The organism is Agrobacterium tumefaciens (genome assembly GCF_017726655.1).
Lineage (GTDB): Bacteria > Pseudomonadota > Alphaproteobacteria > Rhizobiales > Rhizobiaceae > Agrobacterium > Agrobacterium tumefaciens_B.
Genome location: NZ_CP072308.1, coordinates 2541738 through 2913790, shown reverse-complemented (window position 1 = coordinate 2913790; position 372053 = coordinate 2541738). Strand labels below are relative to the sequence as shown.

General features: G+C 59.7%; 350 protein-coding genes, 3 tRNA genes and 3 pseudogenes (1 of these 356 only partly in view). 170 read left to right on the top strand and 186 right to left on the bottom strand.

Annotated elements, in window-relative coordinates; all coding sequences use genetic code 11:
• The first annotated feature begins 147 nt into the window (after window positions 1-147).
• From AT6N2_RS14190 to AT6N2_RS14175, 4 genes are all read left to right on the top strand, one after another.
• Window positions 148-1128, top strand: coding sequence for an alpha/beta hydrolase (locus tag AT6N2_RS14190; RefSeq protein WP_209087547.1), 981 nt, complete (start codon window positions 148-150; stop codon window positions 1126-1128).
• A gap of 167 nt (window positions 1129-1295) precedes the next feature.
• Window positions 1296-2498: a CaiB/BaiF CoA transferase family protein gene (locus AT6N2_RS14185; protein WP_209087545.1), complete on the top strand. Its 1203-nt coding sequence runs from the start codon at window positions 1296-1298 to the stop codon at window positions 2496-2498.
• Window positions 2495-4147, top strand: a complete 1653-nt coding sequence (locus AT6N2_RS14180) for a thiamine pyrophosphate-binding protein (protein ID WP_209087543.1) — start codon at window positions 2495-2497, stop codon at window positions 4145-4147. The genes AT6N2_RS14185 and AT6N2_RS14180 overlap by 4 nt, the downstream gene beginning before the upstream one ends.
• 80 nt (window positions 4148-4227) lie before the next feature.
• The gene (locus AT6N2_RS14175; protein WP_209087541.1) at window positions 4228-4992 is read left to right on the top strand and encodes a HugZ family protein; all 765 of its coding nucleotides are present in this window, start codon (window positions 4228-4230) and stop codon (window positions 4990-4992) included.
• Window positions 4993-5260: 268 nt separating this feature from the next.
• Here the strand turns inward: AT6N2_RS14175 and AT6N2_RS14170 are convergent, their stop codons facing one another.
• From AT6N2_RS14170 to AT6N2_RS14160, 3 genes are all read right to left on the bottom strand, one after another.
• Window positions 5261-5602: a RidA family protein gene (locus AT6N2_RS14170; protein ID WP_004442838.1), complete on the bottom strand. Its 342-nt coding sequence runs from the start codon at window positions 5600-5602 to the stop codon at window positions 5261-5263.
• A gap of 46 nt (window positions 5603-5648) precedes the next feature.
• Window positions 5649-5987, bottom strand: coding sequence for a TIGR01244 family sulfur transferase (locus AT6N2_RS14165; RefSeq protein ID WP_063950605.1), 339 nt, complete (start codon window positions 5985-5987; stop codon window positions 5649-5651).
• 97 nt (window positions 5988-6084) lie between these two features.
• Window positions 6085-6918 carry an aldose 1-epimerase family protein gene (locus tag AT6N2_RS14160; protein ID WP_209087539.1) on the bottom strand — a complete coding sequence of 278 codons (834 nt, stop codon included), beginning with the start codon at window positions 6916-6918 and terminating at the stop codon, window positions 6085-6087.
• A gap of 155 nt (window positions 6919-7073) precedes the next feature.
• Here AT6N2_RS14160 and AT6N2_RS14155 point away from each other — a divergent pair, with 155 nt between their 5' ends.
• Window positions 7074-8465: a L,D-transpeptidase family protein gene (locus AT6N2_RS14155; protein WP_209087537.1), complete on the top strand. Its 1392-nt coding sequence runs from the start codon at window positions 7074-7076 to the stop codon at window positions 8463-8465.
• 69 nt (window positions 8466-8534) lie between these two features.
• On the opposite strand, the gene AT6N2_RS14150 is transcribed toward AT6N2_RS14155, so the two are convergent.
• From AT6N2_RS14150 to AT6N2_RS14105, 10 genes are all read right to left on the bottom strand, one after another.
• Complete coding sequence (locus AT6N2_RS14150) at window positions 8535-9740, bottom strand: MFS transporter (protein ID WP_209089730.1); 1206 nt, start codon at window positions 9738-9740, stop codon at window positions 8535-8537.
• A 46-nt stretch (window positions 9741-9786) separates the two neighbouring features.
• Complete coding sequence (locus AT6N2_RS14145; protein ID WP_209087535.1) at window positions 9787-10410, bottom strand: TetR/AcrR family transcriptional regulator; 624 nt, start codon at window positions 10408-10410, stop codon at window positions 9787-9789.
• 166 nt (window positions 10411-10576) lie between these two features.
• Window positions 10577-11293 (bottom strand): ParA family protein, encoded by a 717-nt coding sequence (locus AT6N2_RS14140; RefSeq protein WP_209087533.1) that lies wholly within the window; start codon window positions 11291-11293, stop codon window positions 10577-10579.
• A gap of 281 nt (window positions 11294-11574) precedes the next feature.
• On the bottom strand, window positions 11575-12720 hold the full coding sequence (locus AT6N2_RS14135; RefSeq protein WP_063950610.1) for an iron-containing alcohol dehydrogenase: 1146 nt from the start codon (window positions 12718-12720) through the stop codon (window positions 11575-11577).
• The gene (locus AT6N2_RS14130; RefSeq protein ID WP_209087531.1) at window positions 12717-14105 is read right to left on the bottom strand and encodes an aldehyde dehydrogenase family protein; all 1389 of its coding nucleotides are present in this window, start codon (window positions 14103-14105) and stop codon (window positions 12717-12719) included. Before AT6N2_RS14130 ends, AT6N2_RS14135 begins: the two co-directional genes overlap by 4 nt.
• A gap of 17 nt (window positions 14106-14122) precedes the next feature.
• Complete coding sequence (locus AT6N2_RS14125) at window positions 14123-14539, bottom strand: type II toxin-antitoxin system VapC family toxin (protein ID WP_209087529.1); 417 nt, start codon at window positions 14537-14539, stop codon at window positions 14123-14125.
• Window positions 14532-14954 (bottom strand): helix-turn-helix domain-containing protein, encoded by a 423-nt coding sequence (locus AT6N2_RS14120; protein WP_209087527.1) that lies wholly within the window; start codon window positions 14952-14954, stop codon window positions 14532-14534. The genes AT6N2_RS14125 and AT6N2_RS14120 overlap by 8 nt, the downstream gene beginning before the upstream one ends.
• Window positions 14955-15022: 68 nt before the next feature.
• Window positions 15023-16390 carry a glutamine synthetase family protein gene (locus tag AT6N2_RS14115; protein WP_209087525.1) on the bottom strand — a complete coding sequence of 456 codons (1368 nt, stop codon included), beginning with the start codon at window positions 16388-16390 and terminating at the stop codon, window positions 15023-15025.
• 64 nt (window positions 16391-16454) lie between these two features.
• Entirely contained in the window at window positions 16455-17969 is a 1515-nt protein-coding gene (locus AT6N2_RS14110) for an amino acid permease (RefSeq protein ID WP_063950615.1), read from the bottom strand.
• A 221-nt stretch (window positions 17970-18190) separates the two neighbouring features.
• Entirely contained in the window at window positions 18191-18964 is a 774-nt protein-coding gene (locus AT6N2_RS14105) for an N-formylglutamate amidohydrolase (RefSeq protein ID WP_209087523.1), read from the bottom strand.
• Window positions 18965-19140: 176 nt separating this feature from the next.
• Here AT6N2_RS14105 and AT6N2_RS14100 point away from each other — a divergent pair, with 176 nt between their 5' ends.
• From AT6N2_RS14100 to AT6N2_RS14075, 6 genes are all read left to right on the top strand, one after another.
• A complete protein-coding gene (locus AT6N2_RS14100; RefSeq protein ID WP_063950617.1) occupies window positions 19141-20019 on the top strand; it encodes a MurR/RpiR family transcriptional regulator in 879 nt (292 codons plus the stop codon).
• A gap of 289 nt (window positions 20020-20308) precedes the next feature.
• Window positions 20309-21415: an ABC transporter substrate-binding protein gene (locus AT6N2_RS14095; RefSeq protein ID WP_209087521.1), complete on the top strand. Its 1107-nt coding sequence runs from the start codon at window positions 20309-20311 to the stop codon at window positions 21413-21415.
• A gap of 100 nt (window positions 21416-21515) precedes the next feature.
• Complete coding sequence (locus AT6N2_RS14090) at window positions 21516-22400, top strand: ABC transporter permease (protein ID WP_063950619.1); 885 nt, start codon at window positions 21516-21518, stop codon at window positions 22398-22400.
• Window positions 22397-23179: an ABC transporter permease gene (locus tag AT6N2_RS14085; RefSeq protein ID WP_063950620.1), complete on the top strand. Its 783-nt coding sequence runs from the start codon at window positions 22397-22399 to the stop codon at window positions 23177-23179. The genes AT6N2_RS14090 and AT6N2_RS14085 overlap by 4 nt, the downstream gene beginning before the upstream one ends.
• A gap of 13 nt (window positions 23180-23192) precedes the next feature.
• Window positions 23193-24251, top strand: a complete 1059-nt coding sequence (locus AT6N2_RS14080) for an ABC transporter ATP-binding protein (protein WP_209087519.1) — start codon at window positions 23193-23195, stop codon at window positions 24249-24251.
• Between the two features lie 73 nt (window positions 24252-24324).
• Window positions 24325-25368: a zinc-dependent alcohol dehydrogenase family protein gene (locus tag AT6N2_RS14075; RefSeq protein ID WP_209087517.1), complete on the top strand. Its 1044-nt coding sequence runs from the start codon at window positions 24325-24327 to the stop codon at window positions 25366-25368.
• Window positions 25369-25382: 14 nt separating this feature from the next.
• Here the strand turns inward: AT6N2_RS14075 and AT6N2_RS14070 are convergent, their stop codons facing one another.
• Window positions 25383-26039 carry a hypothetical protein gene (locus AT6N2_RS14070; RefSeq protein ID WP_209087515.1) on the bottom strand — a complete coding sequence of 219 codons (657 nt, stop codon included), beginning with the start codon at window positions 26037-26039 and terminating at the stop codon, window positions 25383-25385.
• A gap of 319 nt (window positions 26040-26358) precedes the next feature.
• Between AT6N2_RS14070 and AT6N2_RS14065 the strand changes: the two genes are divergently transcribed.
• Window positions 26359-27135, top strand: coding sequence for an AAA family ATPase (locus AT6N2_RS14065; protein ID WP_209089728.1), 777 nt, complete (start codon window positions 26359-26361; stop codon window positions 27133-27135).
• 78 nt (window positions 27136-27213) lie between these two features.
• On the top strand, window positions 27214-28545 hold the full coding sequence (locus AT6N2_RS14060; protein ID WP_063950624.1) for an MFS transporter: 1332 nt from the start codon (window positions 27214-27216) through the stop codon (window positions 28543-28545).
• Between the two features lie 65 nt (window positions 28546-28610).
• On the opposite strand, the gene metH is transcribed toward AT6N2_RS14060, so the two are convergent.
• Window positions 28611-32384, bottom strand: a complete 3774-nt coding sequence (metH, locus tag AT6N2_RS14055; RefSeq protein ID WP_209087513.1) for a methionine synthase — start codon at window positions 32382-32384, stop codon at window positions 28611-28613.
• Between the two features lie 180 nt (window positions 32385-32564).
• Here metH and AT6N2_RS14050 point away from each other — a divergent pair, with 180 nt between their 5' ends.
• A complete protein-coding gene (locus AT6N2_RS14050) occupies window positions 32565-33824 on the top strand; it encodes an AGE family epimerase/isomerase (RefSeq protein ID WP_209087511.1) in 1260 nt (419 codons plus the stop codon).
• A gap of 70 nt (window positions 33825-33894) precedes the next feature.
• Here the strand turns inward: AT6N2_RS14050 and AT6N2_RS14045 are convergent, their stop codons facing one another.
• Both AT6N2_RS14045 and AT6N2_RS14040 read right to left on the bottom strand, forming a co-directional pair.
• Window positions 33895-34455: a dual specificity protein phosphatase family protein gene (locus tag AT6N2_RS14045; RefSeq protein ID WP_063950626.1), complete on the bottom strand. Its 561-nt coding sequence runs from the start codon at window positions 34453-34455 to the stop codon at window positions 33895-33897.
• A gap of 209 nt (window positions 34456-34664) precedes the next feature.
• Window positions 34665-35117 carry a hypothetical protein gene (locus AT6N2_RS14040; RefSeq protein WP_063950628.1) on the bottom strand — a complete coding sequence of 151 codons (453 nt, stop codon included), beginning with the start codon at window positions 35115-35117 and terminating at the stop codon, window positions 34665-34667.
• Window positions 35118-35537: 420 nt separating this feature from the next.
• Between AT6N2_RS14040 and AT6N2_RS14035 the strand changes: the two genes are divergently transcribed.
• On the top strand, window positions 35538-36167 hold the full coding sequence (locus AT6N2_RS14035) for an outer membrane protein (RefSeq protein WP_209087509.1): 630 nt from the start codon (window positions 35538-35540) through the stop codon (window positions 36165-36167).
• Window positions 36168-36373: 206 nt separating this feature from the next.
• A complete protein-coding gene (locus AT6N2_RS14030) occupies window positions 36374-36745 on the top strand; it encodes a hypothetical protein (protein WP_063950630.1) in 372 nt (123 codons plus the stop codon).
• A gap of 125 nt (window positions 36746-36870) precedes the next feature.
• Here AT6N2_RS14030 and AT6N2_RS14025 read toward each other — a convergent pair.
• Window positions 36871-36946 (bottom strand) — tRNA-Ile (locus AT6N2_RS14025).
• Window positions 36947-37126: 180 nt separating this feature from the next.
• On the opposite strand from AT6N2_RS14025, the gene AT6N2_RS14020 reads away from it, so the two are divergent.
• Entirely contained in the window at window positions 37127-37870 is a 744-nt protein-coding gene (locus AT6N2_RS14020; protein WP_063950631.1) for an SIMPL domain-containing protein, read from the top strand.
• Between the two features lie 168 nt (window positions 37871-38038).
• Here AT6N2_RS14020 and AT6N2_RS14015 read toward each other — a convergent pair whose 3' ends face one another.
• Entirely contained in the window at window positions 38039-38374 is a 336-nt protein-coding gene (locus tag AT6N2_RS14015; RefSeq protein ID WP_063950632.1) for a hypothetical protein, read from the bottom strand.
• A 149-nt stretch (window positions 38375-38523) separates the two neighbouring features.
• On the bottom strand, window positions 38524-38946 hold the full coding sequence (locus AT6N2_RS14010; RefSeq protein WP_144577293.1) for a secondary thiamine-phosphate synthase enzyme YjbQ: 423 nt from the start codon (window positions 38944-38946) through the stop codon (window positions 38524-38526).
• 249 nt (window positions 38947-39195) lie between these two features.
• On the opposite strand from AT6N2_RS14010, the gene AT6N2_RS14005 reads away from it, so the two are divergent.
• Window positions 39196-41748 (top strand): HWE histidine kinase domain-containing protein, encoded by a 2553-nt coding sequence (locus AT6N2_RS14005; RefSeq protein WP_209087507.1) that lies wholly within the window; start codon window positions 39196-39198, stop codon window positions 41746-41748.
• 143 nt (window positions 41749-41891) lie between these two features.
• Here AT6N2_RS14005 and AT6N2_RS14000 read toward each other — a convergent pair whose 3' ends face one another.
• From AT6N2_RS14000 to AT6N2_RS13985, 4 genes are all read right to left on the bottom strand, one after another.
• Window positions 41892-42803 carry a DUF930 domain-containing protein gene (locus AT6N2_RS14000; protein ID WP_209087505.1) on the bottom strand — a complete coding sequence of 304 codons (912 nt, stop codon included), beginning with the start codon at window positions 42801-42803 and terminating at the stop codon, window positions 41892-41894.
• A 196-nt stretch (window positions 42804-42999) separates the two neighbouring features.
• Complete coding sequence (rpoD, locus tag AT6N2_RS13995; protein WP_063950636.1) at window positions 43000-45054, bottom strand: RNA polymerase sigma factor RpoD; 2055 nt, start codon at window positions 45052-45054, stop codon at window positions 43000-43002.
• A 390-nt stretch (window positions 45055-45444) separates the two neighbouring features.
• Complete coding sequence (gene dnaG, locus AT6N2_RS13990; protein ID WP_209087503.1) at window positions 45445-47430, bottom strand: DNA primase; 1986 nt, start codon at window positions 47428-47430, stop codon at window positions 45445-45447.
• A 396-nt stretch (window positions 47431-47826) separates the two neighbouring features.
• The gene (locus AT6N2_RS13985; protein ID WP_063950638.1) at window positions 47827-48279 is read right to left on the bottom strand and encodes a GatB/YqeY domain-containing protein; all 453 of its coding nucleotides are present in this window, start codon (window positions 48277-48279) and stop codon (window positions 47827-47829) included.
• Between the two features lie 335 nt (window positions 48280-48614).
• Between AT6N2_RS13985 and carA the strand changes: the two genes are divergently transcribed.
• Window positions 48615-49820, top strand: coding sequence for a glutamine-hydrolyzing carbamoyl-phosphate synthase small subunit (carA, locus tag AT6N2_RS13980; protein ID WP_144577288.1), 1206 nt, complete (start codon window positions 48615-48617; stop codon window positions 49818-49820).
• A 37-nt stretch (window positions 49821-49857) separates the two neighbouring features.
• Here carA and AT6N2_RS13975 read toward each other — a convergent pair whose 3' ends face one another.
• On the bottom strand, window positions 49858-51255 hold the full coding sequence (locus tag AT6N2_RS13975) for an MATE family efflux transporter (RefSeq protein WP_209087501.1): 1398 nt from the start codon (window positions 51253-51255) through the stop codon (window positions 49858-49860).
• Between the two features lie 329 nt (window positions 51256-51584).
• On the opposite strand from AT6N2_RS13975, the gene AT6N2_RS13970 reads away from it, so the two are divergent.
• On the top strand, window positions 51585-53675 hold the full coding sequence (locus AT6N2_RS13970; protein ID WP_063950797.1) for a methyl-accepting chemotaxis protein: 2091 nt from the start codon (window positions 51585-51587) through the stop codon (window positions 53673-53675).
• 296 nt (window positions 53676-53971) lie between these two features.
• Entirely contained in the window at window positions 53972-54451 is a 480-nt protein-coding gene (locus tag AT6N2_RS13965; protein ID WP_063950640.1) for a DUF2938 domain-containing protein, read from the top strand.
• A 42-nt stretch (window positions 54452-54493) separates the two neighbouring features.
• Here AT6N2_RS13965 and ypfJ read toward each other — a convergent pair whose 3' ends face one another.
• Window positions 54494-55402, bottom strand: coding sequence for a KPN_02809 family neutral zinc metallopeptidase (gene ypfJ, locus AT6N2_RS13960; protein ID WP_063950641.1), 909 nt, complete (start codon window positions 55400-55402; stop codon window positions 54494-54496).
• 378 nt (window positions 55403-55780) lie between these two features.
• Here ypfJ and carB point away from each other — a divergent pair, with 378 nt between their 5' ends.
• Both carB and AT6N2_RS13950 read left to right on the top strand, forming a co-directional pair.
• Window positions 55781-59269 (top strand): carbamoyl-phosphate synthase large subunit, encoded by a 3489-nt coding sequence (gene carB / locus AT6N2_RS13955; protein WP_209087498.1) that lies wholly within the window; start codon window positions 55781-55783, stop codon window positions 59267-59269.
• 288 nt (window positions 59270-59557) lie between these two features.
• Window positions 59558-60475 (top strand): SPFH domain-containing protein, encoded by a 918-nt coding sequence (locus tag AT6N2_RS13950; RefSeq protein ID WP_209087496.1) that lies wholly within the window; start codon window positions 59558-59560, stop codon window positions 60473-60475.
• 242 nt (window positions 60476-60717) lie between these two features.
• Here AT6N2_RS13950 and AT6N2_RS13945 read toward each other — a convergent pair whose 3' ends face one another.
• The 3 genes from AT6N2_RS13945 to AT6N2_RS13935 all read right to left on the bottom strand — a co-directional run bounded on the left by AT6N2_RS13945 (window position 60718) and on the right by AT6N2_RS13935 (window position 64675).
• On the bottom strand, window positions 60718-61857 hold the full coding sequence (locus AT6N2_RS13945) for a GGDEF domain-containing protein (protein ID WP_209087494.1): 1140 nt from the start codon (window positions 61855-61857) through the stop codon (window positions 60718-60720).
• Window positions 61858-61994: 137 nt separating this feature from the next.
• Window positions 61995-63443, bottom strand: a complete 1449-nt coding sequence (locus AT6N2_RS13940) for a UdgX family uracil-DNA binding protein (RefSeq protein ID WP_209087492.1) — start codon at window positions 63441-63443, stop codon at window positions 61995-61997.
• On the bottom strand, window positions 63443-64675 hold the full coding sequence (locus tag AT6N2_RS13935; RefSeq protein ID WP_209087490.1) for a putative DNA modification/repair radical SAM protein: 1233 nt from the start codon (window positions 64673-64675) through the stop codon (window positions 63443-63445). Before AT6N2_RS13935 ends, AT6N2_RS13940 begins: the two co-directional genes overlap by 1 nt.
• Before the next feature lie 221 nt (window positions 64676-64896).
• Between AT6N2_RS13935 and greA the strand changes: the two genes are divergently transcribed.
• Both greA and AT6N2_RS13925 read left to right on the top strand, forming a co-directional pair.
• Complete coding sequence (gene greA, locus AT6N2_RS13930) at window positions 64897-65373, top strand: transcription elongation factor GreA (RefSeq protein WP_003522847.1); 477 nt, start codon at window positions 64897-64899, stop codon at window positions 65371-65373.
• 86 nt (window positions 65374-65459) lie between these two features.
• Complete coding sequence (locus AT6N2_RS13925) at window positions 65460-66515, top strand: glycosyltransferase family 4 protein (protein WP_209087488.1); 1056 nt, start codon at window positions 65460-65462, stop codon at window positions 66513-66515.
• A gap of 33 nt (window positions 66516-66548) precedes the next feature.
• Here the strand turns inward: AT6N2_RS13925 and AT6N2_RS13920 are convergent, their stop codons facing one another.
• Window positions 66549-67016 carry an Lrp/AsnC family transcriptional regulator gene (locus AT6N2_RS13920; protein WP_004430414.1) on the bottom strand — a complete coding sequence of 156 codons (468 nt, stop codon included), beginning with the start codon at window positions 67014-67016 and terminating at the stop codon, window positions 66549-66551.
• A gap of 248 nt (window positions 67017-67264) precedes the next feature.
• Between AT6N2_RS13920 and trxB the strand changes: the two genes are divergently transcribed.
• From trxB to AT6N2_RS13900, 4 genes are all read left to right on the top strand, one after another.
• Window positions 67265-68239 (top strand): thioredoxin-disulfide reductase, encoded by a 975-nt coding sequence (gene trxB, locus AT6N2_RS13915; protein WP_209087486.1) that lies wholly within the window; start codon window positions 67265-67267, stop codon window positions 68237-68239.
• Window positions 68240-68263: 24 nt separating this feature from the next.
• Window positions 68264-69160: a LysR family transcriptional regulator VtlR gene (locus AT6N2_RS13910; protein ID WP_063950800.1), complete on the top strand. Its 897-nt coding sequence runs from the start codon at window positions 68264-68266 to the stop codon at window positions 69158-69160.
• A 596-nt stretch (window positions 69161-69756) separates the two neighbouring features.
• Window positions 69757-70047, top strand: a complete 291-nt coding sequence (locus AT6N2_RS13905) for an ArsR/SmtB family transcription factor (protein WP_063950649.1) — start codon at window positions 69757-69759, stop codon at window positions 70045-70047.
• Window positions 70048-70169: 122 nt separating this feature from the next.
• Window positions 70170-71282 carry an alkene reductase gene (locus tag AT6N2_RS13900; RefSeq protein WP_063950650.1) on the top strand — a complete coding sequence of 371 codons (1113 nt, stop codon included), beginning with the start codon at window positions 70170-70172 and terminating at the stop codon, window positions 71280-71282.
• 52 nt (window positions 71283-71334) lie between these two features.
• Here the strand turns inward: AT6N2_RS13900 and AT6N2_RS13895 are convergent, their stop codons facing one another.
• The gene (locus tag AT6N2_RS13895) at window positions 71335-71724 is read right to left on the bottom strand and encodes a DUF6220 domain-containing protein (protein WP_209087484.1); all 390 of its coding nucleotides are present in this window, start codon (window positions 71722-71724) and stop codon (window positions 71335-71337) included.
• On the bottom strand, window positions 71724-72761 hold the full coding sequence (locus AT6N2_RS13890) for an NAD-dependent epimerase/dehydratase family protein (RefSeq protein ID WP_209087482.1): 1038 nt from the start codon (window positions 72759-72761) through the stop codon (window positions 71724-71726). Before AT6N2_RS13890 ends, AT6N2_RS13895 begins: the two co-directional genes overlap by 1 nt.
• Before the next feature lie 88 nt (window positions 72762-72849).
• Here AT6N2_RS13890 and AT6N2_RS13885 point away from each other — a divergent pair, with 88 nt between their 5' ends.
• Window positions 72850-73794, top strand: coding sequence for a LysR family transcriptional regulator (locus tag AT6N2_RS13885; protein WP_209087480.1), 945 nt, complete (start codon window positions 72850-72852; stop codon window positions 73792-73794).
• A gap of 102 nt (window positions 73795-73896) precedes the next feature.
• On the opposite strand, the gene AT6N2_RS13880 is transcribed toward AT6N2_RS13885, so the two are convergent.
• A complete protein-coding gene (locus AT6N2_RS13880) occupies window positions 73897-74154 on the bottom strand; it encodes a DUF2188 domain-containing protein (RefSeq protein ID WP_063950654.1) in 258 nt (85 codons plus the stop codon).
• Window positions 74155-74347: 193 nt separating this feature from the next.
• On the opposite strand from AT6N2_RS13880, the gene AT6N2_RS13875 reads away from it, so the two are divergent.
• On the top strand, window positions 74348-75463 hold the full coding sequence (locus tag AT6N2_RS13875) for a calcium:proton antiporter (RefSeq protein WP_144577271.1): 1116 nt from the start codon (window positions 74348-74350) through the stop codon (window positions 75461-75463).
• A 95-nt stretch (window positions 75464-75558) separates the two neighbouring features.
• On the opposite strand, the gene AT6N2_RS13870 is transcribed toward AT6N2_RS13875, so the two are convergent.
• Window positions 75559-76761 carry a pyridoxal phosphate-dependent aminotransferase gene (locus AT6N2_RS13870; RefSeq protein ID WP_144577269.1) on the bottom strand — a complete coding sequence of 401 codons (1203 nt, stop codon included), beginning with the start codon at window positions 76759-76761 and terminating at the stop codon, window positions 75559-75561.
• A gap of 211 nt (window positions 76762-76972) precedes the next feature.
• On the opposite strand from AT6N2_RS13870, the gene AT6N2_RS13865 reads away from it, so the two are divergent.
• The 4 genes from AT6N2_RS13865 (at window position 76973) to AT6N2_RS13850 (ending at window position 80058) form a co-directional block, all read left to right on the top strand.
• Window positions 76973-77887, top strand: coding sequence for an EAL domain-containing protein (locus tag AT6N2_RS13865; protein WP_209087479.1), 915 nt, complete (start codon window positions 76973-76975; stop codon window positions 77885-77887).
• A gap of 146 nt (window positions 77888-78033) precedes the next feature.
• Window positions 78034-78345, top strand: a complete 312-nt coding sequence (locus AT6N2_RS13860) for a hypothetical protein (RefSeq protein ID WP_233282454.1) — start codon at window positions 78034-78036, stop codon at window positions 78343-78345.
• A gap of 149 nt (window positions 78346-78494) precedes the next feature.
• Window positions 78495-79397 (top strand): DMT family transporter, encoded by a 903-nt coding sequence (locus AT6N2_RS13855; protein ID WP_209087477.1) that lies wholly within the window; start codon window positions 78495-78497, stop codon window positions 79395-79397.
• A 445-nt stretch (window positions 79398-79842) separates the two neighbouring features.
• Window positions 79843-80058 (top strand): cold-shock protein, encoded by a 216-nt coding sequence (locus tag AT6N2_RS13850; protein ID WP_003494703.1) that lies wholly within the window; start codon window positions 79843-79845, stop codon window positions 80056-80058.
• 87 nt (window positions 80059-80145) lie between these two features.
• Here AT6N2_RS13850 and AT6N2_RS13845 read toward each other — a convergent pair whose 3' ends face one another.
• On the bottom strand, window positions 80146-80790 hold the full coding sequence (locus AT6N2_RS13845) for an MBL fold metallo-hydrolase (protein WP_209087475.1): 645 nt from the start codon (window positions 80788-80790) through the stop codon (window positions 80146-80148).
• A 221-nt stretch (window positions 80791-81011) separates the two neighbouring features.
• Between AT6N2_RS13845 and AT6N2_RS13840 the strand changes: the two genes are divergently transcribed.
• From AT6N2_RS13840 to AT6N2_RS13825, 4 genes are all read left to right on the top strand, one after another.
• Entirely contained in the window at window positions 81012-81611 is a 600-nt protein-coding gene (locus tag AT6N2_RS13840; RefSeq protein WP_063950661.1) for a DUF1236 domain-containing protein, read from the top strand.
• A gap of 240 nt (window positions 81612-81851) precedes the next feature.
• Window positions 81852-82361, top strand: a complete 510-nt coding sequence (locus AT6N2_RS13835; protein WP_063950801.1) for a MarR family winged helix-turn-helix transcriptional regulator — start codon at window positions 81852-81854, stop codon at window positions 82359-82361.
• A gap of 2 nt (window positions 82362-82363) precedes the next feature.
• Window positions 82364-83077 (top strand): response regulator, encoded by a 714-nt coding sequence (locus AT6N2_RS13830; protein WP_063950662.1) that lies wholly within the window; start codon window positions 82364-82366, stop codon window positions 83075-83077.
• 31 nt (window positions 83078-83108) lie between these two features.
• Window positions 83109-84488 carry an ATP-binding protein gene (locus AT6N2_RS13825; RefSeq protein WP_209087473.1) on the top strand — a complete coding sequence of 460 codons (1380 nt, stop codon included), beginning with the start codon at window positions 83109-83111 and terminating at the stop codon, window positions 84486-84488.
• Between the two features lie 21 nt (window positions 84489-84509).
• On the opposite strand, the gene AT6N2_RS13820 is transcribed toward AT6N2_RS13825, so the two are convergent.
• From AT6N2_RS13820 to AT6N2_RS13805, 4 genes are all read right to left on the bottom strand, one after another.
• A complete protein-coding gene (locus AT6N2_RS13820; RefSeq protein ID WP_209087471.1) occupies window positions 84510-84851 on the bottom strand; it encodes a tRNA-binding protein in 342 nt (113 codons plus the stop codon).
• Between the two features lie 11 nt (window positions 84852-84862).
• Window positions 84863-85681 (bottom strand): pyrroline-5-carboxylate reductase, encoded by an 819-nt coding sequence (gene proC / locus AT6N2_RS13815; protein WP_209087469.1) that lies wholly within the window; start codon window positions 85679-85681, stop codon window positions 84863-84865.
• A gap of 1 nt (window position 85682) precedes the next feature.
• Window positions 85683-86183: a YbjN domain-containing protein gene (locus AT6N2_RS13810; RefSeq protein ID WP_004442934.1), complete on the bottom strand. Its 501-nt coding sequence runs from the start codon at window positions 86181-86183 to the stop codon at window positions 85683-85685.
• Window positions 86184-86609: 426 nt separating this feature from the next.
• Window positions 86610-86873, bottom strand: coding sequence for an accessory factor UbiK family protein (locus AT6N2_RS13805; protein WP_063950666.1), 264 nt, complete (start codon window positions 86871-86873; stop codon window positions 86610-86612).
• 309 nt (window positions 86874-87182) lie between these two features.
• On the opposite strand from AT6N2_RS13805, the gene lgt reads away from it, so the two are divergent.
• From lgt to AT6N2_RS13775, 6 genes are all read left to right on the top strand, one after another.
• Window positions 87183-87995, top strand: a complete 813-nt coding sequence (gene lgt / locus AT6N2_RS13800; RefSeq protein ID WP_209089724.1) for a prolipoprotein diacylglyceryl transferase — start codon at window positions 87183-87185, stop codon at window positions 87993-87995.
• A 15-nt stretch (window positions 87996-88010) separates the two neighbouring features.
• Window positions 88011-89111: a class I SAM-dependent methyltransferase gene (locus AT6N2_RS13795; protein ID WP_209087468.1), complete on the top strand. Its 1101-nt coding sequence runs from the start codon at window positions 88011-88013 to the stop codon at window positions 89109-89111.
• 150 nt (window positions 89112-89261) lie between these two features.
• Window positions 89262-90056 carry a peptidoglycan editing factor PgeF gene (pgeF, locus tag AT6N2_RS13790; protein WP_209087466.1) on the top strand — a complete coding sequence of 265 codons (795 nt, stop codon included), beginning with the start codon at window positions 89262-89264 and terminating at the stop codon, window positions 90054-90056.
• Between the two features lies 1 nt (window position 90057).
• Entirely contained in the window at window positions 90058-91209 is a 1152-nt protein-coding gene (locus AT6N2_RS13785; RefSeq protein WP_209087464.1) for a M24 family metallopeptidase, read from the top strand.
• An 89-nt stretch (window positions 91210-91298) separates the two neighbouring features.
• Window positions 91299-92048, top strand: coding sequence for a hypothetical protein (locus AT6N2_RS13780; RefSeq protein WP_209087462.1), 750 nt, complete (start codon window positions 91299-91301; stop codon window positions 92046-92048).
• A gap of 218 nt (window positions 92049-92266) precedes the next feature.
• Window positions 92267-93199, top strand: coding sequence for a ribose-phosphate pyrophosphokinase (locus tag AT6N2_RS13775; RefSeq protein WP_003522877.1), 933 nt, complete (start codon window positions 92267-92269; stop codon window positions 93197-93199).
• Between the two features lie 136 nt (window positions 93200-93335).
• On the opposite strand, the gene AT6N2_RS13770 is transcribed toward AT6N2_RS13775, so the two are convergent.
• Genes AT6N2_RS13770 through AT6N2_RS13755 form a run of 4 tightly spaced genes read right to left on the bottom strand, consistent with a single transcriptional unit; the run spans window position 93336 to window position 96804 of the window.
• Window positions 93336-94184, bottom strand: a complete 849-nt coding sequence (locus AT6N2_RS13770) for a phosphatase PAP2 family protein (protein ID WP_209087460.1) — start codon at window positions 94182-94184, stop codon at window positions 93336-93338.
• Window positions 94174-95682, bottom strand: a complete 1509-nt coding sequence (locus tag AT6N2_RS13765; protein WP_233282453.1) for an ArnT family glycosyltransferase — start codon at window positions 95680-95682, stop codon at window positions 94174-94176. The genes AT6N2_RS13770 and AT6N2_RS13765 overlap by 11 nt, the downstream gene beginning before the upstream one ends.
• Window positions 95657-95944: a lipid-A-disaccharide synthase N-terminal domain-containing protein gene (locus AT6N2_RS13760; RefSeq protein ID WP_209089722.1), complete on the bottom strand. Its 288-nt coding sequence runs from the start codon at window positions 95942-95944 to the stop codon at window positions 95657-95659. Before AT6N2_RS13760 ends, AT6N2_RS13765 begins: the two co-directional genes overlap by 26 nt.
• A 20-nt stretch (window positions 95945-95964) precedes the next feature.
• The gene (locus AT6N2_RS13755; RefSeq protein WP_209089716.1) at window positions 95965-96804 is read right to left on the bottom strand and encodes a glycosyltransferase family 2 protein; all 840 of its coding nucleotides are present in this window, start codon (window positions 96802-96804) and stop codon (window positions 95965-95967) included.
• 190 nt (window positions 96805-96994) lie between these two features.
• Between AT6N2_RS13755 and AT6N2_RS13750 the strand changes: the two genes are divergently transcribed.
• Window positions 96995-99259 (top strand): methyl-accepting chemotaxis protein, encoded by a 2265-nt coding sequence (locus AT6N2_RS13750; RefSeq protein ID WP_144577247.1) that lies wholly within the window; start codon window positions 96995-96997, stop codon window positions 99257-99259.
• A gap of 138 nt (window positions 99260-99397) precedes the next feature.
• Here the strand turns inward: AT6N2_RS13750 and adh are convergent, their stop codons facing one another.
• The 3 genes from adh to AT6N2_RS13735 all read right to left on the bottom strand — a co-directional run bounded on the left by adh (window position 99398) and on the right by AT6N2_RS13735 (window position 104237).
• On the bottom strand, window positions 99398-100915 hold the full coding sequence (gene adh, locus AT6N2_RS13745; protein WP_004442948.1) for an aldehyde dehydrogenase: 1518 nt from the start codon (window positions 100913-100915) through the stop codon (window positions 99398-99400).
• Between the two features lie 174 nt (window positions 100916-101089).
• Window positions 101090-102049 (bottom strand): helix-turn-helix domain-containing protein, encoded by a 960-nt coding sequence (locus AT6N2_RS13740; RefSeq protein WP_063950676.1) that lies wholly within the window; start codon window positions 102047-102049, stop codon window positions 101090-101092.
• Between the two features lie 103 nt (window positions 102050-102152).
• Window positions 102153-104237: a putative bifunctional diguanylate cyclase/phosphodiesterase gene (locus AT6N2_RS13735; protein ID WP_209087458.1), complete on the bottom strand. Its 2085-nt coding sequence runs from the start codon at window positions 104235-104237 to the stop codon at window positions 102153-102155.
• 303 nt (window positions 104238-104540) lie between these two features.
• On the opposite strand from AT6N2_RS13735, the gene AT6N2_RS13730 reads away from it, so the two are divergent.
• The 5 genes and pseudogenes from AT6N2_RS13730 to AT6N2_RS13710 all read left to right on the top strand — a co-directional run bounded on the left by AT6N2_RS13730 (window position 104541) and on the right by AT6N2_RS13710 (window position 109767).
• The gene (locus tag AT6N2_RS13730; protein ID WP_063950678.1) at window positions 104541-105152 is read left to right on the top strand and encodes a 50S ribosomal protein L25/general stress protein Ctc; all 612 of its coding nucleotides are present in this window, start codon (window positions 104541-104543) and stop codon (window positions 105150-105152) included.
• Between the two features lie 235 nt (window positions 105153-105387).
• On the top strand, window positions 105388-107775 hold the full coding sequence (locus AT6N2_RS13725) for an EAL domain-containing protein (RefSeq protein WP_209087456.1): 2388 nt from the start codon (window positions 105388-105390) through the stop codon (window positions 107773-107775).
• Window positions 107776-107791: 16 nt separating this feature from the next.
• On the top strand, window positions 107792-108505 hold the full coding sequence (locus AT6N2_RS13720; protein ID WP_209087454.1) for a substrate-binding periplasmic protein: 714 nt from the start codon (window positions 107792-107794) through the stop codon (window positions 108503-108505).
• Window positions 108506-108592: 87 nt separating this feature from the next.
• Window positions 108593-109309 carry an aminoacyl-tRNA hydrolase gene (gene pth, locus AT6N2_RS13715; protein ID WP_209087452.1) on the top strand — a complete coding sequence of 239 codons (717 nt, stop codon included), beginning with the start codon at window positions 108593-108595 and terminating at the stop codon, window positions 109307-109309.
• Between the two features lie 6 nt (window positions 109310-109315).
• Window positions 109316-109767: pseudogene (locus AT6N2_RS13710) on the top strand (GNAT family N-acetyltransferase).
• A gap of 3 nt (window positions 109768-109770) precedes the next feature.
• Here AT6N2_RS13710 and clpS read toward each other — a convergent pair.
• Window positions 109771-110082, bottom strand: coding sequence for an ATP-dependent Clp protease adapter ClpS (gene clpS, locus AT6N2_RS13705; protein ID WP_006699463.1), 312 nt, complete (start codon window positions 110080-110082; stop codon window positions 109771-109773).
• A 241-nt stretch (window positions 110083-110323) separates the two neighbouring features.
• On the opposite strand from clpS, the gene ychF reads away from it, so the two are divergent.
• The 3 genes from ychF (at window position 110324) to AT6N2_RS13690 (ending at window position 112678) form a co-directional block, all read left to right on the top strand.
• A complete protein-coding gene (gene ychF / locus AT6N2_RS13700) occupies window positions 110324-111427 on the top strand; it encodes a redox-regulated ATPase YchF (protein WP_209087450.1) in 1104 nt (367 codons plus the stop codon).
• Window positions 111428-111740: 313 nt separating this feature from the next.
• The gene (locus AT6N2_RS13695; RefSeq protein ID WP_209087448.1) at window positions 111741-112214 is read left to right on the top strand and encodes a MaoC family dehydratase; all 474 of its coding nucleotides are present in this window, start codon (window positions 111741-111743) and stop codon (window positions 112212-112214) included.
• Window positions 112211-112678 (top strand): MaoC family dehydratase, encoded by a 468-nt coding sequence (locus tag AT6N2_RS13690; protein ID WP_209087446.1) that lies wholly within the window; start codon window positions 112211-112213, stop codon window positions 112676-112678. The genes AT6N2_RS13695 and AT6N2_RS13690 overlap by 4 nt, the downstream gene beginning before the upstream one ends.
• 49 nt (window positions 112679-112727) lie before the next feature.
• On the opposite strand, the gene AT6N2_RS13685 is transcribed toward AT6N2_RS13690, so the two are convergent.
• The 4 genes from AT6N2_RS13685 to petA all read right to left on the bottom strand — a co-directional run bounded on the left by AT6N2_RS13685 (window position 112728) and on the right by petA (window position 116288).
• Entirely contained in the window at window positions 112728-113270 is a 543-nt protein-coding gene (locus AT6N2_RS13685) for an adenine phosphoribosyltransferase (RefSeq protein ID WP_209087444.1), read from the bottom strand.
• A 231-nt stretch (window positions 113271-113501) separates the two neighbouring features.
• Window positions 113502-114389 (bottom strand): cytochrome c1, encoded by an 888-nt coding sequence (locus tag AT6N2_RS13680; RefSeq protein WP_063950684.1) that lies wholly within the window; start codon window positions 114387-114389, stop codon window positions 113502-113504.
• A 22-nt stretch (window positions 114390-114411) separates the two neighbouring features.
• On the bottom strand, window positions 114412-115695 hold the full coding sequence (locus AT6N2_RS13675) for a cytochrome b (protein ID WP_063950685.1): 1284 nt from the start codon (window positions 115693-115695) through the stop codon (window positions 114412-114414).
• A gap of 14 nt (window positions 115696-115709) precedes the next feature.
• Window positions 115710-116288 carry a ubiquinol-cytochrome c reductase iron-sulfur subunit gene (gene petA, locus AT6N2_RS13670; protein ID WP_035220195.1) on the bottom strand — a complete coding sequence of 193 codons (579 nt, stop codon included), beginning with the start codon at window positions 116286-116288 and terminating at the stop codon, window positions 115710-115712.
• 309 nt (window positions 116289-116597) lie between these two features.
• Between petA and AT6N2_RS13665 the strand changes: the two genes are divergently transcribed.
• The gene (locus AT6N2_RS13665; RefSeq protein ID WP_209087442.1) at window positions 116598-117530 is read left to right on the top strand and encodes an endonuclease/exonuclease/phosphatase family protein; all 933 of its coding nucleotides are present in this window, start codon (window positions 116598-116600) and stop codon (window positions 117528-117530) included.
• A gap of 74 nt (window positions 117531-117604) precedes the next feature.
• On the opposite strand, the gene AT6N2_RS13660 is transcribed toward AT6N2_RS13665, so the two are convergent.
• Window positions 117605-119614 (bottom strand): ABC transporter ATP-binding protein, encoded by a 2010-nt coding sequence (locus tag AT6N2_RS13660; protein ID WP_425292728.1) that lies wholly within the window; start codon window positions 119612-119614, stop codon window positions 117605-117607.
• Between the two features lie 196 nt (window positions 119615-119810).
• Window positions 119811-121661, bottom strand: coding sequence for an ABC transporter ATP-binding protein (locus tag AT6N2_RS13655; protein ID WP_209087440.1), 1851 nt, complete (start codon window positions 121659-121661; stop codon window positions 119811-119813).
• Window positions 121662-122042: 381 nt separating this feature from the next.
• Between AT6N2_RS13655 and AT6N2_RS13650 the strand changes: the two genes are divergently transcribed.
• Both AT6N2_RS13650 and AT6N2_RS13645 read left to right on the top strand, forming a co-directional pair.
• Window positions 122043-122504 (top strand): tRNA (cytidine(34)-2'-O)-methyltransferase, encoded by a 462-nt coding sequence (locus AT6N2_RS13650; RefSeq protein WP_209087438.1) that lies wholly within the window; start codon window positions 122043-122045, stop codon window positions 122502-122504.
• 171 nt (window positions 122505-122675) lie between these two features.
• A complete protein-coding gene (locus AT6N2_RS13645) occupies window positions 122676-124328 on the top strand; it encodes a Na/Pi cotransporter family protein (RefSeq protein ID WP_063950689.1) in 1653 nt (550 codons plus the stop codon).
• Window positions 124329-124430: 102 nt separating this feature from the next.
• On the opposite strand, the gene AT6N2_RS13640 is transcribed toward AT6N2_RS13645, so the two are convergent.
• On the bottom strand, window positions 124431-124706 hold the full coding sequence (locus tag AT6N2_RS13640) for a hypothetical protein (protein ID WP_063950690.1): 276 nt from the start codon (window positions 124704-124706) through the stop codon (window positions 124431-124433).
• A gap of 131 nt (window positions 124707-124837) precedes the next feature.
• Between AT6N2_RS13640 and hemF the strand changes: the two genes are divergently transcribed.
• From hemF to AT6N2_RS13625, 3 genes are all read left to right on the top strand, one after another.
• Window positions 124838-125749: an oxygen-dependent coproporphyrinogen oxidase gene (hemF, locus tag AT6N2_RS13635; protein WP_209087436.1), complete on the top strand. Its 912-nt coding sequence runs from the start codon at window positions 124838-124840 to the stop codon at window positions 125747-125749.
• Between the two features lie 121 nt (window positions 125750-125870).
• Window positions 125871-126137 carry a hypothetical protein gene (locus AT6N2_RS13630; RefSeq protein WP_144577227.1) on the top strand — a complete coding sequence of 89 codons (267 nt, stop codon included), beginning with the start codon at window positions 125871-125873 and terminating at the stop codon, window positions 126135-126137.
• A 119-nt stretch (window positions 126138-126256) separates the two neighbouring features.
• A complete protein-coding gene (locus AT6N2_RS13625) occupies window positions 126257-126442 on the top strand; it encodes a DUF1059 domain-containing protein (RefSeq protein ID WP_063950693.1) in 186 nt (61 codons plus the stop codon).
• Between the two features lie 26 nt (window positions 126443-126468).
• Here AT6N2_RS13625 and AT6N2_RS13620 read toward each other — a convergent pair whose 3' ends face one another.
• From AT6N2_RS13620 to AT6N2_RS13610, 3 genes are read right to left on the bottom strand one after another with little or no spacing between them, the layout of a single operon-like run.
• On the bottom strand, window positions 126469-127725 hold the full coding sequence (locus tag AT6N2_RS13620; protein WP_209087434.1) for a CCA tRNA nucleotidyltransferase: 1257 nt from the start codon (window positions 127723-127725) through the stop codon (window positions 126469-126471).
• Entirely contained in the window at window positions 127722-128354 is a 633-nt protein-coding gene (locus tag AT6N2_RS13615; RefSeq protein ID WP_144577221.1) for an NUDIX hydrolase, read from the bottom strand. The genes AT6N2_RS13620 and AT6N2_RS13615 overlap by 4 nt, the downstream gene beginning before the upstream one ends.
• Window positions 128351-128980 carry a DUF1285 domain-containing protein gene (locus tag AT6N2_RS13610; protein WP_209087432.1) on the bottom strand — a complete coding sequence of 210 codons (630 nt, stop codon included), beginning with the start codon at window positions 128978-128980 and terminating at the stop codon, window positions 128351-128353. The genes AT6N2_RS13615 and AT6N2_RS13610 overlap by 4 nt, the downstream gene beginning before the upstream one ends.
• A 175-nt stretch (window positions 128981-129155) precedes the next feature.
• On the opposite strand from AT6N2_RS13610, the gene AT6N2_RS13605 reads away from it, so the two are divergent.
• The 5 genes from AT6N2_RS13605 (at window position 129156) to AT6N2_RS13585 (ending at window position 136498) form a co-directional block, all read left to right on the top strand.
• On the top strand, window positions 129156-130166 hold the full coding sequence (locus AT6N2_RS13605; protein ID WP_209087430.1) for an AAA family ATPase: 1011 nt from the start codon (window positions 129156-129158) through the stop codon (window positions 130164-130166).
• Window positions 130167-130191: 25 nt separating this feature from the next.
• Window positions 130192-131106: a DUF58 domain-containing protein gene (locus AT6N2_RS13600; RefSeq protein WP_063950698.1), complete on the top strand. Its 915-nt coding sequence runs from the start codon at window positions 130192-130194 to the stop codon at window positions 131104-131106.
• On the top strand, window positions 131103-133913 hold the full coding sequence (locus tag AT6N2_RS13595; protein ID WP_209087428.1) for a DUF4159 domain-containing protein: 2811 nt from the start codon (window positions 131103-131105) through the stop codon (window positions 133911-133913). Before AT6N2_RS13600 ends, AT6N2_RS13595 begins: the two co-directional genes overlap by 4 nt.
• Before the next feature lies 1 nt (window position 133914).
• A complete protein-coding gene (locus tag AT6N2_RS13590; protein WP_209087426.1) occupies window positions 133915-135999 on the top strand; it encodes a hypothetical protein in 2085 nt (694 codons plus the stop codon).
• A gap of 85 nt (window positions 136000-136084) precedes the next feature.
• Window positions 136085-136498 (top strand): GNAT family N-acetyltransferase, encoded by a 414-nt coding sequence (locus tag AT6N2_RS13585; RefSeq protein ID WP_209087424.1) that lies wholly within the window; start codon window positions 136085-136087, stop codon window positions 136496-136498.
• 3 nt (window positions 136499-136501) lie between these two features.
• On the opposite strand, the gene AT6N2_RS13580 is transcribed toward AT6N2_RS13585, so the two are convergent.
• The gene (locus AT6N2_RS13580) at window positions 136502-137455 is read right to left on the bottom strand and encodes a LysR substrate-binding domain-containing protein (protein ID WP_209087422.1); all 954 of its coding nucleotides are present in this window, start codon (window positions 137453-137455) and stop codon (window positions 136502-136504) included.
• 86 nt (window positions 137456-137541) lie between these two features.
• Here AT6N2_RS13580 and AT6N2_RS13575 point away from each other — a divergent pair, with 86 nt between their 5' ends.
• Window positions 137542-138507, top strand: a complete 966-nt coding sequence (locus AT6N2_RS13575) for an MBL fold metallo-hydrolase (RefSeq protein ID WP_209087420.1) — start codon at window positions 137542-137544, stop codon at window positions 138505-138507.
• 57 nt (window positions 138508-138564) lie between these two features.
• On the opposite strand, the gene AT6N2_RS13570 is transcribed toward AT6N2_RS13575, so the two are convergent.
• Complete coding sequence (locus AT6N2_RS13570) at window positions 138565-139878, bottom strand: MFS transporter (RefSeq protein ID WP_209087418.1); 1314 nt, start codon at window positions 139876-139878, stop codon at window positions 138565-138567.
• A 334-nt stretch (window positions 139879-140212) separates the two neighbouring features.
• Window positions 140213-140782, bottom strand: coding sequence for a GNAT family N-acetyltransferase (locus tag AT6N2_RS13565; protein WP_144577205.1), 570 nt, complete (start codon window positions 140780-140782; stop codon window positions 140213-140215).
• 295 nt (window positions 140783-141077) lie between these two features.
• On the opposite strand from AT6N2_RS13565, the gene AT6N2_RS13560 reads away from it, so the two are divergent.
• Complete coding sequence (locus AT6N2_RS13560; RefSeq protein WP_209087416.1) at window positions 141078-142070, top strand: glutathione S-transferase family protein; 993 nt, start codon at window positions 141078-141080, stop codon at window positions 142068-142070.
• Window positions 142071-142085: 15 nt separating this feature from the next.
• Here the strand turns inward: AT6N2_RS13560 and AT6N2_RS13555 are convergent, their stop codons facing one another.
• The gene (locus tag AT6N2_RS13555) at window positions 142086-142562 is read right to left on the bottom strand and encodes an NUDIX domain-containing protein (protein WP_425292742.1); all 477 of its coding nucleotides are present in this window, start codon (window positions 142560-142562) and stop codon (window positions 142086-142088) included.
• A gap of 81 nt (window positions 142563-142643) precedes the next feature.
• Here AT6N2_RS13555 and AT6N2_RS13550 point away from each other — a divergent pair, with 81 nt between their 5' ends.
• Window positions 142644-143609 carry a metallophosphoesterase family protein gene (locus AT6N2_RS13550; RefSeq protein ID WP_209087412.1) on the top strand — a complete coding sequence of 322 codons (966 nt, stop codon included), beginning with the start codon at window positions 142644-142646 and terminating at the stop codon, window positions 143607-143609.
• A gap of 199 nt (window positions 143610-143808) precedes the next feature.
• Here AT6N2_RS13550 and leuA read toward each other — a convergent pair whose 3' ends face one another.
• From leuA to AT6N2_RS13520, 6 genes are all read right to left on the bottom strand, one after another.
• Entirely contained in the window at window positions 143809-145518 is a 1710-nt protein-coding gene (gene leuA, locus AT6N2_RS13545) for a 2-isopropylmalate synthase (RefSeq protein WP_063950708.1), read from the bottom strand.
• A 318-nt stretch (window positions 145519-145836) separates the two neighbouring features.
• Window positions 145837-146079, bottom strand: coding sequence for a type II toxin-antitoxin system BrnA family antitoxin (brnA, locus tag AT6N2_RS13540; protein ID WP_209087410.1), 243 nt, complete (start codon window positions 146077-146079; stop codon window positions 145837-145839).
• Window positions 146060-146329, bottom strand: coding sequence for a BrnT family toxin (locus tag AT6N2_RS13535; RefSeq protein ID WP_209087408.1), 270 nt, complete (start codon window positions 146327-146329; stop codon window positions 146060-146062). Before AT6N2_RS13535 ends, brnA begins: the two co-directional genes overlap by 20 nt.
• A 34-nt stretch (window positions 146330-146363) precedes the next feature.
• Window positions 146364-147542 (bottom strand): benzoate/H(+) symporter BenE family transporter, encoded by a 1179-nt coding sequence (locus AT6N2_RS13530; RefSeq protein ID WP_209087406.1) that lies wholly within the window; start codon window positions 147540-147542, stop codon window positions 146364-146366.
• A gap of 84 nt (window positions 147543-147626) precedes the next feature.
• Window positions 147627-148271: an NrsF family protein gene (locus tag AT6N2_RS13525; RefSeq protein ID WP_209087404.1), complete on the bottom strand. Its 645-nt coding sequence runs from the start codon at window positions 148269-148271 to the stop codon at window positions 147627-147629.
• Entirely contained in the window at window positions 148268-148783 is a 516-nt protein-coding gene (locus AT6N2_RS13520) for a sigma-70 family RNA polymerase sigma factor (RefSeq protein ID WP_233282506.1), read from the bottom strand. Before AT6N2_RS13520 ends, AT6N2_RS13525 begins: the two co-directional genes overlap by 4 nt.
• 218 nt (window positions 148784-149001) lie before the next feature.
• On the opposite strand from AT6N2_RS13520, the gene AT6N2_RS13515 reads away from it, so the two are divergent.
• A complete protein-coding gene (locus AT6N2_RS13515; RefSeq protein ID WP_209087402.1) occupies window positions 149002-149259 on the top strand; it encodes a pentapeptide MXKDX repeat protein in 258 nt (85 codons plus the stop codon).
• A 72-nt stretch (window positions 149260-149331) separates the two neighbouring features.
• On the opposite strand, the gene AT6N2_RS13510 is transcribed toward AT6N2_RS13515, so the two are convergent.
• Window positions 149332-149913: an ATP-dependent Clp protease proteolytic subunit gene (locus AT6N2_RS13510; protein WP_063950712.1), complete on the bottom strand. Its 582-nt coding sequence runs from the start codon at window positions 149911-149913 to the stop codon at window positions 149332-149334.
• A 233-nt stretch (window positions 149914-150146) separates the two neighbouring features.
• Here AT6N2_RS13510 and AT6N2_RS13505 point away from each other — a divergent pair, with 233 nt between their 5' ends.
• Both AT6N2_RS13505 and AT6N2_RS13500 read left to right on the top strand, forming a co-directional pair.
• The gene (locus tag AT6N2_RS13505; RefSeq protein WP_209087400.1) at window positions 150147-150737 is read left to right on the top strand and encodes a HupE/UreJ family protein; all 591 of its coding nucleotides are present in this window, start codon (window positions 150147-150149) and stop codon (window positions 150735-150737) included.
• A gap of 100 nt (window positions 150738-150837) precedes the next feature.
• Window positions 150838-151590, top strand: coding sequence for a DUF2076 domain-containing protein (locus tag AT6N2_RS13500; RefSeq protein ID WP_209087398.1), 753 nt, complete (start codon window positions 150838-150840; stop codon window positions 151588-151590).
• Window positions 151591-151615: 25 nt separating this feature from the next.
• Here the strand turns inward: AT6N2_RS13500 and queF are convergent, their stop codons facing one another.
• The 4 genes from queF to AT6N2_RS13480 all read right to left on the bottom strand — a co-directional run bounded on the left by queF (window position 151616) and on the right by AT6N2_RS13480 (window position 154731).
• Window positions 151616-152080, bottom strand: coding sequence for a preQ(1) synthase (queF, locus tag AT6N2_RS13495; RefSeq protein ID WP_004430149.1), 465 nt, complete (start codon window positions 152078-152080; stop codon window positions 151616-151618).
• Window positions 152081-152097: 17 nt separating this feature from the next.
• Entirely contained in the window at window positions 152098-153000 is a 903-nt protein-coding gene (locus tag AT6N2_RS13490) for a cation diffusion facilitator family transporter (RefSeq protein ID WP_144577185.1), read from the bottom strand.
• A 154-nt stretch (window positions 153001-153154) separates the two neighbouring features.
• The gene (locus tag AT6N2_RS13485; RefSeq protein ID WP_063950716.1) at window positions 153155-153556 is read right to left on the bottom strand and encodes a glyoxalase superfamily protein; all 402 of its coding nucleotides are present in this window, start codon (window positions 153554-153556) and stop codon (window positions 153155-153157) included.
• Window positions 153557-153624: 68 nt separating this feature from the next.
• Window positions 153625-154731, bottom strand: a complete 1107-nt coding sequence (locus tag AT6N2_RS13480; protein ID WP_063950717.1) for a branched-chain amino acid ABC transporter substrate-binding protein — start codon at window positions 154729-154731, stop codon at window positions 153625-153627.
• 282 nt (window positions 154732-155013) lie between these two features.
• Here AT6N2_RS13480 and AT6N2_RS13475 point away from each other — a divergent pair, with 282 nt between their 5' ends.
• On the top strand, window positions 155014-156201 hold the full coding sequence (locus AT6N2_RS13475) for a DUF3095 domain-containing protein (RefSeq protein ID WP_209087396.1): 1188 nt from the start codon (window positions 155014-155016) through the stop codon (window positions 156199-156201).
• Between the two features lie 229 nt (window positions 156202-156430).
• Here the strand turns inward: AT6N2_RS13475 and AT6N2_RS13470 are convergent, their stop codons facing one another.
• The 4 genes from AT6N2_RS13470 to AT6N2_RS13455 all read right to left on the bottom strand — a co-directional run bounded on the left by AT6N2_RS13470 (window position 156431) and on the right by AT6N2_RS13455 (window position 160370).
• Window positions 156431-156751: an ArsR/SmtB family transcription factor gene (locus tag AT6N2_RS13470; protein ID WP_063950719.1), complete on the bottom strand. Its 321-nt coding sequence runs from the start codon at window positions 156749-156751 to the stop codon at window positions 156431-156433.
• A gap of 540 nt (window positions 156752-157291) precedes the next feature.
• The gene (choV, locus tag AT6N2_RS13465) at window positions 157292-158338 is read right to left on the bottom strand and encodes a choline ABC transporter ATP-binding protein (protein ID WP_063950720.1); all 1047 of its coding nucleotides are present in this window, start codon (window positions 158336-158338) and stop codon (window positions 157292-157294) included.
• Window positions 158335-159186, bottom strand: coding sequence for a choline ABC transporter permease subunit (gene choW, locus AT6N2_RS13460; RefSeq protein WP_209087394.1), 852 nt, complete (start codon window positions 159184-159186; stop codon window positions 158335-158337). The genes choV and choW overlap by 4 nt, the downstream gene beginning before the upstream one ends.
• 281 nt (window positions 159187-159467) lie before the next feature.
• Window positions 159468-160370 carry a choline ABC transporter substrate-binding protein gene (locus tag AT6N2_RS13455; RefSeq protein ID WP_371417879.1) on the bottom strand — a complete coding sequence of 301 codons (903 nt, stop codon included), beginning with the start codon at window positions 160368-160370 and terminating at the stop codon, window positions 159468-159470.
• Between the two features lie 330 nt (window positions 160371-160700).
• Here AT6N2_RS13455 and AT6N2_RS13450 point away from each other — a divergent pair, with 330 nt between their 5' ends.
• From AT6N2_RS13450 to AT6N2_RS13440, 3 genes are all read left to right on the top strand, one after another.
• Entirely contained in the window at window positions 160701-161282 is a 582-nt protein-coding gene (locus tag AT6N2_RS13450; RefSeq protein ID WP_063950810.1) for a thymidine kinase, read from the top strand.
• Between the two features lie 113 nt (window positions 161283-161395).
• Window positions 161396-161848 (top strand): pseudoazurin, encoded by a 453-nt coding sequence (locus AT6N2_RS13445; RefSeq protein WP_209087392.1) that lies wholly within the window; start codon window positions 161396-161398, stop codon window positions 161846-161848.
• Between the two features lie 223 nt (window positions 161849-162071).
• Window positions 162072-163229, top strand: coding sequence for a DUF2333 family protein (locus AT6N2_RS13440; protein ID WP_144577175.1), 1158 nt, complete (start codon window positions 162072-162074; stop codon window positions 163227-163229).
• 38 nt (window positions 163230-163267) lie between these two features.
• Here the strand turns inward: AT6N2_RS13440 and AT6N2_RS13435 are convergent, their stop codons facing one another.
• On the bottom strand, window positions 163268-163984 hold the full coding sequence (locus AT6N2_RS13435; RefSeq protein ID WP_144577173.1) for a helix-turn-helix transcriptional regulator: 717 nt from the start codon (window positions 163982-163984) through the stop codon (window positions 163268-163270).
• Window positions 163985-164078: 94 nt separating this feature from the next.
• Window positions 164079-164600, bottom strand: a complete 522-nt coding sequence (locus AT6N2_RS13430; protein WP_063950726.1) for a TIGR00645 family protein — start codon at window positions 164598-164600, stop codon at window positions 164079-164081.
• A gap of 343 nt (window positions 164601-164943) precedes the next feature.
• Between AT6N2_RS13430 and AT6N2_RS13425 the strand changes: the two genes are divergently transcribed.
• Window positions 164944-167184: a TonB-dependent hemoglobin/transferrin/lactoferrin family receptor gene (locus tag AT6N2_RS13425; RefSeq protein WP_209087390.1), complete on the top strand. Its 2241-nt coding sequence runs from the start codon at window positions 164944-164946 to the stop codon at window positions 167182-167184.
• 55 nt (window positions 167185-167239) lie between these two features.
• Here AT6N2_RS13425 and AT6N2_RS13420 read toward each other — a convergent pair whose 3' ends face one another.
• A complete protein-coding gene (locus tag AT6N2_RS13420) occupies window positions 167240-168181 on the bottom strand; it encodes an extensin family protein (RefSeq protein ID WP_209087388.1) in 942 nt (313 codons plus the stop codon).
• A 281-nt stretch (window positions 168182-168462) separates the two neighbouring features.
• Here AT6N2_RS13420 and AT6N2_RS13415 point away from each other — a divergent pair, with 281 nt between their 5' ends.
• Together AT6N2_RS13415 and AT6N2_RS13410 are read left to right on the top strand one after the other, a co-directional pair.
• Window positions 168463-170652, top strand: a complete 2190-nt coding sequence (locus AT6N2_RS13415) for an anthranilate synthase (protein ID WP_209087387.1) — start codon at window positions 168463-168465, stop codon at window positions 170650-170652.
• Window positions 170649-171158, top strand: a complete 510-nt coding sequence (locus AT6N2_RS13410) for a GNAT family N-acetyltransferase (RefSeq protein WP_209087385.1) — start codon at window positions 170649-170651, stop codon at window positions 171156-171158. The genes AT6N2_RS13415 and AT6N2_RS13410 overlap by 4 nt, the downstream gene beginning before the upstream one ends.
• 15 nt (window positions 171159-171173) lie before the next feature.
• On the opposite strand, the gene AT6N2_RS13405 is transcribed toward AT6N2_RS13410, so the two are convergent.
• Window positions 171174-172121, bottom strand: coding sequence for an HD-GYP domain-containing protein (locus tag AT6N2_RS13405; protein ID WP_209087383.1), 948 nt, complete (start codon window positions 172119-172121; stop codon window positions 171174-171176).
• Between the two features lie 276 nt (window positions 172122-172397).
• Here AT6N2_RS13405 and ade point away from each other — a divergent pair, with 276 nt between their 5' ends.
• Window positions 172398-174092 carry an adenine deaminase gene (gene ade / locus AT6N2_RS13400; RefSeq protein ID WP_209087381.1) on the top strand — a complete coding sequence of 565 codons (1695 nt, stop codon included), beginning with the start codon at window positions 172398-172400 and terminating at the stop codon, window positions 174090-174092.
• 65 nt (window positions 174093-174157) lie between these two features.
• On the opposite strand, the gene AT6N2_RS13395 is transcribed toward ade, so the two are convergent.
• The 3 genes from AT6N2_RS13395 to AT6N2_RS13385 all read right to left on the bottom strand — a co-directional run bounded on the left by AT6N2_RS13395 (window position 174158) and on the right by AT6N2_RS13385 (window position 177069).
• Entirely contained in the window at window positions 174158-174814 is a 657-nt protein-coding gene (locus AT6N2_RS13395; RefSeq protein WP_233282452.1) for a hypothetical protein, read from the bottom strand.
• Between the two features lie 144 nt (window positions 174815-174958).
• Window positions 174959-175408, bottom strand: coding sequence for an aminoglycoside 6'-N-acetyltransferase (gene aac(6') / locus AT6N2_RS13390; protein WP_209087379.1), 450 nt, complete (start codon window positions 175406-175408; stop codon window positions 174959-174961).
• Window positions 175405-177069 carry an alpha-glucosidase family protein gene (locus AT6N2_RS13385; RefSeq protein WP_209087377.1) on the bottom strand — a complete coding sequence of 555 codons (1665 nt, stop codon included), beginning with the start codon at window positions 177067-177069 and terminating at the stop codon, window positions 175405-175407. Before AT6N2_RS13385 ends, aac(6') begins: the two co-directional genes overlap by 4 nt.
• 155 nt (window positions 177070-177224) lie before the next feature.
• Here AT6N2_RS13385 and AT6N2_RS13380 point away from each other — a divergent pair, with 155 nt between their 5' ends.
• Together AT6N2_RS13380 and AT6N2_RS13375 are read left to right on the top strand one after the other, a co-directional pair.
• Window positions 177225-178145 (top strand): sugar kinase, encoded by a 921-nt coding sequence (locus tag AT6N2_RS13380; protein WP_209087375.1) that lies wholly within the window; start codon window positions 177225-177227, stop codon window positions 178143-178145.
• Window positions 178146-178261: 116 nt separating this feature from the next.
• Window positions 178262-179311 carry a glycosyltransferase family 4 protein gene (locus AT6N2_RS13375; RefSeq protein ID WP_209087373.1) on the top strand — a complete coding sequence of 350 codons (1050 nt, stop codon included), beginning with the start codon at window positions 178262-178264 and terminating at the stop codon, window positions 179309-179311.
• Between the two features lie 174 nt (window positions 179312-179485).
• Here AT6N2_RS13375 and AT6N2_RS13370 read toward each other — a convergent pair whose 3' ends face one another.
• The 4 genes from AT6N2_RS13370 to AT6N2_RS13355 all read right to left on the bottom strand — a co-directional run bounded on the left by AT6N2_RS13370 (window position 179486) and on the right by AT6N2_RS13355 (window position 183276).
• On the bottom strand, window positions 179486-180094 hold the full coding sequence (locus AT6N2_RS13370; RefSeq protein WP_144577158.1) for a DUF2026 family protein: 609 nt from the start codon (window positions 180092-180094) through the stop codon (window positions 179486-179488).
• Between the two features lie 207 nt (window positions 180095-180301).
• Window positions 180302-181732, bottom strand: coding sequence for a ribosome biogenesis GTPase Der (gene der, locus AT6N2_RS13365; RefSeq protein WP_045532099.1), 1431 nt, complete (start codon window positions 181730-181732; stop codon window positions 180302-180304).
• A gap of 132 nt (window positions 181733-181864) precedes the next feature.
• On the bottom strand, window positions 181865-182536 hold the full coding sequence (locus AT6N2_RS13360) for a tetratricopeptide repeat protein (RefSeq protein ID WP_063950738.1): 672 nt from the start codon (window positions 182534-182536) through the stop codon (window positions 181865-181867).
• Between the two features lie 155 nt (window positions 182537-182691).
• Entirely contained in the window at window positions 182692-183276 is a 585-nt protein-coding gene (locus AT6N2_RS13355; RefSeq protein WP_209087371.1) for an NnrU family protein, read from the bottom strand.
• Window positions 183277-183426: 150 nt separating this feature from the next.
• Here AT6N2_RS13355 and AT6N2_RS13350 point away from each other — a divergent pair, with 150 nt between their 5' ends.
• Complete coding sequence (locus tag AT6N2_RS13350; RefSeq protein WP_209087368.1) at window positions 183427-184410, top strand: polysaccharide deacetylase family protein; 984 nt, start codon at window positions 183427-183429, stop codon at window positions 184408-184410.
• Window positions 184411-184580: 170 nt separating this feature from the next.
• On the opposite strand, the gene sbmA is transcribed toward AT6N2_RS13350, so the two are convergent.
• The 4 genes from sbmA to AT6N2_RS13330 all read right to left on the bottom strand — a co-directional run bounded on the left by sbmA (window position 184581) and on the right by AT6N2_RS13330 (window position 189370).
• Entirely contained in the window at window positions 184581-185849 is a 1269-nt protein-coding gene (gene sbmA, locus AT6N2_RS13345; protein ID WP_209087366.1) for a peptide antibiotic transporter SbmA, read from the bottom strand.
• Between the two features lie 166 nt (window positions 185850-186015).
• Window positions 186016-187206 carry an MFS transporter gene (locus AT6N2_RS13340; protein WP_209087364.1) on the bottom strand — a complete coding sequence of 397 codons (1191 nt, stop codon included), beginning with the start codon at window positions 187204-187206 and terminating at the stop codon, window positions 186016-186018.
• 295 nt (window positions 187207-187501) lie between these two features.
• The gene (gene map, locus AT6N2_RS13335; protein WP_063950743.1) at window positions 187502-188254 is read right to left on the bottom strand and encodes a type I methionyl aminopeptidase; all 753 of its coding nucleotides are present in this window, start codon (window positions 188252-188254) and stop codon (window positions 187502-187504) included.
• 54 nt (window positions 188255-188308) lie between these two features.
• Entirely contained in the window at window positions 188309-189370 is a 1062-nt protein-coding gene (locus AT6N2_RS13330; protein WP_209087362.1) for an LLM class flavin-dependent oxidoreductase, read from the bottom strand.
• Between the two features lie 220 nt (window positions 189371-189590).
• Between AT6N2_RS13330 and AT6N2_RS13325 the strand changes: the two genes are divergently transcribed.
• From AT6N2_RS13325 to AT6N2_RS13305, 5 genes are all read left to right on the top strand, one after another.
• On the top strand, window positions 189591-190367 hold the full coding sequence (locus tag AT6N2_RS13325) for a 3-hydroxybutyrate dehydrogenase (protein ID WP_144577147.1): 777 nt from the start codon (window positions 189591-189593) through the stop codon (window positions 190365-190367).
• A 137-nt stretch (window positions 190368-190504) separates the two neighbouring features.
• On the top strand, window positions 190505-191974 hold the full coding sequence (gene xdhA, locus AT6N2_RS13320; protein WP_209087360.1) for a xanthine dehydrogenase small subunit: 1470 nt from the start codon (window positions 190505-190507) through the stop codon (window positions 191972-191974).
• Between the two features lie 3 nt (window positions 191975-191977).
• Complete coding sequence (gene xdhB, locus AT6N2_RS13315) at window positions 191978-194317, top strand: xanthine dehydrogenase molybdopterin binding subunit (protein WP_209087358.1); 2340 nt, start codon at window positions 191978-191980, stop codon at window positions 194315-194317.
• A 195-nt stretch (window positions 194318-194512) separates the two neighbouring features.
• Window positions 194513-195352: a xanthine dehydrogenase accessory protein XdhC gene (gene xdhC, locus AT6N2_RS13310; RefSeq protein WP_186376805.1), complete on the top strand. Its 840-nt coding sequence runs from the start codon at window positions 194513-194515 to the stop codon at window positions 195350-195352.
• Between the two features lie 255 nt (window positions 195353-195607).
• Window positions 195608-196531 (top strand): LysR substrate-binding domain-containing protein, encoded by a 924-nt coding sequence (locus AT6N2_RS13305; RefSeq protein ID WP_144577144.1) that lies wholly within the window; start codon window positions 195608-195610, stop codon window positions 196529-196531.
• On the opposite strand, the gene AT6N2_RS13300 is transcribed toward AT6N2_RS13305, so the two are convergent.
• Complete coding sequence (locus AT6N2_RS13300) at window positions 196507-196845, bottom strand: hypothetical protein (protein WP_006699610.1); 339 nt, start codon at window positions 196843-196845, stop codon at window positions 196507-196509. The genes AT6N2_RS13305 and AT6N2_RS13300 overlap by 25 nt on opposite strands.
• 471 nt (window positions 196846-197316) lie before the next feature.
• Between AT6N2_RS13300 and puuD the strand changes: the two genes are divergently transcribed.
• The 3 genes from puuD (at window position 197317) to AT6N2_RS13285 (ending at window position 200910) form a co-directional block, all read left to right on the top strand.
• Window positions 197317-198579: a urate hydroxylase PuuD gene (gene puuD, locus AT6N2_RS13295; protein WP_209087356.1), complete on the top strand. Its 1263-nt coding sequence runs from the start codon at window positions 197317-197319 to the stop codon at window positions 198577-198579.
• Complete coding sequence (gene guaD, locus AT6N2_RS13290) at window positions 198576-199886, top strand: guanine deaminase (protein WP_209087354.1); 1311 nt, start codon at window positions 198576-198578, stop codon at window positions 199884-199886. The genes puuD and guaD overlap by 4 nt, the downstream gene beginning before the upstream one ends.
• 304 nt (window positions 199887-200190) lie before the next feature.
• On the top strand, window positions 200191-200910 hold the full coding sequence (locus tag AT6N2_RS13285; protein WP_209089708.1) for a sulfite exporter TauE/SafE family protein: 720 nt from the start codon (window positions 200191-200193) through the stop codon (window positions 200908-200910).
• Between the two features lie 12 nt (window positions 200911-200922).
• On the opposite strand, the gene AT6N2_RS13280 is transcribed toward AT6N2_RS13285, so the two are convergent.
• Window positions 200923-201504: a hypothetical protein gene (locus AT6N2_RS13280; protein WP_233282451.1), complete on the bottom strand. Its 582-nt coding sequence runs from the start codon at window positions 201502-201504 to the stop codon at window positions 200923-200925.
• Window positions 201505-201689: 185 nt separating this feature from the next.
• Between AT6N2_RS13280 and AT6N2_RS13275 the strand changes: the two genes are divergently transcribed.
• Complete coding sequence (locus AT6N2_RS13275) at window positions 201690-202823, top strand: alpha-hydroxy acid oxidase (RefSeq protein ID WP_063950751.1); 1134 nt, start codon at window positions 201690-201692, stop codon at window positions 202821-202823.
• A gap of 152 nt (window positions 202824-202975) precedes the next feature.
• On the opposite strand, the gene AT6N2_RS13270 is transcribed toward AT6N2_RS13275, so the two are convergent.
• Together AT6N2_RS13270 and AT6N2_RS13265 are read right to left on the bottom strand one after the other, a co-directional pair.
• Entirely contained in the window at window positions 202976-203320 is a 345-nt protein-coding gene (locus AT6N2_RS13270; RefSeq protein ID WP_063950752.1) for a DMT family transporter, read from the bottom strand.
• Complete coding sequence (locus AT6N2_RS13265; RefSeq protein ID WP_209087352.1) at window positions 203317-203901, bottom strand: TetR/AcrR family transcriptional regulator; 585 nt, start codon at window positions 203899-203901, stop codon at window positions 203317-203319. Before AT6N2_RS13265 ends, AT6N2_RS13270 begins: the two co-directional genes overlap by 4 nt.
• A 190-nt stretch (window positions 203902-204091) precedes the next feature.
• On the opposite strand from AT6N2_RS13265, the gene AT6N2_RS13260 reads away from it, so the two are divergent.
• Complete coding sequence (locus tag AT6N2_RS13260; protein WP_209089704.1) at window positions 204092-205363, top strand: D-alanyl-D-alanine carboxypeptidase; 1272 nt, start codon at window positions 204092-204094, stop codon at window positions 205361-205363.
• 1 nt (window position 205364) lies between these two features.
• Here AT6N2_RS13260 and AT6N2_RS13255 read toward each other — a convergent pair whose 3' ends face one another.
• The 9 genes from AT6N2_RS13255 to AT6N2_RS13215 all read right to left on the bottom strand — a co-directional run bounded on the left by AT6N2_RS13255 (window position 205365) and on the right by AT6N2_RS13215 (window position 211307).
• Complete coding sequence (locus AT6N2_RS13255) at window positions 205365-206108, bottom strand: metallophosphoesterase family protein (protein ID WP_209087350.1); 744 nt, start codon at window positions 206106-206108, stop codon at window positions 205365-205367.
• A gap of 5 nt (window positions 206109-206113) precedes the next feature.
• Window positions 206114-206470: a hydroxyisourate hydrolase gene (gene uraH / locus AT6N2_RS13250; protein ID WP_063950755.1), complete on the bottom strand. Its 357-nt coding sequence runs from the start codon at window positions 206468-206470 to the stop codon at window positions 206114-206116.
• Window positions 206467-206967, bottom strand: coding sequence for an ureidoglycolate lyase (locus AT6N2_RS13245; protein WP_209087348.1), 501 nt, complete (start codon window positions 206965-206967; stop codon window positions 206467-206469). The genes uraH and AT6N2_RS13245 overlap by 4 nt, the downstream gene beginning before the upstream one ends.
• A 3-nt stretch (window positions 206968-206970) precedes the next feature.
• Window positions 206971-207333 (bottom strand): HepT-like ribonuclease domain-containing protein, encoded by a 363-nt coding sequence (locus tag AT6N2_RS13240; protein ID WP_144577125.1) that lies wholly within the window; start codon window positions 207331-207333, stop codon window positions 206971-206973.
• Window positions 207330-207620, bottom strand: coding sequence for a nucleotidyltransferase family protein (locus AT6N2_RS13235; RefSeq protein ID WP_063950758.1), 291 nt, complete (start codon window positions 207618-207620; stop codon window positions 207330-207332). Before AT6N2_RS13235 ends, AT6N2_RS13240 begins: the two co-directional genes overlap by 4 nt.
• Before the next feature lie 53 nt (window positions 207621-207673).
• Window positions 207674-208171, bottom strand: a complete 498-nt coding sequence (gene uraD / locus AT6N2_RS13230) for a 2-oxo-4-hydroxy-4-carboxy-5-ureidoimidazoline decarboxylase (protein WP_209087346.1) — start codon at window positions 208169-208171, stop codon at window positions 207674-207676.
• Entirely contained in the window at window positions 208171-209094 is a 924-nt protein-coding gene (puuE, locus tag AT6N2_RS13225) for an allantoinase PuuE (RefSeq protein ID WP_063950760.1), read from the bottom strand. Before puuE ends, uraD begins: the two co-directional genes overlap by 1 nt.
• A gap of 200 nt (window positions 209095-209294) precedes the next feature.
• Entirely contained in the window at window positions 209295-210002 is a 708-nt protein-coding gene (locus AT6N2_RS13220; RefSeq protein WP_144577121.1) for a DUF1045 domain-containing protein, read from the bottom strand.
• Window positions 210003-210098: 96 nt separating this feature from the next.
• Window positions 210099-211307: an NAD(P)/FAD-dependent oxidoreductase gene (locus tag AT6N2_RS13215; protein ID WP_209087345.1), complete on the bottom strand. Its 1209-nt coding sequence runs from the start codon at window positions 211305-211307 to the stop codon at window positions 210099-210101.
• On the opposite strand from AT6N2_RS13215, the gene mnmD reads away from it, so the two are divergent.
• Complete coding sequence (gene mnmD, locus AT6N2_RS13210) at window positions 211306-212088, top strand: tRNA (5-methylaminomethyl-2-thiouridine)(34)-methyltransferase MnmD (RefSeq protein WP_209087343.1); 783 nt, start codon at window positions 211306-211308, stop codon at window positions 212086-212088. The two genes, AT6N2_RS13215 and mnmD, sit on opposite strands and share 2 nt — an antisense overlap.
• Window positions 212089-212121: 33 nt before the next feature.
• Here mnmD and AT6N2_RS13205 read toward each other — a convergent pair whose 3' ends face one another.
• Entirely contained in the window at window positions 212122-215784 is a 3663-nt protein-coding gene (locus AT6N2_RS13205) for a response regulator (RefSeq protein ID WP_209087341.1), read from the bottom strand.
• A 501-nt stretch (window positions 215785-216285) separates the two neighbouring features.
• On the opposite strand from AT6N2_RS13205, the gene AT6N2_RS13200 reads away from it, so the two are divergent.
• A complete protein-coding gene (locus AT6N2_RS13200; protein ID WP_063950817.1) occupies window positions 216286-217758 on the top strand; it encodes a DEAD/DEAH box helicase in 1473 nt (490 codons plus the stop codon).
• 251 nt (window positions 217759-218009) lie between these two features.
• Here AT6N2_RS13200 and AT6N2_RS13195 read toward each other — a convergent pair whose 3' ends face one another.
• From AT6N2_RS13195 to AT6N2_RS13180, 4 genes are all read right to left on the bottom strand, one after another.
• On the bottom strand, window positions 218010-218918 hold the full coding sequence (locus AT6N2_RS13195; protein ID WP_209087340.1) for a DMT family transporter: 909 nt from the start codon (window positions 218916-218918) through the stop codon (window positions 218010-218012).
• 161 nt (window positions 218919-219079) lie between these two features.
• Window positions 219080-219469, bottom strand: a complete 390-nt coding sequence (locus tag AT6N2_RS13190) for a DoxX family protein (RefSeq protein WP_063950766.1) — start codon at window positions 219467-219469, stop codon at window positions 219080-219082.
• 239 nt (window positions 219470-219708) lie between these two features.
• The gene (locus AT6N2_RS13185; RefSeq protein ID WP_063950767.1) at window positions 219709-220326 is read right to left on the bottom strand and encodes a L,D-transpeptidase; all 618 of its coding nucleotides are present in this window, start codon (window positions 220324-220326) and stop codon (window positions 219709-219711) included.
• A gap of 78 nt (window positions 220327-220404) precedes the next feature.
• Entirely contained in the window at window positions 220405-221301 is an 897-nt protein-coding gene (locus AT6N2_RS13180; RefSeq protein ID WP_063950768.1) for a DMT family transporter, read from the bottom strand.
• A 437-nt stretch (window positions 221302-221738) separates the two neighbouring features.
• Between AT6N2_RS13180 and AT6N2_RS13175 the strand changes: the two genes are divergently transcribed.
• The 7 genes from AT6N2_RS13175 to AT6N2_RS13145 all read left to right on the top strand — a co-directional run bounded on the left by AT6N2_RS13175 (window position 221739) and on the right by AT6N2_RS13145 (window position 227238).
• Complete coding sequence (locus AT6N2_RS13175) at window positions 221739-223148, top strand: circularly permuted type 2 ATP-grasp protein (protein WP_063950769.1); 1410 nt, start codon at window positions 221739-221741, stop codon at window positions 223146-223148.
• A 3-nt stretch (window positions 223149-223151) separates the two neighbouring features.
• The gene (locus tag AT6N2_RS13170) at window positions 223152-224093 is read left to right on the top strand and encodes an alpha-E domain-containing protein (RefSeq protein ID WP_063950770.1); all 942 of its coding nucleotides are present in this window, start codon (window positions 223152-223154) and stop codon (window positions 224091-224093) included.
• 21 nt (window positions 224094-224114) lie between these two features.
• A complete protein-coding gene (locus AT6N2_RS13165; RefSeq protein WP_209087338.1) occupies window positions 224115-224936 on the top strand; it encodes a transglutaminase family protein in 822 nt (273 codons plus the stop codon).
• A 4-nt stretch (window positions 224937-224940) separates the two neighbouring features.
• Entirely contained in the window at window positions 224941-225537 is a 597-nt protein-coding gene (locus AT6N2_RS13160) for a class I SAM-dependent methyltransferase (protein ID WP_209087336.1), read from the top strand.
• Window positions 225538-225652: 115 nt separating this feature from the next.
• A complete protein-coding gene (locus tag AT6N2_RS13155) occupies window positions 225653-226111 on the top strand; it encodes a GNAT family N-acetyltransferase (RefSeq protein ID WP_209087334.1) in 459 nt (152 codons plus the stop codon).
• A gap of 53 nt (window positions 226112-226164) precedes the next feature.
• Window positions 226165-226572 carry a VOC family protein gene (locus AT6N2_RS13150; RefSeq protein WP_063950774.1) on the top strand — a complete coding sequence of 136 codons (408 nt, stop codon included), beginning with the start codon at window positions 226165-226167 and terminating at the stop codon, window positions 226570-226572.
• A gap of 30 nt (window positions 226573-226602) precedes the next feature.
• On the top strand, window positions 226603-227238 hold the full coding sequence (locus AT6N2_RS13145; RefSeq protein WP_209087332.1) for a histidine phosphatase family protein: 636 nt from the start codon (window positions 226603-226605) through the stop codon (window positions 227236-227238).
• Window positions 227239-227443: 205 nt separating this feature from the next.
• Here the strand turns inward: AT6N2_RS13145 and araD1 are convergent, their stop codons facing one another.
• From araD1 to chvE, 4 genes are all read right to left on the bottom strand, one after another.
• Window positions 227444-228439 (bottom strand): 2-keto-3-deoxy-L-arabinonate dehydratase AraD1, encoded by a 996-nt coding sequence (gene araD1 / locus AT6N2_RS13140; protein ID WP_209087330.1) that lies wholly within the window; start codon window positions 228437-228439, stop codon window positions 227444-227446.
• Window positions 228440-228558: 119 nt separating this feature from the next.
• Window positions 228559-229755, bottom strand: a complete 1197-nt coding sequence (gene gguB, locus AT6N2_RS13135; RefSeq protein ID WP_063950777.1) for a sugar ABC transporter permease GguB — start codon at window positions 229753-229755, stop codon at window positions 228559-228561.
• A complete protein-coding gene (gguA, locus tag AT6N2_RS13130) occupies window positions 229752-231290 on the bottom strand; it encodes a sugar ABC transporter ATP-binding protein GguA (protein ID WP_063950778.1) in 1539 nt (512 codons plus the stop codon). The genes gguB and gguA overlap by 4 nt, the downstream gene beginning before the upstream one ends.
• 90 nt (window positions 231291-231380) lie before the next feature.
• Window positions 231381-232445 carry a sugar ABC transporter substrate-binding protein ChvE gene (gene chvE, locus AT6N2_RS13125; RefSeq protein WP_063950779.1) on the bottom strand — a complete coding sequence of 355 codons (1065 nt, stop codon included), beginning with the start codon at window positions 232443-232445 and terminating at the stop codon, window positions 231381-231383.
• A 252-nt stretch (window positions 232446-232697) separates the two neighbouring features.
• Here chvE and AT6N2_RS13120 point away from each other — a divergent pair, with 252 nt between their 5' ends.
• The gene (locus tag AT6N2_RS13120) at window positions 232698-233705 is read left to right on the top strand and encodes a LysR family transcriptional regulator (protein WP_063950780.1); all 1008 of its coding nucleotides are present in this window, start codon (window positions 232698-232700) and stop codon (window positions 233703-233705) included.
• Window positions 233706-233775: 70 nt separating this feature from the next.
• Window positions 233776-234258: a hypothetical protein gene (locus AT6N2_RS13115; RefSeq protein ID WP_209087328.1), complete on the top strand. Its 483-nt coding sequence runs from the start codon at window positions 233776-233778 to the stop codon at window positions 234256-234258.
• A 47-nt stretch (window positions 234259-234305) separates the two neighbouring features.
• Here AT6N2_RS13115 and AT6N2_RS13110 read toward each other — a convergent pair whose 3' ends face one another.
• Both AT6N2_RS13110 and AT6N2_RS13105 read right to left on the bottom strand, forming a co-directional pair.
• A complete protein-coding gene (locus AT6N2_RS13110; protein ID WP_209087326.1) occupies window positions 234306-234569 on the bottom strand; it encodes a hypothetical protein in 264 nt (87 codons plus the stop codon).
• A gap of 174 nt (window positions 234570-234743) precedes the next feature.
• Entirely contained in the window at window positions 234744-235250 is a 507-nt protein-coding gene (locus AT6N2_RS13105) for a MarR family winged helix-turn-helix transcriptional regulator (protein ID WP_063950783.1), read from the bottom strand.
• A 518-nt stretch (window positions 235251-235768) separates the two neighbouring features.
• Here AT6N2_RS13105 and AT6N2_RS13100 point away from each other — a divergent pair.
• From AT6N2_RS13100 to AT6N2_RS24350, 3 genes are all read left to right on the top strand, one after another.
• Window positions 235769-235845, top strand: a tRNA-Arg gene (locus AT6N2_RS13100).
• A gap of 98 nt (window positions 235846-235943) precedes the next feature.
• Window positions 235944-236180: a hypothetical protein gene (locus tag AT6N2_RS13095; protein WP_209087324.1), complete on the top strand. Its 237-nt coding sequence runs from the start codon at window positions 235944-235946 to the stop codon at window positions 236178-236180.
• A 765-nt stretch (window positions 236181-236945) separates the two neighbouring features.
• A complete protein-coding gene (locus AT6N2_RS24350; RefSeq protein ID WP_256366757.1) occupies window positions 236946-237080 on the top strand; it encodes a hypothetical protein in 135 nt (44 codons plus the stop codon).
• Between the two features lie 125 nt (window positions 237081-237205).
• Here the strand turns inward: AT6N2_RS24350 and AT6N2_RS13090 are convergent, their stop codons facing one another.
• From AT6N2_RS13090 to AT6N2_RS13060, 7 genes are all read right to left on the bottom strand, one after another.
• Entirely contained in the window at window positions 237206-239149 is a 1944-nt protein-coding gene (locus AT6N2_RS13090; protein WP_209087323.1) for a methyl-accepting chemotaxis protein, read from the bottom strand.
• Window positions 239150-239659: 510 nt separating this feature from the next.
• Window positions 239660-241606, bottom strand: a complete 1947-nt coding sequence (locus tag AT6N2_RS13085; protein ID WP_209087321.1) for a methyl-accepting chemotaxis protein — start codon at window positions 241604-241606, stop codon at window positions 239660-239662.
• 691 nt (window positions 241607-242297) lie between these two features.
• Window positions 242298-243212: a homocysteine S-methyltransferase family protein gene (locus AT6N2_RS13080; RefSeq protein ID WP_144577092.1), complete on the bottom strand. Its 915-nt coding sequence runs from the start codon at window positions 243210-243212 to the stop codon at window positions 242298-242300.
• 20 nt (window positions 243213-243232) lie between these two features.
• Window positions 243233-243922 carry an ABC transporter permease gene (locus AT6N2_RS13075; protein ID WP_063948274.1) on the bottom strand — a complete coding sequence of 230 codons (690 nt, stop codon included), beginning with the start codon at window positions 243920-243922 and terminating at the stop codon, window positions 243233-243235.
• 12 nt (window positions 243923-243934) lie between these two features.
• Window positions 243935-244657 carry an ABC transporter permease gene (locus AT6N2_RS13070; protein WP_209087319.1) on the bottom strand — a complete coding sequence of 241 codons (723 nt, stop codon included), beginning with the start codon at window positions 244655-244657 and terminating at the stop codon, window positions 243935-243937.
• Window positions 244658-244669: 12 nt separating this feature from the next.
• Window positions 244670-245446, bottom strand: coding sequence for a transporter substrate-binding domain-containing protein (locus AT6N2_RS13065; protein ID WP_144577090.1), 777 nt, complete (start codon window positions 245444-245446; stop codon window positions 244670-244672).
• A gap of 39 nt (window positions 245447-245485) precedes the next feature.
• On the bottom strand, window positions 245486-246265 hold the full coding sequence (locus AT6N2_RS13060) for an ABC transporter ATP-binding protein (RefSeq protein ID WP_144577089.1): 780 nt from the start codon (window positions 246263-246265) through the stop codon (window positions 245486-245488).
• Between the two features lie 637 nt (window positions 246266-246902).
• Between AT6N2_RS13060 and AT6N2_RS13055 the strand changes: the two genes are divergently transcribed.
• Window positions 246903-247973, top strand: a complete 1071-nt coding sequence (locus AT6N2_RS13055; protein ID WP_209089702.1) for a GNAT family N-acetyltransferase — start codon at window positions 246903-246905, stop codon at window positions 247971-247973.
• Between the two features lie 20 nt (window positions 247974-247993).
• Here the strand turns inward: AT6N2_RS13055 and uppG are convergent, their stop codons facing one another.
• The gene (uppG, locus tag AT6N2_RS13050) at window positions 247994-249073 is read right to left on the bottom strand and encodes a polysaccharide biosynthesis glycosyltransferase UppG (RefSeq protein WP_209089700.1); all 1080 of its coding nucleotides are present in this window, start codon (window positions 249071-249073) and stop codon (window positions 247994-247996) included.
• A 2-nt stretch (window positions 249074-249075) separates the two neighbouring features.
• Entirely contained in the window at window positions 249076-250143 is a 1068-nt protein-coding gene (gene uppI / locus AT6N2_RS13045) for a polysaccharide biosynthesis UDP-hexose transferase UppI (protein WP_063948270.1), read from the bottom strand.
• A 212-nt stretch (window positions 250144-250355) separates the two neighbouring features.
• Between uppI and uppH the strand changes: the two genes are divergently transcribed.
• Together uppH and uppJ are read left to right on the top strand one after the other, a co-directional pair.
• Complete coding sequence (uppH, locus tag AT6N2_RS13040) at window positions 250356-251267, top strand: polysaccharide biosynthesis endo-1,4-beta-xylanase UppH (RefSeq protein ID WP_209087317.1); 912 nt, start codon at window positions 250356-250358, stop codon at window positions 251265-251267.
• A gap of 8 nt (window positions 251268-251275) precedes the next feature.
• Window positions 251276-252220: a polysaccharide biosynthesis UDP-hexose transferase UppJ gene (uppJ, locus tag AT6N2_RS13035; protein ID WP_144577086.1), complete on the top strand. Its 945-nt coding sequence runs from the start codon at window positions 251276-251278 to the stop codon at window positions 252218-252220.
• Between the two features lie 22 nt (window positions 252221-252242).
• Here uppJ and AT6N2_RS13030 read toward each other — a convergent pair whose 3' ends face one another.
• Together AT6N2_RS13030 and uppL are read right to left on the bottom strand one after the other, a co-directional pair.
• The gene (locus AT6N2_RS13030) at window positions 252243-252491 is read right to left on the bottom strand and encodes a hypothetical protein (RefSeq protein ID WP_209087315.1); all 249 of its coding nucleotides are present in this window, start codon (window positions 252489-252491) and stop codon (window positions 252243-252245) included.
• Window positions 252492-252677: 186 nt separating this feature from the next.
• Window positions 252678-253478: a polysaccharide biosynthesis UDP-hexose transferase UppL gene (uppL, locus tag AT6N2_RS13025; protein WP_209089698.1), complete on the bottom strand. Its 801-nt coding sequence runs from the start codon at window positions 253476-253478 to the stop codon at window positions 252678-252680.
• 244 nt (window positions 253479-253722) lie between these two features.
• Here uppL and AT6N2_RS13020 point away from each other — a divergent pair, with 244 nt between their 5' ends.
• Entirely contained in the window at window positions 253723-253932 is a 210-nt protein-coding gene (locus AT6N2_RS13020; RefSeq protein ID WP_063948266.1) for a hypothetical protein, read from the top strand.
• Between the two features lie 17 nt (window positions 253933-253949).
• Here AT6N2_RS13020 and uppM read toward each other — a convergent pair whose 3' ends face one another.
• Window positions 253950-255578, bottom strand: a complete 1629-nt coding sequence (gene uppM, locus AT6N2_RS13015) for a polysaccharide biosynthesis protein UppM (RefSeq protein WP_209087313.1) — start codon at window positions 255576-255578, stop codon at window positions 253950-253952.
• A gap of 270 nt (window positions 255579-255848) precedes the next feature.
• Between uppM and uppO the strand changes: the two genes are divergently transcribed.
• The 4 genes from uppO to AT6N2_RS12995 all read left to right on the top strand — a co-directional run bounded on the left by uppO (window position 255849) and on the right by AT6N2_RS12995 (window position 258548).
• Window positions 255849-257264 (top strand): polysaccharide biosynthesis phosphomannomutase UppO, encoded by a 1416-nt coding sequence (uppO, locus tag AT6N2_RS13010; RefSeq protein ID WP_209087312.1) that lies wholly within the window; start codon window positions 255849-255851, stop codon window positions 257262-257264.
• 182 nt (window positions 257265-257446) lie between these two features.
• Window positions 257447-257785 carry a HepT-like ribonuclease domain-containing protein gene (locus AT6N2_RS13005; protein WP_337926163.1) on the top strand — a complete coding sequence of 113 codons (339 nt, stop codon included), beginning with the start codon at window positions 257447-257449 and terminating at the stop codon, window positions 257783-257785.
• Window positions 257785-258186 (top strand): group II truncated hemoglobin, encoded by a 402-nt coding sequence (locus AT6N2_RS13000; RefSeq protein ID WP_063948310.1) that lies wholly within the window; start codon window positions 257785-257787, stop codon window positions 258184-258186. The genes AT6N2_RS13005 and AT6N2_RS13000 overlap by 1 nt, the downstream gene beginning before the upstream one ends.
• Window positions 258183-258548, top strand: a complete 366-nt coding sequence (locus tag AT6N2_RS12995) for a DUF423 domain-containing protein (protein ID WP_209087310.1) — start codon at window positions 258183-258185, stop codon at window positions 258546-258548. The genes AT6N2_RS13000 and AT6N2_RS12995 overlap by 4 nt, the downstream gene beginning before the upstream one ends.
• A gap of 137 nt (window positions 258549-258685) precedes the next feature.
• Here AT6N2_RS12995 and AT6N2_RS12990 read toward each other — a convergent pair whose 3' ends face one another.
• The 3 genes and pseudogenes from AT6N2_RS12990 to rutR all read right to left on the bottom strand — a co-directional run bounded on the left by AT6N2_RS12990 (window position 258686) and on the right by rutR (window position 260172).
• On the bottom strand, window positions 258686-258967 hold the full coding sequence (locus AT6N2_RS12990) for a hypothetical protein (protein WP_209087308.1): 282 nt from the start codon (window positions 258965-258967) through the stop codon (window positions 258686-258688).
• Window positions 258948-259271, bottom strand: a pseudogene (locus AT6N2_RS12985) (DUF2325 domain-containing protein); the annotation flags it as partial. The pseudogene AT6N2_RS12985 and the gene AT6N2_RS12990, both read right to left, overlap by 20 nt.
• Window positions 259272-259530: 259 nt before the next feature.
• Window positions 259531-260172, bottom strand: a complete 642-nt coding sequence (rutR, locus tag AT6N2_RS12980; RefSeq protein WP_004443251.1) for an HTH-type transcriptional regulator RutR — start codon at window positions 260170-260172, stop codon at window positions 259531-259533.
• 259 nt (window positions 260173-260431) lie between these two features.
• Here rutR and AT6N2_RS12975 point away from each other — a divergent pair, with 259 nt between their 5' ends.
• The 11 genes from AT6N2_RS12975 (at window position 260432) to AT6N2_RS12925 (ending at window position 274273) form a co-directional block, all read left to right on the top strand.
• Window positions 260432-261679 carry a Zn-dependent hydrolase gene (locus AT6N2_RS12975; RefSeq protein ID WP_209087306.1) on the top strand — a complete coding sequence of 416 codons (1248 nt, stop codon included), beginning with the start codon at window positions 260432-260434 and terminating at the stop codon, window positions 261677-261679.
• A 188-nt stretch (window positions 261680-261867) separates the two neighbouring features.
• A complete protein-coding gene (locus AT6N2_RS12970; protein WP_209087304.1) occupies window positions 261868-262302 on the top strand; it encodes an endonuclease domain-containing protein in 435 nt (144 codons plus the stop codon).
• Window positions 262299-263756, top strand: a complete 1458-nt coding sequence (gene hydA, locus AT6N2_RS12965; RefSeq protein ID WP_209087302.1) for a dihydropyrimidinase — start codon at window positions 262299-262301, stop codon at window positions 263754-263756. Before AT6N2_RS12970 ends, hydA begins: the two co-directional genes overlap by 4 nt.
• A 2-nt stretch (window positions 263757-263758) precedes the next feature.
• A complete protein-coding gene (locus tag AT6N2_RS12960) occupies window positions 263759-264193 on the top strand; it encodes an NUDIX hydrolase (RefSeq protein WP_209087300.1) in 435 nt (144 codons plus the stop codon).
• Window positions 264190-264984: an ABC transporter ATP-binding protein gene (locus AT6N2_RS12955; protein WP_209087298.1), complete on the top strand. Its 795-nt coding sequence runs from the start codon at window positions 264190-264192 to the stop codon at window positions 264982-264984. Before AT6N2_RS12960 ends, AT6N2_RS12955 begins: the two co-directional genes overlap by 4 nt.
• Window positions 264985-265323: 339 nt before the next feature.
• The gene (locus AT6N2_RS12950) at window positions 265324-266199 is read left to right on the top strand and encodes an ABC transporter permease (RefSeq protein WP_209087296.1); all 876 of its coding nucleotides are present in this window, start codon (window positions 265324-265326) and stop codon (window positions 266197-266199) included.
• Entirely contained in the window at window positions 266196-267068 is an 873-nt protein-coding gene (locus AT6N2_RS12945; protein ID WP_209087294.1) for an ABC transporter permease, read from the top strand. Before AT6N2_RS12950 ends, AT6N2_RS12945 begins: the two co-directional genes overlap by 4 nt.
• Window positions 267069-267089: 21 nt before the next feature.
• Window positions 267090-268082 (top strand): ABC transporter substrate-binding protein, encoded by a 993-nt coding sequence (locus tag AT6N2_RS12940; RefSeq protein ID WP_144577077.1) that lies wholly within the window; start codon window positions 267090-267092, stop codon window positions 268080-268082.
• A gap of 503 nt (window positions 268083-268585) precedes the next feature.
• Window positions 268586-269779 (top strand): efflux RND transporter periplasmic adaptor subunit, encoded by a 1194-nt coding sequence (locus AT6N2_RS12935; protein WP_209087292.1) that lies wholly within the window; start codon window positions 268586-268588, stop codon window positions 269777-269779.
• Between the two features lie 13 nt (window positions 269780-269792).
• On the top strand, window positions 269793-273113 hold the full coding sequence (locus AT6N2_RS12930; protein WP_209087290.1) for an efflux RND transporter permease subunit: 3321 nt from the start codon (window positions 269793-269795) through the stop codon (window positions 273111-273113).
• A 470-nt stretch (window positions 273114-273583) separates the two neighbouring features.
• Window positions 273584-274273: a Crp/Fnr family transcriptional regulator gene (locus AT6N2_RS12925; protein ID WP_209087288.1), complete on the top strand. Its 690-nt coding sequence runs from the start codon at window positions 273584-273586 to the stop codon at window positions 274271-274273.
• A gap of 74 nt (window positions 274274-274347) precedes the next feature.
• Here AT6N2_RS12925 and aidB read toward each other — a convergent pair whose 3' ends face one another.
• The 21 genes from aidB to AT6N2_RS12820 all read right to left on the bottom strand — a co-directional run bounded on the left by aidB (window position 274348) and on the right by AT6N2_RS12820 (window position 292085).
• The gene (gene aidB, locus AT6N2_RS12920; RefSeq protein ID WP_209087286.1) at window positions 274348-275172 is read right to left on the bottom strand and encodes an AidB family quorum-quenching N-acyl homoserine lactonase; all 825 of its coding nucleotides are present in this window, start codon (window positions 275170-275172) and stop codon (window positions 274348-274350) included.
• A 3-nt stretch (window positions 275173-275175) separates the two neighbouring features.
• Complete coding sequence (gene ureG / locus AT6N2_RS12915) at window positions 275176-275787, bottom strand: urease accessory protein UreG (protein ID WP_004443279.1); 612 nt, start codon at window positions 275785-275787, stop codon at window positions 275176-275178.
• Between the two features lie 230 nt (window positions 275788-276017).
• A complete protein-coding gene (locus AT6N2_RS12910; protein WP_209087284.1) occupies window positions 276018-276689 on the bottom strand; it encodes an urease accessory protein UreF in 672 nt (223 codons plus the stop codon).
• A 3-nt stretch (window positions 276690-276692) separates the two neighbouring features.
• The gene (ureE, locus tag AT6N2_RS12905; RefSeq protein ID WP_209087282.1) at window positions 276693-277178 is read right to left on the bottom strand and encodes an urease accessory protein UreE; all 486 of its coding nucleotides are present in this window, start codon (window positions 277176-277178) and stop codon (window positions 276693-276695) included.
• Window positions 277179-277493: 315 nt separating this feature from the next.
• The gene (locus AT6N2_RS12900) at window positions 277494-278030 is read right to left on the bottom strand and encodes a peroxiredoxin (protein WP_063948247.1); all 537 of its coding nucleotides are present in this window, start codon (window positions 278028-278030) and stop codon (window positions 277494-277496) included.
• Window positions 278031-278186: 156 nt separating this feature from the next.
• Window positions 278187-278852, bottom strand: coding sequence for a TIGR02117 family protein (locus AT6N2_RS12895; protein ID WP_209087280.1), 666 nt, complete (start codon window positions 278850-278852; stop codon window positions 278187-278189).
• A 12-nt stretch (window positions 278853-278864) separates the two neighbouring features.
• Entirely contained in the window at window positions 278865-280574 is a 1710-nt protein-coding gene (gene ureC / locus AT6N2_RS12890; RefSeq protein WP_209087278.1) for an urease subunit alpha, read from the bottom strand.
• 4 nt (window positions 280575-280578) lie between these two features.
• The gene (locus tag AT6N2_RS12885) at window positions 280579-281223 is read right to left on the bottom strand and encodes a Urease operon accessory protein (RefSeq protein ID WP_209087276.1); all 645 of its coding nucleotides are present in this window, start codon (window positions 281221-281223) and stop codon (window positions 280579-280581) included.
• 4 nt (window positions 281224-281227) lie between these two features.
• A complete protein-coding gene (locus AT6N2_RS12880; protein ID WP_209087274.1) occupies window positions 281228-281644 on the bottom strand; it encodes a lysozyme inhibitor LprI family protein in 417 nt (138 codons plus the stop codon).
• Window positions 281645-281647: 3 nt separating this feature from the next.
• Window positions 281648-282004, bottom strand: a complete 357-nt coding sequence (locus AT6N2_RS12875; protein WP_209087272.1) for a GFA family protein — start codon at window positions 282002-282004, stop codon at window positions 281648-281650.
• A gap of 1 nt (window position 282005) precedes the next feature.
• Window positions 282006-282311, bottom strand: a complete 306-nt coding sequence (locus AT6N2_RS12870) for an urease subunit beta (protein WP_149741174.1) — start codon at window positions 282309-282311, stop codon at window positions 282006-282008.
• Complete coding sequence (locus AT6N2_RS12865; RefSeq protein ID WP_149741175.1) at window positions 282308-282865, bottom strand: hypothetical protein; 558 nt, start codon at window positions 282863-282865, stop codon at window positions 282308-282310. The genes AT6N2_RS12870 and AT6N2_RS12865 overlap by 4 nt, the downstream gene beginning before the upstream one ends.
• A 22-nt stretch (window positions 282866-282887) precedes the next feature.
• A complete protein-coding gene (locus tag AT6N2_RS12860) occupies window positions 282888-283190 on the bottom strand; it encodes an urease subunit gamma (protein ID WP_063948239.1) in 303 nt (100 codons plus the stop codon).
• 107 nt (window positions 283191-283297) lie between these two features.
• Window positions 283298-284149 carry an urease accessory protein UreD gene (locus tag AT6N2_RS12855; RefSeq protein ID WP_209087270.1) on the bottom strand — a complete coding sequence of 284 codons (852 nt, stop codon included), beginning with the start codon at window positions 284147-284149 and terminating at the stop codon, window positions 283298-283300.
• The gene (locus AT6N2_RS12850) at window positions 284056-285309 is read right to left on the bottom strand and encodes an alpha/beta hydrolase family esterase (protein WP_209087268.1); all 1254 of its coding nucleotides are present in this window, start codon (window positions 285307-285309) and stop codon (window positions 284056-284058) included. Before AT6N2_RS12850 ends, AT6N2_RS12855 begins: the two co-directional genes overlap by 94 nt.
• A 242-nt stretch (window positions 285310-285551) precedes the next feature.
• The gene (urtE, locus tag AT6N2_RS12845; RefSeq protein WP_063948236.1) at window positions 285552-286247 is read right to left on the bottom strand and encodes an urea ABC transporter ATP-binding subunit UrtE; all 696 of its coding nucleotides are present in this window, start codon (window positions 286245-286247) and stop codon (window positions 285552-285554) included.
• Window positions 286248-286455: 208 nt separating this feature from the next.
• Entirely contained in the window at window positions 286456-287217 is a 762-nt protein-coding gene (gene urtD / locus AT6N2_RS12840; RefSeq protein WP_209087266.1) for an urea ABC transporter ATP-binding protein UrtD, read from the bottom strand.
• Window positions 287218-287221: 4 nt separating this feature from the next.
• Window positions 287222-288385, bottom strand: coding sequence for an urea ABC transporter permease subunit UrtC (gene urtC, locus AT6N2_RS12835; RefSeq protein ID WP_209087264.1), 1164 nt, complete (start codon window positions 288383-288385; stop codon window positions 287222-287224).
• Complete coding sequence (gene urtB / locus AT6N2_RS12830) at window positions 288382-289995, bottom strand: urea ABC transporter permease subunit UrtB (protein ID WP_063948233.1); 1614 nt, start codon at window positions 289993-289995, stop codon at window positions 288382-288384. The genes urtC and urtB overlap by 4 nt, the downstream gene beginning before the upstream one ends.
• 274 nt (window positions 289996-290269) lie before the next feature.
• The gene (urtA, locus tag AT6N2_RS12825) at window positions 290270-291559 is read right to left on the bottom strand and encodes an urea ABC transporter substrate-binding protein (RefSeq protein ID WP_004443324.1); all 1290 of its coding nucleotides are present in this window, start codon (window positions 291557-291559) and stop codon (window positions 290270-290272) included.
• 319 nt (window positions 291560-291878) lie between these two features.
• The gene (locus AT6N2_RS12820) at window positions 291879-292085 is read right to left on the bottom strand and encodes a DUF2735 domain-containing protein (protein ID WP_172801588.1); all 207 of its coding nucleotides are present in this window, start codon (window positions 292083-292085) and stop codon (window positions 291879-291881) included.
• Between the two features lie 66 nt (window positions 292086-292151).
• Here AT6N2_RS12820 and AT6N2_RS12815 point away from each other — a divergent pair, with 66 nt between their 5' ends.
• The 6 genes from AT6N2_RS12815 (at window position 292152) to AT6N2_RS12790 (ending at window position 299682) form a co-directional block, all read left to right on the top strand.
• Window positions 292152-292556, top strand: a complete 405-nt coding sequence (locus AT6N2_RS12815; protein ID WP_155737494.1) for a hypothetical protein — start codon at window positions 292152-292154, stop codon at window positions 292554-292556.
• Between the two features lie 10 nt (window positions 292557-292566).
• Complete coding sequence (locus AT6N2_RS12810) at window positions 292567-293601, top strand: glutamine synthetase beta-grasp domain-containing protein (RefSeq protein WP_004443330.1); 1035 nt, start codon at window positions 292567-292569, stop codon at window positions 293599-293601.
• A 157-nt stretch (window positions 293602-293758) separates the two neighbouring features.
• Entirely contained in the window at window positions 293759-294529 is a 771-nt protein-coding gene (locus tag AT6N2_RS12805; RefSeq protein ID WP_063948230.1) for an SDR family oxidoreductase, read from the top strand.
• A gap of 31 nt (window positions 294530-294560) precedes the next feature.
• Complete coding sequence (locus tag AT6N2_RS12800; protein ID WP_209087262.1) at window positions 294561-297956, top strand: hybrid sensor histidine kinase/response regulator; 3396 nt, start codon at window positions 294561-294563, stop codon at window positions 297954-297956.
• Window positions 297953-298879, top strand: coding sequence for a response regulator (locus AT6N2_RS12795; protein ID WP_209087260.1), 927 nt, complete (start codon window positions 297953-297955; stop codon window positions 298877-298879). Before AT6N2_RS12800 ends, AT6N2_RS12795 begins: the two co-directional genes overlap by 4 nt.
• A gap of 278 nt (window positions 298880-299157) precedes the next feature.
• A complete protein-coding gene (locus AT6N2_RS12790; protein ID WP_209087258.1) occupies window positions 299158-299682 on the top strand; it encodes an AAA family ATPase in 525 nt (174 codons plus the stop codon).
• An 11-nt stretch (window positions 299683-299693) separates the two neighbouring features.
• Here AT6N2_RS12790 and AT6N2_RS12785 read toward each other — a convergent pair whose 3' ends face one another.
• The 7 genes from AT6N2_RS12785 to AT6N2_RS12755 form a co-directional block, all read right to left on the bottom strand.
• Window positions 299694-300410, bottom strand: coding sequence for a polysaccharide deacetylase family protein (locus AT6N2_RS12785; RefSeq protein WP_209087257.1), 717 nt, complete (start codon window positions 300408-300410; stop codon window positions 299694-299696).
• A gap of 126 nt (window positions 300411-300536) precedes the next feature.
• Window positions 300537-301655, bottom strand: coding sequence for a branched-chain amino acid ABC transporter substrate-binding protein (locus AT6N2_RS12780; protein WP_063948225.1), 1119 nt, complete (start codon window positions 301653-301655; stop codon window positions 300537-300539).
• Window positions 301656-301775: 120 nt separating this feature from the next.
• Window positions 301776-302129: a DUF6867 family protein gene (locus AT6N2_RS12775; protein ID WP_063948224.1), complete on the bottom strand. Its 354-nt coding sequence runs from the start codon at window positions 302127-302129 to the stop codon at window positions 301776-301778.
• A gap of 167 nt (window positions 302130-302296) precedes the next feature.
• Window positions 302297-303025: an ABC transporter ATP-binding protein gene (locus AT6N2_RS12770; protein WP_063948223.1), complete on the bottom strand. Its 729-nt coding sequence runs from the start codon at window positions 303023-303025 to the stop codon at window positions 302297-302299.
• On the bottom strand, window positions 303025-303903 hold the full coding sequence (locus AT6N2_RS12765; protein WP_144577058.1) for an ABC transporter ATP-binding protein: 879 nt from the start codon (window positions 303901-303903) through the stop codon (window positions 303025-303027). The genes AT6N2_RS12770 and AT6N2_RS12765 overlap by 1 nt, the downstream gene beginning before the upstream one ends.
• Window positions 303903-305255, bottom strand: a complete 1353-nt coding sequence (gene livM, locus AT6N2_RS12760) for a high-affinity branched-chain amino acid ABC transporter permease LivM (protein ID WP_425292741.1) — start codon at window positions 305253-305255, stop codon at window positions 303903-303905. Before livM ends, AT6N2_RS12765 begins: the two co-directional genes overlap by 1 nt.
• Before the next feature lie 49 nt (window positions 305256-305304).
• A complete protein-coding gene (locus tag AT6N2_RS12755; protein ID WP_063948220.1) occupies window positions 305305-306207 on the bottom strand; it encodes a branched-chain amino acid ABC transporter permease in 903 nt (300 codons plus the stop codon).
• A gap of 330 nt (window positions 306208-306537) precedes the next feature.
• Here AT6N2_RS12755 and cysQ point away from each other — a divergent pair, with 330 nt between their 5' ends.
• The 4 genes from cysQ (at window position 306538) to AT6N2_RS12735 (ending at window position 309505) form a co-directional block, all read left to right on the top strand.
• Window positions 306538-307329, top strand: coding sequence for a 3'(2'),5'-bisphosphate nucleotidase CysQ (gene cysQ, locus AT6N2_RS12750; RefSeq protein ID WP_209089696.1), 792 nt, complete (start codon window positions 306538-306540; stop codon window positions 307327-307329).
• A 164-nt stretch (window positions 307330-307493) separates the two neighbouring features.
• The gene (locus AT6N2_RS12745; RefSeq protein ID WP_209087253.1) at window positions 307494-308534 is read left to right on the top strand and encodes a DUF2793 domain-containing protein; all 1041 of its coding nucleotides are present in this window, start codon (window positions 307494-307496) and stop codon (window positions 308532-308534) included.
• Window positions 308535-308725: 191 nt separating this feature from the next.
• The gene (locus AT6N2_RS12740) at window positions 308726-309001 is read left to right on the top strand and encodes a DUF1153 domain-containing protein (protein ID WP_003491799.1); all 276 of its coding nucleotides are present in this window, start codon (window positions 308726-308728) and stop codon (window positions 308999-309001) included.
• A gap of 222 nt (window positions 309002-309223) precedes the next feature.
• Window positions 309224-309505, top strand: a complete 282-nt coding sequence (locus AT6N2_RS12735) for a GNAT family N-acetyltransferase (protein ID WP_209087251.1) — start codon at window positions 309224-309226, stop codon at window positions 309503-309505.
• Window positions 309506-309743: 238 nt separating this feature from the next.
• Here the strand turns inward: AT6N2_RS12735 and AT6N2_RS12730 are convergent, their stop codons facing one another.
• Window positions 309744-309947 carry a DUF1059 domain-containing protein gene (locus AT6N2_RS12730; protein ID WP_063948217.1) on the bottom strand — a complete coding sequence of 68 codons (204 nt, stop codon included), beginning with the start codon at window positions 309945-309947 and terminating at the stop codon, window positions 309744-309746.
• Between the two features lie 282 nt (window positions 309948-310229).
• On the bottom strand, window positions 310230-310580 hold the full coding sequence (locus AT6N2_RS12725; RefSeq protein ID WP_003491821.1) for a flagellar export protein FliJ: 351 nt from the start codon (window positions 310578-310580) through the stop codon (window positions 310230-310232).
• Window positions 310581-311059: 479 nt separating this feature from the next.
• On the opposite strand from AT6N2_RS12725, the gene ctrA reads away from it, so the two are divergent.
• Together ctrA and AT6N2_RS12715 are read left to right on the top strand one after the other, a co-directional pair.
• Window positions 311060-311764, top strand: coding sequence for a response regulator transcription factor CtrA (gene ctrA, locus AT6N2_RS12720; RefSeq protein ID WP_003522926.1), 705 nt, complete (start codon window positions 311060-311062; stop codon window positions 311762-311764).
• Between the two features lie 80 nt (window positions 311765-311844).
• A pseudogene (locus tag AT6N2_RS12715) lies at window positions 311845-312353 on the top strand (GNAT family N-acetyltransferase).
• A gap of 17 nt (window positions 312354-312370) precedes the next feature.
• On the opposite strand, the gene AT6N2_RS12710 reads toward AT6N2_RS12715, so the two are convergent.
• Window positions 312371-312901 (bottom strand): GNAT family N-acetyltransferase, encoded by a 531-nt coding sequence (locus tag AT6N2_RS12710; protein ID WP_209087249.1) that lies wholly within the window; start codon window positions 312899-312901, stop codon window positions 312371-312373.
• A gap of 85 nt (window positions 312902-312986) precedes the next feature.
• On the bottom strand, window positions 312987-313634 hold the full coding sequence (gene chpT / locus AT6N2_RS12705) for a histidine phosphotransferase ChpT (protein ID WP_144577052.1): 648 nt from the start codon (window positions 313632-313634) through the stop codon (window positions 312987-312989).
• 251 nt (window positions 313635-313885) lie between these two features.
• Here chpT and AT6N2_RS12700 point away from each other — a divergent pair, with 251 nt between their 5' ends.
• Together AT6N2_RS12700 and AT6N2_RS12695 are read left to right on the top strand one after the other, a co-directional pair.
• Window positions 313886-314482: a DUF1134 domain-containing protein gene (locus tag AT6N2_RS12700; RefSeq protein ID WP_209087247.1), complete on the top strand. Its 597-nt coding sequence runs from the start codon at window positions 313886-313888 to the stop codon at window positions 314480-314482.
• A 276-nt stretch (window positions 314483-314758) separates the two neighbouring features.
• Window positions 314759-316000 (top strand): hypothetical protein, encoded by a 1242-nt coding sequence (locus tag AT6N2_RS12695; protein ID WP_209087245.1) that lies wholly within the window; start codon window positions 314759-314761, stop codon window positions 315998-316000.
• A gap of 29 nt (window positions 316001-316029) precedes the next feature.
• Here AT6N2_RS12695 and AT6N2_RS12690 read toward each other — a convergent pair whose 3' ends face one another.
• Together AT6N2_RS12690 and AT6N2_RS12685 are read right to left on the bottom strand one after the other, a co-directional pair.
• Window positions 316030-316887: a TrmH family RNA methyltransferase gene (locus tag AT6N2_RS12690; RefSeq protein WP_209087243.1), complete on the bottom strand. Its 858-nt coding sequence runs from the start codon at window positions 316885-316887 to the stop codon at window positions 316030-316032.
• Window positions 316877-317269 (bottom strand): hypothetical protein, encoded by a 393-nt coding sequence (locus AT6N2_RS12685; RefSeq protein WP_063948210.1) that lies wholly within the window; start codon window positions 317267-317269, stop codon window positions 316877-316879. Before AT6N2_RS12685 ends, AT6N2_RS12690 begins: the two co-directional genes overlap by 11 nt.
• A gap of 38 nt (window positions 317270-317307) precedes the next feature.
• On the opposite strand from AT6N2_RS12685, the gene AT6N2_RS12680 reads away from it, so the two are divergent.
• The 3 genes from AT6N2_RS12680 to rpoH all read left to right on the top strand — a co-directional run bounded on the left by AT6N2_RS12680 (window position 317308) and on the right by rpoH (window position 320445).
• On the top strand, window positions 317308-318330 hold the full coding sequence (locus tag AT6N2_RS12680; protein WP_209087241.1) for an RluA family pseudouridine synthase: 1023 nt from the start codon (window positions 317308-317310) through the stop codon (window positions 318328-318330).
• Between the two features lie 222 nt (window positions 318331-318552).
• Entirely contained in the window at window positions 318553-319377 is an 825-nt protein-coding gene (locus AT6N2_RS12675; RefSeq protein WP_209087239.1) for a class I SAM-dependent methyltransferase, read from the top strand.
• Window positions 319378-319542: 165 nt separating this feature from the next.
• Window positions 319543-320445, top strand: coding sequence for an RNA polymerase sigma factor RpoH (rpoH, locus tag AT6N2_RS12670; protein ID WP_003522581.1), 903 nt, complete (start codon window positions 319543-319545; stop codon window positions 320443-320445).
• Between the two features lie 323 nt (window positions 320446-320768).
• On the opposite strand, the gene AT6N2_RS12665 is transcribed toward rpoH, so the two are convergent.
• Together AT6N2_RS12665 and AT6N2_RS12660 are read right to left on the bottom strand one after the other, a co-directional pair.
• Window positions 320769-323114: a hypothetical protein gene (locus AT6N2_RS12665; protein WP_209087237.1), complete on the bottom strand. Its 2346-nt coding sequence runs from the start codon at window positions 323112-323114 to the stop codon at window positions 320769-320771.
• A gap of 70 nt (window positions 323115-323184) precedes the next feature.
• Window positions 323185-324483 (bottom strand): adenylosuccinate synthase, encoded by a 1299-nt coding sequence (locus tag AT6N2_RS12660; RefSeq protein ID WP_144577047.1) that lies wholly within the window; start codon window positions 324481-324483, stop codon window positions 323185-323187.
• 242 nt (window positions 324484-324725) lie between these two features.
• Between AT6N2_RS12660 and AT6N2_RS12655 the strand changes: the two genes are divergently transcribed.
• Complete coding sequence (locus AT6N2_RS12655; RefSeq protein WP_209087235.1) at window positions 324726-325613, top strand: DMT family transporter; 888 nt, start codon at window positions 324726-324728, stop codon at window positions 325611-325613.
• Window positions 325614-325705: 92 nt separating this feature from the next.
• On the opposite strand, the gene AT6N2_RS12650 is transcribed toward AT6N2_RS12655, so the two are convergent.
• Window positions 325706-326239: a transglutaminase-like cysteine peptidase gene (locus AT6N2_RS12650; protein ID WP_209087233.1), complete on the bottom strand. Its 534-nt coding sequence runs from the start codon at window positions 326237-326239 to the stop codon at window positions 325706-325708.
• 677 nt (window positions 326240-326916) lie between these two features.
• Between AT6N2_RS12650 and AT6N2_RS12645 the strand changes: the two genes are divergently transcribed.
• The gene (locus tag AT6N2_RS12645) at window positions 326917-327504 is read left to right on the top strand and encodes a transglycosylase SLT domain-containing protein (RefSeq protein WP_063948203.1); all 588 of its coding nucleotides are present in this window, start codon (window positions 326917-326919) and stop codon (window positions 327502-327504) included.
• A gap of 107 nt (window positions 327505-327611) precedes the next feature.
• Here the strand turns inward: AT6N2_RS12645 and AT6N2_RS12640 are convergent, their stop codons facing one another.
• The 5 genes from AT6N2_RS12640 to AT6N2_RS12620 form a co-directional block, all read right to left on the bottom strand.
• The gene (locus AT6N2_RS12640; protein ID WP_063948202.1) at window positions 327612-328226 is read right to left on the bottom strand and encodes an alpha/beta hydrolase; all 615 of its coding nucleotides are present in this window, start codon (window positions 328224-328226) and stop codon (window positions 327612-327614) included.
• A gap of 253 nt (window positions 328227-328479) precedes the next feature.
• Window positions 328480-329424: a VOC family protein gene (locus AT6N2_RS12635; RefSeq protein WP_209087231.1), complete on the bottom strand. Its 945-nt coding sequence runs from the start codon at window positions 329422-329424 to the stop codon at window positions 328480-328482.
• A gap of 169 nt (window positions 329425-329593) precedes the next feature.
• Window positions 329594-330670: a siderophore-interacting protein gene (locus AT6N2_RS12630; protein WP_209087229.1), complete on the bottom strand. Its 1077-nt coding sequence runs from the start codon at window positions 330668-330670 to the stop codon at window positions 329594-329596.
• A 207-nt stretch (window positions 330671-330877) separates the two neighbouring features.
• Complete coding sequence (gene ung / locus AT6N2_RS12625) at window positions 330878-331570, bottom strand: uracil-DNA glycosylase (RefSeq protein WP_209087227.1); 693 nt, start codon at window positions 331568-331570, stop codon at window positions 330878-330880.
• 18 nt (window positions 331571-331588) lie between these two features.
• The gene (locus AT6N2_RS12620; protein ID WP_063948198.1) at window positions 331589-331984 is read right to left on the bottom strand and encodes a VOC family protein; all 396 of its coding nucleotides are present in this window, start codon (window positions 331982-331984) and stop codon (window positions 331589-331591) included.
• A 251-nt stretch (window positions 331985-332235) separates the two neighbouring features.
• Between AT6N2_RS12620 and AT6N2_RS12615 the strand changes: the two genes are divergently transcribed.
• A complete protein-coding gene (locus AT6N2_RS12615; RefSeq protein WP_063948301.1) occupies window positions 332236-332592 on the top strand; it encodes a YbaN family protein in 357 nt (118 codons plus the stop codon).
• A 12-nt stretch (window positions 332593-332604) separates the two neighbouring features.
• Here the strand turns inward: AT6N2_RS12615 and AT6N2_RS12610 are convergent, their stop codons facing one another.
• The 3 genes from AT6N2_RS12610 to AT6N2_RS12600 are packed head-to-tail and all read right to left on the bottom strand — an operon-like array spanning window position 332605 to window position 335362.
• Window positions 332605-333387 (bottom strand): heme ABC transporter ATP-binding protein, encoded by a 783-nt coding sequence (locus tag AT6N2_RS12610; RefSeq protein ID WP_209087225.1) that lies wholly within the window; start codon window positions 333385-333387, stop codon window positions 332605-332607.
• Window positions 333384-334472 carry a FecCD family ABC transporter permease gene (locus AT6N2_RS12605; RefSeq protein WP_209087223.1) on the bottom strand — a complete coding sequence of 363 codons (1089 nt, stop codon included), beginning with the start codon at window positions 334470-334472 and terminating at the stop codon, window positions 333384-333386. Before AT6N2_RS12605 ends, AT6N2_RS12610 begins: the two co-directional genes overlap by 4 nt.
• On the bottom strand, window positions 334469-335362 hold the full coding sequence (locus tag AT6N2_RS12600) for a heme/hemin ABC transporter substrate-binding protein (RefSeq protein WP_063948303.1): 894 nt from the start codon (window positions 335360-335362) through the stop codon (window positions 334469-334471). The genes AT6N2_RS12605 and AT6N2_RS12600 overlap by 4 nt, the downstream gene beginning before the upstream one ends.
• A 184-nt stretch (window positions 335363-335546) precedes the next feature.
• Between AT6N2_RS12600 and AT6N2_RS12595 the strand changes: the two genes are divergently transcribed.
• From AT6N2_RS12595 to AT6N2_RS12575, 5 genes are all read left to right on the top strand, one after another.
• Window positions 335547-335894, top strand: a complete 348-nt coding sequence (locus AT6N2_RS12595) for an antibiotic biosynthesis monooxygenase family protein (protein WP_063948195.1) — start codon at window positions 335547-335549, stop codon at window positions 335892-335894.
• A gap of 10 nt (window positions 335895-335904) precedes the next feature.
• A complete protein-coding gene (gene hutX, locus AT6N2_RS12590; RefSeq protein ID WP_063948299.1) occupies window positions 335905-336429 on the top strand; it encodes a heme utilization cystosolic carrier protein HutX in 525 nt (174 codons plus the stop codon).
• A 117-nt stretch (window positions 336430-336546) separates the two neighbouring features.
• Window positions 336547-337323 carry a YbaY family lipoprotein gene (locus AT6N2_RS12585; RefSeq protein WP_063948194.1) on the top strand — a complete coding sequence of 259 codons (777 nt, stop codon included), beginning with the start codon at window positions 336547-336549 and terminating at the stop codon, window positions 337321-337323.
• Window positions 337324-337529: 206 nt separating this feature from the next.
• Window positions 337530-338414 (top strand): formyltetrahydrofolate deformylase, encoded by an 885-nt coding sequence (purU, locus tag AT6N2_RS12580; protein WP_063948193.1) that lies wholly within the window; start codon window positions 337530-337532, stop codon window positions 338412-338414.
• A gap of 96 nt (window positions 338415-338510) precedes the next feature.
• On the top strand, window positions 338511-338849 hold the full coding sequence (locus AT6N2_RS12575) for a hypothetical protein (protein ID WP_209087221.1): 339 nt from the start codon (window positions 338511-338513) through the stop codon (window positions 338847-338849).
• A gap of 44 nt (window positions 338850-338893) precedes the next feature.
• Here the strand turns inward: AT6N2_RS12575 and AT6N2_RS12570 are convergent, their stop codons facing one another.
• Together AT6N2_RS12570 and AT6N2_RS12565 are read right to left on the bottom strand one after the other, a co-directional pair.
• Window positions 338894-340270 carry a sensor histidine kinase gene (locus AT6N2_RS12570; protein ID WP_209087219.1) on the bottom strand — a complete coding sequence of 459 codons (1377 nt, stop codon included), beginning with the start codon at window positions 340268-340270 and terminating at the stop codon, window positions 338894-338896.
• Entirely contained in the window at window positions 340267-340947 is a 681-nt protein-coding gene (locus AT6N2_RS12565) for a response regulator (RefSeq protein WP_063948181.1), read from the bottom strand. The genes AT6N2_RS12570 and AT6N2_RS12565 overlap by 4 nt, the downstream gene beginning before the upstream one ends.
• Window positions 340948-340998: 51 nt before the next feature.
• Here AT6N2_RS12565 and AT6N2_RS12560 point away from each other — a divergent pair, with 51 nt between their 5' ends.
• From AT6N2_RS12560 to dps, 6 genes are all read left to right on the top strand, one after another.
• A complete protein-coding gene (locus AT6N2_RS12560; protein WP_209087217.1) occupies window positions 340999-342096 on the top strand; it encodes an ABC transporter substrate-binding protein in 1098 nt (365 codons plus the stop codon).
• Window positions 342097-342405: 309 nt separating this feature from the next.
• The gene (locus tag AT6N2_RS12555; protein WP_371417878.1) at window positions 342406-343317 is read left to right on the top strand and encodes a Bug family tripartite tricarboxylate transporter substrate binding protein; all 912 of its coding nucleotides are present in this window, start codon (window positions 342406-342408) and stop codon (window positions 343315-343317) included.
• Window positions 343314-343808, top strand: coding sequence for a tripartite tricarboxylate transporter TctB family protein (locus tag AT6N2_RS12550; RefSeq protein WP_209087215.1), 495 nt, complete (start codon window positions 343314-343316; stop codon window positions 343806-343808). The genes AT6N2_RS12555 and AT6N2_RS12550 overlap by 4 nt, the downstream gene beginning before the upstream one ends.
• A gap of 104 nt (window positions 343809-343912) precedes the next feature.
• Window positions 343913-345430 carry a tripartite tricarboxylate transporter permease gene (locus AT6N2_RS12545; RefSeq protein ID WP_063948074.1) on the top strand — a complete coding sequence of 506 codons (1518 nt, stop codon included), beginning with the start codon at window positions 343913-343915 and terminating at the stop codon, window positions 345428-345430.
• A gap of 211 nt (window positions 345431-345641) precedes the next feature.
• Window positions 345642-345902, top strand: coding sequence for a hypothetical protein (locus tag AT6N2_RS12540; protein ID WP_209087213.1), 261 nt, complete (start codon window positions 345642-345644; stop codon window positions 345900-345902).
• Between the two features lie 120 nt (window positions 345903-346022).
• The gene (gene dps, locus AT6N2_RS12535) at window positions 346023-346511 is read left to right on the top strand and encodes a DNA starvation/stationary phase protection protein Dps (protein ID WP_063948076.1); all 489 of its coding nucleotides are present in this window, start codon (window positions 346023-346025) and stop codon (window positions 346509-346511) included.
• 80 nt (window positions 346512-346591) lie between these two features.
• On the opposite strand, the gene AT6N2_RS12530 is transcribed toward dps, so the two are convergent.
• The gene (locus AT6N2_RS12530; protein ID WP_077224699.1) at window positions 346592-346813 is read right to left on the bottom strand and encodes a hypothetical protein; all 222 of its coding nucleotides are present in this window, start codon (window positions 346811-346813) and stop codon (window positions 346592-346594) included.
• Between the two features lie 355 nt (window positions 346814-347168).
• Here AT6N2_RS12530 and AT6N2_RS12525 point away from each other — a divergent pair.
• The 4 genes from AT6N2_RS12525 to AT6N2_RS12510 all read left to right on the top strand — a co-directional run bounded on the left by AT6N2_RS12525 (window position 347169) and on the right by AT6N2_RS12510 (window position 349544).
• Window positions 347169-347243, top strand: a tRNA-Gly gene (locus tag AT6N2_RS12525).
• A gap of 230 nt (window positions 347244-347473) precedes the next feature.
• Window positions 347474-347704: a 30S ribosomal protein S21 gene (gene rpsU, locus AT6N2_RS12520; RefSeq protein ID WP_063948077.1), complete on the top strand. Its 231-nt coding sequence runs from the start codon at window positions 347474-347476 to the stop codon at window positions 347702-347704.
• Between the two features lie 278 nt (window positions 347705-347982).
• Complete coding sequence (locus AT6N2_RS12515; RefSeq protein WP_209087211.1) at window positions 347983-349107, top strand: zinc-dependent alcohol dehydrogenase family protein; 1125 nt, start codon at window positions 347983-347985, stop codon at window positions 349105-349107.
• A 131-nt stretch (window positions 349108-349238) separates the two neighbouring features.
• Window positions 349239-349544, top strand: coding sequence for a hypothetical protein (locus tag AT6N2_RS12510; protein ID WP_144577034.1), 306 nt, complete (start codon window positions 349239-349241; stop codon window positions 349542-349544).
• A 73-nt stretch (window positions 349545-349617) separates the two neighbouring features.
• Here AT6N2_RS12510 and AT6N2_RS12505 read toward each other — a convergent pair whose 3' ends face one another.
• Both AT6N2_RS12505 and AT6N2_RS12500 read right to left on the bottom strand, forming a co-directional pair.
• The gene (locus AT6N2_RS12505) at window positions 349618-350451 is read right to left on the bottom strand and encodes an aldo/keto reductase (RefSeq protein ID WP_209087209.1); all 834 of its coding nucleotides are present in this window, start codon (window positions 350449-350451) and stop codon (window positions 349618-349620) included.
• 59 nt (window positions 350452-350510) lie between these two features.
• Window positions 350511-351692 (bottom strand): MFS transporter, encoded by a 1182-nt coding sequence (locus AT6N2_RS12500; protein WP_209087208.1) that lies wholly within the window; start codon window positions 351690-351692, stop codon window positions 350511-350513.
• Window positions 351693-351853: 161 nt separating this feature from the next.
• Between AT6N2_RS12500 and AT6N2_RS12495 the strand changes: the two genes are divergently transcribed.
• Window positions 351854-352756, top strand: coding sequence for a LysR family transcriptional regulator (locus AT6N2_RS12495; RefSeq protein WP_209087206.1), 903 nt, complete (start codon window positions 351854-351856; stop codon window positions 352754-352756).
• A 4-nt stretch (window positions 352757-352760) separates the two neighbouring features.
• On the opposite strand, the gene AT6N2_RS12490 is transcribed toward AT6N2_RS12495, so the two are convergent.
• The gene (locus AT6N2_RS12490; protein WP_063948083.1) at window positions 352761-353660 is read right to left on the bottom strand and encodes a LysR family transcriptional regulator; all 900 of its coding nucleotides are present in this window, start codon (window positions 353658-353660) and stop codon (window positions 352761-352763) included.
• A 134-nt stretch (window positions 353661-353794) separates the two neighbouring features.
• On the opposite strand from AT6N2_RS12490, the gene AT6N2_RS12485 reads away from it, so the two are divergent.
• The 4 genes from AT6N2_RS12485 (at window position 353795) to AT6N2_RS12470 (ending at window position 359663) form a co-directional block, all read left to right on the top strand.
• The gene (locus tag AT6N2_RS12485; RefSeq protein WP_209087204.1) at window positions 353795-354604 is read left to right on the top strand and encodes an alpha/beta hydrolase fold domain-containing protein; all 810 of its coding nucleotides are present in this window, start codon (window positions 353795-353797) and stop codon (window positions 354602-354604) included.
• 56 nt (window positions 354605-354660) lie between these two features.
• A complete protein-coding gene (locus AT6N2_RS12480) occupies window positions 354661-355851 on the top strand; it encodes an efflux RND transporter periplasmic adaptor subunit (protein ID WP_144577030.1) in 1191 nt (396 codons plus the stop codon).
• Between the two features lie 133 nt (window positions 355852-355984).
• Complete coding sequence (locus tag AT6N2_RS12475) at window positions 355985-359179, top strand: efflux RND transporter permease subunit (RefSeq protein ID WP_144577029.1); 3195 nt, start codon at window positions 355985-355987, stop codon at window positions 359177-359179.
• Window positions 359180-359465: 286 nt separating this feature from the next.
• Complete coding sequence (locus tag AT6N2_RS12470) at window positions 359466-359663, top strand: hypothetical protein (RefSeq protein ID WP_209087202.1); 198 nt, start codon at window positions 359466-359468, stop codon at window positions 359661-359663.
• Window positions 359664-359695: 32 nt separating this feature from the next.
• On the opposite strand, the gene AT6N2_RS12465 is transcribed toward AT6N2_RS12470, so the two are convergent.
• Together AT6N2_RS12465 and AT6N2_RS12460 are read right to left on the bottom strand one after the other, a co-directional pair.
• Window positions 359696-360541 (bottom strand): endonuclease/exonuclease/phosphatase family protein, encoded by an 846-nt coding sequence (locus tag AT6N2_RS12465; RefSeq protein ID WP_209087200.1) that lies wholly within the window; start codon window positions 360539-360541, stop codon window positions 359696-359698.
• Between the two features lie 13 nt (window positions 360542-360554).
• Window positions 360555-362015 (bottom strand): phospholipase D-like domain-containing protein, encoded by a 1461-nt coding sequence (locus AT6N2_RS12460; protein WP_209087198.1) that lies wholly within the window; start codon window positions 362013-362015, stop codon window positions 360555-360557.
• Window positions 362016-362285: 270 nt separating this feature from the next.
• Between AT6N2_RS12460 and pdxY the strand changes: the two genes are divergently transcribed.
• Both pdxY and AT6N2_RS12450 read left to right on the top strand, forming a co-directional pair.
• Entirely contained in the window at window positions 362286-363161 is an 876-nt protein-coding gene (gene pdxY, locus AT6N2_RS12455) for a pyridoxal kinase PdxY (RefSeq protein ID WP_063948092.1), read from the top strand.
• 171 nt (window positions 363162-363332) lie between these two features.
• Window positions 363333-363974, top strand: coding sequence for a carbonic anhydrase (locus AT6N2_RS12450; RefSeq protein ID WP_063948093.1), 642 nt, complete (start codon window positions 363333-363335; stop codon window positions 363972-363974).
• A 174-nt stretch (window positions 363975-364148) separates the two neighbouring features.
• On the opposite strand, the gene AT6N2_RS12445 is transcribed toward AT6N2_RS12450, so the two are convergent.
• Window positions 364149-364964 carry a lytic murein transglycosylase gene (locus AT6N2_RS12445; protein ID WP_063948094.1) on the bottom strand — a complete coding sequence of 272 codons (816 nt, stop codon included), beginning with the start codon at window positions 364962-364964 and terminating at the stop codon, window positions 364149-364151.
• A 219-nt stretch (window positions 364965-365183) separates the two neighbouring features.
• Window positions 365184-366218: an aspartate-semialdehyde dehydrogenase gene (locus tag AT6N2_RS12440; RefSeq protein ID WP_063948095.1), complete on the bottom strand. Its 1035-nt coding sequence runs from the start codon at window positions 366216-366218 to the stop codon at window positions 365184-365186.
• A 498-nt stretch (window positions 366219-366716) separates the two neighbouring features.
• Here AT6N2_RS12440 and AT6N2_RS12435 point away from each other — a divergent pair, with 498 nt between their 5' ends.
• From AT6N2_RS12435 to AT6N2_RS12425, 3 genes are all read left to right on the top strand, one after another.
• Window positions 366717-368600, top strand: a complete 1884-nt coding sequence (locus AT6N2_RS12435; RefSeq protein WP_209087196.1) for an MFS transporter — start codon at window positions 366717-366719, stop codon at window positions 368598-368600.
• A gap of 191 nt (window positions 368601-368791) precedes the next feature.
• The gene (locus AT6N2_RS12430) at window positions 368792-370366 is read left to right on the top strand and encodes a Re/Si-specific NAD(P)(+) transhydrogenase subunit alpha (RefSeq protein ID WP_209087194.1); all 1575 of its coding nucleotides are present in this window, start codon (window positions 368792-368794) and stop codon (window positions 370364-370366) included.
• Between the two features lie 20 nt (window positions 370367-370386).
• Entirely contained in the window at window positions 370387-371832 is a 1446-nt protein-coding gene (locus AT6N2_RS12425) for an NAD(P)(+) transhydrogenase (Re/Si-specific) subunit beta (RefSeq protein ID WP_144577024.1), read from the top strand.
• 83 nt (window positions 371833-371915) lie between these two features.
• On the opposite strand, the gene AT6N2_RS12420 is transcribed toward AT6N2_RS12425, so the two are convergent.
• A protein-coding gene (locus AT6N2_RS12420) for a hypothetical protein (RefSeq protein WP_209087192.1) crosses the window boundary here: on the bottom strand, window positions 371916-372053 show its 3' portion. It continues 45 nt past the right edge of the window; 138 of the gene's 183 nt are visible here — the last part of the coding sequence; the start codon falls outside the window, past its right edge — the gene reads right to left on this strand; the stop codon is at window positions 371916-371918.

The window sequence follows — 372053 nt, the reverse complement described above, 5'->3', positions numbered from 1 at the left end:
TGTAGCGAATGCTCCACATCGGATTTTTAAGAGTACGTATCGGGAAATTTGCCGCTATGTAGGGTAAATAGGACCTTGGGGCAACCTCTGGCACGATTATGACCCCATGATTATGAGAAGCTGTGTGAGCACGCGATGGGTGTGACAATGAATGAAACGACGGATAACTTCGCTTTCACCCGGATTGAGAGGCTGGAAGCCCCCTCCGGCGCATCCATCGCCTTCCGCCATCAGCCCTCCGCCCTCGCCCCCGCCCGTGGCGTTCTGATGATCTGCCATGGTCTCGTAGAACATGCCGGGCGTTATCGCCGGTTTGCCGATAAGCTCGCGAAACAGGGTTTCGAGGTCTATGCCCATGACCATCGCGGCCACGGCCGAACGAGAGCGGCGGATGCGCCTCTCGGCCGCTTCGCCTGGAAGGATGGCGTGGAAAAGGTGGTGGCCGATGTCATGGCGATGCGGCGCATGGCGGCAGAAAGACATCCCGGCCTGCCCGTCATCCTGTTCGGCCAGTCGATGGGCGGGCTTGTGGCGCTGAACACCGCTGTCAGCCATCCCGATGCCTTCGATGGCCTGTCGATCTGGAATTCCAATCTCAATCCCGGCTTTATGGGTCGGTTAGCACAGGTGGTATTGCGGCTTGAGAAAATGCTGAAAGGCTCCGATGTGCCGAGCGCGATCCTGCCCAAAGCCACCTTCCGCGCCTGGAATGCAAAAATGCCAGAAAAGCGCACCCATGCCGACTGGCTGAGCCATGACAAGGCTGCGGTGGACGCTTACGTGGAAGACCCGCTCTGCCAGTTCGAAGCAAGCGTTTCCCTTTGGCAGGATGTCTTCGAACTCTCCTATCGAGCGCCAAAACTCATCGAGCGCCTGCCGAAAACGCTGCCGCTCTTGCTGGTCAGCGGCGATCAGGATGCTGCCACCAATGATGGCAGGGAGATCGTCTGGCTGGCCGAGCGTTTCCGCCAGGCGGGCTTCAGCCATGTCGAACACACTATCTACAAGGGCATGCGGCACGAGACACTGAACGAAATCGGCTGGCAGGCCCCGGCTGCGGATTTCGCTGCCTGGTGCGACCGGGTGGTGGGTGGCAGTAAAACGCCCTCCCCGTCATTTCGGCCTTGAGCCGGAATGACGGAATTAGGGGACTCTCAAACACAACGAATGTCGAAGCTGCCGTGTCAGCCCCAGTTTAGTGCCGTTCCAAAACGGAATAAGTCCATGAGATAAAATCACATGCGACGCGGCAAGCAGCGGTCTATAAACCGGCAGACACAAATACCGGGGGACAGATGACCGACATGCCGAACAGGAAAGCGCCGCTCGCAGGCATTCGCGTCATAGAACTGGCGCGTGTTCTGGCCGGCCCCTGGGCGGGGCAGATGCTGGCCGATATGGGTGCCGATGTCATCAAGGTTGAAAACCCCGAGGGTGGCGATGACACCCGCGCCTGGGGACCGCCCTTCGTGGAAAGCGATGATGGCGAGAACCTTTCCGCCGCCTACTACCACGCCACCAATCGCGGAAAGCGGTCGGTCGTCGCCGACCTGAAGACCCCTGATGGCTGCGAACTGGTGCGCCGGCTGGTACGTACTGCCGATGTGGTCATCGAAAATTTCAAGCGCGGCGGCCTTGCGAAATATGGCCTCGATTACGAGAGCCTGAGGGTTCTCAACCCCAAGCTCATCTATTGTTCCATCACCGGCTTCGGCCAGACAGGGCCCTACGCCGATCTCGCCGGATACGATTATATCGTGCAGGGCATGTCCGGCTTCATGTCGATCACGGGCGAAGCGGACGGCCAGCCAATGAAGGCGGGCGTTGCGGTCGCGGATATCTTCACCGGCATCTATTCCGTCACGGCCATTCAGGCGGCATTGATCCATGCCATGCGATCCGGCGAGGGTCAGCATATCGACATGGCGCTTCTGGATGTGCAATCGGCCGTTCTTGCAAACCAGAACATGAACTATCTCGTTTCCGGCAAGCCGCCGGTGCGGCTTGGCAACGCCCACCCCAATATTTCGCCCTATGAGGTGGTGCCGACGGCTGATGGCTTTCTCATCCTCGCCGTCGGCAATGACGGCCAGTTCCGCCGTCTCTGCGGGATTCTCGGCATCGACGCCATTGCCGATGACGAGCGATATGCGACCAACAGGGCCCGCGTCGCCCACAAGGCCGAGGTGCGCAGGATCGTTTCCGCCGAAACGCTGAAATGGCAGAAGCGCGATCTTCTCACCGCCTGCGAAAAGAATGCCGTGCCTGCGGGACCGATCAACTCGATCGAGGAAATGTTCGCCGATCCGCAGATCAAGGCCCGCGCCCTGCGCGTCGATCTTGCGAGCGAAGACGGCACTGTCATCCCCGGCGTCCGCACACCGATTATAATGTCGCAAACACCGCTGCGTTACGAACGCCCGAGCCCGAAGCTCGGGGAACATCAGGCGCAGGTGCTGGCCGAACTGGAAACGATTGAAAGGAACACCGCGCCATGAAGAGAACCGGCGGACAATTGATTGTCGAAGCGTTGAAGGCCAATGGCGTCAGCCGCGTCTCCTGCGTGCCGGGCGAGAGCTATCTCGCGGTCCTCGACGCCCTCTATGAGAGCGGCATTGAAACACTGGTCTGCCGTCAGGAAGGCGGCGCTGCCATGATGGCCGATACCTGGGGCCGGCTGACGGGCGAACCCGGCATCTGCATGGTCACCCGCGGGCCGGGCGCGACGAACGCCTCTGCGGGTCTGCACATTGCCCGACAGGATTCCATTCCGATGATCCTCTTCATCGGCCAGGTGCAGCGCGAGGCTCGCGAGCGCGAGGCCTTTCAGGAAGTGGAATATCGCCGCGCCTTCACCGAATTTGCCAAATGGGTGGGCGAAATCGATGACGCCCGCCGCATTCCCGAATTCGTCACCCGGGCCTTTGCCGTCGCCACCTCCGGCCGGCCCGGCCCTGTTGTGCTGACCCTGCCTGAAGACATGCTGGTTGAAGAGGTCGAAGCGCCAGAGGCAAAGCCCTATACTCCGGTCGAGGCCCATCCTGGCCCGTCCCAGATCGCGACCTTTACTAAAATGCTTGCTGAGGCGAAACGCCCGGTCTTCATCATCGGCGGCACACGCTGGTCCGAGGAAAGCGTCGCAGACTTCAAGGCATTTGCCGAAAAATACAAGCTGCCCGTCGGCTGCTCGTTCCGCCGCCAGATGCTGTTCGATCATCTAAGCCCCTCCTATGCCGGTGACGTCGGCATCGGCATCAACCCTGCGCTTTCGAAGGAGATCAAGGGCGCCGATCTGGTGGTCCTCCTTGGCGGCCGCCTCTCCGAGATGCCGTCGTCAGGATATACGCTGCTCAACATCCCTTACCCGTCGCAGAAACTGGTCCACATCTATCCGGAAGCCGAAGAACTCGGGCGCGTCTACCGGCCCGATCTCGCCATCTGCGCTTCGCCGGATGACTTCGTTGCCGCGCTGGCCTCCGTCGATCTGCCGCATAACGACGCGTGGGCGTCGCGCACGGCAACGATGCATGAGGCCTATCTCAACTGGTCGACGCCGCCCCAGACGGGACCCGGCGCCGTGCAGATGGGTCCGATCATGGACTGGATCGAGACGAATGTGCCTGAAGATGCCATCTTCACCAATGGCGCTGGAAACTACGCCACCTGGGTGCACCGCTTCCATCGTTTCCGCCGTTTCAGCACACAGTCCGCACCGACATCAGGCTCGATGGGTTATGGCCTGCCGGCGGCGGTTGCCGCCAAGCACCTGTTCCCGGAGCGCGAGGTCATCTGCTTTGCCGGCGACGGCTGCTTCATGATGCACGGTCAGGAATTCATCACTGCCGTACGCTACGGCCTGCCGATCATCACCGTGCTGGTCAATAACGGCACCTATGGCACGATCCGCATGCATCAGGAGCGGGAATATCCCGGCCGTGTCAGCGGCACCGATCTCGTCAATCCCGATTTCGCAGCCTTCGCCAAAGCCTATGGCGGGCACGGCGAAACGGTGGAAAAGACCGAAGACTTCGCCGCCGCCTTCAAGCGCGCGCGAGCCAGCGGAAAACCTGCCATCATTGAGGTGAAGCTGGATGCGGAAGCGATCACGCCGACGCGCACGCTGACACAGATCAGAACCCGGGCCTGATATTGCCCACCGATATTGATGATGGACATGGCCCCGGCATGGTGTAAATCCTGAGTAAAACTCACAGCTTAGGAAACAACATGCCGGATGTTGCCCCTCCCGTCATCACCCCACGCGGCGCAAAGATCGAGCCCTCGGCCGGCGCGCCTTTTGAGGCCGTGCGCGTTGCCCGCGATGTACTGCACACCTCCCGCACGGCAGCACTCGCCACGCTCGATCCCGTCAGCGGCTATCCCTATACGACCGCTACCAATATCGGCATTGAGCCTGACGGCACGCCGTTCTTCTTTGCGGCCGGGCTGACGCTGCATGCTCGCAACATGGAAAGCGATCCGCGTATCTCGCTCACGCTCGCCCCCTTCGGCAAGGGCGATGCGCTGACGCTGCCGCGACTGACACTTGTTGGCAGGGCGGAACAGATCGGCCCGGATGACGTGCCGCTCGCCATCGCGCGCTACATTGCCCGATACCCCAAGGCCAAACTCTATCTCTCCCTTCCCGACACCAGGCTTTACCGGCTGCGGACGCAAGGCGTGCAGATTAATGGCGGACCGGCCCGCAACGCCAGCAACATCACCCCGACCGATCTGCGCACCGATCTGTCAGGCGCAGAAGAACTGATGGCGACGGCGGAAAACGAAGCGGCCCGCCTCAACGCCATCAAGGGCGAAGCGGGCCGGCTTGCCGTTCTCGCAGGCGCCAAGGCCGGGCGCTGGACGATCACCTCAATCGACCCTGATGGCATCGATCTCGCTTCGGCAAATGATCTGGCGCGACTATGGTTTGCGGAGCGGGTTGAGACGTTGAAACAGTTTGAGAAGGCGCTTGCTTCGCCGGTGAGGTGACGGACGTAAGCGATTCAAAAAACATGAAAAATGCTTCTACTTGGCATTTTGTGGCCATGTCGCCACGCCGCGCCGTCACCCCGGGCTGGATCCGGGGGCCAGCGCGATCAAGTCCTTGATCGCAAAAGACTCTTTTCACGGCGCAAACGCGCCGTGGCTGGATGCCGGGTCAAGCCCGGCATGGCGGGGAGAGTTCTTGACCCCATCCCATAAAAAAAGGCCGGGCCGCCTTCAGCGACCCGGCCTTTCCCATCAATCAAACCGTGGCTCAGAGAGCCGCCGTCACGATGAACTCAACCTTGTAGTCCGGCGTAGCAAGCGCTGCTTCGCTGGTGGCGCGGGCCGGCGGGTTTGCCGGGTCGATCCAGCCTTCCCACACAGCGTTCATCTCCCCGAAGGTGGACATGTCGGACAGGTAGATGATGGTCTGCAGGATCTTCGACTTGTCGGAACCGGCAGCCGCCAGCAGACGGTCGACTTCAGCAAGAGCCGACTTGCTCTGTTCCGTCACGCTCGTGCCTTCGCCAACCTGGCCGGCCAGATAAACGGTGTTGCCGTGAACGACGGCGCCGCTCATGCGCTTGCCCGGCTCGATACGCTTGATGGTCATGAAAAACTCCTGTTGATTGGCATTGGAAATGAAGCTGCTCGAAAGATCAGCCGCGCAGATGGTGGGTCTTTTCATAGATCGCGGTGGAGCGCGCGCCAGACCGGCAATAACCGAGCATCGGGCGCTGCAATTCATCCAGCGCATCCACCATGCCGGCAACGGCATCGGCGTCGACACCGTAGCGACCGACCGGGACATGCATGATCGTCAGCCCAAGCTGCTCGGCGCGCTCTGCGATATCGGCGAAAAGCGGCTGCCCCTCTTCCTCGCCGTCAGGGCGGTGGCACACGATCGACCTGAAGCCGAGTGCCTTGATCTGGTCGAGATCGGCGACGCTGATCTGTCCGGTTACCGAATACTCGTCGTCTATGCGCCTGATATCCATCTTCGTGCCTCCGCTGGCCGTCACCCTTGAAATCCGCATCCGATGTAAGCGGTCAAAACCGCGGCGTCAATGACGGGCGATCTCCATTCGGTACGGCTCAAAGAATGGAAAAGCGCAGGCCGAAGGAGCGGCTTTCGCCCGGCTGGAGGATGTTGAACTCGCCGGCCGCCTCAAGCTCCCTGCGCTCCACCCAACGGTGGGATACGGGCTCGATACCCAGCACATTGGCGGGTGCCTTCTGATTGCGCCACATCTGGAGGTAGGGCAGTGTCTCCGTCCGGAACCGGACGCTCAACGTCTTGCCGCCGATGGCCGCAATCGGCCCGAGCTTCAGTTCCGCCCATTCATCATTACCGGCAGAAACGCAGAAAACGCTGCCCGGCTCTTCGCCAAACCGCCAGCCATGGCCGCCATTCTCGAACATCGCGCCTTCAAGCCGCACGGCGTCGTCGAACAGCCGCGCACCGACATTCATATGATACATCAGGAAGACCGGCATCGGCCGCTCCGATGTGTTGACGATGCGGTCGTCGAGGCTGATTTCACCGCTTTCACCATCGATGCGCCAGGTGCGATTAAGAAGCGCAGTCCCACCATCCGCCAGCTTTACGGGAACCTCTACACGCGCCAGCGCATTGGTTTCGTGAGTGTTGAAGGTGATGATCTTTGCCGGATGCGAGGAAAAGGAGCCATGCAGCGGATATCGGCGCCCATCGCCACCGTCATCGATCACCACGGGATGGCGGATATGATCAGGACCGCAGGTAAAGAGGAAGCCTTCCAGCGAATGGTCGATCCGCGGATCGCCATCATCGGGAATGGCGCGACCGGGAGCGATGTCGATGCCATCGACGATGCACGGCCCGATATCGAAGACGGAGGTTTCATCAAGGAAAATGCGCGGCGATTTGCCCGCCTGAAAAGAATGCAAGACAGCCTCCCTGTGGCAGTAAAAACGCAGAAATCACGGAAACGCTACTAACTGTAAGGAAAATTAAGATTGCATTAACCGCGAATTCACCTTTTTCACAATAGGGTCAAGATTAGCGTGTGTTTATCGGTGACGAAGCAAGGGATAGCAGAATCGTGAAACATTTTCTTAACGCCGCTCTGGGTCTGACGGTCGCACTGGCGTCAGTTTTCGCCCCGCTACAGGCTGGCGCGCAGCAGCGTTATGGCGAGCAATCCATGCTTGTGACGCCGGATGGCCGGGTTCTCGATTTCATGCCTGAACGCAGCGATATCGTCATCAGCCGGGATGCGATGGGCCGCACCGTGTTTTACGACCAGTATGGCAACCTGCTCGCCACGGAAATGCCATCCGGTTACCCGCAGCAGCGCCAGCAGGCACGGCAGCAGCGCGACACAACCTATTATCCCCCTGCCCCAGGCGGCCAGTATCGCGAGCCACAGCGTGACTACGGCTATCAGGACAATGGCAGCGTACGCGACTACCGCGAATATCGCGGCGACGGCTTCGACGAAAATTTCTACACCGGCTCCGTTCCCGCGCCGGGCGCCGTCGAGAGCGGCCCCCTGGGTCAGCCTGTGCCGGGCGAAAGTACAACGGCCGCCGTTCCACAGCCGGAGCATCTGATCGAGCGACACACGCCGGTTACGACGCCCGTCAACCGGTCGCGCCAGGAAATCGTTGCACTCCAAACCTTCCTCGACCGCGAGGGTATTTCCCCCGGTGTGATCGACGGCAAAATGGGCGACAACGTCAACAAGGCAATTGCCGCCTGGCAGGACATGACCGGCGAAAAGCTGGACCCGAACAATTCCGACGACATTCTCGAGCGGCTGCGTGCTTCCGGCGGCATGCCGATCGTGGACTACACGATCACGGCGGCCGATGCGGCCGGTCCCTACGTCGCTTCAATTCCGGACGACTATGCCGAAAAATCGCAACTGCCTGCGCTCTCCTTCACGTCAACGACGGAAGCCCTGGCGGAACGGTTCCACATGGATGAGAACTACCTGAAGGAATTGAACCCCGGGATCGATTTCTCCGTGCCCAGCACGATCATCAAGGTCGTGAACCCCGGCGAGCCGAAGAAGGGCCAGGTCGCCCGCATCGTCGCCCATAAGGGTATCAAGCAGGTCTTCGCCTATGGCCAGGATGGCAATCTTATCGCCGCATATCCCGCTACGATCGGTTCTACGGATACGCCCTCACCCAGCGGCACGCATACGGTGGAGCGCATCGCGCTCAATCCCGGCTATACCTACAATCCGAAGATCAACTTCAAGCAGGGCCAGAACGACAAGATCCTGCAGATTCCGCCAGGTCCAAACGGCCCGGTCGGTACGGTGTGGATTGCCCTGTCGAAACCCACATACGGCATTCACGGCACGCCGGAACCTTCCAAGATCGGCAAGACCAACAGCCACGGCTGTATCCGCCTGACGAACTGGGATGCGACCGAATTGGCAAAGATGGTCCGCCCCGGCGTGGTCGTTGAATTCGCGGAATAGGACTGACGACACGAAACCGAAAAAAGCCCGGCGGTTTGGTCCGCCGGGCTTTCTTGTATGTGTGGCATCTCAGTCTTGCTTTTCCGTCAGGAAATAGAGCAGCGCTGCAACCGGGAGCGCAAACCCCAGCCATGACGCGGCTTGCCATCCACCAGCGGCATAGGCCCATCCTCCCACTGCCGAGCCAATCGCCCCACCCATGAAGAACGTCGCCATATAGATGCCGTTCAGGCGGCTGCGGAATTCCGCTCCGAGCGTGAAGATCGCCCGCTGGCCGAGGACTAGGTTGGTGGTGACGCCGAAGTCCAGAACGATGGCTGCGACGACCAGAATGCCAAGCGCCAGATGTGAACCTTCCGGAGCCAGATGCGTGATGGCGAAAGAAAGTGCGACTGCCAGCAGTGCAAACAGCGTGGCTGCCCGCGTCCAGCCACGATCCGCCATCCGCCCGGCGATCGGAGCGGCCACGGTGCCCGCAGCACCCGCCAAGGCAAACAGCGCGATCTCACCCTGACTCAGATTGAAATGCGGACCGCTCAGATAAAGGGGCGTGGTCGTCCAGAACAGGCTGAAGGCCGCAAACATGAAGGCATGGTAGATCGCCCGCCGGCGCAGGAGCGGCGTGTGGAGCGCCAGCCGGCCCATGGATGCCATCAGGGCGCCATATCCCAGTCTCGCTTCGGGCACACGAACCGGCAGCAGCCGGAAGAGGACGACAGCGAGAAGGGCCATGACGGCGGCAGAGGTGAGGAAGACCCCACGCCAGGAAACGACTTCCGACAAGAGGCTGGAAACCGGCCGCGCCAGCATGATGCCGGCCATCAGGCCGCTCATGACGTTACCGACGACGCGCCCGCGAACGGCGTGCGGCGCCATGTGTGCGGCATAGGGGACGATGACCTGTACCGCCACCGAACTGACACCGACAAGAAAGGCGGCAATCAAAAACGGCGCGGCGTGCGGGGCAAACGCTGCAGCAACGAGCGATAGCACGGCCATCGAGACGGAACTGACCACAAGCTTGCGGTTTTCGATGAGGTCACCGAGCGGCACGACGAACAGGAGGCCGACACCGTAGCCGATCTGCGTCAGGGTGACGATCAGCCCGGTCGCGCCGGCAGACAGGCCAAGCTCCGCGCCGATAATGCCGGCAAGCGGCTGGCCATAATAGAGATTGGCCGCGATCAATCCGCAGGCTGTTGCAAGCAGGAAGGTCAAGGCCGGGGAAATCGATGTCGTCTCGACATCATCCCCATCAATCACACGCGTTGTCATCATTTTCTCCAATATGGAAACAATCGTTTCCTAAATAGTCACTAAATTAATCGGAAAGCTTCATGGCGAGATCCACCACTGCCACCATGTCTTTGAGGCTACGCCCGGTTTTTCCAACCACGCGCATGCCGTACATCATGCACAGCATCGCCCGAGCAAGATCATCGGGATCGGCTTTCGAGGCCACGGAACCATCCTTCTGCCCTTCCGCGATAATCCGGGCAACAATCCGCTCCCTCATCTTCACTGCCCGCTCGACCACGACGGCAATGTCTTCATCCAGCGCAGCCAAGTCGGCGGCGGCACCAACCACGAGACATCCATCCGAGCCGACCCCGCCGTGAGAACGTTCGGCATAAAACATCAGGCCCGCCTTAAGGCGCTCATAGCCGGTATCGAAACCGGCCACCGCCGCCTCGAAGCGCTCGGTCTGTATGATCCTGTAGCGCTCCATCGTCGCGATGAATATGGCTTTCTTATCCTTGAAAGCCTTGTAGAGACTGCCCTGCGCCAGTTCCATCGCATCGGTGAGATCACCGACCGAAGTAGCGTGGAAACCGCGCCGCGAGAACACCTTGACCGCACCGTCCAGCGCGCGATCGAGATCGAACTCGCGCGGGCGGCCGCGATGGCGTTGTTCCGGAGAATTGGAGTGGCTCAAATTGCTCATGAACGGAATATAGGAAACGATCGTTTCCAAATCAAGCGAAAATTTTCGCCCCACGAAGAGCCATTAGGAAGCGCCTCGTAACGGCGCCCTGCTACGCATTTTGTGGGAAGCCAATTTCATCCTAAGTCGCAATTTGCCTGCAACCAGCTGGGATAGAAATGATGGATCAGGCAGCCCTGCGTGTCACCAAACGCGCCAGATGAGCAACGCGCCTCGGAAGTCTTTTCGGCAGGAGGTTGATGATTTCCTCGGCGAAAGCCGCCGCGTTTTCGACCGCCTTGTCGATATTGCTGACCTTCTTGCCATCCAGACAGAGAAGCGTTCCGCCATGGTCGAAAATATCGCGATAAGCCGCCCGCTCGACAATCGCCGTGTTCAGCATCGACACGTTCTTTTCCGAAAGCAGCATCTTCACGAGCAACAGCGAACGCGTCGCGACCATGGCATTGACCCGCGTTAGCACGATGGAATGGGCGATCTCCTTGCCCATCTTGCGGTTCAGGAATTCGATGTGATCAAGAACTTCGGCAGCACCGCGCGCATCCATGGCTGAGCCCTGAACCGGGATCAGAACATGATCGGAAATTCCGAGCGCCATGGTCAGAAGGGGCGTCTTTGCGCCCGGAAGATCGATGATGAAGCAGTCAGTGTTGGCCCGGTTCTCGCGAATGTGTCCCTCAAGCGAGGCCATCGTCACATGCGAAATCACCGAGAGATTTTCGATCTCGCCCGAGAGTTCGTGCCAGCGGGAAATCCACAATTGCGGATCGGCATCGAGGACCGTCACGCGATGGCCGCTACGGGCCAATTCGGTTGCCAGAAGCAGCACGGCCGTGGTTTTCCCCGCGCCGCCCTTGGTATTGGCGAAAGTGATGACTGACATGATACCCCCTGTTCGTCAGAGCCGTTTCATGCTCATTCTCGCACCGACGCACTTCATGGTGCTTTCTACAATCTTAACGAACAGGGTTAATAAAACGCTAACGCCGGGACGAAGCGCTATGAGAAACGCCGGCGATGGGCTCATCGTGGGCTTCATGGGCTGGAGATCGTATCCTAGCTCGTTCCGGCGCGACGTTGCCGCTGGTTTCTTCTCCCCGTCGGGAGAAGAAACCAGCAGCACGCCCTCGATCTCAAACAAGCCTGACGAATAAAAGATGCCCTTTAAAAGCAAGCCTCAAAAAGCGCCTTGGTATTTTCCAGCGTCATCGGCACCGGATTGCCACCGCAGCTGGGGTCTTTGATCGCTTCCGCCGCCAGTTCGTCGATGCGATCCGGCTTGATGCCCATGGCGGTGAGATTCTCCGGCACGCCGAGTTCCTTGCGAAGCTTCAGCACATAGTCATAAAAGCCGTCGAAACCGCCGGAAATGCCAAGATAGGCAGCGGCGCGGGCAATCTTGTCCTCGATTGCCGGACGGTTGAAGCGCAGCACTGCCGGCATGACGACGGCATTTGTCATGCCGTGATGGGTGTTGTAGACAGCGCCGATCGGATGCGAGAGCGAGTGGATGGCGCCAAGCCCCTTCTGGAAGGCAACCGCCCCCATGGCCGCCGCAGCCATCATGTTGGTGCGCGCCTCGATATCCGTGCCGTCCTTATAGGCCCGCGGCAGGAATTCCTTGACGAGCCGCAAACCCTCCAGCGCCACGCCGGCGCTCATCGGGTGGAAGAACGGCGACGAATAGGCTTCGAGGCAATGTGCAAAGGCGTCCATGCCCGTGCCGGCCGTGATGACCTTCGGCATGCCCACCGTCAGTTCGGGATCGCAGATGACGACGCCTGGCAGAAGCTTCGGATGGAAGATGATCTTCTTCACATGCGTCTGCGAATTGGTGATGACGCTGGCGCGGCCAACTTCCGAACCGGTGCCGGCCGTCGTCGGAACGGCAACGATAGGCGCGATCTTGGAAGCGTCCGCGCGGGTCCACCAGTCGCCGATATCTTCGAAATCCCAGACCGGGCGCGTTTGCCCGGCCATGAAGGCAATGGTCTTGCCGAGATCGAGCCCCGAGCCGCCGCCGAATGCCACGACGCCATCATGGCCGCCATCGCGATAGACCTTCACACCCGCTTCCATGTTGATTTCGTTGGGGTTCGGATCGACCTCGGCGAAGATCGCCCGGCCGAGACCCGCCTCCTCCAGCACATCGAGCGCATGCGCGGTAATCGCCATATTGGCAAGGCCGCGATCCGTAACGAGAAGCGGCTTTTTGATGCCGAGCGTCTTGCAGGCTTCCGCCAGTTCCTTGATCCGGCCACGGCCAAGCTTGACGGCGGTGGGATAACTCCAGTTGGCGACGATATTCATTTCGTGACTTTCTTCAGATGGTAGGATTTCGGGCGGGTCAGGTTCTGGAAACCGAGGACAGAGAGCGAACCGCCACGGCCCGTTTCCTTCACACCGGTCCAGCAAAGCGCCGGGTCGAGATAATCAGCGCGGTTCATGAACACGGTACCGGTTTCGATCTCGCGGCCGATGCGCCCGGCGCGGGCGGCATCCTGCGTCCACAGCGAAGCGGTCAGGCCGTATTTGCTGTCGTTCATCAGCGCGATGGCTTCGTCATCGTTCTTCACCTTCATGATGCCGACAGCCGGGCCGAAGGTCTCCTCGGTCATGAATTCCATGGAATGATCGACATTGACGAGGACTTGCGGCGCGACATAGGCGCTCTCGCCATCATCGGCGGGAAACAGCTTTGGATCGACCAGTGCTTTGGCCCCCTTCGCGACGGCATCGGCAATCTGCGCGCGAACGACTTTTGCGAAACGCTTGTTGGCCATCGGCCCAAGCGTGGTCTCCTGTTCCAGCGGATTGCCGAGCTTGTAATTGGAAACCCACGCCACGGACTTCTCGACGAAGGCGTCATAGAGGTTTTCGTTGACGTAAATACGCTCGATGCCGCAGCAGCATTGCCCCGAATTATAGGTCGCACCATCCATCAGCGTATCGACGGCGGCGTCCAGATCGGCATCCTCCATCACGTAGCCGGGGTCCTTGCCGCCGAGTTCGAGCCCGAGGCCAGTGAAGGTGCCGGCCGCGGCGCGCTCGATGGCACGTCCGCCTTCCACCGAACCGGTGAAGTTGACGAAGTTGAAAAGGCCCTCGGAAATCAGTGCCGACGTCGTGCCGTGGTCGAGGAAGACATTGATAAAGACATCGTCAGGCACACCGGCTTCGACGAAAGCCCGCACCATGCGCTCACCCACCAGCAGCGTCTGCGCCGCATGCTTGATGACGACTGTGTTGCCGGCCATCAAGGCGGGCGCGACGGTGTTGATCGCCGTCATGTAAGGATAGTTCCACGGCGCGATAACGAAGACGACGCCATGCGCCTCACGCTCGATGCGACGTTCGAAATTGCCGCTTTCCTCGATGACGAGCGGCGCCAGCGCATCGGCGGCAATGGAGGCGACATAGTTGGAGCGCTCGTTGAAACCCTTGAACTCACCGCCATAACGCACCGGACGGCCCATCATGTGGGCGAGTTCCGGCACGACCTCATCCACCATTTCATTGAGGCGTGCGACGCCCTTCAGAACCAGCTGAACGCGGTCCTCGAGCGGACGACGCGCCCAGTCCTTCTGCGCCTTGCGCGCCTTCGAAACGGCGGCCCGCGCCGCCTCCAGCGACATCGCCTCCCGCTCGGCATAAACCGAGCCGTCGATGGGCGAGATATTCTGGATCATGGTCATGCCAAGTAACTCCGGTTCTAACAGGCTAAAGTCTTCACGTGGCCGGCTTCGCCATAGGCCAGGATGACGCGGTCGCGTGTGATGATGGTGAGGTCGTGTTCTCGCGCCGTCGTAATCAAAATACGATCGATCGGGTCTTTATGAGCAAGCTGAGGAAGAAAACAGGATGCGATAAAAATATCCGCAGTCACCGGCTGCTCGATGACTTCGGCCTCCCTTTTAAAATCGTCGTACCAACGCTGGGGACTTTTGGTCTCACTGAGGCGTCCCTTCGCAACCAGCATACCCATCTCCCATGCGGTGACGGCAGAGACGCAAACAGGATTGCCCGCCTGATAGGACTGGTTCAAGACATTGACCGCCTCGTCCGAAACAGGCTCACCCTGTGACATCCAGATCACCGCACATGTATCGAGAAGGATGCCGTCACTCATTGTAGAGCTTTTCTCCCCATTCAAAATCTACGGGTTCGGTGAGGTCCACATCTGGCATGACAGTAATAGTGCCTTTCATACAACCGAAAATCGGATGTCGACGTTCCGCCGCACCGACGTTACGCACGTCGCGACCTTGTCCTCGGGACGAAGCAGGCCCGGCATAGGTCGCCTGGCTGTTTTCGGAAAAACCGGCGGCACCACCCCGACGATGAAGAGCGACGTCGCCGACGGGAACGTCGAGATATTCGGCAATCCGGTCTTGCTCCTCCACGCTCATATTCCGTTCCCCATTTAACATGCGTGTCACCGCGCTTCGGTCCAGCCTCAGGAAGCGAGCCAAGTCAGCTTGACTCCCGCCCCTTTTCTTTAACTGTTGCGAAAACCACGCCTTATCAATCCGATCATTAATCATTGTCGCGCCTCCATTGAGGTAATAGCAACAATATCCTCTAAAATTGAGATTTCAACAACGCCATGATCTCACGCTCGTTCGAAACCGCGCGCCACTTCCCAGTCGGTCACGCGGCGGTCGTATTCTTCCTGTTCCCACCGTCCGGCATGGACGTAATGATCGATCACATCGTCGCCGAATGCGTCGCGCAACATTGTCGATCCGTCCAAAAAGGCGGTGGCGTCACGCAATGTCTTGGGTATCTCGCGCACGTCCTTGCCGCCATAGGCGTCACCGACAAAAGCGGGCTCAAGTTCGAGTTTATTTTCGATGCCGTCAATGCCCGCCGCAAGAAGGGCGGCCATGGCGAGATAGGGATTGAGATCGGAGCCACCGACACGGCACTCGATGCGGATGCCCTTTGTGCCCTCCCCGCACAGACGATATCCCGCCGTGCGGTTGTCGAGGCTCCAGATCGCCTTGGTCGGCGCAAACGTGCCGGCCATGAACCGCTTGTAGGAATTGATGTAGGGTGCCAGAAAATAGGTGATCTCGCTGGCATGGGCCAGAAGCCCGGCAACATAATGCCGCATCAGCTGCGACATGCCATGCTCGGCGTTCTTGTCCAGAAACGCCGGGGTCTTGCCGTCGAGGCTCCACAGCGACTGGTGGATGTGGGAAGAACTGCCGGCGGCATTGTAGTTCCACTTGGCGAGGAACGTCACCGCCTTACCCTTCGACCAGGCGATCTCTTTGGTGGCATTCTTGATGATGGCGTGCCGGTCGGCCATGGTCAGCGCCTCGGCATAACGCACGTTGATTTCCGCCTGACCGGGAGACGCCTCGCCCTTGGAATTTTCAACGGGAATGCCGGCGCCCTGCAAGCCCTTGCGCAGCGTGCGCATGACGTCCTCTTCCTTGGTCGTCTGGAAGATATGGTAGTCCTCATTATAGCCGCTAGCAAGGTTCAGACCCTTGTAACCATTGGCGCGCGCCGCATCGAAGGTCTGGTCGAACAGGAAGAACTCCAGCTCGGTCGCCATAAAAGCTTTCAGTCCCATGGCCTCCAGCCGCGCCACCTGCTTCTTGAGCATCGCGCGCGGGGAATGCGGCACCTCCTCGTGTGTGTGATGATCGAGCACGTCGCAGAGCACCAGCGCCGTGCCTTCCAGCCACGGCACACGCCGCAGCGTCGAAAGGTCCGGCTTCAGCACATAATCGCCGTAACCCTTTTCCCAGCTGGAGGACTTGTACCCAGGAACGGTTTCCATCTCCATGTCGGTGGCAAGCACGTAGTTGCAGCTATGGGTTTCCTCATAGGCACTTTCGACGAAGAATTCGGCCTGGAACCGCTTGCCCATCAGACGCCCCTGCATGTCCACAAGGCAGGCCAGAACCGTGTCGATGCGGCCCTCGGCGACATCCATCTTAAGCGCGTCGAATGTGTAGCTCGTCATATTGTCCGTTCCCTTTATTGTCGTGACCGGGCGGCCGGGATCCGGCCGCCCGTGTTTGTGAGCATCAGGCTTTTGCAGCTGCCGCGGCCATAGCCGCCTGCTTATGCTCCAGCGCGAATTCCTCTTCCGGCGACAGGATGAGGCGATGGCGCCCGATGAAGGCGAAATAGGCGATCGCCACGGCAAACCAGACCGCTACCCACAGCACGCCCTTGCTGAAGTTCGGATCCTGGATCTGGTAAAGCAGTGTAACGATGGCGATGATAACAGTCAGCACCGCACCCGGAATGCCGAAGGGCGAGCGGAACGGCCGCTCTATATGCGGCAGGTTTTTCCGGAGCAGGATGAAGGAAATCGCCTGCAGGATATAGGAGAACATCGCGCCAAACACGGCCATGTTCAGAAGCACGCTGCCGATGATGCTGCCGCCCTGTTCCGCGCCCAGTGCGAACCAGATGACCAGCATGACTGCAAGACCAACGAGAGCGCCGGCGATATTGGCCACGAAGGGAGTGCGGTATTTCGAGTGGGTGATGGAAAGCACGGTCGGGAAGTACCCGGCCCGCGATAGCGAATAGATCTGCCGGCCCTGCGCATAAAGGATCGTATGGAAGCTCGCGATCAGGCCGGTGAGCGCGACGATGCCAAGCAGCACCACGCCGCCATCGCCGTAAATCGCCTTGAAGCCATCCAGCAGCGGCTCAAGCGAGGAGCTGAGATGGAAGGCGCCGACGCCCGGCAGGGACGGATTGAGCAGCACGATCATGAAGGCCGAAACCATCAGAGTAATCACGCCGAGGATGATGCCCTTCGGCATATCGCGCTTCGGATCGACGGATTCCTCGGCCGCCAGCGGCAATTGTTCGATGGCGAGGAACAGCCAGACCGCAAAGGGCAGCGTGGCGAGAACGCCCGAAAAACCGAAGGGGAAGAAGGATCCGCCGCCCTCCGGCAACTCCACCGCCTTGCCATCCGGGCCGACGCCGATGTTCAGCGCATATCGGGAGAAATCCATGTTCGGAATGGCGCTGATCCAGAAGAACACCAGAACGCCGAGCGAAATCAGCGTGATGACCAGCGTCACCTTGAAGGAAAGCTCCAGCCCGAAAACGTTGAGAGCAAGGAAGATCACATAGAAACCTATCCACACAAAGGGTGAATAGGCAGGATCGAGCCCCAGAATGGAGTTCATATAAGCCGTGATGAACGTGACGATGACCGCCGGCGTCAGCACATATTCGACATTCTCGCAAAGTCCGGTAATGAAGCCGCCCCATGGCCCCATGGCCGTGCGGGCGAAGGAATAGGCTGCACCCGTATGCGGCAGCGCCGGGCTCATTTCAGCGATCGAAAATGTCAGCCCGATATACATGACGGCGATGATGATGCCCGCCACCAGCATGCCGCCCCAGCCGCCGGTGGAAAAGCCAAAATTCCATCCAGAAAAATGCCCTGAGATGACCGCTCCGACGCCAAGCGCCCAGAGCGACCAAACGCCCGCATAACGGGATAGTCCGCGTTTTTCGAAATAGGATGCATCAGCCTTCTTGTAGCTGACGCCTGATGATGAACTGTCCATGCCCTTCTCTCCTGATAAGAAAAAAACAAGCCAGTCAGCCAGGATTGGCCGATTGTGCCCCAGTCTTCGACGCCGTCAGGGAATTCCCGGATCGCGCCGCACGCATCTGCTGTTCCCGTGCCGCTTCTTTTCCCGGCTTCTTTGACCGGATTGATCGGATGGCGGCAGTCTCCTTTTGATGGCAGGCCCCGATGTGTTCACCGTCGGCCGCCCCTGCTCCCTCACTCGTCTATCGATGCGAGTGCTTTCCCCATAAGCTCGTAAAGAAAAGCGGCGATCTCCGCCTGCTCTCCCCCATCAGTGATAAGATCGTTGCGGATTTCGATCATGACGTTCAAAAGCCCGTTAGGCAGCGCATGCAGCCGCAGCGTGTGGGTCACACCGTCTTCCGGTCCGTATGGATCGTTGCGATTGACGGTGAGCGATGCCCCCTCGGAACCGGCCAGCATCGCGTCCGCAAGCCGGCTGTCGCTATCGTGCAGGATGCCGATCTCCACCTCGCGGAACTGACCATGATAAACCGGCGTGAAACTATGGATCGTCACCACCACCACCTTGCGGCCGGCAGCCTGCCGCGAGGCGATGATCTCGCTCACCTGATCATGAAACGGCACGTAAAGCGCCGAGGTGCGGGCAAAACGCTCCGCTTCATCGAGATCGAAATTGCCGGGAATATCGTAAATCTCGCTCTTCACCGGCATGGCGGAAGGCGATTCGGGCGGGCGGTTGCAATCATAGACGAGACGCGAAAAGCGTTGATAAACCAGCGTCGCATCGAATTTCTGCGATAGCAGCCGGGCAACGGCAAGAGCACCGGGATCCCATGCGGCATGGCTGGAAAGCACATCGGGCGAAAGACCTAACGTGCCGTATTTCTGTGGAATGGCGGCAGAGGCATGCTCGCAGACGAGAAGGATATCACCTTTGCCCTCAGCGTTCTCGACGCCGACGGCCTGCCCTTCCGCTTCTGTGAAAAACCGTGACCGCAGCGACATGCACGCACCCCACCCGGAACCCCCGCGTTCCGTTAACGCCGAAAAGAATTCTTCACATTGCAGCCAGTGTCAAATGGAATTTTGAAATTTTCTCTTCATTTTTCCCATTGACTCGGCAGCGCGCACAGATGTTTATTTTAGCAATCACACCGGCAGAAGACCGGAAGGGGAAAAGTTTGCGCAGCACGACGGCGACCGTCTCGGATGTCATTCATGCCCATTACGACGCGTTGACCCGTTCGGAAAAACGGTTGGCGGAGAGCCTGCTCGGCAACTATCCCATGTCCGGTCTCGGCAGCATCACCACCATCGCTGAAAATGCAGGCGTTTCCACGCCGACAGTGGCGCGCATGGTTCAAAAGCTGGGCTACAGGGGCTACCCCGAGTTTCAGGCGCACTTACATCAGGAACTGGAAGCGACGATCTCCGGCCCCGTCGCCAAACATGACCGCTGGGCAACCAATGCGCCCGGCCTGCACATTCTCAACCGCTTCGCCGACGCCATTACCGGCAATCTGCGCGATACGCTTGGTGATCTCGACACCGCCGTCTTCGACAATGCCGCAGCACTTTTGTCAGACCGCAAGCGCAGCATCTATTTCGTCGGCGGTCGTATTACCGGTGCGATTGCCGAATATTTCTTCACCCACATGCAGGTGATCCGGCCGAAGACGGCTCTGATGTCGTCCAATTCCAGCGCCTGGCCGCAATATATGCTGAACATGAGCGCTGGTGACGTGCTCGTCATCTTCGACATTCGCCGCTACGAGCACGATATGACCACGCTTGCCGAGGTGGCGAAGGCAAATGGGGTGCAGATCATCCTCTTTACAGACCAGTGGACATCGCCGGTGGCGCGCCATGCACTGCATATTTTCCGGGTGAAGATCGAGGCCCCGTCCGCGTGGGATTCGTCTGTCGTAACCCTGTTCGTCGTCGAGGCGCTGATCGAAGCGGTGCAGAGCGGGACATGGGATGAAACCAAGGAACGCATGAACGCACTGGAGGGCCTGTTTGAACAGACACGCCTTTTCCGGCGTCCGGACAGAACGTGAATATGCGTAGCCGGCATACGACTTGACGCCGATGCTGCTCGCTGATTGGATACCTGCTATCGCTACCAGCACGATAAAGCAGGGGAAAAACCAAGCTGGGGAACACATCTGGTCTAACGGACGAGAACGGACAACTCCCGCAATTGCAGGCTAGAAAGCCTGATAATGGCGGAAAACAGGCTTAAAGTGGCGGAATCCGGATAAATAAGTTGCAATCCAGCCGTCACATTAGCTTCATCGAGACTCCGTATCAGCGTCCGCAATATGAGAACACGAAGAGGAGAAAAAAGTGATCTCTCACTGCCGCCGACTGCTTGCTACAACCACCGCGCTGGTCATTGCATCCACCGCCATTGCTGCCGCTGAACCGAGCGCCGAACTGATCGCCGCTGCCAAGAAGGAAGGCATGCTCACAACGATCGCGCTGCCGCACGACTGGTGCGGTTATGGCGACGTCATCGCTTCCTTCAAGGCAAAGTACCCGGAGATCACCGTCAACGAACTGAACCCGGACGCCGGCTCTGCCGACGAAGTGGAAGCAGTGAAGGCGAACAAGGACAATAAGGGTCCGCAGGCGCCTGACGTCATCGACGTGGGTCTCGCTTTCGGCCCGCAGATGAAGGCCGAAGGCCTGCTGCAGCCTTACAAGGTTTCCACCTGGGACGAAATTCCTGACAACGTCAAGGATCCCGAAGGTTACTGGTACGGCGACTATTACGGCGTCATGTCCTTCTTCGTGAACAAGGATCTGGTCAAGGAAACGCCGAAGGACTGGGCAGACCTTCTGAAGGCTGACTATTCCGGCCAGGTCGCACTTGCGGGTGACCCGCGCGCCTCCAACCAGGCGATTCTCGGTGTTCTCGCCGCCGGTCTCGCAACCGGTGCGAAATCCGGTAAGGAAGCCGGTGAAGCGGGCCTGAAATACTTCGCCGATCTCAACAAGGCGGGCAACTTCCTGCCGACCATCGGCAAGGCCGGCACGCTCGCACAGGGCGCAACGCCGATCATCGTTGCCTGGGACTATAACGCGCTTTCCTGGAGGAAGACGCTGAACGACAACCCGCCGACAGAAGTCGTTGTTCCCGAGAAGGGCGTTCTCGCTGGTGTCTACGTTCAGGGCATCTCCGCTTACGCACCGCATCCGAACGCTGCAAAGCTGTGGATGGAACACCTCTATTCGGACGACGGCCAGCTTGGCTGGCTGAAGGGTTATTGCCACCCGATCCGCTTCAACGCGATGGTCAAGGCCGGCAAGGTTCCGCAGGAACTCATCGACAGCCTGCCGCCGGCAGCTGCCTACGAAAAGGCAATCTTCCCGACACTCGAGGAAGTTGATGCCAACAAGGCTGCCGTGACCGGCGGCTGGGACAGCGTCGTTGGCGCAAACGTGAAGTAACTGTTGAAAACGCACCCCGGACCCTCGAAGTCCGGGGTGCTTCTTTTATGATCTAGACCTTCATAGACAGACCGTTTTAAAACGGCGTTTGGGGACAAGGATGCCATCAACCAACACCGCCGGACCATCCGACGCGGGCAGAAAGCTGCCGCTGCATTGGATAGGCGTCGTACCTTTTGCCGTTTTTGTGCTGCTGTTTCTGATCATGCCGACGATGAAGATCGTCATTGGCGCATTTCAGCGGACAGACGGCACTTTCACGCTGGAAAACATCCAGGGACTTTTTACCGCCTCCATCCTTTCGGCCTACTGGATCTCGATAAAGATCAGTCTCGCCTCTGCCGCACTCGGTTGTCTGATCGGCTTTGCCGTGGCCGCAGCCGTGGTGCTCGGCGGTCTGCCGCAGCGCATTCGCGGCCCACTTCTCACTTTTTCCGGCGTCGCCTCGCAATTTGCCGGCGTGCCGCTTGCCTTTGCGTTCATCGCAACGCTCGGCCCGGTCGGTCTGCTGACAGTCTTTCTGAAGACGCAGGTCGGCATTGACCTGAGGCTCCTTGGCTTCAACATCCTGTCTTTCTGGGGCCTGACGGTCACCTATCTGTTCTTCCAGATTCCGCTGATGATCCTCATCATCACCCCGGCGCTTGACGGCCTGAAACGCGAATGGCGCGAGGCTGCGGAAATTCTCGGCGCGACCGGTTTTCAATATTGGCGCATGGTGGCCTTCCCGATCCTGCTGCCCTCGCTGCTCGGAACCATGTCGCTGCTTTTCGCCAACGCCTTCGGCGCCGTCGCGACCGCTATCGCGCTGACCGGCTCCTCTCTCAATATCGTGCCGATCCTGCTTTTTGCGCAGATCCGCGGCGACGTTCTTGGCAATCCGCATCTCGGTTACGCGCTCGCCTTCGGCATGATCGTCGTGACCGGCATCGCCAACGCACTTTATATCTGGCTGCGCGCCCGCAGCGAAAGGTGGCTGAAATGAAGCGTTTCTTCGCCTGGGGCGCGCTGATTTTCGGCCTGCTCTATTTCGCCCTGCCGCTGATCGGCATGACCAATTTCTCCCTGAAGATGCGGCGCGGCGAATATTCCTTCGACGCCTATGCAAGGGTGCTGACCGATCCACGCTTTCAGGAAACCTTCAGCTATTCCGTCGTGATGGCGCTTTTCACCATCGTTTTCGGTGTTCTGCTTGTTGTGCCAACCGCCTATTGGGTGCGCCTGAAACTGCCGGGCCTGCGCCCCTATATCGAATTCATCACGCTTCTGCCGTTGGTCATCCCCGCCATCGTCATCGTCTTCGGTTATATCAGGCTTTACAATACCTCGAGCTGGCTGCCGCTGACGGGAACAAGCTTCGGCACCAACCTGCTGTTGATGTTCGGTTACGCCACGCTTGCCCTGCCCTATATGTACCGCGCCGTCGATACCGGTCTTCGAACCATCGACGTGGCCACACTAACCGAAGCGGCGCAGAGCCTCGGCGCGGGATGGACCACCATCCTGTCGCGCATCATCCTGCCCAATGTCCTGGTCGCCGTGCTGTCGGGCGCATTTCTGACCTTCGCCATCGTCATCGGTGAATTCACCATGGCGGCCCTTTTGAACCGCCCGGCCTTCGGCCCCTACATGCAGCTGCTCGGCGCCAACCGCGCTTATGAACCGGCAGCACTTGCCGTGATTTCGTTTGGCATCACCTGGGGTTGCCTCGGTCTCATCCAACTCGTTTCCCGTTATCAGAAGGGCGCGCCTCCCAAGGCCTGAGGACAAGATTTTCATGAGATTTTTGACACTTAGCAACATCAAGAAATCCTTCGGCTCCGTGCAGGTCGTGCATGATTTCAACATGGCCATCGAGAAGGGTGAGTTCGTCTCTTTCCTTGGACCATCGGGCTGCGGCAAGACAACCGTGCTGCGCATGATCGCCGGTTTTGAAACGCCGACCGGCGGCTCCATCGTCATCAATGGCAAGGACCAGACGGCGCTCAGACCGAACCAGCGCAACATCGGCATGGTTTTCCAGGCCTACGCCCTGTTTCCGAACATGAACGTCTTTGAAAACGTCGCCTTTGGCCTGAAAGTCGCCGGCAGGCCGAAAGCCGAGATCGAAGCCCGCGTGAAGGAAATGCTCCAGCTCATCCATCTGGAGCATCTGGCGGACCGTTACCCCTACCAGATGTCGGGCGGCCAGCAGCAGCGCGTGGCGCTTGCCCGCGCGCTCGCACCGAAACCGGAAGTGCTTCTGCTGGACGAACCGCTTTCTGCCCTCGACGCCAAGATCCGCGTGTCGCTGCGCGAAGAAATCCGCCAGATCCAGCAGAAGCTCGGCATCACCACCATTTTTGTGACCCACGATCAGGAAGAGGCGCTGTCGATTTCCGACCGCATCGTTGTCATGAACGGCGGCCGCGCCGACCAGATCGGCTCGCCTTTCGATATTTACAACAAGCCTGCCACCCGTTTCGTCGCCTCCTTCGTCGGTACGCTCAACCTTATCGACGCGATCGTCGTGGATGCCGCGGCGAACGTCATACGCGTCGGCGATCAGCAGATCACCCTGCCGCGACCGGTGGAAGCGGCCAATGGCGAAAAAATCACGCTGGCCTTGCGGCCGGAAGCCGGCGCGCTTGGCGCGGACGCCAAGGGTGATGTCGCGATATCAGGCATCGTCACCTCCAGTCAGTTCCTTGGCTCCGTCATCCGTACCCGTCTTGATCTCGGCGGGTCGACCCTGTCTTTCGACATGTTCAACGATCCCGGCACGGCGCCCCCGGCCGTTGGCGAGCAAGTAACGCTGAAATTTGCCGCCAACGATCTGATGGTGATCAAAGATTAAATCGCTTTCCTCTGTCGAGGGAAATCGTTAAAGCAGGCCTCATATCGATCGCGAATGAAGATATGAGGCTGCTATGCGCGCGTTATTCTATGAACATTTTGGCGAAACCCCTGTCGTTGCCTCTCTTCCCGATCCGGAGCCGACAGAAAACGGCGTTGTCATCGCCGTCAAGGCAACCGGTCTTTGCCGCAGCGACTGGCATGGCTGGATGGGCCACGACCCCGATATCCGCCTGCCGCACGTGCCCGGACACGAGTTCGCCGGTGTCATCGCCGCCGTCGGCAAAAACGTCAGCCGCTTCAAGACCGGCGACCGAGTCACCGTTCCCTTCGTTTCGGGCTGCGGGCATTGCCATGAGTGCCGGTCGGGAAACCAGCAGGTTTGCGAGGCGCAGTTCCAGCCTGGATTTACCCATTGGGGTTCTTTCGCTGAATATGTCGCCATCGACTTCGCCGATCAGAACCTCGTTCACCTCCCGGAGACAATGAGTTACGCCACCGCCGCCGGCCTCGGCTGCCGTTTTGCCACCTCTTTCCGGGCGGTGACGGATCAGGGCCGGTTGAAGGGTGGCGAGTGGCTGGCGGTTCACGGCTGCGGCGGCGTCGGCCTCTCCGCCATCATGATCGGCGCGGGTCTCGGCGCACAGGTCGTCGCCATCGACATCGCCGACGACAAGCTCGACATGGCCCGCCAGCTCGGCGCGACCGCAACGATCAATAGCCGCACCGTTGCCGATGTCGCCGAGGCCGTGCGCGACATCACCGGTGGCGGCGCGCATGTCTCGGTCGACGCGCTTGGCCATCCGCAGACTTGCTGCAATTCCATCAGCAACCTGCGCCGGCGTGGACGCCATGTGCAGGTGGGCCTGATGCTTGCCGACCATGCCATGCCAGCCATTCCCATGGCGCGCGTTATCGCCCATGAGCTCGAAATCTACGGCAGCCATGGCATGCAGGCATGGCGTTACGAGGACATGCTGGCCATGATCGAAAGCGGCAGGCTCGCGCCTGAAAAGCTGATCGGCCGCCATATCTCCTTGAGCGAGGCCGCAACGGCCCTGCCCGCCATGGACAGGTTTCAGGAAAGCGGCATCAGTATCATAGACCGCTTCGAATAGCGCTCAAGCCAGCCTCACGCGTTCCGCCGACCGAAAGCTCTGGCGGGGGTGCCGGTCCGGGCCGGTAACGGCTCTTCCGGTGCCGGACCACGATCCTTCAGACCGCGCGATACCGGCTCGGCAGGCGCGTCGCTCTGGTTTCGTTTCGCCAGCCGCGCCCTGCGAGCCTCAAGCGGCGCGAGCGGCTCCTCCTCATCCTGCGCCTTGCTGGCCTTGACAAAAGACGTTGTGGACAAGCGGCCAAGCCAACGCACGATCTGCATCGTCTTGTGAACCAGCACGAAGATGCCGACGACGACGACGGCGAGCACGATCGCAAGCGTCCAGGATGCGTTGTTGCCCCTTGCCGCCCGCTCCATGCGGTCCTTCGTCGTCGGATCGAATCCAAGCTTCGCTTTCAACCTGGCGATATCCGCATCGGTGAGTTTGCTGTACCACTCGCCACGATATAGAACGTAGCCGCTGTTCTTTTCGCTATTGAGATAACCGAGATCATAGGCCTCCCCGTTGCGGAGAAACGGCTCTGTGTCCGGCAGGTCGTAAACAAGATCGATCGTCTCGCCGCCGCCAAATGAGGGCAAGACAGAAAACCGGAACCGACCCGCCTCGGATTCACTTGCAAATATCGCAAAAAACAGAAATGCGACCGAAAAGAGTGCAAGATGCATCATTCACATCTCTCGAATATAAAATATGGATAACAATTAAACATTTTCCATTAATTTGGAGTTTATACTGTTTATATAAGTCTACATTTTATTTATATTAGAGAAAATCGACGAACAATACATGAAATATAGGATTTTATATTTTAGTAATTTAAATAAAATCAAAAATTCCAGAGCGTCATAACCGACCCCGGTTGGCGCAGCAGCCATTGGCGCAGCCGGCGCGCGACGATAGACTGCAATGAAGCGCAATCGATTTGCACCATCTCCTTGATCGTGCATCGGTGTGTGGCGATCGGAAAACTGGATGAAGGACCGCGACATGCTGTTTCTCGACAGCGTTACGATGAAGGAAATGCAGACTGACAGGAACGACTATCCCTTCTCCGTTCCGGCGCTGCGGCATCTGGAGCGTCTGGACTTCAAGACGCCGATCACCTTGTTCGCTGGCAATAACGGCTCAGGCAAGTCCACCTTGCTGGAGGGGTTGGCGGCAGGCATGACGTCCTATGCGATCGGTAATCACGGCCAGGTGGCGGGCGATCTTTACCTCCAGCACGCCGAAACGGTCGCAAAGGCGTTTTATTTCGCCCGCAAGAAATACCCGAAAATCCGCATGTTCCTGCGCGCTGAGGACGTGCTGGGCTACATTCGCCGCCAGAATGAGGAGGCGCTGGACGATTTTCGGTGGGAACGCGAGAAAGCTCTGAAAAAAGGCGAAGACTTCCCCGAAGAAACCCCGGAAACTTTTCGCAGGATTGTCCGCCACAATATTCTGGATTCGAGATCGCACGGTGAGGGATTTCTCGACATCCTCCACCGCCGGGTCCATGGCGCAGGCATCTATTTTCTCGACGAACCCGAGAGTCCGCTTTCCATGCAGAAGCAACTTGAACTGGCCGAACTGATCCGCAGCGCGGCCGACCATGGCGCGCAGCTGATCATCGCCACCCACTCACCTGTGCTGCTGGCCATTCCCGAAGCGACGATCTACTCCTTCGATGACGATGGAATTAGCGAGCGTCTGTACGATGAACTGGACAACATCAGCTTTCTGCGGCGTTTCCTCGACCGTCCGTCAAAATACCTGAGCGATTGAGCATCGATAAGGCTTGAAATCGCAGCGCGCATGTCGCATTCCCATAAGTAATACATAATTTAGAAGAGAAGCGGCGTCATGTCTCCCACCACCACCCCGGCAGCAGCCCGGCAACTCAACAGCCAGGATTACAAAACGCTAGGCCTTTCGGCACTGGGCGGTGCGCTCGAATTTTACGACTTCATCATTTTCGTATTCTTCGCGACCGTTATCGGACATCTGTTCTTTCCGCCTGAAATGCCGGACTGGCTGGTGATGATCCAGACTTTCGGCATCTTTGCCGCCGGTTATCTGGTCCGTCCGCTCGGCGGCATTGTGCTGGCGCATTATGGTGACCGGTATGGCCGAAAGCGCGTGTTCGCCTTCTCGATCCTCCTGATGGCGCTGTCGACTCTCGGCATGGCGCTGATGCCGACCTATGCCACCATCGGCGTGGCCGCTCCCATCCTGCTCATCATCCTGCGCATGCTGCAGGGTGCGGCCATCGGCGGTGAAGTACCGGGCGCCTGGACCTTCGTTGCCGAACATGTGCCTTTCCGCCGCGTCGGCCTTGCCTGCGGTTTCCTCACGTCCGGTCTTTCGTTCGGCATCATGCTGGGCTCACTGATCGCCTTTGCCATCAACTCGCTCTTCACACCGGAAGATGTGGCCGGTTACGCCTGGCGCATCCCTTTCCTGCTCGGCGGCGTCTTCGGCCTCATCGCGGTCTATCTGCGCCGCTGGCTTGAGGAAACGCCAATCTTCATGGAAATGAAAAAGTCCAAGTCGCTCACCGACAAGCTGCCGCTTGGCCTGGTGCTGAAGCATCATATGCGCGGCGTGATCATCTCCGCCCTGCTGACATGGGTTCTGTCGGCAGCCATCGTCGTCACCACGCTGATGACCGCCACCTTCCTGCAAAAGCTCTACGGCTATACGCCAACGCAGGCACTCGCCGGTACCAGTTTCGGCACGCTCTTCCTGATCTTCGGCGTCATCATCGCCGGCGCCCTGATCGACCGCGTCGGCTCGGGCATCTTCTTCATGGGCGCCAGCATCTTCTTCGGCGTCGCCACTTTCACCTTCTATAGCTATGCCGGAACCTCGCTTCAGACCATGTTCCTGCTCTACGGCGTCATGGGCCTTTCGGTCGGCATGGCGGGTGCGGTGCCCTATGTCATGGTCCGCGCCTTCCCGGCCTCGGTCCGCTTCTCCGGCCTCTCCTTCGCCTACAATGTCTCCTACGCGGTCTTCGGCGGGCTGACGCCGATTGGTGTAACAACGGCGCTTGCGATCAACCCGATGGCGCATGCCTGGTATCTGGTGTTCATCGCCATCCTCGCCTTCGCGCTCGGCGTATATCTCTATCTGCGCGGCAGCGAGATCGAAAGTCATGTCGGCATTGAAGAATTGGCGGCGTTGCGTTCGTAGGTTGACGTAAAAAAAAGCGCGGGCAGGCCCCGCGCATTTTTATTGAGGAGGCAATGCGTCGAGCCTCACGCCGCGCTGTCGATCTCTTCTGCCGCATTCGTCGGCACATAGTTTAGCACCGGGCCAAGCCAACGCTCCACCTCTTCCACCGGCATATCCTTGCGGCGCGCATAATCCAGAACCTGGTCGCGCTCCACCTTGGCAACGCCGAAGTAATAGCTTTCGGGATGGCCGACATAGATGCCCGACACGGAAGAACCCGGCCACATGGCATAGCTCTCCGTCAATTCCACACCCGCTGCATTGGTGGCGTCGAGCAGGGCGAACAGCGTCTTCTTTTCGGTGTGGTCGGGCTGGGCCGGATAGCCGGGCGCGGGGCGAATGCCCGCATAGGCTTCCGAGATCAGTTCGTCGCCATTGAAGTTTTCCTGCGGCGCGTAGCCCCAGAACTCCGTGCGCACCCGTTCATGCATGCGCTCGGCAAAAGCCTCGGCGAAACGGTCTGCCAGCGCCTTGACGAGGATGGACGAGTAGTCGTCATTCGCGCGCTCGAAACGCTCGGCAATCGCCACTTCCTCGATACCCGCCGTCACCACGAAGCCGCCGACATAATCGGCAACGCCGCTATCGGCAGGGGCGACGAAATCGGAAAGCGCTACATTCGGACGGCCGTCCCGCTTGGAAAGCTGCTGGCGCAACGTGAAGAAGGTCGCCAGTTCTTCTTTACGGCTTTCGTCCGTAAACAGCCTGATATCGTCGCCCACGGCATTGGCCGGCCAGAAGCCGATCACCGCGCGCGGCCGGAACCACTTCTCCTCGATAATCTTCGCAAGCATCGCCTGCGCATCGGCATAAAGCTGCCGCGCCGCCTCGCCCTGCTTCTCGTCATCGAGGATCGCCGGGAAACGGCCCTTTAACTCCCATGTCTGGAAGAAAGGCGTCCAGTCGATGTAACGCGAAAGCTCCTCGAGGTCATAGGTCTCGAACACCTTGGTGCCGAAGAACTGCGGCTTGACGGGCTCATAGCTAGACCAATCGATCTTATGCGCATTCTCCCGGGCGCGGGAAAGCGGCAGGCGCTCCTTCTCACGCTCGTTACGGGCATGAGCCTCCGCCACCTTGGCGTATTCGGCGCGGATGCCATCGATATAGGCAGGCTTCTGCTCATCGGAGAGAAGCGCGGAAACGACACCCACGGCGCGCGAGGCATCGGTGACGTAGATCGCTTGCCCTGCCTCGTAGCGCGGATGGATTTTCACCGCTGTATGCACACGGCTGGTGGTTGCGCCGCCGATCAGCAGCGGAATGTCGAAACCCTGCCGTTCCATTTCGGCGGCCACATGCACCATCTCGTCCAGCGACGGGGTGATGAGGCCGGAGAGGCCGATCACATCGACCTTTTCCGCAATGGCGGTCTCGAGGATCTTGGTCGCGGGCACCATCACGCCGAGGTCGATGATCTCGTAATTGTTGCAGGCGAGAACGACGCCGACAATGTTCTTGCCGATATCGTGCACGTCTCCCTTGACGGTCGCCATCAGCACCTTGCCGGCGGCCTTCTTCTCTTCGCCACCATTCAGGCGCTTTTCCTCTTCCATGTAGGGAAGCAGAACGGCGACCGCCTGTTTCATCACACGAGCGGATTTCACCACCTGCGGCAGGAACATCTTGCCCGAACCGAAGAGGTCACCCACCACGTTCATGCCGGCCATCAGCGGCCCTTCAATGACGTGCAGCGGACGCTCCGCTTTCTGGCGCGCCTCTTCCGTATCGGCCTCGATATAGTCGGTGATGCCGTTGACCAGCGCGTGCTCCAGCCTTTTCTCGACGGGAAGTTCACGCCAGGACAGGTCTTGAACTTTGGTATCCTTGGCGCCTGTGCCACGGAAACGCTCCGCGACCTCCAGCAGGCGTTCGGTCGCGTCATCGCGGCGGTTCAGCACCACGTCCTCGCAGGCCTCGCGCAGCTCCGGATCGATATTGTCGTAAACCGCAAGCTGACCGGCATTGACGATGCCCATATCCATGCCAACCTGGATGGCGTGGTAGAGGAACACGGCATGCATCGCCTCACGCACCGGTTCGTTGCCGCGGAAGGAGAAGGACAGATTGGAAACGCCACCGGAAATATGCGTAAGCGGCATGGTTTCGCGGATGGTCTTGGTGGCCTCGATGAAATCAACGCCGTAATTATTGTGCTCCTCAATACCGGTCGCGACAGCAAAGACGTTCGGATCGAAGATAATGTCCTCGGGCGCCAGGCCGGCTTTTTCGGTCAGCAGCTTGTAGGCACGCGCGCAGATTTCCACCTTCCGCTGATAGGTGTCCGCCTGCCCGACCTCGTCAAACGCCATGACGACAACCGCCGCACCGTAATTGTGGACGAGCCGCGCCTGCTGGAGAAACTTTTCCTCGCCTTCCTTCAGCGAAATCGAGTTTACGATTGACTTGCCCTGAACGCATTTCAGACCGGCCTCGATGATCTCGAACTTGGACGAGTCGATCATCACAGGCACGCGGGCGATATCAGGCTCGGCGGCGATGAGGTTCAGGAACTCAACCATCGCCTTTTCGGAATCGATCAGGCCTTCATCCATGTTGATGTCGATGATCTGCGCGCCGTTTTCCACCTGATCGCGGGCAACGGCCAGCGCCGCCGTATAGTCACCGGCGGTGATGAGCTTGCGGAACTTGGCCGAGCCGGTGACGTTGGTACGCTCGCCGACATTGACGAATGGAATGTCCTTGGTCAGCACGAAGGGCTCAAGGCCCGAAAGCGACATGAAGGGCTTGTGCTCGGGGATCGGGCGCGGCTTGTAATCCTTGACAGCTTCGGCGATCGCCCGGATGTGCTCTGGCGTCGAGCCACAGCAACCGCCAACGATGTTGACGAGGCCGTCGCGGGCAAAACCCTGCACCTGACGCGCCATCATCTCAGGCGTTTCGTCATATTGGCCGAACTCGTTCGGCAGGCCGGCATTGGGATAGGCGCAGACGAAGGTATCGGCGACATCGGACAATTCCTGCAGATGCGGACGCATGGCGTCGGCACCCAGCGCGCAGTTCAGGCCGATGGTGAAGGGGTTGGCGTGGCGCACCGAATTCCAGAAGGCAGACGGCGTCTGGCCGGACAGCGTGCGGCCGGAGAGATCGGTGATCGTGCCTGAGATCATGACCGGCAGGCGGATGCCTTTTGCCTCGAAACGCTCCTCGCAGGCAAAGATCGCCGCCTTGGCGTTCAGCGTATCGAAAATCGTCTCGATGAGGATGATGTCGGCACCACCGTCGATCAGGCCATCGATCTGCTCGCCATAGGCAATGCGCAGGTCGTCGAAACTGACGGCACGGTAACCGGGATTGTTGACGTCAGGGGAAATCGAGGCCGTGCGGTTGGTGGGGCCGATCGCGCCCGCCACGAAACGGCGGCGACCGTCTTCCCGCTCCGCGCGCTGGGCGGCGCGGCGCACGATCTGTGCGCCTTCGCGATTGAGATCGTAGACAGCATTTTCCATCTCGTAATCGGCCTGCGCAATGCGTGTGGACGAAAACGTGTTGGTTTCCAGAATATCAGCACCCGCCATGGCGTAGCGGTAATGGATGTCTTCGATGGCGTCCGGCTGGGTGAGGATCAGAAGATCGTTATTGCCCTGCTGGTGGCAGGCGCAGCCGATGAAGCGATCACCGCGAAAATGATCTTCGTCAAAACCGAGCCCCTGGATTTGCGTACCCATGGCGCCGTCGAGAATGAGGATGCGTTCGCTTGCAGCTTTGCGCAGCGCCTGGAAGATTTCCGCGCCGTCGCGCTTTGCCCCTACAGGGCCGAAAAGATCGTCTAACACCGGCACACTCCCCATTTCCGCTTCGCAAAACCACAAATCGTCAAGTCACATAAAGATATGTTTATGTCAATATATCTTCAAGGCAAAGGAATGTCTTTGCGCCCATGGGGCACGTTACGAAATATCGCTGCCAGATGACAGGCCTCTATGGCAAGGATATAAGCCGAAGCAGCAAATCGCATGGAGGAAGACATGGCCGAGGACGACCACAACAGCCGCAACTGGAATACACTGCCCTGGCACCGCCAGTGGCTGGTAAAACAGGCCGAGGGGCTTTTCGACTTCTTCCAGTACCGGGCCCTCAATCCTGCCGGCGGCTTTTTTGATCTGGACGCCAAGGGCGCGCCGCTGCAGCCGAACGACCCGGTGCGCGGCATCCACGCCTCCGCCCGCATGGTCCACTGCTTCTCCATCGGCTACCTGCTTGGCCGTCCGGGCTGCGGCGATATCGTCGACCACGGCATGACCTATCTCTGGAACAGACATCGCGACAGCGACCATGGCGGTTATTTCTGGCAGGTGAACGATGCCGGCCCAGTGGACGCCACCAAGCAGGGTTATGGCCACGCCTTCGTGCTTCTGGCCGCCTCTTCCGCCAAAACCGTCGGCCACCCGCTCGCCGACCGGATGCTGGCCGATATCACCGATGTGCTGGAAACCCGTTTCTGGGAGGAGAAGCACGGCGCTATCGCCGAGGAATTCAACCGCGACTGGTCGCCCATCGACAATTACCGTGGCCAGAACTCCAACATGCATCTGACCGAAGCGTTGATGGCGGCCTATGAGGTGACCGGCGACAATAATTACCTCGACAAGGCCGAACGCATCGCCGATCTCGTCATCCGCCGCCGCGCCGGCGAACTGGATTTCCGCGTGCCGGAGCATTTCGACGAAAACTGGACCCTCGACAAGGATTATCGCGGCAACGAAATGTTCCGCCCCTCCGGCTCCACACCCGGCCATTGGCTGGAATGGGCCCGCCTTATTCTCCAGCTCTGGGTGCTGGGCGAACGCCGGCACGACTGGATGCCTGTCGCCGCCAAATCCCTGTTCGTGCAATCCATGGCGCTTGGCTGGGACCGGGACAAGGGCGGCTTCTTTTATACGCTCGACTGGAATGATACTCCCGACAAGCGGGCGAAACTCTGGTGGCCCATGTGCGAGGCGGCGGGTGCGGCCCACTTCCTCAACGAAAACCTGCCGGCCGACCCCTTCTACGAGGATAGTTACCGCCGCATCTGGAGCACGATTGCCAACAGCTTCATCGATCATGAAAACGGTGGCTGGCATGAGGAGCTGACGGAGAATCTGGTGCCCGCTCACACGCTATTCCCCGGCAAGGGCGATATCTACCACGCGCTCCAGGCCTGCCTCATCCCGCTCTTTCCGGCAGCGGGAAGCCTGACAAAGGTCATCCGCGACAGCGGTGGAGACTTCTAAGGCGCGCTGCAAAACCGTTGGTTATGCCGGCCCAGGGCCGGCATAACGCCACGAGGCGTGAGGCTGCGCATCAGAACCCGATCGTTTCCTCGAAATCATCCCAGGACTGATACATTTCATAGCGCCCGATGCCGGGTATAGGCACGTGTCCGTAATAGGGCGAGAGTTGGAATTCGGCGGCGGCCTCGCTCTTGCCGGCCACGGCAGACACATAGATCGCGGAGGCAAGACCTGTTCGGTTCGCCCCATGTTCGCAATGGATCAGGACAGGCTTTTCGGCATTTCGCAGCACGGCTGCAAGCGTTTCCGAATCGTCGACCGAAAGCTTTTCGCTCGAACTCATTGGATAATCGATAAGGCGGATGCCGTTGTTTTTCGCCGCGCGGCTCTCAGCCTCATACCATCCCTCGCGCTTTTCATCGCGAAGATTGATGATGGTCTTGATCCCGTAAGCTTTGGCATAGGCCGCGATGTCCTTGCCGCTCGGCTGAGCCGAACGGTACAGTTCCCCCGGTATGACCTCATGAAAATTTCCGGTCAGCTGACCGATGCCCATATGCGCGCCGGCCAGAACCGGAAGCCCAACGACGCAGACAGCGGTGATTTTCAGGAATCTCAGAACAAGGCGCAAAACATTAACCCACGAAGCCGATCGAATGCAGGGGAAGTGGCATTGCAAATGGACGAAAACAAGTCAGCAGGTGCTGACGACACCGCCGCCCGCCGCAGTTAGGGCACCGAACTGCCACTTGAAGCCGCTGGGATATAAGGCCTTTACGACACCCACTGACCGGCTCGAGATTTTTCAAAATGCCGTGATGGCTGCAGGCCCTGACGTCTTCAGCCAAATTCCGCTGAGATAACGGTGACGCGCCATTCCAGCCGTTGCGGCTCTACCCGCTCATTGTTGCGCAGCCGGAAAGAGCGGCAGGCGGAAAAAGTCTGGCCCGCCTCTATTCGCCTTTCACTTACCTGATAGGGATCAAAGGCAACCGAGGCGCGGAAGGCAGGTTCGAACCCTTCGAGCGTATAGGTCAGCCGCTGCACCGCGACCGCATTGTCGTTACGAAAGCTGACGCGGATCGGCAGTGCCGGGTCCGGGCAAGCCGCGTCGAAGCTGGCGGTGGCAATGATATGTTCCAGGCGCTGGCTACCGCGCTGCCAATCATAAATCACGAATGCCGCCGTTGTGGTCCAGATCAGCAGAAGGCCGATGACGACGGATTTCAGATGCCGTGGAAATGCAATGAGAGAAATGAGAAGGATGGCACTGAGAACGGCTCCGACAATCACGTCGCCCCTCCTCCACTAAAATCAATCTCCATTCAATCTCATCCTCCCATGCCTTATCACCCTCGGCCTGTCTTTAGGGGCCAATGCCGTCCGACCGACCGTATGCGCCATGACGTCGAAGCAAGGGCTGCGGCAGACAGCCACAACTTTATGGTCGCCTTCCCCCCTGTCAAGACAACCAAGCGTGACACCTTGCATCTCAACCCTGGCACCTTCGATGGAACAACACGCGGAACCAAATGCAGCCAAAGGCGTTCGCAGCAACAGTAGAATGATGCGGGGCGATAAAAAGCCGCGATCCGGGGTCGTTGGCCAAGCAATGCCAAGAGGACGCACAGCCTCTTGGAACCGCGAAATCCAGCCCCATATTTAAAGTAGCTAATTTATGCTATGGATGTCAGTCAGCTCAGGGAGAAAACGATGAAAACGCTGATCGTAACGTCACTCCTGGCCCTGTCGGCCAGCACGGCGATGGCCGCGGATGCAGTGTATGAAAACCCGGCACCGCCAGTCGCACAGGAAACGCTGCCCGTCTTTACCTGGTCTGGACCTTACCTCGGTATTCAGGGCGGTGCAGGCTGGGCGAACGGCGATTTTTCAGCCGGCGGACCCGTCGTATCGGATAGTTTCGATGGTGGCGTTCTCGGTGCCTTCGCAGGCTATAACTACCAGTTCGATAACAACTTCGTCCTCGGTATCGAAGGTGATGTCGATTACAACTGGAACGACAACGACTATGCGGGTGTCAACGTCGGCACCGACTGGCAGGGATCCGTTCGCGGACGCGTTGGATATGCTTTCGACCGCGCATTGATCTATGGTACTGCCGGCTGGACCGCGACCCGCGGCTTCATCGAAACGCCCGGCGGTAAGGACACCACGACCTTCAACGGTTATACCGTTGGCGCAGGCCTGGACTATGCGTTTACCGACAACGTGTTCGGCCGCCTGGAATATCGTTACAACGATTATGGCGACAAGGACATCTTCGGCATCAATACCGATTTCGATCAGCACACGGTCAAAGTGGGTCTCGGTGTGAAATTCTGATCACCGACCAAATTTACCAGGAAAAGCCCGGCCAAGCCGGGCTTTTTGCGTATCGGGGCTAAATTCCTCCCCACCCGTTCGGCTTGCTCGCCCACGCAACATGAACATTCGGCAATCCGCCATTCACAGGCCGTTCACCCATACTGTGCCATCATCCGGGCATAATAGGCCTCTATCTCCGCAAGCAGGCTTATGGAGTAGCCCCGATGAAAAAGATCATTCTTTCTACCATTGCCGCGCTTATCGCGACTGGCAGTGTTTTTGCGTCCTACGGCACCGCTGCCGCGCAGGATTATCCCTATCGTCCGCGCTACGACCGTGGTTATGACCGCGGCGGCCCGCCCCCACCGCCCTACCGCGAACATCGCCGCCACAATGACGGCGCCGCCATTGCCGGCGGCCTCGCTGCAGGCGTCATCGGCGGCCTGATCGGCGGCGCAATCGCCAACGGCAACGGCGGCCCCCGCTACTATGAACCGCCACCGCCGCCCCCGCCGCGCTGCTGGTTCGAAGACCGGCGTGTGCCCAATTCCTATGATGGCGGCTGGCACACGGAAAGCATGCGGGTCTGCGACTGATCCCAAACACCTGTCAGTCTGGCTTGCCCTCGGCGCAAGCCAGACGAACTCCAGGCGAGACACGACGCGTCGCAAAGCCGCAATCGTCAGACCATTCTTCATAAGCGATTGTGTTCAAAGGGAAATGGTGGGCCCGGAGGGACTCGAACCCCCAACCAAGCGGTTATGAGCCGCCGGCTCTAACCATTGAGCTACAGGCCCTCTCCGGAAAAACTCGTCCGAAACCACCGGTCCGCAATGGTTCGAATCCGGTGGGTCACGCTCTAACGCAATTTTTTGAGCCCGACAAGCCAATCATGCCTGCCAAGAGCGATCCCGCCGCATTCGCTACACAATCTGAGGCAATACCCGTCGCAGGGACTCAATCATAGAGGAAACACCATGAAGACCAAAACGGCCCGCCTTTTCGCGCTCACCGCAATGACAGCAGCAGCCATCATGCCGCTTGCCGCCCAGGTATCTGCGCAGGAGGCCAACCCGCGCGAAGCCACGATCAGTGTTTCCGGCGAAGGTCAGGCGGCCATTGCTCCCGATATGGCGATCCTGTCATTCAGCGTCGTCAAGCAGGCAGAGACCGCCGCTGCGGCACTCACCGAGAACTCCAAGGCGCTGGCGGACGTTCTGAAAGCGCTCAAGGACGCCGCCATTGAAGACCGCGACCTGCAGACCAGCAACTTCTCGGTGCAGCCGCTCTACAAACATTATGAACCGAAGGACGGCGTTTACGTCGCGCCTGAAATCACAGGCTATCAGGTGTCCAATGGGCTCACGGTTCGCGTGCGGGACCTGAAGAAACTCGGGACGATCCTTGACACCTCAGTCAAACTTGGCATCAACCAGGGCGGCGACATTACCTTCACCAACGACAAGCCGGACGCAACGGTGACGGAAGCCCGCAAACTGGCGGTTGCCGATGCCATGGCGAAGGCGAAAACCCTGACGGAAGCCGCAGGCGTCAAACTCGGCCGTGTCATCCAGATCAGCGAAAACATGCAGCGCCCGATGCCGGTGCCCGCAGGCGCGATGCGCGCTTCGATGATGAAGGAAGCCGATAGCGTTCCCGTTGCTTCCGGCGAGAACAACTACAGCGTCGTCGTGAACGTGACCTTCGCTCTCGATCAGTAAGTGCACGAGCGGGCGGCACGCTATCGTGTCGCCCGTCGTTGCCTCCGCGTCGGCGCAACGTCTTCCTGAAAATGAATTGCCCCCCGCCTGTCCTTCAGGACAAGCGGGGGGCATTTTTAATCTTTCTGCTCGACGGGGATATCAGCAGGTCGATAAAACTGAGGGCTGTTAGCGGCGAATGACGGGGCAGCCGCGCTCGTTCGCAAAGACGACGCGGTCACGACCATGACGGTCGAAGCCAGCAACCACGACACGGCGCGGCGACACATCGACAACACGTGCGCGGCGAATGCCCATGCGGCTTGCCTTTTCTTCAGCGAGCCACGGCGCACAGCCGCGGTTCGGGCGACCCGGGCGACCCCAGCCCTGACCATGGCCATAACCATCACGAACCTGAACGCGCAGCTGGACATCCGAGGCGGCAGAAGCAGCCGGAGCGGTAAAAGAGATACCGCCAAGGGCGATCAGAGCAGCCAGGCCGGTTTTTGCAAAGGTGCTGAACATGAATTCACTCCATTTGTTTCTACGCCGACAGGAGAACCTCCCCGGCGATTGATGCGACATTAGGATCGCCCATCTGAATATCAGCAGAACCGAATGTTCAGCAGGCGTTCAGGGTGCTTAACGCCGAAAGCCTCAATCCGATCCAGAGATCACGCAGAGATATGCAACACAATCTCCCGCCGATGCGGTTGGTCACGATGTTCGAACAGATAAATCCCCTGCCAGGTGCCGAGCACCAGCCTGCCGTCGCTGATCGGCACACCGATCGAGACAGTGGTCAGGGCCGACTTGATATGGGCGGGCATGTCATCCGGGCCTTCGAGCGTGTGGATGATCCAACGCATGGAGGGGTCATCGGAAGGCGGTACAAGCCGGGAAAAATACGAAAGGAGATCACGCTGAACGTCCGGGTCGGCATTTTCCTGAATGAGCAGCGAGCAGGAAGTGTGCCTGAGGAAAATCGTCAGCAGCCCCTCGTCGAGCCCTGCGTCCCTCACCAGCTCGTTTGCCTGGCGCGTGAACTCGTAAAGACCCTGTCCGCGCGTCGCGATGGTTATTTTCTTCTGCGGCACATTTTTTCTTTCTTATAGTCGGAACAAAATTGGCATTTCCGACGTTCTGCTATGTCAAATTGTACCCGGTATCGCTAGGGGTACATAAGTAACGCGGCTTCGGCGTCCCAATTCGAGAACAAAGAAGACCGGTAATAGTTGCAAATGAGGAAGGGCAGACGGACTAGAATGAATGACTTCGGCTCCCCTTACCTCGAGCAAAAGCCACGCCCTGGCCGCTCACATGCACTGGCCGCGAAAGACTGATAGATGGCGTCCGGTGATTATCGATTAGATCTGACAAACTGCGATCGCGAACCGATCCACATACCAGGCTATATCCAACCGCACGGCTGTCTCATTGCCTGCGATAATGGCATGCGCGTCGTCGTGCGACACTCCGAGAACTGTCGCGACGTGCTTGGAATCGCGGGTGATATAAACGGCAAAACCGCCGAAGAGGTGCTTGGCAAGAAACTCGTCCACGATCTTCGCAACGCCCTCACCGTCACCGGCAGGACAACACGCCCCGCCATGTTGCCAGCCACGGAACTGGAGAATGGCCGCAGTTTCGACATCACGCTGCATCGCTATAAATCCACGACAATCGTTGAGTTTGAACCGTCCAGAGGTGAGACGCAGCCGCTTGGCACCGCGCGCAAGATGGTAGACCGCATTCGCGAGGCCGATAGCGTCGAAAGCCTGATCTCCCGAACGACCCGACTCATCAAGGCAACGCTCGGTTATGACCGGGTGATGATCTATCGTTTTGAAGAGGATGGCGCCGGCAAAGTCGTATCGGAGGCAAAGCAGCCGGAGCTGGAAAGCTTCCTCGGGCAATATTTCCCCGCCGGCGACATACCCCAACAGGCACGCGCGCTTTATCTGAAAAACACACTGCGCATCATTTCCGATGCAAGCGGTGCCCGCGTCGCGGTTCTGCCTGCCATCGATGCCTCCGGTGAGCCGCTCGATCTCTCTTACGCGCATCTGCGCAGCGTCTCTCCCATTCATTGCGAATATCTGCGCAATATGGGCGTTGGCGCTTCCATGTCCATTTCGGTGATCGTCGACGGTGCCCTGTGGGGCCTGATCGCGTGCCACCATTATTCGCCGCGCGTGCTCTCCATGCCGGTCAGGATCGCAGCGGAGATGTTCGGGGAATTTTTCTCCATGCATCTGCAGGTCCTGAAGCAGAAGCGCCGGCTCGATACCATCAACCGCGCCCATGCAGCGCTCGATCGGTTTCTGCGCCTTGCTGCCCATCACGCCAATATCGAAGAACTGCTGATCGACAGTTTCCAGGATTTTGCCGATCTGATGCCATGCGACGGCGTCGGCCTCTGGGTGGGAAACAACTGGCACGGCCATGGGGCTACGCCACCCCAGGACGTCATTCCGAGATTGGTGCGTTTCGCCGCCTCCGCATCCGAAGGCAGGGTGTGGGCCACCCATGCGCTGTCGCATGCCATACCGGAAGCGGAGCTCTATGCTGGCACGGCTGCAGGCATGCTTGCCATTCCCCTCTCACAGGTCAAGGATGACTACCTGCTGTTCTTCCGCAAGGAGATCGTGCAGAACCTGAACTGGGCAGGCAATCCGGAAAAGCAATATGAAAGCGGCCCGATGGGCGACCGTCTCACGCCTCGCAAAAGCTTTGCGATCTGGAAAGAGACGGTGCGTTTGCAGGCGCAGCCTTGGTCGGAGGACGACCGGGAAATCGCCGAGGCAGCCAGAATAGCGCTGGTCGAAGTTGCCTTTCATCACAGCGAACTCATGGCCGGCGAAAGAGAACGCGCGGAAGTTCGCCAGCGCATGCTGAATGAAGAGCTCAATCACCGCGTCAAGAACGTCCTCGCCATCATCAAATCGCTGGTCGGCAATCCCTCCCAGGAAGGAAAGACGCTTCAGGAATATGTGACGGCGCTCAAGGGGCGCATTCAGGCGCTGTCCTTTGCACACGATCAGATCATTCGCGGCGAAGGTGGCGGTGCCCTGCGCGACCTTCTCGAGGCGGAGCTCTCGCCGCATCGGTCTCCCGAAACCACGGTCAATCTGGAAGGCCCCCAGGTCACGCTCGATTCCCGCGCTTTCTCCGTCATGGCGCTGGTCTTGCACGAACTGGCGACGAATGCCGCCAAATATGGCGCGCTGTCGCAAAACGGTGGGCAATTGCATGTGCGCTGGCAGATCACAGAGAACCGCGACTGCGAGATTGAGTGGCGGGAAATCCTGCCAAGAAAACTGCCGACGCCATCCCGCGCCGGTTTCGGCACGGCGCTCATCAGCCGCAGCATTCCCTACGATCTCGGCGGGCGCAGCACCTTGCGTTACCTGCAGGATGGGCTTGAGGCGGAAATTCTCCTGCCTTTCCGTCACGTCTCGTCGGCCACGACAACAGCCGACACGCCAGCGGAGAATGAACCCGCATCGCAGCCCAGGCGCTATAATCGGGAGGAGCCGTTGAAAGTCTTACTTGTCGAAGATCAGATGCTGATCGCCATGGACGTCGAGAACATGCTGGAGGATAACGGCATCAAGACGATCGAAACGGCGACCTCGTCAGCGATGGCGATCGAGAAGCTGAAAACCTATGTTCCTGATGTCGCCATTCTCGACATCAATCTCGGTAGCGACACCTCGATCCCCGTTGCCCGCGAACTTTACCACCGAGGCATCCCGTTCATGTTCGCCACCGGTTACGCCGATGGCAGCATGGTGCCGGATGAATTTGGGACCGTGCCAGTGATCAGGAAGCCCTATGACGAGGATGCGCTGATGGCGGGTATTGCGGTTCTGGTCGGAGATATTGAGCGGGTATAAAAACGGAGTCCTCTCCGAGCTCGCGGCGAGGATTTGCGACCTTTCGAATGTCTTATTCTGTCAAGGGCGTTGGGGAGAAGCCAAGAGACAACACGAAAGCCGCAGGACCAGGCTGCGATGGTCAAAGCTGAGAAAATGCGCCTTCACTGAAACTGCGCAAAGCCTCGCTTCTTCACGTCTTCACGGCTTATTTCCTCGCCGATCTTGAATCGAAACTCCGTCACCGCATAATTTTCCAAATCGACCTCGCACTGAAACGACACGTCGTGCCAGCCGCTGCCTGTGTTGAACGCACCGCCAGAAGCGTCGAGAGAATTGCCGGAAATCCTGCCGCCCGTATCGGAATATGGAATCATGCCCCTAGCGGCAAAACCAGCGCCCTGAATTTGCGCGAGCGCTTCCGTGCTGCAAAGCTGCACGATGCGGCGGCGTGGCGGCAGATCGCCGAACATCTGCCGTCTCTGCGCCGGTGTTAGCAGAGCCGATGACAGCAGGTTCTTGGCGGCCGGAAGTTTCGCCGGCTTGTCTTCCTTGACCTCGGAAGGTTTTTCCTCTGCCGGTTTTGCCTGCGGCACAGGCGGCTCCTTCGGTGGAGTTTCCTCCTTCACAGGAGAAACCGCAATCTCCCCCTGTTCGGCGGAAGCCTTGAGGTCGCTGTTGGCAGCGGGGGGCGCGGGCTTTTCCTCGGCACTTTTCTCGGGCTGGCTCGCCGGGTCCGATGATGGCTGCGGCTTTTCCGTTTCCTCCGTCTTGCCGGGCTTATCCTCGGGATCGGCCTGAGCCTCTTCCGGCCTCATTGCGATCGACGGTAGCGTCGCTTGCGGTTGCGGTGTCGGCTTCGCCTCCTCCTTTGGCGGTGGGGGTGGCAGCGGTTTTGGTTTTTCTTCTTCGGCAGGCGCAACAGGCGGCGGGGGTTCCTCCTGCTTTTTTTCCTCCGGCGGCGGCACCAGTTCGACGCTGACGCTCTCAGGCTCCTGCGGTTCGGCTATCCGCTCCGGCAATTGAAAAAAGAACAGCGCGACAATCGCAAGATGCAGCAATACCGAGACGGGCACAGCCCATCCTCCGCGTCGCCACCTGCCTGCCGAAACCTGTTGCATCTCATCGAACCAAATCGAGGCTGAGCACGTCCATCAGAACGACGTGCTCACGTTCACACATAAGGCTTGTCGCAGACTTCGCCAGCGCGGGAAATAAAAAACCCGGCCAGAGCCGACTGACCGGGTTCCATTTTTTTACATAGCCAAAAGCTTAGCTGTCGAGGAAGCTGCGGAGCTTTCTCGAGCGGCTCGGATGCTTCAGCTTGCGCAGCGCCTTCGCCTCGATCTGACGGATACGCTCGCGGGTAACCGAGAACTGCTGGCCAACCTCTTCAAGCGTGTGGTCCGTGTTCATGCCAATGCCGAAGCGCATGCGCAGAACGCGTTCTTCACGCGGCGTCAGCGACGCCAGAACGCGGGTCGTCGTCTCGCGCAGGTTCGCCTGAATGGCGGCGTCGATCGGCAGCAGCGCATTCTTGTCTTCGATGAAGTCGCCGAGATGCGAATCCTCTTCGTCACCCACCGGGGTTTCGAGCGAGATCGGCTCCTTGGCGATCTTCAGAACCTTGCGAACCTTTTCCAGCGGCATGGCCAGCTTCTCGGCCAGCTCTTCCGGGGTCGGCTCGCGGCCGATCTCGTGCAGCATCTGGCGCGAGGTACGAACGATCTTGTTGATCGTTTCGATCATGTGCACCGGAATACGGATCGTGCGGGCCTGGTCGGCAATCGAGCGGGTGATTGCCTGCCTGATCCACCACGTCGCATAGGTCGAGAACTTGTAACCACGACGGTATTCAAACTTGTCCACCGCCTTCATCAGGCCGATATTGCCTTCCTGAATGAGATCGAGGAACTGCAGGCCGCGGTTGGTGTACTTCTTCGCAATCGAGATCACGAGACGCAGGTTGGCCTCGACCATCTCCTTCTTGGCGATGCGCGCTTCGCGTTCGCCCTTCTGCACCATCGAAACGATGCGGCGGAATTCGGCGATGGAGATGCCGGTTTCCGTGGAGAGGTTCTGGATTTCCTGGCGGATTTCCCGGATTGTGTTGCTTTCTTCGCGCGCGAATTCTTTCCAGCCACGAGCGGCCAGATTGGCGATCGACTTCATCCAGTTCGGATCGAGTTCCGCACCGTGATACTGCTCGAGGAAGCTGTCGCGCTTGACGCCGTAGGATTCGGCAAGGCGCAGCAGACGGCCTTCGTTCTGCATCAGGCGCTTGGAAATGTCATAGAGCTGCTCGACAAGGCTGTCGATGCGGTTCTGGTTCAGCGACAGCGACTTCACGGCCGTGATCAGCTGATCCTTCAGTTCCTTGTAACGGCGCTCCTGACCGGAAGAGAGCGTGCCCGTGCAGGCAAGACGTGCCTCCACCTGCTGATCCTGAAGCTTGCGCAGCTTCTTGTAGGTATCGGCGATGGTATCGAGCGTTTCCATGACCTGCGGGCGCAGTTCGGCTTCCATCGCAGCAAGCGAAAGGTTGGACTCGTCGTCGTCCTCTTCTTCCTCTTCCGGCGGCAGGCCGTCGCCACCCACGTCCGTCACATCCTCGTCGCCGGTCGGCGCGCGCAGCTTGCGGGTCTTTTCCTTCTCTTCGGCAGCCTTGCGGTCAGCCTCGATTTTTTCCGGGCTCTGGAACTGCGGCGCAGCCTTGGCTTCCGGGCCGGAATAGGTCGTTTCGAGATCGATGATCTCGCGCAGCAGCGTCGTGCCTTCGTTGAGTTCGTCGCGCCAGATGATCAGCGCCTGGAACGTCAGCGGGCTTTCGCACAGGCCCGAAATCATCGTTTCGCGGCCGGCCTCGATGCGCTTGGCGATGGCGATTTCGCCTTCGCGCGACAGAAGCTCCACGGAACCCATTTCGCGCAGATACATGCGCACCGGGTCATCGGTACGGTCGGTCGGTTCTTTCTTCTTGGCGGTCGCAAGTGCGGTGCCGCCGGAGGGCGCAAGTTCGCCACCCTCGGAATCGTCACTTTCGGAATCGCTGTCATCGTCGCTGGCGGCGGCTTCTTCTGCGTCCTCGTCTTCGATGACGTTGATGCCCATTTCCGACAGCATGGCCATGATGTCTTCAATCCGGTCAGGATCAACCTGATCGGACGGAAGAACTTCATTCAATTCGTCCATGGTCACATAGCCGCGCTTCTTGGCGGCCTTGATCATTTTTTTGACTGCGTCATCCGAAAGGTCGAGAAGCGGGCCATCCGTCGCACCGTCGCGTTCGTTTTCTGCTTCTTCGTTTTCTTTGACTTTGGTTGCCATCTATCTCGTCGCTTTCCCTGACGCTAACACCTGTTCCGCCGCATCGCCGTCCGCCCGATGAGCATACAGCGTTTTGCCGCGAATCACTGTCAGACACCTAACGGAGTGATCTTTAATTGCCGATTAACCACGGCAGCCTCAGGCAGAATGCAAAGACGGTGCACCCGGAAATGCTTGCTCATGCAACTTCTATCCGCCAAGGCTCATTCCACCTTACTTTTCCTGAATTGGTGATTCCCGCTATTTCCCGCCCCGTCAAGCCTTTGAAGGCGAGACAGCCGCGGAATTATTAAAAAGAGCCGCATTTTGCGGGTTATCACCAGACTATCCCCTATTTAGGATGCTGGCCGCAAAAGGCAACCCCATTGGCCGTTCAATTCTCGGCGCAGGTCAGCCGTGGCCAAAAGCCGGTCCCTTCACCCGGCCGGACATGACGCCGAAACCGTCGATGATAGCCTCCTGATTTTCCATGCGACCGATCTCCAGTTGCACCTCAGCCAACGCCCGCACCAAAAGCGTGCCACGTTCGTCGTCCGTCGCTTCGGCGATTTCCCGCTCCAGTTCACGCTTCTGCCACAGCAGCGACTTCGTCCGCTTGTGCAACGAAAGTGCCTGCACATATCCCTCGCGCGCATCTTCCATTGCGGCCTGCTCGGTTGCCGTCCACAGACGGGCGTTGCGCACCTGCTGGTCCATCGCTTTCAGAAGCGGCTCAAAACCCTGCTGGGACAGCCGCTCGATGAGCGATGCACGGGAAATTTCCGCTGCGTTTTCGGCTGCATAGGTAAGCACCGATGACCACAGCCGTTGAAGATCGCGGTTCTCGTAGTCGATGGCGGCGATCTCGTCATATTCCTCGAGCAGCAGTTCGGGATGGTTGACAATGGTAATGGCGAGAACGCTTTCCCGCAGGGACGGCTTGGTCTGGTATCCCTTGACGAGGCCGGACTGCGCCAGCCGGTCCGAAATGCTGCTGGCCGGCGCGGCCATCGCCCCGCCCCTTCCCGGCGCATTGCGCTGGAAACCGCGGCCCGCCGGTTGTGCGCCGTTCCGACGGAAATTGCCGGTCTGGGCTCCGCCCTGCTGAAAACGTGGCTGGAAGAAGCCGTTCAGCCTGTCGCGCATGTCCTGCTGATAGAACCGGCGCACCGTTTCATCGCCGATGACGGCAACGATCTGCCGCAGCCGGCTTTCAAGCTGGGCACGCTTTTCCGGCGTATCGAAAGTGACGCCCGACGTCTCGCGGCTCCAGATCATCGCGGCGAGCGGCTTTGCTTCCGACAGCACCCGGTCAAACGGCGCACGCCCTTCCAGCCGCACGAGATCGTCCGGGTCCTTGCCGTCAGGCAGCAGCGCGAAGCTGACGGAGCGATCCGGCTTGATATGCGGCAAGGCGAGGTCGGCCGCACGGTTGGCGGCGCGAATGCCCGCACCATCGCCATCGAAGCAGAGGATTGGCTGCGGCGACATCTTCCAGAGCAGGTCGAGCTGGCTTTCGGTCAGCGCAGTGCCGAGCGGGGCAACGGCATTTTCGACACCGGCCTGGTAAAGCGCGATGACATCCATATACCCTTCGACGGCGATGACCGTACCGCCGGCCGCCTGCGATGCACGGCGCGCCCGCGAAAAATTGTAGAGAACATTGCCCTTGTGAAACAGCTCGGTCTCATTGGAATTGAGATACTTTGCCACCGCATCCGCGGCCATCGCGCGACCGCCAAAGGCGATCACCTTTTCCCGCGATGACAGGATCGGAAACATGATGCGGTCACGAAACCGGTCGTAAGAGACCGGCACGTTTTCATGCACCACCAGCCCGCAGGCTTCCATCTGCTCCTTCGGGACGCCCTTGCTTGCCAGATGTTCCTTCAGTGCGTTGCGACTGTCGGGCGCATAACCCAGCCGAAAGGTCTCGATGGTGCGCCCCGTCAGCCCGCGATCACGCAGATAGGCCCGCGCTCGCGCGCCAAGCGCCGTTTGCAGCTGATCCTGAAAGAACAGCGTCGCCATTTCCATGACGTCCTGGAGCGAGGTACGCTCGCGCTCCCGCTTTTCCGCCTGGGGATCAGGCTGCGGCATGGGGATGCCTGCCATGTCGGCAACCTGCTGCACGGCCTCGGGGAAACTCAAACCCTCGAGCTCCGTCAGAAAGCGGAAATGATCGCCCGATACGCCACAGCCGAAGCAATGATAGCGGCCCTTGCGGTCCTCGCAGTGAAAACTCGGGCTTTTCTCGCCGTGGAACGGGCAGCAGGCCCAATAATCTCCACGCGACGTGTTGGTCTTCTTCTTATCCCATGACACACGTCGACCGATCACATCGGAGATGTGCACGCGGTCGCGTATCTCATCGAGGAAAGAATTGGAAAAGCGCATGGGTTACCTGTTCGAGGCCAGTCTTCCATATAAGCGCGGAATGGCGCCAGTACCAACCCTTGGAACAGGCTAACAGCCACTATACCCGTTATTCACAGGGCGGCACGAAAGATGGCAACGCCTTTGCGCCCGCTTCTGGCAAATTTGTGGCGCTGCAGCATCACTAAAAATTATGTTTTTGTAATTTGAGCGGTGCGTCTGGGCGGTGTACAACCATAATCACAGTCGAAGCAACGATTTCACAGAAATCTGCCGACGCACCGCAGGCACGTCCCCCCCCCCGAAAAAGCCTGCGCTTGTCAGCATTCTGATCCGCCGGAGTGCATTTTCGTCGACAGAAAAAAGGCAGGGCAGCCCACATCTGCCCTGCCTTTACATTTTCCGCCAATGCCGAACTTACTTCAGCAGTTCCTTCACGACGCCCGAGGCTTTCGCAAAGTCGATCTGGCCGGGATAGCGCTCTTTCAGCGTGTTCATGCACTTGCCCATGTCACGCAGGCCGGAAGCACCGGTCTCAGTAATGACTGCCTGGCAGAGTTCGCGCACCTTTTCGGCCGGGATTTCTTCCGGCATGAATTCCTTGATGATGACGATTTCCTCGCGCTCCTGAGCGGCAAGCTCGGGACGGCCGGCGCCCTCGTAGATGGCAGCGGATTCCTCGCGCTGTTTGACCATCTTTGTCAGGATCTGCATGATGTCCTCGTCGCTGACGGGGTCCTTGCCCACGCCGCGATTGGCGATATCGCGATCCTTGATGGCCGTCTGGATGAGACGCACGGTCGATGTGCGTCTGGCGTCACGAGCCTTCAGCGCATCCTTCAAACTATTAGCGAACACGTCGCGCAGCATTTTTCTTCTCCTTGGGAAAGCCCGCTATCAAGCTTCCTGATACGGAAACTTTCCGCCTTATTTTTCGCAACGACATAAACGAGCAAACACGCTCAAGCAAATCAATTGCATAAGCCCTTGAATCTACGGCAGCTTAAATCCGCGTAAATCTTGGCCCTGCGGTTGACCGCTTGGGCTGCTTTCGTTATTTTCCGGCACCTGCACGAGATTTTAACGAAGGGTCGGAACGCGAGCTTTATCGCGCGCCCCTTTATGTCACGAAGCCTGCGACAAAAATGGCCCCTTACCCCCTGCCTTTCAAGAGGCGGGGTGCGAAGCGGCAGAAACGGAACGAGATGACCGAGACAGCGCCCTGGACTACCCGCAAACCGACTGCAATGCTTGTTCTTGCCGATGGCACGGTGATTGAAGGAACGGGCATCGGCGCAACCGGCAAGGTTCAGGCCGAGGTCTGCTTCAACACGGCGCTGACAGGTTACGAGGAAATCCTGACCGACCCCTCCTATCTCGGCCAGATCGTCACCTTCACCTTTCCGCATATCGGAAATGTCGGCACCAATGAGGAAGACATTGAAGACCTGACGCCCGCCGCCCGCCGTGGTGCTGTCGGCGTCATCTTCAAGGCTGACATCACCGACCCCTCGAACTTCCGTGCCGTCAAGCATCTGGATGCCTGGCTGAAGGCCCGCGGCGTCATCGGCCTCTGCGGCATCGACACCCGCGCCCTGACGGCATGGATCCGCGAAAACGGTGCGCCGAACGCCGTTATCGCCCATGATCCGAACGGTGTCTTCGATGTCGAAGCGCTGAAAGCGGAAGCCAAGGCGTGGAGCGGCCTTGTGGGCCTTGATCTCGCCATCGAAGCCACCTCCGGCCAGTCCTCCACCTGGGCCGAAACGCCGTGGGTCTGGAACAAGGGCTATGGCACGCTCGGCGAAGCCGATGCGAAATATCATGTTGTCTGCGTCGATTTCGGCGTCAAGCGCAACATCCTGCGCCTGTTTACCGGTCTCGATTGCAAGGTCACGGTCGTTCCGGCACAGACCTCGGCTGAAGACATCATGGCGCTGAAGCCGGATGGCGTGTTCCTGTCCAACGGCCCCGGAGACCCGGCCGCAACGGGCGAGTATGCCGTTCCCGTCATCCAGAACCTCATCAAGACCGACCTGCCGATCTTCGGCATCTGCCTCGGACACCAGATGCTCGGCCTTGCGGTCGGCGCCAAGACCGAAAAGATGCATCAGGGCCATCACGGCGCGAACCATCCGGTCAAAGACTTCACGACCGGCAAGGTTGAAATCGTCTCGATGAACCACGGCTTTGCGGTCGACACCAAGTCGTTGCCCGAAGGCGTCGAAGAGACCCATATCTCGCTGTTCGACGGCACCAATTGCGGGCTGCGCATCACCGGCAAGCCGGTCTTCTCCGTCCAGCATCACCCGGAAGCATCGCCGGGTCCGCAGGACAGCCACTATCTCTTCCGCCGCTTCGTCAACCTGCTGCGTGAAAAGAAGGGTGAGGCAGCGCTCGCCGAACGCTGATACTTTTCCAATCCAGACATTACATGCGGCCCGCTTCTCAGCGGGCCGTTTTCATTTCACGCTTCACCAAGAGCACAAAGCGGATGGTGAGAAGAACCGCGGCTGTCGAAAGACCGATCACGAAGCCGAACCATACGCCGCGTCCGCCAAAGCCGAGCGGAAAGGCCATGGTCCAGGCAAGCGCCAGCCCGATCGGCCAATAGGAAATGAGCGCCAGCATTGCTGGTATGCGCGCATCCTTCAACCCGCGCAGCAAGCCTGCCGTGACCGCCTGAATGCCATCGACGAGCTGGAAGATGCCGGCAATCACCACGAGGCTGCTGGCATAAGCGAGAACTTCCGCGGCTTCCGGCAATTTCGGATCGAGGAACCACTTCGCCAGGAATTCCGGCACCGCCGCAAACAGGATGCCGCCGCAGATGGCGATGCCGCAGGCAATGGCGTAGATCATGATCGAGGCACGGATGAGATTCCTGAAATCCCCCTGCCCCCGCGCTACGCCCACACGAACCGTTGCCGCCTGAGACAGACCGAGCGGAATCATGAAGGCGATGGAGGCGAGCTGCAGGGCAATACCGTGGGCCGCAAGCTGCACCGTGCCGATCTGCCCCATCAGGATCGAGGCAGCCGCAAACAGGGTCACCTCCGCAAGAATGGTGATGCTGATCGGCAGGCCGAGACGGAGCACTTCAAACAGCGCATGCCAGTCCGGCCGCCAGAAGCGCACGAAGAGCTCGTATTTCTTCGTTTCCTCCCGCGTCTGCACATAAGCGACGATGAAGATGAAGCTGAAGGCGTTGACGATGACAGCAACGACGGCCGCGCCATTCATGCCCATGGCGGGTAGGCCGAAATGGCCAAAAACCAGCGCATAAGCCAGTATACCATTCATCACCAGCATAATGATGGTGGCATAAAGAATAATGCCTGCCCGGCCGATGGCGCTGACAAGGCCGCGCAGCACATAAAACAGCAGTCCCGGCAGCAGGCCGAACTTGGCGATGGCAAGATAATGGCCCGTCAGCGACGCCACAGCCGGGTTCTGCCCGAGCGCAACCAGAATCCGCTCGGCATTCATGAAGATCGGCAGCGTCAGAAGCCAGTATGCGATCGCCACCCACATGCCCATGCGCAGCGAGCGGCGCGCAGATGTTGCATCGCCTTGTCCGTAAGCCTGCGCCACCATGGGCACAACGGCGACAGAGAAGCCCGTACCAAAAATAAAGACGACAAAAAAGAACTGCCCGGCCAGCACCATCGCCGCGAGCTTCTCAGCCCCCAGCTGACCGACGATCACCATATCGGTGGTATGGATGCCAAGTTGCGCGAGCTGCGCGCCAATAAGAGGAATTCCGAGAACAAGCGTAGCCTTGAAATGCGAAAACCACGACCCCGATCCGGACGGAACGGTTCCAGCAACAACCGACGAAGACATTGTATTTCACCCGAACATTGGCCGTTGCCCGCGATTTGCGCAACGGCAGCTCGAGATGAATAAAATAATCGCTGCCTCCACGCAACCGGCAGCAGTGGATGGTTAAAAATTAAGCAGCAACGACGCGTTACCGCAAGGTCGGAAAAGACGCACCATCTAAACATAAGTTTAGTCGAATTTTACCATTCATCATTATTCGTGAGAACATCTGAGAGTGCTTTTAAAATCATAAGCTGCATGACGCAGAATATTCCCGCCTTTGAGGCATGTTTTCCCAACCACTGTTCATGATGACCTTATCGGTACATCCGGCTTCAAGGATCTGTAGCTTGCCGAAGAAAACAAATCTCATGACGCGCATTCTTGTTGCCGCGTCATCTCTCGTCGTCGCTGCCTTTGCGGGCTTCTCATATTATATCGACAGTCTGCAGCATCGGGTAACAACCGAAGCCGTGGCGGACAATATTGATTCCTCCGGCAAGCAGGCAGCGCAAAGCATCGCCAACTGGTTGAACGGCCGCATCATGCTGACGGAGACAGTGGCAAAGACCCTTGCCAAGCTTCCGGAAGACGGTGCCAAGCTGGCGTTCCTGGAAAACGACGTGCTGACAGCGCAGTTCATGTCGACCTATTTCGGCAATGCCGAGACCGGCACCTTCACCACCTTCCCCAAGACACCGCTGCCGGAGGGTTACGATCCGCGCAAACGCCCATGGTATCTGGATGCTGTGAAGGCTGGCAAAACTGTTCTCACCGAGCCCTATAATGACGCCTCGACCGGCGGGCTCATCATCACGGCCGCTATTCCGGTCTCCGTCAACGGCAAGCTCGCCGGGGTGACAGGCAGCGATTTCTCGCTCGACTCCCTGGTCAAGATGATCACGTCCGTGGATGCCGGCAAGGACGGATATGCCTTCCTCGTCAGCAAGGACGGCAAGATCCTCATCCACCCCGATGCAAAATTCGTCGACAAGCCGCTGACCGATCTCTTCAAGGTTAATACGCCGGCAATTTCCTCCGCCATTTCGCAGACCGAAATCGACGGCAAGGGCAAGATCACGAGCTTCATTCCGGTTGCGGGCCTGCCTTCGGTCGACTGGTATCTCGGCTTCGTCGTCGATTCGGATGTTGCCTATGGCGCCATCGGACAGTTCCGCATGGCCGCGACCATCGCCACTATTCTCGCGGCAGCTATCATGATCGGCCTTCTCGCCACAGTTCTGTCTCGCTTCATCGTTCGCCCGGTGACGCAGATGACATCTGCCATGGAAGGCCTGGCTGCCGGCAACCTCGCTGTCGCCATTCCCGGCCAGGAACGCACCGACCAGATCGGCTCCATGGCTGCGGCCGTTGCCGTGTTCCGCTCGAACGCCATGGAGCGCCTGCGGCTTGAAGGAGATGCCGAAGAAAACCGCACGCTTTCAGAACAGGAGCGCAATGAGCGGGAACGACTGGCAGCCAAGGACGCGGCCGATATTCAGTTCGCCGTCGATTCGCTGGCGAAGGGCCTTGCTCATCTCTCTAACGGCGATCTCAATTACCGTATCGATACGCCGTTCGTGTCCCGCATCGACCGCCTGCGCGACGATTTCAACAATTCCGTCGCCAAGCTGAACGCTGCGCTCAGCACCGTCGGGCAGAATGCGCTTGCGATCGATGCCGGCGCCGGTGAAATCCGCCAGTCGGCCGACGATCTGGCCCGCCGCACCGAACAGCAGGCGGCTTCAGTTGAGGAAACAGCGGCGGCTCTTGAGGAGATCACGACCACGGTCAAGGATTCCGCGCGCCGCGCCGAAGAAGTCGGCCGTCTGGTTGATCGCGCGCGCAGCAATGCCGAGCAGTCGGGCGTCATCGTGGAAGATGCCGTCCGCGCCATGGAAGGCATCGAGAAATCATCGTCCGAGATCAGCAACATCATCGGCGTCATCGATGAAATCGCGTTCCAGACGAACCTGCTCGCGCTCAACGCCGGTGTCGAAGCCGCCCGCGCCGGTGAAGCCGGCAAAGGATTTGCCGTTGTTGCGCAGGAAGTCCGCGAGCTTGCTCAGCGCTCCGCCAATGCTGCAAAGGAGATCAAGACGCTGATCAATGCCTCCACCTCGCAGGTGCAGTCCGGCGTCGAACTTGTCGGCAATGCCGGCAAGGCGCTGGAAACCATCGTCCGCGAAGTGCAGGAGATCAACCGCCACATCGATGCGATCGTCACCGCATCGCGCGAACAGTCGACCGGCCTTCAGGAAATCAACACCGCCATCAACACCATCGATCAGGGCACGCAGCAGAACGCCGCCATGGTCGAGGAGCAGACGGCAGCAAGCCATGGCCTCGCTTCGGAAGCGGCGGCGCTCAACGAGCTGCTTGCGCAGTTCCAGCTCGCCACGGCCTCGCGGCGGCAGGCGGAATATGGGCGTGCTGCCTAGAGGGAAAACGATATTGGCCCGGTCATTATAGCACCGGATCATGGCCAACCGTCACCCACTCTCGACGTCATCCTCGGGCTTGTCCCGAGGATCCAACCACATCTCGTATAAAAAATAGGTTGCAGATGCTCGGGACAAGCCCGAGCATGACGGAGGAGAGGTTCCAGCCTGCTTCTCACGAATCTCATGGCCGGGACAATCCGGCCATTTTTCTTCGCCACCTCCGGCAATAGACCATTTCCGCCATCGACCCGATCCGCTAGAGCTTGATCGATCATCATCATGGGGAGGAATCTATGCTGGAACTGATGTGGCGCGGCATTGCCATGGGTATTGGCGGCACCGTATTTATGGATATATGGGCAATCGTATTGCACCGGTTCTTTGGCCAGTCCGCGCCCAACTGGGCACCGGTTGGCCGCTGGTTCTGGCATGTGCCGAAGGGCCGGATATTTCACGACAGCATCGCCACGGCGGAACCTTATGAGCACGAACTGGCGCTCGGCTGGATCTCGCACTACGCGGTCGGCATCCTTTACGGCATCGTTCTCGCGCTGGTCGTCCCAACCGCATGGTTTGCCAATCCGTCCTTCATCGAGCCGTGGATCGTCGGCATCGTTACCGTCGGCGCGGGCTGGTTTCTGCTGCAACCGGGGCTGGGTATCGGCTGGGCGGCAGCGAAGACGCCGAACCCCACAAAGGTTCGCATCATGAACCTTGTCGCCCACACGGTTTTTGCGCTCGGCATGTATGCCGTCGCACTCCTGATGCGTTGATGAAAAAAGGGGGCTCATCGCCCCCCTTTTTCAGTGCTATTCTCAGATATTAGCCGAGAACGTATCGCAGTCCTCGACACGACCGCTCTGGAAACCGCGCTTGAACCATTCAACGCGCTGCGCCGAGGTGCCGTGGTTGAAACTGTCCGGCACCACGTAACCCTGCGTCTGCTTCTGCAACGTGTCGTCGCCGATCTGGTGAGCGGCGTTCAGGGCCTCTTCGAGATCGCCGGTTTCAAGAATGCCTTTTTGCTCGGTGAACTTGCCCCAGATGCCGGCGTAGCAATCTGCCTGAAGCTCCACGCGCACCGACATCTTGTTCGCATCCGTCTCGCTCATCGACTGGCGGCGGCGGTTGAACTCCGGCAGGACGCCCGTCAGGTTCTGGACATGGTGGCCAACCTCATGGGCGATGACGTAGGCCTGCGCAAAATCGCCTGAGGCGCCGAAACGCTTGTCCAGTTCATTAAAGAAGCTGGTGTCGAGATAGACCTTGCGGTCGTTCGGGCAATAGAACGGGCCGCTCGCCGCCGACGCAGAGCCGCAAGCCGAAGCGACCCGGCCTGAAAAGAGCACGAGCGTGGGTTTCTGGTAGGTCTCGCCAGCAGACTGGAAGATGCCGCTCCAGGTGTCTTCCGTCTCAGCGAGCACCGTGCGTACGAAAGCTGTCGTCTCATCTGACGATTGGCCCTGCGGACGGGTGCCGGACTGCTGCGTGGTACCACCACCATCCATGGAAAGATCACCGCCGGTCAGCAGTGTCAGCGGGTTGATGCCGAGAACCCAGCTGATCAGAAGGATGACCAGAAGGCCGCCGATGCCGATGCCGCCGCCACGACGGCCGATGGGTATACGCATGCCGCCACGCGAAAACGGATCCCCACCGGGACCCGCGGACATTCCACGACGATCCTCGATATTGTCCGACTGGCGGCGCCCTCTCCATTCCATGATAGTCTCCCCGAAAATTGCCTCAAAAGACACCGTATAACAGCAGTCTAATCAAGTTTGTTCCGGAAGAACATGGTCGATGCGGAAGCGGATTGGTTAAAGGCCCGGCCGTCGTTTTCTTTGGCTGGGCAACACCAGGAACACGAGAAGTGTCATCGTCAGTCGCCCTTACACCTCGGCGGTACAGGCCCGTTTTGCCGCGCTTGCCCCTGCCCGTTAAGAGTTTCTGTCGATTCCGGAATTTATGGGGTTCCGTTCTCAAAAACATTTGCCTATAAGCCGCTTCTAGCCTGAAAACATTTGAATTGCGCTCCCCGGCCGGTGATCTTCCACCCTGGCCGGTGTTTTGCGCAACCGAAAAGCGGAACGAGAGAGCCCATGCCGAAGCGCCAAGATATCAAGTCCATCCTCATCATCGGCGCGGGACCGATCGTTATCGGTCAGGCATGTGAATTCGATTACTCCGGCACGCAGGCCTGCAAGGCGCTGAAGGAGGAAGGTTACCGGGTCATCCTGGTCAACTCCAACCCGGCCACCATCATGACCGATCCGGGTCTTGCCGACGCCACTTACGTCGAGCCGATTACCCCTGAGGTCGTGGCCAAGATCATCGCCAAGGAGCGCCCGGACGCGCTGCTACCGACCATGGGCGGCCAGACCGCGCTCAACACCGCGCTTTCTCTCAAGCGCATGGGCGTTCTCGACCGCTACAATGTCGAAATGATCGGCGCGAAGCCCGAAGCCATCGACATGGCCGAAGACCGCGCGCTCTTCCGCGAAGCCATGGCCCGCATCGGCCTTGAAACCCCGCGCTCGATGCTCGCCAACGCCACCGAAATCAAGGATGCCGACCGCAAGAAGCATGAAGCTGCGCGGGCGGAACTGAAGGGCAAGCTCTCCGGCCCGGACCTCGACAAGGCGCTGGACGAGCTGGAAAACCAGTGGAACCTCGGCGAAACCGACCGCAAGCAGCGTTACATGGCTCACGCCATGGCCATTGCCGCCCAGGCCATCGATCATGTCGGCCTGCCCGCCATCATCCGCCCATCCTTCACGCTCGGCGGCACCGGCGGCGGCATCGCCTATAACCGTTCGGAATTCTTCGACATCGTCTCTGGTGGTCTCGACGCCTCGCCGACCACGGAAGTTCTGGTCGAAGAATCGGTTCTCGGCTGGAAGGAATATGAGATGGAAGTCGTCCGCGACAAGGCGGACAATTGCATCATCATCTGCTCCATCGAAAACATCGATCCGATGGGCGTCCATACCGGCGACTCGATCACCGTCGCGCCGGCGCTGACGCTGACGGACAAGGAATACCAGATCATGCGCAACGCCTCGATTGCGGTGCTGCGTGAGATCGGCGTCGAGACGGGCGGCTCCAACGTGCAGTTCGCCGTCAATCCGAAGGACGGCCGCCTCGTCGTCATCGAAATGAACCCGCGCGTGTCGCGCTCTTCTGCGCTGGCTTCCAAGGCAACCGGTTTCCCGATCGCCAAGATCGCCGCCAAGCTCGCTATCGGTTACACGCTGGACGAGCTGGAAAACGACATCACCGGCGGTGCGACCCCGGCATCTTTCGAACCCTCCATCGACTACGTCGTCACCAAGATCCCGCGTTTCGCCTTCGAGAAATTCCCGGGCGCGTCGCCAATCCTCACCACCGCCATGAAGTCGGTCGGTGAAGTCATGGCCATCGGCCGCACCTTCGCGGAATCGCTGCAGAAGGCGCTGCGGGGCCTCGAAACCGGTCTCACCGGTCTCGATGAAATCGAAATTCCCGGCTTCGAAGAAGGCGAAGGCTCCAAGAACGCGATCCGCGCCGCCATCGGCACACCGACGCCGGATCGCCTGCGCATGGTCGTCCAGGCGCTGCGCATGGGCATGAGCGAAGAGGAAGTCCACGAAAACTCGAAGATCGACCCGTGGTTCATCGCCCAGTTCAAGGCCATCGTGGATACGGAAGCCCGCATCCGCGAGCATGGGCTGCCGCAGGATGCCGAAAATCTGCGGATGCTGAAAGCCATGGGCTTCTCCGACGCCCGCCTCGCCAGCCTGACGTCCAAGCGCCCGAAGGAAGTGGCCGAGCTGCGCAACAGCCTGAACGTCCGCCCGGTCTTCAAGCGCATCGACACCTGTGCGGCTGAATTCGCCTCGCCGACTGCTTACATGTATTCGACCTATGAAATTCCCTTCGTCGGCGCCGCCCGCTCTGAAGCGCAGGTCTCCGACCGCCGAAAGGTCGTCATCCTCGGCGGCGGTCCGAACCGTATCGGTCAGGGCATCGAGTTCGATTATTGCTGCTGCCATGCCGCCTTCGCGCTGAAGGACGCCGGCTTCGAAGCGATCATGATCAACTGCAACCCGGAAACGGTGTCTACCGACTACGACACCTCCGACCGCCTTTATTTCGAGCCGCTGACGGCCGAAGACGTGATCGAGATCATGCGCGCCGAACAGGAAAAGGGTGAGCTCGTCGGAGTCATCGTGCAGTTCGGCGGCCAGACCCCGCTGAAGCTCGCAGAGGCGCTTGAAAAGAACGGTATTCCGATCCTCGGCACCGCGCCTGACATGATCGACCTCGCAGAAGACCGCGATCGTTTCCAGAAGCTGCTGATGAAGCTCGATCTCGCCCAGCCGAACAACGGCATCGCCTATTCGGTCGAGCAGGCCCGCCTCGTCGCCTCGGAAATCGGCTTCCCGCTGGTCGTTCGCCCGTCCTACGTTCTGGGTGGCCGCGCCATGCAGATCATCCATTCGGAAGGTCAGCTCCAGACCTACCTGCTCGACACGGTTCCGGGGCTCGTTCCCGAAGACATCAAGCAGCGTTACCCGAACGACAAGACCGGCCAGATCAACACCCTGCTCGGCAAGAACCCACTTCTGTTCGACAGCTACCTGACCAACGCCGTCGAAGTGGACGTCGACGCGCTGTGCGATGGCCAAAACGTCTTCGTATCCGGCATCATGGAACACATCGAAGAGGCCGGCATCCACTCGGGCGACTCGGCCTGCTCGCTGCCTTCGCGTTCGCTGTCTAAGGAAACGCTCGACGAACTGGAACGCCAGACGACCGCTCTTGCCAAGGCGCTCAAGGTCGGCGGCCTGATGAACGTTCAATACGCCATCAAGGACGGGACGATCTACGTTCTCGAAGTCAACCCGCGCGCCTCGCGTACCGTGCCATTTGTCGCAAAAACCATCGGCGCGCCGATCGCCAAGATTGCCGCCCGCGTCATGGCCGGCGAAAAGCTTGGCCCGGCAATTGCCGCTTATGGCGAAAAGCCCGATCCGCGTAACCTCAAGCACATTGCCGTCAAGGAAGCTGTCTTCCCCTTCGCGCGCTTCCCGGGCGTCGACATCCTGCTCGGGCCGGAAATGCGCTCGACCGGTGAAGTCATCGGCCTCGACACGGATTTCGCGCTCGCCTTCGCCAAGAGCCAGCTCGGCGCCGGTGTCGACCTGCCGCGCTCCGGCGCGGTCTTCGTCTCGGTGCGTGACGAGGACAAGGAAGGCGTTCTGCCCGCCATCCGCATTCTCGTGGAAAGCGGCTTCAGAGTGTTGGCGACCGGCGGCACCCAGCGTTTCCTTGCCGAAAAGGGCATCAACGCCGAGAAGATCAACAAGGTGCAGGAAGGCCGTCCGCATATCGAAGACGCCATCCGCAACCGTCAGGTCCAGCTGGTCATCAACACCACTGACAGCAACAAGGCGATTTCGGACAGCAAATCGCTGCGCCGCGCCACGCTGATGCAGAAGGTGCCTTATTACACGACGATGGCCGGCGCAGAAGCCGCAGCCCTCGCCATCCAGGCGCTAAAGGCCGGCAATCTCGAAGTGAAGCCGCTGCAGAGCTACTTCAACTAAGTAGTCAGAGTTCAGCCCTCTATAAAACGCCGCGAGCCACCGGGCTCGCGGCGTTTTCCATTGCGTAATCCAGCGGTCATCCGGCAGCGGTATCAAGACCGCGATCCCCGCGCATCGCCGGCAGTGAGGTCTGCAAGACCGGATAACGCGGTTCCTTTAAATGAACCGACCATGCGTCAGCGGCAATGTTGACGCGCTAGGCCCTTCAAAAGCAATCAGCCTCAACAACCGTCTTGATACGACACCAATTTATGATATCATAAATACATCATTTTTTATGAGGTTTTCATGTCGTCTTCTATTACAGATAAACCGGTTTCCACCCACCACGGCTATGTTGCCGTCAGTCTCATCATTGCGGCGATCGCCATTGCCATCGGCATGCTCGCTTATCAGATCCATATCTGGCAGTCGTTCGGCGCGTTTTCCTTCCTGCCACTGCTGGTCTCGGCCCTGCTGATTGGCGTCGCGGTCTTCATCGGCTTCGGCGTCTTCATGATCCAGCCGAACGAAAGCGCGGTCTTTACCCTCTTCGGCAAATATCAGGGCACCGATCAGTCGGCCGGGCTTCGCTGGATGAATCCCTTCTTCAGCATTCAGCGTATCTCCCGTCGTCTCCAGACCCACCACATTGAATCGATCAAGGTCAATGATGCGGCGGGCAATCCCATCGAGATCGGAGCCGCGCTTGTTTGGCATGTCGGAGATTGCGCAAAGGCGCTTCTGGAAGTCGACGATTTCAAGAATTTCGTCGCCATGCAGGCAGAAACCGCCCTTCGCAAAATCGCCAGCCAGCACCCTTATGACAACTGGTCAGGAGGTGACGAGGGATCTGGCGCTCAGGCTATCGTTTCGCTGCGCGATGGCGGGGAAGATATAACCGTCAACCTCGTTGCTGAACTGCGCAATCGGGTCGCCGCCGCGGGCATCGAGGTCACCGACGCGCGCATCACGCACCTTGCCTACGCACCGGAAATCGCAAGCTCCATGCTGCGACGCCAGCAGGCGGCGGCGGTCATCGCGGCGCGACGCACGATCGTCAAGGGTGCCGTTGAGCTTGTAAAGGAAGCGCTTATGGGCTTGAAAGAGAAGAACATCGAAATCGACCACGAACGTCAGGCCGCCATGGTCTCCAACATGCTTGTCGTCCTCGTCGGCGAAAAGGACGCAACGCCGGTTATCAACGCCGGAACATTGTACGGATAAAAATGATGGCAGGGCGCCCGCCCGGTCCCGAGCGAACAGCATTTCCGCTCCGGATCGAACCTAAAATTCTCGAAGCGGTCAAACGCTCTGCAAGTTCAGACTTGCGGAGCGTCAACGCTCAGATCGAAATCCTGCTGCGCGAAGCGCTCTCCCGGCGGGGCGTGCTGGGCAAGAGCGACGACGGGTCGTAGCCGCCGCGACGAGAACATACTGATGCATGACCATGTCTGCACTGGAGTTCTTCAGGCGGCCAGCGCTTCGCGCACACAGTTTCGGCCTTCGCTCTTGGCCCGATAGAGCGCGCGGTCAGCCATCTCGGCCAGTGCCTGGAGATCGCAATCCGTCTCGCCGCCCGTGGCGACGCCGATGCTGATGGTCACGGCGATCCGCAACCCGCCACAATCCACTTCGTTTAAAGCGACCGCGTTGCGAATGCGCTCTCCGATCATCGTGGCCCGTTCGCTGCCTGCGCTGGGAAGAAAAATGATAAACTCTTCGCCGCCATATCGGGCGAGCACGTCCCCTCCCCTGATACTGCCGCCAATGCGCTTCGCCACTTCCTGCAGCACGCTATCTCCGACCGCATGGCCGAAACGATCGTTGATGGACTTGAAGTGATCGATATCCAGCAGCATCGCCGCGTCTGTCGGTTCAGGCTTTGCCGGCATCGTCTGGAAGAAATAGCGCCTGTTCTTCACGCCCGTGAGCGGATCGGTATTGGCAAGCACCAGGAGTTTTCGTTCGGAGCGTTCCGCAACCAGCATCATCACGAAGAGAGCGATCGCAAAATTCAGCATGATGATGAGGAAAAACGCATTGACGATGTTGATGGAGGCGAGGGAGGGCGAAAGCAGGCCTTTGACCACTGAAAGCGAAATCAGCCCGGAAAGACCGGTGATGACACCAAGAGCAACACGCGAAAGCAGCGGCTCCTTCTGCCAACCGATAAGCAGCACCCATGCTGCACTAAGATAGGCCAGCGCCGCGCATGCGTTGAAGAGCATCGCGCGCAACGCATTGTTCTCCGCCACCTGGAAGGCAATGATGATGCCGATCACGGCGACGAGACAGGTCATCATCAAGGTCTTGCGCGTCACCCTTCGCCCATCGCTCAGTGTCTTCAGGCCGAGCCAGATCAGCATGTAACCCGCGATGCCGAAGATGACGCTGCCGAGCTGCCACACGGCGGGCGGCACGATTTTCCACTCGCCATAGCCGGCAAGCGTGGAGCCCACCGTCATTGCCGCAAAACCCGCCGCCAGCGTAATGGGGCCACGCAGCCCCCTGTTGGTCAGCATCAAATAGATGAAACTCAACAGGCCCACGATATAGGAGCATTTCTGCATCAAAATGACTGTTGCAAGGTCAAGTTCGCCAAGCATAATATGTCCATCTGTAAATATTTTGACGGGACATATAAAATGAATCGCATAAGTTTCAATTAAAACGAAAACTTAACGACACGTAAAAACACGCGCCGCGGGTTCTGTCATGAATAAAGGCAATCCAGAACGTAAATTTATTCGAATTTACTTACATAACGCATATCATTCTTGAATTTCGTCATTTCCATATCTTTTCGCTGTGCATCGGGGATGCGAAGAAGATAGGAAGGGTGCACGGTGATAAAAAGCGTCCTGCCCTCGTCCATCGGCAGCGGACGACCGCGCAACTCCGTGACTTTCTCCTTGCTGCCGGTCAGTGCGTAATGCGCCGTCGCACCCATGGCGACGATGAGCTTCGGCCGCACGAGCGCGATTTCCTGATTGAGCCACCAACGGCACTGCTCAACTTCACCGGCATTCGGCCGCTGGTGAATGCGCCGTTTGCCGCGGGATTCATATTTGAAGTGTTTGACGGCATTGGTGACGTAAAGGCTGTTGCGCTCGATGCCGACCTCGGCAAGCGTGCGATCAAAAAGCTGGCCAGCGGGACCGACAAAGGGTTTGCCTGCAAGATCCTCGTGATCACCGGGTTGCTCGCCAACGATCATGATCTTTGCGTTTTCAGGACCGGCGCCGAATACCGTCTGAGTGGCATTGCAATGCAACGGGCAGCGCGTGCAATGACTTGCCTCCCGCGCCAGCGAGGTGAGCGTGCCATCAGGCATCGGTTGCGGCATCTCACGCGCAGCCGCTGCCGCCTGCAGCCTATGGTGAAACGGCTGTGGCTGGCTTGCCGCCTTGGCAGCCATCTCCAGCACCCGCGCCTCCGCGCCGAGAATAAGGTCGGGAATGAGATCGGCCTCGGGCAGGTTCTTCCAGTATTTTTTCGGCATTTCCGCCGTCATGGCTTTGATTTTGAGACGCGCCGGATTGAATATATTGGCGTAATAGGTCCGCCATAGTTCATCCGTCTCATCGGTGAGATCGGGCTTCTCGGCTGGCTGCCGCGACGTCTGAAGCGCGGTCCCATCCCAACGCGCAGACCCGTGCGGCGTGGCGATCAGCCAGTCCATGTCGGTAAATCGGCGCTGAAAAAACGGCGCTGTCCGCTCCACGATGAAATGGTCCGGCTCAAACCAGGCTATAAACCGCCGCCGCCCACCCTGCCCTTGCGGCAGAGGCAACTCCTTGAAACGAACGAAAGCCGTCATCTTGTGACAGTCGCGGCGCACCGATTTCTCCAGTAGCCGCGCCTCGGCGACATCTGGGTCCGACTTGAACTGCAACAGGGCGCGATCCTGCCTCAGCCGCCACAACAGCCTGTAAAGCAGAGCAAACCGCCCGGGATCGCTGTGGCAGATGACCGCCTGCGCAAGCGCAACAAACGAAGCCGGCACGGAAATCTCGGCAGTGCCCGGCTTGAACGGAGGGAGAGGATCGCCGGCAAAGTCCAGCAACCCGGCCATGTCCCCGCGTAACCGCCAGTCGATCCGCTCGGGTGGGATATCCCCGGCAAGTGCCGCCCGGGCAGCGTCCCGCCACTCGCCAAACTCGCCCCGCCCTTCAAGGATCGGCCCATACATCACAGAAGCGACAATTGTTCAGGCTGCGGCGCAAACATGGCGCGCAGATCCGGCCGCTCGGTCAGCTTGCCCGGCGTCCAGCCCTCCGCAACGATAAAAGCCTTCACCTTCTTGAGAGAAACGCCAAAGCGGGCGACATCCTCCAGCCTTAACCGCCGGAAGCGCCGCGAAGACAGGATGGACGCGACCGTCTTCGTGCCGAAACCAGGGACACGCAGGAGGATTTCACGATCTGCAACGTTGATATCCACGGGAAACCGCTCACGATGTTTCAACGCCCAGGCAAGCTTCGGATCAATATCGAGATCCAGCATGCCGTCTCCGCCGATCGCCGTGATTTCGCCGATATCGAAACCGTAAAAACGATAAAGCCAATCGGCCTGGTAAAGCCTGTGCTCCCGCATCAGCGGCGGCTTGATGAGCGGCAGGTTTTTCGATGAGTCCGGAATGGGGCTGAAGGCCGAATAATAGACGCGTCGCAAGCCGTAGCTGCCATAGAGCCGGGCGCTAGTGGAGAGAATGGTGCTGTCGTCAGCCCCATCGGCACCCACGATCATCTGCGTGCTCTGCCCGGCCGGGGCAAAACGCTTGATCTTTCTCGTCCTGACAGTTGGCTCCCCCGCCTCCTCTATCTTCAACCGGATATCAGCCATCGAGCGGCGGATGTTGGCCGGCTGCTTCTCCGGTGCGAACCGGCCAATACCGCTGTCGGTTGGCAATTCGATATTGATCGAAAGGCGGTCCGCATAAAGCCCAGCCTCCTCGATGAGTTTGGGCGATGCTTCCGGAATGGATTTCAGATGGATGTAACCGCGAAAACCATGCGTCACGCGCAACTCGCGAGCAACGCGAACCATCTCTTCCATCGTATGATCTGACGACCGGATGATGCCCGACGACAGGAAAAGCCCCTCAATGTAGTTGCGCCGGTAGAACTCGAGCGTAAGCCAGACCACTTCTTCCGGCGTGAAGCGCGCCCGCTCCACATTGCTGGACGACCGGTTGATGCAATAGGCACAATCATAAATGCAGAAATTGGTGAGCAAGATCTTCAGGAGCGAAATGCAGCGTCCATCGGGAGCGTAAGCATGGCAAATGCCCGACCCTTCCGTGGAACCCAAACCGCCTGATGCTGCAGAGTTTCGTTTGGTCGTGCCACTCGATGCGCAGGACGCGTCGTACTTCGCCGCGTCGGAGAGAATGGCCAGCCGTTGCCTGATCGACTTCTTCATGGGTATGTTCTCTATATGTTCTATTGAAGATTGTCAATCTTGGGGAACAAGATATTGATAATATTATGGAATAATCACGCCTGAAATTTGCTGGCCTTTCGCGGTCGTCTTCTGATATAGTCGGCTCAGATTTGATTTTGGCATGGTTCCGGAGTTCCTCTCCGGAACCTGTTTCTTTTTGTGTCTGCAAGTATAGCGACCGGAATGCGAAGGATAAAAAAATGGTAGAAAAAGTACCGATGACTCAGGGTGGATTCGTCAAGCTTCAGGAGGAGCTTCGCTGGCGTCAGCAGGAGGAACGCCCCCGTATCATCGAGGCGATTGCGGAAGCGCGCGCTCACGGCGACCTTTCGGAAAATGCCGAGTACCATGCTGCCAAGGAAGCCCAGAGCCACAATGAAGGCCGCATCACCGAACTCGAGGACCTGACGGCGCGCGCCGAAGTCATCGACCTGTCGAAAATGTCGGGCTCGAAGATCAAGTTCGGCGCCACGGTCAAGCTGGTTGACGAAGACAGCGATGAGGAAAAGACCTACCAGATCGTCGGCGATCAGGAGGCCGACGTGAAGGCCGGCCGCATCTCCATCTCTTCCCCCATCGCCCGCGCCCTGATCGGCAAGGAAGTCGGCGACAGCATCGAAGTCAACGCGCCTGGCGGCGCCAAGGGCTACGAAATTCTCGCGGTTCAGTGGGGCTGATCAGCCCCATGCAATGCGCCCATCCGGGCGCATTGTTTTTTAGCGCCACAGATTTCTAAAATCAGCCGCAGAGACGGAAGCCGAGCTTGTCCAACGTCAGTCTGAAAGATGTGCAGGTGCTTGCGCCAAATTTCAAGCGCAGGCTCTCCGGCGTAACCTCCACCATCGTTCAACTGATACCGGTGCAGAACCGGCTGGGGCAGAAGGTCGCCGTCATCGGCCCCGGTCTGCCGCCGCATCTGCCGCATGTTCGCTTTCGCGACCTTTGGCAGCTATGGCGAAATGGCCCGTTTGGCGGCCCGCGCGTATGGCATGCACGCCGTAACCTGGAAATGCTGCCCGGCATCATCATGCGGGATGTGCTGCGCATGAAGGTGAAGCTGCTCTTTACCTCAGCGGCGCAGAGGCGTCATTCCGCCTATACGCGCTTCCTGATTTCGAAGATGGATGCCGTTGTTGCCACCAACGGCCGTTCCGGCTCGTTTCTGGAAGTGCCGCATCGAGTCGTCATGCACGGCGTCGATACCGATCTCTTCCATCCCCCAGCGGGTCCGGACGACACGATGGCAGCAGCGGGCCTGCCCGGACACTATCTCATCGGCTGCTTCGGACGCGTGCGCCATCAGAAGGGCACGGACCTGTTCGTGCGTGCGATGATCGAACTGTTGCCGCATTACCCTGAGTGGACGGCGGTTGTTTCCGGGCGGGTGACGAAGGAACACACGGATTTTGGCGACAAGCTCGTCGCCGATGTCGAAGCGGCCGGCCTGGCGGAGCGTATCGTCTTTCAGGGCGAGGTTGACGACATCAAGCCGTGGTACCGGCGCTTGAGCCTTTACGTGGCGCCATCGCGCAACGAAGGTTTCGGTCTCACGCCGCTCGAAGCCATGGCCTCGCAGACAGCCGTGGTTGCGAGCAATGCCGGCGCCTATGAAGAAATGATTGTTGAGGGCCAGACCGGCGCCGTTGTCGCGGCGGGAGATTACCCAGCACTCCGCGATGCGATAAAGCCCTATCTCGCCGATCCCGATCGCGCAAAGGCTCATGGCAGCGCCGGGCTCGCCCATGTCCGCAGGGCTTTTCCGCTTGAAAAAGAAGCGGCCAGCCTGGGCGACGTCTACGACGCCCTACGGCGTGCGTGACGCGGCCAGCGCGTCAACTGCGACAGGTTCGGATCAGATTTCCACGAGGCCGACGCGCTTGACCTGACGGATGGTCAGCATCGTGCGCACCGTGTCGACGTTCTCATCCGCGGTCAGGACCTCGATGACGAAATCCTGAAACTCCGTCAGGTTTTTTGCCACGCAATGCAGCAGGAAGTCGCTTTCGCCTGAGACCATCCAGGCCTGCCGCACCAGTGACCAGCCGGCGGTTGCCGCCGCGAAAGCCTTCAGATTGCTGTCCGACTGTCGCTTGAGGCCGATCATGCAGAAGGCGACAAGATCGAAACCGAGCTTCGGGGCATTCAACATGGCGTGATATCCCTCGATCACGCCCGCCTCTTCCAGCTTGCGAACGCGTCTCAGGCACGGGGGAGCGGAGATGCCGACCCGCTCGGCGAGTTCCACATTGGTCATGCGCCCGTCGCGCTGCAATTCGCGCAGGATTTTCAGATCGATGGCATCGAGTTCGACGCTGGTCACGAAAGAGTACCTCGTTAAGGTGGAGAACTTCCTTGTACTATCCGGCGCGGGATTCGCAACATTATGACGCTGTCCGGTCACAAAATTGCGCAGACATCCACAACTGCCTTGTTGGTAACGCAAGGCTGCCCTTGAATAAAGACACTAGACAACCTTAAATACCGGGCAACGAAGGGGTTGCGGCCCGTCCGCCGTCCTGCGGCTGGAGTGCATGGCGCAAAGGCCCGTTATTGAGAAGGAAGGTTTCCATGACTGCCCGCCACACGAAGGTATTGATCATTGGCTCCGGTCCCGCCGGATACACGGCAGCGATCTACGCCGCCCGCGCCATGCTGAAACCCGTGCTGATTGCCGGCATGGAACAGGGCGGTCAGTTGATGATCACCACCGATGTCGAGAACTATCCGGGCTTTGCCGATCCCATCCAGGGTCCCTGGCTGATGGACCAGATGCTGAAGCAGGCAACCCATGTGGGCGCGGAAATCGTCAGCGACCTCGTGACCGAAGTCGAAACCAACGTGCGGCCGTTCGTGGTCAAAACCGATTCCGGTCAGGTCTGGACCGCCGATACGCTGATCATCGCCACCGGCGCCAAGGCCAAGTGGCTCGGCATTGAGAGCGAGCAGCATTTCCAGGGTTTTGGCGTTTCCGCCTGCGCCACCTGCGATGGCTTCTTCTATCGCAACAAGGATGTGATCGTGGTCGGCGGCGGCAATTCCGCCGTGGAAGAGGCGCTCTATCTCGCCCATATCGCCAAATCCGTGACGGTCGTGCACCGTCGCGACAGCTTCCGTTCGGAAAAAATCCTGCAGGAGCGCTTGTTCGCCAAGGAAAACGTCAACATCCTCTGGAACACGGAAGTCGCTGAAATTACCGGTGCGCCGGCAAAGCCGCCAATGCCACCTTCCGTTTCCGGCGTGAAGCTGCGTGACACCAGGACGGGCGCGATCAACGACATGCCTGTTGATGGCGTCTTCGTCGCCATCGGCCACGCCCCCGCGGTCGAACTCTTCAAGGGCAAGGTGAAGCTGAAGGACAATGGCTATATGTGGACGGCCCCCGATTCCACCGCCACCGACGTGGAAGGCATCTTTGCCGCCGGCGACGTCACCGACGACATCTATCGTCAGGCGATCACTGCCGCCGGGATGGGCTGCATGGCGGCGCTGGAAGCGGAACGTTACCTCACCGCGCATCAACCGCTTGCAGTTGCAGCGGAATAACCGAAAGGCAGGATAGGCATGGCAATGCCATTGGACTGGGATAAACTGCGCATTTTTCATGCCGCAGCCGAAGCAGGGTCGTTCACCCATGCTGCTGACAAGCTGCACTTGTCCCAGTCGGCCATCAGCCGTCAGGTCAGCGCGCTGGAGCAGGACGTCGGCGTCAAGCTGTTCCATCGCCATGCCCGCGGCCTCATCCTCACCGAACAGGGTGAGTTGCTCTACCGCACCGCTCACGACGTGTTGCTGAAACTTGAAACCGTCAAGATGCAGCTCACCGAAACGACGGAGAAGCCGAGCGGCAAGCTGCGCGTCACGACGACCGTCGGCCTCGGCCAGGGGTGGCTGACGGACAAGGTGCAGGAGTTTCTTCAGCTCTATCCGGAAATGTCGATCCAGCTCATCCTCGACAATGAGGAGCTGGACGTGAACATGCGTCACGCCGATTGCGCGATCCGCCTGCGCCAGCCACAGCAGTCGGACCTCATTCAGCGCAAGCTGTTCACCGTACACATGCACGTCTATGCCGCGCCGTCCTATATCAACAGATATGGCGAACCACAGTCGATCGAAGACCTCGATAATCACCGCATCATTTCCTTCGGTGAACCGGCGCCAAACTACCTGCTTGATGTCAACTGGCTGGAAAATGCCGGACGCTCCTCCGACAATACGCGCACGCCGCACCTGCAGATCAACAGCCAGACCTCGATCAAGCGGGCCTGCCTGCTGGGAATCGGTATTGCCTGCCTGCCGGATTATATCGTTGGCCGCGATCCCGGCCTCATCCAGCTTTCGCTCGCGGCCGACATCCCGTCATTCGATACGTATTTCTGCTATCCCGACGAGATGAAAAACGCTGCAAAGCTGAAGGCCTTCCGTGATTTCATCGTTGCCAAGGCCAGGAACTGGAACTTCTGACGGAAAAATAATCGCCGTTAGAGGATAGTCTATAAGATTCATAGCCTTATGACGTCAAAAGTGAGAGGGGTGCGCGAGCGCCCTTCTTTAGCTTTGCACATAAATTATACCAGAAATATCGAGGGCTGCACGGTGCGCATGCCTGACCTGCACAAAAAAGAGTTGCTCCATGCACAAAAAAGCACCATATCGCACTCAGCTGATGCACACGGTGGCTTTTCCTCCCAGTTCCACCGCATCAGCTGTTCCCCTCTGGAGGTTTTTGACCTTCACACTTAAAGGGCCCTGGATCTATCCGGCGGCCCTCTTTTTTTACCCGCAAGAATTTTCTCCAAATCGGCGAGATATCGGATGATGCAACCTTGTTTTGCATTCTCGCTCCCACCATATCTTAGTTGGCTGTCACGCTCGCTCAGGCACGCGACAGCTGTTCCCCTCTGGAGGTTTTGACCTTCAAACTTATCAGGCCGCGGAAATATCCAGCGGCCTTCTTTTTTGGAGGGACATGGTCGGCAATCCTTCTCACAGAGACGTGACTTGTATATCGAAAATTATCGATATATATATCGACCATGTCAGATATTGAAAACGTCCAGATGAACCCGGAGGAAATCCTCAAAGCCCTTTCGCACCCTGCAAGGCTGAAGTTTCTGGAATGGCTGAAGCGGCCGGAGAGCCACTTTTGTCAAGACCACCCTTTCAGCATGGGCGTGTGCGCCAACCAGTTCCAGATCAGCGGCCTGTCGCAGTCCACCGTCTCGTCACATCTCGCGGTGTTGCAGTCAGCTGGCCTCATCCGTTCGAAAAAGGTGGGGCAATGGGTATTTTTTGAACGGAACGAGGAAACCATCGACGCTTTTCGCAATTATCTGCAGACAAATCTCTGAGCCTCCCAAGCTTTGAGCCTCGGGGTGCCGGACCGAAACCACAATGGGGACTCGATCCGGCATCCCATCAGGATAGCGCGCCTGCCGCGCAATTACGCCAACCGACCAGAAAGTGTAGTCGCATGACCAGTCTTTTCGAACCGGCACAGGCCGGCGATATCGCACTCGCCAACCGTATCGTCATGGCACCCCTCACTCGCAACCGTTCCCCGGGTGCCATTCCCAACAATCTCAATGCCACTTATTACGAACAGCGCGCCAGTGCGGGCCTGATCGTCACCGAAGGCACACCGATCTCCCAGCAGGGTCAGGGTTACGCCGACGTTCCCGGCCTTTACAAGCGGGAAGCAATCGAGGGCTGGAAACAGGTCACCCAGGGTGTGCATTCGGCCGGCGGCAAGATCGTCGCCCAAATCTGGCACGTGGGCCGCATCTCCCATACCTCGTTGCAACCCCATGGTGGCCAGCCGGTTGCCCCGTCTGCCATCACCGCCAAATCCAAGACCTATATCATCAATGATGACGGCACCGGCGGCTTTGCCGAAACGTCGGAGCCGCGTGCGCTTACCATCGACGATATCGGCCTCATCCTGGAGGACTATCGCAGCGGTGCACGCGCGGCACTGGAGGCCGGTTTCGACGGCGTCGAAATCCACGCGGCCAATGGCTACCTGATCGAGCAGTTCCTGAAATCCAGCACCAACGAACGCACGGATGAGTATGGCGGCTCGATTGAAAACCGCGCCCGCTTCCTGCTGGAAGTCGTTGATGCGGTTGCAGGTGAGATTGGTGCAGGCCGCACCGGCATTCGCCTCTCTCCCGTCACGCCTGCTAACGATATCTTCGAGGCTGACCCACAGCCGCTGTACAACTACGTCGTGGAACAGCTTGGCAAGCGTAATCTCGCCTTCATCCATGTCGTCGAAGGCGCAACGGGTGGCCCGCGCGATTTCAAGCAGGGGGACAAGCCGTTCGATTATGCCGCCTTCAAGGCCGCTTACCGCAATGCCGGTGGCAAGGGCCTGTGGATCGCCAATAACGGCTACGACCGTGAGAGCGCCATCGAAGCTGTCGAGAGCGGCAAGGTCGATGCCGTTGCCTTCGGCAAGGCCTTCATTGCCAACCCGGATCTAGTGCGCCGCCTCAAGGACAACGCGCCCTTGAATGAACCGAACCAGCCGACCTTCTATGGCGGCGGGGCCGAAGGCTACACCGACTATCCGGCGCTTGCCTGATATACCCACACATGGAAAGGCCGCATCGCACGACTGCGATGCGGCCTTTTTTTTAAAGAGGGCGTCGCGCCTGACGTGCGGCATAATCTGAAAACGCACCGATGATGAAGGCATTGGGCAGGTGCAGCGCCTGCAGCAAACCATTGCCCGTCTCACGGCCGATGCTCATCAGCGCCACCTGCAGGCAATAAAGGCTGAGCAAACCTAATGTGCGCGCAAGGTTCGGCCGCAATTCATCATATCGCAAAGCGAGGACCGCCAGCGACAGGATCGGCAGGGCGACCAGCATGCCAAGGCCCTTGTGAAGCGAAATCAGCGATCCGTCGAAATATATCGACAGCCCTGCCAGCAGTACCTGTGCGAAGATCAGCAATGGCACGCTTGCCGAAATGACGGCAAACAGGCGATACCGAGCCGGAACCCCAGTGACGCCCCCCGCCATCAGACTTCGCCCTTCGCGTCGACAGGCTGAGCGAGGCTTACGGGCGGTTGGTTCTGCTCCAGGCATCCAAGGCTCGCCAGCGTGGTCGATACCGCGACATCGATGGGCGTTCTGGGCTCGCCCCCCAGAAACGCTGTCAGCTTGCGATTGCTCATCCGGATCGACATCTGCCAGAGATAGCGCATCTCCAGAACTTCGCGGAACAGGGGAACGAAGGGCGCTGCCAATCGAATGCCGGTCCAGGAGAGCCGGCGCTGTTTGACCGGATGTCCCACGACCCGTTCGATGGCGGCAACCAGTTGCAGCCCATCGAAGTCCCAGAAACCTTCCATATGGAAGACGGCGAAAGCTGGCAGGTCAGCGGCGCGATCCAACAGCCGTCCGATTGTCTCCGCCACGTCCGGCAGATAGGCCCATTGATGTCCCGCATGGGGCGCTGCGGGGTTTCGGACGCTGCGGACGGGTCGTCCCGGCTTTACCAGCATCTGCGAGAACCAGTTATTTTTCGCATCCGGCCCAAAGAAATCTCCGGCACGAACGATCAGCACGGGCACGCCACGCATGGAAGCCATTTTCAGCCGTCGTTCCATCTCCGCACGCAACGCGCCCTTGCGCGTAAACGGCTGCTGCGGGCTCTCTTCGGTCAGCAGCGGAAAGGCGTCTGAACCAAAATTATAGACCGTGCCGGGAAAGACTATCCTTGCACCGCAGCTTTCGGCGGCGGCGATCGTGTTGTCCAGCATCGGCACGACCTGCTTCTCCCAATCGCTGTAGCCGGGAGGATTGACCGCGTGCACGATCAGCCGGGCACCTTGCGCCGCCCTCAAAACGTCCTGCCGGTTCATGGCGTCGCCTGTGACGAATTCGATGTCGCCAGCGGCCTCGGCTGCCGGCTTCCGGCGTGTCATCGCCCTCAATCGCCAGCCCCTTTGCAGCAACATGCGTGAAACCTGGCCGCCAACGCCCCCATTCACACCCAGCACCAGCGCCAGGGGCCGTTCGTCCTTCGCCGCACTCCCGTTATTTCCAATAGACATCGCCGTACTCCTTTGTGTGTCTGGAGTATCGGCGCGATCTACGATATACGAAATTGTCGAAATGAGTGGAGCGGCTATACAAAATATTATGACGAAAAACCGTGATATCAGCTGGGATTTCTACCGCACCTTCCTGAGCGTGCTGAGTGACGGTTCGCTCTCTGCCGCCGCCCGCGAACTTGGGATCACCCAGCCAACGGCGGGGCGACACATCGGAGCTCTCGAGGAGGCCGTCGGTTTTCCGCTGTTCATCCGCTCGCCTCATGGCCTGATGCCGACGGAGGCGGCGCTGGCGCTTCGACCATACGCGGAAAATCTGGCGGCAACGACAGCAGCCCTGATGCGCGCGGCCTCCGGGGAGGTCGGCAAGATCGAAGGCACGGTGCGTATCAGCGCGTCAGATATCATCGGCGTCGAAATGCTGCCGCCGATCATCACGGCCATGCAGGAGACCCACCCGAGGCTTGAAATCGAACTCTCCCTTTCCGACACGCTGGAAGACCTGTTAAGGCGCGAAGCCGACATTGCCATTCGCATGACCGAACCGATGCAGGATGCGATCGTCATGCGCTACATCGGCAATTTCCGCCTGGGTTTTCATGCGACGCGCGACTACCTGGCAAAAGCGGGCGTGCCGAAAAGCACCGAAGATCTCAACCATCATCGCATGGTCGGTTTCGACCGCAAAACGCCCTTCATTCGCGCGGCCATTCATCGGATGCGCTCTCTTCAGCCCGATCTTCCCGATATCGAGGAAATCTCCTTCGAAATCCGCGCCGACAGCAATCTGGCGCAACTCGCCATGATCCGCGCGAGCGCCGGGATAGGCGTCTGCCAAATCGGCCTGGCGCGGAAAGACCCGCGGCTGGTCCAGGTTCTCCCGAATATTGACATCCCGCTCCATACCTGGGTCGCGATGCACGAAAACCTCAAGACCTCACCGCGGTGCCGCGCGGTTTTCAGCGCGCTGGTCGACGGTCTCAAAGGTCATCTGAAGGAAACCGATCCGGGAGCGCCGCCCAAGAAGCGCTAGGGCAGCGGCGGCAGCCTAAGTTCCTCAACGCCGCATGAGCGCCAGACCCGTCGAAGGCATATTGAAATAGTCGACGGACCGGCACGACCCGGCCCGGCTCAATCAGGCCGGTGGCGAGGTCTTGTCGACAACCTCTGCTTCCGGCCGGTCGCCGCCCTGGCTATGTTCCTCATGCCATTTGCCGCGCTCGTCCTGATAGCTGATTTCTTCGTCATCGCCGCCCACCTGCTGTTCGGCTGCTACAATGCGCGCAGCGGCGCGGGCGTCGTCATAGGTGGGAAAGGTCTCGGAATAAGCGCCGTTCATACGATAAGCGAAGCCTCCGTCGTGTTCGACGATCTCGTACACCACTTTGGTCATGCATGGTCCTCCTGTCTCAGTCGGCAACATGGCAACCACAACCGCGCTTCAAGCATTGCACCCGATGGGACAGCGCGGCGTGATCTGCATGTCCTGCAACATCACTATCCTACCAAAAGCATTCAAGCGCAAATGCTGCTTGATCTGAGGGACGATAGGCTACAGCCTGCGACGACATGGGGAAGGGAAATTCATGGTGGGATCTATCATCAAGCAGGAGCGGATGCTGCTGCTGGCAATACCGGCGGCAATCATCGCCTATTTAGCCGAGCACACGATATTCGAAGCGGGAAAGACGGCAGCGCTGATTGCCGCCGTCGTCCTCATCGGCCTCATCGTTCTGGTTTCGATGCGGGTTGCCCATCACGCTGAAATTCTTGCTGCAAAGGTCGGCGATCCCTACGGGACGATGATCCTGACGCTGTCGGCGGTCGCCGTCGAGGTGCTGATCCTCGCGATCATCATGAGCGAGTCCAGTTCGCCGACACTGGTGCGAGACACGATCTATTCCGCCGTCATGATCGACATTAACGGCATTCTGGGCCTCGCGGCCCTCCTCGGCGGCCTTCGCCACGGCGAGCAGCCTTACAATGACGATTCCGGCAAGACCTATGGCGTGATGATACTGACCGCCATGGGCATATCGATGATTGTGCCGGAATTCATCCCTGAACAGAGCTGGCACATCTACTCTGTCTTCACGATATTCGCGATGATTGCGCTTTATGCGCTCTTCCTCAAAATGCAGGTCGGTCCGCACAGCTATTTCTTCAGCTACACCTACCCAAAGAAGCCCCGTCCGGCCGGCCAGTCGGGGCAGGCGTCAGGCAGCCATGCGGGAGACGACGACGAAGGCAGCGTGCCGCTTTCCATCGGCCTCATCATCGCCGGCGTGGTGTTGATCGGCGTGCTGGCGGAGTTCATGTCCGCCTTCCTCAGCGAAAGCCTTGAAGGAACCAGCGCACCGCCTGCCCTGATGGCGGTCGTGGTTGCGACGATCTCGGCCTCGCCTGAAATCCTGACTGCGCTCCGCTCCGCCCTTCGCGACCGCATGCAGGCGGTGGTCAACATCGCCATGGGCGCTTCGCTCTCGACGGTCATCCTGACCGTGCCTGTCATGGAGGGTATCGCGCTTTACACCGGCCAGCCCTTCATCATGGCGATGACACCAGTTCAGACAGTTATGGTCTTCATTACGCTCATCGCCGCTGCGATAAATCTGAATGACGGCGAGACGAATGCTATCGAGGGCATGACGCATTTCATTCTCTTCGCCACCTTCATCATGCTGCTGTTTCTGGGGCTCTGACCGAAACGAAAAACGCGGCATGGAAAGGCTTGTGACTTGAAAACAAAAAGCCCGACATCACTGCCGGGCTAATTTCATTCACGATCGTTGGCCAATCAGCGGCAATCAGCGCAGAAGCGCTGGATACGCTTGCAGGCCTCTTCCAGCAACGCCTCCGAGGTAGCGTAGGAAATGCGGAAGTTCGGGCCGAGGCCGAAGGCCGAACCCTGAACGACGGCAACGCCTTCGGCTTCCAGAAGCTCCGAAACGAAATCCGTATCGGTCTCGATGACCTTGCCCGAAGGCGCGGTCTTGCCGATCAGACCGGCGCAGGACGGATACACGTAAAACGCGCCTTCCGGAGCCGGGCAGCTGATGCCCTTGGCCTGGTTGAGCATGGAGACGACCAGGTCGCGGCGGCCTTCGAAGATCTTCTTGTTCGCCGGAATGAAATCCTGCGTGCCGTTCAGAGCTTCAACAGCGGCCCATTGCGCAATCGAGCTTGCGCCCGAAGTCTGCTGGCCCTGGATCATGTCCATGGCCTTGATCAGCGGCAGCGGGCCGGCAGCGTAACCGATACGCCAGCCGGTCATGGCATAGGCCTTCGAGACACCATTCATCGTCAGCGTGCGGTCATAAAGCGAAGGCTCCACTTCCACCGGCGTGACGAATTTAAAGTCGCCATAGGTCAGGTGCTCATACATGTCATCCGTGAGGATCCACACGTGCGGGTGCTTAACGAGCACATCGGTCAGCGCCTTCAACTCGTCGTGCGAATAGGCCGCGCCCGACGGGTTGGACGGCGAGTTGAACACGAACCACTTCGTCTTCGGCGTGATCGCCTTTTCCAGCGCTTCCGGCTTCAGCTTGAAATTGTCTTCCAGCGTCGCGTCGACGAACACGGGCGTACCGCCGCAGATCGAGACCATCTCGGGATAGCTGACCCAGTACGGCGCCGGGATCACGACTTCATCACCCGGGTTCAGCGTCGCCATGAAAGCGTTGAACAGGATCTGCTTGCCGCCGGTACCGACAATCGTCTGCTCCGGCTTGTAGTCGAGGCCGTTTTCACGCTTGAACTTGTCGGCAATCGCCTTGCGCAGTTCCGGAATGCCGGAAACGGGCGTGTATTTCGTTTCACCGCGCTTAATCGCGTCAATGGCCGCTTCCTTGATATTGTCGGGCGTATCGAAATCCGGCTCGCCGGCGCCAAGGCTAATCACATCGCGGCCCTGTGCTTTAAGCTCGCGGGCTTTCTGGCTAACGGCGATGGTGGCGGATGGCTTTACGCGGGAGAGAATGTCGGCAAGGAAGGCCATTTTTAATCGGTCCTATTGGGGTTGACATCGCAGAGCTTGGAAATCTCGTCTGCTGCGGCAATTTCTATGTCGAAAGACGGGACCAGTTTCAAGGCCAAAAGCCGGCCAATCTGGCGTTGGGGGACAATTTAAGCCTTTCTTAACCCGGAAGTAACGCTTGTCGTGATACATTGACGGCAATAGGGGTCGTGTCTCTGTAGCTGGTGGAAAAATGGCGCCCAAAAGCATCTTTTCCAGTCTTGTCCGAGAGGTCGATGGCACATGGTCCACGGCCTATCACATGTTCAACCTCAAATCGGCGCTGCAGCCCATTTTCCGAAGAACGGCAAATGGCGCGCTCGACATCGATTCATTCGAGGGTCTGGTGCGGCCTCATCGCAATGGCGAGCCAGTGACGCCGGGCGAATTTTTCTCGCTGGTCGCGCCCGGCGACATCGAGAACATCGACAGCATCCTGCGCACGGTCCACATCCTCAACACTGGCCGGCTAAACCGCGCCCGCGCCCGCATTTTCGTCAACTTTCACCCTGGCCTGTTCCAGACCCCGGCCAAGATGCGGCAGGAAGTGGAACGCATGCGCCTTGCGGCCCACGAGGCGGGCCTGACGGCCGATCGCATCGTGTGCGAAATTTCAGAGAAAAAGGCCTCCGACACGCAGATGGTCGCCGACTTCGCCTATCACATGCACGATATCGGTTTTCGCGTGGCGCTCGACGATTACGGTGCCGGCGATTCCGATATTGAAAGGGTCAAGCTCATCAAGCCTGACTACGTGAAATTTGAAGCAGGCTGGGTGCGGGATTTCATGCAGAATTCGGCGGGCGCCGCCCTTCTGCGTGTCATCGTCCGTCAGTTCCGGGAAGACGGCATCGAGCCGGTCTTCGAAGGTCTGGAGGCGAGCTGGCAGGTGGGCTTGTGCGAGGACCTCGGCGTCGTCCTGATGCAGGGTTACATTCTGGCACGGCCCGAACTTGCGCCGACGACGTTCGACACGCGTTTCCCTGAACTCGGCAGCACCTATTTCTCACCATCGCGGCCGGAAAAAAGCGGTGCGCCACTGGGATTTTTCAGAGAAGAGCCGCATCCCGCGCGCCAGACCCGAACATTCGGGAAACGGGGGCTTTAAGGGCAAACGCATCAAAAAAGCTACCGCAAACCCCTCTGCCACAATATGGCCGCAATAAATGCCGCGGAACGCCAGAATTCGGTCTCCAAGCCGTCCATTTCGAAGCCTCTTTTATCCTTCAAGAACAGGGGCAAGAGGCGACAGCCATGTTTACCAACGACCGGAGTTCCGTTGAAAGGTTAAGGGCGCAGAGAACCCTGTTTTCCCTCTGGATGGCCGTTGCCGCTTTTCTTGTCATCGTCACCATGGCCGCGGGCATCGCAACCTCGGCCAATGCTGCCACACAGGCCGTGGACACGCTGCACACAGCGGCCATTCCCCAGGTTGCGGCAACGACGAAGGCCGGCCCGCATCTCCTGCTCATCGGTCTCTCCGCCGTCGCCTTCATCGGCCTTGCGATTGGCGGCCTGACGCTCACCCGGCGAAGCCTGAAGGACGAGGCGCGCCGCTTCAGGTAGGGCCACCTGCCTTTGCTTGCGGCATTGGCATGTTGCTGCTAAAGCACCCGGGAACCAGTCGTCCGCATCGCCGGTTCGGCATTTCAAAAAATTCCTGTTTCCACGGCCGTGACTGAAAGATCGCCCGGCCCTGCTGTGCGGTGCAAAGAATGACTCGTCTCCAGGCCAATATGCTGCTTCTGCTCGCCGCCGCGATCTGGGGTGGCGGGTTCGTCGCACAGTCCTCCGCCATGGCGTCGATCGGCCCGTTCTGGTTCGTCGGCCTTCGCTTCGCGATCGCCGCCATTGCCGTGCTGCCCTTTGCACTCATGGAAACGCGGTCGCGGAAATCGCCGCCACGCCGGCGCGAAATCGGCAACTTCATGTTCGTCGGTCTCGCCCTGTTTGCCGGCGCAACCACGCAGCAGGTCGGGCTGCTGACAACAACCGTCACCAATTCCAGTTTCCTGACCGGGCTTTACGTCATCTTCGTGCCCGTCATCGCCGTCATTCTTTACCGTCGGCATCCCCACTGGATCGTCTGGCCATGCGCGCTGATGATGCTCGGCGGCATCTTCCTGCTCTCCGGCGGCGCTTTCGAAACGCTGACGAAAGGCGATTTTCTCAGTATCGTCTGCGCCTTCTTCTGGGCGATCCAGATTACGCTTGCTGGCCGCTTCGTTTCCGAAAGCGGAAGGCCGCTCGCGCTTTCGTGCACACAGTTCGCCGTTTGCTCCCTTCTGAGTTGCATGATCGGCGCTGTGTTCGAACCGCTGAGCTTTGCCGCGATCGAGGCGTCGCTGGCAGAAATCCTCTATGTCGGCCTCGTGTCCTCCGGGCTCGCTTTCGTCCTGCAGGTCATCGGCCAGCGTTACACCACTGCCCCGCAGGCCGCGATCTTCCTGTCTTCGGAGGCGCTTTTCGGCGCGTTGCTGGCCTCGGTCTTCCTGAAAGAAACCATTTCGGGTGCAGGCTACGTCGGATGCCTCATCATTTTCGCCGCCATCCTCATGGTTGAACTGGTGCCCGAATTGACCCGTAAACGCCCCAACCCCCTGACCGAACCGACCTGACGCCGTCAAAACTGATTTTTCTGCTTTTCGCAGGAATCCGCCGCTTTACATCCAAAATTTTGCCCCAAAGGCTGACGGAAACGGCAATTATTTCGGCAGATATACCTTATGCGGAAAAAATGTGCGTTTCCTCGATGCAGTTCTACTGCAGGTTTTTTATCTGACAAAAAGCCCGTGAAAACTTTTGCTTGCCAATTTTAGATAAACGCAGCAATCTGTTGCGGTTCGGGCAATTTGCGAGCATGGGAAGGCCTATAAATTTGCGCACCGGGGACGCTATAAACCTCGGGCGGTGGGACGAAAAACGTTGGATGAGAACGCCATTACTTCCCGCTGCGAAGGTCCATTTTCTCACTAGTCAAGAACTGCCTGCCAACGCCCACGCGGGGCAAAACTGTAATGCTGCCTGTAGCTGAACGCGGGCAGAGCGAAAAGGACCTGATGCATGGCCGAAACTGGCACCGTAAAATTCTTCAATACCGACAAAGGCTTCGGCTTCATCAAGCCAGACAATGGTGGCGCTGATATCTTTGTTCACATCTCTGCCGTACAGGCTTCCGGCCTGTCCGGACTTTCAGAAAATCAGAAAGTGAGCTTCGACACGGAACCGGATCGTCGCGGCAAGGGGCCGAAGGCAGTCAATCTGCAGATTGCTGGCTGACCCTAAAACGGCTTTCTCTTCTAGTTGAAGCCCGGCAGGAATGCCGGGTTTTTTTATGCACAGCCGCGGGCCTGCCGTCACCGGCCGTCAGAGCCCCTTCAGATAGGGATTGTTGAGCCGCTCTTCGCCGAGCCGCCCACCGGGGCCATGGCCGCAGATGAAGCCCACGTCGTCTCCCAGCGGCAGGAGCTTGTCGCGAATGGACGCCATCAACTGCTCGTGGTTTCCGCCCGGCAAATCCGTGCGCCCCACCGACCCCGAAAACAGCACATCACCCACATGAGCGAAGTTCTGGTCTCGGTTGTAATAGACCACGTGACCGGGCGCGTGGCCAGGGCAGTGATAGACTTCGAAAATGTGCCCCCCGAAGGAAACCGTGTCGCCATCCTTCAGCCACGTATCGGGCGTCACATTCTTGAGACCGGTGATGCCGTATTTCTCCGCCTGCACTTCGATCCTCTCCAGCAAGGGCCGATCGTCCTCATGCGGCCCGATCACAGGGAGCGAAAGCTTGCCCCTCAATTCATCGGCACCGCCGGCGTGGTCGAGATGACCGTGCGTCAGCCAGATTTCCTTGAGCGTAATCCCGTTTTCCGCAACGACCTGAAGAATGACATCCACATCCCCGCCGGGGTCGACAACGACACCTTCCTTGGTGTCCTGATCGAACAGGATGGTGCAATTCTGCTCGAATGGCGTTACCGGAATAATGCCCGCCTGCAATTTACCCATATCCTGTTCTCCTGTCTGAAAGCTGATGTGTCCTATAGCCCGCGGGGGAGGAAGGCACAATGCCGACGACCGTTCCCCGCTTTTTCAGGCCGCGCAGGCGCAAAGAAAATCGCTATTTTTTACAGGCACATAATAGGAAGGAGGGCCTGATATCCCTGAAAAATGTGGAACGCCCTGATGGTTGCGACGTTGTAGCACCAGTCTTGAAAGGAGTGAGACACATGGACAAGAAGCTTAAAATGCTGGTCGCTGGTGGCGCCTTTGCCTTGATGGCAGGCTATGCAAATGCCGCCATGGTCGCAACCACCGCATCGGATATTTCGGTCCGTTCCGGCCCGGGCGAGGACTATCCGGAGCTCGGCCTTGCCACCCGTGGCAGCAACGCCGTGCTGGATGGCTGCATGGAGGGTAGCAGCTGGTGCCGCATTGAGGTGAACGGCCTGCGCGGTTGGGCCCATGCCGATTACCTGAACGTGATGTACGAAGGCTCGCCTGTGATCCTCAAGGAGCGCCGCACGGAACTCAGCGTTCCCGTTGTGACCTATGAGAAAACCGCGAGCGTACAGTCCGAGCCGAACCCGGGCGACCCGAATCTCGGCCGCGTGGGCGAAGTCGATCCGCCGCAGTCGGTCATCACCTATATTGATGAGCACCCCGCAGACACCGTCACCTATGATGGCGACATCGCCGTTGGGAGCGTCCTGCCGGCCGATACCCGTCTGGTTGAGGTCCCGGACTATCAGTACCGCTACGTCCGCGTGAACGACGTTCCGGTTCTCGTCGAACCCTCGACCCGCCGGATCGTTTACGTCTACCAGTAAATCCGGTTTATCAGCATTCGTTGATATGAAGAGCGCGGTCTGACCGCGCTCTTTTTCATGTCAGGCATCGGCTTTCCTGATTCCAGTTGCACCCGCACCCGCGCCATATTATCCACCGCAACAGAAAATGATTGGCGGCATTCTCCCGAGTGGACGCATTTTCGGCTATGTTTACAGAATATTGGCGCATTGACGCCTGTCAGCTATGATCAGACAGCCGCAGGATATGAAGGAACCGCAGTGCCACCGCAATCGCTAAAATCCGCCGCCGCAAGGCAGACACCGGCACTCCCGAAGGTTGATGACGGCAAGATCGATTTCGACACGATCGAGTCGCTGTTTTTCGCATATCGCGACTTTGTCTCCGATCCCGATGTCATCCTGTCGAAACTGGATTACGGACGCGCCCACCACCGTGTTGTCTATTTCGTCAGCCGGCAGCCGGGCATGACGGTGGCGGATTTGCTGGACACGCTTGGCATCACCAAGCAGAGCCTCGCCCGCGTGCTCAAACAGCTGATAGACGACGGCTACATCAGGCAGATGGCAGGTCCCGAAGATCGCCGCCAGCGCAGGCTTTACCCCACGCTCACGGGCCGCGAACTGGCGCTGGCGCTCAGCGAGCCACAATCGCGCCGCATCGACCGCGCGCTCGAAGGTCTGGGACCGGACGCGCGGGCCTGCGTGCGGCAGTTCCTTGCACAGATGCGCAGCCCCGCCGCGACGACGGCGAGCGCGGAGGACGAGTGACCATGGCGCAGGCTCCGGCAAAACGTCTACCGGCCGATGACGACGCGGCCCATCTCCTGATCGTTGACGACGACGCGCGTATTCGCGATCTCCTGCAACGCTTCCTTGGCGATAAGGGATATCGCATCTCTGTCGCTGCCGATGCCGCCGAGGCGCGGCGCAAGATGGTCGGCATCCGCTTCGATCTTCTTATCCTCGATGTGATGATGCCCGGCGAGAACGGGTTGTCGCTCACTCGCTCGCTCAACGAAAACAAATCCGTGCCGGTCATTCTGCTGACCGCCCGGTCGGAAGCGGATTCGCGCATAGCCGGCCTTGAAGCGGGGGCTGATGACTATCTCGCCAAGCCGTTTGATCCGCGCGAACTCGTACTGCGTATCAACAATATCCTGCGGCGCAACACCTCGCCCGATACGCCGAAGATCGAACAGATCATGTTCGGCCCCTACAGCTTCTCCATCCCGAAGAAGGAATTGCGACGCGGTCCGGAAACAATCCGGCTGACGGACCGCGAACAGGAGATCATGCTGCTGTTTGCGCTGCGCGCCGGCGACACGATTCCCCGACATGAACTGGTCGAAGCGGAATCGGACGTGGGCGAGAGAACCATCGACGTGCAGATCAACCGTCTTCGTCGCAAGATCGAGGACGACCCTGCCAATCCTGTTTATCTGCAAACGGTGCGCGGCATCGGTTACCGCCTGAGCGTGGACTGACGAGCACCCAAGGAAGGGCGAACGCACGACCATGGCGAGCCTCGATTTTCTCGACACGTTCAAAAAGAGTCCCGTGGCAAAGGCCTGGCGCTCCTTCGGCAGATGGCTGCGCCACTGGCTGCCGACAGGTCTTTACACCCGCTCGCTGCTCATCATCATCCTGCCGATGATCCTGCTTCAGGCCGTTGTCGCGGCCGTTTTCATGGAGCGCCACTGGCAGCTGGTGACGGAACGCCTTTCGGCAGCGGTCACGCGCGATATCTCGGCAATCATCGCCTTGCTACAGACGGACCCGGAGGAGGACGATTATCAGCGCGTCATCCGCATCGCCCGCGAGAAGCTCGATCTCAGTGTCTATATCGAGCCCAAGACAGAGCTGCCCGCACCAAAGCCAGAGCCGTTGTTTTCGATCCTCGACAGGATCCTTGCAGATCAGTTGCAACAGCAGATCGGCCGGCCGTTCTGGATCGACACCTATGGCAACGGCTCGCTTGTCGAAATCCGCGTGCAGTTGGAAAACAAGACACTCCGTGTCTTTACCAGCCGCAGTTCGGCCTATGCCTCCAACACGCATATCTTTCTGGTCTGGATGGTCGGCGCTTCGCTGGTGTTGATCGCTATTTCCATCCTTTTCCTGCGCGGCCAGATCAAGCCCATCGAGGCGCTGGCAAAGGCGGCCGAAAACTTCGGTAAGGGCCAGAAGATGAGCGGCTACTCCCCGCGCGGCGCAGACGAGGTGCGGCGCGCCGGCCTGGCCTTCATCCTCATGCGCGAGCGAATCGAGCGGCAGATGGAGCAGCGCACCGCCATGCTGAACGGCGTCAGCCACGACCTGCGCACCATCCTCACCCGCTTCAAGCTGCAACTGGCGCTCGCCGGCGACAATCCCGACCTCGAAGGGCTGGATAAGGATGTCGAGGACATGCAGTCCATGCTGGAGGCCTATCTGACCTTCGCCCGCACCGATGTCGAAGAGGATGTCGGCACGCTGGAACTTCCGGCACTTCTCGAAAAAATTGGCCATGATTTCGAACTGCACGGCAAGAAGTTCAGCTACGAGCTTTATAATATCGAGAGGATCATCGCCCGTCCGAACGCCCTGTCGCGTCTCGTTGCGAATCTGGCTGAAAATGCGCGGCGTTACGCCAGCAATCTCCACGTCGATATCCGCAAGGCGCCACGTTCCATCATCATGACCTTTGACGACGATGGTCCCGGCATCCCTGAAATCTCACGCGAAGATGTGTTCAAGCCGTTCTTCCGGCTGGACGAGGCGCGCAACCTCAATGCTTCCGGAACGGGCCTTGGCCTTTCCATCGTGCGCGATATCGCCCGCAGCCACGGCGGCGATGTGACGCTGGATGACAGCCCGTTGGGCGGCTTGAGAGTTATCGTCAAAATTCCGGCGTGACGCCTCAACAGCGTATTCGCGTCAGCACATTTTTTCGCCGTTCGGCACCGGGCGCTCAACCGCGGCCAGCACGATATCGCCGTTCGCATCTGCAAAACCAAGCGTGAGAACTTCGGACCGGAAAGGGCCGATCTGGCGCGGCGGAAAATTCACCACGCCCAGCACCTGGCGGCCTACGAGACTTTCCGGCGTATAATGCACCGTGATCTGCGCCGAGGATTTCCTGATGCCGATGTCGGGTCCGAAATCGATCTTTACCTTGATTGCCGGCTTGCGCGCTTCGGGAAAAGGTTCAGCTTCGACAATGGTGCCGACGCGGATATCGACCCTCTCGAAATCAGCATAGGAAATCTGCTCGCTCATGGCCTTTCCCTTCAGCCCGCCAGTTCTTCAGCGCGGGTTTTAGCAGCAGCGACGGCCCTGTCGAACAATGGCTGCATACCATCATCCGCCATCAGCACGGCAAGCGCGGCAGCCGTGGTGCCGCCGGGCGAGGTCACATTCTGGCGCAGGCGCGATGCCTCATCGGCGGATTGATGCAGGAGTTCGCCGGCACCGGCGACGGTTTCACGCGCGAGACGCATGGCAATGTCGGCCGGAAGCCCCGCCTTGCGACCGGCTTCCGCCATGCATTCCACCAAATAGAAGACATAAGCCGGTCCGCTTCCCGAAACCGCAGTCACCGCATCGATATCGCTTTCGGCGTCGACCCATTCGACCGGGCCGCTCACCTTCAGCAGCCCGTCCACGACGCTTTTCAGCTCGCCAGTGACGAGAGCGTTGGCATAAGCGCCGGTGACACCGCGGCCGACCATCGCCGGCGTGTTGGGCATCGCCCGGACCGCGGCAACCTCACCGAAATGCGAAACGAAAGTCGCGATCGTCGTGCCGGCGGCAATGGAAACGAGGACGGTTTCCGGCCCCAGCAGGGGCTTTAGCGATGGCAGCACGGCATCCATCATCTGCGGCTTCACCGCCACGAAAAGAACGCCGGCCTTCACCCCATGGGGAACGGTTTCACTGTGTGACGCGCCGGCCTCCGCAATCGTTGTGCGCATGGCGTCGGAAGGGCGCGGATCAATGACGATGACCTTTGATCCCGGCACACCCTTTTTCAGCCAGCCGGACAGCATGGCGCCGCCCATATTGCCGGCGCCCACCAGAACGAGTGGCCCGGAAGCCTTGTACACCATGTTACGCTTCTCCAACGGTCTCGAACATGACCGCTTCGATTGCACTTTTCGCATCCAGCCCCGACCAGACGACGAACTGGAAAGCCTGATAATATTGCTCGCAGGCTTCCAGCGCGCTCGAAAGCAGAACTTCCACCTGCTGGTTGTTCGGCTCGGCACCACCGGAGAGAAGCAGCGACTGGCGGAAGATCACGACGTCTTCCTGACGCCACAGGTCGAAATGACCCATCAGCACCTGACCGTTGACCTGCGACAGCAGGCAAATGACTTCGTTGACACGGTGGTCCGGCACCTTGATGTCGAAGGCGCAGGCAAGATGTAGCGCTTCGAAATCTTCCATCCATGCAAATGAAACGTGATAATCGGCCCAGTGGCCCGCCACAGTCATGGCGATCTCGTCCTCGCCCGAACGCTCGAACGACCAGTCATTCGAGGCAGCGACAATCTCGATCATATCGACGGGATTGGACTGACGCTCAATTTCAAATTCTATCAGACTCATGCGGCACCTTCTCAGCCGATCGGAATGTCGTGTTTTGAACGCCGGGCACAAAACGCACATACCAACCGGGATAAACATTTGAGACGATTGCCCGACACCACCAGAATTACGCATTCACCCTGTCTGGAGCTTACCGGTCTTTTCGAATCATCATTTAAAATCAGTGTATAATGGCCGAGTCCCGCTGCCACCCCTCGCCCGCCATTTTTACCTTTTGAACAGTGGATATCTTCTTGCCCATCACCTCAGGCGAGAGTCTTAAGCGACTCTGCCGATTGCGTTTTTTGGAAGTGTCCACAGGCACAAAAAATTCGCGTCAAAAGGCAATTTTCGGCAACCGAAGGTCACGTTGCCGGGAGCGGCCTGAAAAACGAAAAGCCCCGGAATCGCCTGCGATCCGGGGCTTCTGAGGAAAAGCGGAAAAAATCAGTCTTTCGCGGCCGAGAGCCTTGCTTCGAGAGCCTCTATGCGGGCGCGCAGCGCGTCATTTTCATCCCGGGCCTGAATGGCCATCTCGCGAACCGCGTCGAATTCCTCGCGGCGCACGACATCCAGACTGTTCAGCCAGCGATCCGCCTGCGCATGAAACGCCGCTTCCGCTTCCTTGCGCACACCCTGCGCGGCACCTGCCGCATCGGTCATCAGCTTGGCGAATTCATCCAGAAAACGATTGGTGCCTGTCGTGCTCATGGCGCTTGTCCTTCGTCGGTTCAGGGGCATCGTCTTGCCCGCTGTTGATAGCATTCAGGTAGGCACTCCACCGCCACCTTGCAAGCAAAATCGAAAATTCCCGGGAGCTTGCGCCGCCTGCGGCAGGTTAAGCCAAAGCTTAAAGAATCACCTTGACCGCCGCGACAGCAATCGCCATTTTCCATGGCGTCAGGGGGCCGGTGAGCATCATCGCCCGGCCCTTTGCGACAACGGATCGATCCGTTGTCCGCCCAGCAACGATGACGGAATATATACGGATTGATAGCCGCTCCCACCTCTCTCGCCATCATGCCATTCCCGAATATCGATCCGATAGCGCTGTCCATCGGGCCTCTGGCGATACACTGGTACGGCATTGCCTATGTCGCGGGCATCATGCTCGGCTGGCTTTACGCGCGGCGCCTCGCCCGCACGGATCGCCTGTGGCCGAACGACGTCTCACCCATCTCGGCCCAGCATCTTGACGATTTCATTCTCTGGGCAGCCGGCGGCATCGTGCTCGGCGGGCGCATCGGTTACATCCTGTTTTACGATCTGGCGGCCGTTGCCGCTAATCCCATCCGGGCCATCGAAATCTGGAACGGCGGCATGTCGTTCCATGGTGGCCTGATCGGCACGACGATCGCCATGATCCTTTTCGCCCGCAGAAGCGGCATCCCGGTCTGGAGCATGTTCGACATCGTCGCCGCCGTCGCGCCGATCGGTCTGCTGTTCGGCCGCATCGCCAATTTTATCAACGGCGAGCTGTGGGGCCGCATTGCCGACGTACCGTGGGCCGTCGTGTTTCCAACGGGCGGGCCCTTTGCGCGCCATCCCAGCCAGCTTTATGAAGCCGGCCTCGAAGGGCTCGTGCTGGTCATTCTTCTGGCCATTGCCATCTATGCCTTCAAGTCGCTGAAAAAGCCGGGCACCGTCACGGGCATCTTCGTCTGCGGCTACGCGCTGTCGCGTATCTTCGTGGAATTCTTCCGCGAACCGGATGCCCAGATCGGTTATCTCGCCGGCAACTGGCTGACGATGGGCATGGTGCTGTCCACGCCGATGTTCCTTTTGGGTCTCTGGGCGATCCTGCGGGCGCGCAGCGCCGCAAAAACTGCCTGATTGGTATGGCCAGCCATGACCACACCGCTCGCGCACCGCGTCAAATCCCTTATCCGGCTTAATGGTCCGCTCAGCGTCACGGATTACTTCTCGCTGTGTCTCGCCGATCCCGAACACGGTTATTACAAAAGCCGCGAACCCTTCGGCCGTTCGGGTGACTTCATAACCGCGCCCGAAGTCAGCCAGCTTTTCGGCGAAATGCTCGGCGTCTTCGTGGTCCACGCATGGCAGCGGCATGGCGCACCGGCGCAAGCACAGCTGGTGGAAATCGGACCCGGCCGTGGCACCATGATGTCGGACATGCTGCGGGTGATCCGCCGCATCGCGCCACCGCTTTATGAGACAATGCAGGTCCGTCTGGTCGAGACGAGCCCGCGCCTTACCGAGGCACAGAAAGAAACGTTGCGGGCACATGCGGATAAGCTGACGTGGCACGATAGTTTCGACGATGTGCCCGCCGGTTTTCTGCTGCTGGTGGCGAACGAACTCTTCGACGCGATCCCAATCCGGCAATTCGTGAAGACCCCACAGGGGTTCCGCGAAAGGGTCGTCAGCCTAGATGCGAATGACGACCTCGTCTTTTCAACCGGCCTTGCAGGCATTGATCCCAGCCTGCTGCCGCCGCAGCCCGACCGGCAGCCCCTTGGCACCATATTCGAGATTTCTCCTGCCCGCGAAGCTGTGATGACCGCCATCTGCCAGCGCCTGTCTGCCCATGGCGGCACCGCGCTCGCCATCGATTACGGCCACCTCGTCGCCGGTTATGGCGATACTCTGCAGGCCATGCGTAACCACGCCTTCGATCCGCCGCTCGCCCATCCCGGCGAGGCGGACCTCACCAGCCACGTCGATTTCGAAAGCCTTGTGAAGACGGCGCAGGCGACTGGCGTGCACGTCAACGGAACATTGAGGCAGGGCGACTTCCTCTATGGCCTTGGCCTCAAGGAAAGGGCCGGCGCGCTCGCCGCCAAGGCGACACCGGACCAGACACTTGCGATTGCCGAAGCCGTGAACCGCCTCGCCGGCGAAGGGGCCGGCAAGATGGGGGAACTTTTCAAGGTCGTTGCCGTTTCAAGTCCCGCGATCCATCTCCTGCCGTTTCGTCCGGTGGATTGACAGCGCAACAGGCTCTGGGCCAACATCGCCGTGACACACGACGCAGGCACACTGCATCACACCGCCGCGCAACGCCGCGGCAACCGGAAACATCTCGCTCAACCCTATCTCACTGGCCAACAGCGATATTCTCCAAGGAATTCCCACCCAATGCCGAACGATACGCTGCCGCTCCCGCTCCAGTCTCCGCTGCTCGCCGCGTCAGGGCAAAATCGCGTCCGCCATGGTTTTTTCACCCGTCAGGGCGGCGTGTCGGAGGGACTTTACCAAGGGCTCAACGTCGGCCTCGGCTCGCACGACGAACCGGAAAGGGTCACCGAAAACCGCCGGCGTGTGACGGAATGGTTCGGCCTTCCCGCCGATCGTCTCGCAACCGTGCATCAGGTCCACTCGCCCGATGTCGTCATCATCGACGCCAATTATGATGGCAGCCGCCCGCAGGCGGACGCGATGGTCACGGCAACACCAGGCTTCGTGCTTGGCGTCCTGAGCGCCGATTGCGGTCCTATCCTGTTTGCGGATGCGCAGGCGGGCGTGGTGGGCGCTGCCCATGCCGGCTGGAAGGGCGCCCTCTTTGGCGTGCTCGAAAACACCATCGAAGCGATGGTAAAGCTCGGCGCCAGCCGGGAGCGCATCGCCGCCTCGCTCGGCCCGTCGATCAGTCAGAACAATTATGAGGTCGGTCCGGAATATGTGGCGCGGTTCGTGGATATCGATCCGGCCTATGCGGATTATTTCGCCGGGACGGAAAAACAGGGACACGCGCTCTTCGATCTCAAGCAATTCACCGTCGACCGTCTGACCAAGGCAGGCGTGAAGGCGGAGAATCTCGGCCATTGCACCTATCCAGACGAAGAGCGGTTCTACTCCTACCGCCGCACCACCCACCGCGCCGAACCCGATTACGGACGGCAGATTTCTGCAATTGCAATTCTGGAGGACTAAGATGGCCCTGCACTTCGAGCTTTCGGAATTCGATGCCCGTCGCGAGCGGTTGCTGGCAAAAATGGCCGAGGAGAAGCTGGATGCCGTTCTCCTGTTTGCGCAGGAAAGCATGTACTGGCTGACCGGCTACGACACGTTCGGTTACTGCTTCTTCCAGACGCTGGTGGTGAAATCGGATGGCTCCATGACGCTGCTGACACGCTCGGCGGATCTGCGTCAGGCCCGCAACACCTCCATCATCGAAAACATCCTTTTATGGGTCGACCGGCCGAACGCCGACCCCACCCTCGATCTCAAGAACCTGCTGAGCGACCTCGACCTTCTGGGTGCCAAGATCGGCGTGGAATACGACACCCACGGCATGACCGGCCGGGTCGCCCGCCTGCTGGACAACCAGCTTGCCAGCTTCGGCCAGATGGTTGATGCATCCTATCTCGTCAGCACCCTCAGGCTCGTCAAAAGTCCCGCCGAAATCGCCTATGCCCGCAAGGCCGGCCAACTGGCCGATGAGGCTCTGGATGCTGCACTGCCGCTCATCAAGCCCGGCGCGGACGAAGCTGCCATTCTTGCGGCGATGCAGGGCGCGGTTCTGGCCGGCGGCGGGGACTATCCCGCCAATGAATTCATCATCGGTTCCGGGGCCGATGCGCTGCTGTGCCGTTACAAGGCCGGACGCCGCAAGCTCGACACGAAGGATCAGCTGACACTGGAATGGGCTGGCGTCAGCGCCCATTATCACGCCGCCATGATGCGTACGGTGGTGATCGGCGAACAGGATTTCCGCCAAAAGGAACTCTACAGCGCCTGCCTGCAAAACCTGACCGCGATTGAGGAGGTGCTGCGCCCCGGGTATACGTTCGGAGACTTCTTTGACGTGCATGCCCGCGTGATGGACGAGCGTGGCTTGACCCGCCACCGGCTAAACTCCTGCGGGTATTCGCTCGGCGCGCGTTTTTCGCCCTCCTGGATGGAGCACCAGATGTTTCACGCCGGCAATCCGCAGGAGATCACGCCCGACATGACACTCTTCGTGCATATGATCGTGATGGATTCCGATTCCGGCACGGCCATGACCCTCGGCCAGACCTATCTGACGACCGAAGGTGCTCCCGAACCCCTCTCGCGCCATAACCTCGATCTTCTCACAGCTTAAATCGCCACCGGGTTTGACAGACCGGGAAAACCGCCCTTACATTGCGCCACCTTGGGGACGAAGGAGCGGAACATGAGAGGGAAAATCGCATGAGCCGGACGGGAGCCACCTCCCTTTTCCCGGCCATCATTGTTCCAGCGCTGGTGCTGATCCTGTCCGGCTGCAACACGACCGAGGCGCTGACGCCGCAGGTGGATGTTGGCCACAACGCCTCGCAATCGACGCCGGTGACGCAGGGCGATCTCGACCAGATGGCCGCCGCCGCGGACCGCGCGCCCACCGGCGCGCCTGCTATCGGAAGTTCCGTACCCGCCTATGCGCCGCAGAACTCGTTGCAGGCGCAGGCACAGGCGATCTCAAACGGCAACCAGTACGGCGAGCCGCTCCGCGAGAGCCAGGCCGCTGCCCTGCCCGCTGCCCCTGCTCAATCAGGACAAAACCAGGAAACGGCGTCGCTCGCGCCCGCCTTGCCGACAAACTCTATCCGCTTTCTGCCGATCATCGGCGCACCCGTGCAAGCCGTCACACCGCTGTCGCGCCAGCTCGGGGCTGAAGCGCGGGCCAAAGGGCTGACGATCCGCGCCTCCAATGACAATTCGGCCGAGAACATCCTGAAGGGATACTTCTCCGCCTTCGCCGATGGCGGCAAGGTCAATATCGTTTACGTCTGGGACGTTCTCGACGCCAATGGCGTGCGCCTCCACCGCCTTCAGGGGCAGGAAAGCATTGCGGCGAAAGGCAGCGACCCCTGGGCTGCAGTCACCGACAGGGTCATGCAGGATATCGCCGCCAAGACGCTCAACGACTACACGTCGTGGAAGCAGACACAACGGGGATGAGGTAAAACACGGGAGAAGTCACAGAGATTTCAGGAAAATCATTGCGAAAGCGTGGAGTCCTCTTGCAATCGGAAGCAACAGCGCTATTAAGGCGCGCATGGCAACAAGGCGTATCCGGCAAGGCTTTTCGGCCGGATGTTCCTCCCCTTGAACGACGCTTGGTTACGGTGGATTGAGCCCCGTGGCGCAAGGCGATGGCATGGAAACAGGCGGCCGCAATGAAGGTTTTCGCAGGCAATTCGAACCGGCACCTTGCCGAAGCGATCTGCAAGTATCTTAATGTTCCTCTCGGAAATGCCACTGTAAAGCGGTTTGCTGACCAGGAAATATTCGTAGAAATCAGCGAGAACGTGCGCGGCGAGGACGTCTTTATCGTCCAGTCCACTTCCTTCCCGGCAAACGATCATCTGATGGAGCTTCTCATCATGATCGATGCCATGCGCCGGTCCTCGGCCAAACGAATTACGGCGGTGCTTCCCTATTTCGGTTACGCCCGCCAGGACCGCAAAGCAGGGCCCCGCACCCCGATTTCCGCCAAACTCGTTGCCAATCTCATTACCGAAGCCGGCGCCGACCGCGTCCTGACCCTCGATCTTCATGCCGGCCAGATCCAGGGCTTCTTCGATATCCCCACCGACAATCTCTTTGCAGCGCCCATTCTCGCCCGCGACGTGAAGGACCATTATGACACCAACAATGTCATGGTTGTTTCCCCTGACGTCGGCGGTGTGGTTCGCGCCCGCGCGCTCGCCAAGCGCCTCGACTGTCTTCTCGCCATCGTTGACAAGCGTCGTGACCGTCCCGGCGAATCCGAAGTCATGAACGTCATCGGTGACGTCTCGGGCAAGGATTGCATCCTCATCGACGATATCGTCGATTCCGGCGGCACTCTCTGCAACGCCGCCGAAGCGCTGCTGAAAAAAGGTGCGACCAGCGTTACCGCCTATATCACCCACGGCGTGCTCTCGGGCGGCGCGGTCGCGCGCGTCGCTTCCTCGAAGCTGCGCGAACTCGTCATCACCGACAGCATTCAGCCGACCACAGGCGTGCAATCCGCGCACAATATCCGCGTGGTCAGCACCGCCGGCCTGCTTGGCGAAGCGATCAACCGCACCGCGCAGGAACAGTCGGTTTCCGGCCTGTTCGACTGACGAACGCGGCAGATACGCCCCTTACTTCACTCTGTGTAATCGCCCGGCTTTATTTGCTGGGCGCGGCCTTTTAGTGCACCGTGATTGTATGAAATCTCACTCTCACCTTGCCTGTTGAAGCGGAACTTGCACGTCTTCACGATGGCGCCGCGCCCGCATCCGGTGGCCGTTGCAGGCGAGAGGCTCTGGCCTTTATCTTCGGCCACCAGCGTAAGAGACGCGCAACCACGGCATGGCGGCCATTGCGCCAGAGGCTCATTGCATCGGCAGAGACAGCATCACCGGTGAAAAGGTGACGGTGGCGGCTGATCGCCAGCGCTCGGTAAAGGAACAGTGTCGTCAGCGCCGAAAACAGGATGGACATCACCACGTCGCTGAGGAAATGCCCACCCGCCGCAATGCGCAATCCGGACATGAGGACGATCATGGCGGCGGCAAGGCCTCCCGCCACGAGTCGTCCGCGCCGTTCTAACCGCGGCCAGAGCAGCACGCAGAGCGGCAGAAAGAAACTGGCTATGAGCGCGGTTTCACCGGACGAAAAAGAGCAGTTCGAATAACATTGCGTACTAAACTGAAAGGGCGGCGTGAAAAGCTGATGTCCGCCAAACTCGGTCACGCTGAATGGGCGCGCACGGCCAATCATCGCCTTGAGAACACCGTTGACGAGGAGCCCGGCGCAAAGGATCACCGGCCCACAAAGGAAGGCCCACACCCGCCAGCCGGTTCGCTGCAGGGCGGCGAGCCGCAGATTGCCGACCAGCATCACGAAGGCCAGAAACGCCGCAAGCTCGACACCTTCGCGCAACGTGTCGCGAATCCGGTCTGGTACGGGTTCCAGCCCGGGCCATGGCTGGCCCACCGGCGAAAAGAACAGGGCGGAAAAACGAAGATCAATGGAGGGAAAGGTTGCAAACAGAATGACGAGCGCGAGCGCGACGAGCGTCACCCAGACGGTAATGCGCATGTGGGCGAGATCATTGTCCATTGGCATTCCCCGGAATGCATTGTAGCGGAAGCCGCCAGAGGCCAATCTCCCGGCCTTCGACGAAGCCAGGCCCTGCGGTCCAGCGCGCAACCGGCGCCTCACCGCCAAAACATGCAGGCAGGCTGTCGGCGATTGCCAGATACAGCGGATTCTTCGTCTCGCCGGCTTTGAGAGGATAAAGAAGTGCATAGTGGCTGGAAGGGACGCCCGTCTCGGGCAAGGCGCGTGGCAGCACCTTTTTCTCCTCCCGCAGCTGGTAAAAAAGCTCGGCCAGTATCGAGCGATCGTTTGCGACGATGGCATCCGCCCCCGCCTCGCGCGCCCGCGACAGGCCGGTCGACACCAGCTCGGAGCGACCGAGATACCGCGCCATCGCCAGTTCACCGTTCGGCAGGCGCAATCCTGTTCCGGCGATGGTCATCAGCGGCAACGCAATCGCAACAATGCTACCGAGGACTAGGGTCGAACCGATAAGCCAACGCCGTGACGCCAGAACCGGCACCGCAAGCAGCACGCCGGCCGCATAGGCCCCGACCGCCCAGTTGGCGAGTGCGCGCGACATCAGGCCCTGGGCCGTAATGAGAAGCACAATCGGCATCGAGAGAGCGACCAGCGCGCGGGCTTCCGCCGTCTTGGCGCGGATCGTCGCGACGATCATGCCGACAAAAACGAAGGGGCCGACAACGCCTGCCTGCGAGAAGAAGAACTCCAGAGCCGAGCCGACCTTAAGCTGGAGGCCGTGCCAATTTGCATTGTCGGCCGTGTGGCGTGCGGTCATAAAATCATGTGCAGCGTTCCACCACAGATTAGGTGCGATGACGACAAGACAGACCAGTGCCGCAAGGGCCGCATCACGCAGCCGGATGCGCCAGGCGTCGCAAAGCCAGCCTGCTGCGATGAAGCAGGGAAGGAAATAGATCATCGCATATTTCGACATGAGTCCGAGGCCGAAACAGAGGCCGAGACCGATACTCCAGGCGAGACCCGACCTGCCCTGGCTGCGGGCAAGCGCAAGATTGCGCACCGCCATCATCGACAGCACGATGAACAGCATCATCGGCGTATCGGTCGAGATCAGGAGACTGCCGAGCGTTACGGCCGGCAGCGTCAGATAGATCATGGCAGCCAGCGAGGCCAGCCGGACATCATAGATCATACGGCCCAGCACAAGAATGGCCGCAGCCGCAATACCATGCACGACAGGGGCGGCCAACCGCACCTGGAACGTGCCCTCGCCGCCCCCCAATATCGTTGCGGCACGGATGAGCCAGCCGATCAGGGGCGGCTTTGAATAGGCGCCAAGCGCCATCTCCCGGCCCCAGAGCCAATATTGCGCCTCATCCACGAAAAGATCCGTCCGATTGAAGGCCAGCGCTAAGAGCCGCAGCGCCGTTATGACAACGATCGCCGTAACTGCAAATGTCAGCCAGCTGCGCTGTTCGCTCGCCTGCACATGAGGCAGAGCCACGCCATCATGCATGCTGGCGGCGTTCTGCATGGATCAACCAGAGATTTCTGAAATAGATGAGAAGGCCGGATGCCTGGCCGATGACGAAGACCGGGTCGCGCCGCCAGACGGCATAGGACAACAGCACCAGACCGCCAAGAACGGAAAAATACCAGAAGGCCACGGGCATGACCGAACGATTTGCCCGCTCAGAGGAGATCCACTGAAGCAGGAAGCGGGCGGTGAACAGCATCTGGCCCATGAAGCCCGTGCAAACCCACAGAAACTCCTCCCAGCTGTTCACATGCAGCATGGACCATAAAGCCGGTACATTCACGGCGACGTCTCCGTTATGAAGGTTTCCGCCCAATTCGAGCGCTTTCGCCGACGCAGCAGCCACGCCACGCCGATGAGATCGTAAATACCGACAAGCGCGCGGCCGATATTGGTATAGTGGGAGTTGCCGTGCAGCCGCGGCCGATGCGTGACGTCGACATGGGCGACCTGCCAGCCATCGCGGCTAAAGAGTGCCGGGAAATAGCGGTGGTGATGATCGAAATAGGGCAAGGCGAGATAGGCGTCGCGCCGGAATGCTTTGAGGCCGCAGCCAGTATCGCGCGTGCCATCCTTCAGGATGCGGGCGCGCAGCTGATTTGCAAAGCGCGAGGACAGCCGCTTTGCAAGCGTATCCCGCCTGCCGACGCGTTGGCCGGCGACAAGGCCCAGCCGTTGCGGTGCGGTGGCTGAAAGAAGAGGCCCAAGAAGTGTTGGCAGATTGTCGGGCGGGTTCTGGCCGTCGCCATCGAGCATGCAGACGATCGGCGCTCGCGCTGCCTGAACACCACTGTGGATCGCCGCCGATTGGCCGCCCTGACGGTCATGCCGCACCAGCCGCAACATCGGGTAATCATCTGCGAGCGAAAGCACCGCTCCGACCGTGCCGTCGGAGGAAGCATCGTCCACGACCACAATTTCGAAATCGCCGACGGGCCTGCAGGCGGCAACGATCTCACCGACGAGCGTCTCGACACTCGCTTCTTCGTTGTGCATGGGCACGATCACGGCGAAATCCGGAATGGGTTTCACGCTGGCTCCGTCACATCCATCCGCATGGGCGCTGCAGACATTATTGCTGATAGCGGGGAAAGGAGCGCGGAAAGCTTGCATGAATATGAACAGCCGTTGAACTTCTTCCGATATGCGCCTGTTCCATTGCAGTTTTATAACGAGGCCGGCTCGGTGGCAGCGCGCTATTTCCTCACGCGTAACGGGAAAATAATCGTACAATTCACCACGCTTTTAACGTGACCGTAAGCAATTCTTGCAACGGTACGGGCATGTTCTTTTGGGGGGAGGAAACAGGATGCCGGGTGTGAATCCGACTGCTGTCAAAACTAAATCATTGTCCATCAAGGCAAAATTTGCAGCGCTTGTAACGGGCGCAACGCTCGTTTCCTGCCTGTCCGTGGGGCTGCTGTCCTATGAGATGGGCAAATCAGGACTGATCGACGCCAGCGAAATCAGGCTCGACACGGTTGCAGGAAACCAGTCCAAGCAACTCGACGCCTATACGCTGCGCGTCGAGCAGAGCATTTCCGAACTGTCGCAGAATGCCGCAATTGCGCAGGCGCTCGAAACGATGACGACTGTCGTGCCGACGGAAAAAGACGCCATCATCGAAGCGTTTCGCCGCGACGGTGTTTCGGAGGAAGAACGCGCCTCCTTCAATGGCGAGGGACTGCGACTGCTTTATGCCATTCGCCACGCGACCATCAACGCCGCGATTGCCAGCGTCTGGCGCAACACCCGCGTCAGCGACATCTACGTGATCGACAAGAATGGCCTCATCATTTACTCCGTGACCAAGGGAAAGAACTTCCTGACCAACGTGGCGGAACCGCAGAACGCGGCCCTCAAGGACCTTTTCCAGCGCATCGAAGCCGGTAAGGACGGCGTCATCAGTACCACTGGTTTCAGCGGCGGCGAGAATGATTCAGCCATGGTCGGCATGCCGCTCGCCGTCTCTAACTGGGGTCAGTTGCAGCGCAAGGGCGCCGTCGTCATGCGCATATCGGCGGATCGTATCGGCGCCGTCGTCACGCCAGAGGAGACCGGAAAATCCATCGATGACGCGGTCCTTCTGAGCACTGAAGGCAAACGCCGCGCCGGTGTGCTGTCCGGCGGCCCGGACGCCGCCGTTTCCAAAAATCTCGCGGCGCTGGCGGGCGCAAACGACGCCGGAATGGTGCTGGCCAAGACGTCTGCCGGCAACATTTTCTATGCCTACCGCCCCGTCACCGTCTTTGGCCAGAAGCATCTTCTGGCGATCGGCCAGCAGGAGAGCAAGGTTCTGGCAGCTGCCAATGATCTCGCTTTCTGGGCGACCGCCGCAACACTGGCGGTGCTGGCGATCATGACGCTGATTGGCATTTTCGTGTCCGCCAGCCTCACCAAACCGTTGACCGGGCTTGCCGGATTGATGGAACGCCTCAACGGCGGCGAGAACAACATCGAGATCAAGGCCGTTTCCCGCGGCGATGAAATCGGCACCATGGCGCGCGCGCTGGAATCCTTCCGCCAGGGCATTCTCGACAAGCAGCGTATGGAAGAAGAAGCCCATCGCAAGGGCGAAGAACTGGACGAGGAACGCGCCCAGCGCGAAATGGAAAAGGCGCGAAGCGCAAAGGAACTGGAAGAAGCGGTCGATGCACTGGCGACCGGTCTTGCCAATCTTGCCGCCGGCAGGCTCGATCTTCGCATCGAGAAATCCTTCGTGCCGTCGCTCGATCACCTGCGCATCGACTTCAACAATTCCATGGCCGGACTGGAAGCGACGATCGCCAATATCGGCGAAAGCGCGAACGCCATCCGTTCCGGCTCCGGCGAATTGAAGAGCGCATCGGAAGACCTGTCCCGGCGCACCGAACGTCAGGCCGCGGCCCTTGAAGAAGCGGCCGCCGCGCTCGCTGACATGACACAGGCTGTCAACGTTTCGCTATCGCGCTGCAATGTCGCCGTCGAGGCCACGGCGGGCACGATGCAGGACGCCCACAAGTCCACGGCAGTCGTTAAAGAAGCGATCGTCGCCATGGAGCGCATCGAGACCTCGTCGGCCAAAATCCGCCAGATCATCGACGTCATTGACCAGATTGCCTTCCAGACCAACCTTTTGGCGCTGAATGCAGGCGTGGAAGCCGCCCGTGCCGGGGAAGCCGGAAAGGGCTTTGCGGTCGTGGCGCAGGAGGTTCGCGAACTGGCCCAGAAATCGGCAGCCGCCGCCCGTGACATCACGACGCTGATCGCCACCTCCGCCGGCGATGTGGAAAGCGGCGTGGCGCTGGTGTTGAAGACCGGTGAAAGCCTCGAGCAAATCCAGAAGCGCATCCAGTCGGTCAACGACCAGATCGGGGAAATCGCCACGGCATCGCGCGAACAATCCGGCCGCCTCAGCGAGATCAACGCCTCCGTCAACGAACTTGACCATGTCACGCAGCAGAATGCCGCGATGGTGGAAGAAACGACGGCATCGGCCTTCTCGCTGGCAAGTGAAGCTGACGGCCTCACCGAACAGGTTGCCCAATTCTCGGTTGGTCATACCCGCCCGCAGGACCAGCGTTACGCAGCATAAGCTGCAACAAAAGGCCGGAGGTGAAATCCTCCAGCCTTTTGCTTTGCCTTAACTCCGATCCGGGTTCCCAGGAGCAGAAGCCCCTGGGAACACGCCGGCGACCTGGCACCATACCCTCGCCGGCTTCCGGGGAGGACCTCAGAAGAAGCCGACCTTGTTCGGGCTGTAAGAGACGAGCAGGTTTTTGGTCTGCTGGTAATGATCGAGCATCATCTTGTGGGTCTCGCGACCGATGCCGGACTGCTTGTAACCACCAAACGCAGCACCCGCCGGATAGACGTGATAGCAATTCGTCCACACGCGACCCGCTTCGATGCCCCGCCCGGCGCGGTAAGCGATATTGGTGTCACGGCTCCAGACGCCTGCGCCGAGACCGTAAACCGTGTCATTGGCGATTTCGAGCGCTTCCTCCACTGTCTTGAAGGTGGTGACAGAAACGACAGGACCGAAGATTTCCTCCTGGAAAATCCGCATCTTGTTGTTGCCCTCAAAAACGGTTGGCTGAATATAGTAACCGTCCTTCAGGTCGCCCGTCAGCGTCTTGCGATCACCGCCAGTCAAAACCTTTGCGCCTTCCTTCTTGCCGATCTCCAGATAGCTCATGATCTTGTCGAACTGTTCCTGCGAGGCCTGTGCGCCCAGCATCGTCGACGGGTTGAGCGGATCGTCCTGGCTGATGGCCTGCACGCGCTTGATCGCCTTTTCCATGAACCGGTCATAGATCGATTCATGCACCAGCGCGCGGGATGGGCAGGTGCAGACCTCCCCCTGGTTCAGTGCGAAGAAGGCAAAACCTTCGAGCGCCTTGTCGAGGAAGGCATCGTCCTCATTCATCACATCGGCAAAGAAGATGTTCGGCGATTTGCCGCCCAGCTCCAGCGTGATGTTGGTCACGTTGTCGGCCGCATACCGCATGATTTCCTTGCCGACCGAGGTAGAGCCGGTAAAGGCGATCTTGGCGATGCGGTTGCTCTGGGCCAGCGGCTTGCCAGCTTCAAGGCCGGTGCCGTTGACGATGTTGAGGACGCCGGGCGGCAGCAGATCTTCGATCAGCTCCATCACGATGAGAATGGAGGCCGGGGTCTGTTCGGCCGGCTTCAACACGACGCAATTGCCGGCAGCAAGCGCCGGTGCAAGTTTCCACGCGGCCATCAGGATCGGGAAGTTCCACGGGATGATCTGACCGACGACACCGAGTGGTTCATGGAAGTGATAGGCGACGGTATCGTTATCGATTTCGCCGATCGTGCCTTCCTGGGCGCGGATGCAGCCCGCGAAATAGCGGAAGTGATCGATCGCAAGCGGAATATCCGCATTGGTGGTTTCACGCAGCGGCTTGCCATTATCCCAGGTTTCAGCCCGGGCGATGAGGTCTAGATTGTCTTCGATCCGCTGGGCGATCTTGAGCAGGATGTTGGAACGCTCGGTTATGCTGGTCTTGCCCCATTTGTCGCGGGCCTTATGGGCCGCGTCCAGCGCGAACTCGATGTCGGCGGCATCCGAACGCGGCACTTCGCAAATCTTGTGGCCGGTCACCGGCGATAGGTTATCCATGTAGCGGCCGGATTTCGGCTCCACCCATTTGCCGCCGATGTAATTGCCGTATTTCAGCTTGAAGGGCGCTTCGCCCGCTTTCTGCTGAACCTGAATATTCATGATTTCATCCTCCCTGATGAAAACGATCCTGAGCGGACCGCATGGGAGGAAGGTGAGCCTAGATGATACGGTTCGGTAGAGGGGCGGCGCGGTTCCGCAGCGCACATTGTCTCACATCTGCGACAGAGCCGCCGTTCTCTGGCACATTCGGCCAGAGAACGGGGTCTGCAAAACTCAGTGGACGTCGAACTTCTTCATTTTGCGGTGAAGTGTCGCGCGGCTGATGCCGAGCAGCGAGGCAGCCTGCGTGACATTGCCGTTGGTGCGCGACAACACGCGGCGAAGCGCCGAGCGTTCCGCTTCCGCAAGGTCGGAACCGCTGTCATGGCGCTGTTCCTGCAGAATATCCGCAGCCGGCACACCCTGTGCGATCCTGATATCATCGAGCTTCAGCGCAAGGCGTGCGGCGCGGGTTGCGCCGAGCACGAGATCGTCCTGATCCACGGCAAGCAGCGAAAGCGCCGTTCCGAAGCCGCTCGGCACGACCACGATGCGCGCACCCGGAAAAGCACGGCGGAAGAGATTGCCTTCGATGCGTTGCGCCGCATCCTTCACCGCCTGGGTCACGAACGAGAAGGTCATCTCGTTGATGTCGTCGCGGCAGGTGGAAATATCAAGCGCGCCCGTCACCCGGCCGGTATGGTCGCGAATGGGCGCGGTGGTGCAGCAGAGTTCGGTATTTGAGGTGAAGAAATGCTGGTCGCGATAGACCACAACCGAACGCTCGTCGACGAGGGCCGTGCCGATACCGTTGGTGCCGACACTCTCCTCGCTCCACACGGCTCCCGACCAGAGGCCGAGCGAACGGAAATCGCGATCGTCTCCCGCGGCCCCACGCCGCTCCAGCGCGACGCCCTGCGCGTCCGTCAAAAGCAGGCAGCAGCCGGATTTGCCGACACTGTGGAAAATCCGGTCCAGCTCATCGGTACTTTCGGCAATCAGGCCGGCAGCGCTTTCACGGGCACGCCGAAATTCCGCCTCGCTCAAAAAAATCGGCTTGCGGTTTTCCTCTGGCGCGAGCCGGTGCTTGACCATGCAACGCCGCCACGAGGCGACAATCGGAGAACTTGCGGCGGCGGAACGATGGCGTGCGGTTTCATACACGCGTTCCGCATGGGCGATGTCTGTCGGCATGCGCTCCTCCCAAAGCTTTTGTGCGATGGTGCGCTGGAAGCGTCGACGTTTCAACTAAAAACTTTGCGGCCGGTGCGCAGCACCTGAGCGGGCGCGAAAGGGATTATCGTGCAGCCTTCAGATATCGCCGGTCAGAGACCGCTTCGGTTTCGTCCTCGGCAGACAGGAAAGTATCGTCCACGAGATTGGCGATGGAGGTGAGCGGACCGGGCTTGCCGAAGAAGAATCCCTGAACCTGCAGGCAACCCTCCCGCCGGAGAAACTCAACGTGAGCCATCGTCTCCACCCCTTCCGCCAGCACCGGAATATTGAGGCTATGCGCCAGAATGAGCGTCGAGCGAACGATCGCTTCGGACTGCGCATTGGTCGAGAGACCATCGATGAAAGCGCGGTCGATCTTGATCTTGTCGAACGGGAAGCTTTGCAGGGTCGAAAGTGAGGAGTAGCCCGTACCATAGTCATCCATGGCGATCTTGACACCGAGCGACTTGAGCTTGCGAATGGTAACAAGGGCGTGGCGATGGTCGGCAATGATGCTGCCTTCCGTGATTTCGAGCTCCAGCCGTTCCGGCGCAAGCCCGGTCTCGACGAGGATTTTCTCGACCTTGTCGGGGAACTCATTATCCGCGAGCTGCTGCGGCGCCACGTTAACGGCGATGGTGAGCGATTTTTTCCACCGCGCAGCCTGCGCGCAGGCTTCTCTGAGAACCCACTCGCCCAACTCAACGATGAAGCCGGTCTGTTCGGCAATGGGAATGAACTCGACCGGCGAAATCATGCCGCGTTCCGGATGTTTCCAGCGCAAGAGCGCCTCGAAACCGACGATGCTGCCACTCCTGGTATCGTTCTGCTGCTGGTAATAAAGCTCGAATTCGTTATTGGCGAGACCGCTGCGCATGGCGACGGCTAGCGCATTCCGCTCCCGCGCAGCCTCGTCCATGGATTTGTCATAGAAGCAGATCGTGTCCGAGATGCCGCTTTTTGCCCGGTACATGGCAACATCGGCCTGCGCCATCAGCGTGTCGGCATCGATGGAGCTGGAATTGCGCACCGATATGCCCACACTTGCGCCAACCGAAAATGTCTGGCCGTTCCACTCCACGGGTCTGCTGATCTGCTCGATCAGCCGTTGCGCGAATTCTGCACCGTCTGCCCTGACATAATAGGAATGCGTCATCGCCACGAATTCATCGCCGCCCATGCGCGCCAGGAATTCGCCATCCTTCAACACGGAACTCGCCCGGTCGGCGATGGCGCGCAGCACGGCGTCACCGGCCGCATGACCATGCACGTCGTTGATTTCCTTGAAGCGGTTGAGATCGATGGACAGAAGCGCCGTATGCGCGCCGAGCGAGATATGGCGGGTGCGGCGGTTGAGATGTTCGATGAAAGCCGCACGATTTGGGATACCGGTCAGCGGATCGTGCAGGGAGAGGTGGCGATAGCGCGCAACCGCCTGCTGCGTGGACTGGGCATCGATAACATAGGTCGAGAGTCCGAGCGCCAGAAGCAGCAGCGTCACGGCGATTGCGCCCCCGCCCATGATGGCCGGCGGCAGCAGATTTTCCGGAATGACGACGCGCGGGTCAAAGGCGAAGGACATGGAAGCCATGCCTGTATAGTGCATCGAGGCAATGGCCAGGATGAGAAATGTCACTCCGCCATATTGGCAGAAGCGGTTGAGTGGCCGGGCAATACGATTGACCGCGAGCGCGCCGAGCACCGCCCCCAGCACCAGCGAGGCGATGACGTAGGCCCGATCCCAGAAGATCATGCCCTGCACATTATAGGCCGCCATGCCGGTATAATGCATGGCCGCGATGCCGAGGCCAAGAACAACACCACCGGCCTCCACCATCACGCTACGCCCGCCATAGGCGGAAATGCCGAAACCCGCTGTTGTCGTGGAGATGGCAATCAGAAGCGAAAGACCCGTGAGATAAGGATCGTAGCCCACCTCGCCCGCCGCGACATAGCCCAGCATCGCCACGAAATGGGTGGTCCATATCGCCGCACCGCCATTGACGCCCGCCAGAAACAGCCAGTTGACCTTCTGCACCCCCGTCGCCAGGCGCGCTCTCGAAAAAAGCCGCATCGAAACGAAGCTTCCGAGCATGCAGACAACCACCGCTGCAACGGTATATCTGTAGTCGTGATCGACGGTAAGGCACTGGAGAACTTTGAGCATTGTCATCTACGCGATTGGAGTTGCGCATAGCCTTATCAGTTGCCAAGTTTTCACCCGGTTTATGTGCATGGATAAGCACATATTAAAAGTTGCAACAAGCGAGTGAATTAGATCATTCTAATAAAATTACAAGGCGGCAGCAGCCAAAACCCGGCCACTCTTGTCTTTGTCTGCCGTTTGTATTATAGCGCCCGCACCCGTGTAGACACCCTTGGAGGCAACGCGGGTGGGATGGTGCCTGGCGCCTCCCCAGTTCAGCGCCCGCGGGCATGAACTCTCCATATAACCTCGAAAGGAATTGCCATGAGCAAAGAATCGTATGAGCTCAAGGCCGAGGCGCGCGAACGAGTTGGTAAGGGGTCCTCTCGTGAACTTCGCCGCAACGGTTTGATTCCCGCTGTCATCTATGGTGACAAGCAGGCCCCCATTTCCATCGCGCTCTCGACCAACGAAGTCACCAAGCGTATCCACGCTGGCGGTTTCATGACGACGGTTGCGACGATCGACGTCGACGGCAAGAAGATCAAGGTTCTCCCGAAGGATTACCAGCTTGATCCGGTCCGCGACTTCACCATGCATGTCGACTTCCTGCGCGTCTCGGGCAACACGCTCGTCAACGTCGAAATTCCGGTTCACTTCGAAAACGAAGAAAAGTCGGACATCAAGATCGGCGGCGTTCTGAACATCGTTCGCCACACGGTGGAGTTCCACTGCCCGGCCAACGACATTCCGGAAGCCATCACGGTTGACCTCTCCGGCCTGAAGATCGGCGACAGCGTTCACATCTCGAACGTCAAGCTGCCGAAGAACATCACGCCTGTTATCGCTGACCGTGACTTCACGATCGCAACGATCGTTGCTCCGGCAGCTGGCGTTGAAGAAGAAGCCGCAGCTGAAGAAGCTTCCGAGGAATAATCAGCGGCCGCAAGGCTTGCAGATTATAAGATTGGGCCCGTTCCGGTTTCGGAACGGGCCTTTTAGTTTTTATGAACTTTAATTCCAGAAAGCTTGCCGCCCAGCCATGATGGGCGGGCCGTTTCAGCGTCGATTAACACTTCCGTGAAACGATACACTTGCGCTGCCGTGGAATCTCCAGACGGAAGAAAACGCGGCGCAGCAAGTCTGGGGCAAGGGGTAACTGCGATTTAACATGGCTCATTCCGTCGAAAGCCGCTTTATCGCGATTGTTTCCGGCGCACTTCTCACAGTGGTCGCACCGCTCTTTACGCTTTTGCTGACGCTTTCCTACCATGAAGCCATTCGCAGCCAGCGCAACCATCTCGAAATCCTCCTCTCCACCAATGCGCAGGCGCTTGCCCGGCCGCTGTGGGATCTGGATGACGACACCATCAACCAGATTACCGGCACCCTCGTTTCCGACCCCATGATCCGCATGGTCGAGGTCAAGGACACGTCCGGCCAGCTCGACATCATCCAGACCGCCGGCAGCGACATCATCCAGGAAGCCGCCTCGACGAGCCGTGAGGTCACCTACAAGACGACCAAGGGCGTCGTTACCGTGGGGCTGCTGACCGTTTATTACGACGACGTCGGCCTTTTGACCTCCCTGAGCCGCACCGAACTGGCTTTCATCACGATTTTCATCGTGGCCGTCGTCACCATCGTTATTGCAGCCATCGCCGGCAATCGCTTCATGGTGATCCGTCCGCTGATGCGGCTGGCGGCCGCGATAGAGGCGACACGGCGGCTGGGTTCTCGCCATCACGTCGACTGGCGTTCGAAGGACGAAATCGGCCGACTCGCGAAAAGCTTCAACGAAATGCAGTCCCAGCTCGAAAAGGAAGAGCTGGAAATCAAGAATGCCCACGCCCGCAAGACGGAAATCTACAACCGTACGCCGGCCATGCTGTTCTCGCTGGATAGTCATGACCGCATCGCCGCCGTCAGTGATTATTGGATACAGGCAACGGGCTACGACCGCAGCCGGATACTCGGCCTGAATTTTGCCGATCTTATCCACCCCGATGACCGGCTCCTGTTCCAGCAGCGCAGGACGGCGCACCCCTTGCCCGATGCGTCACACAACGGCATTACCGTGCGTTTTCGGTGCATGGATGGCAGCGTCATGGACGCGCTTGTCCTGGAAAAGGCCCTCCATTCCGGCGATGCGGCCCATCAGAGCACCTGTCTCTGCGTCATGACCGACGTCACCGAATTGCGCCAGTCGGAAAAGCGCAACCGCCAGCAGGCGATTTCCGACCATCTGACCGGCCTGTTCAACCGACAGGGCTTTGAGGGCATTCTCGATCTGCAAATCCGCGATGCGGACCAAAACGGCAGCGAACTCGCCTGCCTGTTCATCGATCTCGACCGCTTCAAAGCCATCAACGACAATCTCGGCCATGCCGCCGGTGATGCCGTGCTCAAACAGTTCACCGCAAAACTGGAGCCACTTTTGACGCCGCTCGACAGCGCATCGCGTCTGGGCGGCGACGAATTTGCTATACTGCTCGCCGGCGAAAAGGTGGAAGAGCGCGCGCGGCAGTTCTGCGAACGCATCGGCGCCATGCTCGATACACCCTTCGAGATCGACAATAACAGCATTCGCATCAGCGCCAGCATCGGCATGGCCGTCTATCCGTTGCACGCGTCAAGCGCCTCGGAACTCCTCCAAAATGCCGATATGGCGATGTATACCCGCAAACGCATGGGCAAGAACGGCTCGCAGGTCTTCGACAGCTCGATCATGGATCGTGCCCGCGAACATGCGGAGTTGGAGCGCGATATTGCCCAGGCGCTGTCCGACGATTGGTTCGAGGCTTATTTCCAGCCGATACAGAACCTTGGCACTGGCCGCACGACAGGTTTCGAGGCGCTGCTGCGTCTCAATCATCCGGAAAAAGGGTTGCTTTCCCCGGCGACCATCGTCCGTCTTGCAGAAGAAAACGGCACTATTCAGCGTATCGGCAATGTCATCCTCGATCAGGCGATCGCCAATCTCGCGAGGCTTTCGCACCTGCCCGGCATGGAGCAGACCTATGTCGCCGTCAATGTTTCGCCGCTGCAATTCGAACCGGGCCTACCGACACGCATCGCGGGTGTCCTTCACCGCCACGGCATCGTTCCCGCCCGCCTTGTGATCGAGATCACCGAAGCGGTCATCATGAAAAACGATCCGCAGATCCGGGCGATCCTCAATGCCATCCATCAGCTCGGTTGCCGCATCGCGCTCGACGACTTCGGAACGGGTTACTCGTCGCTGAGCTATCTCAGCCGCTTCCCGGTCGATATCGTCAAGATCGATCAATCCTTTACCCGTTCTATCTGCGACGACGGACCGGAAATCCGGCAACGCAGCCGCATGCTGGTCGAAGGTATCGCGGCCATCTCGCACAAGATGAACTGCACCGTCATCGCAGAGGGCATCGAAACCGAGGAGCAGAAGCAACTTCTGACCGAGATTGGCGCGGATTTTGGCCAGGGTTACCTCTTCGCCCGGCCGCAGCCTCTCGATAAGCTGATCGCCGGTCTGGGTGAGATCACCGATCAAAATCGCATTGCCGCCCGGCAAGCCTGAAACATTGGGGAATGTCATGAGATTGATCCGCACCTGCCTGATCTTTCTTGCTCTCACCACGCCGGCAAACGCAGACAAACTGTTTCTGACAACCGAGGTCTACCCGCCTTATAATGTCCAGGCCAGTGATGGCAGTGTGCGCGGCGTCTATTTCGATCAGCTGAAGATCGTGCTCGAGCAGACAAAAACGGATTACGAGGTTACGGTCATGCCTTGGGCGCGGGCCATCGCATTGGCAACGACCCAACCGATGCACTGCGTTTTCGCCACCGCAAGGACGCCGGAACGGGAAAACCTGTTCAAATGGGTTGCCCCCATTCACACCGATCGCAACGTGCTTGTCGCCCGCCGCAAGGCAAACATCCAGGCTGCCACTCTCGAGGACGCGAAAAAATATCGCGTCGGAACCCAGCGTGGAGATTACACCGAAGCCCTTCTGCAAAAGCTCGGCTTCCCGCAGGTGGATGTCGGCGCGGATTTCGAAATCACCTTCCACAAGCTGGCAGCCGGCCGCATCGATCTGATGCCCATGTCTGAAAGCACGTTAAAAAGCCTGCCCGCCGACACCTTCAGCGAGGTGATAACGCTTGCGCGACAACAGCTCGGGCTCGCCTGCAACAAGAGCGTCCCGGACGAGATCATTGCCAGATTGCAGACGCGACTAGACCAGTTGATCGCCGATGGAACGCAGCAGAAAATCTTCGACCGCTACGATCTCATCAGCCCCTGATACCTTTCGCAGGCACAAAAAGATTGACAGCCGGCGGTTTTCGGGATGGTGACAACACCATCATCAGGCAAAACGCGGACAAGCCCCATGAAGATCATCGCAGGACTTGGTAATCCCGGCGCGCAATACGCCGGAAACCGTCATAACATCGGCTTCATGGCTGTCGATGCGTTGCAGCGCCTGCCCTCCTTTGCGCCCTGGTCTCGGAAATTCAAGGCGGAGATCTCCGAGGGCGACATCGCCGGCGAAAAAATCCTGCTGATGAAGCCGCTGACCTACATGAACCTTTCCGGTGAATCGGTTGGCGAAGCCATGCGCTTCTACAAGCTTTCGCCCGCGGATATCATCGCCATCCATGACGAACTGGACTTGCCGGCCGGCCGCGCCCGCATCAAGACGGGTGGCGGGCATGGCGGCCATAATGGCCTGAAATCCCTCGACGCCCATTGCGGCAAGGAGTACCGCCGCCTGCGCCTCGGCATAGGACATCCCGGCGACAAGGAACGGGTGCACGGCCATGTGCTCGGCGATTTTGCCAAGGCCGACAAGACATGGCTGGAGCCGCTGCTCGACGCGATCGCCGACAACGCCTCCATGCTGGTGAAGGCTGAGGATTCCCAGCTGATGAACAAGCTGGCGCTGGCCACGGGCAGCAAGCCCGAAGCCGAGAAGCCGGCCAAGGCAGCCAGGCCCGCTGCGCAGTCCCATATCCATCAGGCGCGTAACAGCGCCCAGCCGAAAACGCTGCCGGAAACCGGGCCGATGGCCGAGATGCTGAAGCGCATGTTCGGCAAGAAGGATTGAGGATCAATGTCACCTGACACCGTCGTCTTGCGAGAGGCGGAGCGCGACGACCTCGCTGAATTGCTTGAACTTTATCGTACGCTCAATCCGGCCGACCGAGACATGTCGGCAGAAGAAGCGGATACGGCGTTCGCCGCCATCCTGGCCCAGCCGGGGCTCTCCATTTTTCTTGCGACCGACGGCGAGGACGCGGTCGCCACGGCCACGCTACAGATCGTTCCAAACCTCACGCGCGCCGCCCGTCCCTATGCCCTTACCGAAAACGTGGTGACGCGCGAAAACCGTCGCGGCCGAGGTTACGGGCGCGCAGTCGTGCGCCATGCCGTCGAGGCGGCCTTTGCGGCGAACTGCTACAAGGTCATGCTGCTCACCGGCAGGCAGATCCCGAGGTTCACGCCTTTTACGAAAGCTGCGGCTTCGTGCAGAACAAGACGGGGTTTCAGATCCGGCAGGAGTGACGTTCACTCTTCCGGCTCGGTGGTGAACATCAGCGGAAATCCCGCCTCCTTGCCAAGGTCGGTCGCCTCCTTGGCTTTCGTCTCGGCGATATCCCGCTCACAGACGACAACCACCGCGCTGCCGAAGCGATGCGCCGTCATCATCACCCGGTGACCGGCCTCCTCGCTCATGCGGAAGACGGCCTTCAGCACGACGGTCACGAATTCACGCGGCGTGTAGTCGTCGTTCAGCAGAATGACCTTATAGAGCTTTGGCCGCTCCAGCTTCGGCTTGACCTTTGGTTTTGGTTTGAGATCGACAGGACTGTCACTCATCATGGCCGCTCGTGCCTGCCGTTCATCGCGGTTGCTCATGGGAAAACCCCGTTGATGACGAAAGATCGATCGCTTGACCCGCTCATATTGCGCCGCAACCGCGGCATCGGCAACCCTGCCCGAAATTCCGCGCCATTAAAGGGGCTTTGCCCGCACAAATCGGCCCGCGGGCTTGACCTTGCCCTGCCGTTTCCGCAAAAGGCTCCTCAACGAATTCTTTCAAACGGACAGGTTTCAAGCCATGGGCTTCAAATGCGGTATCGTTGGATTGCCAAATGTCGGCAAGTCCACTCTCTTCAACGCGCTGACAAAAACAGCCGCGGCGCAGGCCGCCAACTATCCCTTCTGCACCATCGAGCCGAATACGGGCGAAGTGGCGGTTCCGGATGCGCGCATGAAAATCCTTGCCGACATCGCCGGCTCAAAGGAAATCATCCCCACCCGCATCTCCTTCGTCGATATCGCCGGCCTGGTGCGCGGCGCCTCCAAGGGTGAAGGCCTCGGCAACCAGTTTCTCGCCAACATTCGCGAAGTCGATGCCGTCGTGCACGTCCTGCGCTGCTTCGAGGATGATGACATCACGCACGTCGAAGGCCGCATCAACCCGGTCGCCGACGCCGAAACGATCGAGACCGAGCTGATGCTCTCCGACCTCGAAAGCCTCGAGCGCCGCACGGAACAGACCCGCAAGCGCGCCACCGGGAAGGATAAGGAATCGCTGGCGCAGCTGCCGCTGATGGAAGCATCGCTGAAGCTTCTCCACGAAGGCAAGCCGGTCCGCACCCTGCTCTCCACGCTCGATGCCGAAGAGCTGCGCATCCTTCAGGGCCTCAACCTCCTGACGGCGCACCCGGTCCTCTATGTCTGCAACGTCGCAGAAGGCGATGCAGTCGATGGCAATGAGCACACCCGCGCCGTCGCAGACATGGCCAAGGCCCAGGGTGCCGAGACCGTCATCATCTCCGCTGCAATCGAATCCGAGGTCGCACAGCTTCCCGACGAAGAGGCGAAGGAATTCCTCTCCGCCCTTGGCCTCGAAGAAGCGGGCCTCGACCGCCTGATCCGTGCCGGTTACAAGCTGCTCGATCTCATCACCTATTTCACCGTCGGCCCGAAGGAATGCCGCGCCTGGACCATCGAGCGCGGCACCAAGGCCCCGCAGGCGGCCGGTGTCATCCACTCCGATTTCGAACGCGGCTTCATCCGCGCCAACACCATCGCCTATAACGACTATGTCGCCTTCAAGGGCGAAGTCGGCGCGAAGGAAGCTGGCAAGGCCCGTGACGAAGGCAAGGAATATGTGGTTCAGGACGGCGACGTCATCCACTTCCGCTTCAACACCTGAGCAGGCCTCTTCGCGGGAAAGGCCGGTCGCCTCCCTGGTGTACCAAAGAACGGTAACATTGCCGCCTGTCTCTTCTACCCCGGGGAGAGATACTGGGCCACAAGGGTCGGATGAGAGGACAAGCTCTCCTGATATAATGACCCCCCCTCATCCCGCTGCCGCGACCTTCTCCCCCTCGGGGAGAAGGCGACAAGTAGCATTCGTCCGCTCCAGCCTCTCCCAAAAGAAGCTACCCGCACCCATATTTGACCTTTACGTAAAGGGAAAAATCCTCTTAGATGCGTCGACTTTGACTGTGCGAAGGGAGGAAACCATGGCGCCGGTCGTGACCTATGCTTACGAGGATTTCACCGTAGGGCGGGAATTTCCGCTTGGCCCGCAATCGCTTTCGGCAGAGCAGATCATCGCTTTCGCCAGCGAGTTTGACCCCCAGCCCATGCATCTCTCCGAGGAAGCAGGCCGCCAGAGCATTCTTGGCGGGCTGGCTGCTTCGGGCTGGCATACCTGTAGCCTTTTAATGCGGATGATGGCCGACAGCTATATCTCTGATTCGACGTCACAGGGCAGCCCCGGCATCGATTATGTCGACTGGAAGAAGCCGGTTCTGGCCGGGGACACGCTTTCGGGCAAATCGATCGTGCTGGAACAGCGCCCTTCCGCCTCACGCCCGGGCATCGGCCTCGTAAAACTTCGTCACGAGCTTTACAACCAGCATGGCGTCCTGGTCTCGCATGGCGAAAACACCGTCATGTTTCTGATGCGCAAAAATGGGGGAATGGCGGCATGAGGCTCGCAGAACTTTCCCCGATCGGCGTGCGCGTCACCCTCGACACGCTGCATTTTTCCGCCGAAGACATTGTTCGCTTCGCCCGCGATTTCGATCCACAACCGTTTCACCTCGATGCTGAAGCCGCCAAACACAGCGTTCTGGGCGGCCTGTGTGCCTCTGGCTGGCACACGGGCGCGGGATGGATGAAAAGCTTTCTGTCGCACTGGGCAAAAGAGGTGAAGAGGCTGAAACTGGAAGGCCTCGAACCGCCGAAGCTCGGCCCATCGCCGGGTTTCCGCGATCTGAAATGGAAAAAGCCCGTCTACGCCGGCGACGACGTTACCTATTTCGTCACACTGCTCGATGCCCGTCCGCTCGAATCCAGACCCGGGATATGGCTCAACACGACGTTCAACGAAGGCGTGAACCAGTCTGGCGAAACAGTGCTGACTTTTCAGAGCAGCGTTCTGGAGTTCGAATGAGGCGAGGCCGTGAAGGGAATGGCTTTGCCATTGCCTATTTCGGCTGCCTTCAGTGACCCGAAAACTCCACAAGCGTGCGCACGTCCACGCCAAGGTCTTCCAGCTTTTTGCGGCCGCCGAGATCGGGCAGATCGATCACGAAACAGGCGGAAACAATCTCGGCGCCCATCTGCCGCAAGAGCTTCACCGCGCCTTCGGCGGTGCCGCCGGTCGCAATCAAATCATCGACCAGGATAACCTTTTCACCCGGCTGTACCGCATCGACATGCATTTCCATCTCATCGACGCCGTATTCAAGACTGTAGGCCACGCGGACGGTGGTATGCGGCAGCTTGCCCTTCTTGCGGATGGGCACGAATCCAGCCGATAGCTGATGGGCCACAGCGCCGCCGAGAATAAAGCCACGCGCCTCCATGCCGGCGATCTTGTCGATCTTCGTCCCGGCGTAAGGCTGTACGAGTTCATCCACCGCCCGGCGGAACGCCCGCGGATTTCCCAGCAGCGTGGTAATATCGCGGAAGATAATGCCCGACTTCGGATAGTCGGGAATGGAGCGGATGGCAGCGGAAAGCTCCGAAGCAATGACGGTCATGGCATGTCCAGTTGATTGGGAAAAATCGATGAGAAGATTTCGCCCACCCTATCAATTTGAGGGCGGTTGACCAACTAAAAAGGAAAAATCGCCCTTTTCCCGCCGCGATCTGACAGCAGCGGCTGCGCTTGAGCGAGCGATCGCGCCGCTATCCAGCCAAGTATCAAGCATGAAAAAGCCCCCACGGAAACCGTGAGGGCCTAGAGAGTCCGGTTGCCATTGGCAGGCCGATCAATGTTCCTTGTTGGCGTAGACCGACTTTTTAGTGAGATAGATCAGCGCCGTGAAGATGAACAGGAACACCATGACCATAAAGCCGGTGCGTTTGCGCTCTTCCAGATGCGGTTCTGCGGCCCACATCAGGAACGCTGCCACATCCTTCGAATACTGGTCCACCGTCTGCGGCGTTCCGTCATCGTACGTCACCTGATCCGCGCTGATGGGCGGCGCCATCTTCAACGCAACTGCACTGACAAAGTACGGGTTGAAATGCGTGCCTTCGGCCACTTCAACACCAGCCGGCGGATCCTGATAGCCGGTCAGCAGCGCGTGGATGTAGTCCGGGCCGCCTTCCTGGTAACCACCGATGATCGGGATCATGTCGATGATGAATTGCGGGAAACCGCGCTCCACGCCGCGCGCCTTTGCAAGCAGCGACATGTCGGGCGGCGCAGCCCCGCCATTGGCGGCGGCCGCCGCTTCATGGTTCGGGAATGGCGAAGGGAAATGGTCCGATGGCACCGCCTTGCGGTTATACATTTCGCCGTCGGCATTCGGGCCGTCCTGCACTTCGTATTCAGCAGCGAAAGCCTTGACCTGCTCGTCCGAGTAACCGAGGTCACCCAGCGTGCGGAAGGAGACCAGGCTCATGGAATGGCAGGCCGAGCAGACTTCCTTATAGACCTTCAGGCCGCGTTGCAGCTGACCCTTGTCGTATTTGCCGAAGGGACCGGCAAAAGACCAGCTCTGCTCCTCGGGCTTGATCACCGGGAAATGGCCGCCGGCAATCGCATGTTCCGTCTTGGTGGCGAGGTCATGGCTCTCCTCCGCCGCCGAAGCGACGGTGAAGGAACAGCCGATGGCGGCGAAAAGCGCGATGCTTGTTACAAGCTTCTTCATTGTCGTCATCCTTCCTTCGCGCTCAGACCTGGGCTGCCGCTGGCGCGGCACCCGTCTTGGCGGCGTTCTTTTCAAGAACGGCCTCGGTAATCGAATTCGGGATACGCCGGGGCGTTTCGACCAGACCGAGGATCGGCATGATGACGAGGAAGAAGCCGAAGTAATAAAGCGTGCCGATCTGCGACATGATGACGTAGGTGCCTTCCGCCGGGCGCGAGCCCAGCCAGCCGAGCATGATGGCATTCACCACGAAGACCCAGAAGAACATCTTGTACCAGGGACGATAAACAGCGGAGCGAACCTTCGACGTATCGAGCCAGGGCAGGAAGAACAGCACAACGATCGCGCCGAACATCACGAGAACGCCACCCAGCTTGGAATCGATGACCCAGATGTTGAAGGTGATGGCGCGCAGCATGGCGTAGAACGGCAGGAAGTACCATTCCGGAACGATATGCGCCGGCGTCTTCAAGGGATCGGCCATGATGTAGTTATCAGGGTGACCGAGGAAATTCGGCATGTAGAACACGAACCAGGCATAACCGATGAGGAACACGGAAACGCCAAGCGCGTCCTTCAGCGTCGCATAGGGCGTGAAGGGAACGGTATCGGTCTTGCTCTTGACTTCAACGCCGGTCGGGTTCGTCTGGCCGGTAACGTGCAGCGCCCAAATGTGCAGGATAACGACGCCCGCGATCATGAAGGGCAGCAGGTAGTGAAGCGCGAAGAAACGGTTCAGCGTCGGCTGGTCCACGGCAAAGCCGCCGAGCAGGAACTGCTGGATCCACTCACCGATGGCCGGAAACGCCGTGAAGAAGCCGGTGATGACGGTCGCGCCCCAGAAGGACATCTGGCCCCAGGGCAGAACGTAGCCCATGAAGCCAGTCGCCATCATCAGCAGGAAGATCACGCAGCCGAGAATCCAGAGGATTTCACGGGGCGCCTTGTAGGAGCCGTAATAAAGGCCACGGGCAATGTGCAGGTAAACCGCGATGAAGAAGAACGACGCACCGTTGGCATGCATGTAACGCAGCAGCCAGCCATGGTTGACGTCGCGCATGATCTTTTCGACGGAATTGAACGCAACCGTCGTTTCGGCCGCATAATGCATGGCCAGCACGACGCCGGTGAGGATCTGCACGATCAGCATGACGGAAAGCATCGCGCCAAAAGTGTAAGCGTAGTTCAGGTTACGCGGGACAGGGTAGGCGACGAAGCTGTCATAGATCATGCGCGGCAAGGGAAGCCGCGAATCGATCCACCTCTCGATGCCGGTGGACGGCTGATAACTGGAATGACCACTCATGAATATCTGTCCCCTTATCCGATCTTGATCACGGTATCGGATGTGAATGCAAATGTCGGGATGGCGAGGTTCTGCGGCGCAGGACCCTTACGAATGCGGCCCGCCGTATCGTAGTGCGAGCCATGGCAGGGACAGAACCATCCGCCGAAATCGCCGGCCTGGCCGAGCGGAACGCAACCGAGATGGGTGCAGGAACCGACCATGACGATCCAGTTTTCCTTGCCCTGCCCGGCGGAGCGGTCGATATCGGTCGCCTGCGCGTCTGCAGCGATGTTGGCATTGCGCGCCACCGGGTCCTTGAGATCGCCGAGAGCGACCGCCTTGGCTTCCTCGATTTCCTTTTCCGTGCGGTTGCGGATGAAAATCGGCTTGCCGCGCCACTTGACGGTGAGCGACATGCCCGGCTCGACGGCCGCGACATCCACCTCGATGGAGGCAAGCGCCAGCGTCGATGCATCGGGACGCATCTGGTCAATGAAAGGCCATGCAACTGCGGCAGCACCAACGGCGCCCGCCATTCCCGTCACTAGGTAAAGAAAATCGCGACGGGTCGGTTCACCCGAAGCGTCGTGATTGGTTACGTGCTCGCTCACCGCTACACCATCCTCTGCGCTGTTTTTGCCGTAAATCGCATGAGTCCTCCCGCTATGATTTGATCCAGGACAAACTCCGTCCCTCGGTCCTGGACACACCTGCGGCATCAAGAAACCGCGTCACTTTGTGTGATCGCAAAATATTGACCGACTTGGCAAGAGCAAAGCACACAAAGCTGCCGTAATTCTGCCGGAAGCGCCCGATTTGGTTGTCATTTTTTCGCGGCCTCTGGCAGTCCGGCAACATTGTGCGCTCAAATCCGTCGTGTTAGGAGACTTCAAGGGAGAGCTTTGAAAGCAGGGATTCGGATGACGGCGAAGCTCTCGTGCATGGTTTCCACGGCGCTTGCTGCCGTCCTCGTCATCGCCAGCCTGCGCTACATCACCGACTTCTGGCTTTTGGCCTTCGTCACCAGCTTTCAGCTCCATATTGCTGCTGTCTGCATCCTCGTCTCATGCCTTGTCTTCTGGCTGACGCGTGACGCTATCTCGGCCATGCTTGTAATCTGGTCGCTTGCCTTGGCCATTCACGCCGTGGCGATGCTCATGGAATTTTCAACGACGGCCAATGCGGCACCAGGCGCAAAGCCCTTCCGCTTGCTCTCATTCAATGTCTTGATGGACAACGCGGCCAATGCGGATGCGATTGCCGACAAGGTTCTCGAATCGGGTGCCGATGCCATTTATCTCTTCGAGGCGGCCGCATTGCGCTCGGCCCTGCCGCGCCTGCAGCCGACCTATCCGCACCGGCTCGGTTGTTATGAGGGTACGCCCGGCTGTGATCTCGTCATCCTGTCAAAAAGGCCGTTGCTGGAAGGCCGCTTTTATAATCTCAGCGATCTTCGGCGGGATCGTTTTGCCGTCGCGAATGTCGATCTCGACGGCACGCAACTGACACTTGCCGCCGGGCACATCACCAAGCCCTATTTCGACGATTATCACCGGGACGAACTGGACGAAATCAGCGAAATTCTATTTCGAATCACCGGCCCGCTCATTCTCGCCGGAGACTTCAACTCATCCAGCATCGCACCTGACATGCGCGCCTTCCTCGCCGCCAATGATCTGAAGAAAGCGACATTTGAGCCTGCGACCTGGCCAACCAGGGCAGGAAGTTTCGGCATCGCCATCGACCACATCTTCGCCCGCGAGCCGGCAACGCTGATGAAGACAACCCGGCTGCAAGACAATCTCGGCTCCAATCACTACGGCCTGATGGCGGATTTCTTGATCGGAAAGTAGGGCGTTTCCGGTGGGATCGCCGCATTGTCCGACGCCGGAACGAATCCGTTCCCTCTGGAAATGCTCCGGCTGACTTATTGCGCCGCCTCATCAGCGGCGAGGAAGCCACCCGACTGGCGCGCCCAGAGCTCGGAATAAAGCCCGCCCTGCGTAATGAGTTCGGAATGGGTCCCCTGTTCGACGATGCGCCCCTGATCCATGACGATCAGCCGGTCGAGGGCGGCAATCGTCGACAACCGGTGAGCGATGGCGAGAACCGTCTTACCCTGCATCAGCTCATCGAGATTGCTCTGGATCGCCGCCTCCACCTCTGAATCGAGAGCCGACGTCGCTTCATCGAGAACGAGAATAGGGGCGTCCTTCAACATCACACGGGCAATGGCGATACGCTGGCGTTGCCCGCCGGAGAGCTTCACGCCGCGTTCGCCCACATGCGCATCGAACCCTTTGCGCCCACGCTGGTCCTCAAGCCGTTCGATGAAGTCGTTCGCCTTGGCCCGCCGCGTCGCCTCCCGCAATTGTTCCTCGGTCGCATCGGTGCGGCCGAACAGGATGTTGTCCCGGATGGAACGATGCAGCAGCGACGTATCCTGCGTGACCATGCCGATGTGAGCGCGCAGCGATTCCTGCGTCACACGGGCGATATCCTGCCCATCGATCAGGATGCGTCCTTTTTCGACATCGTAAAAACGCAGCAGCAGGTTGACGAGGGTGGATTTGCCGGCACCGGAGCGCCCGACGATTCCAACCTTTTCGCCGGCCCTGATCTCGAGGTTGAGATTGCCGATGACGCCATCCGCCCGCCCATAATGGAAGCTGACATTCTCAAAGCGGATGCTCGGCTTCTTCACCTCGAGCACCGCGGCGTCGGGCGCATCGACGAGACCGATCGGCTGCGAGATCAATTCGGCGGCATTCTGCACCGTACCGAAATTGCGCATGATGCCGTTGAACTGCGTCATCAACCGCCCGAGCAGAAAGTTGAGCCGCAGCACCAGCGCCAGCGTGAAAGCCACCGCGCCGGAACTGATCTTGCCGGACAGCCACAGATCGATGCAGAGCGCCGCCATTGACGTGATCATCACGCCCGAGAGCAGCGCCATGGACGCACGCACGCCGGTGATGAACCGCGTAAACGTCATCGTCGCGCGCTGGAAGATATCGAAACCCTGCCGCATGTAGCGGTCATTGGCGTCGTCGCGCCCGAACAGCCGCAACGTCTGGATATTGCCATAGGCATCCACCATCCGGCCCGACAGCATCGAGGCGGCTTCCGCCGTTTCCCTGGAATGGTAGCGGATGCGCGGCACGAAATAGCGCGCCAGCAGCGAGAAGATCGCCACCCAGACAACGACGACGACCGCAAGCCGCCAGTCCAGCCCCCCGATCAGGAAAAGCATGGAAACCGAGTAGATGCCGACGAACCAGACGCTTTCCATCAGCGAGGTTACGAGATCACCCGCCGCCTGTCCGCCCGACCAGACCTTGGTCACGATACGGCCGGAAAAATCGTTCTGGAAGAAGGTCAGCGATTGCCGCGCCACATGCATGTAGGATTGCCAGCGCACCAGATTGTAAAAGCCGGGCGTGATGATCTGCTGGTCCACCAGCGCCGTGACCATGGTGACGACGAAGCGCACGATGCCGATCAGCACCAGCATGCCCACGAGTTCGCCGCCATGCGCCGCAAGCAGCCCCGCCCAGCCCTCTTCCGGCTTTACGGTGGAGAGAATATCGACGAGCCGTCCGACGAACCAGAACAGCGCCGCCTCGATGGCCGCCGTCAGCCCGCCCAGCACCAGCATGGCAAAAAACGGCGCCTTCGCCTGCGAGATATAGAACCAGATGAAGGCGAACGTGCTTTCCGGCGGCCGCAAATCGTCCTTGCGGTCGAAGGGCTTTATCCAATTCTCGAAATACTCGAAGATGCGGGTAATGACCATGATCCGGATATAGGCAGATTCCCGCTTGGGGAACAGCCGCAGTGGCTTTGGGAAGAGATTATATTTCGGTAACGTTCGTGGAATGAAAAAAGGGCGGGAATGTTCCCCGCCCTTAAATCGACCCAGCGATATTTTGTGCATCAGCTGCATCCTCACACCGTCGCCCCGGACTTGATCCGGGGTCCAGCGCGATCAAGTCCTTGATCGCGAAAGACTCCTCTCACGGCGCGGACGCGCCGTGGCTGGATGCCGGATCTAGTCCGGCATGACGGAGGAAAGGTTGGCGCCCATATCATAGGCGAGAGGGCGGGGCGCCATGCTTGCCGCCTCCCGTTACTTACTCCGCAGCCGCTTCCGCCTCGTGATCGGCGATGAATCCGCCGGACTGGCGGCGCCATAGGTCGGCGTAAATGCCGCCCATTGCGACCAGCTCCGCGTGGCTTCCCGATTCCACGATCCGGCCCTTGTCGAGAATGATGAGGCGGTCCATTTCGGTGAGCGTCGAAAGACGGTGAGCAATTGCGATCACCGTCTTGCCTTCCATCAGCGCGAACAAATTCTCCTGGATCGCCGCCTCCACTTCCGAATCGAGCGCCGAGGTCGCCTCATCAAGCACCAGGATCGGCGCGTTCTTGAGGAAGACGCGGGCGATCGCAATCCGCTGACGCTGGCCGCCTGACAGTTTCACACCGCGTTCGCCCACCTGCGCATCGAGGCCCTGGCGACCATGCATGTCGACGAGCGTTTCGATGAAGTCCCAGGCATTGGCCCGCTTTGCCGCTGCGATCACCTGCTCGTCAGTCGCTTCGGGATGGCCATAGGCGATGTTGTCGCGGATCGACCGGTGCAGCAGCGACGTGTCCTGCGTCACGACGCCGATCAGTTCGCGCAGGCTGTCCTGCGAAACCTTCGAGATGTCCTGCCCGTCAATGGTGATCTTGCCGCCTTCCAGATCATAGAAGCGCAGGAGCAGATTCATCAACGTCGTCTTGCCCGCGCCCGAACGGCCGACAAGGCCAACCTTCTCGCCTGGCTTGATGTCGAGCGTCAACCCGTCGATCACGCCCTTGTTCTTGCCGTAGTGGAAACGAACATTGTCGTAACGAATGGCGCCCTGCGGCGCCGCAAGCTGAGGGGCCTTCGGGACATCGACGATGTCATGCGGCTTCGTCATCATCGACATGCCGTCATAGACTGTGCCGATGTTTTCGAACAGCGACGTGACTTCCCACATGATCCACTGCGACATGCCGTTGACGCGCATGGCGAGGCTGATGGCGATAGCGACCGATCCGGCCGTTACCGAACCCTGCATCCAGAAATAAAGACCAAGGGCGGCCGTGGAAAACAGCACCACGGCATTGTTGAGGTCGATCAGGATGTTGAAGCCGGAAATCTTGCGCATCTGGCGGTGAACGGTTCCGAGAAACACGTTCATGCCCTCCCGCGCATATCTCTCCTCGCGGCCCGCATGGGAAAACAGCTTGATCGTTGAGATATTCGTATAGCTGTCGACGATCCGGCCCGTCATCATCGAGCGCGCATCCGCCTGCTCCTGCGCGAGCCGGCCGAGCTTCGGCACGAAATAGGTGAGGATCGCCAGATAGAGGCCAAGCCAGACAAGCAGCGGAATGACCAGCCGCCAGTCCGCAGCCGCCACCATGAACAGCATCGAGATGACGAAGCTGATGGCGTAGACGAAGACATCGATCACCTTCAGCGCCACTTCGCGGATCGCCAGCGCCGTCTGCATGACCTTGGTCGACACCCGGCCGGCAAATTCATTGGCGAAGAAGTTCATGGAGTGGCGCAGCAGGAAACGATGCATTTTCCAGCGCGCGATCATGCCGAAATTGCCGGCAAGCGTCTGGTGCATGGTCATTGTGTGGATTGCGCCCATCAGCGGCAGCAGGAACAGCACCAGCCCGGCCATGCCGATCAGACGCCAGCCCTCATCGGCAAAAAACGTTTCGCGATTGGCCGTGGACAGCCAGTCGACGATATTGCCGAGGAATTTGTAAAGCATGGCTTCCGCAATGGCGATGCCCATGGACATGAGGCCAAGCAGAAGGAGCCACGGCCATGCGGGCCTAACATAGTGCCACAGGAACGGCAAAAGCTTCTGCGGCGCTACGGACGGCGCGGAAGCGGGAAAGGGATCGAGGCGTTTTTCAAACCAGCCAAACATAGGCCAAGCTCCGGCAATCAATCGCTCCATCGTGGCATGGTGAGCGGACACAGATAGGGCTCACGACGGAACGGAAAAGTCTTTTAACATGGCCACAACAGCCACATGGTGAATTTAAATACGGGAGACGCGGCAGCGCCGCGGAATACCACCTAAGCCAGCAGGCGAAGCACTGGGGCCGGGAGGCGAATGCGAATGTCATTTGGCATGGAAACCTCCTTTGGCTGGTGTTGAAGATGCCGCTCTTTTATCGCAAAAGAAGACGAAACGCCAGCCGCCTGCCTTAAAAAAGTGCAACCGCATACAGGCACCGATTTCCCCATCCGGTTTACGGGCAGCAGCGCCATCCGGGTTCGCCCATGAAACATGGATCAGGAGACCATGCAGACAATCAGGATCGCCCTCTACCAGCCCGATATTCCCGGCAATACCGGAACCATCCTGCGGCTGGCCGCCTGCCTCGGTCTCGGCGTCGATATCATCGAGCCAGCAGGTTTCGACATTTCGGATCGCAATCTGAAACGGGCCGGCATGGACTATATTGCGGCTGCCTCCCTGACCCGGCATGTCAGCTGGGACCGCTTCGAGGAATGGCGGGCAACAACCGGTCGCCGTCTTGTTCTCGCCTCCACCAAAGCTGCGGTGCCGTATACGAAAATCACCTATCGCGCGGATGACATCCTGCTGTTTGGCCGTGAAAGCGCCGGTGTACCCGACCACGTGCATGAGAGGGCGGATGAGCGAATCATCATCCCGATGGTCGAGGGCCAGCGCTCCATCAACGTCGCGATGTCGGCGGCCATGGTTACGGGCGAGGCTTTGCGGCAAACAGCATGGGGGTGAGCGTCATTTTTAACGCCATATTTTGGTGCAAATACAATATTTGACCATTTCCGCGTCAAAACTGTCGCAACCCGGCCTGTACCATAGGCGTTGACCCTCCTATACTATTAGCCGGACAACAAAAATCGCCCTCGCCGGAAGCATCCGCTGGCGGGTGTGAGGAGACGTCGCATGCAATCCACCATTGTCATCGTCAACCTTCTCGGCGCCGTCGCGCTGCTGCTTTTCGGTCTTGCCCAGGTGAAGGACGGCGTGACCCGGGCCTTTGGCATGAAACTGCGAAGCGTGCTTGCAACCGGCACCCAGAATGGTCCCCGCTCCTTTTTCTCTGGATTTTTCGCAACGGTGGCACTGCAAAGCTCGACGGCAACGGCGCTTACGGTGGCCTCCTTTGCCGAGCGCGATCTCATCCGGCCGCGCATGGCGCAGGTGGTGCTGCTTGGTGCCAATGTCGGCACCGCCGTGACGGCCTGGATCGTGGCAGCCGGTGTGGAATGGCTCTCCCCGCTTCTGATCCTTTCCGGCATCATTCTCAAAAAAGGCAGCTCCAATGCCAGACAGGGCGGCGGAACCGCAGTTATCGGCATTGGCCTGATGCTTCTGTCGCTGCATCTGCTGAGCGGCGCGACCGAACCCATGCGCGCCTCCCCGGCGCTTGGCGTCTTCATCGGCCTGCTGGATGGTGCATGGCCCGTGGCACTGATCTTTTCCGCCGTGCTCGCCTTCGTCTCGTCGTCAAGCCTTGCCGTGGTGGTCCTGATCCTGTCGCTTGCCGCCACCGGCACGCTGTCCACCGGGCTGATCATCGTTCTCATTCTCGGCGCCAATCTCGGCGGCGCCGTTCCGCCCGTCATCGCCACACTCTCAGGCCCCGCCTCGGCGCGGCGCATCACGATCGGCAATCTCGTGGTGCGCACCATCGGCTGCCTGATCGCCATGCCGCTTGCCTCCTATGGCGCAGAATTTCTGCAACAATTGCCGCTTTCCCCGGCCAAGCTGCCCGTGGATGCGCATCTCATCTTCAACGTCATTCTGGCGGCACTGGCGTGGCCCTTCTCCGGCCTGATCTCCGACCTGATGACCAAGCTGGTGCCGGGAGATCCGAAAGCCGAGGACGGCCCCTTTTTCCTCGATCAACAGGCGCTGGACGTGCCTGTCGTCGCGCTCGCCAATGCCACCCGCGAGGTGTTGAGCGTCGGCGACAGCATCGAACGGATGCTGATTCGCGCCGAGAACGCCTTCAAGCACAACGATCTTGCGCCGCTGCAGGAAGTTTCCGTTCTGGAAAAGAAGGTCGACCGCCGCCAGCAGGAAGTGAAGATCTATCTGTCCCAACTGGGGCGCAAGGGGCTTGCCGACGAGGAAGCACGGCGCTCGATCGCCATCATCGATTACGCCATCAATCTCGAACATGTCGGCGATATCATCGAAAAGGGCATCTGCGAGCAGATCCGCAAGAAGGTGCTGAACAACTTCAAGTTTTCCGATGACGGTTATGAGGAATTGAAGACGCTGTTCGACATGACCATCGAGAACCTGCGCGCCGCCCAGAGCATCCTGGTGACCGGCGATTTCGAACTGGCGCGTCGTCTCATGGAGAGCAAGGTGGATATACGCCGGTTGGAAAAACGATCGTCAAACCGGCATCTGGAGCGGCTGCGTGACGGGCTGACGGAGAGCATGCAGACGAGCTCGCTTCATCTCGACATGTTGCGAGACCTCAAACGCATCAACGCCCACATTGTGTCGGTGGCGCATCCCATCCTGGATGAAAGCGGCGTGCTGATCGAAAGCCGGCTGCGCTATGCGGAGCCACGCGCCTAGCGCATTTTCAAGAAGGGTGCCTCCGGTTTTCCCTCCGGAAATGCGACAGACCAAAAGTTGGCGCGTTTTCGCATCCGAAGAATAGCGAAGACGCTTCCAATCTCAATCGGCGGACGGCAGCCGCCGCATGGTGAATTCGATGCGGTCACCCTCGAGCTGCCGCCAGCTTTCCACTTCGGTCCAATACGCTGCCTTTGGAAAACTGTCGAACCACTCCCGCGCCTTGGCGCGAGCTTCTTCGCGGCCGAGACAAAAGGTCTGGCGCACGAACATGCCGTCTCGCTGCGGAACGCCGCTGGCGCTTTCGCGCTCCTTGCGGTGATTGGCGATCCTGCGCTTCAGCCCGTCGAGCGGCGGCGGTCCGGTAAATTTCGTCATGATATTCACCTCTGGCACCTACATCTTTAAAGATAGTGACGACGCGCTGGCTTGGCGAGTCGAATTTGTGCGCGGCGCAAACACCTGCTAGACGCGGCGGGACACAGACTTCAATGCAGGAGAATGACGAAATGGAACGGCCAATCTTGCCGAAGGGCTTGCCCGAGGATATCGAAGACAAGAAGGCCGTTGCCCAAGCGTGGTTCCAGCACCTGCGCGATACCATCGTTGCCTCCTTCGAAACCCTGGAGAACGAACTCACAGGTCCCCTTTCCGATCAGGAGCCCGGCCGCTTCGTCCAGAAAGAATGGCTGCGCGACAATGGCGAAGGCGGCGGCGGCAAGATGTCAATGATGGAAGGCCGTGTCTTCGAGAAGGTCGGCGTCCACACGTCCACCGTCTATGGCGAGTTCTCGCCAGAATTCCGCAAGCAGATTCCGGGCGCCGAAGAGGACCCGCGCTTCTGGGCCTCCGGTCTGTCGCTCATCGCCCATCCGGTCAATCCCAATGTCCCGGCCGTGCACATGAACACGCGCATGGTCGTCACCACCAGTCACTGGTTTGGCGGAGGCGCGGATCTGACGCCCGTTCTGGGCCGCAGGCGGACGCAGGAAGACCCGGACACCCAATTGTTTCACAGGGGCTTCGAGATAACCTGCAACCGGCACCCCGTTGCGGATTATCCGCGTTATAAGGCATGGTGCGACGAATATTTCTTCCTGAAGCATCGCAACGAGCCGCGCGGCATTGGCGGCATCTTTTTCGACTGGTTGCATCCAGAAGAGGAGAAGGGCGGCTGGGACGCGAATTTTGCCTTCGTGCAGGATGTCGGCCGCGCCTTCAATCTCGTCTATCCGAAAATCGTCCGCTCCAATTTCAACCAGCCATGGACGGAAGAGGACCGCGACGAGCAGCTGATCCGCCGTGGCCGCTATGTGGAGTTCAACCTGCTTTATGACCGCGGCACCATCTTCGGCCTGAAGACCGGCGGCAATGTCGAATCGATCCTCTCGTCCCTGCCACCGGTGGTGCGCTGGCCCTAGGCGCCTCACGCAGATTTGACGCTCATCAGCCATTTCGTCGCAAATAGCGCGAATTAGGACTTATGGAAAAACCAATGCGGTGATAGTCTCCTCCCGCAGACGTACTGGAGGAGCTATCGTCATGATTACTTCGAACAGCATGCCTATTTCTGCTTCCGCCGAGGGAGCATCGCAATCCATCGATACCACCGCATTGATTGACCGCCTTGCCGCCGAAATGCGCGCAACGGGCGATCGCGAACTGCCGCATTCCTTTTATGTCGAACAGGTGAAACGCACGCTCGCCGGAAAAGCCGTGAAGCGCGCAGATAATGACGAACGGCCCAGCACAAAAATCCCGCCGGCCGGGACGTCCTCCGTTTTCCAGTGCTGGGCGATGCCCGAGTAAGTCAGGGTTCAGCAATCAAGGACGCCGCTTTGGAACATAAGCGGCGGACTTTTGTTTCATACCGCAGGGGCGGCACGTCACTTCACGCTGCCCTTTGGCTGAAACAGGGAGGCAAGACCATGAGACTTTTTGAATGTGGAACGCTCGTGCCCGGCTGTGCCTGGCACACCCGCGCGGATGATGACGCAGAAGTCGTTCGCCGCACTGTGGAACACATGCGTGCGGCTCACGGCGAAACCGTTATCCGCGAAAACATGATCGATAATATCAAGGCCCGCATCCGCGACGAGGCGAACGCGGCTTAACGCTGGAGCATCACCATTCCGGCGCTCTAGTGCTCGAGCATGTCCTTAAGCCGGGCGGTCAACGCTGCCCGGTCAAGCGAGAAGTTGACGTCTATCCACTTCTCCTCGAGGCTCTTCAAAACATTGCCTACTTTTGGGCCAGCCTCAACACCGGCGGCCATCACATCAGCACCGCTTAGGGGAAAGGCGGGTTTCTGAAATTTTTCCGCCCTTGCCAGCAACGTCGAAAAGCGCGCAACCTTTTGCATCGCCGTGTCGCCGGCCGAGATATCGGCACGGGCTGCTGCGAGCGCCAGCTTCAACCGTGCCTTCATGCCATCAACGCCTTGACGGTAAAGCAGACGGTCGAGAGCCGTGTCTTTTAGGTCGGGATCAGCCGCCGGCGCCGAAGCCCAGTTGGAAAGATAGGAAGCTTCCGCCTTTGACAGTCGCAGACGCGCGGAAAGAGCAGCGAGCCTCTCCCGGTCGGGCGGCACGATGGCGGCAAGCCGGAGCATAGGCTCAACCGCCCAGCCGAGGGCCTGCTCCGCCGCCACCAGCCCATGAATGGCGTCGATACCCCATTTCTCGGTCTCGGGAAGAATTTCCGAGAGAACGCCCGATTGTCGCATCCAGAGCAGGGCGCGGGACGGATCGCGGGCGGAAAGCAGCTTCTTTACCTCGCTCCACACCCGCTCGGCAGAGAGCGTTGCCAGCTTGTCTTTGGCCCGCGCACTTGCTCTCAAACCATCCGCATCCGGCCGGCCGGAGCCGTAATGGGCAAAGAAGCGGAAAAAGCGCAAAATCCGCAGGTAATCTTCCGAAATCCGCGTCGCGGCATCGCCGATAAAGCGAACCGTCCCGGTTTCGATATCGGGCAAACCATTGATGAGATCGATGATTTCGCCATTTTCATCGGCGTAAAGCGCGTTGATGGTGAGGTCGCGCCGTTCCGCATCCGTTTGCCAGTCGGTACCGAAAGCCACCTGTGCGTGGCGGCCATTGGTTTCCACGTCACGGCGCAACGTCGTCACCTCGAAACCTTCGCCGTCGATCACGAGCGTCACCGTGCCGTGCTCGATGCCGGTTGGAACAGCCTTGATGCCCGCCGCCCTTGCCCGCGCCACCACCACATCAGGGGTAAGCGTCGTCGCCATGTCGACATCCGCGACGGGCAAACCCATGAGAGCGTTGCGAACGGCCCCGCCAACGATCCGCACTTCGCCGCCATCGGCATTCAGAAGCGCAAAGATGCGCTTCAGCGCCGGTTTTTCGAACCAGTCCTGACCGGCAAGGCTGCTCATGAATAAAACCTCTCGTAAATCGTCCTGACGATGCCCGCCGTAATGCCCCAAATGTAGCGCTCGCCATAGGGCATTTCGTAGAAAAACCGCTCCTTCCCCTGAAAGATGCGGCTGCCGCGCCCATGGTTTTCAGGGTTCATCAGGAAGGACAGAGGGACCTCAAAAACCTCGTCCACTTCCGCCGGATTGAGCGTGAGGTCAAAGCCGGGCCGAACAACGGACAGCACCGGCTTGATGCGAAAGCCCGTACCGGAAATATAATCCGGCAGACGCCCCACGGTCTCTACGAAAGAGCGCGAAAGCCCGATTTCCTCTTCCGCCTCGCGCAGCGCCGCCTCCTCCGGCGTGCGGTCCTCGGCGTCGATACCGCCGCCCGGGAAGGAAATCTGACCGGAATGCTTGCGCAGGGTGGAGGTGCGCTGGGTGAAGATCACCCGCGCGTCCTCGCCGTCATCGATAACGGGAACCAGAACCGCCGCGTCCTTCAGTTTGATGCCGTTGCCGGACAGCACCACGCCCGGATTGAGAACGTGATCGCCATTTTCCCGCTCGGCAACGCCCTCGCCTTCCTGCAGCACCCGCCGGCGGAAGTCGGCGGCGGTAAAACCCTTCAGCGCCGTCATTGTCATTGCGAAAGCCGTTCCAGTTCACTGGCGGGCATGACTGGAAAAACGACGCCCCCCGAGCGCACCGCGAACATGTCGACGCCATCCACCTTAATCACCTCGCCGAGTGCGACGAGGTCGTACATCACGGCCCGCGACACCAGCGCTTCCAGACGTCCGCGGACGAGAAGATAGGGCTTCAACTCCCGGTTCTCGCCGTAAATTTCGAACCGCAGCGGATGCTCCTGCCCCGCCTCCACCACATCGCCGACATTCGTGCGGAAAGTGAGTACGGGCTCGCCGTCCACCTCGCCCGCCGTCACCTTCATTTCCACGGCAACGAAAGGAGCATCGACGACCCGGATGCCGACTTTTTCCACAGGAGTCACGAGATAGGTTTTGCCATCCTCATCCTTGCGCAGAACAGTGGAAAACAGCCGAACCAGCGGCGCCCTGCCGATGGGCGTTCCGAGGTAGAACCAGGTGCCGTCGGCGCGGATTTCCATGTCGAGATCGCCGCAAAAGGGCGGATTCCAGCGCTCGACCGGGGCCGGTCCGCGCCGGGCGTCGCCGGTCTGTTCCGCGGCGCGGGAAATCATCGCCGCCAGCCCTGCCGCATCGCCTGCCGAATTTATCGTCTCCGCTGCCATATTCGAGTCTCGCTTTGCCGATAAGGAAATACTAAGTCACGACATAGTCATTCGAATGGCGCTTGTCAGCGGCCAAGAGAGCAATAAGCTATATGCAGCGCAAAATCCGTTCCGGCCAACGGCCAGCAAAGCCGGAATGCACTTGCGACAGCGGCGAAGGTATGAGGAGAGCGACATGGGCGTGATGAATACCGGCGAAACCCTCGACGAAAAGGCGATCATCGCCTCCGCCGAAAAGGCGCTTTCCGACATTGCGGCCATCCGCACCGAAGTCTCCAAGGTCATCTTCGGTCAGGAAAAAGTGGTGCAGAACACGCTTCTCGCCATCCTTTCCGGTGGCCATGCGCTGCTCGTCGGCGTTCCCGGTCTTGCCAAGACCAAGCTTGTCACCACGCTTGGCACCGTGCTCGGCCTCGAAGCCAACCGCATCCAGTTCACGCCGGACCTGATGCCGTCGGATATTCTCGGCTCAGAAGTCATGGACCAGGATGAAAACGGCCGCCGTTCCTTCCGCTTTATCAAGGGACCGGTTTTTGCGCAGTTGCTGATGGCCGATGAAATCAACCGCGCCAGCCCGCGCACGCAGTCCGCGCTGCTGCAGGCCATGCAGGAATACCACATCACCATGGCCGGCCAGACCTATGAGCTGCCGAAGCCGTTCCACGTTCTCGCGACGCAGAACCCGCTGGAACAGGAAGGCACCTATCCGCTGCCGGAAGCCCAGCTCGACCGTTTTCTCCTTCAGGTGGATGTCGGTTATCCCGAACTCGCGGCCGAACGCCAGATCCTGCTCGACACGACGGGTACCGCCTCGGGTGAAGCACGTGGCGTGATCGATGCGTCCCGCATGATGGAGATACAGGCGCTGATCCGCCAGATGCCGGTCAGCGACAAGGTGGTGGACGCCATCCTGTCACTCGTTCGCTCCGCCCGCCCCGGTCACGGCAACAAGTTGACCGATAAAAACGTCGCCTGGGGTCCCGGTCCGCGCGCCGGCCAGTCGCTGATGCTGACGGCCCGTGCGCGTGCGCTGTACGAAGGCAGGCTCGCGCCGTCGCTTGACGATGTCTATGCGCTGGCCGAACCGGTTCTGGAACACCGCATGGCGCTGACCTTTGCGGCCCGCGCCGAAGGCATGTCGGTGCGCGATGTCATCGCGGCCCTCGTGGAGCAGGCGAAGAACTGAAGCGACGTTCGCGAAAGGACTGCATGTGGCATCCATCGGCCAGATCGTAGACAAGACGCCAGGTAGCGAAGTTCTCGCGCGCGCGCGCCAGCGCGCCGCCCTGGTGCCGGACTGCATGGTCGAGGCAAAGCGCATCGCCAACACCGTCACCGCAGGCTGGCATGGCCGCCGCAAGCGCGGCATCGGCGAAAATTTCTGGCAGTTCCGCCCCTATGCCGAAGGCGAAAGTCTCTCGCGCATCGACTGGCGGCGCTCCGCCCGCGACGATCACACCTATGTCCGTGACCGTGAATGGGAAGCGGCCCACACCATCTGGCTCTGGGCCGACATGTCGCCGTCGATGATGTTCAAATCGACCCTCGGCTCCGTTTCCAAGGAAAGCCGGGCGCTGGTACTGATGCTGGCGCTGGCGGAAATCCTCGCGCGCTCGGGCGAGCGCATCGGCTGCCCCGGCATCATGGAACCGGTTTCGGCCCGAAATGCCGCCGAACGGCTCGCCACCGCAATCATGCATGCGCCGCCGACCGAAGGCATGCCGGAAACGAGCATGATCCGTGGCGCGAGCGACATCGTTCTGATCGGCGATTTTCTTGATGATGCGCAGGCCGTGATGGAACGCATTTCGCCGCTCGCACGGCGGGGCCTGCGCGGCCACGTGGTGGAAATTGCCGATCCGGCCGAAGAGACATTTCCCTATTCCGGCCGCACCGAATTCAGCGATCCGGAAACCGGCGAAAAACTGGTCTCCGGTCGCGCCGAGACCATTCGCGAGGACTATACCCGCGCCTATTTCGCAAGGCGCGAGGCGCTCTCCTCGTCACTTCGCCGTCTGGGCTGGAACTTCGTGTTCCATCGCACCGATCATCTCGCTTCCGAGGCATTGGTGGCCATGCACATGTATCTTTCCGGCGCACCCGCGCAAGGCGGTGGCCGCCGATGAGCGCATTGCCTTTCGTCTTCACCAGCCCCTACATCCTCTTCGGCTTGCTGGCGCTGCCTGCCATCTGGTGGCTGCTGCGGCTCACCCCGCCGCGCCCCAAGGCGGAAGTGTTCCCGCCGCTGAAGATCCTGGCGACGGTGTTGAAACGTGAGGAAACGCCGTCGAAAAGCCCATGGTGGCTCACCCTGCTGCGCATGGCGCTTGCCGCCGCCGTGATTCTTGCTCTCGCCGATCCCGTGGTCAATCCACGCAACAGCGGCATCGCCGGCAACGGTCCGCTGGTGCTGGTGGTTGACAATAGCTGGGCGTCGGCGCCCGACTGGGAGCGACGCGTGGCGACGGCGGAAGCCCTGATCGGGGACGCGGAGCGTGCCGAGCGCCCCGTCGCCATCGCTTTTACAGCCGATGCCGAACATGACGCCGTACCCGGAACGACAGCGGTCGCCCTGGAAAAGCTGGCAGCGGCAAAACCGAAGCCGCTCGTTCCCGATCGTGTCCGCACCGCCGAAGCCATCACCGAAGCGCTTAACGGCACGACCCCCGGCACCCTCGCCTATATCGCTGATGGCGTGCAGACGGCGCAGGACGAAAGCGCCCTGAAAACGCTCGCCAGTCTTTCACCCGCCGAATTCCGCATCGTCAGCGGCGACGGCAAGGCGATCGCCGCTATAACGGGGGCAACGAACAATGCCGAAGCCATGAGCGTTTCGCTTTCAAGGCTCGATACTGCGGAAGCTGCCCGGTTGACGGTCAACGCGCAGGACAGCCAGGGCCGCATCCTCGCCAATGGCATCGCCACCTTCGCCCCCGGCCAGGCTGAAACAACGGCAACGGTGGAAGCGCCCTTCGAACTGCGCAACGATTTCGCCCGTCTTTCCCTTGAAGGTGTTTCGACGGCAGGTGCAGTGCATCTTCTCGATGACGGCTTCCGCCGCCGCCGCGTGGCGCTGCTGGCAGGCGAAACCGGCAATGATTTCCAGCCGCTGCTGCAACCGCTTTATTATATCAGCCGGGCGCTTCAGCCCTTCGTCGATCTCATTCCGCAGCGGCAGGCCGATCTCGCGCAGGCCATCCCGGAAATCCTGCAATCCAACCCCTCCGTCATCGTCATGGCCGATATCGGCCGCCTGCCGCAGGAAACCTATGAGCCGATGCAGAAATGGCTTGCGGGCGGCGGCACGTTGATCCGCTTCGCCGGACCGCGCCTTGCTGCAGCACCCGCCGACGACCCACTGGTGCCCGTGACACTGAGACAGGGTGAACGCGCACTCGGCGGCGCTCTCTCCTGGGCAGAACCGCAGCCTCTTGCCGATTTCCCTGCCTTCGGCGCTTTCGCCGGCATGCCGAAGGCCGACGGCATTCTCGTCAAACGCCAGGTTCTGGCCGAGCCGACACCAGACCTCGCCGAACGCACCTGGGCAAGCCTTGCCGATGGCACGCCGCTCGTCACCACCCGCAATGTCGAGGCGGGTCGCATCGTGCTGTTCCATGTCAGCGCCGAGGCCAGCTGGTCCGACCTGCCGATATCGGGCCACTTCGTCGATATGCTGCGCCGTATCGTGCAACTGTCGAAAGCAGGCGGCGCTTCGGCCTCCGCCAATGCACCGGCCGCCGCTCTGCCACCCTTCCGCCTGCTGACGGCCGAAGGCGCGCTGTCAGCCGAAATCGGCACTGCCCGGCCGCTGGAAATGCTCGCGGGCCAGCCTCCCCGCACCGGTTTCGACAATCCCCCCGGCCTCTACGGCACAGAGGATGGTTTCGTGGCTCTCAATCTTCTGCCGGCAGGTGCGACGCTGCGCCCGCTCGATACGTCGGCCGCCGGCGTCAGCACGTCAAGCGAAGCCCTGATCGGCGAAACGGCGAAATCACTGCGCCCTGCCCTCTTCATCGCCGCCTTCCTCATGCTGATTGCCGACAGCCTGATCGTGCTCTTCATGAACGGCGCCTTCGCCCGCCTGCCGAAAGCCAGAAGCGCCACGGCCGCGACCGTACTTCTCGCCCTCGGCGCCTTTGCCGCCATGGCGCCAACCGAGGCCCGCGCCGACGATCCCAAACCCGGCGACGACCAAATTTTCGAGCGGCTGGACACCACCCATCTCGCTTATGTCCGCACCGGCGAAGACGATGTCGACCGCATTTCAGAACAGGGTTTGCAGGGTTTGAGCGAATTTCTGACCTGGCGCACGACGCTGGAGCCCGGCCAGCCTGTCGGCCTTGACATTTCCAAGGACGAATTGTCCTTCTATCCGATCATCTACTGGCCTGTTTCGGCCTCTGCCCCCATGCCGTCCAGCGCTGCCATCTCCCGCATCGACGCTTATATGCGTGCCGGCGGCACCGTGCTCTTCGACACACGCGACCAGTTCTCTTCGCTCGATACCGGCGCGACCAGCGCCAATGGCGAGCGTTTGCAGGCAATCCTCGCCAATATCGATATTCCGCCGCTGGAACCTGTGCCGGAAGACCATGTCCTGACGCGCTCCTTCTATTTGCTCACCAATTTCCCCGGCCGTTACAATGGCTCGCCGCTCTGGGTGGAATCGCGTCAGGGGGCCGCCAAGACCACCTCCGGCCTTTCCTCCTCTGGCGATGGCGTGACGCCGATCATGATAACCGGCAATGATTTCGCCGGCGCATGGGCCGTCGATGCGCAGGGCGCACCGGTCCTGCCCACTGTGCCGCCCGACGAGATGCAGCGCGAACATGCCTTCCGCTCCGGCGTCAACATCATGATGTATATGCTGACCGGCAACTACAAGGCCGATCAGGTCCATGTTCCGGCACTTCTCGAACGGTTGGGGCAGTGACATGACATTGACCTTCGCCCCCTTCCTGCCGTGGATCGTGATCGCCATTCTGGCCGTCGCAGCACTTCTCCTTTCCTTCATCGGCCTGTGGCGCGGCGTGCGTGGCGCATGGCTGCGCGGGCTGGCGCTTGCTGCCCTGCTTGCCGCCATCGCCAATCCGCTCCTGACGCAGGAGGAGCGCGAACCGCTTTCCACCATCGTCCCCGTCATCGTCGACCGCTCGCAAAGCCAGGATGTGCAGGACCGGCCGCAGATGACGGACACGGCGCTCAATGCGCTGAAAGAACGGCTGTCCCGTTTCCCGCGTATCGAGCCGCGCATCGTTGAAGTGCGCGATAATGGTGAGAGCGATTCACCCTCGACCCAGCTTTTCTCGGCCTTGTCCTCCGCCGTTTCGGATGTCTCGCCTTCCCGCGTCGGCGGTGCGATCTTCCTCAGCGACGGCCAGATACATGATATTCCGAATGCGCAGCCCAATGCCGAACAGGCGCTCGGCTTCCGCGCACCCGTGCATGGCCTGATCACCGGCAAGGCTGATGAGTTCGACCGCCGCATCGAAATCGTTCGCGCCCCGCGCTTCGGTATTGTCAACGAGGAACAGCAACTGACGCTGCGGGTCTTCGATGATGGACGCCCGGCAGGCGGCGGTGCGGCTGAGGTGACGGTGAAGATGAATGGCGAAGAAATCGCCACGCTGCAGGCCACCCCCGGCCAACCGACGCCGTTCAATTTCAAGGTCCCACGCGGCGGCAACAATGTCATGGAATTTTCCGTTGCGGAAATCCCGGGCGAAGTGACTGTTGCCAATAATCGTGCCGTTCATCTGATCGAAGGCATCCGCCAGAACCTGCGCGTGCTGCTCGTCTCCGGTGAACCGCACGCCGGCGAACGGGCATGGCGTAACCTCCTGAAATCCGATGCTTCGGTCGATCTGGTGCATTTCACCATTTTGCGTCCGCCGGAAAAGCAGGACGGCACGCCGATCAACGAACTCTCGCTGATCGCCTTCCCCACCCGCGAACTGTTCGTCGAGAAGATCAATGATTTCGATCTCATCATCTTCGACCGCTACCAGCATCGCGGCGTGCTGCCGATCCTCTATTACGATTACATCGCCCAATATGTCGAAAAAGGCGGCGCGCTCCTGATCGCCGCCGGGCCGGAGCATGCCGGTCAGGATTCAATCGCCATGACCCCGCTCGCCTCCGTGCTGCCGGCGCAGCCGACAGGTCAGGTGCATCAGGCCGCCTTCTACCCGCGCCTTTCGGAAGCGGGCAAGAAGCACCCTGTCACCCGCGGGCTGGAAGGTTCGGGCAACGAGCCGCCGCAATGGGGCCGCTGGTTCCGCACCATCAGCGTCGACCCGCCGCAGGGCCAGACCGTGATGCTGGGCGATGGACAGGACCCGCTGCTGGTGCTCAACCGTCAGGGCGAAGGCCGCGTCGCCATGCTGCTGTCGGATCAGGGTTGGCTCTGGGCGCGTGGTTATGAGGGCGGCGGTCCGCATGTGGCGCTTTACCGCCGCATCGCACACTGGCTGATGAAGGAACCGGAACTCGAGGAAGAGGCGCTGACGGCACGCGCCAACGGCCGCACCCTTCAGATTACCCGTCAGACCATCGGCGACGATCCCGGTCAGGCCAGCGTGCGTTTCCCCTCCGGCAAGACGGAGAACATGGCTTTCACCAGCAGCGAGCCCGGTCTCTACAGGATCGAGCGCCGCATGGATGAAACCGGCCTGTTCGAAATCAAGAACGGCGATTTCACCACCCTCGTGCATGTTGGCGCGGTGGACGCACCCGAATTCAAGGCAATGATTTCAACCACCGAAACGCTGAAACCGCTGGCCGATGCCACGAGGGGCAGCGTGCATCGTGTGGCCGATAATTCCGGCCGTATCGCTTTGCCGGATATTTTGCCGGTTCGCGGCGATATCAGGGTTGCCGATGAGGATCGCATGCTGATACGCATGACCGACGAGACGGTGCTGAAAGGCGTGAACACCCTGCCGCTCTTTGCCGGTTTTGCCGGGCTCGGCGCCCTGCTCCTTGCCTTCTCCGCGCTCTGGTGGCGTGAGGGCCGGTAAAGACTGCGGCCCGACGGCAGCGTCGGGTTTTCCGTCTCCAGCGTGAAACCGAAAGCGGTCGCCATCCGGCGTCTGGAGAACAGGCATGAATTTCATTTTGAGCGATGTTGCCGACGCGGAAGTCGAAAAAGCCATTCGCGAGCCGTTGGTGGCCTACAACATCGCCCGCTTCGGCGAGAGCGACAAACGCGAGCTCAACATCACTATCCGCGATGAAGACAATACCATCACCGGCGGGCTGGTTGGCCACACCGCCCGAGGCTGGCTTTACGTGCAGCTTCTTTTCGTGCCGGAGACAATGCGAGGACAAGGCACGGCCTCGAAACTTCTGGCCATGGCCGAAGACGAGGCAAGAAAGCGCGGCTGCGTCGGCGCCTATATCGACACGATGAACCCGGATGCGCTCAGAACCTATGAACGCTACGGCTTCACCAAGATCGGCACGCTCGGGCCGCTTTCCAGCGGCCAGTCGATCACCTGGCTGGAGAAGCGGTTTTAGTCTCTAGGCGGCGATTCCCGCCAGATTACTCTCATCCGTTCGGCCCATGGCAGCGCGGATCTGCTGGCGAAGCCACACGGAGCCGGCATCCGCATCGGTCTGCAAGGTCCAGACCATGGCGACGGGCGGGAAATTCAACGTCACCGGCACCGGGCTTGTTTCGAGCCCCAGCATCGGAGCGTAACGCTGCGCGATGCGCGAGGAGACCGTCGCAAGCACGGCTGATGAACGCGCCGTGGCCAGCACCGAGAGAAAATCCGGCGCAGCGGCAACGACGTCGATCTCCAATCCGCTCAATTCCAACGCGTCCTTGATGCAGCCATGCAGACTGTCTGTCTGCGATATCACCGCGTGTTTGGCTGACACATAGTCGTCCAGTCCAACGGGATTGGGCAGATCAAGCAAAGCCGGGTTGAAGCAGCAAAGCACGCTGGAGGAATAAAGCGGCTCGCAATGGTGCCGCTGTTCCTTGGAATAGGTGCATCCGACAGCCATGTCGATCACGCCTGTATCCAGCATCGCGGTAATTTCCTGCTCCTGCCCGCTGCGGGCCAGAATGCGAATACCGGGCGCGATCTCCCGCAGCCGCGCCGTCAGATCCGGCAAAAGCAACAGCTCCACCTCGCTCGACATGCCCAGCCGGAACGTGCGGCGCTCCGTCGCCGGATCGAAGACATCCGCCGTCAAAACCGCCGCCTGCGCCTGTCTCAGCGCCTGCCGCACCGGTCCCGCCAGCTTGAGCGCCCGCGCCGTTGGCTTCATTTCCTGCCCCACGCGAATGAAAAGCTCGTCCTGAAACAGGGTACGCAGCGTCGAGATATTATGGCTCATCGCCGGCTGCTGGATTTTCAACCGGCGCGCGGCGCGCGTCACGTTCATCTCTTCCATCATCGCATCGAAAGCAATGAGAAGATTGAGGTCGAAGGAACGGAGATTGAAATGATCGATAGTTTGCATAAGTCATATCGATTTGATTGCTGGCTTCCCTACACTTAGCTGGAGTGCGGAAAGTTTCAAGACGTTCCCTAACTCAGGAGCCTTTAATGCCATCACGCCGCTCACTTCTCAAAGGCGCCGCCAGCGCCCTCTTTGCAGCCCCTTTCATTGCGCCTTCACTCGCCTTCGCCAAAGCGCCGCTCGCTGCCACACAGGCACCCGGCTTCTACAGGCTGATGGTCGGCAAGGTAGAAGTCACCGCCCTTTCGGATGGCGTCGTCGCGCTGCCGCTTGCAAAACTCTACACCAACACTACACCGGAACACGCATCCAAGGTGCTGAAGGATGCCTTCCTACCGGACGAGACGCCGACCTCCGTCAATGCGTTTCTGGTCAATACCGGCGACAGGCTGGTCCTGATCGATGCCGGCACCGGCACCTATCTCGGCGCGAGCCTTGGCAAGCTCGTCGCCAATATCGAAGCCTCGGGCTACAAGGCCGGTGAAATCGACGACATCATCCTCACACACATCCATACCGACCATTCCGGCGGACTGTCGGCGAATGGCAAACGCGTCTTTGCCAACGCGACCCTGCACGTCAACAAGCGCGAAGCCGCTTTCTGGCTGGACGAGGAAAAAGCGAAAGCAGCGCCCGAAGCGATGAAAAAATATTATGCCGAAGCAAGAGAGAGCATCCAGCCCTATATAGATGCCGGCAAATTTAAGACCTTTAGCGATAACGGCGCGCCGGTTCCCGGTCTTGGGTCGATCCTCTATGCCGGCCACACACCAGGCCACAGCGCGGTCGTTCTGGAAAGCGAAGGCCAGAAAATCGTCTTCTGGGGCGATATCACCCATGGCGATATCCTCCAGTTCGATGAACCCGATGTAGCGATCGAGTTCGACGTTGACCAGAAGGCAGCGGTCGTCGCTCGAGATCTGGCGTTTAAACAAGCGGTAGAAGGCAAGTATCTGGTGGCAGGCGCTCACATCGCCTTCCCCGGCATCGGCCACGTGCGCAGCGACAGCACCAATTATGATTGGCTGCCGGTCAATTACGCGGCGCTATAACAAGAAGAAGATGTGGCCCGATTCTGAAAGATCGGGCCATCGCCTTGGGTCGCGACTTCAGGTCAGCGCCACCCGCCGTGTTTCCGCATTGATCATGGTCGCCGCAATGGCGGCCAGCACCAGCAGCCCGGCAAAGATGCCGACCGCGACGCCAAAACCCTGCGCAATGGCATAACCGAGCAGAGACGGCGCCAGCAGGCCGCCAAGTCGTGCCATGGCGCCCGCCGCCCCCATGCCGGTTGCCCGTGATTCGGTCGGGTAAAGCTCTGGCGTAAAGGCGTAAAGCGCCCCCCAGGTGCCGAGAAGGGCAAAACTCATGATCAACAGCGAAGCCGCAATCATGACGCCCCCGGCCGCGAGCGTGAACAGCAAGCAACCGAGCGCAGACAGCAGGCAAAAGCCGATCAGCGTCGGCTTGCGGCCCCATTTTTCAACGCCATAGGCGGCAAGCGCATAACCGGGGATCTGCGCCAGCGCCACCAGCACGAGAAAACCATAACCGCGCACAAAACCGAAACCATCACCCGCCAGTTTCGCCGGCATCCAGGTGAAGACGCCGTAATAGGAAACGGAAACGAGGAACCAGATGGCGAGGATCATGAGGCTGCGCTGGCGCAAAGCAGGAGAAAAAATCCCCTGTCCCTTCGCGGCCTCGGGCTGGAAAAGCCCGGTTCCGGCATCGAGCGGCGCGCGGCCATTCGTGACCAGCATGCGGTTAACGACGGCCTTGGCTTCCTCCAATCGCCCTGTGCGCAGCAGGTAAAGCGGCGATTCCGGCACCAGAAAGCGTAAGCCCAGACCCAGAACGGCCGGAAATGCCGTCACGGCAAAAATGTAACGCCAGGCATCGGCCACACCGACAAGGCTGGCGCCCCAGGCCGCGAGCGCCACGATCAATGTCCCGACAGCCCAGAAACCTTCCAGAAACACCAGCCAGCGTCCCCTGTTCTTGGCTGGCAGGAACTCGGCCATCATCGCATAATCCACCGGCAGCGTGCCGCCCACGGCGGCCCCGGTGAGAAAACGCAGGACGAGCAGAATAGTGAAATCAGGCGCGAACACCGAAAGCACGCCGAACAGGGCGTCACAGGCGACGGTGACGATCAGCACACGGCGACGGCCATATCTGTCCGCCAGCCGACCGAAGCCGGCAGCGCCTATAAGCATGCCGAAAAAGAACGCCGTCCCGGTTTGCAGCGCCTGCGGCACCGTCAGGCCGAAGGTTGCCGCAATCGAGGCGGCAGTGAAGCCGACAGCCAAAACCTGCATGGCATCCGCCGCCCAGACGAGGCCGAAAATGCCCATCAGCCGCCGTTGATAGGCGCCTGCGCCCGCGCGCTCCAGCGCATCATTCATGGTGATTGCCGTCATGCCCGCCCCCTTGCAGAAATCGACTTTCCCTAGCTATCGCATGAGGGAAGGAAACGGAATTGAATTCTGTGGAGGGAGACGCGTTGTTTCGAAACAGGCCAGCGGAAGAAGATCTTACCACACAAGGAGATGTGCACGGCAGTCTCGATGTTTGCCATAGCGCGCAACGCCCCTTCCGTCATGCCGGACTTGATCCGGCATCCAGTCACGGCGCGTCTGCGCCGTGGGAACAGTCCTTTCAGCCCAAAGACTTGCTCTGGCTGGATTCCGGCTCAAGGCCGGAATGGCGCGGTGTTACGCTGCGCTAAAAAGCACAAAGCCCCTTCGGAAACCCTCAACCGTAAACCCTGAGCGGCTCCTCAAAACCCTCATCTTCAGCCGCTGCAGCCGGCATCACGGCCTCGCATTTGCGCCAGCCGATCTTGCCTTTCAGCCGCTGGTGCACATCATCACCCAGCGGCACGACCAGAACCCGGTTCGGATCGACAGGACCCGGAAAATCAAGCGCCGCATAAGCGACCTTCTCGAAACCGAGCGGCATGTAATAGGGTGGATCGCCAATCAGGATCACAGCTTCGGAGCCCTTCCGCCTTGCCGCCGCAATAGCGATCCGGACGAGCTCCCGACCGATGCCCTTGTTCTTGTGCGAAGGCCGAACGGCAAGGGGCCCGAGCATATGGCCCTTCACGCCACCGGCCAGAACCGGCGTCATGCGCACCGAGGCAATCGTTTCGCCATCATCGGCGCAGACGAAGGACAGCGACCGGTCATGGGGCCCCTGCTCGCGAATGCGCGCTGCCGCACGGGTGTGCCGGCCGGGACCAAAAGCTTCTTCGTTGATGACGTCGATGATGGCGTCGTGCGACGCGTCCTCGGTGAGGTAGACAAGATCGTGCTTGGACATGAAGAGACCGAAACTTCCAGAATGCGGATGCGACAATAGATGACGGCTGCGCCGGTTAGGGCGTTCAGGAGCGTCAGCGTCGTCGGAGCATCCGTGGTTCGATCATAATCAAAAATTTCCTCAGATTTGTGAAAATCGCAATTATCAGGAAAATAACGACCCGTCCAGAACAAAACGCTGCGCGATGCCATTCCCGTTATGCGAGACGGAAACGCATTGTTCAATGCCTTGTGGGTTCGCGGCCGCCCGTGAACCGGGTAGGATCGGCCCCAAGAAAACAATCAAGGAGATCATCATGGGCATGCTCGTGGAAGGCGTATGGAAAGACGTCTGGTACGACACCAAGGAAACCAAGGGGCACTTTAAGCGCAGCGCCTCGCAATTCCGCAACTGGGTGACAGCGGACGGCGCGCCTGGCCCTTCCGGAGAAGGCGGATTTGCGGCAGAGAAAGATCGTTACCACCTCTATGTATCGCTGGCCTGTCCCTGGGCGCACCGCACCCTGATTTTTCGCAAGCTGAAAAAGCTGAAAGACCTGATTTCCGTCTCCGTCGTCGATCCGTTGATGCTGGAGAACGGTTGGGAATTCCGGCCGGAAGGTGAGCGCACACCGGGCGCGACCGAAGACCATCTCTTCGGTTTCTCCAAATTGTGGCAGGTTTATACCAAGGCTGACCCGAAATATTCCGGACGCGTCACCGTGCCGGTCCTCTGGGACAAAAAGCGCGGCACCATCGTCTCCAACGAATCGGCGGAAATCATTCGCATGTTCAACGTGGCCTTCAACGGGCTCACCGGATCGGACGCGGATTATTATCCAGAGGCGCTGCGCGCCGAGATCGATGCGCTGAATGACGTCATCTATGACACCGTCAACAACGGCGTCTACAAGGCCGGTTTCGCCACGACACAGGATGCCTATCAGCAGAATGCCGTGAAGGTGTTTGAGACGCTGGATATGCTGGAAGATCGCCTGAAGGATAAAAGATTTCTGTTTGGCGCGGAGCAGACGGAAGCGGACTGGCGGCTCTTCACCACACTCGTCCGTTTCGACCCCGTCTATGTCGGCCATTTCAAGTGCAACATCCGCCGCATCCACGACTATCCACATCTGACGGCCTATCTGCGCGATCTTTATCAGACGCCGGGCGTGCCTGAGACGGTCGATATCCGGCACATCAAGGAACATTATTACCGCAGTCATCGCACCATCAACCCGACCGGTATCGTGCCTGTCGGTCCGGAGTTGGACCTGACATTGGCGCACGGCCGCGAGGCCCTGTCTTGAGGGATTAAAACGTCGCTACCAATGGTCGGCCGGCGCTTCTTCCCCGGCGAGTTCAGCGAGCCGGCGGCGGGTGGCCGGTGTTACTCCTTCCGGCAGCTCTGACAGATCGAAAAAGCCGCTCTCAACTATTTCGTGATCGGGCTTTTTCGGCTGTGTCTGGGTGACATCCAGCCGGTAAAGCGCGACATGGTCGCGATTGCTGCCTTCCAGATTGAGGTAGACGTGGAAAAGCTCGGGCTTGGAGGCTGCCTCGAGATTGCCTTCCTCGCGGATTTCCTTGTGAAGCGCCAAAAGCAGGGTCTCACCCCGCTCCACCCCACCACCCGGCAGGTACCAGCCGGGCAAGTAGGTATGCCGCACCAGAAAAATCCTGCCCCTTTCGTCATAGCAGGCAGCACGCACCCCCAGCGTTGCACCGCGCGTGAACAGAAAAACGAAATGCAGAAAGCGGATCAGCAGGCGTGTGTGGAACGGGCGGGCATCCCGCCGCATTGTTTCATCACTCACTCTGGTTTCTCCCCGTCGGCAGGCTTTTGTTGGACGTGCGGCATATCATAGGTTATCTCTCCCGCCATGTTCAAACTTGCGCATATTTCAGACGTCCATTTGGGGCCTTTGCCGAAACTCACTTTCCGGGAACTTGCATCGAAACGGATTACCGGTTTCGTCAACTGGCATCGCAACCGCCGCAAGCATCTCTTCACCGATACGCTGGAAAAGCTGCTCGACGATCTCGAGACTAAATCGCCGGATCATCTGGCTATCACCGGCGATCTCGTCAATCTTGCGACCGGCATCGAAATCCGCGCCGCCGCGGACTGGCTGGAGGAAGTGGGCGATCCAGAGAAAACCTCCGTCGTTCCCGGCAATCATGACGCCTATGTATCCGGTGCGCATGACAAGGCCATGCAGGCCTGGTACCCCTATGTCCGCGGCGATGGCGACCCCGCCGCGTGGGACGACGACCGCAAGATTTTCCCCTATATGCGCGTGCGCGGCCCCGTCGCGCTTATCGGCTGTTCCACCTCGATTGCCACGCCACCTTTCTCGGCCACCGGCTATTTCGGCAACCGGCAGGCGCGCGCTACGGCGGAACTGCTGAAGAAGGCGGGGGAGCAGGGGCTGTTCCGCGTGGTGATGATCCATCATCCGCCGATCCGCGGCGCCGCCGCCACCCACAAGCGTATGATCGGTATCCGCCGTTTCGCGGCCGCCCTCGGTATTGGCGGTGCGGAACTCGTGCTGCATGGTCATACGCATTTGAATACGGTTTATTGGCTGAATACGCATCACGGGGAAGACCACATTCCGGTCGTCGGCATCGCGTCTGCCAGCCAGGGGCCGGGTGGGGAAAAACCGCGCGCGGCCTATAATCTCTTTAACATTTCCGGGGGTTCCGGCACCTGGAACGTTACCTGCGAACGACATAGCCTCAATGAAGCGGCGACGGGTGTCTCGCTTGAGGATATCAGGGTATTTTACGAAAACGGGCGGCCGCTCGGGTTCTCGCGGCCGGCGGAGCAGAGCCCGGAGGATTGAGAGATAGGAGGTTGGGGCTACCACCCTCTGCCCTGCCGGGCATCTCCCCCCTTAACGGAGGAGATTGGCAAGAAGCGCCACCACAACCGCAATTGCAGACAGCAACATGGGCGAGACCGCACCGCGCGTCGATCTCCCCCTCGAGAGGGAGATGTCCGGCAGGACAGAGGGGGGATAGCCCCCACCCTCAACGCAAGCCTTACTTCGCCCGCTCTTCCAGCACCCGGTTCGCCGCAGAAACAATCGCTTCGAGCGACGCCGCCACGATATTCGTATTCACCCCGGCCCCGAACAGCTTACCGCCTGGATGCTCCATCTCGACATAAGCGATGGCCGACGCATTCGAGCCGTGCTGCAATGAATGCTCAGAATAATCATTCACTGAGAGATCGATGCCGAGATAAACCGACAGCGCATTGATGAAGCCATCGATCGGGCCTGTGCCCTTGCCCTCGATACGCTTCACCTCACCATTATCGGTGATTTCGGCGGCAACAATCCGCACGCCCTTGAAATCGCCGGCCGGATAGGTGTGGTGATCGACGAACTTGAGGCGTGCATTCGGCTGCGTCACGTAGCGTTCGATAAAGCGCTCATAGATGCGCTTGGCCGGCAGCTCGACACCCTCTTCGTCGGTGATGCGCTGAATATCCTCGCGGAACTCCACCTGCAGGTTGCGCGGCAGGTTGATGCCGTAATCCTGCTGGAGGATATAGGCGATGCCACCCTTGCCGGATTGCGAATTGATGCGGATGATCGCTTCGTAGGAACGTCCTACATCCTTCGGGTCGATCGGCAGATAGGGCACTTCCCACACCGGGTGGTTGGCAACCTTGATCGCCTTCATGCCCTTGTTGATCGCATCCTGATGCGAGCCGGAAAAGGCCGTATAGACCAGTTCGCCGACGTAAGGATGGCGCTCCGGGATCGTCATCTCGTTGGAATATTCGTAGACCGCCTTGATGCGCTCGATATCACGGCAATCCAGTTCGGGATCGACACCCTGCGTATACATGTTCAGCGCCAGCGTCACGACGTCGACGTTACCCGTGCGCTCGCCATTACCGAACAGCGTGCCTTCGACGCGGTCAGCACCCGCCATCAGGCCCAGCTCCGTCGCCGCGATGCCCGTGCCACGGTCATTGTGCGGATGCAGCGAAATAATGACGTTTTCGCGGTTGTCGATGTTGCGGCACATCCATTCGATCTGGTCGGCATAGATGTTCGGCGTCGCCATTTCCACCGTCGACGGCAGGTTCAGGATCAGCTTGTTGTCCGCCGTCGGCTTCACCACCTCGACCACGGCGTTGCAGATTTCCAGCGCCACTTCCAGCTCCGTGCCGGTGAAGCTCTCGGGCGAATATTCGAAGCGGTAACCGCCGCCGGCCTTTGCCGCCATGTCGGTGATCATCTTGGCCGCATCGACGGCGATCTGCTTGATGCCGTGCACATCCTTACCGAACACCACGCGACGCTGCAATTCCGACGTGGAATTGTAGAAATGGATAATAGGCTGGTTGGCGCCTTCCAGCGCTTCGAACGTGCGGGTGATCAGTTCCGGCCGGCACTGTACCAGCACCTGCAGGGAAACGTCGTCAGGCACATTGCCCTCTTCCACGCACCAGCGGGCAAAATCGAAATCTGTCTGCGAGGCGGAAGGGAAACCAATCTCGATTTCCTTGAAGCCCATTTCCAAGAGCAGCTTGAACATGCGGGCCTTGCGATCATGACCCATGGGATTGACCAGCGACTGGTTTCCGTCGCGCAAGTCGACAGAACACCAGATCGGCGCCTTGGTGATGGTCTTTGAAGGCCAGGTACGATCGGGGATATTGATGGTGGGATAAGGGCGATACTTCACGCTCGCGTCGGTCATGCCCTTTGAAATCGTGGTGGTCTTGGCGTCCATGTCGCTTCCTCCTTGCGCCATCCGCGGGCTTCTTCAAGCCATCGGCGAGTGCGCGGCCCTTGGGGGCCTAAATCCAGTATAAAATGAGATTTCGAGATGAGGAGCGTTTGCACCAGCGGGCTTTCGGCCGCCGGGCGCTCCTCACTGGACCCGGCAACCGCGTGTAAGGTCGAGGCTAAGAAGCGAGAGTGCACCGCACGGCGAGGCCGTCGCAGAAATCTGCGCGCTCATGCCGGAAATTGTTGCGATGCTGTTGCTCATGGCGATGTGTATAAACAGCGGCTGGCGGTCTGACAAGTGATCTTGTGCGGTGCAGGCTTATTTTCCGCCCCTGCCGATTTCCAACCTTTCTGCAATCCAATTAGCCATCAGGGACTGACGCGTCACGCCAAGGCGTGCGGCCTCCGCATCCACTCTGCGCAAGACCTTTTCAGGAAGATCTATATCGACATGCACCATTTCCAACCCGGGGCGGCGAGCCTTCGACCAATCGATATAGCCGTCCAAATCTTCGCCATCGTCGAATTTCTTGTCAAAATCTTCAGCGCTGATGGTCTTCATAACGCTGTTTCTCCTTGTCTCTGGAACGCCTGACGGAAATGACCCGCAACCGGTCATTTCTATAGGTGTAGACCGCGCTCCAGCACTTGCCTCGCAATTGCGCGATCATAATATACCGCTCTTCCGATGTGGTTTCGAGAGGAACGACAAGTCTTTTCTCGTCCAGCCAAAGCGCCCTTGCTTCGGTGAAATCTATTCCATGCTTGTCTTTGTTACTTTCACTTTTGGCAGGGTCTAATTCGAAATCCATAAATAATATTTCTTTAAAACAATAAGCATCCTATTTAACCACGCTTCACCACTCGCTGCAACGCCATCATCAACCCGCCACCGATCAGCCCCCCAAAGGCCCCGGAAACGCCGCCAAAAGAAAGGCCGGAGGCGGTGATGAGGAAGGTGATGGCCGCCGCCTCGCGGGTTTCCGGCTCCTTGAAAGCGGCGACCGCCGAGCCGGAAAAGGCGCCGACCAGCGCCAGCCCAGCCACCGCCTGAATGAGGATGGGCGGCGCGAGCGCGACGAAGGCTGTCACCACACCCGCCAGCAACCCGAAGACGATATATCCAACGCCGCCGATGATCGCCGCCCAGTAGCGGCGTTTCGGATCGGGATGGGCATCTTCCCCGGCGCACATGGCCGCCGTGATGGCGGCCAGGTTGACCGCATGGCCCCCGAAAGGCGCCGACAGCAGCGAGAAGAAACCGGTTGCCGCGAAAAGCGGACCGGGCTGCGGGTCGTAATGATTGACCTTCAGGACGGCGATGCCCGGAATATTTTGCGAGGCCATCGTCACGATGAAGAGCGGCAGCGCGATGGAAACGATGGCGTGGAGGCTGAAGACCGGCGTCACCCATTCCATCGGCGGCGTCAGCGACTGTGCGACGCTATCGAACGCGCCCGTGGGAATATCGACGCCGAAGATCATGACGAGCACGAAAGCAGCGAGCGCCGCGGGCACGGCAAACAGCCGTTTGAAAGCGCCGACGATGATCCAGGCCAGAATAATCGGCAAGCCGAGCGCGGGATTAAAACCGATCGCCTTGATCGGTGCAAAACACAGGCCAATGATGACACCCGACAACATGGCATTGGCAAGCGGCGCGGGGATGGAAGCGACCGCTTTTCCAAGCGGCCGGAACAGGCCGGCAATGATGATCAGGATCGCGCAGATGATAAAGCCGCCGACCGCAGCCGGAAATCCGCCCTCGATCACACCGGTCGTCGCCAGCAGCGCGGCCCCCGGCGTCGACCACGCGATGCTGATGGGAAGCCGTGTCGCGGCGGAGAGGACGATAGCACAAATCCCCATCGCCACCGAAAGCGCCATCAGCCCGGACGCAGCTTCGAAATCGGTTGCGCCGACCGCTTTCAAGCCCTGCAGCACAACGGCGAAGGAACTGGCAAAACCGACAAAAGCGGTGAGGCAGCCCATGAACAGGCTCTGGACGGAAAAATCTTTCAGCATGGCGGTTCCTGGATCTTCTGTTTCTTCTGAAGATCAAAAAACCCATCCGCTGGCAAGATGCTCGACGGGCGAACAGGTACGCCCTCACCAGCGCAGCAGGCGCGGGCCCGCAATGGAACCGATGATGCCGGTCAGGAGAATGCCTAGCGAGTACCAGATCAGCACGAAAGCCATGCCGTTTTCGGTGCAGAACCACGAATAGACCCATGCACCGGCCGCGCCGGCGGCAACGCCCGCGACAAATCCCGCAAGCGTCGGGTCAGCGGGCGCCGAACGGCGCAGAACCGCGAAATTCGCGAGAAACACGGGAGACGCAAAACCAACGATCAAGAACGGGCAGTGCAGTGCGGATGAGCCGAGAATAAGGGTGCGATAGGTGCCCGGCACGGCAAAGCCCAGTTGCACAAGCGCAGTCACCGCCATGGCAACAAAAATCAGCGTATGCCAAACAAACACGTAACCCCGTTCGCCATCGGGCCGCGAAAGGCGAATGACGGCGAAAAACGCGGTCAGTGCCAGCAGGGCGTTATAGGCCGATTTAACCCAGAAACCCGGCTCGGTCACGGCGTCGTTCATGTCGCGGCGAGGGCCGAGAATGGCAAGCATCAGCACGAGCGAAACGCCAAGCGCCGACAGGGCCGCGATTGCAAACCGGCGCTTGAGCGCAAAAGCCGGGACGGGCTTAAGATTGCTTACCAGTTTCTCGATGATGTCTTCCGTCTTCCTCACCTGTCCCCCCGCAATTTTGCCGCCAGGACTTTCAGCGTTCTGTGAATGCCAACCCTTGCCGCAAGCTCCGTCTGGCCGGATTTCGCCGCCGCTTCGGCAATTGACTGACCTTCGATTTTCACCCGTCGAATGAGATCGCGTTGCCGCTCCGGTAACGCGTCCAGCAGCCTCTCCACATCCATGCGAGCCGTGACAGCGTCAACGGAGGACTCGGCTTCAAGCGCCTCATCGAGTTCGACCTCTGTAAGCGCCCGCGCGCCCCTGCCACGATAGTGGTCGATGAGCTTGTAGCGCGCTATCGAGAAAAACCACGCCGTGAATGGTCTTTCACGGTCATAGGTCGCCCGCTTGGCGTGAAGCGACAACAAAGTCTCCTGAACAAGATCTTCGACATCCGCTCTGGAGGCGGCGGCCATGCGTCGCCCGTAATAGGCGACCAGCAGTCGTCTCAACGCGTGCAACAAATGCCTGTAGGCGCCTTCGTCCCCATCAAGAGAACGCAGCATCAGCAATTTGAGTGTCTCTTCCGAAGGGCTGCCTGTCATCGTCACTATGGGGTTATTCGGCATCGGCAAACTATTGTTACATAATGGCTTGAAAAAAATCTCGCCCGAACTTGCCGTCACAAGCGCGTGAAGATGTAACGAGCAGCCGGTCCTGTCCGAATGGATGATCGTGAACCGCGGCGCGTTGCCGGCGGACATTCAACGACTTCAAGAGGAGATCCTTCATGACCCGCACCCTGATCGCCATTGCTGCCACTTCCATGCTCTCCGCGCTGTCCTTCGCAGGCAGCGTCCATGCCGACGGCATGAAGACCGGCGGGATGACAAAAGACGCCATGCATGGTGACACCATGAAAATGGAGACCATGAAAAAGGATGGGATGCCGATGACCAGCAAGAAGGACTGCATGCACAAGGCCGGCATGGAAATGAACAAGATGAAGAAAGCGGACATGATGAAGGCCTGTGACACGATGAAATGACACCAGCCTGAATGGAAAAAGCCCGCACCGATTCTCATCGGCACGGGCTTTTTTTTAACGGAAGTCAGAAGATCAGAGTTCCGACTGGCTCTCGACGATCTTGCCGACGAGGCCATAATCCTTGGCGTCTTCTGCGCTCAGCCAGTAATCGCGATCGATGTCCTTGGCGATCTTTTCTTCGCTCTGGCCGGTGGCCTTGGAGAAGATCTTGATCAGGCGCTGGTTCATCTTGATGATTTCGCGGGCCTGGATTTCGATATCGGATGCCATGCCACGCGTACCGCCGGAGGGTTGGTGCAGCAGGAAGCGGGTGTTCGGCAGGCAAAGGCGCCGTTCCTTCGGCACCGAAACATAGATCAGCGCGCCAGCGGAGGCGACCCAGCCCGTACCGATGATGTAAACCTTCGGCTTGATGAACTTGATCATGTCGTGGATGGAATCACCCGATTCGACATGACCGCCCGGCGAATTGACGTAAACGCGAATGTCGTCGTCGCTGGCGGCGGCAAGGGCCACGAGCTGCGTGCAGACCTTCTGCGCCAGTTCCTGCGTGATGCCACCATAGATGAAGATCGAACGCGACTTGAAAAGATTCGCTTCCGTTTCCTTGCCGATCGGCAGTTCCTTGCTCTTGTCGTCTTCGTCTTCGTTCATCAACGGCTCTCTCCAGCGTAATTCTTGCATGCCCTTCGGACATAGTGCGACTTGTTACGTAAGGCAATGAGCAAAAAAGACAAGGTTCGCGCCCGAACAATAAACAGCACCCCCGGCAGATGACGCATGGACAGCTCGTTCGTCTTCGCGATATCGTCGGCGTCTCATTGCAGTGCCGCACGCTGCGGGAACCCAAGATAGCAGATGGGCGGCGATAATCTTAAGAGGGAACCATGCTGAAAAGACTAAGCCTTGCCGCTGCCGCGCTCGGCGTTACCACCCTGCCCGCTTTCGCGCATTTGAACCCGGAAGAACACGGCTCCTTCATGGCCGGCGTTTCGCACCCCTTTTTCGGTGCGGACCATATTCTGGCGATGGTGGCTGTCGGCATCTGGGCTTCACAGATCGCCTTTTCCCGCAATGACCGCAAGGCGCTGTGGATCGTGCCCACCGCCTTTGTCGGCACCATGGCCGTGGGCTTCCTGATGGCGGTTTACGGCATTGGCCTTCCCTTCGTCGAACCCGCCATTCTCGCCTCCGTTATCGGTCTTGGCCTTCTGGTCGCCATGGCGGCAAGGCTGCCCACGGCAGCGGCGGCGGCCGTCGTCGGTGCTTTCGCCCTTTTCCACGGCCACGCGCATGGTGGCGAACTCGGCAGCGCCGGCGCGCTGCAATTCGGCTTCGGTTTCATGATCGCCACCGCCATCCTGCATCTAGCCGGTATCGCGCTCGGTCTCGGCATCGCCCGCTTCGGCCCGGTCGCCAGCCGCACGGTTGGCGCGCTGACCGCGATTGCGGGCCTCTCGCTCGCCTTTGGCGGCTGAGGATCATTACCGAAATTTAAAATTCGGACCGCTTTGAAAAGCCAAAATTGTGGCCTACCTCCTTATCGTGGATTTACGCTTCACGGTAAGGAGGCAGCATATGTCACCGGAAGAAAGCCAGCTTCTCAAGGGCCTGTTCGAAAGAACCAAGGCCGCATCCGCCACCCCGCGGGACCGCGAGGCGGAAACATTGATCGCAGACGCCGTGCGCGATCAGCCCGCAGCTCCCTATTATCTCGCGCAGGCGGTGATCGTTCAGGAGAAGGGTCTGGAAGCGGCAGCAGCCCATATCAAGCAGCTCGAAGAACGCATCCACGCGTTGGAAAGCGCCAATCCGGCCCCTCAGGCCGCCGCCCAGGGCGGCTTTCTCAGTTCCATCTTCGGCACCGGCCAGCCGCAGCCACCAGCCCCGACACCTGCACCTGCTGCCGCCGCGCCAGCTTCGTGGCGCAACGATACCGCCGGACAGACGGCCGGTCCGTGGGGATCGCAGGCAGCCCAGCAGCAGCCGGGTGGACCGTGGAGCCAGCAGCCAGCAGCGGCCGGTCGGTCCGGCGGTGGCTTTCTGCAGGGCGCGCTCGGCACCGCCGCCGGCGTTGCAGGCGGCATGTTGCTTGCCAATTCTCTAAGCGGCATCTTCGGCAGCCACATGTCGTCGCTCGGTCTTGGCTCGCCCTTCGGCGGCAGCAGTGGCACTGGCAATGCGCCGGTCGAAGAAACGGTCATCAACAACTATTATGGTGACAGCGCCAACCCGCAGGATAACAATGACGACGATATCCAGCAGGCCGATTACGACGACAGCGCCGATGATGCCGATTTCGATTCAGGCGACGACAGCTCGTTCGTCTGAGCTTTTTGTCCCCTGAACAGCCGGGTCAGCCACGGCCGCGATAAGTGGCAACGCCCTGATCCGGCAGCCATACGCCCTCGGGCGCCGGTCCGGTCTGCCAGAAGACGTCGATCGGAATGCCGCCGCGCGGATACCAGTAGGCGCCGATGCGCAGCCACTTCGGCTGCAGCAATTCCACCAGCCGTTTGGCGATATAGACCGAGCAATCCTCGTGAAACGCACCATGGTTGCGGAAGGACTGCAGGAACAGCTTCAGCGACTTCGATTCCACCAGAAAATCGCCGGGAATATAATCAATAACGATATGGGCGAAATCCGGCTGGCCGGTCATCGGGCAAAGCGAGGTGAATTCGGGCGCGGTGAAGCGCACGACATAGTCGGTGCCGGCATTGCCGTTCGGCACTTTTTCGAGAACGGCCTTTTCCGGGCTCTCTGGCGTATCGACCTTCGTGCCCAGCTGCGACAGGCCGGAAACATCCGTCACGGACATGAATAACTCCTGTTCAATTAAACGATCACTTTGACGCCATGCGCTTTTTCGCCTTCCGGCTCGACGTGAATGGCAAGGCTGGCGCCCGGTATGACGTCCCTTATGGCATCTTCAAGGCGGTCGCAAATATCATGCGCTTCACGCACCGTCATGACGGCCGGCACGACGACGTGAAAATCGATGAAGGCGGCCGAACCGGCGCGGCGGGTCCTGAGATCATGGACACCGATAATGCCACCGGAATTGGCCGCAATCGCTTTCTTGATCGCTTCATCCTCTTCCGGCTCCACGGCACGGTCCATCAGCCCGCCCAGCGAATGCAGGATGACCTTGGAGCCCTGGAACAGGATGTTGATGGCGACCAATATCGCGAGCACCGGATCGAGAATGGCATAACCCGTCGCAAGCGCCAGAATGAGCCCGACGAGAACGCCTGCCGACGTCACGACATCTGACATGATATGGTGGCCATCAGCGGCAAGGGCCGGCGAGGTGTGTTTCTTCCCAACGCGGATGAGGATCGTTGCCCAGACGGCATTGATCGCACCCGCCGCCGCATTGATGACGAGACCGAGAACCGGTGCCTCCGGCAACCTTGGGCTGGTAAGCGCCCCCCAGGCTTCCTGCACGATCAAGAGAGCCGCGACGACAATCAGCACCCCTTCCACGACAGCGGAAATATACTCCGCCTTGTGGTGGCCGAACTGGTGGTCGTCGTCCGCCGGCTTCTGGGCGTAGCGAATGACGAAATAAGCGATGAAAGCCGCGACGACGTTGACGGTGGATTCCAGACCATCCGACAGCAGCGCGACCGAGCCGGTGACCCACCAGGCCACGAGCTTCAGGCCCAGCACGCCGAAAGAAAGCGGGATGCCCCAGAATGCGAGCTTTCTGACCAGCGCATTGCCTTCAATGTTCATTTTCTGTCCCCGTGCGGATGCGAACGAATTGCATCATCAAGTCCCAAAACGCACGAACCGCGCGCACGGGGTGCCCGTGCGCGCGGTTCGCTATTTGCGCGTTCTATCGTTCAAACCATGGCAAAGGTCAAGAGCCGCAGAGGCGCTCAAGGCCTCACGGCCGGCTTTTCTGTTCGCAGAAACGGACGCGGTTGCCAAAAGGGTCGGTCACCTCCATCACGTCGCCCCATGGCAATTCTTCGACACCCGGCTTCATGAAGCGATAATCCTTCGCCGCCAGTTCGCTCTGAAAGGCGTGAACGCCGTGCATGGTGACGAAGATGTTCGAGCCCGGTGTCGCATCGCCATGATGGCCGCTGAGATGAAGGCCCATTCCAGCCCGGGAAACCTGCATATAAAGCGGGAAATTCTCACCGAAGCGATGTTCCCAATCCACGGCGAAGCCAAGAAAATCGATATAGAACTCGCGCGCCTTCGCCTCGTCGAATATCCTGATGATCGGGAACATCTTCTCGAACCCGATATCTCCCTCCAATCGCGTCCCGGCATCGGTCATCCTGCATCGATCCTTTTCAGGTCCTAAAACGAAACCGGCCGCAACGGGTGCGGCCGGTCAGGATCAGCTTACTCGGCTGCGACGATCTTGCCGTCCTGCCACTTGAACAGCGAGAAGGCCTGCGAGGTCAGGTCGCCGCTTTCACCATAGGTGACCTTGCCGATGGCGGTCGGGAAAGCTTCGCCGCTCTTCAGAACCTTGGCGACCGCTTCGGAATCCTTGGCGTCGCCCGCCTTTTCGATACCGGCCTTGAGGACTTCGACGGCAGCGTATGCATTGAGCGTGAAGGCTTCCGCCGGAATGTTGGCGGCCTTCAGGGCTTCTGCGGCGCTCTTGGAATCATCGTTCTTCAGGGCGTCGGAGGCGTTGGTGAAGATCGTGCCTTCGCCGGCCTGCGAACCAATGTTCCAGAATTCGCTGTTCGACAGGCCGTCACCGCCGATAATGGCAGCCTTGGCACCGACATCCTTGAGCTGGCGCGCCAGAAGACCCGCTTCCGGGTGGTAACCGCCAAAATAGACGATATCGACATTTTCAGACTTCAGACGAGCCGTCAGTGCGCCGAAATCCTTTTCACCGGGTGTCAGGGCATCATAGAGAACCTCGGTGACACCGCCGGCATTCAGCGTTGCTTTAAAGGCATCCGCCAGACCCTTGCCATAGGCGCCCTTGTCATGAATGATCGCGATCTTCTTGTCCTTGAGATTGGCGAGAACGTATTTCGCTGCAACCTCGGCCTGCTGGTCGTCACGACCGCAGGTGCGGAAGACATTCGACAGGCCGCGGTTGGTCAGGCCCGGCGCAGTTGCCGTCGGCGTCACCATCAGCACACCGTTTTCGGCAAAGACGTCCGACGCCGGAATGGCGACGCCCGATGTTACCGGACCAACGACGAAATGGATCCCTTCGGCAACCAGCTGGTTGGCTGCGGAAACGCCCTGCTTCGGCTCGCCGCCATCATCGGCAAGCTTCAACACGACCTGTTCGCCGAGGATGCCGCCCTTTTTGTTGATTTCATTGACTGCCGTCTGGGCGCCATTCTTGACCTGGTCGCCATAGGCAGCGACGGGGCCGGTGAGCGGCGCAATCAGGCCGATGACGATCTCGGCATGGGCAAGGGGTGCGAATGCGAAGGACGCGGCGAGCGTCACGCTGGTCAATGTCTTCAGTTTCATCCTGGTGTCTCCTTGGAAATGGGGGCCTCGCCCCGATGAGCGCCATGGGCGTCGACCGAATGAAGCTATCGGACGCCTCCGGCGAAAACCCGTTCCATGTTTGAATTCCGAGCCTTCCACTCAACTCATACGGAAGGTTTGATGCCTTATGCAAGTCACCTTTGCTGGATTAGCTCCATTAGCGGTAAATCCTTCACCGGATCGACAGCAATTGTCTCATGTCTGCACATTCGACCGTTCGGAAACGCTTGGCCTTTTGCCGCTGCTGGAGGATAATATGCCATGACTACAGCAGATGAAGAATTTCTGGCGGGGTTGCCCGTCTTCCGGCATTTCGAAGACGTGGCAGACCCTGCGCTTTATCGCGCCCTGCCGCCGGGTTGGGCGCTGGCCATCGCCGATATCATCGATTCGACGGCGGCGATCGGCACCGGTCGCTACAAGGCGGTCAACATGGCTGGCGCAGCGGTCATATCTGCTGTCTCTAACAGTCTTGAACGTCACGATCTGCCCTTCGTTTTCGGCGGCGATGGCGCAGCCGTTGCCGTGCCGCCGCGGAGCCTGAGTGTCGCCCGCACCGCGCTCTCCAACGTGCAGCGCTGGGTAAAGGACGATCTCGACCTGGCGATGCGCGTCGCGCTCGTTCCCATCGAGGATATTCGCGACAATGGTTTCGACATCCGTGTCGCCCGTTTCCAGGCGAGCGACGACGTTTCCTACGCCATGTTTTCGGGTGGCGGCAACAGCTGGGCGGAAGCCCGGATGAAGGAGGGGCAATATGCGCTCGCCGCAGCCGACGCAGGTGCGCGCCCAGACCTGACAGGACTGTCCTGTCGCTGGAATCCCATCCCGGCATCCCATGGCAAGGTGGTGTCGGTCATCGCCGTGCCGGGACCGTCGCAGGACATGCCGGCATTCCGCCAGCTGGTCATCGATCTTGTCGATCTCGCCGAGCAGGACAGCAGACACGGCCACCCGGTGCCGGAAGACGGACCGAAACTCGGTTTCGTGGGCGAAGGTCTCGGCCTGGAAGCCCGCGCCGGTGCTGCGCATCAGGATTTATGGGGCAGGACGCGTCGCGCGATGCGGGTTCTTAGCGAGAGCCTTCTCGTCAACATCCTCGGGCTCACCAAACTGTCGCTCGGGCGGTTCAACGCCGCCAATTACCGGCGTTCGGTCGCCAGCAACACGGATTTCCGAAAGTTCGATGACGGTTTGAAGATGACCGTCGATATCGATGCCACGCGGCTTGAAAAAATACGCTCACGGCTGGAACAGGGGCGTCTGTCGGGAAGCTGCTATTACGGTCTGCACGAGCAGGATGCCGCGCTGATGACCTGTATCGTGCCCTCTCCGCTTTCCCGGGACCACATGCATTTCGTCGATGGCGCCGATGGCGGTTATGCGGCTGCGGCAAGCCATCTCAAACAACAGATGCAGTCTGCGATGCTTCAGGCGCGCCCGGTTTGACCGGAAACGTCGCAAGCTCTATTTTTCTTCGTTAACCGGGTAACGCCGGCGCAAATCCCGTCACAGTGCCTCTTGCGAAACGCTCTGCCGACGCCGATCAAACAAAGCCACGAGACCGCTACGCTCCATCCCTGGCCCTTTTGCGCCCGACAACACGCAAAAAAGAAAACCGGCGCGATGCGCCGGTTTCAGTCAAGTCCTGCTTCCGACCCATCAAAAGGCCGTTGGCTCAGGCAGCGGTCTTGCTGCTCTTCTGCGTCTGGCAATAAATATCCTCAAGCGAGGCGAGGATTTTTTTGACGGATTCGGAATTGCTGGAATAATAGATGGTCTGCGCATCCCGTCTTGTCTTTACCAGTCGCTGGGCACGCAATTTTGAAAGATGCTGCGAGAGAGCGGACTGGCTGAGACCAACCTGGGAAGCGAGAACACCAACTGGCACTTCCGTATCCACCAGCGTGCACAAGATCATCAAACGCTTGGGATTCGCCATGGCTGACAGCAGGTCTGCAGCGGCGATGCTATGTTCCGAAAGAGATTGGTTATCCATACGCTCAAGTCTCCTGATGACAGCCAAAAACGACGGTCATGGTGGCTATTATAGGTGTTCCAAATGGAGTTTTTATAATTCGTTCAACAACTTGTATATACCTAAATCTTGCTTATATCGTGGCCTTTCCAAAGAATATTGTTCATCGACTATCGAGTTAAGATACGTCGATTAAATTATAGGATTTTTGCCAGATTTTTCGAAAAAACATAATAAAAAACGCATTAGTAACACTATTCACAAGAAATAAACGATCATGACTTGATCATTGCAGTCATTACGCTTGACGCCGGATTTCGGCACCGCAATCTATTAACACCTTAAATTTAGTAGCGAACCAAGAATCTTGCTTAACATTGCGCAATTTTCTCCAAGTTTGCAATATGATTTTTATTCGTAATTATTTTAATGCATAACTTATGATATCAAAAATAGTCTTTCCCGCCACTGAAACGTTTAAATTGGCGCCCCTGAAGATTTCGTCCAAATAAAAAGGGCCTCCAACGCGGAGGCCCTTTTAGACTTCGAGACGACGAATCACTATTTTTTGCGGTGGCGCGTCAGCCCCGCCACGACCTCGTCGGCCGAAATCGTGCCCACGATCGCGCCATTATCGACGACGCCAATCGCGCCGGCGTGTTTTGAAAGCGCATCGAGAATATCGATAAGCGGCGACGAGGGAAGAGCCGTGGCCGCCACGGAGAGGTTCCCGTTCCGCTCGTCCACACCGCGTTTCATCACGTCGGCGGCTGTCAGCATGGAGATCGGGTTCATGTTCTGCACGAAATCCGCGACATAGGGGGTGGCGGGCTCCCTGACGATCTGCTGCGGCGTTCCGCACTGGATGATGCGTCCGCCCTCCATCATGGCGATACGGTTGCCGATGCGGAAGGCTTCGTCCAGATCGTGACTGACGAACAAAATGGTCTTCTTCAGCCGGCTCTGGAATTCCAGAAGCTCGTCCTGCAGACGGCTTCTGATGAGGGGATCGAGCGCCGAGAACGGCTCGTCCATCAACAGGATCGGCGCGCCGGTGGCAAAGGCTCTCGCCAGCCCTACACGCTGCTGCATGCCGCCGGAGAGTTCGCCCACCTTCCGGTCAGCCCAGGCGGAAAGGTTCACCAGTTCCAGCTGCTCCGCGACCATGCGTTTGCGCTCTGCTTCCGGTACGCCGGAAAGCTCCAGCCCGAAGCCGACATTGTCGGCGACATTGCGCCAGGGCAAGAGGCCGAACTGCTGGAAGACCATCGAAACCGTGTGCATGCGCAGGTCACGCAGCGCCTTTGCCGACGACCTGTATGGATCGACAAAGCCCGACTTGGTCTTCACACCCACATTGCCGCGCACGACGGGCGCAAGCCCGTTGACGGCCCGCAGAAGGGTCGACTTGCCCGAACCGGAAAGCCCCATGAGCACAAGTATCTCGCCCTCGCTGACGCTCAGAGAGGCATTGGCGACACCGAGAACCAGACCGGTCTCGACATTGATCTCGTCGCGTGTGCTGCCCCTGTCGATCAGCGGCAGCGCCGCCTCGGGCCGGTCGCCGAAAACAATATCGACATTACCAAAGATGATCGCGTCACTCATAGGTCATCCTCCGCGCCGGGAAGCCGGAAAAGTCGGTCGAGCACAATCGCAAGCACAACGATGCAAAGTCCCGCCTCAAAGCCCATGGCGATGTTGACGGTGTTCAGCGCGCGCACGACGGGCACACCGAGACCATTGGCGCCGACGAGGGCGGAAATGACCACCATCGACAGCGACAGCATGATCGTCTGGGTGAGGCCGGCCATGATCTGCGGCGCAGCGAAAGGAAGTTCCACCTTGCGCAGCACCTGCGAGGGCGTAGCGCCGAAGGCCACGGCGGCCTCGACCAGTGCCGGCGGCGTCGAGATGATGCCGAGGCGGGTAAGGCGAACGGGAGCCGGAATGGCGAAGATGACGGTGGCGATCAGCCCAGGCACCATGCCGAGGCCGAACAAAACCAGTGCGGGAATAAGATAAACGAAGGTCGGAATGGTCTGCATCAGATCCAGAACCGGGCGCATGCCGGCATAGATCCACTTGCGCCGCGCCGCCAGAATGCCGAGCGGCACGCCGATGATCATACAGACAGCGCTGGCAGCGATAACGAGCGCCAGCGTCTCCGTGGTCGCCTTCCAGTAGCCGAGGTTGATGATCAGCAGCATGCCGAGCGCCGTGAAGATCGGCATGCCGGCCGAACGGCGCGTCCAGGCCGAAAGCGCCGTCAGGATGGCGACGATGATGAGCGGATGCGGCGCTTGGAGCACATACAGCAGCGCGTTGATGACGCTTTGGAAAATGAAGGAAAGCCAGTCGAAAAAAAATGCGAGATTGCCGGTCAGCCAGTCGATGGCCTCCTTGGCATATCTGCCGACGGGCAGGCGGTTTTCAGGAGCGCTGAGCCATTCCACGGTAAGAAAAGACCTTTCGTGAACTAAAACAATTCCGGCAGAATGCGTTGTGTTTCTGCCTTGGGAATTGCGCAGACAACAAAATACGGAGCGTCGTCATCCAGTTGCCCGGATTGCTCCAATCGAGAAAAAGACGACCGGCAACGGGACTGCCGGACGCGGCACTGGCGCATGACTGTCCATGTCTGAAATTTTACAGGCAAGGGCACGCATGGGCATCGTTATTCCCATTGATCCGGCCTGACGGGCAGGCCGGATACAGTCACGCATAATCTTGCGGCTTAAAGGCCGAGAGCCTTCTTGACGGCAGGCAGGGCATCGGCACTGCCATCCTTGGTCTTGACGTTGGCAAGCCACGGCTCGATTGCAGCCGGGTTGGCCTTCAGCCACGCCGTTGCCGCCGCCTCGCCTTCGAGACCGTCATTCAGGATCTTGCCCATGATCTCGTTTTCCATGGGCAGGGAAAATTGCAGGTTCTTGAGGAGCGTTCCGACATTGGCGCATTCCTCTACATAACCCTTGCGGACATTGGTGTAGATCGTCGCGCCGCCGAAATTAGGACCGAATACCTCGTCACCACCGGTCAGATAGGTGAGCTTGAAATTCGTGTTCATCGGATGCGGTTCCCAGCCGAGGAAGACAATCGGCTCGCCAGCTTTGTCGGCACGCGCGACCTGCGCCAACATGCCCTGCTCGGACGATTCCACGACTTGGAAATCCTTGAGCCCGAACGTGTCCTTGGACACCATGTCGAGGATCAGGCGGTTGCCGTCATTGCCGGGCTCGATGCCGTAAATCTTGCCATCGAGTTCAGCGCTGTGGGCGGCGATATCCTTGAAATCCTTGATGCCGAGTTCGGCGCCCTTGGCATTGGTCGCCAGCGTATATTTGGCGCCGGTCAGATTTTCACGCAGCACCTCGACCGATTTGTCGGCGCGGTAGGGCGCGAGATCGCCTTCCATGGTGGGCATCCAGTTGCCCAGGAAGACGTCGATATTGTTGTTTTTCAACGACGTATAGGTGACTGGCACGGAGAGAAGCTTGACGTCGGTTTCATAACCAAGGCTTTTCAAGAGCACCGTAGCGGTTGCCGTGGTTGCGGTGATGTCGGTCCAGCCCACATCGGAGAAACGCACTGTACCACAGCTTGCAGGTTCGGCGGCACTGGCCGCGCTGAACGTCATGGAGGAGATTGCTGCGGCCAGAACCAGACAGCGACGTCTATTTGCAAACATTGTTTGCTCCCTTTTTTTCGTTCCCTCGCCATTATCAATATCTTCCGGCCACAATCAACTCGCGTGCATTTGCGTGCTTTCGGACCTCGTTTGCGACAAAATCGTGAAAATGTCGGCATTTCGCGCCGTTATGTCGAAAAGCGGATGGCCCCAGAAATCTGTGTGTTTCCAGCGGCCATACTGTTCAATCCACCTCATCGCCTCCAAAAGACGCTGATGCGGAATCAGCATGTTTGGCGCGTACCAGTGAAAAGCGCGACGGTGTCCGGAGAGTGGATGATGGCAAAACTCTATTTCAATTATTCGACGATGAATGCCGGCAAATCGACCATGCTGCTGCAGGCGTCCTACAATTATCAGGAACGCGGCATGCGCACGCTGATTTTCACCGCAGCTTTCGATCACCGCGCTGGCGTCGGCCGTGTGGCCTCGCGAATCGGCCTCTCCTCCCCCGCCCTCACCTTTGACGAAAACACCGATCTGTTCGCCGAGGTGTCGGCGCTCCATTCCGAAGCGCCCGTCGCCTGCGTCTTCATTGATGAGGCAAATTTTCTCTCCGAACACCACGTCTGGCAGCTTGCCGACATTGCCGACCGGCTGAATATTCCGGTCATGACCTATGGCCTGCGCACGGATTTTCAGGGAAAACTTTTCCCGGCCTCGAAAGAACTGCTCGCCATCGCCGACGAACTCCGCGAAATCCGCACCATCTGCCATTGCGGCCGCAAGGCGACGATGGTCGCCCGCTTCGACAATGAAGGAAAGGTCGTTACGGAAGGCGCGCAGATCGAGGTCGGGGGTAACGAGAAATATGTATCCTTCTGCCGCCGCCATTGGGTGGAGACGGTGAACGGCGGCTAACGGTCTGCGTCGCGTTGCCGCATTTGATTTTTCGCAAAGATCGCTCCCCCGCCCTTCGCTAGAACGGCAGCGACACATCCCAGCTGGATGTGCTTTCGCTCAGGAGCAAGATAATGCTGAACAGAACTTCCAGATTTGCAAGCGTCGCTGTCGTCGCGTGCCTTTTCGCGCTTCCCGCACTTTCTGCTGAAATCGAGGTGAAGATGCTGAACAAGGGCAGCGACGGGCAGGCGATGGTATTCGAGCCCGCGACCGTCAAGGCCGCCGTCGGCGACGTCATCACCTTCGTCCCGGTCGACAAGGGTCATGATGCCGCAGCCGTCAAGGAGATGCTCCCGGAAGGTGTCGCCGATTTCAAGGGCAAGATGAACGAAGCCGTGAAGGTCACCGTCGAGAAGGGAGGCGCTTACGTCGTTAAATGCACGCCGCATCTCGGCATGGGCATGGTTGCACTCGTCGTTGTCGGCGAAGGGACGCCGGCCAATCTGGACGCCGTCAAGAACGGCAAGTTGCCGAAAAAGGCCCGGGACCGGCTGAACGACGAGATCGCCAAGCTTCGCCTCTGAGCTCCTCCGCCTGCATCCGTGACGCCCCGCTTCTTCGCCTGCCGTGAGATGGCGCGGCATCCGTCACGGACCGCAGGTTGAGAAAAGTTTCGCAATCATGTTGTATCGAGATTGACCGGGACATATCTGGAAGCGGTCATGCGGTTTGCGCCAGGCGCCAAACGCTTGAAAACGGAACAGTTGTTCCAGCATCCAGCCAGCTGGCAGAGGAGACTATGACGACATGATCGACCGGATCACCGCGCTCATTCAGGCAGGCTTCAGCGCCATCGGCAAAGCCGCCGGTCTGCTCGTCGCCTGGCTCCTGTGGCCATTCATGGCGGCCCATGGCTGGTACAGCGGTCGAAACTGGCTGATCAAGGGGCCGATCGCCCTCATCGTCATCCTGCTGGCCGGCTTTTACGGTTACTTTGTCTGGCAGACCCAGGTCTGGACAAATTTCGATCCGGACTATGTCGCCCGTTACAAGCTTGAGGAACGCACCGTACCGCCCGGGCAGGAACTGCCCGCCGTAACGCCGACCGCGCCGGCCGGTGCAACCGGTGTTGCCGCAAACACCTCCGCCCCGGTCTGCCAGCGCTCGGCCATTGTCGATGCTGCCGCTGACCTGACGGACTTCAATGTCAATCAGAACGCCTGGATTTCCTCCATGCTGCTCTATCGTCTCGGCCTCTTCGGTATGGACTGGGACAGCACGCCCTTTCTCGATAACAAGGCGTCGTTCCAGCGCGGCGTGAACCAGGCCGTGCGCCGCACTGCCGTGGAGCTGGTGGACACGCTTGGCCGCGTGCGCGGCACATCGGGCATCAACAACAATCTCCAGGAAGCGCGTGGAAACATGCAATTCAGCGAATATTCCTGGTATTTCGGCCTTGATCCTTTCGGCCCCAAGACACCGACGCCCAGCTATTATCGAGCCGCCATCCGCAGCTTCCAGGCGTTCAACGGCGAACTCGTCGCCTGCAAGGCCGTCTTCGATACCCGCGCCGACAACCTCATCCAGTTCATCGACCGTATCGCCGGCGATATCGGCTCCACATCCGCCATTCTGCGTGAGCGTTCGGAAAACTACAATGGCGGCTGGTTTGACACCCGAGCCGATGACCGCTTCTGGTTCGCTTATGGCCAGCTCTACGGGTATTACGGCGTTCTCTCCGCCGCTGGATCGGATTTCGCGCAGGTCATCCGCGAGCGTAACCTCACCAACCTCTGGAACGATACATTGTCGCAAACCCGCGCGGCGCTGCGCATCCAGCCGGCGATCATTTCCAATGGTGAAGAAAGCGGCTGGATCATGCCGTCGCATCTCGCGACAATGGGCTTTTACGTGTTGAGAGTTCGCTCCAACCTCGTTGAACTGCGCTCTGTCCTCGACCGATAGACCCTTGGTCCCCCAGCCAGAGTCGCAGGGTGCACCGGTTAGTTGATCAACCGCAGGCGTATGGCCTTTGCGACGAGCTGCGCGCGGTTGACGCAATCCAGCTTGCGGATGGCGTTGTTCATGTAGGCATTGACCGTGTGCTCGGAGATCGAGAAGAGGTCGGCGATCTCGACAGACGTCTTACCCTGGGCTGTCCAGCGAACCACGTCCAACTCGCGTTTCGTCAGCGGCGATCGCCCCTTGGCGCCGCCCTGGCAGAGGCCGTCATAAACCTGCAGCGCGTGCAGCGCGATCATGCTCAGTTCATTCAGGCACGCCTGGGGCAACACGTCCCGGTCGCCCGCGAAGTTCATGAGATGACGGGTGCCCGACATGTCGTGCACCGGCAGCATGACACCGGATGTCATGCCCATGGCTTTCAGGGCGTCCGAGGCCTCCAGTAACGACGGACTGGCAAGGGCGGGATCTTCCAGCGACCAATATTGCGGCATCATCGACGATGCTCCCCGCTTGATGACAAGACAGTCGCCGAGGGCGCCGTTTTGCGTCATCGCATTGACGACCGCGATCGGCAGGCTGCTTTCAATGATCGTCGGCAGGGAAAACGAGTTTTGCCCGCCTGGCAGCCGGATCAGCGTGACATAGGCATAACCGAAGGCGCGCATTACCTCCTGCAGGGCTTCTAGCCATTTTATCTTGTCGGCTGTCGCTGAAAGTTCCTGGCACAACCGCGCCTGTCGCTCTGTCGTCACCATTCGCGCACACCCGTCTGGCCGGCTTCGGTGACCGGACAAAACAGATTTGCAATGGGGGTGAGCAGGGACAGCAGCGTCATCTCGGCAGGTTTGCTTACAAAGCCGGTTTTTCGGGTTTATTTTTTGGCTTGGCCATCAGCTTTTCCAGAAAGCCAAGCATGACCGCCGAGACGACGAAAGCTAGATGGATGATGGTAAACCACATCAGCTTGCTGTCTGTATATTGATTGGCGTTCAGGAAGATTTGCAGCAGGTGGATCGAAGAGATCGCGACAATAGACGAGGCGACCTTGATCTTCAGGCTGCCGGCATCGAGCTTGCCCAGAAACGAAACCTCGGCATCGGCATCATCGAAGCGGCTGACGAAATTCTCATAACCTGAAATCATTACCATCACGATGAGGCTGGCAACCAGCGCCGCATCGATCAGGCCAAGCATGGCAAGGATCATGTCCGCTTCGTCATAGTTGAAAACGTTCTTGGCGACCTTCAGAAACTTGAGCACGAACGAAAACGCGTAAACCGCGAGCGCCGCGACAAGTCCGAGATAAAACACCACGAGCAGCCAGCGGCTGGAGAGAATGATCCGCTCGACGAGCAGTTCAAGAGACTTCATTGCCGTATCCGATTGAGAAACTGTTATTGTCGCGACATGTTTAGACTGGCTGCAAATCACCTAGCAAGCAGCAATGTCGGGACTTTGACCGCACTGTGTTCTTTTCGGCGCGGCTCGCCATTTTTGTCGCAGCCGACAAATGTCATATTTTTGCAACACTACCCGCCGCTGTAAAACATGATGCAAAAAGTCATATATAATATGTTGACTCTTATCGTCATGTTTTTTAGTCCTCGCTTATCGGCTCGCCCGTAACACGTCAGACCAGATCCAGCCGCGCTTGAGTGCGGTGCGCTTTCGCGCGCCCTCACCCATCTGCGCGCAGCATACCCGGGGGTATTCAATGTCCATCTCACGCACGCAGTCCGCGCTGCTCCTGTGCACCGCCATGTCTCTTCTGCCACTCGCCAGCCCGGCCACGGCACAGGATGCCGCCATACAGGCGGACGGCACGACGACGCTCGAAAAGATCGTCGTCAAGGGCAAACGCGTCAAACCGGGCAACGCGCCCGCGGATACCCCACTAGCAAGCCAGACGACCGCAGAAGACATCCGCAAGAAAGACATCGGCAGCATCCGGGATCTCGGAAACACCACGGAACCGGGCGTCGACTACGTTGACGCCAAACCGGGCAGGCCCGGCGGCTTGTTCATCCGCGGGCTGGGCGGCGCTCGGGTCATCACTTTGATTGACAATATTCCCGTCCCCTATTTCAATAATTTCGCCCGTCAGGGCCAGGCTACAACAACCCTCAGCGATACAAGTTCGAGCTTCGATTTTTCGTCTCTTTCGACCGTTGACGTGGTGCGCGGCGCCGATTCCAGCCGCATCGGTTCCGGTGCCCTTGGCGGTGCGCTGGTGCTGCGCACGCTTGATCCGGAGGACCTGATCGGCGAAGGCCGTGACTGGGGCGGTGTTGCCAAGACCACCTATGACAGCGAGGACAGAAGCATCGGCGGATCGCTCGCCGTTGCCAAGAAGATCGACAACACGTCGGTCCTGTTTCAGGGCTCATACAAGCGCGGCAACGAGACCGATAATAAGGGCACGGCCGATATCTACGGCACACGCCGAACCAAGCCAAACCCCGCCGACACCTATGAAAGCAACCTGATGTTCAAGATCCGGCAGGATCTGGAGGGTGGCCACAGCATCGGCCTGACCGCCGAGCGTTATTCGCTGCGAAACCGCAGCGACATGAAGACATTGCAGGGCGTCAGCGTCTCCGGCTCCACCTACCGCATTGGCGATTACCGGGGTTACGAGGATACCGAGCGTGACCGCGTATCCCTCGATTACGAATATGAGGCACCCTCGACCGACGGTGTGGTCGATGCCGCCAATCTCTCGCTCTACTGGACGCGTCTTTCCAAGGAATCCGGCGCCGGCGACCGCCTGACCAACAATTCGCTCTATATTCGCGAAGACAGCATGCGCAACAGCGCCTTCGGCATCGTCGGCGGCCTGGAATCCGGGTTTGAACTTGGCGGCGTGCAGCACACCGTTCGTTTTGGCGGCAACGCCATGACGACCGATTTCAGCCAGGAGCTTTTCGCCAACACGGCCGGCTCGACCTCCTCGTCGCAATCGGACATGCCAGACGTGAACGGCAAGAGCCTCGGCCTTTATATCGATGACGAAATCGCCTTTGGCAACGGCTTCCGCCTGACGCCCGGCCTGCGCTTCGATTCTTACGACTACGATCCCGATGGCTCCGTATCCAGCAACAGCGGCTACCGAACCTTCGGCCTGCCGAGCGGCAATAGCGGCTCGCGCTTCTCGCCGAAGCTTCTTGCCACCTATGACGTCACGCCCGAACTACAGCTTTTCGCACAATGGTCGATGGCCTATCGCGCCCCGACAATCAACGAACTGTATCTGAACTTCTCCAACGTCAGCTCCGGTTACGCTGTTGTAGGTAACTCCGCCCTCAATCCCGAGACCAGCAACGGCTTCGAGATCGGCGCGAACTACGCCTCCGGCGACCTGACGGGGAGCCTGACGCTGTTCCACAACAAGTATAAAGACTTCATCGAGCAATATACGACGTCGACGACGCTTTTCCCCGGCTTCGGCGGCAGGGGTAACGGCTCGCTCTTCACCTATCGCAACCGCAACAACGTCGAAATCTCCGGCGTCGAAGCCAAGGTGCGCAAGGAACTCGCAAATGGCTTCTTCGCGCATGCCTCGCTTGCCTATGCCTATGGTAAGGACACGGATACCAATGAGTTCATCCGCACGGTCGCGCCATTCAAGTCCGTCCTCGGGGTCGGTTATGCGCAGGATGTCTGGGGCACGGAGTTCACCGGCATCTTCTCCTCCGGCATGCGGGACGACAAGGTGGCCAACACCTTCGACGCGCCCGGCTACGGCGTCTTTAACCTGACCGGCTGGTGGGAGCCGGAACAGACCAAGGGCCTGCGCATCCAGGCGGGTGTCTACAACCTGTTCGACAGGAAATACTGGAATGGTGTTGGCGTCCGAGACGTGAACCCAAATTCGGTCAGCACCGTCAATCAGCCAGTCGATTTCTACACGGAACCAGGCCGCACCTTCAAAATCTCCCTAACCCAGAAATTCTAAAACGGGGCGGAAGCATCATCTCCAGTTGGGCGGCCTTCGGGCCGCCCCTTTTTTGTCAGCGGCAATAAAGATAGCCGCCCTTTCGCTCCAGCACGTCGAGATGCAGGTGATCCTGATGCGTGGCATCGCTGCCGGGGGACAGAACCGTGCGGAAGAACAGGCAGGCGGCGGCGGTGATGGTGCGCTGGAACGCACCTTCCGGCGTGCCATCCTCGCCGCGCGGTTTCATCACCAGCGGTTCGCCCTTGTCGAAGGAGATCGTGGATATATCCACGGCATTGCCCTTGGCATGCTCGGAAATCTTGCCATTTTCCGCACTGTTGCGGTTGCGGCAGATATAGGTCGAGGCATTGGCAATCGCCGTCACCTTTTTTTCCGGCATGGCGATCGCAGCCGCCGGCAGCATCATTTCCTTTGTCCAGCGAGAAAGAGCAAGGGCCGTCTCGCAGCGCATGGTGCCGGCGGGCTCAAGCTTGATGCCTGGCAGAACGGCCGAAAGCTCGACGGGCGATTCGATGCCGCATCCCTGTTCCTCGTCGCGGATGGGCTCAAGCGGTTTGAACTCCGCGCCGATCTCCTTCAACGCGCCAAGGCATGCCTGGAGTGCGGCCGGGTCCTCAGGCTTTACCGGTTCCGGTATTTTTTCATCGGGTTTGGCCGCCTCGTCAGCGGGTTTCTGCTGCCCTCCGCCATCGTCCCTCCGGCTCTGAGGGGCGGTTTCATCGATCTTTTTGTCAACGGGCGTTTTCTCGCCATCCGGTTTCTGCTCGGAAGCTGTCGGTTTTACTGCGGGCTTCTGTTCCGCGTCAGGCTCAGGCTTCGGTACAGGTTTCGGCGCTTCCGCCGGATTTTGCGGCGTTCCGTCAGCTGGCTTTTTCGAAGGCGTGGCGGCCTGCCCCTCGCCGGGTTTCGGCTGTGGCAACGGCACCTGCGCAGGCGGTTCGGAAGCGGAAATCAAGGCGAGGCTGACAGCCAGAAGACACAGGCGATGAAGCATTTTACGGGGCACTCCTGACCATTTCGGCACGGAAGCAACGCGGCGGCGGCCCGTAAGGTTCATTCATCCGGCGAAATCCGCTTGCCAAGGCGGAGCGTGCACGCTAACAATTTTCCCATGAATATCGTGTCTAAGAACATTGCTAACTGGTGGTGGAGCAGCTTTACGCGGCCTTGACCAGTCATGTCTTCAGACAAAGTCCAAGCCGCCCGAATTTTCAGGCGGCTTTTTTGTTATTTTGCCGCCTGTCATCGGGCCTGAACAACGGAAGTACGAAAGAAATGGTAACGATCATTCAGGATGACGGAGCGGAAACCTACGAGACGAAAGGCGGCATCAAGGTCAGCCGCAAGCGTCGCGCCGCCGATTATGCCAATGCCATCGACAACTATGTCGAAAAGCTCGATTCCCATCGCGGCGCGGTTTTTTCGTCCAACTATGAATATCCGGGCCGTTACACCCGTTGGGATACAGCCATCATCGATCCGCCACTCGGTATTTCCTGTTTTGGCCGCAAAATGTGGATCGAGGCTTATAATGGCCGTGGCGAAGTGCTGCTCGATTTCATTATCGAAAAGCTGAAGGCGACGCCCGATCTCACGCTTGGCGCTGCCACCACACGTCGTCTTGATCTCACCGTCAACGAGCCGGACCGCGTCTTTACCGAAGAAGAGCGCTCGAAAATCCCGACCGTCTTCACCGCACTGCGCGCCATTGTCGATCTCTTCCATTCTAGCGCGGATTCGGCGATCGGCCTGTTCGGCGCATTCGGTTACGATCTCGCCTTCCAGTTCGACGCCATCAAGCTATCGCTGGCGCGGCCGGAAGACCAGCGCGACATGGTGCTCTACCTGCCCGACGAAATTCTCGTCGTTGACCACTATTCCGCCAAGGCCTGGATCGACCGTTACGATTTCGAAAAGGGCGGTGTGACGACGGACGGCAAGTCTTCCGAGATTGCCCCCGAGCCCTTCAAGACCACCGACACGATCCCGCCGAAGGGCGATCATCGTCCCGGCGAATATTCCGAACTTGTCGTGAAGGCCAAGGAAAGCTTCCGCCGCGGCGATCTGTTCGAGGTCGTTCCCGGGCAGAAGTTCATGGAACGCTGCGAAAGCAATCCCTCGGCGATTTCGCGCCGCCTGAAGGCGATCAACCCCTCGCCCTATTCCTTCTTCATCAATCTCGGCCATCAGGAATATCTGGTCGGCGCTTCGCCGGAAATGTTCGTGCGCGTCTCCGGCCGCCGCATCGAGACCTGCCCGATTTCCGGCACCATTAAGCGCGGTGACGATCCGATTGCCGATAGCGAGCAGATCCTGAAGCTGCTCAACTCGAAGAAGGACGAATCAGAGCTCACCATGTGCTCGGATGTCGACCGTAACGACAAGAGCCGCGTCTGCGAGCCGGGCTCGGTGAAGGTCATCGGCCGCCGCCAGATCGAGATGTATTCGCGCCTCATCCACACAGTGGACCATATCGAAGGCCGCCTCCGGGACGACATGGATGCCTTTGACGGTTTCCTCAGCCACGCCTGGGCTGTCACCGTCACCGGTGCACCAAAGCTTTGGGCCATGCGTTTCATCGAAGGTCATGAAAAGAGCCCGCGCGCCTGGTATGGCGGTGCGATCGGCATGGTCGGCTTCAACGGCGACATGAACACGGGCCTGACGCTGCGCACCATTCGCATCAAGGACGGCATCGCCGAGGTGCGCGCTGGCGCGACCCTGCTCAACGATTCCAATCCGCAGGAAGAAGAAGCCGAAACCGAACTGAAGGCATCCGCCATGATCGCCGCCATCCGTGACGCGAAAGCGACCAACGCCGCTGCCACCAAGCGCGATGCCGCGAAGGTCGGCACCGGCGTCAAAATTCTGCTCGTCGATCACGAAGACAGCTTCGTGCACACGCTGGCGAATTATTTCCGCCAGACGGGCGCAACCGTCTCCACCGTCAGAACGCCGGTGGCGGCAGATGTGTTTGATCGCTTCCAGCCGGATCTCGTCGTTCTCTCCCCCGGACCGGGCAACCCGACGGATTTCGACTGCAAGGCGACGATCAAGGCCGCCCGCGCGCGTGAGCTGCCGATCTTCGGCGTCTGCCTCGGCCTTCAGGCTTTGGCGGAGGCCTATGGCGGCGAGTTGCGCCAGCTTGCGGTGCCGATGCATGGTAAACCGTCGCGCATTCGTGTGCTGGAGCCCGGCCTCGTCTTCTCCGGCCTCGGCAAGGAAGTCACCGTTGGCCGTTATCACTCGATCTTCGCCGATCCCACCACCCTGCCGCGTGATTTCATCATCACCGCGGAAAGCGAAGACGGCACGATCATGGGCATCGAACACGCCAAGGAACCGGTGGCCGCCGTTCAGTTCCACCCGGAATCGATCATGACGCTCGGCCAGGACGCCGGCATGCGGATGATCGAGAATGTGGTGGTGCATCTGACCCGCAAGGCGAAGACGAAAGCGGCATGATAACGGCTGCCGACGTCATCAGCATCGAGCCGATCCGGGCAGAACACATTGAGAGCTTTCATCATGCGCTTGATGCGGTGTCGCGCGAACGCAAATATCTGAGCTTCCTGGAGGCGCCGCCGCGCGAATCGGTGCGCGCCTTCGTTCTCGACATGATCGAAAACGACCATCCGCAATTCGTCGCGATTGCGGGTGGCAAAGTGATCGGCTGGTGCGATATCCGCCGCCATGACAGGGCAACCCGCGCCCATTGCGGCACACTCGGCATGGGCATCCTGCCTGCCTACCGCGACAAGGGACTGGGCGCGCGGTTGATGCGGCGGACACTCGATGCTGCCCGCGAATTCGGGCTGCATCGTGTGGAACTGAGCGTGCATGCGGACAACGCCAGAGCGATTGCGCTTTATGAAAAGATCGGCTTTGTGCAGGAAGGGCGAGCGCGCGACGCCGTCCTGATTGACGGGCGTCACATTGACAGCCTCAACATGGCGTTCATCTTCGGTTGACGGGCTGACCGCGCCTTAGCCACGCGGCAGCGAGGCGGAAATGCACAGTGCGAATTTCTTCAGAAGCTGTATGTCAAAATGTCCATCGCGCCGTAGCATCCAGGTCAGCGCATCATTCGCTGTCCATGGCTTCTTATAGGGTCTGACCGAGGTGACGGCATCATAGACGTCGCAAATCGCCGCAATGCGCGCGTAAAGGCTGATCTCGCCGCCGGCACGACCGCTGGGATAACCGCCGCCATCGATCCGCTCGTGATGATTAAAGCAGACATCAAGCACCATGTCGGGCATCTGCCCGTCACGCGACAGGATATCGCGCCCGAATACGGGGTGGAGATTGATGATCTCACGCTCCTCGATGGAGAGCCCCTCTGTCTTGTTCAGAATGGATGAGGGGATTTCGACCTTGCCTATATCGTGGAGCAAGCCGCAAACACCGAGCAGGTTGACCGTTTCCTTGTTCAGCCCCAGATAATTACTAAAGAGGATCATGAGGCCGCTGACGGAAACCGAATGCACGAAGGTCGTTTCATCCTTCGACTTCAGCCGCGTGACGCCGATAAAGACGGCCGGGTTGGCCTGAATGGCGTTGGAAATCTTTCCCGCCGCCGCCGTCATTCCCTCGAAGGAAACACAACCGCCACCTCCAGCAACCGAAAATGTCTCAGCGATCGAATCCGCGGCTGAGCGCACCACCTGAGTGACGGCTGCAACCATCAATGGAGACGGATTCGTCTGCAACATGCCGGCATTCGCCGGGTCGTGGCTGGCGCCGACATCGCTACCCTTGGCGGTATTGATGACGATGCTTTCCGCCCCACTTTTTTTCAGTTGCAGCACAGCCTCCTCGCGCTGCAAAAGAAAGCGGTGCTTCCGCGCAATTTGATTGTTCGAAACCGTCCCCTCGACGGCTTCGATAAACATGCCCACAGCCAATTGCTGGGTTGAAATTCGTTTCAACATCAGAGTCTTTTATTTTCCTTCCCGGGAATGTTACGGTCAAACCGAAATTCGCAAGAACCCGGCCGAACCGCCCTCCCTCAAAGCATAAAGCCTTCGCCCTCCCGGCTTTGCTTCGTTATGAAACACTATAAATAAGATAGCACGAATATGAAAATTTTTTACTATCACTATATTTAAAAGCGATAAAAAGATGAAGAAAAAAGCTGACAACAACCTCAGAATGTAAATGAGAGAACATATCGCGTGCAAACAATACCAGGAGTCGAAGAAAAGCCCATGAGTTCCCAGTTAGAAACGCGCATCGACCAGGGTACTGGCCGAGAGCCGGCAGAGTTGGTTCTCAAGGGCGGTCGCTTTTTCGACCTCGTGACCGGAGAGCTGGTCGCCTCGGACATTGCTGTTTGCGGGGATACCGTCGTTGGCACCTGTGGAGACTATAAAGGCATCCGCGAAATAGACATTTCCGGAAAAATCGTTGTTCCGGGTTTCATCGATACTCATCTGCATATCGAATCCTCGCTCGTCACGCCGCATGAATTCGACCGTTGCGTTCTGCCCTATGGTGTCACCACCGCTATCTGCGACCCGCATGAGATTGCCAATGTGCTGGGCGCGGAAGGGCTACAGTTCTTCCTCGACAGCGCCATGGAAACGATCATGGACATCCGCGTGCAGCTGTCCTCCTGCGTGCCCGCCACCCATCTGGAAACATCAGGGGCCGATCTGCCGATCGAAAAGCTCCTGCCGTTCCGGCATCACCCGAAGGTCATCGGTCTTGCCGAATTCATGAATTTCCCCGGCGTCATCCATAAGGACCCGGTGTGCATGGCCAAGCTTGAGGCCTTTCAGGGCCAGCATATCGATGGCCACGCCCCGCTTCTGTCGGGAACGGCGCTCAACGGTTATCTCGCCGCCGGCATCCGCACGGAACACGAATGCACGAGCGCCCCGGAGGCGCTGGAGAAAATCCGCAAAGGCATGCATATTCTGGTGCGCGAAGGCTCGGTCTCGAAAGACCTGCACGCGCTGATGCCCATCATCACCGAACGCTTGTCGCCCTATCTGGCGCTCTGCACGGATGACCGCAACCCGCTCGATATCGCAGAACAGGGCCATCTCGACTATATGATCCGCACGGCGATCGCCAGCGGCGTGGAACCGCTCGCCATCTATCGCGCCGCCTCGATTTCCGCTGCGAAAGCCTTTGGCCTGCGTGATCGCGGTCTTGTCGCGCCGGGATGGCGCGCCGATCTCGTGGTCATCGACAGCCTGCAAAACTGCAAGGCGAGCATGGTGCTCTCCGCTGGTCGCATCGTCGATGACGCTCTCTTCGCCACCCGCAAGCCCGTCGCGCCCGTGGGTCTCGACAGCGTCAAGTCAAGGCCGGTGCTGGCGGCCCATTTCGGCGTACCCGTCACAGAAGGTGAAAGCCCCGTCATGGGCGTGCTTCCCGGCAAGATCATCACCGAGCACCGCCGCTACAAGCTGCCGACCGACGGCAACCAGACCACGGTCGACCTTGAGAACGACATCATCAAGGTGGCCGTCATTGAGCGTCACGGCAAGAACGGCAACCACGCCAATGGTTTCGTTCAGGGCTTTGGCCTGAAGAAGGGCGCAATCGCCTCCACCGTCGGTCACGACAGCCACAATATCTGCGTCGTCGGCGTGAGCGAAGACGACATGGCGCTCGCCGCCAACCGGCTCGGAGACATCAAGGGTGGTTTCGTTGTGGTCGAAGACGGACGGGTGACCGGCGAAATCGCGCTTCCCGTTGCAGGGCTCATGAGCCTCGAGCCATACGAGACCGTTCGCGATACGCTGCACACGCTCCGAAAAGCAGCCTATGCGCTCGGCACCACACTGGAAGAACCCTTCCTGCAGGTGGCTTTCCTCCCCCTGCCCGTCATCCCGCATCTGAAGATTTCCGATAAGGGCATGGTGGATGTCGACCGGTTTGCGCTGATCTGACAGAGGGATTTCGGACCAAAGTCCATTGAGCGCAACGTCCGCGCCTTCAGGCGCGGATCGCGTTCTCAGGCCTTGGATTCCGACGGCCATGTGACGTAATAATACCGGTCTGCAACCTTGCCGAAATACGCATTGCTGCCCGTTGTTTTGTCGACATAGCTGCCATTTTTGCCCTTAGACAGGGTCCCGTCGTCACTGCGCTTGAGATGGCCGTTGAGGAAGTCGACCCAATCGGTTTTGCCAATGTCCGTCGCGGCCGTCGACTTCGTGCCTTTCTGGCCTGGATCCCACGCATTGACCGCTTTACCTTTCGTAGGGTCGGAAACCTTCAATTGGCCGGTCGAGAGGGCATCCACCATCGACCGTGCGCGCAGATATTGCTCCGGATCATCCCCTGACGCGGAAAGCTTTGCTTTCAGAGACTGCATGAAATCAGACGACGTCATGTCATCGGTGGGAAAATTGGGCGCGGCGGCAGCGCTCTGGGCGCTTTGCGCGCTTCGAGCCGACTGGGAGGTTCGCGAAGCCTGCGACGTTTGCGAGGATGCAGATGATGCACGAACGGACGACTGCCCGGCAGAAAAGGTGTCGCGGATCGATGACGGCTGTCTCGCCGGCTGCGTTTTGGCGCGGGAAGAACGCGAATTGCCGCCGGAGGACTGGTTCAAACTCTTGAATGAAACAGGCATAACAATATCCCCTGCATCGCCTTGCAGTTGCAAACATGAAATACTTGACGTGAGAAATATTAGCGACCGAAACTTATGCAAGACTGGAGTTGCTAAATATAAATGTAAACAAATCCGGAATATATTAGCATATTTCAATATTTTATTATATGTATTGTTACTCCTGCAGGTGGGATATCAGGGAGCCAGCCTTCGGCGAAAATACACCACGCGCTCCGTCTCCTCAAATCCGAGCGCGGCATGCATGCGGTGAGAGCTGAGATTGGCGATATCGGCATCGGAGGCGAGTTCGCTGACGCCCTGGGCTATCGCCCACCGGGTTACCTCCGTCACCAGCGCGGCGGCGACGCCCTGCCGCCGATACGCCTCCTCCACGTAAATCCCTTCGAGAAAGGCCACGGGCGACGTATCGCAACCATTGACGTAATCCCGCCGCAAACTGGCCTCGGCGAAACCGATGGCCGATCCATCAGGACCGTGGACGATGAAGCCGGCGCCGTTTTCGCAGACATCCTGTAACTCGGCCCTGTGATCGTCCAGGGTCGTATCCGGCCACAGGCGGTGTCGCAGAAGGCACCAGTCATCCGGGTAATCGCCAGCGTTTTGCACTTCATAAGACTTGATCATGAAACGATCCCGCAAAAGACGTCCAGCCCCTCCAGCTTGACGGTGCCGCCATCAAACAGCGGCTCGAACCCCGGCATAGGCAGAATTGTGGTTACGCTCATGCCCTTGGGGACGGGAAACTCCACCGGCTTGCGCGTCAGGTTGAAAACAAAGAGCAAAGTGTGCTCCCCTTTATGGCGCGTGAAGGCCAGCACGTCGAGATTGGTTTTCAGGAACGTCATGTCGCCGTCACGCAGCGCGCCGTGGCTTTTCCGGAACGACAGGACCGCCCGGTAATGGTTGAGGATCGAGTCCGGCCTGCGTTCCTGCGCATCCGCAGCGTGCATCGCATGCGCATAGGGCACCGGCAGCCACGGTTTCTCAGCGGTTGAAAAGCCGGAATTCTGCTTGCCTGTTTCCCACACCATCGGCGTGCGGCATCCATCGCGCCCCTTGAAGGCGGGCCAGAAGCGAATACCATAGGGGTCACGCAAATCCGCGAAAGCCAGTTCCGCCTCCGTCAAGCCGAGTTCCTCGCCCTGATAGAGGCAAATGGACCCGCGCAAACTGGCGAGAACGCAGATCGCGAGCTTGGCAACCCGCGTCTGTTCTTCGGCGCCTTCCGAAAAGCGGCTGAGGTGACGCACCACGTCATGGTTGGAAAAGGCCCAGCACACCCACCCATCCGTCACTACCTTGCCGAAGGTTTCGACGGATCCGCGAATGTGTTTGGCGGTGAAATCCGGCCCCAGAAGGTCGAAGGTGTAGCACATGTTGAGCTTGTCGTTGCCGGAGGTGTAGGCGGCAACGGTTTTGAGCGATCTTGCCCCGTCTCCCACCTCTCCCACGGTGGCGCGGCCCTCATATTCATCGAGCAGCGCGCGGAAGCGCTTCAGGAATTCGATGTTTTCCGGCCGCGTCTTGTCGTAGAGATGGTCCTGCATGCCGTAGGGATTGACGTCGGAAGCGTCGAGCCCGAAGCTTTCCTCGTCGAACAGCGGCGGGTTGTCGCGCAGAAGCTTGTCGTGGAAATAGTGGTTGACGGTATCGAGCCGGAAACCGTCCACGCCGCGATCCAGCCAGAAGCGTACCGTTTTCAGCAGCGCATCCTGAACCTCGGGATTGTGGAAATTCAGGTCCGGTTGCGACGCCAGGAAGCTGTGCATGTAATATTGCTTGCGCACCCCGTCCCATTCCCAGGCCGGTCCGCCGAATACTGAAAGCCAGTTTGTCGGTGCCGTGCCATCCGGCTTGGGGTTGGCCCAGACATACCAGTCGGCCTTGCTGTTTGTCCGGCTCGCCCGGCTGTCCACAAACCAGGGATGCTGGTCCGACGTGTGCGAAATCACCTGATCGATGATGACTTTTAAGCCGAGGCGATGCGCCTCGGCCATCAGCGCGTCGAAATCGGCAAGCGTGCCGAACAGCGGATCGACACTGCAATAATCGGAAACGTCGTAGCCCATATCCGCCATGGGCGAGGTGAAGAAGGGCGAAAGCCAGATAGCATCGACACCGAGCGAAGCGATGTATGGCAAGCGCTTGGTCACGCCGGCAAGATCGCCATAGCCGTCGCCTGTCGTATCCTGAAACGAGCGCGGATAGACCTGATAGATCACCGCTCCCTTCCACCAGTCCGATTGCGCTTGGGGTTTGTGGACCGGGGCATGGGATAACGTCATCGGCAATCTCCTGAGCATGTCTGTCGGGAGAATATAAAGCCGATGCCTCCGCGTAAACCTTAACTTCGCACCTGCACAAACGGCGAGAACCGCCCTTGTCAGCAGCCTGCGCTCGTCGTAAGCCGCATGGCTGGAAAATTCGGGAGGATGATGGCGTGGGCGGACGGTTTCTGTCGATTGGCGAATGCATGGTGGAATTGTCGCAGGCCGGCAACGGGCTGCTGCGCAAGGGTTTTGCCGGGGATACGTTCAATACCGCCTGGTATGCCCGCGCCTGTCTGCCGCAAGACTGGTCCGTCGATTATTTCACTGCCCTCGGCGATGATCCGCTCTCGCAAGACATGCTGGCCTTTATTGCCGAAGCCGGAATCGGCACTGAAAAAATCCGCCGCATCAAGGGTGGCACGCCCGGCCTCTACCTCATCAACCTGAAGGACGGCGAACGCACCTTCAGCTACTGGCGCAATGCCGCGGCGGCAAGACAGCTCGCTGCGGACGCGGACCACTTGCGTAGAACGGTGGAAAGCGCGGATGTGGTCTATTTCTCCGGCATCACGCTCGCCATTCTCGCCTCCGCGCATGATGTCGATACGTTCCTCGCGGAACTGCGCCGCGCCAAGGCGGCGGGCAAGCTGGTGGTCTTCGATCCCAACATCCGCCCGCGCCTCTGGGCTGACAAGGACGTCATGCTGCAGACGATCTCCAATGGTGCCCGCGCCGCAACGCTTGTCATGCCGAGCTTCGATGACGAGGCCAGCCATTTCGGCGATGTCTCCGTGGAAGCGACCATCACCCGCTACCGTTCGCTCGGCGTTGAAAACATCGTCGTGAAGGACGGCGCCAAGGGCGCAACACTCGATTTCGGCGGCAGCCGCAGCCACGCCCCGGCGGAAAAGGCCGTGGATGTGGTGGACACGACGAGCGCTGGCGACAGTTTCAACGGCGCCTTCCTTGCCCGCTATGTGACCGGAAGCTCTCCGGAAGAGGCCGCCACCTTCGCCGCAAGGGCCGCGGCAACCGTCATCGGCCACCATGGCGCGCTGATCAGCCCGGAGTTGCTGCCGCTGGTCGGCTAACCCCTGGGCGCCGCCGATACCGCCCTGACATGATCCTGTAACACGCGCGCCCCATATACGGGCGGAAGCCGGGCAATGGGGATTCGCCCGTGTGCAAATGAGCAGGATCGGTGTTCATGACGAGAATCACGATTGTCACAGATGCCTGGCACCCGCAGGTCAACGGCGTGGTTCGCTCGATTGAGAATACCAATACCGAACTTGCGCGGCTCGGCGTCGACGTGCGTATGGTGACGCCGCAGAGTTTCTACAGCATCCCCTGCCCCACCTATCCGGAAATCCGCCTGTCGGTCGCCGGTTATCGCCGCGTGGCGGCGGAGATCGAAAAAAGCCAGCCGTCCTTCGTGCATATTGCGACAGAAGGGCCGCTGGGCTTCATGGCGCGGCGATGGTGCGTGAAGAACCGCATGCGCTTTTCCACCAGCTACCACACCCGCTTTCCCGAATATGTGGCGGCGCGCTTTCCCGTACCGGAAAGCTGGCTTTATGCCTTCGTGCGCTGGTTCCACAATGGCGGCAACACCTGCATGGTGGCCACCCCGAGCCTCGAGACCGAACTGGAAGCCCGCGGCGTGCGCAACCTGAAACGCTGGAGCCGCGGCATCGACGCCGAACTTTTCCATCCCCGCCCGAAAACCAAGCTGCCTTTCGACCTGCCGAGACCGATTTTCATGACCGTAGGACGTGTGGCGGTGGAGAAGAACCTGCCGGAATTTCTCGACCTCGATCTGCCGGGTTCCAAGGTGGTGATTGGCGATGGCCCTGCCCGCCACGACTTGCAGGAAAAATATCCCGATGTTCTCTTCACCGGCATAAAGACCGGTGAGGACCTGGCCGATGCCTATGCCCAGGCCGATGTCTTCGTTTTCCCATCCAAGACGGACACCTTCGGCAACACCATTCTCGAAGCGCTGGCCAGCGGCGTGCCCGTCGCCGCCTTCCCCGTTACCGGACCGATCGACATTCTCGGCGGCAACCCGGCTGCCGGCGCTTTGGACAATAATCTGCGCAATGCCTGTCTGGCGGCGCTTCACTGCTCACCACAGGCAGCGCTTGCCCTTTCCAAAAGCTACAGCTGGGAAAAGGCCTCCAAACAATTCCTCGACAATGTCATCCATGCCGCCGGAAAATCTCTGCCGCTGCTGTCCCGTTCGCAGCTTGCCTGAAGGCAAGGCATCCCCGCTTTTTTTGCGCGGGGCCAGTGGACGAAACATGACGGGAATGTCACAAGGCGATCAGGACGCGACTGCCGTTATCTTTAGAACGGGGTCGGGCTGCTGATTGACGTCAGGCGGCTGCCGCGAGATTACGCTGGCCGTCCTTATTCCGACAAAACACGTTTACCAGGCGCCGACCAGCGACTGGCCCGTCAGCGGCACGACCCGTTCCTTTCCATCCCGGTCCTTGACCGAAAGAGATGCGGCCATCTGCTTGGGTGACTTGCGAAACCAGTTGGCGGCGACGCTTGCCATATCTCCGATCGCCGCCTGTTTGTGCCATTCGGCAAAGCGCCTGGCGGTTGCTTCCGGCTCCGAACGATAAAAGAAATCGCCGGATCGGCCGAGATCGTTAATGGATGCCGCCATGGCGGAGAGCGGTCGCTGGAACATTTTTGCCGGCACGGAAAGCGCGTCCCCGCCCTGCGAAAAGGCTGGCGCCATGAAATCGATCGCCCAGCCGTCGGCCTCGATCCAGCAGTGGAAATTTTCGCCCGCGCCCGTCACATAACCGTCGTCGCGATGATCCGCGAACAGGAGCACTTTTCCGCCCAGATTATAGGCCGCAAGCCCACCCTTCGGCACGGCCTTCACCTTGTAATGCTGCTGCAGGATGAACGCGCCGAAAGTGCTGAAATACATTGAGGCCGAAGCGGGATCGGCGTTCTGCGCCAGGAGCAGGCTGTTGATAACGCGGTAGATCCGCTGATAGTCGGTCTGCTTGATCAGCATGATTTTTACTCTTCAAAACAGGGCGTTGGATGAGCGTCCGCCGCTTGTTTCTTCTCCCCGAGGGGGAGAAGTCCGCGGCAGCGGGATGAGGGGGCAAGGGTCGTGAGATACGGCAACGTTGCCCCCTCATCCGACCCTTCGGGCCACCTTCTCCCCGGCGGGGAGAAGAAATATGCCGCATCGTTGCGCCCTAGAATCGAAGGCCGATCAACGCCGCTTCTTCGCCTTGCTCTCAAACGGATTGTCCGAGCCGCGATAATGCACGCGGATTGGCACGCCCGGCATATCGAAATCCTTGCGCAGGCCATTGACCAGATATCGCGTATAGCTCTCCGGAATAGCTTCCGGCCGGGTGCACGAAATCATGAAGGCGGGCGGGCGGGCCTTGACCTGCGTCATATATTTCAGCTTCAGGCGACGGCCGGAGACCGCCGGCGGCGGATGCTGCGTGGTCTGCGCGTCGAGCCAGCGGTTGAGACGGGCGGTCGAGATACGGCGGTTCCAGACCTTGTCCGTGTCGATGATGTTCTGCATCAGCCGGTCGAGACCATAACCCGTCTGGCCGGAGATCGGCACGGCACGAATGCCGCGCGCCTGCGGCAGGAGACGCTCGGTCTTTTCGCGCAGATCGGCCAGATAGGCCTGCGGGTCTTCCACCAGATCCCACTTGTTGAAGGCGAGCACGGCGGCGCGGCCTTCGCGGATGACGAGATCGACCAGTTGCAAATCCTGCTTTTCGAACGGGATGGTGCTGTCGAACACGATGACGACGGTTTCGGCGAAGCGGATCGAGCGTAGCGAATCCGCAACCGAGAGCTTTTCCAGCTTCTCCGTCACCTTGGCCTTACGGCGCATGCCGGCCGTATCGAACATCTTGATGGTGCGGCCGCGCCAGTCCCATTCGACGGAAATGCTGTCGCGGGTGATGCCGGCTTCGGGGCCGGTCAAAAGTCGGTCTTCGCCAAGGAAACGGTTGATCAGCGTCGACTTGCCCGCATTCGGCCGGCCGATAATGGCGACACGCAGCGGCTTGGTCTCGTCATAGACAGGCTCTTCGTCTTCATCGTCTTCGCTACCCGGCTCGCTGCGCGGCAAAACGATATCCGTTTCCGCCTCGTCCACCTCAGGCGGGAAGGCGACGTCTTCGCCGATTGCCTCGACGATGGCGTCGCGCAGGTCGATCATGCCCTGGCCGTGTTCCGCCGAGATCGGGCAAGGATCGCCAAGACCGAGCGTGAAGGCATCATAGAAACCGGCGTCGGAACCGCGCGCTTCGGACTTGTTGGCGACCAGCACCACCGGCTTGCCGCGGCGGCGCAGCATTTCCGCCAGCGTCTCGTCGGCCGGCGTCAGGCCTGCCTTGGCATCGACGACGAAGAGTGTCACGTCGGCGTCGTCGATCGCCGCTTCCGTCTGGGCCCACATGCGGCCCTGAAGCGTTTCCGGCCCGGATTGCTCCAGACCGGCGGTATCGATGATGGTGAAACGCAGGTCGACGAGTTTTGCCTCGCCCGGACGGCGGTCGCGGGTCACGCCCGGCGTGTCGTCCACCAGCGCCAGCTTCTTTCCGACGAGACGGTTGAAAAGCGTGGACTTGCCGACATTGGGGCGCCCGACTATGGCGACGGTGAAGCTCATTGATCCTGGTTCCTTAAAGCACGTCTGCCCAAAACGTTACCTGTTTTGGGCAAAGGACATGCGTAAAATAATGCGTTGGATCGCTTTGGCAATGCGAAGATTGTCGGCGCGATCTCGGGTTGGGCAGCGGCGTTAGGCAGCCTTGCCCGAAGCGGTGATGTTGTCGAGCATGATCTGCGCGCGGTTCGTCACATTGCGCGGCGCCTGCGTGTCGCTGATGATCTGCTCGAACCATTGCTTGGCCTTGGCGAAATCCCCAGCCTTATAGGCGGCAAGACCGAGCGCCTCGCGGGCGGAAGCCCGCATGGTCTGGCCATCGGTGCTGAGCGGCTCGGCAAGCGCAGCCACCTGCTCATAGGTGCCGTTATCGACCAGCAGCCAGGCGGCGCGCACCTTGGCGGTATCACGGAACACCTGCGGCGCGGAATTATCGTTGCCGATTGCCGTGAAGGCGGCAATAGCACCCGCCGCATCGCCCTTTTGGGACAGCAGCGTTGCCGAACGGAACTTCGCCAGAACGGGATAATTGCCGTGACCGGAGGTTTCGAGATCGGCAAACGCCTTCAGCGCCTCATCCGTCTTGTTTTCCGAAGCAAGCGTCAGGGCCGCCAGGAACTGATCGCCCGAATTGGAAGCGCGGCTGGTGTTCCAGTATTCGTAGATGCCGGCGCCGGCGGCACCGAGAACGACGAGAACGGCGGCGCCCACGACCACGATACCGTAACGGCCCCAGAAGCGCGACAGCTGCTCGGAGCGGATCTGCTCGTTCACTTCGCGGATAAAGGTATCATTCTCGTTTGCCATCAAATTCTCCGTTACCCGCGCGGAGATCGTTCCCGATCCATCCGTCCGCGGACATACCAAGCCGCTTACCCGGATCGGCAAAAGAAAGCCAACCGGGGTCATGGTCGGCCTTCTAGCCTATTTTGCCTGATATGTAAGGGGGAAACGTCGATTTCCTACATGGCGATAGGCTGAACGCCGATCAACCATTCGTGCAGTTTCAGGATGAAGGCGCCCCAGAGAACGATGCCACCCACAACGGCGACCAAATCATAGCGGCTTGAAACGAAGTCCCGCACGACTTTTTCGCCCGCCCGTTCCCGGAGCTTCAGCGAAATCCGCATCACCACGCCCCAGGCGAGGAATGCCACGAAAAGCAGGATGGAAGACGCTTCGCCATTGGCGAGAAGATGCGCAAGCGCCCAGATTTTGACGGCCAGAATGAGCGGATGTTTGGTCTTCGTTGCAATATGGCCAGCCGGGATAAGGCTGGCGACCAGACAGATCATCGCCAATAGCATCAGGGTCACGGCGATGTGGCTCATGAAGACGGGCGGATACCACACCATCCCGGTTTCCTGCCGCGCTTCGCCGAAAGCGTAGATGACAAGGCCGAGTGTGACGAGGCTGACGACGGAATACACGCCCTTGAACGGCCCCTCGCCCATCGCCGCAATCATGCGCGCGCGAAACTGCGGCGCGATTACCTTCAGAAGATGGGTGAGCAGGAACAAGACGAGACAGAGTGCGAGAAAAAGCATGGAACACGGCCCCCGAAGTGGAACGAAGCGGTTCAAATACCGCCGTCAAGAACAGGAATTAGGCTGAAAGTCATGAAAACGCCAGCCACTTCAAAGCTTCGCCTCATTCCGCCCGCAAAAGGCCACGGTGTTTCATATGACGGATGACTGATGTTTCGCCCACTTGCCGCCTTTTCCCTGTCGCTTCTCGGCGCCCTTCCCGCTTTTGCGCAAGAGGTGCAGAAGCCGAAGCAGCTCGTCATCGTCTCCTTCGACGGTGCGGGCGACAATACGCTGTGGGAAAGAAGCCGCGCGACGGCGAAAGAAGTCGGCGCGCATTTCACCTATTTCCTCGCCTGTACGCTGGTGATGGATCGCAAGACCAGCGCCAAGACCTATCAGGGACCAGGCCAGAAGGCCGGCCGCTCCAATGTCGGCTTCGGCCAATCACCAGAAGAGGTGGAGGCGAGGCTTAGAAACATCTGGGCCGCTCATCGCGAAGGCCACGAGATTGCCAACCACACCTGCGGCCATTTCGATGGCGGACAGTGGACCGCCGACCAATGGGACGGCGAATTCACCACCTTCACCAGCACGCTGGAAAACGCTTGGCAAATGATCGGCAAGAAGGGCGAGGAGCCCGAAGGCTGGCGCGAGATGGTGAAGAGGATCAACGGTTTTCGTGCGCCCTATCTCTCGCAGGGCTCGGCGCTTACGACAGCGCAGAAAAAGCACCGTTTCGTTTATGACGCCACCAGCATTACCAAGGGACCGGAATGGCCGGTGGAGCGTGATGGCATCCAGCATTTCGGCCTGCCGCTCATTCCGGAAGGTCCGGGCAACCGCCCCATTATCGCCATGGATTACAACCTCTTCATCCGCCACTCCATCGGCGTCGAAACGCCGGATCGCGCGAAAGAATTCGAGGAGCGCGCCTATACCGCCTTCCGCAACGCTTTCGACCGGCAATATAATGGCGAACGCATTCCCCTGCAGATGGGCTTTCACTTCGTGAAGATGAATGGCGGCGCCTATTGGAACGCCTATGAGCGGCTGCTGCGCGAGGTCTGCCAGAAGGACGATGTTGCCTGTGTCAGCTATGCCGAGGTGATGCCGATGATCGAGGCGCGCAGGAAGCTGAAGACCGAAGGGTAAATTCCTCATACTCTCCGGTTTGCGGCAAAGGTCAAGCACCCACGGCCGTCATGCCGGGCTTGACCCGGCATCCAGCGACGGCGCGTCTGCGCCGTGAAAGGTTCTTCGCGATCAAGTTCTTGATCGCACTGAGCCCCGGATCTGCTCCGGGGTGGCGGGTGCCTTTTCCATCAGGGCTTGTTCGCCGCCAGTTCGCCGGCTTCCGCTTCCCGCTGCAAATAGCGTTCATCAATGTCCGGCAGCGGCTTGTCGTCGATTGCCGCTTCAAAAGCTACAAGACGCTTGTGGATGGAAAGCAGTTCGATGATCGTCGTCCAGGAATTGACGAGATACTGGAACGAATTGCTGACCTGACCGAAGGCCGTGGCTATTTGCTGATAGATACCATAGGTGATCTTGCCGGCCACAATGGTGGGAACCAGCATCAGGAGCAGGAACACCGCATCGGCCTGAATGTAGAAATACCGCGCCACGTTGAAATAGAGATAGTGCCAATACATGCGGAAATAGTTCTTCCGCACATTGGAATAGAGCTCCTTCACTGTCGGCGGCTGGGCGCGGTCGGCGTGATCCTCGCCATAGACCAGTTCCTTACGATAGGCGGCTTCCACACGCTGGTTGCGGAAGTTCAGGCCGGGCAGCTTGATACCGACCGTCGCCAGCAGCACCGTCCCGAATATGGACCAGACGATCGCCAGCCAGAACAGTGCATGCGGCAATTCGCCAATGATCGGCAGTTCCGAGACATAGGAAGACAGCGCAAACAGGATCGGCAGGAAAACAACGAGTGTCATCACAGAATTGATCAGGGTGATGCCCAATGCCTCAAGCGTCGAGGAAAACCGCATCGTATCTTCCTGAACACGCTGGGAAGCACCTTCGATGTGGCGCAGCTTTTCCCACTTGGACATGTAGAAGTCGTTCATCGCGGTGCGCCAGCGGAAGATATAATGGCTGGTGAAGAAATCCGTGAGAATCGAAACGGCCATGCTGAGAAAGGCGATCTTGGCAAAGACGATTTGGAGACTGTAGAAATCCCAGACTTCAATACCCGGCTGTTTCGAAAGCGCGTTTTGCAGAAGGTCACCGAAAGGCCGGCGGAAATTGTTGATAACGACCGAAATCTGAACGCCGAAATAGGTCACTGCGATAATCAGCAACGATCCCCAGACGGACCAGTATTTCCAGGGATGATCCTTGGCGATAACGGTCCACACGCCGCCGAACGCCGCCAGGCACAATGCGAGATAGGCGTAAAAGAACAGGTTAGCCGGGACCAGGAAGTAGCTGAGATCGTAGGGTTCCTGTTCAGGCATTACATAGCCCCAAGACCGGCCTAACCCTTCAACGATGAAGTACCATCCGAGAATGGCGAAAAAAGCCCAGATAATGGCCGACGTGAAGAAGATTTTCGGTTTGGGAAAGAAGGAATGAAACACGTTGTTGGACTCACGCGCGTTTGAAATCAGCCATTATTGGCGAAGCACTAGATGGCCCGAACCTAGGGCAGAAATTTGTGCACAGCAACGGAGAAGCGCGGACCTTAACAAGATGTAAGGCGCGGATAGCTGGTGAATGTCCTAAAAACCTGGAAATGGGCGTCGTTCAAGACGGCCGGTCGCGCTTAAGCACCGGCAGCATCAGCAGAATACTGACGACAAGCATGGCGGAAGCGAGAATGCTGGGTGCGGTGAAACTGCCCGTCACCTCGGCAATCCAGCCGGCGGCGAGTGGCCCGACAATCTGGCCGGTGCCGAAAGCCGCCGTCATCAGCGCAAAGGCGCGACGCGGGCTCGGGCCGGCAAATTCACGGCCGAGCTGCAGGCCATAGGCGGTGATGACCATGAAGGTCAGCCCGAGAAGCAGGCCGCCGGCGAGCACGCCGATGACAGGCGGCAGCATGACCGAGGCGAAGACACCCACGGCCTCAACGGCGAGAACGATCACGAAAGCCCGCTTCACCCCCTGCGATTTCAGCACCGGTTTCCAGAGAAAGAGCGAAACGGCAGCGGCACAGCCGGTAATGAACCATGCCAGAAACTCCACGAAAGCGCCTGCGGCCGCCATGCGCGCAATCGCCACGATGAAGGTGGCGGTGATGACATAACCAAAACCGAAAAGCCCATAGGCCAGCGTCGTCAGAAACAGCGGCCGCGTCCAGTTGAGCGGCGGCTCCGCCGCTGAAGACGCATGCCGTGGCGGGCCTGCGGGCAGCACCCGGAAGACGAGAAGAAATGTAACGAAGGAAAAGACGGCCCCGGCGAACCACTCCTCCCTCCACGAAGACCCGCCCCCGTCAAAAATGACGCCGATCAGATAGACCGCCAGCGAGGAAATCGCGATACCGGCGCCCACGCCGCCGTAGTGCAGCGCCTGCACACTGTCCCTACCGGCTTTCGCGGCATGGCCGATGACGATCTGAGAGGTGAAGATCATGGTCGTCGCGCTGGCGACGCCCGCCAGAAACCGGATGACGGTGAAGGCAGCAACCGAGTTGAAGGCGGCCATGGCAAGCAGCAGCACAGCGGTGGAAAACAGGCCGCAAAGGGCAACCAGCCGCTCCCGTCCCGATCCCCAGGAAGAGGCGGCAAGAACAGCACCTGCGAGATAACCGGCGAAATTTCCAGCCGCGACAAATCCCGCATCCCCCGCCGAAAGCGGCACATCCGCCATCATGCCGGGCAGGATGGGGGTAAAGGAAAAACGGCCGAAACCCATGGCGGATGCCATCATGAGAGCCCCGGCAAGGCCGAGCGCGGTCAGATGTCTGGCGGAAAGTGGCTTGTCGATGCTCATGTTTGGCTTATCGCAACGAGGCGGATAAGGGACAAGCGAGTTATTTTGATCGGCGTTATAAGCGGTCTTTATCTGTCACACGGGGAGCGTCGGTGCGCTCCGAGGGTGCCGTGTATTCTTCTCCCCGAGGGGGAGAAGGTGGCCCGAAGGGTCGGATGAGGGGGAACGTTGTCGGACTTCGGAGAGCTCGCCCCCTCATCCCGCTGCCGCGGACTTCTCCCCGGTGGGAGAAGAAACAAGCGGTAGCCGCTCGCTCCGACGTCAGGATTAAGGGTGACGGAGGCAGGTGTAGCTGTCACTCCGCGAGCGTCAGCACCAGAGGCCCGTTCTTGGTCGCAACCACGGTGTGTTCATACTGCACCGTCGGCGCACTCGGATCGCTGTAGAGCGTCCACGGATCATCATCGCCATCTTCCGCCCAGTAAGCGCCCGTCGAAAGAAATGGCTCGACAGTGAACACCATGCCTTCCTGCATGATGCGGCGCTCGTCCTTGTCCGGCCAGGTCGCCAGTTCCTTCGGCTCCTCATGCAGCGAACGGCCAATGCCGTGGCTGGCGAGATTGGTGATCAGCGTGTAGCGGTTCTTTTTGGCAAAAGCACCGATCGCGTTGCCGATATCGGCAAAAGGCCTGCCGGTTTTCACCTGCTGCAAGCCTGTCCACATGGCGCGCTTGCCATCGCGGCACAGGCGCTCGATTTCCTTTCTGACAGGCGGCACGGCAAAAGACGAACCCGTGTCGCCGAAGAAGCCGTTCTTCACCGCCGAGACATCAATATTGACGAGATCGCCCGCCTTGATGATGCGAGGCCCCGGAATACCGTGGGCCACTTCCTCGTTGACGCTGATGCAGGTCGCACCGGGAAATTTGTAGCAGAATTCCGGAGCCGACTGCGCGCCGTTATCCTCCAGCACCTTGCGGCCGATTGCATCCAGCTCGGCCGTGGTGATGCCCGGTTCCAGCGCGTCCGCCATGGTCTGCATGGCAACGGCGCACAAACGGCCGATATCCTTCAGCAGATCCAGTTCTTCGTCGGTGGAAATGACCATATCTCTGTCCGTTATTCTGCATGGCGGGTCTGAAAACGCCCGCCCTGGTAATCATCAGGCCGTCGCTTTCACCGGATCGGCGCGCCCCGTCAATTCTTTTCTGACGATTGGAGCGACTTTCGTACCATAAAGCTCGATGCCGCGCATGATCTGGTCATGCGGCATCAGACCGATGGCCATCTGCAACAGGAAGCGATCATTCCTGAAGACGCCATGCGCCTTGATGATCTTTTCCGCCACCAGTTCCGGTTCGCCGAGGAAGAGATTGCCCTCCGGTCCGCGCGCCGCATCGAAATGCGCCCGGTTTGTCGGTCCCCAGCCGCGCTCGCGGCCGATGCGGTTCATCACTTCGGCCTGCGGCCCGTAAAACTGGTCCGCCGCCTTGTCGGTGGTGTCGGCGATGAAGCCGTGGACGTTGATGCTGGTGCGCAGTTTCATCTTTTCCTGCCCCGCCCGGCGTGCTGCCTCATGGTAGAGATCGAACAGCGGCGCAAACCGGCGATATTCGCCGCCGATGATGGCAAGAGCCACCGGCAGGCCCATGGCGCCGGCGCGCGCCACCGATTGCGGCGTGCCGCCCACCGCGATCCACACCGGCAGACGCTCCTGCAACGGACGCGGATAAACGCCACGACCATTGATCGCCGGATGTTTGGTCCCGGACCAGGTGACGATTTCCTGCTCCCGCAACGCCAGCAGCAGATCGAGCTTTTCGGCAAAGAGAACGCCGTAATCTTCGAGATCGTAACCGAAGAGCGGGTAGGACTCGATGAAGGAACCGCGCCCGGCCATGATCTCGGCACGACCGTTCGAGAGAAGATCGACGGTCGAGAACTGCTGGAATACCCGCACCGGATCATCGGAGCTCAGCACCGAAACCGCGCTCGTCAGGCGGATGTTCTTTGTCTTGACCGCGGCCGCCGCAAGCACGGTGGACGGGGAGGAGACGACATAATCGGGGCGGTGATGTTCACCCAGGCCGAACACATCGAGTCCGACCTGGTCGGCAAGTTCGATTTCCTCGAGCAGTTCCCGCAGGCGGCGCGCGCCTTCCGGCCCACGGCCATCGACGGGATTGGGATTGACATCCGCGAATGTGTAAAGACCGAGTTCCATTATCGATACCTCTGTTTTCCTGCCAAACAGATAGGCATGGAAAGGCTCGAAGACAAACGCAACATCTGCCGCAAAATCTGGATGCTTCGCGTCGAAAAAATCGATGGCCGCACCCGCACGAACCGCCTTGCGCGCTCAATCCTAAATGGCGATTGCCAGCCTGCCCCCTTTGGGCATAGGCTACTTAAATATGTGCGAAGTAATGCAAAAAGGGGACAGCATGCATCGGACAGTTATCGTGACAGGCTCCACAAGCGGCATCGGCCTTGGCATCGCGCAGAAATTTGCGCGGGAGGGCGCCAATATCGTGCTGAACGGCTTCGGCGACGAGGATGAAATCGAAAAACTGCGCCTGCTGCTGGAAGCCGAAAGTGGCGGGCGCGTGCTTTACCATCCCGCCGATATGACGAAACCGGACGAAATTGCCGACCTCATCAATTCCTCCCATGAAAAGCTCGGCTCGGTGGATGTGCTCATCAACAATGCCGGCATCCAGCACATCGCGCCCATCGAAGAATTCCCGACGGAAAAATGGGACTGGATCATCGCCATCAATCTGACCAGTTCCTTCCATACGATGCGCGCTGCGATACCGCTGATGAAGAAGGCCGGCAAAGGCCGCATCATCAACATTTCCTCGGCCCACGGTCTTGTCGCCTCGCCTTTTAAATCGGCCTATGTGGCGGCCAAACATGGCATCATGGGCCTGACGAAGACGGCGGCGCTCGAACTTGCCCAGACGGGCATCACTGTCAACTCCATCTGTCCGGGTTATGTGCTGACGCCACTGGTGGAAAAACAGATACCTGAGATGGCCAAGGTGCGCGGCATCAGCGAAGAGGCGGTCAAGAACGACGTGATGCTGGAATTGCAGGCGACCAAGCAGTTCGTCACAATCGATGACGTGGCAGCCGCTGCGCTCTTCTTGGCAAGCGACGCTGCGGGCAACATAACAGGCACCCATATTTCCGTGGATGGCGGCTGGACGGCGCAATAATTATCGGATTTTCTTTCCGTTATGGAAACAATGAATTTCGAAAACGGAAATCGATATGTGCGCATTAGCGTGCATAGATACATCAGGATAATCACAAGAAGCCGGGTTGGCAGCCGGCCAAAACGGCAGGGCATTGCATGAAAGACGCGATCAGCTTCATCCTCAACAGCGAAACCATCTCGCTTAAGGGTTTCGGACCGACCGACACGCTTCTCGATTACCTCCGCATCAGCAAGCGGCTGACCGGGACCAAGGAAGGCTGTGCGGAAGGCGACTGCGGCGCATGCACCGTGTTAGTCGGACGGCTGCTGGATGGTTCTCTGCGGTACGAAAGCGTCAATGCCTGTATCCGTTTTCTGGGCTCGCTGCATGGCACCCATATCGTCACGGTAGAGCATCTGGCCGCCCGCGACGGTACCTTGCACCCCGTGCAGCAGGCCATGGTGGATTTCCACGGCTCGCAATGCGGCTTCTGTACGCCGGGTTTCATCATGTCGCTTTATGGCCTGTGGATATCAAGCGAAAACCCCGGCCGCGCCGATATCGAAAAGGCGCTGCAAGGCAATCTCTGTCGATGCACTGGTTACGAGCCGATCGTGAAAGCCGCCGAAAAAATCGCTGCCGCACGCCCGAGCGCGCTGTTCGACCCGCTGCAACGCGACCGCACGGATATCATGGCAAGGCTCTGGGCCGTCCGCGAAAACGAGACGATCACCGTCGTCAGAGGTGAGGATCGCACGATTATTCCGGCGACGCTTTCCGACCTGACGGAGATTTACGCCGCCGAACCGAAGGCCACCATAGTTGCCGGCTCCACAGATGTCGGCCTGTGGGTGACGAAGCAGATGCGGGCGCTGAACCCCGTCATCTTCATCAACAATCTCGGGGATCTGCAAACAGTCACCGTGGGCGAAGACGGCATCACGCTCGGCGCAGGCGTCACCTACAGCCAGGCGTTCAAGACCATTGCAGAGCATTTCCCGCCGCTTGCCCGGCTGTTCGACCGTCTCGGCGGCGAGCAGGTGCGCAATATGGGCACGATCGGCGGCAACATCGCCAATGGCTCGCCCATCGGCGACACACCACCGGCACTGATCGCGCTCGGGGCCACGCTCACCCTGCGCTCCCCGTCCGGCAATCGCAGCCTGCCGCTGGAAAGCTATTTCATCGATTACGGCAAGCAGGACCGGCTGAGCGGCGAATTCGTCGAAAAGCTTTTCATTCCGTTCCAGAAGCCGGAAAGCCATTACGCCGTCTACAAGATTTCCAAGCGCCGGGACGAGGATATTTCTGCGCTGTGTGGGGCTTTCCATCTGACGCTTGATGCTGAGGGCGTCGTTGAAGACATCCGCATCGCCTTTGGCGGCATGGCCGGCACGCCGAAACGGGCCGCGCATCTGGAGGCGGCGCTTCTCGGTAAAGCCTGGTCACAGGAAACAATCGATGCCGCGCGCGATGCGCTGGACGAGGATTTTACACCGTTGACCGACTGGCGTGCGACGGCCGAATATCGGCAACTCACGGCCAAGAATTTGCTGACACGGTTTTTCCTCGAGACATCAGGGGAAAAGCAGGAACTTGCCCGCTTCTCGCTGGAGGAGGCTTGAACCATGGACACCACGAGCTTCGACAAGACCAAGACCGAAATCGACGGCCCGATGCACACCTCGCTCCGGCACGATTCCGCCCACAAGCATGTGACGGGCAGCGCCGAATATATCGACGATATTCCCGAACCCGCCGGACTGATCCACGGTGCACTCGGCCTTGCCGACCGTGCCCATGCGGAAATCCTCTCGATGGACCTGTCCGAGGTCGAAGCCACACCGGGCGTGCTTTGGGTGATGACGGGAAAAGACGTGCCCGGCGAGAACGACATTTCGTCCGGCGGCCGCCACGACGAACCTTTGCTGGCCGAAACAAAGGTCGAGTTCCACGGACAGCCGATCTTCGCGGTCTTTGCCGAAACCCGCGACATCGCCAGAAAGGCGGCTCGCAAGGCGAAGATTACTTACAAGGATCTGCCGTATTTCACCGATATCGATACGGCGATTGAAAATGGCGGCGCGCTCGTCATCGACCCGATGACGCTGAAGCGTGGCGATGCCAAGATCGAAATGGATGTCGCACCCCGCCGCCTTACCGGCACGATGCGCATTGGCGGACAGGAACATTTTTACCTCGAAGGCCATATCGCCATGGCGGTGCCGGGCGAAGACGACGATGTAACGGTCTGGAGCTCCACCCAGCATCCGAGCGAAATCCAGCACATCGTCAGCCACATCCTGCAGGTGCCATCCAATGCCGTCACCGTGCAGGTCCGCCGCATGGGCGGCGGTTTCGGCGGCAAGGAAACGCAGGGCAACCAGTTCGCAGCGCTCTGCGCCATCGCCGCCAAAAAGCTGAACCGGGCCGTGAAAATCCGTCCGGACCGCGACGAGGACATGACGGCGACAGGCAAGCGCCATGATTTCCGCGTCGATTACGAACTGGGCTTCGATGACGAAGGCCGCATCCACGCCGTCGATGCCACCTATGCCGCCCGCTGCGGTTTTTCCTCCGATCTATCCGGGCCGGTCACCGACCGCGCGCTGTTCCATGCCGACTCCAGCTATTTCTACCCGCATGTGCATCTTACCTCGCGACCGCTCAAAACCCACACGGTCTCAAACACCGCTTTTCGCGGTTTTGGCGGCCCGCAGGGCATGCTGGGTGCGGAACGTTTCATCGAAGAAATCGCTTATGCCGTCGGCAAAGACCCGCTCGATATCCGCAAGCTGAATTTCTACGGCGAGACCGGCTCCGGCCGCACCACGACGCCCTATCATCAGGAAGTCGAGGACAACATCATCGCCCGCGTCGTCGAAGAGCTGGAGACGTCAAGCGACTATCGCGCACGACGTGAAGCAATTATCGCGTTCAACAAAACGAGCCCGATCATCCGCAAGGGCATCGCACTCACCCCTGTCAAATTCGGCATCTCCTTCACCATGACCGCCTTCAACCAGGCGGGCGCGCTGGTGCACATTTATAATGACGGCTCCATCCATCTGAACCATGGCGGCACCGAAATGGGCCAGGGCCTCTACACCAAGGTGGCGCAGGTGGTGGCCGATGCCTTCCAGGTGGATATCAACAGGGTGAAAATAACAGCCACAACCACAGGCAAGGTGCCGAACACATCAGCCACCGCCGCCTCCTCTGGCACCGACCTTAACGGCATGGCCGCCTATGACGCCGCCCGCCAGATTCGCGAGCGGCTGATCAAATTCGCCGCCGAGAACTGGAACGTACCGGAAGAGGACGTCGTCTTCCTGCCGAACCGCGTTCGCATCGGCCTTGAGGAAATCGCCTTCAACGATTTCATCAAAAAAGCCTATTTCGCCCGCGTGCAGCTTTCCGCCGCCGGTTTTTATAAGACGCCGAAAATCCACTGGGATCGCGCCGCGGGGCGCGGCACGCCGTTTTATTATTTCGCTTACGGTGCGGCCTGCTCGGAAGTGTCGATCGACACCTTGACTGGCGAATACCTGATGGAACGCACCGATATCCTCCACGATGTGGGCAAATCGCTCAATCCAGCCATCGATATCGGCCAGATCGAAGGCGCCTTCGTGCAGGGCATGGGCTGGCTGACGACGGAGGAATTGTGGTGGGACGGCAAGGGGCGGCTGCGCACCCACGCACCTTCCACCTACAAAATCCCACTCGCCTCCGACCGGCCGAAGAGCTTCAACGTCAGGCTGGCGGAATGGTCGGAAAATGCCGAACCCACCATCGGCCGCTCCAAGGCCGTGGGCGAACCGCCCTTCATGCTGGCCATCTCGGTTCTCGAAGCGCTCTCCATGGCAGTCGCTTCCGTGGCCGATTACAAGGTTTGTCCGCGGCTTGACGCGCCAGCGACGCCGGAGCGGGTGCTGATGGCGGTGGAACGGCTGAAAAAGGTTTGAGGGAGGGCGTATCCATGCGGCCGAGCCCCCTCATCCGACCCTTCGGGCCACCTTCTCCCCGGCGGGGAGAAGAAATGTGCCTCGCCGCCTCACCCTTCCTGCAAGCACGTAAGGTGGACGGAGCCAGCGCTCCGGGTTTCTTCTCCCCGCCGGGGAGAAGGTGGCGCGCAGCGCCGGATGAGGGGGCCAGCACCCATGCCTGACACCTCCTTACCCTCTTTCCTCGCCCGCTCCACCCCCACAATACTCGTGGAAATCGAAGCCGTGAAAGGCTCGTCGCCGCGCGAGGCTGGCACCTTCATGCTGGTCACCCAGGAGACCATCTGGGAAACCATCGGCGGCGGCCAGTTCGAATATATGGCGATAGACCACGCCCGCGCCATGCTGCGCAGCGGTGCTGCCGAGGATCACATGGATATTCCGCTCGGCCCGGAAATCGGCCAGTGCTGCGGCGGCCGCACCCTCATCCGCTTCCGGCTGGTCACGACGGAGATCGCGGCGGCGCTTGAGGCAAGGCTGAAAGGCGAAGCTGAGCAACAGCCGGCCGTCTTCATTTTTGGCGCCGGCCATGTGGGCAAGGCGCTGGCCGAAGCCCTGTCGCTGCTGCCACTGTCCCTGACCGTGGTCGAGACCCGTGAAAACGAGCTGCGCGATCTTCCGTCGGCAGTGGTGTCCATACTCACCCCCATGCCGGAAGCACTCGTTGCGAAAATTCCGGCTCATGGCGCAGTGATCATCGTCACTCACGACCACGCACTCGATTTCCTCATCGCGAAGGAAGCGCTCGCCCGCGAGGATCTTGCCTATGTCGGCATGATCGGTTCGAAGACCAAGCGCGCCACCTTTGCCCATTGGCTGGAGCGGGAGGGCGAGCCTAATTGCCGCCTCGCCAAACTCATCCTGCCCATCGGCGGCAGCAGCGTCAGGGACAAGCGTCCCGCCGTCATAGCGGCCCTTGTGGCAGCCGAGTTGCTTCAAGCGCTTTTTGCCACCGAAACCGGGCATCGCCACAAAAACCAGCCCGCCCATCTTTAAGGCCAAGATCGCGTTTCAACACATCCGGCAGGCTGTCGTCTGCCAGATTGTCGGTGCGAAGGCTTTGATAGGCGAAATTTTCCACTCTCCCCAGACCCGCGCGCAGGCGGGACCACGCGCGCCAGATTGCCGTGCGCATGTTCGTCTCCATCGTTGATTTTCAGAAGTTCATTTTATCTGTCTGAGTAAAAATGCCTTGATTTCCTGGCGGAAACCAATGAAACCTTTGCACGGACACATAAAGAGAGATTATCCATGAAAATGTCACGGCAGTTTCCCCTGAATGCCCTGCGTGTGTTCGACGCCGCAGCCAGGCATCTGAGCTTCACCAAGGCTGGCGAAGAGTTGGGCATGACGCAGACGGCGGTGAGCTATCAGGTGAAACTGCTGGAGGAGAATATTGGCGAGCCGCTTTTTGTCAGAAAGGCGCGGCAGGTTTCCTTGACGGAGGCTGGACAGAGGCTTGCACCCAAAGTCGCGGATGCCTTCAACACGTTGCGGGAGGCGGTCGATAATGTGCGCGATACATCAGACACGACGCTGACGATCCATTCCACTGCCACCTTTGCCTCACGCTGGCTCTCGCGGCATCTCGGCGCTTTCCAGCTCGAGCATCCCTCCATCGCGGTCAGGCTGGAGACATCGGGGACACTGATCGACTTCAGCCAGTCGGACTGCGATGTCGCCATTCGCTGGAGCAGCGATGACGGCAAGGGGCTGATCTATCATCGATTGCTGCGCGGCGTTTATACACCGATGCTTCACCCTGCCCTCGCCGAAAGCATCGGCGGCCTGCACAAGCCGGAAGACCTGCTGCGCCTACGCATCATCGATCCCGGCGATATCTGGTGGAGCCAGTGGTTCAAGGAAGTCGGCATCGAAAATCCGGGGCTTGACCGTTACCCGCGTAGCCGCCTCAATGTGCAGGCCTTTGAAGCCGCCGCGGCGATCGCCAGCCAGGGTGTCGCCATGCTGACCCCTGAGCTTTACGCGGACGAGGTGGCGCTTGGCCGGCTTTACCAGCCGTTTGAGCACCTCAGCACCGAGGGCAAGAACTACTGGCTCGTCTACCCCGAAAACCGCCGGAACATCCGGAAGATCAAGCTGTTTCGCGACTGGATATTGAAGCGCATCGAAGAAAGCCGCCCGTCGACTCAATACCCCATATCAGGTGCATAAAAGCAGCGCGGCGTATCCTCGTCCGGAAACAGACACAGATGATATTCGCCGTCCTCGGATCGACGTGCCTGGCTCTGCGACCAGTTGAACACGTGGCGTCGCGTGACCATGCGGTGATCGCCGGGCGCAAGCGAGACCTCGTAACCATCAGACGTCACCCGAACGCTGCGTGTGGGAATCATCTGGCAGTCGCCGGTTTCGGCATCGCCGTTGCAGCAGTAGCTTTCATATTTGAATCCCTTGTGGGATTCATGGGCCAGCGCGGTGGCGCTGAATGCAAAAAGCAGAAAAAGAACCGTCAGAACAAGGCGCATCGGCACGGTCTCCGTTGAAAACAACGGCGGCAGCCGGAAGGTCATTGCGTCCCTTAACTTAAAATCTCATGGCACTCACACCCGGACACAACGGCACCGGGAACTGCGACACCTGCCCCCTGATCTGCTCCGCCCAGGGTTCGCAGCGCCCGCTTTCGGAAGAACCGCCAGCGAAACATGTCATGGGAGCCACGCGCGTGGGCGCGAAGTCCACAGCCTGATATTTTAGCACACCGGAAGGCTGCACAAACCATAATAGCTGAGTCGCCTTAGCCAGCTAAGCACAAACTCACCGGCCGACATACCTCCTCCAAGTTCACAAAGCCCAGTCATCGGGCTGAAACGAATCGAGGGAGGATTGCAGACACATCTCCGCTGCATTGTGAACAATCTCTGCCCGATCACTGCTTGCCCCTTCCCTAAAGGCTAAAATTCTCGCAAGGTGCGCTGCACAAGGATCAGGGGAACCGCATGTACGAATATGCCATTGCGTGGGAATGGATGGCCTTTGCCGTCCGCTGGCTCCACGTCATCACCGCCATCGCCTGGATTGGCTCGTCCTTCTATTTCATCGCGCTCGATCTCGGGCTGGTCAAACGGGCGCATCTGCCGCCGGGGGCCTATGGCGAGGAATGGCAGGTGCATGGCGGGGGCTTTTATCACATCCAGAAATATCTGGTCGCCCCTGCCCAGATGCCCGAACACCTGACATGGTTCAAATGGGAAAGCTACGTCACCTGGCTGTCCGGCTTCGCCATGCTCTGTATTGTCTATTATGGCGGCGCGGACCTGTTCCTCATCGACCATTCCGTGCTGGCGCTTACCCAGTTCCAGGCCATCGCCCTGTCTCTGGCCTCGCTCGCCATCGGCTGGCTGTTTTATGATTTTCTCTGCAAATCGCCGCTCGGCAACAATACTTGGGGCCTGATGATCGTGCTTTATGTCGCGCTGGTGGCGATGGCATGGGGTTACACGCAGGTCTTCACCGGCCGTGCCGCCTTCCTGCATCTGGGTGCGTTTACCGCCACCATCATGTCGGCAAACGTCTTCTTTATCATCATCCCGAACCAGAAGATCGTTGTCGCCGATCTCATTGCCGGACGCACGCCGGACCCGAAATATGGCCGCATCGCCAAGCAGCGTTCGCTGCACAACAACTACCTGACGCTGCCCGTCATCTTCTTCATGCTGTCGAACCATTATCCGCTGGCTTTTGCCACGCAGTTCAACTGGATCATCGCCGCACTGGTGTTCCTGATGGGCGTCACCATCCGCCACTGGTTCAACACCACCCATGCCCGCAAGGGCAAGCCGACATGGACATGGCTTCTCACCGCCCTCATCTTCATTGTCATCATGTGGCTTTCCACCGTGCCGAAGGTGCTGACCGGCGAAGAGGAGCAGAAGGCCGCCACCCTCTCCCCCATGCAGCAGCAATTCGTCAGCGATGCCCATTTTACCAAGGCGCGTGATGTGGTTCAGGGCCGCTGTTCCATGTGCCATGCCGCCGAGCCGGTGTGGGAAGGCGTGCCCTTCACACCGAAATCGGTGAAGCTCGAAACCGACGAACAGATCGGCGCCCACGCGCGCGAAATCTATTTGCAAGCCGGCCGCAGCCATGCCATGCCTCCGGGCAACATCACCGCCATCACCCCGGATGAGCGCAAGGTGCTGACCGCCTGGTATGAAAGTGCGGTGTCCGGGGCTGGAAAAGCCGAAGGAAAGACTGAATGAGCCTGGTTCTGCTGCGTGGCCGCCTGCTGAGCTTCCGCCGCGCGCCGCTCGCAATCGATGATACGCAAAGCTATCTCTATATCGAAGATGGCGGCCTGCTTCTCGAAAACGGCAAGATCGCCGCCATCGGCGAATACGCCGATATCCGTAAGACAGCACCCGAAGACGTCGAGGAAAAGGACCACCGCCCGCATCTCATCGTGCCCGGCCTCATCGACATGCACCTGCATTTCCCGCAGATGCAGGTCATCGGCTCCTATGCCGCCAACCTGCTGGAATGGCTGAACACCTATACCTTCCCGGAAGAGTGCCGTTTCGTTGAAAGCGCGCATGCTCAACGCATCGCCACACACTTCTACGACGAGCTTCTGCGCCACGGCACGACAACCGCCGCCGCCTATTGCTCCGTGCACAAGACCTCCGCCGACGCCTTTTTCACTGAAGCCATGAAGCGCAACATGCTGATGGTCGGCGGCAAGGTGATGATGGACCGCAACGCCCCGCAGGGCCTGCTGGACACGCCGGAAACCTCCTATGACGAGACGCGCGCCGTCATCGCCGACTGGCACGGCAAGGGCCGCAACCACGTCGCCATCACCCCACGCTTCGCCATCACCTCCACACCGAAGCAGATGGAAGCCGCACAGGCGCTGGCGCAGGAATTTCCCGATCTCTTCATCCAGACGCATCTGTCCGAAAACCTGGACGAGATCAAATATACCTGCGAACTTTACCCCGAAGCGACCGACTATACCGACATCTATGTGCGCTACGGTCTGATGGGCAAAAAGACCCTGCTCGGCCATGCCATTCACCTCTCTGACCGCGAGGCGGATGTGCTGTCGGAAACCGGCGCGGTGGCAGTGCATTGCCCCACCTCAAACCTCTTCATCGGCTCCGGCCTCTTCCCGATGAAAAAACTGCAACGGCGCGAAAAGCCTGTTCGTATCGCCGTCGCCACCGATATCGGCGGCGGATCGAGCTATTCCATGCTGCGCACCATGGACGAGGCCTACAAGATCCAACAATTGCTGGGCGAACGTCTCAACCCGCTGGAAAGCTGGTATCTGATGACGCGCGGCAATGCCGAAGCGCTCTCCATGGTCGACCGCATCGGCACGCTGGAAGCCGGCACGGATGCCGACATCACGGTGCTGAACGCCTCCTCGACGTCAGCCATGGCCCTGAAGATGGAAGTGGTGAAAAGCCTCACCGAAGAACTCTTCCTGATGCTGACCATGGGCGACGACCGCACAGTGGTAGAGACCTATGTGGCCGGCAAGCCGATGAAGAGCGTGCTGGCATAGTTCGGTTTGGGCCGAAACATATAGCTGCTAACTTGTTTATATCCGTCACATATTGGATCGAGCGTGTGCCGCCTCTTTCTTCTCCCCGCCGGGGAGAAGGTGGCCCGAAGGGTCGGATGAGGGGGCGACGTTTGCAGGATTTCGGAGAGCTTGTCCCCTCATCCCGCTGCCGCGACCTTCTCCCCGGCGGGGAGAAGGACCGTGGCGCACTCGCTCGCTCCACATGATTGCCTGACGCCATCTCGGCCGAATGCGAAAGCGCTCTGGAGTCCCCGTGCCGAACTTAGACACAACCACCCTGCTCATGATCCTCGCGACATTCATCGTTGCCGGCATCGTCAAGGGTGTGACCGGCATGGGACTGCCCACGGTCGCCATGGGCGTGTTCGGCCTCTTCATGCCCCCGGTCATCGCCGCCGGCCTGCTCATCCTCCCCTCCTTCATCACCAATGTCTGGCAATTGCTGGCTGGGCCTGATTTTCGGACCATTGTGAAAAGGCTGTGGCCGATGATGATTGCTATCACCCTCGGCACCCTCATCGGCATCCGGCTGATGACATCGGATACTGGTGCCTGGACGAGCTCGGCGCTCGGCCTGTGCCTTGCGGTTTACGCAGCCTACAGCCTGGTTGCCCGACCGGTCTTGCTTCCTGCAAGGCTGGAACCAAAACTCTCCCCCATCATGGGGCTGGTGACGGGCCTTTTGACCGGCGGCACCGGAATTTTCGTCGTACCTGCCGTGCCCTACATCCAGTCGCTGGGGTTCAGCCGAGACGATCTGGTGCAGGCGCTCGGCCTTTCCTTTACGGTCTCGACCATCGCCCTCGCCGCTGGCCTTGCTTCTCAGGATGCTTTTCATGTCGAGCATCTGTCACTATCCGCCCTCGCCGTCCTGCCTGCGCTGATCGGCATGTGGCTGGGTCAAAAGATCCGCCATATCGTCAGCCCGGCGACGTTTCGGCGCTGGTTTCTTATCTGCCTGCTTCTGCTGGGCGCAGAACTATTCCTCAGGGCGTTCTACTGACGTCGCTCACCCTCACTTGCGCAGTGGTTCGATCACGTCGTAAGCCACGATTGTCTCGTCTTCGGTACCCTCATCGTAAATCTTGGCAAGCGTAACCTGCAAATCAGGCGAGTAGACAGCGGTCCATTTTTCATCACTCTCGCCATTCTTCCGCACCTCCACCAAAACGTAGTAAACGAGATAGTTGCAAAATCTCACCGGGAAGGCGCGCTGCTTCGTCACAGTCATCTCAAGCGACCACCTGTCGCTGGCCTCGCCTGCGTCAAGAGGCAGAAACTCGAAAGACCGGCGTGCACCGACCTTCATCGGCCAAAACGCCTCAAGGTCGGACGTAAAATAGTAGCCGTAGTTTCCTTCATCTCCCAAGCCGGCGAGAGCGATTAATCCCCTATATAGAAACTGCTTTTGCGACCCGGCACCGTTGAAATCGTGGTCAACCCGGGCGATCCGCCCTGCCGACTTGACCTCACTTATTACCGCCTCGCGACGTAGGACAAATCCATCGCTGAGCTGCGTAGCCGAGGGGCATGCGACGGAGAGACCAGGTATCAATAAAGACGATACGAATGGCAGAACCGTCAGTATAAATTTCATAATGTTACAATCCACAAAAAATAAAAACATCAAAAAGTATTTATCAGAATATTCTATGTATAAACCCGACAAAAATCACTATATTTCCAATAATCAAAAAAGCAATTGCCTATCCATCTTTATGGTCGCGCGGAGCGCCTGGTCATGCTATGTGAAGCCATCATTTAAATGTGAAGGCTTTACACATGGGCAAAATTCTGACCATAGCGGACCTGAAGCAACAGGCGCAGCGCCGTGTGCCAAAGATGTTTTTCGACTATGCCGATAGCGGCGCCTGGACCGAAAGCACCTATCGCGCCAACGAAGATGATTTTGCCAAGATAAAGCTGCGCCAGCGCGTGCTGGTGGATATGACCGACCGGTCGCTGGCGACCGAAATGGTCGGCGAGAAGGTGTCTATGCCGGTCGCACTCTCTCCCACTGGCCTGACCGGCATGCAGCATGCCGATGGCGAAATGCTGGCTGCCAAGGCAGCAGAAGAATTCGGCGTACCTTTCACGCTCTCCACCATGAGCATCTGCTCCATCGAGGATGTCGCTTCCGTTACCTCGAAACCCTTCTGGTTCCAGCTTTACGTGATGAAGGACCGCGATTTCGTCAACAATCTGATCGACCGCGCCAAGGCCGCCGGCTGCTCGGCGCTGGTACTGACGCTCGACCTGCAAATCCTCGGCCAGCGCCACAAGGATCTGCGCAACGGCCTTTCCGCGCCGCCAAAATTCACCCCGAAACACATCTGGCAGATGGCCACCCGGCCGAAATGGTGCCTGGACATGACGCGGACCAAGCGCCGCAGCTTCGGTAACATCGTCGGGCACGCCAAGAATGTCTCAGACCTCTCGTCGCTCTCCTCCTGGACGGCGGAACAGTTCGATCCGCGTTTATCCTGGAAAGACGTGGAATGGATCAAGGAACGCTGGGGCGGTAAACTTATCCTCAAGGGCATCCTTGACGAGGAGGACGCCCGCGCCTCGCTTGATACCGGCGCCGACGCCATCATCGTCTCCAACCATGGCGGCCGCCAGCTCGATGGCGCGCATTCCTCGATCGCCATGCTGCCGAAGATCGTCGATGCTGTCGGCGACAGGGTCGAGGTACACATGGATGGCGGCATCCGCTCCGGTCAGGATGTGCTGAAGGCCGTGGCGCTGGGGGCCAAGGGGACCTATATCGGCAGACCCTTCCTCTATGGCCTCGGTGCGGATGGCAAGCGGGGCGTGACCACGGCGCTGGAGATCATTCGCAAGGAGATGGATGTCAGCATGGCGCTTTGCGGCAAGCGGCTGATCACCGATGTGGATCGCAGCATTCTGGCGTGATGGTCAGAAGGCAGAACTTCCGGCATCGCAACCACAGCTCGCAGACCTCTCTACCGTCATGCCGGACTAGATCCGGCATCCAGCCGCGGCGCGTCTGCGCCGCGAAAGAGTCTCTCGCGGTCGGTTTAGCCTTCGCGCTAGACCACCCAGCCTCAATGGCCCACCGTCTTCGAAAACACATTCACGATCACCACCCCGGTGATGATGAAACCAAGGCCCACGACGGCGGCGAAATCCAGTGTCTGGCGGAAGACGACATAGCCGATGCCCGAAATCAGAACGATGCCGAGCCCGCTCCAGATGGCGTAGGCCACCCCCACCGGCAGCGCCCGCAGGGTAAATGACAGCAGATAAAAGGCCGCGCCATAAAACAGCGCCATCAACACGGTTGGCAAAAGCCGCGTGAATTGCTGCGATTGCTGCAGAAAGGAGGTCGCGATGACTTCGCAGATGATGGCGGCCACAAGCGCTCCATAGGTCAAGACAGCTGCATTCATCGCCCTGCATCCTTCTTTGTCTGCGCGATCATCCGCGCTTTGAGAGCCGCCCTGTCGCCACCTGCCCTGCCGTCGTCGGCCAGAAGATCGGCGAACCAGATGCCGTCAGCGGCAAGCCGCACCAGCTCCAGTACCACCCCATCATCCGTTTCCTTATGACGGGCAAGCCGCCCCTCGATCCAGCTGTTCCACATGCGCCGAAGCGATGGTTCGCCCACCATGGAAACCGAGATCGCTGCCCACTGCCTGCCCGAATCCCTGCCCCGATCCGAGAAAACCGCATTCACATAGGCCCTCGTGAACCGCCCGAAAGCTTCACAATCCTGTGAGATGAGCTCGTCGATTTCCAGGTCCAGGGCCGCCAGGAGGTCGGCCATGACCGCTTCCAGCAGCGCCTGCTTGGAAGGGAAATGATGGAACAGCCCGCCTTTCGTCACCCCTGCCGCATCTGCCACCGCCTGCACCGAGAGCGCCGCAACGCCCTGTTCAGCAGCAAGTCTGGCCGCACAATCAAGAAGATTGCGGCGTACGAGTTCGGGTTGCTTCTTGCGTTCATGTGCATTTGTCATGAAAGGAAACATACCGGATGGTTGGTTTCTTTACAAGGAAATTGTAGGGCCGTCTGTCGGGTTGAAATTCATACTTAATTAAGCATGAAAGCGATCTCTAAAGTTTTAGCGGTTTTGTTGCCGGAAAGTGTCAGTAAATATTCGCCAGTCGCGGCGATCGGATGAAAAGGGGCGGATTATGTCGGGAATGATCAAACGGGGAATGGCGGGTGCCTGGGTTTTCGCACTCACCTTCTTTTGCGCGATCCTCTCATTGCAGGCGTCGCCTGCGCAGGCGGGTTATGCCCATTTCATCATGGATGCGAACACCGGCAAGGTTCTCGCCGCCCGCAATGCCGACGTGCTCAACCATCCCGCCTCGCTCACCAAGATGATGACGCTCTACCTCACCTTCGAAGCGCTGCATGCCGGCAAACTCCGCTGGGACCAGAAGATAACCATGTCCAAGAACGGTGCATCGGTCATTCCTTCGAAGCTCTATGTGCGCCAGGGCCAGACCTTTACCGTCCGCGAAGCGGTCTATGGCATGATCGTCAAATCCGCCAATGACATGGCCGAAGGTATGGGCGACCATCTCGGCGGCTCCGAGGCGCGCTTTGCGGAGATGATGACCCGCAAGGCCCGCCAACTCGGCATGACCAAAACGGTCTTCCGCAACGCGTCCGGCCTGCCCAACAAGTCGCAGGTGACAACCGCACGTGACATGGCAAAGCTCGGTCTTGCGTTGCAACGGGATTTCCCCAAAGAATACAGCCTCTTCGCCACGCAATCCTTCAATTTTCGTGGAAAGCGCATCCGCGGCCACAACAACCTGATGTATCGTTATCAGGGAATGGACGGCATCAAGACCGGCTATACCAACGCCTCCGGCTTCAACCTTGTCAGCGCTGTCAACCACAATGGCCGCCGCGTCGTTGGCGTCGTGCTGGGCGGCAAGACTGCGCGCAGCCGCGACGCCCAGATGGCGGCCCTTCTCGACAAGGCCGTGCCGCAGGCGTCGAGAGGCCGCAACACCGAACAACTCGTCGCCAGCGCCAGCGCCAGCCGCGCCTTCGATGTGGCCGCTGCCGTGCCGCCCGCTGCCGTGCCTCTGCCGATGTTCGCCGAGCGCCGCGCTGACCCTGTCGCCATGCAGATTGCCACCGCAAACGAACAGGTGGCTGACATGATGCAGGTCTCAGCCATTCCGCGGCCGGCTCCCTCTGTGGCGTCTGCCGGTCAGCGCAGCCGCTGGGAAGTGCAGATCGCCGCCACCGATAGCGAAGCCGCCGCGCGCTCGCTGCTCGCCAATGCCCGTTCCAATATCGGCAACTATTCCGGCATCGCACCCTACACCGAAGCCGTACAAAGCGGGTCGGCAACGCTCTACCGCGCCCGCTTCACCGGCTTCGAAGACCAGTCCTCGGCAGTTTCCGCCTGCAAGCAACTGAAGGCTCAGTCCTATGCCTGCGTGGTGATGACCAGCGAGGGGTGATTCAGCGCTTGAGCCACCCACCCGTCAGGGCATCGGCGAGATAGGGAATCCCGTTGACCCGCGCCATTTCCGACATGGCGAGATTGTCGTAACGGATATTGCGAAAATGAACCTGCCAGCCCCGCGCCGTTTCTTCCAGAACCGCGTAGCTTGCGAGTGGATGGCCAGCTTCGACGTGGTGATCGAAAGGCGTGTCATCTTTCCAGCCGGGGCAACCGACGCTGCCGGGATTGACGATCAGCCGGCCATCGGAAAGCTGGACCACGCGGGGAATATGCGTGTGGCCGCACAGCATGAGCGGCTGGCTGATACCTGCCGCCCTCTCCTCTATTTCGGCAAGTGGCCGCAGTTTCAGCACACCTTCCGGCGACAGCGTTTCGAGCCAGTAATCGAGGTCGCCGAGCGGCGAACCATGGCAGCAATAGGCAACATCCCTGAACACCATGCTGAAGGGCAAGGTTTGCAGCCAGTCCACATGGGCTGATGTGAGCTGCGCATGGGCAGGCCGCTCCCAGCTGCCCATCTCTTCAGGCGCGCGCTCGATCAGTTCCCGGTCGTGATTGCCGCGAATGCTGGGTATCCAGTTGCCGACAAGCACGTCACCGGTAAATCCAGCCTCCAGCGGACCGCTGAAGCAATCGCCGAGATTGACGATGTCTGTTATGCCTTGTTTCGCAATATCCTCCAGCACGGCTTCCAGTGCTGCGCAGTTTCCGTGAACATCGGCAATGGCGGCAAAGATCATCGGCGTCAGCTTCCTCGATAGGTGGAGTAGCTATAGGGCGAAAGCAACAGCGGCACGTGGTAGTGGCCACTTTCATCAGCAATACCGAAACGAATGGGGATGATGTCGAGAAAGGCCGGCTCTGCCAGCGCGACGCCCTTGCCACGCAGATAATCGCCAGCATGGAACACCAACTCGTATTCGCCTGCCTTGAAACTGTCGCCAACGAGCAGCGGCCCGCCATCGACACGGCCGTCATTGTTGGTCGTCACCGTCTTCAACTTCTCGCGGCGATCACCGGAAAGCCGGTAAAGCTCGATCGTCAGGCCTTGCGCCGGTGTTCCATGGGCGGCATCGAGGACGTGGGTTGTCAAACCGGTCATAGGCTGGGCTCCGCGATCACATAGGGCTCGTCAAAAAAATACTCTTCGAGATTGTTACCCGGCCCCTCGCGATCGGCAACCAGGAAATCCGAAACCGCCAACAACGGCATCAGCGGATAATGCCAGACATTACGGCGGTAATTCACGCCCTGATCGCCACGCGCCAGAAACACCTGCGGCCGGGCGGGCTTGCCGCCGTCATCGTCCGCTACAACCACAAGGAAAGGCTTACCCGAGAGCGGCGAAAAACTCTGGCTGCCGAGCGGATGCCGCTCCATCATGTCGATCTTGTGCGGAAAAACGCGGGGTTGACCGCGGAAGATGTTGAGAATGATGCGCGCACCCTCACCCGCAGCCTCCGGCGCTGCAAGCGCATGATGCCGCTCTGTCTGGCCGCCATTGATATACCGCATGGAGGAAAGTGTTGTTTCGATGACATCACCGAAAGGCGCAAACGCCTCTTTGGTCAGAGGCCTTATCTCAAGAAAATCGGTCAAATGTCATTCACCTTGGGCATGCCAGTTTCGAAGGAGGGACAATCGCGTCTGCAAGTCTGGAATACTCTGCTTTATCGTTTTCCAGACGACCGAAAGCTCCGCCCGGAAGTAATCATGCACGATCAGATTGCGCATACCCTTCATCTTCATCCAAGGGATGTCAGGGTGCTGCTGCAAAAACGCCGGATAGTGCCTGTCGATTTTCGCGACGGCCTCGCCTATGAGGGCAAGACCCATCATCACCGCCATCTGTGTGCGCGTGTCGCGTGAAAAATCGTCCTCATTCATATCCCGGATGAAATCTCCAATACGCGAGGCAGCAACGTCAATTTCTTTGAGGTAGAGCAGTAGCCGGTCCGTGCTCATACCGCTTTGGCTTCCTGCAAAACGCGGGCGCGGATGTCAGGGCGCAAGCCACCGGAGGTGACAACATCGACCTCGACGCCAAGGAGCGCCGACAACTCCTCCAGCAACCCGCCGAGATCAAACAGCGTGGTCCCCGGCAGCGCATCCACCAGAATATCGAGATCGCTGTCCGGCCGGTCTTCGCCGCGGGCGACCGAGCCGAACACGCGCGGGTTCGCCGCATTGAAGCGCTTCGTCGCGTCGCGGATCGCCTGCCTGTTCTTTTCCAGCGCCTCGGAAGGCCTCATGATGTCAATCTCCAGCCAGCACGATCCTACCAGAACCGTTCGAACTCGCCAATTCAGCCTTCCGGCAGCATGGCGGAAAGACGCAGCCAGGCAATCTTTTCCACCTGCGCCGTCGCCGTTTCAAACTCTTCAGCCGCATCATTACCGATGCGGGCTTCGAACGCGGAAAGAATATCGTGCCTGTTGAGCCCTTTCACCGCAATGATGAAGGGAAAACCGAATTTATCGGTATAGGCCCCGTTCAAGGCAGTGAAGCGGGCATGCTCCTCCGGCGTCAGTCGATCCAGCCCTGCGCCGGCCTGTTCGTTCCGGCTGTCGGCAGTCAGTTCGCCGGCGATCGCCAGCTTGCCGGCCAGATCGGGATGCGCCCGCAGTACGCCGAGCTTTTCCCCGTCCGTCGCAGCGCGAAATTGCGCACGAAGCGCAGCGTGGACCGCCTTTGCCGTCAGCTCAAGGCCGGCCCCGCCCGCATCATAAGCCCGTTCGGCGATGAAGGGCGAATGCTCGAACACACCGCCGAAGCGGGCGACAAATTCCTCACGCGTGATCATCACAGCGCCTCCGGCTTGTGGTGTTCATGCCAGTGCCGGGCAATTTCGATGCGTTGCGGTATCCACACCTTCTCGTGGTCAAGCACGTAGTCGATGAACCGGCGAAGCGCTGCCGCACGCCCGGGGCGACCGACGAGACGGCAATGCAGACCGACGCTCATCATCTTCGGCGCGCCCTCGACGCCTTCCTGATAAAGCACGTCGAAAGCATCTTTGAGATAGGTGTAAAACTGGTCACCGGAATTGAAGCCCTGCGGTGTGGCAAAACGCATGTCATTGGTTTCAAGCGTATAGGGAATGATCAGGAATGGCTCGTCCTTCAACCCCTTCACCCAATAGGGCAGATCATCCGCGTAGGAATCCGATGAATAAAGAAAGCCGCCCTCCTCCATGACGAGGCGCAGCGTGTTATCGGAAGGCTTGCCCTGATACATGCCATAGGGACGCTCGCCGGTTACCTGCGTATGCAGACGCACGGCCTCGAGGATGTGCTTGCGCTCTTCCTCCTCGGAAAAGTCCTTATATTCCAGCCAGCGATACCCGTGGCTGGCGATTTCCCAGCCCGCTTCCTTCATCGCTGCCACAGCTTCGGGGTTGCGGGCCATGGCGGCGGTCACGCCATACACGGTGGTGGTGACGCCAAGGCTGGTGAACATGCGCCACAGCCGCCAGAAACCGGCGCGCGAGCCGTATTCGTAGATCGATTCCATGTTCAGATTGCGCTGACCGGGCCACGGCTGGGCACCGACGATTTCCGAAAGCAGCGATTCCGACGCCTTGTCATTGTCGAGGATGCAGCTTTCGCCGCCTTCCTCGTAATTGATGACGAATTGTACGGCGATACGCGCCCCGCCCGGCCATTTCGGATCAGGCGTCTCGCGACCGTAGCCTACCAGATTGCGGGAGTAATTTTCGGAAATCATTCAGCCACCCAGACCATCCATCCCGCACCGGAAACCGATGCGGGAGACGAAAAACAGACCTTCAAAACGTGACGTGCCGGAACGGAAACACACGCTTCGAATATGCGATATCCGGACGGTAGCATCCGCATCTGGAATGTCGAGATCAATTTTGCCGACATTCCGATGCTTTTTTGTATACGATTGCGTCGATACGTTTTTCAGGCGATTTTGCGGGCGGAAACGCGGCCCATCGGGTGCAGCGAATGTACGCGGAAAGGTGCGCCCGGTTCATCTTCTATGAAGAGCGCGAGGCTGGAGAACTGGATAGGCCGCGCAAGAAGCGGCTCGAAAACCTTGCGCACGGCCCGCTCGATACGCTGGCAGCTCGCTGGCTCAACGCCGCCAGTCAACGACATCTGGAACCGGAATTCGTCCATCACATGCGGGCTGCCCCAGCGATGCAGGTTTGTAAGCTGTGAGGCCGACAGCCGGTCCGGATCCGCCCGCTCGATTTCCGCATCCGACAGGGGCGCACGGTAGTGGTCGAATTCCTGCACCACGCGCGCGGCAAAGAAATGCAGCACCTCACAGGGGCGCTCCGGTACGAGGCTGAAGACGTTCTCGTGACGAGCTACCACCAGTTGCGGTAGCGTGAAGGGCTGCTGCCTGCCGGAAAAATACATGAGGTCGCGCAGCAGCGCCGCCTCGGACTGGCCTTCCGCAAGTCGAAACGGCGCCTTGATCGTGCCGTGGAAACCATAACGGCGTGGAAGGGCCGTGTGGTATGAAATCTCCTGCATGCCGAGGTCGATCATGCCAGGCGGCTCCACCGATTGACCGGAATAGACATCGCGCCCTAGCCATGCGGCGGCGGCCGCCGTCAGCGGGTCATTGGGGGAAGGCGTGAAATGAATGGCGTATCGCATGCGCTGTCACCTCGCCGCCAATGCGGACAAACCGGCCTCTTTGCAGGCCAGCAGATACGTGATTTGCGTGACAGATTAACGACGTAAGGTGTCCTATCAGAGCTTTGCGAAGTCCGCGGAGGCGATGCTCACGTGGTGTTGAAGGCCAAAGCCCGCGGGGATGACCGGCGTGCGGCCACAGACGACCTGCAACGCGGCCTCGGCCAGAAAATGCGCAAGGCCGAAGCTCACCTTGAAGCCACCGGCAAGCGCAACGAGCCTGGGACGACCAGGGATCGAACCAACCATCGGGTCCCTCCCAACCGCCTTCGGCCGCAGCCCGGCCCAGCGTTCCAGCACTGGTGCGCCGGCAAGTGAAGGCACGATGGCGGACGCCTCTGCAAGCAGCTTTTCGAGTTTTTCATCGGTGCTGAAAGGATCGAAAAAACAATCTTCGCTGGTACTGCCGATCGCAACGGTGCCGTCTTCATGCGGGACGATATAGAGACCGTTCAGGAACACGACCGGCATCGCCGGATCGGCTGCAGCGTCAAGAAGCGCCGCCTGTCCCTTCACCGCCTGTCCGAGTGAAACCCCGGCCTGCAGGCCCAGCGCATCGCGGATCAGCGGAAAAGAACCGTGCCCATTGGCGACAATGACATGGCCAAAAGAAATCTCGTCGCCCGAGGACAGTACCGCCCGCCCGGCATCAGCCTCGAGCGACGCAACCGCGACGCCCTCAGCCATTCGCACATGCTGCGCCCTGCCAAGAGTAGCCGCCAGAAGGGCGATCATCGCCCGTGGCGAAACGCGTGCCGCCAGTGTATCGAAGACGAAACCCGCCTCACCCGCTGCGTCATCCACCCAGCCCGTGACCGAGGGGCTGTCGCCGACATGCCAGCTGAACCGACGATCACCCGACACCCAGTTCTCCAGCGCATCCTTCTCATGCCGCTCGGCAATGGCGCGAAGATGCGGTTTGGGCAGCGGAATGATGCGGCCAGAGCGACGATAACCAGCGGAAAGGCCGGTCCCGGCCTCCAGCGTGGCAATTTCCTCTTCCAGTGCAACAAGAGCATCAAACTGAAACTGCTTCTTGTCCGACCAGCGGTCGGGCATATGCGGCATGAGCGCGCCCAGAAGCCCGCCACTTGCGCCGCTGCCGGCACGCTCCGCCTCGACCAGCAGCGTCTCGATGCCGAGCCGCTCCGCCTTCACGGCCGCCCACAGGCCCATGACGCCGCCGCCAACGATGAGAAGCGGCACCGACGTCGGCAATCTTGGCGATTGACCCTGTTCGAAAGCGGGATTATCGGCTTTAGCCATGACACATTCCAACGACACTTCAATCCCGGCAGGCATCTCGGCTGACAGCCAGACTGGCACGACGACGGGTTCGCCAAACGGCGAAACCGCCGAAACCACCAGCGCGCTCGACTGGCGTGACGGGGATATGCCCTATTCGAGGGCCTTTGACGACCATTTTTATTGCCAGACGGATGGCAGGCTGGAATGCGGCCATGTCTTCCTGTCGGGAAACGGCTTGCCAGAGCGCTGGCGCGAATGGGAGGGGGTCTTCCGCATCGGCGAACTCGGTTTTGGCACCGGGCTAAATCTCTGCGAGACCTGGCGGCAGTGGAAAGAGGTTCGCAACAGTCGTTCCAGACTGCATTTCGTCTCCTTCGAACTTTACCCGATGACGGCAGACGAGATCGGCCGGGCGCTGTCCCGCTGGCCGCAAGTGGATGCAGAGAGAAAAGCACTGACCTCTCTCTGGCCTGCCGAGCCGAAGGGGCGCGTCGATATTGAACTCGACGATCAAACGCAGCTGACGGTCGTCTGCGGCGAAGCGCTTGCCGGCATCGCGGGCAGCGAGGAAATTTTTGACGCGTGGTTTCTCGATGGCTTCGCACCCGCGCGTAATCCTGACATGTGGTCACTGGAGATCATGCAGGCGCTTTTTGCGAAGACCTCACCCGGAGGCACATTCGCGACCTATGCCGCTGCAGGGTTCGTGCGGCGCAACCTTATCGCCGCCGGATTTGACCTGGAGCGTCGCAAGGGCTTTGCCGGCAAGAGAGAGATGCTCTGCGGCACCAAGACGTAGCGTTGAAGAGCGCCAAAATCGGCGCGGCGTCCGTCAGACGACAGGCAGGTCGCGCCGTGGCATTTCCTCGCCCAGCCATTGCGCAATCTTGTCTTCGAGGATTTCGGGGCTGATCGGCTTCGACAGGTAATCGTCCATGCCGGCCTGCAGGCAAAGCTCGCGATCCGCTTCCTGCGTATGGGCGGTCACGCCTATAACAGGCACATGCCGTCCATCGCCAGCCGCCTGTTCGGCGGCGCGTATGGCGCGTGTTGCCTGGTGCCCATTCATGACGGGCATCGAGACGTCCATGAGGATGACGGCGGGGTTATGCTCTTCCCAAGCCTGTACCGCCTTCTTGCCGTTGCCGACAATCAGGAAACGCAGGCCCGCCTGCTGCAGGATCTGGCTAAAGACGATCTGGTTGACGTCATTGTCTTCGGCCACCAGCACGTCGAGAAGGAACGGGCGGCGCCGATCTGGAGCGATGACCGGGTGGGCGGCGCGCTCCTTTTTGTCGGAAGACGAACCCTCCGGTCGGGCGGGGAAATTGCCTGATGGCAAATGCGCGGCATGTCCCTGGGCGCGTTTGAACCGGACGTCTCGCACCACGTCGAACAGGGTGGAGCGCAACAGCCGGGCCCGCGCCGGCTTCATCAGATGCGCCTGCACGTTGAGATCGGCAAACAGCGTTTCGTCACCGACGACATCCATGGAGGTGAGGAAAACGATGGCGATTTCGTCGAATCGGGCATCGGCGCGAATTCGCTCCACCACATCCAGCCCGTTCATGATCGGCATGTGATAATCGAGAATGATGGCATCAATGACAAATCCAAGCGCCACCGCTTCTTCCAGCACCGCGATGCCGGTAGGCCCGTCACCCACCGCGTGGCCATCGATCCCCCAGCTTTTCAGCTGCTCGGTCAAGATGCGGCGGTTGACGTCGTTGTCATCGACAACGAGAACCCGGATATCCTCGATTGCCTTCGAAAACAGCGGAAGCTCCGTCCGCTTTTCCGTGACCTGAAACGGAATATTGACCTCGAAGGTAGAGCCCTTGCCGACATCGCTTGCGACATTGATTGCCCCATCGAACAGGCCCACCAGACCGACGGTGATCGCCAGCCCAAGCCCCGTACCCTCGTGCCGGCGCGTTGCGGAACCATCGACCTGGCTGAACTTGTCGAAGATGGTTTCGATCTTGTCGGCGGGAATGCCTATGCCGCTGTCTTCGACCCGCAGGGAAAAAATCGTTTCGGAAGTTTTCGTCGCGTGGGCGGAAAGCTCGACCAGCACGTGACCCGTTTCCGTGAACTTGACGGCGTTTCCGACGATATTGGTAACGATCTGGCGAAAACGCCCGGCATCGCCGATAACCTTGCCGGCAACCGAGGCATCGATGCGAACGATCAGCTCGATGTCCTTCTCCAAAGCCGCCGACGATAGAAGCGACACAACATCTTCAACCGCTTCCGCCGGATCGAACGGCATGTTGCGCAGCTTCATCTGGCCCGCCTCGATGCGCGAGAAATCGAGAATGTCGTTGATGATGGTCAGAAGCGCGTTGCCCGATTTGACGATGATATCGGTAAAGGTCTTCTGGCGCGTGTCGAGCTTGGATTTGGCCAGAAGCTCCGCCATGCCAAGCACACCGTTCATGGGCGTGCGGATTTCATGGCTCATATTGGCCAGGAACTCCGATTTGGCCCGGTCCGCCGCTTCGGCGCGCGAAAGCAGGCGCTGCAATTCCTCTTCGCGCACTTTCATCTCAGTCACATCAGTGACGATGATGAGCCAGTAATTGCCGGAACTGTTGGTCGCCTCCAGATTGAGCCAGCTTTTGCCCGCAACCTGGATGAGCCAGGAAAACGGCCGGTTGGCCGCGATATTCTCTCTCCAGGCGGAAAGGGTCGCAGCCGCCTCCTCGGCGGTGCCGAAATCGCCGCGGCCGGCGCAATGGGAAAAGAATCCCGACCAGTTTTCACCCTTATCCAGAAGATGGGGCGGCACATCGAACATGCGCGCCATTGCCTCGTTGGACATGATGATCGTGCCCTGCTCGACAAGCACCAGGCCCTGCGCCATGGCGCGTGTCGCGCCCTGCATATATTCGCCGACACGCTCCAGCTCCGCCCTGGCTTTGCTGATCTCCGCATCGCGCAAGCGCACATCGGTAACGTCGGCATAGGTACTGAGGATTTTACCGCCCTCGAGGCGGGTTTTCGAGATGACGGTGACCTTGCCGCTTTTGCTGCGTACCTCGCGTGGCGCAAACCCCTCCGTGTTCAGAAGCCGGTGCACCCGCTCGCCATAGACCTCCTCAAATGATTTGTCGCCATAGTCATAGAGCCCACTGTCGTAGTTCAGCTGCATGAAGTCGCGATAGGTCATCCCGACGAGCGACGTCCCCCCGCCGATCTCTCCCCACACCTTGTAAAAACAGGGATTGATATATTCGATCACGAGATCGGCGTTGAGCAACAGCACCCCGACCGGCAGCGCGTGGAGAACAGCCTCAAGCTGGCGGTGCAGCGCCTCTGCCTCCGCCCGCGCGGCGATAAGGGCGTTCTCCCTCTCCTGCAACAGGCTCACATCGGTGACCGAACCTACCAGATAGTAGTCATTGTCGGGCGTCGCGACGCGGCCGAGCCGGGTGATGATGGGGATGGTGCCGCCATCGGCAAGAGAAACGCAGCCTGTCTTTTCTATCGACTCCCCGGTTTCAAGGATATGCTCGTTTTCCAGACGGAATTGCTCGCCTTCCTCAGGGAACATATCGCTTTCGGTTCTGCCGATATGATCGGCGAGGCTGCCATCCAGAAATGTCTCATAGGCCGCGTTGGCAAAGGTCAGCCGCCTGTCTTTATCCCGCAGGAAGACACCGACCGGCAATTGCTCGAGCGCGGCGCGCAACAGCCAGGTCTCGCGGATCTGCGTGTTCAGAAGCGTCTCGTGCGCCTTGAACTCGGTGACATCCACTCGCAGGCCGACCAGCGTGCCATCTTCCAGGCGCTTGTTGACCATGCGCACCCAGCGTCCGTCGGCAAACTGCTCCACCCTTTCGAGATAAGGCAGCGCAAAATCCCGCAGCTGCCCCTGCATCCACCCTTCGAAATCCGGATCGTCTTCCTGGACGCTGCGATAGCCGCTCGAGAAATAGAGCGCCTTCATCAGCGCTTCGAGCCGTATCCCCGGCGTCAGCTCCACGCCAAAGGCCCTGTAAAACTCTGCGAAACGAGCATTACAATAGACCAGCCGGTTTTCCCGGTCATAAACAACGATACCGGCATCGATGAAATCCATCACGCCGCTGGTGAAAAGCAGATCGGACGCATCGCCGACAGCCGACGGTGCCGCCAGCACCGGCGAGGGCATTTTTTCAAACACCTCGAACAGAAAAAGATTGCCGTCGTCGCCGATGAAGCGCTCGCAGCGCAGGTTGCCGGACACCGTCGCGGTATGGCTTGCAATGGTCTCGTCGGTGGCAAAGACCAGCGCGCGACGCTCCCGGTCCTCACGCTCGGCGTCGCGGTTATCACCCGACAGGGAAAAACTGGTGCGGCCCTTCAAAAGGCCGGGCGGATGTCCAAGAAGGCGACCATAGGCCTCATTGGCCGTGACATAGCGCAGCTCGCTATCCTTGACGCACGCCGGCAGGTCCAGGACAGCGACGGCCCTGCAAGCCTTTTCCAGCAACCCGCCACCCTCGGTCAATCGATACTCCACATCCTGCAGTCGATCCTTGCCGAATCAAATATTTCCCGGCGTCGTCGCAAAAACGTTATGTGATAAAAGCGATCTTTGCTATGTATCCATCGGTACAGTCATCCTTTTTTAACCATAATTCTTGACCGCGCCATCCCCCTCGCTACACCTGCCGAGAGCGGGTACGCATGGCTGCCATGCGCGTCGCGACAGCCCGCTCACAAAACTATCGCTTGACTTTAGCGCATAAAACGCCCACATCCCCGTCAAGCTTTCACCATCGGCAGCCGCGTGAGCTGCAGCGTATGACCGGAGAAAAGTCCTCGAACGGATCCGGCCCGCATGAAGGAAAAGCGCAGAGACTACAGAAGACGGCATGTGCCGCACTGATGCGCAGAAAGTTATTCCAACCCACAAGTTCCCAATTCACGCGGGGTTCTTGACGCCGAAACCGCCGGACAGCAGCCCTGTTCCGGACGATTAGTTTTTGGCGCCCCGAAAGGCATTATATTGACCAGTTTTAGCGAACTCGGCCTCTCCGAAAAGATTGTTGCCAGCGTTACCCAGCTTGGCTACACGACCCCTACTCCCATTCAGGCAAAGGCCATTCCGCTGCTGCTCGAAGGCCGCGACCTGATCGGCCTCGCACAGACCGGCACCGGCAAGACGGCCGCTTTCGGCCTGCCGATCATCGAAATGCTGATGAAGCAGGCGGACCGCCCGGCAAACCGCACCTGCCGCACGCTGATCCTTGCCCCGACCCGCGAGCTGGTGAACCAGATCGGCGAAAACCTGCGCGCCTTCGTGAAGAAGACGCCGCTGCGGATCAACCAGGTTGTCGGCGGCGCGTCGATCAACAAGCAGCAGCTCCAGCTGGAAAAAGGTACCGACATTCTGGTGGCCACTCCCGGCCGCCTGCTTGATCTCATCGCCCGCAATGCCATTTCGCTCTCCAAGGTCACCTATCTGGTGCTCGATGAAGCCGACCAGATGCTCGACCTCGGCTTCATCCACGATCTGCGCAAGATCTCGAAGATGGTTCCGGCCAAGCGCCAGACGCTGCTCTTCTCCGCCACCATGCCGAAGGCAATCGCCGATCTCGCCCACAGCTACCTGACCGATCCGCTGAAGGTCGAAGTGACCCCGCCCGGCAAGGCAGCCGACAAGGTGGAGCAATATGTCCACTTCGTCGCCGGCAAGAACGACAAGACCGAGCTTCTGAAGAAGTCGCTCAACGAGAACCCGGATGGCCGCGCCATCGTATTCCTGCGCACCAAGCACGGCGCGGAGAAGCTCTACAAGCATCTGGAACATATCGGCTTCAAGGTCGCCTCCATCCACGGCAACAAGAGCCAGGGCCAGCGCGAGCGCGCCCTGAAGGGCTTCAAGGATGGCGAGATCAAGGTTCTGGTCGCAACCGACGTCGCGGCCCGCGGCATCGACATCCCAGCAGTGACGCACGTCTTCAACTACGATCTGCCGGAAGTGCCTGACGCTTATGTTCACCGCATCGGCCGTACCGCCCGTGCCGGCCGCGACGGCATCGCCATTGCTTTCTGCGCACCGGACGAGACCCGCCTGTTGCACGACATCGAAAAGCTGATGAAGATCGATATTCCGGTTGCCTCTGGTGAACGTCCGGCCGGTCTCGCAAGCCCCACGCGCCCCAACAACAACCGCGGCGGACGCAACAATAATGGCGGCCAGCAGCGTGGTCCGCGCGAGGGTGGACGCCATAACGGTGAATCCCGCCCATCGCGTCACCATGCCCCGCGCGAAGCGGACAATGATCTCGAGGTCACGTCCGACTTCAAACGCGTGAAGCAGGCTGAAGGCGACGCAGGCCGCCCGGCCGGCCCGCGCAAGCACCGCCGCCCGGCCCGCAAGCCCGGTGGCAGCGGCGCCAACCGCCACGCACCTGCCGGCGGCAACGGTCAGGAGAAGCGTGCTTCCGGCAACGGCAATCGCGGCCGTAACCGCTAAGTTGCTATGAGGCGCTCGGCGCTGCCGCGCCTTTCTTCTCCCCGCCGGGGAGAAGGTGGTCCGAAGGGTCGGATGAGGGGCCAGCTCTCCATATACTGCTAGCCTCGCCCCCTCATCCCGCTGCCGCGGACTTCTCCCCCTCGGGGAGAAGAAACAAGCGGCTCCCGCTCGGTCTATATGCGGTTGTCGTGCACCCAGGCGCTTTTAAATTTCACCCCGCAAGTCCAGGCTTTGCGGGGTTTTCTTTGTCTTCAACCGCCCTCGGCAACCGGCCGACGTCTTGACGGCAAGGTCATGGCCAGCACGCCTGCGATCACGCAGACCAGCCCCACCCACATGGCTGATGTCGGCACTTCCCCCAGAAACACCATGCCGATGGCAACACCGACCGGCACCCTGAGATAAGCCTGCGAGGTCGTGCCCACCGAGCCCAGCGTCTGCATCAGCCGGAAATAGATCATGAAGGCGAGCGCGGTGGAAAAGACGCTGAGGCACGCAAGTGCCGTCAATGATTCCGCCGAAGGCGACAAGGTCCAGGGTCGGTCAACGATCAGGCTGACGGGAAACAGCAGAACCGCACCGGAGATCAGCGAGCCGGCTGCCGGCATGATCGGATCGAGCCCTTTGAAATTTTTACTGAAAATGGCCGCGCAGGCATAGGAAAACGCTGCGGTCAGCACGGCGAACTGGCTCCATAGCGCGTCGCCCGCTCCATCAAGCGCTTCCATGCCGATGATGAGGCACACGCCCGTCATGCCGGCAATGGTGCCGAACAGCTTGCGCCCGCTCACCGCCTCATGCCGGATGACCAGCGCGGTGAGAAGGAAGGTGAAGATCGGCGTCGTGGCATTGAGAATGACGGCAAGCCCGGCATCGATGCTCTGTTCCGCCCAGGCGATCAGCGTGAAGGGCAGCACGCTGTTGACACAGGCCTGGATGAAGAACAGCCGCCACGTCGCAACATCCGTGGGCAAGCGCAGCCCGCGCAGCCGGATGACCGCGAGAAGCAGCAGACCGGCAATCAGCGTGCGCGATGCGATGAAGGTGATGGGCGGGATGGTCTCCACCCCGATCTTGATGAAGGTGTAGGAAGCGGCCCACAGCGTGGACAGCAGGGCGAGAAACAGCAATTCACGGGCGATGGTGTTCTGGGAGGTCACGGATCAATTTTCCAACTGCATTTAGGAGGAACCGTTCCTAACCCGAAAACAAGCATCAATGCTTCGGCGGCGACCGAAGTTTCTGCCACTTAAAAACACGAGGCCCCGCATGGTTCCAGCCATGCGGGGCCTCAATAAAGATCGGTGATGACAGTCGGCGATCAGGCCCGGCGTTCATCCACGGAGAAAGCGCCCGGACCGGCCGCAAAAAGATAAAGGAAGATGAAGCAGAACAGGATAGCCGCATCGCCGCCGTTGAGCGCTGGGAAGAAGCTCTTCGGCCCATGTGCGATGAAATAGGCGACCGCCATCTGGCCGGACAGGATGAAGGCGACCGGACGCGTGAAAAGGCCGATCAGCACCAGAATTCCGCCGACGAATTCCAGAAGCGCCGCCACCAGCAGCATGGTCGGCAGAGAGCCCTCCATCTGCGATGCCGGAAAACCGAACAGCTTCTGCGTTCCGTGCGAAATGAAAAGCAGCGCTGTCATGATGCGCAGCGCGCCGAGCGCCTGCGGGCGATAACGCGAGAGAGAGTCGAACATTGCCATTTTAATGTGTCCCCGTTGAAGTGGTGAAGCGCCGTCGACGGCGCGATGGCACGTTTATGGATACACCTCCGGCATAGCGGAAATCACGTTTCCGATATTGCAGAATTACCTAAAATACGCAAACCCCGATTTTCTACAAATAGTTGATTTGACCGTAGAAAACTTACTTGCAGTCCGAAAAATCAACTCAGAGCTTCAGACATTTTTTCTGATCGCGAGGGCGGAAAATCCGCCCCTGATCAGGCCTGCAGCACAACCACCTTCGAGCCCACGGGCACGCGGCTATAGAGGTCGATGATATCATGGTTCAGCATGCGGATGCAGCCGCTCGACATGGCATGGCCGATGGACTGCGGCTGGTTGGTGCCATGCAGGCGGAACATGGTGTCGTTGCCGCCGCGATAAAGATAAAGCGCACGCGCACCGAGCGGATTGTTCGGGCCACCGGGCATGCCGGCTGCGAATTTGAGATTGCGTGGATCGCGGCGCATCATGTTGGCAGTCGGCGTCCAGGACGGCCATTCCGCCTTGCGGCCGATATAGGCATCACCCTTGAGCGCGAGACCCTGTCGGCCAACGCCGACGCCATAGCGCATGGCGCGCCCGTCACCCAGAACGTAATAAAGCCGACGCGCCGGTGTGTCGACCACGACGGTGCCAGCCGGGTGGTGCGTCTCGTACGCCACTTCCTGACGGCGCAGCTCCGGCTTGACCTTGTCGAGGTGCATGGCGGGCAGCGGAAATTTCTCTTCCGGCTTCGCCGCATAATTAAGCCTTTGCTCACCCATCCCGGTATGCGCGCAACCAGCCAGAAACAGCGGTAATCCGAACAGAACACCACGACGTGAAATAGACATGTAACCCCCGGCAAATCATGTGATTAACGAGAGGTATAATTTTATGGTTAACAAACCTCTAATATGAGGTTGTGGGAATTAACGCGCTGCAACCGTCCCCGACGGTTTGCGGTTGGTCAGGTAGACCCCGGTGACCGCAAGGACCGTGCCGGCGATCATGGCCGGTGTCAGGGTTTCTCCAAACAGAAGGGCTGCTTCCACCGCCGCAAGCGGTGGTACGAGATAGATCAGCGAGGCGGCGCGCGAGACCTGCCCACGCCGTATCAAATAAAGAAGCAGCGCAACCGCACCGATGGATATGGCACCCACCGACCAGGCAAGCGTCGCGGCAAGACCAAAGCTCCAGTCTATGTGGCCATCCTCCAAAAGCAGGGCAAACGGCACCGTCACCAGCAGCGCCCCGACATATTGCAGCGTAGCAATCGCCATGATGTTTCCGCCCTGGACATATTTCTTCTGATAGAGCGTTGCGAATGTGACCGAAGTCATGCCCAGCACATTGACCGCCACGGCGTAGAGCGGCACAGACAGGCCCGTCGAACCACCCGCCATGACCTTTGGCAGGACCGCTATGGTAATGCCGGCAAAGCCGATGACCAGGCCCGCGCGTTGCAGCGGCGAGATTTTTTCGGCGATCATGAAGCGGGCGGCGACTGCCGTCATCAACGGCTGCAGCCCGGCAATGATCCCGCCGATCGCCGCCGGAACACCCTGGCCAATCGCCCACCAGATCATTCCAAGGTAAAGGCCGTGCAGGAAGACACCGGACAGGATTGCCCGAAAGACCTCCGTCCATGTCCGCGGCCATGGAATGGAAGAGACCCAGCAGATGAACCACAGCAGCAGCCCGGCAAGCAGATACCGCAGACAGAGGAAGGTCAGTGGCCCGGTATAATAGACGGCATATTTCGCGGTGACCCAACCGGTCGACCAGAGAAAGACGAAGATGGCCGGGGCCAGACGGTCGAGCGACATGGTAACTCCCCCTCAGCCGCGTCGTGGCCATAACCGGAAGTGGTGCGGGACAGGCGGCGTACAAGAATTTTCGATTATGCAGGCCGGCGAATGATCGAGCCGTGGTTCATCATGGCGGTATAAGCAACGCGGCAAAAGGTCAAAGGTGTTTTAGTCATCGCATCTTTCAGATTTTCTGATGCGACCTTCGAGATGAATCAGACAAAAGCGACCGACCAAATTTTATGCATTCGCACACGGCACACACAGCTTTGTCACCGCGATCGCCGCTTCCTTTCACGCAACGAATTTGTCTATGCCGCATTTATAGGCTGAAGCTAAAAAAACGCTTCTTTTTTAAAACTCTAGAGTGACGAAAAATCTTCTAGGGCAGCCCCGCATAGTTCTTGCATTGCATTTCCCGTTGTATTCATATGGCAAAAAAGGGGACATCGAAGTTGGCATTTGACGAAATGATAAATGCGGACGACACGCCGCGAAGCCCATATGAAAACTACAACGAATGGTACAGCCGGCAGGACAGGGCGCACCTGATCCAGAAGTCAAAAGACGCTGAAAACATCTTCCGAAAAACCGGTATTACTTTCGCGGTCTATGGCCACGCCGACAGTTCAGAAAAACTGATACCCTTCGATATCATTCCACGCATCATCTCCGGCCGTGAGTGGCGCAAACTGGCCCAGGGCATCGAACAGCGGGTTCTCGCCCTCAATGCTTTCCTCGATGATATCTACCACAAGCAGGAAATCATCCGCGCCGGTCGCATTCCCCGGGAGATCATCGAGAAGAACGAAGCCTTCCTGCCCGAAATGATCGGTTTCACGCCGCCCGGCGGCGTCTACACCCATATCGTTGGCACCGATATCGTCCGTACCGGCGAAGACCAGTTTTATGTTCTGGAAGACAATGCCCGCACGCCGTCAGGTGTCAGCTACATGCTGGAAAACCGCGAAACGATGATGCAGATGTTCCCGGAGCTCTTCCACGAAAACCGCGTGCGGCGGGTGGAGGATTATCCCTATCTGCTGCGCCAGTCGCTTGCTTCACTGGCCCCGCCCGGCTGCACCGGCAGACCACGCGTCGCGGTACTGACCCCCGGCATCTACAATTCCGCCTACTACGAGCACTCGTTCCTCGCCGACATGATGGGTGTGGAGCTGGTGGAAGGTTCCGACCTGCGTGTCATGGACGGCAAGGTCAAGATGCGAACGACACGCGGTTATGAGGCGATCGACGTTCTCTACCGCCGCGTCGACGACGACTTCCTCGACCCGTTGACGTTCCGGCCGGATTCGGCGCTTGGCGTTCCCGGCATCATGGATGTCTATCGCGCCGGCAACATCACCATCGCCAATGCCCCCGGCACCGGCATTTCCGACGACAAGGCGATCTATTCCTACATGCCCGAGATCGTCGAATTTTATACCGGCCGCAAGCCGCTCCTGGAAAACGTGCCAACTTGGCGCTGTTCCGAGCCCGACAGCCTGAAATACGTTCTCGACAACCTCGCCGAACTCGTCGTCAAGGAGGTCCACGGTTCAGGCGGTTACGGCATGCTGGTCGGCCCGACCGCGACCAAACGCGAGCGCGCGCTGTTTGCCGACAAGCTGCGGGCTCGCCCTTCGAATTACATTGCGCAGCCGACGCTGTCGCTCTCCACCGTGCCGATCATGGTGAAAAACGGCATTGCGCCGCGCCATGTCGACCTGCGCCCCTACGTGCTTGTTTCGGACAAGGTGCAGATCATCCCCGGCGGCCTGACCCGCGTTGCCCTCAAGAAGGGTTCGCTGGTGGTCAATTCCAGCCAGGGCGGCGGCACCAAGGATACGTGGGTACTGGAGGACTAAGCCATGCTGGGCAGAACGGCAAACGGGCTCTACTGGATGTTCCGGTATATCGAGCGCGCTGAAAACATCGCCCGGCTGATCGATGCGGGCCTGCGCGTTTCCCTGACGCGCTCGGGCAGCGGCGACGAGGACTGGGACGGCGTGTTGCAGAGCGCGGGCGTTCACGAAGCTTTTCTCGAAACACATGAGAAGGTGACGACGGCCAATGCGATCGATTACCTCTTGCGGGACAAGGCCAACCCGTCGAGCGTCATGTCCTGCATCGAAGCGGGCCGCAACAACGCGCGCATGGTGCGCACGGCACTGACGCGCGAGACGTGGGAAGCCACCAACGAATTCTGGATCGAGCTGAAAAACATCCTCGGCCGCAAGCTCAGCCACGCAGAGCTGCCGCAGACCATCGATGTGATCAAACATCGCGCCGGTCTGGTGCGCGGCGCCTTCCATGGCTCCATGCTGCGCAACGATCTCTATAACTTCTCCCGCATCGGCACCTTCATCGAGCGGGCGGACAACACGGCGCGCATCCTCGACGTCAAATATTACGTGCTGCTGCCGGCCGTGGCGCATGTGGGCTCGTCGCTCGACAATGCGCAATGGGAATCCATCCTGCGCTCGGTCTCGGCCCACCGTTCCTATGGCTGGGTCTATGATGCGGAATACAAGCCGGCCAATATCGCCGACTTTCTCATCCTCAACGGCCGCATGCCGCGTTCGCTCGCCTATTGTTACGAAAAGATCGCCAGCAACCTCAATTACATTGCCGACGACTACAGCGAGAGGCACAAGGCGCACGACACGGCCGAGAGCATTCGCGACAGCCTGCGCACGACCACCATCGCCAGGGTGATGGACGAGGGGCTGCATGAGTTCCTGGAAAGGTTCGTGCACCGCAACGGGCAACTGGGACAGGAAATAACGGAAGGCTACCGCTTCTATCAATAAGCGCGTGGACGGGGACAGCTGATGCGTCTGAAAATCACCCATACGACGGACTATGTCTATGACGAGCCGATGCCCTATGCGTTGCAGCGGCTGCGCCTGACGCCGCAGACCGGCTCAAGCCAGACGGTGGAGGACTGGGATGTCTCCGTCGATGGTGCGACCGTGGAAGTGACCTATGACGACCATTTCGGCAATCGCGTCGCACTGGTGGAAACCGAAGGGCCGCAAAAGCGGGTGAAGGTGGTGGCGACCGGCACTGTCAGCACACAGGATAAGGCAGGCGTGTTCGGTTACCACATCGGCAGCGCGCCGCTATGGCTTTTCCTGCGGGAAACGCCGCGTACCAAACCCGGAAAACTGGTGCGCGAACTGGTGAAGGTGAGCGCCGGCGAGAGCGAGCTTGCCCGCCTCCACAATCTCATGGAGACCATCCACGGCAAGGTGGAATATGTGCCCGGCGCGACCGATATCGAAACCACGGCCGAAGCGGCGCTGGAAGCCGGCAAGGGCGTCTGCCAGGACCACGCCCATATTCTCATTTCCGCCGCCCGTCAGATGGGCCTGCCAGCGCGCTATGTGTCCGGTTATCTGATGACGGACGAGGTTGAGGAACAGACCGCCACCCACGCCTGGGCCGAGGTGCACCTACAGGGCCTCGGATGGGTCGGCTTCGACGCCGCCAACAATATCTGCCCCGACGACCGTTATGTCCGCATCGCGTCCGGCCTTTGCTATCGCGATTGCGCGCCGATATCGGGCATGCGCATTGGCCCGGCCGGTGAGACGCTCAGCGTCTCCGTGACCGTGCAACAATCGCAGAGCCAGAGCCAGTCGCAAAGCTGACATCATGGTTGCCAAGGACGACGATACCATCGTTTTCTATACCGACAACGCAACCGCCTATACCACACGCGGACAGGTGGCAGACCGCCAGCATCTGGAGACATTCCTGTCGCAGTTGCAAACGGGCGCCAGCATCCTCGAGCTAGGATGCGGCGGCGGGCAGGACAGCGAATACATGCTGGCAGCCGGTTTCGATGTGCACCCGACCGATGGAACGCCCGACATCGCCAAAGCGGCGGAAACCCGGCTCGGCATTCCTGTCAGAACGTTGCTGTTCGAAGATCTCGATGAGGTCGGGCGCTATCATGGCATCTGGGCCAATGCCTGCCTGCTGCACGTGCCCCGCCCTGCCCTGCCGGGCATCATCGGCCGCATCCACACCGCGCTGAAACCGGGCGGAATCTTTTACGCGAGCTTCAAGGCCGGGGAGGCTGAAGGGCGCGATACGTTCGGCCGCTATTACAATTATCCGTCGAGCTCATGGCTGGAGGAGCTTTATGGGCGATATGACTGGACGGGCGTAGAGATCGAAGCCCGACAGGGAAGCGGTTACGACAAGCTGCCGACAGACTGGCTGCATGTCACGGCCAAAAAGCGCTGACCAACCGCCACAAGTTGACGGTTGCAAAAGGGTGCTGCACCCGTTTTAATCGCCGTTCTCAGTTGAAGGCATGATCCGGTTTACCCTTTTGGGACAAACCGGCCGGGAGACGGCGTTGTACAGCATTTCCGACTATCGCGACTGCCTGTCGCATGGACCCATCATAGCAGAAAGGGTCTGGACGGCCTGGTGGCAGGGTAGCGGCCTGAAGATGGGCGATGTCATCGAGCACCTCAAAGAGATGACCAATCCTCACGCCCTACCCACCGGCTTTGTCGCCCATGATGGCGACGCCTATGTCGGCTCCGCCTTTCTCATTCATTCCGATCTCGAGGAACGCCCGCAATATCTTCCCTGGGTCGCCGCGCTCTGGGTGGAAGAAGGCCGCCGCCGCTCAGGCGTGGCGCGCGCCCTGATGCAGGCCGCAACAAAGAGGGCCGCCGAACTCGGTTACGACACGGCCTACCTCTGCTGCGAGGCAGGGCTTGAGGACTATTACATCAACTGCGGCTGGAGCATCCTCGAACGGGGCGTCGGCCAGCACGATCTGACCGTGCTGACCTACAAGACGTGAGGCAGCCGGCCCTTTCCATCATTTGTCACCGCGTCTGAACCATAGGAGGAACCATGCGACCGCCGACAGCCATCATGGAAACCGCGATCTATGTGAATGATCTCGAAGCCGCCGAGGCTTTCTACCGCGATGTCTTTGGGCTGGAGATCATCGGCAAGGTGCCCGGAAGCTTCGTCTTTTTCAGATGCGGGCAGCAGGTACTGCTGGTTTTCGACCCAGAGAAGTCGCGCAAGGCCGATCCCGACAACCCCATTCCCCGCCATGGCACGGCCGGTGCAGGCCACTTCTGCTTTTACGCAAGGGACAAAACGGAGGTAGACGGATGGAAAGCGCACTTCGAAACGCTCAAAATTCCCGTCGAGCACTATCACCGTTGGCCGAATGACAGCTATTCGGTTTATATCCGCGATCCCTCCGGGAACTCTGTGGAAGTGGGAGAAGGCAAGCTCTGGGGATTTTGAATAGGACTGGCCGCAAAGAAGCAGGATACCGTGAAGAATATCTATGTCGTAACTCACCCTCAGTCGGTCCACCATATCGAGAACCGGGTCGGCGGCTGGTATGATACCGGACTGACTCCACATGGCAGGAACGATGCGGAGGCGGCGGCGGAAAGGCTGGCGATGCTGGTCAGCGGCGAACCCGTGGAAATCTTAAGCTCCGACCTGCTTCGTGCCGCGCAGACCGCAGAAATCATCGCGGAACGCTTCGGGCAGCCAATGGAGACCATGCGCGACCTCAGGGAAATGAGTTACGGCGAGGCCGAAGGCATGCCGCAGCAATGGCTCGATGACCGTCAAATCCCGGCACCGCATCATAATCGCCTTGACCATCGCGGCGGCATTGCCAATGGCGAGACACGACGCGAATTTGCCGAAAGGGTCTATCAGGCCGTGGACATGATCATCGCACGGCCGTGTCCCGCGCAGATCATCGTAACCCATGGTTTTGCCCTGACCTTCGTCATCGCGGCATGGATCAAGATGCCGATCGACAGCGCAGGTTATGTCAGCTTCCCGGCGCGCTCCGGCAGCATCACCCATTTGAAGGAAGACGATTACTGGCAAAACCGCGCCGTCGTTTCACTGGCGGATGTTTCGCATCTGCAGGATTTTGCCTCGCGATAGCGACATTTGCTCGTGATCAGTCGACGCAGACAATATGACCTGCGTTTTTCCGGCCCTGATCCGGAAACCAGCCGACGCGCGTCTGCGCGGAGAAAAGACTCTTTTCAGCCTAAAAACTCGGGCTGGCTGGATACCGGCTCAAGGCCGGTATGACGAATAGAGGGAGCAATTGCTCCCTCTATCATTCCCAAAGATCGCCCGTAGATCAGATCTGGCGAACCACGATCTCTTCTTCCGCATCGACCGCCAGCGGGTTCTTCAGCGGCAGGCCGAAACCGGCGGCCTCGATCTCAAACACGTCGCCTTCTTCCGGTTTGATACCTTCGGCGAAGGAAAGCGTTGCCGTGCCGAACATGTGCACATGCACATCGCCAGGCGCACGGAACAGGCCGTATTTGAAGTGGTGATATTCGAGGTTCGCGAAGGTGTGGGACATGTTGTCCTCACCCGAAACGAACGGCTTTTCGAAGATGACCTTGTCGCCGCGACGAATGCGCGAGGTACCACGAATATCGGACGGCGGTGCGCCGACGCGGATTTCGGGGCCGAAACTCGCCGGACGCAGCTTGGAATGGGCAAGGTAAAGATAGTTGATCCGCTCGGTGACGTGATCGGAAAACTCGTTCGACACGGCAAAACCGATACGCACCGCTTCACCCTTGTCGGAAATGACGTAGATACCCGCCATCTCAGGTTCTTCGCCGCCATCAAGCGCGAAGGATGGCGAGGTAAGCGCCGCACCCGGTGCTGCCGCCACATGGCCGTTGCCCTTGTAGAACCACTCAGGCTGCACGCCCTTTTCACCGGCCTTCGGCTTGCCGTTTTCCAGACCCATGCGGAACATCTTCATGGAGTCCGTCAGGCTTTCCTCGGCGGCTTCCGTCGTTTTCTTGTGCATGCTGTCGCGGGTGGCGGCCGAACCGAGATGGGTAAGGCCGGTACCGGTCAGATGGAGATGCGCCGGATCGGGGTGGGTGATCGGCGGCAGGAAGCGACCTTCGGCATACGCCTTTTCAAGATCGACGGCATCGCCCAGGCCGTGCGCCGAAATGACGTCGGCGAGGTTCTTGCCACCATTGGCCGCTTCCATGGCAAGCGCATAAACGGACGCTGCGCCCTTGACTGCGCGTGCCTCTCCGCCTTCTTCGCGAACCGCTACGATGATGTTGCCACTGGCATCTTTGATCTGTGAAATGAGCACGGGATTTCCTTCCTCCGGCGCCAAGCGCCTTTATCTCTTCTACGCGGCGCAATGCGCCTGCATCTTATGAAAGTGGCCGGAAACCGGCCACTTTTTGCACTGCGATAGGGGTGAGCCGATCAGCCCTTGTTTTTGTTGTAGACGTCGAAGAACACGGCGGCGAGCAGCACGAGGCCCTTGACCATCTGCTGGAAGTCGATGCCGAGGCCGACGATCGACATGCCGTTATTCATCACGCCCATGATGAAGGCGCCGATGACCGCACCGGTGATCTTGCCAACGCCGCCGGATGCCGAAGCGCCGCCGATGAAGCAGGCCGCGATCACGTCAAGCTCGAAGCCCACGCCGGCCTTCGGCGTTGCCGAGTTGAGGCGGGTCGCGATGATCATGCCGGCGAGACCTGCAAGCACGCCCATGTTGACGAAAGTCAGGAAGCTCAGGCGTTCGGTATTGATACCGGAAAGCTTGGTCGCCTTCTCGTTGCCGCCCATGGCGTAGACGCGGCGGCCGATGGTCGTGCGGCGCGTCACGAAGCTGTAGAGCGCGATCAGCACCAGCATCACGATCAGCACGTTGGGCAGACCGCGATAGGTGGAAAGCTGATAGCCGAGGAAGAGGATGGCAGCAGCGATGACCAGATGCTGGACGACGAAGAAGCCAAAAGGTTCGACATCGATGCCGTGCTTCACATTCACGACGCGGCGGCGCCAAGCGAGATAGAAGAGCACGACGGGGATAAGCACGGTCAGGATCATCGAGGTCGTGTTCAAACCTTCGATGCCGCCGATATCGGGCAGGAACCCGGTGCTGATGATCTGGAAATCGGTCGGGAACGGGCCGATATTCTTGCCGCCGAGCACGAAGAGCGTGAGGCCGCGGAACACCAGCATGCCCGCCAGCGTCACGATGAAGGACGGAATGCGGTGATAGGCGATCCAGTAACCCTGGGCAGCACCGATGATACCGCCGATGACGAGGCAAATCAGCGCCGCCAGAAATGGGTTCATGCCCCATTGCACTGTCAATATGGCCGCGATCGCGCCGACGAAGGCAACGATGGAGCCGACCGAAAGGTCGATATGCCCCGCCACGATGACCAGCAGCATGCCCAGCGCCATGATGACGATGAAGGAGTTCTGCAGGATGAGGTTGGTCAGGTTCACAGGGCGGAACAGGATACCGCCGGTGTAGAACTGGAAGAAAACCATGATGGCGACGAGCGCGATCAGCATGCCGTATTCGCGGATGTTGGAGCGAATATACGACCCGACCGAGATGACGTTACTTTCTTCGTTTGTGGTGTTTGCCGAACTCATGAGTTCTTCTCCCCTGAGCGCATGATAGCGCGCATGATGCTTTCCTGGCTCGCCTCTGCCTTCGGCAATTCAGCGACGATGCGGCCTTCGTTCATGACGTAGATGCGGTCGCAATTGCCGAGCAGTTCGGGCATTTCCGATGAGATCATCAGAACGCCTTTACCTTCGGCAGCGAGCTGGTTGATGATGGTGTAGATTTCGTATTTCGCGCCGACATCGATACCGCGGGTCGGTTCATCGAGGATCAGCACGTCAGGATTGGAGAACAGCCACTTGGACAGCACGACCTTCTGCTGGTTGCCGCCCGAGAGGTTGACTGTTTCCTGGAAAATGCCCGAAGACCGGATGCGCAGGCGCGTGCGGAAATCGCTCGCCACCTTCATTTCCTTGATATCGTCGATGACGCTGGCATTCGAGACGCCGGCGAGATTGGCCAGCGTGGTGTTGTGCAGGATATTGTCGTTGAGCACGAGACCAAGATGTTTGCGGTCTTCCGTCACATAGGCGAGACCTGCATCGATCGCCTTGCGCACGGTGCTCACATCCACCGGCTTGCCGTGGAGCAAAACGTCGCCGCTGATCTTGTGGCCGTAGGACTTGCCGAACACGCTCATCGCAAATTCGGTGCGCCCTGCGCCCATCAGGCCGGCGATACCGACGACTTCGCCCTTGCGCACGGTAATGTTGATGTCGTGCAGAACCTGGCGGTCACGATGCTGCTGGTGATAGGCATTCCAGTTCTTCACTTCGAGAATGGTCTCGCCGATCGGCACGTCGCGCGGCGGATAACGATCCTCGAGATCGCGTCCCACCATGTTGCGGATGATCACATCCTCACTGATTTCTTCCTTGTGACAGTCGAGCGTCTTCACGGTCATGCCGTCACGCAGCACGGTGATCTGGTCGGCCACCTTGCGCACTTCGTTCAGCTTGTGGGTGATGATGATCGACGTCATGCCCTGCTTGCGGAATTCCATCAGCAGGTTCAGCAGCGCCTCGGAATCGCTTTCGTTGAGCGATGCCGTCGGCTCGTCGAGGATGAGCAGCTTCACGCTCTTCGACAGCGCCTTGGCGATTTCGACCAGCTGCTGCTTGCCCACGCCGATATCCGTGATCAGCGTCTCCGGCGATTCCTTCAGACCCACCTTCTTCAGGAGTTCGCGGGTCCGGTTGAAGGTCTGCTGCCAGCTGATGACGCCGTTCGAGGCGACTTCGTTTCCAAGGAAGATGTTTTCCGCAATCGACAGAAGCGGCACGAGCGCCAGCTCCTGGTGAATGATGATGATACCAATATCTTCGCTGTCGTTGATGGCGCGAAAGTTTCTGACGGCGCCTTCATAATGGATTTCGCCCTCATAGGAGCCGGCGGGGTAAACACCGGAAAGGACCTTCATCAGGGTCGACTTTCCCGCGCCGTTCTCACCGACGAGTGCGTGGATCTCACCCTCTTTCACCTTGAGGTTAACGTTCTCAAGCGCTTTCACGCCCGGAAACGTCTTGGTGATGTTCCGCATTTCGAGAATGGTATTGGCCATATCGCAATCCAGCGCCCGATTAGTTCAGGCGTTTTTATTTTTATGGAAAAACGGGGATGACGCCAAGCCATCCCCGCATGTGTCTTCAGCTTATTTCAGCTGGTCTTCCTTGTAGTAACCGCCATCGACGAGAACCTGCTTGTAGTTCTCCTTGGTCACGGCAACAGGCTTCAGGAGGTAGGACGGAACGACCTTGACGCCATTTTCATAGGTCTTGGTGTCGTTCACTTCCGGTTCCTTGCCTTCCATGACAGCGTTGACCATGTTCACGGTCACCTTGGCGAGTTCGCGGGTGTCCTTGAAGATGGTGGAGTACTGCTCGCCGGCAATGATCGACTTCACGGAAGGAACCTCAGCGTCCTGACCGGAAACGACCGGCAGCGGCTGCTCCTTCGTGCCATAGCCTACGCCCTTGAGCGAGGAGATGATGCCGATGGACAGACCGTCGTAAGGCGACAGAACAGCGTCAACCTTGGCATCGGTGTAATAGGCCGAGAGAAGGTTATCCATGCGGGCCTGGGCCGTTGCCGGATCCCAACGCAGCGTGCCGACCTTGTCCATGCCGGTCTGGCCGGACTTCACGACCAGCTTGCCGCTGTCGATGTAAGGCTGGAGAACCGACATTGCGCCATCATAGAAGAAGAAGGCGTTGTTGTCGTCCGGGGAGCCGCCGAACAGTTCGATGTTGAACGGACCCTTGCCGTCCTTCAGACCAAGCTTGTCAACGATCGAAGTCGCCTGCAGAACGCCAACCTGGAAGTTGTCGAAGGTGGCGTAGTAGCTGACGTCGCCGCTGTTGCGGATCAGGCGGTCATAAGCGATGACCTTGATGCCCTGCTGTCCAGCCTGCTTCAGAACGTCCGACAGCGTGGTGCCATCGATCGATGCGATCACGAGGACCTTGACGCCCTTGGTAACCATGTTTTCGATCTGGGAAAGCTGGTTCGGAATATCGTCGTCAGCATACTGCAGGTCGGTGGTGTAACCGGCTTCCTGAAGCTGCTTCACGATGTTGTTGCCGTCGTCGATCCAGCGTGCGGACGATTTGGTCGGCATTGCGATACCGACGGAACCCTTGTCCTGTGCGAAAACCGGCGCTGCGAAAGAAGCAGCACCGATGGCACAAGCTGCCATCAGCGAAATAATGGACTTCATAAACTCTCTCCCTTGAGCCCTTCTATGGCGTCCGCTGCTGCGGTGCACCATGAAATTCATGCCGTCAGAGGAAGAAGCCGCATTGCGCTCGTTCCTTTTCGCACATGCGAAACGGAACAGCTGCCGCTCCTCCCCGGCATTCCGCAAATTGTTCTGAATCCATATAACTGTCAAATAGAATATATCGGTTTCCATATATCAATTTTGATATATTAAATCGATACAAAAACCGATGAGGGGTATAAACTGCGAATGAGCAACCAAAGAGTGTATGAGCAGGCGCAAACGACGGACGCCCTTTTTGTCTTCGAAGACAACCCTCTTCTGCGGGCTGGATTGAAGATGAGCCACCTGCGCATGCTGGTCATGATAGAGGAGCACGGCCAGGTCAGCGCGGCTGCCGCCGCCATGAACATGACCCAGCCCGCCGCCTCGCGCATGCTCGCGGAAATGGAAGCGATCGTCAAATCACCCCTTTGTCAGAGAGCCTCGCGCGGCGTGGTGCTGACGAAATTCGGCGAGGCTCTGGCGCGTCGGGCCCGCACCATCCTTCTGGAACTGCGCGAAGCGAGCCGCGAACTCAACCAGATGAAATCGGGAAGCGGCGGCTCGGTCTTCATCGGCGCTGTCACCGCACCGGCGATCAGCCTTGTGGTTCCCGCCATAAGGCGCGCCATGGATACCTATCCCGGCATTGAAATCAACGTTCAGGTGGAAAGCAGCAACGTGCTGGCTCGCGAATTACTGGCGGCCCGGCACGATTTTATCATCGGCCGTATCCCTGATGATTTCGATCCGAGCCTTTTCTCCATCCACGAAATCGGCATCGAGCGGGCCTGTCTGGTGGTGCGCCAGGACCATCCACTGCTGTTGCGCGGCGAGCCCGTGACCCTGCAGGACCTCTCCGCCTATGACTGGGTGTTCCAACCGCCGGGCGCGCTGTTGCGCAGAACCATGGAGGATGTGTTCCTGACCCATGGCGTCGCCATGCCGCGTAACGTCATCAACACACCCTCCGTCGTGCTGACGCTCGCTTTGGTCTGCAACACGGATGCCATCGCGCCCATTGCGCAGGACATGGCGGAGTTCGTGGCCGGCCAGCAGGCCGATATCGGCCGAACCCGCATCCTGCCGACGGATTTCGAACTCGTCGTGAAGCCCTATAGCATCATCACCACCAAAGGCAGGGTCCTGCCGCCCAGCGCCCGCCTGCTTTACGATCTGGTGCTGGATGAAAGCCGGAAGCTGACGGGCCTTTGATGGCTGCAAGCCCGGCACCATTTTCATGCGCTAAAAAAGCCGCATCATCCAACCGGCACAGGAAAGCCGCATGCTCTTCGGACAATCCGTCTTTCAGTCGGTCGTTGAACGGCTGAAGCAGGAGAAAGAAGAACGGGACGAAAGCCTCGATCAGCGACCGCCTGCCGGCCATCGTATCGCCGGCTTCAGCTCGGGCTTTGTCATCGATACCCATAGCGAGGCGCCACCGGAAAAAAACGGGAATCTCGATGCCTACTTCGCCTTCCTGGCGGAGCCCGCACCGCCGCCGGGGCCAACACCGAAGCCGGAGCCTGAGGCCATGCCGGCGCATCTTGAAAAAACCTCCCTGGCGGACGTCTCCGCGGAACTCGCCATTCAGGACACCGACACGGCTGCCACGCTTGCGGAAAAGCGTCGTGCCTTTGCCCGCCTTAACCACCCCGACCGGGTAAAACCGCAGTTCCGGCACAATGCAACGCAGCGCATGACCGCGGCCAATCTGCTGATCGATCAGGCCATCCGCATGTTACGAACCCGCGAGCATTTCAGGTAAAATCGGCCGCGCAAAAGCAAGAGGTATTGAACGAAGGAAGGGACGCCTCAACCGGCGTCGTTTTTATCGGCTGGCGTGCTGTCGGCAGCGGGAACGTCGGCAACGTCGGCGCTTTTCGCGCTGGCATTTGCCGGCTTGAATTTCACCAACAGTTCGTAAGCGGCGTAGGCGCCGATGCCGGCAACGATGGTCCCCCAGAAAAACTCGCGATTGACGAATTCGATGATTGCCCATGCGGCGCAGAAGCCAACGATGAGCAACCGGACCCACAGCGGCCGGTAAAGCGGATGACTCGTATCGATATTCAGCATGGCGCTCCGTCCCGGACCTTTCCCGTCGATCAGTCAGCACCCCGATCTCCCTTGAGAAGTCGAGATGCGAATGCGTCTTGGCGGTTTCGTAGGAAAATTGCAACGCAATTCGAACCGCAGCCGATCAGGCTGCCGTGAAGTGACGGCTCGGAAGCGATGATTGAGCGGCGACGGTCAGTCGCGCAGACGCCCCAGCAGGGACAGGAGTTGATCGCGTGCTTTTTTGCCGCCGATCCGGTCGATCAGCTTTTCTTCGCGGTCGCGCCAGCTGTCGGAAAGGCGGTCGAGCAAGTCGCTGCCTTCCTCGGTCATGTCGAGGAAATGAACGCGCCTGTCCTCTTCCGACTTGCGGCGGACAAGCAGGCCCTTCTCTTCCATGCTGTCGACGATCGCGACGAAATTTGCTCGCTGGATGCCAAGGGCTTCAGCAACATCGCTCTGCTTGAGGCCCGGATTACCGCCGACAATGACCAGAACGGAAAAATCGGCGGGTCGCAAACCGTGCCCGGCCAGCACTTCGGCAAAATCATTTGCCACGGCAAGTTGAGAGTGTCTCAAGTGATAACTGATCGCCGTCGTCAGCAAGCCGTAGTCAATTCCCGTCATCGCCGCGTCGCCGGAGCTGCCGCGCTCGGCCTTTTCCATCTGCGGCCCGTTGCTATGTGCCAGTCGCAAAGCCATCCGATCCCCCGCCTGATTCGCCTCTCGCATTGCCCGAACTATAGCCGACAACGCCGCAAAACTGTATCCCTAATAAATGTAGATGATACTAATATTGTAGAATAATTTGACAGTTAATGCCCGCTACCGAAAAACGTAAGCGGAATTCACGCGCTCGCCGACAAGAAAAGTATGACTATTTATCAGCTAATTTACAAGAGCAAAAAATGCCTCTGGATCGGCGCTCAAAGGCATTTCCGTGATTGCAATCACCCGACCGCAGGAAAGAGCCGAACCCGCAAATTTCCCCCATAAGATACTACTTATAGGAGAATGAGAAGCTCTGTCGAAAAGACAATACGTCAAATGACCCATCTTGGCACCCGGCGGTCCGCACGCCAGATGCCCAAGAACCACGTCCTCGACTGGCCGCACCGAAAATCCGATCAGCTTTCGTAAATCTTCGATTTTTAGACATTGATGCCGACACCAAGCTAGGGTATGAACCAACCGCTGCACGCGATTCAAGCGTGACCGCTGCACCCGTAGCTCAGCTGGATAGAGTGTTGGATTCCGATTCCAAAGGTCACAGGTTCGAATCCTGTCGGGTGCGCCATATTTCTCAAGGCTTTCACGCATCTTGATGATGCAACGATTGATCTTGGCATCTATAGTAGTCCGGTCTTCTATTTTTCGGATAAAGACGCTGACGACATGTTTCAGGATGCAGCTCAGAAAATTACGCAATGTTCCCAAGCCCTCTCACTCCTTTCTGGAGCAGAAATTTCGGGCATGTATTTTTTGATGCTGCGTAGCATTTCGCACGGCTCTAAACATCCGGGCTTTAAGGAAGAAAGGGAGTGGAGAATTTTTCACACCTACCAACTGGACGAGTTAAAGAAGCTGCGAATGGAGACGGAGGTCATTGCAAGCGTCCCCAACGAATATTGAAATTGTCTTTGGATGGCAGCATACCCGGGATTTCCGTGCCAGAACTCTTGTCAGGAATATTGATTGGGCCGTCTCAGTATCAAAACGAGATTGCCATGGCGCTGCAAGACGAGCTTCTGAGAGCGAAAGTGCCAATTACGAACGACCTAATTCGCTTTTCCCCTATCCCGTTGCGGACTTGAGGAAGGGCATTTCCGCATTACAATTTTCAAAACACCCGAAAATTTGTAAGCGTGCGCGGTTAACGACGCGGCCACAACCGAGCCTTGTTTACCCGTGACCAATTCCGATCACGCGGTGAGGCGAAGCGCGCCGTGTTAGGCACGCTGATTTTTACGCAAAGCTAAACAGCACCTAAAATTTCATGAGTTGGAATTAGCGTTAATTTATCAGCCTTGGTGGTTGCTGCCATGCTTGAACTCACCATCGCTGCGCAGGCCTTCGCCTTCAGGCAAAAAGCCGCAACGCCCTAGTCCAGACAGAAATTGATGTGGGGCATGGTGCTACCCTTTTCAAAAGCCTGAAGATCGAGAGGAAGAAGGCATTGCCGCCACTCCTGTCTGAAACACTCTCTATTTCACGATGCCCAAGACATCATGGCGGGACGTCCAGAGACCTATTTCAAGTGCTTCCAAAAAAACGCGACGCCTCTGGCTGCGTCAAAAAGCCCGGCCGAGGGGCGATGGAAAGCTATTGTTGCGGCGGCCGGCTTGCGATAGCCCTGCCTGTAGGAAAATATCTCGAATAACGGGCTGGAATAATCAAATGATGGACTGGGATTGGGTGGATTTGTTTCCGATCGTCTTCTTTCCGCTGAAGATTATCGTACTGGGTACGGGCATGTACTTCGCCATCAAGTGGCATCACGATCAAGCCAAGAAAGAATCCGGCGGGCGCTAAGCCGCTACCCTGCACGGCTTCCCGCCGGTGCCCTTCCACGCGCGCAGGCGCACCCAGGCTTTCCACGTAGGCAAAATATATGAACTGGCGGGGACGATTCCCCGCCAGTCGACTTTTTGCAGCCCTCAAAACTCCTGCCAGTCGCCCTTCGTGTCGATGGCGGCATTGCCGGAGAATGCAGAGGCAAGCTTGCGGCCAAGGGCGCGGGCCGGAGAGGCAACGGACCTCTCGTTGCCGGTAGTGCGAACCGGTGCGGGCTGGGATTTCACCTGATAGCCGCCGTCCGCCAGCTTGAACTGCGCAAGCAGGTCGTTCAGCGACGCCACTTCCTTGGCGAGGCTATGGCTGGCGGCATTGGTTTCTTCCACCATTGCCGCATTCTTCTGCGTATCCTGGTCCATCTGGTTGACGGCCGTGTTGATCTGCTGCAGGCCGGACGACTGTTCCTGTGCGGATTCCACGATGGAGACCACGTGGCGGTTGATCTCCTGCACTTCCGAAACGATGGTCGCCAGCGCCTTGCCCGTGTCGCCCACCAGTTGCACGCCCTGCTGCACCTGGTCGTTCGACGTGGTGATCAGCGCCTTGATCTCCTTGGCCGCGCTTGCGGAACGCTGCGCAAGCTCGCGCACCTCCTGCGCGACAACGGCAAACCCCTTGCCCGCCTCACCCGCACGCGCCGCTTCCACACCGGCATTCAGCGCTAGAAGATTGGTCTGGAAGGCGATCTCGTCGATCACACCGATGATGTTGGAGATCTCATTGGCGGATTTGGCGATCTGCTCCATCGCAACCACGGCGCGGCGCACCACATCGCCGGATTGCTCCGCACCCGCTTTCGCACGGCTGACGATCTGGCCTGCTTCCTGGGCGCGACGGGTGGAATCGCGCACCGTCGTGGTGATCTCTTCCAGAGCGGCTGCGGTCTCCTCCACGGCGGCGGCCTGCTGTTCGGTGCGCTTGGCAAGATCGTCGGCAGCCGACTTGATCTCGTTGGCTCCGGCGCCGATGCCACCGGCATTCTGCGCAACCCGGGTCAGCGCCGATTGCAGCTTTTCGGCCGACATGTTGAAGTCGTTGCGCACCCCATCGAGCGTCTCGGTGAAAGGCTGGTCGATGCGATAGGAGACGTCACCGTCCGAAAGCTTCGACAGGCCGGCGGCCAGATTATCGACGGCAAATTTGACGTCGGCTGCTTCCTTTGCCTTCTGCTGTTCGCGCGCGATGCGGTCCTTCTCCGACATCGACCGATTGGCTTCGGTCTCCTGTTCGAGGCGAATGCGCTCAATGGCATTCTCGCGGAACACCTGAACCGCCATCGCCATCTGGCCCACTTCGTCCTTGCGATCCATGCCGTCGATTTCGGCCGCTGTGTCACCGGCAGCCAGCGACGCCATCCGCTCCCGCAGCCGGGCAATCGGCGTGGTGATGCCGCGCGAGGCCACGAATAGCGCGAGAATGATGCCGGCGAGGAAGACGGCGCCCACAACCACCAGCGAGGTCAGGATCGTCGAATTGGTCTGATGCGTCAGGTCATCGCTGCCCTCAACGACGCCCTGAGAGAGCTTGTCAACGAACGCCGAGATGGCTGCCGCAGTCGCCGTGATCGATGTATCCGCCTTCCGGAGCTGGGCGGCGGATTCTTCGTTCTTGTCGAGCATTCCAAGCTCAACAGCCTTGTCGGTCATGTCTGTAATTGTCTTTGACTGCGCGATGAAGGCATCCATCGCGGCGGCCTCTTTCGGAAAAACGGCCTTTACCTTGTTGAGGCGCTGTATGAGGAGAGCTTTGCTCTCATTATAGGCCTGCTGGGCGACCTTTATTTCGGGCCCAGCCGCATCATATGCCATGATCTGATAGGCACCGTAAGCGACCGACTGCAGGTTGCGTGTGGCCCGCGCCAGCTCTACCAGTGCAGCACTGTCTTTGGCGATGAAATCCGAATAGGCGTTGTCCGCCTCCTTGTAACGGCTGGCCATGAACGTGGTGGCGGCCAGGCCAACAATGCAAAGCGGCAAAATGAGCGACAGAATTTTAGTGCGGACACTGGCATTTTGAAGAAAGGACACGGGAAACCCTTTAAAAGATGTAGACCGCTCCTTCCCCGTGCCGGAGGTGTTCGGCGAAAATGACATTGCACGTCAAACGCCTTCGTCATCAAGGCTTTACTGACCGCTTGCGGCCTACCACGACGCGAAGGCCAACAAGCACGCTTTCGGCAACATGGTTAGGCCGACGATGCTGCTCCGTCGGCAAGCGACGGCCACAGACAGAATTTCGGGAAAAAGCACGCAAAACCGCCGAGGGGCGGCGGCATCAATCTGTTTTCCGATAACAATATTATGTAGAAAAACTTTATAATCTGTTCACAGGTAAAATGCAGACGAATGACACCCGTGACAGGCCAGCGGGCTTTCACCCTCCAACCAATCTGGCGTCCCACCTCCCCCACCGACCCGGACGATACGGGCCACGATAAAAATTAAGCCCCGCAGAGCATTCGCGCCTGCGGGGCATTAGCCTTCAGTCATGCGGTACCGTCGGATGAAAGCTCATACCGGAAGCGAGCAGCGCCGCCCTCAAAACTCCTGCCAGTCGCCCTTCGTGTCGATGGCGGCATTGCCGGAGAATGCCGAGGCAAGCTTGCGGCCAAGGGCGCGGGCCGGAGATGTCACCGATCTGTCGCTGCCGGCAGCACTGCGCACCGGCGCCGGTTGGCTTTGCTGCTGATAAGCGGAATCGCCAAGCCTGAACTGCGACAGCAGCTGGTTGAGCGACGCCACTTCCTTGGCGAGGCTATGGCTGGCGGCATTGGTCTCTTCCACCATTGCCGCATTCTTCTGCGTGTCCTGGTCCATCTGGTTGACGGCCGTGTTGATCTGCTGCAGGCCGGACGACTGTTCCTGCGCGGATTCCACGATGGAGACGACGTGGCGGTTGATCTCCTGCACTTCCGAAACGATGGTCGCCAGCGCCTTGCCCGTGTCGCCCACCAGCTGCACGCCCTGCTGCACCTGGTCGTTCGAGGTGGTGATCAGCGCCTTGATCTCCTTTGCCGCGCTGGCGGAACGCTGCGCAAGCTCGCGCACCTCCTGTGCGACAACGGCAAACCCCTTGCCCGCCTCACCCGCACGCGCCGCTTCCACACCGGCATTCAGCGCTAGAAGATTGGTCTGGAAGGCGATCTCGTCGATCACACCGATGATGTTGGAGATCTCATTGGCGGATTTGGCGATCTGCTCCATCGCAACCACGGCGCGGCGCACCACATCGCCGGATTGCTCCGCACCCGCTTTCGCACGGCTGACGATCTGGCCTGCTTCCTGGGCGCGACGGGTGGAATCGCGCACCGTCGTGGTGATCTCTTCCAGAGCGGCTGCGGTCTCCTCCACGGCGGCGGCCTGCTGTTCGGTGCGCTTGGCAAGATCGTCGGCAGCCGACTTGATCTCGTTGGCTCCGGCGCCGATGCCACCGGCATTCTGCGCAACCCGGGTCAGCGCCGATTGCAGCTTTTCGGCCGACATGTTGAAGTCGTTGCGCACCCCATCGAGCGTCTCGGTGAACGGCTGGTCGATGCGATAGGACACGTCACCGTCCGAAAGCTTCGAAAGGCCGGCGGCCAGATTATCGACGGCAAATTTGACGTCGGCTGCTTCCTTTGCCTTCTGCTGTTCGCGCGCGATGCGGTCCTTCTCCGACATCGACCGGTTGGCTTCGGTTTCCTGTTCGAGGCGAATGCGCTCGATGGCATTCTCGCGGAACACCTGAACCGCCATCGCCATCTGGCCAACCTCGTCCTTGCGATCCATGCCGTCGATCTCGGCCGCCGTATCGCCGGCAGCCAGCGACGCCATACGCTCCCGCAGGCGGGCAATCGGCATGGTGATGCCGCGCGAGGCCACAAACAGCGCGAGAATAATGCCTGCAATGAACGCAATGCCGACGGCCCCCAGCGAGGTGACAATGGTCGAATTGGCATCGACTGACATTTGCTCAGCCTCTGCGGCAATGCCCTTTTCCAACCTTTCCACCTGCGCCGTAAACGCTGCGGAAGTGGCTTTTATGGCGGCGTCAGCCGTTAAAAGTTGCGCGGCGGCCTCCTGGTTACGATCCGAAAGTCCCAGCTCGACAGCCTTGTCCGTCATCGCCACGATGGCTTTTGATTGGGAAAGGAAGGAGTCCATTTCGGCGGCCTCCTCGGGGAAAATCGACTTAACGATGTTCAGTCGCTCGAACAGTCGTCCCTTGGCATGCTCATAGGCGTCCTTGGAAACCTTTATCTCCGCTCCCTTGGCGTCATAGGCCATGACCTGATAGGCGCTGTAGCCCAGCGCGATGAGATTGCGGTTTGCCTGCGCCAGTTTGATGAGAGCGGCATTATCGCTGGTGATGAATTTCGAATTGAGCGTGTCCGCTTCCTTGTAACGGCTGGCCATGAAGGCAACCGCTCCCAGGCCCACAAGGCAAAGTGGCAAGATCAGCGACAGGATTTTGGTGCGGATACTGGCGTTCTTAAAAAATGACACGGGAAGCTCCTGAAATTGACGCCGCTCCTTTCCCGTGCCGGAGGTGTTCAGCAAAAAAATAACATTGCACGTCAGTCGCCTTCGTCATCAAGGCTCCATCAGCCGCGTCATCGGCCCTCGTCGCAACCTGCATCATGCACCTGCCGACAACGGGTGACACCTGCCCCTGAAATTACGGCAGGTTCTCGTTGCGGCAGTCTGGCGGCAGCCCACAGATGAGACGCCAGACTGCGACCTTAAGAAAAAAGACAAACAGTACTTTATAATATTATTTTATTTACTCTACGCGGTAAAAATTATAGTCTAAATATTTACAATTTGTTTATTTTGAATGAAACGCGGCAAACTCGGTTTCCGGAACCGAATAGAGCCTCTCAACATCAGCCCGAAGGGTTTGCGGCGGTTTCGGCAGCTTGCCGCAAGTGCAAAACGACACTTATCCGACCCGAGCAAGAAGCTACGCCTTCAGCAGCACGATGCGATGCTGGGGATATCAGAGATAGTGGCTGGTAATCCGGCCATGACGTCGATGCGCAATCGCAGCGACGCAAACATGATCGTCGCGGACATGAGGGACGGCATGACGGCGTTTCAACCATGGTTGAGGCCAATGGTGGTGGACAAAAAGCGGCGAGCCGTCGGCCCGCCGCCATCGTTCCCGATAGCGGCGGCAAAAGCACCGCCAGCTGCGTCAGCCGGCCTTACGCCGCAGCGCTGTCGCAACCGTGTGGATATGGGCAGCACCGATGCCGCAGCAGCCGCCGATCATGGTCGCGCCAGCGTCCGCCCAGGCGCAGGCAAACCGCGAATAGACATCGTCGGTCAGGTCCGCGCGGGTGCCGTGCAGTCCCTCATTGGCGGCGGAATCGCCCTGTTCGCCTTCGAAGGCATTGGCATAAACGCCGATTTCAAGCGAAACGTCCTTTTCCGCAAAGACGGCAGAGGCGGTTTCAACGGCGGCTTTCATGATTTCCGGCTTGCTGCAGTTAAACAGCAGGGCGGAAGCACCGGATTGCGCTGCCCATTCGGCGGCAGCCTTCACCGTTTCGCCCGACCGTAGCGCGGGTTCGCCACCGGCAACGGCAGCCGCATCGTCGTTCAGCGTGAAGGAAATCCAGAACGGCTTACCCGTTGCAGCAACGGCCTGACGCACCGCTTCGCCCTCGGCGATCAGGCTCAGCGTCTCGCCGAGCCAGACATCGACAGAAGGGGCGAGATTGTCGACCAGCACTTTCAGATAGTCCTGCACCCGCGTGGCATCGAAATTCTGCGGCTCGTACGATCCGAAGATCGGTGGCAGCGAACCGGCCACCAGCACATCACGGCCGGAAGCATCCGCCGCCTCTCGCGCCAGCCTGCCGGAAAGGGCGATCAGCGATGCGCCATCCTTCTGAAAGCGCTCCTCGCCGATGTGGAACGGCACCAGCGCGTAGGAGTTGGTGGTGACGACATCGGCACCGGCCTCGATGAATTCCTGGTGCACCTGCCGCACGATATCGGGCGAATTGATCAGCGCCAGCGCCGACCATTCCGGCTGTTTCAGCTCGGCGCCAAGCCGCTGCAATTCGCGGCTCATGCCGCCATCGAGGATACGCAAAGTGGCCATGTTCATACTCCTTGAACGATTTACCGCCGGACCGGCACCTGCCGTTCGACGAGGCCGAAACAGCGGGCGATGATGGCGGTGAGAATGAGATAAAAAACGGTGACGACGATCAGCGGCTCGTAGACCAGAAGCGTATCCTGCCGCACCTTGTAGGCCACGGCGTAGAGGTCCATCACGGTCACAGTGAAAGCAAGCGGCGTTGCTTTCAGCTGCATCACCACCTCGCCGGCAATGGTCGGCAGCGCGATGCGGATGGCGCGCGGCAGCCAGATGCGGCGAATGAGGGTGAAACGGCCCATGCCGAACGCCCGTCCCGCCTCCAACTCGCCTTTCGGCACCGCCAGCAGCGCGCCGCGCAGAACCTCGGCTTCATAGGCCGCGTAGTTCAGCGTGAAGCTGACGGCGGCGAAGAAAAACCCCTCGCGCAGCACCGGCCACATGAAACTCTGGCGCAGGCCCGGGATCATCGGCAGCAGCGAGCCGACGCCGTAATAAAGCAGCCAGAGCTGGATCAGCAGCGGCGTGCCGCGAAAGAAGGTGCAATAACCGCGGGCAAGAAGTCTCGTCATCCGACCGCCGCTGACCTGCGCAAAGGCAAGGCCGATGGCCAGCACGAAACCGATGCTGACGGAAATGACGAGCAGTGCCAGCGTCTGCCAGGCACCGGAGAGAAGCAGCGGCCAATATTTGGCGACCCATGAAAAATCCATGCCCTTCGCCCTCTACGCCAAAGCCGGCTGGCCACGCCGCACCCGGCGTTCCAGCAGCGAAAAGACGAGATTGGAGACGAGCGTGATGGCGAGATAAAGGAACGCCGCCGCAAGGAAGAACAGGAAATATTGCTTGGTGCTGGCCCCCGCCAGCCGCGTCGCCAGCGCCAGTTCCTGATAACCGACGACAGCCACCAATGCGCTGTCCTTGGTCACCGCCAGCCAGAGATTGGCAAGGCCCGGCAGGGCATTCGGCAGCAATGCCGGCAGGACCACACGGCGGAAACGCAGGAACGGCGACATGCCAAAGGCGCGCGCCGCCTCAATCTGACCGTTCGGCACGGCAAGAATGGCACCGCGCAGCACCTCGGTCATATAGGCGCCCTGCACGAAACCGAGAACGGCGACGGCGGCCACGAACCCGTTCACCTCCAGCGGCGGCAGCCCCATCAGCTGCAGCAGCCGGTTCAAACCATCCGTGCCGGCATAATAAAGCCCGACGATGAGAATGAGTTCGGGAACGGCGCGGATCGCCGTGGTGTAGAGATTGAGCAGCAGGCCAAGCGGCCTGTTGTTCGAGAGCTTGCCGAGGGCACCGGCAAGCCCGATGACGATGCCGATGAGATAAGCACCGGCGGAAATGGCAAGTGTTGATGCCGCACCCTTCAAAAGGGTGCCGCCCCATCCCGGAGGATAGGGTGACAAAAGCTGCAGCGTGGTTTCAAGGCTTGCCATTGACGCGACCGATCAAGGCTTGCTGCCGTAGATGTCGAAGCTGAAATACTTCTTGGTGATCTCGTCGTACTTCCCGCTGGCGCGGACGGCGGCGAGAGCGGCGTTCAGCCTGGTCTTCAGCTCCGTATCGTCCTTGCGCAGGCCACCGGAGACGCCAAGACCGAGGATTTCCGGGTCGTCGGCGACATCGCCCATATCGGCGCAGCAATCCTTGCCGGCGTCGCTTTTGACGAAAGCATCCAGGACAATGGAATCACCGAAGACGTAATCGATGCGGCCGGCGGCCAGATCCTGGAAGGCCTCATCCAGCGTCTGGTATGTCTTTTCCTCAGCGACATCAGCGAAATATTTCTTGTAATATTCGGACTGGATGGTCGCCACCTGAATACCGATGGTCTTGCCCTTGACGTCTTCCGCCGCCGCGCCCGGCTTTTCGCCCTTGGCGCCGATCAGCTTGCTCGGCGTCTTGTAATATCTGTCGGTGAAATCGATCACCTTCTGGCGCTCTTCCGTGTTCGACATGGACGACCAGATGACATCGAACTTCTTGGTCTGCAAGGCGGGGATGAGACCATCCCAGGACAGCTCGACGATCGAGCATTTTTCCTTCATTTCCGCGCAGACGGCGTCCATGAGATCGATTTCCCAACCCTGCCACTTGCCGGTAGCGTCCTTGGCGAAGAAAGGCGGGTAGGATTCGTTCATGATGCCGAAGCGGACATCTGCGCTGGCGGTGAAGGCGGAAACCGCAAATGCCGTTCCGGCAAGCAGCGTTGCGAAAAATTTCATTCAAATCTCTCCTGTTAAATTTTGGCCGTCGGGCATGGATCAGTTGGTAAGAGCACCGGTAAATTCACGACAGCGGGCGCTTATGGGGTTCCCGAACACCTGTGATGGAGGCCCCTCTTCTTCCACTCGCCCCTGATGCAGGAACATGACCTTGGAGGACACGTCACGCGCAAAGCGCATCTCGTGGGTAACGAGCAGCATGGTGCGGCCTTCATCGGCCAGATCGCGGATAACCTTCAGCACCTCGCCCACCAGTTCCGGATCAAGCGCCGAGGTCGGTTCGTCGAACAGCATCACCGCCGGCTCCATGCAGAGCGCACGCGCAATAGCAGCGCGCTGTTGCTGGCCACCGGAAAGAAAGGCGGGGTAAGCGTTCTTCTTGTCGTAAAGGCCGACCTTGTTCAGCAGGGCCTCGGCCTTTTCGACCGCTTCATGCCGCCTCACGCCGAGAACATGAACGGGCGCCTCAATGACATTTTCAAGAACCGTGCGATGGGCCCAGAGATTGAAATTCTGGAATACCATACCAAGCCCGGTGCGCAGTTTTTCCACCTGCCGCCAGCTTTTCGGCACGACCTTGCCGTCGCGGCCAGCCTTCGTGGCGATCTCCTCGCCATTGACGATGACGCGGCCGCGATCCGGTGTTTCGAGAAAATTGATGCAGCGCAGGAAAGTGCTCTTGCCGGAACCGGACGAGCCGATGATCGATATGACATCGCCCTTGTGGGCTTTCAGCGAAACGCCCTTCAAAACTTCATGCGTGCCGAAGCTCTTGTGGATGTCATCCGCTTCGAGCGCGCAGGCGCCTGTATCTGCCATCGATTGACCTTACCGATCCGTTTCTTGCAATACCGCCTCAGCTACCGGCGCAACGCACGTGCGCCATAACAAAGACGAGAGCCGCGCATGTTTAGCGAAATATCGGAGAGACGCGCGCAACAATCGGCTCTTTTACATATTTGCCGCGAAAAATCATTTCAAAATATCACTGTCGCCGACGGCCGGGGCAGACGCCCTGCCCGTCAACGCCGGAAGCATCGCACTTTGTCTGTGCACCTCCCGTAACAAACTGCCGGCGCGAACGAAAAACAGGCTCGACTCTTTGCCGACTTACTTCGGATTTCAAAGCGTTTTGGCAAAATCACCCGGACCTATTTCATCCAAAGGTTGCTTATCCAAGTATATTTTGTTAATCTTTAAATAATTCAAGGAAAAGCAGCTCAGATAATTGATATATTTCATTTTGTTCTCCACGCGTCATCCGCAGCTCAGCCGAATTGCAGGTTTTATATTTATATTAATAAATTCAAATATACGCTGCCGGAGGTTGATTTCGCCATTGCGCACAAGCGGGAGATAGGCGGTGGACGTTAAGATACACGCCGACACGGACGATGGCGACGTCAGTCAGCCGACAAAAATCCTGCCTCAGCCAGGTGTCCCCGGCGTGCGCCCCATGCGCCGGGAAGACTTGCCCGCCGTTCATGCCGTCCTCAACAACGCGTTCAGGAAAACCGCAGATAAAGGCAACTTCGATTTACGCGCCTATATAGAAAAGCTGTTTTTCGGTAGCCCGGCCTTCAGCCCTGACAATGGAAGCGTCGTCTATGATGCCGGCGAAAACGGTATCACGAGCGTCATCCTCGCCGTGCCCATGCGTTTCGTCGTGAATGGTAAAACAATCACGGCACGGCTGCTCTGCGCCTTCGCATCGGACGGAAAGAAAGGCGCATTCGGGGCAGCACGCCTGTCGCGCGGCATGCGGGCCTCCAGGCACGAGATGCTGTTTTCCGATACGGCATCACCCGTCAGCGCCGATCATTGGGTGGCGATCGGCGGCAATATGTTGCCGATCGAAAGCCTGCAATGGCACAAGGCGCTGAAACCCTTCTGCACGATCGCGCTCCGTATGCCGCGCCGTTCGAAACTGGCCAAAACCACCCTCGCCCTCGCGGCTCTCGGTTTTGTGGACCGGCTGCTGCGAAGGTGGAAAAAGGGACTGGTTCCTCAGCCGGCGCCCGGCGCCACCGTGAAGGCCATCGACGACGAAACCTTCCGCCGCCAGGCGCTCGTCATGATCGAGCGCTTTTCCATCCGCCCGGAATGGTCGCACGAGGAGTTCCACTGGCTGATGGAGATGAGCAGGGCCAATGAGAGCCTCGGTCAACTGAAGGCCCTCACCATCGAGAATGCCGAAGGCCACCCCTTGGGTGCGGCGCTGTTTTTCGGACAGCCGGGACGAACGGCCTACGTGCTTAATCTCGTCTGCGAGGCCGGTCGCGAAAACGATGTGCTCAACACGCTGTTTCACCACTTGGATAAAGAAAACTATGCCCATGTCACCGGCATGGCGCAGCCGTTCCTTATCAACGCGCTTTACCGCCAGAATCACATGAGTTTCCGTCATGATGGCTATTTCTGCATGGCGACGCGGGATGACGGGCTGAGGTCAAAAGCGCTGGCCGGCGATATCTACATCGGTGGGCTGTGCTCGGAAAGCTGGAGCAAGCTCAGCACCGATTATTGAGGCGACATGGCGTCACGCTTTCATGCCTTGCCGAATCGCCCGGCATTGGCAGAAATCAGGTGACGTAGCGCTTTCGCATAGCGTTTCGAGCGCGTCTTGGCTGCCAGAGCGCTTCCCCAGTCCACCATCGACCCGTTGATATCGAAATCGCCAAGCTGTCCCTCGGGAATGTCGCCCTTTTCGATGCGCTCGACGATCGAGGGCAGCGCCGCGTAAAATTCCGGCGAACGATAGGGCGGATGCAGCGAATACATGCCCTTGCCCGTACCGAGAAAATCAAGGCGGTGCACGCCGACACGCATCATGTTGGTGCTCAGCACTTCCTCGGCCGGCATGGAAACCGGCTGCTGGTTATAGGCATAGGATCGGATGCGCCGTTTGACGTCGGGCCGCAGCAGTTCCAGCGAGCCGATCCGTTTTGAAAAACGGTCCATGTCGATCATGAAAAGCCGCGTGGAGACGGTGGCAAAACGCCAGGTGGGAATGCGTGACGGCAGCTTGCGCGGCGCAGGGATATTCTTCACGCCGGGCATGCCGACATGGCGGGCCACATCCAGATCGCCGCGCACTGTCGGTGGTCCGGAAAACGGCGTGATGCACAGCGCATCCGGATTGGCCTTCTGTAGTGCGACCGCCTCGCTGAACCAGCTCTGGCTACCGCCTCCAAACATCATGTCGCTGTCCATATGCAGCACGTAACGGGCATTGGCGCGTTTCAGGCCATGGAAATAGACATGGAAGGGCCCGCCGTCGAAAGCCTTGGCGGGATAGGGAATGGGGGAGCGCGAAAAGAAGGTCTGCGCCACCGCGCCACGCGCCGCCTCGCTGTAATCGACGATATCGACATGGAGATGCGGATAATTGATCTGCATTTCGTCCAGCATGTCGAAGAGGCGTTGACGCGCGGAATCGAAACCATTGCCCTTGTATCGGCCGGCGCCCACCTGACCCGTATCGACCGTCAGCAGAATACGGTCCACCTGCCCGCCCCACACCCGCAGCTGATGCGGGAGCGTCAGCGCCGCATGGGGAGCATCGAAGGGGTGGAGATTGATCTGCAGTGCCTTTTGAACGGGAGGAAGCGGCATGTCAGCATTCATCGTCATGCACCACGGTTCCGGAACTCATTGATAACGGCCATCATGGGTTTTTCGTTGAAACTCCAGTCGAGCGGCAGCGGCCTGTTGGCGGTACCGTCCCGGCGCGGATAGGCCCAGCGGATCCAGCTGTATTGATCAGAAATGCCCCATGTGGTGATGGAGGAAAGCGGCCCGCCTGCCGAGGCTGCCTCCAGAAACTCGCGGACCTGGCCGGTGATCAGCATATCCCGCTCGGCTTCCGGCGTCGGCAGCGTCTGGTCCATCACGTCGAGTTCGGTCACGAGGACGGCAAGGCCGTAGCCACGCATCTCGGTCGTGAAGGCCGCCAGCTCGTCTTTGGCGATCGGCCAGCCGCCACGCAGGTGCCCCTGCAGGCCGACAGCATTGATCGGCGCGCCTTTTTCGAGCAGCTCGAGAATGAGATTTCGGAAGGCAGCCCGTTTGGCCGGCGATTTCTCGGCGGCAAACTCCACATCATATTCGTTGAGCACAAGCTGCGCCTTCGGATCGACCGCATGAGCGATGTCGAACGCTTTCTTGATGGCGTCAGGCCCGGCGCCGTAATACCAGGCGTCGCGCCGCGCACGCACATTGGCGGGAACGTCAGGGATCGGTTCGTTCACCACATCCCAGCTGCGGATGACGTCCTTATATCGCTCCATCACGGTAACGATATGTGTCTCCATCAACTTCTCCACCTTGCTGCCGCCAACGGTGGCGAGCCACGGGGCATTGGAAGCGTACCAGATCAGGGGATGGCCATGCATCGAAAGCTTGTGCTGCCGCGCGAAATTGGCGAGCGCATCCGCAGCGGCGAAGTCGAAGACCTCAGCCGAAGGCCGCATGACCTCCCATTTCATTTCGGTAACGGGGGTGATGCGCGAGCAATATTTGACGACCGCCTCACCGATGCGGCTGTCGGCGTTGAGGTCGGGCAGATAGACGGCCGCGCCATAGGGAGCAGTTTTGATCGTGGCCTTTTTCTGCGCCGCAAATGCCGGGCCTTCGACGGCATGCAACAAACCGGCGCATGCCGCACCGCCCAAAAAGTTCCGCCGCCCGATCCGCATTCACCCACCTCCTCAATCCCCGGCGCATGGACATTCGACCGACGCAACGCACCTTCATTCCCAAAACATAACATTCCAACCATGCCAAAGGGATATTAAAGATTTGCAAGGTTAACTGACGTTCTCCCACGTCATAATTGGTGAGATCCGCTTAAGGCCGTAGTAACTTCACTGTGAGATTGCTTGGTCTGTCCTGATGGAGTTGAAAAAGCGTGACTTCCGTTTCGATTGTCATTCCCGTTCGCAATGGCGAGCGCTACATCGTGGAAGCGATCGACAGCGTGTTGGTGCAGGGCGAGATCATCCGCGAGGTGCTCGTTGTCGATGACGGCTCCACCGATGCCACCGCGAAAAAAGTGGAAGGTTTTTCTGACCCCCGCGTGAAATTGCTGGCAAGCCCGCAAGCCAGACAGGGCGTTTCCGCCGTGCGTAATTTCGGCCTCTCTCAGGCGCGCGGCGAATGGACCATGTTTCTCGATGCCGACGACCGTCTGCGGCCCGGCGCTGTAAATACCTTATTCGCCGGCACGTCGGCCCCGGATGTCGTCGCCGTCTATGGCGACTATGAGCGCATCGATGAACACGGCCAAAAGATCGGACGGCGCAACCTCATCCGCCGAAGGGAAAAGCCTGACGGTTTCATTCTGGAGGCCTTGCTCGGTGGAAACTTCATCGTCAATGGCGGCATCATGCTGGTCAGAACCCGGGTTTTCCAGGACTTTGGCGGCTTTGACGAGTCGCTCCGGTATGCAGAAGACTGGTATGGCTGGTGCCGTCTCGCCGCCGCAGGCCGCTTCGTCTATCTGCCGGGCTGCCATGTTCTCGATTACCGGGTGCACGGAACGAGCGTGATGATGAACAGGCTTCTGACCTTCCGCGATTGCGAACCGGCAATCGAAGCCGTGTTTTCCGATCCCGCAATCATTGCTGCCGTTTCGCCGCCGGAGCTGCGCCGCCTCCGCCACCGATCCGAAAATCACATGAATGCCTATACGGTGGCGCAGGCCTTTCGCGCCCGCCGCCACCGGGAGGCCCTCTCGGCGCTGGCCGATACCTTCCTCCACCGCCCGCGCCAGAGCTTTAGGGCCATTGCTTTGTCCGCCGCAGCACTTGCCGGCATTTAGGAGTCTTCATGTCCGAGATCATGCCGGAAGCGGTGGTCTGCATTCCAAGTTTCCGCCGGCCGGATGGCCTGCGAAAGACGCTCTCGTCGCTTGCAGCCCAGAAGGTCGACTTTCCCTTCGCCGTCGTGATCGTGGATAATGATGGCGCAGGCCAACAGGGTCTCGCCGTCGCACGTAGTTTCCTTGCGCAAAGCGGTATGGCGGGGCAAGCCCTGGTCGAACCAACGCAGGGCAATTGTTACGCCATCAACACGGCCTTCCGCACCGCCCGGCAGAGCTATCCTTCGGCCGCATGGTTCCTGATGATCGATGACGACGAGGCCGCCTCCCCGCAGTGGCTTGCCGAAATGGTGTCGGCGGCGAAATCCTTCGGCGTCGATATCGTCGGCGGACCCGTCAACCGCGAATTCGACGCACCGGCAACGAAGGCAGTACTGGCGCACCCGCTGTTCGGCTCCATCGAAGCCCGGACCGGCCCCGTCGAGCAAATCCATGGTTCCGGCAATTGCCTCATCTCGCGGCGGGTATTCGAAACCCTGCCGAAACCCGAATTCGACGTGCAGTTCAACTTCCTCGGCGGCGGCGACATGGACTTCTTCACCCGCTGCCGCAAGGCGGGTTTTAAATTTGCCTGGAACGCGAAGGCCGTCATCATCGAATATGTGCCGGAAAGCCGGATGGCGCCGCGCTGGATCATGGAGCGCTCGCTCCGCACCGGCATCATCAATTACAGCATCGACCGCGCCCGCCGCCCCGGCCTCAAAGGCGGCCTGCTGCTTGCCGGCAAAAATCTCGTCAGCCTCTGCTTGTCGGTGGTGCGCGCCGTCTCCGCGGCTGTGAAGACCGGTGCCCTGTTGCCAGCCACCCACCCACCATTGATGTCCATCGGCCGGGTGCTGGCCAGCCTCGGCATCACGCTCACCCCCTATAAAGCGCCGGCGAAGAGGGGCTGAGACCCGGGCCACCCGTCATCGGTCAGCCCGAAGTCTTTTGCCTGCCAAACGACATCGGGTTCATGCGCCGCTTCTGAAGACCGAGCGACGAAAAGGCCGTTGCCACGATGAGGAGCGGCACGAGCACCGGCCAGAAGAAACAAAGGATAATGCCGGCCACGCGATAAAAGTCCCAGTTCTTGTCGCGACGGACGCCTTCGATATAGGTCATGACGAGGGAGGTAACGGTGCCAATTCCATATATGAATAGCGCAATGGACGTAATCACCATCGTTGTCCTCGATATCCAGCATTCGAATAAATTTGTAGTATTTGGGCAGTGTAGCGCAGACGGGTGCAGTTGCAACGGGTTTCCGCGGTAAAATACATCCCGCTCAATATGTTAGATAAATCTCATATTTATTGGGCGAAGCAGGAAGAAGTGCTTGATTGCAACACAGCGGCTCGCCGGAATGCTTCAGCGAGTTCGGCCTGAAGCAACAAAGCGATGTCTAAGCAACGAGTAGATCGCAATCGGGTTGGTCAGCAGGTAACGCTTTCCGAGACGTTTCGGCTCCAGCATGGCCCGGTAGAGCCATTCCAGCCCCATATCCTGCATCCATTGCGGCGCCCGGCTGTTCCTGCCGGCGAGAAAGTCGAAGAGGCCGCCGCAGGTCTTGATAACGGCGACGCTGGAAAGCCTGTCGAGATTGCGCGAAACGAAGCGCTGCTCCAGCGGAATGCCGAATCCCACCCAGAGAATATCCGTCTTCGATGCGACGATGTCCGCAAGGATAGCGTCTTCCTCTGTCCGGCTGAAGTAACCGTTGCGCCGTCCAGAAAAGATGAGGCGCGGATAGAGCTTCTGCATTTCCTCGACGGCCGCCCGGTTCACCTCTTCGGAACCGCCAAGGAAATAGAACCGGCTGCCAGTCTCTTCGGCGCGCTTTGCCACTGCATGCACCAGATCGGTCGTCGCAACCCGTTCTCTCAACGCCTTGCTGCAGAATTTGCGGGAAAAGATCACCAGCGACATGCCGTCGGCGTGTATCTGGTCCGCCTGTTGCATCATGGCGTCGAACTCAGGGTCATGATGACAGAGCGCGATGACCTGACCGTTTGCCGATGTGGAATAGAAAGGTCTTGCGCCGGGGGCGCGCTCCCGCGTCGCCCGGTAAATGAAGTCCCGCGCGGTTTCATCGATCGTCACATCAGCTATGGGCAGTGCCGCAAGAGGGATAACCGGCCAGCCCTGACCGCTCTCCTCCGTCTGCGGCATCTCTCTCCCTGTCATGATCTGTCCGGCGTCCAAGATAGGCATCGTTTCATTGTTATGGTCAACCTTATCCATAGGGTATAAGGCTTCAGACACTACGAAGAACTATCATTAATATTTTCATAAGCGGCCGTTTGAAGCGCCAATTTATTCCCCTGAAGGTTGCGCACATCATGACCCTGCTATTCCGGTTTTGCGGATGATGGGGTAAGGGACGCGGACATCAAACCAAGGAAGGGCTTCGGCCATGGAAACAATCTCGATCGACAATCGCGGCGATTTCGGCCTCTGGGCGATAGAGCGGGCGAAAGAAATCGTGGCCAACGAGGCCTCCGATCTGGCGATTTCAGTGCGCGATGGCGACGAGGCTGGCATCCGCGATGCCGGCAATGCGCTGGGCGCGGCCATCGCCGCCGCGCTGCTTGAAGTATATGACGGGCTGATCGCCGACGAATAGTTCTGGAGAAACGGCCTTCAGGCCGGGCGCATCGCGACGTCCACATGATCCTCCCGGCGCAGAAAACGCCAGAGGCCAAGCGCCACGGCAATCGCAAGACCGAGGAACAGGCCGCCCGCACCGCCGGCAATCAGGAAGGTCAGCTTGCCGGGCGGCCAGCTTCTGGAATTGGGCGCGACCGGCTGCGAAATGACCCGAACGTTGGTGGAATCGATGGATTGCTGTTCGGCGAGTTGACGCGAACGGGTGAGGTATGTCTCGTAAATCGCGGCCGCCGACCGGGCGTCACGCTCGAGATCACGCAGACGGACCTGCGCCTCATTATCGGTAAAGACGTTGGCGCGTTCCGCCACGGCCTTTAATCGCAGGGCATCGAGCGAAGAGCGTGCTTCCGCGACGCTGATCTTGGCAGCCTGCAAAATGCGCCGCGCCTCGTCCGCCATGCCGCGTTCCAGCATGGCCCGTTCCGCACCCGCCGTGGCAAGTCGCGGGTGGCGTGCACCATAGGTCAGCGTCATCGCGCCGATCTGCTGTTGCAGCGTGCTATATTGCGCGCGGATCGTATTCATTGTCTGGCTGTCGAAGATCGCGTCGCTCTGGCTGCGGTTCTGCGCAATCGCCGCCTCCATCTGCTTCAGGCGCGATTCTTCCTGGATGACACGCTGCTGGGCGGCAAGCACCTGCGCGTTCAGTTCGCCCGAGGCAAGATTGCTGACGAGCTGGCCGTTATTCTCCTGGAGACCGTTCTCACGGCGGAAATCCGCCACCCGTTTTTCGGCAGCGGTCACGTTCTCGCGCATTTCTTCCAGCCGCTTTTTCAGATCGTCGACAACACGCTGGCTGCTATCCGAGGTCGTCTGGAAAAGCTCGTTTTCGAAGGCCTTGACGATGGCCTTGGAGACGGTCACGGATTTATCAGCATCATTGGTCCAGACCGAAAGCGTCACGACGAAGGAACGCGGGTCCCGCTCGGCCGCCACGCGGTCGCCCAGCGACCGCAGCGCCCCGACGCGGTTGTCACCATCCTCTGGCTTTGACGAAAACAGCGCTTTGAACCGGGCAAGGGGCGCCGGTTCTGTGAACTCGGGATCCTGATCGAGCTTCAGCTCGTCAACCACCCGGGCCAGCACGTTGCGCGACGTGATGGTGCGCAGCTTGCTTTCAACTTCGAGGATTTGCGTGTCGCGCTGCTGGTTTGGCGAAAACACCCCGTCATTGACGACATTGAGGTTGGACGGATTGACGACGATATCCGTATAGGCCTTGTAACGCGGCGGCGTCATGGAAGCGTAAGTGAGTGCACCCGCAACGCAAAGAATGATCGCCAGCACGATCCAGACGATCCCGCGGCGCAGCCAGTCGAAAACATCGGCCACCCCGATCCTGTCGAGATATTTTAGCCCGGGAAGGAAACCATCGACACCGCCGCTCGAAGGGATCGCGCGTGGCGGCGCAGCGGCCTCAACCGGCTGGGCAGCGGTGATCGTCGGCCTGGGCTCGAGATGCTCCTTCAACACGGTACGTTCAAAAATCTCGTCCTCGTCAACGAGATCATCAAGCAGGGAACCGTGGGGTCTGGCCGCGGGCGTCGCTTTGTCATCGAGCGGACGTGCCTGCTTATGTCCCGCCTTTTGAAGCCTGTACATCAGCCAATCCAACTCGAACGAACCACAAAAAAGGCCGGTAACAGGTGATCATCACCGTCGCCAAAGCCGCTATTCACGCACAAGTCTAGATATGACGGGTGAATTTTAAGTTACCCGCATATTGCCTGGCTATCATCGCCTATTTACAGCGGGCATGAAAGGGACGATTGACCGGTATGATCGAACCGGATGGATCGATAGGTTCTTTCGGGCGTTATCTTTTTCCAGTATCCATTTGACCCCTAATGATTTTGTGAAACGGAGTTTGGCATGAGCCTGAAATTTGGAACGAGCGGCCTTCGGGGTCTCTCTGTCGATCTGAAAGGAAAAGCCTCGGCCGTCTATGCGACGGCATTTGCAAGGCACCTTCTTACATCGGGCCAGGCAAAGGCGGGTGATCCCATTCTCGTTGGCCGCGACTTCCGCGATTCGAGCCCTGATGTTTCCGCCACCTGCATTGCCGCGTTGAAAAAAGCCGGTCTGACGCCGCTTGACTGCGGCACCGTGCCGACGCCGGCGCTTGCACTTTACGGCCTGTCGCTGAAAGCGGGGGCGCTGATGATAACAGGCTCGCACATCCCGGCAGACCGCAACGGTATCAAATTCTATCGCCCCGATGGCGAAATCGACAAGCAGGACGAAACCGCGATCGCCGCTCTCGCCGCCGAAGTCGAGGCGGAAGGCATCAGCGATGAAGCGGCGACCGCCGAAGACCATTCCGCCATCGCAGCCGAACTTTTCTACGAGCGCAATATCGCCCTGCTGCCGGAAAAGGCGCTTTCCGGGCTCAGGATCGGCGTCTACCAGCATAGCACCGTGGCACGCGATCTTTTCGTCGACGTCCTCGCCCATTATGGCGCTGACGTCGTGGCGCTCGGTCGATCCGACACCTTCATCCCCGTGGATACCGAGGCCGTCTCGCCGGAAACGCTCTCGCTTCTCAAAAAATGGTCGCCCGAGCACAGGCTCGACGCCATCGTTTCCGCCGACGGTGATGGCGACCGTCCGCTGCTTGCCGATGAAAAGGGTGTGCCGCTGCGCGGCGACCTGATCGGCCTGATCACCGCCAATTTCCTCAATGCCGGCGTCGTCGTCACGCCTGTCACCTCCAACTCCGGTATCGAGGCAAACGGCCGGTTCGAAGTGGTCCGCACCAAGGTCGGCTCCCCCTTCGTCATCGCGGGCATGGCTGAAGCGCTTGCGTCAGGTAAAACGGGCGTGATGGGTTTCGAGGCCAATGGCGGCCTGCTGACGGCCTCTAGCTTCACCTTGAATGGCAATCCGCTGGCGCCGCTGCCGACGCGTGACAGCTTCCTACCGGTTCTCGCCGTGCTGCATCTTTCCGCCGTAGAGAAAAAACCGCTGTCGCATATCGCAGCCGCCTATAACCTGCCCGTCGCCGCCGCCGACCGGCTGGAAAATTTCGCCCAGGAAAAAAGCGCGGCGCTGATGACGCATCTGCGCGCCTCGCGCACCAATCTCGACACGTTCCTCGCCCCGGTCGGCACGGTGAAGGGCCTCAGCGACATCGACGGCCTGCGCGTGTCATTGACCGATGGCAGCACCATCCACTTCCGCCCTTCCGGCAACGCGCCGGAGATGCGCTGTTACGTCGAAGCCGCCAACCAGGATGAAGCTGAAACGCTTCTGAGCAAGGGGCTGGAGCTCATTCGAAATTTCGGGTGAGAGTGGAAGCCGCAGGCGCGATGGTATAAGCTGCGCGGATGAAGAGAACGGACGCGATTAGATGGTAAGGAAAGTCGATCCAATCGCGCCGACGTCATCCTCGGGCTTGACCCAAGAATCTGCAAACGTTGGTTTTATTCGACCTGATTAGATCCTCGGGACAAGCCCGAGGATGACGTTGAGTGAATTCCACCCTTCGCCACCGACTTCAACGGGATTGCAGCCTGTCCAAAAATTTAAACCGGACAACGGTGCACACGGTGCCGGATGTGCCCTGGATTGGAATCGGCAATATTCTGCGCCATGAATACCACAGAATCGCGGATGACGTTGTTTGGGCAGTCGTCACGGAATATGTGGCGCCGCTCAGAAACGCTGTTGAAGCTATTCATCGATCCGTCGCAAGTGAAAACCGAGGACCTCATCAACGCACTGTCCCTAATGTCGCACCCTGTCATTGCCCTGTTGCCCTTGCCGTCCGGCGGAGCGATAAGGTCCTGGTGGCGACAAGAGGCGGATGATGAGCGGCGAGACTGTTACCCTTTATGAAGCGATCGGTGGCGATGCGACCGTGAGGGCGCTGACCCGGCGCTTTTATGAATTGATGGATACCCTACCGGAAGCGGCGCGCTGCCGTGCCATTCACCCTGCCGACCTCTCCGGCAGCGAAGCGAAGTTTTACGATTATCTGACCGGTTATCTTGGCGGACCGCCGGTTTATGTCGAAAAGCACGGTCACCCCATGCTGCGCCGTCGTCATTTCGTTGCCCCCATCGGCCCAGCCGAGCGGGACGAATGGCTGCTCTGCTTCCGCCGCGCCATGGACGAGACAATCGACAACCCGAAGCTGCGAGACATCATCTGGCCCCCGATCGAGCGGCTCGCCTTTCACATGCAGAACCAGGAAGCGGATAATCCATGACCCACGAGAGACTGCGCGCCTTCATCCTGCTGTTGGGCAGCCTGCTGGGTGCTGCCGGGGTCATGCTCGCGGCCGCCGCCACCCATACCGGCGAAACCTATATGCTCGGCAACGCCTCAGCCATGGCGCTCGCCCATGCGCCGGTGCTGATCGCGCTCCACATCGGTGCAGACCGTATCCGAACCGCCATTCCCGCCGGCCTGATCCTCGGCCTTGGCACGGCCATCTTTGTCGGCGATCTCGTCGTCAGACACTTTTTTGGCCACAGCCTCTTCCCCTACGCCGCCCCCCTCGGCGGCCTCGGCATGATCTCGGGTTGGTTGGTGTTGTGCGCAGGAGCGTTTTTGAAGCCCACGGTTTAACCCTTAAATCGGCTGTCTAAAACTATGGCGAGCCGCGTCGTCTCGCAGGTAACGTCATCCTCACCCCTGAGACGAGGATCCAAGCAACACCGAGACCTCGATGCCTCACGCAAGCCCTGAGATCATGGGGAGGTGCATTAACTCTGCCGCCCCTTCCTGCGAAATGGCAGGATGTTGCGGCGGCACTTGTCCGGCGCATCTTCTATAAATGAAGGCCTCCGACTTGGCTGTCGGGCGTTCAAATGCGGAAAAACAACGACATTTGCGGTGCGGTTGCGCTCGTCCCGCTCCCCAACCATCTCGTAAATATCCGTCAGGCGGAAATCCCCTGCCTGCTCCGCCATCTTGTGCAGTTCCGCACGGCAGGCTTCTGCTGCCGGGGGATTGTCGTCGTGGCCGTTATTGCGCTCGTCGCTCATCGCTGGATGTCCGTTCATTCATCGTCTGTAGCGCCCGCTCCAGACTGGATTTGCTGCCATTGCGCAGCGGAATGAACGTCTTGCCGAATTTCTTGCAACCGGACTTCACCCGCAGACACGCATCATGGCTGATACAGTCGATCGGGCAGAAAACGCAGTCGACGGAGGGAAGCACGGTATCGATGCGCGAGACCGCCTCGCGCAGGCCGCCATCGTGGTGGATCAGCTCGGCGCCGAAATTGCTGGCGATCTGGCGAAGATGGGCAACCTGACAGTCACGGCCGCCCACATAAAGAAAGCTTTTCGGACCCGAAAGCTGCTCTTCGGCCGCCTCTCTTTCAGTCTGCGGCGCGCCCTTGCCCTGCTTGCCGCCGCCTCCAGATTTCTTCTTTTCCTTGCGTGCCATTCCCTCACCTGCCGGTTGGTTTTTGATACCCCGATATGGGCCCCGACGTTCGGGATGCCGGCACCATAATAAAGATGAGTTTTCTAGTAAAGTATAAAGGTGATAATTTTCATCATGTTTTTCACGCCGCGCTCTGTCGCTTAAAATCCGGCGATGCTCAGCCGTTTATCCTCAACCCGCCCATGAAAAGCTGCTCCAGATGCCGGGCCGCATCCTCGAAACGTCCCTCGCCGCCGTTCTTGTCGCCCAGCACCGCCCGCACCTGCACATCGAAATCGGCATAGTGCTGGGTGGTCGACCAGATCGAGAAAATGAGGTGGTAAGGGTCGCATTTGGCCATCCGGCCGGCCTTCACCCAAGCGCGGATTACCTCGGCCTTCTCATCCACCAGCTGTTTCAGCGGCCCTTTCAACTCGTCCTCGATATGGGGCGCGCCCTGCAGGATCTCATTCGCAAACAGGCGGCTTTCACGCGGGAAATCGCGCGACATTTCCAGCTTGCGACGAATATAGGAGCGGATCTCGCTTTCTGGGTTGCCCTCTGCATCGAAAGCGCGCAGCGGGTCGAGCCAGGTGTCGAGCACCCGCTCGATAAGCGCACGATGCATCGCCTCCTTGGTGCGAAAATAATAAAGCACGTTCGGTTTGGACATGCCAGCCGCCTCCGCAATCTGGTCGATTGTGGAGCCGCGGAACCCATTCGTGGAAAAAACACTGAGTGCAGCTTCAAGAATCGCCTCCTGCTTTTCCTCCTGAATGCGGGTCCGCTTCTGTGTTTTCGCTGCGCGCGGTATGGCCATTCTCAGCTCTCTGTTTCTTTTCAATGCAATTGCCGCTACAGTATGCTTAAAAAATAATCGCCGTTCATAGCTTAGGCAAAATTACTGCGATTCGTCACAAAATCCCTTGCTGACGCCATCGCGAATTTGCAATGTTTACCAGCCGGTCAATTTATCCATCATCGCCGTCACAAGGCAATGGCTGTTATCTTAACCGGCAAAAAGGGGAACGGCACAAGCTTTGCTTTGATAAAAACAAAACAGGTGAGGACGACACTTTATGACGGCGGGTAAGAACTTGACGGTCAATGGCGACCGTCTGTGGGATAGTCTGATGGACATGGCGAAGATCGGCCCCGGCATTGCCGGCGGCAATAATCGCCGCACGCTAACGGATGAGGATGCGGAAGGCCGCAGCCTTTTTCAGCGCTGGTGCGAAGCGGCAGGCCTGACGATGGGTGTCGACCGCATGGGCACCATGTTCGCAACCCGCGCCGGCGAGGACCCGGAGGCGCTTCCCGTCTACATCGGCAGCCATCTCGATACCCAGCCGACCGGTGGCAAATATGACGGCGTGCTTGGCGTGCTGGCCGGACTGGAAGTCGTGCGCAGCCTGAACGACCTCAACATCCGGACAAGGCATCCGATCGTGGTTACGAACTGGTCGAACGAGGAAGGCGCCCGCTTTGCGCCTGCCATGCTGGCGTCGGGGGTTTTCGCCGGCATTCACGATCTCGATTACGCTTATAGCCGCGCGGATACAGACGGCAAGACCTATGGCGAGGAGCTGAAACGCATCGGCTGGCAGGGTGATGAAGAGGTCGGCGCGCGCAGGATGCACGCCTATTTCGAATACCACATTGAACAAGGGCCGATCCTTGAGGCCGAAAACAAGCAGATCGGCGTCGTCACCCATTGCCAGGGCCTCTGGTGGCTGGAAGTGACCCTGACCGGCAAGGAAGCCCATACCGGCTCCACCCCTATGGCCATGCGCGTTAATGCCGGCCTCGCCGCCGCCCGCATCCTCGAAAAGGTGCAGGAAGTGGCGATGGCTCACCAGCCGGGTGCTGTCGCCGGCGTCGGCCAGATGATATTTACGCCCAACTCCCGCAATGTGCTGCCCGGCAAAGTGGTATTCACCATCGACCTTAGAACCCCCTCGCAGGCAAAGCTCGACAGCATGCGCGCCATCTTCGAACGCGAGGTGCCCGCCATCGCCGAAGACCTCGGCGTCGGCTGCTCGATCGAAGCCATCGGCCATTTCGACCCCGTCACCTTTGATCCCGTCCTCGTCGGCCGGGTGCGCTCCGCCGCCGAACGACTGGGTTACAGCCACATGGACATTATCTCCGGCGCCGGCCATGACGCCTGCTGGACCGCAAGGGTCGCTCCGTCAACCATGATCTTCTGCCCCTGCGTGGACGGGCTCTCCCACAACGAGGCCGAAGAGATTTCACCGGAATGGGCAAAGGCCGGCTGCGACGTGCTGCTGCATGCGGTGCTGGAGACTGCGGAGATCGTCGAATGACCGTACCCACGATGGCAGCCCCCCTCATCCGACCCTTCGGGCCACCTTCTCCCCGGCGGGGAGAAGAAACACGCGGCGAGACCTTCTCCCCCCTGACCCACGTCGCAAAAATCTGCGACGGTGCTTCCGATTTCTTCTCCCCGCCGGGGAGAAGGTGGCCCGAAGGGCCGGATGAGGGGGCAAGGGTCATGGCCGATCACACCGGCAAAAAAGCATCGAAACGCCATCCGGGCAAAACCGCGCAGGCGAGAAGGCTCCGCCGCGACGAGACCGACGCCGAATACCGCCTCTGGTACGAACTCAAAAGCCGGAGGTTGAACGACTTTAAATTCAGCCGACAAGTCCCTCTCGGCCCATACATCGCAGATTTCGTCTGCCGCGAAAAAATGCTGATCGTCGAGCTTGACGGATCGCAGCACGCCTCCTCCACACATGATCGACAAAGGACGTTGTGGCTCAATACTCAGGGCTACGCAGTTCTGCGGTTCTGGAACCACGAGATCTTTGAAGAACTATCCCAGACGCTCGACACCATCCTCGCCGTGCTGAACACCGGAACTTTCCTGCCTGATCATCCCGACCGTTATTCGCCAGCCCTCGCTACCGGGAACAGACACCAATGACCGCCACCATCATCAAGAACGGCACCATCGTCACCGCCGACCTCACCTATAAGGCCGATGTGAAGATCGAAGATGGCAAAATCGCCGAAATCGGACCTGATCTCACCGGCGGCACCATCCTCGATGCCACCGGATGTTTCGTCATGCCTGGCGGCATCGATCCGCATGTGCATCTGGAAATGCCCTTCATGGGCACCTATTCCGCCGATGATTTCGAGAGCGGCACGCGGGCGGCGCTGGCCGGCGGCACGACCATGGTGGTGGATTTCTGCCTGCCGGAGCCGGGGCAATCGCTTCTTGATGCCCTCCAACGCTGGGACAACAAGGCGACACGCGCCAATTGCGATTATTCCTTCCACATGGCCGTCACCTGGTGGGGCGAGCAGGTCTTCGACGAGATGAAGACGGTGGTTCAGGAAAAGGGCATCAACTCCTTCAAGCACTTCATGGCCTATAAAGGCGCGCTGATGGTAAATGACGACGAGATGTTCGCCTCCTTCTCGCGCTGTGCGGAACTGGGCGCCATTCCCTTTGTGCATGCGGAAAACGGCGATATCGTCGTGCAGATGCAGGAAAAGCTGATGGCCGAGGGCAATGTCGGGCCGGAAGCGCACGCCTATTCCCGCCCGCCTTCCGTGGAAGGCGAGGCCACGAACCGCGCCATCATCATCGCCGATATGGCCGGTGCGCCGCTTTACGTCGTCCACACCTCCTGCGAACAAGCCCATGAAGCCATCCGCCGCGCCCGGCAAAACGGCATGCGGGTCTATGGCGAACCGCTGATCCAGCACCTGATCCTCGACGAAGGCGAATATGCCAATCCCGACTGGGACCATGCCGCCCGCCGCGTCATGTCGCCGCCCTTCCGTAACCGTCAGCATCAGGATAGCCTCTGGGCGGGTCTCGCTTCCGGCTCGCTGCAATGTGTGGCGACCGATCATTGCGCCTTCACCACCGAGCAGAAACGCTTCGGCTTCGGTGATTTCCGCAAGATCCCCAACGGCACCGGCGGGCTGGAAGATCGAATGCCGCTGCTCTGGACCCATGGCGTGGCGACCGGCCGGCTGACGATGAATGAATTTGTCGCCGTCACCTCCACGAACATCGCCAAGATTCTGAATATCTATCCGAGAAAGGGCGCGATCCTCGTCGGCAGCGATGCCGATATCGTCGTCTGGGACCCGGCGCTCACAAAGACCATCAGTGCGGCAAACCAGCAATCGGCCATCGATTACAACGTGTTCGAAGGACACAGGGTAAAAGGCCTGCCGCGCTACACGCTCTCACGCGGGCTGGTCAGCGTCGAGGAAGGCACCATCGAGACGCAGGCCGGCCATGGCCGGTTCATCGCCCGCGATCCCTATCCGGCCGTCAGCCAGGCGCTTTCCACCTGGAAAGAACTCGTCTCGCCACGCAAGGTGGAACGCACAGGCATTCCGGCGTCGGGCGTGTGATCATGGGCGAGCCGAAACGCGAAATCCTCATCGCCGCCGCCATCCTCATCAACGAGAAGCGGCAGATGCTCGTGGTGCGCAAGCGCGGCACCACGCAGTTCATGCAGCCGGGCGGCAAGATCGATCCGGGTGAAACGCCGGAACAGGCGCTTCACCGCGAGCTGGCCGAGGAAATCGGCCTGACGCTCCCCGAAAATGCCGCGCGTTATGATGGCGTCTTTCGCGAGGAAGCCGCCAATGAGCCGGGCGCCGATGTCGTCGCCCATGCCTTCACCGCCAGGCTTCATGCCGAGGTCACCCCGCAGGCGGAAATCGAGGAAGTCCGCTGGCTCGATCTCGACCGCAACCCCGGTGTGACCATCGCCAGACTGACGGAAACCCAGATGCTGCCGCTGGCGCGCGCCGCCCTTACGGAAAGTGAAACCAAGCCGCGATGAACCAGGCCTCTTCCTATTCCGTCGTTTCCGCCAGAAAACTGGGCCTCACCTTCGAAACGGGGGATGGACCGGTCCACGCCCTGTCCAATGTCGATCTCGACGTGAAAAAGGGCGACTTCGTCTCCTTCATCGGCCCTTCCGGCTGCGGCAAGACCACCTTTTTGCGGGTCATCGCCGATCTTGAAAAACACACGTCAGGCGAGATCACCGTCAACGGTACGACGCCGGAAAACGCCCGCAAAGACCGGTCCTACGGCTACGTTTTTCAAGCCGCCGCCCTTTATCCCTGGCGGACCATCGAAAAGAACATCGCCCTGCCGCTCGAAATCATGGGTTACAGCAGGGCCGAGCAGCGCGAGCGCGTCGACCGCACGCTCGACCTCGTCAACCTCAACGGCTTCGGCAAGAAATACCCCTGGCAGCTTTCCGGCGGCATGCAGCAGCGCGCCTCCATCGCCCGCGCGCTTGCCTTCGATGCCGACCTGCTTCTGATGGACGAGCCGTTCGGCGCGCTGGACGAGATCGTTCGCGATCACCTCAACGAACAGCTGCTGAAACTCTGGGATACGACCGGCAAGACCATCTGTTTCGTCACCCACTCGATTCCGGAAGCAGTTTATCTCTCGACGAAAATCGTCGTCATGTCGCCGCGGCCTGGTCGGGTGACCGACGTGATCGAATCCACTCTGCCGCGGGAAAGACCGCTGGAAATCAGGGAAACGCCGGAGTTTCTGGCGATTGCGCACCGGGTGCGTGAGGGGTTGAAGGCGGGGCACAGCTATGAGGGGTGAGGTCGGCGCCAGCATTGGCTCATTTGGCGGTAGGTTGCCCCTCGTTTCTTCTCCCCGCCGGGGAGAAGGTGGCCCGAAGGGTCGGATGAGGGGGCAAGATTGCGGCTTAACGCTACCCTTGCCCCCTCATCCCGCTGCCGCGACCTTCTCCCCCTCGGGGAGAAGAAGGCAGGCGGCCCTACCTCCATTCCATTCCCAAGCTTTGAGATGGACGAGACCCACCCACGAGTCGACCTCCACCCTTGATGGGGAGACGTCCGGCAGGACAGAGGAGGGTAAGCGCCACCCACAAGGCACCGCTAAACCCCATCCGCGGCACAGGCGAGGGAGCAAAACCCCATGACCCTCCTCCGCCACCGCATCCTCCCCATCCTCACCGTCCTCCTCGCCATCCTCATCCTCTGGCACCTGGCCGTCGTCTACCTCAACCTGCCCTTCGCCCGCGACCAGGCCACCCGCTCTGGCCAGACGCCGGGCTTCCTCGAACTCCTGCCGCAGACCTTCGCCCAGGAGCGCCCGGTCCTCCCCGCCCCGCATCAGATCATCGCGGAACTCTGGGACACGACCGTCAACAAGCCCGTCACCTCGAAACGCAGCCTCGTCTACCACGCCGGCATCACGCTTTCCGCCACGTTGCTCGGTTTCGCCATCGGCGCGGTGCTGGGCATCCTGCTGGCGGTCGCGATCATCCATAACCGCGCCATGGACCGCTCGGTCATGCCGTGGATCATTGCCAGCCAGACCATCCCCATCCTCGCCATCGCGCCGATGATCATCGTTGTCCTGAACTCCATCGGCATTTCCGGGCTGCTGCCGAAGGCGCTGATTTCGACCTATCTCTCCTTTTTCCCCATCGTCGTCGGCATGGTGAAGGGCCTCAGAAGCCCCGAAACGCTGCAGCTTGACCTGATGCACACCTACAATGCCTCACCAGCGCAAATCTTCTGGAAGCTGCGCTGGCCCTCCGCGCTGCCTTATCTTTTCACCTCGCTGAAGATCGCCATTGCGATTGCGCTGGTCGGCGCCATCGTCGGCGAATTGCCGACAGGCGCCGTCGCGGGTCTCGGCGCGCGCCTGCTCTCCGGCTCCTATTACGGCCAGACGGTACAGATATGGGCCGCACTCTTCATGGCCGCCGGGGTCGCCGCCATTCTGGTATCGGTCATCGGCATCGCCCACGCCGCCGTCCTCAAGCGAATGGGAGCACGGCCATGACGAACCCTGGCTGGTTTATCGGTGCGATCCTGTTCTGGCTTGCCGCCTGGGCCTTCAACGAATGGCTGGTGCGTCGCAACTTCACCTCCTCCTCAAAAAGGCGCGTCAGCCGCATCGCGGTGCCCCTCCTTTTCGGCCTTGCCATTGTGGTGCTCTGGGAAGGCATCGTGCGCGGATTTTCCGTGCCGCCCATCCTGCTGCCGGCCCCGAGCGCCATTCTCGCCCGCCTGCTCAGCTCCCTGCCGATCCTCTGGGCGGATTTCCGCCAGACTTTCCTCAAATCGGTGCTGACAGGTTACGTGCTGGGCTGCGGCCTCGGCTTCATCGTCGCCATCCTCATCGACCGCTCGCCCTTCCTGCAACGCGGGCTCTTGCCCATCGGCAATTTCGTCTCTGCCCTTCCGGTGGTCGGCATAGCGCCGATCATGGTCATGTGGTTCGGTTTCGACTGGCAGTCGAAAGTCGCCGTCGTCGTCATCATGACCTTCTTCCCGATGCTGGTGAACACGGTGCAGGGGCTTGCCGCCGCCAGCCACATGGAGCGCGACCTGATGCGCACCTATGCCGCCGGCTGGTGGCCGACGCTGATAAAGCTGCGCCTGCCCGCCGCCTGGCCCTTCATCTTCAACGCGCTGAAGATCAATTCCACGCTCGCCTTGATCGGCGCCATCGTCGCGGAATTCTTCGGCACGCCCATCGTCGGCATGGGGTTCCGCATCTCCGCGGAAATGGGCCGCAGCAATGTCGATATGGTCTGGGCCGAGATTGCCGTGGCGGCGCTCGCAGGGTCCGGCTTTTATGGTCTGGTGGCGCTCGCAGAGCGGGCCGTCACCTTCTGGCATCCGTCCGTCCGTGGGGGACGAACGTAAATAACGAAAAAGGGAACAGCGATGAAAATGAAACTTGCATCCATGCTTCTTGCCGGCGCGTCACTGCTGACCGCATTTAGCGTTCAGGCCGCCGACAAGATCACCCTGCAGCTGAAATGGGTCACCCAGGCGCAGTTCGCCGGTTATTACGTCGCCAAGGACAAGGGCTTTTATGAAGCCGAAGGCCTCGACGTCGATATCAAGCCCGGTGGCCCGGATATCGCACCGGCGCAAGTATTGGCTGGAGGCGGGGCCGACGTGATCGTCGACTGGATGCCGTCTGCGCTTGCCACCCGCGAAAAGGGCGTGCCGCTCGTCAACATCGCCCAGCCGTTCAAATCCTCGGGCATGATGCTGACCTGCCTGAAGGAAACCGGCATCAAGAAACCTGAGGATTTCAAGGGCAAGACGCTGGGCGTCTGGTTCTTCGGCAATGAATATCCGTTCCTGTCGTGGATGGCGCACCTGAAAATCCCGACCACCGGCGGCGCCGATGGCGTGACCGTGCTGAAACAGGGTTTCAACGTCGATCCGCTTTTGCAGAAACAGGCCGCCTGCATTTCGACGATGACCTATAATGAATACGGCCAGGTTCTCGACGCCGGCATCAAGCCCGAAGACCTCGTCACCTTCAAATATGAGGATGAAGGCGTGGCGACGCTGGAAGACGGACTCTACGTTCTCGAAGACAAACTCAAGGACGCCAAATTCAAGGAGGACATGGTCAAATTCGTTCGTGCCTCGATGAAGGGCTGGAAATGGGCCGAGGAAAACCCCGACGAGGCCGCCGATATCGTTCTCGAAAACGACGCCTCCGGCGCGCAGACGGAAAAGCATCAGAAGCGCATGATGGGCGAAGTCGCCAAGCTCACCGCCGGCTCGAAGGGTGCGCTGGACAAGGCCGATTACGAGCGCACGGTGAAAACGCTGCTCGGCGGCGGCTCCGATCCTGTCATCACCAAGGAACCGGCAGGCGCCTACACCACCGAGATTACCGACGCGGCGTTGAAGTAGGTCGTGGCAGGCAAGCAAAGACGCGGGTCGTATCCGCACGCCGTCATCCTGGACCTGATCCGGGGTCCAGCGCGATCAAGCCCTTGATCGCGGAAACGTCCTTTCACGGCGCAGACGCGCCGTGGCTGGATGCCGGATCTAGTCCGGCATGACGAGGTTTTTTTACTCTCGTGACTCAAGCGCCGTTGGCTTGTATTGGTAACCCGCCGGACGAATTACAACATCCGCGCCTATACAAAAATGTATACCTAGCCCAACGGCTATGCGGATTGATTTGCACGTCAACAAGAATTAAAGTCCCGCCCACAAGACTGCCAAACTTGATCTTGTAAAAAAAGCACGAGGCAAAGGTGCTTTAGATTCGCGTTGAGGGGCGTTTGAATCGGGAGGATCGAAAAGGAAGTATTGTGATCCCTTGTTTCACATTCGCCATCGCATGACCTTTTGAGACACGGCCCCGGGCCTGCAGGATATGTGAGCGAATATTGCGCGAGCCAAGCCACATGCAGCATAAAGTCACGTTTAACCGGTTTGTATTCCTTCTTCTGTCCGCAGCGGCGCTCCCCCTGTCAGCAGCCGCCGAGGGAGAGGCGCAGGCCCCGGTCAAACAGCAGAACCTGCCTTCCATTATCGTTGCCCATGCCGCAAAACGCGATCTCGTGGACCGCATCATCGCGACAGGCACCATTCGCCCGGTCGATGAAATCTATGTCCAGCCGCTGGTCGATGGCCTGTCGATCGATACGCTGAACGTCGATATTGGCGACAGGGTCGAAGCCAACGCAGTCCTCGCCGTCCTCTCCTCTGACAGTCTTATCCTTCAGAAGAGCCAGCTTGAGGCCAACAAGGCCAAGGCGCAGGCCGCCGTTGCCCAATCCAAGGCACAGGTTCTGGAAGCGGAGGCGAGCGCCAATGACGCGAACCGCCAGCGCGACCGTGCGGCAAAGCTCGGCCAGAGCGGCTCCGGTTCCGTCTCGCAGGTTGAGCAGACGCAGGCCCAGGCGGAAGTCGCCGCCGCCAAGCTCAACGCCGCCCGCCAGGCGGTTTCCGCCGGCGAAGCCGACATCAAAGTCGTGGACGCTCAAATTGCCGATATCGACCTGAAGCTGACGCGCACGGGTGTAAAAACCCCGGTTGCCGGCATCGTTTCGGCCAAGAATGCCAAGGTAGGCGCGATTGCCAGCGGCGCCGGCAATCCGCTTTTCACCGTCATCAAGGACGGCGCGATCGAACTCGTCGCCGATCTGTCCGAGACCGACATCCAGAAGGTGAAGGTCGGCCAGAAAGCCTATTTGACGGTTGCCGGCGGAACTGAGAAAATAGAGGGCAAGGTGCGCCTCGTCTCGCCCACCGTCGATCCGACGACGCGCCTCGGTTCCGTGCATGTGGTGCTGCCCGAAGGGAGCCCGGCGCGCTCGGGCATGTATGCCAGCGCCGCGATCATCGTCGAGAAGACGAACGCGCTCGCCCTGCCGCTCTCGGCCGTCACCGCCGGGCGCGAAGGCTCGACCACCCGCAAGGTGGAAGGCGATGTCGTCAAGCAGGTGAAGATAGAGACCGGCATTGAAGACGGCGGTTTCATTGAGATTGTCAGCGGTCTTGCCGCTGGAGACAAGGTTGTCGAGAAGGCTGGGGCATTCGTGCGTGATGGGGACCGGATCAAGCCGGTTGAAGCCCAGACGTCTGCGTCCAACTGACTGAGGGATTGAAATGAACTTTTCCGCATGGTCAATCCGTAACCCGATTGCGCCGCTGCTCGGCTTCGCCGTGTTGATGATGCTCGGCCTGCAGGCATTCAACACCCTGCCGATCACCCGCTTCCCGAATATCGACGTTCCCGTCGTCGCCGTCACCGTGACGCAGAGCGGCGCTTCGCCCTCCGAACTCGAAATGCAGGTGACGAAGGAGATCGAGGACGCCGTCGCCGCCATTAGCGGCGTCGATGAAATCCAGTCCACCGTGGTCGATGGCCAGTCCACCACCACTGTCGTCTTCCGCATCGAAAAGCCGACGGAAGAGGCGGTCCAGGACACCAAGGACGCCATCGACAAGATCCGCAGCGACCTTCCCGCCGATATCGAAGAGCCGATCGTCAGCAAGATCGACGTCGAGGGTCAGGCAATCCAGAGCTTTGCCGTTTCCTCGCCCAACATGACGCTCGAAGAGCTGTCATGGTTCGTGGATGATACGATCAAGCGGGCTTTGCAGGGCAAATCCGGCATCGGCAAGGTCGATCGCTACGGCGGTGCGGACCGGGAAGTGCGCGTGGCGCTGAACCCCGAAAAGCTCGACGCCTACGGTATCACCGCCAGCGAGGTGAACAGCCAGCTGCGCGGCACCAATATCGACCTTGGCTCCGGCCGTGGCCAGGTGGGCGGCAACGAACAGACCATCCGCACGCTCGGCGATACGCGTGATGTTTCGCAGCTTGCCAACACCACCATTGCCCTTTCGAACGGCCGTTTCGTCAAGCTGTCTGAACTCGGCACGATCACGGATACGTATCAGGAGCCGAAGTCTTTCTCACGCTTCAACGGCAATCCTGCCGTCACCTTCGCCGTGTTCCGCTCCAAGGGCGCGAGCGAGGTTTCCGTGGCGCAGACCGTGTCGGAAAGCCTTGAACAGGTGCGAAAGGATCATCCTGACGTCGACATCCAGAAGGTCGATGACTCCGTCTACTTCACCTACGGCAACTATAAGGCCGCGCTCGACACGCTGATCGAAGGCGCTGTCCTCGCCGTTATCGTGGTTCTCCTCTTCCTGCGCAACTGGCGCGCAACGCTGATTGCCGCCGTGGCCCTACCGCTCTCCGCGATCCCGACCTTCTGGATCATGGACATCATGGGCTTCTCGCTCAACCTCGTGAGCTTCCTCGCGCTCACGCTCGCCACGGGTATTCTCGTGGATGACGCGATCGTGGAAATCGAGAACATTGCCCGTCACATCAAGATGGGCAAGACGCCCTATCGCGCGGCGCTGGAAGCGGCGGACGAAATCGGCCTCGCCGTCATCGCCACCAGCTTCACCATCATCGCCGTCTTCGTGCCCGTCTCGTTCATGCCTGGTATTCCGGGCCAGTACTTCATCCAGTTCGGCCTCACCGTCGCCTTCTCGGTGTTCTTCTCGCTCGCCGTCGCCCGCCTCATCACGCCGCTGATGGCGGCCTATCTGATGCGTGCCGAAGACGCGATGGACGACCATCACGACAATGATGGCAGGCTGATGAAGGCCTATACGCGCATGGTCACCGCCACCACCCGCAAATGGTGGGCGCGGTATCTGACGCTCGTCGGCGCGATCGCCTTCCTTATTGCATCGGTCATGCTTCTGGCCCAGGTGCCGGGCAGCTTCCTGCCGCCGGATGACGCCTCGCGCGTCACGCTTTCGGTGGAACTGCCGCCCAATGCGACGCTCGATGAAACCGACCGCACGACGACGCAGATCTATCAGGCGCTACGTGATATCAACGGCGTGGAAAGCGTCTTCATCCTTGGCGGCGCTTCGCCGAAGGGTGACCTGGAGCTTCGCCGTGCCACCGTCAACGTCATCCTCGAACATATCGATCACTCGCTGCTGAAAACCCTCGTCAACAAGGGCCTCGGCTCCATTCCGCTCATCGGTCCATATCTGCCGAAGGTGGAGGAGAAGGGCCGCACACGTCCGCAATGGGATGTTGAGCGGGATATTTTCGCGCAGGTACGTGGCATTCCGGATGTGCGCATCATCAAGCTGAACGACCGCGCGGAACGCGAACTCTCCTTCAACTTTCTCTCGAAGAACGAGAAGGACTTGAGCGACGCCGTCGGCATTCTCGAAAGCCGCCTGCGCGCCTCGCCGATCCTTGCCAATGTCAGCTCGGAAGGCGCCCTGCCGCGGCCGGAACTGCAAATCCGCCCGCGCAAGGATGAAATCGCCCGCCTCGGCATCACGCCGCAGCAGATCTCGCAGACCGTGCGTGTCGCCACCATCGGTGATATCGACGCACAGCTGACGAAAATCTCGCTGGATGACCGGCAGATCCCGATCCGTGTTCAGGCCTCGCTCGACGCCCGCCGCGACCTCGCCACCATCCGCGCGCTGAAGATCAAGACCGCCTCCGGCTCGCTGGTGCCGCTCTATAGCGTTGCCGATATCGACTATTCGGAAGGTCCAAGCTCGATCAAGCGCAACGACCGCAACCGCGTCGTCTCCATCGGCTCCGACGTGCCCTTCGGCACGGCGCTCGATACCTCGACGGCAGAGTTCAAACGCATCGTGTCGGAAACCGAACTACCGGCAAGCGTGCGCCTCGCCGAAAGCGGTGACGCCAAGGTGCAGGGCGAAATGCAGCAGGGCTTCGTCAACGCCATGCTGCTTGGCCTGATGCTGGTGCTGGTCGTGCTCATCCTGCTGTTCAAGGATGTCATCCAGCCCTTCACCATCCTGTTCTCGCTGCCGCTCGCCATCGGCGGCGTGGCCGTCGCGCTCATCATCACCCAGAACGCGCTCTCCATGCCCGTTCTCATCGGCATCCTGATGCTGATGGGCATCGTGACCAAGAACGCCATTCTGCTGGTGGATTTCGCCATCGAAATGCGCCGTCACGGCATGGAGCGGGTGCATGCCATGGTGGAGGCCGGCCGCAAGCGCGCCCGCCCGATCATCATGACCTCCATCGCCATGTCGGCGGGCATGCTGCCCTCGGCCCTCGGCGTCGGCGAAGGCGGTTCCTTCCGCGCGCCGATGGCGATTGCTGTCATCGGCGGCATCATCGTCTCGACCGTGCTGTCGCTGATCGTGGTGCCGGCCTTCTTCCTGATCATGGACGACCTGTCGCGCCTGCTCGCCCACCTTTTCGGCCGCTTCGTCGGCAAAAAGGAAGAGGAGGAAGAGGCCCTCTCCAACGAAAAACTCTCGGAGATCGCCCGCGAAAACAGCCTTGCGCTTTCCTCCCTGGAGGCGCGCGTCGCCAGCATGGAAAAGGGTACCGGCGACAAGGCCGCGGACAAGGGCAGCAACATATTGCGACTGCCGCCGCTCGCTGCGGAGTGAGGTTTGCAGAATAACGTTTGGGACGTCGGGCCATGTGCCCGGCGTTTCGCTTTAACTGATACGTGAGGGCAAAACGTCGCCGCTTGTTTCTTCTCCCCGAGGGGAGAAGGTGGCCCGAAGGGTCGGATGAGGGGGCAAGCTCTCCGCAAACCACTACCCTCGCCCCCTCATCCCGCTGCCGCGGACTTCTCCCCTCGGGGAGAAGAAATATGTCGCACTCGCCCGCTCCATATTTGCCCCTGTGCTTATAAACACGAATGGACGAACCATTTCCGCCCACATAACGGCTGCAAACCCGTTTGATCGAAATCAATTCGCTTTCCACCTGACCTGCTAGTCTCCCTCGCATCGGGAATTGCCGGTCGAGGAAAAATGCGATGAGTTCTGTGCAGATAGGCGCGAGGGAAAAGCAACTTCCCCGGTTTCTTGTCGCTTCGGACAGCCCGGCAAAAGGTTTGAGCGGGAGCCGAATGGACGTGAACAAGACCGTGAAGCTGAGCAACAGGGACAGGAACATGCTGCTGCGCGCACCCCTGATCGGGGTTGCCGACGATGCGGCGGCGCTGAAGCTGATGGAGGCGGCAACCATCACCACTGTCAACGCCCGCCATGTGCTTTTCAAGGAAGGCGAAGCGGCACAGCATTTTTATTGCGTGCTGTCGGGTTATGTGAGGCTCTACCGGCTGGACAGGCACGGGCGCGAAGCGGATGTGCGCGTCAGCGGCCCCGGCGATACCTTCAACGAATGCCTGATCTTCGGCAGCGATACCTATCGTTATAGCGCGCAGGCAGCGGAAAGCTGCACCCTGGCTCGCTTCGACCTCATGCGGATTCGCAGCCTGGTCGAGCAGGAACCGGCCATCGCCAAAGCCGTCATGCGCTGCCTGTCCAACAGCCTGCTTTCCACCATGGACTGCATTGCCAACGACCGGCTGCAAACCGCCCCGCAACGTGTCGCTCACTACCTGATCAACCACGGCCCGCGCGACGCGACTTCCTTTTCGCTGCGGCTGCCTTTCCAGAAGAGCCTGCTTGCCGGCAAGCTCGGCCTCGCCCCGGAGGCGCTCTCCCGCGCCTTTTCCACCCTGAAAAAATCAGGCGTCACGGTGCGCGGCCGCATCGTGCAGGTCAATGACGTCGCGGCATTAAAACAGATTTGAAGATACGGGGAGAGGACGAAGGGCGGGCCGCCAACAGGCATCCCGCCCTTTCGCATGTCAGACATCGCGGCGGTTCAGACCGCGTGCTGCAGGAAACGGAAATGATCGCCCTGCCGCTCGATGTGGAAAAACCCGCCCAGATGACCGCCGGACACCAGCCAGCCATGATCGGCCGCTGCCGCCAACACCTCGAGACGAGTGGCATGGGCAAGTTCGGAATCGATATCGTAAACGAAAGCGATTTCGGGATCGGCGGCCTGCAAACCCGTCACGTGCAGCACATCACCCCACAATAACAGCCGGTGATCGCCATTGCCGATGAGATAACCGGCATGCCCCGGCGTATGGCCGGGCATGGCGATTGCCTCGATATCCTCGGCAACCCCTCCCATGGGGATCGGCCGCAGCGTGTCCCCGCAGATGTCGAGCAGCCGGGCGGCGAGATCGAAACCGCCTTGGCGGGCAGACGGCAATGCCTTTCGCGCCTCTGCATTGGTGAAAAAGGCAAGATCGGCCTCAGGCACCCATATCTCCGCCTTGGGAAAATAAGGCCGATCGCCATCGATGAGGCCGAGCGCGTGATCGCCGTGAATATGAGTGAGGATAACACGGCTGACATCATCAGGCTGAATACCGGCGGCAATCATTGCCGCGCGCGCATGGCCATAGGCCTCGCCCCAGGCTGTGCCGCAGCCGGCATCGATCAGCCAGACGCCATCTGGCCCCGACAGCGCGAAGCAGTTGACATCCACATCAACCGTATCGCCCGGAATTCCGGCGAGAACGGTCGCCAGCGCATTCGCGCCCTGCCGGTGAATGAGATGGCCGACCGGTGCCTTGTAGACACCATCGATGAACCGGGACACGGCATAACGGCCAAAAACTAACGGGGCATTCATGGCTTACAGACCGCCCTGCTCTTTCAGGAAACCGACGATGCGATCGACGCCATCGCCCCGTTTCATGTCGGTGAACACAAAGGGCATGGCGTTGCGCATGCGCGTCGCATCGCTGTCCATGACAGTCAGGTCCGCACCCACATAGGGCGCAAGGTCCTTCTTGTTGATGACCAGCAGGTCAGAGCGGGTGATGCCCGGCCCGCCCTTGCGCGGAATTTCCTCGCCCTGGCAGACGGAGATGACGTAGATGGTGATATCGGCAAGATCGGGCGAAAAGGTCGCGGCAAGGTTATCGCCGCCGGATTCGATGAAGACCACGTCGAGATCGGGAAAACGCTGGTTCAGCCCGGCAATCGCCTGCAGATTGATCGTGGCATCCTCGCGGATGGCCGTGTGCGGGCAACCGCCCGTCTCCACCCCGACGATCCGTTCAGAAGGCAACGCCTGCATGCGCACCAGCGCCTCGGCGTCTTCCTTGGTATAGATATCATTGGTGACGACGGCGACGGAATAATCGGCGCTCATCGCCTTGCAGAGCTTTTCCGTCAGCGCCGTCTTGCCGGAACCCACGGGCCCGCCAATCCCAACGCGCAGCGGACCATTACCCGATTTCATCACTCTGTTCCCTTCACTATGCTGTGGTCCAATTACGACAACCACTCAAATTTCAGCTCAAATATACGCAAGGATCGTGCCACTTGCTTCTTCTCCCCGCCGGGGAGAAGGTGGCCGAAGGGGCGGATGAAGGGGCTAGCTCTCGATATATCTCTACCCTTGCCCCCTCGACCCGCTGCCGCGACCTTCTCCCCGGCGGGGAGAAGAAACTCGTGGCGGCCGCTCGCTCTTCAGGAGCGGAAAAGCCGCGTACCCTGTGTTTCATGACGCATCGCCGCCGTATCGGCGATGATCGTGGCGCTGCCGAGATCGTCGAGCGTGGATTGGGCGGCCCGTGCCGCCACCTCGGCAATCCCCGCCTCGCTCGCGGCCAGAATGGCAACGCCATCTTTCTGGCCCGCGACGCCGAGACGGATACCGGCCGAAACGATCTGCGAAACACCGGCATGCAGAAAGGCGGCGAGCGTCTCGCGCAGCGGCACGCCGTGGCCCGCGGCCACGGCACCAACGGCGACGGGATAAGGAACATCCTGCGGCAACAGCTCAAGAACATCATGCGGCCATGCGCCTGCGGCGGAAACGAAGGCGTCACCCAGAAGCACGGTCTCCCGATAACGCTCAGCCGAACCGGCGAGCGCGCGGCCAAGATCAGCCGTTTCGCTGAGTGCTAAGGCATCCTGCGAGCATCGCCAGGCTTGTGCCAGAAAAACCGCATCATTCCAGAGGCTGCCATGGAGAAGAAGCGTTTCCACCCAGCCGCTCAACTCGTTGGCGTTACGCAAACGCCCGTCCTCCACCGCCTTTTCCAGCCCGCCCGAATAGGAAAAGCCGCCGACAGGAAAGGCCGGCGACATCCAGGCCATCAGTCGCAGCAGCGCGGCAACGCCGCTTTCCTCGCTCACGCCTCAGCCGTGATCATGATGGTGGTGCCCGTGATCATGGCCATGCGGGTGCCCGCCATGAGCGTGATAAGCGCCGCGTGCCGGCTGGAACGGCTCTTCCACCTCGCGCACTGTGGCGCCCAGGCCTTCCAGCATGGCGCGAATGACATGGTCACGCAGGATGAGAATGCGCTCCTCCTCGATCTGCGCCGAAAGATGCCGGTTGCCCAGATGCCAGGCGAGCTCGATCAGGTGAAGGCGGTCCTTCGCCTTGATCTCGAACAGCTTTTCATCCGCGGCGCGAACCTCGATCAGATCGCCGTTTTCGACGACCAGCAGGTCGCCATGGGCAAACAGTACGGCTTCCTTCAGGTCCAGCATCACCATCTCGTCATTCTGCAGATGCAGAAGCTTGCGGCGCAGATGCCGCTGGTCATGTGCCAGCGTGACGTAGCCGGAGGGCTCGTCGCCGGGGGTTCCGGCGGGGCGATAGGAGGTGACGCGCAACATGCAATGATCCGTTTCAGAAACAGTCTTGGAGAGAAGATTTTTGACGGATAGCGGGCATGATTTCAAGGCGCGATTTCAGAAGGTTGACGATAGCTGGAGACCTCTCTCCGTCATGCCGGGCCTGACCCGGCATCCAGCCACGGCCCGTCTGTGGCGTGAAAAGCCTCCCACGCGATCAAAGTCTTGATCGCACCGGACCCCGGATCATGTCCGGGATGAAGGAGCGTGGAGAGGCCGGCGCGGCAGAAAAAAGCACGTCGGACAAAGAAAAGCCCGGCATCACTGCCGGGCTTTCATCAGAATCGAAAACCGAGATTAGGCCGCAGCGCGGCTTTTCAGGTTTTCCAGAATGTTCTGCGGCGAGGAAACGCCGTAGGGGTCGCTATCGCAATTGTCCGAATAACCTTCTTCCTCGAACCACTGCTCGACGACGCCATCATTGATGACGGCAGCGTAACGCCAGGAGCGCATGCCGAAGCCGAGATTGTCCTTGGCGACCAGCATGCCCATCTTGCGGGTGAACTCGCCCGAACCATCGGGAATGACCTTGACGTTTTCGAGGTTCTGGCCCTTCGCCCAGGCATTCATGACGAAGGCATCGTTGACCGAAAGGCAATAGATGTCATCAACGCCGAGCGCGCGGAACTCAGGCGCGAGTTTTTCAAAATCGGGAAGCTGGTAGGTCGAGCATGTCGGCGTGAAAGCGCCGGGGAGCGAGAAGAGGACTACCTTTTTGCCCTTGAAATAGTCGTCGGAGGTCATGTCCTGCCAACGGAAAGGGTTCGGGCCGCCAACGGCCTCGTCGCGAACGCGCGTGCGGAAGGTTACGGCGGGCACTTTTTTGCCGAGCATGTCTTGTCTCCTGTTCTGGCGTTTTTGCGAGGTATCGCTTGGGATCGATCCGCGCGGACTTCTTTAGCAGTTTCCATAGCGCATGACGCGCTGCGGTGCAGCATAAAAAAAGGATTTCAGCCGCCAAATGCGCGAAATGCCGCACGGAATTGGGGATCAATTATGCAGTTCTATCGACCAGTTCAACAGCGTCGGCAGGGGTGTCCACCAGCCGGTTTGAATGCCTGCTTCCCGCAACATCGCGGCTGACCATGTGTTGCAGCCGGCGAGCGCATTGAACCAGCCGTTCGCCTCGAAAAAAGCGTCCGTGGGGCCGTAGCCGGCGCCGGAAATCGGCCTGACACCGTCATCGTTTCCGGCAAAACTTGCCCTGATGCCTGCGACAAGGCGCTGATAACCCGCTTCGGAAATGCGAAGCCGTTTCACGCCAGCGAGATCGGCGGGAAAATCGCCTGTTACATCCACATGCATGACGGAGCTGTCCAGCGTGAAAGAGCGCAGCACCGGCATCGGTTTCAGATCGGCCCAGGTTGGCGTCTGGATATAAAACGCCCTGCCGCCCCAACCGAACACCATATAGGCCGCGGCTGGATGATTGACCGCAATGCCGCCCTCCTGCAATTCGGCGAACACCCGCCGCAGATCATTATCGACCGGCAACGCGATATCGGTGTGGATCGGATTGGCCAGCAGCAGGATTTCGCGATCCTTCACGCCGTCTGCATCATCGGCAATAAAGGGGCGCGGCGTCACGGTGCCCAGCACCAGAAGCAGGAGGATCAGCAGCGCGCCGCGACTGATCCATCTGAGGGCACGTCTCAATGGAACGTCCCGTCAGAACAGGAAATAGCGCTGCGCCATTGGCAGCACGGTCGCCGGTTCACAGGTCAGAAGCTCACCATCCGCCCGCACTTCATAGGTCTCGGGATCGACCTCGATATGCGGCGTCAGCGAATTGTGGATCATCGACGCCTTGGAAATGCCGCCGCGCACGTTTTTCACCGGCAGCAGTTTCTTGGCGACACCAAGGCGCTGGGCAAGGCCGCCATCCAGAGACGCCTGTGAGACGAAAGTCACCGAGGAATTGGTGCGCAGCTTGCCATAAGCAGCAAACATCGGCCGGTAATGCATCGGCTGCGGCGTTGGAATGGAGGCATTCGGATCGCCCATCGGCGCAGCGGCAATCGAACCACCGAGCAGCACCATCTCCGGCTTCACGCCGAAGAAGGCCGGATTCCACAAGACCAGATCGGCACGCTTGCCGACTTCGACAGAGCCGATCTCGTGGCTGACACCCTGCGCAATGGCCGGGTTGATGGTATATTTGGCGATATAACGACGGACACGGAAATTGTCGTTCTCGCCGGTCTCTTCCTTCAGGCGGCCGCGCTGGCGCTTCATCTTGTCCGCGGTCTGCCAGGTGCGGATCGCCACTTCGCCGACACGACCCATGGCCTGGCTGTCGGAGGAAATGATTGAAAACGCACCGATATCGTGGAGGATATCTTCGGCCGCGATGGTTTCCTTGCGGATGCGGCTTTCCGCGAAGGCGATATCCTCGGGGATGGATGGCGACAGGTGGTGGCACACCATCAGCATATCCAGATGCTCAGCCAGCGTATTGACGGTGTAAGGCCGCGTCGGGTTGGTCGAGGACGGAATGACGTTCGGATTGCCGCAGACCTTGATGATGTCAGGCGCATGACCACCGCCCGCCCCTTCCGTGTGGAAAGCATGGATGGTGCGGCCCCTGATGGCGGCGACCGTGTCTTCCACAAAACCGCTCTCGTTCAGCGTGTCGGTGTGGATCATCACCTGCACGTCATAGTCGTCGGCCACCGTCAGGCAATTGTCGATGGCGGCGGGTGTCGTGCCCCAGTCCTCATGCAGCTTCAGCGAGGAGGCGCCAGCCAGGATCATTTCTTCCAGCGGTGCCGGCAGCGAGGCATTTCCCTTGCCGGCGAGTGCCAGGTTCATTGGGAAAGCATCGAAGCTTTCGATCATGCGCTCGATATGCCATGCGCCGGTGCAGGTGGTGGCAAGCGTGCCGTGCGCCGGTCCGGAACCACCACCGAGCATGCAGGTCACACCGCTCATCAGCGCTTCCTCGATCTGCTGCGGGCAGATGTAATGGATATGCGCATCCATGCCGCCGGCCGTCAGGATCTTGCCTTCGCCGGCGATTGCTTCCGTCGAGGGGCCGACGATAATCGTCACGCCGGGCTGCGTATCCGGGTTGCCGGCCTTGCCGATGGCGTGAATGCGGCCGTTCTTCAGGCCCACATCGGCCTTGTAGATGCCGCTATGGTCAACGATCACGGCATTGGTGATGACGGTATCGACAGCGCCTTCGGCCCGTGTCGCCTGGCTCTGGCCCATGCCGTCGCGAATGACCTTGCCACCCCCGAATTTCACTTCCTCGCCGTAGGTCGTGTGGTCCTTCTCGATCTCGATGAAGAGTTCGGTATCGGCAAGACGCACCTTGTCGCCAACGGTCGGGCCGAACATGCCGGCATAGGCGGCGCGGGAAATCTTGTAGGGCATGGGCTCAGGCTCCTTCGGACGCGGAGAAAATCGATGTGGGAGAAATTCGTTTAAGCCGGCGTGCAACCGCAAGGGTTTCAACCAGCTGCTTTTCGGCGGAAAATGGATGGCCACTCCAACCCTGGTGGCCGAAACCGGCAATCGCCACCTCGTCATCCTCGCCGCTCACAGTCTCAAGAACATGGGCAATGGCGACAAGCCCGGTGCTGGGGCAGACGTAAGGTTCCGGCTTGTAAGCTTCGAGCGCGACATCGAGCCGTTCATGAACCTCCCGATGGATAACGACGTGGCTTTTGCCGCCCGCCCGCGCGATTGCTGCAAAGGCAGCGGTGTAATCCATGCAGAAATCGGTGAGCTCCGGCCACCGCGCGCGGATATCAGGTTCCATTTCCGCAAATTTTGCGGGATCGCGCACCGACCAGATGGCAGCGGCCTGTCGCACGCCGTCGCTCTCGCGCCATTCGGCTCCTTCGGTCATCTCACGACCCGGCCGTCCTGTATTGCAGACGGCCACGACATCGGTGCGCGTGCCGCCAAGCCCCAGCGAGCGGCAGTCGTTAAAACGGATGACGATATCCGAACGGTCGATAAGCCGGGCGGTGCCGGGCGGCAACTCCCCATTTCCGACAATCGCGATCCGCCGCCCCATGCGTTCAGAAGCCTTCCGACAGCTGGCGCAGATCATCCGCCCGCTTTGTACTCATCTCGGCCAGACACGAAGAAATCAGCATCGGCTCCATCGAACCACCCCGCGCCTGAAAGCCTGATAGCGCGCAATTGGCATCGCGAAACGCCACCCAGGCGCGCTGGGCAGTGACCAGTGCATCGGCCGCGCCCTTGCCATCCGCATCCGCCGCCTTGTCACGTTCGGTAAGCAGCTTGCGCAGCTTCTGATACTCGACATTGAGCTGCTTGTCGGCCTTTTCGTAATCCTTGCCGGCGCAAATCGTCATATCCGCCTGTGTCTGCGGTTCCTTGCAATCCGGCTCCTGTGCGGCGGCCGGGCCAGAGATGCCTGCAGCCACCCAGAAGACGGTGGCCGCGGCAAGGCTGTTTTTGCTGATCGCCATCGTTCAGGCCGCCGCGCCGTCAAAAGCCTGCGGCTTCAACGCTCTTGGATCGACGCCATCGAGACAATTGGCATTGACCGCCACCATCGGCGTACCGTCAGGCCCATCGGCATAGGCAAAGCTTTCGATGCCACAGGTAGAGCAGAAAAAATGATGGATCTTGTGCTTGTTGAAGAGATATTCGCTCAGCTTGTCCTCTCCGGAAAGCAGCGTGAATTTCTCCCGCGGCGCAAAGGCGAGTGTCGAGCCCAGACGCTTGCAGCGCGAACAATTGCAAATGACGGTATGGTCGAGATCGACATCGACCTCGAAGCTTACGCTGCCGCACTGGCAGCTTCCATGATAATGCGCCGTCGCCATTTCATAACCTCCCCATGACCTGTTGACGGAAACCATAAACCTCGCGCTTGCCGGACAGCGGCACCAGCGTTACCTCCCGCTTCTGGCCGGGCTCGAAACGCACTGCCGTGCCGGCAGGAATATCGAGACGCATGCCGCGCGCCTTGTCGCGGTCGAAGAGGAGACCCGCATTGGTCTCGAAAAAATGGTAGTGGCTGCCCACCTGCACCGGCCGGTCGCCCGAATTGGCGACTTCGATGGTCACGGTCGGCTGGCCGGCATTGAGTTCGATGCTGCCCTCTGCGGCAATGATTTCGCCTGGGTTCATAGCAGTATTTCTACCCTCAGAAGTTTATGGTTTTGCTGGAGATCATCCTCCATCTGGCGAACTTTCTCCGGCGCGACCAAACAGATAACGAATAAGCTTAGCGATATGCAAAAAGTGGTGACCCAGAAAGCAAATCTGGCAGTTTTGAGAGTACCGTTCTTTTTTCGGTCATAATACTTAACGAGACCTTTTAGGCTCATCTTCCCAAAAACCGTTCGTTCCACGTGCATCTTGACATAAGCTTCATGAACTTTGACAACATGTGCATGCGCTCGATAACGAAATATTCCATACGCCGTTATCAACACTGGAAAAAATGATGCAAAACCTAGTGATAGGTGGCTAATATTTTCTGCACTCAATATTAGCCAATATATAAGACCTATCGCTATGATCGTTAGAATCTCGAACTGATTCATAGTTCTGATTTCTTCATCGATCCTAAAACGCGCGGCCTTCATTTCTTCGAGGAGGTACTGGTATCTCACATCTGCGCTAGCACGGGTTTGAATCGGCGTTTTACTGGCGCTGGAAGTGTGGTCTTCATCATTCATCGCAAAGACTCGCTTCTGCTGGTCACCGGATCGGTTCGTGAACGGTCACCAGCTTGGTGCCATCAGGGAATGTCGCTTCCACCTGCACATCGTGGATCATCTCGGCAATGCCGTCCATCACCTGATCACGGGAAATGACATGCGCGCCGGCTTCCATCAGATCGGAAACGGCACGGCCATCACGGGCGCCCTCGACGACGAAATCGGTAATCAGCGCAATCGCTTCCGGATAGTTCAGCTTCACGCCACGTTCCAGCCGGCGGCGCGCCACCATAGCGGCCATGGAAATCAGCAGCTTGTCTTTTTCTCTTGGGCTAAGGTTCATCGTCGTCCCACAGCTTGGCATCTGCTCCGCAAACAAGGTTTGCTGGAGACCAGATCCGACATTTGACAGACCCCGAAGAACGCCTGTCACGAGACGATCCGAAGGGTTTACAGATTCCAGACTTTCGGCACTGGCGCGTCGTTTCGCAAGAGCGAAATGATCGGAAAAAGCAATTTTCTCAAGGAGAAACCATCGGCGGCGGCAACGCGCGCCACGAGCTTGCCCCGCCATTCGCTGGCGCCGCCGCTTTCCCCGGCAATCGCCCGGATTTTAGGCAGAAGCGCCTCGGCGAGAGGCCCGATATAAAGCAGCGTTGCAAAGGCGACCTGCCCGGCCAGAACCGCCGTCTTCGCGGTCAGCGCCGCCACCTCGCCTTCAAGCAGCAACTCTTCTGCATGCACCAGCTTGCCGCCATGGCGAATCCGCCAGCGGTCACGAAAAAGCCCATGCGTCATCGCCTCGCCCATGGCCTGGCGGCCAAGTAAAACGGCTTCGACGGCGATAAATTCTGAGGATTGATCGAGATCGGCTTCAAGCCTTCGGGTGAGCGACGCGCGATCGAAGATGATGGTTTCCTGCGGCAGCCAGTGGAGCTTCGCGCCCGGCCCGGCAGAAACTCGGGCGGTGACGGTGGCAGTGCCAGACGATGCCTTGTAGACCTTCTCGCAGGCCTGCGTGGTAACCACCAGCGATGTGCCGGCTGCGGCCGCCGCTTGCCATTCCATGTCATCCCCGCCGGTCAGGCCGCCGGAGGAATTGATGAGAATGGCTTCCATTTCATTGGAAAACGTATCCGGCAGGCGGATTTTGGCGCAGCCCTCCTGAAACAATTCATCCAGCCGGCTGCGCCCTTCCACCGCCTTGGTTACAATGCGTCCTCTGCCAAGGGCGCGTTGTTGCCGGACAGGTTGAGCGTCTTCGCAACCGGAAGGGCTGATGGCTTGCTGTTGCTGCTGCACGCGGTCTCCGAAACAGTTGCGGAAGCGGGATTGGCCTTGGCGACGCAATCCTTCTTGACGACGGCGTCCACCACCATCTGCCCTTCCGTGTTGCGGAAGAAATCCCACATTCTTTCGGCCGCATCAACCGTGCGCGTCACTTCGCCTGTGGGCATCTTGCGCTCCACCGCGGGCTGCGCCTTCGGCGTCTGCTCGCCACCGGGCTTGCGGGTAACAACGGCGTTCGCCGCCAGAACCTCGGCCTTCATGGTGGCGCGCGGCCAGGCATGGTCCCAGTTCTCGATGACATAGGACTGGATGCGCGCACCGGCCTTGCAGACATCGTAGGAATTGACGGTGAAGCTCTCGCCCACCTTGCTTTTGGCGGCGCCCTTGCAGCCATCCATCTCGGCCCAGCGTTTCAGCGCCGTCTCGCCGCTATATTGCCAGTAGGATTTGCCGCCGCCCTGATAGGGGTTGGCGGGATCCTTCAGCCCGGCAAAGGCGATGATCGACATCGGCCGCGCCGGTGTGCAGCTTGCCGCATCCGGTGCCCATTTGCCTTCGGTTTCCTGCGGATAACCCGCGCGCAACGAGGCGACAAAACCGGCGGCATTAAAATCCTTGGCTCCGGTGCAGATGAATTGCGACAGCATGCGCCCGCCGCCGGAATAGCCGGAACCGTAAAAACGTTCCTCATCGACGCAGAACTTGCCCTTCACCATGGCAATAGCATCATGAATGAAGCTCACCTCGTCCAGCCCGCCGGGGCGTGTTGTAACGCCGGGCACATTCCAGGCATGGGTGCCCGGCAATTCGCCGTTTAAACTGCCCGCCAGCGCGACGACCACAAGACCATCACGCTCGGCAAGCTTGTCCCAGCCGCTGCGGTTCAGCTGCCCGTGCGGGTTGCTGTTGGAGCCGTGGAAATCGAATACGACAGGCAGGGCCTTTTTTCCATCATAGGCGGATGGAACAAAATAGACGCCGTCGCGTTTCTGCCCGTTAGAGAGAATGGAAAAATCATGCCGACCCGGTTCCATGCCGGGGCCGATATCCTGACCGCAGGTCGATGCCGACGCTGCGGCCCCTGCGCCTGCGCTGATTACCAGCCCGATGAACAGGCTGCGTGCGAAACGCACCCACCGGGAAGCCCGGCCCACTGCAAAGTCTTGAATCATTGACACGCCTTTATTGGCACAGTTTCCCGACGATACGTCGAGCGTTCGGGAAATGTAAGGGATCAACAGTCGCGGCGTGCGAATAGACTTCTTCTGTGTCTCGCATGCAGCATTTCATGGCCCCAATAACACAGGCTTTTACTTAATGAAATGCTAAAATGCTGCATGAAAGCCATGCAGCAGCGCATGGACTTTCAAAATATTAATCGTCCGTTCTTATGTCGTGACCGGAACAGCCGCATTTACACGGTAAGATGTCGCCGCGCTTCCGGCGTATCCAGCGTTTCGGCCAGCCCCTCATGCACGATCTCGCCGCGGTCCATGATGTAGACGTAGTCGGCAAGTTCGCGGCAGAAATCCAGATATTGCTCGACCAGCAGGATCGCCATGCCGGTGGAATCGCGCAGATATTTAATCGCACGGCCGATATCCTTGATGATCGACGGCTGAATGCCCTCGGTCGGCTCGTCGAGCACAAGGATTTTCGGCCGCGTGACCAGCGCCCGGCCGATGGCAAGCTGCTGTTGCTGACCGCCGGAGAGATCGCCGCCGCGGCGCGACAGCATGGTCTGCAGCACCGGAAACAGGCTGAAAATATCATCCGGGATGAACCGCTCCTTGCGCGACAGCGGCGCATAACCGCTCTCCAGATTTTCCTGAACGCTCAGCAGCGGAAAGATTTCCCGGCCCTGCGGCACGTAACCGACGCCGCGCTTCGCCCGCTGGTAAGGCGCCAGCCCATCCAGTGCCGCATCGCCGAAACGGATCGTGCCGGCGCTGGTGGCCTGCTGGCCGGTGACGGCGCGCAACAGCGAGCTTTTTCCGACGCCGTTGCGGCCGAGAACGCAGGTGATCTTGCCCATCTCGGCCTTCAGCGACACGCCGCGCAGGGCCTGCGCTGCGCCGTAGTGGAGGTTGATGTTGTCGACTGTCAGCATGGTGAAACTCCAATGACGGTATGGTGGGCGGCGCTACCCCCCTCTGCCCTGCCGGGCATCTCCCCCTCAAGGGGGGAGATCGGCAAGTGGCGAACACTCTGCCGCATAGCATCGTGGCAAAGGAGCGAGCGAGGGCGGCATCTGATCTCCCCCCTTGAGGGGGAGATGCCCGGCAGGGCAGAGGGGGCTATAGCCGCAAATATCACCATCACCGCCCCAGATAATTCTCGATCACCTTCGGATCGCTGGACACGAAATCGATCGACCCTTCGGCCAGCACCGAGCCTTCGGCAAGGCACGTTACCTTCACCCCCAGCTCCCGGATGAAGCCCATATCGTGCTCGACCACCACAACGGATCGGGTTTTCGCAATTTCCTTTAAGAGCACCGCGGTTTCCGCTGTCTCGGCATCCGTCATACCCGCCACCGGTTCATCCACCAGGAGAAGCTTCGGTTCCTGTGCCAAGAGCATGCCAATCTCCAGCCACTGTTTCTGCCCATGCGAAAGATTGGCGGCGAGGTCTCCCCGGCGGTGGCCAAGCCGCACGGTGGCGAGGATTTCCTCGATGCGTGCCTTGTCTTCCGCCGTCAGCCGGTAGAACAGCGTCGCGAACACGCCGCGTTTGCGGTTCAGCGCCAGTTCCAGATTGTCCCAGACGGTATGGCTTTCAAACACCGTCGGCTTCTGGAATTTCCGGCCGATGCCGAGCTGGGCGATATCCGCCTCGTCCTTCTTGGTGAGGTCGATGCTGTCTTCGAACAGCACCGTGCCGGTATCCGGCCGGGTCTTGCCGGTGATGATATCCATCATCGTCGTCTTTCCCGCGCCGTTGGGGCCGATGATGGCGCGAAGTTCGCCCGGCTCCACCACGAAGGAAAGGGAATTCAGCGCCCTGAAACCATCGAACGAAACGGAAACGCCATCGAGGTAAAGCAGGCTCTTGGTTCTGTTTTCGGAAACCGTGTTCATGGGCTTACTCCGCCGCCTGTTGCGCAACCGCGCTGTCGTTGCCAGCTTCACGCGCCGCGCCCGCCACACGCTTCTCGCGTCGTCCCGCAAGATAATGCTGCACCGTGCCGATGATGCCCTTGGGGAAGAACAGCGTGACAGCGATGAAGAGACCACCCAGCGCAAACAGCCAGAATTCCGGGAACGCGCCAGTGAAATAGCTCTTGCCGCCGTTCACAAGCAGCGCGCCGATGATCGGCCCGATCAACGTGCCGCGCCCGCCGACCGCCGTCCACACCACCACCTCGATGGAGTTGGCGGGCGAAAATTCGCCGGGATTGATGATGCCCACCTGCGGCACGAACAGCGCACCGGCAATGCCTGCCATCATCGCCGAGACGACGAAAGTAAAGAGCTTGATGTTTTCAACCCTAAAACCGAGGAACCGCACCCGGCTTTCCGCATCCCGCACACCCACCAGCACCTTGCCAAACTTGGAATTGACGATGCCGGAGGCAATCAGCAGCGAGATCGCCAGCATCACCGCCGTCATCGCAAACAGCACGGCACGGGTGCCGTCGGCCTGCACGGAAAAGCCGAGAATATCCTTGAAGTCGGTGAGGCCGTTATTGCCGCCGAAACCCATGTCGTTGCGGAAGAAGGCAAGGAGCAGGGCGTAGGTCATGGCTTGGGTGATGATCGACAGATAAACGCCGTTGACGCGCGAGCGGAAGGCGAACCAACCGAACACGAAAGCGAGCAACCCCGGCACGACAAGCACCATCAGCGCCGCAAACCAGAACATGTCGAAGCCGTGCCAGAACCACGGCAGTTCCTTCCAGTTGAGGAACACCATGAAATCAGGCAGCACCGGATGGCCATAGACCCCACGCGTGCCGATCTGCCGCATCAGATACATGCCCATGGCATAACCGCCGAGCGCAAAGAAGGCGGCGTGGCCAAGGGAGAGAATGCCGCAATAACCCCACACCAGATCAAGCGCGAGCGCGAGCAGCGCGTAGGCCAGATATTTGCCGAGCATCGACATGATATAGGTCGGGATGCGGAACGCGCTGCCCTCCGGCAACAGGAGGTTGGAGGCTGGCACCAGCACGGCGATGGCGAGAATAATGCCGATGGCGATGGAAATGCGGCGGTCGAGCGCGCGCAGGAGGAAGCCGGTAATCATGCTTCGATCGCCCTTCCCTTGAGTGCGAAGAGACCGCGCGGCCGCTTCTGGATGAACAGGATGATGAGAACGAGCACGAGGATCTTGCCGAGCACGGCCCCCACCGTCGGCTCGAGGAACTTGTTGAGCACGCCGAGCGACAGGGCGCCTACCAGCGTTCCCCAGAGATTGCCGACGCCGCCGAACACCACGACCATGAAACTGTCGATGATGTAGCTCTGGCCGAGATTCGGAGAGACATTGTCGATCTGCGACAGGGCGACGCCCGCAAGCCCGGCAACACCCGAACCAAGCGCGAAGGTGAAGGCATCCACCCATGGCGTGCGGATGCCCATGGAGGAGGCCATGCGGCGGTTCTGGGTCACGGCGCGCATCTGCAACCCGAAGGCGGAGCGCTTCAGAAGCACCAACAGCGCAAAAAACACCGACAGCGAGAAGCAGACGATCCACACCCGGTTCCAGGTGAAATTGAGATAACCGACGCTGAAGGAGCCGGACATCCAGCTCGGGCTGCCGACTTCCCGGTTGGTGGGGCCGAAGATGGAACGCACGCCCTGTTGCAGGATCAGCGAGATGCCCCAGGTGGCGAGAAGGGTTTCCAGCGGCCGCCCGTAAAGATAGCGGATGACGCCGCGCTCCATGACGAGGCCGACGCAGGCCGTGACCAGAAAGGCGGCCGGCAGGGCAATCGCCAGCGACCAGTCGAACAGGCCGGGGAAATGACTGCGGATCAACTCCTGCACCATGAAGGTGGAGTAGGCGCCGATCATCACCATCTCGCCATGCGCCATATTGATGATGCCCATGACGCCAAAGGTGATGGCAAGGCCGATGGCGGCGAGCAGCAGCACCGAGCCGAGCGACAGGCCGTACCAGACATTCTGTGCGTAATCCCAGAAAGCAAGCGCGCTTTCGATGCTGGAAATCGCCTCGTCCACATCCGGCTTCAGGCTCGGATCGACCGACGGCGTCGCCGCCATCAGAATGCTGATCGCATCGCGCCCGCCAAGTGCCTTGATGGTGGCGATCGCTTCTTTCTTCACCTCAAGGGGGCGGTCGGAGGAGAGCAGTGAGACAGCCCGCGCCTCCTCCATCCGGGTCCGCACCTCATTATCGGTTTCCTTTGATATGGCCGCTTCCAGCAATTCGAGATTTTCAGCGCTTGGCGCTTTCAGGACCGCGTCAGCTGCCGAAAGCCGCACGGATTTTTCCGGGCTGAGCAGCGTCAGCCCGCCCATCGCGGCGCGGATGACGCGACGTAGATTATTGTTGACCCTGATCTTGGTAACGGTCGCCTTCGGCGCCGAGCCGGCACTTTCACCCGTCAGCGGGTCGATCAGCGTGAAATCGGAACCGGCGGGCTTGGTCATGAAGACGAGATTGTCGGATTTGCGCACGTAGAGATCACCCGCCGCAAAAGCCTCCAGCGCCGGAACGACACGCGCATCGCCGGTTGCGGCGATCTGACCGATCAATGTTTCGGCCTGCTTGAAATCAGCCGTGCCGAGCTGATCGATCAGCGCCTTTGGGTCGCTTTGCGCGACGGCGTGGGCTGCGATCCCCATGGTGAACCAGAGGAAGATGGCTCCGAGAAAATATCGGATCGTCATGTCGGGGGTCCTTAGGGCGGCCGTGTATTTTATCTGGCGATGAGTATGCGGCTTACCCCCCTCTGCCCTGCCGGGCATCTCCCCACAAGGAGGGAGATCGGCAAGGTGCACCTACGTCGCTCCATCGCGACCAACGAGAAATGCGGGGCCTCACTACGAGGCGATCTCCCCACTTGTGGAGATGCCCGGCAGGGCAGAGGGGGGCATGCTTGCTCAGTTTTCAACGATTGAAGCGCCGCCCCAACGAGGGAGCGGCCCTCAACCCAAGCTCCTATCAGCTACCCTTGCCGCCGCACTTGCCCGTGGCCACGTTGAAGTTGCCGCAGGACATCGGCTTTCTCCAATCAGAGATCAGATCCTTCGAATCCGGCAGGTAATCCGACCATTCGTCGCCCACCACCTGCGGTGTCTGCTGTACGATCTCAAACTGGCCGTCAGCCTGGATTTCACCGATCAGCACCGGCTTGGTGATGTGGTGGTTCGGCATGACGGTGGAATAACCACCCGAAAGGTTCGGCACGGAAACGCCGATGATGCTGTCCAGAACCTTGTCCGTATCGGTCGTGCCGGCGGATTCGACGGCCTTTACCCAGGCGTTGAAGCCGATATAGGCGGCTTCCATCGGGTCGTTGGTCACGCGCTTGTCGTTCTTGGTGAAGGCATGCCAGGTCTTGATGAACTCGGCATTGACGGGCGCATCGACGGACTGGAAGTAGTTCCAGGCGGCAAGGTGGCCAACCAGCGGCGCGGTATCGAGACCGGCAAGCTCTTCTTCACCCACGGAGAAGGCGACGACCGGAATATCTTCGGCCTTGATGCCCTGGTTGGCCAGTTCCTTGTAGAAGGGCACGTTGGCGTCACCATTGATGGTGGAAACCACGGCGGTCTTCTTGCCGGCCGAACCGAATTTCTTGATGTCGGACACGATCGTCTGCCAGTCGGAGTGACCGAACGGCGTGTAGTTGATCATGATGTCCTCTTCCTTGACGCCCTTCGACATCAGGTAGGCCTTCAGGATCTTGTTGGTGGTCTGCGGATAGACATAGTCCGTGCCGGCCAGAACCCAGCGCTCGACGCCTTCGGTATTGGCGAGGTAATCGACGGCCGGAATGGCTTGCTGGTTGGGGGCGGCGCCCGTGTAGAAGATATTGCGCGAGGATTCTTCACCCTCATACTGAACCGGGTAGAACAGGATCGAGTTCAGCTCTTCGAAAACAGGCAGAACGGATTTACGCGAGGAAGACGTCCAGCAGCCGAAAACGGCGGCGACCTTGTCCTGCGAAATCAACTGGCGGGCCTTTTCGGCGAAAAGCGGCCAGTCGGAGGCCGGATCGACCACGACAGCTTCAAGCTTCTTGCCGAGAACGCCGCCCTTCTTGTTCTGCTCGTCGATGAGCATCAGCATGGCATCTTTCAGCGTGGTCTCTGAAATGGCCATGGTGCCGGAAAGAGAATGCAGCACGCCGACCTTGATCGTATCATCGGCAGCAAAGGCGCCATGGAAGGCGGTGGTGGACAGGATTGCGCCAAGCAGCGCGGCACTGAGCGTCTTGCGGAACATCATCGGAAGGACCCCTCTCCTTGTTGGCCTCTTGGCGAGGCTCAGCGGCATCTTCGGCCGCTGCTGGAGAGACTATCGATCTCGTGAGCGCGAAACCGTATACGTCAATTGACGTAGGCGGGGTGGCGAAAGGTGCAGGGGAAGTGTGGGGTGATATGCAGAGCGAGACGCCTCAGCTTGTTTCTTCTCCCCGCCGGGGAGAAGTCCGCGGCAGCGGGATGAGGGGGCGAGCGTCAATATATACGGAGAGCTTGCCCCTCATCCGACCCTTCGGGCTACCTTCTCCCCCTCGGAGAGAAGAAATTCGCGGCACTGTCTCACATCAAGAATGCGGCTTGCGGTCGCTTTCTTCGTCCCGGATCGCCTCGTCATGATACCAGGAGCCAAAATCCACATGAGGTTGTCTTGCCTCGCGTTCGAGGTCGCTCAAACCATCAGGACGGAACTTGGACACGCCAGTCCGCCCGCCAACAGGGAATTGGTAGATCGTTGCCGTCTCACGATGAAAGCCAGTCGCCATTTCGGTCATCTCACTCTGTTTGCATCGAAGCACTTGGTCATGAAGTCAAACCCGTGAAAGCCGGATTCGCTCCCTTTGATTAAAAAAAAATCACGTTGCGAAAAATATAGGCATAAATCGCACTTTCGACAAGAAAAACCATTCCGGAAGCGCTGGTTTTTAGGGCAAATGCCAATCCCTCGCGCGCAATTGAATTTGCTGCATTACAGCATGGCGCGTCTCGCGGTGCTGTGCGCTATCTATCAGGATTCAATGATGAAACTTGAGGGGTGTTTTGTCGTGCTGCGCCGCAACAGAAGCAAGAATGAGGGAGCCGGCACCTGTCCGACCAATATGCGGCTGAAAGAATTTTCGAAAAAATCGCCGGATAGCGCCAATCTGGCACGCGGCATGCATCTAACGTGTCAGCCCTTGAAAGCGAATGCGCTTCCGGTGGTGAAAGCCACGGGAGGCCTCAAGGCTTCGCATTGTTACCTATGAGAGGTTCGTAATGACTAAGTTCAAACTCGAGTACATCTGGCTGGACGGATACAAGCCGGTCCCCAACCTGCGCGGCAAGACCCAGATCAAGGAATTCGATGAATTCCCGACACTCGAGCAGCTGCCGCTTTGGGGCTTTGACGGCTCCTCCACGCAGCAGGCCGAAGGCCACTCCTCCGATTGCGTGCTGAAGCCCGTCGCGATCTACCCGGATCCGGCCCGCTCCAACGGCGCGCTCGTCATGTGCGAAGTCATGATGCCCGATGGCGTCACTCCGCATCCGTCGAACAGCCGCGCAACCATCCTCGACGACGAAGATGCATGGTTCGGCTTCGAGCAGGAATACTTCTTCTACCAGGACGGCCGCCCGCTCGGCTTCCCGGAACAGGGTTACCCGGCTCCGCAGGGTCCTTACTACACCGGCGTCGGCTTCAAGAACGTCGGTTCGGTTGCCCGCGAAATCGTTGAAGAGCACCTCGATCTCTGCCTCGAAGCCGGCATCAACCACGAAGGTATCAACGCCGAAGTGGCCAAGGGCCAGTGGGAATTCCAGATTTTCGGCAAGGGCTCCAAGCGCGCCGCCGACCAGATCTGGATCGCTCGTTACCTGCTGCTGCGCCTTTGCGAACAGTATGGCATCGACGTCGAATTCCATTGCAAGCCGCTGGGCGACACCGACTGGAACGGTTCGGGCATGCACTGCAACTTCTCCACCAAGTACATGCGTGAAGTTGGCGGCAAGGACTATTTCGAAGCCCTCATGGCTGCTTTTGCCAAGAACTGGAAAGAGCACATCGACGTTTACGGTCCGGACAACCACCTGCGCCTGACCGGCAAGCACGAAACCGCTCCGTGGAACAAGTTCTCCTATGGCGTGGCAGATCGTGGCGCGTCGATCCGCGTTCCGCACTCCTTCGTCAACAACGGTTACAAGGGTTACCTCGAAGACCGTCGTCCGAACTCTCAAGGGTGCCCCTATCAGATCGCTTCCGTCGTTCTGAAGACGATCGCGGAAGTGCCGCTCGCAAAGTCGGCTGCTGCCTGATATCGAACTGATGGCGTCGCCCGAACCGGGCGACGCCATTTTTCTGTCCACCGAACGGTCGGGCCGGACGGGCGACCTTTCGCTCTCTGCCCAACGCGGCATATTCTTCCTTCGCGAACTCCAAGAAGTTTCGGCACGTCAAGCAAGAAGGTGAGCGATGGGCATTCTCCAGAAATTCTCTCTCGAAAACCGCAGCGCCATCATCACCGGCAGCGGCCGGGGTCTGGGTCTTGAAATCGCCAAGGCCTTTGCCGAAGCGGGCGCCCATGTCTGGCTGACCGGCCGCAATGCCGAGACGCTGCAACAGGCGGTCGACTCGTTGCGCAAGGCAGGCGGCAAGGCGGATTATGCCGCCTTCGATATTGCCGATACCAAAGCCGGGGCGGCGCTCGTCCACCGCATCATGAGCGAACTCGGCCACCTCGATATTCTCGTCAACAATGTCGGCGCGCGCGACCGCCGCCCGCTTGCCGAATTCACCGATGAGGACGTGCTGGAATTGATCCGCACCGACCTCACCTCCTCCATTTCCCTGTCGCGGGATGCGGCGGAAGCCATGGCGGCAAAAGCCTATGGCCGCATCATCACCATCACCTCCATTCTCGGCCATATCGTCCGACCCGGCGATGCGATCTACCCCGTCGCCAAACAGGGGCTGACCGGGCTGATGCGCGCCATTGCCGTGGAATACGGCGCGCGTGGCATCACCAGCAACGCCATTGCGCCGGGCATGTTTGCGACGGAAACCAATGCCGCGCTTTCCGAAAATCCTGAGATGGTGGCCTTCGCCAAGCTGCGCGTGCCGCTGGAACGCTGGGGCAGACCGGACGAGATTGCCGGTGCGGCCCTGTTTCTGGCCAGCGACGCGGCCTCCTTCGTCAACGGCCATGTGCTGACGGTGGATGGCGGCATGTCGGTGCGGCTGTGAGAAGCCCCTTGCGGAAAGGCGCTCGATAGCCATGGCGGCACGTCAACGCATCATCCCCGTCAGGCGCGAATATAACCGCTGGGTCGCCAACCAGACGCTGGAAGATTATGCATTGCGCTTTACCGCCAAGAGCGCCCGGCAATTTTCCTCCAACCGCATTTCCCACACCGCCATCGGCGCGATTTCCTTTCTGGCGCTGGAAGCCATCGGCGGCGCCATCACGCTCTCCTACGGCACCACCAACGCTTTTTACGCCATCCTTGTCGCTGCCGTCGCCATGTTGGCCGTCGGCCTGCCGATCAGCCGTTATGCCATCCGCCATGGCGTCGATATCGATCTGCTGACACGCGGCGCAAGCTTTGGTTACATCGGCTCCACCATCACCTCGCTGATTTACGCCGCCTTCACCTTCATGCTCTTCGCGATCGAGGCCTCGATCATGTCCGGCGCGCTGGAGCTTGCGCTCGGCATTCCCTTGTGGATCGGCTACATCATCTCCGCCGTCATGGTCATTCCACTCGTCACCCATGGCGTGCGGCTCATCAGCCGTTTCCAGATCGTCACCCAGCCTTTCTGGATCGTCCTCAACATCCTGCCCTTCATCTTCATCGCCCTGATGGACTGGGAGAAATACGATCTGTGGCGCGCTTTTGCCGGTATCCACCATGCATCCGGCCCGCCGGGCACCGTGGCGGATTTCAATCTCGTGGAGTTCGGCGCGGCCTCGGCGGTCATTCTGGCGCTGATGTCGCAGATCGGCGAACAGGTGGACTTCCTGCGCTTCCTGCCAGCCGAGGGCCAGAGCCGCCTGCGCCACCGCATCGCGGTGTTTCTGGCCGGTGCAGGCTGGGTCGTCGTTGGCGTACCGAAGCTCTTGGCCGGTTCGTTCCTCGTCGTGCTGACCTTCAGTTCCGGCGTCTCGGTGGATCGCGCCGCCGACCCGGCGCAGATGTATCTCACCGCCTTCGGTTACATGATCCCCAATCAGACGGCAGCCATGCTGCTGATGGTCGCTTTCGTGGTCGTCTCGCAGCTGAAGATCAACGTCATGAATGCCTATGCGGGCTCGCTCGCCTGGTCGAATTTCTTTTCCCGCCTCACCCACAGCCACCCCGGCCGCGTCGTCTGGCTGGTGTTCAATGTGGCGATTGCGCTGCTGTTGATGGAACTTGGCATCTACCGGCTGCTCGAGGAAACGCTCGGCATCTTCTCCATCATCGCCATGGCGTGGCTCTGCACCATCTCGGCCGATCTCTTCATCAACAAGCCGCTCGGCCTTGCCCCATCAGGAATCGAGTTCAAGCGTGCCCATCTCTATGACATCAATCCCGTTGGCGTCGGCTCCATGGCGCTTTCCGCCACCATTGCGCTGATGGCGCATTTCGGCACTTTCGGCCCGCTCGCCGCCTCGCTCGCGCCCTATCTCACCCTCATTGTCGCCTTCACCGCATCGCCGCTGATTGCCTGGGGCACCAAGGGCAAATTCTACCTTGCCCGCAAGCCACGCCAGCAATGGCGCGCAGAAAGCAGCATCACCTGCTCCATCTGCGAACACCCTTTCGAGCCGGAGGACATGGCATGGTGTCCGGCCTATGCCGCGCCGATCTGTTCGCTCTGCTGTTCGCTGGACAGCCGCTGCCACGACATGTGCAAGCCGAAGGCAAAGCTGAACTATCAGGTCGCCACCGTCGCCAAGACCTTCCTGCCGAGACAGCTGGTGGCAAAACTCGCCACCCGGCTAGGACGCTACGGCATGGCGGCGGCGATTGCCGTCACCGCCATCGGCGGCATATTGGCCATGATCGCGCATCAGGTCGGCACGGCCTCGCCGGAAACCGCCGATGTGGTGAACCGCACCATCCTCATCGTGTTTTTCGTCTTTGCCGTCATTGCCGGCATTGTCTGCTGGTTCCTGGTGCTTGCCCATGACAGCCGGGTGGTGGCGGAAGAGGAATCCTCGCGCCAGAACACGCTGCTCTTGAAGGAAATCGCTGCCCACAAGAAGACCGACGCCGCCCTTCAGGATGCCAAGGAAACGGCTGAGGCCGCCAACCGCGCCAAAAGCCGTTATGTCGTCGGCCTCAGCCACGAGCTGCGCACGCCGCTCAACGCCGTTCTCGGTTACGCCCAGATTTTGGAACGCGATGAGACCATCCCCCCTCCCCGGCAATCGGCGATCAAGGTCATCCGCCGCTCGGCCGACCACCTGTCGGGACTGATCGACGGGCTTCTCGATATTTCCAAGATCGAGGCGGGCCGCCTGCAGGTCTATTCCAACGAGATCAATATCCAGGATTTCCTCGACCAGATCGTCGATATGTTCCGCCCGCAGGCGCAGGCCAAGGGGCTGGAATTCCGCCACGACCGCTCGCCCGCTCTGCCGCAATATGTGCGCACCGATGAAAAGCGCCTGCGCCAGATCCTCGTCAACCTGCTTTCCAACGCCATCAAATTCACGGACGAAGGCGCCGTCACCTTCGATGTCGGTTATCGCAGCCAGGTGGCCAGCTTCACCGTGTCCGATACCGGCCGCGGCATTGCCGAAAAAGACCTTGCCCGCATTTACGAACCCTTCCAGCGTGGCGAGGCCGAGAGCGTACGTCCCATGCCGGGCCTCGGCCTCGGCCTCACCATCACCCGGCTTCTGACCAATACGCTCGGCGGCGAAATTTCCGTCTCCAGCGAAAAGGACGAGGGTTCCACCTTCCGTGTGCGCCTCATGCTATCCGCCGTCCACCGGCCAAACACGGCGCCGGCGCCGGAAAAAACGATCCGCTCCTATTCCGGTCCACGCCGCACCATTGTCGTGGTGGATGACAACGAGGATCACCGCGAGCTGATGCGGCAGGTCCTCTCGCCGCTCGATTTCGTGGTGTTGACGGCGCAATCCGGCCCCGAATGCCTCACTCTCATCGAAGGGGTGAAGCCCGATCTCTTCCTCATCGATATTTCCATGCCCGGCATGACCGGCTGGCAGCTGGTGACGAAGCTGCGCGAGGCCGGTCAGACGGCCCCGCTCATCATGCTCTCGGCCAATATCGGCGACGGCGCTGTCGCGGGCGCCGGCGATGACAATCACAACGACGCCATCGCCAAGCCCGTCGATATCCGCCATCTCTGCGACAGGCTTGCCGTGCATCTCGGGCTGACATGGATTTACGATACCGATCTGCCGCCCGCCCCGCTACCGCAGCCCCCTGCCGAGATCGTCAATCCGGGCGCCATCCACATCCAGGATTTGCAGAGGCTTGGCGAAATAGGCTACATACGCGGCATCGAAGCGAAACTCGCCGATCTCGCCCGCAACACGGAAAACCTGCCCTTCACGCAGGAGCTCGGCGCCTATGTGCAGGCTTTCGATCTGGCCGGCTACGCGCATTTTCTCAAGCGGTTCGAAGACAGTGACAGGGGAGACCTCAAGGCATGAGCGCTCAGGCGGCGGCCCCGAGAGATATTGTATTGCTGGTGGATGACAGCCCGGAAGCGCTGGGCTTCCTGACCGATGCGCTGGAGCAATCCGGCTTCTCGGCCCTCATCGCCACATCTGGGCAGGCTGCATTGAACATCGCCGAGCGCATCACGCCCGATATCATCCTGCTCGATGCCGTCATGCCCACCATGGACGGTTTCGAGACCTGCCGACGCCTCAAGGCCAATGCGGCGGTGGCGCAGGTGCCTGTTATCTTCATGACCGGCCTGACGGAGACCGAACATGTCGTGCGGGCGCTGGACTCCGGCGGTGTCGATTATCTGACGAAACCGATCAATATCGACGAGCTGCGCGCCCGCATCCGCGTCCATCTTTCCAATGCCCGCTCGGCGCAAAGCGCCCGGGTCGCGCTTGATGCCGCCGGACGCCATCTGCTCGCCGTGCGCGCAAATGGGGCCATCCACTGGTCCACCCCGCAGGCGACGCGGCTCGTTAATGCTGCGACCGGGCGGGATGACGGCATGGACATCGTCGTCAGCCATATCGGCCGCTGGATCGGCGAAAGGGCAGCATCGGAGACCGGCCGCGATGCACCGCTGACGATCACCCAGGCCGGACGCCCCGCCCTGCAGCTTTCCTTCCTTGGCGCCATGGGTCCGGATGAGCATCTGTTTCGCCTGACCGCCGCCAACGAGAAGTCTGACGACCACCTTCTGAAAGAGCATTTCGCGCTGACCACGCGGGAATCGGAAGTGTTGTTGTGGATCGCCAAGGGCAAGTCCAACCGCGATATCGGCGATATTCTCGGCCTGTCCGCCCGGACGGTGAACAAGCATCTCGAACAGATCTACGTAAAGCTCGGCGTGGAAAACCGTGCCTCTGCCGCGGTCAAGGCGGCCCATATTCTGCATCAGGGGTGACGACTCGCCGTATTATGGTAATATCTTCCGACACATTCCCGCTCGAATACGCAAATCCTGCTTGTTGAACGAGCGGTGACCCCTTGTTTCTTCTCCCGCCGGGGAGAAGTCCGCGGCAGCGGGATGAGGGGGCGAGGATAGCGATAATACCGAGAGCTTGCCCCCTCATCCGGCCCTTCGGGCCACCTTCTCCCCGGCGGGGAGAAGAAACGCGCGGCGCCCCCCTTCCAAAAAAAATCACCACCCCTGCCCTGAACCCAACACAGGAACGCACGCCCATGGACCGTTTCATCATTCTCTCCGGTTGCTCCGGCGGGGGAAAATCCACGCTTCTTGCAGAACTTGCCCGGCGCGGTTACGCCACAATGGAGGAACCCGGCCGCCGTATCGTCATCGAAGAAACCCGCACCGGTGGCACCGCACTGCCTTGGATAAACCTCGAAGCCTTTGCACGCAGGGCCATCGCCGTAGCGCTCGAAGACCGGCAGAAAGCGCCAGAACACGGCACCGTCTTCTTCGATCGCGGCCTGATTGACGCCGCCTCGGCGTTACGCGAGGTCAGCGGTGACCCCTTCATCGAAACGCTGCGCCGCGAACATCGCTATAACAGGCTGGTCTTCCTTACCCCGCCCTGGCCGGAAATCTATCAGGCAGACACGGAGCGTCGGCATGATTTCGCCTCGGCCGTGGCCGAATACGATCGTCTCGTCAGGGATTTTCAAGCCCTTGACTATGAGACCGTCGTCCTTCCGAAAACAGGCGTCGACGAGCGTGCCGACTTCATTTTGGAGCGGCTGGACTGATCGCAGCGATCTTAGCGATTTTCCACCAGTTGCGACACGGTCACAAACTCGAACCCGCGTTGACGTAATCCATCGATGATCAGCGGCAAGGCCTGCCGTGAGGCCTCGCGGCTGCGATACATGACATGCATGATGATGATCGAGCCGTTTTTCGTGTGCTCGATGACGTGCTTCGCCAGTGTGGCTGCATCCTCGGCTATATCTGGATAGGATTCCGGCTCGACATCCCACATGATTGTTTTCCGCTCATGCCGGGAAAGATACAACGGCAAGGCGAACAACTTCTTGCCATAGGGCGGGCGGAACATGATCTCGCCCTCGTAGTCCGCGGCCCGAATGGCGGCATCCGTGCGCTCGATCTCGTCTCCTACCCGCGCCGGTCCCATCAAGGCCATGTTGGAATGCGTATAGCTGTGGTTTCCAATCTGATGGCCGTCACTGACGATCATCCGAGCCTGCGGCAGATTTTCCTCGGTTTCCTTGCCCGTCAGGAAAAAGGTCGCTTTCACGCCGCGTTCCCTCAGGATCGTCAGGACCTCAGGCGTGAAGCGCACCGAGGGCCCGTCATCGAATGTCAGGGCCACCACCGGCTTCGGCGTCTCGACCCTTGCAATGATTTCGCCGAACAATTGCGTCGTCCGGGATTTGCTGAAGAGATGCCCACCGCCGAGCACCGCCGCCAGCATGGCAAGACCAAGAAGTAGAGACACGATCCGTTTCGTCGTCATTGCCACCCCTCATTGCGGTTTGCGGGAGGCTTTGTCTCCTGCCTTCATGTCTCCAGTGTGGCCGCCGTCGCCCAAAAGAAAAGCCCGGCATTGCTGCCGGGCTTCGATTGGGTGTCACAGAGAGGCTTAGCTGCCCTGCTGGATGTAGGTGAACTTGCCGTCCGGACCCTTCTTCCATTCGTACATGACGTAGCCCGGAAGCTTTGGGTCGCCCTTTTCGTCGAAGGAAATATCGCCAAGTGCTGTCGGGAACGTGCCCTTCTTCAGCGCTTCGGCAACCTTTTCAGGCTCCACGGAACCGGCGGCCTTTGCGGCTTCTGCAATCGTCTGCATAGCTGCGTAGGAGTAGAGCGTGTAGGCTTCCGGGTTGAAGCCGGCAGCCTTGAACTTCTCGACAAGTTCCTTGTTTTCCGGGCGCAGCGTCGGATCAGGGCCGAAGGTATTCAGCGTGCCTTCGACAGCGTCGCCGGCGATGGAAGCGAGTTCGTTGGAGACGATACCGTCACCCGAGATCAGCTTTGCCTTAAGGCCCTGGTCAGCCGCCTGACGGATGATCAGACCGGCTTCTGTGTGCAGACCGCCCCAGTAGATGATGGAAACGCCGGCTTCCTTCATCTTGGAGATCAGCGCCGAGAAGTCCTTGTCGCCGACGTTGACGCCTTCATACATGGCTTCGGTGACGCCAGCGGCATTTGCAGCCTTCTTGGTTTCGTCGGCAAGGCCCTGACCATAGGGGGTCTTGTCGTGGATGATGGCGATCTTGGCGTCCTTGAAGTGGTCGGCCAGATACTTGCCGGCAATGCCGCCCTGCTGGTCGTCACGGCCGCAGGTGCGGAAGGTGTTCCACAGGCCGCGTTCGGTGAAAACAGGGTTGGTTGCAGCAGGCGTGATTTCGAGAATGCCGTTTTCGGCATAAACTTCAGACGCCGGAATGGAAACGCCGGAGTTGAAGTGACCGATAACGAACTTCACGCCGTCGGCAACGAATTTATTGGCAACCGAAATACCCTGCTTGGGGTCGGATACGTCGTCGCCCAGCACGATCTTGATCTGCTCGCCATTGATGCCGCCAGCGGCATTGATGTCTTTTGCAGCCTGCTCGGCACCCTTCTGAAGCTGAGCGCCGAAAGCAGCGTTCGGTCCAGTCAGCGGGCCGCCGACGGCGATCACAACATCGGCGAAGGCCGAACCGCTGAACGCGACCATGGCGGTCAGCGCAACAGCGGAAAGAAGAGACTTCTTCATTACTTTACTCCCAGTTCCTTGGATGGGGTTGATTGCAAAGACCCGTTCAGTACCCACCTTCACTGAACAGGAAACCGTTCCACTCTGACGAGTATTAGTGACGCCGGAAGAACCCGGCTGTCAATTCTTCTTTTTATAGGAAAATGACGACGTCCGATCGTAGAGCCAATAATAGTTATTGACCATCTGGCTTGTCCGGCGCATGCGGAAACCGATGCTGGAAAAGACCAGAAGTAGAACGACGTCAAGCACGTAATAGAAGCCGTTGATGAACGGCCCATTGAACAGGGCGAAATGCAGGAAGCGCATCACCAACCCCAGAGCCAGCGTGTAGATGACCACACGCGGATATTCGCCCCAGCCATCGGCGACGGATTTGCCCGTGCGCCATGCCGTCCAGAAACCCAAGAGAACAACCAATGCGCGCAAGACATAGCGCACGCCGTTATCCGTTTCGAAAAATAGGCCCTGCATTTCTTTCCCCATCAGGCCGGGTGTAACACCCTCGCCCCGCCTTGTTTGTCATCCCGCCGTTTGCCGGCCGGCTTTTATTGTTTGCCACCCGCCGCCTGGCGCCAAGGCTGCGGCGGGTCGCTGTTCGTAATCTTGCGCCGCAAAACGTCTGGCGCAAGTAAAATCTTTCAGTGCCGCCCGCCTTCGAGATAGGCTGCGCGAACCTGCGGGTCGGCGAGCAATTCCTTGCCCGTTCCGCTCATCGTCACCTTGCCGTTCACCATCACATAGGCGCGGTCGGAAAGCTTCAGCGCCGCAAAGGCGTTCTGCTCCACGAGGAAGACGGTCAAGCCCTCTTCCTGGTTCAGCTTCTTGATCGCCTCAAAGATCCCCTTGACGATCAAGGGCGCAAGACCGAGCGATGGCTCGTCGAGAAGCAGGAGCTTCGGACGCGACATCAGCGCACGGCCGATGGACAGCATCTGCTGCTCACCACCCGAAAGCGTGCCGCCGCGCTGGCTCTGGCGCTCCTTAAGGCGCGGAAACATCTCGAAGATCTTCTCGACGTCTTCCTTGAAATATTTCAGGTTATCGAGATTGGCGCCCATCTGCAGGTTTTCCAGCACGGTCATGCGCGGGAAAATCCGCCGGCCTTCCGGTGACTGGGCAATGCGCTTGCGCGCGATGAGATGGGTCGGCAGCTGGGTGATGTCTTCACCGTCGAAGATCACCTGGCCGGCCCGCGCCTGCGGACTGCCGCAGATGGTCATCATCAGCGTCGATTTGCCGGCGCCGTTGGCACCGATCAGGCTGACGATCTCACCTTTCTTGACCTCGACATCCACACCCGCGAGCGCACGGATATTGCCGTAATAGGTTTCGACACCCTGGACTTTCAGAAGCGGTTCACCGGACATCAGGCCGCTCCTCCGTCGAGTTCTTCCGCAATCACGTCTTCCACTTCATCATCTTCGACACCCAGATAGGCGGCGATGACCTTCGGGTCGTTCTTCACATGGTCCGGCGTGCCGTCGGAAATCTTCTGGCCATATTCGAGAACCACCACATGGTCGGAGATTTCCATGACCACCGACATGTCGTGTTCGATGAGCAGAAGCGACGTCCCCTCATCCCGGATACCGCGCAGAAGCGTGTTGAGCGCCAGCGACTCCTTCGGGTTGAGGCCGGCGGCGGGCTCGTCGAGGCACAGGAGTTCCGGCCCCGTGCACATGGCGCGGGCGATTTCCAGACGACGCTGGGCGCCGTAAGGCAGATCGCCGGCAGGGTCGTCGGCACGATCGGTCAGATCTGCCTTGTCCAGCCAATACTTGGCTTTCTCGATCGAACTTGCGACCGCCCGCTTGTAGGCGGGCAGGCCGAGAAGGCCGAGGATCGTATAGCCCGAGGCTTTCATCAGCGCATTGTGCTGCGCCACCAGCAGGTTTTCCAGAACGGTAAGACCCGAAAACAGCCGGATGTTCTGGAAGGTGCGGGCCACCTTCGCCTTTTTGGTAATTTCGAAATCCGCCAGACGCTCCAGAAGATGCGTCTCGCCATCTTGCCTGCGCATGGTGATCATGCCCATCGTCGGCTTGTAAAAGCCGGTGATGCAGTTGAAGACCGTGGTCTTTCCCGCACCGTTGGGGCCGATCAGCGCCGTGATCTCGCCACGCCGTGCCTCGAAGGAGAAGTCGTTGATGGCCATCAGACCACCGAACTTCATGGAGAGATGCTCGACCTTGAGGATCGTATCGCCAGTTACATTGGGTGCCATTGTTGTCGTTCCGGAGGCCATCAACCGTGACCTTCCTTGGTAAAGCTGCCGGAGACGGCCTTTCGCTCCTTGAGGAAGGCAGTCGGTTCACGCGATCCGACGAAGCCGCGCGGCTTGAACAGCATGACGATGACCATGGCAAGTCCGAAGAGCAGCATGCGATAGAGTTCCGGTGTGAAATCCGGTCCGAAGACATGCTTCAGGAACTCCATTTCACGCAGCAGTTCCGTGCCGCCGACCATGACGAGCGCCGCAATCGCGATACCCGTCAGCGAACCCATGCCGCCGAGAACGACGATCGCGAGAATAACGGCCGATTCCAGGAAGACGAAGCTTTCCGGCGACACGAAACCCTGACGCGCGGCGAAGAACGAACCGGCAAAGCCGCCGAACATCGCGCCCGTCGCAAAGGCGGTGAGCTTGGTGATGACGGTATCGATGCCGAGCGAGCGGCAGGCGATCTCATCCTCACGCAGCGCTTCCCAGGCACGCCCGATCGGCATGCGGCGCAGCTTGATGGTGACATAGGCCGTCAGCATGCAGAGCAGCAGGATCACGTAAAACAGGAAGATCTTGTAATAGGCCGAGGACATCGAAAGGCCGAAGGCCTTGGCGAAGTTGTTCGGGGCGCCGACATCGAAGGACCAGATGCCGAAGATCGAGGCCTTGGCGATACCGGAAATACCGAACGTGCCCTTGGTGACATCCGTCCAGTTGAGCAGCACGAGGCGGATGATTTCGCCGAAGGCAAGCGTCACGATCGCCAGATAGTCACCGCGCAGGCGCAGCACCGGAAAACCGAGGATGATGCCCCAGAAGGCCGCCAGAATGCCGGCAACCGGCAGAAGCACCCAGAAGGACAGGCCGAGATGGCTCGACAGCAGCGCATAGGAATAGGCGCCGACGGCATAGAAAGCCACGTAACCCAGGTCGAGAAGGCCGGCGAGACCGACGACGATGTTCAAGCCCCAGGCCAGCATCACATAAATGAGGATCTGGATGCCGAAATTGTCGACGAACTTCAGCGAACCCTGAAAACCGAAAAGCTGCACGGCGATAACAGGGTAGAGAAGCAGCAGCACAAGCGCGATCTTGAGGAAGTGCTTGTGGAAGAAGCCCTTCTCTTCGGATATTTCCAGCACGCCGCTCTTGGCCTTGGCCAGCTTGCGACGATCGATGGACGGCTTGATGAAACCGACCATGAGGAAACGGCCGATGGCGGCAACGGCGACGAAGATCGACAGAAGACCCCAGCGCGTTCCCCAGATCAGCTGGTTGTTGATGTCCTGATAGGTGACGATGCCGACATACAGAATGAACATGCCAAGCGAGACGACGCCCGCAATGATGCCTTCCTTGACGGCTGTCGCCATCAGGCTCTGGCCGGAAGCGTTATTTTCGGAAGCGATATTGGCCATGATATCAAACCTTCTCGACTTCCGGACGACCGAGAATACCGGTCGGCTTGAAGATCAGCACGAATGCCAGAATGCCGAACGCCGCAACGTCCTTATAGGCAATGGAGAAATAGGCAGACCAGAGCGACTCGATGAGGCCGATCAGCAGACCACCGAGAACGGCGCCCGGCAGCGAGCCGATACCGCCGAGAACGGCCGCGGTGAAGGCCTTGACGCCCGGAATGAAGCCATCGTTGAACGAGGCAACGCCGTAATACATCAGATACATCGTGCCGGCGACGGAAGCGAGCGCCGCACCCATGATGAAGGTGATGGAAATCGTCTTGTCGACATCCACACCCAACAGGGCCGCCATCTTGCGATCCTGTTCGGTGGCGCGCTGGGCGCGGCCAAGCGGCGTCTTGTTGACGATATACCAGAAGGCAAAAAGCAGCACCGAGGTGACGACCATGATGATCAACTGCTTCAGCGACACGGTTATGGCGCCGAAATGGTAGCTGTCCGTCACCATGGAGGGGATCGGCTTGTTGCGCGGGCCCTGCGTGACCTGAATGAAGTTGGACAGCGCAATCGACATGCCGATCGCCGTGATCAGCGGCGCGAGGCGGAACGAGCCTCTGAGCGGACGATAGGCAACGCGCTCGATAACCCAGTTCCACAGGCCGGTCATCAGCATGGCGACGACCATCATCAAAAGCAGAAGAAGCGCCACCGGAATGCCGGCGACAAAGGTTGTCACGATCAAAAAAACGATCAGCGCGGCAAAACCGCCGAGCATGAAGATGTCGCCATGGGCGAAGTTAATCATGCCGATGATGCCGTAGACCATCGTATAGCCAATTGCGATAAGGCCGTAGATCGATCCAAGAGTCAGCCCGTTTATGAGCTGCTGGATAAAATACTCCATGTTTTTCCCCCGGGCACGGCCTCGAATGGACCACGCCTCGTTATGTTCGTTATAGGGTGCCCTGTCAGACAGATCCCCACCGTCGAAATGCATATCGTGTTCGCTAAAAATGTGAAGTCAAAATTGGGCGATCCTGCACAAAATTTGGAATTTCCACACAAGCTGCCCTTTTCGCTGACAACAATGCTAGGATTTCAGCAGGGTTTGCTGAAAAAATGGCTTTATTCTCCCTATATAAGCTTTGTTCGGACCGTCATTTGACGCGTCGCACACAAAAGAGTAGCGAAGATGGAGAAGATGAAATCCCCAGGTGGGATGGTGACGGCAGAGATGATCGACATATTGACGACAGCGGCGCTGGACGCGGGCCAGGCGATCATGGCGGTGCACCGCGCCGGGCCGCATGTTTCCTACAAGGACGACTGCTCTCCCGTCACCGAGGCGGACCAGCGCGCCGAGACCATCATCCTGGAAGCCCTCGCCCTCCATTTTCCGCAGATCCCCGTGGTGGCCGAAGAGGCCGTCTCAAGCGGTATCCTGCCGGAGACCGGCGTGGAGTTTTTCCTTGTCGATCCGCTGGACGGCACGAAGGAGTTCATATCCGGCAAGGACGACTTCACCGTCAACATCGCGCTCATCCGAAATGGCGCTCCGGTGGCCGGTGTCGTTTATGCACCCTGCCGTGGGCAGGCATGGACCGGCATGGACGAGGCTGCCGAAAAGCTCACCATTTCCAGCGAGGGCGCGATCCTCGCGCGCGAGACGATCCGGGCCCGCCAACGCGGCGCGTCGCCTGTGGCGCTGATCAGCCGCTCGCATTGCACCGCAAAGACGGAGGCCTTTGTCGCAGAGCACGGCCTGAAGGACTGCATTTCGGTCGGCTCGTCGCTGAAATTCTGCATGCTCGCCGAGGGCGCCGCCGATATCTACCCCCGCTTCAGCCGCACCATGATGTGGGACACGGCCGCAGGCGACGCCGTGCTGCGCGCCGCTGGTGGCCGCACGCTGGATTGCGACGGGCACCTGCTGACCTACAAGGTCCGGGGCGACGGCGAGGACGCGCTCGCCAATCCGGATTTCATTGCCGAAGGTGCGATGGCGGCGGTGGGACACGCGGGGTAATTCCCGCTACCGGCAAGTTTGGTTGGCGTATGCCGCTCATCCTCTCTGCGCGGCAGGGCCGAGGGGGGTAAGCGGCACACACCAACCCGACAAAAATATTTTCATCCCCGCCCCGCGCCACCACGTCACAATACCCGCGACACCACGAACGCGGAGCCGACGCCATGACGGAACAGACGACGAGACTTTCCCTTCCCTACATCCTCCCCTCGCAGGCACAGAAACACGTCACCCACAACGAGGCGCTGCAAAAGCTGGACGCCGTCGTGCAACTGGTCGTGAAGGCCGTCCTTTCGACCCTTCCCGAAAACCCCGCCGAGGGTGACTGCTTCCTCCTTGCCTCGAATGCCACGGGCGACCTCGCGGGCAAGGCGAGAAAACTCGCAATCCGGCAGGATGGCGCATGGCTGTTCATAACCCCACAACCGGGCTGGACGGCGTGGTTTGCGAGCGATGGCAAATATCGCGTGCTTCAGGACAAGAACTGGCGCGACCTTCCTCTGCCCGCCGCAGGCCGGATGGACCGGCTTGGCATCGGCACGGAGCCGAACACGACCAACCGCCTGACGCTCTCCTCACCCGCCAGCCTCTTCAGCCATGCGGAGCAGGATGGCAGCCACCGCATGACCATCAACAAGGCGGCCAAAACCGATACGGCCTCTCTCCTGTTCCAGACCGGCTGGAGCGGCCGGGCAGAAATGGGGCTTGCCGGCCATGACGGCTTTTCGATCAAGACAAGCCCCGATGGCGCGAACTGGTACACGGCGCTGCTGTGCAGCGGCGACGGTCGGGTGTCATTGCCAAACCGCGCGCTTGCCGTGGCAGGGCTGCCGGCCGGCACGACGAAACCCGCCAGTGGATCGACGGCGGGCTTCTCCCTGCTGACTATCTCCGAGGGTGGCTTTGCCCTGGGTGACGCGGTGGAGACGGGCGGGCGCGAACTGCTCATCCCGGCAAAGGGGCTTTATCTCGTTGCCCTCACGCTTGCCGTGGCAGCATCTTCCGGCCACCGGGTCACACTTCTCAGCAATGGCTTGGCCACGGGCTTCAGCGTCGCCGGCAACGCATCCGCCGTCGGCACACAGCAGTCGGCAATATCCATCCTCGCCCTCAATGCCGGCGACCGCCTGCGGCTGCAGCACGAGGGAACGGCGGAATTCGCCCAGGGCAGCGGAAAAACCAGCCTTTCACTTGCGGCGCTGTGACCGCGGCAACCCCTGAGCGAGAAAAAACGCGTTTTTTGCAGAAATTTTTGCCCGGCAAAATAAGGCGACTCGAACAAATCAGGCGAAACCGTTCAAATTCTTAATAAATTGTCACGACCTGCTTAGGCAATTTTTAAAGGTACGGGGCTAAAGTTCCCGTCATATGGTCTTGAGTTTGTATAGAGTGTCCAATGACCGAAATGATACGCCCACGAGTTAAATATGTCATCGGCCCCGATGGCAGCCCCCTGACGATTGCGGATCTTCCGCCTGCCAATACCCGCCGTTGGGTCATTCGCAGAAAGGCAGAGGTTGTTGCCGCCGTGCGCGGTGGACTGTTGAGCCTCGAAGAGGCCTGCGAGCGTTATACGCTCACCGTTGAAGAATTCCTGTCCTGGCAGTCCTCGATTGCCGATCATGGCCTTGCCGGCCTGCGCACCACGCGCATTCAGCAATATCGCCACTAACGGCAACGGCGCCTCGCAGCGCCCCAGATCGAACGTTAACGATACCCCGTCGTCTGAACGACGGGGCTTTCGGTTTCCTATCCTCTCCGGCCGCAGTTCCCCATGGCGACCCCGGTGATTGTTCACCGGAGCACGTCCACTGCGTTCGCTTTTCCCGCTGTTTCAATTCGGCCGCAAGCCGTTACAGTGGGGACACGAACAAGTAAGGGCAAGGCAAAGATCATGGATATCAAGACGACCGAAAAAGGATCGCGCGGCGAATATCTCGCAACCGTCGACGGCCATACGGCGGAAATGACTTATTCGCGCACCTCCCCCACCCTCGTTATCATCGACCACACCGGCGTGCCCGATGCCCTGCGCGGCAAAGGCGTCGGCCAGGCGCTCGCCGCCCACGCCATCGATGAGGCCCGCAAGGGCGGCTGGAAGATCATCCCGCTCTGCCCGTTCTTCAAGGCCCAGACCCTGCGCCACGCTGATTGGGCCGATGTTATCCAGGGGTAAGGGCGGCTTATCCTCTGTCTGAGGGCAGAATAGTCGCAAGCGCCGCGGCGTATTTCTTCTCCCCGCCGGGGAGAAGGTGGCCCGAAGGGTCGGATGAGGGGGCAACGGTAGAGATAGACCGAGAGCTTGCCCCCTCATCCCGCTGCCGCGGACTTCTCCCCGCCGGGGAGAAGAAACAAGCGGCTTAAGCTTCATCCCTCACAACCGTTCCAAATATCGCGCCATTTCTTAATGCGTTTCACGCCACCTTCAACGGTGGGGTCCCGGCATGCATGCTCCGGCGGACTTCTTCCCGAAATTCGGGCGTATCCTTCGCCCCATGCACCGCCACGGCATGCTGCACGGCCGCCTCCATCAGCTCCTCCTGGGAATCGGCCGAAATGGCAACGGTGCATCTGCTGTCACTGGGAAATTCGCGGCAATCGATATATTGGCGGGCCATTTTTTCCTCCCTGCAATGGCCGCCCGCACCCGCACGGGTGCGTGCGCGTAAAAGCCTCCGGCTCACGGTCGGAACCCCTGTAAAATACGCCCTTCTTCATGTCCGAACAATCGAAATCGGGGCCGCCGCCCGGTCGTGGCGCGCGGGCAAGCAGCAAAACAAAAGGCCGCCCTTGAGGAGCGACCTTCCAAAAAAATGCAAGCCGTCCCGTCATTGAAAGCTGCCTCCTGATCCACCGGCAGCCGTCAATGAGGACGATCATTCGTCCGATTTACGCCCTGGTCAGGCGCGCGCGCGAATTGCTCCGTCGCGGTTTTCCAGTGCCGCGGCCTTTTCATATTCGGCCTGCACCTCTTCCAGCGACGCTTCCGCCGCCTCCTGCTGAGCCTTCAACTCCCGGATGGAGACCTGAAGATTATCCGCTCGCTGGCGCGCGGCCTTGGCGAAGGTCGGATAGGCGAAATGTGTCGGATCGGTAATTCCCGACTTGCTCTCTTCCAGAGAAATCTGATGCACCAGTTCCTTGGCCATCCGCTCGAATTCGGACATCATCTGCTGCAGCTGGTTAAGCTGCCTGCGTTTTTCATTGACCTGAAATTCCTTCAGGCGAACCAGGCTGTCACGCGACTTCATACGCAATACTCCATGGATAGCGAGACCCGGATCAAAATGGCACTATGCCAGCCTGATCGGCCCGTTTAACCCGCCCGTTTTCCGCAAGGGTTACTCCCTGTGCCGGAATGATTCCCAAAAGTTACCCGACGTTAATAAAAAACCGCCGTTGTTAACCTTTCGTTTACGGGCATCGTTAATGATAACGACGATCATTTAAGGGTCGGTAAATGCCAGGTCCAAAAAAACGGGCCAGACGATGTGAGAGTCGATTGAATCACTTAGCGGGAAATCCTCACGTTAAGCTTCAATTTTGGCGATTGTGGATTCACGTGCAAAAACAGCAAAATGCCTAGCTTGCTTAATAAATTCGATACACCTTGCCAAAGGCAATTAGAATTTGTTAACCATTTGGTGGCAGCCTGCAAATCAGGCAACGTCTGGATCCGCATCGCGCGAGGCAATGACTTACCGGTTCGCGGGCGGCAAAGGGGATAATTATGCGGGTTCTACTGATTGAAGACGACAGCGCGACAGCGCAGAGCATTGAACTGATGCTTAAGTCGGAAAGCTTTAACGTTTACACGACCGACCTCGGTGAGGAAGGCGTGGATCTGGGCAAGCTCTACGATTACGACATTATTCTTCTCGACCTCAACCTGCCTGACATGTCGGGCTACGAGGTGCTGAGAACGCTTCGCCTCTCCAAGGTCAAGACACCGATCCTCATCCTGTCCGGCATGGCCGGCATTGAGGACAAGGTTCGCGGTCTCGGCTTCGGCGCCGACGATTACATGACGAAGCCGTTCCACAAGGACGAGCTTGTTGCCCGCATTCACGCCATCGTCCGCCGTTCCAAGGGCCATGCGCAATCGGTCATCGCCACCGGCGAACTCATCGTCAATCTCGACGCCAAGACGGTTGAAGTGGGTGGCCAGCGCGTTCACCTGACCGGCAAGGAATATCAGATGCTCGAGCTGCTTTCGCTGCGCAAGGGCACGACGCTGACCAAGGAAATGTTCCTGAACCACCTCTACGGTGGCATGGATGAGCCGGAACTGAAGATCATCGACGTCTTCATCTGCAAGCTGCGCAAGAAGCTCGCGAACGCCGCCGGCGGCGCCAACTACATCGAAACCGTCTGGGGCCGAGGCTATGTGCTGCGCGAGCCGGACGGCGCCACGGAATTCCTCGAAACCGCCTGATCCGTTTCGGAACAGGACAGTTTTAAAAGACCCGCTGGCGACAGCGGGTTTTTTGTTGCCATTTCCAATCAGGCCGAACCATGAACGACCCTATTCCCACCCTCAGGACCAGCCGTCTGATATTGCGCCCGCTTGCCCTGGCGGATTTTCCGGCCTATCGCGATTTCATGGCCTCACCGCGCGCCATCGGCGTTAGCGGACCGCATGATCTTCCTGCCGCGTGGGCGATGTTTTGTCAGGACAGGGCATTATGGTCGTTCTTCGGTCACGGCGCGCTGATGATCGATCTCGCCGAGGGTGGAGAATGCATCGGTCAGGTCGGCATCAATCATGGTCCCCTCTACCCGAGAAGGAACTGGGCTGGCTGCTTTACGACGGCCATGAAGGGAAGGGTTATGCGGCAGAAGCCGCAACGGCGCTGCGCGACTGGGCCTTCAACACCCTCAAGCTTCCAACCCTCGTCAGCTACGTCAGCGCATCCAACCGCCAATCCGCCGCCGTTGCGGAGCGTATAGGCGGGATGCTGGACCCTATGGCGCCGCGCCCACTACCGTCCGATCTCGTTTATCGACATTTGGGGGGGCAATAGGGCCTGATTGATGCGAATCAGCGGGTCTGAACAACCCGCTCAAACAACCGCACCGGGCATTCCCGGAACGTCGTATCCCGCAAAGGCAGGAAGCCGAAGCGGGTGGCGATTGCGAGGGAGGGCGTGTTGAGCGGATCGATCATGCACACGATCCTGTTCGATATGCGCTGCGCGTCGAACCAGCCAAGGGCGGCCTGCACCGCCTCGCTGGCGACGCCCTTGCCCGTCAGATCCCTGTCGATCTTCCACATGGCCTCCGGCGCGGTATCGAAATCCGCACCGTGGCCGCGGCGCATGTTGGCGAGACCGACCTCGCCGACGATCCGCCCCGTGGCGGTTTCCTCCACCACGAAGGGGCCGAAGCCGAAGACGGACCAGTGGCCAATGAAGCGCAGAAGCCGTGCGAAGGCGAGCTCCGGATCGAGCGGCGCGATCGAACTCACGCCGGGGATCGGCTGGATGGCAGCGCTCCAGAACGCGCAATAGCGCCCCTCATCCTCGATGGCATGCGGCCGAAGACAGAGACGCGGGGTTTCGATGCGGATCAAGAAATCTCCTCCTCTCAAACGAAAAGGCCGGGCACTGGCAAAGCCGGCCCGACCCCCTGATAACGTCACGCTCGCACCGAAACGATCACGCCGTGATCGACTTCGCCGTGAAGACAATGCGATCGTCATGCACCTTGTAGTCCACCTCCATGTTGGCCTCTTCAGCCAGAAGCAGCGTGTAGTATGGCTGCACGGAATGGGCGTCGACCGCCTCTTCCAGCCGGCCCTCGTAAATTTCCACGAACTTCGCCGGCACGCGCATCATCCGGCCCTTGACGGTGATCTCGAACCTGGCGTCGCCATCGGGATTTTCCAGCAGCACATCCACATTACCGCCGCGCGGGATCGCGCCGTAAGCGACGAGGAAAAGGTTGAGCAGAAGTTTGACACGATTCTTCGCAACGATGGCGCGCGGACCGTTCCAGCTGACCTCCGCCTTCTTTTCGGCGGCGGCGAAATCCTGCGCAGCCTTTTCGGCCTCGCCGGTATCGATCGACGCGCCGGCGGAACCGGAAGCGCCGAATGCAAGGCGGGCGAACTTAAGCCGCACGGATGCGTTAAGGGCGGACGTGCGGATGAGGTCGAGGGCGTCGTCATCCGTGCCGCCCTCGTCCAGAAGTTCGAGGCCGTTATTGATCGCGCCGACAGGGGATATCACGTCATGGCACACACGGCTGCACAAAAGGGCCGCCAGATCGGGACCGGACAGCGTGATATTGAGTTTGCTGGTCATAAAATTCTCTCCTGCGCAAGGGAGGCGCGGACGGTGTGGAAATTGTTAAGCCATAATGACACCATATTTGGTAAACCGATTGTTAATAGGATGGTTTCAAAATGCCAAATGCCTTAACAGGCCACACTGGAGCCCCGTGTATCCGCAAGAATGCACGAAACATGCTGTAGAACTTTGACTCTGCGCGGCTGCCCTTTCGAAAATCGATTCGGATTTTTGGGCTGATGCGCCAACGAAACAGACGGACGGACATGACGATGCGCCTTACGAAAACCCGCACCATTGCACGCCTCGGACTGGGAAAGATTGTTGCGCTCCTTGCGAGCCTGTTGATGTGGGTTGCGCCGGCGGCGGCCCAGAACAGCGATCAGTATACTTTCCAGGAAGTCGTGGATGCAGGCCACGGATTCTTCGGTGAAACCACAGGCGGCCTTGCCAAGGTGGTGGAGCGGGCCTTCCAGCAATATGGCCTTCCGAACGGCTACATTCTCGGCCAGGAAGGCTCCGGCGCCTTCGTAGCCGGCCTCACCTACGGCGAAGGCACGCTCTACACCAAGAATGCCGGCCAACACCCCGTCTTCTGGCAAGGACCGTCGCTCGGGCTTGATTATGGCGGACAGGGCACCCGCGCCATGATGCTGGTCTATAATCTGCCCTCCGTCGATTCGCTTTATCGCCGTTATGGCGGCGTCAGTGGCTCCGCCTTCATCGTCGCCGGCGTCGGCATGACCTATCTGAAAAGCAGCGACGTGACGCTGGCGCCCATCCGCACCGGCATCGGCGCGCGCCTCGGCATTAACGTCGGTTACCTGAAGCTCACCCAGCAGCCGACCTGGAACCCGTTCTGATAAGACAAGACTATTGCGGCAGCTTTTTTCTCCCCGCCGGGGAGAAGGTGGCCCGAAGGGTCGGATGAGGGGGCAACCTTGCCGTATCTCATAATCCTTGACCCCGCATCCCGCTGACGCGGACTTTCCCCTCTCGGGGAGAAGAAACAAGTTGCAAGGTCCCGCCCATGAATTGCCGAAGGGAAACCCCTCCCCACGGTTGCAATAATAGCGTAACGTGTTTTCGCGCCCCTCTTTCCGAATGCGCGCGTATCTGAGTTTCGGAGACTGTAAAGCGTGATCGAATATGCCATTCTTTTCGGACTGGGTTTTCTTACCGCAACCCTGCTGGCTCTGTTGATCGCACCTGCGATCCACCGGCGGATCGTCGCCTATACGGAAAAGCGCATCCACGCCACGATGCCCATCAGCCCGCAGGAAGTGCGCGCCCAGAAGGACATGGCCCGTGCACTCTATGCCGCCGAAAACGCCAAGGTGCGCCAGGAGCTGGAAACGGAGCGGGAAAAGAACACATCGCTGCGCCTCGCCAACGAAGCCGCCTCCAGCGATGCCTATCGGTTGGGCGAACAAAACCGTAGCCTGTCGCTGAAAATCGAGGAACTGACGCTGGAAATCGGCGAATTGCGCGCAGCACTCGACGCCGCCGAAGACCGCGCCTCCACGATCCAGGCCGCGCTCTCGCAACAGGAGCAGGCCGCCAACGAGCGCGCGAACCAGATGGCCGACCTCACCGCGCGCCTCACCAACCTGACGCGCGAGCTGGATGATTCGAAAATCCTCGCCGCCACCCGCGATCTTGAAGCCGAACAGGCCAAGCAAAGCGCCACACGCTTCCGTAAGGAAGGCGAGACCGTCACCCGAGAACTTCAGGATATCGCCAGCCGCAACCGGGAAGCGATGGAGGCCGTTGCCCGCGAAAGCCGCAAGGTAACAAGGCTGGAGGAACAGCTGGCGAGCACCATCGCCAAAAACGCCGACCTCGACACGATGCTGACCCTGCGCAACCAGGAAGTCGCGCGGCTGAAAGAACAACTGGCGGCAACCGGCGGCCGCAGCAACGACATGATCATTCGCCTGCCGAATCCCGCTGAAAAGCCGGTTGAGCAGCCGCAACCCGCAGCAACTGCCCCAGCCGCCACGCTCGAAACCGCACCGGCCATCGAGAGGGAGGTGCCACAGACGGCAGCCCCGGAGGATGCCGCCCCCGCCTCCCCGCCGGAGGAGCCCAGCGCAGAGCCGGACGCGTCGGCGCCTGAAGGTCTGGAACAGGAAATCGAGGATATCCGCAATCAGGGCACCGCTCTCACCGAACGCCTGCTGAACGTGCGCGGCACCGGCAACGACGAGCCCATCCGCCGCGAAATCGCACGGATCGCAGCCGAGATGATCGCGTTGACAGCAGCGCGGGAGGGCGAGGCATCACCCATTCCGGGGCTCCTCGCCAAGGCGTCAGATTCGTCGGGGCGTGAAAGCCTTGCGACGCGGGCTAAGGTGGTTATGGAGAAGCGGAAACGCTAGGTTCACCGAAGTGCTAAAGCGGCTCTGATCTACACCCGCCCCATCACCCCCGCCATCTGATAAAGCGCGAGCCCGGAGGCCGTGCCCGCATTCAGGCTATCCAACTGCGGCGACTGCGCAATCCTCGCCGTATGAAACCGAGACAGTACCGATTGCGGCAAGCCCTCGCCTTCCGTGCCGATGACCAACGCCATCCGCCCGGAGCGGGGAATATCGCGGATTTCGGTCTCGCCACCCGGCGAAAGGCTCCAGATTGCAAAACCAGCCCCGGAAAGCCGCTCCAGCATCGCGACCGCCCCGCCGCCGCGGTGATAGGGAACCGAGAGCACCGACCCGACGGAAACCCGCAGCGCCTTGCGATAGAGCGGATCGCAGCACGTCTCGTCCAGCAGCACCGCATCGGCATAAAAGGCTGCCGCATTGCGGAACATGGCACCGAGATTGTCGTGGTTGGAGATGCCGCAGCCGACGAGCACCAGAGACGAGGCGGGAAGTGCTGCTATCGTCTCTTCCAGCCCATCATCGCGCACGCGCCGCCCGAGCGCCAGAATGCCGCGATGCAGGTGGAAACCGACAATACCATCCAGCACCGGCGCTTCCGCCACGTAAACCGGGACATCATCGGGGATTTCGGCAAGGATATCCGCAACGCCGGAAAGACGGTTGCGCAGGATCAGGATGCTTTCCGCCGCAAAGGCCCCACCCGCCTTGTGAGCGGCAGCCAGCATGCGCAGCACCACCGTACCCTCGGCAATGAAACGCCCCTGCCGGCCGGTGAGATCACGCTCGCGAATGTCGCGAAAGGCGGCAATGCGCGGGTCGGTCGGGTCTTCAACCGGGATCAGCGCCCGCTGACCGAAAAATGGATGTTCGGCCTCACTGGCCATCAACAGTCACATCCGCGAGGAACCGGCCGCTGGCGACATTGAAGACCAGCGCCTTGCGGGTTCCGTTTGCCAGCCGGCCATAAAACAGCATATCGCCGCCAGAATAGCTGACGTTTTCAATGGTGAAGCCCTGCGGCAGGCTGGCGGTGACCGCCATCGGGCCATTGCCGGTTGGCACGGCTAGATTTGGCGCGACGCTTTGCGTCGCCGGCGTTTTCGAGCTACCCGTCGCCTTGTAGACAACGGCACCAAAGACAGCCATAAGGGCGATGAACATCACGGAGCCCGAAACGATCTGCAAACGGATCATCCGGCGGCGAAGTTTTTCCATGACCGGATCAAGCGGCTTGTCTTCCTGTTCGTCTTGCTCGATCTGCGTCATCGGGTTCCCTGAAATGCTGATGGATCGGAAAAATAAGAATGAACGACCCCTTTAAACAAGGCGGAGACGCAAGGAAAGTCCTGATTGCCGGGGAAGACGCCGAAGGGCGCCTCGATTCCTGGCTGGCGGGCGAAGTGGGCGGCGATTTCTCCCGCAGCCGGCTGAAGGCGCTGATCGAACAGGGTGCCGTTTCCATCAACAGCAAGCCGGTGACGGAGCCGAAAAAGAAGGTGCATCCCGGCGACCGTATCGAAATCGTTATGCCGGAACCGGAAGACCCTGAGCCCAAGGGCGAGGATATCCCGCTCGATGTGGAATATGAGGATGACGACCTGATCGTTCTGGTGAAGCCCCCGGGTCTCGTGGTGCATCCCGGCGCCGGCAACTGGACGGGAACGCTGGTCAACGCCCTCATTCACCATTGCGGCGACAGCCTCTCCGGCATTGGCGGCGTCAAGCGTCCCGGCATCGTGCACCGGCTGGACAAGGAAACGTCAGGTGTCATGGTCGTGGCGAAGAACGACAATGCCCACCGGCATCTGGCCGCGCAATTTGCCGATCATGGCCGCACCGGCCCGCTGGAACGCGCCTATAAGGCCGTTGTCTGGGGTCGCCCGCGCACGCTTCGCGGCACCATCGACGCCGCTCTCGGCCGCGGTGCCGATCGCACAAAACGCGCTGTGAAGCATGAGGATTCGGACGATGCCCGTGAGGCGATCACCCATTACGAGGTGGTGGAGCGATATCACGAACGGGCGGATGCTACCTGCCTCGCCTCCATGGTGGAATGCCGCCTGGAAACCGGCCGCACCCACCAGATCCGCGTGCATATGGCCCATATCGGCCATCCGCTGATCGGCGATCCCGAATATGGTGCGGCTTTCCGCACCAAGGCGAACCTTCTCGAGGAACCGGCAAAGAGCATCGTCGGGCGCTTTCCGCGCCAAGCGCTGCATGCCTATCTGCTGGCTTTCGAACACCCCCGCACCGGCGAGGTGATGGAGTTCGAAACCGACCTGCCGGACGATATGGAAGAGTTGATCGCCGCCCTGCAGGCCTGAAAACGCATGGCGCAGGCCTAAAAAGCTGCGCCGCCCATTTCGCCGGAAGCTTCGGATAATAAAAACAGATTAGCGAAACGCGATATTCCGCAGTCGGTCCTTTTTATAGACCGCCCCAATTTCGCTTTAATCCTCGCACCTCCTTTGCCTCGCAAAGCCTTGAACCGGCGCACGTTCGAGCCGCCTTGAACGGAACCGGCATGATGACGGGATCGAGTGCGCATGACGATTGAAGACCGCCGGTTTATTTTTCAGGAATTGCGTAGTGTCGAAGGTTATATCGACCCGCCCGATGCGCTTGTTTTCAAGGCCCTGCTACAGGCCCAGACGAGAAGCGCCCTGCACGGCGGCATCGCGGAAATCGGCGTTTATTACGGTCGCTCCTATTTCTTGCTGCGCAAATTCGCGCAGGCGCAGGAAAAGGTGCTGGGCGTCGATCTGTTCGATCTCGACCCACCGCAAGACGGCAGCCTGGACCAATATGACCGCCTGATGGAAAGCGGACGCCGGCTGGGTTTTGCCATGGATGAGGACCTCATCATCAAGGGCGACAGCACCCGTTTGTCACCGGCCGACATCACCTCGCGCATTGGCCCGGCGCGCTTCTTCAGCATCGATGGCGGCCATCACCTGCACCATGTGCTGGCCGATGCGAAACTGGCGCTGGAGGTAATCGCGCCGCATGGCGTCATCGTCTTTGACGACACATTCAACCCCGCCTGGCCGGAAGTGACGGTCGGCGTTGCAGATTTCCTGCGCACCCACGGTCATAACCTCGCCTGCTTTGCCATGACGAAATACAAGACCTACGTCTGTCGCCGGGAATTTCACGCCATCTATGCGGACGCGATTGCCACCGATCCGGACCTGCAGGCGCTTGCCCATGTCGAGACGCAGTTCCTTGGCTCGAAGGTGGTGCGTCTGCACAATCCGATGCGCCGAAGGGTGATGTATGAGCTGATGGTGCGCTCCGGCCTCGGCGGTTTTTCGGAACGAATCTATCGGTCAAAAGTTAAACAGGTCAAAGAAGAGGTCGTCTCGCCATAACGCATGTGTGAACGCAGCGTTCGCTTGAAACGCGGTGCGCGCGTACATATCTGTCACATGGGTTCGTGCGGGGTCGGTAACGACCCGCAGCTTACGGTGCGCCTCCGGCGGTTATTCGCCGATCAAAGAGGGTGCCGTTCCAGACCATAGATAAGGGGGTGCTTTATGGCCCGCAATAGTTTGCCTACGATTACAGCCGGCGAAGCCGGTCTCAACAGATATCTCGACGAAATCCGCAAATTCCCGATGCTGGAGCCGCAGGAAGAGTACATGCTTGGCAAGCGTTATGCCGAGCATGGCGACCGCGACGCCGCGCATAAGCTCGTCACCAGCCACCTGCGTCTCGTCGCCAAGATTGCGATGGGTTACCGCGGTTACGGCCTGCCGATCGGCGAAGTCGTCTCTGAAGGCAATGTCGGCCTGATGCAGGCCGTGAAGAAGTTCGATCCGGAGCGCGGCTTCCGTCTGGCCACCTACGCCATGTGGTGGATCAAGGCGTCGATCCAGGAATATATCCTGCGGTCATGGTCGCTGGTGAAGATGGGTACGACCGCCAATCAGAAGCGTCTGTTCTTCAACCTGCGTCGTCTCAAGGGCCGCATCCAGGCCATCGACGACGGCGATCTGAAGCCGGAGCACGTCAAGGAAATCGCGACGAAGCTGCAGGTGTCGGAAGAAGAAGTCATCTCGATGAACCGCCGCCTGCACGGCGACGCATCGCTGAATGCGCCGATCAAGGCCTCCGAGGGCGAATCCGGCCAATGGCAGGACTGGCTGGTGGATGACCATGACAGCCAGGAAGACGTGCTGATCGAGCAGGACGAGCTGGAAACCCGCCGCCGCATGCTGGCGAAAGCCATGGGCGTTCTGAATGACCGCGAACGCCGCATCTTCGAGGCCCGCCGGCTTGCGGAAGACCCGGTGACGCTGGAAGAACTCTCGTCCGAGTTCGACATCAGCCGCGAACGCGTGCGCCAGATCGAAGTGCGTGCCTTCGAGAAGGTGCAGGAAGCGGTGCAGAAGGAAGCGCTGGAAGCAGCGCGCGCCCTGCGCGTGGTGGATGCGTAAGGTCTAAGTGGCCTGCCCTTAGTTCTCGTATGAGTTAGTCGCTCATTGAGCCCGCAGATTTCAAGGTCTGCGGGTTTTTATTTGAGGAGGAAGTGCTGCTGCGCAAAGCAGCGACCCTTGCCCCCTCATCGCCTCGCTCGCGCTCCGGCACTTCTCCCCGGCGGGGAGAAGAATTTGCGGCGACCGATCGAGCGCTAGAAACGTCTGTAAGATTTAAGAAAGATGAGGCAGTGCGGCGAATTCTTCTCCCCGTCGGGGAGAAGTGCCGGAGCGCGAGCGAGGCGATGAGGGGGCGAGCTATTGGTGGATCGCCCCCATAACCATCACTGTCCCGTCGCCGGCGTTGACGCCGCCCATTCGCTGAGCGCCTTGTCGAAGGCGGCGATGCCGTCATTGCCCTTTTGCAGGGTCAACAGCGCACGCCGGCCATTGCGGTAGGACACCGGAATGTCGATCCAGTTACGGCTCTTGAGAAGCTCGAGATTGGTCTTCATCGCATCCGGGAAGTCGTTGAGCGCGATCATGTGGAAATCGTCGGTGATCTTGGCCGGGACCGCGATCAGCGCGTTGCCGCGATCCTGCTCGGTGCTCTTCATCGCGATGCGCTGGACGCTGTCGATCGCGCCGCCTTCAAAGCCGGGCGAAACCGAGAAGACGATCTCGATCAGATGGCTTGCCGGCAGCGACGGATCGGTGTTGCGCTTGAAGGTGATGAGCGCGCTGAGGCCACGGCCGGGCACGGTAATCTGGCCCTGCACGGTCGGAGAAGGCTTGCCTTCCGCGTCGTTTTCCTGCTGCAGCGACCAGGACACGGTTCCCTGAATGGCGGTCGGAACCGTCTGGCCCAGCACTTCCTCGTAGAGGAACATGCGGTCTCCCGTGGCCGCGGCGGCAGGCTGCTGTCCCGCAGGCGCGCCAGCCGGCGTTCCGGCGGGCGCACCAGCCGTGTTGGCAGGAGCCTCACCCGCAGGCGGCGGCGCGACATTCTGTTCGTAGACGGACTGACCTTCAGCCGTCACGGGCTGGCCATTGGCACCCGGAGCCGGTCCCTCGTCGCGCTCGGTGCCATCGGCCATCAGCCGCTGTGTGAATTTGGTGCCGGTGACGGAACCGTCATCGCCATGATTCTGTGTCTGGCCCTGTTGATTGGTCGGCGTTGCCGGCTGCTGCTGGCCCGTGCTGGCCGGTGGCTGCTGCGTCGCCGGTGGGGTGGTCGAAGGCTCAGTCTGCGTGGTCTCGGTCGGCGTGGTCGACTGCCCGCTGCCGCCGTTCTGGGCGGAGCTGACGAGGCCTTCCACCATATCGTTCAGCGCGTCGCGGTTCATCCACATGGCATAACCACCACCAGCCAGAAGTGCCACCCCGACGACGGCGAGAACGACTGACGCATAGTTACGGCGCGGCTTTTTCTTGACCATATAGGCCGGCGTCGCCGCCGTGGCAGCGAGGCCGGGCACGTCACCAGTCGCCTGTCGAGTGGAAGATGTGGCGCCGTCATAACCGATCAGTTCATCCAGATCGTCCCAGGGCGTACGTTCCTTGTTGTCCTTTGCGGCCGCCTGCTCCCCAAAGGGATCATCGTCCGCGCGCGGCAGCGCCGGCGCATCCTTGGCGGGAATGGCAATATCCGCGTCCTGGAAATAGGACGAGAAATCCTCGACCACGGCTGCCTTTTTCGGAGCCGGCTCTTCGCTCGGGTGATGCTCGTCAAAATCGTGCCGGCCACCAAAGGCGGGCGCGTGCTCGACAGCCGTGGGGCCCAGATGGTCGTCGGCGTCGCGTCGATCAGTCTCGCCATACGGCGCGGGCTCAAAACTGACGTCCGGCTCCTGATAATGCTGCGCGGCATAACCGGCGACGACCGGGCGTCCGTCGGTCTCGTCGCGAACCTCTTCATAGTCCCCGTCGGCCGGGCGAAGATCGTCGTTGCGTTCGTCGTCCAGCTTGCGCCAGTCGTCCTCGTCCACGGGCTGCGCCCAATGGGGGGGAACGGCATCGTCAACAGGTGCGGGTGTAAACACCGGCTCCGGCTCGGCATGGTCCTGCTGCGGCTCGTGAGCCGGCTCTTCCTCCGCGCGGGTGAAATAGGTGCCGACCTCGTCATGGGGGGCGTCTACCAGTGCCGGCGCAACAGGCTCGGGTTCCGGTGCGTCGTAGAGCTCTTCCGGCTCGTGCCCCCTGTCAAGCCGCTCCTCTTCGGAAGCGTGAACATCGTGGCGCGGCTCGTCGTAACGGTCCGGCTCCTGGTAAACCGGTTCCGGCTCAGCCGGTGCAGCATCCGCGTGAACCTGCTCTTCCCGCTCGTCTTCGCGATGGGCAGGCTCTTCCGGTTCGGCCTCGTGCACGACTTCGGCGGGCTGGGCGGCCGGCTCCTCAGCGGCTTCCTGATGATGATAGGGAGCAGCCGTTTCCTCTGCCGCTGGCGAGAAAGCGTCATCATCCTCCAGCGCCGGAAGCGCCTCGGCATATTCGCTGTCCACCTCTGCTATGGCGGCGTCCAGCTTGGCGATCTGCCGGCGCAACAATTCTTCCGGCGGACGTGGCTTCATATTCTCGAGCTGGCGCACAACAGCACTGCGCGCCTTGTCGTAAACCTTCGCCCGGTTCTCGGGAGTATTGTTCGCCAAGCCATCCACGGCCTTGCGAATGACTGCTACAAAATCCGCCATAAGCACTTTCTCGTCGTGACCGGCGACGTACCGGCCCGATATGGTTTATGAATCTAGATCGCCGAGGACATTAGTCCTCAAACGGATCAGTCACAAGTATGGTGTCGTCACGCTCCGGACTTGTCGACAGAAGCGCAACCGGCGCTCCGATCAGTTCCTCCACCTGCCGAACGTATTTGATTGCCTGAGCAGGCAAATCCGCCCATTTTCGGGCACCGACGGTAGATTCTTTCCAGCCTTCCAGCGTGATGTAGATCGGCTCGACACGCGCCTGCGCGCCCTGGCTAGCCGGAAGATGATCGATTTCCTGCCCGTCAAGCTTGTAGCCGACGCAGATTTTCAGCTCATCCAGACCGTCGAGAACATCGAGCTTGGTCAGCGCAATGCCGGTAATGCCGTTGGTGGCGACCGACTGGCGCACCAGCGCGGCATCAAACCAGCCGCAGCGGCGCTTGCGGCCGGTGACGGTGCCGAATTCATGACCCTTTTCGCCCAAGAACTGGCCGATTTCGTCGTTGAGTTCGGTTGGGAACGGGCCTTCGCCAACACGCGTGGTGTAGGCCTTGGTGATGCCGAGAATATAACCCAGCGAACCCGGACCCATGCCCGAACCGGCAGCAGCCTGGCCGGCAACCGTGTTGGAAGAGGTCACATAGGGATAGGTGCCGTGGTCGATATCGAGCAGCGAACCCTGCGCACCTTCGAACAGGATGCGCGCACCGGCGCGACGCTTCTTGTCGAGCAGCAGCCACACGGTTTCGCTGAACGGCAGGATGCGCTCGGCAACCGAGGACAGCTCCTCCATGATCGTTTCATGCGAGACTTCGGCCGCGCCGAAGCCGCGACGAAGCGCATTGTGGTGCGTCAGGATGCGATCGACCTTGGCGGAAAGCGCCTCCATGTCGGCGAGGTCCATGACGCGGATGGCGCGGCGGCCGACCTTGTCCTCGTAGGCCGGGCCGATGCCGCGGCGGGTGGTGCCGATCTTGGTGCCGCTGTTGGAGGCGGCGTCTTCGCGCATGCCGTCCAGTTCACGGTGAAGAGAAAGAATGAGCGTGGCATTGTCCGCGATGCGCAGGTTTTCCGGGGTCACCTTGACGCCCTGCGCTTCCAGACGGCCGATTTCGGCGATCAGCGCATGCGGGTCGACGACGACGCCATTGCCGATGACGGCGAGCTTGCCGGGACGCACGACGCCGGACGGCAGGAGCGAAAGCTTGTAGCTGACACCATCGATGACAAGCGTGTGGCCGGCATTGTGACCGCCCTGGTACCGCACGACGACATCTGCCCGCTCGGACAGCCAGTCGACAATCTTGCCTTTACCTTCGTCGCCCCATTGCGAGCCGACCACCACAACATTCGTCATTTCTTGCTTTCCTGCTCATGGCGCCTGCGCGCCCGATAACCCGATGGGAAACCCAAACCCGCGAATGTATACTGTGTTGTTTTAAGGAAAGCGACCCTGTTTCTTATGGAGAATTTTGCTTTTTCCGTGACAAGCCGCCGATTTCCCGCATTATCTCGCCCGGCGGAGGACGAAGCGCGGGCACAGGGCCACGCCCGACCTCCCTGTCATTTTCCCGCCCCGTGAAAAAGCGAACCATAAGCGTGCCTTCCAAAGCCTATATCGCCCTCATCATCGCCACGCTCTGCTGGGGCGGCAATACCGTTGCCGGCAAGCTTGCCGTCGGGCACATCAGCCCCATGGCTTTTACCATGCTGCGCTGGGTATTTGCGGTCGCCATCATCTTCGCCATTTCCGTGCCGCAACTCATCCGCGACTGGCCGGTGGTGAGGACGCGCCTGCCCTATTTCTTCGTGCTCGGCACCGTTGGCTATACGGCGTTCAACGTCTTTCTTTACACGGCACTGCAATATACCTCGGCCATCAACGTCGCGGTCATTCAGGCCGGCGTGCCCATGGTCATTTTCGTTCTGAACTTCGTGCTGTTCCGCACGCGGGTGCTGATCGGCCAGATCGTCGGCTTCTGTCTCACCATCGCAGGCGTGGCGCTGCTCGCTTCCCACGGTAATCCGCTTTCGCTGCTGTCGCTGGAAGTCAATGTCGGCGATGCGATCATGCTGCTCGCCGTGCTGGTCTACGCAATCTACACCGTCATCCTGCGCTGGAAGCCCATCGTCGACTGGCGAACGCTGATGGCGATCCCGGCCTTTTTCGCTCTCCTCACCTCCATTCCCCTGGTCTTCTGGGAAATGTCTCGCGACACACTGATCTGGCCGGATCAGACCGGCTGGATGCTGGTGACCTATGCGGGCATTTTCGCCTCGCTCATCGCCCAGATCCTCTACATCAGGGGCGTGGAGCAAATCGGCGCCAACCGGGCTGGCCTTTTCATCAATCTCGTGCCGGTTTTCGGCACATTGCTGTCCGTGGTCGTGCTCAGCGAGACCCTGCATGGCTACCAGATCGTGGCATTGATGCTGGCGCTCGCCGGTATCGCCGTTGCCGAACGAAAAAAATCGCCGGCTTCCTGAACCAACAGGGATCAGGAAAACCGGCGCAGTCTGGCAGGCATGAATGGGTAAGCATCGGATCGAACGATATTTCCGATGCTGAAGTCTAATCCTTAGAGCGCGTTTTCCCGGCTCTCAGGAGAAACGATGGTGTTGCCGAGAACAACGTCGCCTTTATCGGTGGTGACGATAAGCACCTTTTCGAGCGATCCGTCATTGTTCAGTGAAAAGGCGACGCGCAGCGCATTGGACGACCAGCCAGCACCGGCAAGAGCCGTGCGCTTGATCGCGGCGCAGTCACCGCAATCGCCCAGGCTTACCGATGGCGTTGCCGGAACATCACTTGCGAAATCGGAGAAATAATCATCGAGCGCATCCATGGTGGCGTTCACATCGCGGTTGACGCGCAGCAGTTCTTCACGGCGCTCAACCGTCAGCGGGGCAGACATCCTGCCAACACACTGGCCAGCGGCAAGAACACAGCCATCGAAACCATCCCGAGGGGAAAGACCGATCTGCGTCACCGCAGACTTCTCGACGGCGGCAAATCCACGCGCAAAACCGGCAGCACCCGCCGCGTCGGCATGGTTGGACATGGAAGCAATGGCAATTCCGCAGATGGCGGCAGCAATAATCTTCTTCAGCATTTCATACCCCGTTTGCGATCCGCCGGCTTTTGCCGGTCTCGATGTCGTTCTTTCGGAGCACCTCGTTCAAAGGCCGCTCCCTGTCTGTGATCCCACAATGGCACAGCACTGTTTTCAGCCGCTTTAAGCGGATTGCTACAATTTTATCGGTTTTCATTTTTGGACAGCGAGGCCCACTCGCGGACATGCGCCCATATCGCCGCCGCGAAAGTTGCGGCAACGTCGGAGGGATATAAAAGGGCCGCATCGCTGCGGGGCATGGATTGGTATTGGAGGGTTGCAGACGATGCGGCCCGGCTCCGATATTTTTAACCTGTAACGCACCCGCCAAACCGGTTCCTGTTTGGAAGGAGGTCACATGCCGGCCGCCTCAACCGTGACATCGGGAAACTCCCCGGTCTCGGCCGCCTGCCCCGCCCATCTCGCGCCGCGCGCACGTTTGATGACCGGTATGGAGACAAGCCTACCGCACCGGATGACAGCGGGGATGTGCGGGGAAGAAAAAAGTCGAAAAATGGCAGGAAGCGACGATGCGCGTCCGGTTTCGCCCCATCCCGGCCACAGGAATTTTCAGGGTATTAACGACCGTCCGATCGGCCGCATTTGAATTAACCTTGTCTTAAAACCCGACGTTAATGGTTAGCAATTTAAGAATAACGGAACGAAAGGGTTCCGTTATGCGTGGCGTATTTGCCGTTGTTTTCCTGATGCTGCTCGTCCTGGCCGGTTGCGCCACCGCACCGTCGCAGGTTACCAATGCCTGTGCGATTTTCGAGCAGCGCAACGGCATCTTCAACAACTGGCGGCGCGACGCGAAAGCGGCCGAGCGGGAATTCGGCGTGCCCGTGCCTGTCATGATGGCGACGATCTACACTGAATCCGCCTTCCGCCCCTATGCACGACCGCCGCGCACCAAGCTTCTCGGTTTCATTCCCTGGAAACGCCAGTCCACCGCTTACGGATATGCGCAGGCGCTTGACGGCACATGGAGCGTTTATCAGCGCGAAACAGGCCGCTGGTCGGCAAGCCGCACCGATTTCACCGATGCGATCCATTTCGTCGGCTGGTACCACGCCAAGAGCCGGCGCGAAAACGGCATTGCGCTGAACGACCCCTATAATCTCTATCTCGCTTATTATTCCGGTCATGCCGGTTACGCGAAGGGTAGCTGGCGCAACAATGCCGCAATCCAGCGAGCCGCCCGCCGCTCGGCCAACATGGCGCTGCGTTATGAGGCGCAGCTGCAGCAATGCGGATATCGCTGAGGCGGCGGCCCAGCACGATCAAGTCCCCGATCGAAAAAGACTCCTTTCACGGCGCAGACGCGCCGTGGCTAGAGGCCGGATCAGATCCGGCATGACGGGGTTGTCACCTATTCCCCATAGCTCGCCAGAAAACCCCTGACCGCTTCAATCTCACCGGAGCGGATTTCATGCCCGCCCGGGTGCCACACGGTTTCCACCGTCCCGCCTTGCGCCTTCAGGCTCTCCTCCAGCGCCCGGGTCAGCGGCACCGGGCAGATCGGATCGCGCTCGCCCGCGGTGATCAGCACGCGGCGGGTGGACTTGGCCGGGAGGATCTTCGGCTCGAACGGGATGAGCGGATGCATCAGCACCGCCGCATCGAAAAGCTCCGGCTGCTCTATCAGCACATTGGCGAGAATATTTGCGCCGTTGGAAAAACCGAGGCCGATCACCGGTCCGGCCTGATAATGCTCGCGGTTCGCCTTGACGAAATCGGCAAGCTTTTCGGTCGCACGCTCAAGATCGGCCATGTCATAAACGCCTTCGCCGGTGCGCCGGAAGAACCGCGCTGCGCCATGCTCGGAGACATCGCCGACGGGTGAGAGAATGGTTGCCCGCGGCAGGAGGCCCGAGCCGAAATCGAAAAACTGGTTCTCATCGCCGCCGGTGCCGTGCAGCAGGACGAAGAGCGGCGCACCGGGCGCGCCGGCGCGGGATTTGTGGAAATAGCTGTCCTTGGACATGGGAGAATCCTTTCTCGAAGGAGGAAGTTCAGAGATGCCGCTCGGCTTTTTCAGCAGAGGGAAATCACATGTGGAGCGAGAGATTTCAGCTTGTCGCCTTCTCCCCGAGGGGGAGAAGGTCGCGGCAGCGGGATGAGGGTGCAAGGGTAGCGAGATACGGCAACGTTGCCCCCTCATCCGACCCTTCGGGCCACCTTCTCCCCCTCGGGGAGAAGAACACCGAGGCAATGTCGTGCCAGAGGCTATCGAGGGATTAAACCGCCTTCTCGTCACCCAGCGGTTCCAGCTGCTTTTCCAGCGCGGCACGCAGATGCGCATGCTGGGTAGGCAACTTCAGCGCCTCGCCGAGATGGGCGGTATCCTCGTCGCGGTCGAAACCGGGTTCGTTGGTGGCCACCTCGAACAACACGCCGCCTGGTGTGCGGAAGTAGATCGCCCAGAAGTAGTCGCGGTCTATGACGGGGGTTACCTGGTAACCCGTATCCATCAGCTCCTTGCGCACCTCCAGCTGCTTTTCGCGGTTTTCGACCGCAAACGCGATGTGGTGCACGGAACCGGCACCGAGCCTTGCACCCGATATGTTCGGCATTGTTTCGATATCGATGACATCGGCGCCGTTACCGCTGGGCATACCGAGACGCAGCACGCCGTCCTGACGATCCACTTCCTCGTAACCCATGAATTTCAACAATTCGGCGGTCGCGCCCTCGTCGCGAAGCCGCAGCGAAGCACCCTGAAAACCGTGGATCGCCTGATCTTCGCCGACACCATTGCCGGTCCATTGGGCGCGGGCATCATCCCTGACCTCGACCAGCGCAAAACCGTCGCCGTCTGGCCCGGCGAAATGCAGGCGCTTGTTGCCGAAAGCTTCGTCCGATTTCAGACCATCGACGCCGGCCCTGGAAAGACGGTCCTGCCAGTAACCGAGCGACCCTTCCGGCACCGAAAACAGCGTCGTCCCCACCTCCCCGGTGCCGGGGCGGCCGCGGGCAATATGCGGGAACGGGAAATAGGTCATGACGGAGCCGGGCGTGCCGACTTCATCGCCATAATAGAGATGATAGACATCGGGCGCGTCAAAATTCACCGTCTTCTTCACCCGGCGCAGGCCGAGCGTATCGGTGAAAAAACCGTTGTTCTGGCGCGCGCTTGCCGCCATTGACGTGACGTGGTGCAGACCCTTGATCTGGTTGAGCATGATGAAACCCCTTTTCGCCGGCAGGCCTCGCAATCGGGCCAGCCCTGTTCATGGCGTTAAGATGGGGTAAGAGCCGCCTCCGGCATAGAGTGGACGGCAGGAACGGATTGTTTCCGATCGGTGAACAATAAAATGGACTGTTCAACCGGTGAGGTGGGCCAGCGAAATCTCAGTGGTCGTCGGCAGCGCCCATGGTCCAGTAACCCACGGCCCGCAGGGACGCCTTCGGGAAACCGATTTCGTCGGTCAGGAAAGATTTTACCGCTCTCGCCTCGGATTTTTCGCAGGCGGCAAAGACATGCAGGCCATCGTGGTTCGCACTCCATGCATGCTGGCGCAGCGCCTTTTCGATGAGCCCGGAGGTGCCGGCAGGCTTGCCGCGACGATAGAGCCATGTCCATTCGACATCTGCCGCGCAGACCACCTCCTGCCGCTCGGCCTCATTGTCTATTTCCGCGTAGACGCTAAGCTTTTTGCCGGCAGGCATTTCGGTTGCCATGCGCAGCATCACCGGCAGCGCGGTTTCATCCCCGGCAAAAACGTAACGCTCGGCTGGCGGGCAGACGCCGCTCGGGCCGACGATGCCGACGATATCGCGGGGTTTTGCCGTCGCGCCGAAGGTTGCGCCGGGCATGTCTTCGCCCTCATGCATCACGAAATCGATATTGACTTCGCCGCGGGCGATATCGCCGGACCGGATGGTATAGACACGCCGTGTGAGAAGATCGTCACCCTGTGGCCAGATGATCGCGCCGGTGGGGGCAAGATAGGGCCAGACCGGCGCACGCGCCTGATCCGGCACCAGCAGCAGGCGCACATGCATGCCGCCGGTCAGCAACCTTTCGATACCAGTTTCGACCGACACGACCAGCCGGCGCATATGCGGCGTGAGATTATAGGCACGCGCGACCTTGCCGACGAAAAGATTGGGCAGTTCGCGCTGTTCGGCGCCATGGCCGCTCCAGCGGAAATCCAGCCCCGTTTCGCCGGAAAACTCCGCAATATGCTCGGCCACCATGGCCTTGACCGACGTCAGGATATGTTCGGAAACGCAGTTTACCCGCGCGGCAAAACGGCCACCTTCGGCGCTGAAGCTGCCATGGCCATATTCCGTCTTGAACCGAACCGTCGCCCCCTCGCGCTCCATTTCCATATGTTCGGAAAAATGGTCCTCAAAGGCATCGACGATCGACAATGGATCGGGCAGCGAGACGGAGGTTTCGGCAGACAGCAGCGGCACGGGCATAATCCTTCACTTTGTAGTCTAGTATTCTTTAGACCGGAGGCTGCCGCGCGTAAAGACATTTCGGTTCTGAATCCCGTCATGCCGGACCTGATCCGGCATCCAGCCAGCCCAAGTCTTTGGGCTGAAAGGGCTTTTCTTGCCGCGCAGACGCGCGCCGGCTGGATTCCGGCTCAAGGCCGGAATGACGGAAATATATGCAGGGATGGCTTACACGGTTTCCGGCAATTGCCAGTTAACCGGATCCCGCCCGTGGGAGATGAGGAAGGCATTTGCCTTCGAAAAATGGCCGTTGCCGAAAAAGCCGTTATGGGCCGAAAGCGGCGACGGGTGCGGGGAGCGCAGCACGAGATGTTTGCGCTGGTTCACGAAGGCGGCCTTCTTCTGGGCATAGGAGCCCCACAGCAGGAAGACCACATGCTCGCACTCGTCGTTGACGGCGCGGATGACGGCGTCGGTGAATTTTTCCCAGCCCTGCCCCTGATGCGAGGCGGCGCGGGCCTCCTCCACCGTCAGCACGCTGTTGAGCAAAAGCACGCCCTGTTTCGCCCAGCTTTCCAGAAAGCCGTGGCCGACCGGGCGAATGCCGAGATCGCTCTGCAGCTCCTTGTAGATATTGACGAGCGAGGGCGGAATGCGCACGCCGGGCTGGACGGAAAAGCACAGCCCGTGCGCCTGACCCGCACCATGATAGGGGTCCTGCCCCAGAATGACGACCTTGACCTCATCGAGCGGCGTCAGATCGAGAGCGCGGAAATAATCCGCGCCCTTCGGAAAGATGCGCTTGCCGGCTGTCTTTTCGGCAAGCAGGAACTCTTTCAGCTTCAGCATGTAGGGGCTGGCGAATTCGCCGGAAAGAACGCGCTTCCAGCTGTCTTCGAGTTTCACGCCTGCCTCTCCCATGCCCGCCTCCATCAGAGCTTATTTGAACCGGTTGCCGCGCTGCAGCACTTCGATCTTGTAACCATCGGGATCGCAGATGAAAAAGTATTTTGCAAAAGGCTGACCCTTATAATCCGCTTCGATGATCTTGCCCGGAGAAAGACCCATGTCGATGAAACGCTGGTGTTCGGCCTCCACATCGGCAACGCTGACGGCAAGGTGTCCATAACCGTCGCCCAGCGCATAGGGCACCTCGCGGCCGCGATTGACAGTCAGCTCCAGCTCGAAATCGCTCTCGGTATTGCTGAGATAGATGAGCGTGAAATTCTCGAACTCGGCGCGTTCTGCAATCTCGAGTCCGAAAGCCTGTCTGTAAAATTCCACCGAACGCTTCTCGTCCAGCACCCGGACCATCGAGTGGATCAGCTTGGCCATGGTGTTATCCTTCTTCTTCCTGTTGACGGCCCGGTTATGCTCCGGGCATCGCGGCCCATGGGAATAAGGACTGAGCGCGGCGCTTTCAACCCTAAAGGCGCCCGCCGACAAGGTGGAACGACCCGTTCACGGTAAATGTGATGGCGAAAGCCCCGGTTTCTCCGCTGTGGCCAAAGATGTGGCGTGGGCTTGGTATCGATTTGGCGTCATCACCCTATCCTGACTGGCGAACTCATGATACCGGCTTGGACATGCGCCTTTTATACCTCTGTCTTGGCTGGCTTATGGTCGCGACCGGCATTGTCGGCGCGTTCCTTCCCGTTCTGCCGACCACGCCATTCCTGCTTCTGGCGCTGTGGTGTTTTTCCCGCTCTTCGCCAAAGCTCGAGGCGTGGCTTCTTGCCCATCCAAGGTTCGGTCCTTCGCTTCGCCGATGGCGCGAGCGTGGCGCAATTGCCCGCAAGGCCAAGCTCGCGGCACTTTCCGCCATGACGGTCAGTTATGCCGCCTTTTGGTTCCTCAGCGAGCCGCCGCCGCTGCGCGCGACCATCGTCGCCGCCGTCATGCTTGGCTCCGCGCTTTTCATCGCCACACGCCCGGAAAGCTGAAGACAGCCTCTGCTAGCGATTCCGTGACTGCGGCAGCACATAGGGGATATGCCGCGCCGGAAGGCGACCGACAACGCCGCCGATGCCATAAACCCGGGCGATCGTCTCATCGCTGATCGTTTCCAGCGAAGGCCCGATTGCCGTCACCCGACCGCCATGCATGACGATAAGCTGATCGGCAAATTCCGCCGCAAGATTGAGGTCGTGGAGGATGGCAAGCACGAGACCGCCGCCGCCTGCAAAATCGCGCGCCGTTTCCAGCACGGAAATCTGATGGCCGATATCGAGGCTGGCCGTCGGCTCGTCGAGGAACAGTGCCCGCGCCTCGCCATTATCCACGGGGTTCGGCACCTGTGCCAGCGCCCGGGCAAACTGCACCCGCTGCTGTTCTCCGCCGGAGAGCATGTTGTAGGAGCGCTGCTCGAAACCCCGCAGCCCGGCCTTGGCGAGCGCGCGGCGGGCCTGCTCTTCCGGCGCGCGGGACCCCTGTGCGACAGCTCCCATCCGCACGATCTCAAGCGCAGTGAAGGGAAAGGCAAGCTGGGTATTCTGGGGCAGCACGGCTCGCAGGCGGGCGAGCTGGACCGGCGTGAAGACGGAGAGCTCGACATTATTATACGTCACCGACCCGGTCTCGGAACGCATTTCGCCCGAAAGCACCTTCATCAGCGTGGATTTGCCAGCACCGTTCGGACCGATGACGACATTGACCTTGCCGGGTTCCAGATCGACGCTGACTTCATCGAGCAGACGGCGGCCGGAGCGGATGAGGGTGAGGTTTTGAGCCCGGATCATGGCGTATTCCGCATGGAAAAGCCACCGCGTCCGAGCAGCAGGAACAGAAAGACCGGCGCACCGATGAGCGCCGTGACAACCCCGATGGGCAGTTCCGCCGGTGCGGCCACCGTGCGGGCGAAACTGTCGGCCAGAAGCAGCAGTGCCGCGCCACCCAGCGCCGAGGCCGGCAGCAGGAAACGGTGCGACGGACCGATGGCGAGACGAAGCAGATGCGGCACGAGGATGCCGACAAAACCGATGGAACCGGCCGCCGCCACGCTCGCCCCGCAGGCGGCGGCGACAGCGAGAATGACGATCCGTTTCAGCCGCTGCACCGGAATGCCCATGTGAAAGGCGGCGGCATCGCCAAGGATCAGCGCATCCAGCCCGCGTGCGACGAAGGGAATGATAGCAAGCACGACGATGATGAAAGGCAGGGTGGCGAGCACCTTGGCTGGCGTCGCCCCACCGAGCGAACCGAGCGACCAGAAGGTGATGTCGCGCAGCGCGCGATCATCGGCCACGAAGATCATCAGTCCGGTCAGTGCGCCGCTGATGGCGGCCACGGCAATGCCAGCCAGAATGAGCGTGGTGGTGGAGGTCGCGCCGTCCTTGGTGGCGATCACGTAGAGCACCCAAGTGTTCAGGAGCCCGCCGAAGAATGCCATGATCGGCAGGAAATGCGGGCCGAAAAACACGGCAACCGTGGCAAGCGCGCCTTCCCCCAGCGAAATCGCCGCAACAGCAAACAGCGCCGCACCCGATGTGACGCCGACAATGCCGGGATCGGCCAGCGGATTGCGAAACAGACCCTGCATCATCGCACCGGAGACGCCAAGTCCCGCGCCGATCAACATGCCAAGCGCCGTCCGTGGCAGGCGCACCGCCTCAAGAATGACCCGGTCGCGCTGATCGAGCTGATCAGCACCGCCGGAGAGGTAGGCAAGGAGTTCGGAGGCGCCGACACCCGTGGGACCGCTGATGAGCGACACCCCGCAGGCAAACAGCAGGATGCCGACAAGCAGGACAAGTGTCATCGCACCCTGACGGGACCTGTCGCCCGCAACCCGTTCATCGGCCGAACTCAAGAGTGCAAGGCTCACGGCTTCACCACATCAGGATAAAGTTTCGCTGCCAGTTCGCGGCCGGCGGCTGGGGTGCGCGGGCCGAAACCGATGAGATATAGCCCGTCCATGCTGATGAGAGCCTTGCTGGCGGCGGCCGGCGTGGACTGGAAGGCGGGCAGCGCGAAAATCTCATCTGCCTTGCCGGCATGATCGCCCCGCGCCATGGTCAGCACGACATCGGGTGCCGCGGCGATGACAGCTTCATCCGTCAGCGGCTTGTAACCGTTGATCTCCTCAGCCGCATTGATGCCGCCGGCCATTTCGATGATCGCAGCCGCCTCGGTATCCTTGCCCGCCGCCATGATGCGTCCACCTGCGGTGGACAGCACGAAGAGAACGCGCTTTCTGCCCTTTTCCGGCACAGCGGCGACATCCTTGGCGAGAGCATCGAGCCCGGCCCTGGTTTCGGCGGCCAGCGCGCCGGCCTTGTCGGAAAGACCGACGGCCGCACCGACATCCTCGATTTTCTTCGGGATCGCGTCTCCGCTCGGTGGTGTATCGACGGTGACGAAAGGCACCGCGCTTGCCTTCAGGATCGCGATGACATCGGCCGGTCCGGCGCCATCCTCGGAAAGAATGAGATCTGGTTTCTGCGACAGGATGCCTTCCGATGAGAGCGCCCTCATATAACCTATGTCGGGCTTTGTCAGTGCGTCGGCCGGATAGCTGCTCGTGCTGTCGCGCGCCACGATGCGGTCCTGCGCGCCGAGCGCGTAAAGGATTTCGGTCACGGTCCCACCCACCGCAACGATCCGTTTGGCTTGCGGATTGCCCTTGTCGGACGCCATGGAAGCCGGCGCGGTAAAGGCGATTGCAGCTGGCACGAGGGCGGCGAAAACAACGGAACGAAGGCGGAAATTCATCATGACGTCATCCTGAAACGCGACCGGCGCCATTGCCCGGCGCCATTAATCTTGAGTTCTTTACACATGTTTATCCACTTCGCAATCCGTAAGTGGAGTATTTTTGTTTGCTTTAATACGAACCTCTTCCCAAGCCGGTTTTCGCTCGATATCCTGACTGAAACAGGAAACTTAAAAGGAGACTCTGATGTTTATCGCCATGAACCGCTTTCGCGTCGTGCCGGGTTATGAAGAAACCTTCGAATCCATCTGGCGCGAGCGCAAATCGCATCTGAGCGAATTGCCGGGCTATATCGAATTCCACATGCTGAAGGGCCCGAAAGCGGACGACCACACGCTTTATGCCTCGCACACGGTCTGGGCCACCAAGGAGGATTTCCTTGCCTGGACGAAATCCGAACAGTTCCGCGCCGCCCATGCCAAGGCTGGCGAGAACCGCGGCAAGGTGGAATATCTCTCCGGCCCGCACTTCGAAGGTTTCGACGTCATCATCCATGAAGACAAGAATGGCGAACGCCATTCGATTGCCGCCTGAGGCCGACCGGATGAGCATTGCAGCCCAGAAGACCGGTGACGACAGGCAGGCCCGCGCCGCCGCCGCGCTCGCCGAAAAGCCTGACGGTATCGTCGAGGCCATCGCCGCCAAGGCAGAGGTGACGCCGGCCGAAATTCTGGCGATCCTGCCCGAAGGTGCCGCCGTTTCCACGCCGGCCGACCGGTTCGACGCGATCTGGAACGAAATGCGCGGCTGGGGCGAAGTCCTGATGATCGTGCAGACCGGCGATATCGTGCTCGAAGTGCCGGGCCATCTGCCGGAAGGCACGGAAAGCCACGGCTGGTTCAACATTCACGGCGACAGCCCCATCGGCGGTCATATCAAGAAGGACAATTGCGCCGGCATCACCTTCGTCGACCGCGGTTTCCACGGCCGCCGCTCCTGCTCCGTCTGGTTCATGAACGCCGCCGGCGGCGCCATGTTCAAGATCTTCGTCCGCCGCGACGAGAACAAGGAACTGCTTGCCGGGCAACTGGCAAAGTTCGAAGAGCTGCGGAACCGATTCCACGGCTGAACGCTGAGGGAGGCTACCCGGCCTCTCTCACCCTCACCAAGTCAGTTCATCGCCCGTTCAGTGCCGTTTTCTATCATCCGTTCAAATTCTAACGGACCCAGCACGGAGCAAAGCATCATGACCGACAACCAGCCCCTTTTTTCGCGCCGCAGTTTCGCCGGTCTCCTTGCGCTCGCCCCGCTTTTTGCAGCTGAAGGCGCGGCGGCCGCACCGGCGAGCCTGCGTGGCAGCGTTTCCTATCGCGAACGCATCGCCCTGCCGCCCGGCGCAACCGTCACCGTTCGCCTCATCGATGTGTCGCTGGCGGATGCGCCGTCGCAGACGATTGCCGAAACCACCATCCGACCGCGCGGCCAGGTGCCGGTGCCCTTCGTGCTGCGGTATGACGACCGCGACATCAGGGGCCGCCGCTCCTATGCGCTGAGCGCCGAAATCCGCGACCGCGACCGGCTGCTTTTCACCACCACCCGCCGTTATTCCGTTCTGACCGGCGGCCGCGACGATACCGACCTCGTGCTGGAGCGCGTTGGTGCTGGTCCGGGCAGGCCGGAGCCGGAAGCGGGTATCGACGGGCGCTGGCTGGTGCAGGAAATCCGCGGCGAGCGGGTTCGTGGCCGCCGTGAGGCAACGCTCGAAATCTCCCGCGAGGGCCGCGTGTCTGCCAATGTCGGTTGCAACGGCATCGGCGGCGAGGTCAAGATCAGCCGCAACCGCGTCGATTTCGGCCGGATGATTTCGACCCAGATGGCCTGCGCACCTGATATCATGCGTCAGGAACGGCAGTTCATCGAAGCGCTGGAAGGTGCGCGGTCCTTCAGGCTGGAGCCGCGTCGGGGCGTGCTCGAGTTAATCGATGGCCGTGGCCGCCCCGCCATGCGCCTTCGCCGCGCCTGACCGCAAGCGCTCTGCCGACAATTTACACGCGCCGCCGTGCTGGCCATGGAACATTCCATGTCGTTTCCGGCACGGCGCGCGGCCCTTTCCCGCCCTAAGACTTTGGCGACGTCACCTTGGCGCTTTGCTCCGTCGCCAAGCTGCGTTATGCAACACGTCGAACTGCGCCGGGTCGATGCCGGCGCGCCGTTTTTGAGGGAAAACGCATGACATCCTATGTTCTGACCGTAGCCTGCCAATCGACCCGCGGCATCGTCGCCGCGATTTCCGGTTATCTGGCGGAAAAAGGGTGTAACATCGTCGACAGCTCGCAGTTCGACGACCTCGAGACCGGCAAGTTCTTCATGCGCGTTTCCTTCATTTCCGAAGAAGGCGCGTCTCTTGCGGCCATCACCGAAGGCTTTCAGCCGGTGGCGCAGAAATTCGGCATGGAAGCGGATATCTACCCGGATGGCCAGCGCATGAAGACGCTGCTGATGGTGTCGCGCTTTGGCCACTGCCTTAACGACCTGCTCTATCGCTGGAAAATCGGCGCGCTGCCGATCGACATCGTCGGTGTCGTCTCTAACCACTTCGATTACCAGAAGGTCGTCGTCAACCACGACATTCCCTTCCACCACATCAAGGTGACCAAGGAAAACAAGCCGAAGGCCGAAGCCCAGCTGATGGAGCTGGTCGAGACGACGGGTACCGAACTCGTCGTGCTGGCCCGTTACATGCAGGTCCTTTCCGACGACCTGTGCCGCAAGATGTCCGGCAAGATCATCAATATCCACCATTCCTTCCTGCCGAGCTTCAAGGGTGCAAACCCCTACAAGCAAGCCTATGAGCGTGGCGTGAAGCTGATCGGCGCAACGGCGCATTACGTCACCGCCGATCTCGACGAAGGCCCGATCATCGAACAGGACACGGTACGCATCACCCACGCGCAATCGGCCGATGACTATGTCTCGCTTGGCCGCGACGTGGAAAGCCAGGTGCTGGCCCGCGCCATCCACGCCCATATCCACCACCGCACCTTCATCAACGGCAACCGCACCGTCGTCTTCCCGCCAAGCCCGGGAAGCTATGCTTCCGAGCGGATGGGATGAGGCAGAAGAAACCACGCGGAATTATTTTCACCGGCCGGCAACCGAGCATCTCCAGTGACCGTTTCTTCGCTGTAGCCTAACAGCGAGGTCTCTCACATGAAAAAACTAGTCATTGCCGGCGCGGCGTTGCTCATCGCCGCCGGGTCCAGTTTCGCCCAGCAGCCGCCCCCACCGCCGCCGGGACCGGCAGATGCCGGCCCGAGCGTCGATGCGCCACCCCCGCCACCGCCGCCGCCCGGCCCTGGCGGTCCGAGAGAAGCAGGCTGGCGTGATGGCCCGCATGGCAAGAGAATGCCGCCGCCACCGCCCTCCAAGGCCGCGCATTTCAGGATTGAAGACGGCGAGCGCAAGATCGACGTCAAATGTGCCGATGACGAGCAGATGAAGGCCTGCGCCGACATCATGATGCAGATCATCGACAAGATGAATGAATAGGGCTATCCAGCCTAGTCCCAAGGAGGCGGTACAGCCGTGCCGCCTCAGCCGAATTCCACCCGCGCCCTTAAGCCACGCCCGCCAGCGCCATCCTCCAGGGCCAGCCGCCCGCCGAACAGCCCGGCTATTTCCTCGATGATGGCAAGTCCGAGGCCCGCATCCGGCGCCGCGTTTTCCTGCCCGCGTGCGAAGCGCTGGCGAACGATGGCGCGATTTTCGAGCGGGATGCCTGGGCCATTGTCTTCAACCTCCAGCCAGACAATCGCTTGCTCGCGGCCAACGCGCACGGTGACTTCCGCGCCGCGCCCGGCATAGTTGATGGCATTGGAAACGAGATTACCTATCAGTTCACCGATGAGGAGCGGTTCGGCGAGAATTGTCACCTCGCCCTCGCCTTCGAAACCGAGATCGATACCCGCCTCAGCGGCGCGCGGTACGAAATCCGCCGTCACGTTCTGCGCCACAGCCACGAGGTCTATCGCGGAAAAATCATGTTTCTCGCTGGAGCCCGCGGCATCGATATTGGCCATGCGCAGAAGCTGGGCGAGGATGTGTTCCGCATGCGCCACCGAAGCGCCGCCCTTCAGCGCCGCCGCCTGCGCTTCCTCAAGGCTCGTTGCGCGGGCGGAAAGCGCAAGCTGGGTGCTGATGATGGCGAGCGGCGTGCGCAGCTGGTGGCTGGCATTGCCGGTGAAATGCCGGAGCGCATCCAGCGCCGATTGCAGCCGCACCATGAAGGAATTGACCGTCTCCACCAGGTTCTCCACCTCGACAGGCACGGATTGGCGGATGGGGTGCAGATCGTTCGGGCTGCGCTCGGCAATGGCTTCGCTCAGCCGGTAAAGCGGCCTGAGCGAAATCGTCACCGCGATCCAGACGATGATCGCCGCCCCGAGGATCATGAACAGCAGCCGCAGCGCCGAGCGAAGGATGATCGCCTGCGCCAGCTGGCTGCGAGCGATGGTGGTTTCGGCAACCGTTACGGAAAAGGGAACGGAATTGATGCCCGTCGACGCGAAGCGCCTGATGGCAGCGACCCGGATCGGCTCATCGCGAAACACCGCATCGCGATAGGCGGGGGTATCGCCGTTTTTGTTTTCGACCGTCGGCAGGTTCTGGTAACCGGTGAGGAATTGTCCGTTGGGTCCATCGACCCGGTAGAACACCCGGTCCTGCGCCGCCGATGTCAGCATTTCCAGCGCGACATAAGGGATATCCACCTCAAGCGACCCGTCCTCGGCCACCACCACCCGCTCGGCAATGGCAAGCGCCGAACCTGACAGCACCCGGTCTGAAACCACATTGGCGGTGTTTACCGCCTCGCGCCAGGTGTCGGTCAGCGCCACGCAGCCGATGATGGCAGTGGAGATGAGGAGCCAGCCTAGAAGTCGCCGCCTGAGCGAATAGGCGGCCTTGATCATTCCGCCATCTCCGGCAGTTTTTCGAGATAATAACCGATGCCGCGCGCCGTCTTCACCGTCAGCCCGTGGGGCGCAAGCCGCTTGCGCAGGCGGCTGACATATTGCTCGATGGCATTGGCGGAAATATCGTCGTCGAAGCCGGTCAGCGACTGCACGATCGCTTCCTTGGCGACCACCTTGCCGGCCCGCATGAACAGCACCTCCAGCAACGCCACTTCACGGGCCGGAATATCGAGCGGGCGATCATCCGCCGAAAATGTGCGCGACGTCAGGTCGAACAGCACCTTGCCGAAACTGAGGACCGACGACCGAAGCCCGGCGTTGCGGCGCAGGAGAACACGCACGCGGGCCTCGAATTCGGCAACGTCGAAAGGCTTGATCATATAGTCGTCAGCGCCGAGATCGAGCCCCTTGACCTTTTCTTCCGGCGTTCCGCGCGCCGTCAGGATCAGCACGGCCGCCTTGTCCTGACGCGACCGCATGGAGCGCAGCACCTCGATGCCGTCCATTTCCGGCAGGTTGAGATCGAGAATGACGAGATCAAAACTTTCCGCCGCAATCGCGGCATCGGCGGAAGCGCCGTCGGATACCACATCCACCGCATAACCGCTGCCGCGCAGCAGCGCCGACAGCCCCTCCGACAGCACCTGATTGTCCTCGACCAGCAAAATACGCAAATCTTCCTCCCGCAGCATTGCCGAGTTTAACCAGAGCCTTGCCGCTTGTGAATGGCAACCGCCTGCGGCATGATCTTTTCCATGCGTATCTGCCTTCTCCTTTGCCTCTGTCTTTGCATGGCCTTCCCCGCGCTTGCGCAGGTTGCCATTTTTCCGGCCCCTTCGGGCAAGGCAGATGCCCAAACCCTGGTGGTTTACTCCTCGCTGGACGAACCGCTGGCGACGCCGATGATCGAGGGTTTCCAGAAGGCCAATCCCGATATTGCCGTCCATTACGAGGATATGCTGACCGGCGAAATCTATGACCGCATCGTCAAGGAAACCGATGCTGGCAAGAAGACCGCCGATTTCGCCTTTTCTTCCGCCATGGATCTGCAGGTGAAGCTGAGCAATGACGGTTATGCCCAGCGTTCCGATCTCGCCATGAGCGCCCGCTGGCCCGCTTGGGCGAACTGGCGCAACACCGCCTATGCGCTGACCTTCGAGCCGGCTGTCTTCGTTTATCACAAGCCGAGCTTCACCACCGAGAAGCCACCCGCCACCCGCGCCGAATTTGTCGATTATCTCGAACGTCATGCGAGGGACGTCCATGGCCGCATCGCGACTTACGACATCGAGCGCTCCGGCGTCGGCTTTCTTTTCATGTCGCGCGACCAGGAGCAGTTCGGCGATATCTGGAACGTCATCAAGGCCATGGGCGCGGCAGGCGTAAAAGTCTATTCCACCTCATCCGCCATTCTGGAGCGTGTCTCCGACGGGCGCTTCGTGATGGGCTATAATATCCTCGGCTCCTATGCGGCCGACTGGGCCTCGCGCCACCCGGATGTCGGCATCGTGCTGCCGAAAGACTATACCGTGGTCATGTCACGCATCGGGCTGGTGCCGGAGGCGGCCGCAAATCCCGAACTTGGCCGGCGGTATCTCGAATTCTTCATGTCGAAGGAAGGCCAGACGATCATGGCCCGGCAGTTGCAAATCCCGGCCGTCAGCCCGGAAGTGGCCGGCGAAAACACCGCCAACACCATGCAGGCTATCCATGGCGCGCAATTGCGGCCCGTGCCCGTCAGCCCCGGGCTGATGGTCTATCTGGATCAGGTCAAGCGCAGCCGCTTGATCGAGCGCTGGAACGAAGCCTTGCGCTCACAATAACACCGTCAGACACAAAGCTTTACGGTTTGCAGAAATTAATAGAGAGTAAATGAGCAAGGACTTGCTTAACGTCAGTTAGATGACAGCTTTTTATGATGCTCTGCAATCCTTCTTCATTCCGTGGAGGCGGAAGAAGATGCGGGAGGACATCCGGGACGAATCCAAAGACCGAGCGTTTTGATTTCAACGCCGGCAAAGCTGCGTCCCCAGAAATCCCTTCCGCATAAACGAAAAATGACGCCCGGAAAGGGCATCCTGAGGAGGGTTTTCGACGTGAAACATTTTCTTATCAGCACATTCCTGGCGGGCATGATCGCTCTTCCGGCAGCTGCCGCGGACTACACGATCATTGCGCCTGCCAACCCCGGCGGTGGCTGGGACCAGACCGCGCGTTCGCTGCAAACGGTCCTGCAGGAAGAAGGCATTTCCAAGAGTGTCCAGGTGCAGAACGTACCGGGCGCCGGCGGCACCATCGGTCTTGCGCAGTTTGCCAGCCAGCAGAAGGGTAACCCGAACGCCCTCATCGTCGGCGGTTACGTGATGGTCGGCGCGATCCTCACCAACAATGCGCCCGTAACACTGAAGGAAGTGACGCCGATTGCCCGCCTGACGGGTGAATATGAGGCCGTTGTCGTCCCGGCATCGTCGCCTATCAAGACCATGGCCGAACTCGTCGAGCAGCTGAAGAAAGATCCGGGCAGCGTGTCCTGGGGCGGCGGCTCGGCCGGCGGCACCGACCATATCGCCGTTGGCCTGATCGCCAAGGCGGCAGGGGTTGACCCCACCAAGATCAACTACATCGCCTATTCCGGCGGCGGCGAAGCACTTGCCTCGATCCTCGGTTCGCAGGTCACGGCTGGCGTTTCCGGCTACGGCGAATTCGAAGGCCAGGTCAAGGCCGGCACGCTGCGCCTTCTTGCCGTCACCAGCGAAAACCGTCTCGAAGGCGTCGACGCACCGACGCTGAAGGAAAGCGGTCTTGATGTCGTCGTGCAGAACTGGCGCATGGTTGCGGCTCCTCCCGGTATTTCCGCCGATCAGGAAAAGGCCGTCAATGCCGACATCGAAAAGCTGGTGAAGTCCGCCAAGTGGCAGGAAACCCTGAAGACCAAGGGCTGGATGGATACCTATCTCGCCGGTGACGCCTTCAAGGAACAGCTTGCCAAGGACACTGCCGCTACCGAAACCATCCTCAAAGACATCGGACTGGTGAAAAAATGAGCCAGGGTTTCAACCCCTCGCACGATCAGAAGCGTCGCCCCGACCGGGCGGCGCTGGTGATCGCTGTCGCCCTCGTCATCGTCGCCGGCGTGATCTTCTGGGATAGCGCCCGCCTGGCCAGTGTCACCGGTTACTCCCCGGTCGGCCCGGCCACCGTGCCTTACGCGATTGCCTTCTGTCTTGTCGGCCTGGCGATCTGGACGGCCATCGAGGCCTGGCGCGGGGATTTTCCCGAACGCGACAAACAGGAAATCGCCCCGGTCATCTGGGTCGTCGCGGGCCTTGCCGCGCAGATGCTGCTTTTGAACCTGGCCGGGTTCTCCATCGCCACCGGTTTGCTGTTTGCTTTCACGGCGCGCGCTTTCGGCAAACGCAAGCTCTGGTTTTCGATCCCGGTCGGCATCGTGCTGAGCTTCGTCATCTGGGTGGTATTTGCCCAGCTGCTGCAATTGTCTCTGCCCGCTGGCCCATTGGAACGGCTGTTCTTCTGACAGCCATTCCGACGACATCAGAGATCACGGGAACAGCCGGCGCGTCGTGACGACGAAGCCAGCCGTTCCGCCCGCCCTACCGCTCGACAGGGGGACATCTGTCCATGAGTACCTTTGAATTCCTGCTGCACGGTCTTGAGGTTGCCGCCCAACCCATGAACCTGCTCTACGCGCTGATCGGCGTGACCCTCGGCACCGCCGTCGGCGTTCTGCCGGGCATCGGCCCGGCGCTGACCGTCGCGCTGCTTCTTCCCGTCACCTACCGGCTCGATCCCGCCGGTTCGCTCATCATGTTCGCCGGCATCTATTATGGCGGCATGTATGGCGGCTCGACCACCTCGATCCTGCTCAACACACCGGGCGAAAGCGCCTCGATCGTGACGGCGCTGGAAGGCAACAAGATGGCGCGCAAGGGCAGAGGCGGTCCGGCGCTTGCCACCGCCGCCATCGGCTCCTTCGTCGCCGGCCTCATCGCCACCATCGCACTCGCCTTCATCGCGCCCTATATCGTCAAGCTGGCGCTGGTCTTTGGCCCGCGTGAATATTTCGCGCTGATGGTCCTCGCTTTTGTCACCGTTTCCTCCGCTTTCGGCGATTCGGCGCTGCGTGGCCTCACCTCGCTCTTCATCGGTTTTGCACTTGCCATCGTCGGCATCGACCAGCTGACCGGGCAGACCCGCATGAGCTTCGGCATTCCCGACCTGCTTGACGGCGTCGAAGTGACGACGCTTGCCGTGGCCATGTTTGCGATTGGCGAAACACTCTTCATCGTCGCCCAGGGCAATAGCGGCCCCGACAAGGTGGAGGCGGTCAAGGGTTCGGTGTGGATGAATGCGCAGGATTGGGCACGCTCGTGGAAAGCCTGGCTGCGCGGCACGCTGATTGGCTTTCCCATCGGCGCGATGCCGGCGGGCGGCGCTGAAATCGGCACCTTCCTTTCCTACGCCACGGAAAAGAAGCTGACCAAATATCCGGAAGAATTTGGCAACGGCGCGATTGAAGGCGTGGCGGGTCCGGAAGCGGCGAACAACGCCTCGGCCGCCGGCACGCTGGTGCCGCTCCTGACGCTCGGCCTGCCGACGACGGCGACCGCCGCCATCATGCTCGCCGGCTTCCAGCAATACGGCCTGCAGCCCGGCCCCCTGCTGTTTGCGACCAACCCGCAGCTCGTCTGGGGCCTGATCGCCAGCCTGTTCATCGCCAACCTGATGCTCCTGGTGCTGAACCTGCCGCTCGTTGGCCTGTGGGTGAAGCTGCTGACCATCCCGAAGCCCTGGCTTTACGCCGGCATCCTGCTGTTTGCGACGCTCGGCACCATCGGCGCCAATCCGTCCGTTTTCGAACTCGGCATGCTGCTCGCTTTCGGTATCCTCGGCTACATCATGCGCATCTTCGGTTACCCGATCGCGCCTGCGGTCGTCGGTCTCATCCTCGGCCCGCTTGCCGAACAGCAGCTGCGCCGTGCGCTGGCCATCGGTCAGGGCGATCCGACGGTACTTTTTACCTCGCCGATTGCCGTTGGCCTCTTCATCGTCGCGGCAGCCGCCTTCATCATCCCGCTGATCATGCGTATCCGCGGCCGCGGTGAAGTACTGACCCAGCTTGCTGCCAACGAGGACTGAGAATTAAAGAGCCTCCCAAGGCAACTGGCCCCGTATCTTCGGATGCGGGGCCTTTTTTGTGGAACGTTATCGATTGCCGCACGGTTCGGGCAGCATGGAACGCAACCGGCAACCGGCTGTCTTGCGTTCAGACTGCGTAAAGAAACCGACTTTTCCGATGATCCCGCCCCCCCGGACATGGTACAGTTGACGAAGGCGATAGGAACAGACCATGAGACCTCTAGCGATCCTGACCATCCTTGTTTTGACCGGCTGCAGCGCCGGCGCCCACGATGTCGAGCCCATTCCTGGCAGCATCACCTATGGCGGGCAACCGCGTACCAAGCTTGAAAAATCCCCGATCGGCAGCACACTTAGCCACGAATTCGTCATGGGCGACGGACGTCTCGCCATCGAGACGTACCGCATCCAGCCGGATCGGTCGCTGAAACTCGAACGCCGCGAAATCATCGGCGACTGGCCGCCGAACTGAGCAGGGGTGTCGAACCCATTTCCGGTCATCTGACGTCGAAATGGAACAGGGCACAGGCCGTTGCGTTATACGACGGACTTTCCAAAGCGGCTTTCCGTCCGCCCTTCCCAGGAGACTTCGATGAAGACCCACAAGACGAAAAACGACCTGCCTTCCAATGCAAAATCGACCGTGATCGGCATTCTCAACGAGAACCTCGCGTCGATCATCGATCTCGCGCTCATCACCAAGCAGGCGCACTGGAACCTCAAGGGCCCGCAATTCATCGCCGTCCACGAGCTGCTCGACAAGTTCCGCGCGCTGATTGACAAACATAGCGATACGATCGCAGAACGCGCCGTGCAGCTTGGCGGCACCGCGCTCGGCAGCACGCAGACGGTTGCGTCAGCGACGAAGCTCAAGGCCTATCCGACCGACATCTATACGATCCATGATCACCTGGCAGCGCTGATCGAGCGCTACGGCGACGTGGCCAACATGGTCCGCAAGGCGATCGACGATTCCGACGAGGCAGGCGACCCCACGACGGCGGACATTTTCACCGCCGCCTCGCGCGACCTCGACAAGTCGCTTTGGTTCCTCGAAGCGCATGTGCAGGAAAAGAACTGAGCCGACCTAACGGCTTAAAAACAGCAAAGCGCCCGGTCCAACCGGGCGCTGTCTGTTTCAAGCGGCGTTATTTTGACGCGTCAATGGCGCCGCAAGACGGCGCGCCCGATATCTCTCAGCATGTCATGATCGAGAATGCCACGCTGGGCGCTGCGGATCAAAACCGCTGCGCATTCATTGGCAACGTGGCTGCTGCGATCCTGAAAGCACTCGAAGCACACGCCATCGAAAATGTTTTGTAGATCGGTAATCTGCTCCGGCGACAGTTGCGCGCCAACCCGTTCAAAAGCTGCATACGACAAGGCTCATCCTCCTGATGATTTGCCAAGTATCGTTTCTTTTTTCGTGGACAGGAGATTTGTACACCTGAACGAATCACTTGTCGAATCAGATTTTAACCAAATGTAAACGGGTCATTTTCTGTGCCGCCTGCCGGCTTCTTCCTGAGAGCCGGGTGTAAAGGGCAGCGGAAACAGCATCTTCCGGCCGGACCCCGCCGTTGGACACTGGCGATACCGCCTGCGGTCACAAGAAGACGGATTTCCGCAAAAACCTCAAAATAATCTGTTGCATTCCAAAAACGTTTGAGCGATATAGCAGCCGTCGCCGCTTCGGCGGCCCACGGTTCAGCGAACTACCCCGGACCGGTGGATTTGAGCGGGTGTAGCTCAGGGGTAGAGCACAACCTTGCCAAGGTTGGGGTCGAGGGTTCAAATCCCTTCGCCCGCTCCAAAATTTCAGGGCAAGCCGGATAAAGCTTCCTTCAACGATACGGAACGCGTCGTTGTTGCCGGACCGGCCATGCCCCCGTGAAATTCCGCCAATTCATCCGGACGGCCAAAAGACACGGAAACGCCGACATTATTGAAGAAATAACTGTCACAAGGCGCTCGTTGATCTTGGCTTCGGCCGTAAAATGAGTATGGTGGCCTACCGTTTTTTTCCGACCTCAAGAGGGGCATATGCAAGTTCTAGTACGCGATAACAATGTCGACCAGGCATTGCGCATCCTGAAGAAGAAACTCCAGCGCGAAGGCGTCTTCCGCGAAATGCGTCTGCGTGAAGCTTTTGAAAAGCCGTCGATCAAGAAGGCACGTGAGAAGGCAGAAGCTGTCAGCCGCCAGAGAAAGCTTGCCCGCAAGCAGATGCAGCGCGACGGCCTTCTTCCCTCGAAGCCGAAGAAGACCCGGTAACCAGACTTCTGGTATCGTCATCGGCAACGTCGATGGCGCGGTTCTGCGGAAATAGCGGACCGCGATGGTATTTTTGCGTCTATGCGCCCGGGGCCTCAAGGCTGGCGGGCGCATGCTGTTTTAGGGCCCTGGTCCGATACCTCGTGCAGCGCCGCAGGCATGCCGAAGGTGAGACATTCCGGTCCGCATTGCCGGGCTCCGTACGCGGACGTTCCGCGCCAGCCGCGCCCGCGATGACATCGCCACCCCATTTCCCGTTTTCGCAGATGGAGGAACCGATGCAGGTCAAAGCCGCGATATTGCGCAAGACGAATACGCCCCGCCCCTACGCTATCAGCAAACCGCTGGCGATCGATGAGATCGACCTTGATCCTCCCGGTGCGGGCGAAGTCCTTGTGCGCATCCGCGCGGCTGGACTCTGCCATTCCGATCTTTCCGTCATCAACGGCGACAGGCCCCGCCCAATGCCGATGGCGCTTGGCCACGAAGCCGCTGGCACCGTCGAAGCGCTGGGCGAAGGCGTTGTCGATCTCGAGCCGGGCGATCATGTCGTCATGGTCTTCATGCCGAGTTGCGGACATTGCCTTCCCTGTGCGGAAGGCAGGCCAGCGCTGTGCGAACCGGGCGCGGCCGCCAATGGGGCAGGCACACTGCTGGGTGGCGCAAGGCGGCTGAACTATCGCGGCGAGGCCGTGCACCATCACCTTGGCGTGTCGGCATTTGCCGAACACGCGGTCGTGTCGCGCCATTCGCTGGTTAAGATCGACCGGGACCTTCCCTTTGTCGAGGCGGCCCTGTTCGGCTGCGCAGTTCTGACCGGCGTCGGCGCCGTCGTGAATACTGCGGCGCTGAAAGCAGGTTCGACCGCTGTTGTCATCGGGCTCGGCGGCGTTGGCCTTGCAGCGGTCCTTGGTGCGCGGGCGGCGGGCGCGAGCAAAATCGTCGCCGTTGACCTTTCCTCCGAAAAACTCGCGCTCGCCCGCGAACTCGGCGCCACTGCCGTCGTGAACGGAGGCGACGAGGATGCTGTCGAGCAGGTGCGCGCCATCACATCTGGGGGCGCGGATTATGCCTTCGAAATGGCCGGGTCCGTCCGTGCGCTCGAAAACGCGTTCAAGATGACCAGACGCGGCGGCACGACGGTGACGGCGGGCCTGCCGCCCCCGGGCACCGCGCTGCCGGTCAATGTCGTTCAACTCGTCGCGGAAGAGCGCACGCTGAAGGGCAGCTATATTGGCACCTGCGTGCCCCTGCGGGATATCCCGCGCTTCATCGCCCTTTATCGTGATGGCCGATTGCCGGTGAACCGTCTTCTAAGCGCAAGGCTCAAGCTCGAGGATATCAACGAGGCTTTCGACCGCTTGCATGATGGCAGCGCGGTCAGGCAGGTCATCGAATTCTGAACCGGGGCCGGAACGCCCCGCGGAGCCGCAGACATTCGTTCCCGGGACATTGACAAAAAGGTTGCACAAGGTGGCACCCGCCGATTTTAATGACGGGGCGACACATGCAACCAGCCGGCGGGAGGACAACGATGGATGAGGCATACAGGTGGCGGCACATGGCGAGTGCGCCCAAGGACGGTAACCGGATTCTCGTCACGATCGGCGCGTCGGAACAGGGACCGGCCCAGGTTGACCTTGCCTATTGGTCAAAAGGCGATCAATTCGGGGCAGAAGGCTGGCGCTCCTCAGATTCGTCCCCAGGGCGCATCATTGAATATGCGGAAACGGAACTGAAGTGTTGGTTGCCCGTGCCTGCCGCCAATAATGACCGCCCTTCCATGCCGACACCCTGGGAGGGTGAAGACGACCGCGAACTGGACGGATCGGGCATATGACGGCGGTCGGTTCCCTGCACTGAGATCAGGCAGATACGGAAAGGGAGGAGCAATGCCCCTCCCCTTTTGATCGTCAGGCAGGCTCGTCCCAAACGGGCGCAAGACCATCCGGTGAAACGATGCGGCCGCCGGCAACGGCGCGTGCCCTGATTGTCGCCATCTCCTCGTCAGAAAGCGCAAAGTCGAAAATCGCGACATTTTCCGCGACCCGCGCTTCGCTGACCGTCTTCGACAGCGCAATCACGCCCTCCTGCTGAACGAGCCAGCGCAGCACGATCTGCGCGACGGACTTGCCGTGTCCGGCAGCGATGTCCTTCAGCACAGGGTCGGAAAAGACCTTGCCGTCGGCCATGCCGTAATAGCCGGTGATCGCCATCCCCGCCTCTCTGGCCGCCTCGATCACGGCGTCCTGGTTGAGATAGGGATGATACTCTATCTGGTTGGTAACGATCGGCGCCTCGGAAAGTGCAACCGACTGGGCCATCAGGTTTCTATTAAAGTTGGAAACGCCGATGTGGCGTACCTTGCCTGCCTTCCTCACCTCGTTCAGCGCGCCGATCTGTTCGGCAAGCGGCACCGCCTCGTTCGGCCAGTGCAGCAGCAGCAGGTCGACATGATCGGTCCTCAGCTTCTTCAGGCTTTCGTCGACGGAAGCGAGAAAGGCATCATGCCGGTAATTCTCCACCCACACTTTGGTCGTCAGGAAAATATCGTTGCGGGCGACGCCTGAATTGACGATGGCCTCGCCGACCTCTCCCTCGTTGCCGTAAATCTGGGCGGTATCGATATGGCGGAAACCGGCCTTCAAGGCGTGGGGAACGATGCGCGAAACATCCGGGCCGGGAATACGGAACGTGCCGAAACCGAGCGCCGGGATCGATGCACCATTGGCAGTGACATTAAACATATATTTTCTCCTTTGAGGTGATCCGGCAGATCGGGTGCTGCCGGAATTTATAGGCAAGTTCAGGCGGTCTTCAGCGTCACCGCGGCGCGGCGGTCGAGCGTGCTGCTCCAGATGGTCAGAAGCAGGGCAATCGCGACGAGGATGGCGCCGACCCAGGGTGTGGCTCCCAGACCCATCGGTGATTCGACCACCAGACCGCCGAGCCACGCACCAATGGCGATGCCGAGGTTGAAGGCGGCGATGTTGAGCGCCGAGGCGACATCAACGGCACCGGGGCGATGCTGCTTGGCAAGCTGCACCACATAGAGCTGCAGGCCGGGCACATTGGCGAAAGAGAGGAAACCAAGCGCGGCAAGCGTGATCAACGTCAGCACCGGCGAAACGGCGGTGAAGGAAAAGACGAGCAGCACGATGGCCTGGGCCAGGAATAGACCAACGAGGGCCTTGACCGGATTATGGTTCGCAATCCTGCCGCCGCCGATATTGCCGGCGGCAATCGCGATGCCGTAAAGCACGAGGATCAGGCTGACGCTCTTTTCCGAAAAGCCGGTCACATCCTGCAGGATGGGCGCAAGGAAGGTGAAGGCGACGAAGGTGCCGCCGTAACCGAGTGCCGTCATGGCGAATACGATGAGCAGGCGGCCGGACCCGAGAACCCGCACCTGATCCAGCAGGCTCGCCGGCGGCGCCTTCTTGAGCGTGTTCGGCAGAAGCGTCGCAATGCCCAGAAAGGCGACGATACCGAGGGCGGCAACTGCCCAGAAGGTGGCGCGCCAGCCGAAGACCTGACCGATATAGGTGCCGAGCGGAACACCGGTGACGATGGCGACCGTGAGCCCCATGAACATCATGGCAATGGCCGAGGCGCGGCGGTTTTCCGGCACGAGATCGGCTGCGATGGTGGAGCCGACCGAGAAAAAAACGCCGTGGGCGAAGGCGGCGATGACACGGGCGACCAGCAGCATCTCATAACTGGGTGAGAGGGCTGCGAGACTGTTACCGACGATGAACAGGGCCATCAGGCCGAGCAGCAGCGGCTTCCTCTCTATCTTCCCGGTCAATGCCGTGAGGATCGGCGCACCGAAGGTCACGCCCAGCGCATAGACGCTGACGATGAGGCCGGCGAGCGGCAGGGTGATATGAAGATCGTTGGCGACGGTTGGCAGCAGACCGACAATGACGAACTCCGTTGTTCCGATCGCATAAGCCGCGATCGTCAGGGCAAATATAGCCAATGGCATGACGAATACCTCTTCGCCCGCAGGGGGATCGCGGGCCTTCTGGACAGCATGTGCTGCCCGGTTGGATCAAATCGATGCAGACAATATGGGCGAAGGGGACTTGCATGATAACGGGCAAAGCCGGATAAATACCTTTGAATTGACTTCATAGGTGGGAAGCGATGGACAACAGGGCCGGAGAGATGGAAGTCTTCGTGGTGGCGGCGGAACTCGGCAGTTTTTCAGCCGCCGGGCGCAGGCTGAAGCTCTCGCCCTCGGCGGTCAGCAAACTTGTCACACGTATCGAAGATCGTCTCGGCACGAGGTTGCTGGCCCGCTCCACCCGGCTCGTCACGCTCACGCCCGAGGGCGAGGTCTATCTGGCGCGGGCACGACGAATCCTCGCCGATATCGCCGAGACCGAGCAGATCGTGGCGAGCGGCGGCAAGGTCGTGCCGCGCGGCCTTCTGCGAGTCAACGCGACGCTCGGCTTCGGCGAACGTTATCTCCTGCCGCTCGCGCCGGAATTCCTGTCGCTCTATCCGGAAATCGAACTGGATATCTCGCTCACCGACGGCGTCATCAGCCTGATCGAGGAACGCACGGACATCGCAATCCGCTCCGGCGCGATGGGCGATTCCTCTCTGAAGGCAAAAAAACTGAAGGAGGTCTGCCGCGTGATCGTCGCCTCGCCTGCCTATATCGAGCAACATGGCCTGCCGGACACGCCGCAGGATCTGGCGCGGCATAATTGCCTGAGTTTTAATTTCAGCCGCAGCCTCAACGAATGGCCGTTCCGCGACCCTGCTTCCGGCGATCTCTATCGCCTTCCTGTCACGGGTAATGCCTCGGTCAATAGCGGCATGGCGATGCGCAGGCTCTGCCTCGCGGGCTTGGGGATGGGGCGCATGGGCGAATTTCACGTCAAGCCCGATATCGAGGCAGGACTGCTCGTGCCAGTGCTGGAGGACTATAACGCCGAGGACCTGGAGGTGATCCACGCCGTCTACGCCGGCCACGAGCATCTCGCCGCCCGGGTACGCGCCTTTATCGATTTCGTTGCCGCGAGAGCCGGGCGGGACTGATCGTTTACATCAGCCCATGCACCAGCTTCGCCAACCAGTCGACAAAAACGCGGACCTTGTTCGTCACATGCCGGGTCTGCGGATAGACCACATAGATCGGCATCGCCTCCCGTCGCCATTCGGAAAGCACCGGCACCAGCTCTCCGCGCGACAGCGCATCCCGCACCATGAAGATCGGCAGCTGCACGATGCCCATGCCGGCGAGCGCCGCATTGAGATAGGTACGGCTGTCGTTGACGGAAACGACATAGTTGGGCGTCAACTCAACGCTGCGTATGCCATTGTCGAAGGAGGCCGGCATGATCTGGCCCGTGGTGGCATTGAGGTAACCCACCGATAAATGATCTTTTTCGAGGTCCTCGGGCTCCTGCGGCATGCCGAACTTCTGGATATAGGACGGCGACGCAAATGTTTCGAACCGGAGTTCGCCTACTTTTCGGGCAATCAGCGACTGATCGCGCAACACGCCGACCCGCAGCGCGCAGTCGACATTTTCAGCGATATAGTCGACCAGACGGTCACCGACGCCGAGGTCGAGGCGGATTTGCGGATAGCGCTGGTAAAATTCACAAAGATGTGGGATAACGACGAGGTCCGCAAAGACACCTGCCATTTCCACACGCAACCGGCCCGACGGCTGCACCTGCGCGCTGGACATGCTGCCGTCAAGTTCTTCAATTTCCGATAAAATCTGCGATGCGCGCTCATAATAGAGAGCACCGTCCGTCGTCAGCATGACCCGCCGCGTCGTGCGGTTGAGAAGCGTGGTCTGCAAGTGCGCCTCGAGCGCCTGTACCATGTTGGTAACCGTGGTTTTCGGCATGCTCAGCGCGGTCGCGGCCCGGCTGAAATTACCGGTTTCCACGACCCGCGTAAAAACCCGCATGGCGGAGAGCTGATCCATGATGCGATTATCCGTATATTTGGAATAGTGTTTTCATTTTAGCGTAGTTGATCATTTTTCCCCGAACAATAATATGAATTTCAGATTTTGCAAATATGGTGCACCGCCGATGGTGGCGCACGGGACCGGATCAGATGAACGCGCACTGGGAAAACATCAAATGCTGCGGGGGCCTCGCATCCCAGCTTTCCGTGCGCCGGTATGAGGGTGCAAACCTTTGCAGCCAGCCGCCCGTGGTGCTTTACCTGCGCGGCGGATCGTTTCTGCAACCCGGCCTTGAGCCTGATGGCAATTGCCCCGAGCTTCCGGTGGCCCGCGCGCTTGCGGAAAGCGGCGCAGTGGTCGTGGAAGCCGACTACAGCAAGCCGTCCGGCAACGAGTTTCCGATGGTTATCGACTGTGCTTACGAGGCGCTCGATCATTTGAACCGGGATCGCAAGCATTATGGCGGCGCGAAATCGCTGCTGTTCGTGGCCGGCGAAGAAGCTGGTGGCAATGTGGCGGCGGGGCTTGCCTTGAAGGCCCGTGACCGCATGCCCGGCAAGCTCGCAGGCCAGATACTTCTGTCGCCCATGATCGACCCGATGATGACGACGGAATCCTTCCGCGAAGCGGACAGGATCGGCATGCGCCAGCGCTGGGCGGATGGCTGGAGCCACTACCTTGCCAAGGCCTGCGGGTTTTTCCACCCCTATGCCGCACCCTGCCAGTGCACGCGGCTGAACCGGGTAGCGCCGGCGCTGATCTTTACCGCCGAGGATGATCCTCTGCGCGACGAGACGGTCAATTATGGAGACCGTCTTATCGCCTCGGGTGTCAGCGTCCGGAGCCATGTTTTCCCCGCCGGCGTCGGCTGGACGGGGCTTTATCAAGGAGAGGGCGGCGGATGGGTCCCATCCATCTGTTCGGAGTTCAAGACTTTCGTTGACCAGTTAAAACACTGAATACCGCATTTATTGAGAAACTGATCGGCTCCTGATCTGGGGCCAAGGAGATACCCATGACGCTGAACACAAAGCGCCGGGCCCTGACGGGCGCCGGCATCGGGCTTGCCGTGTCCGTTGCAGCCGCAGCACTGTTTTTCGACCTCCCTACCAGCCGCAACGCAACGGCCGCTTCCACGCCCGCTGAAACACCGGCAATCCCGGTCACCGTCGCGAAGGTGGAAAGCCGCGACGTGATGCGCTGGGAGGAATTTTCCGGTCGTCTGGAAGCCGTAGACCGGGTGCAGATCCGCTCCCGCGTCGCCGGCCAGATCAAGGCCGTGCATTTCCGCGAGGGCGCGCTGGTGAAGGAAGGCGATCCCCTCTTCACCATCGACCCGGCCCCCTATCAGGCCGCCGTTGCCGGCGCTGAAGGACAGGTCGCCTCGGCCGAAGCCAAGGTGAGCCTCGCGAAAACGGAACTCGACCGTGGCCGCCGGCTTTCCGACAATCGCACCATCTCCCAGAGCGATCTCGACCAGCGCCAGAGCTCGTTTGCGGATGCCGAAGCCCAGCTTCGCGCCGCCCGCGCAGCATTGACGACGGCGCAACTCGATCTCGGCTACACCGAAATCCGCGCCCCTGTTTCGGGCCGCGTCGGCCGCATCGAAATCACCGCCGGCAACCTCGTCGCCGCTGGCTCCACCTCGCCGGCCCTGACGACACTCGTCTCGGTCAACCCGATCTATGCAAGCTTCAATGCCAGCGAAGGCACGGTGGCAAAGGCTCTTGCCGAGCTGCCGAAAACCGATGGCGCCCTGCCCGCTCTGGAACAGATACCGGTTGAAATCGGCACGCTTTCGGATGAAGGCACGCCGATCAAGGGCACGCTGCACCTGATCGACAACCAGGTCGACTCGGCCAGCGGCACCATCGGTGTGCGCGCCATCTTCGACAATCCGGACGGCAGGCTGATCCCCGGCCAGTTCGTGCGGGTGCGCATGGGCGAACCGAAGCCGGAAAACCGCATCGTCATCAGCGACCGCGCCATCGGCACGGACCAGGACAAGCGCTTCGTCTTCGTGGTCGATGCCGAAAACAAGGTGAGCTACCGCCAGATCAAGCCGGGCGCACCGGCAGACGGTCAGCGCATCATCGACAGCGGTCTTGCCGCCGGTGATACGATCGTCGTCAACGGCCTGCAGCGCATCCGTCCGGGTGCGACCATCGCACCGCAGGCGGAAGACAAGGTTGCTGCTTCGCAGTAACCCACCTCTTTGATCAGTAAGCGTCCCGCGCTTTCGCGAGACGCGCATTCAGACAGAACCGGCCTTTACCGGCGGCAATCCTGCCGCCGGAGCGGCCTTCGCATTCCAAAATATACCCGGAGAGGGACTGGATATGAATATTTCCAGATTTTTTGTCGACCGGCCGGTATTCGCCGGCGTCTTGTCGATCCTGATTGTGGTGGCAGGCCTTCTTGGCATGCGCGCCCTGCCGATTTCGGAATATCCCGAAGTCGTTCCGCCATCCGTCGTCGTGCGCGCCACCTATCCCGGTGCGAACCCGACCGTTATCGCTGAAACCGTCGCGACACCGCTCGAAGAACAGATCAACGGTGTCGAGGACATGCTCTATATGGGCAGCCAGGCGACATCGGACGGCGTGCTGACGCTCACCGTCACCTTCAAGCTCGGCACCGACCCCGACAAGGCCCAGCAGCTGGTGCAGAACCGCGTCTCGCAGGCAGAACCGCGCCTGCCGGCGGAAGTGCGTGCGCTCGGCATCACAACGGTGAAGAGCTCGCCCGACTTCATCATGGTCGTCAACCTTGTCTCCAAGACCGACGCCTATGACATCACCTACCTGCGCAACTATGCGACGCTGAACGTCAAAGACCGCCTCGCCCGCATCGAAGGTGTCGGCCAGGTGCAGGTCTTCGGCGCAGGTGACTATTCCATGCGCGTCTGGCTCGACCCGCAGAAAGTGGCCGAACATGATCTGGCTGCCAGTGACGTCTCCGACGCCATCCGCCAGCAGAACGTGCAGGCCGCCGCCGGCGTCATCGGCGCTTCGCCGAGCCCGAACGGTGTCGACCTGCAGCTCAACGTCAATGCCCAGGGCCGTCTGACGACGCCGGAAGAATTCGGCAACATCATCGTCAAGAGCGGCGCCAATGGCGAAATCACCCGCCTGCGCGATGTCGCGCGCATCGAACTCGGCGCAGCAGACTACACGCTGCGTTCGCTGCTCGATGGTGAGCCCGCCGTGGCTGTCGCGGTCCTTCAGGCCCCCGGCTCCAACGCCATCGAAATCGCCGACAATGTCCGCGCCACCATGGACAATCTGCAATTGGCCATGCCCGATGGCGTGAAATACGAGATCGTCTACGATACGACGAAATTCGTGCGCTCCTCCATCGAGAAAGTCGTCGACACACTCCTCGAGGCCGTTGGCCTCGTGGTGCTTGTCGTCATCCTCTTCCTCCAGACCTGGCGCGCCTCGATCATTCCGCTGATCGCCGTTCCGGTCTCGATCATCGGCACCTTCGCCGTCATGTATGCCTTCGGCTTTTCCATCAACGCGTTGACGCTGTTCGGGCTCGTGCTCGCCATCGGCATCGTCGTGGATGACGCGATCGTGGTCGTCGAAAACGTCGAGCGAAACATCGAAAACGGGCTCTCACCGCGTGACGCCACCTATAAGGCCATGCGCGAAGTCTCCGGCCCGATCATTGCCATTGCGCTGGTTCTGGTCGCCGTCTTCGTGCCGCTCGCCTTCATCTCCGGCCTGTCCGGCCAGTTCTACCGGCAGTTCGCGCTGACGATTGCGATCTCCACCGTCATTTCGGCCATCAACTCGCTGACGCTGTCACCCGCTCTTGCGGCCCTGCTGCTGAAGGAACACGGCGCGCCGAAAGACTGGCTCACCCGCTTCATGGACAAGATCCTCGGCTGGTTCTTCCGTGGCTTCAACCGTGCCTTCGGCGCGGCCTCGAACGGCTACGGCAAGACTGTCGGCGGCTTGGTGACACGCAAGAGCTTGGTGATGATCGTTTACATGGCGCTGGTGGCTGCCACCTATGGCATGTTCACGACTGTGCCGAGCGGCTTCGTGCCAGCGCAGGACAAGCAGTATCTGATCGGTTTCGCCCAGTTGCCCGATGGCGCAACGCTCGACCGCACCGAGAACGTCATCAAGCGGATGAGCGCGATCGCCATGGAAACGCCCGGTGTCAGCCACGCCATCGCCTTCCCGGGCCTGTCGATCAACGGCTTCACCATCGGCTCCAACTCCGGCATCGTCTTTGCGGTTCTCGATGACTTCGAAAAGCGCAAGACACCGGAACTCTCCGGCGGCGCCATCGCCATGCAGCTGAACCAGAAGTTCGCCGGCATTCAGGATGCCTTTATCGCCATGTTCCCGCCGCCGCCGGTCAACGGTCTCGGCCAGACAGGTGGCTTCAAACTGCAGATCGAAGACCGCGCCGGTTACGGCTACCAGACGCTGGATGAAGCGGCGAAGGCCGTCATCGCCAAGGCCTATCAGACACCGGAGCTGGCGGGCATCTTCTCCAGCTACCAGATCAACGTGCCGCAGCTCTTCGCCGACCTCGACCGCGCCAAGGCCGAACAGCTGGGCGTCTCCGTCAGCGACGTCTTCCAGACGCTGCAGATTTATCTCGGCTCGCTCTACGTCAATGACTTCAACGCCTTCGGCCGCACATACAGCGTCCGTGTGCAGGCGGACTCGCAGTTCCGCGCCCATGCGGAAGATATTGGCCGCCTGAAGGTTCGCTCCGCGACGGGTCAGATGATCCCGCTGTCGACGCTCCTGAAGGTGGATGCAACGACGGGACCGGAACGCACCAACCGTTATAACGGCTTCCTCGCAGCTGATATCAACGGTGGACCGGCACCGGGCTTCTCATCGGGCCAGGCGCAGGCGGCGATCGAGAAGATCCTTGCCGAAACCCTGCCCGCGGGGATCGATTATGAATGGACGGATCTGACCTACCAGCAGATTCTCGCCGGCAACTCCAGCATCGTGGTGTTCCCGCTGGCGCTGCTGCTCGTCTATCTCGTGCTCGCCGCGCAATATGAAAGCCTGACCCTGCCGATTGCGATCATCCTGATCGTGCCGCTCGGCGTACTTGCGGCTCTCACGGGCGTCTGGCTGACGGGAGGGGATAACAACATCTTTACGCAGATCGGCCTTGTCGTCCTTGTGGGTCTCTCGGCGAAAAACGCGATCCTGATCGTGGAATTCGCCCGGGAACTGGAATTCGAGGGACGAACGCCGCTTCAGGCGGCCATCGAGGCAAGCCGGCTTCGCCTGCGCCCGATCCTGATGACCTCGCTCGCCTTCATCATGGGCGTGGTGCCTCTGGTCGTCTCGACAGGTGCCGGTGCGGAAATGCGCGCCGCCATGGGTGTCGCGGTCTTCTCCGGCATGATCGGCGTGACGTTCTTCGGCATCTTCATGACACCGGTCTTCTACGTGCTGGTGCGCAAACTGGCGGGCAACCGCCCGCTCATCCAGCACAAAGAGGAAGAACCGGCCAACTCGGACTACAAGCTCGAAAAGGCCGGCTGAGGCCGACACCTATCCACCGCAACCTTCGACGCAAGCCCGCCGCGCATCCCAAGATGCGCGGCGTTTTATTGGCTGGAATATTCGTGACGCTTTACTGAAATAGAATCTGTTTCAGCCAGTTACACGCCAATCCTGCTACAACGTCTCAGTGCCGAAGCTTTGGGAATGAAATATAGACGCCCTAGCCGGGCGGAACTTTAAGAAAAGGCGCGCTTTTTTAGTTAAAATTCTGTGATAAATTGAAAAGCAGGGTGATTCGGACTAAATGATTTAGTTCAGGGGCGGCATGATGGAGCAGGACTACGAGAGCTGGGCGACAACAGTTGCCTATTCAATCGTGATGCATGAGGGTCTCGACCTCGCGCTTTCCGCGCAAAATCTCGACAGGGGCAAGGTCAGAAACAACCGCGAGCGTTTGATGGAAGCCATCCGAACCTCGTTGCTGGAAGCCCGCTCGCGCAGTGGCCAGATGACGGTGGCCTGAGGCTCACCAAAGTGCATCAATAGCCGACGAATTCAGGCCGCCAGCAGGTCGGTCCGCACCGCCGCCTTCAGCGGCAGGTGATCCGAGGCGATGCGCGCCAATGCGCTGTCATGCGCCTCCACCTGCTCGATCAGTCCTTCTCGATTGGCGATGATCCTGTCGAGCGCCAGCACCGGCAGGTTGGACGGAAAACTCGGCACCGCCGGCGGCAGGGCGCCGAACGCATCCCGGAACGTATTGAGCGACGAGCCATTGCCGAGGCGCCATTCATTGAGATCGCCGAGAAGGATGGTGGGGCATTCGTCGCGTGCTTCCAGAAGGCCGAGCAAGGCTTTCGCCTGCTGGGCGCGGGAGTGCCGCAGAAGACCGAAATGGGCAGCGATGACACGCAGCACGCTGCCGTTTTTCAGGTCAAGTTCCACGACCAGCGCGCCACGCGGCTCAAGCCCCGGCAGCTTCACCGTGTGCACGTCGCGCACCGCGCCTTCCCTGAACAGAACGACATTGCCGTGCCAGCCATGCGCCTTCACCCCCGATTGCACGGGGACAGGCACCAGCCCGCTTTCCCGTTCCAGCCGGGCGAGATCGAGCAGGCCGGTGCGCTCGCCAAAACGGCTGTCCGCTTCCTGTAGCGCGATGATGTCGGCGCCGATTTCCTGAATGACGCGGCTCGTGCGATCAGGATCGAACTTGCGGTCGCGGCCAACACATTTGTGGACGTTATAGGAAGCGATGATGGGAAACTGGTGGGCCTTTTCCTCAGGCTTGGCATTCTGCCGCTGGCGGTGATTGCGCAGCGAGTTCATCACGAAGGCAGGCAGGCTGGTGTTTCTGGCCAACACCGCTTTTTCGTTTTCCAGCATGCCGTCTTTTTTCACACGTCATCTCCGTTCAAAGATAGGGCGAGGCAAGCCACAGAACCCGTTCCACGAAACGAACAACGAATGGACGCGCTTTCAGTTCGCTCAGTCTCACAGGTATTGCAGCATCGCGTGCCGTCGAAATCGTCTGGCTGATGGTCTGGCCGAAACCGTCATCCATCACCTCGAGATCAATCTCGAAATTCAGTCGCAAAGAGCGCGGATCGAGGTTGGAGGACCCGATGTAACTCCACCGCCCGTCGATCACCAGCATCTTCGAATGATTGAATGGTCCGGTCGCCCTCCATATGCGACAATAATTGCGCAGCATCTGATCGAATTGCGCCGTCATGGCCCGATCCACCAGTACCAGATTGTTGCTCTTCGGCACGACGATATCCACGACAACGCCGCGCCGCGCCGCTGTTATGAGCGCTGAAATAAGCTCGCGATCCGGGAGAAAATAGGGCGACATGATGAGAATGGACGAGCGCGCAATGGAAAATGCGCCGGTCAGCATTTTGTGATTGGTCTCGATGCTTTTGTCAGGCCCGGACGAGCAAACGCGGGAAATGAGTTGCGAGCCCGGTATCCCGTCGGGGATCGCGATATCCCAGACCGCCGTATCCAGAACTTCCTTGGTCGTGAAGCGCCAGTCTTCCGCAGCAATCGAGAAAAAATCAGAAACCACGGGACCGGTGATCTTGAAATGCGTGTCATGGGACTGGCTCTCACCAGCGAATTCCCGTGTAAATCCTTCGCGAATATTCATGCCGCCGCTGAAGGCGACGCGCCCGTCCACAACGAGAATCTTGCGGTGGGTGCGAAGATTGGCATAGGGCAGGCGCAGGCCCATGATGACATTGCCGTTGAAGACCGCTGCGACGATGCCTTTTTCGCGCAGCGTCGGCAGAATGCTCGGCACCGAATATCGCGCGCCGACCGCATCGATCAGCACCCGAACCTCGACTCCCCGCTGCTGCGCCCTCTCCAGTGACGCAACGAAGCGCATGCCGATCCGGTCATTGTCGAAAATATAGGTTTCGAGGATGATCGACCGTTTCGCCTGTTCGATGGCCTCCAGCATGGCTTCATAAGCGAGATCGCCAGTCACCAGCGGCTCGATGCTGTTACCCGTCGTCAGCGCGTGCCGGGTCACCCGGTCGCCAAGGATTTTCATCGCCGCGAAGCGTCGCCCCACCCGCTCGGCAACCAGATCGCCGCCGGCGTCAAACCGCGCGACACGATCCATGATCTCGTCCTGCATGAAGGACCGCTGCTGCGTGATTGTGGATCGGCGGATGCGGTTGATGCCGGCAATCGCGTAGATGACGGCGCCGACGATCGGCGACAAGACGATAACGCCAACCCAGCCGAGCGCCGAGCGAACTTCTTCCTTGGTCATCGTGGCATGCACGGCCGCAACGGTACCCATGATAACGGAGAGGACGGCAAGGATATGAGGCCAATAGGCAATGACGAGATCGAGCATGGTACGACTATAGGGTATCGACCGGGAAAGTGTAACGCGGATTTCCGATATGCCGTTGCATAAACAAAAACATAGAGGTGCCCACCTGATTGCAACGCAGCAGCTGTCCGGCGTCGTCGACATGCCCTCCCCCGCCATGCTTTAGCGGGACAGACCCTTGCGGGAATAAGGGTGGAAACCGGACGTGCGATATGTCATGAGAGCGCATCTTGATCTTTGGGCAGGGGTTCTTGCGGGATTTCTGCGACGTATGAAAGCAAGAAGGCCGTGATGCAGGACAATACGCAGGGTGCCGTCATCGTCATTTCCAGCCACGTCATGCGTGGCTCCGTCGGCAACCGCGCCGCCGTCTTTGCGCTAGAGACGCTCGGTTATCCGGTCTGGGCGGTGCCGACTATCGTCATGCCCTGGCATCCCGGGCACGGCCCCTCCACCCGCATGCGCTTTCAGGACGACGATTTCGACAAGGCAATGAGCGACCTCGAAAACGCCAGATGGATAGGCGAGGTCAAGGCCGTACTGACCGGCTATTTCGGCAGCGCCGCGCAGGTTCGCTCCACCGCAAGGCTGATCCGCAACCTCAAGGAAAAGAACCCGGCGCTGATCTACGCCTGCGATCCGGTCATGGGCGATCTGGGCGGGCTCTATATTCCGCTCGAGACCGCCGAAGCCATCCGCGACGAACTCATTCCGCTGGCGACTGTCGCGACGCCCAATCGATACGAACTGGCGTGGATGAGTGGCGCGGAGCTTGAGACCAACAATGCCATCATGGATGCCGCCCTCGCCCTCGGCCCGCCGAAAATGCTGGTCACCTCGGCGGTACCGATGATGACGGGCGGAACCGGCAATCTTTATCTCAGCGGCCGCCATGCGCTTCTCGCCGAACACCGCGCTATCGAAAATGCACCGAACGGCCTCGGCGACCTGATGTCGGCGCTGTTCCTCGCCCGCCTGCTGGAGGGTCTGGACGATGAAAAGGCGCTGCAGCTGGCAACCGCCAGCGTGTTCGAAGTCCTCGCCCGCACCAAAAAACGCGACATGAACGAACTGACGCTGGAGACCGACTCGTCAAGTCTCTCCACACCCATGGCCATGGTGCAGATGCGTCATCTCTTGCATCCTTCGCGCAGCAGGCGCAAATAGCGGGCAGAGCATCTCCAGGAAAATCGGGGCGGGTTTTCCGATCGGAATGCGGCACATAGGGAGTTGGGGCGGTTTTACGGCTTAGAAAAGCGAAAACGCTCCAACGGATTGGTCTTCAACGCACCGAGTTCCTCTCTTGATCTCGGTCCAACCACAACGGTACTGCGATAGATGAAAGATTTTCCGGAAAACCTTCTCAACGGCTATAAGAACTTCATGAGCGGCCGCTATGCCGATGAGCGCGAAAGATACCGCGTTCTGGCGGAAACCGGACAGAAACCGCAAACGCTGTTCATCGCCTGTTGTGACTCCCGTTCGGCACCGGAAACCATTTTCGACTGCGGACCGGGAGAGTTGTTCGTCGTCCGCAACGTTGCCAACATGGTGCCACCCTTCGAGCCCGACGGGCAATATCACGCAACCTCCGCCGCCATCGAATATGCTGTTCAGGTTCTGAAGGTAAAGGACATCGTCGTCATGGGTCACGGCCGCTGCGGCGGCATCCAGGCAGCACTCGATCCCAATCTCGAGCCGTTGTCGCCCGGCGATTTCATTGGCAAGTGGATGAACATGGTCAAGTCGGCCGCCTCGCAAATCCAGAGCAACGATGTGATGACCGCCTCCGAGCGGCAGACGGCGCTGGAACGCGTTTCCATCCGCAACTCCATCACCAATCTGCGCGGCTTCCCTTTCGTCAAGGCACAGGAAACCGCCGGCAAGGTGAAGCTGCACGGCGCATGGTTCGATATTTCGACCGGCGAATTGTGGGTGATGGACGGCAAAACCGGCGACTTTCGCCGCCCCGATCTGTGATTAAGGCGTGTAGCCTCCGCCAATAACATTCAACTTCGTCACTCGGACTTGATCCGGGGTCCAGTGCGATCAAGTCCTTGATCGCCAAAGACCCGTTCGCGGCGCAGACGCGCCGTGACTGGATGCCGGATCAAGTCCGGCATGACGGAAGTGATTCGCGCGTGGGAAGCGGCCTTATTGGCCGTCAATCGCCTTGCCGATGAAGGCGATGGCCTGCTGATAGACGCTTGCGGCGTTCCAGCCCTGGATGGCGGCATAATTCGCCTGCCCCTGCTGGTAACCTGCACCACGCTGCCAGCCATGGCCGACGAGGAAGTTAGCGGTGGAAGCCAGCGCATCTGCGCGCGAGCCAACGAGATCGATGCGGCCGTCGCGGTCGAAATCCACGCCGTAGCGCACCACGTTCAACGGCAGGAACTGCGTCTGGCCGATTTCACCATGTGCGGCACCCTTGGCGTTGACATTCAGCGAACCGCTGCCGACGAGCTTCAGGGCGGCATAAAGCTGCTCGGTAAAATAATCCGAACGACGGCAGTCAAATGCCAACGTCGAAACGGCCGACAGCGTGTGCTGTTTACCCATGAAACTGCCGAAGCCCGTTTCCATGCCCCAGATGGCGAGGAGCGGACCGGCGGGCACACCGTAGGCGCGCTCGATCGAATCGAAGAGGGCGGCATTGTTCTTCTTCATCGTCTTGCCGCGCGAAATGATCGTCTGACCGCCGCGCTTCTGCATGAACTGTTCGAAGGAGAGCTTGAAGCTGTGCTGGCCGCGATCGGCGCTGATCGTGGCGCGATTGTAGGTTACGTTGGCAAAGGCGCGATCGAGCACCGAGGCGCTGACCCCGCGGCCCGCCGCTTCCTGCTTGAAGGCGCCGACCCACGCTTCAAAACCCGCGGAGGTGTTGCCGCATTGCGCCGCCATGACCGGCGTCGCTGCCAGAACCGAGACCATGGCCACACCAGCCAGAATTGCCTTCATTGCCCGCATCTAAATCTGCCTTCGATGTTTTTGGGAGAGTTTTCCCGAGAACCAAACCATTATACTGCATGGTTCAGGTGCCAAAACTGCCTTTTGGCGGCCTAAATTGCCTTTCGACAGCAAAGCCTGCAAATAAACTGGCCGTGATCTCGCCAATTATAAAACCCGCCTGCCCCACACAGAACAGACGGGTTATACTTAACGAACCTTAAAAAATCGTATCGTTGATCAGGCAGCGGCCTTGCGCGGCTTGATGAAACCACGATTGATCAACAGTTCGGCGATCTGGACGGCATTAAGAGCTGCGCCCTTGCGCAGGTTGTCAGAAACAACCCAGAGGTTGAGCCCATTTTCCACCGTCGCATCTTCGCGGATACGCGAGATGTAGGTCGCGTCTTCACCGGCGGATTCCACCGGCGTGATGTAACCGCCGTTTTCGCGCTTGTCGATGACGAGGCAACCCGGTGCTTCGCGCAGGATATCACGGGCCTGATCGGCGGTGATCTCGTTTTCGAACTCGATATTGACCGATTCCGAATGGCCGATGAAGACAGGAACGCGCACCGCCGTGCAGGTCACCTTGATCTTCGGATCGAGCATCTTCTTCGTTTCGGCCAGAACCTTCCATTCTTCCTTCGTGTAGCCGTCTTCCATGAAGACGTCGATGTGCGGAATGACGTTGAAGGCGATACGCTTGGTGAACTTCTTGGATTCGACCGGGTCGGCCACGAAAACGGCGCGGGTCTGCTGGAACAGTTCGTCCATGCCTTCCTTGCCTGCGCCGGACACCGACTGGTAGGTGGAAACGACGACGCGCTTGATCTTGGCGAAATCATGCAGCGGCTTCAGCGCAACAACGAGCTGCGCCGTGGAGCAATTCGGGTTGGCGATGATGTTCTTCTTGGTGAAGCCTGCAACCGCATCGGCGTTCACTTCCGGAACGATCAGCGGAACGTCCTGATCGTAGCGCCAGGCGGACGAGTTATCGATGACGACGCAGCCCTGCTGGCCGATCTTTGGCGACCACTTCTTGGAAACATCGCCGCCGGCCGACATCAGGCAGATATCCGTGTCGGAAAAATCGTAGTTCTCGAGGTTCGAAACCTTCAGCGTGCGGTCGCCATAGGAGACTTCCGTGCCCTGCGAGCGGGCGGAAGCGAGCGGCACGACTTCATCGGCGGGAAAACCGCGTTCGGCCAGGATATTGAGCATTTCGCGACCGACGTTGCCGGTGGCGCCTGCAATTGCAACTTTGAAACCCATGATCAAGCTCTCTTTCTGTCTCTCCTCTTTTTGGTGAGGTGGGAACCCGCATCATATCGCGGCTTCCTCGATCCCCAGCCAAACCGGGGAGAGAGCGGTGGCCAGAGACGTTAGACGGTTTTAATCGTCGTTTTGGCCGTAATTCGGATAGAATAAGAAAGACGCGGATCATCGCCGGCGGATTGTGCCGGTCCTTCCATGACGAACATGTCTGCAACATGCATGCGCAAGGTGATGCTCCTTCTTCGCGAGAAGCTATTAGAAGGTTTCTCGTTCCTGTCAAGGGAAAAGGCGCCGGCTGAAGCAGGCGTGGAGCCGCAGCGCGACATATTCGGGATGCTTCACATTAGACTAAAGTCATAATCCGAAAGCATCGCTCTTACTGGGGTTAATTTTCTGTCACTCTGCTGTCACGCGCATTGCAGCCGTAAGGTTGAGTCCAGAGGAGAGAGCTGGGCTCCGCAGTGCGTCGATTGGGACATCTGTGGAGGACAGACAATGGCAAATGTTGCAGCCGTAAGCGGCGCCGCCCGTCCAATGACGGGTGAAGAGAAGAAGGTGATTTTCGCCTCTTCTCTCGGAACGGTCTTCGAATGGTACGACTTCTATCTTTACGGTTCGCTCGCGATCTACATCGGCGCGAACTTCTTCAGCCAGTATCCGGAAACGACGCGTAACATCTTCGCGCTGCTGGCCTTCGCCGCCGGCTTCCTCGTGCGCCCCTTTGGCGCGCTGGTCTTTGGCCGGCTCGGCGATATCGTCGGACGTAAATATACCTTCCTCATCACCATCCTCATCATGGGTGTGTCCACCTTCCTCGTCGGCGTGCTGCCCAGCGCATCGCAGATCGGCATTGCCGCTCCGATCATCCTGATCGTTCTGCGCATGCTGCAGGGTCTGGCGCTTGGCGGTGAATATGGCGGCGCTGCAACCTATGTTGCCGAGCATGCCCCCAATGGTCGCAGAGGTTACTACACCTCCTGGATCCAGACGACGGCGACGCTCGGCCTGTTCCTGTCGCTGGTGGTCATTCTCGGCGTGCAGTTTGCACTCGGCAAGGAAGCTTTCGCTGCCTGGGGCTGGCGCATTCCTTTCCTCGTTTCCGTTTTGCTGCTCGGCGTATCCGTCTGGATCCGTCTGAAGATGAACGAATCTCCTGCCTTCAAGAAGATGAAGGAAGAGGGCAAGACGTCGAAAGCGCCGCTGAGCGAAGCTTTCGGCCAGTGGAAAAACGCCAAGATCGCGCTCATCGCGCTTGTCGGCGCCGTCATCGGCCAGGCCGTTGTCTGGTACACCGGCCAGTTCTACGCGCTGTTCTTCCTGCAGAGCATTCTGAAGGTCGACGGCCAGTCCGCCAACATCATGGTGGCGGCAGCGCTCATTCTCGGCACCAGCTTCTTCGTCATCTTCGGCTGGCTGTCCGACAAGATCGGCCGCAAGCCGATCATCATGGCTGGTCTGATCCTTGCCATGCTGACCTACTTCCCGCTGTTCAAGGCTCTGACCTGGGCAGGTAACCCGGCGCTTGCACAGGCGCAGTCCAGCGTTCGCGCCACCGTCAGCGCCGCACCCGGCGACTGCAAATTCCAGTTCAACCCGACCGGAACGGCAAAGTTCACCACATCCTGCGATATCGCAACCTCGTTCCTGACGCGCAATTCCGTGCCTTATGACGTGGTCGCGGGGCCGGCCGGCCAGCCGGCCACCGTCAAGATCGGCGACGCCACCATCACCAGCTACGACGCCGTCGCCGCTGGCGCGGATGCCGCAGCCAAGGACAGGGCCTTCCAGAAGCAGGTCAACATGGCGCTTCACGATGGCGGCTACCCGCTGGTGCGCGGCGCGGCACAGGTGCCTGACGCAAAACTGGACGCCTTCATTGCCGCAAACCCGGAACTGAACCTCAATGCCGATGCCGTTCGCGCCGCCGACAAGAAGATGGTTGCGACCGACAAGCTGGTGGCTGACAAGCTGCTCACTCCGGCCGAAACCGGTGGTGCAGCCGAAATGGCCGTCTACACTGTGGCCGGCGGCGGCACCTTCTCGATGGTAGCCGATCCGGCTGCCGTGAACTGGGTCGTCATCATCGCGGTTTTGACCGTCCTCGTCATCTACGTGACGATGGTCTATGGCCCGATCGCAGCATTGCTGGTGGAACTGTTCCCGACCCGCATCCGCTACTCCGGCATGTCGCTGCCATACCACATCGGCAACGGCTGGTTCGGCGGTCTTCTGCCCGCCACCGCCTTTGCGATGAGCGCGGCGAAGGGCGATATCTATTATGGCCTCTGGTATCCGATCATCTTTGCAGGCATCACGCTGGTCATCGGCCTGCTGTTCCTGCCGGAAACCAAGGATCGCGATATCCATGCCATGGATTGAGTGACACCCGATAGACTGTGGAAATCACCCGGCGTTTCGGCGCCGGGTTTTTTGTTGCCGCCGTACCGCCATGGCCGAAAATGGGCTTTTCCGGCCTGTCAATCCGCCGCAGGTAGAAAACAGCAATAACAAGACAAAAACGCCCGAAATGGGCTATGACGGCTTATCAGGACGGGAATGGGAGAGCAGTTTTGAGAATCGGGACACCAAGAGAACTCTATGAAGGTGAAGCGCGGGTCGCCATGACGCCTGACAGCGCGCAGGCTTTGCAGAAACTCGGCTATGAGTGCGTCGTCGAGGCAGGGGCCGGCAAGGCGGCCGGCTTTTCTGACGACGCCTATCGCGCAGCCGGCGTGACGGTGGTCGACAGCGCCGAGGCGCTTTACAGCGGCTCCGATATCATCGCCAAGGTTCGCCCGCCGGGAACGGCGGAAATTGATCGCCTGTCTTCGGACAAGACTCTGATCTCGTTCTTCTATCCCGCCCAGAACAAGGACCTTCTGGAACAGGCGAAGCAAAAAGGCGCGAACGTCATCGCCATGGACATGGTGCCGCGTATCTCCCGCGCCCAGAAGATGGACGTCCTGTCTTCCATGGCCAATATCGCCGGCTATCGTGCGGTCATCGAGGCCGGCAATAATTTCGGCCGCTTCTTCACCGGTCAGGTGACGGCCGCCGGCAAGGTGCCGCCCGCCAAGGTGCTGGTCATCGGCGCCGGCGTTGCCGGTCTTGCCGCCATCGGCACGGCCACATCGCTCGGCGCGATCACTTATGCCTTCGACGTGCGCCCTGAAGTGGCCGAGCAGATCGAATCCATGGGCGCGGAATTCGTCTATCTCGATTTTGCCGACCAGCAGCAGGATGGTGCAGCGACCGGCGGTTATGCCGCCCCCTCCTCGCCGGAATTCCGCGAGAAGCAGCTGGAGAAATTCCGCGAACTCGCCCCGCAGATGGATATCGTCATCACCACGGCGCTGATCCCCGGCCGCGACGCCCCGAAGCTGTGGCTTGCCGACATGGTGGCGATGATGAAGCCGGGTTCGGTCATCATCGACCTCGCCGCCGAGCGCGGCGGCAATTGCGACCTGACGGTTCCCGACCAGCGCGTCGTATCCGACAATGGCGTCATCGTCATCGGCTACACCGATTTCCCGAGCCGCATGGCAACGCAGGCCTCGACGCTTTACGCCACCAACATCCGCCACATGATGACCGATCTGACGCCCGCGAAGGACGGCAAGCCGGTTCACAACATGGAAGACGACGTCATCCGGGGCGCGACCGTTACCTATCAGGGCGAGATCACCTTCCCGCCGCCGCCGCCGAAGATCCAGGCCATTGCCGCGCAGAAGCCGAAGGAAAAAGCCAAAGAGCTGACGCCGGAGGAAAAGCACGCCAAGGAAAAGGCGGAGTTCAAGGCGCAGACGAAGAGCCAGGTCGGGCTTCTGGTCGCCGGCACGGCCATCCTGTTGCTCGTTGGTCTTTATGCGCCGGCAAGTTTCATGAGCCACTTCATCGTCTTCGTGCTCGCCTGCTTCGTCGGTTTCCAGGTCATCTGGAATGTCAGCCACTCGCTGCACACGCCGCTAATGGCCGTCACCAACGCCATTTCCGGCATCGTCATCATCGGCGCGCTGCTGCAGATCGGTTCCGGCAACTGGCTGGTGGTGATCCTTGCCTCGCTTTCCGTCCTGATCGCGACGATCAACATCGTCGGCGGTTTCCTCGTGACACGGCGCATGCTCGCCATGTTCCAGAAGTCCTGAGCGTGCGAGGATTTAAGTAAATGACCATTGGTATTGTTTCCGCGGCTTACGTTGCCGCAGCCGTTCTCTTCATCCTTTCCCTCGGTGGCCTTTCCGGACAGGAAAGCGCCAAGCGTGCCGTCTGGTACGGCATCGTTGGAATGGGTCTCGCCATCGTCGCCACCGTCTTCGGTCCTGAGATCAGCAAGGGCGTCGGGCAATGGCTCGTCGTGCTCCTGATGCTGGCCGGCGGCTCCGTCCTCGGCTACTTCGTCGCAAGCCGCGTGCAGATGACCGAAATGCCGCAGCTTGTGGCGGCCCTTCACTCCTTCGTCGGTCTTGCCGCCGTCTTCATCGGCTTCAACGCCCATATCGAGGAAGCGCATGTCGCCTCGCTCGACGAAACCGCACGTTCCCTACTGACGGGCTTTTCCGCCATCCTCGCCCACAAGACGCCGGTGGAACTGGCGATCATGAAGGTCGAGGTCTTCCTCGGCGTCTTCATCGGCGCGGTCACCTTCACCGGCTCCGTCGTCGCCTTCGGCAAGCTTGCCGGCAAGGTGGACGGCAAGGCGAAGAAACTGCCGGGCGGGCATCTGTTGAACGCCGGTGCCGCGATCCTGTCGCTCGTGCTGCTCATCATGTATTGCAACGGCGCAGGCGCATGGACGCTGGTGCTGATGACGCTGGCCGCCTTCTTCATCGGCTATCACCTGATCATGGGCATCGGCGGCGCCGACATGCCGGTCGTCGTTTCGATGCTGAACAGCTATTCCGGCTGGGCGGCCGCCGCCATCGGCTTCACGCTCGGCAACGATCTCTTGATCGTCACGGGTGCGCTGGTGGGCTCCTCGGGTGCGATCCTCTCCTACATCATGTGCAAGGCAATGAACCGCTCCTTCATCTCGGTCATCCTCGGCGGCTTCGGCGGCACGACGGGCCCGGCGATGGAAATCGAGGGGGAACAAGTGGCGATCGACGCCGAAGGTGTGGCCGCGGCACTCAACGACGCCGACAGCGTCATCATCGTCCCCGGTTACGGCATGGCGGTGGCACAGGCCCAGAGCGCGGTGTCGGAACTGACGCGCAAGCTGCGCGCCGACGGCAAGACCGTGCGCTTCGCCATTCATCCGGTGGCCGGCCGTCTTCCCGGCCACATGAACGTGCTGCTCGCCGAAGCGAAGGTGCCCTACGACATCGTGCTGGAAATGGACGAGATCAACGACGATTTCCCAAGCACCGACGTCGTCATCGTCATCGGCTCGAACGACATCGTCAACCCGGCAGCCCAGGACGATCCGAACTCACCCATATCAGGCATGCCGGTTCTGGAAGTGTGGAAGTCGAAACTCGTCATCGTCTCCAAGCGCGGCCAGGGCACAGGTTACTCCGGCATCGAGAACCCGCTGTTCTACAAGGACAATACGCGCATGTTCTACGGAGATGCGAAAAAGTCGATCAACGATCTTCTGCCGTTGATCAAGTAAAAGCGAAACCCGCGAAACGGGAGCGGGCCATTACAATAAAGAAATCCCCGCTTTCAACGCGGGGATTTCATATATCTTCAGCGTCAGGAGTTTTTGTGACTCTGCTGACCCGCCTTAACATGCTGCTCATGTGATCCGCCGCGGGTCTTGCCATTGTCGCCATTGCCGGAGGAGGTCGATGCCGACTTGGAACCGCTGTCGCTGTTCTTGTGGCTTTTTTG

Bases quoted from the DNA above. Each gene is read 5' to 3' on its own strand.
- cysQ (WP_209089696.1), top strand. From the start codon at position 306,538: ATGATCGACATATTGACGACAGCGGCGCTGGACGCGGGCCAGGCGATC.
- AT6N2_RS12930 (WP_209087290.1), top strand. From the start codon at position 269,793: ATGAACTTTTCCGCATGGTCAATCCGTAACCCGATTGCGCCGCTGCTC.
- queF (WP_004430149.1), bottom strand. From the start codon at position 152,080: ATGTCCGTGACGGATGTTTCCGGCCTGTCGCAGCTGGGCACGAAGGTC.
- AT6N2_RS13650 (WP_209087438.1), top strand. From the start codon at position 122,043: ATGCAGACAATCAGGATCGCCCTCTACCAGCCCGATATTCCCGGCAAT.
- AT6N2_RS12510 (WP_144577034.1), top strand. From the start codon at position 349,239: ATGGATGAGGCATACAGGTGGCGGCACATGGCGAGTGCGCCCAAGGAC.
- AT6N2_RS13285 (WP_209089708.1), top strand. From the start codon at position 200,191: ATGATCCTCGCGACATTCATCGTTGCCGGCATCGTCAAGGGTGTGACC.
- AT6N2_RS14020 (WP_063950631.1), top strand. From the start codon at position 37,127: ATGAAGACCAAAACGGCCCGCCTTTTCGCGCTCACCGCAATGACAGCA.
- hutX (WP_063948299.1), top strand. From the start codon at position 335,905: ATGAGCATTGCAGCCCAGAAGACCGGTGACGACAGGCAGGCCCGCGCC.
- AT6N2_RS12960 (WP_209087300.1), top strand. From the start codon at position 263,759: ATGGGCGAGCCGAAACGCGAAATCCTCATCGCCGCCGCCATCCTCATC.
- AT6N2_RS13855 (WP_209087477.1), top strand. From the start codon at position 78,495: ATGACTCGTCTCCAGGCCAATATGCTGCTTCTGCTCGCCGCCGCGATC.
- choV (WP_063950720.1), bottom strand. From the start codon at position 158,338: ATGAGTGACGCGATCATCTTTGGTAATGTCGATATTGTTTTCGGCGAC.
- AT6N2_RS13480 (WP_063950717.1), bottom strand. From the start codon at position 154,731: ATGAAACTGAAGACATTGACCAGCGTGACGCTCGCCGCGTCCTTCGCA.
- AT6N2_RS14050 (WP_209087511.1), top strand. From the start codon at position 32,565: ATGGAGGAAGACATGGCCGAGGACGACCACAACAGCCGCAACTGGAAT.
- AT6N2_RS13065 (WP_144577090.1), bottom strand. From the start codon at position 245,446: ATGAAATTTTTCGCAACGCTGCTTGCCGGAACGGCATTTGCGGTTTCC.
- AT6N2_RS12850 (WP_209087268.1), bottom strand. From the start codon at position 285,309: ATGATTCAAGACTTTGCAGTGGGCCGGGCTTCCCGGTGGGTGCGTTTC.
- ureC (WP_209087278.1), bottom strand. From the start codon at position 280,574: ATGCCCTACAAGATTTCCCGCGCCGCCTATGCCGGCATGTTCGGCCCG.
- AT6N2_RS13640 (WP_063950690.1), bottom strand. From the start codon at position 124,706: ATGACGAAATTTACCGGACCGCCGCCGCTCGACGGGCTGAAGCGCAGG.
- AT6N2_RS13730 (WP_063950678.1), top strand. From the start codon at position 104,541: ATGAGCAAAGAATCGTATGAGCTCAAGGCCGAGGCGCGCGAACGAGTT.
- AT6N2_RS13720 (WP_209087454.1), top strand. From the start codon at position 107,792: ATGAGATTGATCCGCACCTGCCTGATCTTTCTTGCTCTCACCACGCCG.
- AT6N2_RS13535 (WP_209087408.1), bottom strand. From the start codon at position 146,329: ATGGATTTCGAATTAGACCCTGCCAAAAGTGAAAGTAACAAAGACAAG.
- AT6N2_RS14005 (WP_209087507.1), top strand. From the start codon at position 39,196: ATGGCGTCCGGTGATTATCGATTAGATCTGACAAACTGCGATCGCGAA.
- AT6N2_RS14190 (WP_209087547.1), top strand. From the start codon at position 148: ATGAATGAAACGACGGATAACTTCGCTTTCACCCGGATTGAGAGGCTG.
- AT6N2_RS13885 (WP_209087480.1), top strand. From the start codon at position 72,850: ATGACGAAAAACCGTGATATCAGCTGGGATTTCTACCGCACCTTCCTG.
- AT6N2_RS13795 (WP_209087468.1), top strand. From the start codon at position 88,011: ATGACCACACCGCTCGCGCACCGCGTCAAATCCCTTATCCGGCTTAAT.
- AT6N2_RS12515 (WP_209087211.1), top strand. From the start codon at position 347,983: ATGCAGGTCAAAGCCGCGATATTGCGCAAGACGAATACGCCCCGCCCC.
- AT6N2_RS13825 (WP_209087473.1), top strand. From the start codon at position 83,109: ATGGCGAGCCTCGATTTTCTCGACACGTTCAAAAAGAGTCCCGTGGCA.
- AT6N2_RS12810 (WP_004443330.1), top strand. From the start codon at position 292,567: ATGACTAAGTTCAAACTCGAGTACATCTGGCTGGACGGATACAAGCCG.
- AT6N2_RS12740 (WP_003491799.1), top strand. From the start codon at position 308,726: ATGACCGAAATGATACGCCCACGAGTTAAATATGTCATCGGCCCCGAT.
- aidB (WP_209087286.1), bottom strand. From the start codon at position 275,172: ATGAATGCCCCGTTAGTTTTTGGCCGTTATGCCGTGTCCCGGTTCATC.
- AT6N2_RS13165 (WP_209087338.1), top strand. From the start codon at position 224,115: ATGCGTCTGAAAATCACCCATACGACGGACTATGTCTATGACGAGCCG.
- AT6N2_RS14140 (WP_209087533.1), bottom strand. From the start codon at position 11,293: ATGTCAGTCATCACTTTCGCCAATACCAAGGGCGGCGCGGGGAAAACC.
- AT6N2_RS13505 (WP_209087400.1), top strand. From the start codon at position 150,147: ATGCTGAAAAGACTAAGCCTTGCCGCTGCCGCGCTCGGCGTTACCACC.
- AT6N2_RS13420 (WP_209087388.1), bottom strand. From the start codon at position 168,181: ATGCTTCATCGCCTGTGTCTTCTGGCTGTCAGCCTCGCCTTGATTTCC.
- AT6N2_RS12700 (WP_209087247.1), top strand. From the start codon at position 313,886: ATGACGATGCGCCTTACGAAAACCCGCACCATTGCACGCCTCGGACTG.
- AT6N2_RS13180 (WP_063950768.1), bottom strand. From the start codon at position 221,301: ATGTCGCTCGACCGTCTGGCCCCGGCCATCTTCGTCTTTCTCTGGTCG.
- AT6N2_RS12765 (WP_144577058.1), bottom strand. From the start codon at position 303,903: ATGGCCTCCGGAACGACAACAATGGCACCCAATGTAACTGGCGATACG.
- AT6N2_RS12490 (WP_063948083.1), bottom strand. From the start codon at position 353,660: ATGGATCAGCTCTCCGCCATGCGGGTTTTTACGCGGGTCGTGGAAACC.
- AT6N2_RS13275 (WP_063950751.1), top strand. From the start codon at position 201,690: ATGGGCAAAATTCTGACCATAGCGGACCTGAAGCAACAGGCGCAGCGC.
- AT6N2_RS12995 (WP_209087310.1), top strand. From the start codon at position 258,183: ATGACCCACGAGAGACTGCGCGCCTTCATCCTGCTGTTGGGCAGCCTG.
- AT6N2_RS13185 (WP_063950767.1), bottom strand. From the start codon at position 220,326: ATGTCTATTTCACGTCGTGGTGTTCTGTTCGGATTACCGCTGTTTCTG.
- AT6N2_RS13235 (WP_063950758.1), bottom strand. From the start codon at position 207,620: ATGAGGCCTTCCGAGGCGCTGGAAAAGAACAGGCAGGCGATCCGCGAC.
- AT6N2_RS13115 (WP_209087328.1), top strand. From the start codon at position 233,776: ATGCTCTTCGGACAATCCGTCTTTCAGTCGGTCGTTGAACGGCTGAAG.
- AT6N2_RS12745 (WP_209087253.1), top strand. From the start codon at position 307,494: ATGACGGAACAGACGACGAGACTTTCCCTTCCCTACATCCTCCCCTCG.
- ureG (WP_004443279.1), bottom strand. From the start codon at position 275,787: ATGAAATCGGGTAATGGTCCGCTGCGCGTTGGGATTGGCGGGCCCGTG.
- AT6N2_RS12940 (WP_144577077.1), top strand. From the start codon at position 267,090: ATGAAAATGAAACTTGCATCCATGCTTCTTGCCGGCGCGTCACTGCTG.
- AT6N2_RS13385 (WP_209087377.1), bottom strand. From the start codon at position 177,069: ATGACGTTATCCCATGCCCCGGTCCACAAACCCCAAGCGCAATCGGAC.
- AT6N2_RS13820 (WP_209087471.1), bottom strand. From the start codon at position 84,851: ATGAGCGAGCAGATTTCCTATGCTGATTTCGAGAGGGTCGATATCCGC.
- ychF (WP_209087450.1), top strand. From the start codon at position 110,324: ATGGGCTTCAAATGCGGTATCGTTGGATTGCCAAATGTCGGCAAGTCC.
- AT6N2_RS12660 (WP_144577047.1), bottom strand. From the start codon at position 324,483: ATGACGAATGTTGTGGTGGTCGGCTCGCAATGGGGCGACGAAGGTAAA.
- AT6N2_RS13860 (WP_233282454.1), top strand. From the start codon at position 78,034: ATGTTTACCAACGACCGGAGTTCCGTTGAAAGGTTAAGGGCGCAGAGA.
- AT6N2_RS13160 (WP_209087336.1), top strand. From the start codon at position 224,941: ATGGTTGCCAAGGACGACGATACCATCGTTTTCTATACCGACAACGCA.
- ade (WP_209087381.1), top strand. From the start codon at position 172,398: ATGAGTTCCCAGTTAGAAACGCGCATCGACCAGGGTACTGGCCGAGAG.
- AT6N2_RS13440 (WP_144577175.1), top strand. From the start codon at position 162,072: ATGATCGACCGGATCACCGCGCTCATTCAGGCAGGCTTCAGCGCCATC.
- AT6N2_RS13610 (WP_209087432.1), bottom strand. From the start codon at position 128,980: ATGGCAGCGGAGACGATAAATTCGGCAGGCGATGCGGCAGGGCTGGCG.
- AT6N2_RS13220 (WP_144577121.1), bottom strand. From the start codon at position 210,002: ATGCGATACGCCATTCATTTCACGCCTTCCCCCAATGACCCGCTGACG.
- AT6N2_RS14070 (WP_209087515.1), bottom strand. From the start codon at position 26,039: ATGATGCATCTTGCACTCTTTTCGGTCGCATTTCTGTTTTTTGCGATA.
- AT6N2_RS13375 (WP_209087373.1), top strand. From the start codon at position 178,262: ATGACGAGAATCACGATTGTCACAGATGCCTGGCACCCGCAGGTCAAC.
- guaD (WP_209087354.1), top strand. From the start codon at position 198,576: ATGAGCCTGGTTCTGCTGCGTGGCCGCCTGCTGAGCTTCCGCCGCGCG.
- gguA (WP_063950778.1), bottom strand. From the start codon at position 231,290: ATGGCCAATACCATTCTCGAAATGCGGAACATCACCAAGACGTTTCCG.
- AT6N2_RS13785 (WP_209087464.1), top strand. From the start codon at position 90,058: ATGGCCCTGCACTTCGAGCTTTCGGAATTCGATGCCCGTCGCGAGCGG.
- AT6N2_RS12880 (WP_209087274.1), bottom strand. From the start codon at position 281,644: ATGGCGATCAGCAAAAACAGCCTTGCCGCGGCCACCGTCTTCTGGGTG.
- AT6N2_RS12780 (WP_063948225.1), bottom strand. From the start codon at position 301,655: ATGAAGAAGTCTCTTCTTTCCGCTGTTGCGCTGACCGCCATGGTCGCG.
- AT6N2_RS14185 (WP_209087545.1), top strand. From the start codon at position 1,296: ATGACCGACATGCCGAACAGGAAAGCGCCGCTCGCAGGCATTCGCGTC.
- AT6N2_RS13830 (WP_063950662.1), top strand. From the start codon at position 82,364: ATGGCGCAGGCTCCGGCAAAACGTCTACCGGCCGATGACGACGCGGCC.
- AT6N2_RS12685 (WP_063948210.1), bottom strand. From the start codon at position 317,269: ATGACGCAGATCGAGCAAGACGAACAGGAAGACAAGCCGCTTGATCCG.
- AT6N2_RS12735 (WP_209087251.1), top strand. From the start codon at position 309,224: ATGGATATCAAGACGACCGAAAAAGGATCGCGCGGCGAATATCTCGCA.
- leuA (WP_063950708.1), bottom strand. From the start codon at position 145,518: ATGGACGCCAAGACCACCACGATTTCAAAGGGCATGACCGACGCGAGC.
- rutR (WP_004443251.1), bottom strand. From the start codon at position 260,172: ATGGCCATACCGCGCGCAGCGAAAACACAGAAGCGGACCCGCATTCAG.
- AT6N2_RS12460 (WP_209087198.1), bottom strand. From the start codon at position 362,015: ATGCTCGATCTCGTCATTGCCTATTGGCCTCATATCCTTGCCGTCCTC.
- AT6N2_RS12650 (WP_209087233.1), bottom strand. From the start codon at position 326,239: ATGCTGAAGAAGATTATTGCTGCCGCCATCTGCGGAATTGCCATTGCT.
- AT6N2_RS12990 (WP_209087308.1), bottom strand. From the start codon at position 258,967: ATGAGCGACGAGCGCAATAACGGCCACGACGACAATCCCCCGGCAGCA.
- AT6N2_RS12640 (WP_063948202.1), bottom strand. From the start codon at position 328,226: ATGTCCAAGGACAGCTATTTCCACAAATCCCGCGCCGGCGCGCCCGGT.
- puuE (WP_063950760.1), bottom strand. From the start codon at position 209,094: ATGATTTCCGAAAATTACTCCCGCAATCTGGTAGGCTACGGTCGCGAG.
- AT6N2_RS13880 (WP_063950654.1), bottom strand. From the start codon at position 74,154: ATGACCAAAGTGGTGTACGAGATCGTCGAACACGACGGAGGCTTCGCT.
- rpoH (WP_003522581.1), top strand. From the start codon at position 319,543: ATGGCCCGCAATAGTTTGCCTACGATTACAGCCGGCGAAGCCGGTCTC.
- AT6N2_RS13845 (WP_209087475.1), bottom strand. From the start codon at position 80,790: ATGGGTAAATTGCAGGCGGGCATTATTCCGGTAACGCCATTCGAGCAG.
- map (WP_063950743.1), bottom strand. From the start codon at position 188,254: ATGGTCATTTCCACCGACGAAGAACTGGATCTGCTGAAGGATATCGGC.
- AT6N2_RS13575 (WP_209087420.1), top strand. From the start codon at position 137,542: ATGCCATCACGCCGCTCACTTCTCAAAGGCGCCGCCAGCGCCCTCTTT.
- AT6N2_RS13760 (WP_209089722.1), bottom strand. From the start codon at position 95,944: ATGCTGCATGTGAACAGCTGGGAGGAGTTTCTGTGGGTTTGCACGGGC.
- pdxY (WP_063948092.1), top strand. From the start codon at position 362,286: ATGCAGGACAATACGCAGGGTGCCGTCATCGTCATTTCCAGCCACGTC.
- AT6N2_RS13570 (WP_209087418.1), bottom strand. From the start codon at position 139,878: ATGACGGCAATCACCATGAATGATGCGCTGGAGCGCGCGGGCGCAGGC.
- AT6N2_RS12950 (WP_209087296.1), top strand. From the start codon at position 265,324: ATGACCCTCCTCCGCCACCGCATCCTCCCCATCCTCACCGTCCTCCTC.
- urtE (WP_063948236.1), bottom strand. From the start codon at position 286,247: ATGCTGACAGTCGACAACATCAACCTCCACTACGGCGCAGCGCAGGCC.
- AT6N2_RS13680 (WP_063950684.1), bottom strand. From the start codon at position 114,389: ATGAAGAAGCTTGTAACAAGCATCGCGCTTTTCGCCGCCATCGGCTGT.
- chvE (WP_063950779.1), bottom strand. From the start codon at position 232,445: ATGAAGTCCATTATTTCGCTGATGGCAGCTTGTGCCATCGGTGCTGCT.
- uppM (WP_209087313.1), bottom strand. From the start codon at position 255,578: ATGTACAGGCTTCAAAAGGCGGGACATAAGCAGGCACGTCCGCTCGAT.
- uraH (WP_063950755.1), bottom strand. From the start codon at position 206,470: ATGACCGGTTTGACAACCCACGTCCTCGATGCCGCCCATGGAACACCG.
- AT6N2_RS12440 (WP_063948095.1), bottom strand. From the start codon at position 366,218: ATGGGTTTCAAAGTTGCAATTGCAGGCGCCACCGGCAACGTCGGTCGC.
- AT6N2_RS13325 (WP_144577147.1), top strand. From the start codon at position 189,591: ATGCATCGGACAGTTATCGTGACAGGCTCCACAAGCGGCATCGGCCTT.
- AT6N2_RS12955 (WP_209087298.1), top strand. From the start codon at position 264,190: ATGAACCAGGCCTCTTCCTATTCCGTCGTTTCCGCCAGAAAACTGGGC.
- AT6N2_RS13490 (WP_144577185.1), bottom strand. From the start codon at position 153,000: ATGAACATTGAAGGCAATGCGCTGGTCAGAAAGCTCGCATTCTGGGGC.
- greA (WP_003522847.1), top strand. From the start codon at position 64,897: ATGGTAGAAAAAGTACCGATGACTCAGGGTGGATTCGTCAAGCTTCAG.
- AT6N2_RS13105 (WP_063950783.1), bottom strand. From the start codon at position 235,250: ATGGCTTTGCGACTGGCACATAGCAACGGGCCGCAGATGGAAAAGGCC.
- AT6N2_RS13190 (WP_063950766.1), bottom strand. From the start codon at position 219,469: ATGGCAATGTTCGACTCTCTCTCGCGTTATCGCCCGCAGGCGCTCGGC.
- uppI (WP_063948270.1), bottom strand. From the start codon at position 250,143: ATGCGGATCGGGCGGCGGAACTTTTTGGGCGGTGCGGCATGCGCCGGT.
- AT6N2_RS12860 (WP_063948239.1), bottom strand. From the start codon at position 283,190: ATGAACCTTAGCCCAAGAGAAAAAGACAAGCTGCTGATTTCCATGGCC.
- AT6N2_RS13500 (WP_209087398.1), top strand. From the start codon at position 150,838: ATGTCACCGGAAGAAAGCCAGCTTCTCAAGGGCCTGTTCGAAAGAACC.
- AT6N2_RS12435 (WP_209087196.1), top strand. From the start codon at position 366,717: ATGGCAAATGTTGCAGCCGTAAGCGGCGCCGCCCGTCCAATGACGGGT.
- AT6N2_RS13415 (WP_209087387.1), top strand. From the start codon at position 168,463: ATGGTAACGATCATTCAGGATGACGGAGCGGAAACCTACGAGACGAAA.
- chpT (WP_144577052.1), bottom strand. From the start codon at position 313,634: ATGACCAGCAAACTCAATATCACGCTGTCCGGTCCCGATCTGGCGGCC.
- AT6N2_RS12475 (WP_144577029.1), top strand. From the start codon at position 355,985: ATGAATATTTCCAGATTTTTTGTCGACCGGCCGGTATTCGCCGGCGTC.
- AT6N2_RS13810 (WP_004442934.1), bottom strand. From the start codon at position 86,183: ATGAGTCTGATAGAATTTGAAATTGAGCGTCAGTCCAATCCCGTCGAT.
- AT6N2_RS14065 (WP_209089728.1), top strand. From the start codon at position 26,359: ATGCTGTTTCTCGACAGCGTTACGATGAAGGAAATGCAGACTGACAGG.
- AT6N2_RS12800 (WP_209087262.1), top strand. From the start codon at position 294,561: ATGGCGGCACGTCAACGCATCATCCCCGTCAGGCGCGAATATAACCGC.
- AT6N2_RS12970 (WP_209087304.1), top strand. From the start codon at position 261,868: ATGGCCGATCACACCGGCAAAAAAGCATCGAAACGCCATCCGGGCAAA.
- rpsU (WP_063948077.1), top strand. From the start codon at position 347,474: ATGCAAGTTCTAGTACGCGATAACAATGTCGACCAGGCATTGCGCATC.
- AT6N2_RS13240 (WP_144577125.1), bottom strand. From the start codon at position 207,333: ATGAGCACGGACCGGCTACTGCTCTACCTCAAAGAAATTGACGTTGCT.
- AT6N2_RS13665 (WP_209087442.1), top strand. From the start codon at position 116,598: ATGACGGCGAAGCTCTCGTGCATGGTTTCCACGGCGCTTGCTGCCGTC.
- AT6N2_RS12680 (WP_209087241.1), top strand. From the start codon at position 317,308: ATGAACGACCCCTTTAAACAAGGCGGAGACGCAAGGAAAGTCCTGATT.
- ung (WP_209087227.1), bottom strand. From the start codon at position 331,570: ATGGGAGAGGCAGGCGTGAAACTCGAAGACAGCTGGAAGCGCGTTCTT.
- AT6N2_RS13255 (WP_209087350.1), bottom strand. From the start codon at position 206,108: ATGATCTTTGCCGCCATTGCCGATGTTCACGGAAACTGCGCAGCACTG.
- AT6N2_RS14030 (WP_063950630.1), top strand. From the start codon at position 36,374: ATGAAAAAGATCATTCTTTCTACCATTGCCGCGCTTATCGCGACTGGC.
- AT6N2_RS12445 (WP_063948094.1), bottom strand. From the start codon at position 364,964: ATGCGGGCAATGAAGGCAATTCTGGCTGGTGTGGCCATGGTCTCGGTT.
- AT6N2_RS13660 (WP_425292728.1), bottom strand. From the start codon at position 119,614: ATGCACAAAATATCGCTGGGTCGATTTAAGGGCGGGGAACATTCCCGC.
- AT6N2_RS12865 (WP_149741175.1), bottom strand. From the start codon at position 282,865: ATGAATGATGAAGACCACACTTCCAGCGCCAGTAAAACGCCGATTCAA.
- AT6N2_RS13120 (WP_063950780.1), top strand. From the start codon at position 232,698: ATGAGCAACCAAAGAGTGTATGAGCAGGCGCAAACGACGGACGCCCTT.
- AT6N2_RS13265 (WP_209087352.1), bottom strand. From the start codon at position 203,901: ATGTTTCCTTTCATGACAAATGCACATGAACGCAAGAAGCAACCCGAA.
- AT6N2_RS13445 (WP_209087392.1), top strand. From the start codon at position 161,396: ATGCTGAACAGAACTTCCAGATTTGCAAGCGTCGCTGTCGTCGCGTGC.
- AT6N2_RS13330 (WP_209087362.1), bottom strand. From the start codon at position 189,370: ATGGAACTCGGTCTTTACACATTCGCGGATGTCAATCCCAATCCCGTC.
- der (WP_045532099.1), bottom strand. From the start codon at position 181,732: ATGAGCTTCACCGTCGCCATAGTCGGGCGCCCCAATGTCGGCAAGTCC.
- AT6N2_RS12925 (WP_209087288.1), top strand. From the start codon at position 273,584: ATGGACGTGAACAAGACCGTGAAGCTGAGCAACAGGGACAGGAACATG.
- AT6N2_RS12945 (WP_209087294.1), top strand. From the start codon at position 266,196: ATGACGAACCCTGGCTGGTTTATCGGTGCGATCCTGTTCTGGCTTGCC.
- AT6N2_RS14175 (WP_209087541.1), top strand. From the start codon at position 4,228: ATGCCGGATGTTGCCCCTCCCGTCATCACCCCACGCGGCGCAAAGATC.
- AT6N2_RS12785 (WP_209087257.1), bottom strand. From the start codon at position 300,410: ATGACGACGAAACGGATCGTGTCTCTACTTCTTGGTCTTGCCATGCTG.
- AT6N2_RS13740 (WP_063950676.1), bottom strand. From the start codon at position 102,049: ATGCCGACAGACATCGCCCATGCGGAACGCGTGTATGAAACCGCACGC.
- AT6N2_RS13340 (WP_209087364.1), bottom strand. From the start codon at position 187,206: ATGAGCATCGACAAGCCACTTTCCGCCAGACATCTGACCGCGCTCGGC.
- AT6N2_RS13850 (WP_003494703.1), top strand. From the start codon at position 79,843: ATGGCCGAAACTGGCACCGTAAAATTCTTCAATACCGACAAAGGCTTC.
- AT6N2_RS14180 (WP_209087543.1), top strand. From the start codon at position 2,495: ATGAAGAGAACCGGCGGACAATTGATTGTCGAAGCGTTGAAGGCCAAT.
- AT6N2_RS13470 (WP_063950719.1), bottom strand. From the start codon at position 156,751: ATGGATAACCAATCTCTTTCGGAACATAGCATCGCCGCTGCAGACCTG.
- AT6N2_RS14125 (WP_209087529.1), bottom strand. From the start codon at position 14,539: ATGAGTGACGGCATCCTTCTCGATACATGTGCGGTGATCTGGATGTCA.
- xdhA (WP_209087360.1), top strand. From the start codon at position 190,505: ATGAAAGACGCGATCAGCTTCATCCTCAACAGCGAAACCATCTCGCTT.
- AT6N2_RS12690 (WP_209087243.1), bottom strand. From the start codon at position 316,887: ATGGCCAGTGAGGCCGAACATCCATTTTTCGGTCAGCGGGCGCTGATC.
- AT6N2_RS13695 (WP_209087448.1), top strand. From the start codon at position 111,741: ATGGCGCCGGTCGTGACCTATGCTTACGAGGATTTCACCGTAGGGCGG.
- AT6N2_RS12665 (WP_209087237.1), bottom strand. From the start codon at position 323,114: ATGGCGGATTTTGTAGCAGTCATTCGCAAGGCCGTGGATGGCTTGGCG.
- AT6N2_RS12495 (WP_209087206.1), top strand. From the start codon at position 351,854: ATGGACAACAGGGCCGGAGAGATGGAAGTCTTCGTGGTGGCGGCGGAA.
- AT6N2_RS13355 (WP_209087371.1), bottom strand. From the start codon at position 183,276: ATGCTTTTTCTCGCACTCTGTCTCGTCTTGTTCCTGCTCACCCATCTT.
- purU (WP_063948193.1), top strand. From the start codon at position 337,530: ATGACATCCTATGTTCTGACCGTAGCCTGCCAATCGACCCGCGGCATC.
- AT6N2_RS14105 (WP_209087523.1), bottom strand. From the start codon at position 18,964: ATGTCGCTGCGGTCACGGTTTTTCACAGAAGCGGAAGGGCAGGCCGTC.
- AT6N2_RS13455 (WP_371417879.1), bottom strand. From the start codon at position 160,370: ATGACGTTCAGCGCGGCCAGTGCCGCCGAACCTGCAAGCTGTGGTACA.
- AT6N2_RS13770 (WP_209087460.1), bottom strand. From the start codon at position 94,184: ATGGACAATGATCTCGCCCACATGCGCATTACCGTCTGGGTGACGCTC.
- AT6N2_RS12870 (WP_149741174.1), bottom strand. From the start codon at position 282,311: ATGAACCCAGGCGAAATCATTGCCGCAGAGGGCAGCATCGAACTCAAT.
- urtD (WP_209087266.1), bottom strand. From the start codon at position 287,217: ATGAACACGGTTTCCGAAAACAGAACCAAGAGCCTGCTTTACCTCGAT.
- AT6N2_RS13985 (WP_063950638.1), bottom strand. From the start codon at position 48,279: ATGCTGCGCGACGTGTTCGCTAATAGTTTGAAGGATGCGCTGAAGGCT.
- uraD (WP_209087346.1), bottom strand. From the start codon at position 208,171: ATGATCACGCGTGAGGAATTTGTCGCCCGCTTCGGCGGTGTGTTCGAG.
- AT6N2_RS13060 (WP_144577089.1), bottom strand. From the start codon at position 246,265: ATGGCAGATACAGGCGCCTGCGCGCTCGAAGCGGATGACATCCACAAG.
- uppO (WP_209087312.1), top strand. From the start codon at position 255,849: ATGAGCCTGAAATTTGGAACGAGCGGCCTTCGGGGTCTCTCTGTCGAT.
- dnaG (WP_209087503.1), bottom strand. From the start codon at position 47,430: ATGCGCTTTTCCAATTCTTTCCTCGATGAGATACGCGACCGCGTGCAC.
- uppJ (WP_144577086.1), top strand. From the start codon at position 251,276: ATGTCCGAGATCATGCCGGAAGCGGTGGTCTGCATTCCAAGTTTCCGC.
- rpoD (WP_063950636.1), bottom strand. From the start codon at position 45,054: ATGGCAACCAAAGTCAAAGAAAACGAAGAAGCAGAAAACGAACGCGAC.
- AT6N2_RS13630 (WP_144577227.1), top strand. From the start codon at position 125,871: ATGATTACTTCGAACAGCATGCCTATTTCTGCTTCCGCCGAGGGAGCA.
- pth (WP_209087452.1), top strand. From the start codon at position 108,593: ATGAAGATCATCGCAGGACTTGGTAATCCCGGCGCGCAATACGCCGGA.
- AT6N2_RS13775 (WP_003522877.1), top strand. From the start codon at position 92,267: ATGAAGGTTTTCGCAGGCAATTCGAACCGGCACCTTGCCGAAGCGATC.
- AT6N2_RS12730 (WP_063948217.1), bottom strand. From the start codon at position 309,947: ATGGCCCGCCAATATATCGATTGCCGCGAATTTCCCAGTGACAGCAGA.
- AT6N2_RS12645 (WP_063948203.1), top strand. From the start codon at position 326,917: ATGCGTGGCGTATTTGCCGTTGTTTTCCTGATGCTGCTCGTCCTGGCC.
- AT6N2_RS14075 (WP_209087517.1), top strand. From the start codon at position 24,325: ATGCGCGCGTTATTCTATGAACATTTTGGCGAAACCCCTGTCGTTGCC.
- AT6N2_RS13450 (WP_063950810.1), top strand. From the start codon at position 160,701: ATGGCAAAACTCTATTTCAATTATTCGACGATGAATGCCGGCAAATCG.
- brnA (WP_209087410.1), bottom strand. From the start codon at position 146,079: ATGAAGACCATCAGCGCTGAAGATTTTGACAAGAAATTCGACGATGGC.
- AT6N2_RS14090 (WP_063950619.1), top strand. From the start codon at position 21,516: ATGCCATCAACCAACACCGCCGGACCATCCGACGCGGGCAGAAAGCTG.
- AT6N2_RS13875 (WP_144577271.1), top strand. From the start codon at position 74,348: ATGGTGGGATCTATCATCAAGCAGGAGCGGATGCTGCTGCTGGCAATA.
- AT6N2_RS13910 (WP_063950800.1), top strand. From the start codon at position 68,264: ATGCCATTGGACTGGGATAAACTGCGCATTTTTCATGCCGCAGCCGAA.
- AT6N2_RS14170 (WP_004442838.1), bottom strand. From the start codon at position 5,602: ATGACCATCAAGCGTATCGAGCCGGGCAAGCGCATGAGCGGCGCCGTC.
- AT6N2_RS12555 (WP_371417878.1), top strand. From the start codon at position 342,406: ATGATCGCTCTTCCGGCAGCTGCCGCGGACTACACGATCATTGCGCCT.
- AT6N2_RS13075 (WP_063948274.1), bottom strand. From the start codon at position 243,922: ATGGATTTTTCATGGGTCGCCAAATATTGGCCGCTGCTTCTCTCCGGT.
- AT6N2_RS13170 (WP_063950770.1), top strand. From the start codon at position 223,152: ATGCTGGGCAGAACGGCAAACGGGCTCTACTGGATGTTCCGGTATATC.
- urtB (WP_063948233.1), bottom strand. From the start codon at position 289,995: ATGACGATCCGATATTTTCTCGGAGCCATCTTCCTCTGGTTCACCATG.
- AT6N2_RS13550 (WP_209087412.1), top strand. From the start codon at position 142,644: ATGTTCAAACTTGCGCATATTTCAGACGTCCATTTGGGGCCTTTGCCG.
- AT6N2_RS14085 (WP_063950620.1), top strand. From the start codon at position 22,397: ATGAAGCGTTTCTTCGCCTGGGGCGCGCTGATTTTCGGCCTGCTCTAT.
- AT6N2_RS13865 (WP_209087479.1), top strand. From the start codon at position 76,973: ATGGCGCCCAAAAGCATCTTTTCCAGTCTTGTCCGAGAGGTCGATGGC.
- AT6N2_RS13945 (WP_209087494.1), bottom strand. From the start codon at position 61,857: ATGCTTGGCGAACTTGACCTTGCAACAGTCATTTTGATGCAGAAATGC.
- clpS (WP_006699463.1), bottom strand. From the start codon at position 110,082: ATGAGTGACAGTCCTGTCGATCTCAAACCAAAACCAAAGGTCAAGCCG.
- ctrA (WP_003522926.1), top strand. From the start codon at position 311,060: ATGCGGGTTCTACTGATTGAAGACGACAGCGCGACAGCGCAGAGCATT.
- dps (WP_063948076.1), top strand. From the start codon at position 346,023: ATGAAGACCCACAAGACGAAAAACGACCTGCCTTCCAATGCAAAATCG.
- AT6N2_RS12550 (WP_209087215.1), top strand. From the start codon at position 343,314: ATGAGCCAGGGTTTCAACCCCTCGCACGATCAGAAGCGTCGCCCCGAC.
- AT6N2_RS12615 (WP_063948301.1), top strand. From the start codon at position 332,236: ATGCGCCTTTTATACCTCTGTCTTGGCTGGCTTATGGTCGCGACCGGC.
- AT6N2_RS12480 (WP_144577030.1), top strand. From the start codon at position 354,661: ATGACGCTGAACACAAAGCGCCGGGCCCTGACGGGCGCCGGCATCGGG.
- AT6N2_RS13300 (WP_006699610.1), bottom strand. From the start codon at position 196,845: ATGCGCCTTGTTCTGACGGTTCTTTTTCTGCTTTTTGCATTCAGCGCC.
- AT6N2_RS13485 (WP_063950716.1), bottom strand. From the start codon at position 153,556: ATGACCGATGCCGGGACGCGATTGGAGGGAGATATCGGGTTCGAGAAG.
- AT6N2_RS13080 (WP_144577092.1), bottom strand. From the start codon at position 243,212: ATGGCCACTTTGCGTATCCTCGATGGCGGCATGAGCCGCGAATTGCAG.
- AT6N2_RS12935 (WP_209087292.1), top strand. From the start codon at position 268,586: ATGCAGCATAAAGTCACGTTTAACCGGTTTGTATTCCTTCTTCTGTCC.
- uppG (WP_209089700.1), bottom strand. From the start codon at position 249,073: ATGAATGCTGACATGCCGCTTCCTCCCGTTCAAAAGGCACTGCAGATC.
- AT6N2_RS13425 (WP_209087390.1), top strand. From the start codon at position 164,944: ATGTCCATCTCACGCACGCAGTCCGCGCTGCTCCTGTGCACCGCCATG.
- AT6N2_RS12775 (WP_063948224.1), bottom strand. From the start codon at position 302,129: ATGCAGGGCCTATTTTTCGAAACGGATAACGGCGTGCGCTATGTCTTG.
- AT6N2_RS14015 (WP_063950632.1), bottom strand. From the start codon at position 38,374: ATGTTCAGCACCTTTGCAAAAACCGGCCTGGCTGCTCTGATCGCCCTT.
- AT6N2_RS13895 (WP_209087484.1), bottom strand. From the start codon at position 71,724: ATGGCGGGGGGCGTCACTGGGGTTCCGGCTCGGTATCGCCTGTTTGCC.
- mnmD (WP_209087343.1), top strand. From the start codon at position 211,306: ATGACACATTCCAACGACACTTCAATCCCGGCAGGCATCTCGGCTGAC.
- AT6N2_RS14130 (WP_209087531.1), bottom strand. From the start codon at position 14,105: ATGACCATGATCCAGAATATCTCGCCCATCGACGGCTCGGTTTATGCC.
- AT6N2_RS14135 (WP_063950610.1), bottom strand. From the start codon at position 12,720: ATGAATATCGTCGCCAACTGGAGTTATCCCACCGCCGTCAAGCTTGGC.
- AT6N2_RS13590 (WP_209087426.1), top strand. From the start codon at position 133,915: ATGACATTGACCTTCGCCCCCTTCCTGCCGTGGATCGTGATCGCCATT.
- AT6N2_RS24350 (WP_256366757.1), top strand. From the start codon at position 236,946: ATGATGGACTGGGATTGGGTGGATTTGTTTCCGATCGTCTTCTTTCCG.
- AT6N2_RS13675 (WP_063950685.1), bottom strand. From the start codon at position 115,695: ATGAGTGGTCATTCCAGTTATCAGCCGTCCACCGGCATCGAGAGGTGG.
- AT6N2_RS12900 (WP_063948247.1), bottom strand. From the start codon at position 278,030: ATGCTCGGCAAAAAAGTGCCCGCCGTAACCTTCCGCACGCGCGTTCGC.
- AT6N2_RS12600 (WP_063948303.1), bottom strand. From the start codon at position 335,362: ATGATGAATTTCCGCCTTCGTTCCGTTGTTTTCGCCGCCCTCGTGCCA.
- AT6N2_RS12505 (WP_209087209.1), bottom strand. From the start codon at position 350,451: ATGTTTAATGTCACTGCCAATGGTGCATCGATCCCGGCGCTCGGTTTC.
- AT6N2_RS13615 (WP_144577221.1), bottom strand. From the start codon at position 128,354: ATGACAATGACGGCGCTGAAGGGTTTTACCGCCGCCGACTTCCGCCGG.
- urtC (WP_209087264.1), bottom strand. From the start codon at position 288,385: ATGATTACCGGCTTCCTCCTGCGCGCGCTCGACCGCCGCATTTCCATC.
- AT6N2_RS13000 (WP_063948310.1), top strand. From the start codon at position 257,785: ATGAGCGGCGAGACTGTTACCCTTTATGAAGCGATCGGTGGCGATGCG.
- AT6N2_RS12560 (WP_209087217.1), top strand. From the start codon at position 340,999: ATGGCAACCGCCTGCGGCATGATCTTTTCCATGCGTATCTGCCTTCTC.
- AT6N2_RS13510 (WP_063950712.1), bottom strand. From the start codon at position 149,913: ATGAACGAAGACGAAGACGACAAGAGCAAGGAACTGCCGATCGGCAAG.
- AT6N2_RS13070 (WP_209087319.1), bottom strand. From the start codon at position 244,657: ATGGCAAGCCTTGAAACCACGCTGCAGCTTTTGTCACCCTATCCTCCG.
- AT6N2_RS12450 (WP_063948093.1), top strand. From the start codon at position 363,333: ATGAAAGATTTTCCGGAAAACCTTCTCAACGGCTATAAGAACTTCATG.
- AT6N2_RS13940 (WP_209087492.1), bottom strand. From the start codon at position 63,443: ATGTATGGGCCGATCCTTGAAGGGCGGGGCGAGTTTGGCGAGTGGCGG.
- AT6N2_RS13725 (WP_209087456.1), top strand. From the start codon at position 105,388: ATGGCTCATTCCGTCGAAAGCCGCTTTATCGCGATTGTTTCCGGCGCA.
- AT6N2_RS13890 (WP_209087482.1), bottom strand. From the start codon at position 72,761: ATGTCTATTGGAAATAACGGGAGTGCGGCGAAGGACGAACGGCCCCTG.
- AT6N2_RS13645 (WP_063950689.1), top strand. From the start codon at position 122,676: ATGCAATCCACCATTGTCATCGTCAACCTTCTCGGCGCCGTCGCGCTG.
- livM (WP_425292741.1), bottom strand. From the start codon at position 305,255: ATGGCGACAGCCGTCAAGGAAGGCATCATTGCGGGCGTCGTCTCGCTT.
- AT6N2_RS12820 (WP_172801588.1), bottom strand. From the start codon at position 292,085: ATGACCGAAATGGCGACTGGCTTTCATCGTGAGACGGCAACGATCTAC.
- ureE (WP_209087282.1), bottom strand. From the start codon at position 277,178: ATGTTGCGCGTCACCTCCTATCGCCCCGCCGGAACCCCCGGCGACGAG.
- AT6N2_RS13750 (WP_144577247.1), top strand. From the start codon at position 96,995: ATGCCGGGTGTGAATCCGACTGCTGTCAAAACTAAATCATTGTCCATC.
- AT6N2_RS13870 (WP_144577269.1), bottom strand. From the start codon at position 76,761: ATGGCCTTCCTTGCCGACATTCTCTCCCGCGTAAAGCCATCCGCCACC.
- AT6N2_RS12540 (WP_209087213.1), top strand. From the start codon at position 345,642: ATGAGACCTCTAGCGATCCTGACCATCCTTGTTTTGACCGGCTGCAGC.
- ypfJ (WP_063950641.1), bottom strand. From the start codon at position 55,402: ATGGAATGGAGAGGGCGCCGCCAGTCGGACAATATCGAGGATCGTCGT.
- AT6N2_RS13305 (WP_144577144.1), top strand. From the start codon at position 195,608: ATGAAAATGTCACGGCAGTTTCCCCTGAATGCCCTGCGTGTGTTCGAC.
- urtA (WP_004443324.1), bottom strand. From the start codon at position 291,559: ATGATGTTCCGCAAGACGCTCAGTGCCGCGCTGCTTGGCGCAATCCTG.
- puuD (WP_209087356.1), top strand. From the start codon at position 197,317: ATGTACGAATATGCCATTGCGTGGGAATGGATGGCCTTTGCCGTCCGC.
- AT6N2_RS13805 (WP_063950666.1), bottom strand. From the start codon at position 86,873: ATGAGCACGACAGGCACCAATCGTTTTCTGGATGAATTCGCCAAGCTG.
- AT6N2_RS14115 (WP_209087525.1), bottom strand. From the start codon at position 16,390: ATGACGAGCTACACATTCGACGCGCTTAAGATGGATGTCGCCGAGGGC.
- hydA (WP_209087302.1), top strand. From the start codon at position 262,299: ATGACCGCCACCATCATCAAGAACGGCACCATCGTCACCGCCGACCTC.
- AT6N2_RS13735 (WP_209087458.1), bottom strand. From the start codon at position 104,237: ATGCTCAAAGTTCTCCAGTGCCTTACCGTCGATCACGACTACAGATAT.
- hemF (WP_209087436.1), top strand. From the start codon at position 124,838: ATGGAACGGCCAATCTTGCCGAAGGGCTTGCCCGAGGATATCGAAGAC.
- AT6N2_RS13110 (WP_209087326.1), bottom strand. From the start codon at position 234,569: ATGCTGAATATCGATACGAGTCATCCGCTTTACCGGCCGCTGTGGGTC.
- AT6N2_RS12545 (WP_063948074.1), top strand. From the start codon at position 343,913: ATGAGTACCTTTGAATTCCTGCTGCACGGTCTTGAGGTTGCCGCCCAA.
- AT6N2_RS13950 (WP_209087496.1), top strand. From the start codon at position 59,558: ATGTCGTCTTCTATTACAGATAAACCGGTTTCCACCCACCACGGCTAT.
- pgeF (WP_209087466.1), top strand. From the start codon at position 89,262: ATGCCGAACGATACGCTGCCGCTCCCGCTCCAGTCTCCGCTGCTCGCC.
- AT6N2_RS12975 (WP_209087306.1), top strand. From the start codon at position 260,432: ATGACGGCGGGTAAGAACTTGACGGTCAATGGCGACCGTCTGTGGGAT.
- lgt (WP_209089724.1), top strand. From the start codon at position 87,183: ATGCCATTCCCGAATATCGATCCGATAGCGCTGTCCATCGGGCCTCTG.
- AT6N2_RS13215 (WP_209087345.1), bottom strand. From the start codon at position 211,307: ATGGCTAAAGCCGATAATCCCGCTTTCGAACAGGGTCAATCGCCAAGA.
- AT6N2_RS13935 (WP_209087490.1), bottom strand. From the start codon at position 64,675: ATGAAGAAGTCGATCAGGCAACGGCTGGCCATTCTCTCCGACGCGGCG.
- AT6N2_RS14035 (WP_209087509.1), top strand. From the start codon at position 35,538: ATGAAAACGCTGATCGTAACGTCACTCCTGGCCCTGTCGGCCAGCACG.
- AT6N2_RS13900 (WP_063950650.1), top strand. From the start codon at position 70,170: ATGACCAGTCTTTTCGAACCGGCACAGGCCGGCGATATCGCACTCGCC.
- AT6N2_RS14110 (WP_063950615.1), bottom strand. From the start codon at position 17,969: ATGGACAGTTCATCATCAGGCGTCAGCTACAAGAAGGCTGATGCATCC.
- AT6N2_RS13765 (WP_233282453.1), bottom strand. From the start codon at position 95,682: ATGCAGAACGCCGCCAGCATGCATGATGGCGTGGCTCTGCCTCATGTG.
- carB (WP_209087498.1), top strand. From the start codon at position 55,781: ATGCCGAAGCGCCAAGATATCAAGTCCATCCTCATCATCGGCGCGGGA.
- AT6N2_RS13655 (WP_209087440.1), bottom strand. From the start codon at position 121,661: ATGTTTGGCTGGTTTGAAAAACGCCTCGATCCCTTTCCCGCTTCCGCG.
- AT6N2_RS14080 (WP_209087519.1), top strand. From the start codon at position 23,193: ATGAGATTTTTGACACTTAGCAACATCAAGAAATCCTTCGGCTCCGTG.
- AT6N2_RS12610 (WP_209087225.1), bottom strand. From the start codon at position 333,387: ATGATCCGGGCTCAAAACCTCACCCTCATCCGCTCCGGCCGCCGTCTG.
- AT6N2_RS12485 (WP_209087204.1), top strand. From the start codon at position 353,795: ATGAACGCGCACTGGGAAAACATCAAATGCTGCGGGGGCCTCGCATCC.
- AT6N2_RS13430 (WP_063950726.1), bottom strand. From the start codon at position 164,600: ATGAAGTCTCTTGAACTGCTCGTCGAGCGGATCATTCTCTCCAGCCGC.
- AT6N2_RS13965 (WP_063950640.1), top strand. From the start codon at position 53,972: ATGCTGGAACTGATGTGGCGCGGCATTGCCATGGGTATTGGCGGCACC.
- AT6N2_RS12675 (WP_209087239.1), top strand. From the start codon at position 318,553: ATGACGATTGAAGACCGCCGGTTTATTTTTCAGGAATTGCGTAGTGTC.
- AT6N2_RS13150 (WP_063950774.1), top strand. From the start codon at position 226,165: ATGCGACCGCCGACAGCCATCATGGAAACCGCGATCTATGTGAATGAT.
- AT6N2_RS12805 (WP_063948230.1), top strand. From the start codon at position 293,759: ATGGGCATTCTCCAGAAATTCTCTCTCGAAAACCGCAGCGCCATCATC.
- AT6N2_RS12575 (WP_209087221.1), top strand. From the start codon at position 338,511: ATGAAAAAACTAGTCATTGCCGGCGCGGCGTTGCTCATCGCCGCCGGG.
- AT6N2_RS13690 (WP_209087446.1), top strand. From the start codon at position 112,211: ATGAGGCTCGCAGAACTTTCCCCGATCGGCGTGCGCGTCACCCTCGAC.
- uppL (WP_209089698.1), bottom strand. From the start codon at position 253,478: ATGCCGCAGACGGAGGAGAGCGGTCAGGGCTGGCCGGTTATCCCTCTT.
- AT6N2_RS13685 (WP_209087444.1), bottom strand. From the start codon at position 113,270: ATGACCGTCATTGCTTCGGAGCTTTCCGCTGCCATCCGCTCCATTCCC.
- AT6N2_RS13370 (WP_144577158.1), bottom strand. From the start codon at position 180,094: ATGCTGATCAAGCAGACCGACTATCAGCGGATCTACCGCGTTATCAAC.
- adh (WP_004442948.1), bottom strand. From the start codon at position 100,915: ATGAATATTCAGGTTCAGCAGAAAGCGGGCGAAGCGCCCTTCAAGCTG.
- AT6N2_RS13055 (WP_209089702.1), top strand. From the start codon at position 246,903: ATGCGCCGGGAAGACTTGCCCGCCGTTCATGCCGTCCTCAACAACGCG.
- AT6N2_RS13585 (WP_209087424.1), top strand. From the start codon at position 136,085: ATGAATTTCATTTTGAGCGATGTTGCCGACGCGGAAGTCGAAAAAGCC.
- AT6N2_RS13625 (WP_063950693.1), top strand. From the start codon at position 126,257: ATGAGACTTTTTGAATGTGGAACGCTCGTGCCCGGCTGTGCCTGGCAC.
- AT6N2_RS13020 (WP_063948266.1), top strand. From the start codon at position 253,723: ATGGAAACAATCTCGATCGACAATCGCGGCGATTTCGGCCTCTGGGCG.
- AT6N2_RS13905 (WP_063950649.1), top strand. From the start codon at position 69,757: ATGAACCCGGAGGAAATCCTCAAAGCCCTTTCGCACCCTGCAAGGCTG.
- AT6N2_RS13030 (WP_209087315.1), bottom strand. From the start codon at position 252,491: ATGGTGATTACGTCCATTGCGCTATTCATATATGGAATTGGCACCGTT.
- AT6N2_RS13620 (WP_209087434.1), bottom strand. From the start codon at position 127,725: ATGAGCAGCCTTGCCGGTCAGGACTGGTTCGAAAAACCGGCGCTGAAG.
- AT6N2_RS13260 (WP_209089704.1), top strand. From the start codon at position 204,092: ATGGCGGGTGCCTGGGTTTTCGCACTCACCTTCTTTTGCGCGATCCTC.
- AT6N2_RS12755 (WP_063948220.1), bottom strand. From the start codon at position 306,207: ATGGAGTATTTTATCCAGCAGCTCATAAACGGGCTGACTCTTGGATCG.
- AT6N2_RS12470 (WP_209087202.1), top strand. From the start codon at position 359,466: ATGATGGAGCAGGACTACGAGAGCTGGGCGACAACAGTTGCCTATTCA.
- AT6N2_RS14150 (WP_209089730.1), bottom strand. From the start codon at position 9,740: ATGACAACGCGTGTGATTGATGGGGATGATGTCGAGACGACATCGATT.
- xdhB (WP_209087358.1), top strand. From the start codon at position 191,978: ATGGACACCACGAGCTTCGACAAGACCAAGACCGAAATCGACGGCCCG.
- AT6N2_RS13410 (WP_209087385.1), top strand. From the start codon at position 170,649: ATGATAACGGCTGCCGACGTCATCAGCATCGAGCCGATCCGGGCAGAA.
- AT6N2_RS13840 (WP_063950661.1), top strand. From the start codon at position 81,012: ATGGACAAGAAGCTTAAAATGCTGGTCGCTGGTGGCGCCTTTGCCTTG.
- AT6N2_RS12500 (WP_209087208.1), bottom strand. From the start codon at position 351,692: ATGCCATTGGCTATATTTGCCCTGACGATCGCGGCTTATGCGATCGGA.
- AT6N2_RS12885 (WP_209087276.1), bottom strand. From the start codon at position 281,223: ATGGGGCGGCGGATCGCGATTGTCGGAAATGGGGAGTTGCCGCCCGGC.
- AT6N2_RS12630 (WP_209087229.1), bottom strand. From the start codon at position 330,670: ATGCCCGTGCCGCTGCTGTCTGCCGAAACCTCCGTCTCGCTGCCCGAT.
- AT6N2_RS12635 (WP_209087231.1), bottom strand. From the start codon at position 329,424: ATGCTCAACCAGATCAAGGGTCTGCACCACGTCACGTCAATGGCGGCA.
- AT6N2_RS12795 (WP_209087260.1), top strand. From the start codon at position 297,953: ATGAGCGCTCAGGCGGCGGCCCCGAGAGATATTGTATTGCTGGTGGAT.
- AT6N2_RS14165 (WP_063950605.1), bottom strand. From the start codon at position 5,987: ATGGATATCAGGCGCATAGACGACGAGTATTCGGTAACCGGACAGATC.
- AT6N2_RS12790 (WP_209087258.1), top strand. From the start codon at position 299,158: ATGGACCGTTTCATCATTCTCTCCGGTTGCTCCGGCGGGGGAAAATCC.
- AT6N2_RS13975 (WP_209087501.1), bottom strand. From the start codon at position 51,255: ATGTCTTCGTCGGTTGTTGCTGGAACCGTTCCGTCCGGATCGGGGTCG.
- AT6N2_RS13780 (WP_209087462.1), top strand. From the start codon at position 91,299: ATGAGCCGGACGGGAGCCACCTCCCTTTTCCCGGCCATCATTGTTCCA.
- AT6N2_RS13095 (WP_209087324.1), top strand. From the start codon at position 235,944: ATGTTTCAGGATGCAGCTCAGAAAATTACGCAATGTTCCCAAGCCCTC.
- AT6N2_RS14145 (WP_209087535.1), bottom strand. From the start codon at position 10,410: ATGAGCAATTTGAGCCACTCCAATTCTCCGGAACAACGCCATCGCGGC.
- AT6N2_RS12875 (WP_209087272.1), bottom strand. From the start codon at position 282,004: ATGGCGACGGCGCATTATCATGGAAGCTGCCAGTGCGGCAGCGTAAGC.
- trxB (WP_209087486.1), top strand. From the start codon at position 67,265: ATGACTGCCCGCCACACGAAGGTATTGATCATTGGCTCCGGTCCCGCC.
- AT6N2_RS13555 (WP_425292742.1), bottom strand. From the start codon at position 142,562: ATGCGGCGGGATGCCCGCCCGTTCCACACACGCCTGCTGATCCGCTTT.
- AT6N2_RS13560 (WP_209087416.1), top strand. From the start codon at position 141,078: ATGGGCATGCTCGTGGAAGGCGTATGGAAAGACGTCTGGTACGACACC.
- xdhC (WP_186376805.1), top strand. From the start codon at position 194,513: ATGCCTGACACCTCCTTACCCTCTTTCCTCGCCCGCTCCACCCCCACA.
- AT6N2_RS13515 (WP_209087402.1), top strand. From the start codon at position 149,002: ATGACCCGCACCCTGATCGCCATTGCTGCCACTTCCATGCTCTCCGCG.
- AT6N2_RS13565 (WP_144577205.1), bottom strand. From the start codon at position 140,782: ATGTCCAAGCACGATCTTGTCTACCTCACCGAGGACGCGTCGCACGAC.
- AT6N2_RS13530 (WP_209087406.1), bottom strand. From the start codon at position 147,542: ATGCTGAAAGATTTTTCCGTCCAGAGCCTGTTCATGGGCTGCCTCACC.
- AT6N2_RS12585 (WP_063948194.1), top strand. From the start codon at position 336,547: ATGACCGACAACCAGCCCCTTTTTTCGCGCCGCAGTTTCGCCGGTCTC.
- AT6N2_RS13475 (WP_209087396.1), top strand. From the start codon at position 155,014: ATGACTACAGCAGATGAAGAATTTCTGGCGGGGTTGCCCGTCTTCCGG.
- AT6N2_RS14120 (WP_209087527.1), bottom strand. From the start codon at position 14,954: ATGATTAATGATCGGATTGATAAGGCGTGGTTTTCGCAACAGTTAAAG.
- AT6N2_RS12725 (WP_003491821.1), bottom strand. From the start codon at position 310,580: ATGAAGTCGCGTGACAGCCTGGTTCGCCTGAAGGAATTTCAGGTCAAT.
- proC (WP_209087469.1), bottom strand. From the start codon at position 85,681: ATGGTGTACAAGGCTTCCGGGCCACTCGTTCTGGTGGGCGCCGGCAAT.
- gguB (WP_063950777.1), bottom strand. From the start codon at position 229,755: ATGAGTTCGGCAAACACCACAAACGAAGAAAGTAACGTCATCTCGGTC.
- AT6N2_RS12595 (WP_063948195.1), top strand. From the start codon at position 335,547: ATGTTTATCGCCATGAACCGCTTTCGCGTCGTGCCGGGTTATGAAGAA.
- AT6N2_RS13605 (WP_209087430.1), top strand. From the start codon at position 129,156: ATGGGCGTGATGAATACCGGCGAAACCCTCGACGAAAAGGCGATCATC.
- AT6N2_RS13360 (WP_063950738.1), bottom strand. From the start codon at position 182,536: ATGGCAAACGAGAATGATACCTTTATCCGCGAAGTGAACGAGCAGATC.
- AT6N2_RS14060 (WP_063950624.1), top strand. From the start codon at position 27,214: ATGTCTCCCACCACCACCCCGGCAGCAGCCCGGCAACTCAACAGCCAG.
- AT6N2_RS13350 (WP_209087368.1), top strand. From the start codon at position 183,427: ATGTTTCGCCCACTTGCCGCCTTTTCCCTGTCGCTTCTCGGCGCCCTT.
- AT6N2_RS13435 (WP_144577173.1), bottom strand. From the start codon at position 163,984: ATGGTGACGACAGAGCGACAGGCGCGGTTGTGCCAGGAACTTTCAGCG.
- AT6N2_RS13595 (WP_209087428.1), top strand. From the start codon at position 131,103: ATGAGCGCATTGCCTTTCGTCTTCACCAGCCCCTACATCCTCTTCGGC.
- AT6N2_RS13270 (WP_063950752.1), bottom strand. From the start codon at position 203,320: ATGAATGCAGCTGTCTTGACCTATGGAGCGCTTGTGGCCGCCATCATC.
- AT6N2_RS13280 (WP_233282451.1), bottom strand. From the start codon at position 201,504: ATGAAATTTATACTGACGGTTCTGCCATTCGTATCGTCTTTATTGATA.
- carA (WP_144577288.1), top strand. From the start codon at position 48,615: ATGACCGAGACAGCGCCCTGGACTACCCGCAAACCGACTGCAATGCTT.
- AT6N2_RS12425 (WP_144577024.1), top strand. From the start codon at position 370,387: ATGACCATTGGTATTGTTTCCGCGGCTTACGTTGCCGCAGCCGTTCTC.
- AT6N2_RS13405 (WP_209087383.1), bottom strand. From the start codon at position 172,121: ATGTTGAAACGAATTTCAACCCAGCAATTGGCTGTGGGCATGTTTATC.
- AT6N2_RS12770 (WP_063948223.1), bottom strand. From the start codon at position 303,025: ATGTCCGGTGAACCGCTTCTGAAAGTCCAGGGTGTCGAAACCTATTAC.
- AT6N2_RS12620 (WP_063948198.1), bottom strand. From the start codon at position 331,984: ATGGCCAAGCTGATCCACTCGATGGTCCGGGTGCTGGACGAGAAGCGT.
- AT6N2_RS13580 (WP_209087422.1), bottom strand. From the start codon at position 137,455: ATGCAAACTATCGATCATTTCAATCTCCGTTCCTTCGACCTCAATCTT.
- AT6N2_RS12570 (WP_209087219.1), bottom strand. From the start codon at position 340,270: ATGATCAAGGCCGCCTATTCGCTCAGGCGGCGACTTCTAGGCTGGCTC.